Below are 447,369 nucleotides of genomic sequence, written 5' to 3' on the forward strand. Positions count from 1 at the left end.
TGGACAGCAGGTTGATCAGCACCTGCACCAGGCGCGTGCGATCGGCGCGCAGGCGCTTCTCCGGCACTTCGCCGAAACCGAGGCTGATGTCGCGCTTGGCGGCCAGCGGCGTCACCATCATGCGGCATTCCTGCAGGACGGTCGGCAGGTCCACGGCTTCCATCGCCAGCGGCACCTTGCCCGCTTCGATGCGCGCCAGGTCGAGAATTTCGTTGACCAGCTTGAGCAGGTGCTGGCCTGACTGCACGATATTGCGCGCAAAGCGCTGCTTCTCTAGCTGGGTGGCCGGCAGCTTGTCGGCCGCCAGGATTTGCGCGAAGCCGAGGATGCCGTTGAGCGGGGTGCGCAGCTCGTGGCTCATGTTCGACAGGAAGCGCGACTTTTCAGCATTGGCATGCTCGGCGGCAGTGCGCGCCTGCTCCAGGCGGTGATTGGCTTCCGCCAGTTCCATCACGTTCTGGCGTAGCTGGCGTTCCAGCTCGGCGTTGGCCAGCCGCAGGGCGCGCGTGGCCTGGGCCCGCGCCAGCACCGGCAGCAAGGAAGACGCCTTGAAAGGCTTGACGATGTAATCGAGGGCGCCGCCCTGCATCGCGCGCACGGCGGTGGCAATGCTGCCCTCCCCGGTCATGATGATGCAGGCCAGGTCCGGGTCGTGCTGCAGGGCTTCCTTGACCAGGCCGATGCCGTCCATCCCCGGCATGTTCAGGTCCGACAGCATCAGATCGAAAGACTGGTTGCGCAAGAGCTCCAGCGCTGACTCGGCGCTGGAACAGCCTTCGGCGTCAAACTGGTACTGGCGCAATACGTCGCACAACGCCACGGTGTGGACGCTCTGGTCGTCAACGATGAGAATGCGCTGCTTGCGAACTTCCGTCATGCAATCCTCGCGAAGGCGGGCTTGCTTTGATTATGCCGGTTGACAAGGAGGTAAAGTCTCACCAAATCTAACTAGCATATAAATCCTTGCGGCTTTGGCGCCACAGTTGGGCCAGCACCCACTGTGGCGCGCAAGAGGCACTTCTCCGCCAGCTTACTTCGACAGCAGCATTTCGTTCATGCGCTTGACGAAGGAGGCCGGGTCGGCCAGCGACCCGCCTTCGGCCAGCAAGGCCTGGTCGAACAGGATGTGGGCCCAGTCCTTGAACTTCTCGCCGCTTGCGTCTTCATACTTCAGGCGCGTCACCAGCGGGTGCTGCGGGTTGATTTCCAGGATAGGCTTGGATTCCGGCGCGGACTGGCCGGCTGCCTTCAGCATGCGCAGCAGGTTGCCCGACAGTTCGTGCTCGTCGGCCACCAGGCAGGCTGGCGAATCGGTCAGGCGGAAAGTGACGCGCACTTCCTTGGCCTTGTCGGCCAGCGCTTCCTTCATCTTGCCGACCAGTTCCTGGTACTGGGTTTCGGTCTCGGCGTGTTCCTTCTTCTCCGCCTCGTCTTCCAGCTTGCCCAGGTCCAGGCCGCCCTTGGCCACGGAATGCAGTTCCTTGCCTTCGAAGTCGTTCAGGAAGGACAGCATCCATTCGTCGACGCGGTCGGTCAGCAGCAGCACTTCAACACCCTTCTTGCGGAAGATTTCCAGGTGCGGCGAGTTCTTGGCGGCGGCGTAGCTGTCGGCGGTGACGTAGAAGATCTTGTCCTGGCCTTCCTTCATGCGGCCGACGTAGGCTTCCAGCGATACGTCCTGCACATCGCTGTCGTTGTGGGTCGAGGCAAAGCGCAGCAGCTTGGCCAGGCGTTCCTTGTTGGCGAAGTCTTCGCCGATACCCTCTTTCAGCACCTGGCCGAATTCGGTCCAGAAGGTGGTGTACTTGTCCTTCTTTTCCTGCTCGTCGGCGTTGGCCAGTTCTTCCAGCATGCCCAGCACGCGCTTGGTCGAGCCTTCGCGGATCGCTTTCACGTCGCGCGATTCCTGCAGGATTTCACGCGATACGTTCAGCGGCAGGTCGGCCGAGTCGATCACGCCTTTCACGAAGCGCAGGTAGGTCGGCATCAGCTGCTCGGCGTCGTCCATGATGAACACGCGCTTGACGTACAGCTTGATGCCGCCGCGCTTGTTGCGGTCCCACAGGTCGAAGGGAGCCTTGGCCGGGATGTACAGTAGCTGGGTGTATTCGCTGCGGCCTTCTACGCGGTTGTGGGTGTAGGCCAGCGGCGCGCCGAAGTCGTGCGACACGTGCTTGTAGAACTCTTCGTACTGTTCCTGCGTGATCTCGCTCTTGGAGCGGGCCCACAGGGCGCTGGCCTGGTTGATGGTTTCCAGCTCGTCCTTCAGCACGGTTTCCTTCTTCTCCTCGTCCCACTCTTCCTTCTGCATCTGGATCGGCAGCGAGATGTGGTCGGAGTACTTGCGGATGATGGACTTCAGTTTCCAGCTCGACAACAGTTCATCCTCTCCTTCGCGCAGGTGCAGGATGATGTCGGTGCCGCGGCCGGCCTTTTCGATCTGCTCGATCGAGTAATCGCCCTCGCCCGCCGATTCCCAGCGCACGCCTTCTTCCGCCGCCAGCCCGGCGCGGCGCGATTCGACGGTGATCTTGTCGGCCACGATGAAGCCGGAGTAGAAGCCGACGCCGAACTGGCCGATCAGGGCCGCGTCCTTCTGCTGGTCGCCGGACAGCTTGCCGAAGAATTCCTTGGTGCCCGACTTGGCGATGGTGCCGAGGTGGGAAATCGCCTCGTCGCGGCTCATGCCGATGCCGTTGTCGGAAATGGTGATGGTGCGCGCTGCCTTGTCGAAGCTGACGCGGATCTTCAGTTCGTGGTCGTTGCCGTACAGTGCATCGTTGTTGATCGCTTCAAAACGCAGCTTGTCGGCCGCATCGGAGGCATTCGAGACCAGCTCGCGCAAGAAGATTTCCTTGTTCGAATACAGCGAGTGGATCATCAGCTGCAGAAGCTGTTTGACTTCTGCCTGGAACCCCATGGTTTGCTTGTTTTCTGCCATTTTTACCTCAATAGTCTTATACGGAACTTCGGAATCGCCCACATGGGGCCGTTTGCGCCGATTTCAAGCCCCTGGCAACGTTTCAAAAATACAACCTTGTTGTGGACAACGACAAGTGGTTCTCTTAGCATGGTAACAACGACGCGCCGGAGACACCGTGATCAACGAAGGCCTGCTGCATGCGACCCTGCCGAAGGACACTTCGGACGCTTCCATGGTGCGCTGGATGCGCCTGGTCCTGGCCGTAGCCTGCCTGTTTACCCTCCTGGTCGAGCCGTCCGGCCGTGCCGACCCCTTGTCGCTGGGCGTCTTCCTGGCCTACCTGCTGCAAAGCGTAACCCTGCTCTTGCTGGCCAACCGCTCGATCCTGGTGCGCAGCAAGCTGGTGTACTGGCTTGACGTAGGCTGGTTCACGCTGATGGTCTACGTTACCGGCGGCGATGCCAGTTTTTACTTCCTGCTGTTTTTCTTCGCCATCCTGACCTCGGCCTTCAGCCACGGCTTCGAGGAAGGTGCCCGCATCACCATGGCCGCCTCGCTGGCCTTTGCGCTGACCTCCCTGTACACCCACAGCCAGGCTGAAATGGCGGTGGTGATGCTGCGCGCCACCTTCCTGCTGGCCCTGGGCTACATGATCGCGCACTGGGGCGGCATGGCGATGATCCAGCGCCAGCGCATGGCCTTGCTGCATGCGGTGAGCCAGATGTCCAATCCGCGCTTCGGGGTCGACCGCACCATCAGTTCCGTGCTGGAGCAGACGCGCCAGTTCTACGGCGCCCATAGCTGCATCCTGCTGATGCACGACAACGGCGCGGCAAGCTGGACCTTGCGCGCGGCCAGTTCGGCCAATGCCGGGCGTCCGATCCATGCCAGCAACCTGGCGCCGGACGCCGCTGCGCCATTGCTGGTATGCGGTGAAGACGCCATCCTGCTGATGCGCCAGCCGCGCGGTCCCTGGCTGCGGCGCCGGCTGCAAATCAAGAGCTATGACAGCGCACACCAGCGCTGGGTAGAAGAAGACGCCGAGGCCGGCGAAACCCTGGCCGAATTGCTCGACGCGCTGTCGCTGATCGCGGTGCCGCTGCCGCTGCGGCGCGGTTCCGGGCGCCTGATCGTGGTGTCGCAGCGCCACCACTTCCACAAGTCGGACGCGCTGTTCCTGTTGCAGATCGCGGCCCAGGCCTTCCCCGTGATCGAGAATATCGAACTGCTGGACCGCATGGCATCGGAAGCGGTGTTGCGTGAGCGTGAGCGTATCGCCCGCGACTTGCATGACACCACGATCCAGCCTTATATCGGCCTGCGCCACGGCGTATCGGGCATCCGCCTGAAGGCCGACCCCGGCAATCCGCTGGTGCCCGACCTGGACAACCTGCTCGACGTCACTTCGCAAGTGGTGCGCGACTTGCGCAACTACGCCAAGAGCCTGCGCGGCGGGCTGGAAATGAAGGAACCGGAATTGCTCATTGCCCTGCGCCGCCAGGCCGCGCAGCTGCGCCAGTTCTACGACGTCCACATCAATGTCGACACCAAGGGTGAATTGCACATGAGCGACCGCCTGGCGGCCGAAGTGTTCCAGATCGTCAACGAGGGCATGAGCAATATCTGCAAGCATACGACGGCGCGCAACGGCTATATCGAACTGGCATGCACCGCTGGCCAGCTGACTGTGCGCATCGAGAATGAATGTTCGGGCCAGCCGGTGCTAGACTTTACACCGAGCTCAATCGCTGAACGCGCCGCCGCGCTGGGCGGCGAAGCGCGCGTGCAGCGCGGCCGCCAGAACAACACTGCGGTACAGATTGTGATTCCGGTGTGAGGTGAGTATGGGGCAAGCCGACAAACGAATCCGCATCATGCTGGTCGATGACCACAAGACCCTGCTATGGGGCCTGGGCAAGCTGATCGAAAGCGAAGCGCTGAACATGCTGGTGGTCGGCACCGCGCGCGACTGCGACAGCGCGCTGGCCATGGCGCCCGAAGTGCTGCCCGACGTGATCCTGCTGGACATCGACCTGGGCGGCACCTGTTCGCTGGACATCATGCCGCGCCTGCTGGCCGGCTGCAACGGCGCGCGCGTGCTGGTGCTGTCGGGCACGCGCGACCGCGAGTTGCTCGATCGCGCCGTGATGCTGGGCGCACGCGGCGTGGTCAGCAAGGACGAGCCGGCCGAGGTGGTCCTGAAAGCCATCGAGAAAGTCCACGGCGGCGAGCTGTGGCTCGATGGCATCATGCTCAGCCGCGTGTTCGAAGCCATGCGCAATCCGCAATCGACACGACGGCAAGATCCCGAACTGGACAAGATCGCCCAGCTCACTGCCAAGGAAAGACGCATTTGCAGCTTAATCGCAACAGGTGGTGGTGCGGTTAACAAGGCTTTGGCGCAACAGTTGTTTATTTCCGAGCACACTTTGCGCAACCATTTGACCGCCATCTACCACAAGCTGGGCGTGTCAAACCGCCTGGACCTTTACGTGTTTGCCACCAAGCACAGGCTCGACCAGGCCGACCTGTAGCGCCTCCTCGCCCCCCGCCCACTACCGGCAGGGGTGCCGAAAATATTTCCTCCAATATATCTTCGTTGAACCGGGACAAATGTCCCGATTCCTGCTGGAAAAAAAGGACTTCTGTCACGCATAGAAAAGGACAGATGTTTGATGGAAGTCAAAACGCATGCGCCTAAAGTGAACTCATCAGCACGGCAGACATGTCGGCTGAGACTAGAACCAGGCAAGGCCAACACAACCATGTCCGGAGTACAGAATGCGTAACCGACTCATGCCGCCACGAATCGCAAGCTTCATCGCCGAGGAAGACGGCCGGGCCTTTTACGAATATGTGCTTGTAGCCTCACTGACAGTTGTCGTCGGCATCATTGTGCTTCTAGCGCTTGGAAAAGGCAGGTGAAGCGGGCTTGTTCCGTGAAGCTGCAAACACTTTGGTGCAGTTATTAAACGTCCTGAAAGGAATCATCATGAAAGCCATCCAAAAATTCATCCGCGACGAACAAGGCGTGACCGCAATCGAATACGGCCTGATCGCTGCCCTGATCGCTGTCGTGATCATCGCTGCCGTCAAGCTGATCGGCACCCAACTGGATAAGACCTTCGACAAGATCGGCACGGCGCTGACCACCGCCAACGGCTAAATCTTGCGCCTGCGTCCGGCCAGGCATTCCCCCGCCTCGCCGGACGACTTTCTTACCTGGAGGTCGATCGTGAAAGAACAATTCCTACGCTTCCTCCGCAACGACACAGGCGTCTCGGCAATCGAGTACGCATTGCTGGCCGGCTTGATCGCAGTGGTCATCGTCGTCAGCGTCGGCAAGGCCGGCACCCAGCTCCTCGCATTGTTCACCTTCGTCAAATCACAAGTCCTGTTGGCCACATCATGAGCGCTGTCCTTACCCCACGCATCGCGACCCGCCCCAGCCTGCCACGCGCCCTGCTGCGCGAGCACGGCCTGCTGCTTGCCATCGTCGGCGTGGAGCTGGCGGCCGCCCTCGCGCTGTGCGCCGCCTACCCGGCCAAATACCGCCACAACCTGCAGCTGGAAGGCTATCTCGCGACCCTGGCGATGGGCCTGGTGTTTGCACTGTGCGGCTATACGATCTACGTCATGATCTTCAAGCGCCCCGAGCACCTGGTGCGCTACCTGAAACAACACCTGGCCGCCTACCTGACGCGCGAACGCCTGCTGTTTTCGGCGCCGGTGCTGGCCATGTTCCCCCTGTTTGCCGCCAGCTTCACCGTGCTGAAAGCCGCCGTGCCGCTGGTGCAGCCCTATGCCTGGGATGCCCGCATGGCCGCCGCCGACGCCTGGCTGCATGGCGGCGTGCAGCCCTGGCAGCTGCTGCAGCCCGTCTTCGGCCACCCGCTGATGACCGCCATCCTGAATTTCAATTACCACCTGTGGTTCTTCATCGTACTGTCCACCGTGTACTGGCTGGCCTTCAACCTGGAACGCCGCCAGCTGCGCATGCAATTCATGCTGAGCTTTGTGCTGAGCTGGGCGCTGCTGGGCAATGTGATGGCCATGCTGTTCTCTTCCGTCGGCCCTTGCTACTACCACTTTGCTGTGGCGGACGCCGATCCCTTCGCCGGCCTGATGCATTACCTGCGCGATGCCGACAAGGTGATCCCCGTAATGGCCCTGCAGGTGCAGGACACGCTGTGGCAAGACTACGCGCAGCATAGCGGCACCAACGCCCTCAGCATTTCCGCCATGCCCAGCATGCACGTGGCCAGTTCCGTGCTGCTGGCCCTGCTCGGCTGGCGCCTGAACCGCGCCGCCGGCATCGCCCTTACCGCGTTTGCCGTGCTGATCCAGGTCGGCTCGGTACACCTGGGCTGGCATTACGCGATCGACGGCTACGCCGGTGCGCTGGGCGCCTGGCTGATCTGGACCCTGTGCGGCAAGCTGGTGCAAAGGAGCGCGCCATGAGCTTCGATACTCGCGCCCTGCTGCCGATCGTGCTGCTGGCCTGCCTGCTGGCATGGGCCGTGGCCAGCGATGTGCGCAGCCGCCGCATCCCGAACAAGCTGGTGGTGCTGGGCTTGCTGGCCGGGCTCACGCTGCAAGCGACCGTGACGCCGGGCGCCGGCCTGTTCAGCGAACCGTTCGGTGCGCTGGGCCTGCTGAAAGCCAGTGCCGGCATGGTGCTCGGCCTGGTGCTGCTGTTGCCGATGTATGCGCTGGGCGCGATGGGCGCCGGCGACGTCAAGCTGATGGCGATGCTGGGCGCCTTCCTGGGGCCGCTCGACATCCTGGGCGCCGGCCTGTCCAGCGTGCTGGCCGGCGGCGTGCTGGCCCTGCTGGTGGCCCTGTTCCAGGGCAGCCTGCGCAAGGTCAGCGGCAATGTCAAGGTGATGGTGCTGGGCAGCGTGCTGCGCGGCATGTCCGGCGGCAGCGCCCGCATCGATGCCCCGCTGGCTGCCACCGGCCAGTTGCCCTATGCCGTGGCCATCGCCGCCGGCACCGTGAGTTACCTGTTGCTGACCCGTTACTTCGGCTGGAGCCTGCTATGAACGCCACCCCCATCCTCGCCTCGCGCACCGTCAGCGTGCTGGCCACGGCCGCACTGGCCAGCGTCTGGCTGCTGTTCTCGGTGGCCCACGCGCGCGCCTTCAATGCCACCGGCGACTGGGCCTACCTGCTGTTCGTGGCCTCGGAAACCCTGGTGGCGGCGCTGTTCATGCTGCGCTCGGAGCCGGCTGCCGTGTCGCACTCCCCGCTGGACTGGGCGCTGGCCATCGCCTCCACCGGCGCCCCCTTCTTCTTCGCGCCAAGCGGCGAAGGCCTGCTGCCCGCGGCGCGCGCCCTGATCGTGGCCGGCGTGCTGCTGCAGATCTGCGGCCTGCTGTCGCTGAATCGCAGCTTCGGCCTGGTGGCCGCGCGGCGCCAGATCAAGACTACCGGACTGTACCGCTGGATCCGCCATCCGCTGTATGCCAGCTACCTGCTCAGCTATGTGGGCTATGTCCTGTCGAACAGCAGCCTCGGCAATGCCGTCACCTGCCTGCTTGCCTCCATGCTGCTGCTGGCCCGCCTGGTGCGCGAAGAACGCTTCCTGTCGCGCGACAGCGAGTATCTGTTGTACATGCGCCGCGTCAAGTACCGCATCCTGCCAATGGTGTTTTGAGAGAGGTCCGCCATGCCTGCCGATTTTGAAGAACCAAGCAAGCGCCCCTGGGCTGACGACCCGCTGCGCGTTCCCGCACCGCGCACGGTGGAAGAAACCGGGCTGCCCTTCCTGCTGCTGGTGGAGCTGGCCAGCAAGGTGCTGTACCAGCGCGGCCAGGTCAAGCTCAACGAGCTGGCCGCCCACCTGAAGCTGCCGCCATCGGTGCTGGACCCGGTGCTGGGCTTCATGCGCACGGAAAAGCTGATGGAGATGATGCGCCGCGGCGTCAGCAACACCGATGCCGACATCGTCTACAACCTGACCGATACGGGCCGCGCCCGCGCCGCCGAATTCGTGCGCCGCGACGCCTATGCCGGCGCTGCCCCCGTAACCTTTAGCGATTATGCCGAACGCGTGCGCGCCCATAGCGTGGCGCAGATGCACGTCAAGCGCGAGCACATCCGCAAAACGTTCGATGGCATTGTCGCCAGCCCTGCAGTGCTTGACCAGTTGGGCGCGGCCATGAACAGTGGCCGCGCCATCTTTATCCATGGTCCGGCCGGCAGCGGAAAAACCTACCTGGCAGAGCGCCTGAACGGCCTGCTGCAAGGGCAGATCGCCGTGCCGCATGCGCTGCTGGTCGACGGCGACATCATCCCTGTCTATGACCCGGTGCTGCATACCATTATTGAGGACACGCCGCCGCCGGGCATGCTGTTCGACCGCCGCACCCCGCGCGACCAGCGCTGGGTGCGCAGCCAGCGACCCGCCGTGATCACCGGCGGCGAGCTGACCCTGGAAGCGCTGGACTTGCGCTTCGATCCGGCCACCCGGCTGTACCAGGCGCCGCCGCACCTGAAGGCCAACGGCGGCATCTTCATCATCGACGACCTGGGGCGCCAGCGCTGCTCGCCGGTGGAACTGATGAACCGCTGGATCGTGCCGATGGACCGCCAGGTCGACTACCTGTCGCTGCAGAACGGCTACAAGTTCCCGGTGCCGTTCGACGTGGTGGTGATCTTTTCCTCCAATATGCCGCCCGATGCGCTTGCCGACGGTTCCTTCCTGCGCCGCCTGGGCTACAAGATCCATGTCGGCCCGCAGACGCCGGAACAGTACGAGACCGTGTTCCGCCAGGTGTGCCAACGCTATTCGGTGCCGTTCGAGGCCGAGACTTTCGCCTGGCTGATGCGCCAGCACCACACGCACGAACGGCCGCTGATGGCCTGTTACCCGCGCGACCTGGTTTCGCAATTGCGCGACCTGGCCGCCTATGAAGGACGCCTGCCCACGCTGGACATCGCCTCGCTTGAGTGGGCCTGGAATAACTATTTTGCCGCGGTTTGAAGCCAAGGACGCAAGGGGATAATCATGAGGAACACACGAGCAATGATCATGATGGTGGTAGCCATCGCCCTGGCCTTCGTGGCCGTTGTGGTGGCAGCGCGCTGGATCAACGCGCAGGCCAGCGGCACCACGGCCAAGGTGGCCGTGGCGCAGGTGGACATCAGCCTGGGCGCACGCATCACGCCCGACATGGTGCGCCTGGTCGACTGGCCGGCATCGGTGCAGCCGCCGGGCGCCATCAAGGACGACAAGGCGCTGGAGTCGCGCGTCACCCGCACCAGCATCATGCGCGGCGAGCCGATCCTGGAAGCCAAGCTGGCGCCGCCCGGCACCCAGGGCGGGCTGTCGGCGGTGGTGGCCGAGGGCAAGCGCGCCATGACCGTGCGGGTCAACGACGTGGTGGGCGTGGCCGGCTTCGCCCTGCCCGGCAATTACGTCGACATCCTGGTCAACACCCAGGAAGAAGGCCAGCGCACCCAGACCAAGGACCCGACCATTTCCAAGATCGTGCTGGAGCGCATCCTGGTGCTGGCGGTGGCGCAGGAATCCTCGCGCGACGAGACCAAGCCGAAAGTGGTGAATGCGGTGACGCTGGAGCTGACCCCGGAACAGGTGGAAAAACTCGACCTGGCACGCAGCGTAGGCAGCCTGTCGCTGGTGCTGCGCAACCAGGTCGACCCGAATCCCGCGCTGACCACCGGCGCCACCAAGACCACCCTGCTGGGCGCCGCAACACCCGCGCCGGCACCGAAAGCGGCGCCCGTCGCCGCCCCGGCACCGAAGCCCGTGCCGGTGCGCAAAGTGGCCACCGTGCCGCCACCGGGCGTGCATGTGGAAATGATCAAAGGCCTGGACCGCAGCAGCCAACAATTCTGATACGGAGCTACTCATGAAAAGGATAAGCACCGCTGTACCGAGCATCCTGGGCGCCCTGTTGGCCCTGCCCGCCCTGCCCACGCCTGCCGCCGCCCAGGTGGGCGCCGAAGCAGCCGTCGTGGCGCAGCAGCCCAAAATGAAGGCCAAGGGCGGCGCCATGCCCGGCAAGAAGGCGGAAGCCGCGCTGCCGGCTGCGCTGCCGGAAGGCCGCACCGAACTGGCGCCGGCCATGCAGCTGGCCGAAGGCAAGTCCAGCATCGTGCGCCTGCAGCATCCTGCAGCACGGGTGGCGGTGGGCGACGCCCGCGTGGCCGACGTGATCCTGCTCAATCCGCGCGAAGTATACATGCTGGGCCGCACCGTCGGCACCACCAACCTGATCGTGTGGCAGAAGACCGGCGACACCGTGATTGCCGACCTGACCGTCAGCGCCGACACGGCCACCCTGCAGGCGGGCATCGACAAGCTGACCGGCCAGGCCGGCATGGTCAAGGTGACCGCGGCCGCCGACTCCCTCATGCTGAGCGGCACCGTACCGGACGTGGTGATGGCCGAGCATGTGCTGCAGATGGCCAACGCCTTCGTCACGCGCCAGCGCCCGACCAGCAGCGGCGGCCCGGGCAGCGGCGCCTCGGCGCCGGCCGGCGCCAGCACGCAGGCCATCGCGCCAGTCGAAGGCAGCCTGTCGCTCAAGATCATCAATATGCTGACCGTCGCCGCGCCGCAGCAGGTGATGCTGGAAGTGAAGGTGGCCGAAGTGTCCAAGACCCTGGTCGACCAGCTGGGCGCCAGCATCGGTCTCAATCACACCATCGGCAACTGGACCTATACCCTGCTGTCCAACCTGTTGAGCGGCAACCCTTCGCTGGCCAATGCCTTCAAGAGCACCAACGGCAACTCCTTCACCATCGATGCGCAAAAGCGCGACGGGCTGGTGAAGATGCTGGCCGAGCCGAACCTGATGGCCATCAGCGGCCAGGAAGCCAGCTTCCTGGCCGGCGGCAAGATCTTCATCCCGGTGGCCTCCACCCCGGACGGCGGCGGCTTTACCCGCATCACGCTGGAAGAGAAGGAATTCGGCGTGGCGGTGCGCTTCACCCCGACCGTGCTGGGTGACGGCCGCATCAACCTGAAGGTGGCGCCCGAAGTCTCGGAATTGAACAAGGAAGGCGTGGGCATTTCGGCGGCCGGCGTCAACGGCACCGCCATCCTGCCTTCGTTCACCACGCGGCGCGCCGCCACCACGGTGCAGCTGTTCGACGGCCAGAGCTTCGCCATCGGCGGCTTGATCAAGAACAACTCGACCAACAACATCAAGGCCGTGCCGGGCCTGGGCGAAATCCCGGTGCTGGGCGCCCTGTTCCGTTCCAACGATTTCCAGACCGACCGCACCGAGCTGGTGTTCGTCATCACGCCGCGCCTGGTCAAGCCGCTGCCGCCCGACCTGGCCAATGCCCTGCCCACCTCCAACGTGACCGATCCGAGCCGCGCCCAGCGCATCTTCACCGGCCAGATGGAAGGCACCCCGCCGCAAGACAAAACCCAGAAGCAGCCTGGCAAGCAAGCCGGCGGTTTCGACCTGAACTAGGAGGCCAGCATGAAATCGTCATTCCTGCGCTGCACCGGCACTGCCCTGCTGCCTTTGAGCCTGGCGGCCTGCATGTCGACCACGCCCTACGTCGACCAGCACCTGGGCGAAGCCGCCACCGACCTGCGCCAGGCGCAGATCATGAACCCCGCCGCCGAGCGCAACATGGCGGTGCCCCTGGGGCTGGACGGCCCGGCCGCCAAGGCCGGCTACGACCAGTACGTGAAATCGTTCAAGGCGCCGGAAAAGAACGCCAATTCCTTCCTGATCGGCGTCGGCCGCTAGGAGACAGCCATGGTCCAGCGCATTCCCAAGCACCACCAGCAGCGCGGCGCCGTGGCCGTGATGACTGGCCTGCTGCTGATGCTCGTCCTGATCCCCGTGGCAGGCCTGGTGCTGGACCTTGGCCACTTATACATCGTCAAGACCGAGCTGCAGAACCTGGCCGATGCCTCGGCCCTGGCTGCCGGCAAGGACCTCGACAACTCGGACGCGGGCCTGAACAAGGCCGTCGCTTCCGGCAAGGCGCTGGCGCTGAAGAACCGCTACAACTTCGGCAGCACGCTGACGCTGCAGGACGCCAACTTCCGCTTTGCCGCCAGTCCGGACGGCCCCTGGTACACCCTGGCGCAAAGCCTGGGCAACGCCACCGGTCGCACGTTCGTGGAGGTCGACACCCGGGATGGCGGCAACGGCGGCACTGCGCAGTCGATCAATACCTGGCTGATGCGCATTGCCGGCGACAACAGCACCTCGACCTACGGCTGGGCGGTGGCGGGGCGCTACGTCAACACCGTCACCCCGGTCGGCGTCTGCGCCATCGACCCGACCCGCCGCACGGCCAACTACAGCTACGGCAGCTTCACTGAAATCGTCGAATACGGCTTCCGCCGCGGCATGTCGTACAACGTGTTCGAACTGGGCTCCCTGGGCGGCGCCGCCTCCGACCCGTACCAGATCAACCCGGTCAATTCGCCGCCCAACGCCTGCGTCTCGTCCAACTCGTCGACCAATGTCACCGCCCCCTTCATCTGCGTCGGCAACAGCGCCGTGGTGCCGACCGGGGTGGGCCAGGTCTACACCAATACCGGCGTGTCGGGGACGCTGGAAAAAGCGTTCAACTCGCGCTTCAACGATTATTCCGGCGGCTCGCAGTGCGACCCGGCCACCGCGCCGCCCGACATCAACGTCAAGGAATACCTGCCCGGCTCCGGCGAAGCACCGGCTGGATGGCAAGACGCCGGCAGCACCAACCTGCCCAGCCAGCAATCGGTCACGACCGACGGCACCCCGCAGCTGCCGAAGTACACGCTGCCCTTTGAGGCCACCACCAATATCTGGCCCAGCACGCCCAGCACCCGCGTCCCGACGCAGGCCAGCTATGCGGAACACGGCGTGCTGTGGTCCTACACGCCGGCGGTCCAGTCCGACGGTACGACGGCCGTTACGCCAGCCGAGGCCAATGGCACCAGCGCAACCAGCAAGATGTACGGCACGGGCGCCACCACCAACTATATCGACCCCGCCAATTACCCGACCACGGTCGGCGCCGGCTTCACCTCGCAGTTTGCGGCGCCGTATAACCAGGCCAGCGGCCCGACCTTCCTGGCCCCGGCCGGCCGCACCGGCGTCGAGAACCGCCGCATCCTGAACATCGTGCTGATCGACTGCCGCACCCCGCCGGTGGGCAGCGGCGCCTGCGGCGTCATGAACGTGGTCGGCATCGGCAAGTTCTTCATGCAGAAGAAGGCCGACCTCAGCGGCTCGCCGAAGAAACTGAACGTGGAATTCACCGGCCTGGTAGAACCAGTGCCCTCGTCCGAAGTCAAACTGTACAAGTGATCACCATGCGCCTTCCACCATTACGCAAGCAATCCGGCGCCGCCCTGGTCGAATTCGGGCTGGTGGCCAGCATCCTGTTCCTGCTGCTGGCAGGGGTGTGGGAGTTCGGCCGCGCCTTCGCCTATTACGATGCGCTCAGCAAGGGTACCCGCGACGGCGCCCGCTACATGAGCGTGGCGAAAAAAGCCAACATCAACTCGAGCGCCGTCGGCACTGCCAAGAGCATCGTGGTGGCCGCCGCCAACGCGGCCAAGGTACCCGGCTTCGCCAGCAGCAACGTGGTGGTCACTTGCCTGGATGCCTCCTACAACGACAGCTCCTGCATTGACGGCACCGCGCCCGGCGGCGTACGCGTCGAGATCACCGGCTACGCTGTCAACATCGGCCAGACCATTCCGCTGATCGGCAATGCGGTGCGCACCATCAACCTGACCCCGCGCACCACCATGCGCTACATGCAGTGAGGATGCCATGAAGAACCGGGCCTGCCGTCCCAGCCTGAAGCGCCAGAGCGGCGCCGCGATCGTGGAATTTGCCATCATCGGCGGCCTGCTGCTGGCCTTCATCTATGCCATCTTCGAGTTCGGCCGCATGATGTTCGTCTACAACACCATGCAGGAAATCAGCCGCCGCGGCGCACGCGAGGCAGCCGTGCGCTGGATGAGCGATGCCGACCAGACCGACATCAGGAAGTATGCGGTGTTCGGTGCCACGAGGCTCCCTGGCAGCATGGAAATCACTGATGAAAATGTCAAAATCCGCTACCTGCAGGCAAATGGCGTCGATCCGGTCATCAACCCGCCAGCGGATGCGGGCGACAATATGGCCGCCTGCAACGATGTGCTGCGCACTGCATCTTGTGTCATGTACGTCGAAGTCAAAGTCAAGGATGTCGTATTTACCCCGCTGATTTTCAAGCCCGGATCGGTCACCGTTTCCAAGCCGGCCAACACCATGCCGGAAGCCACCACTGTCGTCTACGCCGAAAGCCTCGGCTTCACCAACTGAGCGATGCCATGAAGATCACCGCCATCTCCAGCAACGATAAGCAACTGTTCGAAATCGCCCGCATCCTGCGCGAGCGCAGCCCGACCGACCAGGTCGACGTGCTGCCAGGCCTGCTCGACAAGCTGCCGCGCTTTGACGGCATGGCACCCGACCTGCTGCTGGTGGCGCAGCCGCTGCTGAACGGCGAGGACATGGACCGCCTCGAAACGCTCAGCGTGCAACACCCCGACATGGCCATCATCGTGGCCTGCACCCAGCAGACGCCCGACTTCCTGATGCAGGCCATGCGCGCCGGCGTGCGAGAAGTGCTGCCCGCGCCGATCGACGGCGCCGCGCTGCAGGCGGCGGTGCGCCGGCTGGACGAAAAGCGCAATTTCAGCGCCCGTTCGCTGGGCAAGGTGCTGGCGTTCATCTCCTGCAAGGGCGGCAGCGGGGCCACCTTCCTGGCCGCCAACCTCGGCTACGCCCTGGCTGCCGCCGAAGGCAAGAAAGTAGCGCTGTTCGACCTCAACCTGCAGTTCGGCGACGCCTCGCTGTTCGTCTCCGACCAGCGCCCGGCCGCCAGCGTGGCCAGCGTGGCGCAGCAGATGCACCGCCTGGATGCCACCCTGCTGTTCTCCAGCATGGTGCAGGTGACGCCGAACTTCCACGTGCTGGCGGCGCCGGAAGACCCGACCCAGGCCAATGACGTGCATCCCGAGCATATCGACGCCCTGCTGCGGCTGGCGCGCCAGCATTACGATTTCGTCCTGCTCGACATCGGGCGCAGCCTGGACGCCGTCTCGGTGCGCGCCCTCGACCAGGCCGACATGATCTTCCCCATCCTGCAGGCCACGCTGCCGTATGTCCGCGACGGCAAGCGGCTGCTGCAGGTATTCCGTTCGCTTGACTATCGGAAGGACAAAATCCACCTGATCGTCAACCGCCATTCGAACAACGGCGACATCCGCCTGCGCGATTGCGAGCAAGCCTACGGCATGGAAATGTTCCGCACCATCCCGAACCACTACGAAGCTGCCGCCGCCTCGGTCAACCAGGGCGTGCCGATCCTGCAGCTGCAGCGCGCCAGCCCGATTTCCAAGGCTTTGCAGGACCTGGCGCGTACCCTGGCCGGCGACAGCAGTACCGAGTCGCGCGGCTGGCTGTCCCGAATCCTCCAGCGCGCATAGCGCCCCCAGACCAGCCCATGGAGCCGATCATGCAGATCCCAGCCCAGAACCTCCGCAATCGCCTTGGCGCCGCGCCAGCCAACGGCAACGTCGCCGCCCTGCGCACTTCCGAGGCAATCGACAACCGCGCCTACCAGCAGCTCAAGCACCGCATCCACCAGACCCTGCTCGACCGGGTCGACCTGGAGAGCATGCAGCGCCTGACCCAGGACCAGATCCGCGACGAGCTGAAGATCCTGGTCGAGCGCCTGCTCGAAGAGAACATGGTGGTGATCAACGACAGCGAGCGGCGCAACCTGACGCGCGACATCCAGTACGAGGTGCTGGGCTTCGGGCCGCTGGAGCCGCTGCTGGCCGACCCCAATGTGTCCGACATCCTGGTCAACGGGGCGCGCCAGGTGTACGTGGAGCGCAAAGGCTGCCTGGAACTGACTTCGGTCACCTTCAACGATGATGCGCACCTGATGAAGATCATCGACAAGATCGTGTCGCGCGTGGGACGCCGCATCGACGAATCGAGCCCGATGGTCGACGCCCGCCTGCCGGACGGTTCGCGCGTCAACGCCATCATCCCGCCGCTGGCCATCGACGGCCCGGTGCTCTCGATCCGCCGCTTCTCGGCCGATCCGCTGGGCATGGCGGAGCTGATCAGCTTCAACTCGATGACCGAGGCCATGGCCACCATCCTGCAGGCGCTGGGCAAGAGCAAGGTGAACATCCTGATCTCGGGCGGCACCGGCTCCGGCAAGACCACCATGCTGAACGCCATTTCCGGCTATATCAGCCACAGCGAGCGCATCGTGACCATCGAAGATGCGGCCGAACTGCAGCTGCAGCAGCCGCATATCGTGCGCCTGGAAACGCGTCCGCCGAACATTGAGAACAAGGGCGAGGTAACGCAGCGCGCCCTGGTGCGCAATGCGCTGCGCATGCGCCCCGACCGCATCATCCTGGGCGAGGTGCGCGGCGCCGAAGCGCTGGACATGCTGCAGGCCATGAATACCGGCCATGAAGGCTCGATGGCCACCATCCACGCCAACACGCCGCGCGATGCGCTGACCCGGCTGGAAAACATGATCAGCATGGGCGCCGCCGGCCTGCCGGTGAAGGCCATGCGCCAACAGATCTCTTCCGCCATCGGCGTGGTGGTGCAGGTGGCGCGCCTGACCGACGGCAAGCGCAAGCTGATGTCGATCCAGGAAATCACCGGCATGGAAGGCGAAATGATCACCATGCAGGAGATCTTCTGCTTCAAGCAGACCAGCGTCGGCACCGACGGCTCGGTGCAAGGCTACTTCAGCGCCACCGGCGTGCGGCCGCGCTTCGGCGAACGGCTGCGCACCTTCGGCGTCACCCTGGCCGACGACATGTTCGACCCCACCGTGCAAAAGAGGATGTAAGCCATGGACTACCTCTATTACGCCACCGGCATCCTGGTCTTCCTGGCCGTGGTGCTGCTGATCGAAGGCATGTACCTGACCTGGAATTCGGCCAAGGGGCCGGAAGCGGAACGGGTGGCGCGCCGCTTGCGCATGATGTCGGCCGGCGCCCATGCCGGCGGCGAAAGCGCTTCCATGATCAAAAAGCGCCTGCTCAGCGAAAGCCCGGTATTCCAGCGCCTGCTGCTGCAGATGCCGCGCGTCAGCCAGCTGGACCGCCTGCTGGAGCAGTCGGGCATGTCGTGGACGGTGTCGGACCTGATCGTGCTGTCGCTGATCTGCCCCGTGCTGGTAGGCGGCGCGGCACTGTTCCTGCGGGTGCCGCTGCTGCTAGTGCTGCCGCTGATGCTGGTCTCGCTCAGCTTCCCCCTGCTGCTGGTGCTGCGCGCCAAGGGCAAGCGGCTGGCCAAGGTGGACCAGCAACTGCCCGACGCGCTGGACCTGATCGGCCGAGCCCTTCGCGCCGGCCATGCCTTCCCGACCGCCATGAAGATGGTGGGCGACGAAATGAACGCGCCGATCGCCGACGAATTCAAGGCAACCTTCGACGAGGTCAATTTCGGCATCTCGATGAACGATGCGCTGATGAACCTGGCCACGCGCGTGCCCAGTACCGACCTGCGCTACTTCGTCATCGCCGTGATGATCCAGCGCGAGACGGGCGGCAACCTGGCCGAACTGCTCGACAACATCAGCAGGATCGTGCGCGAGCGCATCAAGCTGCTGGGCCAGATCCGCGTGCTGTCGGCCGAGGGCAAGATGTCGGCCTGGGTGCTCGGCCTGCTGCCCTTTGCCGCGGCTGGGATGATCCAGCTGACCAATCCCAGCTTCCTGGCCGTGCTGTACACCGACCCGGCCGGGCGCAAGATGGTTGCTGGCGCGATCACCATGATGATCGTTGGTGTCTTCGCGATGCGCAAGATTATCCGGATTCGTGTTTAGCGGGAGATTGACATGAGCGTCCTTCAAATGGCCTTCCTGGCCCTGGTGTTCCTGCTGGTGTTCGGCACCGCCTACGTGGTCATGCTGAGTTTCAGCGCCAACCCCGTGCACGGGCGGCTGCAGCAGGTGAGCGAGCTGCCCGGCAAATCGCGGCGGCGCGAACGCATCAACCCCAACCTGCTGGCGCGCATTGCGGCCTGGCTGGCGCCGGTGGCCAAGCTGTCCGGCGGCGAAACCGAAGAATGGGAGAAGTCGACGCTGCGCCTGCGCTTCATGAATGCGGGGCTGCGCCATGCTTCCATGGGGCCGCTGTACTTCGCCGCCAAGACGGCGCTGGCGATCATGCTGCCGCTGGCGCTCTATGCTTCGCTCGTGCTGTCCGGTTCAAAGCTGTCCGGCAATGGCCTGATGTTCTGGCTGCTGCTGGCGGCGGGCCTCGGCTACTACCTGCCGAACTTCCTGCTGCGCTGGGCCATCAGCCGCCGCCAGCTCGAAATCTTCGAATCCTTCCCCGATGCGCTGGACCTGATGACCGTGTGCGTGGAAGCGGGCCTGGCGATGGATGCCGCGCTACTGCGGGTGGCCGACGAAATCGGCATCAAGAGCCCGATCCTGGCCGATGAACTGCACCTGGTGACGCTGGAGCTGCGCGCCGGCCTGTCCAAGGAGCGCGCCCTGCGCAACCTGGCGCTGCGCACCGGCGTCGAGGATGTCGATGCGCTGGTGGCTATGCTGATCCAGGCCGAACGCTTCGGCACCAGCATCGCCGATTCGCTGCGCGTGCAGTCGGAACAACTGCGCACCCGCCGTCGCCAGCGCGCCGAAGAAGCTGCTGCAAAGATTGCCCTGAAACTGCTGTTCCCGTTGATCTTCTTCATCTTCCCATCGCTGCTGGTGGTGTTGATGGGGCCTGCGTTTATCTCGATTTACCGCGTCCTGCTGCCCACCATGGGCGGCGCCGACGCCGGCTAGAAAGGAATTGCCATGATCAAGCTCAAGCCAATCGCATTGGCCGCAATGGGTTGCGGCCTTCTCACGGCATGCAGTGCTCCTCCGGCATCGCATCAACTGGCCTTGCAGCCCGTCGTGCGCGGCGACATGCCGGGCAACCAGGCGGCAAGCTGGAACCGGCTGGCGCGCTTCCACCACGAGCGCGGCCAACTGGCTTTGGCTCTGGGTGCCTACGCGCAATCGCTTGCCCTCGATGCCAACCAGCTTGAGGCGCGCAACGCGGTGGCCGTGATCGAAGCGCAGCGCGGCGACCTGGAACTGGCGCGCAAGGCCCTGGTGGCGCTGGTCAAGGACTATCCGAGCGAGGCGCAGCCGCATACCAACCTTGGCTATGTGCTGTACCTGATGGGCGATAACGCCGGTGCCGCGCAGAACCTGCGCCGGGCCATGGCACTGGGTGCAGGGAAGAAGGCCTTCGAGAACCTGCAGATGGCCGAAGCCGCGATGGGCAAGCAGTCCGGCGCCGACGCGCCGCAGCTGGCCGCCGCCAGCGCCGCCGATGCCGACGCGCCATCGGTCGCTGCGCAGCCTGTCATCGCGCCTTCAGTGGTGGCACCGTCCGTCGCCGCTCCATCCGTCGTTGCCGAACCGGCTACTGCGCCGTCCATCGTTGTACCCGCCGCAAGCGCACCGCCAATCGCAACGCCGATCGTAGCCGCAGTTGCCGCCGCCCCGGTTGTCCCAGCGCAAGACGCCTCCGCACCAAACATGGCATTGCTCTCCGAGGACCCCGTCGCGCCAGCGCCGGCCCAGGCGCCGCGCAAAGAAGCGCAGCCACTGGGCGTGCTGCCCGCCACCACGGCGAGCGAAATCGCCAGCCATATGGAACTGATCAAAGTCGTCGGCTACGTCTACGAGCTGAAAGCCCGCGTCGCCGCCGAGCCGGCAGCCGCGCCGGTTGCCACCGCGGCACCAACATCCGCCGCCGTGCAGGCCGCAGCCCAGGCCGACCGCGTCCGCGTGGCACGCCTGGAAGTCTCGAACGGAAACGGCGTCGCCGGCATGGCACGCCGCTTCCGCAACCTGCTGGGCCAGATGGGCATTCCGGTCAATCGCCTGAGCAACGACAAGCCGTACAGGCAGGTTGCCACCATCATCCAGTACAGCCCAGGCTTCGAAAAGCAGGCCGCCAGCCTGCAAAAAGCCCTGCAAGGAAAGGTGCAGCTCACCAGCAAGCAGCTGGCCTCCTGCGACGTCCGCCTGTTATTGGGCAGGGACGCACAGGTGAGCATGGCAGCCGTCACGGAGGCGATCGCAGTGTCCCAAGTTGCCATGCACGACGAAAACTAGTTCGCAAGCTCGCGCTGCAGGAAACGCCAGATTTCCGGCGCCTGCAGCGCAGCGATGTTCAGCCGCATGAACTGCGACGGCAGCTGGCTCGGCGAGAACAGGCTGCCCGGCGCCAGCAGCAAGCCCTGCCCCATGGCCTTTTCGGTCAGCACATTGGTGTCGCGTCCGGCATCAACCCATACGAACATGCCCGCCGGCGGCGCACTGGCGATGCGCATTCCCGTTTTCTCGAGCTGGCGCACGATGCGCGCACGCAGGCCGTCCAGGCGCGTGCGGATGCGCTCCGTGTGCTTGCGGTAGCTGCCTTCGGACAGCACTTTGTGCACGACGCGCTCGCCGATATCGCTGGTGGTCAGCGTTTGCAGCATCTTGCGATCGGCCAGGCGCAGCGCCATTTCTTCCGACGTGGCGATGAAGCCGACGCGCAAGTTGGCGGCCATGGTCTTGGAAAAGCCGCCGAGGTAAATCACGCGCTTCAGCTGGTCGAGCGCCGCCATGCGGGTGGCTGGCTGCACGCTGCTGCCCGGGTGCAGGTCGCAGTAGATATCGTCTTCCACGATGGTGATGCCGTGTTCTTCGGCGATGCGCAGGATCTGGAAGGCCTTGGCTGCCGACAGCGAAGTCGAACTGGGGTTGTGCAGCACGGAGTTGATCACATACAGCTTGGGCTTGTGGATTGCAGCCAGCTCGGCCAGTTGTGCAATATCGGGGCCGTCGGCCAGGCGCGGTATTCCCACCACCCGCGCCCCCAGCGCGGCAAAGGAGCCGAACATCAGGAACCAGGCCGGATCGTCGACAAACACGGTATCGCCGGGGCGGGTGAATTCGCGCGCCACCATGTCGATTGCCTGGGTAACGCCGGCGGTGGTGACGATCTGCTCCGGCGCGGCGCCGATTTCGAGCTCCGCCAGCTTGTGCTGCAAATGCTGGCGTAGCGGCAGGTAGCCCTGCGGCACGCCGTAATTCAAGAGGATGCTGCTGTGCTGGCGGCTGATGGCGCGCAGGGCGTTGCCGATCGCCACCCCATCCAGCCAATCTGCTGGCAGCACGCCCGTGCCGGGCATGTACTGGTGCGGCACGGTGCGGAACATATTGCGCACCAGCCAGACCACGTCGAGACCCTGCGTGCCTTCCGGCTGCGCCAGGCCCGGCTCGCGCGCGGGGGGCTGGGGCGCCTGCAGCGGAGCGCGGTCGCGGATATAGAAGCCGGCGCCGCGCCTTGATTCCAGGTAGCCGCGCGCGACCAGCTTGTCGTAGGCGCCGACCACGGTGAAGGGCGACACGCCGTGCGAGGTGGCGAACTGGCGGATCGACGGCATGCGCGCGCCGGCGCGCAGCACGCGGTCGTCGATGCGGGCGGCCACGCTGCGCACGATCTGGTCGCTGAGCGACTCGCCGCCCTCGCGGCTTAGCAGGATTGTATTGGTCATATCACCATCACAGTGCGTCAAATTATTCGAACAAGTGTATTGGTACTGTACTGGTTACTTATCCTACGATACACCCATCCCCCGCCAATATCCAGTGATTAAAGGAGCCTGCGCCATGAACCTGCTGCCAACCCGTGCTGAACTCGACGCCGCCGCCACCATCGTCTACGGCGCCATGCCTGCCACGCCGCAGTTTTCCTGGCCGCTGCTGAACGTGGCGCTGGGCACCGAAGCCTGGGTCAAGCATGAAAACCATACACCGACGGGCGCCTTCAAGGTGCGCGGCGGCCTGGTCTACCTGGATGGACTGCTGAAGCGCGAACCTGGCGTGGCAGGCATCGTGTCGGCCACACGCGGCAACCATGGGCAGTCGATTGCCTTTGCCGCGCGCCGCCATGGCGTGAAATCGACCATCGTGGTCCCGAACGGCAACAGCGCCGAAAAGAATGCTGCCATGCGCGGGCTGGGCGCGGACCTGATCGAGTACGGCGACGATTTCCAGGCCAGCCGGGAATATGCGCTGTCGCTGGCACGCAAGCAGGGCTTGCATATGGTGCCGTCCTGCCATGCCGACCTGGTGGCGGGCGTGGCAAGCTACTGGATGGAGCTTTTCCATGCACAGCCCGGCCTGGACACCGTGTTCGTGCCGATCGGCCAGGGGTCCGGCTTTTGCGCGGCAGTTGCGGCGCGCGAGGCGCTCGGCCTGCGCACCCGCCTGATCGGCGTGGTGTCCAGCCATGCACCGGCTTATATGGAATCGTTCCGTAGCGGCCAGTTCTGCGAGGCGCCAACCACCACGGAACTGGCGGATGGCATGGCCTGCCGCACGCCCGATGCGGGTTCGCTGGAGATCGTGCGGCGCTATGCCGATGACGTGGTTGCCGTCAGCGATGAGGAAGTGGCGCGTGCGATCCGCCTGTATTACCGCGCCACGCACAACCTGGCCGAGGGCGCAGGGGCGGCGGCGCTGGCGGCGGCCTTGCGCCTCAAGCACGATCCGCGCGTGGCGGGGTGCAAGGTGGGTTTGCCGCTGACAGGAGCCAATGTGGATGCGGAGAAGATCATGCGGGTGCTGTCAGAGGTGCTGCCATGACGCCGTATTCACATGATGGGCCCTCGTGGGAAGTTGACTGCCAAACCGGTACCCCGGTGCCTGACCCGCAGGATCAGGCACCGGCAACGCGGCGGCTGCGGGCGGGTGTCAGACCCCGTGGGTCTGACACCGAACTTCCGGTTTCAGGCGCCGAAAGCCGCGGCATGCTGCTGGGCTTCATCGGCGTCGCCATCTTCAGCCTGACCTTGCCCTTCACCCGCCTGGCCGTGGCCGGCCTCGATCCGGTTTTCGTGGCCATGGGCCGCGCCGTGGCGGCCGCTGTACTGGCCCTGTGCTGGCTGCGCTGGAAGCGCGCCCCGCTGCCGGCACGCGCCCAGTTGCCAACCCTGCTGGCAGTGACCATCGGCTGCGTCATCGGCTTCCCGCTGCTGACCTCCATCGCCATGCGCACCCTGCCCGCCTCGCACGGCGCGGTACTGGTCGGCATCCTGCCGCTGGCAACCGCCCTGTTCGCGGCCTTGCGCGGCCACGAACGCCCTTCGGCCGGTTTCTGGTGCATGGCCGCCGCCGGCAGCGCCCTGGTGGTCGGCTTCGCGCTGCGCCAATCGGGCGCAGGCCTGCACGCCGCCGACCTGGCCGTCTTCGCGGCCGTGGCGCTGGCCGCCATGGGCTATGCCGAAGGCGGCCGCCTGTCGCAAACCATGGGCGGCGAACAAGTGATCGGCTGGGCGCTGGTGCTGTCCCTGCCGCTGGCCGCGCCGGCCACCGCGTGGCTGCTGTGGCGCGACTGGAACAGTATTGCTGCCGCACCAGCCAGCGCCTGGCTGGGCTTCAGCTACGTGTCCGTGTTCTCCATGTTCATCGGCTTCTTTTTCTGGTACCGCGGCATGGCGCTGGGCGGCGTGGCGCGGGTCGGCCAGGTGCAATTGGCCCAGCCCGGACTATCGTTGGTGGCCGCCGCCGTGGTCCTGAACGAAACTTTGCATATTGAGCATATTCTGTTCACTTTTGCCGTAATTGCCGTCGTCGGCGCAGGAAAACGCATGAAAGTGGCCCGTTGACCGTGACGAATTCGGCAACGTGCAGAGTACAATAGCGACTTCACGGAACCTTTTTTCTTGGAAATCACATGTCTGTCTACGAAAAACTGAAGTCGCTCGATATCACGCTGGCTGCGCCGGCCACCCCGGCGGCCGCCTATGTCATGTACGTACAAACCGGCAACCTGGTGTTCATCTCCGGCCACATCGCCAAGAAAGACGGCGCGCCATGGGTCGGCCAACTGGGCAAGAATATCGCGACCGAAGAAGGCAAACAGGCAGCGCGTTCCATCGCCATCGACCTGATCGGCACCCTGCAGGCCGCTTGCGGCGGCGACCTGACCCGCGTCAAGCGCATCGTCAAGGTCATGAGCCTGGTGAATTCCACCCCTGACTACACCGAACAGCACCTGGTCACCAACGGCTGCTCCGAGCTGCTGGGCGAAGTGTTCGGCGACGCCGGCAAGCATGCACGCTCCGCCTTTGGCGTGGCGCAGATCCCGCTTGGCGCCTGCGTTGAAATTGAACTGATCGCCGAAATCGCTTAACCCCCGCTAGAGATTGAATATGAAAATCGAGAACCAGAACCCATTGCAATGGAACTTCTCCGAGCGTGCCAAGGGCATGCAGGCGTCCTTCATCCGTGAGATCCTGAAGGTCACCCAGCAGCCTGAAATCACCTCCTTCGCCGGCGGCCTGCCTTCGCCTGCCACCTTCCCGGTGGAGATCATGCAAGCGGCCTTCGACAAGGTGCTGTCGACCAACGGTAAAGTCGCCCTGCAATACGGCCCGACCGACGGCTACATGCCGCTGCGCCAATGGATCGCCGATTCGCTGTCCCAGAACGGCGCCAAGATCGCTCCGGAACAGGTGCTGATGGTGTCCGGTTCGCAGCAGGCGCTGGACCTGATCGGCAAGGTGCTGATCGACGAAGGCAGCAAGGTGCTGGTGGAGACCCCGTCCTACCTGGGCGCGCTGCAAGCGTTCTCGGTGTACCGTCCTGACTTCCATTCTGTCGCCACCGACAAACATGGCCTGGTGCCATCGTCGCTGGACGCGATCGCCGATGGCGCGCGCCTGCTGTACGCGCTGCCGAACTTCCAGAACCCGACCGGCCGCTCGCTGTCCGTTGCGCGCCGCCAGGAACTGGTGGAGACCTGCGCCCGCCTGAACCTGCCGCTGATCGAAGACGATCCATATGGCGCGCTGTCCTATACCGGCCAGCCTAGCCCGAAAATGGTCGCCATGAATCCGGAAGGCGTGATCTACATGGGTTCCTTCTCCAAGGTGCTGACCCCTGGCATTCGCCTGGGCTACGTCGTGGCTCCGCTGCCGATGGTGCGCCGCCTGGAGCTGGCCAAGCAGGCAGCCGACCTGCACACCGCGCAACTGACCCAGATGGTGGTGCACGAAGTGGTGAAGGATGGTTTCCTGGACAAGCACATCCCGACCATCCGCGAACTGTACGGCAACCAGTGCAAGGCCATGCTGGACGCCATGGACCAGCACTTCCCGAAAGAAGCCACCTGGACCAAGCCGGACGGCGGCATGTTCATCTGGGTCGAGCTGCCAAAGCACATCAACGCGATGGAACTGCTGGACGAAGCGATCAAGAACAAGATCGCCTTCGTGCCGGGCGCACCGTTCTACGCCAACGAGCCAGCCACCAACACCCTGCGCCTGTCCTTCGTGACCGTGCCGCCAGAGCGCATCCGCGCCGGCATTGAAGTGCTGGGCAAGTTGATCAAAGCCCGCATGTAAGCCCTGCTGCGCAGGATGAAGTTCATACCGGGGTTCATCCTCGCAGCATGGCTTGCCGTCGGCGGCGCACACGCCGCCGACGGCAAGCCTCCTGTCGTGCTGGTGCACGGCTTCTTCGGCTTCGACCACGCCACGCTTGGCGGATCGTTCCGCTACTGGGGCGGTTTCAACGATATCGCACAGCACATCAGGGCCGGCAGCGGGCGCGATGTATTCACCGCCGGCGTGGGGCCGGTCAGTTCGAACTGGGACCGCGCCGTCGAACTGTATTACCAGCTCAAGGGCGGTTGCGCCGACTACGGCGCCAGCCACACGGCGCAGCACGCAGCCGCCGGGCATATCCAGAAGCCAGCAGGCAAATGCTGGGCGGCCGATCCGTCCAATAATCCTGAAAAATATCCGCTCGCGCTGTATCCGCAGTGGGATGCCGCGCACCCGATCCACCTGGTCGGGCATAGCCAGGGCGGCCAGACCATCCGCACCCTGATCCAGCTGATGGACCAGGGCACTCTGGGCAACGGCGGCGCGCGCGGCTGGGTAATCAGCGCCACCTCCATCGCCACGCCGCACAACGGCACCACGCTGCGCGATATCGTGGTCGACTGGCTGCCGGACGTTTCGACGCTGGCCGGCCTGGCCGTGCAGGCCACCGGCGCTGGCGGCTCCGGCGGCTCCGGCTTCAAGTACCGCCTGGAGCAGTTCAACATGAAGGCCAGCGCGGCCGAATCAATCGACGACTTCTTCGAGCGCACGCGCGGCCACCCGTTCTGGAACCTGAACAACCACGACTCCGCGCAATGGGACCTGGCCCCGGATGGCGCCAGCGAATTGAACAGCTGGGTCAAGACTTCGCCGGATGTCTACTATTTTTCCTTCAGCGCCCAGGCCACTGAATCGCTCAGCCTCTTTGGCAAGGAATTCCAGTACCCGCGCAGCGACATGATCTTCTTCCTGCAGGGCATGGCGGGCGAATGGGTCGTGCCGTCGTTCGGCCATCCCGGCATGGGTTCTTTCAGGCAGGCGGCGCCCGGACGCGTGCCGACCGACCAGCGCTGGTTTGCCAACGACGGCGTGGTCAATACCATCAGCATGGCCGGCCCCGAGGGCAGCAAGATCCAGGCGCTGGACGGAGCACCGGTCAAAGGCGTGTGGAACCATATCGGCACCATGCAAGGCATGGACCACTTCGACGTGATCGGCTGGGATGCCAAGCCTTCGGCTGCGTTGAAGATGTACGACCAGCTGATGGCCATCCTTTCCAAAGTCGAGTAAGCGGGCCGGCTGGCTCGCCGTGCATTGCGATTGGCTCCGCAGGCACGGTTATGCCGCAACCGTGCGCAATCGCCCCGTGGTGAAATGAATCACACAAAAAACCACGGGAGACAAACGCATGAAAGTGCTACCGAGCCTCACCCTGGCCGCCTGCCTGGCCGCCTCCTCCGCCCATGCAGCCAATAGCGACCCGGTCGTGCTGGTGCATGGCTTCCTCGGCTTCGGGCCGGAGACGTTCGCCGCCACGGGCTTCAAGTACTGGGGCGGGTTCAACGACATCGCCGCGCATATCCGGAGCACGCAACGGCCGGTGTTCACTGCCGGCGTGGGGCCGGTCAGCTCGAACTGGGACCGCGCGGTCGAACTGTATTACCAGATCAAGGGCGGCTGCGCCGATTATGGCGCGCGCCATGCCGCAGACCATGCCGCCGCCGGCCACATCCAGAAACCGGCCGGAAAATGCTGGGCCGCCGACCCGGCCAACAATCCAAACAACTACCCTGTCGCGCTGTACCCGCAGTGGGATGCCCAGCACCCGCTGCATTTCGTGTCGCACAGCCAGGGCGGCCAGACCATCCGCACCCTGATCCAGTTGCTGGAAAACGGCGCGCCGAACGGCGCCGGCACGGAAGGCAGCGGCGCCCTGTACACAGGCGGCAAAGTGGGCTGGGTCAAGAGCGCGACGTCGATCTCCTCGCCGCACAACGGCACCACGCTGCGCGACGTGGTGGTTGAGTTCGTGCCGAAGGTTTCCGAACTGGCGGGCAGCATCGTCGAAGTGGCGGGCCTGGGCGGCTCCGGCGGCAGCGGCTACAAGTTCCGGCTAGAACAATACGGTCTGGCGCAGGGGCCGGCAGAATCGATCGGGGACTTCATCGACCGCACGCGCGGCGCCCCGTTCTGGCAGCTGTCCAACCATGATGCCGCGCAATGGGACCTGGCGCCCGACGGCGCAGCCCAATTGAATGGGTGGGTAAAGACTTCGCCCAACGTCTACTACTTCTCGATCGGCTCGCGCGCCACGGAGCAAGGCCACTGGTGCTGCAACAACACCGACCGCGTGATCGCGCCGTTCCAGAGCAGCGATTACCAGTACGCCCGCAACGACATGATCTTCTTCCTGAAGAACACTGCAGGCGAATGGGTGGTGCCTTCGATCCTGCAGCACGGCATGGGCTCCTACCGCTCGCCCGAGTGGTATCCGAACGATGGCGTGGTGAATACCGTCTCGATGCGCGGACCTTCCGGCCAGCCGCAGCGCAACTTCGACGGCGCGCCGGTCAAGGGCAGCTGGAACTATATCGGCTACTACGACCAGTACGACCACTTCGACGTGATCGGGTGGGATTCGCCGACGTGGGCGGTGTACCCGATCTACGACAACCTGCTCAGCATCATTGGTGGGCTGTGAACGTGCGCGCTACGATAGGCATCGCATCGATCGCCCTGGCGGCTGTACTGTGGCGGGCTGGCGCGCCGGCGCCCTCGCCTGCTTCCCTGCCTGCGCCGCCAGCGGCCACCGCCACTGGCAGCGCCGCTTCCGCCCCGCTTGCCCAGCCCGCGCCGGCGGCTCCGCGCAGTGCAGCCCCGACAGCCAGCACCACGACTGCCGTTGCAGGCGTCGAATCGGCCGTGCGTGAGGCGCGTCGAACCGGCAAGGGCGAACAGGAAGTCCATCGCCTGCGCAGCGAGCGGCTGCCAGCCGAACAAGTGGAAGCTCTGGCCCGCATGGAAGCAGCCGAAGCAAACTGGCGCCAGCGTCTGGAAGCCCTGCAGGCGGCATGCGCAGCCAACATCGGCTGCGACGACGCGCGCGCCAGCTTCACGCGCGAGGAACTGGCGCGAACGACCGCCTACGCCGCGCCCACCCTGCGACAGTAAACACAGTGCGCCCGCAAGCGCGGGCGCACTGTCTTATTTACTGGTGATATTGACCATGCCCTTGAAGTCGTATGGAATCACCACAGTCTGCACCTTGCCTGCCGCAATGCCTTCCGCGATCTTCATCTGGGCCTGTGCCTGCATGTAGGAGATGGCGCCGGCATTGGCGTTAAGCGCTGCAATACGCTCGGCTTCCTTCTTCGCGATCTGCACCTCGACCTCCTTGGTCTTCTCCTCGTTCTTGGCGCGCACCAGGTTGTCGGCGCTGGCCTTGACCGCATCGCTGGGAACCATGCCGCCCACGCGTACCTGCGAGATCGTGATGCCGTTCAGTTTTTCATCGTTCAGCGTCGCGATCATGGTGGCCTGGATCTCCTCCTCGATCTGCGAGCGGTTGTCGTTCATGTTCAGTGCTTCATACTTTCGCGCGACCTTGTACACTGCGTTGCGCGCGGTCTGGTAAATGTAGGCGTGCATCAGGTAGATGTCGCCGCTGGCATCCTGCGTGTGGAAGGAGCGGCTCTTGTTAACCCACAGGTCCGACACCGCCGACGGCGTGATGTTGTAGATCACGGCCAGGTCGAAATCCTTCATGGTCGAATTGTCCGCAGCCAGCGGCATCAGGTCGCGCACGTCGACGCTGACATCCTTGATCGGGAAGGTCAGGATGGAGCCGACGATCGTCTGGTTGAAGCTGCCCGCCACGCGCTCTTCGGCTTCCACGGTCTTGTCGAAGTTGACGCGCAAGCCCACCTCGCCGGTGTCGATCACCTTGCAGCCGGACAGGGCGGCTGCGGCAAGCAGGACAGGAACCAGCAGGAGCGTATGTTTTTTCATGGCGATCTCGATGAGTTGAAAGAAGCGCCATTCTATTGCTTTCCGGACAGATAAAAACCATGAAAATATCGCCAGGATTACCGTTGCCAAAGAGCTAGCGGAAGTGTTCGGATATACACCAAATGTCACAACTTTCCTTAGCTCGCCGGAAACTTTCACCAACTATCAACAAGCCAACGTCTTTTTTAGGCAAAACCTTCCTTGAATTTCTACAATTCCAATTGGCAACACGGTATCATCAAGCCCATATCCTACTCACCCCTAGTCAGCATGAATCAAGGCGGTACCAGCTTTTCGCCACGGCGCGACGCCGTGATTTTGATTGTTGATGATGCGCCGGACAACCTCTCGGTCTTGCGCAAGTTGATGGTCGAGCAGGGTTACCAAACGTACGTCGCCAACTCCGGCGAGCGCGGGCTGGAAATCGCACGCCGCGTCCACCCTCACCTGATCCTGCTCGACGTCATCATGCCCGGCATGGACGGCTTCGAGACTTGCCGCCACCTGAAATCGCACCCGGCCACGGAAGACATTCCGGTGCTGTTCATGAGCGCCCGCAACGAACAGGAAGACGTGGTGGCCGGCTTCGAACTGGGCGCAGTGGACTACATCGGCAAGCCGCTGCGCATGGCCGAAGTGTGCGCGCGGGTGCGCACGCAGCTGCAGATCCGCTTCGCCACCGAAACGCAGCAGGAACAATCGGAGCGCCTGCGCACGATCGTCAACAACATGGCGGAAGGCTTGCTGATCATCGAAGCCGATGGTCGCATCCAGTTCACCAACCCGGCCTGCGACCAGTACCTGGGGTATATGTCGCATGAACTGGCCGGCAAATCGATTTCGGATTTGCTGAATCCATTGGTAGCAGACGAATACCTCGAATACTTTGCACGCTACGCCGCCAACCCGGAAGCGGCCCACAGCCACGGCACGCGCGAAGTGATCATCCGCCACCGCACCGGCAAGTCGGTATGCATGGACCTGACGCTGACGCCGATGTTCCTGCGCCAGCCCTTGTTCATCGGCCTGCTGCACGACATCACCCACCACAAGCTGTCGGAAGATGCGCTGCAGCGCGCAGCCATGATCGACCCGCTGACTAAAATCGCGAACCGGCGCCACTTCGATTCCTTCCTCGAAAAGGAATGGCAGCGCGCCATGCGCACCGGTGCCCCGCTGTCGCTGGTGGTGCTGGATGTCGACCACTTCAAGCTGTACAACGACACGCTGGGCCATGCACAGGGCGACGTCTGCCTGCAGCAGGTAGCGCAGGCAATCGGCGCGCACGCACTGCGCGTGACCGACCTGGCAGCGCGCTATGGCGGTGAAGAATTCGTCCTGCTGTTTGCCGAAACCGACGCCGATGCCGCCTTCCAGATGGCCGAATCGATCCGCACCCATGTGGAATCGCTGCACATCCCGCACCCGCGCTCGGTCACCTCGCCACACATCACCGTCAGCATCGGCGTAGCGACCTTGTGCCCCACGCCGACGGACAATATCGAATCGCTGTTCGTCGCCGCCGACCGCGCCATGTACGCGGCCAAGGAAGACGGACGCAACCAGGTGCGCGCCACCCGGCCGCCCACCACCGCCATCGAAGCCGCCCGCGCCGCCCTCGCCAAACGCTAATTTGAAAGTCGGGGTCAGGTCTGGCAATCCGCCATAAAAGGCACGTACGTGCCTTTTATGGCGGATTGCCAGACCTGACCCCGACTTTCTGCTTTAAAGCTTTTCGGGGTAGCCGGTGATTGCGGCGATTTCGGCGTACATCGGCTGCAGGCGTTTGTACATCTTCAGGTAGACCCGGTGGTAGAGCTGGTCGTAGGTCTTGCGGTGCGCGGGATCGGGCTGGAAGACGCGGCCCTTGCGCGTCATGGCGTTGATCGCACTGTGGAAGTCCTGGTGCAGGCCAAGGCCGGCTGCGACGGCGATGGCGGCGCCAAGGCCGCTGGTCTCGTAGACGTGGGCGCGCGCTGCCGGCAGGCCGAAGATGTCGGCCGTGAGCTGCATGGCGGCGTCGCTTTGCGAGCCGCCGCCGGCCACGCGCAGTTCGGTGATCCTGGTGCCGCTGCGCTTCTCGATGCGTTCGCGTCCTTCGCGCAAGGCGTAGGCCAGGCCTTCGAGAATGGCGCGGTACATGTGGGCGCGCGTGTGCACGTCGCCGAAGCCGATCATGGCGCCTTTTGCTTCCGGTCCGGGCACCTTGATGCCTGGGCTCCAGTATGGCTGCAGCATCAGTCCCATCGAGCCTGGCGGTACTTCATTCACCAGCCGGTCGAACAGCGCTTCCGGCGGCATGCCCTGCTCCATCGCTGCCGATTGTTCGAGGTGCCCGAATTGCTCCTTGAACCAGTTGACCATCCAGTAGCCGCGGAAGATCTGCACCTCGGTGCTGTAGGCGCCTGGAATGGCCGCTGGATAGGGCGGTATGAACGGCGTGACTTCGACGTACTTGCTGGTGGTGGTGTTGATGGTGGCTGTGGTGCCGTAACTGAGGCAGCCGATGTGCGGCTCCAGGCCGCCGGCGCCGATCACTTCGCAGGCTTTGTCGGCGGCGGCGGCCACCAGCGGCACTCCTTCGGGGATGCCGGTGGCGGCGGCGGCGCGGGCATGGATGGTGCCGATGATTTCACCGGGCTGCAGCAGTTCGGGCAGCTGATCGGGACGCACGGCCAGCGCCTGCCATTTCCAGTCGCGCGCGCCGGCCCAGGCGTGGCGCTTGTAGTCGAACGGCATGTAGGCAACCTGCGAGCCAACGGAGTCGGCGAAGCGGCCGCTCAGGCAATGATTCAGGTAGCCCGATAGCAGCAGGAACTTATGCGTACGGTCCCACAGGCCGGGCTGGTGGGCCTTGATCCAGTTGACTTCCGCTTCGCGGCGGAAGTAGTCGATGGTGCCGTCCACGCCGGCCAGCTTGAAGGCGGCCGTCCACAAAGGACCTATCGGCGGCACCTGTTCGGTGCGGCGCTGGTCCAGCCAGGTGATGGCGGCGCGCAGTGGCTTGCCTTCGCTGTCGACGGCCACCACGGTGCCGCGCTGGGTGGTGACGGCCACGCCGGCAATCGCACTGCGCGGAATGTCGGTGACGGTCCACAGGCGCTGGCAGGCGGCGCACACGGCATCCCAGTAGCCTTCCGCCTTGTGCTCTGCCCAGCCGGGCTGCTCGGAGTGGTAGGCAGGCTGCAGGTGTACTTGCGTCTTGGCGACCAGATTGCCCTGCAGGTCGAACAGCAGCGCGCGCACGCTTTGCGTGCCATTGTCGATGGAAAGAAGGTATTTGCTCATGCGCGTGCTTTCGGCAGGCTGTAGTTTGACCGGCATAATGCCAGATATGCCGCTTCTTCGGCAGCCCAGCGCTGGTCGTCCCAGCCTAGTTCCGGCTGGCAGATGGCGCGTATGCGGCCCAGCAGCGCGGCGCCGCCGTTGGCGAGCTGGATGCCAAGGCGGCTGCGGCGCAGCATCAGGTCCTCCAGGTGCTGCACGGATTCGTGGCGCGCCGCCCAGCGCAATTGGGCCCAGAGGGTTTCGGTGCCGGGGATTTCTTCGAGTTCCCCTTCCTGCGCGGCGGCTACCAGTGCCTCGGCCTGCGCGCCGTAGCGTCCTTGCAGGCGCCTGGCCTGGCCCGGCGGAAGCTGCCATGGCCTGGCTGCTCCGGCGGCGGGCCATGGGCTGGCTGGCGACGCAAAAATGGCGTGCGGCCCGAGATCGGCCTGCCAGTGCGGCAGTTGCTGCGCGGCGTGGCGCAGCACGTCGAGCGCGATGGCGCGGAAGGTGGTGAGCTTGCCGCCGGTGACGGTCAGCAGGCCGTCCTGCTGCCACAGCACGTGGTCGCGCGCTTCTTTCGAGGGGTCGGCCTTGCCGGTGTCGATCACGGGGCGCACGCCGGCGTAGGTGGCCAGTACGTCGGCCTCCGTAATGGCCAGCGTTGGGAACTGGTCGTGCAGCGCTGCCATCAGGTAATCGGTTTCTTCCTGTGTGATGGCGGCTTCCTGCTGCAGGTCGCTGCGGTGGTCGACGTCGGTGGTCCCGACGATCGTTACCCCCTCCCATGGGAAGGCGAAGACCGGGCGGCCGTCGTGCGGGTGCATCAGGCTGATCGCCTGCGCCAGCGGAAGGCGCCAGGCCGGCAGCACCAGGTGGCTGCCGCGCAAGGGCCGCAGCCGCGCGGCCGGCTTGTCGTGCAGGCGGGCGGCCCAGGCGCCGGTGGCGTTCACCACCAGCTCGGCGCGCACCTCGTGCATCGCGCCGCTCACTGCGCAGCGCACCAGGGCGCCGCGCACACGCCCGGCCTCATTGCCCGCCACGTGGTCGCTCGCTGCGCCGGCCGCCATGTTCATTTTGGACACCTCGGCGCCGAGCGTGGCGATCGCCGCGCCGACGACCAGCGCCGGGCCGGCAGCGGCCTTCGCCTCCGCGGCGCCATCGCGCAGCAAGGACTGCACCGCGCAGTAGTTGACCGCGACACCGCCGTGCGATTGCGCTTCCTGCAGCACGCGCATGACCAGGCGTGCGTCGTCGGTCCTGGCGTCCTGGTAGCAGATGCCGCCTTGCAGGCCTTCAGTGCGGATATGCGGCGCCATCGCCAGGAATTCCTGTGCGCCGAAATAGTGGCGGGCGCGCTGCCCGGCCATGCGGTCATAGATCGCCAGTCCAAGCAGGAAGGCGCGGCGGCCCGGCTTGCGGCCGGCGTAGTCGCCAAAGGCAAAGCCGAGCGGCTCCACCAGCCCTGGCGCATCGCGCAGCAGCGCATCGCGTTCGTGGACCGATTCGCGGGTCAGTGCAAACTGCCCTTCCTTCAGGTAGCGCAGGCCGCCGTGAACCAGCTTCGACGACCGGCTGGACGTGCCCCAGGCAAAGTCGCGCTGCTCGACCAGCAAGGCCCGCAGGCCGCGCCGCGACGCTTCAAGCAGGATGCCGGCGCCGGTAATGCCGCCGCCAATGACCAGCAGATCCCATTGCTGCGCCAGCAACGCGGCCACCTGCCCCCGGCCGGCCGCCTTCCAGTGCGGCGCGCCGCTCGCCCCGGCGTGGCCTGAGGCCGGCTTCATGCTGCCTGCTCCGCCGGCAGCAGCTTGCCGGGATTCATGATGCCCTGCGGGTCGAAGTGCGAGAACAGTGCCTGCATGGCGGCGATGCCTGCCGTCCCCTTTTCCGCCGCGAGATAAGGGGCGTGGTCGCTGCCCACCCCGTGCTGGTGGCTGATGGTGCCGCCGTTGTCGACAATCGCCATGCTGACCGCATGCTTGAGCGCACGCCAGCGCGCCATGTCTGTTTCGAAATCGCCGCCGAGGCGGTAGACAAAGGTCGTATAGACGCTGGCGCCCTGGGCGTACAGGTGCGACAGGTGGGTATAGGTATGCACCTTTTCGCCCATTGCGCCCAGGGCGCCCGTCGCCGCCGCTTCGACCGCCCGCATCATCAGCGAAACGCGCGGCCAGTCGACCGCCGTCTCCACCGTATCGATCACATAGCCTTGCTTCCAGGCCGCGTTGCGCAGGTAGACGTTGCGAAAGCGCCCTTCCTTCCACTTGTCGCCCATGCGGCGGCCGACGTGCACCCCATTGAAGCCGCGGCAGGCCGCGATGGCGCTGCGCAAGGCGGCGCGGGCTTGCGCGCGCGAGCCGCTGGCGCCGATCATCAGCATGCATTTCCCTTCGCCGCAGCCGCGCAGCTTCAGCCAGCCTTCCAGCAGGCCAATCAGGCGCTTGTGGCCGGCCAGCGCCAGCATGGTCACGGTTTCCAGCGGGTTCGACAGGCGCAGCATCGACAGGCCGCCGCGCGCCTGCGCCAGCGCACGAACGGCTGCTTCGGCGCGTTCCCAGTCGGGGAAGAAGATGGCGTGGAAGGCCTCGTACTCCGGCAGCGCGCTCACGCGCACCGTCGCCTCGGTCAGGATGCCCATGCGGCCTTCGGAGCCGAGCACGATCTCGCGCAAGTCGGTCCCGGCCGCGGAGGCCGGGAAAGTCTGGATGTCCAGCCGCCCCTTCGGCGTCTCGACCACGCCACCGGCGAACAGCTGCTCGATGCGGCCATAACGCAAGGACTGCTGGCCGGATGAACGGGTCACGACCCAGCCGCCCAAGGTCGAATATTCGAACGATTGCGGGAAATGGCCGAGCATATAGCCGTGCGCCCGCAGTTGCGCCTCCAGGTCCGGGCCCAGCACCCCGGCGCCAAAGGTGGCGAGCTGGGACTGCTTGTCCAGGTTGTGCAAGCGCCCCATGCGCGTCATGTTCACCGCCAGTACGGGCCTGCCGCCGGCCGGCGCGGTCAGGTGCCCCGCCACGCTGGTGCCGCCACCCTGGGGGATCAGCGACACGCCATGCAGCTGCGCGTAGCCGATCAATTCGCGCACCTGCTGCGAACTTTCCGGATAAGCCACGCCATCGGGCGCGCTGCCGATGCGGCCATAGCGCAGCTTGAGCCAGTCCGGCAGGCTTTGTCCCAGCGCGTTGCGCAGGCGGGTGGCCGGCGTCGTATCGACCATGGGGTGCGCGGGCAGGCGCGATCCGGCAAGCGAGGCGCATGCCGCGTCAAAGCTGGCGTCCTGCACCGGCTTGCCGGGGCCGATGCGGCTGGCCAGGAATGCCAGCGCCTCATCATGCAGTGGGAATTCGACCGTCTCCTCGCCCCAACCGTTCCATCGTTTCATATGCAATCCCTTGTTATACTTTGCTCAATAAACTTTAATCCATTGCCACCCGCCAGTCTTGCTTTTTCATGCCAGAAGAATTGTTCGATCATGCCAAGCCTGCTCGCGTAGCGGGCTCCTACCTGCAACCCATGCTGGAGGCGGCTGCAGCGCGCGGGGTGACGGCGCAAGCGCTGGAGCAGGCTGCCGGCCTGCCCGCCGGCGCCCTGGAGCCGCTGCCGGAAGCCCTGCCGGCCGACATCTATGTGAAATTGCTGGATATCGCCGCCAGGCTGGCCGATGACCCGCATTTCGGCCTGCACGTGGGCGAGCGCGTCAAACTGGGCACGTACACGGTCTATGGACTGATCCTGCTGAGCTGCCGCGATTTCGGCCAGGCCTTCGATCAGACGATGCGCTACGAGCAGCTGGCGCACGACTTGGGGCGTTCCACGCTGCAGGTGCACGGCGCGCTGGCCGACTACACCTGGCATTCGAACTACCCTGCGCAGCAGCGTCACCTGGCCGACAGCGTATTCGCCGGCATCCGCGTGTTTGGCAACTGGCTGGCCGGGTCCACGCTGCCGCCGGCCGAACTGTCGCTGATGCACGACGGCGGCGACCCTGCCGGCCACGCCGAATACATGCGCGTGTTCGGCGCCCTGCCCCGCTTCAATGCAATGTCCAACGTGGCGCAATTCGAAGCCGCGCTGCTGTCATGGCCGGTGCCGAACGCGGACGTGAGCCTGTATCCGGTGCTGCAGCAGCACGCGGAACAACTTCTCAAGCAGCGCGCGGCGTCGGCATCGGCCGGCATCGTGGCGCAGGTGCATGAGGCCATCGTGCGCCGGCTGTCGCAAGGCCAGGTGCGGGTTGCCAGCGTGGCGCAAGAGCTGAAGCTGGCGCCGCGCACCCTGCAGCGCAAGCTGGCCGACGCCGGCTCCAGCTTCCAGCAGGTGCTGGACGACGCGCGCTTTGCGCTGGCACGCGATTATCTGCGCCAGCCCGGCCTGTCGCTGGTCGATATCGCCTTCCTGCTTGGCTACCAGGAGCAAAGCGCCTTTACCCATGCCTTCCGCGAGTGGTCGGGCATGAATCCTGGCGCATGGCGCGCGGCGGTGCGTTAAATCTCCGTGCCGCGCACGCGGATGAAGGGTCCGATGCAGCTTCCCATGTCGCGCCGCTGGCACATCAGGAACATATTATTCGAGGGATGGAAGACGATGAAGGACTGGATCACGTGGCCGACCTCGGTGACCTCGCCGGTGCAATCCTTCTTGCCGTTGTCTTTCACGATCTTGTCGTTGGATTGGTAGAAGCCGTCGCCGTCGGGCTGGTCGTCGATCTGGAATTCCGATTCCGCTATCTCGGCAGCACTGGTGATCAGTGCCGAGCCGTCGGCCCTGATGCGGTACATCTCGTGGCAGGAACCATCGGGCAGCTCGAAACGCCAGGTGCCGACAATGGGATGGTCGTTGCGCAAGGGGCCGGCAAGCGTCCCCTGGGCAGCCAGCAGGGCTGCGGCAAGCAACAGGTATAGTTTCATGGCAGCCCCCGGCGGAGTGATTAGACTCAGTATAGCCCTGTTGGACTATTTGCACTTTCCCGTTGCCTTGGCCGCAAAAGTACCGGCAGCGCGCTTGGCGTCATGGTGAAAGTGAACATCTCCTCGACCGGCGGCGCGCCAGGCAGCGCCTCGATGGTGAAGCTGCGCGCCACCATCGACATCAGCGTCCGGATCTCGCTCATGGCGAGATAGCGGCCCGGACAGAAGCGCGGCCCGCCGCCAAAGGGCAGCATCTTGCGCGCAGGGTCGTCGAATTTCTCCTTCATGGCCGGATCGAGCCAGCGTTCGGGCCGGAATTCGGCGCCGTCGGGCAGTGATACTTCGCGTTCGAAGGCATGGCGCAGCAGCATGAAAATCACCGTGCCCGCCGGTATCTGCACACCGTCCAGCGCCACGTCGCGCACGGCCTCCGCGCCCAGCACCGGCGCCACGGGCTTGAGGCGCATGGCTTCCTGCACGCAGGCGTCGAGGTATGGCGCCTGCCCGGGAGCGCCCAGGGCATCGGCTTCTTCGGCCAGGCGCGCGGCAGCTTGCGGATTGCGCGACAGCAGGTAAAGCATCCAGGCGATGGTGTTGGCCGTGGTGTCCTCGCCGGCAAATACCATGATGATGGCATTGGCGCGCACCGTCTCGTCGCTGATGCCGGAATCCGGCAAGTCCGCCGCCGCCAGCATCGCTTCGAGCAGGTTGTCCGGCTTGTCGTGAAGCGCCGGATTGGCTGCCATGCGGTCTCGCGCATCGGCAACGAAGCCGTCGACCGCGGCGCGGATGCGCAGGCCGGCCGCCTCGGCGGCACGGTCTGCCGGCAGCTTGATGCTGCGCCACCAGGCAACCGGCGCCACCAGCCGCCGCGCCATCTGTGCGAACACGAATTCGATATCCTGCTGCAGCGGATTCTCTTCGTGCCGCACCATGTCCTGGTCCTGCCCCATGGCCATGCCGATCGCCACGTCGAGCGCGAAAGCCTTGAGGTCGCGCAGCAGCCGTTGCGGCTGGCCCGCCTGGGCAGCCGCCTGCCAGCGCAGGCGCAAACGTTCGGTCATGGCAAGCAGCCTGGGATGGAAACGGTTGATGACTTCCGGCGTCAAGGCATGCATGACCAGCTTGCGCTGGCGGCGCCATTCCTCGCCCTCGGCCGCAAATACGCCGACGGCCGCCGCTTCTTCGAGGACGCTGGCCACCCGCCGCGAACGCCGCCACTGGTCGGGGCGGTCGTGCAGGACCTGCGCGATATCGGCATGCCGGCTGGTGACGATAAAGCGCCGGTCCATCAGGCGCATGCGGTAGATCGGGCCGTATTCGCGCGCCCATTCTTCCAGCTTCTGGTGGAAATGGGCCGTATCGATTCCAACATTACCCAGCAGCGGCACGCCGCTGGGGCCTGGCAGGTGATTCATGGTGCACCTCCTTCAGAAGCCGCACTCCCGCAAATAGTCAATGAACAGCCGCAGCCTGGCCGGCGTGAACTGGCGCGATGGCCGCACCGCAAACAGGCCAAAGGGCTCAGGGCTGGCGCCGGGCAGCAATTGCTGCAGGCGGCCGTCGGCCAGGGCCGGAGCCAGCACGAATTCGGGCAGCAGCACGATGCCCATGCCCTGGATCGCGCATTCGGCCAGCGCTTCGGCATTATTGGCCGCCAGCGGCACTTTCAGGTCGAGCTGCTCGCCCGGGTCGCCAATCAGGCGCCCCCACTCTTCGCGCACGCTCAGCAAGCTGTAATTTAACACCGAGTGGCCGCGCAGCTCCGCCAGGGTATTCGGCTGGCCGGCACGACGCAGGTAGGCGGGCGCTGCGGCGAACACGCGGCCGACAGTGCCAATACGGGTGGCCACCAGCGAGGAGTCGCGCAGGAAGCCGATGCGCAGGGCGACGTCGATCGCTTCCGCATGCAGGTCGGTGGTGCGGTCTTCCAGCAGCAACTGCACTCTCAGGCCGGGATGGCGCTGCATGAACGGCGGCAGCACCGGCGCCACTTTCTGGATGCCGAAGCTGAGTGGAGCCGCCACGCGCAAGGTGCCGCTGGCGCTGTCCTGGCCCTGGCGCACGCGGTCGTGGGCTTCATCCAGCAGCTGGAACACGGCCTGCGCATCGGCGTAGAAGGCGCGCCCGGCATCGGTGATGTCGTTGCGGCGCGTGGTGCGGGTGATCAACTGGCTGCCCAGCGCTGCCTCCAGCGTGGCGATGCGGCGGCTGATGGCGGCGGTGCTGACCGAAAGCTGTTCGGCCGCCCGCACAAAACTGCCGCTCTCCACCACGGTGATGAAAGCGCGCAGGTCGGTCAAGTCATATTGTTCCATTTTGCGTAAATATCATTTGCACAACCACTAGTTTATTACGGCATCCGGATTTATTAAAGTTCACTCCATCGCAACCCCACAACAACGGAGCACACCATGAATTTCAAGACCCTGATCAAAGCAGCACTGCCAGTCATCCTCGCCTTCAGCGCCGGCGCCCACGCCGCACCGCCTGCCGAACAGTTGCTGACGCCAAAGAACCACACCCTGGTGCTGATCGACCACCAGCCGCAGATGGCTTTCGCCACGCGGTCCATCGATATCGCCGAACTGCGCAACAACGTGACCGGCCTGGCCAAGGCGGCCAGGACCTTCAAGGTGCCGACCATCCTCACCACCGTCGCCGCCAAGTCCTTCAGCGGCCCGATCTTCCCCGAGCTGCAAGCGGTATTTCCTGAACAAGCCCCGATCGACCGCACCACCATGAATACCTGGGAAGACCAGCGCGTGGTCGACGCCGTGCAAAAGAACGGACACAAGAAAGTCGTGATGGCGGCGCTGTGGACCGAGGTATGCCTGGTGCAGCCGGTACTGTCGGCCATCGACCAGGGCTACGAGGTGTACATCGTGACCGACGCCTCGGGCGGCGTCAGCAAGGAAGCGCATGACATGGCCGTTCAGCGCATGGTGCAGGCCGGCGCCCGCCCCGTGACCTGGCTGCAGTACATGCTGGAACTGCAGCGCGACTGGGCGCGGGGCGAGACCTACGCTCCCGTGATGAAGATCGCTTCTGAACACGGCGGCGGCTATGGCCTGGGCATCGTCTACGCCAAGGAAATGTTCAACGCCAAGGAAGGCAAGAAGTAATCATGCGGCTGGCAACCGCCCTGCTGGCAGCCTGCGGGCTGCTGGCCTGCCTGCCGGCCCTGGCCCAAAGCCAGGGCCGGCTTGGCCGCGAGGTATATGAAACGGTCTGCATCGCCTGCCACGCAAGCGAGAATGTGATGGTCAGTTCGCCCAAGCTTGGCGACCGCAAGGAGTGGCAGGAGCGCATGGCGCGTGCCGGCGGCCTGGATGGCCTGGTGCGCAATGCCATGAGAGGGGTGGGCGCGATGCCGGCCCGCGGCGGCAGGCAAGAACTCGATGCCGACCAGCTCAAGGCCGCGATCCGCTACATGATGCAGGCGGATTGACCCGGCTCCACTCGCACCAGCCGCCGTCGTACACGCTGATGCGCTCCCAGTCCATCAACCAGGCATAGAAGAATGCCAGCGAAGCCCGCCAGCCGGTGCCGCAGTAGAAAGCGGTGCGCTGGCCGGGCTCGATCCCCGCCTGGCGCCACAGCGCGCTGATCTCCGCCGGAGGTTTCATGGTCCCGTCAGCGTGCTGGTATTCGCTCATGCTGTGCACGTCGCCATCGTTGCCGGCACGGCCCCAGCGAGCGCCGGGAATGTCGCCGCGGGCATCGATATAGCTGTAGCCGGAGGTGGCGCCGACGTGCTCCTGCCAGGTGCGGATGCTGACCAGGGCGCCGTCCGGCTGCTGCAGCAGTTCGCGCGCCTGGGCGGTGTCAATCAGGAAGTCCGGGCGCGCCGGAAAGGTGGAACCAAAGCTTGCCGCAGCTTGCGGCAACTGGCCGGCGCCCCGCTCCAGCGCATGGCCGGCCCGCAGCCAGCCATCGAAGCCGCCATCGAGCAGGCGCACGTCGGCCACGCCGGCATACAGCATCAGGTGGGCAGCACGGGCAGCGGCCAGCGAGTTGCGGCCGTACAGGATGACGGTGGTGTCGTGGCGGATGCCGTTTTCCAGCAGCAGCGCCAGCAAGGCATCGTCGGAAACCTTGTTCCAGTGCGGCTGCCGTTCGAGGCGGTTGGTGTCGATATAGCCAGCGCCCGGAATATGGCCGGACAGGTAGGCGGCGAGGCTGTCGCAGCCTACTTCAAACAGGCGCCACGCCCCGCCCGGCGCTGCCGGCACGGGCACGCCATCGAGCAGGCGCGCCAGCCAGGCAGGCGATGGGAGCTGGTGCCAGCGCGCCAGGTCGGGACGGAAACCATGCATTTAAAACAACTCAAAATCACAATCAATCCGGCAGTTTACCAGCTTCGGCGGGCGCCTCCGGCTTTGCATCGGGCTTGGCATCAGCTTTGTTCTCCGCTGGGTGCATCACCACCTGCACGTAATTATTGAAGTCGAAATAGCGCCTGGCGGCGGCCTGCACGTCCGCCACGGTCAGGCTGGCGATCATGTCGTTCTGACGCAGCAGCAGCCTGGAATCGGTCCTGTTGACCAGCGACTGCTGGAGGTTGACGAGCCACCAGCCGTTTTCGCGCAAGGCCTTGCGGTAGTTGCTGGTCCAGTTTTCCTTGACCTTGGCCAGGTCGGCCTCCTCCGGTCCCTTCTCCTGCAGCTTGCGCGCTTCGGCAAAGGTGGCTTCGATGGCCTTGTCCGCGTTTTCCGGCGCGGTCGGCAGGCCGATATTGATGGTGTAACTGGGGTAAGGATGGCGCGCCATGCCGCCATGGATGCTTGCGGTATAGACCAGGCCGCGCTGCTCGCGCAAGGCTTCCGTCAGCTTGATCTGCATGATCTCGATGAGGGCGCGCAGGCGCATCTGCTCGACCTCGTTGAAACCGGCTTCGCCCGCAAAGATGATGCTGACCTGGCTCTTTGCTTCGCGGCCGCGGCGCACTTCCTTCTTCACCACGCCGCGCACCGGGCGTACATGGCGGTCCTTGTATTCGACAGGTATTTTCGCAGCCGGCAGGCCACCGAGGTAGGTCGCCAGCAAGGGCTTGATCTTCGCCACGTCAAAACTGCCGACAAAGAAGAAGGTCATGCCGTAAGCACTGGACATGCGCTCCTTCTGCAGCGCCATCACGCGCTCGAGGCGAATGCCGTCCAGCTCTTCCGGACGCGGCGTCAGGCCCACGCGCGGATGGTTGCCGTACATGGTCGTGCGCATGGTATCGGTCAGCACCGCCTCGGGACGCGCCTGGGCGTTGCGCGCCTGCTCCTGCTGCTTGTCGATGAAGACATCGAACAGCGCCTGGTCGCGGCGCGGCTGGGTCATTTGCAGGTAGGCCAGCTGTAGCATGGTCTCGACGTCGCTGCTGCTGGAACCGCCGGCAAATCCTTCGGTCACGCTGCCCAAGGCAAAGGCCGAGCGCACGCTGTGGCCGGCCAGCATTTTCTGCAGGTCCAGCGGCGCATAGCCATCGACGCCCATGCTGGCGAGGATGGCGGTGGCATAGCGCGCGTTGACGATATCGCCCTCCTCCGCCAGCGACTGCCCGCCGAAACGGGTCGACGACATCAGCACCTGGTCGTTCTTGAAATCGGTCGGCTTCAACACGGCCTTCACGCCGTTCGACAGCAGCAGCTCGGTGGTACCCAGCAGCTTGTCCGTGCTTTCCTTGACGATGCGGCCGGCCTTGGGCGGCTGCGCCATCAGGCTGGCAGCAAGTGCCTTTTCCTCATGCGCCGACACGGTGGCCTTTTCGGCCTCCTCCACGGTGGCCAGCATCTGCGTCGCCTGCGGCACCACGGTGCCCGACTTGTCGTTGCCCATGAAGATGACCAGCTTCTTCTGCCCGACCGGAATGGCGTTGCGCACCTGGGCATTGACTTCTTCCAGCGTGATGCCCGGCAGCAGCTCCTTGTAATAGCTGTATTCGTTTTCGATGCCGGGCATCGATTCGCCATCCAGGAAGTGGCGGGTGAACTCGCTCACGTAGGCCGCCGACTCCGTCTTGTCGCGTTCGTTGTACAGGTTCTCGATGAAGCGCATCATATTCTTCTTGGCGCGCTCCATTTCAGCCGCGCCAAAGCCAAGCTGGCGCGCACGCTCGCCTTCCTCGACCACGGCGCGGATGGCCGGCAATGCGCCGGCCTTGCCCACCACGGCGCTCGAAACGAAGGCCTGCCGGCCATGTACCGCCTTGGCCATGTTGCTATAGCCTTGCAGGAAAGGCGGGTTCGGTTGCTGCGACAGTTCGGCGATGCGCTGGCTCAGCATCGCTGCCGACAGCAACTCCACCATGCGGTTGCGGTACTCGCCGACAGTCTTCGATTCGGTGCGCTCGATGAAGCGATAGCGGATCGTCACCAGATTTGACGGCGCCTCGCGGTCGGTGACCACGATGGCTTCCGACTCCTTGCGTTCCGGGATCGGGGGGTAGGTGCGCGGGCGCGGGTTGGCGGGATTCACCAGCTTTGAAAAATGGCTGGCCACCAGGCGCTCGGCCTCTTGCGGATCGACGTCGCCCACCACGATCACCGCCATCAGGTCCGGGCGGTACCAGTCCTTGTAGAAGCGGCGGATCGCATCGGGCTTGAAGGACTTCAGGATTTCCGCCTTGCCGATCGGCAGCCGGCTCGCATACAGCGAGCCGTTGAAGATCTTCGGCAGCAGCACCTTGTTCATGCGGTCGGTCGCACCTTTGCCCAGCCGCAGTTCTTCCAGCACGATGCCGCGCTCGCTCTCGATATCGGCATCGTTGAAGGTCACGCCCTGGGCCCAGTCTTCCAGCACCAGCAGGCCCTTGTCCAGGTTTTCCTTCTTGTCGACCGGGATCGGCAGCATGTACACCGTTTCATCGAAGCCGGTGTAGGCATTCAGGTCGGCGCCGAATTTCACGCCCACCGATTGCAGCCACGAAATCAGCTCGTGGCGCTTGAAATGGGTCGAGCCGTTGAAGGCCATGTGCTCGGTGAAGTGGGCCAGGCCAAGCTGGTCCTCGTCTTCCAGTACCGAACCGGCCTTCACCACCAGTCGCAGTTCAACGCGCTTTTCCGGGCGGCGGTTCTGCTGGACATAGTAAGTGAGGCCGTTGGCCAGCCTGCCGGTCCTGATCTGGGGATCAAGCGGCAGCAGCGTTGCGGAATCGGGGGCGGCGGAAGCCACGAAGGAGCAGCACACCAAGGCTGCTGCCAGGAGCAGTTTTAGTAGTTTCATAACATAGTACGATACACCATAGCTTGTCGTTAATGCTAGTATGCCGGAATGAACGCTTACCGCCCTGCAATCGCGTGGCTGACCAGCTGGTGGCAGTTGCTGCAGTTCGCCGCACTGCTGCTGACGCGCGCCTTGGCGCCATCCAGCTACCGGCGCGATAACCGGCGCATGCTGTCCGAACAGATCGTCGTTGCCACCACCGCCAACCTGGCCTGGTTTTCCGTGCTTTGCGCGCTGATCAGCCTCGTCATCATTCGTATCGTCGTCGTCACCTCGGCCAGCTACGGCCTGTCGCGCTATGCGCTGGAAATGGTGGTGCGCGTACTGGTGCTGGAACTGGTGCCGCTGACGGCGGCGCTGTTCGTGGCCTTGCGCACCACCCTGCCCGCTGGCGTCGAATTCGCGCAGCAAAGGCTGGCCGGCCATGCGCCCGACGCACGCGCCGCCCTGCGCACCCAGTTCTACCCGCGCGCCGCAGCGGGCGTATTCGCCGTGTGGATGCTGGCTGCCGTCAGCTGCCTGCTTACCCTGGTGCTGGCCTACCTGGTGATGTACGGCTTCACGCCATGGGCGCTGCCGGGCTACACCCGCGTCGTGGGACAGATCTTCAATCCGGCGGTGTGCCTGATCCTGGTCCTGAAGGTAGTGTTTTTCAGCCTCGCGGTAGCGGTGATCCCGCTGGCTTCCTCCTACTTCACCGGCGCCTCCAGTCCGCTGCGGCGCATCGGCGTAGCACACGGGCTGGCCGACATGGTGCGCATGTTTTCCGTGATCCTGGTGGTGGAAGCCGCATCCCTGATGGGTAATTACTATTGACGATATGAGCGAAACGACTCCCCCCGCTACCGGTGCCGAGCCGGCGCCGATCCATAACGCCGAAGCCAAGGCAGTTGCCCTGCTGGTGCTGCTGGTCGCCCTGGTGCTTGGCGCGATCATGTACCTGATGTACGCACGCGGCGCCTTCGAGCCCACGCAACGGCTGGTGCTGACCGCCGACGACTCCGAAGGCGTGGCGGTCGGCATGGACGTAACCTTCGCCGGCTTCCCGATCGGCCGCGTGCAGCGCATCGAGCTGGCGCCGGACGGCAAGGCCCGCATCCTGGTCGACGTACCGAGCAAGGACGCGCACTGGCTGCGCACCACCAGCATCTTCACGCTGGAAAAGAGCCTGGTGGGCGGCGCCAAGCTGCGCGCCTTCACCGGCATCCCGGCCGACCCGCCCTTGCCGCCCGATGCCGAGCGCGCGCTGCTGGTGGGCGACATGGCCGCCGAAATCCCGCGCCTGCTGCAATCGGCCAAGGACTTGCTGAACAACCTGGCGGCGCTGACCGCCGAAGAATCCGCACTCGGCACCAGCCTGCGCAATGTGCAAGGCGTGACCGAGAAATTGAATGGCCCCGGCGGCGCGCTCGGCGTGCTGGCAGGCGAAGACCAGAAAGCGCGAGAACTGCTGCGCAATGCCAATTCGCTGGTAGTGAAGGCCGACAGCCTGGTCGGCAACGCCGACAAGCGCGTGTTCGGTGAAAAAGGCCTGGCCAACGATACGCAGGCGGCGGTGCAGCAGTTGAATGCCCTGCTGGCAGACGCGCGCAACTCGCTGAAAAAGCTCGATGCGGTACTGGTGGAAGCGCAAGCTGTCGGCGCCAACACGCGCGCCGCCACCGAAGACCTCGGCGCCTTGCGCGCCGAAGTCGACGCCAACCTGCGCAAGGTAGAACAGATGATCAATGAGCTGAATCGCAAATGGCCGTTCAAGCGCAGCGAACCGGAGATCAAACTTCCATGAGAATGTCGACACTCGCCGCGGTACTGGCCGCCGCGTTGTTGGCCTCCTGCAGCAGCGGCCCGCGCGTGCCGGACTGGCAGTTGAACGCCGCCGGCGCCACCGAGCGCGCAACTTCGGCCTACATGGAAGGCAAGACAGCCGTCGCCGAGCGCGAGTTCAGCCTGGCCCGCAACCAGGTCGGCAGCACCGCCCAGCCCGCGCTGGCGATCCGGATCGAGCTGCTGCGCTGCGCGGTACAGGTAGCAGCCCTGGCATATGAAGAATGCGCCGGCTTCACGCCGCTGCAAGCCGACGCTTCCGCCGCCGACCAAGCCTACGCCCGCTACCTGGCTGGACGCGCCACCCCGTCCGATGCCGCCCTGCTGCCCGAGCCGCAACGCGCCGTAGCCGGTGCATCCAGCGACACCGCAGCCGCGATGGCCGCCGCCGCCATCAGCGACCCGCTCTCGCGCATGGTCGCCGCGGGCGCCCTGATGCGCGCCAACCGCGCCACGCCCGAACTGGTGACGACGGCCATCAACACCGCCTCAGCCCAAGGCTGGCGCCGCGCCGTCCTGGCCTGGCTGAACGTGCAATTGCAGCGCGCCGAACAAGCCGGCGACACCGCCGAAGCCGAACGCCTGCGCCGCCGCATCAAGCTCGCCACCACTCCATAACAGCCGAGTCCGTGTCACACCTTGGGGTCACACCCCAGGTGTGACACGGGCTCTAGCATGCCGCGCGGTTGAGGTCGTGTCACACTTAGGGTGTGACCCCATGGTGTGACACGGGCTCAGCCGTTGTTGGTGTTGGCGGCGGCTTCGCGCAGTTTGTCTTTTTTGCTCTTGCGCTTGCCTTTGATGCCGCCGGTGCCGTCGCTGGCGCCGGGGGGCAGTGGCTTGGCTGCCGTGGTCGGTTCGAAGCCGGCCAGGCGTTCGCGCTGGACGCGTACGTTCTGGCGCTTTTCGATCAGGCGGAAATGCTGTTCGGCGTCGGGGGGGATGAAGCTGACCGCCAGGCCGGAGGCGCCCGCGCGGCCGGTGCGGCCGATGCGGTGGGTGTAGTCGGCCGGTGAGCGCGGCAAGTCGTAGTTGACCACCACCGGCAGTTGCGCGATGTCGATGCCGCGCGCGGCGACGTCGGTGGCGACCAGCACTTTCAGTTTGCCTTCGCGGAAGTCGTTCAGTACCGAGGTGCGGGCGCCCTGGCTGAAGTCGCCGTGGAAGGCTTCCGCTGCCACGCCGCCGCGACGCAGCTTGTCGGCCACGTGCTCGGAGGCGTATTTGGTGGCCACGAACACCAGCACCTGCTTCCAGCCCTCGTCTTTCAGCAGGATGCGCAGCAGCGAGGTGCGCTGCGCCTGGTCCACTTCAATGGCGCGCTGGGTGATGTCGGGTGCGGACGCTGCTTCGTCCAGCGTGGCGACCCGCACCGGTTCGTGCAGCAGCTTGCCGGCCAGCGCCTGCACCGCCGGCGGGAAGGTGGCGGAAAAGAACAGGTTTTGCCTGCGCGCCGGCAGCAGCGCGAGGATGCGGGAGATTTCGTCGGCGAAGCCCATGTCCAGCAGCTTGTCCGCTTCATCCAGCACCAGCACCGAGGTGCCATCCAGCTTGAGCGCATTGTGCTCGACCAGGTCGAGCAGGCGGCCGGGGGTGGCGACCATGATGTCGGTGCCGCCGCGCAGGGCCATCATCTGCGGGTTGATCGAAACGCCGCCAAAGGCGACCGAGACCTTGACCGGCGACGGAAGGTGCGATGCCAGCCCGCGCAACGCTTCTCCAACCTGCGCCGCCAGCTCGCGCGTGGGCGCCAGCACCAGCGCATGCAGCTTGCGCGGGCCGGCACCTGGACGGCCCGCCTCGAGCAAGGCATTCAGCAGCGGCAGCGCAAAGGCGGCCGTCTTGCCGGAGCCGGTTTGCGCCTGCCCCAGCACGTCCGCGCCGCGCAGGGCGGGAGGGATGGCGGCGGCCTGAATGGCGGTGGGGGTGCTGTAGCCGGTCTCGGTGATGGCGTTGAGCAGTGCGGGCGCGAGGCCCAGGCTGGAAAATGTCATGGCGTGCTTCGTTGGGATAAGCCGGCAGTATACCTTGTGCCGGGTTTCGTGCGACTATACGTTTGCTATCAATATACCAACAATCACAACAAGAAATGATCAACTGGGATGCCCACATCTGCCTGCCGCAGCATCCGCAGGCGGATTTCTCTCCGCTCGACCAGCTCCATTCCGCTGGCGTGAACTACGTGTCGATCGCCGTGGGCGCGGACATGAATCCCGTGTCGCAGGTGATGTCGGTCATCGCCGGCTACCGCGCCACCATCGCCGCCAATCCGGGCCGCTATCGCCTAGTGTCCGGCGTGGATGAAGTGATCCAGGCTGCGGCCGACGGCGTATTGGCCATCGGCTTCGACATGGAAGGCGCCATGCCCTTGATGGAGCAGCCGGAAATGGCAGAAGTGTATGCCCGGCTGGGCGTGCGCCAGATGCTGTTCGCCTACAACCGCAACAACAACGTGGCCGATGGTTGCCACGATATGGCACGCGGCCTGACGCGCCTGGGCCATCGGGTGCTGAAGGCGGTCAACGACGCTGGAATCATCGTCGATTGCTCCCACACTGGCCGCCTGTGCAGCCTTGAAATCATGGAAGCTTCCAGCAAACCGGTGGTGTTCAGCCACGCCAATCCGTTTGCCCTGGTGCCGCACGGGCGCAATGTGACCGATGAACAGATCCAGGCCTGCGCGTCGACAGGCGGCGTGGTATGCGTGTCGGGCCTGTCGTGGTTCCTGGGCTGCGAGCAGCCGACAGCGGCGGACGTGGCGCGGCACGTGGCCTATGTCGCCGACCTGGTGGGCGTGGCCCACGCAGGTGTCGGCCTGGATATCTGCTTCAGCGAAAAAGACCTGGACGATACGCCGCCCGGCGGCTTCAATCCCGGCTGGTGGTGGCCGGAGTCGGCCGGCTATCGCGCCGGCCGTTCTCCTTCCTTCGTGCCGATCTATGCCTGGAGGTCGCTGCCGCTGGAATTGCGCAAGCTGGGCATGGCGCCCAGCGAGATCGAGCAAGTCCTTGGCCGCAATATGCTGCGTGTGGCACGGGCGACCTGGCTAAGCTGAGCGACGCAGCTTACATCCCGACGTCGCCGTAAGGCCCTGCCAGCACCACAACGTAACCTTCCGGATCGCGCAGCCACAGTTCGCGGTGCTGCGCGTTGCTGTTTTCCTTCGGCCCCTCCAGCACGGTGGCGCCGGCTGCAGTAGCGCGATCGACCGCATCGTCAAAGTCGTCAGTCCAGAACCACAGCAGCGCACCGTTGCCGTAGGGGCGCTGTTCGGGATTGCCGATGTGAGGATGATGGTGGGCATCCCAGCGGTGCAGCTGCAGCACCATGCGTCCGTCATGCAGCAATTGCTCGTACTCGTTGCCGCCGTGTCCGCTCTTCAGGCCCAGGGTTTTCTGGTACCAGCGGCTGGCCGCCTCGACGTTGCTGACAGCAATCAAAGGTTGCGCTTGCATATCTCCTCCGTTTCCAGGGTTCGCGGAAAAACCTGCTGGACCTAAGCTTACCCCGGTCCGAACCTCTGCACAGCAAAGTCGAGAAAACTTCGCAATTTTGGCGTCATTCGCCGGTCGGGCGCATACAGCACGTGCAAAGCGCGAGCCACTGGTTCGTAGCCCGGCAACAGCCGCACCAGGCGGCCGGCGGCGATTTCCTCGGCCAGCAATTCGTGGGGGTGCAGGACTATTCCCTGCCCGGCCACGGCTGCGGCGCGCAGGGCTTCGCTGTTGTCGGTCGAGAACCTGCCGCGGATTGAAACCGACTCGCGTCGTTGCGGCCCGTCGAATTCCCATGCCGTGCGCAGCGTGGTGTGCGAGAACACCAGGCACTCGTGTGCTTGCAGGTCCTGGGGCGTTTTCGGCTTGCCGGCCGTTTTGAGGTAAGCCGGCGCCGCGCACAGGACCATGCGGTACGGTGCCAGCCGCCGTGCCTGCAAGCCGCTATCGGGCAGTTCGCCCGTGCGGAACACGGCATCGTATCCCTCCTCGATGAGGTCTACCGTCCGGTTGCTCAGGCTGAGATCCAGCGTGACTTCAGGGTTCTGTTTCAGGTACTCGGGAATGGCCCCGGCGAGCGCCCGGCTGCCGAAGGTGATCGGTGCGCTGATGCGCAGCCGCCCCCTTGGCACGGCGCGGGTTTCCGCCAGCAGCGCTTCGGCCGCCTCCATCTCGGCCAGAATGCCTTTGGCCCTCTCGTAAAAGATGCGGCCGCCGTCCGTCAGGCTTTGCCGGCGCGTGGTGCGGTTCAGCAGCTTGATGCCAAGGCCCTGCTCCAGCGCCCGCACCTGCTTGCCCGCCAACTGCGACGAGATGTTGAGCTCTTCCGCTGCCGCAGAGAGCGAACCAAGCTCCACCGCTTTCACGAATACCTGCATGCATGTCAGCTGCCGCAACCGGCGGCGCCGCTCCGGCCAAGCCTACCGTGGTCCTGGTCCATGGCGCCTTTGTCGACGGCTCGGTATTGAACAAGGTCATTCCACAGTTGGAGGCAAAAGGCTTGAAAGTAGTGGCGGTCCAGAATCCATTGACTTCGCTGGCCGACGACGTCGCCGCGACCAGGCGCGTGCTGGACATGCAGGCCGGCCCGGTCGTCCTGGTGGGGAATTCCTGGGGTGGCGTCGTCATCACCGAAGCTGGCCGGCATGAGCGCGTCAAATCGCTGGTCTACATCGCGGCTTTCGCTCCCGCCGAAGGACAGTCGATCGTGACCGCGTCCAAGGGCTACCCGACACCTTCGTGCTTCAGCCACTTGGTGGCCGACAAGGAAGGCTTCCTGACCCTCACGCTTGAAGGGGTGCAGAAACACCTCGGGCAATATGTCCCGGCCGCGGAAGCAAAGCTGTTGGCGGCTACCCAGGTTCCGATCCGCGGCCTCAATTTCGAAGAGAAGGTCGGCGTCCCGGCCTGGAAGAGCAAGCCGTCGTGGTACTTCGTGAGCGAGCAGGACAACATGCTGGCGCCGGCCCTGCAGAAGGACATGGCGAAGAATATCTCGGCACAGGTGGTCAGACTGCCTGCCGACCACTCACCGCACGTTTCGCGCCCCGGCGATGTCGCCAAGCTGATCCTCGCGGCGGCCGCTGCCACGTCGGATTAAGGGCGGGACGGCATACCACTGCACCACGCCGAAGGCGAATTCGGGGAGGACGAACAGCCAGACCAGCGGCATGCCGCCACCGGCCAGTGTCCAGGCAAACCAGGTGCTGAACATGAGGCGTGCCGTGCCGTCGTAGGTGGCGAACTGCGGCTGCGGGTCGCGCAGCCGCAGCCAGGACCACACCAGCACGATGCTGCCGAGCAGGCAGGCAAACAGGATGTGGATGGCGCCGAAGGCCGGCAACGGCGGCCCGCCCAGCGCTTCGTTTAGCGCGGACAGGTGGCCGTGGGCGATGGCGAAGGTCCATGGGGTGGCGAAAGGTGCCGTCACCAGCAGGTCGTAGGTGGCGCTGGCGCGCACCAGTTTGCGGATATTTGAAGTATTCATGCTGCGCAGCTTAAACCTTGGAGTACACTCCATGGTCAAGCACTTTTTTGGAGACGGCGAAATGCAGATCGGCGAACTGGCTGAAGCAACGGGCATCAGCCGCGATACCCTGCGCTATTACGAAAAGCGCGGCTTGCTGGCGGCGCGCCGCAGCACAAATGGCTACCGCGACTATCCCACGGAAGCGGTGGACTGGCTGCGCTATATCCGCATCGCGCAGGCGCTGGGCTTCACCCTGCAGGAAATCGAGGCGGATCTGCCGCTGCTGGCGGCGCCTGTCGAACAAAGCGCGGCGGTCCTGCGCACAGCCCTGCAAGCCAAGCTGGCCGAGATCGACCGTCGCATCGACGGCCTGCAGTCGTTGCGCGGCGAGCTGCTGCACCGCCTCAGCGAGCGGATGGAAGATTGCCCGCTGCGCCCCGTTGCGGCTGCGGCTTAGGCGCTGATTAGTTAAACTGGCGTATGGTCAACGCCACCTTCCGCTTCTACGAAGAACTAAACGACTTCCTGCCGCGCGAACGGCGCAAGGTTGAGTTCACCGTACCGTGCGCACGCGCGGCCACCACCAAGCACATGATCGAGGCGCTTGGCGTGCCGCATACCGAAGTCGAACTGATCCTGGTCAACGGCGAGTCGTCGGGCTTCGAGCGCCTGCTGTGCGATGGCGACCGGGTGGCGGTCTACCCCAAGTTCGAGGCGTTCGACGTGCGGCCGCTGCTGCGCGTGCGCGCCGAGCCATTGCGCTTGGTGCGCTTCGTGGCCGACGCCCACCTTGGCGGCCTGGCGCGGCTGCTGCGCATGGCGGGCTTCGATACGCTGTACGACAACCGGATCGACGATCCGACCGTGGCAGCGCTGTCGGCGGAGGAAGGCCGGGTCGCCCTCACCCGCGACCGCGAATTGCTGAAGCGGCGCGGGATTACGCACGGCTGCTATGTGCGTGCCCTGAAGCCTGCCGAGCAGTTTGCGGAGCTCTTCCAGCGCCTGGACCTGGCGGCCAGCGCGCGGCCGTTCACGCTGTGCCTGGCCTGCAATGCGCCGCTGCGGCCGGTGCCGAAGGCCGAGGTGGCGGAACAGCTTCCGCCTTCGGTGCGCGCATCGCAAGAGGAATTCCTGACCTGCGACGTCTGCCGGGGTGTGTTCTGGCGCGGCTCGCACTGGCGCCGCATGAAGGCGCTGCTGGAGAGCCAGGGCGTGGCTACCGGCTAGCGCTGCCTGCCTGCGCGCAATCGGGTTCGATCGATTCGACCGGCGCCAGCACGATCCGCTGGCCGCCAGCCTCGAGATCGCGCAAGCGTGGCGCTGCCAGCGAGAATTCGCCGGCCCTCAGGCGTTCCTGCAAGCCGGCGCATCCGGCGAGCGACTTGGGCGGCCGGCCGATGACCTGCCACCGTCCCTCCCGCTCGGCCAGGAGCGCCGCGCCATCGGCACGGTTTTCTCCGACCAGCAAAACGTCCTGCCGGCCGTCGCCGTCGGCATCCAGCAAGACCGCGTCGCACCGGCTGCCGGCGCGGCGCAGGCAGCCCGGCGCCCACGCCGGATAGCGGACAGCGGCCCAGTCCTGCGCGAGGAAGCCAGGCGGCATCCGGACGCCTTGCGGCCACACGCTCAGGTTGGCGGCAATATCGGCCGGCCCGGCAGTGCCGGTCTCCCCGCGATCCTCGTAGCGCTGGCTCAATACGCTTGCCGCGCGGGTGCGAACGGCTGCAGCCTGCGGACCGGCGCCGTGGGCGGCGAGCGTCTGCAAGGCTTCCATGCCATAGCGCGCGCCGCGGAAGCGCAGGAATCCATAGTCAAACTTGTCCGTCGCCGTTGCGCCACTGGCCAGCCGCGCCACCTGGCTGGCAACCGATATGCGTGCCGGATCAGCAAGCGGCGTAAAGAGCGACAGCGCAACCGCCAGCGAGAGCATCGCTGCCGCAAGGTTCACCTGGCGCAAGCCATCCAGCCACGGCCCGCCCCGGCGCACGGCTGCGTACACATAGCCGCCTGCATAGAACACTGCCACCAGCAGGCAGGCGGCGGCGATCACGCGGTCCGGCGTCCAGCCGTAATCGGCCACGCGCAGGCCGAGCGCATACACGCCCAGCATGGCCAGCGGCGGCAACAGGAAGCAGGCCAGCCGCGCCGAGAAACGGACGCTGCCCGCCAGCCCTGCGGCCGCGTCGCCCGCCTGGAAAGCGGCATTGACCAGCACCACCAGTACTGCGCTGCTAGCCAGCAGCACGGCGGTGGCGTGGCGCGTCTGCCACAGCACCTCCAGGCCGGTGAACGGCAATGCAGCCAGGAATCCGCCGACCAGCAGCACTGCGATTGGCAGGATCCAGGCTTTCAGCACCAGCAGCAGGCTGCGGATGCCGCGCACGATCGCCGGCCGCACGTCGGTGGTATGCATGGCGCTGGAAAAAGCCACGCATACCAGCGGCACCGAGAACCAGGACTTCATCAGCAGCTTTTCGAGGAAATTCAGCTTCAGGAGGCCGAACAATGCGGCGCCCATCCACATCACCAGCCAGATACCAACCACGAACAGGGCGGAAAACAACAACTGGATCGCCAGTTTCCAGGCACTTTCGAAGCAGGTGGCGTAATGGGCGACCCAGCGCCTGTCGTGCGCTCCTGCCATCACCAGGCTATGGGCGACAAAAAAGAAACCGATGACGAACGGGAACACGAGGAAGCTTGGCCGCAGCAACGGCGCATGGTCGAAGGCATTGCGCCACGCATCATGCATGCCAACCACCGCCAGCACGGCGGCGGCGGCTCCCAGCCACAAAGCCAGCGGACGACGCTCGAGATGGCCCAGGCTGGAAATCAGCAGGACGGGCAGGACGATGGCGGCCAGCACCAGCGGCAGGTAGAGCATCGGCTGGCTGGCCGGCCAGTTGCCGGACTGCTGCGCATGATACAAAAAATATAACACACCACCCTGCACCAGGCCGGCAATCAGGCGCAACTGCCCCACCCGCCGCGTGACGGCAGCGTCGCGCACCGGTTCCTGCGGCAGCACATCTGGTTCGGAGGTTGCGGCGTCCATGAAACGATCATATCCCCTTGTCAATTTTGCAGCAACGCCACTGTTGCGCAGTACGGCTATAATCAATGGTTCAACCAGCCGTATGCGCCATGAATCCACATCTCGACAAGCTGCAGTCCTACCCGTTTGAAAAACTGCGCCAGCTCTTTGCCGGCAGCACGCCCAATCCCGCTTTCAAGCCTATCAGCCTGGGCATGGGCGAGCCAAAGCACCCTACCCCGGCCTTCATCCGCCAGGCCCTGGTCGATAACCTGGACGGGCTGGCCAACTATCCGCTGACCGCCGGCAGCGAGGCGCTGCGCAACGCCATCGCGTCCTGGCTGGAGCGCCGCTACGACCTGCCGACGCTGGACCGCGCCACCCAGGTGCTGCCGGTAAACGGCTCGCGCGAGGCCCTGTTCTCGTTTGCGCAGACCGTGATCGCGCCCGATACCGGCGCACTGGTGATGTGCCCCAACCCGTTCTACCAGATTTATGAGGGCGCGGCATTCCTGGCAGGCGCCGAGCCGTACTTCGTCAATTCCGATCCGGCCCGCAATTTCGCGCCGGACTACGACAGCGTGCCGGAAGAAGTCTGGCAGCGCGTGCGCCTGCTGTTCATCTGCTCGCCGGGCAATCCGACCGGCGCCGTGCTGACGCTGACCGACTGGGAGCACCTGTTCGCGCTGTCCGATCGTTATAATTTTATTATCGCCGCCGACGAGTGCTACTCGGAGATCTACCATGGCGACGAGCCGCCGCTGGGCGCGATGCAGGCGGCCAATATCCTGGGACTGACCCGGGAAGGCGAGCCGTATGCCCGCCTGGTGGTGTTTTCCAGCTTGTCCAAGCGCTCCAATGTGCCGGGCATGCGCTCCGGCTTCGTGGCCGGCGACGCGCAAGTGCTGAAGAAATTCCTGCTGTACCGCACCTACCACGGCAGCGCCATGGGCCCGCATGTGCAGGCCGCCTCTGTCGCCGCCTGGAACGACGAAACCCATGTCGAGGAAAACCGCGCGCAATACCGCGCCAAGTTCGCCGCCATCACGCCCCTTATCCAGGAAGTGCTGGACGTGCAAATGCCGGACGCCAGCTTCTATTTGTGGGCCGATGTGACCCGCACCGGCCTGTCCGACACCGAATTCGCCCGCCGCCTGCACGCCGAGTACAATGTCACCGTGCTGCCGGGTAGCTACCTGGCGCGCGACGCCCACGGCGTCAACCCGGGCCGCAACCGCATCCGCATGGCGCTGGTTGCCGAAACCGAGGAAGGCCTTGAAGCGGCGCGCCGTATCGTTCAATTCTGTAACCAACTAGCTAAATCATGAGCATCCAGCAAATCATTGAAACCGCGTGGGACAACCGCGCCGAGATCAACCCGTCCAACGCCACCGCGGAAGTGCGCGATGCCGTCAACCACGTGCTGGCTGGCCTGGACAACGGCTCGCTGCGCGTAGCCCATAAAGAAAATGGCGCCTGGGTGGTCAACCAGTGGATCAAGAAGGCCGTGCTGCTGTCCTTCCGCCTGGAGAACAACGTGGTCATGCCTTCCGACGGCACCATGCAGTTCTACGACAAGGTTCCTACCAAGTTCGCCAACTACTCGGCCGAAGATTTCGCCAAGGGCGGCTTCCGCGTGGTGCCGCCAGCCGTGGCGCGCCGCGGCTCCTTCATCGGCAAGAACGTGGTGCTGATGCCTTCCTATGTGAACATCGGCGCCTACGTCGACGAAGGCGCGATGGTCGACACCTGGGCCACCGTTGGTTCCTGCGCACAGATCGGCAAGAACGTGCACCTGTCGGGCGGCGTGGGCATCGGCGGCGTGCTCGAGCCAATGCAGGCCAATCCGACCATTATCGAGGACAACTGCTTCATCGGCGCCCGTTCCGAGATCGTGGAAGGCGTGATCGTGGAAGAAAACTCGGTGATTTCGATGGGCGTGTACATCGGCCAGTCGACCAAGATTTACGACCGCACCACTGGCGAGGTATTCTACGGCCGTGTGCCGGCCGGCTCCGTCGTGGTTTCGGGCTCGCTGCCATCGGCTGATGGCAAGTACAGCCTGTACTGCGCCGTGATCGTCAAGCGCGTCGACGCACAAACCCGCGCCAAAACAGGCATTAACGAATTGCTGCGCGGCGTATAACCGTAACAAGGAGATACCCAAAAAATGGCTATGGACCGCCTGTTCCAGCTAATGAAGGAAAAAAACGCCTCGGACATGTTTTTTGCCGTAGGCTCGCCGGTGCATCTGAAGATCAACGGCCTTCTGATCCCGATCAACCAGCAAAAGCTCGAACCCGAGAACCTGGAAGCCCTGTTGGCTGAGGTCTGCTCGCCCGAGCAGCTGGAAGAACTGGATACGACCAACGAGCTGAACATGGGTATCTCCGTGCCCAACCTGGGCCGCTTCCGCCTGTCCGCTTTCCGCCAGCGTGGCAGCATTTCCGCTGTCTTCCGTTTCGTCCCGGCCAGCATTCCGCCGCTGGGCGAACTGGGCCTGCCGCCGGTGCTGGCCGACCTGATCATGGAAAAACGCGGCCTGGTGCTGCTGGTCGGCGCGACCGGCTCCGGCAAGTCGACCACCATCGCCTCCATGCTGGACCACCGCAATGAACTGCGCTCGGGCCACATCCTGACGCTGGAAGACCCGATCGAATACCTGTTCCGCAACAAGAAGTCGATCGTCAACCAGCGCGAGATCGGCAGCGATGCCAAGGACTTCTACACCGCCCTGCGCAACTCGATGCGCCAGGCGCCGGACTGCATCCTGATCGGCGAGATCCGCGACCGCGAAACCATGGCATCGGCCATGGCTTACGCGCAGTCGGGCCACCTGGTGCTGGCGACCCTGCACGCCAACAACTCGTACAACGCGCTGAACCGGATCATTTCCTTCTACCCGATCGAGAACCGCCCTGCACTGCTGCAGGACTTGTCCTCGACCGTCAAGGCGATCGTGTCGCAGCGCCTGATCCGTTCGGCCGGCGGCGGCACCCGCACGCCAGCGGTCGAGATCATGGTCAACACCCGCTACATCTCGGACCTGATCGAAAAAGGCGAGATCGGCCAGATCAAGGAAGCGCTGGAAAAATCCCTGTCGCCGGGCTCGCAGTCGTTCGAGCAAGCGCTGTACAGGCTGGTCATGGACGGCTCCATCACCAAGGATGAAGCCCTGGCCAACGCCGACTCGGCCACCAACCTGCTGTGGCTGCTGAACCACGGCATGGAAACGCCGCCAGCCGTCGAGGAAGAAGAACTGAAATCCCCGACCGACGCCTCCTTCACCGAGTTCACCCTGAACTCCTGACCTGGCGCGCGGGGCTGTCAGTGCCAGCGCTTGCCGAGGCAAGCGCTGCGCCGCACATCTGCGGTCCGGTTCTTGCCGATCCTGGCTAGGGCTGAACAAGTTTGCCGATGAAATCATCAGGACGCGCGGTAAGCTGCAAACGGCATGCGATGAGGTATGATCAGAATTTCATATCAACAAGAAATTCCGCCCCAATATGAGCACCGCCCTGCCGATCGCCAAAACCGACGCCCTTTCCCTCGACCTGCTATCCAGCCTGGTGAACCGCCACGGTTGCATCACCGGCGCTACCGGCACCGGCAAGACGGTCACGCTGCAGCGCATGGCACAATCGTTGTCCGACATCGGCGTGCCGGTCTTCATGGCCGACATCAAGGGCGACCTCTCTGGCATGGCGAAACCCGGCGTGCTGGGCGAAAAAATGGCCAAGCGCCTGGAAGCGCTGAAGCTGGAAACCCCGCAATGGGCCGCCTGCCCGGTTACCTTCTGGGACGTGTTCGGCGAACAGGGCCACCCGGTACGCGCCACCATTTCCGACCTCGGCCCCACCCTGCTGGCGCGCATGCTGAACCTGAACGATACCCAGGAAGGCGTGCTGCAGCTGGTGTTCAAGATCGCCGACGACAACGGCATGCTGCTGCTCGACACCAAGGACTTGCGCGCCATGCTGCAGCACGTGGGCGACAATGCCGCCGACTACAAGACCAGCTACGGCAACGTCAGCGCGGCCAGCATCGGCGCCATCCAGCGCGGCCTGCTGGCGATTGAAGAGCAAGGCGGCGAGCAGTTCTTCGGCGAGCCGATGTTGAACATCGACGACCTGATCCAGACCGATGCGGCAGGCAAAGGCGTGGTGAACATCCTCGCTGCCGACAAGCTGATGAACGCACCGCGCATCTACGCGGTGTTCCTGCTGTGGATGCTGTCCGAGCTGTTCGAAAACCTGCCGGAAGTGGGCGACCTCGATAAGCCGAAACTGGTGTTCTTCTTCGACGAAGCCCACCTGCTGTTTGCCGAAGCGCCGAAGGCCCTGCTGCAAAAGATCGAGCAGGTGGTGCGCCTGATCCGTTCCAAAGGCGTGGGCGTGTTCTTCATCACGCAAAATCCCCTCGATATTCCGGAGACCGTGCTGGGCCAGCTGGGCAACCGCGTGCAGCACGCACTGCGCGCTTACACGCCACGCGACCAGAAGGCCGTCAAGTCGGCCGCTGAAACCTTCCGCCCGAATCCGGCGCTCGACGTGGCGCAAGTGATTACCGAGCTTGGAGTGGGCGAGGCGCTCGTATCCTTCCTCGACGAAAAAGGCACGCCGCAGATCGTGCAGCGCGCCTTCGTGCTGCCGCCGGCATCGCAACTGGGCCCGATCAGCGCAGCGGAACGCCAGGCCGCGCGCGCCAGCTCGGTTGTGGCCGGCGTGTACGAGAAAGCCGTCGACCGCGAATCTGCCTACGAAAAGCTGACTGGCCGCGTCGCCGGCGCCGGCACCCCTGCACCCGCACCGGGTGGCCGCGGGCCGATGGGCCGGGGCACCGCGCAAGCGCCAGCCGAAGCGCCTGCCGACAGCGGCGGCTCGATCTTTAGCGACGTACTGGGCGGCCTGTTCGGCGGCAGCAGCAAGCGCGACACCGCAGTGCAGGCGATGGTGAAATCCGCCGCCCGCAGCATCGGCTCGCAAGTTGGCCGCGAGATCATTCGCGGCGTGCTGGGCTCCATCCTGAAGAAGCGTTGATCGTGCGGGCCGGTGTTTTGCTGCTCGCACTCCTTCCCGCTGTGCACGCACAGGCTTGCTCGTCCGTGTCGGCGCACCCCATCGCCTCGCTCAGCGACCTGCCTCAGGAGGTGTTGAACCTTCTGGGCCGCTTTGACAAGCCCCGCGCCGGCATCGCCGATATTGGCGAAAGCTTCAATGCGTCGGACGTGATTTACCCTGACAGCCCGCCCCAGCAGCGCCTGGTGTCCGGCGTGGCGGGCAAAGATTGCGTTGAACTGAAGGTGGAGTTCGGAGGCATCGCTTACCACACGGAGCAGATTGAGTTCCGGGACACGTGGCGAGGCTGGGCCAGGACCAGGGGCGGCTACGGCCCGGTCGTTCTCAAGCCGGCCCCGGTGCAGGCGCCACGGCCATGACGGCGCCTCAATGGGACCGGCCGGCGCCCTTCATCCTGCCGGTCACGCCGCGAGCGGCTGACATCGACGGCCTCGATCACACCAATAATGCGGTCTACGTGCGCTGGTGCGAAGAGGCTGGCTGGGCGCACTCCAATGCACTCGGCCTGACGCTGGCGGACTACAAGCGGTTGGACCGCGGCATGGCGATCCGCCGCAGCGAGTTCAATTACATCTTCGCCACCAACGAAGGCGAGGATCTGCTGCTAGGCACCTGGCTGCTGCCCGGCGACAGCCCGCTATCGATGCAGCGCTGCTTTCAGTTGGTTCGCCAGCGCGACAACACCACGGTTCTGCGCGCGCGCTGGGACCTGGTCTGCATAGAGCTGTCCAGTGGCCGCCCGAAGCGGTTGCCGCCGGAATTCAGCGAGGTGTACGTGCCGGCATTCAGTCAGGTGTCCGCGTCAAAATAGGCGCGCGCGTGGCGGCGGGTAGCTCCGCCCTCTTGCCATTCTCAGGAAACATTGGCAAAACGATCACGGCTTATCACGCTCGCTGCACGATATAATGTCGTCCTTCGGCCGCAAGGCCGCCCCCGCACAACATTATTTTCCGAATGATTACCCTCTACGGCATTCCCAACTGCGACACTGTCAAGAAAGCCCGCGTATGGCTGGCTGGTCAACAGCATGACTTCACCTTCCACGACTTCAAGAAACAGGGCCTGGACGAAGCCACCGTGCGCACCTGGCTGAAAACCCTGGACTGGGAAGTGCTGGTCAATAAGAAGGGCACCACCTGGCGCGCCCTGCCCGACGAGCGCAAGGCTGCCGTCACCAGCGCCGATGCCGCAGTCGCCCTGATGCTGGAAAACCCGTCCGTGATCAAGCGCCCGGTGCTGGTGGGTGCCGGCGCGAAGGCCCACGTCGGCTTCAACGACGCCATGTACCAGGAAATCTTCGCAGCATGAGCGCCTCCCGTACCCTCGACCTGACCGAGAAGCTGCTGGGCCGCGAGTCTGTCACGCCTGACGACAAGGGCTGCCAGGACCATTTGAAATCGTGGCTGGAGCCGCTCGGCTTCCACTGCGAGACCATCATTTCCGGCGAAGTCACCAACCTGTGGGCGCGCAAGGGCACGGAAAGCCCGGTGCTGGTGTTCGCCGGCCATACCGACGTGGTGCCGACAGGCCCGGTCGAAAAGTGGTCGTCCGAACCGTTCTACCCGACCCACCGCGACGGCAAGCTGTATGGCCGCGGCGCTGCCGACATGAAGACATCGATCGCCGCGATGGTGGTCGCTTGCGAAGAATTCCTGGCCGCGCACCCGGATCACAAAGGCTCGATCGCCTTCCTGATCACCTCCGACGAAGAAGGCCCGGCTACCGACGGCACCGTCACGGTGGTGGAAAAGCTGAGGGCGAGAAACGAGACCATCGATTACTGCATCGTCGGCGAGCCGACTTCCGACAAGACCCTCGGCGACATGATCAAGAACGGCCGCCGCGGTTCGCTGTCGGGCAGCCTGACCATCAAGGGCGTACAAGGTCACATCGCTTATCCGCAGTTGGCAAAGAACCCGATCCACCTGGCCGCGCCGGCACTGGCCGACCTGGTGGCCGAAGTCTGGGACCACGGCAACGAGTACTACCTGCCGACCTCCTGGCAAATGTCGAACATCAAGGCCGGCACCGGCGCCAACAACGTGATCCCGGGCGACATGCACATCGACTTCAACTTCCGCTTCTCGACCGCTTCCACGCACGAGAGCCTGCGCGAGCGCGTGCATGCCATCCTCGACAAGCACGGCCTGGAATACCAGCTGGACTGGACCTTGTCCGGCCTGCCCTTCCTGACGCCACGCGGCACGCTGTCCGAAGCGCTGTGCCACGCCATCAAGGATGAAACGGGCGTCGACACGGAACTGTCCACCACCGGCGGCACCTCCGACGGGCGCTTCATCGCCCAGATCTGCCCCCAGGTGATAGAATTTGGCCCCCCGAACGCCAGCATCCACAAGATCGACGAGCACATCGAAGTCCGCTTCATCGATCCACTGAAGAACATCTACCGCCGCACCCTGGAAAACCTCCTGCGCTAAGAAGAACACTATGGATACCACCCTGTACACCACCCCGCGCGACCTGATTCGCCACGCAGTCACCCGTTTCAACAAGGCCAAGCTGTTCTTCGGCCACGGCAGCGCCGAGGCTTACGATGAAGCGGCCTACCTGACCCTGCACACGCTGGCGCTGCCGCTGGACCGCCTGGAGCCGTTCATGGATGCGCGCCTGCAGCCGGAGGAAATCGCCGAAGTGCTGGCCGTGATCGAGCGCCGCGCCAACGACCGCGTGCCGGCTGCCTACATCACCAATGAAGCCTGGCTGGGCACCTACAACTTCTACGTCGACGAGCGCACTATCGTGCCACGCTCCTATATCGCGGAACTGATTCCGAATTACTTCGCCCCTTGGGTCAACGATGCGGAGAACGTGTCGAACATCCTGGAATTGTGCACCGGCTCCGGCTGCCTGGCGATCATGATGGCCGACGCCTTCCCTGATGCGGAAGTCGATGCGGTCGATATCTCCGCCGATGCACTGGAAGTGGCGCGCAAGAACGTCGAGACCTACAAGCTGGAAGACCGCGTGAACCTGATCCAGTCGGACCTGTACGCCAACGTCCCGGCCGGCAAGAAGTATGACCTGATCATCACAAATCCGCCTTACGTGAACTCGTCGTCGATGGCCAAGCTGCCGCAGGAATACCTGCACGAGCCGCAGATTGCTCTGGACGGCGGCGCCGATGGCATGGACCTTGTGCGCAAGATCGTTGCCGGCGCGGCCGAGCGCTTGACCGACGACGGCCTGCTGATCGTGGAAATCGGCAATGAGAAAGAGTTTGCCGAGGCGGCGTTTGGGGAGCTGGGGCTGACCTGGCTGACCACTAGCCAGGGCGATGATATGGTGTTCCTGATCACTGCTGACCAATTGAAAATCTAAACCGGCAAGGCGGTGTCCGACCCGCAGGGTCAGACACCGGTACGCCACGGCCGCGGACTGCGGAGTGACTGGCAGTGAGGGACGGGAGCTGGACCTTGGGCCAGTTCCCGCCGCTTTACCGGTTTTAACTAGAACGACCAAGAAAATGATCCGCTTCACCAACGTCAGCCTGATGCGCGGCCTGAAGCCGCTGCTGGAATCCGCCGACCTGACCCTGAACCCAGGCGACAAGATCGGCCTGATCGGCGCCAATGGCGCCGGCAAATCCAGCCTGTTCGCCATGCTGCGCAACGAGCTGCACCCGGACCTGGGCGACATCGACTTCCCGAAAAGCTGGCGCATGGCCTACGTGGCGCAGGAAACCCCTGCCCTGCCGCGTACCGCCATCGACTACGCCATCGACGGCGACGCCCACCTGCGCCAACTGCAGGCCGAACTGGCGCGCCTGGAAGCCCTGCCCGACACGCCGGAGCACGGCATCGAGATCGCCCACGTCCACACCGAACTGGCCGACGCCGACGCCTACACCGTGCAGTCGCGCGCCGAGCAACTGCTGCTTGGCCTGGGCTTTTCGCTGGAGCAGATGCAGCAGCCGGTGGCGAGCTTTTCGGGCGGCTGGCGCATGCGCCTGAACCTGGCGCAGGCGCTGATGTGCCCTTCCGACCTGCTGCTGCTGGACGAACCGACCAACCACCTGGACCTGGACGCGATCATCTGGCTGGAAGACTGGCTGAAGCGCTACCCAGGCACCCTGATCATCATCTCCCACGACCGCGATTTCCTCGACGAGATCGTGAACGTGATCGTCCACATTGACGATCGCAAGCTGAAACGCTACTCGGGCAACTACTCCGGCTTCGAGCGCCAGCGCGCCGCGCAGCTGGTGCTGCAGGCTTCCGCCATCGAGAAGCAGCAGCGCGCCCGCGCCCACCTGCAATCGTTCATCGACCGCTTCAAGGCCAAGGCCACCAAAGCGCGCCAGGCGCAAAGCCGCATGAAGCAGCTGGCGAAGATGGAAGAACTGGCGCCGCTGCGCGCCGCGGCCGAATTCAGCTTCGAATTCCGCGACCCGGTCAGCGCGCCGAACCCGCTGCTGGTCATGGAAGACGTCGACTGCGGCTACCACACCGAGCAAGGCGACAAGACCATCGTGCGCGGCGTGACGTTCTCGCTGGTACAGGGCCAGCGCATTGGCCTGCTGGGAGTGAACGGCGCCGGCAAATCGACCCTGATCAAGACCATTGCCGGCGACATCGACCCGCTGACGGGCACCGCCACCACCGGCAAGGGCCTGGTGATCGGCTACTTCGCCCAGCACCAGGTGGAGATGCTGCGCCACGACGAATCGCCCCTGTGGCACTTGCAGAAGATGGCGCCGACCGTGCGCGAGCAGGAGCTGCGCAACTTCCTGGGCAGCTTCAACTTCCCGGGCGATATGGTGACCAGCAAGATCGCGCCGTTTTCCGGCGGCGAAAAGGCGCGCCTGGCGCTGGCCCTGATCGTATGGCAGCGCCCCAACCTGCTGCTGCTGGACGAACCGACCAACCACCTGGACCTGGAAACCCGCGAAGCGCTGACCGATGCGCTGGCGCAGTTCGAAGGCACGCTGCTGGTCGTTTCCCACGACCGCCACCTGCTGCGCGCCACCACCGAGCAATTCATCATCGTCGAGAACGGCCGCCTGCGCGAATTCGACGGCGACCTCGATGAATACAAGGACTGGCTGCTGCAAACCAAGCTGGCCAAGCCTGCCGCTGCCGCCAGCGCCGCGCCGGCTGCCGGCCAGCCAGCCGCAGCCGAAGCCTCCCCGGTCGACCGCAAGGAGCAGAAACGCCTGGAAGCCGAGCAGCGCCAGCGCCTGTCGGCCCAGCGCAAGCCGCTGGAGAACCGCCTGAAGAAGGTGGAAGCCGCGATGGCCCAGCGCAGCGAACAGAAAGCCGCGATCGACGCCGCCCTGGCCGATCCCGCCATCTACGAAGCTGAAAACAAGCCCAGACTGAAAACCCTGCTGGCCGACCAGGTCGAATGCAGCAAGGAACTCGAACAGCTCGAAGGCGAGTGGCTCGAGCTTCAGGAGCAGCTGGAAGCGCTGGCCGCCTGACGCGGACGCGCCGCCCCGCGCACCGCCATCAGGCGGTCGATATCGAGCATGATCAGCCGGCGTTCGCCGAGCTGTCCCATCCCCAGCAGGTAATCCACCTCCTCGCCCACATGCGGCAGGGGGTGGACCGCGCTGGCCGGCAACGACACCAGGTCGGTCACGCCATCGGTCACCATTCCCATCACACAAGTCGAAAGCTGCAGGATGATCACGTCCGTGCGCGGATCGTGCACCGGCGGCCGGGGGCCGAACGCCACGCGCATGTCCACAATGGGCATGATGACGCCGCGCGACAACGCCACGCCTTCAACGATTTCTCCGCCCGATGCAATACGCTCGAGCGCACTCAATGGACGCAACTCCTGCACGCGGCGGTAGTCCAGCGCGTATTCAAGGCCGCCCAGGCGGAACGTCAGGTACTGTCGCAGGTCGGCTTCCATATTGCTCCTCTGATTCCGGTGATACGCTGTTCCATCGTACCGTTACGCAACAGCAAGCAGTTTGACCATCCTCAAAGATTGCGGCCTGGGCTACAATGCTTTCATAACAATTGCTGGGAAAGCATCCATGTTCCAATGGCTGAAGCGACTGCTCGCCAAACCTGAAAGCCGGCCGCCAGCGGCCGCCCCTGCCGCGCCGGCGCAGCCCGCGCCCACACCGGCGCCGGTCCCCGTGCTCTCGCCGGCCCTTGAAGGCGGCCCCGATTTCGAACAGAAGGACCTGGTCAACTCCACCTTCCAGCGCTGGCTGTTTGGCCTGCGCAAGGACGATTCGCTTGATACCACCGCGCCGGAAGGCCGCGTGCTGCACGAATTGATCCTGGCCGCGCAATCGGGCCACAATGCGGCTGACATGCTGCGCCGCATGCCGGGCGTGATCCCGCAACTGCTGCAAAGCCTGCGCAGCGAGAATTTCGCCGGCGCCGATATCGCGCGCAAGATTTCCAACGACCTGGTGCTGGTGGGATCGGTGCTGCGGCTGGCAAATGCCGCCATCCAGAACAGCGGCGAAGCCACCACCATCAACAGCGTCGAACACGCCGTGATCGTGGTTGGCCAGGAAGGCTTGCGCCAGTTGATCACCAGCGTCGCCTTCCGCCCCATCATCGATTTGAATTCCGGGCACTACACCAAGCTGCTGGCGCCGCGCATCTGGGAGCAGTCCGAGAAAAGCGCCGTGGCCTGCCGCATGCTGGCCCCGGAATTCGGCGTCGACCCGTTCGAGGCTTTCCTGGCGGGGCTGGTGATCAATTCCGGCTTGCTGACTGCCTTGCCGGTGCTGGACAGCGCCGGAGCCGGGCCGGGCGAGCTGGGATCGGCCACGTTCCGCGCCCGACTTGCCCACGAGGCGCTCGCCATTTCGGCCGGGATATCGGAGGCATGGAATTTCCCGCCGTCGATTACCCAGGCGATACGCGAACAGCAGGCCATGCGCAAGGGCGAGCCGCGCACGCCGATGGCGCGCGTGCTGGCGGTGGGCGACTACCTGTCAAAGATCCGCGTGCTGCAGGCCAACCGCGAGATCAACGATACGGAACACAACCTGTTCCACGACCTGCCGCTGGGCGCCATGCCCTGCTACGCGGCGATTTAAGCCGCGCTGCCGCTCCAGTCGAACTGGCCGCCGCTGCCGATGAAGAGCGGCTGCTGCGTGCCCAGCGCGGCCCGCACGCGCAGCTTGACTTCCTTTGGCGGCAGCAGGTAGGCCGGCCCCAGGTCGGGATTGAATACCAGCTTGCGCACCACCATGTCGCCCGCCACTTGCCGCACCGTGCAGCGCGCGCCGCCGACGACCAGCAGCTTCTGCCGGTACACATGCTCGCCCAGCTCCTGCTCCTTCTGCTGGGCGGCCTGGGCTTCCTTCATCGCCACCTGCAAGCGCGCCACCATCTTCAGCGAGGGGCCGACCTTCAGCGCCATCTTCTGGAACAGCACGAGCTGCTCCTGGTTCAGCGTGACTTCCTGCTTGCGCACCTTGCTCGCCAGTTGCAGGTAGTTGCGCACCTCCTGGTCGGCAGTGATGGCGTCCATCTGCTCCTTGCAGCGCTGCGCCTGCTGCTCCTGCCTTTCCGCGCGGGCGGCGCATTCGGCCAGCTTGTCGTCGTACTTGCTGGTGTCCGGCACCATGACGTGCAGCTGCATCTCGGCCTGCTTGCGCGGCCCGGCGCTGTCGATCTCGATGCGGCGCGCGGCAATGGCGCAGCCGGCGGCCAGCTTGATCAACACCTCATCGGCCATGATCTCGCAGTTGTAAGCCTCGGTGATGATCACGCGCGAACCGGTAATCACACAATTCTGCGCCTTGCCCAGCACCACCTCGCCATTTTTGGACTGCAGCAGCGCACCGGAAGCGACGCCGGATACGCGGATATTGCCGTCGGCGTTGGTGGCGCTGCCGCCCATCAGGTTCTTTTGCAGCGCAATCGTGCCGCCGCGCGAGACGATATTGCCGAAGACGTCGGCATGCACGGTGATATTGCCGCCTTCCACCGTGCGCTGTTCCTGCACTTCGCCGAACTCCTCGTAATCGCCATCGAGCTTCAGGTTGCCCGTCGTGCGCGCGGACACGCCTTCGCGGCTGACGATCTTGGGGCCGATGGAGATGCGCTTGCTTTTGCTGTCGACGTTGATGAAGCCTTCGCGCGAGGAGACCAGGTAGTCGACGCCATCGTGGTGCTCGACCACCGTCCCTTCCCCGGCCACCGCGGCCAGTTCCAGGTCGCGCGGCGGTGGCGGGTCCAGCACGATGCCGGACAATTCGAAACCGCGCGTGCCGGCCTGCGGCGGCTCGCGACGCAGCAGCCGCACCTGGGCCTTTACTTGCGGGAAGCGGTTCTGGAAGCTGTGCAAGTCGAAGCGGCCATTGGCCAGCAGGCGCGGAGCATTGGAGCGGTGGATGCTTTCCGATACTTCCACGATGGCGGCATCGCGCCCCGGCACCGGCGGCAGCTTGCGCGCCACGATCAGGCGCGCCACCTTGCCGCTGGCAATGGCTTCGCGCACCACCGGCGCATCGATGCCGAAGCGGATACCCTTGGTCCACATATCGGCCACGAATTCGCCGAAGTCGAGGTGGGCCGGCAGCGGCGCCTCGCCTTCGGCTTCCACGAACACGGGTTCGAAATAATATTCAGCCTCGCCGCCGACGATGCGTACCGACTTGTACAGGTCGCGCCGCCCGCCGGGGAATGGCACGATATCGTCGGCAAAGCGCCACAGGGGCTGGCCGGCCATGCCTTCCGGCAGTTCGTGACCGACGCCGTACAGGGCGCGGACGAAGACGCCGTAATCAAGCCCGCGGAAACAGGCGCCGGACAGGAAAACCTGGTTGGCAGCCGCCTGCAGCAAAGCCGCTGGGGCTTCGGCCTTGAAATACACGCCATCGGCGCGCTGGACCAGCGACGATGGCAGATCGCCAGCCGCCGCGGCGGCCGATGCAGCGTCTGCAGGCACCATGTCTCCCGGGTAGTCTTCTTGCGCCATTGTACGGCTATCGGCCCACTACGCTACGCTCGCCTCGGCCTGGGCAGCGCCATGCCAGTTCACGCTGCCGCTGGAGCCGGCGAAAATGGCCTGGCTATCGAGCCGGGGCCCGCGCAGCATGGCCTTGTAATCCTTGGCGGCGGCCATGAAATTGGCCGCCATCGCCTCGCCCAGCGGCAAGGTACGCACCAGCACTTCGCCGTCGACCATGGTGATGCGCACCGAGGAACGGGCGGCGGCATCGCGCTTCAGCGCTTCCAGTTCGTCGCGCCGGGCGCGCGCGCCGCCGATCGACTCTTCGGCCACCTTGATCGACTGCAGCAGCTGGCCGATTTGCTTGATGTGCGGCGCCACCGCGCCCGCCACTTTTTTAAGGTTCGGCACCTGGGCCGGCGTCAGGTGGATCTCGCCCTTGCGCAGCTTTTCTGCCAGCGTCAGGTAGCTGCGCACCTCGGCCATGGCATTCAGGCGGTCATGCTCGGCGCGCCAGGCGGCGATTTCCGCCTCATGCACGGCGACCTGTTTTTGCAGGGTTTCCAGCTCGGCGTCGTGGCCGGCGACGTCTTTCACCACTACGTAGACCAGCATTTCGCTGTTCTTGCGCGGGCCGGCGCTTTCAACCAGCACGCTGCGCCCGGCAACGGCGCAGCCGATGGCCAGTTCAATGGTCACTTCGTCGGCAAGGATTTCGCAGTTGGACGCTTCCGCGATCACCACCCTGGGCGCGCTGATGACGCAGCTTTCGGCGCGGCCGGTGATAGTAATCGTGCCGCTGGCTGTCTGGATGGTGGAACCGGAGGCCACGCCTTCAATGCGGATATCGCCCCTGGCGTTGATGGCCCGGCCGCCCACCAGGTTGCGGCCCAGGACGATGGTGCCGCCGCTGGAATTGATATTGCCGAACACGTCGCCGTGCACGGTGATGTCGCTGCCGTTCACGTCGCGCAGTTCCTGCACGTCGCCGAATTCTTCGAATGCGCCCATCAGTTCCAGGTTGCCGGTGGTACGGCCGGACACGCCCTCGCGGCTGATAATCTTGTCGCTCAGCGCCACCTGCCCGCTTTTCGGGTCCACATTCAGGAAGCCTTCGCGTGCCGCCACCAGGAATTCGCCATCGGCTTCGCGCGCGATGACCGTGCCCTCGCCGGCATAGCGGCTGAAGTCCACGTCGTTCGGCGCCAGCGCGGCCAGCGGCTGGCCAGCGATATTGCGGCCCGGCTCGCCCGGCACGCCGGGCAGCTTTTGCAGCAGGCGCATGCCTTGCTTGATCTGGGGGAAACGGTTCTGGAAGCTGGTCAGGTCGACCGTGCCGTCGGCGCGCTGGCGCGGCGCGTCGCTGCGGTGCAGTTCGGACGCCACTTCCACCACGCGCGCATCCTGTGCAGGCGTCGGTTCCAGGTCGAGCGCCGCGGCCACCCGTTCGCCTTTCGGCGCCGCCAGCGCGGCGCGCACGGCTGCCACCTGGATGCCGAAGCGCACGTTCTTCAGCCACATGTCGGCCACGAATTCGTCGAAATCGAGGTGGGCCTGGCGTTCCGGCAGCAGGGTGCCGTCCGACAGCTCCTCGGCCGGCAGGTAGATCGGTTCAAAGAAGTATTCCGCTTCGCCGTCGCGAATCCTGACGTTGCGGTACAGCGGCTTGCGCTCGGCCGGGAATGGCGCCAGACGATCGGCCACGCGCACCAGCAGTTCGGGACTGGGCGCCAGCTCCGGTCCCACGCCGTACAGGGCGCGCGCCAGCACCGGATAGTCCAGCCCCTGCAGCACATAACCGCTGCGGTACAGCACATCGACCGCGGCGCTCAGTTCAGGCGCGAGCAGGCGCAGGTCCAGGTAGACCCCATCGGGCCGCTGGACCACGCCGGCCGGCAAGCTGCCGGCGCTCTCCTGTTGTGCAATATGGGACAAAGCTCCTCCTCCAGTGCCCTATTGTTGGGCGCGCCGGGGCGCGTTGTCTTGCGGGCAATCAATATTACACGCAAAACATTAAATGCCGGAGGTTTTCGGAGCCGAAAGTTTTCTTAACGTTACGTAAACGTCACAAAATCACCGCCTGCGCGGCAGGGAGTACACTTGCTGGCCCGCTTCATTGATCTGGCGGCGCAGGTCACGGCGCTCGTCGGGGGTCATGCGCCCCCCCATCCGGCGCGAGTCTGCGTTGTCCCGGTCGTCCACCATGCGCGGCGCATCGTCCATGCGCCCCTCATACTGGCGTGGATAGCGCACTTCGCGGGCGTCGTTCATGCGATTGTCGCGGAAGTCGCGCGGCGCTTCGCGGCGTTCTTGCTGGCGGTTGCGCTGGTCGGACTGCGCTTGCGCGCTGGCCATCACGGTGCAGCACAGGCCGGCGCACAGCGCCAAAGCCGCTTTGCCCAATCCCGTTTTCGCACCAAGTTTCATCGCAGTCCTCGTCGTACTTGCCGTATCCATGCCCGCAGTGTATGCGCTCCAACTTCCCATAGTAAGAGCGACCCGGTAAAGTTTGTAAGAAAATGTAATGAGTTTTCACCGGTATGGCACCGGCCATCAATATGACGTTACCATAGCGACATGCATCTGACAATTCAACAAGATCAACATCCTTATGAATACCACCACTAACCCTCCTGCCGCACCAGGCGGCGCGCAAGGCCACCAGGCCAAGATCATGGTGGTGGACGATGACGTCCGCCTGCGCGACCTGCTGCGCCGCTACCTGACCGAGCAGGGCTTCAACGTCGTCACCGCCGAAAACGCTACTGCCATGAACAAGCTGTGGCTGCGCGAGCGCTACGACCTGCTGGTGCTGGACCTGATGCTGCCCGGCGAAGACGGCCTGTCGATCTGCCGCCGCCTGCGCGGCGCCGGCGACCAGACCCCGATCATCATGCTCACTGCCAAGGGCGAAGACGTGGACCGCATCGTGGGCCTGGAAATGGGCGCCGACGATTACCTGCCCAAGCCATTCAACCCGCGCGAGCTGGTGGCCCGCATCGGCGCCGTGCTGCGCCGCAAGCAGCCCGACGAAATCCCGGGCGCGCCTTCCGAGCATCCGCAAACCTTCGAGTTCGGCCAGTTCGTGCTGGACCTGGGCACGCGCACGCTCAAGAAAAATGGCGAAACCGTGCCGCTGACCACCGGCGAGTTCTCGGTGCTGAAAGTGTTTGCGCGCCATGCGCGGCAGCCGCTGTCGCGCGAGAAGCTGATGGAGCTGGCGCGCGGCCGCGAGTACGAAGTGTTCGACCGCAGCCTGGACGTGCAGATTTCCCGCCTGCGCAAGCTGATCGAGCCGGACCCGTCCAGCCCTCTGTACATCCAGACGGTGTGGGGCCTGGGCTACGTCTTCATCCCCGAGGGCCAGCCGCGCTGATTTTGGGCTGTCGATGAAATTCCGCCTGCCACGCCCGGCGTCGCTGACCAGCGGCCTGTTCTGGCGCACGTTCCTCTTGCTGAGCGTGTTGACCACGCTCTCCATGTCGGCCTGGTTCGGCATGGTCAACTACGTCCAGCGCGAACCGCTGGCACAGCAGACTGCCGCCCAGGTGGTGTCGGTGGTGACCATCACCCGCGCCGCCCTCACCCACTCCGCCACCGACTTGCGGCGCGAACTGTTGTTCGAACTGGTGTCGAACGAAGGCATCCGCGTATTCACCATGGAGGACGACGACGAGGTGGCGCCGCCGCCAAGTTCGGGGCTGATGGCCGACATCCAGACCCTGGTGCGCGCCAAGCTCGGTGCCGATACCCGTTTTTCCTCCGAAGTGAACGGTGTGCCCGGCTACTGGGTCAGCTTCAAGATCGCCGATGACCGCTACTGGCTGATGCTGGAGCGCGAGCGCCTGCAGGGGCCGGTCGAATGGCTGGGCTGGGCCGGCGTGGTGGCGCTGGTGTCGCTGCTTGGCGCAGCGCTGATTTCCAGCCTGATCAACCTGCCGCTGAAACGGCTGACCGCCGCCGCGCGCGAGATTGCCCAGGGCCGCCATCCGGACCCGCTGCCGGAAGTCGGGCCGCAGGAAGTACGCCAGGCCAACCGCAGCTTCAACCAGATGGTGGATGACTTGCAGCAGGTCGAATCCGACCGCGCTGTGATCCTGGCCGGCATTTCACACGACTTGCGCACGCCGCTGGCGCGCATGCAGCTCGAGGTGGAAATGGCCAAGCTGTCGCAGGAGGCGCGCGAGGGCATGCAATCGGATATTGCGCAGATGGATGCCATCATTGCCCAGTTCCTCGATTACGCCAAGCCGACCGAGGCGTCCAGCTTTATCAATGTGGACATGGTGGCGCTGCTGAGCGATTGCGCGCATGAGGCTGGACGTCATCCGGATGTGAAGGTTACGGCTGAGCTGCCGGAGCATGCGCATGTGCTGGGCAATGCAACTGACCTGAAGCGGGTGATTGCCAACCTGGTCGAGAATGCCCGGCGCTATGGCAAGACGCTCGATTCGGATGTGACCGAGATTGATATCAAGTGCTCGGTGCGGGGAGTGCATACGGCCAAGCGCGTTGTTGTCGAGGTGCAGGACCACGGCGTGGGTGTGCCGGAGGGGCAGATTGCGCAGTTGCTCAAGCCATTCACGCGGCTGGATACGGCGCGCGGGCAGGCCAACGGGGCCGGGCTGGGGCTGGCGATTGTGGACCGGGTGCTGTCGCGGCATGAGGCGGAGCTGGAGGTGTCCAATCGTGAGGGGGGCGGGTTGAAGTTCACTATTTCTTTGCGGGCGCTTTAAAACCGGTAAACCTGGGTCTGACCCGCAGGGTCAGACCCAGTCTGCTCATCTGCCGCTGGTTTCGGTTGTGCGCACTTGATCTTCGACGAAAGTCAACAGCCTCGAACCCAACAGCAAGACGCAAGACCGTTGGGGGTCTGACTCTACGGGTCTGACCCCGAATTACCGGTTTTGGACTAAATTGAAGTCATGCTCCGCCAAGGCTTCGCCGACGCCATCGGCCACACTCCCCTGATCCGCCTCGCCCGTCTCTCGGCCGAGACCGGCTGCGAAATCCTGGCCAAAGCCGAGTTCATGAACCCCGGCGGCTCCGTCAAAGACCGCGCCGCCCTCGCCATCATCCTCGACGCCGAGCGCTCCGGCCGCCTGAAACCCGGCGGCACCGTCGTCGAAGGCACCGCCGGCAACACCGGCATCGGCCTGGCCCACCTGTGCTCCGCACGCGGCTACAAATGCGTGATCGTCATCCCCGAAACCCAGTCCGAGGAAAAATTCGCCATCCTGCGCACCCTTGGCGCTGAAGTGCGCCCCGTCAAAGCCGTTCCCTACGCCGACGACAACAATTACCAGAAAGTCGCCGGCCGCCTCGCACAGGAATTGCCCAACGCCATCTGGGCCCAGCAGTTCGACAATCTCGCCAACCGCCAGGCACACTACGCAACAACCGGCCCAGAAATCTGGCACGACGCGCATGGCCGCATCGACGCTTTCACCTGCGCTACCGGCACTGGCGGCACCCTGGCCGGCGTCGCCCGCTACCTGAAGGAGCAGCAGCCGAACATAAAAATCGTGCTGGCCGATCCCTACGGCAGCGCGCTCTACAACTGGATCAAGCACGGCGAACTGAAGAGCGAGGGCAATTCGATTTCGGAAGGCATCGGCAACAGCCGGGTCACCGCAAACCTGCAAGGCACACCGATCGACGACGCCATCCGCATCGACGACAAGGCGTGCGTGCAGATGGTCTACCGCCTGTTGCGCGAGGAAGGCCTGTACGTCGGCGGCTCGAGCGGCATCAACGTGGCCGCCGCGGTTGAGCTGGCAAAACAGATGGGGCCCGGCCACACGATAGTCACCCTGCTGTGCGACCGCGGCGCCACTTACGCGGCCCGCCTGTTCAACCCGGAATGGCTGGCTGAAAAAAATCTTTTGTAATCGTGTCGATCTGGCGCATCGCCGTTCGTCGTGGGAATATGGAGGCCGCAAACGGTGTCCAGTTCCCAAACAACGAATGGAGATTCACCATGACTGTCAAACCAATTCCAGAAGGCATGCGCACTGTTACCCCGCACCTGGTCTGCGAAGGCGCTGCCGATGCCATTGCTTTCTACAAAAAAGCCTTCAACGCGGTAGAAAATTCCCGCATGCCCGGCCCTGGCGGCAAGATCATGCACGCCCAGATCAGCATCGGCGATTCGAACATCATGCTGGTCGACGATTTCCCTGACGCCGGCTGCTTCGGCCCGAAACACTACAAGGGCACGCCGGTAACCCTGCATATTTATGTGGAAGACGTGGACGCCGCCTACAAGCGTGCAATCGACGCCGGCGCCACTGCCAAGATGCCCCCTGCCGACATGTTCTGGGGCGACCGCTACGGCGTGCTGGTGGACCCATTCGGCCACTCCTGGTCGATCGCCACCCACAAACGCGACCTGACTCCCGCGCAGATGGAAGAAGGGATGAAGGAAATGATGAAGAACTCGCCTGAGTGCAAGGGCTGATTTTTAAATTCAATCGAGAGGACACCATGCGATTCATGCTCATCGTCAAAGCAACCCCTGATTCCGAAGCCGGCAAGATGCCGAAAACCGAACTGCTCGCAGCCATGGGCAAGTTCAACGAGGAACTGGTGAACGCCGGCGTACTGCTGGCCGGCGAAGGCCTGCACCCCAGTTCGCGCGGCGCCCGCGTGCATTTCTCGGGCAGCAAGCGCACGGTCATCGACGGCCCCTTCTCGGAAACCAAGGAGCTGATTGCCGGCTTCTGGCTGATTCAGGTAAAGTCGCTGGCTGAAGCCATCGAATGGGTCAAGCGCTGCCCCAATCCGATGGAGACCGACTCAGATATCGAAATCCGCCAAGTGTTCGAGGCCGAGGATTTCGGCGCCGAATTCACGCCCGAACTGCGTGAGCAGGAGGCGCGCATCGCCAGCAAGATCGCAGCGCCCGTTTAAAGGAGACTTCAATGCAGTACATGGTAATTCGGAAGGCCGACGCCACCTCGGAATCGGACAACTTCCCATCCGCTGAACTGGTGCAGGCCGTACCGGGTGCCAAATGGCTGCGTTCCAGCGCCGACGGCGGCCTGCGCATGCGCCGCCGCGACGGCCAGTGGCTGTACGAAGAAGGCCCGTTCGAAGATGTGAGCGTGGCCGGCTTCACCTTCATCGAGGCCGAAGACCGCCGCGCCGCCAGCGAACTGGCTGCGCGCTGGCCATCGGCGGACGCGGAAGGCAGCGCCGTGGTCGAAGTGCGCGAAGCCGGTTGCCCCGGCGGCTGCGTAGGCTTCGACACCGGCGCGGCGCCCAAGCATACCGCCTGGGCCATCCTGTTGCGTTCCGATGCCGTGGCGGAGCAGGATTTCGAACCGCCGGCGGCAGTGATCGACATCATGAACCGCGCCAACAATGCCGGCATCGCCGCCGGTGTTGCACTGTCTGGCGAAGGCTTGAAGTCCACCGCACGCGGTGCGCGCGTCAAGTTCAGCGGCGGCAAACCCTTCATCACCGACGGCCCGTTTGCCGAGGTGAAGGAACTGATCGCCGGTTATTGGGCGGTGGATGCGGCTTCGCGCGATGATGTCATCGCCTGGGTCAAGTCCTACCCCTACCCTAACCCCGGCGATATGGAAGTGGAACTGCGCAAGGTTGCGATCTAATCCCGAGTGGCGGTGGAGGCGCGCAGCACGAGTTGCGCGTTGACCACCGTCAGCGGCTCGACTTCCTGGCCTTCGATGGAGGCCAGGAGTTTCTCCATGGCCGCCGCGCCCATCTGTTCGCTGTTCAGGTCCACGCTGGTGAGGGCCGGCGAAGCGAAACTCCCGAACTGGATATTGTCGAAGCCGACCACGGAAACGTCTCCCGGGACGCGGAAGCCCAGCGCCTGGGCGGCTTTCATGAAACCCAGCGCCAGCAGGTCGTTGAAGCAGACCAGCGCGTCGGGCGGCTGCCTGCCCAACATGATCGATGAGCTCAGTTTCTCGCCCGCTGACGACGCTGGAGCTTCGGCTTCGAATACGCTCAGATCCAGTCCTTGCGCCGCCAGTGCCTCGCGCACGCCGGCCATGCGCTCGCGGTCGCGGCGCGAATTGGCGTAACCCATGTAAGCTACCCGCTTGTGGCCTTGCGCCAGCAGGTGACGCGTGACCATGAAGGCGCCAAGCTGGTCGTCGCTGGCCACGGAAGGCAGCTTGATATAGTCCGGCCGGCCGAAAAATACCGATGGACGGTCCAGCGCCAGCAGCCAGTCCAGTTCCTCCTCCGGCGTGCGGGAATAGACGATCATGCCGTCCACGCGCCGGCTCAGGGCTTCCAGCAGTTGACGCTCGCGCTCCGGGGTTTCTTCGGTATCGACCAGCAGCACGGTGTAGCCGTGGGACTGGGCCACGCGGTTGGCGCCTTTTACCACGCTGGCGTAGTGAGGGTTCGTAATATCCAGGATCGACAGGCCGATGGTCCTGGTGCGCCCGGTAATCATCGACTGCGCCATCGGATTGGAGCGGTAGCCCAGTTCCTCGATGACGCTGGCCAGCCGGGCTTCGACCGCCGGCGAAAAGCGCTGCGCGCCGTTGACGAACTTGGAAACCGTGGCCGTGGATACCCCCGCGGCGGCTGCCACATCACGGATTGTCGCTACGTTCTTCTTCATCGGCCGGTACATTATTGGAAAAGTTGCCGAGTTTATCACGCCATCACTGCCGTGATGGTAAAGTAGCTGGATGAACGACAACAGCATCCACCGCGCCATCGACGCTGTCTGGCGCATCGAAGAAGCGAAGATCATCGCGGTCCTGACACGCATGCTGCGCGACGTCGCACTGGCGGAAGAAATGGCGCAGGATGCGCTGGTCAGCGCGCTTGAGACCTGGCCGGAAAACGGCACGCCCGACCGGCCAGCCGCCTGGCTGATGCAGGCGGCGAAGAACAGGGCGCTCGACTACCTTCGCCACCAGAAGCTGGTGCACGAGAAAGAGCCCGAGCTGACCTACGAAATCGAAGGCTTGCTGCAGGACGCCGCGCCGGACCTGGAGCGCGAGCTCGATGACAATATCGGGGACGACCTGCTGCGCCTGATCTTCATTTCCTGCCACCCGGTGCTGACCATGGAAGCGCGCGTGGCGCTGACCTTGCGCCTGCTGGGCGGCCTGACGACCGACGAAATTGCACGCGCCTTCCTGGCGTCCGAATCGACGGTGGCGCAGCGCATCGTGCGTGCCAAGCGCACCCTGGGCGATGCCAAGGTGCCGTTCGAAGTGCCGCGTGGCGCAGAGCTGGAAGAACGCCTGGCCGCGGTACTGCAGGTGATCTACCTGGTCTACAACGAGGGTTATTCCGCCAGCGCGGGCGCCGACTGGATGCGCCCCGCCCTGTGCAACGAGGCGCTGCGCCTGGGGCGCATCCTGGCCGAGCTGGTGCCAGGCGAACCGGAGGTGCACGGGCTGGTGGCGCTGATGGAGATCCAGTCTTCGCGGTCGCGCGCGCGCACAGACGCGCAGGGCAAGCCGGTGCTGTTGCTGGAGCAGGACCGCACGCGTTGGGACCAGATGCTGATCCGGCGCGGGCTGGCGGCGCTGCAGCGCGCGCAAGCGTTGAACCGGGTGCCGGGGCCATATGTGCTGCAGGCCGCCATCGCCTCGTGCCACGCCCGCGCGCGCCGGGCCGAAGACACCGACTGGCAGCAGATTGCCGACCTGTACCTGGCGCTGGCGACGCGTGCTCCTTCGCCGGTGGTGGAATTGAACCGCGCGGTGGCGCTGGCCATGGCTTATGGGCCCGAGGTGGGGCTGGAATTGGTGGACCAGTTGGTCGACGAACCGGCGCTCAAGCAGTACCACCTGCTGCCAAGCGTGCGGGGCGACTTCCTGTTCAAGCTGAACCGCCTGCCTGAGGCACGTTTCGAATTCGAACGCGCCGCGAAGCTTACGCAAAATGAGCAGGAGCGCCAACTATTGCTGACGCGCGCCGCGGCCTGCGGTTGAACAGGAGAGAACCCGATGATCAAAGTTAGTGTCATGTACCCATATGCCGCAGATGCGCGATTCGATCACGCCTACTACCGCGAGAAGCATATGCCAATGGTGAAACAGCGGCTCGGCGCAGCGTGCCTGTATTACACGGTGGACAAGGGCGTTGCAGGCGGCGCTCCGGGCACAGACCCCGTCTATGTGGCCAAGTGCGATTTCGTCTGCACCTCTGTCGAAGCCTACCAGGCAGCCCGCGCGCCGCACGCGCAGGAGATCTGGAGCGACATCGCGAATTACACTGATATTCGACCCGTGCTTCAGATCAGTGAAGTGGTGGTTGAGCGTTCAGAGGCCTGATTCAAGGAAAAGAGGTTTTTTCATCAGCGTGTCGATTCTGTGCCCCGCCATCCGTCGTCAGGATGCAGCACCGAATTACCGTTCCAGATCAATCAAGGAAACGCCATGAAAAAACAAGTCATCCTCAATTTGCCAGTGAAGGACCTGGAAAAGTCCAAGGCCTTCTTTTCCGCGCTCGGCTTTACGTTCAATGCACGATTCAGCGGCGATAACGCGGCATTCATGAACGTCGTCGGCGACACAATCCAGGCCATGCTGACGACCGAACCTTTCTTCAAGTCCCTGATTGGCAAGCCCGTCGCGCAGGCCAAGGAAGCCAATGAAATGGTCATCTGCCTGAGCTGCGAAAGCCGGGAAGAAGTCGACACCCTCATCGCCAAGGCCATTGCCGCCGGGGGCCGCACGCCGCACCCGCCGGAGGACCATGGCTTCATGTACGACCAGGGCTTCGAGGACATTGACGGCCACCTGTGGAACCTGGTGTGGGTGGCGCCGGAAGCCTGACAGCGACTAGGCGCGTTCAAGAGCGCCATCGCGGCGCGTGCGGCGGTAGCGCGGCAGGTCGTCGCAGATCGGCTCCCAGTGCAGGCGGTTGTCGGCAAAGGTGTGGTCCTGCGGCGGCAGTGCTTCGGGATCGTCCAGGCTGGCGGTGGTGATGTCCAGTTCGCCGGGCGTGCTGTCATCGGCAAAGGTGAGGTGGGTGCCGCAGACGCCGCAGAATTCGCGCGTCACGCCGGGGCTGGAATGGTAGATGGCGGGCTTGCCGCGCACATAGCGAAACTGTGTGCGCGGTACGCTGAACCAGGCCACGCTTGGCGCGCCGGACAGGCGGCGGCACATCGAACAATGGCACCAGGTGCAATTCAACACCGGCGCGTCTGCCTCATACTGCACTGCGCCGCAAAAACAGCCGCCCGTGTACATAGGGATCTCCCTACTCCAGCAATTTGGTCATGAGCAGTTCCGCCGAGCCGTAGCCAAACAGCGAATCGCTCTCCAACCCCTCCGTGTCGTATGGCACGGACACTTCGCGCTCCGGCTTGGCCGGATCGTCGCCGTACGTTGCCTGCCAGGCGCGCTTCAAGACATCGGCGCGGCGGATGAACATCGGCACCGGCCAGTCGATGCGCTGGAAGCCGATGGTATTGCCGATCACCGGCCAGCGCCCGTTGGCCAACGCGATGTCGCCGGTGCGGATCACCTTCAGCGCATCGTTCGCCTTCAGCTGCTGCACGTCCGCCAGGGTCGGCAGCGTCCAGTGGGTCGGCCCGAACAGGTAGGCCAGCATGACCTTTCCTTGCGGTGATAGGCGAGCCACCAGTCCGGTGGCATAGCCGCCATTTCTAAGCGGGATGGCAAACCAGCTGCCCTCCCGGTACGGCTGCAACTTCATCGACTTCCTTTCTCGAAGTCGGGGTCAGGTCTGGCAATCGGACACGGGCTCGACCGTAGGCGTCGCCTACGGTCGAGCCCGTGTCCGATTGCCAGACCTGACCCCGACTTTAATCACCATAGTGGTACTGCGCGGCGATCGGTCCCGCCTTGAACAGCGCTTCCTTCATTTCCTTGTCCATTTTCGGGTCGCGCCGGCGCACCCATTCCAGCAGCATGGCGATCTGCTTGCGCGTGGAATCGCGGTGGCTGGCCATGACCAGCTTCAGCTCGGGGTCGGTGCACGTTTCGATGCGCTGGTTTTGCAAGTCCAGCATCTCGATCTTCTCACTCAACGACGTTAGCGCCCGGTGCATGTCCAGCACCTGGGCATTCAAATAGTCGCGCGGCTCGACCACGTGTTCCTGTGTCATCTCACTCTCCTTAGGCATGCGGGTACACGCATTGTCAGCCTGCGGCGCGGATTTCTCAAGTGTAGCAAGGCGTCCTGCGGGGTGTCGCACGGATGGGCGAGATTTGCGCGATAATGCCCGGCACTATGCAAAACTTTGAATTCCACAATCCAACCCGTGTCATCTTCGGCGTGGGTCAAATTGCCTCCTTGGCAAAACATATTCCTTCCAATGCACGCGTATTGATGCTCTACGGTGGCGGCAGCATCAAGTCGAATGGCACGTACGACGAAGTGCGCACGGCCCTGGCAGGTCACACCGTGCTCGAGTTCTCCGGCATCGAGCCGAACCCGCGCTACGAAACGCTGATGAAGGCGGTGGAACTGATCCATCGCGAAAACATCGATTTCCTGCTGGCTGTAGGCGGCGGTTCTGTTGTCGACGGCACAAAATTTGTTGCCGCGGCGGCGGCATATGACGGCGATGCCTGGGACATCCTGAAAATCGGCGGCAAAGTGATCAAGGCTGCCCTACCCTTTGGCGCCGTACTGACCCTGCCGGCTACCGGCTCGGAAATGAATAGCGCCAGCGTGATCAGCCGCGCCGAGACGCAGGAAAAGCGCGCCTTCATGAGCCCGCATGTTTATCCGCGCTTCTCGGTGCTGGACCCGGCCAAGACCCTGACCCTGCCACTGCGCCAGGTCGGCAACGGCGTCGTCGATGCCTTCGTCCACACCACCGAACAATACCTGACCTACCCGGCCAATGCGCCGGTACAGGACCGCTTTGCCGAAGGCTTGCTGCAAACGCTGCTGGAACTGGGCCCGCAAGTGCTGGCGCGCCCGGACGACGTGGAAGTACGCGCCAACATCATGTGGACCGCCACCATGGCGCTGAATGGCCTGATCGGAGTCGGCGTGCCGCAGGACTGGGCAACCCACGGCATCGGCCACGAACTGACCGCGCTGTTTGGACTGGACCATGCGCAGACGCTGGCGATTGTCCTGCCGGGCATCCTGCAGATTCGCCGCGAAGCCAAGCGCGGCAAGCTGCTGCAGTATGCCGAGCGTGTGTGGGGGCTGCATGCCGGCAAAGGGACCGAAGATGAACGCATCGATGCAGCCATCGGCAACACGCGTGCCTTCTTCGAGCAGATGGGCGTGCCGACCCGCTTGTCCGGCTACGGCCTGGGCGCCGAAGCGATCGACGCCACCGTCGCTGCCATGGAAGCTGCCGGCCTGACGGGCCTGGGCGAACGCCGCGATATCACGCCTGCCGACGTGCGCAAGGCGCTGCAACTGAGCCTGTAGTACAATACCGCCTCGCTAGGGGTCCTCGCGCATGTGCGCGGGGTGAGAAATACCCTCCGAACCTGATCTGGATAATGCCAGCGAAGGAAAGCGTAGATGGTTGAAGGCTCGCAGCCCCGGAGCCTGCTCTCACCCTCGTGCTCTCCCGCTGGCGCATAACGTACAGCTTGAGCACAAACATGAATAGCACTCGCCTCACACTGGCCGCACTGGCCATTGCTTCCGCCTTCGCCCCTTCCGTCCAGGCGCAGGACCAGAAAATGACCGAAGTGGTCATTACCGCCAACCGTGTGGCCGCCGAACGCGCGTCCGTGGCCGGCTTCAGCGACCAGCCCTTGCTGCAGACGCCTGCTTCCGTCACCGTACTGACTCGCGAACAGATTCAAGACCTGAACATCGGCACTACCACTGACGCCGTCAAGTACGACGCGAGCATCGGTGACGCGTACAACGCCGTTGGCTATGCCGAGCAGTTCTCGATTCGCGGCTTCAAGCTGAATAACGCCAACTCCTACCGCAAGGATGGCCATCCGATTTCCGGCGATACCCAGATCCCGCTGGAGAACAAGGAAAGCATCGAAGTGCTGCGCGGGCTGGCCGGCCTTCAGCAAGGCGTCGCGGCGCCAGGCGGCGTAGTGAACTACGTGACCAAGCGTCCAACCGAGAACAACCTGCGTTCCGTGCAGTTCAAAGTGAGCGAGCGTGGCTCCGTGCTGGGCACGGTGGACCTGGGCGGCCGGTTCGAAGATAGCCGCTTCGGCTACCGTTTCAATGCTGCGGGTGAACGCATGCGCTCCATCATCAAGGGCGCGGACGGCCATCGCAGCTTCGTATCCGGCGCTTTCGATTTCCGCATCAGCCCTCAGGCGTTGCTGCAAATCGATGCCGATTACCAGAAGAAGTCGCAGAAGTCGGCGCCAGGCTTCCAACTGATCGGCGGTACCAATCTGCCGGTGGTCGATGCTGACACGTTCCTGAATGACCAGGCTTGGGCCAAGCCGGTGGAGACTGAATCCAGCAATATCGGCGTCAACTTCCAGTACCAGCTGTCGCCTGAGTGGAAAGCCACCCTGAGCGCCAACCAGCACCGCTTCAAGCGCGACGACTACACGGCCTTCCCATACGGCTGTGAGAACGAGTTGTTGTGGCCAGGCTATTGCACCAATGGCGACTACGATGTTTACGATTACCGCAGCCTTGGTGAAAAGAAGAAGCCGCTGTCTGCCAAGGCGCTGTTGAATGGCCGCTCCGCGACCGGTTCGATTCGCCATGAACTGACTGCCGGCCTGTCCTTCTTCAGCAACCACGAGAGCTGGGGCGATTACGTATACGAGAAAGCAGGCGTCAGCAATATCTATCACCCAGTTGCAGTGCCAATGACCGACAAGCAGGTTGGCCCGGTTTCCGAGCGCCGCAATGATCATGAGCGTTCCGCCTTTGTGCAGGATGTCATCGGCCTGACCGATCAGCTGGCGCTGCATGCCGGCGTGCGTTACGCTTCCCTGCGCCGCAATGAGGTTGACGTGGTCCCGGTTCGCGAGAATTTCTGGCTGCCGAATGTGTCGCTGGTATTCAGCCCGACCGCCAAGCTGTCCTACTATGCGAACTACGCCCAAGGCCTGCAGTACGGTGGCGTAGCCCCACTCGGCACTTCCAACTATCCGCACGCCCTGGCGCCGGGCAAGTCCAAGCAGGTGGAACTGGGCGCGAAGGCTGAAATCAACGGCATCTCCCTGTCGACCGCGCTGTATCAGATCGATCAGGGCCTGGAGTTTACCGACCCGGTTTCCAACGCATTCGTGCGCAGCGGCCAGGAACGTCATCGCGGCCTGGAATTTACTGCGCAAGGCAAGGTGACTCGTGACCTGCTGCTGGGTGCTTCGATGGCGGCCATCCGCGCGAAGCAGGAAGGCACCGGCCTGGCCGAACTCGATGGCAAGCGCGTGACCAACGTGCCGAACTTCAAGTCCACTGTGTGGGCTGATTACGCTGTGGCCGAAGTGCCTGGCCTGAAGCTGAATGCAAACTGGAGGTTCTCTGGCCGTAAGGCATTCGACCAGGAGAACAAGACCATGGTGCCTTCCTACCACGTGGTCGACCTGGGCGGCTCTTACGCTACCCGCGTGAGCGGTTCGACGGTGATCCTGCGCGCGCAGGTGAAGAACGCGTTCGACAAGTTCTACTGGCGTGATGTGACGCCGGAACTGGGCGGCTATCTGTTCCCAGGTTCGCCGCGCACCTTCCAGCTGTCGGCGCAGGTGGACTTCTAAATTTGCAATGCGGAGCCGGGCCCAAGGCGGCTCGCGCTCCGCTTAACCTAACGGAAGAACTGCGGAGTCGGACAGATATGCATCGATTTCTTCTTGCGAAGTGTCGACATTGCTGATCATCTCAAGGAGGTGCGCGAGGTTCGGGAACTCAAGGCGCGCAGCGAAGTGTTTGGCCTCGAGAACTTCAGTTTCCTCCCCACCGTACTCCCAGACGTGAAGATTTATCATTTCGAAGAGTGCACGATAAATGGACGAACCGTACGAGGTGACTTCGCTTGGACGCTCCAAATAAAACGAGATGTACTCAGGTTCATTCAGTGCAATATCAACTGCGAAAACCAGCTCCCCGTGCTCCCATAACGGCAAAAGCGTTCTGTGTGCCAAGTCCTCCCAATTTCCTGGGTAATCTGGGGCTCCTTGCGAATAGAAGTAGTAGGGGCAATTAAACAGGTCTCGCATGCCCGCAGGGGCGTCGAGCGCGCCAAGGAAATCCTTTACGGTAAGTGGGAGATTCAAGTGATGAATTGCCTCAATACGGCGGCTTTCTGATACGCTCATGCTAGGGTCCAATTTGTTTTGAAAGGCCGACTACTGCCAACCATTCGGGAAGCGCGAAATGTGGCGGAGACAAAGCCTGGAAGTCCTAAGATTGAATTGCGTGGCCCCATCGGTCTGCCCTTACCTCTTCATTCAAACAGCTTCAGGCCTCGATCAAGACCATCGCATCGATCGCCCTTACCTAATGCAACAAGCCTAACGCCCTGCACCTCAAAGGTCTCGATCATTCTCCGAAGCTCATTGGCGTTCGATGGCTGCTTGCTCACATAACAATGCCCATCGGACGCGTACGAGAATATATCAGGGTCCACGGTAAAAGGCTTTCCACACGCAGTGCAGCAACCCGCCTCCACATAAAAGTCGCCGCTCACGTTGTCGGCGAACGGGGCGCGCCCGCCCCCTTCACTTTCGGCGCAGGAACTCCATAGCGCGTTCCGAAAAGGATGAGTGCCCCCTGGCGGCAATCTGCGATGGGCGCAGTTCAGAACAGGTACTGCGCACGCATCGAGAAGGAATTGGCTGCGCGTCCTGAGTTTTTGCCAAACAGGTAGGCCGCTTCGTATTTGAGGCGGCCCGCTTCGCCGAAGAATGCCGGGCCGGCGCGGTGCGATTGTTTTTTCGACGGCAGCCAGTTGTTCCACTTTCCTACTTCGCCAAAACCTTGCAGGCCGGGAGAGAACCAGCGCTTCCAGCGTTGTTTCACCTGCCACTGGTAGGCCAGTTCGGTTTCGTTCTGCTTCCCGTTGTCCATCTCACGCTGGAAGAACACGTTGAAGTTCAACTGGGTGCGCCAGATCTGCGTTTGCAGGACTGGTCCGAATTCCACGTAGTAGCCGTTATCGCTCCGCCGGGCACGCTCCACCAGCGTGTGCAACGCGACATCGACGTCGTACTGGCCCTGGGTCAGCAGGAAGTCGTTTTGCCATTCGACGCCGGTGTTGCGGGTTTGCCGCCCGTTGCGTTGAAACCATTGCGTGGTGAGTTCGGTGTACCAGCGCGACGTTACGCCATAGCCGATGCCGATCTCCGGGCTGGCGGTGTTGCGCGAATTCTTGTAGTGGGCGTTCCAGTATTTGTAGTCGATTGAAGCCTGGCCTTCTACGTCGTAAACGGTGACCATGTAATAACCGGTCTCGCCAAACGCCGCCAAGGGGAACATGGCGGCCAACGCGAGCAGTTTTTTCATGCTTCAATCCCCCAGGAGTTGAGCTACTTGCTTCAGGCGTTCATCGAGGTCGCCCGAGATGCGCGTGTACGGTACGCCGCGCCGGGCCAATTCATCAAGCAGGATCGCATCAATAATACCGCTGACATCCTGCTCCTCATGATGAAGTCCGTCAGGTATCCAGGCAAATTCGGGTTTGCAGACAAGGGTTATGTCGTATTGGCGCGACGATGCGAGACTTGCGAGCTGCTCGTCGATGCCGCCGAAGTAATGGATGCTGTAGACCGCCGTCATCAGCGGCGTGGTGTCGCAAAAGAGGAAGCGGCCGTCCTGTGCAGCCAAGGCATCTTCCCGCGCCACCTGGGTGGTGGCAATGTGGAACTGGTCGGTCGATACGGGAACGCATTGGCGCGCGTCGCAGAATTCGCGCAGGTATTCGGGCACCCAGACCGCGCCGTAGCGCTCTGCCAGCGCTTGCGCCAGGGTGGTCTTGCCGGAGGATGCAGCGCCGATGATGGCGACGCGGTATGGCTGCTTCATTTCCAGACGACTGCTTCTTCCGGTTGGTCGCTACTGCTGCCCTGCCAAGCCAGCAGGCCGGCAATCGCCATGGCGACGAACATGCCGTACAGGAGGGCCGTCAGCATCAGGCCTTTATGCACGTACAACGCGACGTACAGCACGTCGACAATGATCCAGACGTGCCAGTTTTCGATCTTCTTGCGCGACAGGAGGGCTTGGCCGACCAGGCTGCCGGCGGTCAGGAAGGCATCTGCATTCGGCACGTCGGTGTCGGTAAAGCGGCGCAGGAACCAGGCCAGGATTCCAAAGCCCACCAGCCAGGCCACGCCGCACACTACTCGGCCGCGCGTGTGCAGGGTCGACACCCCCAGCTGATTCCCGTGGTTCCCGTGCAGCCATTGGTACCAGCCCCAGATCGAAACCGTGATGAACACGCCCTGCAGCGCCATGTCGCCATACAGCTTGGCGCCGAAGAACACCGCGCCGTACATGGCGGATGACAGGATGGCAAACAACCAGGCCCAGTGGTTCTGGCGGATGTTCAGCCACACGGTCAGCACGGACAGCACGAACGACACCAGCTCCAGTGGCGTGGTGGTGGCAAGGCCGAACAGGGAAATGGTTTCGTTCATGGGTTTGCGTTTGGGTGACGCGGGATTATGCCATGAGCAGGAGTCCTAGCCAAACCAAGAAGTTGCAATTTTAGAATCACCTTCAGGCAGCAGTAGTATGGGGGTCGCGATTTAGAGGGAAACTCTTATTCGCTCTTATCCACACTTAGAACCTCTTATTTGAACTTTTTTTCTCTTAAATTGGTCAAAGTCTGCATGCTTTTTTGAAAGAAGGAGGATGCCATGACCCAAGTGCTCTTCAGCTTGCCAGCCTCACTTGAGACATACCAAGGCCTCGGAAATTTTATGTACACGCATGGCCTGAAACAGGAAATGTTCGAGATCGTCGACGAGGCGATCAACACCTGGATGGAAGGATTCGTGACGGCGCAGTCCAGGCGCGCCGCATCGACCCTGGATGGTTATCAATGGAAGAACGTATTCCTTCCCGACGGGACAACACTACGAAACGTCTACAAGCGCACAAGCTATCTCGCACATGTCGAAGGACGTGAATTGCTCTTTGAGGGCAAATGCGTTTCGCCAGCTCAGTTTGTCAATCGAGTCGGCGGTGCATTTCGCAACGCGTGGGCAACGATATGGATTCGTTTTCCGAATGAAGGGGAATGGAAACAGGCAATGAGCCTGCGCAAGAAAACGCCTCAATTTAAGAGCAAACAAGGTCGAACAAGAGGAAATAAGAGCGCCTAAGAGCGTTTAAGAGTTTTACTCCAAATCGAAAAGGGGCTCATTACGAGCCCCTTTTTTTGCTTACTTCTGCGGATACTTGATCGTCATTTCATTCAGCAGGTTGTCCGCATGGTCAACCTCCTTCATGACCCACAGCATGTAGCGCACATCCAGGTGGATGGCGCGCGTGATGTCGCGGTCGAAATACCAGTCCTTGGTGATGGACTCGTAAGTGGAGTCGAAGTTCAGGCCAATCAGTTCGCCGCGCTTGTTCATGACGGCAGACCCGGAGTTGCCGCCGGTCGTGTCAGCCGAGGACAGGAAGTCGACCGGTACGGTACCCAGTACCGGGTCCTTGAACTGGCCATAGCGCTTGGCCTTGACCGCATCGATCAGCGCCTGCGGCGCGTCGAACGGCTCCTTGCCGGTGTGCTTCTCAAGGATGCCTTCCACCGTGGTGAACGGCCCCTTGGTAATGCCGTCGCGCCCTGGGTAGGCCGACACGGTGCCATAGGTCACGCGCAAGGTGGAGTTGGCGTCAGGGTAGACTGGCTTGCCCTGCGATTTCTTCCACGCGATCACCGCGCCCATGTACTGCGGGATGATCTTCTCCAGGTTGCCGTCGACTTCCTTGCGGCGCTCTTCCAGCACCATGGCCGCGCCGTGCATGCGCACGGCCAGCTTGATGAAGGGGTCGGCGGACTGCTCGAATTCGGCCGGCGCCTTGTCCATCCAGGCCAGGCGGGTTGCGGTATCGGCCAGGCCTGACTTCTGGTACATGGCAGGCACGTCGGCGATGGCCGGGGTCAGGTTATCTAGCCACTGCGGATGCGCCTTGGGCGGCAGCTTGGCGTAGCGCTGCAGGCCGGCCACGTAGCGGGCCTGGTCGACCGATGCCACCAGCGACTGCTCCAGGCGGCTCAGGCGCGCCTTGATGTTGGCCAGGTCGCGTTCCTGGAAGCCCGATTCGCGGTCGGCGTCCGGCTTCTGCTTTTCCAGCGCCAGGCGATACAGGGTGCGCGCGGATTTCAGCAGGTCGCTGTAGGTCGCCACGCCGTAGGCGAATTCGTCGTCGCTCAGTTCCATGTCTGCGGCGATGGCGGCATCCAGTTCGGCCAGCATGGCCTGCGAAGATTTCGGCTGCTTGCCGTACCAGGCGCGGAATTCGGCGTCCTGCTTGTCCTTGATGGCAGCGATGTCCTTGCGGGCGAAGCCGTCCAGCAGGCCCTGGGTCTTCTTCATGCGATTGTTGATCGACTTGACCACGCTGGCATAGCGCACCACGTCGTTTTCCTTGCCCTTGGTGGCGGCTGCGATGGCGTCCAGGTCGGCCTGGTAGTCGGCCACCATGGCCGGGTAGCTCAGGTCGCGCGCATAGCGGATCTCGACCGGCAGCTTGTAGCGGCTGGTGCGGCCTGGATAGCCGGCCAGCAGGATAGGATCGCCGTTCTTCAGGCCTTCGGCGGACACCACCAGGAAGTCCTTCGATTTGTAAGGCACGTTGTCCGGCGACGGGTCGGCCGGCTTGCCGTCCTTGCCCACGTAAGCGCGCAGGAAGGAGTAATCGCCGGTGTGGCGCGGCCATTCGTAATTGTCGATGTCGCCGCCGTAGTTGCCGATGGATTCAGGCGGCGCGTAGACCAGGCGCACGTCCTTGATCATCATCTGGCGGATGCGGTAGTACTCGGCGCCGCGGTGGAAGGCCGGCACGGAGCAGCGGTAGTTCTTGTCGGTCTCGCACTCGGCGATCAGCGCCTTGATGCGCTTTTTTACTTCGGCGTTGCGATCCTTGCCGGCCAGCTTGTCCAGGCCATCGTTGACGCGCGCGGTCACGTTGTCCACCTTGTCGGTCACGTAGACGCGAGTGGTCGGGCCGCCCGGCAGCTCTTCGGCGCGGGTCTTGGCCAGGAAGCCATTGGCGATATAGTTCTTTTCAGCGGTTGAATTGCGCTGGATGGCGCCGTAAGCGCAGTGGTGGTTGGTGACCACCAGGCCGTCAGGGGATACGAACGACGCGGAGCAGCCGTCCAGCGACACGATGGCGCTCATCGGATGCCTGGACAGGTCGGCCAGGCGTTCGGCCGGGATGGTGATGCCGATGCGTTTCAGTTCCGCCTTCAGTTGTGGCAGTTGGTGCGGCTGCCATTGGCCTTCGTCGGCCATGGCGGGAGCGAATGCTGCTAGCAATGCTGCCGAAAGTGCGAGTTTTTTAGTCAAATCAGTCCCCTGAACGTATAAAAGCACCGGCAGTATATGCGTTCCCGGCGTGCAGGGCTATTGACTTTTTGCTTACAAAGGGAGGCGAACCGTCACGCAGCATCCCGCGCCGGCTTCGTATTCATTCAGGGTAAAGCTGCCATGCAGGGCGTCGGCGCGCTCCTGCATGCCGATCAGGCCAAAGGACCCGGGCCGCTCGCGGCAGGACGGCGCGATGCCGATGCCATTGTCTTCCACTTCCAGCAGCACCACGCCCTCTTCTACCCAGAGGCGCACGGTGGCCACGCTGGCGCGCGAGTGACGCAGCACGTTGACCAGCGATTCCTGTACGATGCGGAACAGCACCAGGCCGGTTTCGCCGCCAATGGCCGCCAGTTGCGCCTCTCCGGGCAGCTCCAGTTCGTAATGCAGGTTGCTGCGATGGCGAAAATCGTTGACCAGCCATTCGAGCGCCGCCGCCAGCCCCAGGTCCAGCACCGAAGGACGCAACTCATTCATGATGCCGCGCACGCTGCGCAGGGTCGCGTCGACATTGTCCAGCGCCGAGGCGACCCGACGCGCAAAGCGCGTCTGGCGCCCGCCCATGCGTTCATTCAGCTGCGCGATGTCCAGCTTCAGCGCCAGCAGGTTCTGTCCCAATTCATCGTGGATTTCGCGCGCGATGCGCTTGCGTTCTTCTTCCTTGACCGCCGCCATATGGGCCGACAACTGGCGCAACTGGCCGTTGGCATGCAGCAGTTCGGCGGTGCGCTGCACCACCCGGGTTTCCAGGTTGCGGTGCAGGTCCTGCAGCGCCGATTCGGCCTGCTTGCGGCGGCTGATATCGGACAGCACCGCCACCACGCCGGCCACGCCGCCATCCGGCCCGGCCAGGGCGCGCAGCGACAGGGTCGCATGGTAGTCGCCGCCGTCCGGGCGACGCCCCGTCAGTTCACCTTGCCACCGGCGGCCGTCAAAAGCTGTCAGCACGGCGTCGGGGCCGCACAGCGTGGCCAGATCGCGGCCGATCGCGACCTCATCGGTGAGCCCGCTAATCGCGGAAAATGCAGGATTTACGGTCACGATTACGCCATCCGCATCGGCAAGCGCCACCCCCTCGCCGAGATTGTCCAGCACCGCAAAGGCGCGGCGCAGGGCCGCATCGTTCTGTTCGCGCGAACGCGCCAGGCCGATCACCATGCGGATCGCCTCGCCCGCGCCATCGAGGTTGGCCTCGATGCGTACCTGCCCACCGCCAATGCCTTCAAACAGTTGCGCCTCCATGGACGCACTGGCGCCGTCGGCGCGCAAGCCGGCCAGCAGCTGGCGCAAGCCGGGCTGGTAGTGCGGCGCCAGGAAGCGTTCCACCGGCTGTCCAGGCAAGTCCTGCAGCGGCATGGCAAACAGCACTTCGGCCGCGCGGTTGGCGCCGGCGATCATGCCGTCGCGCGCCAGCGCCAGGTAACAGACTGGCGCTTGGTCGAACAAGCCAGCGTAGCGCAGCAGGCCCTGCTCCACCTCGCGTTTCTGACGCTCGAGCTCCGCCAGGGCGGCACTCTGGACTTCCAGTTCCAGCTGGCTGACTTGCAGCTCATGCCATTGGCGCAGGGCGTCGGTGCGGCTCATTTGGTGCTACCTCCTTCAGGCGTTAAACGCGCTTCCAGCAGTTTCAGTTCGGTGACGTTGACGAAGGTTAGCACCAATCCGTCGATCACGTTGTTCACTGTACGGTACGGCATGATGCGCACCATGAACCAGCGTCCGTCGCGGGTCGGGATCTGGCGCTCGCAGAACACCAGGGAGCGCAGCACTTCGGCCGCATCGTCTCCCATGTCAGGGTAGACCAGGTCGTTGGCGATGTCGCTCAGCGGGCGATTCAGGTCGGTGGCGATCAGCTTGTACAGCTGGGTGGCCTGGTTGGTGTAGCGCCGGATATTCATCTGGCTGTCCAGGAAGATCACGGCGATATCGGTACTGTGCAACAGGTTCTTCATGTCGCTGTTGACCAGCGACAGGTCGTCCACCTTGGACTGCAATTCGGCGTTGACGGGGTACAGCTCCTCGTTCAGCGACTGCATTTCTTCCTTCGAGGTGGTGAGTTCCTCGTTGGTCGACTGTAGCTCCTCGTTGGTCGACTGCAGTTCCTCGCGCACGGCCTGCAATTCCAGGCGCGCCATGGTCAGTTGCTGCTCCAGCTCCTGCGGGCGCGGATCGGCGCCGCGGCTGCCGCTCCTGCGGGCCGGCATCGGCGCTGCATTGAAAGTCACCAGCAGGTTGTGGCCGGACTGGCCGTCTTCGCGCACCACTTCGGCCGTCATGTCGACCAGCAGCGAGGACACGCCATCCTTGAACAACAGCTCGCGCACCGATTCCGTGCTTTCGCTGCGGTTGGCGCGTTCGATCAGGTCCGCCAGCTCGTAGCGCAGGCCGTCACGCGCCATGGCGTGGATATTCCAGTTGGCGCGGCCGGAAGCAGGCTCCAGGTAAGTGCCGGTACGGCCGTGGATGTAAAGGATGTTGCCATCGCTATTGATCATGACTGCCGCCGGCGTATGCGTTTTGTGCAGCAGGTGTTCTACTTGTGTCTGGATATTGCCATTCATGGTCATGGTCGTAACTTCGATGGAACTTGGTTGCGCGGTCTTTGCTATCTTGGTGGGAAAGTAATTCGCCACGCGCTGCGTGCTGGCATCGAGCCGGCGGTAAATGCGTCCGCAGCCCGGAACCGGGGTAAACAACTCGTTGTAGTTGCCGGGCGTCAAGCTGGTGCAGCTTCATGCGGCGCTCGATGCGGCGCAGCACGGTGCTCATCTTGTACTCGGTGAAGTTGTTGCCCGTATGCCGCTGCAATAGCGACATCAGCTCGCGCAAGGCCTGGCGCCGCGCACGCGCCGCACCGTGGGCGCCGCCGTGCGGCACCGAGCGCACCTGGCACAGCCACATCGGCATGGCGCCGGGCGGCGCGACAAAATCGGCCACGCCGGCGGTAATGGCGCTGCGCGGCATCGAGTCGAACTTGGCGGAATTGGGCTCCTGCGCCAGCGTCACCCCGCCGGCTTCCTGGATCGCGCGCAAGCCGGCCGTGCCGTCGGTACCCATGCCGGAGAACACCACGCCGGCGGCGGCCTGCCCTTTTTCGGCAGCCAGTGCACGGAAGAAGGAATCGATCGGGTAGCGCGCGTGGGCTTCGGCCGTTTCCACCGGCATCAGCTTTTCGCTGGAAAAGGCCAGCTCGTGGTTGGGCGGGGCCACATAGACATGGTCTGGCCGGACTTCGATCGATTCGGCGATCTCGCATACTTCCATGCTGGTGATACGGCGCAGCAGCTCCGGCAACAGGCCGCGGCGCGACGGATCCTGGTGCTGCAGGACGATGAACGCCATGCCGGTACGCGTGGGCATGGAGGCAAGGAACTCGGAAATCGCATCCAGTCCGCCGGCAGAAGCGCCCATGCCGACGATCTGCACCGCCTGTCGGTGCCGTAGCGTTTCGCTGGAGTCCGGATCGGATGAAACCAAGGGGTTAGTCATTCCACCATGATGCCAGTGCGGCAAGGAAATGGCAAACCGCCAGTTACACCCGGCAGCGAGGTTTACCGGGCGTGCCAGCCGCCTCCCAGCGCCTGCACCAGGGCCACTGCGGTTGACTGCCGGTCGGCCTGCGCCTGTAACAGGGCGCGCCGTGCATTGAGTGCCGTGACCTGGGCCGTGACCACTTCCGTGTAGCCGACCTGGCCGGCGCGGTAGCGATTCAGCATCTGCTGCTCGACCTGGCTGGCCGCGGCGGCCGACGTCTCGCGCAAGGACTGTTGTTGCGCCAACACACGGCTGGCCGCCAACTGGTCTTCCACGTCGGCCAGCGCGTTCAGGACGGATTGGCGATAAGCCGCCACCGCCACGTCGCGGGCGGCGTTGGCCTGGTCGACGCGGGCGCCGATGGCGCCGGCATTGAACACCGCCTGCGCCGCCGACAGGCCGAGCGACCACAGGGTGTTGGAGGCGCTGAACAAGCCGCCCAGCTGGCTGCCCGCCACGCCGTAGCTGCCGCCCAGGCTCAGGCTCGGGAAATAGGCGCTGCGGGCGATGCCGATCTGCGCGTTGGCCGCCGCGACCCGGCGTTCGGCGGCGGCGATGTCGGGCCGCCGCTCCAGCAGCGTGGACGGCAGGCCGGCCGGGACCAGCGGTACCTGCAGCGTCCAGGGCGCCGGCGCCAGCGTGAAGTCGGCCGGCGCCTTGCCAAGCAGGATGGCGATCGCGTGTTCGAGCTGGGCGCGCTGGCGCTGTACGGCCAGGCGGTCGGCGCTGGCGTTGGCCAGCTGGGTCTGTGCCTGCAGCAGGTCCGAACTGGGCGCCACGCCGGCGTTGACCCGGTTCTGGGTGATCTGCAGCACGCGCTGGTAGCCCTCCACTGTTTCGCCCAGCAGCGCCAGTTGGGCATCCGCCAGACGCAGGCCGATGTAGTTGACGGCCAGCTCGCCCTGTGCCGCCAGGCGCGCGGCCGCCAGGTCAGCTTCGCTGGCCTGGGCGCTGGCCTGGGCGCCGCTGACGCCGGCGCGCAGCCTGCCCCATACGTCCGGCTCCCAGCTGGCGCCGATGTTGACGCGGTACTGGTTGCCGGTACGCGTGTCCCCGCCGCCGCCATTGCGGTTGGCGCTGGCGTCCAGCGTCACCACCGGGAACAGCGCCGCGCGTTGCTCGGCCACGGCGGCGCGCGCCTGAGCGTAGCGCGCCCCTGCCGCCGCCACGTTCTGGTTGTTCACTTCCACCAGCCCGGCCAGCGCGTTGAGCGCAGCGTCGCCAAACAGCTCCCACCATGGCCCTTTTTCCAGCAAATCCGCCGGCGCGGCCGGCTGCCAGCCCTGTGCTTCCTTGAATTCGGCCGACAGCGGCGCGCTGGGCGTGTGGTAGGCCGGGCCGGTGGCGCAACCGGCCAGTATGAGCGTGCACGCGCCAAGAATTTTTTTCATGATGTGGCCTTCGCGCCACGCAGGCGCATCTTGTCGAGCAAAAGGTAGACCACGGGCGTGGTCAACAAGGTGAGCAACTGGCTGGCGACCAGGCCGCCGATGATGGCAATGCCCAGCGGCTGGCGCAGCTCGGAGCCTTCGCCGAAACCAATTGCCAGCGGCAGCGCGCCCAGCGCCGCTGCCATGGTCGTCATCAGGATCGGGCGGAAGCGCAGCAGGCAGGCTTCCCGCACGGCGCTGCGCGGATCGAGGCCGCGCGTGCGCTCCGCCTCCAGCGCGAAGTCGATGATCAGGATGGCGTTCTTCTTCACGATGCCGATCAGGAGGAAGACGCCGATCAGGGCAATCAGCGAGAACTCCATGCGGAACATCAGCAGCGCCAGCACTGCCCCCACGCCAGCTGACGGCAACGTCGACAGCACCGTGATCGGGTGCACCAGGCTTTCGTACAGCATGCCGAGGACGATATAGATCACCACCAGCGCGGCGGCGATCAATAGCGGCTGCTGCTGGTTGGTTTCCTGCGCCGTGCGCGCCGTGCCCTGGAAGCTGCCGCGCACATTGTTGGGCATGCCGATGGCGTTTTCCGCGTCTTTCACCGCTTGCTGCGCCTCGCCCAGGCTGGCGCCATCGGCCAGGTTGAAGGAGACCGTCGTGGCCAACTCGCCATCCTGGTGGTTGACCGAGGCCGGCGTCGAGCGCTCGGCGAAGGTCGCCAGCGCCGCCAGCGGCACCATTGCTTCCGCCTGCGCGCTCAGGGCCGAGCCGCCGGACGGGTCGCGCATCCCTGCCCCCACCACGCTGCCAGCCGTGCTGGCGCTGGCGCCGGCGGCCGAGCCAGCGCCGCTCGCCGATGCGCCTGCGCCATTCGCCGCACTGCCCAGCTCCTGCGCAGTCGCCGCCGCGCGCCGCGCCACATAGACATCGGCCAGGGCCTCGGGACTGCGCGCGTATTGCGGCGCCACCTCCATCACCACCTTGTACTGGTTCAGCTCATCGTAGATGGTGGCCACCTGGCGCTGGCCGAAGGCGTTATACAGCGCGTTGTCGACATCGCGCATCGTCAGCCCCATGCGCGCCACCATGTCCTTGTCGGCCGCGACGAACGTTTCCACTCCGTTGTCCGCCTGGTCGGTATCGACGTCCACCAGTGCTTTCTGCCGTTTCATCTCGTCCGCCAGCCGCGATGCCCAACGTTTCAAGTCGGCCCGGTTATCGCTCTTCAGCGTGTACTGGTAGGTGGAATTGCTCTGCCGCCCGCCCATGCGCAAGTCCTGCACCGTATTCAGGAACAGCGACACGCCGGTCACGCGCGCCAGCTTGGGCCGCAAGCGCGCAATCACCTGCTGCCCGGTCACGTCGCGCTCGGCCACCGGCTTCAGGCTGACGAACATGAAACCGCCGCCCGCCCGCGAGCCGCCGGTAAAGCCGACCACCGTGGCCACCGCCGGATCGTCGCGGATGATATTCACCAGCTGCCGCAGCTTGCCCTGCATGGCCTGGAACGAGATGCTCTGGTCGGCCCGGATGCCCCCGTTGATCTGTCCCGTATCCTGCTGCGGGAAAAATCCCTTCGGCGCCGACGCATACAGGTACACGTTCAGCCCCACCACGAACACCAGCACCAGCATCACCAGCCAGGCACTGTCCAACGCCCAGTCCAGTGATTTTTCATACGTGCGCAAGATGACGCCGAAACCGCGCTCGAACCAGCGCGACACGCGCCCCGGCGGCTTCTGCCCGGCGCCCGGCCGCAGCAGCCAGGCGCACAGCATCGGCGTAGTGGTCAGCGAGATCACAAGGGAAATCATCACCGCCGCCGACAGGGTGACGGCAAATTCGCGGAACAGCCGCCCCACCTGTCCACCCATGAACAGCAGCGGAATGAATACCGCCACCAGCGACACGCTGATCGACAGCACGGTGAAGCCGACTTCCCTGGCCCCCTGCAGCGCGGCGGCGAAGCGCTCCATGCCCTGCTCCATGTGGCGCGCCGTGTTCTCCAGCACCACGATGGCGTCATCGACCACGAAGCCGGTGGCTACGGTCAGCGCCATCAGGCTAAGGTTATTCAGGCTGAAGCCCAGCAGGTACATCACGCCGAAGGTGCCCAGCAACGACACCACCGTGGCGATCGCCGGGATCACGGTCGCCCGCGCGCTGCGCAGGAAGGCACTGACCACCAGCACCACCAGCACGATCGAGATCAGCAAGGTGAATTCGATCTCGTGCAGCGACGAACGGATCGAGTTGGTGCTGTCCGAAGCGACCTGCAGTTTCACGTCCTGCGGCAATTGCGCCTGCAGCTGCGGCAGCAGCGCGCGCACCGCATCCACCGTCTCGATCACGTTGGCGCCAGGCTGGCGCGTCACCAGCACGATGACTGCGGGATCGCCGTTGAACAGGCCCAGCGTATTGCGGTTCTCGGCGCCGTCGGTGACCTCGGCCACGTCGTCGAGCCGGATCGCGGCGCCGTCGCGCCAGGCTACCACCAGGTCGCGGTAATCGGCCGCGCTGCGCCCGCCGCTGGCTGTTGAAGCTGCCGAATAGATTTGCAGGCGCCGCCCTTCGACCTCGATCGCGCCTTTGGGCCGGTTGGCGTTCGTGGCCTGGATCGCAGCCCGCACGTCCTCGGACGATACGCCATAGCGGTTCAGCGCAAACGGCAGCAACTCGACGCGTACCGCCGGCAGCGAACCGCCGCCGATCTCCACGTCGCCGACGCCCTTCACCTGCGCCAGCTTCTGCTGCACGATGTTCGACACCGACTCATACACTTGCCCCGGGCTGCGCGTCGCCGATGTCAGCGCCAGGATGATGACCGGCGCATCGGATGGATTGGCCTTGCGGTAGGTCGGATTGCTGCGCAGCGTCGCCGGCAGGTCGGCGCGCGAGGCATTGATGGCGGCCTGCACTTCGCGCGCCGCGGCATCGATCTTGCGGTTCAGCTCAAACTGCAGGTTGACGCGGGTCGAACCGCTGCCGGATGAAGAAGTGACCTCGTTGACGCCCGCGATCACGGCCAGGCGCCGCTCCAGCGGCGTCGCCACGCTGCTTGCCATGGTGTCCGGGCTGGCGCCCGGCAAGCTGGCGCTGACCGAGATCGATGGATAGTCCACCTGCGGCAAAGGCGATACCGGCAGCACGAAGAAGGCCGCAATGCCGGCCAGAGCCAGCCCGATCGTCAGCAGCACCGTGGCAATCGGACGGCGGACAAAGGGCTCGGACAGGTTCATGCTTCTCTACCTTTTCGGCGGCGCTGCGCAAGCCGGTCAAAGGCCAGGTAGATCACCGGCGTGGTGTACAGCGTCAGCAACTGGCTGACAATCAGGCCGCCGAAGATCGACAGGCCGAGCGGCCGGCGCAGCTCAGCGCCTTCGCCCCAGCCCAACATCAGCGGGATGGCCGCAAACAGCGCCGCCATGGTGGTCATCAGGATCGGCCGCAAGCGCAGCAGTGCGGCCTGGTGGATCGCGTCGCGCGGCGCCATGCCCTGCTCGCGTTCCGCCTCGATGGCGAAGTCGATCATCATGATGGCGTTCTTTTTCACAATGCCGATCAGCAGGATGATCCCGATGATGCCGATCACGCCCAGCTCCTGCCCCGTCAGCATCAGCGCCAGCAGCGCGCCGACGCCGGCCGAGGGCAGCGTGGACAGGATGGTCAGCGGGTGGATATAGCTTTCGTACAGCACGCCCAGCACGATGTAGACGCACACCACGGCCGCCAGGATCAGCCAGAGCTGGTTGCTCAGCGAAGCCTGGTAGGCGCCGGCCGCGCCGAGGAAAGTCAGGCTGACCGACTGCGGCAGGCCGACTTCTTTCGCCGCATCGCGAATGGCGTCCACCGCCTGCCCCAGCGCGACGCCCGGCGCGGCATCGAAGCCGATGGTGGTGGCCGGGTATTGCGCCACGTGCGTGACCTGCAGCGGCGCCGGGCGCTCCTGCACACTGGCAATGGCCGACAATGGGGTCGGCTTGCCGCTGCCGGTGCGCAGTTGCAGGTTGCCAAGTGCTTCCGGCGTGTCCATGCGGTCCTGGCCGGCCTCCAGGATCACCCGGTACTGGTTGGTCTCGGTGAAGATGGTGGACACGATGCGCTGGCCGAAGGCGCTGTACAAGGCATCATCGACGGCGGCAGCGGTGATCGACAGCCGCGATGCCGTGTCACGGTCGATGCTGACGTACGCACCAGCGCCGGTAGCTCCCACGTCGGACACCACATTGCGCAGGCGCTCCTTGGCTGCCATGCGTTCGGCCAGTCTGGCAGCCCACTCGGACACGGTGGCGTTGTCGGCGCCTTCCAGCGAGACACGATACTGGGTCGGCCCGCTTTCAGCATCGATGGTCAGGTCTTGCGTGGGCTGCAGGTAAAGCTTGACGCCCGCCACCTGCGCCACGCGCTGGCGCAGGCGCTCCATCACGACCTGCAGCTTGTCGCGGTCCGGTTTCAGGTTGACCAGCATGCTGCCGGTATGCAGCATGGTGTTGTTGCCAGCATCGACGCCGACCACCGAACTAAGCGAGGCCACGGCCGGGTCGTCCAGCAGTGCGCGGGCGGCTTGCTGCTGCAGTTGCGCCATGCGTTCATAGGACACGGTCTGCGCGGCCTCGATGCGGGCTTGCAACTGGCCGGTATCCTGGGTCGGGAACAGGCCTTTTGGAATCCACAGGTAGAGCAGCACCGTCAGCAGCAGCGTGCCCAGCGCCACCAGCAGGGTCAGGCCCTGGCGCTCCAGCACCCATTGCAGGCTGCCGTCATAGCGCTTGACCAGGCGGTCGAACAGGGTCTCCTCATGCTCCTTGTGTTCGGCCAGCCAGCGGCCCGACATCATCGGCACCAGCGTCAGCGACACCACGGCGGAGATCAGGATGGTGATGGCCAGCGTGACCGCGAACTCGCGGAACAGGCGGCCCACGACGTCGCCCATGAACAGCAGCGGGATCAGCACCGCGATCAGCGACACCGTCAGGGAGATGATGGTGAAGCCGATCTGCTGCGCGCCTTTAAGGGCGGCATTCATCGGGGTCTCGCCTTCTTCGATGTGGCGCGCGATGTTCTCGATCATGACGATGGCGTCGTCCACCACGAAGCCGGTGGCGATGGTGAGCGCCATCAGGCTGAGGTTATTCAGGCTGTAGCCGAGCAGGTACATGATGCCAAAGGTGCCGACCAGCGAGATCGGCACCGCCAGGCTGGCAATCACCGTGGCGCGCGGGCTGCGCAGGAAGGCGAAGATCACCAGCACCACCAGCACCACGGCCAGCAGCAATTCCAGCTCCACGTGCAGCACCGATGCGCGGATGCCGTGGGTGCGGTCGCTCAGCACCGTCACCTCGATGGCGCCGGGCAGGCTGGCCTGCAGTTCCGGCAGGCGCTCCTTGATGGCGTCCACGGTGGCGATGACGTTGGCGCCCGGCTGGCGCTGCACGTCGAGAATGATGGCGGGCGTCAGGCCGGCCCAGGCGCCGAGCTTGACGTTTTCCGCACTATCCACTACGCGGGCCACGTCCTGCAGCCGGACCGGCGCGCCGTTGCGGTAGGAGACAATCAACTGGCGGTAGTCGTCGGCCGCCAGCAACTGGTCGTTGGCATTGATGGTGAAAGCGCGCGTGGGACCGTCGAAGCTGCCTTTGGCGCTGTTGGCATTGGCCGCCGTGATGGCGGTGCGCAGCGTATCGAGGCCCAGTCCGTAGCTCGCCAGCGCCTGGGTGTCGGCCTGGATGCGCACGGCAGGCCGCTGGCCGCCGCTCAGCGTGACCAGGCCGACGCCGTTGACCTGGCTGATTTTCAGCGCCAGCCGCGTGTTGACGATGTTCTGCACTTCCGTCAGCGGCATGGTTTTCGACGTGATGGCCAGGGTCAGCACTGGCGCGTCGGCCGGGTTGACCTTGGCGTACACGGGCGGCGCCGGCAAGTCGGTCGGCAGCAGCGAGCCGCCGGCATTGATGGCGGCCTGCACTTCCTGCTCGGCCACGTCCAGGGTCTGCCCCAGGCTGAACTGCAGCGTGATGATGGAAACGCCGGCGGCGCTGGTGGAACTCATGCGCTGCAGGCCGGACATCTGGCCGAACTGCCGCTCCAGCGGCGCCGTCACCGTGCGGCCCATCACTTCCGGGCTGGCGCCGGGATACAGGGTGCGTACCTGGATGGTCGGGAAGTCGACCTGCGGCAGCGCCGACAGCGGCAGGAAGCGGTAGCCAAGCAGTCCTGCCAGCACGATGGCCAGCATGAACAGCGCCGTCGCCACCGGCCGCTGGATAAATGGCGCCGAGGGGCTCATCGCGTCACGCCGTCCGCTGCCCGGCCCTCGCCCCGCGCCCCGCCTGACGCACCGTCACGCGTCCGGCGGCCATCGCCTCCCGCTCCCGATGCGTCGCCGCCCGCCCCGGCATCGTCGCGATGACGCCGCCACTTGCCGCCGCCCTCGCCCGCCGGCCTGCCTTCGCCGCGCGAGCGGCCCGCGTGCTCGCCGTCGGCGCCTGGTCGCTGCGTTGGCAGCGTCACGCGCGCCCCATCCTTGATGCGGTCCGCGCCTTCGGTAATCACCTGCTCGCCCGCTGCCAGGCCGCTCTCGATCTGCACCTTGTCCACGGTGGCAATCCCGCGCCTGACCGGCCGCAGCGACGCCGTCTGGCCATCCTGCAGCACGTATACGTAATCGCCCGAAGCACCGTGCCGCAATGCCGTCACCGGCACCACGACGGCGTCCTTGATTGTGCGCAGCTCCAGCCGCACGTTCACGAACTGGCTGGGGAACAGCGAGGAACCGGCGTTGGCAAAGCGCGCCTTGGCCATTACCGTACCGGTCTGGGTGTCGACCTGGTTGTCCAGCGCGTAAAACTCGCCTTTCTCCAGCACTGTGCTGCGCGTGCGGTCGTACGCCAGCGCCACCATGCGATCGCCGGCGCGATCGCCGGCGCGCTGCCCCAGCTCGGAGACCCGGTCCTGCGGCACCGCAAACTCCACGTCGATCGGCGCCAATCGCGTAATCACCGCGATGCCCCCGGCATCGCCAGAACCTACCAGGTTGCCGATATCGACCACCCGCAAGCCGACCCGCCCGCTGATCGGCGCAAGCACCTTCGTATAGCCAAGGTTCAGGCGCGCCGTGCCCTCATTCGCGCGGTCGGTGGTGACCGTGCCCTGGAGCTGCTTGACCAGCGCCGCCTGCGTATCGACGTCCTGCCGCGCAATGGAGTCCTGCGACAGCAAGGTGCGGTAGCGTTCAAGGGTCAGGCGGGCGTTTTCCAGCTGCGCTTCGTCGCGTTCGCGCTGGCCGGTCGCCTGCATCAGTTGCAGCTCGAAGGGACGCGCATCGATCTGGGCCAGCACCTGGCCCGCCTTCACCATCTGGCCTTCCTTGAACAAGACCTTTTGCAGGATGCCGGAGACCTGCGGCCGCACCGTCGTCGTAGCGGCTGCGGTGACCGTGCCCAGCGCATCGAGCGTGACCGGCAGGTCGGCCTTTTCGGCAGTCGCCACGCCCACCGTGGCAGCCGGACCGCGGCCGCTGCGTCCGCCCCGGCCGCCGCCAGCGCCGCCCGCACCAGCGCCGCGCCCCCCCTGTCCGGCGGCAGCGGCTGAGGTACCCGGACCACCCGGCCCGGCATCGGCCGGGCCGCGGTGGGTCAGGTACCAGGCCAGGCCGCCCAGGGCCAGCATCCCGGCCAGGGCGGCGACTCCCCCGATCCAGCGCGCCCGCTTGCCGGCGCGAGGTTTCGACGGGGTACTGGATGTTGTTGGAGTCTCCATGGGGCGACCCTTTCTTCTTTTGGTAAGAACGCGAATTGACTCTAGCACAGCGCCCCGGCGCAAATGCGTTAGGCAAGAAACATCGGAAACAATTCAAGCGCCCTGGCGCCCCAAAAGAAAAGCCGCCAGACTGGCTGGCGGCTTGTTTCTTGTAATAACTGCTTACAAAGCTGCTACAAACTAATCGGGCGAACTGCAGAGGCAATGGGTCAGCGCCATGAAGGGCTTGCGCTGGGCGGTCATTTCGTTCAACCAGCCCAGGTCCTGCACCACCTCGGTAGCCACGCCAGCCGGCATCCCGGCAGGCAGCAGCGAAGCGCGGGCCTGGTCGCCAAAGGCCTTGGCGGCAGCGGCCTTCGCAGTCGAGGCGCCGAAGAACTCCAGCACCTTGTCGAAGCGCGACACTTCACGCTCGATGTAGACGATACGCGGCTCGCCGCTCATCTTGGCACGGCGTGCAGCCGCCTTCAGCGCATCCTGGTAGCCGCCCAGCGTATCGACCAGGCCGCGCTCCTGCGCCTGCACGCCGGTCCATACGCGGCCCTGGCCCACGGCATCGATCTTGTCAGCCGTGGTCTTGCGCGCCTTGGCCGCCTTGGCGGTGAATTCCTCGTAGGTGTGGCCAATCACGCCCTGGATCAATTGACCGAAGCGAGGGTCCATCGGACGCAGCGGATTGCCTGCATCGCCCAGCCAGGTGGTGGTCTGTCCGGCGGTGTGGATGCCCAGCTTGTCGATCACCTTGTCCACGGTCGGGAACAGGGCGAACACGCCGATCGAGCCGGTAATGGTGGCCGGGTCGGCAATTACTTCGTCGGAAGCCATCGAAATCCAGTAACCGCCGGACGCGGCCACATTGCCCATCGAGACCACCACCGGCTTGCCTGCCGCGCGGGTCAGCTCCAGCTCGCGGCGGATCAGCTCCGAGCCGAAAGCGCTGCCGCCGGGCGAATCGACGCGCAGCACCACCGCCTTGATCGAACTGTCTTCGCGCGCCATGCGCACCAGGCGTGCCGTCGACGCGCCGCCGATCTGGCCGGCCGGCGCATCGCCGTCGCTGATTTCGCCGACCGCCATGACCACGCCGATCGCGTCGCCGGTCAGTTTAGGGAAGACGCGCGCCAGGTAATCGTGGAAGTTGACCTGGCGGAAGGACTTGGCCGCAGGATCGTCCACGCCGCGCTTGGTCATCATGACGCGCAGTTCATCCTTGGTTTTCAGGCCGTCGACCAGCTTGGCGTCCAGCGCTACCTGCGCCAGGTTGCCTTTTGCTTCAGCCACCAGTGCCGGCAGGTTGTCGATCGCCTTCATCAGCGCGCCTTCCGGCATCTTGCGCGACTGCTCCACCTGGGCGGTGTAGCGCGCCCACAGGTCGTTGTACAGGAAAGCATCCGCTTCCGCCGCCGCCGGCGAAGGGCCGTTGGCGATGAACGGCTCGGCGAAGCTCTTGTAGGTGCCGACCTTCATCAGGTTCACAGTCACGCCAACCTTGTCCAGCGCATCGCGGTAGTAATTGCGGTATTTGCCGAAACCGTCGAGGAACACTGCGCCCATCGGGTGCAGGTAGACTTCGTCGGCGTGAATCGCGACCTGGTACTGGCGCTGGTTATAACTGGAGCCCCAGGCCACGACCTTCTTGCCGCTGGCCTTGAAACGGTCCACCGCGGCGCCAATCTCGCGCAGCATGGCCTGGCCGCCGCCCTGCATTTCGTCCAGCACCAGCACGGCGCCGCCGATTTGCGGGTCCTTGGCGGCCGCATCGAGCACGTTCAGGACATCGCGCAGTTGCACGGATTTGTGCACTTCGCCGCCGGACAGGCCGGCCATCAGCGCGTCACGGCTGCTGCCGGACGATTGTTCAACCAAAGAGCCCTCCAGGTTCAGGACCAGCATGGTCTTGTCGCCCAAGGGCTTGACGCCGCCGCCGAACATGGCGGCAATCAGCAGCACCACGACCAGCAGGAACAGGAAGTTCATGGTGGCGCGGCGGCTTTTATCCACGGCATTCCAGAACCAGGCAAATCCACCGCGGACATACGAGAAAACAGAGCGGGACATCTTTACTCCTAGTGCAAAAAATGAAACTACTTCACACTATAAGCGACATTCGCCTTGGAGGGTGAAGAAATCAGGTAAAGCCCAGCCATGACCAGCAGGCCGTTGATGACCAGCAGCTCCAGGCCGATGCGGTAGCTGCCGAACAGGCTTTGCTGGTTAAAGTCGATCAGGGCGCACAGCAGCGGCCCGGCCAGCGCCACACACGGCACCAGCCTGTCGTTCACCGCCCGCTTGCTGAGCAGGCCGAAGGCGAACAGGCCAAGCAGCGGGCCGTAGGTGTAGCCGGCCAGCTTCAGGATCATGCCGATCATGCTGGCGCTGTCGATCCACTTGAACACCATCACCAGCAGCAGGAACAGCGCGCAGAAAGCCAGGTGCACCCGGTGGCGGATGCGCAGTTGCGCGCCCTCGCCCAGGTCTCCGCGCCGTTTCAGGCCCAGGATGTCGATGCAGAAGGACGATGTCAGCGCCGTGATCGCGCCATCCGCACTCGGGAACAGGGCGCTGATCAGGGCTATGATGAACACCAGTTGCAGCAGCGCCGGCATATGGCCCATCACCACGGCCGGGAAGATCTTGTCGCCGCTCGCGGCCACGCCCACCTGCGGCGCGTACAGGTACAGCAGGCCGCCGAGGAACAGGAACAGCGCCAGCACGCCGGCCAGGATGGCGTTCAGCGCCAGCATGTTTTTCTGCGAATCGCCCAGGGTCTTGACCGAGATATTCTTCTGCATCATTTCCTGGTCCATGCCGGTCATGGTGATGACGATGAAGATGCCCGCCACCACCTGTTTCCAGGCGTTGCCAGGGCTATTGATATCGGTCGTGAACACGCGCGCCAGCCCGGCAGAGCGCATGCGCTCCAGGCTTTCCAGCAGGCCCAGGTTCATCTCGTTCAGCAGGAAGGCCGTGCAGGCCACCAGGCCAAGCAGCATGCCCGTGGTCTGCAGCGTGTCGGTCCAGACGATGGTCTTGACCCCGCCCTCATAGGTATACAGCAGGATCATCGCCAGGATGACCAGGTTGGTCAGCCAGAACGGCACGCCAAGGCTGTCCAGGATCACCGCCTGCAGGATGTTCACCACCAGGTACAGGCGCGCTGTGGCGCCCAGGGTGCGCGACAGGATGAAGAATGCCGCCCCGCTCTGGTAGGAGCGCCGGCCCAGCCGCACGTCGAGGTAATGGTAGATGGACGTCAGTTTCAGGCGGTAGTAAAGCGGCAGCAGGATGCAGGCCACGGCGATATAACCGAGTACATAGCCGATCATGATCTGCATGTAGCCAAAGCCGTCGCGCCCCACCGCGCCCGGCACGCTGATAAAAGTCACACCGCTCAGCGTGGTGCCGACCATGCCGAAGGCCACCAGCATCCAGTTCGAACTCTTGTTCCCGATGAAGAAGCTGTCGTTGTTGGCGTTGCGGGAAGTGGCCCAGGCCACGCCCAGCAACAGGCCGAAATAGGCCAGAACCACGAGGAACAGCGAAACAGGTGACATTTTATTATCCAGCCGTGAAACAATTTGGGCTGCAATATACACCGGAATGCGGAAGCGACTTAGAATCCCCTGCAAACCAGAGGAAAACAATGTACGACCAACAGACCATCGAATTCGCCCGCGCCCAGGAGGCGCTGGTACTGCCGCTCGAATACCGCGTCCACGCCCAGGCCGACGGCCGCGGCGAGGGCCGCGAGGAGTGCATGCGCGATTATGCGCGCGTGCTGTATTCGTCTTCTTTCCGCCGCCTGCAGGGCAAGATGCAGCTGCTCGGCGTCGACGCCAACCGTTTCAACCGCAACCGCCTGACCCACAGCCTGGAAGTGGCGCAAATCGCCCGTTCCATCGCGGCCGACCTGGGGCTGGAGCGCAGCGTGGTATCGGAAACCTGCTCGCTGGCGCACGACATCGGCAACCCGCCTTTCGGCCATTACGGCGAAAAGATCCTGGACGAGCTGGCGGCCGGTTCCGGCGGCTTCGAGGGCAATGCGCAAGCCTTCCGCACCCTGCGCACGCTGGAAAAGAAGCACCACGCCTATGCTGGCCTGAACCTGACCGTGCGCTCCCTGCTCGGCATCACCAAGTACTTCCAGCGCCGCGCCGACAATCCGAAGAAATTCCTGTACGACGATGACTATGCGTTCCTGATCGGACAGCTCAACGCCGCCGGCATCACGGTCCGCAAGAGCATCGACGCCCAGATCATGGACCTGGCCGACGAAATCGCCTATGCCGCCCACGACGTGGAAGATGCGCTGAGCTTCGGCATCATCACCTGGGGCGAGATCGTCCACGAATTCAGGATCAGCAAGGACTTTTCCGCCGCCTACGAGCAATTCGCCAGCATCGCCAACCACGCCCACGAGGAAGCGCTGAAATGCGATATGCAGGAAAGCTCGGAGGAATATTCGATCGTGCTGCGCAAGGAGCTGACCTCGCAGATCGTGCATGAACTGTGCCGCGACATCGCCGTGGTGGAAGGCAAGCACGGCCCCGAATTGGGCTACCGCACCAAGGGCCTGCTGGCGCGCGGCCTGAAAAGCCTGCTGTGGCGCGCCATCCTGCGCAAGAAAGACGTGCAGCTCTACGAAAAACGCGGCGAGAAAATCATCCGCGGCCTGTTCGAAGTCCTGACCGACAAGACCTACAACAAGGGCGGCATCCTGCTGCCGCCGGCCATCCGCAGCCTGAAGGATTCGCGCGAGCGGCTGGTAGTGGACTACATTTCCGGCATGATGGATTCCTACGCTGCCAGGGAATACGAAAAGTACTTCGGCCCCGGCAGCCTTGACCGCATCTATCCCCTCGCATGAACGATCCGCGCAGCGAATACGAGCGCCGCATGAACCGGGTGCTAGACCATATCGACCGCAACCTGGACGCGCAGCTTGACCTGCCGGCCCTGGCCGACATCGCCAACTTTTCGCGCTACCACTTCCACCGCATCTTCGCCGGCTGGATGGGCGAGACCATCGGCGACTATGTGCGCCGGCGCCGCCTGGAAGTCGCGGCCCACAAGCTGGCTGCCGGCGGTACGGTGCTCGAGGTCGCGCTGTCGACCGGCTTCGGCTCGGGCGAAGCCTTTGCCCGGGCCTTCAAGACCCGCTTCGGCAGCACGCCCACCGAGTGGCGCAACAGCACGCCCGAGCGCACGGCCGCGTTCCTGGCGGCGCAAAATAGCAATCTGGATCAGGCGAACAGCAAGTACGGTCAGGCCGGCGCAGGCGCGAACGGCGAACATGGCGTCTCCAACAACCCATTCGGAGAAATGATCATGGAAGTCAACATCGTCGACCTGCCAGCTGCCCGCATCGCCTACCGCCGCCACATCGGCCCCTACGGCCCGGCCGTCGGCCAGTTCTGGGCCCAGGCCGTCATGCCCTGGATGCTCGGCCACGGCCTGGCCGGCGCCACCTGCTACGGCATCGGCCACGACGACCCGAGCGTCACACCGGCCGACAAGTGCCGCTATGATGCCTGCGTCGAGATCCCGGAAGGTTTCGAGCCCGGCGGGCAATTCAGCGTCGCCCATCTGCCCGGCGGGCGCTATGCTGTCACCCGCTACACCGGTTCGCCGCGCGACATCGGCCCGGTGTGGAACCGCATGATGAAGGAATGGCTGCCTTCCAGCGGGCTGCAATGCGACGAGCGCCCATGCTTTGAACGCTACGAGAACCTTGCGACGCAGACCGACGGCAGCTTTACCTGCGAGATCTGCATACCTGTGAAAGCACTGTAGAAGAATGAACCCGGAATACCTGGCAATGCTGGTGGCGCGCGATATGCCCTACGGGAAGTACAAGGGCCGCAAGCTGGCCGACTTGCCAGGCCATTACCTGGGCTGGATGGCGCGCGAAGGCTTCCCGAAAGGGGAGCTTGGCGCGCTGCTGGCATTGATGTACGAGATCGACCACAACAACCTGCGCGCCCTGCTCGATCCGCTGCGCGCGCCCAGGCGCCCTTAACAGCCGCTGGTGTTCACTGTGACCACTGGAGTGCCGCTGCCGTTGTAGTTGTATCGGACGGAGCACTGCGTCGGGTTCGGCGCCTCCTCGATTCGCCACCCGGCGTCGCCGCCGGGGATCTGGCTATTGCCGTAGCCGTAGAAAGTATAGTCGCCGGTCTTCACCGCGCTGGATGACAGGTAGCAGCCGCCGGCCGGTATCTTGGTGCCTTGCAGCGCAATGCCGATGCCGTCGCACCAGCGGTCAGGGTAGCCGCTCCAGACGCGCATGCTGGTCGTGTCGTCCAGGTCGACAAACGTGATGTTGGCCTGGGCGCCGGGCGTGCCTTCGCCCCTCAGCGCGGTAAGCGACTTGACCAGGCCGATCGACGTCCTGACCGATCCTGCAAGGGCCTGGATCGATGCGGTACGGGCGGAGGAGCCGAAGTTGATCATTTTCGGCAGCGCCACCGCAGCCAGAATGCCGAGGATGACGATGACGACAATCAGTTCGATGAGCGTAAAGCCCCTGGCAGGTGCGCGATGTCGATGCATGAAGAATTCCGGATTCAGGTCTTGCTAAACCGCCAGAGTATACCGGCGTTTGGCGCTGCGGCATACTTGAAAAATAATCGCTATTTCAACGGAGATAATTTGAACCGACTGTACGTCACACTGCTGTGCGGAGTCCTGGGCTGTTCGCCCGCCTTCGCCGCAGACGCCGCCCTGCGCCACGCCCAGGCCCTGCTGGACCGCGTGCCCCTGGTCGATGGCCACAATGACCTGCCCTGGACCATCCGCGAAGACGCCGGCCATCCGATGGACGTGGACCACTACGACCTGCGCCAGCGCACCCCGCACGAAACCGACCTGGCGCGCCTGAAGCAAGGCAAGCTGTCCGCCCAGTTCTGGAGCGTCTACGTGCCGGGCGAGCTGAAAAGCGGCTGGGCCGTCGAGCAGCTGGAGCAGATCGACCTGGCGCGCCGCATGATCGCGAAATATCCTGAAAGCCTGGTGCTGGCCACCCGCAGCAGCGACATCGCCAAGGCCAAACGCGAAGGCAAGATCGCCAGCTTCATCGGCATGGAAGGCGGCCACGTGATCGAAAACAGCCTCGGCGCCCTGCGCGCCTACTACGACCTCGGCGCCCGCTACATGACCCTGACCCACAACAGCACGCTGGACTGGGTCGACGCCGCCATGGGTGAACGCAAGCACGGCGGTCTGACGCGCTTCGGCCAGGAAGTGGTGCGCGAAATGAACCGCCTTGGCATGCTGGTGGACCTGAGCCACGTCAGCACGGAAGTGATGCTGCAGGCGCTCGACACCAGCGAGGCGCCGGTGATCTTCTCGCACTCCAGCGCCCGCGCACTGGACGACCATCCGCGCAACGTGCCGGACGAAGTACTGAAACGGCTGCCGGCCAACGGCGGCGTGGTGATGGTAACGTTTGTGCCGGCCTTCGTCTCGCCACAGGTGGCGGCATGGGGCAAAGGCCTGGGCGACGCCGCGGCAGCCGCCGGCGCCAGGCCGGACAGCCCGGAATTCAAGGCCGTCAGGGAAGCGTATATCGCCAAGGCCGGCCCGCAGCCGAAAGCCACCCTGGCCATGGTGGCCGACCACATCGAGTACGTGGCGCGCGTGGCGGGCAAGGACCACGTCGGCATCGCCGGCGACTATTACGGCTCCATCAACCCGGAAGGGCTGGAAGACGTATCGACCTACCCTGCCCTGTTTGCGGAACTGATACGCCGCGGCTGGAGCGACAAGGACCTTGCCAAGCTGGCCGGCGGCAACCTGGTACGCGCCTTCGCCGGCGCGGAACAAGTCGCTGCCCGCCTGCAGAAGGAACGCAAGCCTAGCCTGGCGCGCGCCGAATCGCCAGCTCCGCAAAGCCCGTAAGCGGGTCGTGCTCGCGTGAGAACCGGTGCGCCGGCAGCAGCACCAGCAGCAACTCGGCCGTGGTGCGCACGATGCAGCCGCGGCCCACGTGCCCGCCGAACACCCTGCCGCGCGCATCGGACAGCATCATGTGCAGGTGGGCGCCGTCCGGCGCCACCGAGCCGGCTACCGTCAGGATTTCCAGGTCGCCCAGCAACTCGGTCGGCTGCGCCAGCCCGGCATAGCGCAGCTGCGCCACAGACAGGCTGCCGATGCCCTGCACCAGGTAGCCGGCCGCAGCTCCCGCATCGCGCAGCGCCTGTTCGACGGCGCCGCGCAGGTCGTCGCCGGGATTCAGGCGCAAAGGCAGCGCGTCCATCATCCCTGCAGTCGCGGTGCGACCAGCGAAGTAAATTCGCCCTTCTCGATCAGGCGCTCCAGGTCGCTGAAGCCGCCAATCAGGACGCCGTCGATGAAGATCATCGGGAAGGTCGGCCAGCCGGTCCACATCTTCAGCGCCGTGCGGCGGCGCCACATGCTGAAGTAGCTGCCGTATTCGAGGTAGGCATACTTGGTGCCTTGCGCGTCCAGCAGGCGGCAGGTCTTTTTCGGGAACGGGTTCTGGCGCATGCCGACGACCACCACGCGGTTGGCCGCAATGGCCGCCTGCACTTCCGCCACGATGTCGGCATGGTTCTTCGCCACGCGTTCGCGGATGGCCGGGTGCAGGTGGGCGTCGTCGAGGATGGTACGGGTCATTGTTTTTCCTTGTGCAGTAAGTCCAGCGTGGCCGGGTCGGGCACGCCGCCAAAATATTTGTCGAGGCAAGCGCGGAACAGCGCTTCGTCCGGCGCGGCTTGCGCGAACAGCGTCATCGACGAATGAAATTTCATATTGTCCGGCGACCCGAAGATACCATGGACCGTGGCTCCCTGGACAGCCAGCACCAGCGCGCTGCACTCGCGCAGCCGCGCGCCCAGCACGGGATGCGCCAGGTAGGCCTGCGCTTCGGCCAGCCCGCTGATCGCGTAATGCTGCGCCATGGCGCTGGCGCCGAGGCCGGCGATCTGCGGAAAGATGAACCACATCCAGTGGCTGCGCTTGCGTCCAGCCGACAGTTCGCTGACCACCTGTTGGTAGAGGCCTTCCTGCGCAGCGGTAAAGCGATCCAGTAGGTACATGGCCTGCCTCGAAAAGTTACTTTTCAATGAGCCATTGTCCTACAAACTCTGGTAGCGTGTTCTGATTAATTGGCGCCCCTGCCACGCCTACCATGACGACTCCTTGAACCGAATTGGGAGATGATCATGGCATCCAGTAATCAAGACAACCGCGGCGGGAACAAACAGTCGGGCGATACCAGCAACCGTGGCTTCGCATCGATGGACCCCGAAAAGCAGCGTGAAATCGCCAGCGAAGGCGGCAAGGCAGCCCACGCCTCCGGCAATGCGCACGAGTTCACCTCGGAAGAAGCGCGCAAGGCCGGCAGCATGAGCCACAAGAATGACGGCAACCGCCAGTCCGGCTCGTCCGAATCGGGCAGCCGCCAGAGCGGCAGCGGCGGCAGCGGTGGCGGCACCCGTGGCGGCACCCCTGAGCAGCACGCCGAAGCCGGCCGCCAAAGCCACAAAAACGATGACAAGCGCTAAGCGCGCCTAGTCAGGAACGGAACCGTCCAGCGCGACGGTTCAACAAGCCCGGTGGTCAGCGCGCAACCCGCGAGGATCACCAGGCAGCTCAATCCCATCTGCAACGAGAACGTCTCCCCCAGGAACAGGCAGCCCCACAGCACGCCAAAGGCCGGGATCAGGAACAGCGCACTCATCGCCTTGCTCGCGCCCAGCCGCGCAATTAATCCAAAGAACAGCACGTATGCGAACGTCGTGCACAGTGCAGCCAGCGCCAGCACCGCGCCCCAGGCCTTGGCCGAAGGCGGCTCGGCAGGCCACAGCGCCAGCGCCGGGCCAATCAAGAGCACGGCAGCCACCATCTGGCTGCCCGTCGCCACCGCCAGCGGCGGCGCTTCGGCCAGGTAGCGCTTGCTGAAATTGCCCGAAATCCCATACAGCAGCGTCGCCGCCAGGCAGGCCAGCGAGGCCAGCACCGTGCGCAGCATGTCGTGTTGCGGCAGGAAGTGCAGCTTGCCCGCCACCAGCAGCACCACGCCGCCAAAGCCCAGCGACAAGCCGGCCATGCGCGTGAGGGTCAAGCGTTCGCCGAGCCAGATGGCGCCGATCAGGGCCGCGAACAAGGGCGTGGTCGCGCTCAGGATGGAGGACAGGCCTGCCGGAATCGTCAGCGCGGCGAAATTGAACAACAGGAAAGGCAGGGCCGCATTGGTCACGCCAACAAAGCCGATGCCGCGCCAATGCTTGCGCAGTGCGCCGAGCTGGCCACGCCACAACAGCAGCGGCAACAACAGTCCTGCCGCTGCGACAGCGCGCACCCCGCCCATTGCCGCCGCGCCAAACTCCGGCGCGCCGACGCGGATGAACAGATAGGAGGCGCCCCAGATCGCCGCCACCGACAACATGCTGCCCGCATCGGTCCGCTTCATGGCAATACTCCCGCCAGCGCTTCGCTTTCGGCCGGCGGCGCCACGCTGTCCGGAGCGCCGTAGGCGCGCTGCGTTGCCGGCCGCTGGCTGACGGCATGGAACCAGCGCGCCAGCTTGGGATAAGCGGCCAGCCGTGCACCGCGCGCGCTCACCCAGGGGAAGCAGGCGATGTCAGCCACGGAGTATTGCTCCCCGCACAGGTAAGCCTGCCCTCCCAGTTCCTTGTCGAGCGCACTGTACAGCCCACCCGTTTCATTGCTGCGGCATTCGAATGACTTCTGCCAGAACAGCCACTGCCTCGTCGCTGCCCGTGCGCGCATTCCGGCCGGCATGCCGAAACCGGCCTTTTCGGCCAGGTAAAGCAGCATGGCGCCCGACTCCTGCAGCGGCAACGGTTCGCCGGCATCCATCGGCCAGTGGTCGACAATCGCCAGCGACCTGGCGTGGGGAATGCGGCGAAACGGCAATCCGGTCTCTTCCAGGAACATCAGCAATTGCTGACCTTGGGGTGTCGCGACGTAATAGAAGTCCAGCATGGCAATCCCTTTCGATGTTGGCAGGGACAGTTTGCACCGCAACATGGCCCCAAGAAAGGTCCAGTAATGGGTGATTTTATGGAGCCAGCGTCGCCTGGCGCCCGGTAACCGCCAAGCGCTTGCCTTCGCGCAGCATGCGTTCGAGGCCTGCCGCGCCGACCGGCTGGCTGAACAGGTAACCCTGGAGCTGGTCGCAGCCCAGGTCGCGCAGGAAGCTCATCTGTTCGATGGTTTCCACGCCCTCGGCCACGATTTCCCGCCGCAATTGCTTGGCCATGGTGACGATGGCGCGGGCAACACGCTTATTGACCAAGCGCAACCTTCGGCAGGTGCGAGCATAAACGTTCGAACAAGCCCGGTTCGGCCATGCGCTGCCGCCACCAGCGCAAGGCTGCGCCGGACTCGCCGCTGCGCCACGCGAGGTAGAAAGTTTCATCGGGCTTGGGCTCTTCCACTTCCTTTTCCACCAGCAGGCCGGCAGCAATCGCTTCGCGCGCGCAGCGTTCGGGCAGGAAGCCGAAGCCCAGCCCAGCGCACTGGTAGTCGAATTTGGCCTGCATGGTCGGCACCGTCAGCGTGTCCTGCCCCAGCACCAGGCCGACCGTGCGCGGCGCCAGCAGCCGTGCGGAATCGGCCGTGGCAATCGCGCGGTGCAGCTGCAACGCGTTGCGCCCCAGGCGGCCGGGCAGCTGCGCCAGCGGATGCTGCGGCGCGACCGCGAACACCCATTTCAACCGGCCGATGGGCTGCGACACATAACCGCCCCCGGCCGGACCGTCGCCCGGCGCGCCGACCACGAGATCGACGCGCCGGTCCAGCAAGGCCTCCCAGCTGCCGCCGAGCGTTTCCTGCACCAGGCGCAGGCGGGTTTGCTGGGTGACCTCATAGAAAGCGCGCACGTCCTGAGCCAGCACGGCGGCGCCGAACATAGAGTCAAGGCCGACTGCCAGCTCCGTTTCCCAGCCGGAGGCAACGCGCCGCACGCGCTGCTCCAGGTCGCCCGCCGCCTTGAGCAGGTAGCGTCCCTCCTTCAGCAGTTCGTGCCCGGCAGCTGTCAGTGCAACGCGCGGGCCGAAGCGCTCGAACACTTGCACCCCAAGCTCCTCTTCCAGCTTGCCGACTGTATAGGAAATGGTCGAAGGGACGCGGTACAACTCCCGCGCGGCGGCGGCAAAGGAACCGCCACGGTCGATGGCGTCCACGATTTGCAGGGCTTCCAGGCTGAGTCTAAGCATTCGATTTTTTCGATCATAGACAGGCAAATTATTCGCTTTTTAACACGATTGCCCGCACTTATACTGTGAAACATCTGATCGAAATTATCGCACAAGGAGCTAATCATGTTGCAAGTACGTAAATCTGAAGACCGCGGCGTTGCCAATTTTGGCTGGCTGGATTCGAAACACAGCTTCTCTTTCGGCCACTACTATGACCCGAACCATGTCGGTTTCGGCCCCCTGCTGGTGATCAACGAGGACAAGGTGTCGCCGGGCCAGGGTTTTGGCACCCATGGCCACCGCGACATGGAGATCATCTCGTATGTGCTGAGCGGTGCGCTGGAACACAAGGACAGCATGGGCAATGGCTCGGTCCTGCACTACGGCGACGTGCAGCGCATGACGGCTGGCACCGGCGTGCGCCACTCCGAGTACAACCACTCGAACAAGGAAGGCGTGCATTTCCTGCAGATCTGGATCCAGCCTTCGCAGGGCGGCATCGAGCCTGGCTACGAGGAAAAGCACTTTACGCCGGAGAGCAAAACCGGCGCCTTGCGGCTGATCGCATCGCCGGATGGGCGTGAGGGGTCGGTGCTGGTGCACCAGGACGCGTTGATCTACGCCTCCATCCTGAATGGCGGCGCAGGGGCCGTGCATGCGCTGGGCGCGGGGCGGCAGGCTTATGTCCACGTGATCCGCGGCACGCTGACCGTCAACGGCACCGAGCTGAAAGGTGGCGATGCTGCCAAGATTACCGGCGAGGAGTCGGTGACGCTGTCAGGTGGCGATAATGTCGAAGTTCTGCTGTTTGACCTGCCTTAAACCGGTAAACCTGGGTCTGACCCGCAGGGTCAGACCCAGTCTGCGGCGCGGCCAACGGTTCTGGTTCGAGACCGTTGGGGGTCAGACGGGACGGCCATCCGGCTTGGGGCTGACCCCTAATATCCGGGTTTTTGTTATGATTGCAGGGTTACACAACACAAAGATTGAAAGAGCATCATGCAGCCCGTAGCAGAACAACCGGTAAAAGAAGACCTGGACTACGTCACCTCGTGCGCCTTGCCGACGCCGTGGGCCCAGTTCACGCTGCATGCCTTCGTCGAACACGCGACCGGCAAGGAGCACCTGGCCATGGTGCTGGGCGATATCGGCAATGGCGAGCCTGTGCTGGCGCGCGTCCATTCCGAATGCCTGACCGGCGACGTGCTGTTCTCCCAGCGCTGCGACTGCGGCGCCCAACTCGAAGGCGCCCTGAAACGCATCGCCGAGGAAGGCCGCGGCGTGCTGCTCTACCTGCGCCAGGAAGGCCGCGGCATTGGCTTGATCAACAAGATGCGCGCCTACCGCCTGCAAGAGCAAGGTGCGGACACCGTGCAAGCCAACGAACAACTAGGCTTCAAGCCAGACCAGCGCAACTACGCCCTGGTTGAACCGATGCTCAAGCAGTTTGGGGTGAAGAGCCTGAAGCTGATGACCAACAACCCGCGCAAGATCGCGGCCATGGGCAGCCTTGGCGTCGAAGTCGCCGAACGGGTGCCGCTGCTGGTCAACCGCAATGCCTTCAACCAGCACTACCTGAATACCAAGGCGCTCAAGCTGGGGCACATGATGACCCCAGTCACCCCGCCAGCCGCCGAAGACGGCGAACTGTAATCCCCGCCTCACTCCCAGGTCTAAGGATTAGATGAAATTCACTAAACTTGCATTACTACTGACTTTGACCTGGGGCTGCGCAGCAGCCAACGCCCAGCAGGCTCCGGCCCAAGCCCCCGATGCAGTCGCCCTGCCGACACCATCGAGCACCGCGCAAAAACTCTATTCCGCCGCCAAGGCCGACCTGCTGCAGGTACGCTCGCTGCTGAAAACCGGCCGCACCCAATCCTCGGTCGGCTCCGGCTTCCTGGTCGGCACCTCCAACCTGGTGCTGACGAACTACCACGTCGTCTCGCAGTTCGCACTTGATCCGGATACCTACACCGGCGAATGGGTCGATACCGCCGGCCAGCGCGGCAATATCGAATTGCTGGCAGTCGATGTGCTGCACGACCTGGCCGTGGTGCGCGTCAACCGCTACGGCACCGGCTACTTCAAGCTGGGCGACAAGCCGGTCACCCTGACGCAAGGCCAGTACCTGTACTCGCTGGGCAATCCGCTCGACCTGGGCTTTGCCATCTCCGAAGGTTCGTTCAACGGCGTGATCGCGCGCAGCTTCTACGAGCAGCTGATGTTCACGGGCCCGATCAACGCCGGCATGAGCGGCGGCCCGAGCGTGACCGTGGATGGCGCGGTGGCCGGCATCAACGTCTCCAAGCGCCTCGATGGCGAACTGGTGTCCTTCCTGGTCCCTGCCCGCTACGCGCAAGAGCTGCTGAAGAAAGTCGATCCGGAGGCCAAGCCGCCGAAGGACTTCACCGCCATCGTCGCGCAGCAGCTTCTGGTGCACCAGAAGGCCATGATCGACCAGTTGCTGGAAAAACCGCTGTCCGCCAAGGCCATGGGACCGTACTCGGTGCCGGTGCGCGAATCGGAACAGATGCGCTGCTGGGGGCGGTCCAACGACCGCGATTCCTTCCAGGTGGAAGTCACCAATTGCCAGATGGAGTCGTCGCTGTTCGTCTCCGGCTCGCTGCAGACCGGCCAGGTGCAGATCCAGCATCAATACATGAAGAGCACGGGACTGGATGAAGTGCGCTTCGCTGTCCTGTCCAGCAACTCTTTCAAGAACGAGAGCTTCGGCAGCCACAAGGACAAGCGCCTGACCGGCCCGATGTGCACCGAACAATTCGTCAAGAACAGCAACCTGCCGATGCGCGCCGTGATGTGCGTGCGCGCCTACCGCAAGTTCGACGGCCTGTACGACTTCGCCCTGCTGACCTCCAGCACCGACGAAGGCAAGATGAACCTGCAAAGCCGCCTTGATGCGCGCGGCGTGTCCTATGAAAACGGCCTGCGTGCCTCGCGTGCCTTCCTCGAATCGCTGGCGCGCGGGGGCAGGAAATGAACGGCCCGTTCTTCATCGAGACCCTGGCGCGCAACGGCGACGTGCTGCATCGCCACCGCGTCGACAAGCTGCCGATCACCATCGGCCGCGGATACAACAACGACTTCATCCTGGACGACGCGCATACCGCGCCTACCCACGCCGTAGTAGAGCTGGCGGAAGACGGTGCGCTCGTGATGCGCGACCTGGGCAGCCAGAACGGCATCGTGGTGCACGGCAAGCGCCAGGCTTCGGTCCCGATCAACGGCACCACCGTGGTGCGCCTCGGCCACACCCGCCTGCGCGTACGCGACGCGGCATTCCCGGTTGAAGCCGAAGTCACCGATACCACCATGCATGCCTGGGAAGGCGGCGTGCCCGCGCTGGCAGGCATGGCGCTGATTGCCCTGTTCGTCGGCGTGACCGAAGCGCTGTCCGATACGGGCGCCTTCCAGGCCATCCGTTACCTGCTGGTGATTGTCACCGGCATCGGCGCCGGCATGGTGTGGAGTGGCGTCTGGGCCCTGGCCAATCGCATTTTCGGCGGTCATGCACGCCTTGGACGCCATCTGTTCATCCTTGGCAGCGGACTGGTAGCAATCGGCGCGTGGAAGGCTTTGAGCAGCGTGCTGGCGTATGCCTGGTCGGCGGAAATGTTCACGCGCTACGGCAACCATGTGGTGATGCTGATCCTGGTGGCGATGATCTACAACCACTTGCGCACCGTGAAGCCGCACAAGCCGCGCGCCTTCATCTCATCCTGCGCCGTGTTCCTCGCCCTGGGCTCTGGCCTGATCCTGATGCGGAATTACGAGGGCGCCGGACGGCTGCGCGATGAGCTCTACATGTCGGTGATCCTGCCGCCCGAAGTCCGCCAGAGCAAAGACCACAGCGTGGATGAATTCATGAGCGATGCGGCCAAGCTGAAAGCTGCCGCCGATGAAGCGCGCAAGTCCTCGAAGCTCAAGAAGGACGACGAGGACGACGACGAGTAATCAGCTCGCGTAAGGCGCACCGCGCAGTTCGACGGTGTTGCCTTCGGGGTCGTTGACATAGATCGACGGCCCTTCGCCTTCCGCACCATAGCGTGATTCGGACGGGCCATTCGCCACGTCGTGCGCGCTCAGGTGGGCGCGGATCGCCGCCTCGTCAAACGGCTCGACGCGGAAGCAGAAATGGTCGACATTGCGCCCTTCCTTGCCCGGCGCAGCACCGCCCATCCTGCCCAGCTTTTTATCAACCGGCACCAGGTCCACCAGCGAGCTGCCAGCGCGCAGCTGGATCAGGCCGATCTCGTCCTGGCGGCGCTCGATGGTGCAGCCCAGCACTTCGGTGTAGAAGCGGATCATGCGGTCGGCGTCGACAACGCGCAGTACGATGTGGTCAATTTCGCGAATCTTGATCAACGTTTGTCTCCTTTGATTTAAGCGTCCGGAACGGGATTGCTGCCGGAGACGGGCACATAGCGCCCGCCGCGGAGTTCGAACTTCATCGCCTGGTCGACGCGCTGCGCAGGAGCATTGCCATCCTTGCCTGCCTTGCTCACCGCGCCAGTGAAACGCAGCGTCAGCGCGCTTGCACCGGCAAGCTCCCAGCGGCCTTCGATGTCATAGCATTGGCCCGGCGGCACCTTCTCGTCGGCGTAGGCTGGATCGGCAGGATGCAAGCCTTGCACGATGCCGCCCAGGCGGTCGACGCAATCGGGGCGTGAGTAGACGTTGCTGCCCTTGATCTTTTGCAGCAGGAGCGGCTGTGCTTTCACGCCGTCGGCGCCGATTGCATACAGCGCGATGACATCCACGCAATGCCCTTGCCAGCAGCTTCCCCAGGTAGCTTGCAACGCCTGCGACTTTGCAGACAATGGAGCCGTCGCCAACTGCACCCGTCCTTCAAAGCCCTGCAGGGCGAACGGCTCCTGGCGCCTGGCGATCTTCCAACCGTCCTTGCCGGGCTTGAAGGTATAGGCTGCAAGGCCGGCCGGCGTGCCGTGTGCAACTTGCGGCTCGCCGCCATCGCCTGCCGGCATCATGGTCGCCAGCAGCACGATGCGACCCGGGGAGACGCGCACCACCTGGCGCGGCAGCACGATGACGTTGCGCTTCCTGCCTTGTTTCGCATTCCAGCCGCGCGTAGCGGCGCTGGTCGGGATCGACTGCAAACGCCCGCCCTCCTCGTCGACCCACTTCGGGAATGCGATTTGCAATAGTTCGTCAGGCTGAGGGTCGGCCGCTTGTGCGATCGCCAATGCCGGCACCGCCAGCAACGCAACAAAAACAAGCTTCATCAATATTCTCCTAGATCCGCAAGCGGCGGCGGTCATTGAGGAAAGTCTCGAGCTGCGCAGGCGTCAGCACCTTGACCGGGTCGCCATGGAAGACGTACAGGTAAGGCTCCCCCCCGAGACGGTCGGTCATCTTCGCCAGCACAAGGAAACAGGTACCCAGCGGATAAACGGCCGTATCGCGCAACTGCCGCGAACACTGAACCCGCATCTCCGGGCTGAACGCCTGCCCATTCACCGGCCGCAGCACCACCTGGCCGTATTCCTCGACCGATTCCACCGCTACATCGCGGTAATCAAAAGTATCCCTAGTCATCCCGCGATCTTACCTGATCCACCTCAACACATGTGCCGTCGAAGCGCTTGAGCATCAACTTACCGCCCGGCTGCTTGACCTCCTTTTTCAAAGGCCTGGACTGACCATGTCAATCTTCTGGGACGAACTAAAGCGAATAGTCGGATTCGTGGAAGGGCGAATTGCCAAGTTGACCTACTGCTATGAAAGCGAGACCCTCAGTGTCATTTCCTTTCGAAAAGCCACCAGGCCAGAAGCCCTTCAATATCACATCATCCTGCGTGAGCGAGACGGATTGGGACGCAATTGACGCGATGAAAGACGATGACATTGTCCCGATTGAGGAATGTTCCGAGATGCAATCGCACGATTTCGAACGAGGCAGGCTGCTTTTCAATGGACGCACGCCAACACAAGAAGAAATTGAAGAAGGACGGCGCATCATCCTTCAGTACCACAACCGCTCACAAGGTGCAAAGAGTGGCAGGTGAGCATCAGGCAAGACATGCCTGGGCCGAACCGGACAAGTCCGGTCCATGGCAGTCCAACGCCGCCTTAAGATTCGACCTTCAACTCCCTAATTGCCGCTACAGCCCTATTCCAGGCCTGGCGGACCTGAATATGTTCGTGTTGAGCGCAACGCTCCGCTAACCGCATCAAGTAAGGGGCCGGTCTCTTTTCAATTTCCCTCGCCACGGCTTCTCCGTAAAAGAAATTCGAATCAGAAGCGAGCCGGCTCAATAACCTTTCGTCTCGTAGATCCATGGAGGGAATAATCGCGAGCACAGCGGCCTCGATCTCGGGATCGCTATTGTCGAGCAGATCGGTAATCAGTTGGCTCAGAGCAACTTGATCCTCAACAATAGTGGATCTTGAGGGATGGAGATCACTGAACCATAGGCCTTCCCGTTTTGCCTTCCCGACGAAATCCATGAACTCCGCAAGCGATGCAAACACGACTCTCGAATCGCCATCATGCGACAAGAAAAGAACACTTCCCTTCAAAGCGGGATGATTCAAATAGATATGATGGTCACTCGTATTCGGATCATCCAGAACAATTCCGTTGAGTACACGGACAACTGGATGCGATGCGATGGCGCACGTGCATTTTTCAGCATGAACACGATCGAGAAGATTGATTCCAATGTCCCAACGCTCCGAGTAGTCGCCATTTAGGACAGGAAAGTATCGATCTAGCTCAGGTGGCAATTTCGTCGGCTGCGCGCCCCATTCTGGCGTGACAAGTGCCCGCAATTTTGTTCACTTTGGAAACGGCCACATACCTGTCTTTCAAGCCAAGGCAAAAGGTTTGCCGCGCGCCCAGCGGTTTGACGACAGCGAGAAAGTCAGTGCGCGCACCTGGTGGTACCAGCCGGCCGGAACGAAGAGCATATCGCCAGGCTGGACGATCACTTCGATCATCGTGGCCTGGCGCGCCAGCGGGTAGCGTTCGAAATCTGGCGCTTCGGGATCGAACGGGCTGCCGAACAAGACCGGATTGGCCTCGCGGGTGTAAAGGAACTCGTCGTGGTGCGGCGGCGCGAGGAAAATCCGCTTGCTGCCCCAGACCTGCGCGAAAATGTTGTCGTCAAAGTCGCTGTGCAGCGGCGTGACAGTTCCGGCGGGGCCGATCCAGAAGCGCGGCGGCCCCATCTTTTCGAAATACGCCGGCCAGTGGCACAGGCTATTCAACTCGCGCAGTTCGAGGTTGCCGAGGTATGGCGGCAAGCCTTCAGCCACATCGGCGAGATCGAGATACTCGCGCATGGTCATGTCCTGCATCGCGCGGTCGGGTGCGAAGGCCGTGCCGATGTAGTCGCCAACGCGTGCGCGCACGTGTACATCACCAAAGCGCTCTCGCAGCACTTCCGGACCGAGCGCGCAGATCGGCCAGCGTGCAACTGCGCCGGGAATCAGGAATGGCAGCCCTTCACGCGCCCGTGTGCGGAACGCGGTTGCGCTCATCGGGCGTACGCGCGGCACGGCATCGATGGCCGGCAACGCGCGGGCTGCCGCGCGGATGGCTTCACGCATCTCCTGCATCGAAGACACGCCTCGCACCGCTGCATCGCGGCGCTCGCGCGCTTCGGCTTTGGCGGCTTGCGCCGCCTCCCCGTCCGGTACGTTGCGCGAAGCTTCGAGCGGCGGCAGGCGCGACGCAGCAAGCGCTGCGCCGGGCGCCGGTTCGCGCTGCTGCTGGCGTGACGTCATGGATTTACGCCCCCTGGCGCAGCACCAGCAGCGCTACAGCTTCGGCATTGATGCCTTCTTCTCGGCCGAGATAGCCGAGCTTTTCGTTGGTCTTGGCCTTCACGTTCACATGGCCGTCCGGCACGCCGAGGTCAGCGGCAATATTGGCCGCCATGGTTGCAATGTGCGGCGCCATCTTCGGGCGCTGGGCGATGATGGTGCAGTCCACATTGCCGATATCGTAGCCTGTTGCGCGCACGCGCTTGGCGGCCTCGCGCAGCAGCACGCGCGAATCGGCGCCGCGGAATTCTTCGGCCGTATCCGGGAAGTGCTTGCCGATATCGCCCAGTGCCGCCGCACCGAGGATGGCGTCGGTGATCGCATGCAGCAGCGCGTCTGCGTCCGAGTGCCCAAGCAGGCCGCGTTCGTGCGGGATATCGACCCCGCCAAGAATCAGCTTGCGGCCTTCAACCAGGCGGTGCGAGTCATAGCCCTGGCCGATGCGGAATGGGAGTTGCGTCATTTTGAATCCTGTCCTAAATACATTTCTGCGATCGCGATATCGGTCGGCAGCGTGACCTTCAAATTGCGGGGATGGCCTTCCACCAGTTTCGGCGAGAAGCCTAGCATCTCGACGGCACTGGCGTCATCGGTGATGGCGTTCGGGTCCGGCGCCAGCGCCAGGGCGCGCAGCAGCAGCGCGTACGAGAACATCTGCGGCGTCTGCGCCAGCCACAGGCCGTCGCGCGGCGTGGTCTGCAAAGTGCCATTGCGCGTGGACTTTACCGTGTCCACCACCGGCAGGGCAAGCAGCCCCCCGCCCTCGTGGTCGCCGACAGCGGCAATCAGCTTTGCGATCAGGGCCGGCGTCAGGCCGGGACGTGCAGCGTCGTGCACCAGCACCATGTCGTCATCGCCCACGTTGGCGCGAATGGCGCGCAAGCCGTTCAGGATCGAATCCATGCGCGTAGCGCCGCCGCAGCGCAGGACCGTCACGCCAAGTTCGGGCGTGATGGAATCGATATAGCCGTCGCCCGCGCTCACCACCACATAGGTATGCGCAATCAGTTCGCTGCGGCGAAACGCTTCAAGCGTGTGCTGCAGCATCGGCACGCCGTTGATGGGCAAGTACTGTTTGGGGCTGGCGGCCGCCATGCGCGCGCCAACGCCGGCGGCGGGAATCAATGCGAAGTATCGCTTCATTTTCTGCTACGTGACTTCCTTAAAATGGTTTGTATCTCGCCGTTGCACGCCTTGCTCAGGCGGGCGTATTCTGCCGGCGAATCGATCAGCGCCTGCTGCACCTCCACCTTGGCCATTTCGGCCTTGATGTACGGCAGCCAGCCGCTGTCGATCTCGTGGGCCAGGGCCGAGCGCGCGGTGCCGGCCGGGGCATAGAGCGGCTTGGCCTCGAAGCGCCGCGCCAATGCGGACCGCACGATTTCCTCGACCTTGACCAGGTGGTCCATGTAGGCGTTCATGTGGCGCAGTTCGTGCGTCAGGATCTCCGCGTAACCGCAAGTCCCCGGCGGGAATTCATTGCCAACATAAATGCGCACTGGCGCGTACGTCAACTGCACCTTGATCCGCGGCGCCACGCACTCGTAGCCGCTGGCCGGGTCGGTGAGCATCGGACCATCGAGGGCGATCTGCACGCGCGACTCGGTGCGGGTCAGGCCCAGCACATAGCCGGTGGCCGGCATCTTTTCGGTGCGCATGGCCGAGAGCTGCTTGTACGACAGCTGTGTATTGACGGTGTAGCCGTTCTGGCGCGCCGACAGCACTGAGACTGTCTTGCTGATCGTATCTTCGCAGCGGATCTGGAACGGCGTGCGCTGCACCGGCGCTGCCTGCGCCTGGTTTGCCGCGAGGGCTCCAACCAGTAGCAGGCAGCGCATGCCGTTCATGGCCTCAGTCCAGCTTCCAGGCGCCGGCGCGCAGCTTGTCGAGCCAGAAGGCGCCGATCACGGTCTTGACGTCGGTGATCTTGCCGCTGCGGACCCAGTCCAGCATTTCATCCACGCTGGCGGTAATGGTTTCGATGAATTCACCGTCGTCCAGCTTGACTTCGCCAGCGGTCAGGCCGCGCGCCAGGTAGATGTCCAGGTGCTCGTCCGAGTAGGCGATGGCGTTGTGGATGGTGCTCACGAATTGCCAGTCGGCGGCGGTGTAGCCGGTTTCCTCTTCCAGCTCACGCATGGCGCAGGCCAGAGGGTCTTCACCCGGGTCGATCTTGCCGGCGGGGAGCTCGATGAAGACGCGGTCGTTGGGGTAGCGGTATTGGCGCTCCAACAGGACCTTGCCGTTATCGAGCACGGGGATGATGACTACAGCGCCGGGATGGCGGATGTATTCGCGCTTGGTGTGCTTGCCGTCGGGCAGGCTGACCGTGTCGCGGTGGACTTTGAGGAAGCCGCCGTCGTAGGCGATGCTGCCGTCTATCTTGGTTTCTTTTAGGTGTTTGTCCATGGTTGCTTTTTAAACCGGTAAACCTGGGTCAGACCCAAAGGGTCTGACCCTCAACGGTCTCCAGGTCATGGGGTTGGTTCTGGGCCTTTGACTAATTGAGAAGGTCAAAGGCGTACAACCCAATCACAGGCTTTGAGACCCAGGTTTACCGGTTCTATTAGTGGTGTTTACGCAGGTAGCGTACCACGAAGCCAGGAAATGCAAACACCAGGAAGGCGAAAGCCGCGACCCAGTAGAACTCCCAGTTCTGCGGAAACTCGGTGCCGATGCGGGATTCGAGCGCAATGCCGATGCCGCCAACGACAACATACAGCACTGCCAGTTCCGCCAGCCGCACCAGGAATGGCTTGCGTGCGGCTTTCAGCGGAACCAGGGCAAATACCTTCTCGTTCAGGAAAGGCAGGTTGGCGGCCACCACTGCAAGCAGGATGACCAGCCAGGATGAAGCATTGACGTCCATCTATCAGGAAGCCAGGGTCTTCTGCATCGCCGCCATGCAGGCGTTCAGCAGAGGGCCTGGGATCATGCCCAGCACCACGACGGCCAGGCCGTTCAGTGCCAGCACGACACCCTTGTCGGTGGTGACGGACAGAGGAGTGGTGTCAGCCGGCTCGTCGAACCACATCACTTTCACGATGCGGATGTAGTAGAACGCGCCCACCAGCGAGAACATCACTGCAAACACGGTCAGCCACACAGCGCCTGTCGCCAGCACCGATTGCAGCACCGCAAACTTGGCGGCAAAGCCCATCATCGGCGGCACGCCGGCCAGCGAGAACATCAGCACGGACATCAGCACTGCGTAGCCCGGGCTGCGCTTGGACAGGCCTTTGAAGTCGTTGATTTCTTCGGCTTCAAAGCCCTGGCGCGCCAGCACCATGATCAGGCCAAACGAGCCGACGGTGGTCAGCACGTAGGTGATCGCGTAGTACATGGCGGACGAGTAGGCGGCGGCGCCATTGGCCGTCTCGTGGCCCACAACGCCGGCCATCAGGCCCAGCAGCACGAAGCCCATTTGCGCGATGGTGGAGTAAGCCAGCATGCGTTTCAGGTTGGTCTGTGCGATGGCGGTCAGGTTGCCGATGGCCAGCGACAGCACGGCCAGGATCATCAGCATCTGCTGCCAGTCGCCAGCCGCAGGGCGCATGCCTTCCACCAGCAGGCGCACGCAGATGGCGAAGGTCGCCAGCTTCGGAGCGCCGCCCAGCAGCAGGGTCACGCCGGTTGGAGCGCCTTGGTAGACGTCCGGTACCCACATATGGAACGGAACGGCGCCCAGTTTGAACGCCAGGCCGGCCACCACGAACACCAGGCCGAAGGTCAGGATGGTCGGGTTGACGGTACCGGAGCCGATCTTGTCAGCCACGCGGGAGATATCCAGCGAACCGGTCGCGCCATACAACATCGACATGCCATACAGCAGGAAGCCGGAAGCCAGCGCGCCCAGGATGAAGTACTTCATCGCAGCTTCGGTTGCGCGGGCGTCGTCGCGGCGCAGGGCCACCAGGGCGTACAGCGACAGGGACATCAGTTCCAGGCCCAGGTAAATGGTCAGGAAGTTGTTGGCCGAGATCATCACCATCTGGCCCAGCAGGGAGAACAGCGCCAGGACGTAGAACTCGCCGCCCAGGTTACCGCCCAACATGCCGCGGTCGGTGGAATACTGGCGTGCATACACCAGCGTCATCGCCATGGTCAGGTAGGAGAACAGTTTCAGCAGGTTGCCCATCGGGTCGCTGATGAACATGTTCGAGAACGCGTACACCGTGCTGCCGGATGTGTAGTCGGCAAAGCTGAAGAAGGCCGCGCCCACCAGGGTCGCCAGCGTCAGCATATAAGTGATCGCACGTTTGCCCTCTGCCAGGAACATGTCGATCAGCAGGATCGCCGAAGCGGCGATCAGCAGAAAGACTTCTGCGTAGAGCGGGATCAGGTTAGTGGTATTCATGAAAACTTGGTCCTATTTGCAATCAAGGGGCCACGGCTGGCAGCTTGCTTTGAGCCGCATGCGCCAGCAGGTCGGCCACGGAAACCTGCATCACGTCGGTGAATGGCGCTGGGTACAGGCCCATCACCAACACAGCGATCGCCAGGATGCCCAGCATCAGGAACTCGCGGTTGTTAACGTCGGTCAGCTCTTCCACGTGCTTGTTGGTGATGGCGCCGAAGATCACGCGCTTGGCCATCCACAGGGAGTAAGCCGCGCCGAAGATCAGGGCGGTAGCCGCCAGGATGCCGGTCACGAAGTTGAACTGCACGGCGCCCAGGATCACCATGAACTCGCCCACGAAGCCGGAGGTGGCTGGCAGGCCGCAGTTAGCCATGGAGAACAGGATGAACAGTGCGGCGAACTTGGGCATCTTGTTCACGACGCCACCGTAGTCGGCGATCTGGCGCGAATGCATGCGGTCATACAGCACGCCGATGCACAGGAACATCGCGCCGGAGATGAAGCCGTGCGACACCATCTGCACGATACCGCCCTGCACCGCCATCTCGTTGAACATGAAGAAGCCCAGGGTCACGAAGCCCATGTGCGCGATGGACGAATACGCCACCAGTTTCTTCATGTCCTTCTGCACCAGGGCCACCAGGCCGATGTAGATCACGGCGATCAGGGACAGCACGATCACCATCGGCGCCAGCTTGTGCGAAGCGTCAGGCACGATCGGCAGCGAGAAACGCAGGAAGCCGTAAGCACCCAGCTTCAGCATGATCGCGGCCAGCACGGCGGAACCGCCGGTCGGCGCTTCCACGTGCACGTCCGGCAGCCAGGTGTGGACCGGGAACATCGGCACCTTCACGGCGAAGGCCATGAAGAAGGCGAAGAAGATCGCAACCTGCTCGCCCATGGTCAGCGGCAGCTTGTGCCAGGCCAGGATATCGAAGCTACCGGACTTGTTGTACAGGTAGATGATGGCAACCAGCGTCAGCAGCGAACCGAAGAAGGTGTACAGGAAGAACTTGAACGCTGCGTAGATGCGGTTGGCACCACCCCACACGCCGATGATGATGTACATCGGGATCAGGGTCGCTTCGAAGAAGAAGTAGAACAGCAGGCCGTCCATGGCGGCGAACACGCCGATCATCAGGCCCGACAGGATCAGGAACGCGCCCATGTACTGCGCCACGCGTTCGGTGATCACTTCCCATGCCGAGATCACCACGATCACGGTGATGAAGGCGGTCAGCGGAATGAACCACATCGACAGGCCGTCAATGCCCAGCGAGTAGAAGATGTTGAAGCGCTCGATCCAGGCGGCCTTCTCGACGAACTGCATGCCGTGGGCCGCCTTGTCGAACTGCGTCATCAGCGGGATGGTCGGCACCAGGGATACCAGGGCGCCCACCAGCGACAGCACGCGCACCATGCCGGCCCGCGTATCGCGGCCGATGGCCAGTACGATCAGGCCGAAGACGATCGGTACCCAGATCGACAGGCTGAGGTAAGGAGGTAGAGTATTAATCGTTGACTGCATTTGTTATCTCTTTTGCGTCAGCTGTTAAGCGTGCCAAAACGGCAGGAAGTACACCAGGAAGCCCAGGATACCGATGATCATCACGAAGGCGTAGTGATAGATGTAGCCGGTCTGGAACACTTTGGTGACACTGGAGAACCAGCCCACCACTTTCGCCGAACCGTTCACCATCAGACCATCGATGATGGCGCGGTCGCCAGCAGCCCACAGGCCTTCGCCCAGCAGGCGCGCGCCGCGGGCAAAGACAGCCTCGTTGAACTTGTCCATGTAGTACTTGTTGTCCAGCAGGGTGTGCAGGAACTTGAACTTCTCATAGAACCAGGCAGGAACCTTCGGATTGACCATGTAGCAGTAGTAAGCCGAAGCCACGCCCGCAATCGCCAGCCACAGGGGCAGCGTGGTCAGGGAGTGGATTGCCATGGCAACCGGGCCATGGAATTCTTCCGCCAGTTCGTGCATCGCGTGGTGGTTTTCACCGACGAAGATCACGTCCTTGAAGAAGCTGCCAAACAGCATAGGTTCGATCGCGATCGCGCCGATGATGACCGACGGGATAGCCAGCAGGATCAGCGGCAGGGTCACTACCAGGCCCGGCGAATGCGGCTTCTCGCCCGGAGCCAGGCCGTGGTGGCCGTGGTCGTCTTCTTCGCTTTCGTCAGCGTGGTGCGAATCGTGCGCGTGGTGGTGTTCCTTGCCGAAGTTCTCAGGGCCGTGGAACACGACGAAGTACATGCGGAAGGAGTAGAACGCGGTCACGAACACGCCCGCCAGCACGGCAAAGTTGGCAAAGCCAGCGCCCGGCAGGTGGGTTGCGTGCACGGCTTCGATGATCATGTCCTTCGAGTAGAAGCCGGAGAAGAACGGGGTACCGATCAGCGCCAGGGAGCCCAGCAGCGAGGTAATCCAGATGATCTTCAGGTACTTCTTCAGGCCGCCCATATTGCGGATGTCCTGGTCGTGGTGCATCGCCATGATGACAGCGCCGGCGCCCAGGAACAGCAGCGCCTTGAAGAAGGCGTGGGTCATCAGGTGGAACACGGCCACCGAGTAAGCGGAGGCGCCCAGCGCCACGGTCATGTAGCCCAGCTGCGACAGGGTCGAGTAAGCCACCACGCGCTTGATGTCGTTCTGGATGATGCCCATGAAGCCCATGAACAGCGCGGTAATCGAGCCGATCACCAGGATGAACGACAGCGCTGCGTCCGACATTTCGAACAGCGGCGACATGCGGGTCACCATGAAGATACCGGCGGTAACCATGGTTGCCGCGTGAATCAGTGCGGAGATCGGGGTCGGGCCTTCCATCGAGTCAGGCAGCCAGACGTGCAGCGGGAACTGCGCCGACTTGCCCATGGCGCCGATGAACAGGCAGATGCAGGCCACCGAGATCAGCGCCCAGCCGAAGCCCGGCAGGGTGCCGTTGACCAGCACGTCCTTCTTGGCAAACACTTCCTGGTAGTCCATGGAACCGGTGTAGGCCAGGATGATGCCGATGCCCAGGATGAAGCCGAAGTCGCCCACGCGGTTGACCAGGAAGGCCTTCATGTTGGCGAAGATGGCGGTCGGACGGGTGTACCAGAAACCGATCAGCAGGTAGGACACCAGGCCCACAGCTTCCCAGCCGAAGAACAGCTGCAGGAAGTTGTTCGACATCACCAGCATCAGCATGGAGAAGGTGAACAGCGAGATGTAGGAGAAGAAGCGGTTGTAGCCTTCGTCTTCAGCCATGTAGCCGATGGTGTAGATGTGAACCATCAGCGACACGAAGGTCACCACGTTCATCATCATCGCGGTCAGCGCGTCGATCTGGAAGCCGACGGCCAGCTTGACGCTGCCCACGGTCATCCAGCGGTACACGTCACCGTTGAAGGTGGCGCCATCCATCACCTGCAGCAGGGTCTGGAACGAGATCAGGAAAGCGATCAGCACGCCCAGGATGGTCGCGGTATGCGACACCTTACGGCCGACGACATTGCCGAAGAACTTGGTGCCCAGCAGGCCCGCGATTGCGGAACCTGCCAGCGGCGCCAGCGGAACGGCCAGAAGGAGGGTTGGGTTAAGTTGCCCCGTCATGATTTACCTTATCTATTTTTCGAGGTTTTAACTTAGCCTTTGAGGCTGTCCAGGTCTTCCACGTTGATGGTGTCCAGGTTACGGAACATCACCACCAGGATCGCGAGGCCGATTGCCGATTCGGCAGCCGCCACGGTCAGGATGAAGAAGACGAAGATCTGCCCGGCCGCGTCGCCCAGGTAGTGCGAGAACGCGATGAAGTTCATGTTCACTGCCAGAAGCATCAGTTCGATGGCCATCAGCAGGACGATGACGTTCTTGCGGTTCAGGAAAATACCGACGATCGAGATCGCGAACAGGATCGCGCCAAGGACCAGGTAATGAGCCAGGGATAAAGTCATGGTGCCTCCTTCGTTTCCGCTGCTGCGACCGGAGCGTGGACGGTGGCGTCCATCTTCACGATCTTCAGGCGGTCATTGCGCTTGACGCGGACGGCAACGCCCGGGTCGATAGCCTTGGTGTCTTTGCGCTTGCGCAGGGTCAGGGCCACGGCGGCAACGATAGCCACCAGCAGGACCACGGCTGCGATTTCAAATGCGTAGACGTACTCGGTGTAGATCTTCAGGCCCAGCGCCTTGGTCTGGCCGATGCTGTTGGCCGCCTCAGGCACCGCGGTGCCGGTGGACGGGAACGAGCGCCAGATCACGGCAGCCATTTCCAGCACGATCACACCGCCGATGATGGAAGCAACCGGCAGGTAATTCCAGAAGCCCGCGCGCAGCTTGTCGAGGTCGATGTCGATCATCATCACGACGAACAGGAACAGGACCATGACGGCGCCGACGTACACCAGCACCAGCACGATGGACAGGAATTCGGCTTTCAGCAGCATCCAGATGCCGGCCGCCTGGAAGAAGGCCAGCACCAGGTACAGCGCCGCATGCACCGGATTGCGTGCAGTAATAACGCGCAGCGATGCCAGCACCAGGATGGCAGCGAACACGTAGAACAAAATAGAAGTGAAGTTCATTTTTATTAGCCTCGGCGATCAGCGGTACTTGGCATCGGCCGCGCGGTTAGCCGCGATTTCCGCTTCGTAGCGGTCGCCTACGGCCAGCAGCATCTCTTTGGTGTAGTACAGGTCACCGCGTTTTTCGCCGTGGTATTCCAGTACGTGCGTCTCGACAATCGAGTCCACCGGGCAGGATTCTTCGCAGAAGCCGCAGAAGATGCACTTGGTCAGGTCGATGTCGTAGCGGGTGGTACGGCGGCTGCCGTCGTCACGCTGCTCCGACTCGATGGTGATCGCCATCGCCGGGCAAACTGCTTCGCACAGCTTGCAGGCGATGCAGCGCTCTTCGCCGTTCGGATAACGGCGCAGGGCGTGCAGGCCGCGGAAACGCGGCGAGATCGGGGTTTTCTCTTCAGGGAACTGGACGGTGATCTTCTTGGCAAACATGTATTTGCCGGTCAGCGCCATCCCCTTGAACAGTTCGGTCAGCAAGAAGCTGCCGAAGAAATCTTTCAATCGGTCCATTCTGTATTCGCTCTCTTACTTCCAAATATTCCAGGAGGTCTGCATCCAGGTCGCCACGAACACCAGGTACACCAGGGTCAGTGGGATGAACACTTTCCAGCCCAAACGCATGATCTGGTCATAGCGATAACGTGGGAACGTTCCGCGGGTCCAGATGAACAGCGACACGATGAAGAAGGTCTTGATGAACAGCCAGAAGAAGCCGCCGAACACGCCGCCGATTTCCAGCGCTGCGATCGGTGCGGACCAGCCGCCCAGGAACATGATCGAAGCCAGCAGGCCGATCAGGATCATGTTGGCGTATTCCGCCAGGAAGAACATCGCGTAAGCCATGCCGCCGTATTCGACCATGTGGCCGCCGACGATCTCGGATTCGCCTTCCACCACGTCGAACGGGTGGCGGTTACATTCAGCCAGGCCGGACACCAGGTACACGACGAAGATCGGCAGCAGCGGCAGCCAGTTCCAGGAGAACAGGTTCAGGCCCATGGCAGCCATGGTGCCCTTCTGCTGGCCGGCCACGATCTCGGACAGGTTCAGCGAACCGGAAACCATCAGCACGATCACCAGGGCGAAGCCCATGGCGATTTCGTAGGACACCATCTGTGCCGATGCACGCATCGCGCCCATGAAGGAGTACTTCGAGTTGGCGGACCAGCCGGCGATGATGATGCCGTACACCTCCATCGAGGCGATCGCCATGATCAGCAGCAGGCCGGCGTTCACGTCGGCCAGGGCGGCGCCCGGGGCGAACGGCACCACGGACCAGCAAGCCAGTGCCGGCATGATGGTCATCACAGGACCGATGAAGAACAGGGACTTGTTCGACTTGGTCGGGACGATGATCTCTTTGAAGAGCAGTTTCAGTGCGTCGGCGATCGGCTGCAGCAGGCCGTTCGGGCCCACGCGGTTCGGGCCGATACGGATCTGGATCCAGCCCAGCAGCTTACGCTCCCACAGGGTCAGGTAGGCCACCAGGCCCATCAGAGGCAGGGTCACGCACAGGATCTTGGCCATGGTCCAGACGAACGGCCAGAAGGTGCCGAGGTTGGCCTCGCCCATCACTTTAATCGAATCAATCATTTCTGGCAGAGCCATTACTTGCCCTCCCCTGCTTTAGCAACGGTGATGTCACCGAACATCGCGCCCAGCATCGCGGTCGATGCGTGTGCGGCGGACACGCGCACCACGTTCGCTGGCAGGCCGGCGTCGATGGTCGCTTCCAGGATCGCAAAGCCGGAGCCCTGCTTCACTTCAACCTTGTCGCCGGCCTTCACGCCGATCTGCTGCGCAGCGGCAGTAGACAGGTGCGCTTTCGGAGCGGCAGCATCGGTGGTCGCCAGCAGCGGGCCGGAACGGCGCGCCAGGGCGTCGGCGAAGTAGATCGGCACGTCGGCGAGGCGCTGCAAGCCGGTCGCGGTGAACGGCACGCCGGCAACGGCAGCCTTGCGCGACACGTTCGACAGCTTGGCCGACAGGTCGGACGCGCCTTTTTCGAACAGTTCGTCGCGGATCGATTCCGAGGTCTCGTAGTCGAAGCCGCCCAGGCCGAGGATGTTGCCCAGTACGCGCAGCACTTTCCAGGCCGGACGGGCGTCGCCCATTGGCTTGACGGTGCCGTTGAAGGACTGCAGGCGGCCTTCGGCGTTGACGAAGGAGCCGGAAGTCTCGGCGAACGGCGCCACTGGCAGCAGCACGTCGGCGTACTCCATGCCGTGCTTGAAGGCCGACATCACGACCACCATGTCGGCGGCGTTCAGCGCGGTCTTGGCAGCTTGCGGGTTGGCAGCGTCCAGTTCCGGCTCGGCGTTCAGCAGCACATAGGCTTTCTTCTGCACGGAGAAGGCTGGCGCCGCGTTCTTCGCGGTGGCGCCGACCAGGTAGCCGCCAACGGTGTTGGCTGCTTCGGTCAGGTAGCCCAGCTTGGCGCCGGTTTGTTCAGCGATCCACTGTGCGGCAGCGTGCAGCTTCGACGCTTCCGGATGCGCCACGGCGGCGTTACCCAGGAAGATAGCTTTGCGCTCGCCGCCCACCAGCGATTCAGCGATGGCTTCTGCTTCGGCCGAGGCGACCACGCCTTCGAAACCGGCCGGAGCGGCAACGCCCTTCGCCTTGGCCACAGCGGACACTACGCCGGACAGCGCGGCCAGCCAGTCGGTCGGCGCAGCGATAATCTTGTTGGCGGTGGTGATCAGGTTTTCAGTGTCGGCAGCGTGCAGCACGGACAGCTTGCCGCCGGCTTTCACGGCCGCGCGGATGCGGGTCGCGAACAGCGGGTGGTCCTTGCGCAGGAAGGAACCGATCACGAACACGCGCTGCAGCGAGCTCAGTTCAGCAATCGGCATGCCCAGCCACGGCTTCACTTCGCCATCCAGCGCGAAGTCGGACTGGCGCAGGCGGAAGTCCACGTTCTCGGAACCCACGCCGTGCATCAGCTTCTTCAGCAGGGCCAGTTCTTCCACGGTGGAGTGCGCGGTGCCGTAGGCAGCCAGCGAGTCCGCGCCGTGTTCGTGCTTGATGTTCTTCAGGCCGTGCGCCACGTATTCCAGCGCGACTTGCCATTCAACTTCTTTCCACTCGCCGCCCTGCTTCAGCATCGGCTTGGTCAGGCGCTCGGCGCTTTCCAGCGCTTCGTAGGAGTAGCGGTCCTTGTCGGAAATCCAGCACTCGTTGACTGCTTCGTTCTCGAACGGCAGCACGCGCTTCACGGAGCCCTGCTTCACTTGCACGATCAGGTTCGCGCCGGTGGAGTCGTGCGGGGAGACCGATTTGCGGCGCGACAGTTCCCAGGTACGGGCGCTGTAGCGGAATGGACGCGAGGTCAGCGCGCCGACCGGGCACAGGTCGATCATGTTGCCCGACATTTCGGAGCTCACTGCTTCGCCCACGAAGGTGGTGATCTCGGAATGCTCGCCGCGGCCCAGCATGCCCAGTTCCATCACGCCGGCCACTTCCTGGCCAAAACGCACGCAACGGGTGCAGTGGATGCAACGCGACATTTCTTCCATCGCCACCAGCGAGCTGCCGGCCTTCGGCGGCACAACGCGCTTCTCTTCTTCGTAGCGGGACTCCATCTTGCCGTAGCCTACGGCCAAGTCCTGCAGCTGGCACTCACCGCCCTGGTCGCAGATCGGGCAATCCAGCGGGTGGTTAATCAGCAGGAATTCCATCACCGACTTCTGTGCTTGCACAGCCTTGTCGGAGGCGGATTTCACGACCATGCCAGCCGATACCGGCGTGGCGCATGCTGGCAAAGGCTTAGGCGCCTTCTCAACTTCGACCAGGCACATACGGCAGTTCGCAGCGATCGACAATTTCTTGTGATAGCAGAAGTGCGGGATGTAGGTACCCAGCTTGTTGGCGGCGTCCATCACCATGCTACCCGCAGGGACTTCTACCTTTTTGCCGTCAATTTCGATTTCAACCATGATAATCGCAGCTTAGTAAGCCGAAACAGGCACCAGGCAGTGCTTGTGTTCGACGTGATATTCAAATTCTTCGCGGAACTGCTTGACGAAGGCGCGTACCGGCATGGCGGCAGCATCGCCCAGCGCGCAGATGGTGCGGCCCTGGATGTTGTCGGCGATGGAGTTCAGCATGTCCAGGTCCGAAGGACGGCCCTGGCCGTTCTCGATACGGTGGATCATGCGGTACATCCAGCCGGTGCCTTCACGGCACGGGGTGCACTGGCCGCACGACTCTTCAAAGTAGAAGTAGGACAGGCGTTCCAGGGCCTTCACCATGCAGCGCGTCTCGTCCATCACGATCACGGCGCCCGAACCCAGCATGGAGCCGGCTTTGGCGATCGAATCGTAATCGAGGTCAGTCTGCATCATGATCTCGCCGCGGATCACCGGAGCGGACGAACCGCCAGGGATCACGGCCTTGATCTTCTTGCCGCCGCGCATGCCGCCAGCCAGCTCCATCAGCTTGGCGAACGGAGTGCCCAGCGGGACTTCGTAGTTGCCCGGACGCTCAACGTCGCCCGAGATCGAGAAGATCTTGGTGCCGCCGTTGTTAGGCTTGCCCAGGCCGAGGTAGTTTTCGGCGCCGATGTTCAGGATGAACGGAACGGCCGCGAAAGTCTCGGTGTTGTTGATGGTGGTCGGCTTGCCGTACAGGCCGAACGAGGCCGGGAAAGGCGGCTTGAAGCGCGGCTGGCCTTTCTTGCCTTCCAGCGATTCCAGCAGCGCGGTTTCTTCGCCGCAGATGTAGGCGCCGTAGCCATGGTGGGCGTGCAGCTGGAAGCTGAACTCCGAACCCATGATCTTGTCGCCCAGGAAGCCGGCGGCGCGCGCTTCTTCCAGCGCTTCTTCAAAGCGCAGGTATTCCTGGAAGATCTCGCCGTGGATGTAGTTGTAGCCCACGGTGATACCCATCGCGTACGCACCGATGGCCATGCCTTCGATCAGCGAATGCGGGTTGTAGCGGATGATGTCGCGGTCTTTGAATGTGCCCGGTTCGCCTTCGTCGGTGTTGCAGACGAGGTATTTCTGGCCAGGGAACTGGCGCGGCATGAAGGACCATTTCAGGCCGGTCGGGAAACCCGCACCGCCGCGGCCGCGCAGGCCGGAGGTCTTCAGGTCGGCGATGATCTGCTCTGGAGGAATCTTCTCTTCCAGGATGCGGCGCAGCGCCGAGTAGCCGCCACGCTTGACGTAGTCGGCCAGACGCCAGTTGTCGCCGTTCAGATCCTTCAGGATCAGGGGGTTGATGTGACGGTCGTGCAGGGAAGTCATTTCTTGAGCTCCTCCACGAGGGCGTCCAGTTTGTCGTTGCTCATGTGGGAACACATGCGGTGGTTGTTGACCAGGATGACCGGTGCGTCGCCGCAGGCGCCCATGCACTCCCCTTCCATCAGCGTGAACGCACCGTCTTCGGTGGTGCCGCGGAAGTCGATGCCCAGCTTGGCCTTCAGGTGCTCGGCAGCTTTCACGCCGCCCGACAGAGCGCATGGCAGGTTGGTGCACACGGTGATCTTGTGCTTGCCGACCGGCTTCAGGTTGTACATATTGTAGAAAGTCGCGACTTCCTGCACGGCGATGGCCGGCATGCGGATGTAGTCCGCGATTTCCTTCATGGTTTCTGGCGACAGCCAGCCCAGTTCAACCTGGGCGTGGGCCAGCGCGGCCATCACGGCCGACTGGCGCTGGTCGGCCGGATACTTGGCCAACTCGCGGTCGATTTTTTTATAGCATTCTTGGGATAACAGCATTTCTTGCCCTTAGCGGTCGATTTCACCGAAAACGATGTCCTGGGTACCGATGATGGTCACGGCGTCGGCGATCATGTGGCCGCGCGACATTTCGTCCAGACCCTGCAGGTGGGCGAAGCCCGGTGCGCGGATCTTCATACGGTATGGCTTGTTGGCGCCATCGGAGATCAGGTAGATGCCGAATTCGCCTTTCGGGTGTTCCACCGCGCTGTACGCTTCGCCCGGCGGCACGTGGAAGCCTTCGGTGAACAGCTTGAAGTGGTGGATCAGCGATTCCATATTGGTCTTCATGTCCACGCGGTTAGGCGGAGCGACCTTGCGGTTGCTGGTCATGACAGGACCCGGGTTGGCTTTCAGCCATGCCACGCACTGCTTGATGATCCTGTTCGACTGGCGCATCTCTTCCACGCGCACCAGGTAGCGGTCGTAGCAATCGCCGTTGGTACCGACCGGGATGTCGAAGTCCATCTTGTCGTAGACCTCGTACGGCTGCTTCTTGCGCACGTCCCAGGCGATGCCCGAGCCGCGCAGCATGGCGCCGGTGAAGCCCATGGCCATTGCGTCTTCAGGAGACACCACGCCCACGCCGACGGTACGCTGTTTCCAGATACGGTTGTCGGTCAGCAGGGTTTCGTATTCATCGACATAGGTCGGGAAACGCTTGGTGAAGTCTTCGATGAAGTCGAGCAGCGAACCCTGGCGGTTCTCGTTACGCTCTGCCAGCGCTTTCGCGTTGCGGATCAGCGATGCCTTGTACTGCGGCATGGCGTCCGGCAGGTCGCGGTACACGCCGCCCGGACGGTAGTAAGCCGCGTGCATGCGCGCGCCCGACACTGCTTCGTAGCAGTCCATCAGGTCTTCGCGGTCGCGGAATGCGTACAGGAACGGGCCCATGGCGCCCACGTCCAGCGCGTGCGCGCCCAGCCACAGCAGGTGGTTCAGCAGGCGGGTGATTTCGTCGAACATCACGCGGATGTACTGCGCGCGCACCGGCACATCCAGGCCCAGCAGCTTCTCGATCGCCATCACGTAGGCGTGCTCGTTGGACATCATGGACACATAGTCCAGGCGGTCCATGTACGGCACGGATTGCAGGTAGGTCTTCTGCTCGGCCAGCTTCTCGGTGGCGCGGTGCAGCAGGCCGATATGCGGGTCGGCGCGCTGGATCACTTCACCATCCAGCTCCAGCACCAGGCGCAGCACGCCGTGCGCCGCAGGGTGCTGCGGACCAAAGTTCAGGGTGTAATTCTTAATTTCAGCCATTTCTTACTTCCCGTAGTTTTCTTCGCGGATCACGCGCGGCACGTTTTCGCGCGGCTCGATGGTCACAGGCTGGTAGACAACGCGCTTCTGCTCCTGGTCATAGCGCATTTCAACGTAGCCCGACACTGGGAAGTCCTTGCGGAATGGATGGCCGATGAAACCGTAGTCGGTCAGGATGCGGCGCAGGTCGTTGTGGCCTTCGAAGATGATGCCGAACAGGTCGAACGCTTCGCGCTCGAACCAGTTGGCGGAGCGCCAGATCGAGGTCACGGAGGCCAGGATAGGCATGTCGTCGTCCGAAGCGAACACGCGCACGCGCAGGCGCCAGTTCTTGGTGACGGACAGCAGGTGGGTCACGGCCGCGAAGCGCAGGCCGTCCCAGGTGCCTTCACCGTAGGTCGAGTAGTCAACGCCGCACAAGTCGATCAGCGTATCAAAACGCAAAGCTGCGTCGTCGCGCAGCTCTTGCATTACCTGGTAGTAGTCCCCAGATTTGACTGTAATCGTCACTTCGCCCAGCGCGACGACGATGGAGGCCCGCTCGCCCAGCTTTTGCTCGAGGGCGGAGACCAGTGTTTGCAGATGTGTGTTCATAAGGTCTTACCGCGCGATCGTGTTGGTCTTCTTGATCTTGTTGTGCAGCTGCAGGATGCCGTACAGCAGTGCTTCTGCAGTCGGCGGGCATCCCGGCACGTACACGTCGACCGGCACGATACGGTCGCAACCGCGCACTACGGAGTACGAGTAGTGGTAGTAGCCGCCGCCGTTGGCGCAGGAACCCATGGAGATCACCCAACGCGGGTCGGGCATCTGGTCATAGACCTTGCGCAGCGCAGGGGCCATCTTGTTGCACAGGGTGCCTGCCACGATCATCACGTCGGACTGACGTGGCGACGGACGGAACATGAAACCGAAACGCTCCAGGTCGTAACGGGCAGCACCAGCATGCATCATCTCCACTGCACAGCAAGCCAGACCGAACGTCATCGGGTACATCGAACCCGTACGCGCCCAGTTGATTACCGTGTCAAAGGTAGTGGTGATGAAGCCTTCGTTAAATACGCCTTCAATAGACATGGCTTATTCCCAATCAAGGGCACCTTTCTTCCAGATATACCAAAAACCGACCACGAATTCGGCGATGAACACCATCATCGTCACGTAACCCTGCCAGCCCAGTTCACGCATGGAGACGCCCCATGGGAAGAAGAATGCAGTTTCAAGGTCGAACAGAATGAACAGAATTGCGACGAGGTAGTAACGCACGTCGAATTTCATGCGCGCGTCTTCGAAAGCTTCGAAGCCGCACTCGAATGGGGAGAGCTTGGCCGCATCGGGCTTGTTCGGGCCAAGGATATGGCCGAGCACTTGCGGGACTACGCCGACGCCAAGGCCGACGATCAGGAACAACAGGACGGGGAAGTAATTTTCGAGGTTCACGATGGGTAAGCAGCTTAGTTGAATTACGCTCGACCCCAATCACCTACTACTGAGACCAGGATCAAACGACACATCCTCGTAAAAAAACCAGCTAAGCCACTGAATCTACGATTCAAACGACCTGCTGGCTTTTGATCTTTTTTGGTGCCGACGACGAGACTCGAACTCGTACAGCTTGCGCCACTACCCCCTCAAGATAGCGTGTCTACCAATTTCACCACGTCGGCAATAGGCCGCTATTCTACACTGTGATCATCGCTTTGTTAATGCAAATTGCGCATAATCAAGAAGAAAAACGGCAAAAAGTTCAAAGTTGCCAGTTTTACTTCGCTGGCGAAGCAGCTGGAGCGGCCGCGGCAGGTGCCGAAGCAGCTGGCGCGGAAGCAGCCGGCGCCTCGACAGGAGCCGGAGTCGCAGCCGCTGGAGCTGCAGGAGCGGCAGGAGCAGCCGAAGGAATCGCCGCAGCACCACCCACCGGAGCAGGAGCCGCCGCCGGGGCCTTGACGTTATCCATCACACCGGCGCCGGCCGAAATATTGCCTTTGCTAGCCAGGACCGACAGGCCGAGGGTGGCGCCGAAGAAAATGGCTGCCGCCAGTGCGGTCGACTTAGACAGGAAGTTGGAGGAGCCAGAAGCACCAAACAAGCTGCCCGAAGCACCAGAGCCGAAGGCGGCACCCATATCGGCGCCCTTGCCATGCTGCAGCAGTACCAGGCCAATGATCGCCACGGCGGAGATGACCTGCACTACGATAACCAGATTGAACAAAGTGTTCATGCTATTCCTTAAATAATAAAATTGCCCCGCTTATGCAGCAGCGATGATGGCAAGAAAATCCACCGCCTTCAGTGCTGCACCGCCAATCAGGCCGCCGTCGATATCAGGCTGGGCCAGCAACTCCTTGGCGTTTTCCGGCTTCATGCTGCCGCCATACAGGATCTGCATGCCGGCGGCAGATGCCGCATCCTTCTTTGCCACCCGGGCGCGCAGCAGCGCATGCACTTCCTGCGCCATTTCCGGAGTGGCGGTCTTGCCGGTGCCGATTGCCCAGACAGGCTCGTACGCCAGCACAATCTTTGCCAGCTGTTCAGCGCCCAGCACCTCCAGCACCGCATCCAGTTGCTCGCCCACCACGTCGGCGGTCTTGCCGGCCTCGCGCTCTTCCAGCGTCTCGCCTACGCAAACCACCGGCACCAGGCCGGCATTCACGGCAGCCAACGCCTTCTGGGCCACCAGGGCACTGCTCTCCTGATGGTAGGAGCGGCGCTCGGAGTGGCCGACGATGGCGAATTTGCTGCCGAAATCCAGCAACATGGCTGCCGAGATTTCACCTGTGTAGGCGCCCGAAGCGTGGGCGGACACATCCTGGGAACCCCAGGCAATCGCGCTGCCCGTGAGTTCAGCCTGACATTGTGCCAGATACGGGGCTGGGACGCAGACCGCGGTATCGGCCTTTGCATCACCCAGGCCAGCCTTGATGCCTGCCAACAGGGTAGTGTTGGCGGCACGGCTGCCGTTCATTTTCCAGTTACCGATGACGAGTTTGCGGCGCATAGTAGCTTAATTTTTAATAACCCGTTATTGTAGCGTGCGCCCCAAAGTCGGGTCAAACGCTAGACTTCGCGCCCCATGAAAAATAATATTCTTGACATCTTTTTCGGGTTCGCGTTGGCGTTACCCACCGCTCTCATCATCGGCAGCGTGCCAACGTTATTCAACAATCAACCTCATGGCGGTTTGACGGCGATGACGTTCTGGATCTTTGTCATCGGCTTTCCTTCCTTGTCCTGGCGCTGCGTCGAGATCCGCAGGCTGCGCAAGCGCGAGCTCGACAACATGTTAATCACCCTCATGTCCCTGCTGCCGCTGGCGGCGATTGCCGCGATCCACGGCCTGGCCGCAGATCGCGGCGGGCTTGTCGGCACTTTTGATGCCATGTTCAGGCAGGTGCTTGGGGCCATGACTGTTGCCTGCGGCTGGCTTGGCGCTACGCTTGCCTTCGCGACCAGAAGCAAGGCGGTCGCGCCATGAAAAAGCTCCTGACTATTATCTGGGGCATCGTGCTGGGCTTCATCCAGGTCACGCTCCTGCTCATCCTGTTCAGGCTCGTATCCAGCAACGACGAGATCAGCGCGCTGATCTTCCTGCTCGGGTGGCCAGCCCTGGCCTGGCGCAACTTGCGTAAGCCACCGGCAGAGACGAAATCGCGCCCTTCCCTGCTGAAACGCTCGGTGTGGGCCCTGGTCGCGCTGCCGATCATCGTCGCGGTCCCACTGTTTGCCTTTCTCGGAAGCCTCAAGGGCCAGGGCTCGGAGATTGTGGTCCTCGTGTTCATCGCCCTACTGCTCGTCGTCACTGCGGTGAGCTGGGGCGCTGCAATGATCACCTATATTGTCGGCCACTACCGCAAGAAACCTTAAAGCACCTGCAGCATGATCTTGCCCACATGGCTGCTGCTCTCCATCAGCGCGTGGGCCTTGGCTGCCTGCTCCAGCGGGAAGCTCTCGTAGATCACGGGCTTGATGTCTCCCGCCTCGATCAGCGGCCATACCTTTTCGCGCAGTTGGCGCGCGATGGCCCCCTTGAACGCGACCGAGCGCGGACGCAGGGTCGAACCCGTGATGGTCAGGCGGCGCTTCAGCACCTGCCCCATGTCCAGCGTACCCTTGGCGCCGCCCAGCAGCGCGATGATGGCGATGCGGCCATCGTCGGCCAGGCAACTGATTTCGCGTGGCAGGTAATCGCCGCCCACCATGTCGAGGATCACGTCGACGCCGGTATCGCCGGTCAGTTCCCGCACCACGGCTGCGAAGTCTTCGGTGCGGTAGTTGATGCCGCGCGCCGCGCCCAAGGCCTCGCAGGCCCGCGCTTTCTCGTCGCTGCCCGCCGTGGCAAACACGCGATGGCCGAGTGCGCGGGCGAGCTGGATCGCCGTCACGCCGATGCCCGAGGTGCCGCCCTGCACCAGCAAGGTCTCGCCCTTGCCCAGCCCTGCGCGGTCGAATACATTGCTCCAGACGGTGAAGAAAGTCTCCGGCAACGAGGCCGCCTCCAGCGGAGACAGGCCGTGCGGCACGGGCAGCACCTGCTGCACCGGCGCCGTCACGTACTCGGCATAGCCGCCCCCCTGCACCAGCGCACATACCATGTCGCCGATCTTGAAGCCGCTGGCTGCCAGGTCGCCATCGACGATCTCGCCTGCCACCTCCAGGCCCGGGATATCGGTGGCGCCCGGCGGCGGCGCGTAGCTGCCCATGCGCTGAAACACGTCCGGCCGGTTGATGCCGGCCGCGTGCACGCGGATGCGCAACTCGCCCTCCTTCGCCACCGGCAGCGGACGCTCGCACAGGCGCAGCACATCGGCGCCACCCGGTTTCTGGATTTCAATCGCACGCATCATGGCATCACCTCTCCTGGAAAGAGGCGATTGTAGCGCTTACAGCCCGAAGCGAGCGCCCATGCCGAGCAAGGTGGCCAGGCCCAGTCCCGCGAACATGGCGGCGGCAATGCCGTGCACCAGCTTGAGCGGGATTTTCGCGACCAGCTTGTCGCCCGCAAAGACGGCAGGCACGTCGGCGATCAGCATGCCGAGGGTGGTGCCGGCCACCACCATCAGCGGGGCCGGATAGTGGGCGGCCATCGCCACGGTGGCGACCTGGGTCTTGTCGCCCATCTCGGCCAGGAAGAAGGTCACCAGGGTGGCGCCGAAGACGCCGAAGCGGCTGGCGATCGTGGTTTCGTCGTCCTCGATCCTGTCCGGCACCAGGGTCCAGGCAGCCATGCCGAGGAAGGACAGGCCCAGCACCCAGCGCAACACTTCCGGCGTGAGCAAGGAGGTGATCCAGGCGCCCAGTGCACCGGCCAGGCCGTGGTTGAAGATGGTGGCGACGAGGATGCCGGCGATGATCGGCAGCGGTTTCTTGAAGCGGGCGGCAAGCAGGAAGGCCAGCAGCTGGGTCTTGTCGCCGATTTCGGCCAGGGCGATGACGCCGGTTGAGACGAGGAGCGATTCCATATTGTGTTTCCAGGCCGGGCACGGACGAATGACCACAACTCGCCCCCGGCCTACATCGGCGGCGCTGTGGTCAAAGGTCTTGCCAAGTGTGGGACCGCATATGCCATGGCCTGTGGGCCAAGTGTGTTGGCATATGCCTCCTCCTTGGGTGGAGGAGAGGCTACTCCCCAATGACGGGCGGGATTTTACCTCAAAACCGGTAAACCAGGGTCAGACCCAAGGGTCTGACCCTGTACGGGCTTCGGGCCTGGGGTTGCGGTTGTGCGATGCCCGAACCAACACCGTTGGCCGCGCCGCAGGCGGCTTTTCAGCCGCCGCCAGTCCGCGACGACCTTGGCAACGGCGTATTCCGTTTCCACGCCGACGACAACGCCTGCCCTTCCTCAATCTGCTCCTGCGTCATGCCCCTCGCCACGGCCGCCCGCTGCTCCGCCGCATTGGCCGAACCGCCCGCCGCTGCCAGGTTCCACAGCATATAAGCAATCACATTATCCTGCGGCATCCCGCCAATGTGATACCGGTACATCAGCCCAAGAACCTGCTGCGCATCCGCATGCCCCTGCTCCGCCGCCTTGCGGAACCAGGTCACCGCTTCCTTATGGTCCTGCAACACCGCATTGCCCGTGTAATACATGGCCCCCACCACATACTGCGCATCGGCCTTGCCCTTGAGCGCGGCCTTGCGGTGCCAGGCCAGCGCCAGCTTGTAGTCCTGCGGCACGCCACGGCCCATGTAGTACATCAAGCCAAGCAAATGCTCGGCTTCCGTATTGCCCGCCTTGGCCAACGGCAGGATCTCCTTGTAGGCCAGCGCATAATTCTTGTTGTTATACGCCGTGGCCCCTTCCGCGAACCCGGCATGCGCACTGGCCTGCAGCCCTAGTGCGATGCCGAGCGCGATTAACACGCCTCGTAGTTTTTTCATGGTGCTTTAGATTTATCTCTTTTTATGCACTGCAGAATGTCTCTTACTTCCAGCTCACCTTGCCCAGCCCATCCACGCTGACGTTGCGGGTGGTGGGCTTGCCGTACACGGTCACGGAACCCAGTCCGCTCAGATTCAGGTTGGCGTTGTTGGACGCATTGATGGTTGCATTACCCAGGCCGCTCAAATCCAGGCTCACGTCTTCCGCCTTGAATTGCTGCGCATTCAGGCCGCCCAGGCCGCCCAGCGTCGCCTTCAGGTTCTTGCTGCGGCCACCGATGGTGATGTAGCCCGCGCCCTGCAGGTCGAGGTCGACGTTCTCGTTCTCCGTCACCCACACATGCATGCTGCCCACGCCGCCCAGGTTGGCCTTCAGCTTCTTGTAGTCGCAAACCACCTTCATGCTGCCCGCCCCATCCAGGGTCAGGTCGATATTTTCGCCACTGAAGCCGCTGACTTCCGTGCTGCCCACGCCCTCCGATACCAGTTCACGCAACTGCGGCAGCACCAGCTCCACCTTCACCGCCGAGGACTTCAGCTTGACGCCGCGGCTCTCGGTATCGAGATAAAGCGTGTCGCCGGTCTGCACTGCCGTTACCTTGTTGACGTAACGCTTGTCGGTTGTGATGTTGAGCGCCGGGGTGTCGCCGCGGCGCAGCTTGAGGTCGATTACGCCGTCGAGCTTGACGCGCACCACGCGCGCATCGATGGCCCGCGTCTCCGTCGTCGTATCGTCGGCCCGGGCCAGCCCCAGGAACAGACACAGCGCGGTAAACAGCAAGCCAAACTGGAATGGTTTCTTCATTTTCTATCCTTGGTAAGTCATCAGCGCGCTATCACAGGTTGGCTGCCGCGAGGACAAAAGGCAGTTCGGGGATCGCACTGGTGGCAACGATGGTTGCCATATTAATACCACCAAGGACCAAAAGGGCGGCCAGGAAGATGGCTTCCATGTTTTTAGCGATTTTCATTTTGCGCTCCCCATCATGACTGTTTTTCGATGGTTTCATCATATCGGCGGGCTCGCCCAGCGTCCCGCCATATGCGACGAAATGCAAAAAACAGGGAACAGGCGGATAATCCGCCTGCCATTTCGACATTCCAGAGGGAAATAAAATGATGAAAAAAATCCTGGTCCTGGCCACGCCTGCCCTGGCCGCTGCCCTGCTCTCCTCCCTTGCATCGGCAGCGCCCGACCTGACCGCCGCCTACAAGCTCTACCAGGCAAACTGCGCCCAATGCCACGGCAAGGACCTGGAAGGCGCCGCCGGCCCCAACCTGGCCGACGCTACCTGGCTGCACGGCCAGCCGACCAGGGCCAACCTGCTGCGCGTGATCGGCAAAGGCGTCGTCGACAAAGGCATGCCGGCCTGGGACAAGCAACTGAACAACGTCCAGCTCAATCAGCTGGCCGAATACCTGCTGCCGGCCAACGCTGCGGCCCGCAAGGCCGCCGCCGGAAAAGGCGCTGCTCCCGCCGCAGCCCCGGCTGCCGTGGCAAACCCCAGCCTGGCCGCGCTCAAACTGCCCAAAGGCTTCCAGATCGCGGTCTATGCCGACAATGTGCAGGGCGCACGCGAACTGGCCGTGACCGACAGCGGCCTGGTCTTCGTTGGTTCGAACAAGGCCGGCAAGGTCTACGCCCTGGTTGATGCCAACAAGGATGGCATGGCCGAGAAAGTGGTCACCGTTGCCGAAGGGCTGGACCATCCCAACGGCGTCGCGCTGCTGAACGGTGCGCTGTATGTCGGTGAGATCTCGCGCATCATCAAATTCGACGACATTGAGAAAAACTACGCCAGCAAACCGGCCTACAAGGTCATCAAGAATGACCTGCCGAAGGAGACCTGGCACGGCGCCAAATACATCAAGGCTGGACCGGACGGCAAGCTGTACGTCCCGATCGGCGCACCCTGCAATATCTGCGACAAGGAAGACGAGGCCTATTCGAAGATCTGGCGCATGAACCCGGACGGCAGCAACTGGGAGTTGTACGCGCGCGGCGTGCGCAACACGGTCGGCTTCACCTGGCACCCGGTCACGAAGGAATTGTGGTTTACCGATAACGGCCGCGACGAAATGGGCGAGAACATGCCGTCCTGCGAATTGAATGTGGCCCCGAAAGCCGGCATGCATTTCGGCTTCCCTTACTGCCACGGCGGCGTGCTGCCCGATCCGCAGTTCGGCAAAGGCAAAAGCTGCGACGCCTACGTGCCGCCAGTGGCGGCACTGGGCCCGCACGTGGCGCCGCTTGGCCTGGCCTTCTATATCGGCACCCAGTTCCCCGAGCAGTACCGCAACCAGTTGCTGATTGCGGAGCACGGCTCATGGAACCGCGCCAACAAGATCGGCTACCAGGTGCGCCTGGTCACCCTGCATGGCAATAAGCTGGTCAGCGATACCGCCTTCATCGACGGCTTCCTGCAAGACGAAGCAGTGAGCGGCCGTCCGGTCGATATCGCGGTGATGCCGGATGGTTCGATACTGGTTTCCGACGACCATGCGCACAAGGTGTATCGCGTTACCTACCAACGCTGATGGGGCATATGCGCAAGGTATCGCCACAGATGGTTTCATCAAAATATTGAACTTCCGTCGGCCACTGCCAAGGCTATATTGAAAAGTGCCAGACAACAATTGAGGCCTGGCACCCTTGGTCCACGAATGGAGGCAGTCATGAAGCGATACTTCGCTGCCGCTGGGCTACTTGTCCTCGCTGCAAGCGCAGCAGCACAAAGCAGCACCGGCGCTGACCAATCGGTGGTTGTGCCCGCGCAGAAGCAAATGCATATGGAGCGCAAGCTCATCTCACCGCAAGAGTTCTACCAATACCAGGGCGCCTATGCCCTGTCCAACGGCCAGACCCTGACCCTGTCGCGTACTGCAATGCATATCTACGCGCAAGTTGGCCAACAGCCGCGGCGGCAAATCCTGTGGCAAGGCGACGGCAAGTTCACTGCCGCCGACGGCAGCATGGATATGAACATCGTCTGGATCGACGACGATACCGCCACCGGCGAACTGAACTTTTCGTCTAGCGTAGCCGACCAGAAGCCGGCCCACGCCCCCCTCTCAATAGCCTCGCGTTAACCGCAGGCGAAAGCCTGCGCGCCGCGGCCACGAACCAATGCGACGCAGGGATAGCAATCCGCCTAACCGGGCGCTATATTGAAAGAGCCAGGCAATTTTAGAGTCCTGGCCACACACCAAAAAAATGGAGGCAATCATGAAGCGGTTAGTGGCTACCGGCTGCCTGTTCGCGCTCGCCCTTTCGGCGTACGCACAGAGCACCGAACAAAAAGTTTTGATCCCCGCCTCGAAAGAGGTTAATCGTACCTACATGTCGCCCGACGAATTCGGCAAATACAAGGGCGCATACGATCTTTCCAACGGCAAGACGCTCTACCTGATTCGCAAGGCTAACCGCATGTATGCGCGCGTCGACGAACAGGGCGAACACGAAATCACCCGCTCCGGCAACGGGCAATTCCTGGCGCTCGATGGCAAGATGTGGATGGAGCTGGTGTGGGACAACGGCAATTCCGTCAGCGGCAGCTTGAACTATGTCGACGAATCGCCTTCGGTGGCAGGCATTGAACCCAAGATCATCAGCATCCGGTTTGCATCGCGCTGACGCCATGGGAGGCTATCGTGAAACGCCTATTGCTCGCGTGCGGCCTGGGCTTCTTCGCATTTAGCATTCCAGCCCAGAGCCAGACTTCGGTCGAAACAGTTGTGGTGCCTGCCCAGAAGGACGTGAAGCCGCTTACTTTGTGGCCCGACGAAATCCTTGAATATATTGGCGACTACCAGCTCGCCAACGGCAAGACCTTGTACCTCACCAGGCAAGGCGCCAGGTTGTACGGCCAGATTGGCTCGCTACCGAAGCACGAAATGATCGCCACGGGCTTGCGCAAGTTCAGCGCAGTGGACGGCCAGCTTTCCGTCCACATCAAATACACCTGGGACGGCCAGATCACCGGCAATGTCGCTTATGTCGATAGCAGCCGCGGCGCCGGCCTCTTGCCGGTGCTGGTGGAATTCGCCTCGCGGTAAAAAAGGAGGCGCCATGAAAAGAACGATTGCAATGCTGGGGCTTGCCGTGTGCTGTACACAAGTCCCCGCGCAGCAACAAGCCGATGCCGGCCGAGTCATCATCCCGGCCGCCAAACCCCAGCCATATTTTGTATGGCCGGACGACCTGCATGCATACAAGGGCGAATACTATCTGTCAAACGGCAAGAAGATGTATATCAACCGCATAGGCAAGCACTTGTACGCCCAGGTGGGCAAGCAAGCCGAAAGGGAAATCATAGCGACGGGCGAGAACATGTTCGAATCGGTCGACAATTCCATGACCCTCAACATCGTCATCTCGCGCCAGGGCTATGTCAGTGGCAGCATCGCTTATCAAGATGAGGACCTGCCAGATAAACCGCTGGCCTATGCCTCCCTCATGACGCGCTAGCCGCGGGCACGTCCGGGCCGCCAGCAGGAACTGCGCTGGCGGCCTCTTTTTACTGGCGCAATGCGGTCTCGTCTGCGCCGGGCTGGCGCACCAGCAGGCTGTGGACCGTGCCGTCCGCACCACGCTGGAATTCCAGGCTCGCCAGCGATCCCTCCATGAAGAAGCTGTCCGGCGCGTGTGCGAAGATCGGCGCCGCATCGCGCCCTTCCCTCTGCATGACCAGCTTGTCGCCATCGCGGCGCACCACACGCTTGATCCTGTCGGGGCTGACGTAAGTGCCGACGAAGGCGTCCAGCGCGTGCGGCGCCAGCGTGATTGCCTTGAAATCGGTGAAGGGCCGGCCAATCGCGATACCTGCCGCCTTGTAGGCAATCACTGGCGTGTTCACCGCGCCACCGTTGCCGTTGGTAAGCACTGCCACGAACACCTTGTCGTCAGGCAGCCGCAGCGCCTGCGCGGTAAAGCCCGGGATCGAGCCGCCATGGTGGATCATCCTGTGGCCCGCAAGCGCGCCGATATTCCAGCCGTAGCCATAGTTGCAGGGCGCCTCCTTCGGCAAGCGGCAGGAAGTGAAGGCCTGGCGCCAGGTGGCCGGCTTGAGCAGCTTGCCGCTGCTGACAGCGGCATCCCAGCGCGCCATGTCGTCCACGGTGCTCACCAATGCCCCCGCCGAATAGGCCAGGGTCACGTCGATATCCTTCACCGGCACGATCTGCGTTCCGTTGAGGCGGTGGCCCTTGATGTGGCGCTTGCCGCTGCGCTCGAACCCTTCATGCGCCGTATCTTGCATTCCAAGCGGATCAAAAATGTTTTTCGCAACGAAGTCGTGATACTTCATGCCGGACAGCTTTTCGATAATGAGGCCCAGCAGGAAATAGCCTGAATTGCTGTAGCTGTAGCGATCTCCCGGCGCAAAGTCGAGCGGCTCCCTGGCGAACACATCGAACACCTGCCTGAGAGTCACGCCTTCATCGGGCAAATCGCGGAAGCCTTTCAGCGCGGTGTAGTTCGGAATGCCGGACGTGTGCTGCAGCAGGTGTTCAATCGTGATGGTACTGCCCTTGTCCGGGAAGTCCGGCAGGTACTTGCGCACGTCATCCTTTACTGACAGCTTGCCCTGCTCCTCCAGCATCAGGATGCCGACTGCCGTGAACTGCTTGGTGATGGAGCCGATGCGCAGTTGCATGTCCGGCTGCATCGGCGTGTCTTCAGCCACATTGGCCAGGCCGTAAGCCTTGCGGAAAACCGGCTTGCCGTCGCGCGTGACGATGACCGTGGCGCCCGGCCAGCCAGGCTTGAACATTGGCGCCAGCGCGGCATCAAGACGCTGCTCGAGCGGCGTTGCGGCCATCGCGCAAGTGGCTTGCAGAAGGGAGAGTGATGCAAAGAGAATTGCGGGTAGTTTCGTCACGGCCTGGCCTCCTCAAAAAACTGGATGCTAATGCCGGCCTGTCCCGCACAGTTGGCCGAGCCGACGAATGGTCGATTCCGGGGGATGAACGGTCGCTTCCTGAGCGCGAATCTCAGGCACCCTTGCGTTTCAGCGCCTTATGCTCCCAAGCCTGCTTCACCAGGCGCTTGACTACCGCTGCATCGGCCTTCGCCAGTTCGACCCGCACGCCCAGCACCTTGCTTCCCCACAGCAGCTTCTCGGCGAAAGAGGAATACAGCTCCAGCACCTCATCACGCTTCTCATCGGGAATGAAAATATGGACAAAATCCTCCCCCGGTGGAACGGTGACGAAGATCTTACCTTTCACGCGGAACGAGCCAAAGTTGTGGTGCGGCTCGTCGCTGACATCAGGCAGCGACATGGCGAAAGTACGAACCGTTGAAAATTTCACTTCGCCGCCGGCTTCATGATTTGCGAGTGGACCTGGTTCACCATCATCAGGCCCGCCGAACCGAAGTGCAAGTGATATTCCGCCACCATCTCGCCTTTGATGATTACAGGATCGGTGGCCACCAGCGCCCTGGCCTCGTCGATGCTCTCAACCGCGAAAATAAAGATGCCCCGGGCGCCGTCGACGCCATCCAGCGGGCCGGCATAAGCCAGCTTGCGCTCATTGGCCAGGCGCTGGATATTTGCCATATGGCCGGCGAACATCTCAGTTCGCTCCTGCCCCGCCGGCACCTTGTTTGGGCCCGAGCGCAGCACCACGAACACATACTTGCGCATGCCGTTCTCATTCCCGCCCAATGACTTCGCCAGCTCGGCATCGTATGCAGGCGTCGCCTGCGGATGCGCCTGCGCCGAGCTCGCGAACACGGCCAGCAGGATCGCCGCGAGATTCACCTTAATTGCCCTGCCTATCCTTCCAGCGTATCCCATCATATCCCTCCATGCGATTTCCGCAAATAATACTCCAGCCGCCAAACTCGCAGCCGCATGCCCAGCCAGGTCAGCGATTTACTCTTCGATCGCCTCAATGCCTTGCTCCTTGAGTTTCTCAAGGTGGTCGAGCATTTCACGAAGGCGCTCTGGTGGATGGCCCGTCCACTCCGCCACTTCACCGACGATGCGCAGCGGTTCTCGAGAACGATATGACTTGGTAGGGTTGCCGGGGAAGCGCTTGTTTGTCAGGTTTGGGTCATCTTCTATCGGACCTGTCGGCTCCACGATGTAGATCCTGCCCCGCCCCTCGCCGACGGCCAATTCCGCGCCCCAGGTTGCCGCTTCCAGGGTCGCAGTGAGATAGACGAAATTGGCCTGCCGCCTGGTTCCATAATTGGAAGAAAAGCCGCGCTCAATGAGGTCGCCAACCTTCAGGTCGGCCTTGGTACCATGATAAAAAGGTCCCTCGATCACAATAACACCTTCAGTTTCCGGCCACCGCTGATTGCAAAGCCCTCGCGCTCATAAAATGCGAGCGTCCTGTCGAACTGGGGCAACGGTGGCGTCGTCACCTCCAGCCGCTTCCAACCGCGCGAACGGCCGAAAGCCTTTGCCTTGGAAAGCAATTGCAAGCCCAATGCCTTGGAGCGATAGGCCGGGCGAACATAGAACTCGGGGATCGTGCCGAAGGCCCCCTCAGCATACAGCGCGTAGCTTTCGTAAAGCGCCACGAATCCGGCTGGGCGATCGCCATCAAAGGCGACGAAGACAAAGTACTTCTCTTGTGAGAGGAAGGCCCCCAGCCTCTCGATCGTAACCGCCAGATCGAAATTGAACGCCCGCTCGCCAATGGCCGCCATGATTTCAGCAAGCAGCTCACCGACCATTTCGGCAATCTGAGGAACGTCTTGAACGGTAGCGGTACGGGTAATCATCATATGGCTCCAGTTATCGACATATTAGTCTTCAAGGCGAGATGCGAGCTGCCTGATTGGTATCCCCCAAAGCGCGCTGGATCGAAAGCTGCGGTAACTTTGGAACGGGGGCCCACGCGCCTGACTAACATTAGCGATCCTCCTCTGATCACAGCTCGTATCGTTCCATGAGCGCTTCGTGGTGGTTGACATCCGAGCCAGCGGCTTCGGCAAGGCCTGTCCAGCACATGGGATGTTCGAAGCCGGCGGTCAGTTCGCGCAGCGTTTCGTCGATGACGGCAGCAGCGGTATTAACGGGAGCGGCAACGAGGAAATACACGCCAGGATGCTCGATTTCGGCTTCAGTGTCGAAGACCGTGTAGTCCTTCTCGCTATGCACGACCCATTTCCAGCCCCGCGCCGAAAACGCCTCGGTGAGGACATTCAATGCGGACTCGCCTGGATGCACGCCATCGACCAGGTAGCTGGTACCGAAGCTACTTTGCTTAATGACTTTAACGACCTTGTAGAGTTGCACGAACTGGCTGTCCTCTTCTTCGCCTTCCGGCCGCTCCTCCAATGGCTGCGGATGGAATACGACCAGCTGGCCAAAGGTCTGCCGCCGCCTGGAACCCGATAGCGAGACAATGCGCGCCGTGACGGGCCCGGTCCGGTGAGCGTAACGTTCAATCACTTCGCCGTCGTCTTCGTACTGCACCCGCACGACGCCCCACTTCTCCTCGATCGGGCCCTCGCCGGCCTCGAACTCCATGCCAAGTGCCGCGCCCAACGCACGCACCCGATCCCATCGACCCAATACGCTAGCGGCGACGATCGCTTCCCAATATGTGTTGCCGGTGGCGCCATCTGCCTCGATCGACTGTTCGAACAGCGCAAGCGCCTGCTCGTAGTCCCCCATGTGCATGCACGCATATGACCACAGGGCGCGCGCCTGACCGTTGCCAGGCTCCAGCTCCAGCACCAGCCTGGCATTGCTGCCGACCTCACTCCAGCGCTCGCCCTTGAACGCAAAACGGGCAAGGCACAAATGGGTCCGGATCGGATCGGATTCGCGCAACATGCCGGCCAGGGCCTGCACGCCGGCTTCGTCGCGAACCTCGACCAGCACCGATTCCAGTTCTTCCACAACGGCATCAGAGCGAGGATTCGCTCGCAGGAAGGACCACAGGTACGCGCGGGCAGCCTCCATTCCGCCGCAGGCACGCATGGCGCACGATGTGAGCACGGCCAGGCCGGCGTCCGACGGCAGGCTGGCGGCACCCGCCAGCAGCAGCTCGAGGTCCTGCTCGGCATCCCGGGATTCGCTCTGCCGGATGTAATCAGCCAACTCGCTCGCCGGGACTGGCAATTCGCGTACAGCAGGCATGGCGGCCACCATTGACTCCAGTTCAGCAAATGCCTCTGGAGCGCCCAATGGCTGCTTCAGTTTCCCAAGATGGGGGCGCGCCAGTTCGAGCATTTGCATTGCCGACCAGCGCGCACCGCGGGCGACCGCCAGCCGCACGTGCGGTGCCAGTGCATCCAGCGTGAGGCGATGCGAGCCGGATGCGCTGTAGCGGCGCACGGCGGCCGCAGTACGCCGGCCAACCAGGTAGTCATTGCGCTCCGGGGCTTTCTGCAGCAGGACTTCGAGGCCAACCGACAGGTCCAGGCATTCGCCAAACTCCCGCCCCTTTTCTTCCGGCGGCAGCATCGCCCATGCATCTTCCGATCGCCCGAGCAGCGCAAGCAGCCGGAAACGCATGCAGGAACGGGCGTAGTGCTTGGGCGGGTTATCGCTGTCAAACCCTTGCTCCTCGATGTAGTCCAGGGTCGCCAGCGCCGTTTCGTACTGGCCAGCGGCGAACTGCGCCTGCGCCAGCGGCTCGAACCAGTCGACGCTTTGATCGGCGCCGGTCTCCTGCAGCTGAGGCAACTGCCGTTCTGCAAACGCCAAGGCCTCCTCCGGCTTTGCGGCATCCACCAGCGCATTCATCATCTCGCTGCTGATACAACGGAAACACCCCCAGCTGCTGTCGATGCGGGCCAGGGTATCCTTGCACACAGCGATGCGGTCATTTGCATAGCCGGCGCCGTCCACGTTCGCATAGCAGCAGGCGATGTCCTGCGTGGTGCAGACGCTTTGCGGGCAGTCGACGGTTTCCGGCCGGTGAGCGAATTCGAATAGCGACACCGTGTCTTTCAGGGCCGCCTCGCCTTCCCTTCGCGTGCAGACGCGTGGATTGATCGTCCAGTGGCGAAAGTACACTTCGAGCCATGGCAGGCGCGCTGCCCGTGCGGCCGCCAGCGCTTCCGGCAGCGCTGCTTGCGCGAGTTCGAGCCTTCCCTCGCTCGCGTTGCTCGGGATCTCGTTAATGAGCTCCGCCAGGCGGTAGTTGCCAGCCTCCTCGAGGTCGCGCTGCGTGTCGAAAACCCACTTCCAGATATCCATTTGATTCCTTGCTATTCAGTTGTTGCTTGAGACCGGGTCAATACCTGTACAAGCTGGCTGATGTCATGCAAGGCGCCGGTCAGGCCTTCCGTTGCAGGGAGCTTGCTCGTATCGCCGGCCATCATGACAATCTTCATCGAGCGCAGCAGCTTCAGCGCATGCAGGCAGCCGGCCGTTTCACCCTGTTCGCGATACGCGTTCAGCAGGCTGGTAATGGCCGGGTTTTCGAGGTTGATGTACAGCCGGGCCTTGATCTCGCCGTCAATATTGCTGGTGAACTGGCGTACCAGTTGCAGCGCCGATTGGGCGATGCGCTGGTCTAACTCGTCCGACTCCAGCCTTTCCTTCAATTCGGCATCCCGGTCTGGGACAACAACCAGCGGCAGGTGCGCGGGCATGAAGCGTGCAGGCACCAGCAGTTCGCCGTTGCCCAGGTGCCGTTTCAGCCACTCGGTGTGGTGGTCCGGCAGCTCGGCCTCGGCAAACAGCTGCCGGTTGCCTTTTTCGGTGCCGATTTCAACCAGCTTCCCGCCACACTGCTGCGCCCAGCGGCGCAGGAAGCTGTGTACGGCGTAGCGATCGCCTTTCACCACCGGGATATGCATGGCCCGGCACACCATGTCTTCGAAACCGCCGCTGTCGCCGAGGCTGACGTGGATCGGGCCATGCCCCTGCAGCTCCGACAAGGACAGGTCGCCACGCGACGTTGGAATACGCACTGCGTCCAACAGCAAGGTGAACAGATCATCATTGCACAGTGCCGCCGCCATCAGTGCCTCATTGTGACGGGTCAGTATGCGGCGCCATGCCGCCGGCTGTCCGGCCGCGATTTCGGCCAGCCCCTTCACCAGCGAATCGAGAAGGTCTGCCTGGGCGAATCCGTAATGGGCGTCGCGCTGCAGGTCTTCGCGGCTCGCAGTTGGCGTAAGGTCCTGTGACTCGATGACACCGCCAACAAAGCCCGCCCAGCGCGGCAGCAGGTCGCGGGCATCATCGTCAAGCAGCATGCCGCGCACGAATACCTTCAGGTTGCGGTTGTCGCTGCTGCTGTAAGTCGCGCCGTCCTGGATCCAGAGAATGCCGCGCACATCGCTGGCGGAGGTCTTCACCGGAATCGTGCAAATGGGTTCGAATTGCTGCTCGAACCGGGCCGCAAAGGCCAGGCTGCGCTTGCGCTGCTGCAGCGGGTGCTCCACTACATTGCCCTCCGCCTGGCGCCATGGCGGTGTAATTTCGTTGATGCGGACATCGCCGCAATAGACTGGCTCCGGGAGCAAGGCGCAGTAATGCCCCAGCAAGCGTTCCAGGCTGGACGCGCTGGCCAGGTAACGGTGCGCCGGGCGCAGCTTCAGCTCAATGCAGGTTCCGACAAGGCCGTCGTTCGGTACCGGTTCGACCGTGTAGGATTCTCCATTCTGCGACTGGTAGCGCCAGGCCTGGCCGGGCTCCTGGTAAGAAGTGGTCGTGACCGTGACCTGCTCAGCCACGACGAAAGCAGACAGGAATCCGAGGCCGAACATGCCGATCAGGGCATCGCTTTGCGTGCGCAAGGTGCGCGTGTAGCCCGCGCCGACGGTGGCGAGAAATGCGTGGATTTCATGTTCCGACAAGCCGGAACCGTTGTCGGTGATTCGCAGCACCCCATTGAGCTTGTCGCCGTCGAGCTTCAGCTTCCCGGTCTCCTGCCAATCCGGGCATTCGATGCGTCGGCGCGTGATGGAGTCGTGGGCATTCTGGATCAACTCCCGCACCGCCACCAGGGGCGTGGAATAGAGATGCTTGCCGAGGACCGACAGCAAGCCGCCAAGGTCAACGTTAGTTGCGTGTTGTTCTTTGATCATAGAAGAAAAAAAGGGCCGCCTATGCCAGCCCTTCAATCGTTGAAGCGTTGGCGCCTCGCAGAGGCCAGATCGTGAACATCATAGCTTGCGCAATGCAAGTAAAAACTCTCCAAATATCACGTAAGTATTGCCGTTCAACGCTGCGATTGCGGAATCGGACGTTTCAGCCATTTATTGAAAGCATCCAGGCCGGCCTCGAGTTCGGCCGAATACCGTTCCACCGAAGGCCGCCAGTTGAGTTTTGCTGCGGCGTCCAACATCATTGCGTGACTCTCGTCATGCAGCCATACACTGAGAATGACTCTTTCACGCACTTGGCCTGTGCCAAAGATGCCTTCGTCGTCAAGCTCCTTGATGGCAGCGAAGGCAGCCGCGAAGAAACGCTCACGCGACGCCTCGATCTCGCTTTCGTCACCGTCTGAGTATGGATCGGGCTCCAGAGCGCGAAGTTCATTCGTGAGCGGCATCATGTCGAGGCCCTCATCGAAGAATGGCGAGTCGCCGATGCTCCAACGCAGTGACTCGCGGTGCAGCTCAAAATTCGAGCCATAGTGTTCAGCGTAGTTGTCCGCGGCCGACTCGAGCCCCTGCTCAGAGCAAGCAACCGCGCCACAATAGGAAGCCGTGTCGGTGGTGTACAGCCCGAACGCATAGAAGTCGTCGTCGGGATAGCGGTCGCTTATGTGAGCTGCTCGTGTAATACTTGAACCGCCTTCATACATTCCTTCAATTCCCCTCCTATGCATTTTTTCCAGAGCAAAGCTGCGGCCGAAAGCTTCCGCTCCTGCAGCAAATCCAGGATGTTTTCTTGTTCATCCTCACCGAGTTTCTGGAATTGACGGACCTCAATCGCTCGCGGCTCGCCATGCCGGCCGGAAGGGTCACGACTCATGAGGCAGGAGTGCAGGTCATGGATCGGAAGCGCATTTTCGCCGGATTCCTGAAGACCGACGAACATCGTCAATCCAGACGGCTCTTCAAGCTCGAGTTCGTATGTCGGCCAGTCGATCAGGTTGGCTACACTGTAGATCATGTCTACCTGGGTCTCGCGGACGACATCCATCAAGTCGTCCATGTCGACGCCCTTGTCCAGGAGTCGCCTGACGGCATCGCCGCCAAGCACTGGCAACTTCGAGGGACTTGATTCGTCAATGACCAGGCTCCAGAGCCCGCGTTGCAGCAATTCAGATAGCAAGGTACGGGCGTCGTTCCCGGAGAGATCGTCGGCGATGGATTCAGCCTGCGCTTGTGAGACCCCGATGCGTTGAAGTTCTTCCGAAACTGCTCGATTCATTGTTCAAATGCCTGAATTGTGGGGAGCTTCGCAGCGTGGAGCATTGCGCAGCCCAACTTGAATCGCCGGTCGAGTTGACGATCTTGCAAATTCTATCACGATGCTGCGCACTCCATTTCCGGGCGTGACAGGCAATGGTTTAGCACGTTCGTTCTCGTTTTGATCCAGATCAAGGAAAGATCGCACTTCACTCCCTAAAGTGAAGCGCAATATCCGATCCCGGCCCAAAACGATGGAACCGCCCATGCCAGTTAGCTCCCACGCCCCACGCACAGCCTATGAACAGCTGGACCAGCAGGTGCATGCCAGCCTGGCCAGCGCCAGCTCCTCCTTGTCGATCGCATCCGCCTTGCTGGCGGCAACGGATTGGGCACTGCACCTTGCCGTCTCGCCCGGCAAGTGCGCCGAACTGGGACAGCTTGCCCTGCGCCAGTCCTGCGCCTTGGCGCGCTACACACTGGAAAGCGCGCGCGGTCACGCGCCAGCGCCGTTGGCAAGCGAACGGCGCTTCGCTGCGCCCGAGTGGCAGCAATGGCCGTTCAATACCTGGCACCAGGCCTTCCTGCAAACCGAACAATGGTGGAAGGCTGCCAGCAGCGATGTCTGGGGCGTATCGGAGCATCATCAGTCGCAAGTCGGCTTTGCAGCCCGCAACCTGCTCGATGTGTATTCGCCCGCCAACCAGTTCTGGACCAATCCGGAAGTACTGCGCGCCACCATCGAACAGGGCGGCTGCAACCTGGCGCGTGGCGCCTGCCTGGCGCTGCGCGACTGGCAGCAGGCATTGGCGCAGCGCCAAACTGCGCCCTCCGGCCCGCACCAGCAGGTAGGGCGGGACCTCGCGAGCACGCCGGGCAAGGTGGTACTGCGTAACGACCTGATCGAATTGCTGCAATACGCGCCCGCCGGCGAACAGGTATATGCCGAGCCGGTGCTGCTGGTGCCGGCCTGGATCATGAAGTATTACATCCTTGACCTGACGGCCCAATCCTCGCTGGTGCGCTACCTGGTCGAACGCGGCCACACGGTGTTCTGCATTTCCTGGCGCAACCCGGGTCCCGCACAAAGCGAACTGGATATGGACGACTACCTTGAGCAAGGCTGGTTCGCGGCGCTCGGCAAAGTCGGCGACATCATGCCGGGCCAGCGCGTGCATGCGGGAGGCTACTGCCTGGGCGGCACGCTGCTCGCCATTGCCGCTGCTGCCATGGCGCGTGAGCAAGACCACCGGCTGGCTTCCCTGACCTTGCTGACCGCCCAGACCGACTTCACGGAGCCGGGCGAACTGGGCCTGTTCATCGACGACAGCCAGCTTGGCGTGCTGGAGGCGCAAATGCAGCAGCGCGGCGTGCTGCGTGCGGAACAAATGGCGGGCGCTTTCCAGCTGCTGCGCGCCAACGACTTGCTGTGGTCGCGCATGGTGCGCCGCTACCTGCTCGGCGAGGAAGAATTCCCCAACGACCTGATGGCCTGGAACGCGGACGCCACCCGCATGCCGGCGCGCATGCATTCGCAATACCTGCGCCGCCTGTTCCTCGACAACGACCTGGCCGCCGGCCGCTATTCCGTACAGGGCAAGCCGGTTGCGCTGGGCGACGTCGCGCTGCCGGCATTCATGGTGGCCACCCAGTCCGACCACGTGGCGCCCTGGCGTTCGGTCTACAAATTCCACGCGCTGAGCCGCGGTGAAATCACCTTCGTGCTGTGCAGTGGCGGGCATAACACCGGCATCGTGAGCCCACCCGGTTCGCCGCATCGCCAATACCAGATCCATACCCACGCGGCCAGTGCACACCACCTGTCGCCGGACGAATGGCTGGCCGTGGCGCGCCAGGAGCAAGGCTCGTGGTGGCCCGCCTGGCAAAGCTGGCTGGCCGCGCGTTCGGGGCCGCGCGTGGCGCCGCCGGCGCTGGCTCCGGCTGGAGCCGATGCGCCCGGCAACTACGTGATGGAGAAGTAAGATGCGCCTTTCACTGGACGGAAAAAAAGGACTGGTAGTCGGCATCGCCAACCGCGACAGCATTGCCTGGGGCTGCGCACGCGCATTGCGCGAGGCCGGGGCCACGCTGGCGATCACCTGGCTTAACGACAAGGCACGGCCGCACGTCGAACCGCTGGCGCAGGAACTGGATGCGCCGCTCCGCCTGCCGCTCGACGTGGAACAGCCGCAGCAGATGGAAGCCCTGTTCGATGCCATCGATTCCCAATGGGGCAAGCTCGACTTCGTCCTGCATTCAATCGCCTATGCGCCAGGCGCCGACCTGCAGGGACGCGTGGTGGACAGCTCGGCAGCCGGCTTTGCGCGCGCCATGGACATCTCCTGCCATTCATTCCTGCGCCTGGCGCGCCTGGCCGAACCGCTGATGAAGGACGGCGGCAGCCTGCTGACCATGAGCTACCTGGGGGCGGAGGAAGTGGTCGCCAGCTATGGCGTGATGGGCCCCGTCAAGGCTGCGCTGGAGTCGAGCGTACGCTACCTCGCCTCAGAGCTGGGCCCGCACGGCATCCGCGTCAACGCCGTCTCGCCCGGCCCGTTGGCTACACGTGCCGCTTCCGGCATCCCGGGCTTTGACGCCTTGCTGGCGAACGCGGAGCGCCGCGCGCCGCTACATCACAAGGTCACGGTGGACGACGTCGGTGCGCTATGCGCCTTCCTGGTCAGCGACGCCGCGCGCGCCATCACCGGCGACACGCTGTACGTCGACGCCGGCTACCACATCCTGGACTGAAGCTGCGATGCCACGACTTCCCTTCCGCTCCCTGCCGCTACTGCTGGCAGCCTCGCTCGGCGCCTGCACCAGCCTGGCGCCCGGCTACCAGCAGCCGGCGCTGCCAGTTCCTGCACAGTATCCACCGTTCGCACCAGCCGGCGGCGCGGCGCTGGAAAGCGACTGGCGCAACTTCTTCCGCGACCCGCAACTGCAGGCGCTGATCGCGCAAGCGCTGCAGGACAACCGCGACTTGCGCATCGCCGTCAGCCGCGTGGCGCAGGCGCGTGCCGCCTATGGCATTGAAGCGTCCGCCCAACTGCCGGCAGTGGCGGCCCAAGCCGGCGCCGATCGTTCGCGCGTGCCGGCCGACTTGAACCTCACACGCCGGCCGCTGCATGCCAGCCAATACCAGGCCGGAGTTGGCCTGGCGAGCTGGGAGTTCGATTTCTGGGGCCGCGTGCGCAACCTCAGCGAAGCAGCGCTGCAAGCCTACCTGGCGACCGACGCTGCGCGCAACGCCGCGCGCGCCAGCCTGGTCGGTCAGGTCGCCCTGGCCTACCTGGACCTGTGCGACACCGCGCAGCGCATAGCGCTGGCCGAGCGCACGCTGGCCAGCCGCCAGCAGACCTTCGACATGGTGGCACGCCGCGCGACATTGGGTTCTTCCTCGCAGCTGCAGCTGGCCCAGGTCGAAACCCTGCTGATCCAGGCACGCTCCCTGCTCTTGCAACTGCAACAGGAACGCGACACGCAGCAGCATGCGCTGGACCTGCTGGTCGGCGCCCCGGTCAAGCTGCCTGACGGCGGCGCCGAAATCTCCCTGGCCGCACCGGCCGCCGGCCTGCCATCCGACCTGCTGGCGCAGCGGCCCGACATCATCGCTGCCGAACACAGGCTGCGCGGCGCCAATGCCAGCATCGGCGCCGCCCGCGCCGCCTACTTTCCGCGCATTGCGCTGACCGGATCGCTGGGCAGCGCCAGCGCCGAACTCGACGGCCTGTTCGAGGGCGGCAGCCGCGCCTGGAATTTCGCTCCCGGCATCACCCTGCCCCTGTTCGACGGCAACCGCCGGCGCGACCAACTGAACCTGGCCGAAGCGCGCCGCGACGAAGCACTGGCCGCGTACGACAAGGCCGTGCAAGGCGCCTTCCGCGACGTGGCCGATGCGCTGTCGGCGCTGCACTGGCTGGCCGGCCAGCTGGAAGTGGCCGATGCCGCGGTGCTGGTGCAGCAGCGGCGCGCGCGCCTGTCCCAGCTGCGCTACGACAGCGGCGCCAGCTCCTACCTCGACGTGCTTGACGCGCAGCGCGACCTGCTGACGGTCGAACAGCAGCAGGTGCGCACCCACCATGCGCTGCAGGCGGCCCGCGTCGCCCTTTACCTTGCCCTGGGCGGCGCTGCCGGCGAATCTTCCGCACCGTCATCCGAACATCCAGGTCTTTCATCATGATCAAGTTCAAGAAAAAACAACTGCTGCTGGCTGCGCTGCTGGCCGCCCTGTCCATTGGCGGCGCCTATGCCTGGGTCCAGGCCCGCCAGCGCGGCTACGGCGACCAGGTCCTGAGCGGCAACGGCCGCATCGAAGCCACCGAGATCGACGTCGCCGCCAAGCTGCCGGGCCGCCTGCAGGACATCCTGGTCGACGAGGGCGACTTCGTGCGCACCGGCCAGGTGCTGGCCCATATGCAGGTCAATTCGCTGGAGGCCCAGCGCGACGAGGTGCTGGCGCAGCAACAGCATGCGCGTGCCAACGTCGCCAGCGCCGAGGCTGCCGTCGCCATGCGTCTTGGCGACCAGGCTGCCGCCCAGGCGGTGGTGGCACAGCGCGAAAGCGAGCTGCAGGCCGCGCGCCGCCGCCTGGCCCGCTCCGAGACGCTGGCCGGCGAAGGCGCCGCCTCGGAGCAGGAGCTGGACGACGACCGCGCCCGCGTCGGCACCATCAGCGCCGGCCTGCGCGCAGCCCAGGCGCAGGCGGCAGCAGGTGGCAGTGCGGTGGAAGCGGCCCGCATGCAGCTGCAAGGCGCGCATGCCGCGGTCACGGCGCTGCAGGCGACCCTGGCCCGCATCCAGGTCGATATCGACGACGGCGCCCTGCTGGCAGCGCGCGACGGCCGCGTGCAATACCGCATCGCCCAGCCGGGCGAAGTACTGCCCGGCGGCGGCAAGGTCCTCAGCCTGGTCGACCTGGGCGACGTCTACATGACCTTCTTCGTGCCGGAAGTGGCGGCTGGCCGCCTGGCGCTTGGCAGCGAGGTGCATGTGGTGCTGGACGCCGCGCCGCAATACGTTATCCCGGCACGGGTCTCCTACGTTTCCAGCACCGCCCAGTTCACGCCAAAAACCGTGGAAACCGCCAACGAGCGGCAAAAGCTGATGTTCCGCGTCAAGGCGCGCATTGACCCCGCCCTCCTGCAAAAGCATTTGCCGCTGGTGAAGACCGGCCTGCCCGGCACGGCGTGGATCAAGCTTGACCGCCAGGCGGAGTGGCCGGCGGCGCTGGCCCTGCGGGTGCCACAGTGAACGGTCCGGCGCCGGTCGCCGAACTATCCGGCGTCAGCCTGCGCTATGGCGAGGTCACCGCACTGAGCGACATCACGCTGGCCTTGCCGGCAGCTTGCATGGTGGGCCTGATCGGTCCGGACGGCGTCGGCAAATCGAGCCTGCTCTCGTTGGTGGCCGGCGCGCGCGCAGTGCAGCTGGGTGGCGTGCGGGTGCTTGGCAGCGATATGCGCGACAAGACGCAGCGCGGCCTTTTATGTCCGCGCATCGCCTACATGCCGCAAGGCCTGGGAAAAAACCTGTACCCGACGCTGTCGGTGGAAGAAAACCTGCAGTTCTTTGGCGGCCTGTTCGGCCATGGCGCCGCCGAGCAGCGGCGCCGCATCGCCCACCTGACCGCCAGCACCGGACTGGCGCCCTTCCTCGACCGCCCGGCAGGCAAGCTGTCGGGCGGCATGAAGCAGAAGCTGGGCCTTTGCTGTGCGCTGATCCACGATCCCGACCTGCTGATCCTCGATGAACCGACCACCGGCGTCGATCCGCTGTCGCGCGCCCAGTTCTGGGACCTGATCGCGGGCATCCGTGCGCAACGGCCGCAAATGAGCGTGATCGTGGCCACCGCCTACATGGATGAAGCCAATCGCTTCGACTGGCTGGTGGCGATGGACGGCGGCCAGGTCCTGGCGACTGGCGCGCCGCAGGAACTGCAGCAACGCACCGGCAGCGCTTCGCTGGAGGAAGCGTTTATCGCCCTGCTGCCGGAAGCCCGGCGCAGCCAGCACCGGCCGGTGCGGATTCCGCCGCTGGAACAAGGCGGCAGCCAGGCCGTCGCCATCGAGGCCAGCGGCCTGACCATGCGCTTTGGCGACTTCGTGGCGGTGGACAATGTGGACTTCCGCATTTGCCGCGGCGAGATCTTCGGCTTCCTCGGCTCCAACGGCTGCGGCAAATCGACCACCATGAAGATGCTGACCGGCCTGCTGCCCGCCAGCGCCGGCAGCGCAAAGCTGTTCGGCCAGGTGGTCGACCCGCGCGACCTGGCCACCCGGCGCCGGGTCGGCTATATGTCGCAGGCATTTTCGCTGTATGGCGAACTGACGGTGCTGCAAAACCTGGTGCTGCATGCACGCCTGTTCAGCGTGCCGGAGCCGGAGATTGCCGGCCGAGTGCAGGAATTGGCGCAGCGCTTCGGCTTGGGGGATGTGCTGGACACCCTGCCCGAGCAACTGCCGCTTGGCATCCGCCAGCGCCTGTCGCTGGCCGTGGCCATGGTGCACCGCCCGGAATTGCTGATCCTCGACGAGCCCACTTCAGGCGTCGATCCGGTGGCGCGCGATATGTTCTGGCAGTTGATGATCGACCTGGCGCGCCGCGACCAGGTCACGATCTTCATCTCCACCCACTTCATGAATGAAGCCGAGCGCTGCGACCGCATCTCGCTGATGCATGCCGGGCGCGTTCTGGTCAGCGCGGCGCCTGCCGAACTGGTTCGCCAACGCCGCGCCGCCACGCTGGAACAGGCCTTCATCGCCTACCTGGAAGATGCCGCCGGGGCCAGGAACGCAGCCGACGCCGACGATCCCGGCGCCGGCGTGCCGGGCTCGGTGCCTGCGGCGACGCCGCCCGTTGCAGCCCGTCCCTGGCAACAAAGCCTGCGCCGCGCCCTCAGCTACACGCGCCGCGAGACGCTGGAGCTGCGGCGCGACCCGGTGCGCGCCACGCTCGCCCTGCTGGGCACGCTGATCCTGATGTGCATCATCGGCTACGGCATCAACCTCGATGTCGACCACCTGAACTTCGCCGTGCTGGACCGCGACCAGAGCGCCCTGAGCCAGAGCTACGCGCAAAACCTGGCCGGCTCACGCTACTTCATTGAACGTCCGGCGCTGGCCGACTATGCTGAACTGGACCGCCGCATGCGCAGCGGCGAACTGGCGCTGGCAATCGAACTTCCACCCGGCTTTGGCCGCTCCCTGCAGCGCGGCGCCCCGGTCGCGGTCGGGGCGTGGGTCGACGGCGCCATGCCGCTGCGGGCGGAAACCACGCGCGGCTACGTGCAGGCCGCCCACCTGGGCTGGCTGCAGGACATGGCCACGCGGCGGCTGGGCGCCCGCTTCGCCGCTCCCGGCGCCATCGAAACGCGCTACCGCTACAACCCCGACGTACGCAGCCTGCCCGCCATGATCCCCGCCGTGATCCCGCTGCTGCTGCTGATGATCCCGGCCATGCTGGCGGCGCTGTCCGTGGTGCGCGAGAAAGAGCTGGGGTCCATCCTCAACCTGTACGTCACGCCGGTCAGCCGCGCCGAATTCCTGATCGGGAAACAGCTGCCCTATATCGCGCTCGGCATGCTCAACTTCGTGCTGCTCACGCTGGTGGCCCAGTCCGTGTTCGGCGTGCCGCTTAAAGGCAGTTTCGCCGCCCTGAGCCTGGCCGCGCTGTTCTACGTCGTCTGCGCCACCGGTTTTGGCCTGCTGGTCTCGACCTTCACGCGCAGCCAGATCGCAGCCCTGTTCTTCACCATGATCGGCACCCTGATCCCTTGCGTGCAGTTTGCAGGCCTGATCAACCCCGTGTCGGCGCTGGAAGGCATCGGCGCGCTGATCGGCCGCGTGTATCCGGCCACGCATTTCCTGGCCATCAGCCGCGGCGTGTTCAACAAGGCACTGGGCCTGGGCGACCTGCAGCAAGCCTTTGCCATGCTGGCACTGGCGCTGCCGCTGATCCTGCTGTCGGCGATTGCCCTGCTCAGGAAACAGGAGGCCTGAGCATGCGCGCCCGTCTTTCAAACATCTACCGGCTCGGCATCAAGGAACTCTGGAGCCTGGTGCGCGACCCGATCATGCTGGTGCTGATCGCCTACACCTTCTCGGTATCGATCTACGTCGCCGCCACCGCCATGCCGGAAAGCCTGCACCATGTGGCACTGGCCGTGGTGGACCAGGATGCCTCGCCGCTGTCGGCCCGCATCGTCTCGGCCTTCTACCCGCCGCAGTTCGTCACGCCGGTGCTGCTCACGCCACAGCAGGCCGACGCCGGCATGGACCGCGGCGACTACACCTTCGTGCTCACCATTCCGCCCGGCTACCAGCGCGACCTGCTGGCAGGCCAGTCGCCGCCGCTGCAGCTGAACGTCGACGCCACCCGCATGAGCCAGGCCTTCACCGGCAACGCCAGCATCAGCCGCATGGTATCGGCCGAGGTGAGCGACTTCCTGCGCCGCGGCCGCCCCGACCCCGGCCTGCCTGTCGGGCTGGACCTGCGCCTGCGCTTCAACCCCAACCTGGAACAAGCCTGGTTCGGCGCACTGATGGAGATCATCAACAACGTCACCATGCTGTCGATCATCCTGAGCGGCGCGGCGCTGATCCGCGAACGCGAACACGGCACCGTCGAACATTTGCTGGTGATGCCGGTATCGCCGGCCCAGATCATGCTGGCCAAGGTGTGGTCCATGGGGCTGGTGGTGCTGCTCGCGGCGCTGGGCGCCCTGCTGTTCGTGGTGCAGGGCGCACTGCGCGTGCCGGTGCAGGGTTCGATCGCTCTGTTCACGCTGGTGGCCGCGCTGCACCTGTTCGCCACCACGGCGATGGGCATCTTCATGGCCACGCTGGCGCGCAGCATGCCGCAGTTCGGCATGCTGCTGGTACTGGTGCTGCTGCCCCTGCAGCTGTTGTCGGGCGGCGTGACGCCGCGCGAAAGCATGCCGGCGCTGGTGCAGCACCTGATGCTGGCGGCGCCCACCACCCATTTCGTGGCTGCCGGCCAAGCCATCCTGTACCGCAACGCCGGCATCGACGTGGTCTGGCCGCAACTGCTGGCCATCGCCGCCATCGGCGCCACGCTGTTTGCCATCTCCTTGCGGCGCTTCCGCGCTACCATTGCGCAGATGGCCTGAACCTTTTCGAAGACCTGGGAATCCACCATGCTACAAGACGATTTAAGCACCATCCGCAACCGCGTTTTCGACGACATTGCCGTGGGCGACACCGAAACGCTGGTGCGCACGCTCACGAGCGCCGACATCCAGCTCTTTGCCGTGCTGTCGGGCGACGCCAACCCGCAGCACCTGGACGAGGATTTCGCCGCCAACACGCGCTTTCACAGCGTGATCGCACACGGCATGTTCGGCGGCGCCCTGATCTCGGCCGTGCTGGGCACCCGCCTGCCGGGCCCTGGCACCATCTACCTCGGGCAGACCCTGAAATTTACCGCTCCGGTGCGCGTTGGCGACACGCTAACCACCAGCGTCACCGTCACCGCCCGCGACGAAGCGCGCAAGCGCCTCAAGCTGGCCTGCCAGTGCATCAACCAGGATGGCGTGGCCGTAATCACGGGGGAAGCCGATGTGATCGCGCCCACTGAAGCAATCGCCCGTCCCCGCGCCACGCTGCCGGAGGTGCGCCTCATGCCCGGCGGCGGCGAAATCCAGGCCCTGCTGGCGCATGCACGCGGCTTCGGCCCGCTGGCTACCGCGGTGGTCCATCCCTGCGACGAGTCCAGCCTGGGCGCTGCGCTCGACGCGAAGGCCGCCGGCCTGATCACGCCGATCCTGGTGGCGCCGCAAGCAAAACTGCAGGCCGTGGCCAGGCAGGCCGGCCTGGACCTGGGCGGCTGCCGCATCGAGGATGTGCCGCACAGCCATGCGGCCGCTGCACGCGCAGTCGAACTTGCCGTGCAGGGAGATGCGGCGCTGCTGATGAAAGGCAGCCTGCACACCGATGAACTGATGGGCGCCGTGGTCGGCTGCCCGGCCCTGCGCACCAAGCGCCGTATCAGCCACTGCTTCCTGATGCAGACCCCGGCCTATCCTCGTCCCTTTATCGTGACCGACGCCGCCATCAATATCGCGCCGACGCTGGAAGAAAAAGCCGACATCATCCGCAATGCCATCGACCTGGCGCACGCCATCGGCGTCGCCACGCCGCGCGTGGCCATCCTGGCCGCAGTGGAGACCGTCAACCCCCATATGCCGGCCACCCTCGACGCCGCGATCCTGTGCAAGATGGCCGACCGCGGCCAGATCAGCGGCGCCCTGCTGGACGGGCCCCTGGCCTTCGACAATGCCGTATCGCCGGCAGCGGCGCGCATCAAGGGCATCGTGTCGAAAGTAGCCGGGCAAGCCGACGTGCTGGTCGCTCCCGACCTGGAAAGCGGCAATATGCTGGCCAAGCAGCTGGAATACCTGGGCGGTGCCAACAGCGCCGGCGTGGTGCTCGGCGCGCGCCTGCCGATCGTGCTGACCAGCCGCGCCGACAGCTGCGAAAGCCGGCTCGCTTCCTGTGCCGTGGCCCTGCTGCTGGCCCGCCAGTATGAGGCGACCCCGCCATGACACCACGCATCCTGGTACTGAACTGCGGATCGTCGAGCATCAAGTTCGCCCTCTTTGACGCCGGGGAAACCGGATTGGACGCGAAGGCACTATGGCATGGCAAAGTCGACGGCGTGACCGGTCCCCGGCCAACGCTGGACCTGCCGGGCGCCACGTCCCGTGCGCTGCCGGCCGGCGGCGAACAACCCTACCACGCAGCACTGGACGCCATCCTGGCGCAGCTGGCGCAACGCCTGCAGGGCGCTGGTGAAACGCTGACAGCCATTGCACACCGGGTGGTGCACGGAGGCCTCAAGTACAGTGCGCCGGTGTTGCTGGACGCGCAGGTGCTGGCCGACCTGCGCAGCTACATCCCGCTGGCGCCGCTGCACCAGCCCTTTGCGCTGGAAGCGATCGAGACCCTGCTCGCCAGCCACCCCAGCCTGCCGCAAGTCGCCTGCTTCGATACCGCCTTCCACCATACCCTGCCGGTGGTCGAACAAATGCTGCCCCTGCCCTACGCGGCGTGGGAGCGCGGCTTGCGGCGCTACGGCTTCCATGGCCTGTCCTACGAATACCTGTCGCTCGCGCTGGCAGCGCGGCACGGCGGCGCAGCGCAGGGCCGCACCATCGCCGCCCACCTGGGCAGCGGCGCCAGCCTGTGCGCGATGCAGGGCCTGGCCAGCGTCGCCACCACCATGGGCTTTTCCGCCCTGGACGGCTTGATGATGGGCACGCGCTGCGGCGCACTGGACCCCGGCGCCTTGCTCTACCTGATGGATATCGAAGGCCTGAGCACGCACGAAGTCGGCCATTTGCTGTACCACGAGTCAGGCCTGCTGGGCGTATCGGGCATCGCCGCCGATCCACGCCTGCTGCTGGAGCAAGAGGCGGAGTCTCCGCGTGCACGCGACGCGCTGGCCTTGTACGTGCGCCGCATCGTGCGCGAAATCGGCGCCCTGTGCGCGGTACTGGGTGGCCTGGACATGCTGGTCTTCACAGCGGGCATTGGCGAGCACAATGCCGAGATCCGCCGCCGCATTTGCGCCGCGCTGGGCTTCCTCGGCGTGCAGATCGATGACGCGGCCAACCGCAGCAACGCCCCGCTGATCAGCTGCGGCGCCGGACCACTGGTGGCAGTCGAACCTACCGATGAAGAATGGATCGCCGCGCGCCACGGCCGCGCCATCCTCGGGCTTAATCGCGCTGGTACAGGGCCTCGATAGTGCTCGCTCCGAGCGAGTGCGCCCTGACCATATAACCGGTCAGTGCGCCCGATGCGTCCTCGGGAAGGTCGAGTTTTTGCGACAGCGCATGCACCGTGAACCGATAGTGATGCACGCCGTGCCCCGATGGCGGGCATGCGCCGCCGAACCCCTTCGCGCCGTAGTCGTTGCGCATCTGCTGGCTGCCCGCAGGAGCCAGCGCGCCCGCCGGCAGCGAAGTCACATCCTTCGGAATATTGACAAGCTGCCAGTGCCACCAGCCGCTGCCAGTCGGCGCATCGGCATCATGGACCAGGATGGCGAAAGCCGCCGTGCCTTGCGGCGCTCCGGACCAGGATAGTTGCGGGGACTGGTTTCCACCGCTACAGCCGAAGCCCTGGAATTCCTGGGCCTTGGCCATGAACTTGCCGTCGGCGATGTCGGTGCTGGCCAGGGTCAGCGATCCCGCCAGCGCGGAGTTGGATACCAGCAGTGCTGCAAAAATAAGGTGTCGCATATGTGCTCCCGTGTTGAAGAACGCACATGGTAAGCAGCAACCGAAAAGCGGTTTAGTCCGAAACCAGCCAGAGTTTCGCCTTAATCAGTCATTCGTGGGAAGACGACGCAGTAACGCTCGGTCTTCGTCGCGCATCCTTGTTTTGCGTAGTTCGGACGGCGTGATGCCGAAGAATTGCTTGAACTTGTCGGTAAAGCGCGACTGGGACTGGTAACCGCACCTTTCCGCAACCCGTCCGATTGGCTCAAATGTTGTTTGCACCAGGTGCAGGCCATGGCCCAGCCTTGCCCGATCCTTGATCGCCTGCAAAGTAGTGCCTTCCGCTGCCAGCTTGCGACGCAGGGTGGACTCGCTGAGCGCGAGACGGGATGCAAGAACGTCGGCACCCATCTCAATGCCGAATTCCACGCAAATCATGCTGTGCAGGCGATGGCTAAGGCTGGGCGGTTCCATGACAGCGCTGACCTGGACATGGCCCAGGTGGTAAATCAGCTGAAGAATCTCACGCCGGCGCGCAGCCCATATCGCCTGCGGCGCGAAGGCGGCCCATTCAACGAACTGCTGCAAGGTCTTTTCAAATACCGGGCCTATCTCGCCCTGCACAAACGGCACGGTCCTGGCGGCCTTCGGCGGCAGGCAATCGAAATCATCGTGTTCGAACTCCACGATCAGCGCCAGGTATTCCCCATCCCCGGGGATATTGCGCATATTGATGCTGGGGTGGTTCGACAGCACGATAAAGCTGCCGCGCGGACAAACAATCTCGCCCTTGCTGCCCAAGCGCTTGCTGCCGTCGAGCACGCAGATCAGCATCGGCCTGATGATCGGCACATTGACGATCTTCTGCTCCTTGACCGACGAATACACCGAGAACGGCAGAACCCGCCCTGCCCCTTGCAGCGTCCTCGCTGCATGGATTAGCGCTTGCTGGTTCCATTCATGGCTGAGGCGCTGACGGCCTTTCATTCGCACCGTTGATCCTGTTCTCGCTGCGCCAGAAGATAGCTTCTTTGGACTGGCGTCTTCAGCGCAAGTTGATGCTCGTCCAGGAATGCAGCGAGGCGCTGCTCGTTTGCCACACTCCCAATGAACCTTGAGCGCGCACTGTCAACGGCGACAGGTTCCCGGCATGCCGAACATACAAGGTAGGACTTGGACAGGAATGGAATCGTCTTGATCGTAAAGAACGACACCCACTCCGTCTCTTTCCAATGCTCCCACATACGCGTGCGCTGGCAGCGATAGCAATGACAGGTAAGCGCCTGGCCGACCTCTTTTCGTTCCTTGACCCAGCCAAACATGATGAACACTACTTCTTCCTTTGTAATTCTGCGAAGGCGGAAGAATGCCATTGCCGATGACGGCCAAATCTATTCAATAGTCACCATCCAACAAATTACCCAACGAAACCAAGACCTGGCCTACTTGATCAGGTACCTGGTCTGGCTGGCAATCAGCGTGGCGCCGCAGGCAGTGGTATCGCCGTCGCGGGCAGTTGGCTTGCCGTCGGTGATGTAGGTTTCGCTGCCGCTGTTGATGGTGGTTTCGCTTGGATGCAACGGGCAACTCACCGTATCGCCCAGCCGCGCCACCCCCTTGCCGTCGACGACAAAGTTGGAGCTGCCGGTCTTGACCTCCCCGCCATGCGACGTCTTATCTCCAATGCGAATCACTGGACGACTCATCCTGCTACCCTTCCTGATAATCTATTTTTTTCCAACGAGCTTGACGCAGTATTGCGCAGCCTTGCGCGCCTCCGCTGAAGGCAACGCAGCGATGGCCTCATCGAATTGCTGACGGACGGGCACCTTGGTGCCCACGCTCATGAAAATGGCCAGCTCCCCGCCAAACTCCGGGTCAAAGTAAGTCGAGCAGGACGATTGGTCCATCAAGGCCCCGCAGGCCGAAACTGCCGCAATCTCCTCTATGGCCTTGGGGTCGATGCGCTTGGAGGAAATCGGCTTGCCGATCCATTTATCCTTGCCCCAGACAGTGTCGAAGCGCTGACGCAGGATTTCCCCGACCTTGTTGACATCCTCTTCCGCAGGCACGCCGTTCGGCCCGGCCACGCAACGCAGCCCACCATTGGAATACCCCTCGCCCGCGAATGCCTGTGCAACCCCGCAGCCGAGCAAAATCGCCAGGCCAGCCTGTGTCAATACCGTCTTGTGCACTATTTTTTTCCGACAAGCTTGACGCAGTACTGGGCGGCTTTTCGTGCTTCGACCGATGGCAATGCCGCGATAGCTTCATCAAACTGTTTGCGGATCGGTGCTTTGCTGCCCAAAGCGGTAAACACCGTAAGGTTGCCACCGAATTCGGGATCAAAGAAGTTCGAGCATGCAGAACGGTCCAACATGGCAGCGCAACCTGCGATGCTTGCAATCTCTTCCATCGCCTTCGGGTCAATACGCTTGGTTGGAAGCGTCTGATACACCCAATCCTTGCCCCAGATGGCGCTGAAACGCTGGTCCAGGCTTGCGCTGACCTTTTTCACCTCTTCGCCAGGCTCGCCGCCGCGTGTACAGCTCAAGCCAAACGGCGAATAGTTCTCTCCTGCAAATGCTGGCGCAAACTGGAACGCGGCCAACAGCGTCAAGCCGGCCTTCAGAACTATTTTCATATTTCGCATCTCTTACTCCAAATACCAAATTCCCGTTACCTTGAACCGGACCTTGTAACTGCCGCTCACAGGCGAAACCATCGTGATGTAATCCGTACGATAGCATGGGTCAATTTCATTAAAGTCGCTGACGAAACCTCCCGCATGCTTGATCTCGATATGCCCGGAGATTACTTTGCCAGCGCTGGTAACCTGCTTCTCAATTGGGGCGTATATGACGATCGAGCCGTACGGCGCGGTTTTAAGATTGATTCCCGGCGTCGTTTCCAACAGATTCTTGAAGCCATTCTTTGCTAGAACCGGCCCAAAGTCCTTGGCATGCTCGCAACTTGGGTACTTGAAGTACCCTGCGGCCACCAGAGCTCTTTTTACATACATCAAGCAGTAGTGGATGGATTTAGGATGCTTATGTTTCATTGCATGAGCAATTGCAATCTCAATCCTGCTCGATGCTGCCGGTTTGATGACGGTCGCTTCCGGATGCTTTGATTCAGCGCTACGATCTTCTTTCACGACCGGCTTGGTTGCAGCCGGCGACGCCGCGGCCGGAGGGGTAGCGGGCTTATTGGAAGCCGCTGCTTGCGCACCGCCCGTTGCACCGGCAGAGCCGGCCGGCTTCGTCGGTGCAGATGCCGCCGCTGCTGGCGCTGCCGGTTGTGCTGGCTTGGCATGCTGCTGCGCCGGCTTGCCTTTAGTATCAGGTACTTTCAGCATCTGGTGAGGATGCAGCAGGTATGGCTTGTCGATGTTGTTCATCTTGGCCAGGACCTGGTAGGTCGTGCCGTAAAGGCGCGCGATGGACGAAAGCGTCTGGCCCTTTTTCACCTCGTGCATGCCTGGGGTCTTGGGCGCTGCAGCCTTGTCCTCGTGCAGGTGAGTCTTCACCGGTACGCGCTCTTTCGGCGCGACGATCGTCCAGCTGGAGTTCAGTTTGTCGATCGCAAGCTGGCCGAGTTCCTTGAACTCATCGGTCGTTTTCTGGATGAAGACGGTCAGCGGCCCGAAGTCAGGCGACGCAAGGAAGGTCGGCAGCAAGCCATGCTCGTTGGACTTCATGATCTTCGACTTGCCGTTCTGCTCCACCCGAATGGTCGCATCGGCAATCGGACTGCCGGCTGCGTCGACAATGCTCAGCGCATGGCCGACGTCGAGCGCCTTTTCGTAGAGATCGGCCAGCTTGGCAAATTTTCCGGTAGCCAGGCCCTCTCCGCCATAATTGCCGCTCGGGCCATCATGGTGGTATTTGTAGCACCAGACATCAGGCTTCTTCCGCTTCTTGGCCAGCGCCTCGTTGTCAAGGAAATGCTCCAACAAGGCCTTGACGTTGGCATTCGTGTCAAATCGATTGCTATTGTCCAGGCCATAGAAGTTGCCGGTTTTGTTGACGAACTGGCCCAGGCTGCTGGCCGAGGTGGTGCCGGCAGCGGCATCGGGATTGAAGCCCGATTCGATTTTAGCCGTCGCCAGCAGCAAAGCCGTGCGGCGCACGTTCAGGCCTTTGGCCTTGGCAGCGGCGATCAGCTTGTCAATCACCTGCTTTTGCACGGCAAGCGATGCATCGCCCCAGATGCGGGAATTACCGGCCAGCCTGCCCGGGCTGTGGTCGACCGGCTCCTTGTAATGCGAGTACGACTTCACTTGCTCGTCTTTGTACGCCGCGCCCTTCTTCTGGGTGTAAAAGACGTTGTAATCAATGGCCATTCAACGCACTCTCGATATAAACGTCGAACAGGCTGCCCTGCCCTATCTTCTTCACTTTCTTGTCGAAGGCGGTTTTCACCGCTTCGCCCACCGCGGGGTTCTTTTTCTTGTCGCGATTGGAGCCGATCAGGTTGCCGTCCCAGCTATACACGTCGGCCCATTCGCATTGCGCGCAATTGCCGCCGTTCGACATCGAAACCACGATGACTTTCTCTTTGGCGGGCGTTTCGGCACAGACGACATCACCGACCTTGTCAGCGATGATTGGATAGGAATCGCCAGTCTGCAACGGCTCCGCCTTGAATGACTGGCCGCCGAGCTCACGCCCGCTGGCGCCGTCGCTAATGCTCAGGCGCTGGCTGGTGCAGGACAAGCCAGGATAGCCCACTTCCTTGTAGCAGCTTGCTTTCAGCTCGATCTTGCGGTCAACGCACTGCAGCGCCGCGACGCGCTGGCGCAACGCCGGCTTGGATTCGGCCAGCGCGGCCTGTACCAGGCAGGCGGACAACAACAAACCCAGGATCAAATTGTTTTTCATTATGAGGCCTCACGAACAGGTGGAATTGAATTTGGTGCGTCTTCTTCCGGACGCAAATCGGCTGGCGGCGCGTCCAGCTCAATCAGGTCAAGGTCGGACAGCGACAACGCATCGAGGTCGTCGTCAATGCCGAAGCAGCCGGACGTGGCGCGCTCCATCACTTTGGCCATGTCGCGCACGCGCTTGGCGGCGGCTTCTTCGAAGATCGACGACACGTCGCGCGGCAGTTCGCCATCGCCGCGCCAGTCGCGCGTGACCATGGCCACCAGCCTCGCGGCTGAATGGTTGACCTTGCGTTCGACCAGGTCGACCAAGCCTTCCTGCGCCGCCTGCACCATGCGCTCCGTGCCGAGTCCAATAACCGCATCCTTCATATTGTCGCTGCGCTTCAGGATGTGCACGATGGTCGAAGGCGGCATGCCGATCTTCTGGCCCAGCAGCGCCAGCGCTTCGGCGCGGATATCGATTTCGCCGTCAGGCATGAACAGCTTTTTCGCATGTTCCACCGAAATCTGCGTCTTCGACGCCAGCACGCCAACACCAACCGGCGTCTTTACCTTCTCGGTCAACGCATCATCTACTTCCTCGTCCATCTCAGGGTCGTGCTTGACGTCTTCCAGGAATTCCCACTTACCGTTATTGCGGTCGATCTCGACCTGCAGTTCCTCCATGTCCTCGGTGAACACGCGCGCCGTCTTGCCTTCCTCATCCAGCTTGCCGGACTGCAGCACGGAGCCATCCTTCGCCAGGATCTTGTAGGCGTAGCCGGCCGCCGCCCCCGCCGCCAGGTACAGCGCATCGCGCAGCACCACCTGCTGGCTGAACTTGCCGACGTTCATCTTGCCCCAGAATTCGGTCACCGGCGCCGACTTCACCGAGCCCTGGTTCACCACCTTGGCTGCGCCCAGTTCAAGAGTGCCGGCGATTTCGTGGGTTTCCTTGGCGCCCTTGATCAGGATCTCGCCGCTTTCGGTCAGGACGATGCTGCCGCCCTTGGTCTTCAGCACGATATCGCCGGTCTTGGCCTCGAAGACCATGCCTTTTTGCGACACGGTTTCGACCTTCCCGTCCTGCACGTGCAGGTAATGGTTGCCGTGGCTGATGGCGGTCACCATGCTGCCGCGCTCGACGTGCTGCTGGATGCCCTTGGCCGAGCTGAACGACATCTGTTCGCCGGACGTCATGTCGACATTGCCCGCGGCGTAGCAGCCCAGGTCTTCACCGGCTGCATGCACGATGCTCTTCGGCGTACTGGCGGCCACGCCGTCCGGCGCGGAAATGAAGACCAGCGGCTTGGTCAGCGACCAGGCGTTTTCGTTCAGCGCCTTCTGGTTCTTCAGGCCACGGTGCGAGTTTTTCTGCTCGCCGCGCTGCTCGGTCGCCATCTCGGCCGCCTGGCTGCGCATGGTTGCGCTGTCCAGCACGGCGCGCAAGGTGTCGGCGCCCTCGGTATTGTCCTGCTGGGTAGTACCGCTATCCTGCACCGGCTGGCCCCAGGCCGTGACCAGCACGCCCTTGGCGGCGCGCACTGCGCCCCAGCCATCGGTACGCAGCTCGAAGCCTTCACCGCGGTGGTCCTTGCGGCCGGAGGTGTCGAGCACGCGCGTCAGGTAGCCCAGGTTAAGCTGGCTGCGGTGATGGTCGGAGGACAGCACGGCCTGGATCTGGCCAGCCGTATCGTCCATCAGCAGGTGGTTGTTGCGGCCGCCGGCGCCGCCGGCGCCCTTCAGCTCCCGGCTGCGGATGCCGGACAGCGCATGCTGGTGCGGCAGTTCCCAGGGCGACATGTTCTCGCCGTTATAGACGCGGCCCGTGATGATGGGACGGTCCGGATTCGAGTCCAGCCACTGTACGATGACTTCCTGTCCGATGCGCGGCAAGGAAATGCCGCCAAAATTGCCGCCCGCCCAGCTCGAGGCAACCCGCACCCAGGCCGAACTCTGCTCGTCATGCGTGCCGACGCGGTCCCAATGGAACTGCACGCGCACGCGGCCATGTTCGTCGGTATGGACTTCCTGCCCGGAAGGGCCGACCACGATGGCGGTCTGCGGGCCATGGATCCTGGCCTGTTCGCTGTTAAAACCGCGCCCCGGACGCCAGTGCACCGTCTTGCGTATGCAGGTCAGCTGGTTGCTGTATTCGGAAATCCCTTCGGACTGCTGAAGATAGTTGTTAGTGGCGGAATGGTGCACGCTGATCACCACGAATTCGAGCTTGTCGTCCGAAGCGCCGTGCGCATCCGCGGAAAAATGCTCGGAAAGGCGGAACCAGCGGCCCGGCATCAGGTAGCGGCTGTTGCCCTTGGCCTCGATATGCTTGCCGCGGCTTTCAATTTCCTCCATCCGCAGCAAGGCCAGCGCTTCCGCATCCTTGCGGTTCCGCACGCCGTACGCGCCGGCATACTCATAGCTCTCCATCGACAGCACATCGCCCTGCTGGTTCAGCGTGGGCAGGTCGACATGGCTTGGTACCGGCTGTTTGAAGTCGAACGCCGACAGCGCCACCTTGCTGGAAACGATGCTGCGCACCGGCGACCAGTCGCCGATGCCGTCTTCTTCGGCCGCGCCTCCGTGGCGCTGGAAACGCACGCCAGGATTGCCGCCGTCAATCGGTGCGGCCTGGCTGGAATCGTCCGACAGCACCAGCGTGTGGCCGCGTTCACTATGTTCGTACCAATAATGCCAGCCCGCCGCTTCCCAGCGCCGGTGCAGGTAGTTGTAATCGGTCTCATCGAACTGGCAGGCCATGGTCATGGCCTCGTCAGCGCCCTGCACGCGGCAGCTCCAATCGGGATGCGTGCCGTAGTCGGCAAACACCTCTTCCGACTGCTGGCGCAGGGTCTTGCCGTGGAAAAGGTAATTGTCGCGCCGCAGCTTCAGGTAGGCCAGCCAGGGCCGCAGGACCATCGAATAGAAGGCGATGGCGCCATCGGTCTTCACCAGGCGGAATTCGAATACGTAGCCGTTGAAGTAGCGCATGCTGCCATCGCCGCGCACCAGCGAAATGGTGACGAGCTTGCCTTGCACGTCCTTCAGCGCAATGCTGGCATCTTCGGCCAGCACCTCCACGGTATATTCGAAATCGCGCGACAGGCCCTCGTCCGCTTCCAGCCGGTTTGCCAGCAGCAGGGAATGCGGGCCGTCGTTATTGGGGAACGACAGGCGCAGGATACGATTGTTTTGCCGTCCAAACGGCAGCTCGGATAAGATTTGCGACAGGCTACGCATGCGGAATTTCCTCGGACTGCTCTCGGCAATCCCTCACTAGTTACAAATAATGCAAGTTTCCGCGTGGAATTATAGCAGCGCTCGACCTGCGCACGATTGAATCTTTGTAATATTTTTTGACAACTTCCAAGTTTCCACAGCGGACTAGCCCAGCCGAAAGTCGGCAGGTGATGCTTGATAGAGGCTGTCAACCTTCGCCATCCATCTGCGGGCAAGCTCCGGCGGAGCATAAGCATCATAGGCATCGGCGATCGCATAAAGTTCAGCCGGATCGTCGCCCAGCATACGCACCAATACCAGGATCAGCGCGAGCCTCCATCGAGATACGTAGACGTACCTGTACGCCGGTTGCTTCCGGCGCAAGGCATCGAACACAAAATCAGCGCCTCAAGCTTGGTGAAGTGGACGAAAGAGCCTGCAGTAACTGTCAGCAATCCAGCTCGGGCATCAAAGTCGAGAGGGAATTCAATTATGCCATGCGCGAAAGGCCTTCGGAACCGGTGCCCCGTTTTCGCGTATTTGTAGCCGAGCTCCGTCATACGTGGCACAAGCAGGTCCAGCACGCGCTTTGAAGGTGGTGTCGATGCGATCATAATATTTGCCCTGTCAGACCGCTGGATCATAACTTGCCAGATGCAAGCAAAGTCTCACCAAAGGTAACAAAAAAGCCGCCGGGCTTTCGCACCGGCGGCTTTTCTTGTCAGCTTGGCTGATTACTGTGCAGCGGCAGCAGCTTCTTCAGCGGCAGCTTTCATCGACAGTTTCAGGCGGCCACGCTCGTCGGTCTCGAGGACCTTCACGCGCACTTGCTGGCCTTCTTTCAGGTAGTCGGCCACGGCGTTCACACGCTCGTTGGCGATCTGCGAGATGTGCAGCAGGCCGTCCTTGCCAGGCATGACCTGGACGATGGCGCCGAAGTCCAGCAGCTTCAGCACGGTACCGTCGTAGCACTTGCCCACTTCCACGGAAGCGGTCAGTTCTTCGATACGGCGCTTGGCTTCCTGGCCGGCAGCTGCGTCGACCGAAGCGATGGTGACGATGCCGTCGTCGCTGATGTCGATCTGGGTGCCGGTTTCTTCGGTCAGCGCGCGGATCACGGCGCCGCCCTTGCCGATCACGTCACGGATCTTCTCAGGGTTGATCTTGATGGTGATCAGGCGCGGAGCGAAGTCGGACAGTTCGGTCTTCACAGTCGGCATGGCCTTCTGCATTTCGCCCAGGATGTGCTGGCGGCCTTCTTTGGCCTGTGCCAGTGCAACCTGCATGATTTCCTTGGTGATGCCCTGGATCTTGATGTCCATCTGCAGCGCGGTAATGCCGTTGGCAGTACCAGCTACCTTGAAGTCCATGTCGCCCAGGTGGTCTTCATCGCCCAGGATGTCGGACAGCACGGCAAAGCGGCCGCCTTCCTTGATCAGGCCCATGGCGATACCGGCCACGTGCGCTTTCATCGGCACGCCGGCGTCCATCAGTGCCAGGCAGCCGCCGCAGACGGAAGCCATCGAAGAGGAACCATTGGATTCGGTGATTTCCGACACCAGGCGCACGGAGTACGAGAAGTCTTCCGGTGCCGGCAAAGCAGCAACCAGTGCACGCTTGGCCAAGCGGCCGTGGCCGATTTCGCGGCGCTTAGGCGTACCAACACGGCCGGTTTCGCCGGTGGCGAACGGAGGCATGTTGTAGTGCAGCATGAAGTCGTCCGTGTACTCGCCCATCAGCGCATCGATCTTCTGCGAATCGCGGGCGGTGCCCAGGGTCGCTACGACCAGTGCCTGGGTTTCGCCGCGGGTGAACAGGGCGGAACCGTGAGTGCGCGGCAGGACCGAGGTGCGGATCGAGATCGGACGCACGGTCTTGGTGTCGCGGCCGTCGATACGTGGCTCGCCTTGCAGGATCTGGGAACGAACAACCTTCGCTTCCATTTCGAACAGGATGTTGCCGACTTCGACCGAGTCAGGAGCGTCAGCACCGTGTGCGGCAGCTTCGGCAGCCAGGTCGGCCATCACTTCGGCCGACATGGCGCGCAGCTTGTCGGTACGGGCTTGCTTGTCCTTGGTCTGGTAAGCGGCGTTGATCTTCGCTTCGGCGAAGTGGGCAACGCGGCCGATCAGGGCTTCGTTCTTGGCAGGTGGAGTCCACACTTGCTCAGGCTTGCCGCCGTCGCGCACCAGTTCATGGATTGCGTCGATCACGGCCTTCATCTGCTCGTGGCCGTAGACGACGGCGCCCAGCATGATTTCTTCGGACAGCTGCTGCGCTTCCGATTCCACCATCAGCACGGCGGATTCGGTACCGGCGACCACCAGGTCCATCTGGGAGTCTTTGAGCTGGGAAGCGGTCGGGTTCAGGATGTACTGGCCGTTTTTGTAGCCGACGCGCGCAGCGCCGATCGGGCCGTTGAATGGCACACCGGAGACGCACAGGGCGGCGGACGCGCCAATCATGGAAGCGATGTCCGGATCGATCTCAGGATTCACGGACAGCACGTGTACGATCACCTGGACTTCGTTCATGTAGCCCTCTGGGAACAGAGGACGGATCGGACGGTCGATCAGGCGGGAAGTCAGGGTTTCTTTTTCAGAAGGACGGCCTTCGCGCTTGAAGAAGCCACCAGGGATCTTGCCCGCTGCGTAGGTCTTTTCCAGGTAGTCGACGGTCAGTGGGAAGAAGTCCTGGCCTGGTTTTGCGTCTTTACGCGCCACCACGGTTGCCAGTACGACGGTGTCATCCATCGATACCATTACCGCGCCGGATGCCTGGCGAGCGATTTCGCCGGTTTCCAGCGTCACGGTGTGTTGGCCGTACTGGAAGGTCTTCGTTACTTTGTTAAACATGGGTTTATCCCTCTTTCTCTTTAGCCGACAGATTTTCAGGAGCTGTCGTAGCACCTCACCACGGACGGCCAGGAGGCCGCCATACTGCTTTACTGCAATAAAACTAAGGGTTTAAAAAACCAAAATGCCTGCGGCAGCGAACTGGCGCAGGCATTTCTCGTTTAAACCTGGTAACGCAAGAATTACTTACGCAGGCCGAGTTTAGCGATCAGGTCGCGGTAACGGTTTGCGTCTTTGTTCTTCAGGTAGGACAGCAGGGACTTACGACGGTTAACCATCTTGATCAGGCCACGACGGGAGTGGTGATCCTTGGTGTGCTCTTTGAAGTGGGTGTTCAGTTCGTTGATGCGAGCGGTCAGCAGAGCAACTTGCACTTCTGGGGAGCCGGTGTCGTTTTGGCCACGAGCGTTGTCGGCGATGATGGCCGACTTGTTGATGTTTTCAACGGTCATTTTCTTACCTTTCACATGCGATGCACGGAGTCTTGGGAACCCTGCACATCGTGAATTACGTTTAATATAAAAATCCGGCCGGATGGCCAGACACGGGAGTATAACCGGAATAAGGGTCGAAAGCTACCGCCACACACGATCAGCCATGAAAACACCTCTTCGCGTTGCATTTTTGTCATTATTATTAAGCGCCTGCGCCGTCGCCCCACCCACTTGGCAACGCGGCAACGACAGCTTCAAGCCGATACAGCTCGGCGTGACCACCCAGGCCGACCTGCTGCGCCTGTACGGCCCGCCAGACGAGCGTACCTACCTGCAGCTGCGCGACCTGAATGTATGGAGCTACCGCTACAAGGAATCGGGCGTATGGGATTCGATGATGCACATCATGATGGACCGCCAGGGCGTGGTGCGCGAAACCATGAGCGGCCCCGACCTCGAAAAAGAAGAGCGCGGCTTCTTCCGTTAATCAGAACAAAAGCTGTTCGGGGAAGATGCCAAGTGCAGCCGCGACGCGTTCACGGGTAGCTTTGCGTGGCCGCGCAGAGGATTCCTGCTGTGCGAATGCAGGCTGTGAAATGCCGAGCCGTTCAGCCATCTCCTGCTGCGTCACCCCGAGATGCTCGCGCCAGGCGCGAATTGGACTCCAGCCATTCAGGACAATCATGCCGACGACTTCGTGCGGCATTGCCACCTCTTCTTCGTCCTTGCGCGAACGCAAGTAAGCTTCGTAAGGGATCACTGCGAACGCAGGGCGACCATCCGGGCCGTTTATGATCTGCACGTTAGTAGGCTTGTTCATCGCGCTTCTTCACTTCTTCAATGCTGACCACTCGCAGCCTGCCGTCAAAATCGAACAATATGCGGTAGCGCCCTGCCCGCAATCGAAATCCATACTGATGCGTTTTCAGGACAATCACATTCGCGCCCCACGGCAACGTCGCCAAAGCCCCGACTTCGCGCCAAATAAACACCTGGTCAGTCTTACCCAACTTTGAAAGCTGGCGTTTCGCCCTGGCTTGCCAGACTATCGCAATTGGGGTTGAGATCATTATAGGCTTTCGTTCAAAAAAACCTTATATCGTTGAACAAAAGCTTATATTGCAGACGACATTCCCTATTGCGCCGACTCAAGCCCCCCTCCGTTTGGTCGTGCCAGATACCGTATTTGTCGCCCTGCCACAAAATGAGATGAAACAAGTAGGCATTCGCGAGCATGATCAGGCCGCCAACCAGTCCTGCAGGGCTATAAAGGCCAACCAGACAGCCAAGGTAGCCGCTGAGATGGCTTGCAATGAGGGCGCGGCGCGCCGCCTGCCGTGCTGGCTGCTCCAGCATCAAGTTGAACCAGAAGAAGCACTTCAAATGGATTGGCAGGTCCCGCCAGTGATCCGAGCTTTTGTCGATCATAAATTTCTCCTGTTTTAAGGTGGAAACATCAACTTCGAACACGGCGGCAAGACATTTCAATGATTCCAGGCTGGCGTTTTGCCCGTTTTCGATCCGCTGAGTCGTGCGCACGTTGAGCCCGGACATTTGGGCCAATTGTTCCTGCGACAGGTTTCGGCTGATTCGGATTTGTTTCAGGATCACCCAGCCGACCACGACAAAAACCCGACATTCGCCCGAAAACAAACGGGCCACCCTTGGGCGGCCCGTTCAAGGATGGCGTTTCGCGCGATCTCAGTCCTTGATCTCCAGCGCGCGGTTCAGGCTGAGGGCGGCGAGCGAGCCGGCGGCACCGGACAGCAGGTACAGGCTGACATAGGCCAGGCCGAAGTGCGCCGACAGGCCCAGCGCGACCAGCGGGGCGAAGGCGGCGCCGACCAGCCAGGCCAGGTCCGACGTCAGCGCTGCGCCGCTATAGCGGAAGCGGGACTCGAAATTGGCGGTCACGGCGCCGGCTGCCTGGCCATACGACAGGCCCAGCAGCGCGAAGCCGAGCAGGATGAAGATGGTCTGCCCTGCGTCACCGCCCTGCATCAGCAGCGGAACAAAGCCGCTGAACACGCCGATCAGCACAGCCAGCGAGCCGAGCGTGCGGCGGCGGCCGATACGGTCAGCGATCCATCCCGATGCGACGATACAGGCTGCTGCGAGGAATGCGCCGCCAATCTGGATCACCAGGAACTCGCTGACCGAGCGCTCTGAATACAGCGTAATCCAGGACAGCGGGAATACGGTCACCAGGTGGAACAGCGCGTAGCTGGCCAGCGCTGCCAGGGCGCCAATCACCACGTTGCGGCCTTGCGTTTTGAACAACTCGCCAATATCGGTCGGCTGCAACTCACGCTCTTCCAGCAGGCGCGCGTATTCATTGGTGGATACCAGGCGCAGGCGGGCAAACAGCGCCACCACGTTGATCGCGAAAGCGACGTAGAACGGATAGCGCCACCCCCAGTCGAGGAAGTCTTCCGACGACAGGCTCGACAACAGGAAGGAGAACAGGCCCGCCGCGATGATGAAGCCGGTCGGCGCGCCGAGCTGGCCCAGCATCGCGTACCAGCCGCGCTTCTCTTTCGGTGCATTCAGGGCCAGCAGCGACGGCAGGCCGTCCCAGGAGCCGCCCAGGGCAATGCCCTGCCCGAAACGCAGCATGGCCAGCAAGGCCAGCGCGCCCAGGCCGCTTTGCCCGTAGGTCGGCAGGAAGGCCATGCCCGCTGTCGAGGCGCCCAGCAGGAACAGCGCCGCCGTCAGCTTGGTTTCGCGCCCGAACCGCAGCTGGATCGCCATGAAGGTCGCCGTCCCCAGCGGCCTTGCCAAAAATGCAAATGAGAAGATCACGAAGGAATACAGCATCCCGTCCAGCTTGGAGGCGAACGGGAAAAACACCGCCGGGAAGACCAGGACGGAGGCAATGGCATAAACAAAAAAGTCGAAATATTCGGAAGCCCGGCCAATCACCACGCCCACGGCAATTTCGCCGGGGGCAATGTGCTGGTCGCTCGAATCGGATGGCCGCATCGGAATACCGTGGGCTGGTGCGGACATACTCTGCATGGTTCAGTCTCCTGTTTCTCACCGGTTGAGAGATATCACCGGTGTTTATTACTGTTATCTAACCTGCTGGTAGGACAATATGTCCAATTTCGCGCCTTGTCCAGACCCCTCAAAATAGAAAGATTCTTGACTTAGGACATTGTTTCTTGCGCATGCCTATATTACTTCTCCTCCTCGCAGCCGTCTGCCTTTCAGGCTGCAATACCATCGTTATGAACCCCGCCGGTGACGTTGCCTCGCAACAGGCTCACCTGGTGACCATCTCGACCCTGCTCATGTTGCTGATCATCGTACCGGTGATCGCGCTGACTGTGCTGTTCGCTTGGCGTTACCGAAAAGGCAACACCAACGCCAAGTACACCCCGGACTGGGACCACTCGACCCAGCTCGAACTGGTGATCTGGGGCGCCCCGCTGATGATCATCATCGTCCTCGGCCTGCTGACCTGGATCAGCACCCACCTGCTGGATCCTTACCGTCCACTGAGCCGCATCGACGAAAAGCGTCCGCTGGCAGCCGACCACAAGCCGCTGGTGGTGCAAGTGGTGGCCATGGACTGGAAATGGCTGTTCATCTACCCGGAACAGGGCATCGCCACCGTCAACGAACTGGTGACCCCGATCGACACCCCGATCCGCTTCAAGATCACCGCGTCGACTGTGATGAACTCGTTCTACATCCCGGCGCTGGCCGGCCAGATCTACGCCATGCCGGGCATGGACACCACCCTGAATGCGGTGCTGAACAAGCCGGGCACCTATGAAGGCTTCTCCGCCAACTACAGCGGCGCGGGCTTCTCGCACATGCGCTTCAAGTACCACGGCGTGTCGACCGCCGACTTCGACGCCTGGGTCGCCAAGACCAAGGCTGGTGGCGGCAACCTGAACCGCGCCGACTACCTGGCCCTCGAAAAGCCAAGCGAGCGCGAACCTGTGCGCCGTTATGGCGCGGTTGAAGACGCGCTCTACACCGCGATCATCAACCGCTGCGTCGAACCTGGTTCGACCTGCGCCAGCCAGACCATGGCTGACGATGCCGCCCGTGTACGCGCCGTGGCCGCCAAGAAGGAAATGGAAGCGCGCATCTGCACGCCAAGCGATACCTACGCTGAAGCCAAGCAGGTCGCCCTCGTATCTACTCCTCGCAAGAACTGAATATGGAAAACCAAACCACCCTCCACCCGCTGCTGGGCCGGCTGAGCTTGGACGCGATCCCGTACCATGAGCCGATCCTGGTCGCCACCTTCACCATGGTGGTCCTGGGCGGCCTGGCCGTCATGGGCGCCATGACCAAATACCGCCTGTGGGGCCCGCTGTGGCGCGACTGGGTCACCAGCATCGACCACAAGAAAATCGGCATCATGTACATGATCCTGGGCCTGGTCATGCTGCTGCGCGGCTTCGCCGACGCGCTGATGATGCGCCTGCAGCAGGCCATCGCTTTCGGCGACCAGATGGGCTACCTGCCTCCGCACCACTACGACCAGATCTTCACCGCCCACGGCGTGATCATGATCTTCTTCGTGGCGATGCCTTTCGTGACCGGCTTGATGAACTACGTGGTGCCGCTGCAGATCGGCGCGCGCGACGTGGCCTTCCCGTTCCTGAACAACTTCTCCTTCTGGATGACCGCATTCGGCGGCGGCCTGACCATGGTCTCGCTGTTCGTCGGCGAATACGCGAAAACCGGCTGGCTGGCTTACCCGCCGCTGTCCGGCATCCTGGCCAGCCCTGACGTCGGGGTGGATTACTACATCTGGTCCCTGCAGGTGGCGGGGGTCGGGACATTGCTCTCAGGGGTCAACCTGATCGCGACCATCGTCAAGATGCGCGCGCCAGGCATGAAGCTGATGAAGATGCCTGTCTTCACCTGGACTTCGCTGTGCACCAACGTGCTGATCGTGGTGACCTTCCCTGTACTGACCGCCGTGCTGGCCATGCTGTCGCTGGACCGCACCTTCGGTACCCACTTCTTCACCAGCGATTTCGGCGGCGATTCCATGCTGTACGTGAACCTGATCTGGATCTGGGGCCACCCTGAGGTGTACATCCTGGTGCTGCCGGTGTTCGGCGTGTTCTCGGAAATCGTGTCGACCTTCTCCGGCAAGCGCCTGTTCGGCTACGCCTCGATGGTGTACGCGACCGTGGTGATCACCATCCTGTCCTACCTGGTATGGCTGCACCACTTCTTCACCATGGGCTCCGGCGCCAGCGTGAACTCCTTCTTCGGCATCACGACGATGATCATTTCGATCCCGACCGGCGCCAAGATCTTCAACTGGCTGTTCACCATGTACCGCGGCCGCATCCGCTTCGAACTGCCGATGATGTGGACCATCGCCTTCATGATCACCTTCGTGATCGGTGGCATGACCGGCGTGCTGCTGGCTGTTCCTCCTGCGGACTTCGTGCTGCACAACTCGCTGTTCCTGATCGCCCACTTCCACAACGTGATCATCGGCGGCGTAGTGTTCGGCGTGTTCGCTGCGATTAACTACTGGTTCCCGAAGGCCTTCGGCTACAAGCTGGACGTGTTCTGGGGCAAAGTCTCCTTCTGGTGCTGGGTGGTCGGCTTCTACCTCGCCTTCATGCCGCTGTACGTGCTGGGCCTGATGGGCGTGACCCGCCGCATGAGCCACTTCGAAGATCCTTCGCTGCAGATCTGGTTCCAGGTGGCTGCCGTGGGCGCCGTCCTGATCGCCGGCGGTATCGGCTCCATGCTGATCCAGTTCTACGTGTCGTTCCGCCGCCGCGCTGCCCTGCGCGACGTGACCGGCGATCCGTGGGATGGCCGTACCCTGGAGTGGTCGACCTCGTCCCCTCCACCGGACTACAACTTCGCGTTCACCCCGCGCGTGTATGACAACGACACCTGGACCGACATGAAGCGCAAGAACTACCTGCGCCCGGTGAAAGACTTCGTGGCGATCCACATGCCGAAGAACACCGCTGCCGGCTTCGTCATCGCCGGCCTGAGCGCCGCGACCGGCTTCGCCCTGGTCTGGCAGATGTGGATCTTCGCTGTGCTCGGCCTGGTGGCCACCGTGGGCGCCGCGATCATCCATACCTTTAACTACAAGCGCGATTACTACATCCCGGCCGAAGAAGTCGTTGTGACCGAAGCCGAGCGCACCCGTACCCTGGAGGCCGCCAATGTCTGAAATGGTTCTTGATCCTGCCAAGGCAGGTGCGCACGGCGCGCAGGACGACATGCCGTTCCACGTCCGTGAACACCACCCGGAGAACGGCACCCTGCTGGGCTTCTGGATTTACCTGATGAGCGATTGCCTGATCTTCGCCGTCCTGTTCATCGCTTACGCTGTCCTGGGCCGCAACTTTGCGGGCGGCCCGTCCGGCGCCGAGCTGTTCGACCTGCCGCTGGTGGCCCTGAACACCGGCTTCCTGCTGCTGTCGTCGATCACTTACGGCTTCGCCATGCTGGCGTCCCAGCGCGCCAAGCTGGGCACCACCCTGGCGTGGCTGGCGGTCACCGGCCTGTTCGGCCTGGGCTTCCTCAGCCTGGAAATGTTCGAGTTCGTTCACCTGATCCATGAAGGCGCCGGCCCGCAGCGCAGCGCGTTCCTGACCTCGTTCTTCGCGCTGGTCGGCACCCACGGCCTGCACGTGACCTTCGGCGTGATCTGGCTCGTTACCCTGATGGTCCAGCTGAACCGCCACGGCCTGACCGAAGCCAACACCCGCCGCCTGATGTGCCTGTCGATGTTCTGGCACTTCCTGGACGTGATCTGGATCGGCGTCTTCACCTTTGTCTACCTGATGGGAGTCCTGCCATGAGCGCACACCACGACCACGAACACGGCCATGGCCACGGCGCGCACGGCGACGGCCATGACCACGGCAGCCTGAAAAGCTATGCGATCGGCTTCATCCTGTCGGTGATCCTGACCGCGATTCCGTTCTGGCTCGTCATGGGCCACGTGATCAAGGATTCGAGCACCACCGCCTTCGTCATCCTCGGCTTCGCAGCAGTGCAGATCGTGGTTCACATGATCTACTTCCTGCACATGAACTCGCGTTCGGAAGGCGGCTGGAGCTTGCTGGCACTGATCTTCACCATCGTCCTGGTCGTCATCGTGCTGACCGGCTCGATCTGGGTCATGTACCACCTGAACCACAACATGATGCCGTCCATGGGTCCGGCCGGCAGCTCCTCCGTGCAGCAAATGCACGACATGCCTTGAGCCAAGCGCGCACCGCCTCCCCGCGGGCGCGCCTGTTCTGGGCCGCCGGGATCTCGCTCGCCTGTGCGGTATTCCTGGCGCTCGGGACCTGGCAGCTGTTTCGCATGCAGTGGAAGCACGAGCTGATCGCCCGCGTCAACCAGCGGGCGCACGCGGCTCCTGTTGCAGCTCCCTCCCCTTCCGAATGGCCGTCCCTCACGGCCGACAATGCCGAATACCGGCACGTGCAAGTTTCCGGCACCCTGCTGCTCGATCGCAGCACCCTGGTGCAGGCATCCACCCAGCTCGGCCCCGGTTTCTGGGTCATGACGCCGCTGCAAACCGCCGCTGGCGACATCGTATTCGTCAACCGCGGCTATGTCGCCGACCGCAAGACGGGCGTCGGCTCCGGCACTGCTGCTGCCGAAGTCACCGGCCTGCTGCGCATGAGCCAGGCCGACGGCGACCTGCTGCGCAAGAACGATCCTGCCGGCCAGCGCTGGTATTCGCGCGACGTGCAAGCCATGGCCGCGGCCAGCGGCCTGTCCCAGGTCGCCCCCTACTTCATCGATGCCGACGCCAGCCCCGCCCCACAGGCCGCGCAGCCCGTCGGCGGCCTCACCGTGATCGCTTTCCGTGATAATCATCTGGTATACGCATTAACTTGGTATGCTCTAGCGTTGATGATCATCGGGCGAACATGGCAAATCACTCGGAAAACACGGCGGAACCTGGCGGAATGATGTCCTTGTCCCTCGCGGCGGGCGTCGGCGATACTACTGGCCACAAAAACATGCTGTACCTGATCCGGCTGCGCTGGATTGCGGTACTGGGCCAGATCACGACCATCGCTGGCGTTACCCTTGGCCTTGGCCTCAACCTGCCGATGCCGCAGATGCTGACGGTGCTGGCCTGCCTGATCGCCTTCAACATCGGCAGCCATTTGCGCTGGCACGAAAACCCGATCGTCACCAATAACGAAATGCTCCTGGCGCTACTGGTCGACGTGGCCAGCCTGACGGCGCAGCTGCATTTCAGCGGCGGCACCACCAATCCCTTCGCCTTCCTCTACCTGCTGCAGGTGATCCTGTCGGCCGTGCTGCTCGACGCCTGGGCTGCCTGGACCATTGTCGGCATCACCGGCGCCTGCCTGGGCGGCCTGGCCCTGTTCTCCAAGCCCCTGCCCCTGCTGCTGGAGGATGAAAGCGCGTTTGCCCACCTGTATGTGGTGGGCATGATTATCTGCTTCCTGCTGAACGCCGGCCTGCTGGTTATTCTGATCAAGCGCATCACCGGCAACCTGCGCGAACGCGACGCGCACCTGGCCGACCTGCGCCAGCGCGCTGCGGAGGAAGACCATATCGTGCGCATGGGCCTTCTGGCGTCGGGCGCAGCCCATGAACTGGGCACGCCAATGGCAACCATGTCGGTCCTGCTGGGCGACTGGAAGCGCATGCCCGAATTTACCGGGAATGCAATCCTGCAGGAAGAAATCGAAGAGATGCAAACCCAGCTCCAGCGCTGCAAGACCATCGTCACCGGCATCCTCCTGTCGGCCGGCGAGCTGCGTGGCGAATCGTCTGCCAAGACCACGCTGCGCGCCTTCCTTGGCGAGCTGCTGGACGAATGGCGCAGCAACCGCCCGGTGATGGCATTCGAGTTCGATGACCGCTTGCCGAGCGACCTACCGGTTGTCTTTGAATCGGCACTCAAGCAGACGATTTTCAATTTGCTCGATAACGCGCTGGAAGCCTCGCCGCGATGGGTCAAGCTCGAGGCTTCTGCGGAAGACGAGGTTCTGAAACTGGCCGTAAGCGACCGCGGTCCCGGCTTCGCGCCGGCGATGCTGGCGCAATTCGGCAAGCCCTACCAGTCGAGCAAGGGCCGGCCCGGCAGCGGGCTGGGACTGTTCCTGGTCGTGAATGTCATTCGCACGCTGGGCGGCACCGTCGAAGCACGTAATCTGGAACAAGGCGCGCTGGTCGAGCTGCGCCTGCCGCTGTCGGCAATCGCCCTGGAATAGGAGAAGCAGGATGACTACAGAGCGCTTATTGCTGATCGTGGAAGACGACCCCGCTTTCGCGCGCACCCTTTCACGTTCGTTCGAACGGCGCGGCTACACCGTGCTGAAAGCATCCAACCTGGAAGAAGTCGGCACCCTGCTGCAAAAGCACACGCCGACGCACGCCGTGGTCGACCTCAAGCTGGAAGGCAACACCTCCGGCCTCGCCTGCGTGCAGGCGCTTCACACCCACTCGCCTGAGATGCTGATCGTGGTGCTGACCGGCTTCGCCAGCATCGTTACCGCTGTCGAAGCGGTCAAGCTGGGCGCCTGCCAATACCTGGCCAAGCCTTCCAATACAGACGATATCGAAGCCGCCTTCTCGCATGTTGCCGGCGTGGCCGAGGTCGAGCTGACCAACCGCTCCACCTCCATCAAGACGCTGGAGTGGGAACACATTCACCAGGTGCTGGCGGAAACCGGTTTCAACATCTCGGAAGCCGCCCGCCGGCTCGGCATGCATCGCCGCACGCTGGCGCGCAAACTCGAAAAGCAACGGGTGAAATAGCTCATGGGTCTCCGCGACTCTTGCACTCCTTCTTCATCGGGTCAAACCTGAGTGATGGCCCGGTCGCTCCGCTGACCCGGGTCGAGATGATGCAGCCAGAGGGCCCGCGCCATTACCTGAAAGCCGCACCGCTCCCGCGCCCCGGCGAAAAGCGTCCATTGGTCGTAGTCCTGCATGGCAGCGGTGCTTCTGCCGAACAGGTCATGGGCCAGGCATTTCCTTTTTCGCCACTGTCGGTCTGACTGGAAATCGCCGAACGAGAGCAAGTTGTCGTTGTGGCGCCTGACGGAATCAAGCGCCGCGGCCAACGCGCATGGAACGACGGTTTTGCCGACGTGGCGAGCAATCCCAAGTGCGACGACGTCGCCTTCATCGGCGCTGTCATCGATCACGCCATCGCCGAGGATGGCGCCGATCCGGAACGGGTCTACGTGATCGGCGTTTCCAAGGGCGGCATGATGGCCTACCGGATTGCCGCCGAACTGCCGCAAAAACTGGCCGCGTTCGCGACCGTGCTGGCAGCGATGCCGCAGCGAGCGGCTTACGCCATGCCGGAGACGGCCCTCCCCGCCCTGATCGTCGCCGGCGAAAGAGACCCGTTCATTCCGTACTCGGGCGGCAAGTCATTCGTTACGCTGTGGTACACGGCACCGTCATTGGGCATGGAAGCCACAGCCGCCGTCTGGCGAAAATTGGCCCGGCTCGCGGGCGAGCCTGCCGTCGAGCACCTGGCAGCCACGAAGGGCGATTCGACCCGAGCAATCCGTTACACATGGGGCAATCAAGCCGAAGAGGTTCAGGTCAGCCTCCTGAAGATCGTCGGCGGCGGCCACGCGGAACCAAGCCGGAAGAAGCGCTATCCCGGCTTGTTCAGCCGTTTCCCCGGCCGCCAGAACGCAGGCATCGAGATCGCGGAAGAAGCCTGGACCTTCTTCAAGGACAAGCGGCGCAAGCCGCCTTCAGAGGCTGGTCTCGAGCGCAATACGTTCGCCGAGACGCTGTAGCAGCAGGTGGACGTGGTAGCCGTCCACGAAACCATGATGCGCCTGGACACAGAATGGCACCGTCATCATGTCGCCACCCAGCTCACTGTAGCGCCCCCATGCAATTAACGGAATATCGGCCGATGTGTACTCATAGATCGGGTGTTCGATGGCGCGCATGTCGAGCCATGGCATGCAGGTGGTGTAGACGTTGTTCTTCTGCTCGCGCGGCGTCAGGTCGCGGCCAGTGTTAATGAATTCACGCGTCGCACGCGCCTCAACGCCTGCCGCCAGGCTACGGGTGATGAACTCGGCACGGTCGGTCGACATGTCGAATCGCGCGTAATTCAGGTTGTTGTCAAGATTGATGACCGTGTAACCACCGTAAAAATCATCGATCTTGATCACCTCTCCTTCGAACTCGCGGTACAGGAAGTTGTCGACATCCTTCACGCTCATATACAGGCAATACAGGAGAAAATGGAACGGCGGCAGTTGCCGCTCCTTGCAATAATGGCGAAACTCCGGCAACCGGGCGACGACGCTCAGGTTCAGCAGCGGGTTGGCATATTGGCGAAACGACTCATAGCGATCGCGGCGAAATTCAAATTTATCCATTTTCAGAGCTCACTCAGCGAGTCGGTCATCATATGGAGGACTCAACGGCCTGTCCTTAACATTTGCCAAGCATATTCCTTTGCGATTGATGCGCTTAAGGTTCCGTTCTGGAATAAGCGAGAAAGAAAGCTCATAGGGTCAGATAGCTTGCGGGTTGAGTCGTTCGATTTTGGAATGGAGCTTGTTCAGGCCCGCAAGGTACGCTTTGGCGGAAGCAACCACGATATCCGGGTCGGCGCCGACGCCGTTGACGATGCGGCCCGAATGCGCCAGCCGCATGGTCACCTCCCCCTGCGACTGGGTTCCGGGGCTGATGCCGCTGATCGCGAACAGCACGAGTTCCGCGCCGCTTTGGGCCTTGCTTTCAATGGCGTTGACCATGGCGTCGACCGGGCCGTCGCCCGTGCCTTCGGCGGCATGCTCGATGCCGTCAATCGAAAACACGACGCGCGCAAACGGCAGTTCGCCGGTTTCCGAACGCTGCGACAGGGAAACGAAGCGGTAATGCTCGCCGCCGGACGCAGCCTCTTCATCGCTCACCAGCGCCATGATGTCTTCGTCAAAGATTTCAGCTTTGCGGTCTGCCAGCTCCTTGAAGCGCGTGAAGGCGGCGTTCACTTCGGCTTCGGAATCGAGCTCGATGCCCAGCTCCTGCAAGCGCTGCTTGAAGGCGTTGCGGCCGGAGAGCTTGCCCAGCACGATCTTGTTGGCCGTCCAGCCCACATCCTCGGCGCGCATGATTTCGTAGGTTTCGCGCGCCTTGAGTATACCGTCCTGGTGGATGCCGGAAGCATGGGCAAACGCGTTGGCGCCAACGACCGCCTTGTTCGGCTGCACGGCAAAGCCGGTAATCTGCGACACCATCTTCGATGCCGGCACGATCTGCGTCGTATCGATGCCGCAGTCCAGGTTGAAGTAGCCGGCCCGCGTGCGCAGCGCCATCACCACCTCTTCCAGCGCCGTATTGCCGGCCCGTTCACCCAGGCCGTTGATGGTGCATTCAACCTGCCTGGCACCTCCAATCATCACGCCTGCCAGCGAGTTTGCCACGGCCAGGCCAAGGTCGTTATGGCAATGGACCGACCACACAGCCTTGTCCGAGTTGGGAATGCGCTCGCGCAGCCGGCGGATCGTCTCGCCGTACAGCTCCGGCACGGCATAGCCCACGGTATCAGGGAAATTGATGGTGGTGGCGCCTTCCGCGATCACGTTTTCCAGCACGCGGCACAGGAAATCCTCTTCCGAACGGCTGCCATCCTCCGGGCTGAATTCAATATCGTCGGTGAATGTGCGCGCGAAGCGGATCGCAAGCCTGGCCTGTTCCAGCACCTGCTCCGGCTCCATGCGCAGCTTCATCTGCATATGCAGCGGCGAGGTCGCGATGAAGGTGTGGATGCGTTTGCGCTCCGCCGGCTCAAGCGCTTCCGCAGCGCGGGCCAGGTCGCGGTCATTGGCGCGCGCCAGGGAGCAGACGATCGGCTCGCGAACGGCTGTGGCAATGGCACGGATGGATTCAAAGTCGCCCTGCGAAGCAGCGGCAAAACCCGCCTCGATCACGTCGACCCGCAGCTTTTCAAGCTGGCGGGCGATGCGCACTTTCTCTTCGCGGGTCATGGACGCGCCCGGCGATTGCTCGCCGTCGCGCAAGGTTGTATCGAAGATGATGAGGCGGTTATTCATGGAGTCGCTCCTTCTGAATTGCCGCCCCAGCGGCGTTACGATTTATCTTCTGGCGAGGTTTTCTCGATCAGCTTGACCGGGTTGCCCTTGAACAGGCGGGTCAGGTAAATCACGTAGCCTGACAATCCATATGCCACGAACAGGACGAACAGCACCTTCGGCGGATCGATCGAGATCAGGGCGAAGAACATCGCGATCAGGAACACGGCCAGGAACGGTACCGACTTGCGGAAGTTGATGTCCTTGAAGCTGTAGAACGGCACGTTCGACACCATGCTCAGGCCAGCGAATACCGCTAGCACCCAGCCCTGCCACGGATACAGCACGCCATCGACTTCCAGGTCGGTCAGCAGCATGACGAAGCCGGCGATCAGGGAGGCCGCAGCCGGTGAAGGCAGGCCCTGGAAGTAGCGCTTGTCGACCACTTCGATATTGGTGTTGAAGCGGGCCAGGCGCAGTGCAGCGCCGGCACAGTAGACGAAGGCTGCGATCCAGCCCAGCTTACCGAGGCCGCGCAATGCGAATTCATAGATCACCAGCGCCGGAGCGGCGCCGAAGGACACCATGTCCGACAACGAGTCGTACTGGGCGCCGAATTCACTCTGGGTGTTGGTCAGGCGTGCCACACGGCCATCCAGGCCGTCCAGCAGCATGGCGACGAAAATCGCCCAGGCGGCGTGTTCGAAGCGCTGGTTCATGGCCATGACGATGGCGAAGAAGCCGCAGAACAGCGCACCGGTGGTGAAGGCGTTCGGCAGCAGGTAGATGCCGCGCGAGCGCGGCCTGTCGAGGCCATCGGCTCCCTTGCGGCGGGCGAAGCGGCTGAACAGCGATTGCTTGCCGGCGGCATTCTTAGGCCGGCGGCGGGGGAATTTGGCCATACTCTTCCATTTTTAATACTAGGGTGACCCCTATTATAGAGGACACCCAGTATGGAAGTGGCAACTTTGGCTTACTTGAACTTGACCTTGCCGACCACGCGCATTTCCAGCGTGGTTTCGCCTGGCTCGAAGCTTGGCTCGGCCACGGACTGGTCCATCTCTGCCTTCGCCGCCATGCGGGCCATCATGGGCGCCGGGGCACCTGCAGGGCCGCCGCCGTAATTGCCGGAACCCTCGTAGTCGATGGTGTCGAGCACCGCATCGCTTACCGGACGGCCCATGGCAGAGGCAATGGAAGCAATGCGCTCGTTCAGGTTCTTGTAAGTGGCCGCGATGCGGGCGTCATCGAGCTTGCGGGTAGCGGCAGGGCTCAGGCCGAAGGACAGGCCGTTCAGGGTCAGCACTTTCTGTGCAGCGGCAACGGTCTTCGGCAGCACGCCGATATTGGTGGTGGTCATCTGTACATACTGGCCAACGCGCCATGCGGTCGGCTGGCGCGGCTTGGCAGCGGCGCCCGGCGGCAGCGGACGGTCTTCCGGATAGACCGGATAGGTGTAGTAGCCCTGGGTTTTCAGCTTGGCCTGCGGGTCTTCCTTCTTCAGGATTTCCAGGCCTTGCTTGATCTTCTGGTTCACGCGCGAGGCTGCGGCAGCCTTGTCCTTGTCCTGCTCTTCGATCGCCAGCGTGGCCACAGCCTGGTCGTTCGGCGCAGTGACTTCACCATAGGCAGGCACGATGACGGTGGCGCCTGCGGTCGGGACGGATTGTGCGATGGCAGCCTGGGTACCCATCGCCAGCGCGGCAGCGGCTACAGCTTTCAGGACGGTCATTGTTATTCTCCTTACGTGATGACGATGGACGCACTTTAACCGAAATCAAATCACAAAATTGTCGTAGTTCGTGAGCGTTTGTAACACTCTGATTACTTGAAGCGTACTTTTGCGGTCCACCGACGAAGCGCCAAAGTCGAGCGATTCCAACTTCGCGTCAGCAACAGGGCGGCGCATCGCGCCCGCAATAAAGGCGACCTGCTCTTCCAGGCTGCGATAGGCTGCTTCCACACGGCGCTGCTCCAGCTTTTTCGTGGTCTCCTCGTTCAGCCCGAAATTGACGCTCTTGAGCGCCAGGACTTTCTGGGTAGAGGCAACCGTAGCCGGCAAGGAGGCGAAATCGCCGGTTACAAGCCTCACTTCCTGGCTGACACGCCATCCGATTTGCTGCGCATCGCGCTTCTGGGAACGCGCAAGTGCTTCGTCGTAGACCGAGAAAGTCCGGTAGCTGTCCAGCGATAGCCGCGCATTCGGGTTGGCCTTTTTCAGCGCTGCGATGCCCTGCTTCAGCCGCAAGTTGGCATTGGACGCCAGCGCCGCCTTGTCCTTGCCCTGTTCTTCGTAGCCGAAGACGAGCTGCGCCTCATCGTTAGGCGCGGTGACGCTGCCGATCACAGTCACCGTGACCAACGCGTTTTCCTTATCGAAGCTCGAATGTAACTGAAACTGATACAAAAGTGTCATCTGCCTGACACCGGGCTGTGGCATCATCACGTGTCGTCCACTCCATACATGAACAAGGAAAATGGCAAAGCACCTGATTCCCGCACTGGCCCTGGCGGCCTCGTTCGGCGCTTATGCAGCGCCGGCAAAACAGCCAGCACAACCAAAACTCGTCCTCGTGATGGCCGTCGATGGCCTGCCGCAAGAGCAGGTGACGCGCTACGCCAGCCAGTTCGGCCAGGGCGGCTTCCGCCGCCTGCTCGATCAGGGCGCATGGTTCAGCAATGCGCACCAGGCGCACGGCATCACCGTGACCGCCGTCGGCCATGCAGCCATCTTGAGCGGCGCCTATCCTTACCAGCACGGCATCATCGGCAACAACTGGGTGAACCCGGCCAATGGCGGCAGCATGTACTGCACCGAGGACCAGAACTACAAATACATCGGCAACGAGAAGACCGATCCGCATGACGGCACCGCGCCGACCAACCTGCGCGTCGACACGCTGGGCGACCAGCTGCGATACGCGACTGGCCAGCAGTCCAAGGTGATCACCGTATCCGGCAAGGACCGCGGCGCGATCCTCCTGGGCGGCAAGACCGGCACGGCCTATATGTACATGGAAGAAAGCGGCAATTTCGCTTCTTCTACCTTCTACATGAAAGAGCACCCGCAGTGGGTGCAGAAGTACCAGGCCGGCAAGCCGCAAGAGCGCTATTACGGCGTGAAGTGGAAGCCGCTGCTGGCTGATTCGGCTTACGCGGGCGATTACGGCGATGCGCCGAACCTGCAGCTGTCCAGCGAATCGGGCCAGACCGACGCCGCTTATTACAAGCGTCTGAAGGCATCGCCATTCCTCGACGAACTGACCGTAGAATTCGCGCAGGCTGCCATTGAGGGCGAAAACCTGGGCAAGAACCCGGCTGGCGTGCCGGACTTGCTGGGCGTGAGCTTCTCCGCGCACGACCTAGCGAACCATGAATACGGGCCGGAGAGCAAGGTCTCCCACGACCACCTGATGCGCCTGGACCGCATGCTGTCCAACTTCTTCACGTACATCGACAAGCGCATCGGCATGGACAATGTGCTGGTGGTGCTGACTGCCGACCACGGGTTCCCGAACACGCCGGAGTTTGCCAATGAAACCCAGAAGGCGGGCGTCAACCGCGTCGACGGCAAGAAGCTGGTTGATGACCTGAACGCCCACCTGTCGTCCAGGTTCGGCTTGAACAAGGGCGTATCGGCTTACTCGATCCCGAACATCCACCTGGACTACGCGCAGATTGAGACCAAAGGTTTGAAGCGCGAGGATGTTGAAAATGCCGCTGCACGTTTCCTGATGTCGCAGCCTGGCATGGCGGATGTGTTCACCCGTACCCAGATGGAAAGCGGCGCCGTCGGCGGCACCCGCGTCGCAACCCTGATGCGCCGCGCCTGGAACCGCCAGATTTCCGGCGACCTGATGGTAGTCGCCAAGCCGCACTGGATCTTCGGCTTCTCGACCGGCAAAGGCACCACCCACGGCGCCCCGTATGCCTACGACACCAATGTGCCATTGATCGTGATGGGCAAGCCATGGGTGAAATCCGGCCACTACGGACAGTATGCCGAAGTCGTCGACATCGCCCCCACCCTCGCCTACCTGCTGAACGTGCGCCCGCCTGCCGGCGCCGAAGGCCGCGTCCTCACCGAAGCGTTGAAGTGATTCAAGAAATGTCCGCCTAGGGTCAGGAACCAAGTGGACATTTCTTCTTTTCAGACCTTTATAATGAGGGTCCATTCCCTTTTCGGAGCAGATATGTCGACATGCCGCATCATCCTCGCTTCCGCCATCCTGGCATTGGCCACCGGTTGCTCAATTAACCGCCCAGTTGCCGACGATTACAGTACCTATTTAGGGAACAATGCGCGCACAGGCGCCTTGCCGAGTGCGAAGGTTGCTGACAAATATTATCTGCCGCCCGCCACACAAGCCCATCACTACGAATTCAAAAGTGTGATGGGTGGGTATGCAAATACCTGGGTAGTCGAATTCGGAAAGGTGCTCGACGCAACCATGCGTTCTTCCGACGTTGTCGCCGCCCTTGGAAACCTGAATAAGGCCGGCAATGACAAGCCGGCCGCCGGGAATACCCTCGTATTTGACCTGCTTCGCTATTCGTTCGAAGAGCATGGCGCGCATATTGAGCTGGCGATCAGCATCCGCAATGCCAAGGGCGAGGTCTTCCGCAAAGTCTACAACGCTGACGGACAGACGCAGGGAGGCAAGATGTTCTGGGGTGGCGCATTCGCGATGAAGAACGCAGTCCAGCAATCCACCAAACTGGCCATGGACGATATACTGGCCCGCTTTATTCGCGACGCGGGGAGCAGCAACGTAGCTTCGGCAGGAAAGTGATCCGTGCAGTAACGGCAGAGCCCGTGTCACACCTTGGGGTCTGACCCCACGGTGTGACACGGGCTCTGCACTTGCCATAAAAAAACGGCCCCGAGGGGCCGTTGAAGTTTGCTTCTAGGGACAATCAGTTCTTGGACTGGTCGACCAGTTTGTTTTTGGCGATCCAAGGCATCATTGCGCGCAGCTTGGCGCCGACTTCTTCGATCTGGTGCTCGGAAGTCAGGCGGCGGCGGGAGATCAGGGTCGGTGCGCCGGCCTTGTTCTCGAGGATGAAGCTCTTGGCGTATTCGCCAGTCTGGATGTCTTTCAGGCACTGGCGCATGGCTTCCTTGGTGGCCGAGGTCACCACTTTCGGGCCGGTCACGTACTCGCCGTACTCCGCGTTGTTGGAGATCGAGTAGTTCATGTTGGCGATGCCGCCTTCGTAGATCAGGTCCACGATCAGTTTCAGTTCGTGCAGGCACTCAAAGTAAGCCATCTCCGGCGCATAGCCGGCTTCCACCAGGGTTTCGAAACCGGCTTTGATCAGTTCCACGGTACCGCCGCACAGGACAGCCTGTTCGCCGAACAGGTCGGTCTCGGTCTCTTCACGGAAGTTGGTTTCGATGATGCCGGCCTTGCCGCCGCCGTTGGCCGATGCGTACGACAGGGCGATGTCGCGGGCGGAACCGGATTTGTCCTGGTACACGGCGATCAGGTGCGGCACGCCGCCACCCTGGCGGTAGGTGCCGCGCACGGTGTGGCCTGGGGCCTTCGGTGCGATCATGATCACGTCCAGGTCGGCGCGCGGCACGACTTGGCCGTAGTGCACGTTGAAACCGTGGGCGAAGGCCAGCACGCCGCCTTGCTTGATGTTCGGTTCGACGTTTTCCTTGTACACCTGGGCGATGTTCTCGTCCGGCAGCAGGATCATCACGACGTCGGCGTTCTTCACCGCTTCGTTCACTTCCGCCACTTTCAGGCCAGCCGCTTCGACCTTCTGCCAAGAAGCGCCGCCCTTGCGCAGGCCCACGGTCACGTTCACGCCGGATTCGGTCAGGTTCTGCGCGTGCGCGTGACCTTGCGAGCCGTAGCCGATGATGGCAACGTTCTTGCCTTTGATGAGGGAGAGGTCAGCGTCTTTGTCGTAGAAAACTTTCATGGTCATTCCTTGGGTGTGAATTCGGTTCGTATTGTTTAAACTTTGAGGATGCGTTCGCCGCGGCCAATGCCGGAACCGCCAGTACGGACAGTCTCCAGGATCGAGGCGCGGTCGATCGCGTCGATGAAGGCGTCCAGCTTGCTCTTGGCGCCCGTCAGCTCAATGGTGTAGGTCTTTTCGGTCACGTCGATGATGCGGCCGCGGAAGATGTCGGCGGTGCGCTTCATCTCTTCGCGCTCCTTGCCGACGGCACGTACCTTGATCAGCATCAGCTCGCGCTCAATGTGTTGGCCTTCGGTCAGGTCCACCACCTTCACCACTTCGATCAGGCGGTTCAGGTGCTTGGTGATCTGTTCGATGATGTCATCGGAACCAGTGGTCACGATGGTCATGCGCGACAGGGTCGCATCTTCGGTCGGCGCAACGGTCAGCGTTTCGATGTTGTAGCCGCGGGCGGAGAACAGGCCCACCACGCGGGACAGCGCACCCGCTTCGTTTTCGAGCAGTACAGAAATAATGTGTCGCATGATTACAGGTCCTCCGAGCCAAGCAGCATTTCGGAGAGGCCTTTGCCGGCTTTCACCATCGGCCACACGTTTTCACTCTGGTCGGTAATGAAGTTCATGAAGACCAGGCGGTCCTTCATGCCAAACGCTTCTTTCAGCGCGCCTTCGACGTCACCCGGTTTTTCGATGCGCATGCCGACGTGGCCATAGGCCTCGGCCAGCTTCTCGAAGTCCGGCAGCGAATCCATATAAGACTCGGAGTAGCGCGAACCGTAGTCGATCTGCTGCCACTGGCGAACCATGCCCAGGAAGCGGTTGTTCAACAGGATTATCTTCGGCGTCAGGCGGTACTGTTTGCAGGTCGCCAGTTCCTGGATATTCATCTGAATCGAGCCTTCGCCGGTAATGCAGGCGACAGTCGCATCAGGATTGGCCATCTGCACGCCCATGGCGTACGGCAGGCCGACCCCCATGGTGCCCAGGCCGCCGGAATTGATCCAGCGGCGCGGTTTGTCGAACTTGTAGTACTGCGCAGCCCACATCTGGTGCTGGCCGACGTCGGAGGTGATATAGGCGTCGCCCTTGGTGATGTCGAACAGCGACTCGACCACTTGCTGCGGCTTGATCACCAGGTCGGACGTGGCGTAGGCCAGGCACTTGCGGCCGCGCCATTCGTTGATCTGCTTCCACCAGTCTTTCAGCGCGGCGGCGTTCGGACGCTGCTCGGTCGCTTCCAGCTGCGACAGCAGTTCGACCAGCACGTCCTTCACGTTGCCGACGATAGGAATGTCCACTTTCACGCGCTTCGAGATCGACGAAGGGTCGATGTCGATGTGGATGATCTTGCGCGGGTTCTGGCTGAAGTGCTTTGGATTGCCGATCACGCGGTCGTCGAAGCGGGCGCCGATCGCAATCAGCACGTCGCAATTCTGCATCGCGAGGTTGGCTTCGTAGGTGCCGTGCATGCCGGGCATGCCGACGAAGCACGGGTCGGAAGCGCGCGAACCGCCAAGGCCCATCAGGGTATTGGTGACCGGGAAGCCGAGTTTATCAACCAGTTTGTTCAGCTCATTCGACGCATGCGCCAGGATCACGCCGCCGCCGGTGTAGATCATTGGACGCTCTGCCGACAGCAGCAGCTGCAGCGCCTTGCGGATCTGGCCGGCGTGGCCTTTGTCAACCGGGCGGTAGGAACGCATCTCGATATCCTTCGGATACGAGTACACGTGCTTGTGCATCGAAATGTCTTTTGGAATATCGACCAGCACCGGGCCTGGACGGCCGGTCTTGGCGATATAGAAAGCCTTCTTGATGGTTTCCGCCAGGTCTTTCACGTCCTTCACCAGGAAGTTGTGCTTGACCACCGGGCGGGTGATGCCGACGGTGTCGCATTCCTGGAACGCATCCTGGCCAATGGCGTGGCTCGGCACCTGGCCGGAGATCACCACCATCGGAACGGAATCCATGTATGCGGTGGACAGGCCGGTCACCGCGTTGGTGACGCCAGGTCCGGAAGTGACCAGTGCCACGCCCACTTTGTTCGAGCTGCGCGAATACGCATCGGCGGCATGGATGGCGGCCTGCTCATGGCGAACGAGGATGTGCTGGAATTTGTCCTGCTTGAAGATGGCGTCGTAGATATAGAGAACGGCGCCGCCGGGATATCCGAAAACGTGTTCTACGCCTTCCTCAGCGAGGCAGCGGACAACGATTTCGGCGCCCGTGATGGGAGCTTCGGTATTCATGAAACATTCCTTTCAAGGTCCATAGGAGATTGATCGGATGCTCTTGCCTAGCGAAGTGGGCGACACCGTGCACGACTCTCAGCTTCCCTTCTTTCTGCGGTCACACTGACCCTTCCCCCATGCGTAGCTGGAGTACAAGCCGGTGCTAAACGCAACTCGTTTGGCCGGAGTTTTGCAGCGGTTTCTGGCCTACCTCTCGCGCTTGTGGCACGGGTTAGAGCAAACTGCTGACAATAGAAAGCTGGCTTTCCAGAACGGCTTTGTGTGCCTGTCCCGAAGAACCGGGGAGCCTTGTGGTGTGCAAAGCGTCCTTAACGTTACCGCGCTGCACCATATTGGTCAAGCATAATCTGCATTTTTTGTTAAAATGCCGGATTGTTCAGACTAGCGATATAGCGCAGCCCTCTTCCCGACGCATGGCCACAGACAAAGAATTATCGGATTTCCTCGAAAGTGTCGAGCGCCGCGCCTTCAAACAAGCGGTCTATGCCGTCCGAAAGGACGAATCCGCACTGGACATTGTTCAGGATGCAATGATTAAATTGGCAGAAAAGTACGGCGACAAGCCGGCAGCCGAACTGCCAGCGCTGTTCCAGCGCATCTTGCAAACGACTATACTTGATTATTTCCGCCGCGAAAAAGTCCGTAATACCTGGGTAAGTCTTTTCTCGGGCCTTGGCCCTGGCCAGGAAGAGCATGAGGACTTTGATATACTGGAATCCTACGAGGCTGAAGAGGGTTCCCAGGCGGCCGAGTCGAGTGCAGACCAGGTAGAACGGGCACAGATCTTGCAGATTATTGAAGAAGAAGTGCAAAAACTGCCTGCGCGTCAACGAGAAGCGTTCCTCATGCGTTACTGGCAGGACATGGATGTAGCAGAAACTGCCGAAGCGATGGGATGTTCCGAAGGGAGCGTAAAGACGCATTGCTCACGAGCAACACACACTCTCGCTGAATCGCTCAAAGCCAAGGGAATTAAGTTATGAACACCGAAGACACCAACTTTGCATACGGCGTGCGGCGCGCGCTCAATGAAAAGCTAGACGATCTGCCAGCCTCGACCACAGACCGCCTGGCCGCAGCCCGCATGGCTGCAATGAAGCGCAAGAAGGCCGATGCGCCGGCCCGCGTGCGCGTGACCCGTACCGCCCCGGCAGTGGCCGGCGGCGCTAATGGATTCTTCGCCAACCCGTTTGCCTGGTTCAACCGCGTCAGCGTGGCCCTGCCCTTGCTGCTGCTGATGGGCGGCATGGTCGGCGTGTACCAGTACGAACAACAGCAATCGATCGTGGAACTGGCAGAAATGGACGCCGCCGTGCTGTCCGATGAACTGCCGCTGTCTGCTTACCTTGACCAGGGCTTTGGCGCCTATCTCGAGACCCGCGAGCAATAAAGTATGGCGCGTGTAAGTGGCAGGACAAAATGGGTTGCTGGAGCAATCACGCTGCTGGGTGTGGGGATCGCTGCCGTCGTCTGGCTGGTGAGCCGTCCTGCTTTGCAGCCTGCGTCAGCGCCATCAACTGCCGCTACCGCCGCGGAGCCTGCCAAGCCGGTAGGTGAAAAGCCGCACTGGGCCGATCTCAAGCCAGCCCAGCAACAGGCCTTGGCGCCCCTCGAGTCGACCTGGGAAGAACTGGGCCCGGTGCGCAAGCAAAAATGGATTTCCATCGCCAACCGCCTGGCCAAGATGAAGCCGGACGACAAGGCGCGCGTACAGGAACGCATGCGTGAATGGGTGGCGTTGTCGCCAGCCGAACGCAAGCAGGTGCGCGAGAACTATGCGCGCGCCCAGAAGAAAGCGACGCCACCGGGCCAGCGCGCTGCCGAGTGGGAGCAGTACCAGCAACTGCCGGAAGAAGCCAAGAAGGCCCTGGCAGAAGCCGCCGCGGCAAAGAACAACCAGGTGGTCAAGACGCCTAGCCTGGCGCAGTCCAGCGTGAAGACCCCTGCTCCAGTCAAGGCCCAGGGCCACGGCCTGGTGCCGGCGCCGGGTACCGTCCCGCCGGGTACCGTACCGCCAGCCCCGATCGGTTTGCCGCAAGGCTCTCCTGCCGTCGTGCCGCCAGGCAGCTCGCTGGGTGCAGGCAACGTCGCTCCGGCAACTGCCGCAGCGCCTGCAGCCGCCTCCGGCACCGCTGCGCCGGCCGCGACGACGACCGCCACCCCGGCTGCGCCAGCAGCCGATGCGAACGCACCAGCGTCCCCGTCCCCTGCCGCACCAAGCGCCCCGCCGGCCGTTCCCAATGCAAGCAAATAACGCTGTCCCGACCGTCAAGCGTCGCCTCATTTGCATCGTGTACGAGTCGCTCCTGCTGCTCGCGGTGGAAATGTTTGCGATCGCGGTCTACCTGCTCGTGACGTTTGCGGCGCATTCGCCTGTCCTGGATGCGGGACGCGGCATTTTCGTGATCCTGGTGGCGGCTGCCTATTTCATTTACTCCTGGACGGGGAGCGGCCACACCTTGGCCATGAAAACCTGGCGCATCAAGATTGCATCTGCTGGCGCCGGCCGAATTTCGCTCCGTGCAGCGGCAACCCGCTTCATCCTTGCATGGGGCTTTGTGGCGCCGGCACTTGTCATCATCCATGTATCTCAGCTGCTGACAACACGCGCAGGCATCAGCATGGCTGTCGCAATTCTGGTCGGCAACATCGTGCTGTGGTCGCTGACAGCCCTCCTTGACAAGGATCGCCAGTTCCTGCACGACCGCATGGCCGGCACCCGCCTGCTGCAATTGCCGAAACCGGAGAAAAAAGCCGCGAAAGCCGCCTAAGCAATCGCTATACTGGACTTGGACAAGGGAGGCAACCATGGACAAGGACAGCAGCTTCACTGGCTCAATTCCGGAAACTTACGAGCGTGCCATGGTGCCGCTCCTCTTCACCCCCTACGCGATCGACATGGCGCACCGTATCGCGCAGCGGCGTCCCGCGCGCATACTGGAAGTGGCAGCCGGCACCGGCGCCGTTACCCGCCACCTGCTGCAGGAGATCCCCAACGCGCAAATCGTCGCCAGCGACCTCAATCCCGCCATGCTGGACCAGGCACGCAAAGCCGTCGATTCGCCGCGCGTCGAATGGCGCGAGGCGGACGGGCAGGCGCTCCCCTTCCCCGACGCCAGCTTCGACGCCGTGGCATGCCAGTTCGGCGTCATGTTCTTTCCCGATAAGGCGCGCGGATTCAGCGAAGCACGCCGCGTACTAAAGCCGGGCGGCCTGTATTGCTTCAATGTATGGGATGGCATCAGCCACAACGACTTTTCCGCCACCATCAATCATGCACTGGCCAAGGTATTCCCCGACGACCCACCGCGTTTCCTGGCGCGCGTGCCTTACGGCTGGCATGACATCGACGTGATTCTTGAAGAGCTGAAGCGTGGCGGCTGGACCGGCAACATCACACATGAACTGGTGACGGCCACCAGCCGCGCCGGCTCCGCGGCGTCCACTGCAACGGCGCTATGCCAGGGTTCGCCGCTCAGGGCAGATATTGAAGCGCGCGATCCGGCGCGCCTGCAGGAGGCAACCGACGTGGTAATTGCCGCACTGACCGAGAAGTTCGGCAGCGGCGCCATCGAAGGCAAGATGCAGGCGATCGTCTTTACTTGCGAGGCGTGAACTCGTAGACGCGGGCGCCCTCGCCCACGTCAACATCGTCGCCAAGCGCCAGCTCGCCGCGCTCGAAAGCCGCGACCACTTCCAGCGCCTGCTCCAGTTCGTCCTGCGGCACCATTACACGCGCACCGCCAATGGCAGGCGCCAGCAGGAATGCCGCCTGCACGTGCTGGTCGTCCATCACCGTTGCATTCAGTCCCGCCGCACGCAGGCAGCCGCACAGGATAAAGGCATCCGCCGGAATCAGGCAGCGGCGAACGAGGCAAAAGTCATTGTCCATGCCCCCATCATAGCAAGCCTTGGTCATCCACGCCGAAACGGATGCCTTGCCGACCGTGGACAATATACATGGCGGCGGCCATCCACACTGTGCCGTTCATCGAAGGTGTCTGAAAGGCGAATCAGGGTCGTCCTTGCATTCCAGGTAATGCGATTTCTCGTCCAGCTTTTCGAACCCGTGGGGGCAAATCCGGTCGAGGCCAGGTTGCACATAAGTCTCCAACAGTTTTCCCCTGGCGTCGAAATCGAAGCCCTGCCCCCCGACCAGCGCCGAATCATAGCAATCGGGGTGCGTGCAGTAATACTCGCACTCCTTGCAGGCCGAGCCGATTCCATCGACGTGGAAGGGATGGCAATGGTCATATTCTGCCTGCACGACAATCTTGAACGTGCTGGACTGGAAATAGCCGCATTTGCCGTTCTCACGGAAGCGTCCTACGCCTAGCGGCGCATACGGATAATCGAAATCACCGGTATGGTAGATGCCCGGCACAACGACACGGCCACGCCGGTCAAGCGCCACCACTTCGTTGGGGCCAGGGTCGCCGTCAATGACAATAAGCGCCTTGCCCGACTTTTCGAAGGCGAGCTTGCGCAGGTATTGCGGCTTGAGCTGGCGCACACCCTCCCGCACGGTGAAGCAGAGCGGGGACCATTCCTCTCCTCCATCTCGTGCTGGACAGGCCGGCTTGGCAGCAAGGGCGCAGAGTGGCGCCAGCACGAGCAGCAACAACAGGATCGCCCGCATCATTCATTTTTCTCCGGTCAGCAAAGGGTGTTGGGCGGTGAAGGCCGCCAAATGTTCAAGGAGGGCGCGTACGCGGGCCGGCAGGTAACGCTGCTGCGACCAGACGGCATAAACGCTGCGCTCACGCGATGTCCAGCCCGGCAGGAGCCGCACCAGCGCGCCAGACTCCAGGCTGGCGTGGCACTGCAGCTCTGGGGCCAGTACGATGCCAAGGCCCGCCTCCGCCATCATCACCGCCAGCCGCACCTCGTTGACGCGCACGCGCGGATCGGGATGCAGCACAGAGTGCGCGCCCGTAACCGGGTCCTGTAAATGCCATTCACGCAGCGGCAGCGTGGCGATTGTGGAATGTCTTTCCAGTTCAGCCACATTGGACGGCGTGCCGAACTGAGCGAGGTAAGCCGGCGACGCAGCAAGCACCAGATTGACATTTCCCAGCTTGCGCTGGGTGAGCGTGGAATCGGCCAGTGCGCCGATGCGGATCGCCAGGTCGGCACCAGTGCCAACAATGTCCTGCACTTCGTTGGACAGTTCGAGCTCCAGCTTCACCTTCGGATACTGTTCAAGGAAGCTGGCCCATGCCGGCGCCAGGATCTCGCTCGCGAAATTGACCGGCGCCAGAACGCGGATCGTGCCTTCGATCGCGCCCAGCGTGGCGTCCAGCCGCAGCGTAGCCTGGCGCAGCGACTGAACCAAGGGGCGGCACTGTTCGTAGTACTGCATCCCCTCTGCAGTAGGCTGGGTGCGACGAGCGCTGCGATGCAAGAGGCGATAGCCGAGCGCCGCCTCCAGCTTTTGCAAGCGGCGAGTGACAGTCGCGGTCGGCAGCCCCTCTTTCTCGGCAGCAGCGTTCAGGCTGCCCGCTTCGACGATGGCGATAAACAGGGCGAGGTCATCCAGCATGATTCCATTTTTGGAATTAGAGATTGAATTTTCATCGCTAGTGTACGCCAACGAAATTAACTACGCTTGAGTCATTGATAACTTGCTGGAGAAAGCCATGACTGACCTGCGTACCCGGATGATCTTTGCAGCCCTGATGTCGTTCCTGATGAGTGTGATCATGAGCGGCTGGATCACCTGGCTGAACATCGGCTTCCACCCCGAATATACGGCGCGCTGGGGCCACGCCTTCCTCGCCGCCTGGCCGGCCGCCTTCTTCGCCGTAATGACGATCGCACCGATGGTGCAGCGCCTTACCCAGCGCCTCGCCGCGGCCTTACGCTAGATTCTTCAGAAGCGTTCGTAGCCTTGGAGGTAGCGCCATTCGCCGGGCTGGAGGCCGGACATGGAGATGCGCCCGATGCGCTGGCGCTTTACTGCGGTGGCTTTCAGGCCGACGTCGGCGCAAAGCTTGGCGACCAAGGCTGGCTTCGGCGGCTTGACGGCGAAGCGCAGGCGGCGTTCGTTTTGCCAGCTCACCTTGCCTGCGCCCTGGTTCAGGAGCGTGAGGCCGTTGTCGGCAATCTCGCCTTCGACATCGACGATCAACTCCTGTTCGACCGTGGCGCCTTCATCCACCAGCTTGCGCGCGACGCGGAAGTCTTGCGTGAACACGAACAGGCCGCTGGCTTGCTTGTCCAGCGCGAGGCAGGCGGTCAGGTTGCGCAGGTGGCGCTTGAGGAAGCGAACGCGCTGGGCGTCCTTGCTGCGCGCTTCCGGCAGCAGGCATGCCAGCGCGTCGGCGCCGGCCGGCTTGTTCAACAGGATCGTTACCGGCGCGATGTCGAGCAGGGTTGCGTCGGCGGACAACACGACTTGCTGGCCGGGCGCGACGCGCGCACCGGGTTCTTCGACGATCTCGCCGTCTACCGTGACGTAGGCGCCTTCGATGTAATTCTCTGCTTCGCGGCGCGAGCATGGAACCATGTCCGCCACGCGCTTGGCGAGGCGGATGGTGTTGTCTTCGTTGTTCATTATTGCTTGAAGTAGTGGGCGAATACGGCGGCGACGTGTTCGAGGTCGGCGCGCGTTACGTCCAGGTGGGTCACGAGGCGCAGTGTCGGCGCCATCGAGACGCGGATGCGTTCTGCTGCCAGCGCTGCATTCAACCCTTCGCAGGCTTCGCGTGGCATGGTGACGAACAGGATGTTCGTTTGCGGCACGCTCACTTGCAGCACGCCGATCTTTGCCAGTTCGGCGGCGAGCCAGCTTGCGTTGGCGTGGTCCTCGGCCAGGCGCTGGACGTTGTTCTGCAGGGCGTACAGGCCTGCGGCAACAATCACGCCAGCCTGGCGCATGCCGCCGCCCAGCATCTTGCGCCAGCGCTTGCCCTGCTCGATTAATTCACGGCTGCCGCACAGGACGGAGCCGACCGGGGCGCCAAGGCCTTTGCTCAGGCAGACGGAGACGCTGTCGAAGCCTTTTACCGCGTCCTTCAGCGAGATGCCTTGCTTGACGGCGGCATTGCAGATGCGGGCACCGTCGAGATGCGTGGCCAGGCCGCGTGCGTGCGCGAGGCCGGTGGCTTGCGCGACGTATTGCTGCGGCAGGACCTTGCCGCCGATGGTGTTTTCCAGCGCCAGCAGCTTGGTGCGGGCGAAGTGGAAATCGTTCGGCTTGATGGCGGCTTCGATGTCTTGCAGCGCGATGCTGCCGTCCGCTTGGTTGATGATCGGCTGCGGCTGGATACTGCCGAGGACCGCGGCGCCACCACCTTCGTACTTGTAAGTGTGGGCGTCCTGGCCGACCAGGTATTCGTCTCCCCTGCCGCAATGGGCCAGCAGTGCAATCAGGTTGGTTTGCGTGCCGGATGGCGCGAACAGCGCAGCTTCGTAGCCGAAGAGTTCCGCTGCGTAGGCCTGCAGCGCATTGACCGTGGGGTCGTCGCCGTACACGTCGTCGCCGACCTGGGCGGTGAACATGGCTTCGCGCATTTCGGCGCTGGGATGCGTGACAGTGTCGCTGCGCAGGTCGATCCAGCGTTCGCCGTCTGCGGCGAGCGACATTGCGCCTGCGCCGGCCGGATAGCCGGTGCTCACGGCGCCACCTCGGCGTCAGTTGGCGTTGCGACAGGCGCGCCGGTGTAGAAGCGTTCGCCCATTTCGTCGAGGCCGATGGTGGACAAGACTTCCTTCAGGCGCTCGGCAGGCTTGCGGCGCGGGAGGTTCTTGTATGTGGCAACGATCAATTCGTTCTTCATCGAATGCTCCCAGCCTACGAGTTCGGTGACGGTGACCTGGTAGCCGTGCGACTCAAGCTGCAGGCAGCGCAACACGTTGGTGATCTGGCTGCCGAATTCACGGGTGTGAATCGGGTGGCGCCACAACTCAGTGAGCACATTCTTGCCCAGCGAAGAGCCCTTGTTCTTGCGCAGCACGGAGGCGACTTCGGCCTGGCAGCATGGCACCAGCACGATGTGTTTAGCCCTTTTCTTCAGCGCGAAATCGATGGCGTCGTCGGTGGCGGTATTGCAGGCGTGCAGCGCGGTGACGATGTCGATCTGCTCCGGCAGCTTGTCGGAGGTGGTCGATTCGGCCACCGACAGCGGCAGGAAACTCATGCCGGGGAAATCGAACTTGCGCGCCAGCTCTTCGGAACGCGCCACCAGTTCTTCGCGGGTTTCGATGCCATAAATGTGCGAATCGTCGCCCAGCGCCTTGAAGAACAAGTCGTAGATGATGAAGCCGAGGTAGGACTTCCCTGCCCCGTGGTCGACCAGCGATACCGAGCCCTTCGCCGTGCGTACGTCGTTCAGCAGCGGTTCAATGAACTGGTAGAGGTGGTAGACCTGTTTGAGCTTGCGGCGGCTGTCCTGGTTCAGCTTGCCGTCGCGGGTGAGGATGTGCAGCTCCTGCAGCAGCGCGACCGACTGGCCGGGCTTGACTTCAGGGATGTCTGTGACGGTAGCGGGCAGCGGCGTGCCCGGGGCCTTACTGCGCTTCATCGATCCACGCCTGCTGGATCGCTTCCAGCACTTTTTCGCCGCCGCGCTTGTGGTCGTCGTCGAAGCCATCCAGGTCGACGATCCAGTTGTGCAGGTCGACAAAGCGCACCGTCGTCGGGTCGACGTCCGGGAACTTGTCGTACAGGGCTTCGGCAATCGCCGTGACATCACTCCATTTCAGCATGGTGCACCTCGGCTCAGTGGCCGCCTTCGCTGGCGTGGTTGATCGTGTACTTCGGAATTTCGATGACCAGGTCTTCGTCCGCCACGATGGACTGGCAGGACAGGCGCGAGCAGGCTTCCAGGCCCCAGGCCTTGTCCAGCAGGTCTTCTTCGGTGTCGGTCGCTTCGTTCAGGGAGTTGAAGCCTTCACGCACCAGCACGTGGCAAGTGGTGCAGGCGCAGGACTTCTCGCAGGCGTGTTCGATGTGGATGTCGTTCTCCAGCAGGACGTCGCAAACGGACTTCCCTGCTTCGGTTTCGATCACGGCGCCTTCGGGGCACAGCTTGGCATGCGGCAGGATGACGATTTGTGGCACTTCTATTCCTCAGTCAATTAAACAACCTGGTCCAGCGTCTTGCCGGCCAGTGCGCTGCGCACGCTGCGGTCCATGCGGCGCGATGCGAATTCTTCGGTGCCCTGGGCCAGGGCTTCGTAGGCGGCTTTCACCGCGTAGTGGTCGGCTTCGCCGCTGCCGGATTTCACCAGCATGTCCATGGTGGTGGCCATCAGGGCGTTGATGGCGGCGCGCTCGTCGTCGTTCAGCAGGTTGCCGTCTTCGTCCAGCGCGGACTGGGTCGCCAGCATGATGCGCTCGGCTTCGACCTGCTCTTCGCGCAGGGCGCGGGCTTTCATGTCGGCTTCCGCTTCGGTGTGCGATTCGGACAGCATGCGCGCGACGTCGTCGTCGCCCAGGCCATAGGAAGGCTTGACGGTGATTGATGCTTCCACGTTGGAGCGCAGTTCGCGTGCGGAGACGGACAGCAGGCCGTCGGCGTCCACCTGGTAAGTGATGCGGATACGCGCCGCACCGGCCGCCATCGGCGGAATGCCGCGCAGTTCGAAGCGCGCCAGCGAGCGGCAATCGCTCACCAGTTCGCGCTCGCCTTGCAGCACGTGCACCGCCAGCGCGGTCTGGCCATCCTTGAAGGTGGTGAACTCCTGCGCGCGGGCGCATGGAATGGTGGAGTTGCGCGGGATAATCTTCTCGACCAGGCCGCCCATCGTTTCGATACCCAGCGACAGCGGGATCACGTCCAGCAGCAGCCAGTCGTCGCCTGCGGCGCGGTTACCAGCCAGCAGGTTGGCCTGGATGGCGGCGCCCAGCGCCACGACCTTGTCCGGATCGATATTGGCGTGCGGGATAGTGTGGAAGTATTCGCCTACCGCGCGCTGCACGTGCGGCATGCGGGTCGCGCCGCCGACCATGACCACGCCGTCGATATCGTCGGCGTCGATGTTGGCGTCGCGCAGGGCCTTCTTCACCGCGTTCATGGTCTTGGCGACCAGGTGCTTGGTGATGTCGGCGAAAATTTCAGGGGTGACGCGCTGGTGGACTTCTTCGCCCGAGCGCAGCACGGCGTCGATGGTGACTTCCGGCTTGGTCGACAGCAGCTCTTTCGCCTCGCGCGCCTTGACCATCAGGGTCGCGGTGTCTTCGTCGGACAGCGGCGCCAGTTTTTCCTGCTCGTGAACCCAGCAGAACAGGCGGTGGTCGAAGTCGTCGCCGCCCAGCGCGGAGTCGCCGCCTGTGGCCAGCACTTCAAACACGCCTTTCGACAGCTTGAGGATCGAGATATCGAAGGTGCCGCCGCCCAGGTCGTACACGGCGAAGATGCCTTCGGAGCCGTTATCAAGTCCGTAGGCGATGGCCGCGGCAGTCGGTTCGGACAGCAGGCGCAATACGTTGATGCCGGCCAGTTGCGCGGCATCCTTGGTGGCCTGGCGCTGCGCTTCATCGAAGTAGGCAGGCACGGTGATCACGGCGCCGACCAGGTCGTCGCCCAGCGAATCTTCCGCGCGCTGGCGCAGGGTGGCCAGGATCTGGGCCGACACTTCAACCGGCGATTTCACGCCGGCGACAGTCTTCAGCTGCACCATGCCCGGGGCATCGACGAAATCGTATGGCAGGTTCTCGGCGTAGGCGATGTCCTTCAGGCCGCGCCCCATGAAGCGCTTGACCGACACGATGGTGTTTTTCGGGTCGGTGGTCTGGTGCGCCTGGGCTTTGTATCCGATATTGGCATGGCCGTTTGGAAGGTAACGCACCACGGAAGGCAGCAGCGGGTGGCCGTCTTCGTCGTTCAGCACTTCAGGAATGCTGCTGCGGACGGTCGCTACCAGCGAATTGGTGGTGCCGAGGTCGATGCCCACCGCCAGGCGATGCTGGTGCGGGGCGGTCGACATGCCCGGTTCGGAAATCTGCAAAAGAGCCATGGTGAAACCTGTATTGTTCTGAGTTTTTACTCTTTTACGCCGCCTCGATGGCGTCGTAAGCGAAGCGCACTTCTTCGCCAAATTTTTCGATGAACATCAGCGCGCGCACACCTTGCGCGACTGCGTGATAGTCACCGCTATTGCAATGCTGTTCGATCTCCGCCAACTGCGCCTTGCGCGCGGCACGCAACTGACCATCCAGCTTGTCGAGCAAATCGCCATCCTTGCCGGCGCGGGCTTCGGACAGCTCTTCGCGCCACTCCATCTGCTGCATCAGGAATTCCATCGGCATGGCCGTGTTGGATTCCATCTTCAGATCGACGCCATTCAGCTCGCACAGGTACTGCGCGCGCTTCTGCGGATTCTTCAGGGTCTGGTAGGCCTCATTGGAGCGGGTCGACCATTGCATGGCGACGCGCTTTTCGGCATCGGTGGCGTTGACGAATTTGTCCGGGTGGACGCGGCTCTGGACTTCGCGGTAGGCGGCGTCCAGGGCGCTCGTATCGACGGCGAACTGCTGGGGAAGCTGGAAGAGTTCGAAGTGGTTCTGCACGATATTAAATGCGGAAGCTTTCGCCGCAGCCGCATGCATCCTTCTCGTTCGGGTTGTTGAACTTGAAGCCTTCGTTCAGGCCTTCGCGCGCGAAGTCCAGCTCAGTGCCGTCGATGTACGGCAGGCTTTTCGGATCAACGAAGACCTTCACGCCATGCGACTCGAAGACCGAATCTTCCGGCGTCACTTCGTCCACGTATTCCAGCTTGTAGGCCAGACCGGAGCAGCCGGTCGTGCGTACGCCAAAGCGCAGGCCAATGCCCTTGCCGCGACGCTCGATGTAGCGGTTGATATGCTTGGCTGCTTTTTCGGTCAGGGTGATTGCCATACTTCCTCCGCGCGCTGATTAGGCGCCGTGTTTTGCCTTGTAGTCGTTCACAGCTGCCTTGATGGCGTCTTCCGCCAGGATGGAGCAGTGGATCTTCACTGGCGGCAGTGCCAGTTCTTCCGCGATCTGGGTGTTCTTGATGGCCAGCGCCTCATCCAGCGACTTGCCCTTCACCCATTCAGTCACCAGCGAGCTGGAGGCGATTGCCGAGCCGCAGCCGTAGGTCTTGAATTTCGCGTCTTCGATCTTGCCGTCTGCACCAACCTTGATCTGCAGCTTCATCACGTCGCCGCAAGCTGGTGCGCCGACCATGCCGGTACCGACGGTTTCGTCGCCCTTTTCAAAGGAACCGACGTTGCGCGGGTTTTCGTAGTGGTCGAGAACTTTTTCCGAGTATGCCATTTTGATGCTCCTGTAATCGTTGAATTAGTGCGCTGCCCACTGGATGGTGCTCAGGTCGATACCGTCCTTGTACATTTCCCACAGTGGCGACAGTTCGCGCAGCTTGCCCACTTTGCCTTTCAGCAGTTCGACGGCGAAGTCGACGTCTTTTTCAGTGGTGAAGCGGCCGATGGTGAAACGGATCGAGCTGTGCGCCAGCTCGTCGCTGCGGCCCAGGGCGCGCAGTACGTAGGATGGCTCCAGCGAAGCCGAGGTGCAGGCGGAACCGGACGACACGGCCAGGTCTTTCACGGCCATGATCAGGGACTCGCCTTCCACAAAGTTAAAGCTCACGTTCAGGTTGTGCGGCACGCGGTGGTCCATGTCGCCGTTGACGTAGGTTTCTTCGATTTCCTGCAGGCCCTCGGCCAGGCGGTCGCGCAGTGCGCGGATACGCTCGATCTCGGAGTCCATTTCCACTTTCGCCAGGCGGAAGGCTTCGCCCATCGCCACGATCTGATGGGTCGGCAGGGTGCCGGAGCGCAGGCCGCGCTCATGGCCGCCGCCGTGCATCTGTGCTTCGATACGCACGCGCGGCTTGCGGCAGACGTACAGGGCGCCCACGCCTTTCGGGCCATAGGTCTTGTGCGCGGTGAAGGTCATCAGGTCGACTTTCAGGTCTTGCAGGTCGATCGCCACTTTGCCGGTCGCTTGCGCGGCGTCGCAGTGGAAGATGATGCCTTTCTTGCGGCAGAAGGCGGCGATTTCCTTGATCGGCTGGATCACGCCGATTTCGTTGTTGACCATCATGACCGAGATCAGGATGGTGTCCGGACGCACGGCCGCTTCCAGCTGCTCGATGGTGATCAGGCCGTTGTCCTGGGTGTCCAGGTAGGTGGCGTCGAAGCCCTGGCGCTCCAGTTCACGCACGGTGTCCAGCACGGATTTGTGCTCGGTTTTCACGGTGATGATGTGCTTGCCCTTGGACTTGTAGAAGTTGGCCGCGCCTTTCAGGGCGAGGTTGTTCGATTCGGTGGCGCCGGAGGTCCAGATGATTTCGCGCGGGTCAGCGTTGACCAGGGCGGCCACGTGGCCGCGCGCTTCTTCCACCGCTGCTTCCGCGGTCCAGCCGTACATGTGGCTGCGGGAGGCCGGATTGCCGAATTGTTCGCGCAGGTAAGGGATCATCTTGTCCGCAACGCGTGGATCGATCGGCGTGGTGGCCGAGTAGTCCATGTAGATCGGGAAGTGCGGTGCGGTCTTGAATTCTACCGGTGCTACCTGGGCGACGTTCTTTTCGGGGGCGTTCATCTAAATTACTCCAATTCGGTTAACCGAGGGCTGCTTGGTTGCTGTTGCGGTGCACATGGACTGGCTGCTCTGCCGCGGCTTTGGCTTTTTGCTGGTCCACCAGGTCCTGCAGCGACACGGAATCCAGGTAGTCGACCATCTTTTCGTTCAGGGTGGCCCACAGTTCGTGGGTCATGCAGCGGGCGCCGTTCGCATGGTCGGCGCCGTGGCAATTCTCCTTGCCGCCGCACTGGGTTGCATCGAGCGGTTCGTCAACAGCAATAATGATGTCGGCGACGGTCACCTTGTCTGCCTTGCGGGCCAGGCTGTAGCCGCCGCCAGGGCCGCGGATCGATTCCACGATTTCGTGGCGGCGCAGCTTGCCGAACAATTGTTCGAGATAAGACAGGGAAATCGACTGGCGCTGGCTGATTCCGGAAAGCGTCACCGGACCCTTGCCCTGGCGCATAGCCAGGTCAATCATCGCAGTCACTGCAAAACGGCCTTTGGTAGTCAGACGCATCACAACCTCGGTTCAACTCAGTTAAAATATCGTTCTGTTCTCGCAAATCATAACCTGATTACTTGAACGATTTAGTCAAGTATAACAGACTTGCGCAGACCTTGCCGGACGCGCCTTTCGCTGTCCGAGGGGCAATACGCGCCCTTCTTACCTCTTCAGCAATCCCATCGGGCCGAACAGCGCCTGCATTTTCTTATTAGCAATAAACGACAGGTTGTAAGGGTGTTCCGCCACGATCTGCGGCAAGGCCTGCACGCTGGGCAGCTTGTTGAGCTGTTCGGCGATCTTTCCCCAAAGAATTAATTTTGGCTGCTGGATGGCCAGCGCCTGCATGACGGTCTCGAAGAATGGCAGCCAGGCCTTGGCATCTTTCACTGGAGCAACATGCGGGCGGAACACCAGCGAGGCGTTCAGCAGCAGGAAGCCGTGGCCGTGCAGGCGCTCCTGCATCTCGGCCAGGGTCTGGATCGCGGCGCCGGACTTGGCACGGGTTGAACAAGCGGCGAGGGCTTCGCCGGCGATATTGCTTTCCTCGAGCTGGCCATCGGCGACCAGCAGCATTTTCATGAAGTTGCGCAGCGAAGTGGCTTTATTGACGGGCTTGGACAGGCCGCCGCCCTCTTCTTCCGACCACAGGCCTTTGACAGCGCCGTCCATGAAACAGACGCCGGTAGCGCTTTCTGCACGCGGATAAGGCCCCTCGCCCACCAGTACGTAGCGCACCTGCTCCAGCGGCTGCTGGAAGGCGGCAAACAGGCGCAGTTCGGTCGGCAGGTAGCTGTCATCCGCCAGTTCCGGCAGGTAGGCCGGGTTGGCCGCTGCAATCGCCTGCAGGCCGCGCTCCAGGATCGGACGCCACGAAGGGTGGGCACGGTCGAGCGCTTGCAGGATGGGGCTGGGAATCGTCATGGCGGCTGTCGGTGATGGGCAAAGGCGAGATTGTATCGCCGCCAGCCATTGCGGTCTACGGCTTGGGCTTCTCCGCACCGTAGACTTTGGCGAGGTAATCCACCATGGCGGGGACGTCGTCGTCCGAGAACTGGGCGCCGAACGGTTTCTTCATTTTCTTCACCGTAGCCTCCCAGTAGCTGCGCGGCGACGTTGGCGGCTGCATCTGCGCGTACTGCGCCGAGTGGCATAGCAGGCAGTTGGCCAGCACGAGCTGGTAGCCCGGCAATGTGCTCTGTTTGTAGGCCGCCGTCTCGTCGGGCAGCTTGATCTCGGCAGCGCTGGCGGCGCCGGCGGACAGCAGGAGCATGATGGCAAAGGTCTTCATCGGTTCCTCCTCAAGCCGCGATGACGCGGGTGGTTTCCACCACGTTGCGCATATAGCCGGCCGCGTTCCACAGTGCGGTCGAAGGCTGGCTCTGGCCGATTCGGTTCACGGCGCGCACCATCAGTGTGTGCTCGCCCTTGCCCGGCTTGAACGAAGCGCTCCACTCGCGGAAGGAATACTTGCCCATATCCTTCCCGAGCGTCGCGGCCTGCCAGCTCTTGCCGCCGTCGGCAGAGAAGGCGACTTCGGTGATGCCGTAGCCGCCGTCGAAGGCGATGCCTTTCACAACCACCTGCTTGCCTGCTTTGAGCCGCGCACCGTCCTGGTGGCTGGTAATGAAAGACCGCACATTGAAGCGGTTGATCGGCACCGTTTTGGCCGGCGTCGTGCCCGGCGTTACGCAAGCGCAGGCGTTATCTGCAATGCGGTAGGCGCTGGCGACCCAGAAGCCGTTGAAGGGCTTGTCCAGCACCGTGATGTCCGACAGGTGCTTGATCCAGTAAGTGCCGTAATAGCCCGGCACTACCAGGCGCAGTGGATAGCCGTTCAGCATCGGCAAGTCTTCGCCATTCATTTGCCAGGCCAGCATCACTTCCTCCTCAAGCGCGTGGTCGATATTGAGCGACTTGACGAAATCGGGGCCGTCGCCGGCGGGCGGCGTATCGAGGCCATTGAACGCCACCTGCACTGCGCCGGCCTTGATACCCACGCGCTCCAGCACTTTTTTCAGCGGCACGCCAGTCCAGCGCGCATTGCCCATGGCGCCGTTGGAAAGCTGGCCGCCGTTGGCGCGCGGGGCAAAGTGGCCACGGCTATTGCCCGAGCATTGATTGACCGCGACAAACTCGATTGGGTCGGCGAGCTGGCGCAGTTCCGCCAGCGACAGTTCCAGCGGCATGTTGACGTGGCCGCCGATCTTCAGGCGGTAGCTCTGCGGGTCGATCGAGGTCGGAATGGCGCTCCAGTGATAGCGCACGAAGAAGGCATCGTTCGGCGTCAGCACACCTTCGCCGAACACGCTGAAGGGTGTTTCGAGCTGCGGCGGGCGGCTGGTCAGCACGATCATCGGGCGCTTCTGCGGAAACGCCACCACATCCCTTTCGCCATTTTCAAACGGCAGCGTCACGCTGCGCGAATCGGCCAGCGCCGACAGCGCCGGGCTGCCCAAAGCGGTCGCCACGCCCGCCATGCCTGCCTGTTTCAGGAATTCACGTCTTGGAATGCTGCTTTTCATGCCTGCCTCCCGGTGGGTGATTCACTCGAGATGCAAATTTATCATGCTATTCCGCTGGGGAATCGGAATTCTTCAGCCTGACGTTGGCGGCGCGCAGCTTGCGGTACAGGAAGGCCACCGCGAGCAAGGCCGCCGCGGCCAGTGCTGCGGCCACCGACCAGGCCAGCCGCAGCTTCGACTGGTTGCGCAAATCCTTGGTGTTTTCATCCTTCTGGCGCAAGAGTTCTTCGTCTTCGCGTTCTCTTTTCTGGAGTTGGGTCTGGACCGTGTTGGCGTCCTGCGCCTTGCGCCCCGCGCGCGCGTAGACCTGCAGCGCAAGCTCCTTCAGACCGACATAGTCCAGCGCCCGCGCATATTCCGATAGCGCGTCGGCATCCATCATCTCGATGTTGACCGCCTCGATGGCATCCCTGCCGGCGTCAAGCTGGCCCAGGTAAATCAGGGCGATCCCTTCGTTGAACTGCGAAATCTCCGCCATTTCGCTGTTGCCGGTAGCCAGGGCAGCCTTCTTGGATTCCTGGCTGAGCGACAACGCCTCCTTGTAGTCCTGGCTTTTCAAGCTCATGTCCGCTAGTGTGACTTGCAGCTCGGGCACATCTTCATCCATATGGTGTTTCTGCAGCCAAGCCACCACATCGTTCAGGGCTTCGCGGGCGCGTGCAACCTGGCCAGCGCTTTCAGCGATCTCCCACTCGGCATAGCGGGCCCGGATCATCGGTCCGTCGAGCGGGATCAGCGCAGCCTTGGCTTTCAAGACGTCGATCGACTTCAGTGCTTCCTGGCTGCCGCCGGCCAGTCCGTTCAACGCATAGGCCCTGGCGCGCAGCGCCATGAATTGAGCGATGGGCTGCCCCGACTTGTCAGCCAGCGCCACGGCATTGTCGATGTACTCCAGTCCCTTGCGCCCATTCCCGCGGCGGATTTCATCCTGGCCAACAGTAAGGATTACTTTGGCCTGGAGCGCAAAATCGCTGGTCTGTTCGGCCAGCTGGCGCGCCAGTTCCAGGTTCTTGCTCGCGGCCTCCCGGTCTTCCAGCGCGGAGAAAAGATAGGAACGGTCGAGCAAGCTGTTGGCGATGATCGATTCGTCATCCAGTTGATGGCCGATGCGCTCTTCCTCCGCGACCGCCTTCAGCGAGGTGGCGCGGTCCGAAGTCCGGGTAACTTTGCTGAGCACGGAATAATAAGTCGCCTGGTCACGCTGCGGCCACTGCCCGACTTGCGGTTTCAGTTTCTGCAATTCGGCCAGGGTGCTATTGGTGGCGAGGTAGGAAAACTCCCGCAACTGCCCCAGGCGAGCTGTCACATCCTGTCCCCAGGCCAGCGGCTGGGCCAAAGTAGCGGCGAGGAAGGACATGCGAAGCACGCGCGGAATATTGCAAAACATACAGCTTTCGATTTGATAGGGAGTAAATATATTTTACTGCCCGGCAAACAAATCGTGTGCATTCAGGATTGCAAAAGCGATTTCCGGGTGTCGATCAAGGCATTTGCGTATCGCCGCAGGTACAGTTTGCCGCGTTTTTCGACACAGGCCGGGCTGGTCGCCCAGCTCGATCTGGAAGCCGCGCACAGTGCGCACTTCGTTCGGGCCGGGCGCGATGCGGACCGAGACGCCAAGCTGCTCTTCCAGGCGCTGGCCAATGCGCATCAGTTCCGCATACGTGGAGATCGCCTCGATGCGTTCGAGCAGGCGCTTCTCTTCCTCCTTGGTCAGGCGCAGGACGCGCAAGTCGGCCTGCGGGTCCTCGAGCAGTGACTCGCGCTGGCAGTCGCAGGCGCCCGGCGGGCACTCCTTACGGATGGGAAAAGGCGGCATCGTCATCGCCCCAGTATCCGTTGCTTGCATCGTGCTGTCAAACGCGGCCGGAGCCTTGTCTGTATAGGACACTTGTGTGCGCCGTTCAAGTTCCGTACAGTGCAGAATTGCTAAAAATTACAGCTAGAGAAACGTGTGACTATCAATCCGGAAAGCTTGCAGTTTCTTGCTTCCCCAGGTGCGCTCGGCCAGCAGATCGCAGCCTTCGACTGGTCTTCCACGCCGCTTGGACCGCTCGATGCCTGGCCGCAGAGCTTGCGCACGACCGTCAACCTGATGCTGAATTCGAGCCATCCGATCTGGATCGGCTGGGGTCCGGATGCCACTTTTCTCTACAACGATGCCTACATCGACGTGCTGGGTGCGGCCAAGCACCCATGGGCGCTGGGCCGGCCGGCGCAGCAGGTCTGGGCCGAAATCTGGCACTACTGCGGCCCGCTGGTCGACAAGGTATTCCAGCGCGCCGAATCGAGCTACGTCGACGCGGTGCAGCTTTTCATGAACCGCGGCGACTGGGTGGAGGAAGTCTGGTACTCCTTTTCCTACAGCCCGATCTTCAATGAAGCCGGCGCAGTCGGCGGCCTGTTCTGCCCTTCCACCGACACGACAGGCACGCGCCTCAATGCGCGCCGCCTGGCCGCGCTGTCGACGCTGTCGGCCAGCGCCTTGCGCGAGCAGGACGTGGCCAGCGCCTGCGCCACCGCCATGCACACGATCGCCGAGAATCGGGAAGATATGCCTTTTGCGCTGTTGTTCAAGCGCACCGGCGACAGCATACGCCTGCAGCAAACGGCGCACGTTGCGGAGGAAGCCTGCGACCTGGCGCTGTGGCCAGTGGAGCAAGTCCTGGCCAGCGGCGAAGCGGCAACAATTGCAACGGATGGCATGCCCGGCCTGCCTTCAGGCCTTGCAGGCCAGGCGGTGCGCTTGGCGCTGGCCTTGCCCATCACGGATGGGGTGCTCGTCCTGGGCACCAGCCCCGCCCGCCAGCTCGATGCGGAATACCGCACCTTCTGCGACCTGGTGGCGGGCCAGCTATCGGCTGCCGTGCAGAATGCCAGCGCCGCTGCCGAGCAGCGCCAGCGCGCCGAAGCGCTGGCTGAACTGGACCGCGCCAAGACCGCCTTCTTCAGCAACGTGAGCCACGAATTCCGCACGCCGCTGACGCTGATGCTGGGCCCCATCGAAGAAGCGCTGGGCGACAGCGCCAGCCGCCTGCCGGCTGTGCACCACGAACGCCTGCGGCTTGCGCAGCGCAACGCCCTGCGCCTGCAAAAGCTGGTCAATACCCTGCTTGACTTCTCGCGCGTGCAGGCCGGCCGCATGCACGCCACATATGCCAGGGTTGACCTGGCCGGCCTCACCCGCGACCTGGCCAGCGGCTTCCGCTCGGTGGTCGAAAGCGCGGGCCTGTACCTGGCAGTCGACTGCGAGGAAGTCGATACCGGCGCCTGGGTCGATGTCGCGCTGTTCGAGAAGATCGTGCTGAACCTGCTGTCCAACGCCTTCAAGTTCACCTTCGACGGCGGCATCACGGTCAGGCTGCGGCAACAAGGCCAGTCAGCCGTGCTGTCGGTGACCGATACCGGCGTCGGCATTTCGCCCGACCAGCAGCAGCGCATTTTCGAACGCTTCCGCCGCGTGGAAGGCTCGCGCTCGCGCACGCACGAAGGTTCCGGCATTGGCCTGGCGCTGGTGCGCGACCTGGTGGAGTTGCTGCACGGACGCATCGACCTGGAAAGCAGGCCGGGTGTCGGCAGCACATTCTCCATCACGCTGCCGCTTGGCCACAGCCACTTGCGCGAGGACCAGTTGACCAATGTCGCCGACGCCGACACCAGCGAAGTGCGTGAAGCCTTCCTGCTGGAAGCGCAGCGCTGGCTGCCGCAAGAAGACGACGAGGAACCATTCCTCGACCTGGCCGACGACGAGAGCCTGCTGACGCTTGGCGCACACGTGCTGGTGGTGGACGACAACGCCGACATGCGCGCCTACCTGGCGCGCCTGCTGCGCCAACGCTGGCACGTCAGCACAGCCGCCAACGGGCGCGAAGCGCTCGACGCCATGGCGGCCGGCATGCCGGAGCTGGTGGTGTCGGACGTGATGATGCCCGAGCTGGACGGCTTTGGCCTGATCGCGGCCATGCGCGCCGACCATGCGCTGCACGACGTGCCGGTGCTGCTGCTGTCGGCCCGCGCCGGCGAGGAAGCGCGCATTGAAGGCGTCAATGCCGGCGCCGACGACTACCTGGTCAAGCCCTTCTCCGCCCGCGAACTGCTGACGCGGGTCGACTCGCAGCTGATGCGGGCCCGCATCCGCCAGGCCGAACGCGCCCATATGGTACGCATGGCCAACACCTTCCAGCAGGCGCCGGCCGCCATCGCCATCGTGCGCGGCCCCGACCTGGACTTTGAACTGGCCAACGATCGTTTCGTGGAACTGAGCTGGCAGCGCGAGCTGATCGGCTTGCCGATGCGGCGCGCGTTCCCGGAACTGGAGGGCCAGGGCATGGTGGAGGAAATGGAACTGGCGCTCACCAGCGGCCAGCCGGTGACCGGCAAGGCGCGCCGCGTCATGCTGAAGCGCGACGGCGGCCTGCAGGAATGCTATTTCGACTATGTGCACCAGCCGGTGCGCAATGCGCGCGGCGAAGTGGACCGCGTCGCCATCGTCGCTTTCGAAGTGACCGAACTGGTGCGTGCGCGGCGCGATGCCGAACTGGCCAACCGCACCAAGGATGATTTCCTGGCGATGGTGGGGCACGAGCTGCGCAACCCGCTGTCGCCGATCCTGATCGCGCTGGAACTGATGCGCCTCAAGGGCCTGGGCGGCCTGGCGCGCGAGCATGCAGCCATCGAACGCCAGGCCCACCACCTGGTGCGGCTGGTGGACGACCTGCTTGATGTGGCGCGCATCGCGCAAGGCAAGATTGCGCTGCGGCCCGAGCGCGTCGAACTATCCAGGCTGCTGGCGCAAGCGCTCGAGACGGTCAGCGGCCTGCTGGAAGAACGCCAGCAAAGCCTGGAACTGGACGTGCCGCCGCACGGCCTGGCGGTCGATGCCGACCCGATGCGTTTTGTGCAGGTGCTGGTCAACCTGCTCACCAATGCAGCCAAGTATTCCAACCTGGGCGGCCATATCCGGCTGCAGGCTGGCGCCGTCAAGGGACGCGCCGTAATCAAGGTGCGCGATACGGGCATCGGCATCGGCCCGGAAATGCTGCCGCACCTGTTCGACAAATTCGTGCAGGCGCCGCAATCGCTGGACCGTTCGCGCGGCGGCCTGGGGCTGGGCCTGGCGATTGCCCGCAGCCTGGTGCAACTGCACGGCGGCGAGATCGAGGCGCATAGCGCCGGACTTGGCGCCGGCAGCGAGTTCACCATCCGCATGCCGCTGGCGGGCGACCTGGCCAGCGCGCCCCTTGCCAGCGCAGCGCCAGGCGGCCTGGCCGCCGCCGCGCCGCGCCGCGTGCTGCTGGTGGACGACAACCAGGACGTGCTGCAAGGCTTGCGCGCCCTGCTGGAAGTCGGCGGTCACGAGGTGCAGGCCGTCGCCGATCCTGCCAGCGCACTACGTGCCAGCGCCAGCTTCGTGCCCGACCTGGCCATCCTCGACATCGGCCTGCCCGGCATGGATGGTTATGAGCTGGCCACCGAACTGCGGCGCCGTCCCGGTTATGGCAACACGCGGCTGGTGGCCCTGACCGGCTACGGCCAGCCGGCCGACCAGGCACGCGCCCATGCGGCCGGCTTTGCGGCCCATCTTGTCAAGCCGATTACGCCCGCCCAGCTGTACGCCCTGCTGGTCGATTAAATGCGCCGGGAGCGTTGCAAAACTGCCACGATAGTTGCCTTTAGGGAAATTAAGTTGCACGCGACCGTGCTACACTCATTTCCCCTATGCGCCCCCACTTTTCCCGCCGTGCTGTCCAGTGCCTGGCCGCCGCCTTGTGGCTGGCCTGCGCCTGCAGCCATGCCCTGGCGGACGAACGGCGCGTACTGGTGCTGTACTCTCTGGGCGCCGATTCTTCCTCGGGCTGGCAAAGGCTGGTGCACAAGGGCCTGTACGACGAACTTGAACGCAGCAGCCAGGGCGCGACGCCGGCCATCTTCGAAGAGCGCTTCGACGCCAACCGGGTCGGCGAGGACAAGTCGCAAGAGGGCATGGCGCCCTACCTCGCCACCAAGTACGCCGACGTCAAGTTCGATGCCATCGTGACCGAGAACTTCGTCGCGGCGCGCTTCCTGTCCAGCCATCCGGAACTGTTTGCCGGCGTGCCGCGCCACTATGTCAATCACGGGCGCGAGCAGTGGCAGCCGCGCGATGGCATGGCTTACGAGGTGAGCTCCGATTTCGAGCGCGCGATCGGCGTGATTCCGCTGGTGGCGCCGAACGTGCAGCATATCGCCATCGTCGGCGACAAGACTACGCGCGGCCAGCTGTGGCTGGAGCGCATCCGCAGCGTGATGCCGCGTTTCCCGTCCATCCGCTTCGAGGTGTGGGACGATGGCAGCGTGCAGGAATTGCGGCAGCGCGCCGCGCGGCTCGATCGCAGCAGCGCCATCTTCATGCTGGCATCGCTGCGCGGCGAAGGCAATGCACGGCTCCAGCCGCGCGAGCTGGCGCTGCAGATTGCAGCAGCCACCAGGGCGCCGCTGTTCACCCACTCCGAATCGCTGGTGATGCCGGGCGTGGTGGGCGGCTATGTGGTCAGCGGCGAGGCAGTGGGCCGCATGATGGCGCGCCTGCTGCTGGGCCAGCCGGCCATGACCAGCCAGGTGCAGGGCTATTATTTCGACTATCCAACGGCGCGCCAGGCCGGCTTGCGCAACCTGCCGCAGGATGCGGTGATCCTGAATCGTCCGCACAATGTGTGGGAGCTGTACCGCTGGCAGATCGTCACGGCGGGCGCGCTGATCGTGTTCGAGGGCCTGCTGATCACAGCGCTGGTGTTGTCGCTGCGCTCAAGGCGCCGCGCAATGTCTGAGCTGGCATCGGAACGCAGCAGCCTGGAGGACCGCATTTTGCAGCGCACGCTGGAACTGCTGCAGGCCAACCGCAAGCTGGAACAGCTGGCCACCACCGACCCGCTGACCGGCATCGCCAACCGGCGCAAGATGACGGAGCAGATTGCGCAGGAGCTGGAACGCGCGCGGCGCTTCCACCACCCGCTGTCGCTGCTGATGATCGATATCGACCACTTCAAGCGCATCAACGATACCTACGGCCACGAGGTGGGTGACCAGGCGATCATCCAGACTGCGACGTTGCTGACGGCGAGCCTGCGCGCGGTGGACATGGTGGCGCGCTTCGGCGGAGAGGAGTTTGTGCTGCTGATGCCCGAAACCCATATCGCGGTGGCCGTGCATGCGGCGGAGCGCTTGCGCGAACGCGCGGCGGAGCTGCGCGTGCGGATAGAGCCGGGCGTCGAGGTCGAGCTGACGATCAGCATCGGCGTGGCGGCAGCCGACCCGCATGGCACGCCGGACACGCCCTCCTCCCTGCTGGTGCGCTCCGACAAGGCGCTGTACCGGGCAAAGAAGGAAGGACGCAACCGCGTCGTGCAGTTCTGATTACTCTGCGTCAGGCTGCGAGGAAGGATGCGCCGCCTTAAACGCCGGCAAATCGGCACAATTGGCAGCAATGCGCGCCACGTTCGGATAGGGCGTCAGGTCGATATTGAAGCGCTGCGCGTTGTACACCTGCGGCACCAGGCAGCAATCGGCAATGGTCGGCGTGTCGCCATAGCAGAAGCGGCCGGCGTCGCCGTCGCGCTCCAGGTGTGCTTCGAGCGCCTGCATGCCCTCGCCCATCCAGTGGTAGTACCAATCCATCTTCTGCTCTTCGCTCAGGCCCATCGGACCCTTGATGTGCTTGAGCACGCGCAGGTTCATCAGCGGGTGCGTATCGCAAGCGACCGTCTGTGCCAGGGCGCGCACGCGGGCGCGGCCCACTGCATCCTGCGGCAGCAGCGGCACCATCGGATGCACCTCTTCCAGGTACTCCATGATGGCCAGCGACTGCGTCAGCACGATGCCGTTGTCCTCCAGCGCCGGCACCAGCCCCGCGGGATTGACCTTGCGATAGGCCGGCGCCAGTTGCTCGCCGCCGTCGCGCAGCAGGTGCACCGGCACCGCTTCATACGCCAGCCCTTTCAGGTTCAGCGCAATGCGGACGCGGTAAGCGGCCGAGCTGCGGAAGTAAGTATAGAGCTTCATTGACGTTCCCCGTAATTGCGCACGGTCTGGTCGATGGCGCCGAAGATGGTCTTGCCTTGCGCATCATGCATCTCGATGCGCACGGTGTCGCCGAATTGCAGGAAACCGGTTGCCGGCTTGCCGCCTTCGATGGTTTCGTACATGCGCACTTCGGCCAGGCAGCAGTAGCCCACGCCGCCGTTGGCAATGCTGGAGCCATGCAGGCTGCCCTGCTTGTTCGACACGGTGCCGGATCCGATGATGGTGCCGGCGCACAGCTCGCGCGTCTTGGCGGCATGCGCCACAAGCTGGGCGAAGTTGAAGGTCATGTCTTCACCGGCATTCGGCTTGCCGAATGGCTGGCGGTTGATCTGCACCAGCAGCGGCAGGTGCAGCTTGTTGTCCTGCCAGGCCTTGCCCAGTTCTTCGGGCGTGACGGCCACCGGCGAGAACGCACTGGCTGGCTTGGAGTTGAAGAAGCCGAAGCCCTTTGCCAGTTCGTTCGGGATCAGGTTGCGCAGCGAGACGTCGTTGACCAGCATGACCAGGCGGATGGCCTGGGCCGCTTCTTCATCGCTGGCGCCCATCTTCACGTCGCCGGTGATGACGGCCACTTCCGCTTCCAAGTCGATGCCCCAGGCTTCGTCGAGCGCGTACACCGGGTCGCGCGGGCCGACGAAGCTGTCCGAGCCGCCCTGGTACATCAACGGGTCGGTGTAGAACGATGCCGGCACTTCCGCGTTGCGGGCCTTGCGCACCAGTTCCACGTGGTTGATGTAGGCAGAACCGTCGGCCCACTGGTAGGCGCGCGGCAGCGGCGAGTGGCACATGCTTTCGTCGAAAGGCTTGGCGCCCGATGCGCTGCCCTGGTTCAGCAGGGCGTAGATCTGTTTGAGCTGCGGCGCGGCGACGTCCCAGTTGTCCAGCGCATCCTGCATGGTGGCGGCGATGTTCGGTACCGGCTGGCAGGATTTCAGGTCGCGGCTAACAACGACCAGGCGGCCGTCGCGGCTGCCGTCTTTCAGGGAAGCGAGTTTCATGTATTTCCTTAGTTCCGGATCTTAATTCTGCGGCGCGTGCATCCAGGCTGCATGCTTGGGCGCCTTTTTCGTTTTAGACCATTCTTCCAGCATTTCCCACTTCACATCGTCCAGCTTCCGCATCATTTCCGGAGTGCCGGTGTTGGCGGCCAGTTCCAGGCGGTGGCCGTTCGGATCGAAGAAGTAGATCGACTTGAAGATGGTGTGGTTGACAGGGCCCAGCACCTCGATGCCGGCGGCCACCAGGCGCTCCTTGGCGGCCACCAGCTCGTCCATCGATCCTACTTCCAGCGCCAGGTGTTGCACCCAGGCCGGGGTATTTTCGTCGCGCCCCATTTCCTTCTGGGTCGGCAGCTCGAAGAAGGCCAGGATGTTGCCCTGGCCGGCGTCCAGGAAGACGTGCATGTAGGGGTCCGGGGCCTTGGTCGAAGGCACTTCATCCTCCGCGATGGCCAGCACGAAGTTCATGTTCAGGTGCTTGACGTACCACTCGACGGTTTCCTTGGCGTCTTTGCAGCGGTAGGCAACGTGGTGGATTTGCTTGATTTTCATGGCGGGCTCCTTTGTATCCCGCCATTAAACTCTTGTTTCAGCTATCATACAAACGATATTTTCACGTCAATTTATTAGTTTTCCTGATGAGTCCAACCGTTCGCCAGATGCGCGCCCTGGTCGCCGTCGCCCGCACCGGCAGCTTTACCGCGGCCGCCGAACTGCTGCATGTCACCCAGTCCGCCCTGTCGGGGCAGATCAAGGAGCTGGAGCAGCTGCTGGGCGTGAAAGTGGTCGAACGCAATACACGTCGTGTGCAACTTTCCGAAGTGGGGCGTGAGCTCTATCCCCTGTTCGACAAGATGCTGCAGGACCTGGATGGGGCGATGGCCGATATCGCCAGCCGCAAGGCTTTGAAGAAGGGTATCGTGCGGGTGGCCGCGCCACAGATGATGGCCTGCACCTTGCTGCCGCAGGTGATCGGCGCCTTCCGCGCTTCTTATCCGGACGTGCAGGTGCAACTGGTGGATTGCCCGGTCGACAACGTCGCCGCACGCGTGGTCAGCGGCGAGGTGGATGTCGGCATCGGCCCGGAACGCGACGTGACGGCCGAAGTGGACGCGCAACTGCTGTTCGAGATGCCTTTCGTGGTGGTCTTCCCGTCCGCGCACCCGCTGGCCGCCCGCCGCACGGTCGCCTGGGCGGAGGTCAACCAGCATCCCTTCATCGCCTTGCAGGGCCAGTTCACCGAACGGCTGCTGCGCGACATGACCACGCTGGCGCCCTACAACGAGGTGACTTTCATGACGACGGCCCTGGCCATGGTGGCCGAAGGGCTCGGCATCACCGCCTGCCTGCCCTATGCGGAGCCGATGGTGCGGCTGTACGGACTGGAAATGCGTCCGCTGGTCGAGCCGGAACTCAAGCGCAAATTCTTCATCTACACCAAGACCTCGCGCACCCCCTCCCCGGCTGCGGAACGCTTCATCTGCGTGCTTGGCGAGTATTCCCTATAATTTGCCGCATGTCGCACAATACGATTGAAGCCAACCAGGCAATGGACAAGTTCGACGGCCACCACCAGGTGTGGCTGTTCGGTTATGGCTCGCTGATTTACAAGGCGGACTTTCCCTTCATCGAGCGCCGGCCCGCGCACATCTTCGGCTGGTCGCGCCGCTTCTGGCAAGGTTCGCACGATCATCGTGGAACACCTGAAGCGCCAGGCCGCGTGGCCACACTGATTCCAGCCGAGGGAGACGTCTGCCACGGCATGGCCTACCTCGTTACGCCGGAAGAATTCGCCCATCTCGACCATCGCGAAAAGAACGGCTACCTGCGCGTGGCCATCGACATCCATTTCGAAGCAGGCGGCGTGGAAGAAGGCCTGATCTATATTGCCGCCGCCGACAACGCGGCCTGGCTGGGCGAGGCTCCGGTGGAAGAAATTGCACGCCACATCGCCTCAGCATCCGGCCCGAGCGGCCCGAACGTCGAATACTTGTTGCGCCTTGCTGCCGCCTTGCGGGAAATGGGGCACCACGACGAACATGTGCATGCCATCGAAGCGTTCCTCGATCGCCAGTAATCAGCCTGTCAGGCGACGAACGGCAAGCCGATCAGGAAAACCACAAAACCGATCAGGCCAGCAAATCCGCCGAGATTCACGAGGAACTTACCGGTATGTTCAGTGTCCTGGAAGTGATACTGAAGAAATTCGTTGATCATGGTGGCCTCCTTCTGCAATGGGCGCACTTCATCATAGTCCGAATTGAACTACCAGGCGAACCAAGGCTGCCCAAACGGTCAAAAACAGTGAGAACGCAAACGTTGAGTAATGGCGGAGCGGGGCAACACCTTCAGGCCTATGCAGCGACGTTGGAAATGTTGCGCCACCAGCAGCTACGATACTTGATGCCGCAATGATGAAGACTGCTACTCCCTGTACGTAGCCAACACTCGTGGTTCCCAGAACGCTTCTTCCAACGCCGATTTCATATAACGCTGATGCAGAAAAGGCGATTGCTGTCCAGCACAACTGACCATCCTTGACAGGAAGGAGCAACTTCAACGCAGACCTGTTTTCCTGAGGCATCGGGAACGCCCTCAGGATTGCGAGCACAAGCACAGGTGCCGTAAGCGGTAGCATGACATTGATCAGAAACCAGCCCATCATCGCCTCCGATTTCAGAAAAGATTCATTTGCCCCGCTTTGGCTGCAGCGGCTGCACGGGCGCCGGAGGGTGGAATGTATTCAGGCCGCTTGAACTGGGTGCAGTCGAGCGAACGGAACTTGCTGTGGCGGCCGTGGAAGCCGAAGCGGGTGATGCCTTTCTCGATGCGCTGCAGGATCAGGTCCGCCCACACGCCTTCGCCGCGCATGCGTGCGCCAAACTCGGCTTCGTAATCCTTGCCGCCGCGCATGTCGCGCACGCGGTTCATCACGCGCGCGGCCCGGTCGGGGAAATGCGCTTCCAGCCACTCCTTGAACAAGGGGCTGACTTCCCACGGCAGGCGCAGTACGACATAGGTCGCCATCACCGCGCCGGCATCGCGCGCTGCGGACATGATCTTCTCGATATCGGGCTCAGTGACAAAAGGAATGATCGGCGCAATGCTGACGCCAACCGGAATGCCGGCCTTGGCCAGCGTCTCGATCGTGCGCAGGCGGCGTGCCGGCGCGGCGGCGCGCGGCTCCAGGGTGCGCGAGATCTTGCTGTCCAGCGTGGTGATGGTGACCGATGCGGCAGCCAGGTTGCGCGCAGCCATCGGCGCGAGGATGTCGATGTCACGCTCGATCAGCGAGGATTTGGTGATCAGGCCAACCGGATGGTTGCACTCGGCCAGCACTTCCAGCACCCGCCGCGTGAGCTGGTATTCGCGCTCGCAAGGCTGGTAGGCGTCGGTATTCACGCCCAGTGCGAGCGACTCCACCTGATAACCTGGCTTGGACAATTCGGCGCGCAGCAGGTCCGGCGCATTTACCTTGGCGAATAGCTTGGTCTCAAAATCCAGGCCGGGCGACAAGCCCAGGTAGCTATGCGATGGCCGCGCAAAACAATAGATGCAGCCATGCTCGCAGCCGCGATAAGGGTTCAGCGAAACATTGAACGGAATATCGGGCGACTGGTTGCGCGTGAGGATGGTCTTGGCCGTTTCCGCGGTGACAATGGTGCGCGGTGGAAGCAGTTCAGCCCCGGCATCATCCGGATCGGGTGCCCAGCCGTCGTCGAACGCTTCGCGCGCCTGCAGCTCGTACCTTCCTTGCATGTTTGATACCGCACCGCGCCCTTTTTTGGCCTTGAGCGATTGCGGCGGCAGCATCACCTGCCCTTCGAATTCATGGTCCTGCATGCGGCGCTCCGAAGCATTACTGTATATGCATACAGTATTCTAATCCGACCGCGCCAAGGCTGCAAGCCAAGCTGGTATCATGCGCACTTCTCCGGGATATCCCCCGACATTCAAAGAGCAACAACATGAGCAAAACTACCCATCCGCCCTCCTTTGGGAGCAGGATTTCCCTCGCCTTTGGCGCCTTTTTCAAAACCCTGGGCGATGCTGAATTCGCCGCCCGCGTGCGTGACGACAGCGTGGGCCCCGCAGCGGCTCCGGCTGCCACACCAGCACCAGCACCTGCACCAGTCGCCGCCCCAATGCCAGCCGCCGCGCCCCTGCGCGAAGCCACGCCCGACGCGGCACTCCAACTCCTGTCCCTGTTCCAGCGCGAAGCCCGCCTGATCGACTTCACGCAGGAAAACCTGTCCGGCTATTCGGATGCCGACATCGGCGCCGCTGCCCGCGTGGTGCATGAAGGCTGCTCCAAGGTGCTGCGCGAGCACTTCACGATCGATGCCATCCGCTCCGAAGCGGAAGGCAGCCGCGTGACGCTGCCGGAAGGCTTCGATGCATCCGCCGTGCGCCTGACCGGCAATGTGGTCGGCAAGGCGCCGTTCACCGGCACCCTGAGCCACCGCGGCTGGCGCGCCTCCAGCGTGCGGCTGCCGAAACTGGCGGAAGCGCATAACGCCAGAGTATTGGCCCCGGCTGAGGTGGAACTGTGAGCGATCCGCGTTTTGCCATCGGCATCGACCTTGGCACCACCCACAGCGCGCTGTCCTACGTTGAACTGGCGGGCAGCGATGGCGAGAAAACCAGGCATGGCGTGCTGGGCGTGCCCCAGCTCACCGCGCCAGGCACGGTAGAAGAACTGCCGCTGCTGCCAAGCTTCCTCTACCTGCCGCATCCGGACGAGCTGGCGGCCGGCGAACTGGCCCTGCCCTGGGCTGCTGCCGACGGGACGCCCGCAGTGACGGGCGAAATGGCCCGCAGCCGCGGCGCCACCACGCCGATCCGCCTGGTGTCGAGCGCCAAGAGCTGGCTGTGCCACCCTGGCGTTGACCGCCGCGCAGCCATCCTGCCACATGACGCGCCGGAAGAGGTGTCGCGTGTGTCGCCGCTGGAGGCTTCGACCCGCTACCTGAAACACCTGCGCGCTGCATGGGACAACGCCCATCCGGACGCGCCGTTTACGCAGCAGGCAGTCACGGTCACCATTCCTGCATCGTTCGACCCGGCCGCGCGAGAACTCACTGCCGAAGCGGCTCGCGCCGCCGGCTACGAGAACGTCACCCTGCTGGAAGAGCCGCAGTCGGCGCTGTACAGCTGGATCCAGAGCAGCGATGGCCGCTGGCGCAAGGAAGTCAAGCCGGGCGACGTCATCCTGGTGGTGGACGTGGGCGGCGGTACCAGCGACTTCTCGCTGATCGCCATTCTCGAGCGCGACGGCAAGCTGGAGCCGCACCGGGTGGCCGTGGGCGACCACATCCTGCTGGGCGGCGACAATATGGACCTGGCGCTGGCTCACCTGGTCGCGCGCAAGCTGGCTGCCAACGGCACCCAGCTTGACGCCTGGCAGATGCGCGCGCTGACCTACGGCTGCCGCGCGGCCAAGGAAAACCTGCTGGCCAACGCCCAAGCCGAAACCTGGCCTATCGTGGTGCCAAGCCGCGGCTCGAAGCTGATCGGCGGCTCGATCCGCACCGAACTGACGCGCGCCGAAGTCACGGCCTTCATCACGGACGGCTTCTTCCCGAAAGTGGAAGCTTCCGCACGCCCGGCCGTGCGTTCCCGCGCCGGCCTGACCCAGCTTGGCCTGCCTTACGCGCAAGACGCGGCGATCACCAGGCACCTGGCAGCTTTCCTGGCGCGCCAGGCGGGTGCTACGGCGGAACTTGAAGGCTTTGCCGCCAATCCGGCCCATACCTTCCTGCATCCAAGCGCAGTGCTGTTCAACGGCGGCGTGTTCAAGTCCGAACTGCTGGCCAATCGTGTGATGGAAACCATCAACGACTGGCTGTCCATGGAAGGCGCGGAACCGGCGCGCATGCTGGACGGCGCAGACCTGGACCTGGCCGTCGCGCGCGGCGCGGCCTATTACAGCTACGTGCGACGCGGCGCCGGGGTACGCATTCGCGGCGGCACGGCGCGTTCCTACTACGTTGCGGTGGAATCGTCGATGCCGGCCATTCCAGGCATGGAGCCGCCGATCCAGGCGCTGTGCGTTGCACCGTTCGGCATGGAAGAAGGCAGCGAGCTGGAACTGCCGGGCCAGGAATTTGGCCTGGTGGTCGGCGAGCCGGTGCACTTCCGCTTCTTCGGTTCTTCCGTGCGCCGCCAGGACCAGATCGGTGCCGTGCTCGATTTCTGGGGAACGGAAGAACTGATTGAGCTGAACGAAATCCAGGCCACGCTGTCGCCGGAAGGCCGTTCCGTTGGCGAAGTGGTGCAAGTGCGCCTGCATGCCTGCGCCAGCGAGTCCGGCACCCTGGAACTGCTGGCAGTGGCGCAGGATGGCCAGCGCTGGAAGGTCGAATTCGACGTGCGCGGCGCCGGCGAAGGCCAATGACGCAGTACCTGGTCAGCATCGACCTGGGCACCACGAATTCGGTGCTTGCCTATGCCGCGCCGGGCGGCGACGTGCAGTTGCTCGAAGTCGAACAACTCACTGCGCCCGGCGAGGTTGGCAGCGCCGTGCTGCTGCCCTCCTCCCGTTATCACCCTGCCAGCGGCGAATTAGCCGCGGGCGAGTTGCAGTTGCCGTGGCCGGAGCCGGCCGTGGCGGACGCGCCGCCCGCAGCGGTCATTGGCCGCCTGGCACGCAAGCTGGGCGGACAGGTGCCGGGCCGGCTGGTCGCCAGCGCCAAAAGCTGGCTGTCCCACACCGGCGTCGATCGCATGGCGCCGATCCTGCCCTGGGGCGCCGCGGACGACGTCGAGCGCGTTTCGCCGGTGGCGGCCAGTGCGAGCTATCTCGCGCACCTGCGGGCGGCCTGGAATGCGCGCTTTCCCCACGCGCCGCTGGAGCATCAGCAGCTGGTGCTGACCATTCCCGCATCGTTCGACGAGGGCGCGCGCGCGCTCACGCTGGAAGCGGCGCGCATGGCGGGCTTGCCGGCCCTGCGCCTGCTGGAAGAACCGCAGGCGGCCCTGTATGACTGGCTGTATCGCCACCGTGCAACGCTGGCGCAGGACCTGGCCCAGGCGCGCCTGGTCCTGGTCGCCGACGTCGGCGGCGGCACTACCGACTTCACCCTGGTCAAGGTCGAGATGGCCGGCGGCGAACCGCAATTGACCCGCATCGGCGTCGGCAACCACCTGATCCTCGGCGGCGACAATATGGACCTGGCGCTGGCCCACCTGGCCGAACAACGCCTGGGTGGCGACGGCAGCGGCGCGGCGCCCCCGCAGCGCCTGTCCGCAGCGCGCCTGGCGCAGCTCACGGAACGCTGCCGCGCGGCGAAAGAAATCCTGCTCGCGGCCGACGCACCGGAGCAAGTCGCGGTCACTTTGCTCGGCTCCGGCTCAAAACTGATCGGCGGCAGCCGCTCCGTCGCGCTGCTGCGCGCAGACGTCGAGCGCATTGTGCTGGACGGCTTCTTCCCCCTCAACGAAACCCAGCAGCTCGCGCAGTCCAAGCGCGGCGGCATCGTCGAATTCGGCCTGCCTTACGCCAGCGACCCGGCCATAACGCGCCACCTCGCCAGCTTCCTGCGCCAGCACGCTGGCGCCGCGCGCGAAGCATTGAGAGTGCCGGACGACGGCAAGCTTGCCGTCCCCGACACGCTGCTGCTGAACGGGGGCGTATTCCGCGCCGCCAGGCTGGCCGCGCGCCTGGCCGACACGCTGTCGGCGTGGCGCGGCCAGCCTGTGCGCGTGCTGCACAATGACGATCCCGATGTCGCGGTCGCGCGCGGCGGCGTCGCCTATGCGCTGGGCCGGCAAGGCATGGCGCCCGCCATCGCCGGCGGTTCTCCGCGCAGCTATTGGCTGCTGCTCGATAATGCCCGCGCTCCGGGCGTAACGCGCCGCGCCGTCTGCCTGCTGCCGCGCGGCTCCGCCAGCGGCCATGAAGTGCGCCTCGCCGATCGCAGCTTCGCGCTGCGGCTCGGACGCCCGGTGCGCTTCCACATCGCCACAACGCTGGCCGATGCCGTGCCACCGCAAGCGGGCGAGGTCGCCGACCTGGCGCCTGGCGAGCTGACCGCGCTGCCGGCCATTGCCACCGTGCTACGCGACAGCAAGGACGCCAACGCGCGCAAGGAAATCACCGTGCAGCTGGCGGCCTCGCTGACTGAAGTGGGCACGCTGGAAGTGCATTGCGAAGGCAACGGCCAGCGCTGGCAGCTCGAATTCCAGCTGCGCGAACACGGCGCGGACGCCACGGCGGCAGCCGACGCCAACGATGCCGATGACGATGACGCCGCGGCAGCTCCCCTGCCGGTTCGCCTGCCCGAAGCGCTGGAGAAGATCGACCGCATCTTCGGCAGCCGCGCGCAACAGGTCGACGCCAGGGAAGTGCGCCAGCTGCGCGGCCAGCTCGAACACCTTCTCGGCAGCCGCGAACGCTGGGCAACGCCCGTGCTGCGCCGCCTGTTCGATGCCCTGCTGGAACGCGCCAAGGGTCGCCGCCGGTCGGCGGAGCATGAACGCACGTGGATGAACCTTGCCGGCTACAGCCTGCGGCCGGGCTTCGGCCATCCGCTGGACGAATGGCGCATCGAACAGCTCTGGGCGATGTTCGACACCGGTGTGCAAAACCACAAGGACAACCAGGTCTGCGCCGAGTGGTGGACACTGTGGCGCCGCGCATCGGGCGGTCTGCCGCCAGCGGCCCAACTGCGCCTGCTGGACGATTTCGCCTTCAACCTGCAGGCCGACGCCAGTGAACGCGGCCGCCGTCCCGTCACCCTGGTCAACGGCAGCGAAGAAGACATGCTGCGCCTGGGCGCTTCGCTGGAGCGCATTCCATCGGCCTACAAGGCGGAAATCGGCAACTGGATGGTGGGGGAGCTGGGGAAAGCCAGGAGTCTCGCCGCGCAAACCCGTTATCTCTGGGCGCTGGGCCGTGTCGGCGCACGCCGGCCATTCCACGGCAGCGCACATGACGTGGCGCCGGTCGAAACGGTGGAGCAGTGGCTGCAGGCGGTCATGCTGCTGGACTGGCGCAAGGTGGAGCCGGCGGGCTTCGCAGCAGCCCACCTGGCGCGCATGACCGGCGACCGTTCACGCGATATCAGCGATGCCCTGCGCCTCGAAGTCGTGCGCCGGCTGCAGGCTGCGGGAGCGCCGCCAGGCTGGCCGGCCATGGTGCGCGAGGTTGTCCAGCTCGACCAGGCCAGCGAGCAGCGCATGCTGGGCGAGGCGCTGCCGCCGGGCCTGAAGCTTCTCAGCTAGCCGCGCTGCCGCGCGCAGCCTGCGCTTGCTGCTGCGCGACGAAGCCGTCGAAGGCCGCGATGACGCACTGGTAGCCTTGCTCCGTGCCCTCCAGCTGCGCCAGCGCGTAGCAGCTTGCTTCCAGCGTCGAGAGCTGGTCCGGCGCGTGCGCCTTGCGGATCAGGTAATGCGATGGCGGCGTGTCGCGCAGCGGAAGGCGCGGCAGGGCTTGCAGCGCCGGGTTCAGGTACAGCATCTTGCGGCTCTTGCGCCAGGTGGCGTCCAGCACCACCAGCCGGACTTGCGCCGGCGCCAGCACGGCATTGAACTGCGGCGGCGGCGCGATGCCGTGCGAACGGTCGCCTGGCGTGTCGGGGTACAGCAGCACCGGCTGGCGGCCGCCTGCCTCGAGCAGGTCCTGCAGCGCGGCTTCATCAAACTGTTCGCCAACTTCCATGCGGCTGCCAGGCAGGCAAAGATGCAGCAGGCGTGCACTGCCCTTGGCGTTGCTCACTTCCATGGGATGCTGCAGGATCAGGACCTCGACCGTGCTGGCCACCGGCGCCGCCCAATGGCAGATGCAGGTGGCGGCAGGGCGCAGGCAAGTGCTGCAAAGAAGTCGGCGCGGCAGGCTGTTCATGCCGCGGATCATACACTAGGCCGGCGGCGCGGCGCCCAGCAGTTCGTCCAGCTGCGCGATCTGCGCCGGGTCCTTGACCACGGCGCGCAGCCATTCGTGCAGCGGCAGGCTGCCCCAGTTGGCGGCCTTCTCCGCCAGGTAGGCGACGGGGCTGTGCGGCTCGGTGCGACGGAAGAATTCAGCCACCAGTCGCAATTGCGCCAGTGCGTGCTCGCGGGTCTGCGGCATCGCCGGCAGGCTTTGCACGCCCACGCTGGCGACGACCATGCTCCCGCTGGCCGCGCCGCTGCCTGCCGCGCTGTCGGCCGAGGGCAGCCTGCGCGCTGCATCGTCGACTGCTCTTTGCACCGCATCCCGTGCCGGCCCGAACGCCGGGCCGGCCGCGCCAAGGCGGGCGTCGACCGCTTCCTGCAGCTGCTGCAAGGCAGCCAGGCAATGGCGCGCATCCTGCAGGCCAGCATCCGCATCGCTGACTGGCGGGAAGTCTTTCACCAGCGCCGGCGTGCGCCCCAGCAGCCACGCCAGGTTGCCGCTGCGCAGCTCATGCTCGCCATCCTCCGGCAAGGGATGCACATGCTCCCAGAAGCGTTCGCACAAGCCGGCCAGCAGCAGGAAGCCATCGCCCAGGCCGCGCATGCCGTGGGTGTGTGCGCGCGCCTCCGCCAGCCACGCAGCCAGCCGCAAGTCCTTGCTGCGTGAGCGCAGCAACTCGGCGCAGCGGCTGGCCACCAGCGGCCAGTCCGCGCTATGCAGCGGTGTCGCCCATTCGCCCTGCTCCAGCGTGGGATCGTCCTGCCGCCTTGCCGCAGCTATGGCGTCCATGCAGGCATCAAACGAGACATCCTCGCCGCAAGGCTGGGCGACGCTGAGCGGCACCAGCAAGTCCTCATTCGTGAACATACGGCCTCCTTATTTGGCGCTAATCCTGAACTGGCCCTGGCGCGTTACGCCCGCCTTCACCTTCGTCACCGGCATGCCTTCCGCCATGCGCGCCAGCAGCATATCGGCCACGCCCGGCAGCAAGCTGCCGTGCAGGATGCTGTCGATATTGCGGGCGCCGGAATCGGTCTCGGTGCAGCGTGCCAGCACTGCCTGCACCAGCGCATCGTCCCAGCAGAATTCGGCGTGGTGGTTTTCGCCGATGCGCTGGCCGATCCGGCCCAGCTTCAGCGCAATGACCTGGGCCAGGGCTTCATCCGAAATCGGATAGTAGGGCACCACTTGCAGGCGTCCGAGGAAGGCCGGCTTGAAATGCCGCACCAGCTGCGGCCGCAGCAGCGCGTCGAGTTCCTCAGGCGTCGGCAGCGGCGCCTCGCCCCGGTTCAGGCAGGCCTGCATGATGGCGCCCGACCCGAGGTTGGACGTCAGGACGATGACCGCGTTGCTGAAGTCGACCATCTGCCCTTCCGAGTCCTCCAGCATGCCCCGGTCGAACACTTGATAGAAAAGTTCCAGCACGTCCGGGTGCGCCTTGTCGGCCTCGTCGAGCAGCACCACGCAGTAGGGGTTGCGCCGCACCGCCTCGGTCAGCACCCCGCCCTCGCCATAACCGATATATCCGGGCGGGGAACCTTTCAGGCCTGCCACACTATGCGCCTCCTGGTATTCGCTCATGTTGATGGTCACCAGCTTGCGCTCGCCGCCGTACAGGAGGTCGGCCAATGCCAGTGCGGTTTCCGTCTTGCCTACTCCGGAGGGACCCGTCAGAAGGAAAACGCCCTTGGGCTTGCGCGGATCATCAAGCCCGGCACGCGCAGTGCGCATGCGCTGCACAATGGTCTCGACGGCGTGCGGCTGCCCCAGCACGCGCGACTCCAGCGCAGGCTTGAGCTGCTGCACGGCGCGGATTTCGTCGCGCAGCATGCGGCCTACCGGGATTCCGGTCCATGCAGCGACCACACCGGCCACGACGTGGCGGTCAACCTCCAGCGGAACCAGGGGAGACTCGCGCTGGATTGCGTTCAGCTCCTGTTGCGCGCTCACCGCAGCGGCGGCATCGCCCTCGTGGCGCAGCGCCATCACCCGGGCGCACAGTTCGCGCTCATGCTCATGGCGGGCGGCCAATTCCGCGTGCCAGGCCTGGAGGCTGCCCCGCTCGTCGCGCAATGCCGACAGTGCCGATGGCCCGGCATCGGCGGCAGTTGCCGCATCGCGTTCCAGCGCCGCGATGCGCACCGACAGCCGTTCGATCTGGCAAGCTGCATCTTCCAGCAAGGCGGGCGATGCGCACTGGCCCAGCGCCACGCGGGCGCATGCGGTATCGAGCACGCCGACCGCCTTGTCCGGCAGCTGGCGGCTGTTGATGTAGCGATGCGCCAGGCGCACTGCCGCCGTCACGGCGTCGTCACGCACGCGCACGCCGAAATGCCGTTCCATCAGCGGCACCATGGCCCGCAGCATGCCGGCGGCCGTTTCTTCGTCCGGCTCCTCGACCTTGACCACCTGGAAGCGGCGTGCCAGGGCGGCGTCCTTCTCGACATAGCGTTTGTACTCGCTCCAGGTCGTCGCGGCAATCGTGCGCATCTCGCCGCGTGCCAGGACCGGCTTCAGCAGGTTGGCTGCATCGCCCTGCCCGGCGCTGCCGCCGGCGCCAATCAAGGTGTGCGCCTCGTCGATGAACAGAACGATGGGGTGCGGGCTGCGGCGCACTTCCTCGATCACGTTTTTCAGGCGGGCTTCGAACTCTCCGCGCACGCTGGCGCCGGCCTGCAGCAGCGCCAGGTCCAGTGCGTGCAAGGCAACGTTGCGCAACGGCGGCGGCACCTCGCCGGCTGCGATGCGCAAAGCCAGTCCTTCCACCACGGCCGTCTTGCCGACGCCGGCTTCGCCGGTCAGGATCGGGTTGTTCTGGCGCCGGCGCAGCAGGATGTCCATCAGTTGCCTTACCTCCGCAGCGCGGCCGACGACAGGATCGAGCTTGCCGTCGCGCGCCAGTTGGCACAGGTTGACCGTGTACTGTGCCAGCGCCGGCGACGAGGGAGGCACGGCCTGCTGCGCGCCAACATCATGCGTTGCGGCCGGCACCGCCGCCTCTGCCGAACCGGCAACATACTTTTCCATGCGGTGCTTCAGCCCATCGACCGGAAAGCGGGCGAACAGGCCCGAGATCCGCGCCGCCTGCTGCGACAGTTCCGACTCGGTCAGAAGAGCGAGCAGCAGGTGGCAACTGCGCACCTGGTCCGGCTGCGGCAACGCCAGCGAGGCAATCAGCCAGGCATGTTCCAGCATTATCTGCAGGCGCCGCGCGAATACCGGAACGCGCGTCGCGGCAATGCGGACACCGGCCAGTTCGCACCGCAAATCGGCTTCCAGCGCGGTGGCGCTGACGTCGCTGCGGCGCGCAATGACCAGCAGGTCGCATTCCGGCTGCTCCAGCAGCGCAAGCAAGAGGTGCTCGACATCGACTTCGCCGTGTCCCATGCCGATGGCAATATTGGCGGCGCGCGTTGCGGCAGTACGGCAGGCGTCGTTCAGCTTTCCAATCAGGGTTTTCAGTTGAATGCTCATGCAATGGCTCCGCGCTTGATGGAATAATGCATCGATGACGGTTGCAAGGCCGCGCTGAAGCTCACGGCTTCGTTGGCGCCATTTGCCCGCAACATGCCGGAAATGACGATGTCGATGCGATTGACGGTGCCGCTGCGCTCGGCCAGCGTAACCTGCACAGTGCACAGCCGCGGCTCGTAGCGTTCGACTGCCTGGCGGATGCTGCCGCAGATGCGCTGCCTGTCCTCGCTGCCGCTATGAGACAAGCCGGCGAAATCGGCGAGTCCGAAGTTCAGGATCGAGCGCGCACATTCCGGATAGGACTGCAACAGCTGCTGCGGCAGCGCGCTGCGCGTGTTGAGCAGCGCCTCCAGGTCGCGCGCTACGCTCTCCTTCAACTGCTCCTGCGTCAGGAAACGCCCGCCAGGATGGTTCCCCAGCAAACGGTCCAGCAAGCCTGGCCGGTAACCCTCCATGCCGCACCTCCCAAAAAAAGCGGCTGCAGCACGTGCGCACCGCAGCCGCAACTCCCTCCAAAATCATGCAATACGGTTGGTCGCCAGGTCCCAGCCGCCGGACGTATTGCCGCCCATCCCGCCCGAAACGCGCTGCTGCGTGTATTTCCAGCGCACTTTCGAGAATTTGAATCCCACCTCCTCGGTCATGATGTCGCCCTCGCTGACCGATGGAGATACAGCGCCAATGAGCACGTTATCGAGTTCGATTTCAAAGTACTTGACCCGCTCGCCCTGCGCATCGGCGCGCATGAATTCCAGCTTGGCCTTGGGAATGGTGCGGCCTGCGGAGCAGGTCTGCATCAGGATCGGCGAAGCCAGGTCGGCCAGCTTGGTGATCACCACGTCGCGGTGCTCGCAGCGTTCGGCCGTATGGCCGCCACCTGTGGAAGAAGTGGCCGAACGCGGTTGCTCCACCGACCAACTGACCGATTTGCATTCTATCCAGTCCTTGTGACGGTCATCGGTCGACTCCCCCTTGATGCCATCGATATGCAGGTACACGTCAATTGCCATTGCAATGCTCCTTCTCAGTAGTTGGTGGTTTGCGGCAGTTCCGCCACGAGGCGGAGGGAAACGGTCAGCTCGTCGAGCTGAAAATGGGGGCGCAGGAAGCTGACGGCGCGGAACACGCCTGGCCGCCCGGGCACCTCGCTGACCTGGACCGAAGCTTCACGCAGAGGGAACTGCGCCTTCTGTTCCTGGCTGGCGTTATCGTCCAGCAGCACGTACTTCATCAGCCAGCGGTTCAGGAAGTCTTCTACATTCGAAGCGGCTGCAAAGCTGCCGATCTTGTCGCGCATCATGGCCTTCATGTAGTGCGCGATGCGCGACACGGCGAAGATGTATTGCAGTTGCGAGGACAGCACGGCATTGGCGTTGGCCGCGTCGGAACTGTAGCGCATGGCCTTCTGCGCCGATTGCGCGCCGAAGAAGGCGGCGTAGGCGGTGTTCTTGCAGTGGACCAGGGAGATGAAACCGAGGTCGCTCAGTTCCTTTTCGCGCCGGTCGGTGATGGCCACTTCGGTCGGGCATTTCAGCGCCACCTCGCCTTCGTCGGTCTTGAAGGTGTGGGTCGGCAGGTCGTCAACCAGGCCGCCACCCTCCACGCCGCGGATGGCGGCGCACCAGCCGAATTCCTCGTGGGCCTTGGTCAGCCTGGCGCCAAAGGCGTAGGCGGCATTGCACCACAGGTATTTGTGGTGATCGCGGCCATCCACGTCTTCCACGAAGTTGAAGCCTTCCACCGTGGTGCCGTCGACCGGATTGAAAGGCAAGCGGCCAAGGAAGCGCGGTAGCGTCAGGCCGACGTAGCGCGCATCTTCGGATTCGCGGAAGGCTTTCCACTTCGCGTATTCCACGGTGTCGAATACCTTGGCCAGGTCGCGCGGCTTGCCAAGGTCGCCGTAGCTCTCCAGTCCGAACAGCTCGGGCGAAGCGGCGCTGATGAAGGGGGCGTGCGCCGCTGCAGCCAGGTGCGACATCTGTTCGATGAAGTAGATATCCTCGGGCTGGCGCGAGATCTCGAAGTCCCCCAGCAGCGCCGCATAAGGTGAGCCACCGAAGGTGCCAAATTCCTCCTCGTAGACTTTCTTGAAGATGGTGCTCTGGTCGAAATCGAGCGCACTCTGGAAGTCACGCACCAGTTCGCGCTTGGTGGCGTTCAGCAGACGGATTTTCATCGTAGGCCCGGTCGCAGTGCTGCGCACCAGGTAATGCAGGCCGGTCCAGCTTTGTTCGAGCTTCTGGAATTCAGGCGCATGCATGATGGCGCTTAATTGCTCCGAGATCACGCGGTCCAGCTCAGCCACGCGCGCATCGATGGTAGCCGACAGGTTATGCGACAGCTGCACGCTGCCCTGGACCACCTGCCGCGCCAGTTCGCCGATGATGTCGCGGGCGCGTTCGTGTTCGCTGCTGGATTTGGCTACCCTGCTTTCCTCGACGATGCGGTCGAGCAGGTCGCCATCTTCGATCGCACTCGCCGCTGCAGCCTTCATTTGCGCGCTCATTCAGTCCTCCTTGGGCGCGATGGCCGCCAGGTTTTCAGTGCTTTGCAGCACGTCCGTCAGCAAGTCCTCCAGCCTGTCGTTGCCGGCCAGCTTGTTGCGCAGGTCAGCCAGCTTGCTGCGCGCTTCCAGCAGCTTGCCAAGCGGTTCGACCTGGCGCACGATGGCTTCCGGGCGAAAGTCCTGCATCGATCCGAAGCGCAGCTCTACCGGGAACTCGCCCTGCCCGCCGAGGCGGTTCTGCACCTGGAAGTTCAGCACCGGGCTCACGCCGGCCAGCACCTCGTCGAAGTTGTCGCTGTCGATGTTGACGAAGTTGCGCTCCTTCAGCCGCTTCTGCGGAACCTCCGGGTTGCCGCCAAAGTCGCCCATGACGCCGACCACGAAGGGCAACTCCTTGTTCTCCAAGTCGCCGCCAACTTCAACGTCGTAGGTCATCTGCACGCGTGGCGGGCGGACTTTGGTCAGGCGCTTCTGCACGCTGTCACGATTTGCCATTGCCTGCTCCTTATTTGAGTGCGCCGAATGGATCGGCGGCGGTGGAAGGGTTGGGTGCCGAGCGCGACGCCGGCAGCTTGATCGGGGGCGCCGTCTTTTTCGGCTGGCGCGCACTTCCGGCCACTGGCACCAGGACGTCTTCCCCGAGCGTATTGCGCAGCGTACGCGCCAGTTCCTGCGCTTCGCTGCGCACCGACCCGCCAAGGCTGCTTTGCTGGTTCAGTTCCGCCAGCGAACGGGTTGACAGGCGCAGGCCGGCGACGGCGATGATGCTGAGGGCTTGTTTGTCGGCTGGATCGCGCTGCAGCGCTTCCTGCGCTTGCACGATGGCGTCGCTGTAATTGCCGCGGTCAAATCGCATCTGCGCCATTTGCAGCCAGGGCGCTTTCTCGGCGGGGTAGCTAGCGGCGGCTGCCTTCAGCGCCGCGTGCGATTTCTCATGCTGGCCCGCCGCAGCAGCGCGGTCGGCATCTGCCAGCATTTTTTCCAGTGTCTGGTGGCTGGCCCGGTCGGCGCCCTGCAGCGGCGCATCAACGGCGCATCCGGCCAGCGTGGCCGCGCCAATCAATACTGCGGTCAATGATCTGCGCATCGTTCTCTCCTTCCGCAAAGTGAAGGCCATTATTGAATCGATGCGCATTCCCGCCATTGCGTTGTCTCAAAGGCCGCCGACATCGCCGCGCCGCTGTTTGCGCCCGCGCAAACGCTGGCTGCACGCGGCCAGTTTTAATGGATACCTCAACCAAGGAGGCCGGCATGACACTACCTGCAAAGATCCTCTGGAGCGAAGGCTTGTTCCTGCGTCCGCAACACTTCCAGCAGCAGGACCGCTATCACGAAGCGCGCATGCACGCGACCGTTCTGGCCGCGCAGCCGATGCTGTGGGGCGTGCAAACGGTGGAGTGGGACACGGCGGCACTGGTGAACGGCAAGCTGCGCGTGCTGGCCTTGCGCGCGATCTTCCCCGAAGGCGGGATATTCGACGCTCCCGCCAGCGACCCGCTGCCGCCAGCCATCGACCTCGCCAGCCTGCCGGCCGAGGTGCAGGAAGTCTGCTATCATGCCGCCCTGCCATCGCAGGACGCCGACCGCTTCCAGCAGTCCGAGCGCGAGACGGCGGACCTGTTCAGCGATGCCCTGCCTGCCGGGCTGACCTACCTGCGCAAGCAGGTGCGACTGGTATCGGACCTCGAACCCCGCGGCGCCTATGACAGTTTTCCCTTGCTGCGGCTGCGCCGCGTCGTATCCGGCTGCTTCGAGATCGATCCATCCTTCATGCCGCCCTCGCTGTCCATCAACGCGACGCCGCGCCTCAAGCTCCTGCTCGACCAGCTGATGGACGCGCTGCAGGCCAAGGTCAACGCCTTGCAGGGCCACATGCGGGAGCCGAGCCGCAATGTGATCGAGTTCCGCAGCGGCGACGTATCGTCATTCTGGCTGCTGCACACGGTCTCCACGTCGGCGGCAACCTTGCTGCACCTGCTGCGCCACCCGTCGCTCCATCCGGAACGCCTGTACCAGGCCATGCTCGGCCTTGCCGGCGGGCTGATGACGTACTCGCGCCTGGTCCACCTTGGCACCCTGCCTTCCTACGACCATGCCGCCCCCAGCACGCCTTTCCTGCAGCTCGATGCCCTGATCCGGGAGCTTCTCGACACGGTGATATCGGCGCGCTACTTCGCCGTCGCCTTGCGCGAGGATAAACCCGGCTACCACATCGGCAAACTCGATTCGGGCAAGATCGGCGCCGGCGCCACCCTCTATCTCGCCATTGCCGCGGCCATACCGGTACTTGAGCTGGTCGAGGCAGTGCCGCTGCGCGTCAAGGCCGGTGCGCCGGACGACGTGGAGCAATGCGTGCTTTCCGCCATGCCGGGCGTGAAACTGGTGCACGCACCGCAGGTCCCTTCCGCCATTCCGGTGCGTCCCGACACCTGCTACTTTGCGCTGGAAAACCGCGGCGTGCTGTATGAGCAGATGCTCAAGGCGCAATCGATTTCCATCTATGTCCCTGCGGGGATCAAAGAACTGCGGCTTGAACTGCTGGTGGTGACGGCATGAGCCATTTCATCGAACGGCGCGCCGCGCCCCCGCAACAACGCGTCCCGGCCCTGGTGGACCTGATGCACGAAGGTTTCCACATGCTGTCCTTGCTGCGCCACGGCAGCGCGCCTCCCGGCGAGACCGAGTTCGCCGCCGCCATCCGCAGCTTCCTCGACGAACTTGGCAGCCATGCACGCGAACTGCACATCGCAGCCGAAGACATCGACGCCGCGAAGTACGCCTTCTGCGCCGCGCTGGACGAGACCATCCTGGCGTCCGCATTTCCCTTGCGCGACGCCTGGGAGCGCAGGCCCTTGCAGTTGCTGCTGTTCGGCGACCAGTTGGCGGGCGAGCATTTCTTCGACAAGCTGGAACAGCTTCGCCTCAGCGGCAGCGAAAGGCTGCAGGCGCTGCAGGTATTCCATATGTGCCTGCTGCTTGGCTTCAAGGGCCGTTATGCCCTGGACAATGCCGACCGCCTTTCCTACCTCACTGCCCGCCTGGGGGACGAGATAGCGCACCTGCGCGGCAAGGAAAAGGGCTTTGCCCCGCGCGCCGCGCGGCCGGACAATATCGCGCACAAACTGCAAAGCAATGCGCCGCTCTGGATCGCGGGCGGCGTCTTCGCCCTGGCCGCACTGGCCTCTTTCTGCGCCATGCGCTATTCGCTCGCCAGTTCCACCAGTACCACGCTGGCGGCCTACCAGGACGTTGTCAGGCAGCCGCCGCGACCGGCCACCCTAGCCATGACCCTGCCCTAGTCCGCGACCCGGAACTCGATGCGCCGGTTGCGCGCACGCCCTTCTGGGCTGGCGTTGTCTGCCACCGGCTGGTCCGGGCCTGCACCCGCAACCGCGATGCTGGCTGCCGCAATGCCCTTGGCCGCAAGATAGCTGCGCACCGCGCCGGCGCGGGCCAGGCTTAGCGACAGGTTGCCCTCACGCGTTCCGGTATTGTCCGTGTGGCCGATCACTTCAACCTTGCGGCCGCCGATCTGTCCCAGGACGGCCGCCATTTCGTCGAGGATCAGCATGCCGGAAGGGCGAAGCACCGCTTGCCCGCTTTCGAATTCGATGATGCGCCGAGCCAGAGCAGTATCGAGCATCTTTTGCGCCGGGGCGTTGACGCGCAAGCCGTTGCTGATCGTATAGGTTGGATTGAGGCTGTTGGCAAGGTCGCTGGCCACCTGCTGCCGCAGCGCCTCGTTCGCGACATCGCCGCGGATTCCAACCCGGTTGCCTTCCACCGTCAACTGGCCCTGGGTCACCTGCTTCAGTGGCTCGGCAAGCAGCTTCTGCATATGCGCGCTCCAATTGGGCGGCGCCACCACGCTGCCGACCGCAAGCTGGTCGACTACCCGCGCAGCGCCATACAGGGCCCGCGCCCGCTGCAAGATGGCCGCCCTGGTCGCTTCGTCGGGCACGGTGCCCGATACGATGACCGGCGCAAGTTGCGCGAACGCTGGCGTGCAGGCCAGGAAAAGGACCAGGGCCGACTTGCGCATGGCAGGCTCCCTTATCAGCAGAAGGTTTCATGGAACAGCTGCATGGCAACGGGCAGGCCAAGCTGCCCCTGTTCCAGGCATGCCGAGAGGCGCTGCAAGGGAGCATCGCCATGGGCCGCGGCTTCGGCCCACGCGCAGTCGCCAAGCACCACCATGCCATCCTGCCCCGCCTCCGGATCTATCACGGAATACAGGCTGGCCGGGTTGGCGCCATCGAGCCCGAGGACCAGCGACGGCTGCCCGGCGACAGGCGCGAGGAACATCGCAATTTCGAGGTCCTGGCGCGCCAGCAACGGCGCAGCCAACGACATCCAGAAGGCGGCAACCGGCGCACGCAATACTGCGTCGCGCGGCAAAGGCAGCGCCAGGCTGCGCGCGGTGACCGGAGGGTGTTCGCTGAGCGGCGACAACAGCAAACCCAATGCCAGCAGCAGGTTCCGTACCGGCATGCTTCCCTGCTGCGCCGCCAGCGAATTTTCCAGGCTGTCCAGGCAGGCGTGCGCAAGGTAGTCATCCAGTGAAGCTTGCGCCGGCGCCAGCTCGCGCAAGGCCACAGGCAAGATGCCGTCGACAGGCCGGGTGGCTGCAGCAGTGGCTGCACCGGCTGCGACAGCCAGGCCCTCCCATGCCGGCGCCAGCGCCAGCGGGCTGCAGGGAAGAAAATCGCGCGGCTTTGCGACCTGGTGCACCGCCATGCAAGTGAAAGGAAAACGGCGTTCGGACTGGTCCCGGCTGGCCAGCAGACGTCCGCAGACAACCTGGCGCGAGCGCGTGCCGATAAACGCAAAGTCCAGCGGAGGGCATGCGTCGTAATGCTGGCGCCAACGCGGATTACCGGCGAGGCGCTGCATGACAGCTGCCAGCCACTGGTCCATCAACTCCACCAATACCTGGTCGCCGGGCGAGCGCACAAAATCAGCGCATCCAGGCAGCTTGCCGAAATAGGCGACGCGCTGTGACTGGGCGTTCATGGCGCGCTTCCTTTGCCGACCACTACCTCGGGCAAGCGCATGCCCCGGAATCCGCCGTCGCCCTGTACGCTCCCGGGCGTGCTGGTGATGCGCAAGTCCACCGCGACCATCACGCTGCCGCTGTTCCAGCGCAGTTCATGCACACCCTCTTCCTTGCGCGTGCGAGCGGCGGAATCGATCATCCGCCGCAGCCCGGTGGCACCGCTCTCGCTAAACAGCTCTACCACCTTTCCGTCCGGCGTGACGCCGCTGATGCGCACGCCGCTGCTTCCCTGCGGCCCCGGGTAAACCATGTTCGCCCATTGCGGCACGCCGTTGCGAAAGCGCAGCAACTGGCCGTCTATCTCGATCGAATATTCTGCCAACCCGGTGCCGGCATGCGGCAAGAGCTGGAAGACCGTTTGCGTAGAGGAGGCAACCCCGCCCGCCGCCACTGGCGCCATCCAGGCCGGAAAGCGCTGCAAGGCCTGCGGCGCAAAGTTGATGCCCATGTCGGCCCAGGTCCGCGGAGCCAGCACGTCGCCGCGCCGCACGACCAGCGCCCCCAGCGCGCTGCCGGCAAACTTTGCGATTGCGCCGTCCGGTCCGAACACCTGGCCAATCTCCGCCTGGCTCGCTTCTGCGCTACCGGCGGGGGCGAAAGGGAACTTTCCCGCGAGCGTACGGTTGAACGGCTCGTAGACCTGCGCCTGCCAGGTCTTGTTGATCTCGGCCTCCGCCGGAGCGACCAGCCCCGCAAAGACCTGCATCAAGGGTCGCACCAGCAGCGGCCGCACCGCCTGCCTTTGCGCCTCTCCCAGCCCCGCCATCATCTGTTCATCGACATGGCGCAACGCATCGGCCAGTTCGGAACCCGAGCCCTCCAGCGTTTGCTGCATCAGCTGCCTGGCGCCCGGGCCTGGGTCGCCCTGGTTGCGGATGCCGTTGAGGCGTGCGCGCAGCCGCGAAAGATGGTCGAGGTAGGTCCGCATCTGCGAGCCATCCCTGTCACGCGCTGCCAGCAAGCCGGCCACCGGCGCAAATTCGCGGCCCAGCGCGCCGGCCTGCGGCAACGAGGCCGCAACCACGCCTGCGGTTGGTGTGCGCTCGAACAGCTGCGCCTTGAACCAGTGCGCCAGGCCCTGCTCCGCCTGTTGCGCGCCGGCCGCAGCCAGGCCCGGATTGTCCCACCCCGTCTGCGCCACCACGGTGCTCCAGACCTTCAGCAGCGGCGAGATGGCAGGGTCGCCCAGGCGGTTCATGGCCTCGACCGTATGCGAAAAGTCGGGCATTGCGGCAATCGCGACGCCTTGCAGGAAGGCTTGCCACTCCTTGGCGTATTCCGCCTTGTAGCTGTCGGTCAGCGCCTTTTGCACCTGTTCTGGACTGCCCTCCAGCGTCAGGTCCGTGCGCTCCTCCGTTTTCAGCACCCAGTCACGCGATTGCAGCGCGCTGTTTGCTGCCTCGCGGATCGCAGCGCGGACGTAGCCCTCCCATGCCTCGCGCGTGAACGCGCCCGATACGGCATGGCTGCCCTGCACCAGCTCCCGATCCTGCTCCCCGACAATGCGCGCCACCGTCATCGCTGGATAGCGCGTGCTGGCGCGCGCCTTGATCTCGGCATACACGCGCTCCCGCGCCGTCATGCCGCGCACCACCTGGCGCAATTGCTCGCGCGCCGTATCGACCAGCGCCAGCTTGGGTTCGATGCGCGGCCAGGCCGGATCGTTCAACTGCGAAAGGTAAAACGATAACAAGCCTTCCCCACTGCGCAATAGCTGTTCGCGCGGCATGGCGCCGCGGTTGGCCTCAAGCCAGCTGCGCCAGTGGCGCGTAAGCTGGTCACCCAGATGGCCGGTTTCCGCATGCTCCTTATCGGCCAGCATCAGGTAGGTTTTCAGCGCGTTATAGGAGTCCTCGACATTGCTCGCCTCGCGCTGGCCAAGGGCGAACAATTGCGTTTCCAGGCTGGCTGCGACAGGCTTGAGCAGGATTTCAGCCATCCCCTTGAAGTACTCGCTGCGCAGCTTGCGGCCCAGCACCTCGCCCTGATAAAGGCCCATGCCCAGCAGCCATGGCGATTCGCGGTCCAGCGTATCCAGTTGCCCGATCCGGTCTTGCAAGAGCTGCAGCGCTTCAAGGCGCGATTGCAGGTCCGGGCGTTGCGCCTGCAGCTTGACAGCCTTGTCCAGGTCCGCCGCCGCATTGGCGACTAGCTGCGCGTTGCCCGAATACGACCAGGTCCATGCGCCAAGCGCCACGCCGAGCAGCAGGATCGCCACGGCAAAGCCGCCGTTGCGCAACAGCCGCTGCCTGCGCGTCGCATATTGGGAGACCAGGTCCTTGTCGGCGAAGATCACCTCACGGAAAAGACGGGGCAGGAAATATCCGGCTTGCGTCCCCGTTCCCATGCGAGGCTCCGGCTCGGCGGGTCGAGTCAGTCCGAAGCGCTGCGCAACCCGCAGCGACTGCGCGCACAGCGGCTGTCCTTCCTGCAACGCGCTGGTAAAGTAGTATCCCCGGAACAAGGGGCGGAACTGGAAAGGATTGTCTTCAAACAGCGTGGCCAAGAAGGCTTTCAACGGTGCGCGCAACGCCGCGAACTCCAGCGGGAAGGTATGCACGCCGGCGGGCACCAGCTCGCGGCGGCGCTGGGCCATGGTGGCGATCCCCATTTCGCGCAGTCCTTCGCATAACTCGTCGAAACTCTGCTCGAAGAAGGCCAGCATGTCGCGGCAGCCGGCCTTCTGCCGGAAAGGCATTGTGGCCCCCCAGGGCCGCTCGCGCTCGGCCACCTCCGCGTCCATGAAGAAGTCAGCAAACCCGGCCACCAGGTCGGCCTTGGTGAACATCACATACACTGGCGCGAACACTTCGAGTTTCTCGATCAGGTCCTGCACGCGCTGGCGCAAACTGCGCGCAAGCTGCAATACCGACTCGGTGTCGTCGCCGCGCAACTCGGCGATGCTGACCGCGATGATGATGCCGTTGACGGGCGCCCGTGGCCGGTGCTTCTTCAACAAGCCGAGGAAGCCATGCCACTCTTCCCGGTCCACGGCCTGTACCGCGTAGCGGCCAGCGGTATCAAGCAGGATGCCTTCGGCGGTAAAGAACCAGTCGCACTGGCGCGTCCCGCCGACGCCCTGGACCGCCTTTGGATCGGCGAACGGAAACTGCAAGCCGGACTGGGTGATCGCGCTGCTTTTGCCGGCGGCCGGATTGCCGATCACCATATACCAGGGCAGTTCGTACAAGGCGCGAGCTCCGCTTGCGCGGCCCAGGCGTGAATTCCTGATCGTGGCGACGGCTTCCAGCATGGCGCTGCGAACGGCATTCAGGTCGGCCTCGGCGCGCGTTTCCGCGGCCGGCGGTGGTTCGGCTTCACGCCGGTGAGCGAGGTAGCGGCGGCCGCCCCGCACGGCCAGCGCCAGCAATGCGACCGCCACGGTAGCGGCCAGCGCCCACACCAGCGCCAGTTGCAGGAGTTCTGCGCCAAGCAGGAATAGTCCCGCCAGCAATGCGAAGGCCAGGACATTCAGGGTGCGCCTGTCGGTGAGCAGGTACCAGGTTCGTTGCAGCATGATGGACCCGAAAAGGGAGGCAGGTTGGCCGATGTTGCCACCAAGCCGGGCGCCGCTTCTTGAGCCTCCTCAAGCCCTGGTTTCGAGTACGCGCAATTCGGTGTGGCCAAAGTCCATCATGGCCCAGCGGCCTCCCCACACCAGCCCTATCGCTTCCGCCGCTTCGCCATACAGCTGGTAGCCGCGCATGGCCCACGGATCGCGTTCGCTGATGACCACCTTTCCTTCACGGATAAAGCCGCAATCGGCGGCCAGCCCGAACTGGTGGTAGCTCTGGAAGGCGCGCGCGTTGCTGACATGGCCGCCCGCCGCGGCCAGCCGGTCCTGCCGTTCAGGGCTGCGGTAACCTTCCAGAAGTGCCATCTCGTAGCCGTGCCGATCGCGCATGACATTGAACACCAACAGCAGGCGCTGCGCGAAATCCTTGTCCAACCGGTGCCAGTCGCGATCGGCCTGCGACAGCATCGGCCGCAGCAACTCCACTTCCGCCGTGGCGAAAGCCGGCGGCGGCAACGGGAGTGGCGGCACCAGTTGTTCGCCTTGCAGCAAGGCGGCAATTTGCGGATCGGCAGGCCGGCTGCTGTCGTCGAACGCCGGCAGCATCTGGCGTGGACGCAGCAAGCGCACCAGCAATGCCGGCGCGGCAGCCAGCAGCGCAGTCGCGGCACCGCTCAACAGCATGCGTCGCTGGCGTGGGCTGGGCCGGCGCTTTGGTGGAAATAGCAACAGCCAGCCGGCGGCGCTGGCCGCGACGAAAATGCCCGCGACGATAAATGGCAACATGGTGCGATCCATCAATACGAAAGCGCATATGGCGCGCGACACTGGAATCCTATGCCGCCCCGCAATCGGACGGGTCGAGCGAAATCAAGCTTGGGAGGACTTATGCGGCCGGACTTGTTTACAGGCCCCGCGCAGCGGGACGATCGCCATCGCATCCTGGCGCGGCTGGCCAATGGCGGCAGCGTGCCAGTCCCGGCCCGCCAATGGAGCGGGTGGAGTGCGGCGCAGCGCGCCCGTCTGGCGGCCATCGCGACGCTGCTCGCCGTAGCCGCCGCAAGCTGGGCCTGGCTTCAGGATGGCAGCCCGGTCCATGGGCCTACGCCGGAACTGCCGCCGGTATCGGCGTTGCCGGCCGCACCATCGCAGGCCTCAACGCCGGGGCACGCCGAGCGCGATGCCGCGTCGTCCCAGGCTGCGACGATCGTCAACGCTGTGGCGCCGCAGGGCGAACCTGCCGTCACACCGCAACTGTCCACGCCCGGCTTGACCACCACCGGGCCATCCCTCCCGACCGTAAAGCCGGCGCACCCACGTTCCGCCAAGGCGCCAGGTGCGCCGCGCAGGCAGCAGCAAGCCGCAACCGCGCTACCGGAAAGCGATGAAGACGTCACCCTGCTGGCGGCAATGCTCAAGCATGCCAAGCCGCAGAAGCCTTCTCCTACCCCGCCAAAGGATTGATGAAAGCCGCCATGGCCTGCAAGGCGGCATCCGGCAGTTCGATGTGTGGGCTATGGCCGCAGCCGGGCAAGAGCAGCTGGCGGGCGCCAGGCGTGCCCCTTTCAATGGCATCGAGTTGCGCGCCGGAGCCGTAATGATCTTCGCTGCCCTGCATTGCCAGCAACGGACAGGCTATCGCCGGCAGCAGGTATTCGATATTCCATTGCCTGAACCAGGGCGACAGCCAGGTATCGGCCCAGGAGGAAAACACTTGCTCGGCCTTGTCGCCGTGATAGCGCGCCAGTGCCCGCATCTTGCCGGCGCTGTGGGCCGCCAGCACTGTTTGGATGCCCTCGATCGTCACGTCTTCGACAAACACGTGCGCAGCAGCGGTGAGCACCCCGCGCAAGCCCTGCGGCCGTCCCGCCGCATAGATCAAGGCAATGCTGCCGCCATCCGAGTGTCCTACCACGATATGTTCGCGGCCCGGTGCCAGGCGCTCCATCACTGCCGGCAGTTCGGCCAGCGCAAACTGGTGCAGGTAATGAATGCTGCGCAGCGCCGGTTGCGGCGAAGACTGCCCGTATCCCTGGCGCTCGTAGACCATTCCTGCGCATCCCGTGGCGGCACAGAGCCGCTCCGGGAATTCCTTCCACATCCTGATGCAGCCGAGGCCTTCGTGCAGGAACACCAGCAATGGCTTGCTCAGATCGCCCTCGATCATCTCATAATGCAGTTGCGCGCTACCCAGTTCCAGCGTTGGCATGCGTGGCTCCTAGTGCAAGGCAAAGTCGACGCGGGCAGCGGCACCGGCTTTGGGCGCAACAAGGAAGATGCGTTCCGGCGGCACCTGGCCCTGCTTTACCAGCCAGTCCTTGGCCGCCTGCGCACGGCGGTTGCCGAGGGTGATGAAATCGTCCTGTTCCAGCTTGGTATTGGCCATCATCAGCTTTTCCATTTCATCCGCAGGGAGCGATTTGGCAAAGCCCAGCGCGTTGCGCGGCTTGACGAAGGTCTCGTCCTTGTAGGCACGCTCCAGCAAGCCGGCGTATTCCTCCCTGGCCACCACTACCCCGCCTTCCGGCAGCGCCGCACCGCGCGCCTGCAGGTCGCGCGTCTTGAGCTGGCGCAGCTTGCGTTCCAGCGCCACGTGCTTGAGCGCTTCCAGTTCCGCCGCGTCATCGAAGCGGCCGGTAATATCCAGCTTCAAGCCAGGGCGCTCGGTCAGCGCCTTGGCCAGCGACTTCAGCTTGCCTTCCGATGCGGGCAGCAGCGCAGCGCGCCCCTGGTCGAATTCCAGCATCGACAACTCCTCGCCGCCGCCAAACAGGGAGCCTATCAGGGCGAATGGCGAAGTGACGGTCTTCATGATGGCGTTGCCGATCACCTTGAGGATGATCCCGCCCAGCGAGAACTGAGGATCGTCCAGCGATCCGCCAATCGGCACGTTGATATCGATCACGCCATTGCGGTCGCTAAGCAGTGCCACCGCCAGGTTCACGGGCAGCCTGGTGGCGTCAGGGTTCGTGCTCTCCTTGCCGAAAGTGAGCTGATCGAGCACCAGGCGATTCTCGGCTTTCAACTGGCGGTTCTGCAGCGCGTAGGCCACCTCGAACGTCATCTTGCCTTTCTCGATGCCATAACCAACGTATTTGTCCGCATACGCCGACAGCTGCGACAGTTCCATGCCGCGCACCTCCGCGCGCAGGTCCAGCGAAAGCTCCTGCTTCAGCGGGTGCACACGGCCGGCGATCAGCAGCGGCGCGCCGCTGACGTTGCCGCGCAGGTCTACGTTTGCATCATGCGCCGGATCCGACGACAGGCCGTTTACCGTGCCACCCAGGTCCTTCAGGTTGGCCGTGTAGTTTGGCTTGATGAAATTGTCGGTAAAGCGCACGCGCCCGCCGGAAAGCAGCACCTTGCCAATGCGGATCGGCGGCAGCGGTTCCGCAGACTTGGCCGCAGTCGCCTTGGGCGCAGCAGGCGCGGCGGCTGGCGGCGGCGCTGCCTGCGCCACCTCTTTCGCCCTGGCCTTGGCATCCTTGACTGCCTCGGCGCGCGTGCCCGCCTCGGTCAGGCTCTTGCCCTCTTCGCCTTCCTTGCGCATCACGTCCTGCACGTTCAGGCGGCCGTTCGGGTCGATGATGACGCGGGCGAAGAAATCATCCAGCGCCACGCGGTCGATGTTCAGGGTGAACGGTTTGAAGTTCACCTCCATGCCGCCAAAGGCCAGCGTTTTCCAGCTCAGGAAGTCGTTCGAGCTCGATTTGTCGACAGTGGAAAGCCGGTTCACGCTGACGTCGCCCTTGAAACCGCCGGCCACCGCACCGTCCTTGCCCGTTTCAAGCCGCAGGCGCGCCTTGCTGGAAACGTCAGCCTGCAACAGGCGCAGGTTGACGTAATCGGTGACATAAGGCTGCAAAGGCAGCAGGTCGAAATTCTTCAGCTCCAGCGCCAGATCCGCACTCAGCGGAGATGGCGCAAGCTTGCCCTTGATTTCCAGCTCGCCTTTATTGACGGCGGTTCTCAGCGCCACTTCGGAAGCCGCGCCCGGTGCGTTGGAATAGCCTTCAACGGTCAGAGACAGCGGCGACAGCTTGAACACGGTCGGTTCGTCACGCAGGTCCTCACGCAACTTCGCATCCCAGTCGGCAATCTCCACCTTGCCGATCCTGATCTGCGTCGTGCCTTCGCCTGCCGGCTTGGCTGCCGCCTGGTCGCCGGCTGGCTTGCCGGCCTGCTTACCCTGGTGGACGTCGATTTGCGCACTGCTCGAATTGACAGACGCGATGTCCAGCGTATGTTTGGCGCCGTCGAAAGCGATATCCTGCACAAGCAGCCCGAATTTCGCCAGGTCGGCGCGCAGGTTGCCCTGCGGCGTATCATCGGCATAGCGCAGCGCCGCCCCGTTGACAGCCAGTTCCTTGAGCAGCACGACCGGCCCGGTGGCTACCGGCTTGGCCGCAGGCACAGGCGCATCTGCCGGCGCAGGGGCGACGGCAGGCAGCAACTGATCCAGGTTCAGCACCCCATCCTTGCTGCGTTTGACATCGAGTTCCAGCCCATCGATGCCGACCTTCGCGATCTCGAAACGCTGCGCCAGCAGGTCCAGCTTGCCCAGCTTGACCTTCAGGGCGTCCAGCCTGGCCACTTGCGTGCCGTCGAGCTGCTGCAACTGCGCACCGGACAACGTCGCCTCCCCGCCCAACACCAGCGATGCCGGTTTTTCCTTTGGCTGCACCACGGTCAGGCTAAGCTGCGCCTCCAGGTGTGCCGACGGCAGCATGAAGCCCGGCTTGAACGGCAGGTACCCCAGGTAGCTGGTCAGGTCGGCCTTATCGAGCTTCAGGTCCAGCGCATAGTCTTTCGGCTCGGCGAACGGACGCGCCTTGCCCTTCAGGAGCAGCGGCGCGCCATTGATATTGGCGCTGAACAGCGGCTCCACGAAAATCGTCACATCCGCGGGAAGCGAGGAGACAAACGGTAAACCCAGTTTCAGGTCCTGCACCTTATGCGTCACTCCAGCCGGTTTGTCATCGAAGGACAAGCTGCCCTCCTCCAGCTGGATGTTATTGACCGAGAAGCGCGCCGGCTCAGGCGACGGCGGCTGGCTCGCGATCAGTTTCAGGATGTCGTCGATGTTGTAGCGGTTATCGGCGTTGCGCGCCAGGTGCACATAAGGCCTGGTCAGCCGGATTTCCTGCACGACTGGCGCCATTTTCGTGACGGATTGCCACGACAGGTCCGCTCCCAGCCGGTCAAAGCTGGCAAAAACAGTGCTGCCATCCTGCTCCATCATCTTCAGGCCGCGCACCGAGGCGGCCAGCGTAAACGGATTGAACGAGACTTCCTCGATGCTGAGCTGGCGATGCAGTTTTTCCGAGGCCTGCTTGGCCGCTTGTGACTTGACGATGGCCGGCACGGCGAGGAAGCCGATGCCGGTGTAGGCAAGCAGCAGCCCGGCCAGGGTGCCGGGAACAAGGTATTTCAATGGTGGGATCTTCATAACCCGTTATTGTAATCGCACACGCCTTGCGGGAAGATCCGGGAGAGCCACGCTTTTTGCGCATCGCTGAACCTTATTGCAGGCCCATAAGTCCCGTCAGTATAGGCCTTCGCAAGGGGTTTCAGCCGGCATTTGAAGGTGTCGCCACGGATCGATTCGCCGGCCACCATGCGCGGGCTGGCATGGATCGGGAAAGCCTGCGTGCAGGCGCCAGGCTTGCCGCCATCCAGGATGCCGGCCCAGGCCTGCGGACCGGAAGCCAGCACGGTGCCGGCGCTGTCCACGCAGCGGTCGGCAAATTCGGCCGGCGCGCCGCCGCTGGAAAGATACTTGTCCAGCACCGATACCGCCTGCATCACCTGCCCCGAAAGATCCGTGTCCGGCCTTGCAAACCAGACAACCTGCCGCTTTGCTTCGCCCGGGTTAGCCGCCAGCAGGCGGGCGCGAATCGAAAACGCCTGCCGTGCATTGTGCATGTCCAGTTCCGCCTCGCGGTACGGACGCAGGTCGATCATCGGTATGCCAAGCCGCTTGCCGGTGAACACATGGCCGGAATCGAATGCCGCGCGTATCGCCCCCTGGTTGCCCTCCCGGCGCTGCGCCGGTGTCCCGGCCGGATCGCGGCAAGCCGCGCTACGGTGCATATTGGCCGAATCGAAAGGATCGCTGTCAGGCTTATACGGCACGAAATCGCGCTGTTCCTTCCAGCTTCCGGCGCAGGCGTTCAGCCGCAGGAATTCATCGGCACCAAGTTTGCCCGCTACCAGCGCGGCAAGGCCATACTGCACTCCCACATTGTCCAGCGGGATCGGCGCGAAACCTTCTGCATCCGAACCATAGAACTCCTCCAGGTCGTTCCAGTGCGTCCACTTCACGCCGGCGAAAGCTGCCGGCGCATAACCATAAAAGGCAATGGCCTTGTCGAATTTACTGTCGCGGAAATGCGGGTTCAGCACCGTCGGCATCGCAAAGCGCCAGCCATTGATGCACTCGGTGGTGCCGGGCTTGCCGGTAAAAGGATTCTTCACGGTGTCGCTGGCATTCATGCCCTGCACCAGCGACTGGCGGCTCCAGGTCGCCCACGGCGAATTAGGATCGCGCGCCACCTCGTCGCGGAAGTATTGCCCCAGCAATGGGCAGTCGGAAACCGGTATCGATTGCGTCACCATGTCCGGATAGGACTGCACCGGAATACCCGCATCGAGCAGGCCGGGGCGATTTTGCGCAAACATGTACTGCTGGACCGCCCCGCCCGAGCCACCGATGCCGATCGTATACAGCGGCTTGCCGTACTTCTCGACGAAGTAAGCCTTGGTCTGCGCCGCCGTCTCCTCGGCCAGCCGCATATTGTAGTGAACGCCGCTCTCGTTGCCGGAGGAATTGGCGATCGCATAGCCCTGCGCCAGCAGCTTCGGCATCAACTGCTTCTCCGAGCCGTTCAAGGCATCGCTGAACCACATTGCCGTGCCTTGCTGGTGGCCGATGCCGACACCGCCGCGCATCCAGTAAACCAGCTTGTGGTTCCAGGGCGCACGCTCAAGCATCGCAATCGTGTAGATGAAACGGTTGATGGTGCCGGCCTCCACGCGCACCACAAACGGCACCACCGTGCCATTCACGACTACCGTCTTGAGATCGGCAGGTGGCGATTGGTAGCCGTTCCCGATATCAAACGGCTTGAAGCCCGTGCCGGTGTAGTAAAAATGCTGGATGCGCGGCTTGATGGCGCACTGGCTGCTGTAACCGGCCAGCTTGCCGGCGTCATCGCGCACGGGATGGCCGATGCCCTGCTGGTTATCGACCAGGGGCTGGCCGAGGCCCGACTCCACCGTCCGGCAAATGAAGGGTTGCTGCTGGCGTGGTTGCTCGTGCGGTTGCGGGGTGCTGCATCCTGCCAGGGTGATAGCCGTCACGACGGCCAATATCCAAGCTTTCATGGCGCCTCCTCCTTGCCAGCCAGTGTAACCCGGCCATTGCGATCGTGCCTATCGCTTGCCTGCCGGCTCCTGCGGCCGATACCACAACTCGCTGCGTGCCAGCGGTGTTTGCGGCGGCAGGTCTGGATTGGGAATGCGGAACAGGCGGCGCCGCGCCAGGCCGGAACGCTTGATCAGCGGACCCTTGTAGGTCATGAACAGCGCCTGCAGCGAACCATCCTGCACCATCGCCTCCAGCCCCGCCTCCAGCCGGTTCGCCAGCGCCTCCCCTTCCGCATCGCGGCGCGTGAAGAAGTAGCGCGCCAGCGGATAGTAAAGCGCGAGGTCAGGCTCCACCTCGAAGCCGAAGCGCTTGTGCCATCCATCGTATTCGCTCAAGGCTTCGTCGACGGAACGTGACAGGGCATCGAAGCGCCTGACTTCCAACATGGAGAACAAACCGTCGTAGTTATTTCCTTCCACCACCTTGAAGCCACCGGCCTGCAGGATGCCGATATCGACCCAGCCCTTGCCTTGGCCAATGCTAAAGCGGCGCAGCTGGTCGAGCGACTTGACCTCGGCGAACCGGGGCAAGTCCTCGTGGCGCACCAGCAGCAAGCGGTAGCCGATCAGGCCTCGATCAACCGGAATGCGCACCGGGCGAAATTGCTGCTCCAGTTGCGCCGACGTGGCCCGCACAAAAAGATTGATCGAGCCTGATCCTGCGGCTTCGGTCGTCACTCGTGCCGGCGACATGAATTGGCTGGCCTGGCGCAACTCGTAGGGCCCGAACCTGGCGCGGGTCTTCTCGAGCGCCGTGCGCAACACCTCCCAGTCGTACAGGTAACGGCTGTCATGCTCGGACTCCGGTCGCGGATAAACAACCTGCTGCGGCGCCTTGGCGGGGTTTGCAGCCGCCGGCTGCGTGGTCGACAAGGCCAGGAATAGCAGGCTCAAAAACATGGCGCGTCCCGTACGCCGGGCCCTGGTCTTTTTCATGCGGGTGAGCTTAACCCGAAACGAAGAAACTTGACTAGAATGTCATTCTAGAACAATATTCTAGACATGACCCAAGCCGACCGAAAATCAGCCATCCTGTCCGCCGCCCTTGCCGTGTTTTCCGAAAAAGGCATCGAGGCCACGTCGATCGACGACATCCGCCAGCGCAGCCAGTCGTCGGTGGGCAGCATCTACCACCACTTCGGCAACAAGGAAGGCATTGCCGCCGCGCTGTTTGCACAAGGGCTGGATAGCTACTGGCAGCAGATCAAGGCCAATGTGGCTCGGGCCGGAAACGCCGAATTCGCCATCCATGCCATCGTCAGCACCCACCTGAACTGGATCGTGGAGCAGCCGGACATGGCGCGCTTCCTGTTCGCCCGCCGCCAGGCCGTGAGTGCCGAACATGACGATGCCATCCGCCAGCGCACGGCGAGTCATTTCAGGGAGGTGTTCGAGAAGTTGAAGCCATGGTTCAAGCAGGGCGTGCTGCGCCGGATGCCCATCGAACTGTACGGCCCCCTGCTGCTCGGCCCATCACAGGAACTGGCGCGCAACTGGCTGGGAGGGCGCGTCGGCTTCAATCCGCTTAATGCAATTGATGAATTGAGCAGCGCCGCCTGGCGCACGCTCGCCACCAATCCATCCCACACCGGTGTCGCCTACGAAGGATCAAAACGATGAGCGCCACCCGCTTCACGCTGCAAGCCCAGGACGGCCAGCAACTGGCCGCCTACCGCCACGATCCATCGCGCCCCGCCCGCGCCCAGGTGGTGATCGCCCCCGGCATGGCGATTCCCCAAGGCTTCTACGCCGCCTTCGCCGCCTTCCTGGCGGGACTGGGCTATCGTGTATGGACCTTCGATTACCGCGGCATGGGCGAGTCCCGCGAAGGACCGCTGCGCCGCTGCAAGGCCGACATCACGACCTGGATTGCGCTCGATCTCGAATCCGTCGTGCAGCACGCCGCGCGGCATGACGCCGCGCTTCCCCTGTTCTTGCTCGGCCACAGCCTGGGAGGACAGACCGCGCCACTGCTGCCGTCCATCGGCAAGGTAGCGGGCTTGATCAACATCGCCGTCGGCAGCGGCGCCACGCGCCACAACCAGCCGCGCATCCAGCGTACCGCGCCGTTGCTGTGGCACGTCCTGACGCCGCTGTTCTGCAGGGTGCTTGGCTACTTCCCAGGCAAGCGGCTGGGCATCCTCGGCGACATTCCGCGCGGCGCCATGATGCAGTGGCGCCGCTGGTGCCTCACGCCGGATTACCTGCTCACCGGCGAACCCGGCGCGCGCGAAGCCTATGCCAGCGCCAGCTTCCCGGTACTCGGCCTCACGTTCGGCGATGACGAACTATTGCGCGAATCAGGCTCGCGCATGCTGCACGAGGCGTACACCAGCGCAAAGGTTGATTACCGCGTGCTCAGTCCCGCCAGTTTCAACCAGGAGCGCATCGGCCACTTCGGCTTCTTCCGCTCGCACCAGGAAAAAGTCCTGTGGCCACTCGTCGGCGAATGGCTCGACCAGCACTGCTGATCAGAGTCTTCGGACTTGGGTGAGTTGGCAATTTGGTAAAATTCGGTGCATGAATCCGACCATCACCTACTCCGTTGAAGCGGACGTCGGCATCGACGAATTCCGCCATCTTTTGCACGCATCTGGCCTGGGCCGCCGCCGCCCTCTGGACGACACCGCGCGGCTGGGCGCGATGCTGGCGAATTCCAACCTGATCCTGACCGCACGCATGGATGATGGAAAACTGGTCGGCATCGCGCGCGCCATGACGGACTTCTCGTTTGCCTGCTACCTGTCCGACCTGGCGGTCAGCGACGAGGTGCAAGGAAAGGGCATCGGCGCGCGCCTGATCGAAGAAATGCGCGCGCATCTCGGTCCAACGGTCAACCTCATACTCAGTTCAGTCCCGGAAGCAGTACCCTTCTACCAGCGCATCGGCATGGCCGCATTGCCCGACTGTTTTTGGTATCGGCGGGAGTACTAGCAAGCGCCTGGTGATCATAGATTCCAAATCGGATCGCATCATTGGCACCATCTGGCATTTCCGCTCAGTACCCTACTTTAACGCGCGCGAAATCGGTTACACCATGTTCTCGACCTAACTCCGGGGCCAAAGCATCGCCACCCAGGCTGTGCGGTTATTGGTGCGCCATTTGTTCGAAAGCCTGCTGATAAACCGGCTGGAGATTCGCATGGATTCCCGCAACCTGGCTTCCGAACGTGTCGCCATCAAAACAGGCTTTACCAAGGAAGGGGTGGCGCGGGGAGCCAACTTCGTGCGCGGCAAGCACATCGACATGAATGTTTACGCATTGCTACGTTGCGAATTACTCGACTGAATGGGCCATACGATTGTCGACAGCTTATCTTCCCGCCTCCTCCCACCTTGATGAACCTGGGGCCGATGCGATCTCGTAAATCACTTTCGCCTGTTCAGCCAATAGCGCGTTGAGTTCTATGCGCCATCATCCCCTTAGCTCTCCAACGGGCTCTGGGGCCGCGCCAAGGTTTTCGGCCCCGGCAATCGACTGTCGACTTGCCGATTCCTGCAGCTCCAGCGTCCATCCGAGGCTGCGCCCTTCCGCGCTTTAAAAAAACGCGTGAAGGCTGGGCACTTGTCGAGGAAAGCCATGCAACTTGCAGTTGAATTCGATAAACGTCGGTATGCCACGCTATCGTGGATCGAGGCGCGCGAATTCTGCAAATACCGCGCCTTTGGGAATGCTGCCGATTGCCCCGCCATCCTTCTTTGCAGCGTACCAGGTGCAGCTCTCCATGGCCCTAGTGACTCCAACATAAGCGAGCCGCCTAGCCTCCGCACGTTGCGCCTCATCGTAGCTTCCAAGCCCTGCCTGCGCATAAAGGAAGTTCTTTACCGGGTTGGTACCATCGTAGTTGCAATCTCCGAGCAGTACCACCGATTGTGCCTCGAGCCCTTTCGAGCCGTGGATCGTCATGAGTTTCGCCTTCTTCCCCCAAGACCTATTCGGAGAGCCGCTAAGCTGCGTAAGGACGGCCCTGCTCCGCGCAAGCACCAGCATAGGGTGGCTTTCACTGGCTTTCGTTCGCTCGATTTCCGACGATATGTGCTGGCGGATCTCGGCGTACGGCAAGTCCTTCTTCGCTTCGAAAATTCGTACGGGCGTGGCAGAGTCTGCCCATTCCCCCTTCGCTCGACAGGTCTTGCTTTCCATTCCCGGAACGCCGGCCAATACGGACTCTGCACATCGCAGTATGCGATCACTGCTCCGGAAGTTCTCTTCCAAAAGGATCTTTCCGTGAGAGATTGCGGGGAAACTATCCTTGAACCGCACGAAAAATTCAGGCGAACTGCCCCTCCAGCCATAAATGGACTGGTAATCGTCGCCAACGCAAGTAAGCGACCCTGCCATCCCCCGCTTGACCAGCTCTTTTTGGCATCCACGCACCCATTTGACAATCTGCGGTGAAACATCCTGAAACTCGTCAATCATCAGGTGCCGCATGGCCCCGAGCACCTGGGAGGAGACCTTCGAAAAGTTCTCCGGCTTGTCTTCAGAGAACCGGGCAAAAAGCTGGTTGAACGTGCAGATTCCGCGCTCTTCCAATACAGCCTCGAAATACGGCCAGAACAGGGCCGTGGCACGCATGAAGTCGATATCTCGCCCCAGGTTGTTATCCTTGGTCGCTTTAGCTGATGAGAGCGTGTCTGCCACGGGCAAGCCGAGGTTTTCGACGAACTGGGCAAGGCCATGGAAGCCCCTGACGATGGATTTCGACTTGAATTCGCCCGGGGCGATCATGTTGAACATGAGGACCTCGCTCCGCTTTTCCTCGTCGTCGGCCAGCCATTTCAGAGTGGCACGCAAGGCGGTCAACTGATCCAAGTCATCGATCCAGACAATCGGCTTTTCGCTAATCCCTGCCAGGAGTTTACGCTTTGTGTTGATGTTGCCAGCCGAAGGCACGTCATCAAATGAGGTGCCCTTGTAGAACTGCGCGCCGCCAAGGACAATGTGAGCCCCGATTTGGGGTACGTAGCCGTTGACCCAGAATTCCTGCGAAAACTGCGAGGACACAGAAATCGCTGTCGTCTCGGCCACGATTCCGGGCAGCGGCCACACGCCGGGGGCGGCTTCCGCACTCCACTTGATGTCGAGCGCCTCGGTCATCTTTTTGTCCACTTTTGCAATTTTGGCGATGTTACCCTGCGTGCTCTTGTCCGTCGCGCGTCGGGTCAGCGTCAATCGCTGCTTGAAAAGCTTGACGACAAGGCCGTGGAACTCCTCGTTCCTGCTGAATGCCCGTTCGTAGGCTATGCGAAGAAGGTCGTCGAGATTATGCGTATCCGGGCTGTCATCGACGATGTCTTCGCGCGTGGAAGCAACCGAAGTTGCCTCCTGTTCGCTTTCATCCTCCAGCTCGTCTTCTTCGCTCAACTCGAGGAAGTTTTCGACATCGACGTCCCGCACTGGTCCTTTGCGTTCGCGATCCAATAGCTCCAGTACCTTAGGCGGGGGCGACATGCTCTGCCGCGCCATCTTCAGCACCATGGAATGGAATGTGCGCACAATGCTTCTCGCATCGGTTTCTGAGAGGTCTACTCCCCATTTTTTCATGGATTCGCGAAGTTTCTTCACGAAGTCCGCGCGGCTATCCTTGGTAAAGGTGAAAACCGAAATGCGGCTACGGTCAATTTCACGATACAGGTTGAGGGCGATGACTCGCAAAACGAGGGACGAGGACTTTCCTGAGCCAGCTCCCGCAATGACGTAGGTAGCGGGATCGTCGGCGAGTATCATTTTCCATTGCTGGGGCTGTGGCGGATATTCAACCCGCGCTTCCACGTCGCGCATGAACTCGTCGCGAATTTGGCTCGTGAATCCGATGGGAGTTGGACTAACAACCCATTTTGCCCGCTCGCGCGCAGCCTCCCGTTCCTTACGTTCGGACTCTTCGGCAGCGGCACGAATTCGCTCGGCATGTTCGAGCCTTTCGAACTCCCGGCCTTCGGCAAATCCCCGCCTGTAGGATGCTTCGGCATTGGCTTTCAACACCTCCGCATCGCGATGCAGCGCGTTCTCGACCTCTTCCCGTTGCGTCCGACTACTTTCTCGCAATTCCTCTAACGCCATCCTCGAATTGCGTCGGACCGCGGCCAATTCGTGCTTATGCCTCTGCACGGATACGAGTGAAAGTACATCCAAAAAAGCATCGAATAGAGACATGAGAACCTAGTTTGCTAACTGATGGCAATATAGTATCGCAGGGCGGCGCTCGAGCCCAATCCTTCAAGGTCTGTAGGAAATGCCTACCGTGGTGGGAATATTGGAGGAATAATCAAGTGAAAACGACCCCGCGACTTCTCTCGGGGCCATTCAAGAGCAGCTGGTGCCAGAACGTCATGGCGCTCTGCCGTCGGAATTTATTTGGCTGGAGCCAGCGTTGGAAACAAGGCGCCCAGCATCCCATTGATGACCACATCGGCGCCCATGTCTTCGAACGCATTGGCCACGGCGAGCACGCCGCTGTCCTGTTCGGGGAATAAAACGACTACCGCAAGCCAGTTGCCATCGGAACCCTGGTGCACCAGTGCCGGTCCCTTGCGTCCGGCGATTGACGCTTGCACTCCCCAGTCGAGCCCTGCCCCACTACCCGGCTGGGCCGTCTGCATCAGCGTATAGCTGGCTGGCAGCAACAGCTTGCCCCGTCCTTTAGCGCCAGCCAACTGGTCGAGACTGAAACGCGCCCAGTCAGCGAGGCTCATGTGCAGGAATCCAGCCGGCGCATACATGTCCGGCACGCCATCGGCTTCCTGCTTGACCTCCAGTTTCGGCCTGCCTTTGCTGTGGCCGCGGATCTGGCCGTCGTGGGTCGCACCGCTACCTGCTGTGGCCATGCCTAGCGGCCCGAAGACTTCAGCCTGCATCAACTCGTCGTAAGGTTTTCCAGTGGCGCGTTCGGCAATGGCAGCCGCGATCAGGAATCCAGTGTTACTGTAACTAAAAGCCGAACGTGGCTTCCGCGCTGGTTTTTCCTTGAGTGCGGAAGTGATGTAAGCCAAGCGCTGCTGCGTTAACGCGCGGGTGTCTCCAAAGTAGGTGTTGAGAGCCTTGGTATTGCGCAGATCACGCGGTAGACCGGCTTTGTGTGATAACAGATCGATCAATGTAACCTGACGATATTCCGGCCGCATTGTCTTGGCGAGATCGGGCAGCATTTGTTCCAGGGACGCATCCCAAGACAGGGTTCCCCCTTCGACCAAACGCGCAACCATGGCCACCGTCATCACTTTGCCGGTCGAACCGATCACCCACGCGTCTTCCTGCGTGACGGCGTCCTCGCCGTCATTGCGGCGAACGCCAGCGACTGCCTGGTCTTCGACCTGCCCGTTCCGCATCACCAGCACGCCAGCAGCGGGGACCTTGGTGCCGGCCATGGCCCTGGCCAAGACGGCATCGAGCTTGTCCGCAGCACTAGCGGGCATTGCAGTGGTCAGGATCAGGGCCGCAGCGGCGGCGAGGAAGCGAAAGCGCATGTTCTCTCCTTCATGTTGGGCTATTGCCAATGAAACAAAGTCTACCGGCGATCCGATTACGCCCACCCATTACGTGCGACGAACTGCAATATCAGTCGCCTGAGCCGTCACTTTTCGATCGCAAACACGGCTTACGGAATAGAACGTCGCCAGGAGCGATCCCCAATCCTGTCTTCCGGAAGTCGCTGTATCTCAGGCCGCGCTTCCCTCACCTTGACCAAGCAATGCGTAGGTCTTTGCCCCGCGTGCTCCCACAACAAATTGCCAGTGGTGATTCGCTGGGTTTGCTCCAAAGGCTTGGAAGCGGAAAATATCCAAAGAGTGGGAATGTACTTCGTGCCAACGACTAAACAAAATGCTATCCTGTCTGTAATCCAAATCTTCCATCGAAAAATATGATCGAAATTGCAGGTCTCATTCTTGGCATTGTTGGCATTATCTTCGCCTTTGAAACACCACGACGTTGTGTCGTTGGTATTTTTGTTCGGGGATCGAAAATGCACTCTGACCGCGACCTTACAATTCCTGTAATTGATATATGCCGCAGGGGCATTTCAGTCAAAGAAATTGAGCCAAATAAATTACTTTTTGACATCCCTTATTGTGCTGGAAAGAACGCTAATGCTCATAATGTAAAGTTGCGAACTGCAGTTCTGCTCTGCGAGGGACCTGAAATCAAACTTCTTGCACCTTTTGGGGATGATTTCCCAGATGGGATTTCGCTGACCTACGAGTTGGGAAAATGTATTACCTACACCTTATCTCCCTTAAAATGCGAGCAGCTTCCGAATCTCTACATTGTAATTCGTGGGACGTACACCTCAGAGAAAAACGATAGAATCTTTCAAGTCTTCGATGTTTTCAAATTCAGTACTACCACAAATAGCTGGATTCGTACGTTAGGTGGAGAAGACAAACGAATTCGCGCATTCGTTAACGAAGACGGTTCGACTGAAGCCGCTAACGCATAAGCTCGTCATCACCTGCAAACCCCTTGCCATGCTAGCACTAGAATTGCTTTTTGATCAACTTTGAAGAGAAATTCAATGCACAAACATAGGATTGCAGTCGGAAGCAACCTCAAAGGCAAAATCGCAGAAATCGGCTTCTTTCTCGGCCATATTCTTCGGGTTTCGGACGCGATTGTCAAAAAGCGTCTATCTCAGGATTTTCCAATTAGCTCTGATCTAGATGAGCTTAACTTCTTTTTTAGCGCGTATCTTAACTCGATTCAAGCACTTAAAGATGCAAGCGAGCTAGCAATGGATATGAAAAATACTTGGGAAGAGCTTTCGCCAACGTACGGAAAATTCATCTATTACAGCCGAACCGCTACCACGCATGACGGATCACTCCCAATAAACGCGGGACAAGGGCTCCAGACCTACATCGTAGGCCCACTTCGACGTGTTGACAGCAAAGGAAAAGTCAAAGAATTTGAGCCGCCACTGGAAGACGCAGCAATGCTGAGCCGAAATATAGCCTGTGAAGTTCTTCAAAGCATTAAGGCCATGCTTATTGAGAAAGGGGCTGATATCCCATCCCCGAGTCATGCAGATCTTATTGACCATTTGGAGGCGTCGATTAACAGCGACAACTTCATACCGCACTTCGTGAAGCAAATGATGCTGGAAAACCGTGATGAAATCTCAAGCTCACTAAGTGCTGCTAACTTCAACTACGCACGTGACGCTCTAAGCGCAATTGAGACCGTAAGAAAACGATTTGAGCTGCCAATTAAGTGAGCCGCCACCTGCCCCGCTGCGCCCACAAAGGCCAGCCCCATGGCCTCCCCTATCCCCACTGCCCAAGCGCTTCACCACGGACCACTATGCGCAAATAAACGCCCCATGAAAAGCAAAAACCCAACCGGGTTAGGGCTGGGTTCTTGGCATGCTGCTGTATTCTGGCTCCCCGACCTGGACTCGAACCAGGGACCTGCGGATTAACAGTCCGTCGCTCTACCGACTGAGCTATCAGGGAAAAGAGGCCGCATTATATCGGCCCATTTCCGATTTGCCTAGTCTTGGCCATTCATTTTTTTTGAACCGGCCCCGAATCGGTGTTTTTCGCCATGCGGCGGTCGCAGACATCGACCTTCCAGGATTCCGGCCACTGCTCGTCCTCGATAGCGTCTCCCAGTTCCTGTCGCTGCTTAAGGTAAGTATCCCGATCATTGGCGCGGCAAGCGTAAGAGGCATACTTGTTGCGGTTGTGGACCTGGTCCGGATAGCGCCGCAGCATGTCTTCAAAGCCAGCCTTCATCCGCTTCCAGTTCGGATCGCCCGGCCGGCCAAACTCAAACTCATCGTCATAGTCCCGAATCCAGAACAAGCGCGCATACATGGCGCCGCCTTCACTCCGCTGCGACAGGCCGGCTGCCCGGCGCGCAAAGCGTTCGTATTCGCCTGGCGCCCCACCCCACTTGCGCTGCTTGGCGCGAGACATCGAAAAATGGATCTGCTGCGACTCCGGGAATGCCTTGACTGCGTCATCGTAAGCCGCGTCAAGGCGGTCCCGCGCGACGTTTGAATCAATCAGGACGTCGATGTAAGTGCTATGCCACAAAGGGCAGTTGCCCACCACCGCCTTGGCGTCCTCCAGCCTTGCGCGAGCCTTCGCCATCCTTTCGCGGAACAATTCCCAGGCTTCTGGCGGCACGCTGCCGGCATCCGCCGCCTCGGCCGTGCCAAGCGTATGCTTGCCAATACAATGCTTCGAGCAAAGCCTGCGCCGGCGAATCAGGCGACTTGCTGCGCCACGCGCGCAACGTCGTCCCCACGCCGCTCCAGTCCTTCCACGTGTAGAGCTGCCTCACGAATGTACGCGAAAACACCAGGATTTCCGGCTGCCCGTCGGGCAGGCGGGTGTCCTCCGCGCACGATGCCAGCAGCAGCCGGTCAAGTTGTTGGTAGTCTTGCTGGTGCCACATTGCCGTCAATGGCATGCCTCGCAACCAGATAATGGTCTCCATCAGACACAGCTTGCTGACCACATCGTCCTGGCATGGCGCATCCTTTGGGACGCCCGGCAAGACTGGCTTGGGCAATATCGCCTTCAGCAGAGGGGGCGCGGCGTTACAAGTAAAGCTGGCTGCACACAGTACGGCAATCGACAAAAGGCGGGCAAACGCATTCATTTGGCGGCTCCTTGCGGTGGCGTTCAGTCAGATTACCCTATCTCTTCCGAGCCGGAAAACAAAAAAAGCGGCCCGCAGGCCGCTTGTATTGATAAAGCCACGCGCTCGCGCGGCGGCTTTACCGGAGGATCAGAACGAACCCTTGAACTGCACGCCAAACTGACGTGGCTCGTTGACGAAGCCGGTCAGGTTGTTGAAGTCGATGGCGCCGGTGACGCGGCGCTGGTCGGTGATGTTGCGTGCAAAGGCTGCGACTTCATACTTGCCGCCGGCCCAGTTGTAGCCCACGCGCAGGCCGCCTTCGGTCAGCGGAGCGCCGGTGAATTCAACTGCTTCGTACAGGAAGAAGTTCACCTTCGAACGGTAGGACCAGTCGGTCACCACGAACAGGTTGCCTTCTGCCAGCGGGTAGTTGTAGCGGGCGTTCAGGTTGATGATCCACTTTGGAGCCTGCGGCAGCGCGTTGCCGTCGATGACCACGCGGCCGGACGAGTTGATCGGGTCCAGGATGGTGCACTGCGCGCACTTGTTCACGGACAGCGAAGGATCGCGGATCTCGGTGAAGTTGTACGAGGCGCTGGCGGACATCTTGAAGTCGTTGGTGATGAAGCCTTCGATTTCGCCTTCGATACCACGGCCCTTGGTCTTGGCAGCGTTAATCAGCTTGGTGACGTTGGAGTTGCCGCCAACAACGGTCAGCTGCTGGTTCTTCACGTCGTAGTCGTACACGCTCAAGGTTGCGCGTGCGCGGCGGTTCCACAGGTCGGCCTTCACGCCGGCTTCGATCGAAGTGATGGTTTCGGCGTCAGCCACGGTGATCGGCACCGCGGTGGAAGCGGCGGCGATCGATGGCGCGCGGAAGCCGGTTGCGTAGCGGGCGTACAGGCTGACATCGTTGTTCAGCTTATAGGTGCCGCTCAGGTCCCAGTTGAACTTGTCCTTGGATTCGGAAACCGACTTAGGACCAACCAGCGTGGTGCCGGTGGTTTCCAGGGTGTCGAAGTCCTTCTTGTCTTCGGTGTAGCGCAGGCCGCCGCGCACGGTGAACGCGTCGTTCACGGCGTAGTTCACGGAACCGAACAGCGCCCAGGCTTCGTTCTTCTGCTGCGATTTCACGCGCGAGGTACGGTCGCCGGCAACGTTGAAGTTATCCTGGCCTGCCACTGCCTTCTCGTCGAAGTAGTACACGCCTGCCTGCCAGTTCATCGGGCCGGTGTACTTGGACTCTACGCGGAACTCTTGCGAGTACTGCTTGATGTCCGGGACGAAGGCTGCGGTGGCAACCTGGAACGGCACTGCTGGCGCGTCGCCTGGATTGCCGCCGTCGATGTCGCCGCGCGAGTTGTAGCGAGCCACGGTCTCGTAGCCGGTGATCGAGTACAGCTTGTGCGCGCCCAGGTCCCAGCTCATGCGCACATTGGCGCCCTGGGTCTTCAGTTCCTGGTCTTCACGGCCGTTGATAGCGATCTTTTCCGGATCGAAGCCGTCGGCGAAGGTATTGGAACCCTTCTTGATGATATTGGCGCGGAACAGGCGCGAGCTGCCGGTGGTCTGGCGCTGGTGCACGTTGAACAGGGCGTTGAACACGCCGTTCGGCTGGTACAGCACCTGCACGCGTTCAGCGTGTTCGTTGTAGCCTTCCAGCGCATCTTTCTCGCCGGTGTAGGTGTTGTCGACGAAGTCGTCGCGGTGCTGGCGCAGGGTCGAGACGCGCAGGGCCCACTCTTTCGACAGCGGCACGTTGGCGGCGGCTTCCAGGTTGACGGTAGCGTCGGTAGCGTAGGAAACGTTGTAGAAGCCTTCCACGCCACGCAGGCTTGGCTTGGCCGATTCGAACTTGACCACGCCGGCCGGGGTGTTACGGCCGAACAGGGTGCCTTGCGGGCCGCGCAGCACTTCCACGTTGGCCAGGTCGAACATCGGGTAACCCTTCAGGATCGGGTTTTCCTGCACGACGTCGTCGTAAATCAGCGAAACCGGCTGCGAGGCGAACACGGCGAAGTCGGCATTGCCGTAGCCGCGAATGTAGAAGCGCGGGAACACACGGCCGGTCGACGATTCGACGTTCAGCGATGGCGTCTTGCCCGCCAGGACGCGGATGTCCTGGCCGCCGGACAGCAAAATGTCCAGTTTTTCGGCCTTGATCGAGGACACGGACACCGGCACGTCGCGGATATTCTCGGCGCGGCGCTGTGCGGTAACGGTCACTACTTCCATTTGGCCGGCTGGGGCCTGGGTTGCTTCCTGGGCCATGGCGGCCATCTGCACAGTAGCCAGGCTCACCAGCACGTGCATCTTGGACAACTTCATCATGTTCTTTCCTTGTGGGCGGTTTGATGGATGTCCCCTATTCTCCCCACAGGTTGCGGTCTGTCGCCGCAAAATAGCGGGCATTATATACCCACTATAATTTTTAGACACTATTCCGTGACCGTCAGCGTGCTATTGGAGGCTCCAGCATAGAACACCACCAGCTTGAGCGGAACCTTGCCAACATTGCGGCCGTTATGCAGCGTATTGACCACTTCCGCCAGCGCCTGGCCCGCCTTCAGGTGCTTCACCGAGCCATCCTTCAGGCTCACTTCCAGTTCGCCTTCCAGGATATAGGCAAACGAGGCAACGGGATGCAGGTGCCAGCCCGTCTCCGCTCCGGGAGCGATCTCGATCAGCATGGCCGTCACCTCAGCCTGCCCGTTCGGGTATGCCAGCGCTGCACCATTCCAGCTCGTAGGCGTCTGCAGCAATCTGGTGACTTTGACGGAAGCGCTCTGTTCCAGCGCAAAAGCAGGCTGGGCAGCGAGGAGGGAGATCGCTGTAACGGTTGTGGCGAAAATTTTCATGGATGGCTCCGGTTGGTAGATGCCGTATGATAGGCACAAGCCAAATAAAAAAGGCTTTGCGAGCGATCGCAAAGCCTTTTTTAATGCGGTGCCAAGAGGTTCAAGCCAGCGCTTCCTTCGCCGCTTCTTCCGGCGTCAAGCCGTCATAGAACAGGTCTGTGAACCACTCAATCTGTTCTTCGATATGGTCCTGGGCCTGCTCCACCGTGGCGCCGCCCTTGACCAGGAAACCTTCCACCTCGATGCACCACTGGATCAGTTCCAGGGTTTCCGGATCGAGTTCTTCTTTCTTTTTTGCCATGTCATCCTCCCGCGCAATGCAAAAAGCCCAACCGAATGGCCGGGCTTTCAGTACCAAGCCATTTTACCACCTACGCCCGCATTAAACGCCTGTCGGCGGCGGTCTGCGGGCACATGCCATGCAGCGGGACTGGGGGACGCCGCTGCGGTTCGACGATGCCTTCGTCGTTATCGAGCAGATTGATCAGCGATGCCAATACCAGTTTTTCGTCCGGCGATTCAGCCTGCAATGCAAGGTCGCGCGCAAGGTCGCGCAAGCGCCATTGCAGTTCCCGGCTCGCCACGTCCTTTTCGAATAGAAGAAGGCTGTCGGATGCAGCACCGAATGGCATGGGCTGCAAATAACCATCCAGGCCGGTACTGACGAAGGCGCGCTGGATCTTGCGCACGCGCTCCTGCGTCGCTCGCAAAAGTTTGCAGGTTCGCTCGGATTTCGCCGCCGGGCCATCAATCAGGCGCTCGCCCAGGTTAAGAATGGCCGCAATGCGTGCATACAAACCCGGCACGCTTTCGCCTGCCCGCCAGGCCGCTAACTCCGGCGCCACGACACCGTGCGGGCACTGACGCAAGGCGCCTGAAACGGCAGCCAACAGTTCCGGCGCTTGCTCACCCGGCACGATTTTCAGCGCCAGCTCCGCGCGTTCCAGCGCATGGTCTTTTAGCAACAGCCCGGCGATCATTTCGGCCACGGCGACTGCCTGCCCCGGGCCGCTAATCTGTTGGCCGCAGACCTGCCTTGGATAGCCCGTGCCGTCGTAACGTTCATGATGTTCAGCCACCGCACGCCCGACAGATGGCGGGAAGGATTCCAGCTGGTCGATCAGCATCTGGCCGGTGCGAGGGTGTACCACGACGTGCGCCCATTCATGCGGCTGCAAGCGCTTGCCGCGCGTAAGGAAACGGGGGTCGACATACAGTTCGCCGATATCGTGCAGCAGGCCGGCCAAGCCCGCCGCCAGCTGGTCCTGTTCATTGAGGTGCAAAGTCTTGGCCATGCAAATGGAAAGCATGCTGACCAAAACCGCATGTTCGAGCGATGGCCCGCCGGCCTTGTCCGACGCGGTCAACATCAGCGCCATCGCATTGCCAAACTCCATATGCTGCAACACCTGCAGGGGCGAATTGCCGCCAGCCGGCACGCAGCGCAGAAGGCTGGACACGGGAGCACTGACATCGGCCAGCCTCTCGGCCACTTGGGCAACGACCCGTGAATCCACGCCATCGGCGATACGGATTGAAGCTTCGAAGGGCCGCATCAACTTATGTGCGATCAGTTTTTCGCGCAAGACTCGCGTGACGCGCGTGCCCTTCGACACCAGCTTCATGCCGCGCACATCGAGGATGTCGACAATCACCTCAACCGACATCTGTTCGGCAACGTCCATCACCTTGTCCAGGTAATGGGTGTTCACCGAGGCGTTGATGTGAGTGGGTTTCATGTCAAATATCCAATCGTCAAACTTCACAAACTATCATATCACAAGTTTCCGCACGGCACTATTTATTTCTTTTTGATAATTTTGAAATGTTTGCAGGTTGGAACGATGTGCAAGAGAATGTCGAGCGAAAAATAAAAAACTAGCCGCACCAGTGGAAGCCGGTGTAATTCCGACTTCATTCAAACTGACTTCTGGACTGGTTTCCGAATACAGAGCAGAAAGACCATCTCATGTTATCGACCGCTATTAAGGGCCGGTGCACAGCCGTTTTGCTTGCGCTACTCTGCGCCAGTGCGGGCGCGCAGGAAAGCAACCACCCTCCCCAGTTCCTGCGAGATCCCGTCCTGGGCCTGCGGTTTCGAGCCGACGCCAAGCTTGATCTTTTGCCTGAGGATATACGCGCACTGTGCATGCCAATGGCCGACAATGAAACCTGGGCCACGCGCGAATGGATATTCGGTGTAGCAACGCATTCCACAGCGACGTATTACCTCGTTAACGGGTATTCCAAACGCCGCAACCCCAAGCCAGGCCAGCGCCTGTATTTTCAGCACATTGACGGCGGCGTTTATAAGGTCGCCGGCAAGGAATGCAATGGCGATCCGGCGCGAGAAACGTTTGTGGCGCGCGACCCAAAGCAGATTCCAAGAGAAGTACTACAAGAACTCGCCCAAGATCTGGTAACCCGCCTGGCACGCGCCGCCGGAAGCACACAACGACTGCGTGCAGAAATCAAGAAGCAGCGCATCGACTTTCATCGATTGTCGCCCGAGATGCAAGAAGCGTTCAAACCCTACTTTGGGCCCGCACATTAAGCCTGTCGGCGGCAGCCCACCCTGGGGCAGTCGTGTGAGTGGCCGGTCTATGTTGAAAAATATCGCCGGGCTTTTACCGAGAAACCGAAGGCGTAAATCCAGTAAATAAAGACAAGGAAAACGACCACCGCAAGCGAGATCCAAAGCGGCGCGCCGTCGCCCGAGCCTGCGACGCTGAATGCGATGCATAGCAAGCTCGAAGAGACGCCAAGCGCAGCAATGAGTATGACTGCGACAAACTCGCACAAGCGATTACGGCGGTATCCGCAACAACCGCCCCCCATCGCTAACAGCAGTACCACGCGGGGAGCGATGCCTTCCGCGATACTTTTACCACTTTCCAACCGTACCGGATCAAATAGCTGGAAGAAGCCGAGGAGCGCTACCAGCACTGCTATCCAGGCAAAAAACCTGTACATTGAAACTGCCACCGGTTTGGAAGGAAGCAGATCGTGCTCCGCCTGCACAGCGGCGCTTGGCTGGGAATATGGATTATCGGTCACGGTACGGTCTTCCAGTAGTCGAGAAAAGAAACGACACCATGAAAAAAGCCCAACCGGTGAAGGCTGGGCTTTTCAGTGTTCTGGCTCCCCGACCTGGACTCGAACCAGGGACCTGCGGATTAACAGTCCGTCGCTCTACCGACTGAGCTATCAGGGAAAAGAGGCAATATTATAACCGTCGTTCCTGCTTTTGCAAAGCCTATTTTAGATCACATGCCGAGGGACTTCAAAAGCTCGTCGGCGTCATCCGACGAGATGGCCTCGGCCGGTGCTGCAGCAGCCTGGGCAGCCTGCTCGCGCTCCAGCAGGGTATCCGGATCTTCGGCCTCGGTCTTCTCGAAATCATGCAATTTAATAAACTCGGTGCGGTCGATCGCCAGTTCGAGGTAGAAGATATTGTTACGCTCGGTGAAGAAGGACACGCGGCGCATTTCCGGACGGTCGAGCGGGGTATCCACGCTCAGCGTCACCTGCTTGTTCAGCACCAGCATTTTCGGCTGGTTCTGGGTAATGTTGGTGTGCAGTTCGCTGCGTACCTTGCCAGTGAAGTCGCCAACGATCTGGTTCATCAGCTCGCCCATGATGTTCGCCACTTCGTCGGAAGTGAAAGAACTGGCCAGTTCGGATTTCGGCATGCCCATGCTGAGCATGTAGCGTTCGTAAATCTCCATCGCCGCTTCGGCCGAGAAGTTCAGTACAACCAGGCCGGTAAAGCCGCCGTCGAACAGCACGAAGCAGCCAATATCAGGTTTCAGGCCGACCTTGGTAATACGCTGCACCATGGCCGAGTAGGTAATCCGGCTTTGCGACGCCACGTTCAGCACGCGGGTGACCGACGAGCACAGGGTGGTCAGCAAGTCCTCGGTTCCGTACACCACCCGTTCTTCTTTTGTAATCATTCTTCAAATGCTCCGGATTAAATCTGATAGATAACTTGAAGAATAACTGATTCCACCCCAAAAGCAAAAAAGCTTATGTCCAGTTTGCCAACATTCAGTCTCATCCTTGCAATATCCAGGCCGCCCGCCCCTTGCCATCCAGCTTCAAGGAACGCTTCTCGCCGCGGTAGCGCACGCTGACGCTCTCGCCTGGCTTGCCGCGCAGCGCCAGGCGCCGCAGGCGCCCGCCGGACCACTCGACGTCGGCTTCGACTCCGCCGCGGGCACGGATGCCACGCATATTCCCCTCCGGCCACGCCTTGGGCAGCGCCGCCAGCACGTGGATTTCATCGCCCCAGGATTGCAGCACCATTTCGATGATCCCCGCCGCGCCGCCGAAATTGCCGTCGATCTGGAACGGAGGATGGGCGTCAAACATGTTCGGATAGGTGCGCTCCGGCCCCAGCAAGCCAAGCAGAATGGCGTGCGCGCGATCACCCTCCCCCATCCGTGCCCACAGGGCCAGCCGCCATGCGGTGGCCCATCCAGTCGATTTGTCGCCCCGCGTGTTCAGCGTGATCATCGCCGCCTGCACCAACTGCGGGGTGTCGCGCACGTTCGCCTGGCTGGACGGATAGATGGCATACAGGTGGGATACATGGCGGTGTTTCTGCTCCGGCGCCCCGGCATCCCAGTCTTCCAGCCATTCCTGGAACTGGCCTTGCGCACCAATGCGGTCCACGGGCAGGCGCGCCATCGTTGTCTCCAGTACGCGCCGCAGTTCGGCGTCGTCCTCCCTCAGCAGCACCTGAGCGGCCAGCGTGTTGCGGAACAGGTCGCGCAGTATCTGCCGGTCCATGGCAGGGCCCGCGCAAATCGCAACGCCCTTGTGATGCTGGTTTTCCGGCGAGATCGAAGGCGATGTCACCAGGCCCCTGCCCTTCGGATCTTCCACCAGGGTATCGATGAAGAACAGGCATGCGCCCCTCATCAATGGGTAGAGACGGCGCAACCAGGCCTCGTCACGCGAATAATCATAATGATCCCAAAGCGTATTGCACAGCCATGCGCCGCCGGTTGGCCAGATTCCCCACAACGGTCCATCGATTGGCGCACTGCCGCGCCACAGGTCGGTGTTGTGGTGGGTGACCCAGCCGCGTGCACCATAAGCCTTGCGCGCCGTGATGGCGCCGGTCACAGCAAGACCCTCGACCATGCGCAGCACCGGCTCCACGCATTCGCCCAGGTTGGCCGGCCCCGCCGGCCAGTAATTCATCTGGGTGTTGATGTTGATTGTGTACTTGCCGCCCCATGGCGGATTGGTACCCTCGTTCCACAGGCCCTGCAGGTTGGCCGGTTCGCTGCCGGGGCGCGAACAGGAAAGCAGCAGGTAGCGCGCATATTGCACGTACAGCGCAGCCAACGTCGGGTCGGGCTGCGATTCCGCGGTGGCGATACGTTCGCTGGTCGGGCGCACATCCTGTCCTTTGCCCAGCCGGATCGAGAACCGGCGGAACAGTGACTGGTGCGAATTCACATGCTCCTGCCGCAAGAGCGCATAAGGCTTTTGCGCCGCCCCTGCGCAATCGCGGCGCACCCGCGCTACAGGATCGCCGCTCGTATCGGCAAAATTGACGTAGCTGGTAGCGGCAGCCACCAGCAGCGTCACAGTGCGCGCACCACGCACCTGTAAACGGTCGCCGGCCACGATTACCTGGCCGTCTGCGATCGCCTGCACCCGCACCGCGTAGCGCAGCGCGCCCGGAATGCCGGAAGAATCATTATTGCGTCCCTCTACCAGCAGCGCGCCATCGCCATCGGCGCCGATTGCCAACTGGGCCGGGCGCGCCGCCTCGTTCAGGTCTTCGCGCAACTCCACCGGCGCTTGCGTAGCACCATACTTGACCTGCGCCGGATGGCGATAGCCAAGATCGAAATCCAGCACGCCTTGCGTAGCGGTCAGCCGGGCCACGATTACCTGCGCGGGAGCGCTGGCAAATACTTCGCGCGTGTAGCGCACCTTGCCTGCCGCATAGCTGGTGTGGACCACGGCTGAATCGAGGCCAAGGGAACGGCGGTATACCGATGGCGCCGCAGGCGCGCCGATAAAGTCGATCAGCAGGTCGCCGGCAGAGCTGTAGGGCATCTGCTGGTGGGAGATCATGGTGCTGCCGCACAGGTCGTGGGCTTCCTTGAACCTGCCCTGATCGATCAGGGTGCGCACTTGCGGCAGCGCAGCCTGGGCGGTGGGCATGTTCGGGTCATGCGGGCCGCCTGCAAACAGGGTATCTTCATTGAGCTGCAGGCGTTCCTGCCCCACGCGCCCGTACACCATGGCGCCCAGCCTGCCGTTACCGACCGGCAGCGCCTCTACCCATGGCCCTGCCGGACGCGCATACCAAAGCTCCAGATCTTCGCGCTTGCCGCGCGCCGTGGCACTCACTGCGGCACCCGCGAGCCCTGGAAATGCCGCCGCCATGCCGAGCGAGACCATCAGGTGCCGCCGCCTGGAATTCACGCCCATCCTGCCTCCGTTCTTGTTAGTATGGGCAAATTATCCTCGTGCCTGACAGCGGCAAAGCTATGACTTATTTAACGCGAACTATGCCTATTGGGCCAGGTTGGTGCGCGCACCGGCGGTGGCAATCGCCTTGGCCTTCACGTCGGCGCCGGCAATCGGGGTATAGGAATAGCCGGTCGGGCCATAGGACTGGGTGCTGCCCCAGTTAGTGGCATTGACCGCGCCGCTCGGGGTGTCCCAGGTAATGCCGCTGCCAACATAGTTGTTGCGCAGCTCCCAGTAACCGATACGGCTGCTGTCGCGCGACGTGACCGGGTTCTTCACGTTCTCGAAGTAATTCGCTTCGATCAGCGAAATGCCGTCCATGCGAACGTTGATGCCGGACGTTTGCACGTCATTGAAGTAGTTGTTGAAAATGTGGCTCATGCCGAAACGCTGCAACGGCAAGCGCGACTTGACGTGCTCGAAGCGGTTGTTGTGGTAGGTGGTGCGGGCGTTGGCGTTGGCCGTATCGCTGTCGCTGTAGCCGTTCAGGGCCACCTTCTGGTAGTTGTACACGTGGTTGTACGACACCGTGATGTGGTGCGCGCCCTTCTTCATGTCGATGCCGCCATCGAACGACGCATCGCCTGCGCCTGGGCAGGAAGTCAGCGAAGCGAAGATGGTGTTGTGGTCGATCCAGATATTGCTTGGCTGGCCGGAGGACATGCCCTCGATCGATATCGAATCGGCCGCCTCGCCGCCCTGCAGCAGGCCGATCATCATGTTCTGCACAATCACGTTGTGCGCATTGCCGGCGATGTGGATGCCAAAGTTGGCGCTCGAATCGCTGGCGCCGATGATGGTGATGTTGCTCTTGTTCTTGATCTCCAGCGTCTGCGCCGGCTTCTGCCACTGCGCGCACACGTCGGTGATGGTGTTGTAGTCGAATTTGCCGGTATACCTCAGTACCAGGCCGGAGTTATCGGTGTAGGCGTTGATCTTAGCCTGGGCATCGGTCAGCGTGGCCACATTGACCGGGGTCTTGCTTCCACCGCCAGTGGTGGCGGCGCCATAGCCGACGGGTCCAGCAACTGCAGAGGTGGCTGCCGCGATAGCGGCCGCCAGGAAGACTACCTTGAGTTGATTAACTTTCATGCGCTTGTCTCCTGTGCTTTCTGGTTTGAGGAGCGCACAGGATGCATTTATTCCAACAGCGCGTCAATTGGCCTGACCAAAATACAACAATCGGACTTACCGCATTAATTTTGGTCCGACCAATATCCAAAGGCAAATAAACTTGGCGGTATGCTATCGTTGAAAAATGAGAAAAATCCTGATCGCCCTGCTTCTGCTGTCCGCCCTGCCCGCAAAAGCCGAGCGCGCCGCCGACATCGACCGCCTGGCCGAGCGTTACCACTCCCTCGGCCAACTGGATGGAGCTGTACTGGTCGCCGACCATGGAAAAGTGGTTTATCACCGCGCCTTTGGGCTGGCCAACCGCGAATGGAAAATTCCCCACACCACTGACACCGTTTTTCGCGTCGCCTCGCTGACCAAGCAATTCACCGCGACCCTGGTCATGCAACTAGCGGAGCAAGGCAAGCTGCAGCTGGACGACCCGATTGGTAAATACGTGCCCGAACTTGATTCGGGGATTGGCAAGCGCGTCACGCTGCACCAGTTGCTGAACCACACTTCCGGCATCGTCGACTACGCAAATTTCCCGGGCTTCTGGGCTAACCGCCTTGGCGAAAAAGTGCCGAAGGCCGATCTCCTCGCGATCATGAACCGCCCGCTGGAATTCGAACCCGGCAGCCAGGGCCACTACAGCAGTTCCAACTACACCCTGCTCGGCTGGGTCATCGAAAAGCAGACCGGAAAGACGTACAGCGAAGCCCTGGATAGCATGATCCTGCGCCCAGCCGGCATGCAGCGCACAGCATATGACGCGCCGGACCGCATCATCCCGCGCAAGGCATCCGGCTATGTGCGTGCCCTCGGCGAATACCGTCCCGCTGATCCGCTCTGGATTCCGAACGTCGGCGCCGGCGGCGGCGTCGCCAGCACCACCGGCGACTTCTTCAAGCTCGATCGCGCCCTGGCCGGCAACGCGCTGCTCAAGCCCGAATCAAAACGGCAGATGTTCACCGCCTATGTCAAGGACGATGTGTGGGGCGATCTCGGTTATGGCTACGGCTGGCTGGTTGGAACGCGCACCATTGCCGGCAAGCCGCGCCTGGTACACGAGCACGGCGGCAACGCCAACGGTTTCCGCACGTTGGTCACGCGCTATCCGGAAGACGGCAAGCTGGTTGTCATCTTCCTCAACGAAGGCAATGGCAACAAGGGGCCGGAGATTTATCGGATGCGCCGCGATTTCACCGACGTACTGTATGGCCAGGCCGTTGCGCAACCCAAGCCCTCTTTGAATGATGTGCTGGCTGCAGAAATTCGCCAGGCCGGCGCCGACGCGGCATTGGCGCGCTTCAAGTTCTTGCTGGCGCAAAGCGACACGCCGGAGGACGGCAATGCGTTGAACCGCCTGGCCTACCAATACGCCGAAGCCGGACAAGCGGCGACCGGCATCGCTATCCTCCAGCGCGCAAGCGAGCTTTTCCCGCGCGACGGCAACCTGCATGACTCCATGGGAGAGCTGTACCTGGCGCTGGGCGAGAATGCCAAGGCCATTGCGGCCTATCAGCGTGCGCTGCAACTGGATCCCGGCAATACGAACGCTGCGGCCATCCTGAAAAGGCTCCAGCCCGAATAGGACGGATCAGTACCGGCCCTGGCAAGTCGGGTATTTATTGTCCATCTATTGTCCATCACGTAGGAATTGGTGAGTGTCTTCCTGGACTGGTTGACCGCCGGAAGTGTTGAAATAAGGATGGCCACATGAAGTTACCTTAGCGACCACACTAATTAACTTTCATCAAATGTAGCACTTACTAATGCAACTAAATTGGGCACAGATGTTGCGACAGGGCGCAATGCGGCCCTGAAATGCAAAAAGCCCAACCGGTTAAGGCTGGGCTTTTCTATATTCTGGCTCCCCGACCTGGACTCGAACCAGGGACCTGCGGATTAACAGTCCGTCGCTCTACCGACTGAGCTATCAGGGATCATTCTCTGACCGCGTTGCGATCAGAGAGCAGCATATTAAAGGACCTTGGCGATGGCGTCAACTACCACATCAATATTCTTCGAGTTCAGCGCTGCAACGCAGATACGGCCGGTGTCCACAGCATAGATCGACTGCTCGCGCAGCTTGCCCACCTGCTCCTTGGTCAGGCCGGAATACGAGAACATGCCGACCTGCTCACGCACGAAGTCGAAATCGTGGCCAGGCGCCTTGACCTTCAGCTTCTGCACGAAGGCCTCGCGCATTTCCTTGATGCGCACGCGCATGCCGGCCAGTTCGTCTTCCCACATCTGGCGCAGCTCTGGGGTTGCCAAGGCGGTTGCCACTACCTTGCCGCCGTGGACCGGTGGGTTGGAGTAGTTGGTACGCACCACGCGCTTCAGTTGCGACAGCAGGCGCGAAGCTTCTTCGGCGGATGCAGCCACCACGCTCAGGGCGCCCACGCGTTCGCCATACAGCGAGAAGGATTTGGAGAAAGAGTTCGACACCAGCAGCGCCACGCCAGTCGCGGCGAAGCGGCGCACTACGGCGCCATCTTCCGCAATGCCGGCGCCGAAGCCCTGGTACGCCATATCCAGGAACGGCACCAGGCCGCCGGCGACTACAGCGGCGATCACCTCATCCCACTGGGACTGGGTCAGGTCGGCGCCGGTCGGGTTGTGGCAGCAAGCGTGCAGCACGACGATGGAGCCGCGCGGCATGGCCTTCAGGGCAGCCAGCATGGCGGCGAAGTTCACGCCATGGGTGGTCTCGTCGTAGTAAGCGTAGTTGTTGACTTTGAAGCCGGCGCTTTCGAACAGCGCGCGGTGGTTTTCCCAGCTTGGATTGCTGATGTAAACCTCGGAATCCGGCGAGAAGCGCTTCAGGAAGTCGGCGCCGAGTTTCAGCGCGCCGGTACCGCCCAGTGCCTGCACGGTCACCGCACGTTTCTCTTGAATTACGGCGCTGTCGGCACCAAATACCAGCTCTTGCACGGCCTTGTCGTATGCGGCCAGGCCTTCGATCGGCAGGTAGGTGCGTGGGGCGTGCTGTTCGATCAGGATTGCTTCCGCCTTTTCCACGCACTTCAGCAGCGGCACTTTGCCATTGTCGTCATAATAGACACCTACGCCCAGGTTAATCTTCGCTGGGTTAGTGTCTGCATTAAAGGCTTCGGTGATGCCGAGGATCGGGTCGCGCGGGGCCATCTCGATGGCGCTGAATACGGAAGGGTTCGTCATGATAAGTTTAGTAACGTTTGAAGGCGGGTCGATGCAAAAGCAGGCCGGCACCCGAACAAAATCCGGTCAGGGCCGCTGACAATCGCATATTCTATCAAAGGTCTGCAGTAATGTCTGATTCCCAAAATACCAGTGCCCCGGCTTCGGAAGTTATCACTTTCCCGGATTCGCCTTACCGGCTGCACCAGCCCTTCCCTCCCGCCGGTGACCAGCCGACCGCCATTGATGGCTTGTGCGAAGGAATTGAAGACGGCTTGTCGTTCCAGACCCTGCTCGGGGTGACGGGTTCCGGCAAGACCTACACCATGGCCAATGTGATCGCCCGTATGGGCCGTCCGGCCATCGTGTTCGCGCCGAACAAGACGCTGGCCGCGCAGCTGTATTCCGAATTCCGTGAATTCTTCCCGGAGAACGCGGTCGAGTACTTCGTGTCGTACTACGATTACTACCAGCCGGAAGCCTACGTGCCGCAGCGCGACCTGTTCATTGAAAAGGACTCGTCGATCAACGAGCACATCGAACAGATGCGCCTGTCCTGCACCAAGTCGCTGATGGAGCGGCGCGACGTAGTGATCGTGGCGACCGTGTCGGCCATCTACGGTATCGGTAATCCGAACGAATACCACCAGATGATCCTGACGCTGCGCGCCAAGGACCGCGTGTCGCAGCGCGACATCATCGCGCGCCTGATCCAGATGCAGTACACGCGCAATGAGATGGACTTCGGCCGCGGCACCTTCCGCGTGCGCGGCGACACCATCGACATTTTCCCGGCCGAACACGCCGACCTGGCGGTGCGCCTGGAAATGTTCGACGACGAGCTGGAATCGATCCAGCTGTTCGATCCGCTGACGGGCAAGGTCAAACAGAAGATTCCGCGCTTCACCGTCTACCCAGGCTCGCACTATGTGACGCCGCGCGCCACCGTGCTGCGTGCGATCGAGACCATCAAGGAAGAACTGCGCGAGCGCCTGGAATTCTTCCGCCGCGAGAACAAGCTGATTGAGGAACAACGCCTGGAACAGCGTACCCGCTTCGACCTGGAGATGATGTCTGAAGTCGGCTTCACCAAGGGCATCGAGAACTACTCGCGCCACCTGTCCGGCGCCAAGCCGGGCGAACCGCCGCCAACCCTGGTCGACTACCTGCCGCGCGATGCGCTCATGTTCCTGGACGAGTCGCACGTGCTGATCGGCCAGTTGTCAGCCATGTACAACGGCGACCGTTCGCGCAAGACCAACCTGGTGGATTACGGCTTCCGCCTGCCATCGGCACTGGACAATCGACCGCTGAAGTTCGAGGAGTTCGAGTCGAAGATGCGGCAGACGGTTTTCGTCTCCGCCACCCCGGCCGAGTACGAGAAGAAGAACGCCGGCGCCGTGGTCGAACAGGTGGTGCGTCCAACCGGCCTGGTCGACCCGCAAGTGATCGTGCGCCCTGCCCGTACCCAGGTCGACGACCTGCTGGGCGAGATCAACGACCGCATCGAGAAGAATGAACGCGTGCTGGTCACCACGCTGACCAAGCGCATGGCGGAGCAACTGACCGAATACCTGGGCGACCACGGCATCAAGGTGCGCTACCTGCACAGCGATGTGGATACCGTGGAGCGCGTGGAAATCCTGCGCGACCTGCGCATTGGTACCTTCGACGTGCTGGTGGGGATCAACCTGCTGCGCGAAGGCCTGGACTTGCCCGAAGTATCGCTGGTGGCGATCCTGGATGCCGACAAGGAGGGCTTCCTGCGTTCCGAGCGCTCACTGATCCAGACCATTGGCCGGGCGGCGCGTAACCTGAACGGTGTGGCGATCCTGTACGCGGACAACATCACCGACTCGATGAAGCGCGCGATCGATGAAACCGAACGGCGCCGGGCCAAGCAGATTGCCTATAACGAGAAGATGGGCATCACGCCGCGCGGCGTGAAGAAGATCATCAAGGATCTGATCGATGGCGTCTACAGCGCTGCGGCCCGCGAGCAGTTGGAGGTATCCGAGGAAGCCGCGAAATACGAGGCCATGAGCGAGAAGCAGATCAGCAAGGAGATCAAGCGGCTCGAGAAGCTCATGCTGGACCACGCGAGGAACCTGGAGTTCGAAAAGGCGGCACAGGTGCGGGATCAGTTGCACCACCTCAAAGAGCAGCTGTTCGGCGCGCCTGGCGCCGATGCGCTTTAAAACCGGTAAACCTGGGTCTGACCCAGAGGGTCAGACCCGGGACTTTCGACGAAGATCAAAGGCGCACAACCAAACCCGTACGGTTTCAGGAAGGCTGCTTGACGATCCGCAGGTAAGGCTTAGGCGCCTTCCACCCGCCTGGGAACAATCCCTTGGCATCATCATCGCTGACCGAGCCAGCGATAATCACATCTTCCCCATCCTTCCAGTTCACCGGCGTGGCCACCTTGTGCTTGGCGGTCAGCTGCATCGAATCGAGCACGCGCAGGATCTCATCGAAATTACGGCCGGTGGTCATCGGATAGGTCAGCATCAATTTGATCTTCTTGTCCGGGCCAACGATGAATACCGAACGCACGGTCGCATTGGTGGCAGCGGTGCGGCCATCCGCAGTACCCGGCTCCTCAGCCGGCAGCATGTTGTACAGCTTTGCCACATTCAGGTCCGTATCGCCAATCATCGGATAGTTCACCTTGGCGCCCTGGGTTTCTTCGATGTCGGAAGCCCACTTGCTGTGGTTCTCGACCGGGTCGATCGACAAGCCGATGATCTTGGTATTGCGCTTGGTGAACTCCGGCTCGATCTTGGCCATGTAGCCCAGCTCCGTGGTGCAAACCGGCGTGAAATCCTTCGGATGCGAGAACAGGACGGCCCACTGGTCGCCAATCCATTCATGGAAATCGATCGGGCCCTTGGTAGTCTGGGCCTTGAAATTTGGTGCGGTATCGTTGATGCGCAGGGACATGACAGCTCCTTTAATGATTGGCATGGCGGGATCAATATCGTGCCACGCCGTCATTATCAAAGCAACATGTTTAGTCCAGAAGTTTGCCAAACAGCGAGACGCCATCGCCGATCAGGTCGATGACATCCAACCCCGTCGCCACGCCATCGATGACGTCCGACGCTGCGCTGCCCTGGGCCTGCGGGCGCGGTGCGGGATGCTGTGCAAGGCGCTTGCGTGCCTCTTCCATGCGCGCATGTTCAGCGTCGCGTTGTGCGATCATTTCCGGTGCAAGCCTGGCCTCGGCAGGCAGGTCGGCGCCGCAATACAGGCAGCGGGCCACGCAGCGATTCAAAATGCCCCGGTTGCAGCCCGTGCAGCGGAACATGGGTTCAAGTTGTTTCATGCCGGCATCTTATCATGCACCAGCACTGCGCCGACCAGGTCTCCCTGCGCAACCAGTACCGAGCGCCCTTGCGCATCCAGCGCAAACAGGCCGCGGCCGTTGCTGTAGACAATGGTGCCGCCCGGCGTCATATCAAACGAACTCACATTGTTCGCCACCACCGCCTCGCCACCGCTGCGCGTGCGGCGCATCAGCTGCCACGACGACGGCACCAGCGAAGGAATGCCGCCGATGCTGGCTTCCTGGCGCAGCGCACGCTCGGCGTCGATACGCTTGCCCTGCAAGACGATGTTTTTCATGTCCGCCTGCATCGGCATGCCGCTCGCACCGGTCAGCGGCTTGCGCGAGTACATCAGCGAGAAGAAATTCAGGTAATGGAACACGGCGCGCAGCAGCCGGAATGGGAAGAACAGCGTATCCAGCACTACATTGCCGGCGTTGTACTGCGGCGGTTCATAAGGACGGCGAATGAAGAACAGCACCCCATCCGGCGCCACGCGTGGGGACAGGAAGTCGTAGCGCGGATCTTCCAGCACCGGCGTAACGCGGCCGGTCGCGGTATTCAATTCCTGCAGCGTCACATGGCCCGTTGCGGCCCAGCCGCCGTGCTGGTCGCGTCCAATCGCTGCGGACTGGTAGATGACTTTGGTCTCGTCACCCGGCACGGGCGCAGGCGCGGAATCGATCGTATCTCCGCCGGTGAGTTCGCGCAGTCCATCGCCATTGCTGCGCATGGTCGCAATATGGCTGGCGCCACCACGCGCCCGCAGCGTGCAGACAATCGTCTCGCCGGACGGCGACAGGCACAAATCATCGAGCTGCAATTGCTGGCGATGCAGCAGGCGTTCTTCCTGCCCGCTGGCGGTGTCGTAAGCGAACAGCCCGCCCATGCCATGGTCTGCCTGGAAGTACAGCAGTTTGCCGTCGCCGGTGAACAGTGCCGACGAAATCAGGAAAGGATCGGTCTGATGATCGAAGTCGCGGTAATTGCCTTGCGCGGCGACACCGAAGGCAGTGTCCTTCTTCCACGCGTTCTTTTCGCGGCTGCGTTCCGCGCGGTCCATCGCCTGCTGCGCATAAGGGCTGGAAATCTCCTGCACTGCGCCATAACCGCCCTGCACGAACAGCTTGCCGTTGGAGACCCAGCCAAGCTGCACCGGCGGCGCGTTGCCGCCCATGGCTTGCGTCGGCGCCGGGGCTGGCGAGCCGGCTGGCTGCACATACTGGTTGGTCGACTTATAGAACAACACAACCAACAACACGACGATTCCCAATATGATCAGGACATGCATGGATCACCCTACCTGTGGCGCCGCGGCGCGGCAAATTCGGATGATTATATTGCCATTGCCCGACAGAAAAAGTCACGGAAAATCACGAGGCGTTACTGCCGCTTTAAAGCGTCTTGACGAACTCGCGCACGCCGCCCAGCAGCATCTCGATCGACATCGCCGCGAGGATCAGCCCCATCAGGCGTTCGAAGGCCGTCATCACCTGCGAACCGAGGGCCTTTTGCAAGCGCTCGGCGCCGAGGAACACCACCAGCCACACCACCACCACGGCCGCCAGCGCCGCCACGTGCATCAGTACTTCGCCGGTGCTCTCGCGCGAGAACAGCAACACGGTCGCCAGCGCGGATGGGCCTGCCAGCGCGGGAATCGCCAGCGGCACGATGAACGGTTCCCCGCCCTCCTGCTTGCCCAGCACCCCGTCCGGATGCGGGAACACCATGCGGATTGCAATCAGCAGCAGGATCACGCTGCCCGCGATGCGCAGCGAGGCTTCAGACAGGCTCAGGGCCTTGAGGAAGTGGCTGCCGAAGAACATGAACACCAGCAGCACGACGAAGGCGATCAGGCATTCGCGCACCACGATTTTCGGGCGGCGCTTGGGCGGCACCGTGGCCAGCGCCGACGCAAAAATGGGAACGTTGCCGAACGGGTCGGTCACCAGCATCAGCAGGATAAAGGTCTGGAAGAAGTCTTGAGTCATGAGTGCGAGTTTACACCACCGGCTTGCGTCGGCGAAGTGGCGGCGGAGGCGCCCTTGCCCAGTTTGCGGTCGCAGGCCTCGGCACTGGCCACGTCCGGCCACAGCTCGGGCATGATGCGCTCGCCAAGTTCCTGGCGCAGCCGGAGGTAAGTCTCGCGGTCATTGGCACGGCAGGCGAATGAGGCGAACTTGTTGCGGCCGCGCAGGTCTTGAGGATGCCGCTGCAGCAGGTCTTCAAAACCGCTCTTCACCATGCGCCATTCCGGCAGGCCGCGTTGCTCGCGGAACTGGATCGCATCGCTGCCATTGCCATCTTCGCGCCAGTACAGGCGCGCGTACATGGCCCCGCCCTCCACTGCCTTGGTGAAGAACACGGCACGCCGTGCAAACTGGTCGAACTGGACCGCACTGCCGCCCGAACGCGGGCTGTAGGCGCGCGACATGGCGAAGTGGATCTGCAAGTCATTCGGGAAAGCCTGCACCGCGTCGAGGTATGCGCTGGCGGCACTGCGGCGCGAACCGGCGCCCTCCAACTGCAGGCTGATGTTCAGGCTATGCCACAGCGGGCAGGCATTGGCCTGCGCCTTGACGTGCTGCAGGCGCGCCATGCCGCGCCCCAACTGCTCCTGGTAAAACGCCATGGCCTCTTTCTGCAGGTGGCCAACGGCGCCCAGGCGCAGTTGCGAGGCATAGGCGCGCCAATAGATCGCTTCGACCAGCGCCTGCGCCAGCGCATCGGGCGCTTGCTGGCGCCATTGCTCCAGCGCGTTGCGGTCAGCTTCCCAGGTTTGCGTGCTGCGGAAATAGCTGTCGAATTGCGCTTCGAAGCCGGCCGGGTCGGATGTGCACGACTCGCGCAGGCTGCGCTCGATGGCGTCGAATTTGCGCTCGGCCCAGTGCTTGTGCAATGCGGCAGGTTTGGCGGCCTGGGCGCCGCCCGGCTCAGGGGGCGACACCGCCAGCATCACAGACAACAGCATCGAAGGAAACATCGACTATCCTGGCAACAGCAAAATAATGCCAAGAATTGTATAGTCATTTCCCCATGGAAATATCTTAAAATACCGATAGCTGCTGATTTTTCGCAATTTGTGGCGAATTCAGTACACTTGCTTCTTTGCCGTTTATTTTGAAAGAAGAACATGAAGCGACTGTTTTCCGCCTGCCTTATCGGCGCAAGCCTTACCCTGGCATTGGCCGGCTGCGAGCGCAGCAATCCACCGGCGCAATCCGAAGCCGCCGCCATCCCGTTCCAGAAGATTGATACCGTTGTCGGCACCGGCAAGGAAGCGCTTGCCGGCGCTAGCGTCGTCGTCAATTACACCGGATGGATTTACGAACCGAACTCGCCGCAGCAGCATGGCGCGCAGTTCGATTCGTCCATCGGCCGCAAGCCTTTCAGCTTCCCGCTCGGCGCCGGACAAGTGATTCCAGGCTGGGACCAAGGCGTGCAGGGAATGAAGGCGGGCGGCAAACGCACCCTGGTCGTGCCTGCTTCCCTGGGCTATGGCAGCAACGGCATCGGTCCGATTCCGCCGAACTCGAACCTGATCTTCGACGTCGAACTGCTGGAAGTACGCTGAAAAAAAAGCGGAAGGGCTTCCACCCTTCCGCTTTCTTTCGAAGCCGACGCAATTATGCGCCGGTCTCGCCTTTCTTGATCCATGCCGCCAGCTGGTGCGGACGCAGGCCGTCGTAGTCTTCGAACGGCTGGTGGATCCACGGATTGTGCGGCAGCTCTTCCATCTGGTAATCAGGCTTGAACGCGGAGCAGCCCTTGGTCCAGATCACGGCCGAACGCACTTCAGTCACGCCTTCAAAGTTGTCCTTCAGGTGCTTCATCACCTTGGTCAGGGTCACGCCGGAATCAGCCAGGTCGTCCACCAGCAGGATCTTGCCGGACAGCGGGCCCTTGGTCATGGTCATGTACTTGGCGATATCCAGGTCGCCGCGCACGGTGCCCGCTTCTTCGCGGTAGGAGCTGGTCGACAGGATCGCCAGCGGCACGTCGAAGATGCGCGAGAACACGTCGCCAGGACGCACGCCGCCGCGCGCCAGGCACAGCACCATGTCGAACTTCCAGCCCGATTCATGGACCTTCAGCGCCAGGCGCTCGATCAGGCGGTGATACTCGTCCCAGGAGACCCACAGGTGCTTTTGGTCGGATTGCGGAGTGCTCATTATTGCTTTTCCTTCTCTCTGAAATTGGAAAGGCGGGTCATTGACCCGCCCTACTGTCCGGCGCTGGCCGGTACGGGCGGGCTTGTGGCCCGCCTTGCAATGCGTTACTCGAACGGGTGGCGCAGGACGATGGTCTCTTCGCGGTCAGGGCCGGTGGAAACCATATCGATCGGCACGCCGACCACTTCTTCAATGCGCTTGATGTAAGCACGGGCAGCGGCAGGCAGCGCGTCCATCGACTTGACGCCGACGGTGCTTTCCTTCCAGCCTGGCATTTCTTCGTAGATCGGCTGGCACAGCGCAGCGTCTTCGGCGCCGACCGGGAAGATGTCGACCTGCTTGCCGTTGATGGTGTAGCCGGTGCAGATCTTCAGGGTTTCCAGGCCGTCCAGCACGTCCAGCTTGGTCAGGCACATGCCCGACACGCCGTTGATCTGCACCGAACGGCGCAGCAGCGCTGCGTCGAACCAGCCGCAACGACGGGCACGGCCGGTCACGGTGCCGAACTCGTGGCCCACGGAGGACAGGTGGTGGCCGACGCCTGCATCGGTCGGCAGTTCGGATGGGAACGGGCCGGAACCAACGCGGGTGGTGTAGGCCTTGGTGATGCCCAGGATGTAGTGCAGCATGCCAGGACCGACGCCGGCGCCGGCAGCAGCGTTACCCGCCACGCAGTTCGACGAGGTGACGAACGGATAGGTGCCGTGGTCGACGTCCAGCAGCGAGCCTTGCGCGCCTTCGAACAGCAGCGAGCCGCCGGCCTTGTGGGTTGCGTACAGGGCGGACGACACGTCAGTCACCATCGGGCGCAGGCGCGGCACGTAGGCCAGCGCATCGTCCAGGGTCTTCTGGTAATCGATCTTCGGCGCCTTGAGGTAGTTTTCCAGGACGTAGTTGTGGTAGTCCAGGTTCTCTTTCAGCTTCTCTGCAAAGCGCTCGGCGTTCAGCAGGTCGGCCACGCGGATGGCGCGGCGGGCGACCTTGTCTTCGTATGCAGGGCCGATGCCCTTGCCGGTGGTGCCGATCTTGGCGGCGCCGCGGGCGGCTTCACGCGCCGCGTCCAGCGCCGTGTGGTAAGGCAGGATGACCGGGCAAGCCTCGGAGATCTTCAGGCGGGAAGCCACTTCCACGCCGGCTGCTTCCAGCTTGTCGATTTCGCGCAGCACGTCAGGCACGGACAGCACCACACCGTTGCCGATGTAGCAGGCCACGCCTGGGCGCATGATGCCCGAAGGGATGAGCTGCAGGGCGGTCTTGACGCCGCCGATCACGAGGGTGTGGCCCGCGTTGTGGCCGCCCTGGAAGCGCACCACGCCCTGGGCGTGTTCAGTCAGCCAGTCGACGATCTTGCCTTTGCCTTCATCGCCCCACTGGGTGCCGATAACAACAACGTTCTTTGCAGTTTTGTTTGACATCACAATTAACCTAAGTTTTTGAGAATCCAGTTACTACCACTTTCGTCGAGCACCAGCGCGCGATCGCACTCGAACTCGTCCTGTTCATCGTTATGACCCGGCAGCGACTGGATCACAACTTCGCCGGACTTGCGCAGCTCGGCGATTTTTTCTTTCAATTCCGGTGCATTGCCCCATGGCGCGCGGATCGAATGCTTGCGCTCCGCGGTCGGCAGCAGGCGCGCCAGTTCGCGCAGGTCCAGCGAGAAGCCGGTGGCCGGACGCGCGCGGCCGAATGCTTCGCCCACGTGGTCGTAGCGGCCGCCGCGTGCTACCGCATTCGGCAGGCCCGGCACGTACAGGGCGAACATGGCGCCGCTCTCATACTGGTAGCCGCGCAGGTCGGCCAGGTCGATCGCCACTTCGGCGCGGCCGATGGCCGATGCCGCCAGCGCAGCCAGTTCCGCCAGCGCATGGGTGATGCCCGGCAGTGGCGGCAGCACTTCGCGCGCGCGCTTCAGCACTTCGACGTCGCCGTACAGGTTCGGCAATGCCAGCAGTGCTGCGCGGGTCACCTCGTTGTACCTGGCGGTCTGCTGCTGCAGCCCCGGCGCATCCTTGCCGCGCAGCAGGGCCACGATGGCGTCGTAATCCCTGGTCGCGGCAGGATCCTGCGCCAGGATCGCGCGCAGCACGCCGACGTGGGTCAGGTCCAGGCGCATGTCGGTGAAACCGGCCAGCGACAGCGAGCCGAGTGCCAGTTCCTGGATTTCCGCGTCCGCTTCCAGGCCGGCATGGCCGTAGATTTCGGCGCCGATCTGGTAAGGCTCTCGCGTCGAATGCAGGCCGGACGGGCGGGTATGCAGCACGGAGCCGGCATAGCACAGGCGGGTCACGGTGGCGCGATTCAGCAGGTGGGCGTCGATGCGCGCCACCTGGGTCGTCATGTCGGCGCGCAGGCCCAGCATGCGGCCGGAAATCTGGTCCACCAGCTTGAACGTGCGCAGGTCCGTGTCGGCACCGGCGCCGGTCAGCAGGGACTCGACGTACTCCAGCATCGGCGGCATCACAAGCTCGTAGCCGTACAGCCGGAAGTTATCCAGCATCAGGCGGCGCAACTCCTCGATCTTGCGTGCTTCGGATGGCAAGACGTCGGCAATATATTCAGGCAAAAGCCAATTCGGCATGGTTGGTGCTATTGAATTAAAAACAATGCAGGCGCAACTACGCCATCCGGAAAATCGGATGACCAAACCGCGTATTTTACGCGAAATTGTTGCGGTGCAGGTAAAAAAATGGCGCCGCAGGAGCGGCGCCATAGCTGCTGAAACTGTTACTTGCCGGAGCCTGCGCTCTTGAAGTATTTGAAGAAGTCGGACTGCGGATCGACCAGCATCACGTCAGCCTTGGTCTTGAAGGAAGCACGGTAAGCTTCCAGCGAACGGTAGAACTTGTAGAACTCCGGATTGCGGCCGAATGCTTCGGCATAGATCTGGGACGCCTTGGCATCGCCCTCGCCTTTGATCTTTTCCGCTTCGCGGTAAGCCTCTGCCAGGATCACGGTACGCTGCTTGTCGGCGTCGGCGCGCACCTGCTCCGACTCGGCGGCGCCGGTGGAACGGGCTTCGTTGGCCACGCGGGAGCGCTCGGCCTTCATGCGCTCGTATACCGAGTTGTTGATCTGCTCAACGTAGTCCACGCGCTTCAGGCGCACATCGACGATTTCCACGCCGATCTGCTTGGCCTCGTCCACCACCTTGCTGCGGATCGATTCCATCACCTTGCCGCGCTGGCCGGAGATCACTTCGCGCACGGTGCGCTTGGTAATTTCGTCGTTCAGCGCCGCCTTCACGATCTGCTGCATGCGGTCGCCGGCCCTGCTTTCGTCGCCACCGAAGGAGACGAAGTACAGGCGCGGGTCAGTCACCTTCCATTTGACGAAGGCATCCACCAGGATGTTCATCTTTTCAGCGGTAATGAAGCGGTCAGCCTCTTTCGGGTCCAGGGTCTGGATGCGCTTGTCCAGGTACACCACGTTCTGGAACGGCGGCGGCAGCTTGAAGTGCAGGCCAGGCTCGGAGATCACCTGCTTCACTTCGCCCAGCGCGAACACGATGGCGTACTTGCGCTGGTCCACCACGAACACGGTGGACGACAGCAGCATCAGGGCGATGAAGCCGGTAATCAGGATAGTTGCAAAGCGATTCATTAACGGCCCTCCCGGTCACGGGACGATTCACGCGAACGGCCATCGCGGCGGTTCGGGTCGGATGTCGGTTCCGGCGGCAGCAGCACGGCCGCTGGCGGCGGCGGCGTCACGCTGGCGGCGCGCCCCTCGGTAGCTGCCACCTGGGCGATCAGCTTGTCCAGCGGCAGGTACAGCAGGTTGCTGCCAGCCTTGGAATCGACCATCACCTTGCTGGTGTTGGAGAAGATCTGCTGCATGGTGTCCAGGTACATGCGGTCGCGCGTCACGGCCGGCGCCTTCTGGTACTCGGCCAGCACGGACTTGAAGCGGTCCGCGTTACCGGTCGCATTCTGCACCGTCATGGCGCGGTAGGCTTCGGCTTCCTGGATCAGGCGGAATGCCGCACCGCGCGCTTTCGGCACGATGTCGTTGGCATAGGCCTGGCCTTCGTTCTTCTGGCGCTCGCGGTCCTGCCCTGCTTTCACGGCGTCATCGAACGCGGCCTGCACCTGCTCCGGCGGCTGCACGCCCTGCATCGTCACGTTGGTCACTTGCGCGCCCGAGTTGTAGCGGTCCAGGATGGTCTGCATCAGTTGCTGGGTGTCGGTGGCGACCTTTTCGCGGCCTTCATACAGCACGAAGTCCATCTTGCTGCGGCCGACGATTTCGCGGATCGCCGTTTCGGCCACCTGGCCTACCGTGCCTTCCGCATCGCGATTGGCATACAGCCACTTCACCGGATCGCTTACCTTGTACTGCACGGCGAACTGGATGTCGATGATGTTCTCGTCTTCGGTCAGCATCAGCGCTTCGGAAGCCATCTTGGTCTTCGCGCTGCCGCGGTAGCCTACTTCGACCGTGCGCACCTGGGACACGTTGACGATTTCATTGCCCTGGAACGGATACGGCCAGCGCCAGTTGAAACCGGCCGGCGTGGTGTGGCTGAATTTGCCGAACGTGGTGACCACGCCGGTCTGGCCTTCCTGCACGATGAACGCGCCGGAGGCGAGCCACACCAGGGCTGCCACCGAAGCGACCGCGCCAACGGTGAAGCCGGCGCCCTTCATGTCGCCGCCGCCATTGCCGCCACCGCCCGGATTGCTGCCGCGGTTCTTGCCGCCGCCGAACAGGCCATTCAGGCGCTGGTTGAAATCACGCCAGAGTTGATCGAGGTCCGGCGGCCCTTCGCCGGGCTTTTTGCCTTCCTGGGCAATATAGTTGCCGAGTCTTTTCTTGAGAGAGGAAAAAGGCATATTTTTCTTTTAGTGAGATCCTACTTGGGTAAAGTTGAGAATACTGTCAGGCGCCAGCTCCTCCTTGGGGTTGGCCAGCGCCTCCTGCTCATCCCGTGCTGCCTCACAGATTGCATCGCGCAGCAGGTTCAGGCCTTCGCCCGTGCGTGCGCTGATGAATACGCGGGAAATCTTATCATACTCATTACGTTCGACCGCCGGCTCCAGGCCTGCCGCATCGATCTTGTTCCACACCAGGATCTGCGGGATATGGTCGGCGCCGATCTCGCGCAGCACCAGGTTGACCTGCTCGATCTGCTCCATGCGCACCGGCGACGAACCGTCGACCACGTGCAGCAGCAAATCGGCATGGATGGTCTCTTCCAGCGTGGCGCGGAAGGCGGCCACCAGCTGGTGTGGCAATTCGCGCACGAAGCCGACCGTGTCGGAGACCACCACGTTGCCGATTTCCTCGCCCATGTAGACCCGGCGAGAGGTCGTATCGAGCGTGGCGAACAGCTGGTCCGCGACGTAGACGCCGGCCTTGGTCATGGTATTGAACAGGGTCGACTTGCCGGCATTGGTATAGCCGACCAGGGACACCGAGAACGTGTGGCTGCGGCCGCGGGCGCGGCGCTGGGTCTCGTGCTGCTTGCGCAGCTTGGCCAGGCGGGCACGCAGCATCTTCACGCGTTCGCCGATCAGGCGGCGGTCGGTTTCGAGCTGGGTTTCACCGGGACCGCGCAGGCCGATACCGCCCTTCTGGCGCTCAAGGTGGGTCCAGCCGCGCACCAGGCGCGTGGCCAGGTGCTGCAACTGGGCCAGCTCGACCTGCAGCTTGCCCTCGTGGCTTTGCGCGCGCTGCGCAAAGATGTCGAGGATCAGGCTGGTGCGGTCAAGCACCCTGACGTTCAGGCGTTTTTCCAGGTTGCGCTGCTGGGCTGGGGACAGCGCATGATTGAAGATGACGATTTCGAGCTTGTGGTCTTGCACTGCATGACCGATTTCATCGGCCTTGCCGCTACCGACGAAATACGCGGCATCCGGCGAAGACCGTTTGCCGGTAATGGTGGTGACCGGCTCTGCGCCCGCGGAGCGGGCCAGCAGCATCAACTCCTCGATACTGGCAGCAAAGTCGCCCTGACCGAAATCTACCCCGACTAAAGCTGCACGCATACGAAGTGGCTTACTCCGCTGCCTCGGAGGAGTTATCCATGTTCAGGTTGACGGCGCGGGCAGGCACCACGGTGGAAATGGCGTGCTTGTAAACCATCTGGGTCACGGTGTTACGCAGCAGGACCACGTATTGGTCGAAAGACTCGATATGACCCTGCAGCTTGATGCCGTTGACCAGGTAGATCGAGACTGGAACGTGCTCTTTACGCAGCGCGTTCAGGAATGGGTCTTGTAACAATTGCCCTTTATTGCTCATAACAGCTCCGTTTTATGTTGTTGTGTACGAATTGGAGACGCTGCGCCTGTTTTTCAAGTGCTGGGGATGCTGCTCCAAAGACACTGTACCTTGTTTTTTTAAATCTTGCAGCCGGATAAACCTTAAGGTCAGCTTATTCCGGGGTCAGGGCCGGCATTTGCTCCGCAAATGCCGGCCCTGAACTCGCTGATCAAGCCTTCTCGCGCTTGTCGAAAGGATTCTTGCCGTTGCGCAACTCAATCCGCAGCGGGGTGCCGACCAGCTTGAAACTATCGCGGAAATGCTTCTCCAGATAGCGCTTGTACGGCTCGGACACCGCATCCAGCGAATTGCCGTGGATGACGATGATCGGCGGATTCTGGCCGCCCTGGTGCGCATAGCGCATTTTCGGACGCACGCCAGCCTTGCGCTTCGGTTCCTGCTTCTCGATCGCTTCCTGCAAGGCGCGGGTCAGCTTGGGCGTCGGCAGGTCGGCCGTGGCGGCGGCATAAGCGCCGTTCACGGATTTCATCAGCGGGCCGATGCCGGTGCCGCGCAGGGCCGAGATGAAGTGGGTATTGGCGAAGGACAGGAAGTCCAGCTTGCGGTCCATGTCCATCTTCACCTGGTCGCGGTCGTCCGACTGCAAGCCGTCCCACTTGTTGACCGCCACCACCAGGGCACGGCCCGACTCCAGGATGAAGCCCGCAATGTGGGCATCCTGCTCGGAGATATCCTGCTGCGCATCGAGCATCAGGATCACCACATTGGCTTCCGAGATCGACTGCAGCGTCTTCACTACCGAGAACTTCTCGATGGCCTCGAACACCTTGCCGCGGCGGCGGATACCGGCCGTGTCGATCAGGGTGTACTGCTTGCCGTCGCGCTCGAACGGGATCTCGATCGAATCGCGGGTCGTGCCCGGCATGTCGAAGGCGATCACGCGCTCTTCGCCCACCAGGGTGTTGATCAGGGTCGACTTGCCCACGTTCGGGCGGCCTACCAGGGCGATCTTCACGCCGCGTTCCTGCGGCAGCAGTTCTTCCTCGTCGGCCGGGCGCGAGGCGAAAGCCTTGTCCAGCGCTTCGGCCACCAGGTCGTGCACGCCGTCGCCGTGGGCGCCGGAAATCGCATACGGATCGCCCAGTCCCAGCTCGTAGAAGTCCGATACGGCAGCGGTATAGCGCATGCCTTCGGCCTTGTTCACCACGAGCAGCACCGGACGGCCGGATTTGCGCAGGAAATCGGTAATCGTCTTGTCGTGCGGGGTCATGCCCTGGCGGCCATCGACCAGGAACACCACCACGTCGGCTTCGGCCACGGCCTGCTTGGTCTGCAGGGCCATCTGGAACATGATGCCTTCCTTGGCGACCGGTTCGAAACCGCCGGTATCGATGACCAGGAACGGGCGATTGCCCACGCGGCCCTCGCCATAGTGACGATCGCGCGTCAGGCCAGGGAGGTCCGCCACCAGCGCATCGCGCGAGCGGGTCAGTCGATTGAATAAGGTCGATTTCCCGACGTTCGGGCGACCAACAAGTGCAATTACCGGCTTCATATTATTTTTATTCGACCGCGATAGCGGCCACAGTCCCATTCTGGGTTTGGAAAATCACATTCGGACCCGACAACAGCGGCGCCGACTTGATGGCGCTGCCGTCGGTGCTGATCCGACCTAAAATCGTGCCGTCTTCCCGCGACAGGAAGTGCACATAACCTTCGAGGTCGCCCACGGCCACGAAACGGCCATAGGAAACCGGAGCCGACAAGCGGCGGTATGCCAGCTTCTCGTTCTTCCATGCCGATGCGCCGCCTTCGCGGGCAAAGGCCTGCACGGCGCCCTTCTCGTCCGACACGAACACGAAGCGCTGGTCCACGCCCACGCCCACGTCCGACGATGCCGGCTTGGTCCAGCGGGCCACGCCGGTATTGATGTCCAGGCAGCCCACCTTGCCCTGGTAGCTCACCGCGCACAGGTCTTGCTCGAACACGGTCGGGGTGCCGCTGATGTCGGACACGCGTTCCAGTTCAGTCGCGCCGCGCGGTTCGGACAGCGGCACTTCAAAGCGCGGCACGCCGTTTGACAGCGCCATCGCCAGGATGCGGCCAGCAGGCTGCGCCGCGTACACATTGTTGTTGGCGATCACCAGGCCTGGCATATTACGCAGCGTCAGCGGCGGCGTGACACGCTGAATGAACCAGCGCTTCTTGCCATCGGCCGCGTCATAGGCGGTGACCTTGTTATCCACGGTGCGCACGATCACCACGTCGTTGCCGACTGCCGGCGAGGACAGGATTTCGCTCGACGCCTGGACTTTCCACAGCGCCTTGCCGCTGCCATCGAAGGCCATCAGCTGGCCTTTGACAGCGCCCACTGCCACCAGCTTGCCATCCGGGCTGACGCCGACGCCGGCGGTCAGGTCGGCGCCGGTCTTGCTGCGCCACTGCACCTTGCCGCTGGCGGCGTCCAGGCGCTCGATCACGCCGTCGGCATCGGCCACGAACACGCTGTTGTCTGCCAGCGCAGGCGTGAACACGTTGACGCCCGCCTTGCCGGTGCTGTGCTTCCAGACGATGCGGGCCGGCACGCCGGACTTCAGTTCTTCCAGCTTGGCCGGCGCGAACTTGTCTTCCTTCTTGAACGGATTCAGGCTGCCGCAGCCGGCAGCCAGCGCTACGACGCCCAGCGCAATAACAGTACGGGTGGCAAGCATCGGATCAGGCCTTCACTTCCGGCACCGTGCCGCCAATGGATTCGAGCTTGAGCTGGATCAGCTGGCGGCCGGGATTGTTCTTCTCGGCCGCTTCCAGTGCTGCCTTGTAGGCAGTGCGGGCCTCTTCCATCTTGTTCTGGGCAGCCAGGATGTCGCCCTTGCGGTCCTCCACGGAAGCCTTGAACTGCGGCAGCGCTGCCACGGCCAGCGCCTTCAGCGCGGCGTCGTAGGCCTTCTCGTCCAGCAGCACGCCGGCCAGGCGGATCGACGCGATGTTCTTGTGTTCATCGTTGCCGTGCGCAACCACCCACTCCAGCTGGGCCTTGGCAGACTTCAGGTCATTGGCATCGAAGAAGGACTTGGCAGCGCTCAGTGCGCCCAGCGAAGCATAGGCGGTGCGGCCGAACTTGGTCTCGATGTCGCCCGCCACGCGCGCCACCTTGGCATTGTCCTTGGCGTTGACAGCGCTCTGCAGTTCGTCAAACAGCACGGAGGCTTGCGCCGCCTGGTTGCGCTGGTAGTAGTTCCAGCCGTTCCAGCCCGAATAGGCGGCCAGGCCTGCGATCACCACCCAGGTGGTCAGGTTACCGTACTTTGCCCACCATGCCTTGAGGTTAGCAAGCTGTTCTTGTTCGTCGAGATCGTATGCCATGTTTCAGTCTGCCTGTTTCTTTAATTAATGGTGGTGGTGATGGTCGTGGTCACAATCGTCTCCGCATGTGATCTGGTCCACGACGTAATCGACAACGCCTTCAAACGCGACGGTTTGCTGCTGGCCCTCGCCTTCTTCAGCGCGCATTGCCTTGACGACGGCAGTGTTATTGGCCACTTCGTCTTCGCCGATGATGACTGCGAAGCTTGCGCCGGAGCCGTCGGCTTTTTTCATCTGCGACTTGAAGCTGCCGGCGCCATTCAGGCCGCCGCAGTGCAGGATCACGTCCAGGCCGGCGTCGCGCAGGCGCTCGCCGATGATGAAGGCTTGCATGCGCGCCGCTTCGCCCTGGTGCACCAGGTACACGTCGCACTGGCGCGGCGCTGCGGTGTCGCCGGCGCCTTTCATCAGTTCGATCAGGCGCTCGATGCCCATCGCAAAGCCGACCGCAGGGGTTGGCTTGCCGCCGAACATTTCGATCAGCGGGTCGTAACGGCCGCCGGCGCACACGGTGCCCTGCGCGCCCAGTTCGTCGGTGACCCATTCGAACACGGTGCGGTTGTAGTAGTCGATGCCGCGCACCAGGCGGGTGTTGACGGTGTACTGGATCGCGTTGGCGTCGAGGATCTTCTTCACGCCTTCGAAGTGCGCACGCGATTCATCGCCCAGGTAGTCCAGCAGCTTCGGCGCGCTGTTGACGATGCCTTGCAGGTCCGGGTTCTTGGTATCGAGGATGCGCAGCGGATTGGTATGCAGGCGGCGCTTGGCGTCGGCGTCGAGGTGCTCTTCGTGCTGCTGCAGGTAGGCGATCAGGTCGACGCGGTGGCGTGCACGCTCCTCGGCATCGCCGATGGAGTTGATTTCCAGGCGGATGTTTTCCAGGCCCAGGTCATCCCACAGGCGGCGGCACATCACGATCATTTCGGCGTCCACGTCCGGGCCGGTGAAGCCCACGGCTTCCGCGCCGAACTGGTGGAACTGGCGGTAGCGGCCGCGCTGCGGACGCTCGTGGCGGAACATCGGGCCCTTGTACCACAGGCGCTTGGGGCCTTCGTACACCAGGTTATGTTCCAGCACGGCGCGCACCACGCCGGCGGTGCCTTCCGGGCGCAGGGTCAACTGGTCGCCGTTCATGGAGTCTTCGAAGGAATACATCTCCTTCTCGACGATGTCGGTCACGGCGCCGATGGCGCGCGAGAACAGGCGGGTTTCTTCCACGATCGGGGTGCGGATCTGCTGGAAGCCGTAGCTCTGCACCACGGACTGCGCGGTGTTCTCGAAGATTTCCCACAAGTGGGCGTCGGCCGGCAGGAGATCGTTCATCCCCTTGATTGCCGAGATTTTGTCTGCTTTATTGGACATGTTCTTTAAGCTGCTTTGCTATAGTTTTTCTGTACGTAGTCGAGCACGATCGCCTGGAATTCGCTGACGATATTATCGCCGCGCAGCGTCGCCACCTTTTGGCCGTCGACGAAAACCGGAGCGGCCGGCGATTCGCCGGTGCCCGGCAGGCTGATGCCGATGTTCGCATGCTTCGATTCGCCCGGGCCGTTGACGATGCAGCCCATCACGGCCACGTTCATCGCCTCCACGCCCGGGTAGGTCTTTTTCCATTCCGGCATCTGCTCGCGCAGGTAGCTCTGGATATCGTCCGCCAGTTCCTGGAACACGGTGGACGTGGTACGTCCGCAGCCCGGGCAGGCGATCACCATCGGGGTGAACTTGCGCAGGCCCATGGTCTGCAGGATTTCCTGGCCCACCACCACTTCCCTTGTGCGGTCGCCGCCCGGTTCCGGGGTCAGGGAAATGCGGATGGTGTCGCCGATGCCTTCCTGCAGCAGCACCGACAGCGCGGCGGTCGACGCCACGATGCCCTTGCTGCCCATGCCCGCCTCGGTCAGGCCCAGGTGCAGCGGATAGTCGCAGCGCTTGCCCAGTTCACGGTACACCGCGATCAGGTCCTGCACGCCGGACACCTTGCACGACAGGATGATCTTGTCGCGCGCCAGGCCCAGTTCTTCCGCGCGCACCGCGTTTTCAATCGCGGAAGTGATCAGCGCTTCGTACATCACGGCCTGCGCGGTCCATGGATTTTCGCGTGCCGCGTTTTCGTCCATGATGCGTGCCAGCAGCGCCTGGTCCAGCGAGCCCCAGTTGACGCCGATGCGCACCGGCTTGCCGTACTTGGCCGCCACGTCGATCATCTGCGCGAATTGCGTGTCGCGCCTGGCGCCCTTGCCCACGTTGCCCGGGTTGATGCGGTACTTCGACAGCGCCGCGGCACAGTCCGGGTACTCGGTCAGCAGGGTGTGGCCGTTGTAGTGGAAGTCGCCCACCAGCGGCACGTCGATGCCCATCTTGTCCAGCTGGTCGCGGATGTAAGGCACGGCGGCAGCCGACTCCGGGCGGTCCACCGTCAGTCGCACCAGCTCGGAACCGGCGCGTGCCAGTTCCTTGATCTGGATCGCCGTCGCCACCGCGTCGGCGGTGTCGGTATTGGTCATCGACTGCACCACCACAGGCGCGTCGCCACCGACCCAGATCTTGCGCTCGCCATGCTGCACCAGCACGCGGCGGCTGGCACGGCGCGCCAGTGGTCCGGATGGGATCGGGTTGTTCGAAGAAGACATGCTTGGCTACTCTTATTACTTGATGTTCACGAGGGCATACGACTTGCCCGGACCTTGCGTCAATTCCAGCTTGCCGCCCGCCAGGCTGGCGCTCACGGCGCTCGGCTTGCCGACGATCAGCACGTCATCGGCGCGCACGTTGAAGGTCTGGGTGCTGCCGGCCTTCACAGTGCCACGGGTCAGGTTGGGCTGGCCGGCGCGGCGAATCTCGACCCACGAATCTTCCTTCACCGTCAGCACCAGCTTGCCGCCGGCAGTACCTACCGCGGGAGCTGCCCCAGCTACCGTTGCCGGCACGGCCGGCGCGGTTGCAACCGGTGCGGTGCCCTGCGCAGCGGCTGGAGCAACCGCCGTTGGCTTGGCCGGGATCAGGCCCGGCGAAGCTGGCGTCGTGGTTGCCGGCGCCGTGCCAACGGCTGGCGCACCGCCAACGGTCGGTGCAGCGCGGTTGACCGGGGCGACGCCCGCTACAGGCGCGCCTGCGGCATTGCCTGGCGCCGTCACGGGCGCAGTTGCCGGCGCAGCAACGCCGCCCGATGTCGTGGTCATGCCAGGAGCCATGGCCGGGACGGTGCCCGGCGCGGCTGCCGGTACAGCCGCTTGCGCAGGCACGCCGACGCCCGCCACCGCATCCGGCGCAGTATTGCTGCCTGGTTGCGGCGGCACCGAAATCAACGGCACGTTCTGCGTCTGCATTGGCGCTTCGGCAGGCTGCACACCCGCTTGCGTTACCACAGGCACCGCAGGCTCGGCCGGAGCAGCAGGCGCAGTGAGCCCGCCGCGGGTCGCCAGCGTCAGCGGCGACAGGATGCCCATCTGCCAGGCCGCGGCCAGGCCAAGCAATGCCAGCACGCCCACGCCGGCCACGATCGCGCCCAGCGGCTTGCCGTTATTGCGTTCGTTCAGCGAAGGGAAGCGCGACTCCTGGAACGACGCCTTCACCATGGTCGGGCGCACGGTCGCATCGGCATGCCCTGCCGCCCCTTCCACTTCCACCATCGCCACCAGCGGCGCCGGGTCGAGACGTACTGCCTTCGCGTAAGCGCGGATGAAACCACGCGTTACCGCGCGGTTTGGCAAGGCATCGAAATCGCCCTGTTCGATCGCCACCACCTGGCGCGGCGCCAGTTTCAGCTGGTCGGCAACCTGCTCGACCGACAGCCCCATCGCCTCGCGTGCCGCTGCCAGTGCTGCCCCGGGCGCGGAAGCTTGCTGCCGGCTGGTCGGCTTGTCCTGCTCAGAATCCATTGGTTCCCCGTTCTCACTCATCAAACGCCCCACGTTGATACGCTGCGTACTCCGGCGACTGGGCGTGGTGACGCCGCAATTGGGTCGCGAAGCCCTGCTCCAGACCCTCATCGCCCATCTTGTGCTGCACCTTGATCGCCAGCCACAGTATGTCGGCCGGCAGGCTGTCCAGCTTCGCTACCTTGTGCAATTGCGTGATAAAGAAGCTGGCGCGCGGATAATCGCGCCGCGCATAGTACACCTTGGCCAGGCCGATATTCGTTTCCGGCACATCCGGCGTCAGCTTCAAGGCGCCCAGCAGGTAGCGCTCGGCCAGGTCGATGTCCCTGACCTTCAGCGCGCAGTTGCCCGCATTGTTCATGGCACCGGCCGGCGAGCGGTAATTGCGGTTCGCCAGCGCTGCATCGAAATGCTTGAACGATTCCTTGACGCGGTCGTTCTGGCACAGGAAGGAACCGTAATTATTGTTCAGGTCAGGATCGTTTGGCGCCAGCTTCAGCGCCTGCAGGAAGTTGTCATTCGCCAGGTCCTTCTCGCCCATGCGCATGTAGATGATGGCGCGCAGGCTGTAGCCATTGGCGCCCTGCGGATCGGCAGCGATCGCCTTTTTCACCTCGTCGAGCGCAATCGGGTAGTTACCCTGCTCGAAGTAGCCGATCGCGAGCTGCATGCGGATCTCGGCGCGCTTCTGCGCGGAAGTCTGGTCGGAAAGGGTCTTCAGATCTTCTCTGCCGCTGGGGCCATGCCCCGAAGTCGCGCAGCCCGCCAATACGCCGGCCAGCACGACCGCGGCCAGGCACTTGAAGCGGCGCTGGGCGAAATCGGTCATCAGGAACGAATCTCCACAATCTTGCCGAAATCGGCGCCGTACTTCTTCTGGTATTCGGTCATCTTTTCCATCCGTTCAGCCACGCGGGTGCGATCTTTCACTTCGCCCGCCAGCTGCCCGCAAGCCGCGTCGATATCATCGCCGCGCGTCTTGCGGATGGTGGTTACGATGCCCGCATTCATCAGAATTTCGGCGAAGGCCTTGATGCGCGGGTTCTTGGAGCGCAGCAGGCCCGATTCCGGGAAGGGGTTGAAAGGAATCAGGTTGAACTTGCAATTGACACCGAACTCCGGATGGTTCACCAGCGCGATCAGTTCGCGCGCATGTTCATCCGTGTCGTTGTAGTTATCGAGCATGCAGTACTCGAATGTGATGAAGTCGCGCGGCGCGAACTCCAGGTAGCGCTTGCACGCCGCCAGCAGTTCCTTCAGCGGGTACTTCTTGTTCAGCGGGACCAGCTCGTCGCGCAGCTTGTCGTTGGAGGCGTGCAGCGATACGGCCAGCGCCACCGGCACGTCCTGCGACAGCTTGTCGATCATCGGCACCACGCCCGAGGTGGACAGGGTCACGCGGCGGCGCGACAGGCCGTAGGCGTTATCGTCCAGCATCAGCTTGAGTGCGGTGGCGGTCGGTCCGTAATTCAGCAGCGGCTCGCCCATGCCCATCATCACCACATTGGTGATCTGGCGCTCGCCTTTCGGGCCGGGTTCGATGCCTTTGGTCTGGCGCAGCGCGAATTCGGCCATCCACAGCTGGCCGACGATTTCGCCCACGGTCAGATTGCGGTTGAAGCCCTGCTTGCCGGTCGAGCAGAAACGGCAATTCACGGCGCAACCGGCCTGGGTCGAGATGCACAGCGTGCCGCGGTTTTCTTCCGGGATGAACACGGTTTCCACGGCATTGCCATTGCCCACGTCCACCAGCCATTTGCGGGTGCCGTCGGCGGAAGTATGGTCGCTGATGACGGCGGGCGCCACGATGTGGGCGCGGGTCTTCAGCTTCTCGCGCAAGGACTTGGCGAGGTCGGTCATGCTGTCAAAGTCGGATGCACCGAACTGGTGGATCCAGCGCTGCAGCTGTTTGGCACGGAAAGGCTTCTCCCCCAGCTCCGCGCAGTAGGCGACTAGTTGCTCCGGATCAAAATCCAGCAGGTTGGTGAGGGATGTTTCCATGCTTTTTACTCAATTTCAAAAACGGCTTTGCCCCGGACCGAAGACCCGGGGCAAGGCGCAATACTACTGTACTACATTACAACCGCTAAAAATTAACGGGAGTAGACGTTCAGTGCTGGGAAGAAGTAGGCGATTTCAACGGCAGCGGTTTCAGCGGCGTCGGAGCCGTGAACAGCGTTAGCGTCGATGGAATCAGCGAAATCAGCACGGATGGTGCCTTTTTCTGCCTTCTTCGGATCGGTAGCGCCCATCAGGTCGCGGTTTTTCAGGATCGCGCCTTCGCCTTCCAGAACCTGGATCATCACAGGACCGGAAACCATGAAGTCAACCAGGTCCTTGAAGAAAGGACGCTCGCGGTGCACAGCGTAGAAGCCTTCGGCTTCAGCGCGGGACAGCTGGGTCATGCGGGCAGCGATCACTTTCAGGCCTGCGCCTTCGAAACGGCTGTAGATCTGGCCGATCACGTTCTTGGCTACTGCGTCAGGTTTGATGATCGACAGGGTGCGTTCGATTGCCATTATGAAAAACTCCAATAAAAAGAAAGGTTTAAAAGAAGAAATTAGATTCTCGATCAACCCTAGATTTTAACATAGTTCACTCTCTATGCCCAAGGAAACACTCCTCGGGCGCATATAAGGGCTTCCCCTAAGCGTTTTTAAGTATTTCCTAAGCCAGAAAGTCCCCATCCGGTCAGCGGCATGCTATGCTTTTTGGTAAAGGAGGCATTTAAATATGCAAAACGTACATCATTTTGGCAGCGCCGTCGCCACCGACAACGCGCTGATCCGCAACCGCGTGCTGCGCAATACCTACTGGCTGCTGGCCCTGTCGATGATCCCGACCGTGCTGGGCGCATTCGTTGGCGTGACTTTCGGCATGCCCTTCCCGCGCGGCTTCATCGGCGCAATCTTGTTCCTGGGTATCGCTTTCGGCTTCTTCTGGGCCATTGAAAAGAACAAGGACTCCGGCATCGGCGTCGCCCTGCTGCTGGGCTTCACCTTCTTCATGGGCCTGATGCTGACGCCGCTGCTCAGCCGCACCCTGGGTTACTCCAACGGCGCCACCTTGATCATGACCGCATTCGGCGGCACGGCATCGATTTTCGCCGCACTGGCCAGCTATGCCACCGTGACCAAGCGCGATTTCTCGATGATGGGCAAATGGCTGTTCGCCGGCGTGATCGTGCTGATGCTGGCTTCGATCGCCAACATCTTCCTGGGCATGAGCGCGCTGTCGATCGTGATCTCGGTGCTGGTGATTGCCGTGTTCTCGGCGTATATCCTGTTCGACGTGCAGCGCATCGTCAACGGCGGCGAGACCAACTACATCTCCGCCACCCTGGCCCTGTACCTGGACGTGTACAACATCTTCACCAGCCTGCTGAACCTGCTGGGCCTGGCCGGCGACCGCGAATAAGCGACAAGCTGTCCAATGAAAAAGCCGGCATCCGCCGGCTTTTTTTCGTTTGACCCACACCTTTGCGCCAACTCAATCCGTACCCCACACGATTGGCAAACACTTATCGCATCGCCACCCGTGGGAGCCTATCATGGAAGCGGATTCCCCTGACCACGAAGAAGGTATTCGCAAACTGGAGGAGAGAGTGCCTGACCTCGCCTGCGAAATCAAGCTTCTGAGTGAACGCCTGGACAAGTTCGCGATAGAGCTGCGGGCTGAGATCGCCAGTGCTGTCGCCGAGTCGGAAACGCGCATGCATGCCTATGTGGATGGGCGCCTGGCGGAACTGGAGCAGCGGCTGACCGCGCGCATTGTCGCGCTGGAGCAAGGGCAGCGCTGGATCATCGGACTCCTGGTCGCCATACTGCTCGGGATGGTCGGCCTGGCAAGCGGCATGGCGACCATCCTTTCCCGGCTGGCTTAGGCCTTACACGAGGTCGAACACCGCCATCGACTCCACGTGCGAGGTGTGCGGGAACATGTTCATCACGCCCGCTTGCGACATGCGATAGCCGGCGCGGTGCACCAGCACGCCGGCATCGCGCGCCAGGGTCGATGGCGAGCACGACACGTAGACGATACGCTTCGGCAGCATGTCCGGATTCGACTCCCTCAGCTCGGCCAGCGCCAGCGACAAGGCCATGGCGCCGTCGCGCGGCGGGTCGATCAGCATGCGGTCGAACTTGCCGAGGGCGATCAGGTCATCCTTGGTGATCTCGAACAGGTTACGGCACTGGAAAGTGGTGTGGCCGTCGACGCCGTTCACCTTGGCGTTCGACAGCGCGCGCTCGGTGAGCGCGGTGGAGCCTTCGATACCCACCACTTCGCGCGCCTGGGTCGCCAGCGGCAGCGTGAAGTTACCCAGGCCGCAGAACAGGTCGGCCACGCGCTCTTCCTTTTGCACGTCCAGCAGGCGCAGCGCCTTGTGCACCAGCACGCGGTTGATGTGGTGGTTCACCTGGGTGAAATCGGTCGGCTTGAACGGCATCTTGACGCCGAATTCCGGCAGCGTGTAATACAGCTCCTTGCCGGCCGGGTAGAACGGGTATGCCGTGTCCGGGCCTTTAGGTTGCAGCCACCACTGGATCTTGTATTCGTCGGCGAAGGCCTTCAGCTTGTCCTCGTCGCCTTCGCCCAGCGGTACCATATTGCGCATCACCAGCACGGTATTGTCTTCGCCGACGGCCAGTTCGATCTGCGGCACCTTGTCGAAGATGGTCAGCGAGTGGATCAGGGCGCGCAGCGGCATCATCATGTCCGACACGTGCTTCGGCAGGATCTGGCAGCTCTGGATATCGGCTACAAAGACCGATTTCTTTTCGTGGAAGCCGACCAGTACCGTGCCCTTCTTGGCCACGTAGCGCGAGGACAGGCGCGCACGATAGCGGTAGCCCCAGGTCGGTCCATACATCGGGCGCATCATGGTGTCGGACTTGACCTTGGACAGGTGCCACAGGTTATCTTCCAGCACGCGCTGCTTGATCGCCACCTGGGCCGACGCTTCCAGGTGCTGCATGGAGCAGCCGCCGCAAATGTCGAAGTGCTCGCACTTCGGCTTGACGCGCATCGACGATTCCTTGTGCAGCGCGGTCATGCGCCCCTGCTCCCAGTTCTTCTTCTTGCGCAGCAGCTCGAAGCTGACTTTTTCGCCCGGCAGCGCGCCTTCGATGAAGACCACCTTGCCCGGCGAGCCGTCTTCGTTCTCGATGTGGCCAACGCCACGGGCATCCATGTCCAGGGATTTGATTTCGACGATGTTGTCTTGCATAGCGATTAAGGTTGCAGCCGGCGCGTTGCGCGCCCAAAGCCCGCTATGATACCAAAAACCGGTACCCCGGTGTCAGACCCGCGGGGTCTGACACCAATCCACAGCAACTGCAGGCCAGGTGTCTGACCCTGCGGGTCAGACACCGCACTTCCGGTTTCAGAGAAGCGAATCGCGTACCACGCCGCGCGCCGCCATCGCCCGCTTCAGCTTGACCAGCGCTTCCTGCTGGATCTGGCGCACCCGCTCGCGCGTCACGCCCATTTCCTCGGCCAGGGTTTCCAGCGTCGCCGGATCGTCGTTATCGAGCCCGAAGCGGCGCATGATGACAATGCGCTGCTTGTCCGGCAGCTTGGTCAGCCAGTCGCGCACCAGCACCGTCATCTCATGGTGTTCGGCGCGCGCGTCGGGCGAATCCTCGGAATCGCCCGGCAGCATGTCCATCAGCGACGACTGGGGGTCGTTATCCAGCGGCGCATCGAGCGAGGTGGCATGCTCGGACAAGGCCAGGATATCCTGCACCTCTTCCACCGGCCGCCCCACCAGGTCGGCGATATCCTCCGCCGTGGCATCCTTGCCATTATGGTGCTGCGCCTCCAGGTGGTACTTGCCGCGCAGGATCTGGTTCAGTTCACGCACCATGTGCACCGGCAGGCGCACCGTGCGCGCCTGGTTCATGATGGCGCGCTCGATGCTCTGGCGAATCCACCAGGTGGCATAGGTAGAGAAGCGGAAGCCGCGCTCCGGCTCGAACTTGTCGATGGCGCGCATCAGGCCGATGTTGCCCTCTTCGATCATGTCGAGCAGCACCACGCCGCGATTGATGTAATGCTTGGCGATCGACACCACCAGCCGCAGGTTATGCTCGATCATGGTCTGGCGGGCGGCGAAATCGCCCTGCTTGGCCAGCGTGGCGAAATGCACCTCCTGCGGCGCCGTCAGCAGGGGACGGGTGCCGATCTGGTTCAGGTAGTGCTGGGTAGTGTCGGTGGAGAGCTCCGCCGCCAGCACCTTTTTCAGTTCGTCGACCGTTTCAAGGACGGCGCTGGCGCCTTCAACCGCAACCTCGCCGTCCGGTTCCATGGAATCGATGGCTACTTCATCGATCGGCTCGTCCGGGAATTCCTCAGGAATCGAGTCGTCTTCCAGTTGGTCATTCGGCGAGCGTGTCATGGGTGCTTATCTAGCGGTTAGGCAGGAATTTCGATGGATCCACCGGCTTGCCCTGCTGCCTTATCTCAAAGTGCAGCTTGACCGTGTCGGTATCGGAGTCCCCCATTTCAGCAATTGCCTGGCCCCTGCGCACTTCCTGCCCCTCCTTGACCAGGATGGAGCGGTTGTGGGCATAGGCCGACAACAGGCTGTTACTGTGCTTCACAATGACGAGATTACCATATCCGCGGATGCCGCTACCGGCATACATCACTTTTCCTCGTTCAGCAGCCAACACTTGTTGTCCGGCGCGCCCTGCGATGTCGATGCCCTTGTTCCTGCCCTCGTCGAACTGTGCCACCACGCGGCCATCGGAAGGCCAGGTCCACGACAGGTCGCGGTCTTCCGCGCTGACCGCAGCTGCCGGCGGCACGGCCGGCGCCGGGGTTGGGGCCAGGCTGGCCACCATGGCCGGCTTGTCGGCGCGTTCGTCGGATTTCTGCAAATCCGCCACCGCGGCATCGGAATACGGACGTTTCTCCCCCTTTGGCGTCGACTTGCGCGGCGGCGGCGGGGTCTTCTCGATCTGCGGCGGGGTCGGCACGGCCGCTACCTGCACGCCTTCGGGTTGGGTCAGGCGCAACACCTGGTCGACCTTGATGTCGTCCGGGTTCGACAAGTTGTTCCAGGCCGCCAGGTCGCGATAATTCAGGCCGCGGTCGAAGGCGATGCGGATCAGGGTGTCGCCCTTGTGGACGGTATAGTAGCCTTCCTTGTCTTTCGGCTCCTCCACCGGGGCCACTTTCGGCGCTGTGGTGGGGTGCGGTGTCGAACGATCTTCGACCGGGGCCTGGGTCGGCACGGTCGAACATGCGGTCAGCACGGCCAGCGAGGCCGCCATCAGGAAAAGGGAATAGTTCTTCGTCATTCTATTGATCTGTGTGTTAAACGGTGCCAGGGCGCAGCGGCACAAAATGGCAGTCTTCCAGCGTCTGGCGCACCCATTCGTTCTTGCTGACACGGGTCACCAGTTCGAGATGCTGGGTGCGAGCCCCGACCGGGGCGACCAGGCGGCCGCCGATATTCAGTTGATCCAGCAAGGCCTGCGGCACTTCCAGGCCAGCGGCGGCAAGGATGATGCCATCGAAAGGCGCCGCCTGCGGCAAGCCTAGCATACCATCTCCGTAGTGCAAACGCAGGTTCGGCACCCGCAGGGGCCGCAAGTTGGCCTTGGCCAGTTCATGCAGGGGCTTGATGCGTTCGATCGAAAACACCTCTTTCGCCACGCAGGCCAGCACCGCCGCCTGGTAGCCGCAGCCGGTGCCGATTTCCAGCACGCGGTGCAGATCCTGCCCGGCGCGCATCACCTCGATCATGCGCGCCACGATATAAGGCTGGGAAATGGTCTGGTGGTGGCCGATCGGCAGCGAAGCGTCGATATAGGCTTGCGGCGCCAGGCCCTCGTCCATGAACATATGGCGCGGCACGGTGTCGAGCGCGCCCAGCACTACCGGGTCGCTCACGCCCTGCTTCGCCACCCGCTGCACCATGGCGCGACGCACGCCGTCCGATACCAGGGCATTCTGGCGCGGCGCCGCCACGGGGCCAAGCTGCACCTGGGCGCGTTCCTGGGCATAGGAATGGGCGCGCGAGGGCGATGCCACCGGTTGCGGCGGGCGCCAGCCGCCCGGGCTGGCTGCGGCAGTGCGGGCGGCATTCTGGGTGGCGGTTTGGGGCGTGGCCACGGAGCTGTAGACCGGCTTTTTCGCCGGGCTCTTGTCGGTAACAGAAGACAGGGGCAGCGGGAAAGTGCGGGTCTTTTCGCTCATTCGATGGCCTTTGCCAGGGTAGCGAGTTGTTGGCGATGGGTCAGGTCGATCTGCAATGGCGTCAGCGAAACGCGGCCATTGGCGACGGCATGGAAGTCGGTGCCCTCGCCGGCATCCTTGCAGGCGCCGGGCGGGCCAATCCAGTAGATCTCCCGGCCGCGCGGGTCAAGCGCCTTGACCACGGGTTCGGCCTGGTGGCGGCGGCCGAGGCGGGTCGGGGTCAGTGGACCCAGCTGCTCATACGGCAGGTTCGGGATGTTCACGTTCAGCAGGTAGGGCCGCTCCAGCAGTCCCAGGTAGCGCTGCACCAGGTCGCGCGCCACGCGCGCCGCGGCATCGACATTCGCCCAACCGTAGGAACCCTGCGAAAAAGCCATCGCCGGCACGCCGAACAGGTAGCCCTCGGTGGCGGCGGCCACCGTGCCCGAGTACAGCGTGTCATCGCCCATGTTCGGGCCGTTGTTAATGCCCGACACCACCAGGTCCGGCACGTGGTCCAGCAGGCCGGTCAGCGCCACGTGCACGCAATCGGTCGGCGTTCCATTGACAAAATAGAAACCATTGGCCGCCTGCTGAACCGACAAAGGACGGTCCAGCGTGAGGGAATTGGAAGCGCCGGAACGGTTGCTGTCGGGCGCCACAACCACGATATCGGCAATTGGCTGCAGGGCTTCCGCCAGCGCATTGATGCCAGGCGCCAGGTAGCCGTCGTCGTTACTGATAAGGATTCTCATACAGGGAATTTTACCTGAAGCAACGACTGGCGCAGCGCGCCGGCGGCGACAAATTTACATTGCCGCCGGCATCGGCCAGTACCCTGCGCGCTCTTGCTCGAGCGGCAAGGCATGGTGGTTGTTCAGGGTGGCCGGCCCGGCAGCGGGCAGGCGCTGCCAGGGGCAGAGCCCATCGCCAAACCATTGCATAAATGCATAATAGCCTTGCTGCAGCGCCAGCGCCGGCAGCGGTTCGCCACTGGCCAGGCTGGCGCAGTGCGGCAATTGCACCGCATCGAAGTACTCTTCCAGCGACAGCCAGGGCAAACCGTAGGCCTGGCCCAGCATGCCTTCGAACAGGGGCTGGTAGCCGCCCTCCCCATCCTCGCCGCGGCGCCAGAACCTGCATTGCGCCTCGTCCGAGGTATCGATGCGCGATGGCAGCGGGTAGACCAGCAACTGGCGCTGTTCGTCCTCATGGCAACTGCGATAGCCGGTGGCGCGCGCCACCAGGTCCCGCAGGCCGTCCAGGTTTTGCCGGTTCGGCGCGAACACCAGCACCAGCCGTGTCGGCAGCAAGGTTGTGCAGATGGCGGCGCAGTCGGCGCGACCGCTGCGCGCATCGACCAGCACATGGCCGAAATGGCGCGCCAACCGCGCGGCAAAGGTGCGGAACAGCGCGGGGCAAGCGTCGAACAAGCTTTGCCAGTCCAGCATCGCCGCGCGTTCCGCATGGCTGCCATCGCACCGCCCAGCGCGCAGCAGCCAGAGTGGCCGGTCATCGCATGCCCTGATCAGGTACTGCTCCCAGCGTACCGCGTCGAACACCGCCTCGGCCAGCGCCTGCTCGCTGGCGTAGCGGCCGGCGCGCTCCTGGAGCTGCTCGCGGCATTCTTCGAACAGGTCCAGCACTCCCGGCGCCTCCGCCGCGCCGGGAAAGTAGTAATGCAGCCCCGGAGCCTCCAGGTCCCAGTCGACCAGCAACACCGGCGCCGTGCGGCGGCTTGCCAGGATGTGCCCAAGATTGGCCAGCGCCATGGTACGGCCTACGCCGCCCTTGTAGGAATAGAAAGTGGTGACTTCGCCGGCTGCGGGCAGCTCTGGCAGGTGCAGGCGTAGGTGTTCCATGGCGCTCTTTCAGAGGTTTTTCTAGCGAGGAAAGTGAGGCGGGGCCGGCGGGCGCCATTCCGGCGGCACCGGCGGCAGCACGAACTGCCTGCAGTCGTGGTCGGGCGGAATGCTCGCCTTCAGGCAGTGGTAGTGCATCGTGATGCGCTCGACGATGCGCCGGATATCGGGCAGGAAATCGGGATTGGTCTTCAGATCCCCGGTTGCCAGCGTATAGCGCGAAAAATCGACATACATGCCAGGCTCGCTGATCTGGCGCGGCAGGTTCAGCGGATGGCGGGTCATGATGACGGGGATGATCAGGTGGCTTGGCAGCTCGTACCAGCCGCTGCGCTCGGCCTCGATCATCTGCATGGCGGCGAATTCGCGCCGGGTATATGGGTGGGCTTCGTACTTGGGCGTGTAGATCACGATCATGGTGGCGCTCTGGCACATGGCCAGCGCAAGCCGGCGGTCGATATCGTCCCCGCCACCCAGTTGCTCGCTATCGACAAACAGCTCGGTCTCGTTGTCGAAGTGGGGCTCAAGATAGCACTTCAGGGCATCGACCAGGTCGTCCTTGAAGTGGCTCATATATGCGTGCTGGCCATGCGCGTAACTGAAAAAGCAGCCGTACCGGATACTCATGGCAATCGCCTCCCCTGCCTGCCAAATGTATTCCCCTCCCGCGCGATAAACTTTGTGCCGGCGCAAAGTGTTCTCGGGCATAATCGCACGATCGTTCCAAAAATGATGGAGACCATATGAAGGCTATCGTTTGCAAGGAGTGGGGCCTGCCCGACACGCTGGTGCTGGAAGATGTGCCCGACCCGCAGCCTGGCCCCGGCCAGGTGGTGTTGCAGGTAAAGGCGGCAGCAGTCAACTTTCCGGATGTACTGATCATCCAGGGCAAGTACCAATACAAGCCTGCCCTGCCCTTCACGCCGGGGAATGAAGTCTCGGGCGTGGTGCTGTCGGTGGGCGAAGGGGTGCAGGGCTTCAAGCCGGGCGACAAGGCGATTGCCTTCTCCGCGCATGGCGGCTTTGCCGAACAACTGCTGGTGCCCGCCGCTTCGCTGATGCCGATGCCGCCGGGGATGGATTTCGACACCGCCGCCGCGATCACCCTCACCTACGGGACCTCGCACCACGCCGTGGTGGACCGCGCCCGGTTGAAGGCCGGCGAAACCATGCTGGTGCTGGGCGCCGCCGGCGGCGTCGGTCTGGCGGCCATCGAGATCGGCAAGGCGCTCGGCGCGCGGGTGATTGCCGCCGCTTCCAGCGAGGAAAAGCTGGCCGTCTGCAAGGAGCATGGCGCCGACGTCCTGGTCAACTACAGCAGCAACGACCTGCGCGAAGCCATCAAGGCCGCTACCGACGGCAAGGGCCCGGACGTGATATACGACCCGGTCGGCGGTGAATACGCCGAGCCGGCCTTCCGCTCGATCGGCTGGCGCGGCCGCTACCTGGTGGTGGGCTTTGCCAACGGCGAGATACCGAAGCTGCCCCTGAACCTGACGCTGCTCAAGGGCGCTTCGCTAATGGGCGTGTTCTGGGGCGAGTTCGTCAAGCGCGAGCCGAAAGCCAACCTGGCCGGCATGATGCAGCTCCTGGGCTGGCTGGCCGAAGGCAAGATCCGCCCGCACATCTCGGCACGCTACGCCCTGGCCGACACGCCGCGCGCGCTCGAAGCGATGGCAGCACGCAAGGTCACCGGCAAGGTGATTGTCAAGCCTTAAGCCACTGCACGAAGCGAACGGCGAGATAAAGCATCGCGCCGTTCGCGGCAAGCATCGCCGCCAGGTGCAGCGCCATCGCCGCCAGCGTTTGCAGCAACGGCCCTGCGGCGCCACTGCCGCTGCCGCAGATCGTCATCAGCGCCGGCATGAGGATGAAGCCTGCGCCGTGCGCCGTGGATGTGATGAAAGTCCACAGCGCCATTCCCGCCTGGCCCGCCAAGGCGTGGCCTTTGCCGATGCGGCAGGCCAAAGCAACCAGCAGCAGCACGCCTGCGCCCCACTGCAGGGCCGGGCGGTCCAGCGGCAGCCGGAATGCCACCGCCGCCGCCACCGCCATCGACGCCGCATGGCCGCAGGCGATCGCCGTCACGGCCCGCCAGGGCCGGAAGATCGACATGGCATCCCCGCATCACGCCTGGGAGCCGCAGCATGACGCCGCCGGTTGCGCGTAGCGGTCATGATGCCTGACCCACGCCATCGTGTACGGCAAATCATCCTCGTGCCGCCCGAACGGCGTGAGATCGAGGAAGCGATAGGTATGCATCATCACTTCCACCCCGCGGCCGTAGGTCGAATAAGTGTGGTAGACCGTGCCCGCGTCGTCCTTGTAGAAAACGCTGACGCCGGGCGCATCTTCGTGCGGGAAAGCCTGGCCGGTGTAGTTGTAATAGACTTCGCCTGCAGCCATTTCTTCCGGCGCGAAACTGACGTGGAAGTCGTAATTGAAATCGCTGTCACCCGACGACACCCATTTGAACCGCCAGCCCATTTCCTTGCGCATGCGCTCCAGGCTGGCCAGCGGTGCGCGCGATACCGCCACCACGCTCACGTCGCGCTGCGCCAGGTGCGCCAGCGCGCCATCCGTATGGTCGGCCATGTAGGAGCAGTGCGCGCAGCCGCGCTCCTGCCCGGGCGCAAACATGAAATGCTGCACCACTAGCTGGCTGCGCCCTTCGAACAGGTCGGACAAGGAACGCTTGCCCTGCGGCGTGTCGAACACGTACTGCTTGTCAACGCGCACCCACGGCAGCGCGCGGCGGGCGCTGGCCAATTGGTCCTGCTGGCGCATCAACTCCTTTTCGCGCACCAGCAACGCCTTGCGCTGCGCTACCCATTGCTCCTGATTGACGATGGCGTTCATGATTACTCCCCTCGTGGGCGGCGCACTGCACGCACCTTGCCGCTATTCTCGCCGCCGGCATAGAACAAGCCGGCGCCATCGGATTCCAGGCCGCTGACGAAGACGCCCGGCGGCATTTCCAGCCGTTCCAGCACGGCCCCGCTGTGCGGATCGACATGGCGGATGTCGCTCTGGTCGCCCTCCCAGGTGCCATGCCAAAGCTCGCCGTCCACCCATGTCACGCCGGTGACGAAGCGGTTCGATTCGATGGTGCGCAGCACGGCGCCGGTCTCCGGATTGACCTGATGGATCTTGCGTTCGCGGTACTGCCCCACCCACAGGCTGCCTTCCGCCCACGCCAGGCCGGAATCCGCGCCTTTGCCGGGCGCAGGAATAGACGACACCACCGCTCCGCTGGATGGGTCGATCTTGTTGATCCGTTCTGCCGCGATCTGGTACAGGAACTTGCCGTCGAATGCCGTGCCGGCATCGGCGGCCACCTCCAGCGAGCGCGCCTGCTTGCCGCTCTCGGGATCAATGCCGATCAGGCGGGCGCCTGTTGCCGCCCATACCAGATGGCCGTCGTAAGTAACCCCGCCGACTTTGGTAACGCCGTCGAACGGGCCGTATTCGCGCAGGATTTCAGCCGTGCGCACCTTGCTTGAATTGTGTGTCATTGCCTGGCTCCTTATGAGGCGCGCCTCGATTGGCGCCGCAAATGAACTTTATTCCAACGGCAGTGCAGCAGGGAGTAACAAGATTGTCGTGAATCCGGCCAGCGGCGGCGACAGCCAGCGCCGCGTGCGGGCACTGCCGATCGAGCGCACCCGTCCCTCCGCCTCCAGTTCAGCCAGGGCGCGCTGGACGGTGCGCTGGCTGGCATCAAGCGCCAGGGCCAAGGCCGAAGTCGACCAGGCAGCGCCCTCGGACAAGAGCGCCAGCAACGCAGCCTGCTCGCCATCGATCGGCGGCTCCAGCATGGCCAGGCTGCGCCCATCACCAGGCCGGATCGCAAAGCCGAGCGGCGTTGCCTCGATGCCGGCCAGTCCCTTGAGGAGCGCGCGAAGGCGGCCGATCTCCACCCGCAACCGCGCGCGGTGGGTTTCGTCGGGGCGACGCGTGTTGAAGGCCCGTTCGATCAGCAGGTCTCGCCCGGCATCGCCCGGCCAGGCCTCAGCCAGGATGCGGGCCAGCGCAAACAATACCGGCCTGCGGGCCAGGGAACGCCAGGCCGCGCCGCAGCCCAGGCCTCGCCGGCAGGCATCCAGTACCAGTGTGCCCGATGCCAGCAGAGCTGCCACTTCGTCGAGCGACAGCGCGCCGCCACCGTGCAGGCGCGCGGCGGGACGATGCAGCGCAGCGCTGGCCTCCACGACCTCTGCCAGAAGCTCCGGCACGCCCGAGCGGGTGGCCGCCGCATGCGCGTGCGCAAGCGCGGCCCTTGCCTGCGCCGGGCGTAGCGTTCGCATTGCCAGTTCGGCCGCGGCCAGTTGCGCAACTGCCGCCAGAGACGGCGTCAGGGCACGGATATCGAGGCGCGACAGTTCAGTTGCAGCGGCTTCGAGGCGTCCAAGCAGGAGGAATTTACGGGCGGCGATCAAGCGCGCCTGCAAGGCATTGCCATAGTCGCCGTGCGCTTCCAGCACCGCCAGCGCGGCCGCCAGCGCGCGCGGCGGGGCTGCAAAATCACGCATGGCCATCGCCACTTCCGCTTCCGCGACAAGGCAGCGCGCGCGGGCCAGTTCTTCATGCGAGCCAAAGCCACGCGCGGCACGCCGCAGCAACTCGCGCGCCCTGGGAAAGTCGCCCAGCCGCGCCATGGCGATGCCGCGCAGGGCCAGCGCCGGTGGGTCGTCGCGCAGTGCCACATGTTTCAGGGCGCCCAGCACGTCACCGCTGGCAAGGGAACGGGCCGACGCGGTAATCAGGGAATCCATCGCGCTTCAGCCGGCCCTGCGCACGCGCGAGGCAGCGGCGCGCAACAGGATGCGTGAATAGAGCTGATGGAAGCCAAGCAGCGCGCGGAACAGGCCTCCCTGCCGCGAGTGCACGACTGCGGAGCCAAAATACAGCCGCGTGCCCTGCCCGGCCGGCGCCGCCATCAACCATGAACGCGTGCTGCCTGCGACATCGCACATCAGCAACTGATCCGGCGCCCGCCCTTCCACCGACCACGCGGAGAAATGCTGGCGCTGGCCGCGCGCCAGCTCACGCGCTTCCACATCGCGCGAAGGCCGCGCAACGAACAGCGCCAGCAGCAACCGTTCCAGCTTGAAGACGGCGGTGGTGTAGAAAGCCTCGACATAGGCTGCATGCGCGACCTGTTCCGGCACGTCGATGGCGAAACAATCGGTGTAAGCCCCCTGCTCGCGGTAACGCTGCAACAAGGCGTCCTCGGGCAGGTCGGCGATCACAAGTAGGTCCAGGTGTCGGCGCCGTCGAACTTGCGGACTTCCATTTCCGCCACGGCTTCCGGCGCGAAATTGGCCATGTTCACGCCCATGCGGCCATCGTCATTGGGCTTTAGCGACTTCCAGTGCGTGACACAGCCGCAGGTCCGGCAGCGCACCGTGCGCAGTGACTTGTCGCCCCAGACGTAATCCTCGGCATGCGCCGGATCGCCCTCGATGCGGACCCCGTCTTCGGGATAGAACGCCCACAGCGCCCGCGTGCGGCGGCAAATCGAGCAGTTGCAGTCGATCAGGTAGGCCGGCGCGGCCGGCACCTCGATCGTGATTGCGCCGCAGTGGCAGGAACCGGCAAGGATGGTCATTTAACAAGCATAACACCTCGCTCGTCGATCTGCAGGCGCTCGGGGTCAGCCCCCAACACCAGCTTCAAATTTTCTCGCGCGCTGTTGCGCAGGTTGGCAGCCGCGTGCTCCGACTGCGCCTTTTGCTGCTGTGACTTGTAAGCCAGCGCCATGAAAGCGCCGACCATGGCGCTTTTCTCGTACAGGTTGCGGATTGTTTCCGCGCTTTGCTTCTCGGCCAGGCGGCGCGTGCCGCCCCCCTGGCGAAGCTGCTCGGCCACCGCCGCGAATTCCTCGTCCAGGACCTCGCGGTTGGCGAAGACCATGTAATTGCCAACGATGAAGGCCGCCATTGCGCCGTCCAGGTCATCGCGCTGCCATCCCATTTTGGCAGCCACCTGCTGGTAGACGTCCATGCTCTGCTGGAAGGCTTGTGCCATCGCTGCCTGGCTCGACGCCGGAAACACCTTTGCCAGCTCCCGCGCGTTGCGCTGCACCGCCGGCGGCGCCTCCATGCGCGCCGCCTTGCCGCGTGAGTGGAGCCCGGTGTTCATTGAATTGTTGTTCATCACCGCCATGTTGGCGAAGTTGATCAGCGGCGCCGTCGTCATGGAGTAATCCAGCCCCAGGCCGACATAGCCCTGCGCGCGGGCCGCAGGCGCAGCGAGCAGCGCGGCGTACAGCATCAGGTGCGGCAGCAGGCGGTTCATGCGCTCATCACCTGGCTAGGCAGCAGGTCGCTCATATTGTCCGCCACATTGCGTGCATTGAAGCAGCGGAAGCGGAACTCGCCGCCATCCTCCAGCTCGACTACCACGATGCCGGTCAGGATGCCGAACTCGCGCCGCACGGAACGCACTTCACGCAGCGGGATGTGCACCGGCTGCAAATCATCGTGCACGGCCTTGTTCATGATGTTCGGCACCCAGTCCAGCGCGTCGGCCGATACAGTGACGATGCCGCCCACCCACAATCCGCCAATGACGGCGCCGATCGCTTCCACGTTGCGCGCGGCCGCCCCGCCGAAACGGCGATTGACTACTGCATCGGTAATGAAGGCATTGCACAATTTCTTGATAAAGATCGTCATTGGAACCTCATGCCGTGTTTGTCGAGGAATAGGTTGGCGGGATCGCCCTTCAGCACCAGCTGCAGGTTTTCGCGGGCGGCGTTGCGCATGTTCTCGTACACGTCAGGCGGGGCACTCAGGATCAACTTGCACTTCATCGCGTCACCTCGACATTGCACAAAACGTTGTCTGAGAATATACAATTTTGCACAACGCGCCAACCGAATCGAGGTGCGTGAAAGTCACTCAGGGCGGGAGGTATCGGAAATGAAGATTCGCACGCTGGCCTGGCTGGCCATCGCACTGCACGGCTCCGTGCAGGCAGGCGAAGTACTGCTTGATATTCCCACGCGGCCAGGCGCCACCGTGCGCGTGCTCGAGATGACAGGCGAGCGCACCCCCAGCCATGTGGTGCTTTACCTCGCAGGCGGTTCAGGCCAGCGCGGTTTGCAAGGCGTATGGCCAGGCAGCCTGCCGGCCGATCCGGACACCTTGTTCGGCGCACAGCGCCAGATGGCGGACCAGGTGGGCGCCATGGTGGCGCTGGACACCGCCAGCGATCACGAAGTACTGGATATCGCCAGCCGTCAGGGATCCGCGCACGGCCAGGACGTCGCCGCTGTCGTCGATTTCATGCGCAAGCGCCACCCGCAGGCGCGCCTTGTCCTGATGGGGAGCAGCGACGGCGCCTTTTCCGCCGCCTTTCTTGCCAACCGCTTGCCGGCCGTGGATGCAGTGGTGCTGGTCAATGGCAGCGCCGACGCCTGGGCCGAAGCACCGCACCTGAAGCGCCCCGTGCTCGGCGTACACCACCGGCGCGACGCCTGCCTGCCCTTCCGCGACAGCTATCCGAAGGCGCGCTTCTTCCCGCTGATCGCAGTCGACAGCGAAGCCTTCCCGCAGGTCTTCGCCGGCACACGCCGTGACTGCAGCCGCGAAAGCGCGCACGGTCTGCAAGGCCAGCGCTCGCAAGTCTACCGGGCGATCGGCAACTGGCTGCAGAGCGGCGAGGCGCCGCCGGAACTGCGCTAGCGATTCATGCCGCCCGGCGTTCGACCAGCAGGCGCACAGGGCCGGGCAGCCATTGGCGCAGGCTGGCGCCGATCGCGGCTTCCCGCCGCTGCCAGAACACGCCGGCGGCGATAATGGCGATGCCGATAGCCGTCAGGGCTACCGGGAACAGCAAGCTGTCGCGGAAAACGGTGTACGACAGGTGGCCCAGGTAGCCAGCCAGGCCAAAACCGCCAAACACCGCGAACACGCGGCGCGACAAGGCGGCGCCGATGCCGATCATCAGGACGTTGATCAAGCAGTAGACCAGTTTGCCCAATTCGCTGCCCGAATCCATCGACGACAGGGCGCCCCAGAACGTCAGCACGCCCCAGATGTACAGCCAGAACGCATAGTCCTTGTCGCTGCGGTTGCGCAGGTCGATCCACAGCGCGAGCAGCGTCATGGCAATGCCGAATAGCGCCGAAATCACTTTGCCTTCGTGGGAAAACAGGCTGTAATGGCCAAGCAGCATTTCCGTCACGTCCATGCTCATGTACCACAGGGTCACCGCCAGCGGCATCACGGTGAACGGCATGCGGTAGCGCCACAGCACCACGGCGCCGGCAGCCAGCGTGGCCAGCTCCATGAGAATCCAGCGCCAGTCGATGTAGTAGTGGTAGTTGCGATATGAGCTGCCGGCGCCGCCGTCCGCCCACAGGCCGAGCATATGCTGCAAGCCGTAGACCGCCAGCGGCACCAGCACCACCGCGAAAGCGGCCAACACACCGGCCGGCAGCATGATGCCGCGGGCGCGCAGCCACTCGACCGCTCCCAGTGCGGCGACCATGTAGCAAATCGAAATGAACAGCAGGCCGGTGCCGCCAAACGACTCCCAGCCCAGCGTCATGAACAGCGACATGGCGCCAATGGCGATCAGGCCGCCCAGGTAGTACAGGATGTGCGCCGGCTTGAAGCCGGGCGTATGCTGTTCACGCTCCACCAGGAACTGCCACAACCGCCCTGCCTGGCCTTCGTCCAGCAGGCCCTGGCCTGCTGCTTCGTCCAACATCGCGCGTGTCAGTTTCATGACGTCTCCCTGGGGTTAATGGCCTTTGAAGAATTCGATGACGTCCGCCGCTTCGCGCGTGCGCTTGAAAGGCGGCAGGCTTTGCCAGATGCGGCGGCCATATGGCTTGGAAATCACGCGCGGGTCGCACAGCATCAGCACGCCACGGTCGCCTTCGTCGCGAATCAGGCGGCCGGCGCCCTGCTTCAGGTTGATGATTGCTTCCGGCAGGGTGTGGCCCATGAAGCCGTTCAATCCTTGGCGCTCCATCACTTCGATGCGGGCGGCCAGCACAGGATCGTCCGGCGGCGCGAATGGCAGCTTGTCGATGATCACCAGCGACAGCGCTTCGCCGCGCACGTCCACGCCTTCCCAGAAGCTCTGGGAGCCGATCAGTACGCCGTTGCCGGCCTTGCGGAACTGGTCGAGCAGTTCGGTGCGGCCACGGTCGCCCTGCACGAACAGCGGGAACTTCAGGCCGCGCTTGTCGAATTCGTCGCGCAGGCGGTCGGCGGCGCGCTTGACGGCGCGCAGCGTGGTGCACAGCAGGAAGGTGCGGCCGCCGGCCGCCTCGATCACCGGCAGCGCCGCATCCAGCACGGCGTCGGTATAGCCCATCGAATTCGGGTCCGGCAAGCCTTGAGGCACGTACAGGATGCCCTGCTCCTCGTAGTTGAACGGGCTTGGCCAGTTGCGCGCGACTTCATTCTCCAGGCCCAGTTGCTGGGCGAAGTGGGTGAAGTCGTTTTTCACCGCCAGCGTGGCGGAAGTGAAAATCCAGCTGCGCGGCACGCCTTCGCGCTGGCCGTTGAAGATCGGCGCGATCGACAGCGGCGTTTTATGCAGTTGCAGTGAGCTTTGGAAGGCCTCCACCCAGAACACCGCTTCTTCGCCGGCAGCCACCTTGGCCTTCGGATCGAACTTCCAGGCTTCCAGGCGGGCCGACAGCTCGTTGCCGCGCACGCGGCATTGTTCTATGGTCTCGGCGCGCTCGGCATTCTTTTCCAGCACGGCCACCATGTCGATCAGTTCATCCTTCAGCGTCTGCAGCGCCGGGAAGAAATCGCTGGAGGGGGCGATCTGCGGCAGCGACATGCGCACGATGTCTTGCGAGAAGGTCAGGCGCAGGTCGCGCGCTGCTTTTTCGACCGGCGTGACCACCTTGGCCCACTCGGCGCCGTCGCGCGCATGGGCCAGGCCCTCGGCCAGCACATCGCGGCACAGCTCAAGGATCTGCGAGGTGGATACGCTATCGCCGAAGAACAGCGTGGCAGTATCGGGCAACTGGTGCGCTTCGTCGAAAATCACGGTGTTCGCGGAAGGCAGCAGTTCGGCCACACCGGTATCCTTCAGCGCCACGTCGGCGAAGAACAGGTGGTGGTTGACTACCACCACGTCGGCCTGCTGCGCCTCGCGGCGCGCCTTCATCACGAAGCAGTCCTGGTAGTACTGGCACTCCTGCCCCATGCAATTCTCGCGGGTCGACGTCACCAGGTTCCACACCAGGGCGTTTTCCGGCACGCGCGCCAGTTCGGCCTTGTCGCCGGTGCTGGTCATTTTCAGGAAGCGCGAAATCTCGCGCAGGTAGCCAACGTCCTCGCGCGAAGTCATGCGGCCGTTTTGCAGCGTGCGTTCCAAGTGGTAGTGGCACAGGTAGTTGGAGCGCCCTTTCAGCAGCGCGACCGAGACCGGTGCCTGCAGCGCGGCGCGAATGGTCGGGATATCGCGCAGGAACAACTGGTCCTGCAGGTTCTTGGTACCGGTGGAGACGATGGTCTTGCCGCCCCACAGCAGCGCCGGTACCAGGTAGGCAAAGGTCTTGCCGGTGCCGGTACCGGCTTCGGCGATCAGGGTCTGCTGCTTGGCGATGGCATCGGCGATCGCCTTGGCCATCTCGGTCTGCGATTTGCGTGGACGAAAGCCACCCACCGCCGGGCCGAGGGGGCCGCCGGGTCCAAACAGGCGCTCAATATCGGCGTCGTGCGCCCCCGGAGGAAAAACCGGATCGCTCGGCGCGCCGGAAGCGGCGGTCGGCTGTTGTGTATCAGTCAAGTTATTCGAAGAATGAGTGGCCCTGCTCAGGCCGGTACGTCGGGCACCAATTGCATTTTCAGCAGGGTGATATAGTCTTTCAATTGCAGCTTACGCTTCTTGAGGCGGCGCAACTGAAGTTGATCGTGGTGACCATCCAGGGTCAACATTTCAATGACTGCATCCAGGTCGCGGTGCTCGACGTCGAGCTCAACGATGCGACGCTGGATTTCTTCTTTGTTGATCATAAATGGGAAGTCTGCACGATTTCGATTAACGTTTGCTTACAGTTTCGTAGGGACAACAGGCTATACTTGCAACAAAACTGCATACTGTGCATAGTTTAACTCAGGTAGTCATTGGAAAGAAGCTGTCAAGTCCCTATGAGCACGTACAAGATCGAGGCTGGAACCGCCCAACATATCGGTAGCCGGCCCCTACAAAATGACCGTGTCGCGTTGTTTACAGCGCAGAAAGCACCCGGCTATGTGCTGGCCGTGCTGGCCGATGGCATCAGTGGTGGCGCTACTGGCGCTGAACAGGTGCTGCATACGGCCAAACAATTGTTTGACGATTACCGGGCGTCGGAGACCGTCCACCTGGGGCGTCTGGAGGAATTGCTGCGAGAAATAGCGCACGATGTCCACCAGATCCTCGTCATGGACCCGCGAACGGGCGCCAGCGAGCCCCAATCGAGCATGGTGCTGATGGTGCTGACGCCGGAGCGCCAGGCCGTCTGGGCCGTGGTTGGCGACTCGCGTCTGTATCGTTTTGACAACAAGGAGTGCCTGGCCCGCACCAGCGACGCCGAGTATGTCGCCCACCTGATGGAGAAGGAAAACTTGCCGGAAGAAGCGGCGCGCAAGCATCGCCAGGCCAAGCTGCTCAGCAACGCCCTGGGCAACAAGCATAGGGAACCGTTTGTCACGTTCGGGGTACAGCACGACCTGAAGGCAGGCAACTCATTCCTGCTCTGCTCGGACGGGCTGTGGTCGTATTTTGCGGATGTGGAACTGGCGAGCGCGATCGCCAAGAAGTCGCCGCGCGAAGCGGCGGAACTGCTGATCAACAAGGCCCGCGAACGTGCCCAGGGCAAGGGCGACAACTGCTCGATGGCGATCATCAAGCTGGTGGCCCCGCCAAAGGAAAAGGTCAATTACACGGTGCAGAAGCTGCGTAAAGCTGTTTAAGGCTTTTTCGAGGCTGCACCCTTGGCTGCGGCCTCGGCTTTTGCTGCTTCGGCCTTCTGCGCTTCCGCAGCACGGCGCTTCTTCTCTTCCTTCTCGGCCATCTTGGCCTTGACTTCCGCCTGCCGCTTCTCCGACTCGGCTTTCTTGCGTTCGAATTGCGCCGCCTTGGCAGCGCGTTTCGGCGCGTCGGCAGCTTCCTGGGCGACGCGGGCCTGTTCGCGGGCATCATGCTGCGCCTGGCGCTGCTGCACCGAGACCGCAGCCGGCTTCGGTGCCGGCTTCGAAGCAGGGTCGACTTTTGGCTGCTTGGGATGGGCGGCGTTGTAGGCCGCTTCCGCGGCATCCTTCTGGGCGCGGTCTTCCAGTTCTCGGTCGCGCGTTTCCACCGCATTACGGCGCTTGAAGTAATTGGCTTCCACTTCCACCGCGCGCAGTTCGGCCAGGCGCAGGCGGCGCTGTTCCTTGGCTTTGTCGATACAGGCATTGACGAAGAACTTGTCGTAGCAAAGCGCTTCGCTGGCGCTGAACTCCGCCTCCACCGCTTCGCGGTCCTTCTTCACTTGCGCCAGGCGCGCGTCAGCCTGCTCGACCGAATGGGTTTCCGGGATGCCAGGAGCACCAGTCGTTGCCGGACGGCCGATGTCCTGCGCCAGCACGGCGCTTGGCAGCATCACGGCCAGCCAGATCCAGTTCTTCAAATTATTCTCCTTGTCAGGACAGCTTTTCGGCAGCGCCGCGCTGTTCCTTTTCCATATATTCGCGCGATTGCATCTCGACGATACGCGACACGGTGCGGTGGAATTCATTGGACAGCACACCGGACGTGTACAGCTCCTCCGGCTCCACTTCGGCCGACATGATCAGCTTGACCTTCTGGTCGTAGAACACGTCGATCAGCCAGGTGAAGCGGCGCGCTTCGGACGATTGCCCGGCCGACATCATCGGAATACCGGACAATATCACGGTATGGAAGCGGCTGGCGATTTCCAGATAGTCATTCTGCGAGCGCGGGCCGCCGCACAGCGTGGCGAAATCGAACCAGATGATGGTGCCGGCGCGGCGCAAGGCTTTCAGCTCACGGCCTTCCACATGGATGCGAGGGTCTTCGTCGGAAGTTTCGGCCACGCGCGCGAAGGCTTCGCGCAACTGGTGGTCGGTATTGGCGTTGAGCGGCGTGTAGTAGGCATCCACCTGCTCCAGCGCCCGCCCGCGGTAGTCGACGCCCGCATCCACGTTCAGCACGTCCATCTTTTCCTTCAGCAGGGCGATGGTGGGCAGGATGCGGTCGCGGTGCAGGCCGTCGGGATACAGGGTGGACGGCTCGTAGTTCGAGGTCATGATGAAGGACACGCCGTTGTCGTACAACGCCTTCATCAGGTTATACAGGATCATGGCATCCGCCACGTCCGATACGTGGAATTCATCGAAGCAGATCAGGCGGTATTTTTTCGCGATCCGTTTTGCCACTTCGTCCAGCGGGTCTTCCACGCCGCGCAGTTCGTCCAGCTGCATGTGGACGTCGCGCATGAATTCGTGGAAGTGCAGGCGCGTCTTGCGCACCAGCGGGATCACCGAATAGAACGAATCCATCAGGAAGGACTTGCCGCGCCCTACCCCGCCCCACATGTACACGCCGCGCGGAGGCGTTGGACGGTTGATCAGGCGTTTGAAGGAATTGGAGCGCTGGGCCTTGTAGGCGACCCATTCGTCGTAGCACTGCTGCAGGCGGTCGACGGCGCGCTGCTGGGCGGCGTCGGCTTTGAAGTCGCGCTGCGTGAGCGCGTGCTGGTAAAACTCTTGGACGTTCATTTTCTTAAACCGGTAGACCGGTGTCTGACCCACAGGGTCAGACACCTGCAGGCCTGGTGTCTGACCCTGCGGGTCAGACACCGCTTTGCCGGTTTTCCGGTTTAGAAGTTCAGCGTACGCTTATCAACAGCCAGCGCCGCTTCCTTGGTCGCTTCGGACAGCGATGGGTGTGCGTGGCAGATGCGCGCGATGTCTTCGGCCGAAGCCTTGAACTCCATCGCCACCACGGCTTCGGAGATCAGCTCGGAAGCCATTGGACCCACGATGTGCACGCCCAGGATCTCGTCGGTGGTTGCATCGGCCAGGAACTTCACCATGCCGTTGGTATCGCCCAGCGCGCGTGCGCGGCCGTTAGCCAGGAACGGGAAGGTGCCGGCCTTGTATGCCACGCCTTCGGCCTTCAGCTGCTGCTCGGTCTTGCCCACGGAAGCGATTTCCGGATGGGTGTAGATGACGGATGGCAGGGTGTTGAAGTTGGTGTGGCCATGCTGGCCGGCGATGCGCTCAGCCACGGCTACCGCTTCTTCTTCCGCCTTGTGCGCCAGCATCGGGCCGCGCACCACGTCGCCGATCGCCCATACGTTCGGCAGGTTGGTCTTGCAATCTTCGTCCACGGTGATCATGCCGCGCTCGTCGACAGCCAGGCCCACTTTGTCGGCGCCCAGGCCGATGGTGTTGGCGGTACGGCCGATCGACACGATCAGCTTGTCGAAGGTCGCCTTCTGCGCTTCGCCCTTGGCGTCGGTGTATTCAACGGTGACGTTGTTCTTGCCGGCTTCGACCTTGGTGATCTTGCAGGACAGGTTGATCGACAGGCCCTGCTTGGTCAGCAGCTTCTGTGCTTCCTTGGCGATCTGCTCGTCGACTGCGCCCAGGAAGGTCGGCAGGCCTTCCAGCACGGTCACTTCCGAACCCAGGCGGCGCCACACGGAGCCCAGTTCCAGGCCGATCACGCCGGCACCGATCACGCCCAGCTTGGCCGGCACGGTTTCGATGTTCAGGGCGCCGGTGTTCGACAGGATCAGTTTCTCGTCGAATGGTGCGCCTGGCAGTGCACGCGGGTTGGAGCCGGTAGCAACGATGATCTGCTTGCCGGTGATGGTTTCGGTGGTAGGACCGGAGATGGCGATCGGGTAGCCTTCGGCACCAGCGGCGCCGGCGAATGCGCCGCGGCCGTGGAAGAAGGTCACCTTGTTCTTCTTGAACAGGAACAGGATGCCGTCGTTGTTTTGCTTGACCACGGTGTTCTTGCGCTTCAGCATCTGGGCCACGTCGAAGGACAGGCCTTCCACATTGATGCCGTGCTCTTTGAAGCCGTGCGATGCGTGTTCGAAGTGCTCGGACGATTGCAGCAGCGCTTTGGATGGAATGCAGCCTACGTTGGTGCAGGTGCCGCCTGGGGCTGGCTTGCCGGCGTCGTTGCTCCACTCGTCGATACAGGCTACGGAGAAGCCCAGCTGCGCTGCGCGGATGGCCGCGATGTAACCGCCAGGACCGGCGCCGATAACTACTACGTCAAATTGTTTGTTGCTCATGTCTTTTCCCAAATCATTGGTCGTCCGTGGGGACGAAAATCCACATAAGGATGTAAATCAGCCCGCCGAAGCCGAGGCATGTTGCGACCAGGACGAAGATCAGGCGCCAGATCCAGGACTCGATGCCGGATTGTTTGGCGATGCCGCCGCACACGCCGCCTAGCCAGCGGTCGGTGGTGGAGCGGCGCAGCTTGCCCACTTCGGTGGCGAAATCGCCGCCGGGCTGCTGGCTGGTACCGCCGCTTTGCAGCAGCTTTTCCTTGGCACGGGCGAATTCTTCATCGCTCAGGGCACCGGCCTGGTGCAGTTCGTGCAGGCGCTTCAGTTCTTCGGAGACGCTCATGTGACTCCCTTCGTGTTTTCTAAACCGGTAAACCGGTGTCAGACCCGCAGGGTCAGACACCAGCCGGTAACAGTCGCTGACTTGCAGTGAGGGATGGGGGCTGGACCTAGGGCCAGTCCCCGCCGCTTTACCGGTTTTACAGGTCCAGCAGCAGGCGCGCAGGATCTTCCAGCGCTTCCTTCATTGCCACCAGGCCCAGGACAGCTTCGCGGCCGTCGATGATACGGTGGTCGTAGGACATCGCCAGGTAGTTCATCGGGCGAATCACGATCTGGCCGTCAACGACAACAGCGCGGTCCTTGGTGGCGTGCACGCCCAGGATTGCGGATTGTGGCGGGTTGATGATCGGGGTCGACAGCATGGAGCCGAAGGTACCGCCGTTCGAGATGGAGAAGGTGCCGCCGGTCAGGTCTTCCAGGGTCAGCTTGCCTTCCTTGGCTTTCGCGCCGAACTCGCCGATCTTTTTCTCGATCTCGGCGATGCTCATCTGGTCTGCGTTGCGCAGGATAGGCACCACCAGGCCGCGCGGGGAACCCACGGCGATACCGATGTCGAAGTAGCCGTGGTAGACGATGTCGTTGCCGTCAACCGAAGCGTTCAGGATCGGGTACTTCTTCAGTGCGTGCACAGCGGCCTTCACGAAGAAGGACATGAAGCCCAGCTTCACGCCGTGTTCTTTCTCGAACTTGTCCTTGTACTTGTTGCGCAGGTCCATGACCGGCTTCATGTCCACTTCATTGAAGGTGGTCAGGATCGCGTTGGTGGACTGGGACTCAACCAGGCGCTCGGCGATACGTGCACGCAGGCGGCTCATTGGCACGCGCTCTTCCGGACGGTCGCCCAGGTTGGCAACGGCTGGAGCAGCAACCTTCTGCAGTTGCGCTTTAGGAGCGGCTGGCGCCAGCGGTGCTGGAGCGGCTGGCTTCGGTGCAGCGGCAGCGGCCAGGGCGTCGCCCTTGGTCACGCGGCCGTCCTTGCCGGAACCGGCAACGTCGGAAGCGGCGATGCCGGCTTCGGAAAGGATCTTGGCAGCGGCTGGCATGGCAACGCCGGACTTGTCGGCGGCAGCGGCAGCGGCTGGGGCGGCAGGAGCGGCGGCGGCAGGAGCCGATGGGGTCGCGCCGGCAGCGGCTTCGGTATCGATGATGGCGATCACTTCGCCGGCAACCACGGTGGCGCCGTCGGCCTTGATCACTTGCACAACCACGCCTGCGGCTGGTGCTGGCAGTTCCAGGACAACCTTGTCGGTCTCGATGTCGATCATGTTTTCGTCGCGGGCCACTGCCTCGCCGACTTTCTTGTGCCAGGACAGCAGGGTCGCTTCAGCGACGGATTCCGACAGTTGAGGAACTTTGACTTCGATTTGTGCCATTTGTTTTTTACTCCGAATTTTGTGTGTTTTTCGCGCCGCCCGCTTGACGCGGGCGGCTCACCCGCTAATGCGTGAATTACTTGGTCAGGATGAAGCCCTTCAGCTTCGAGAACGCGGTTTCCAGCAGGTCTTTCTGCTGCGCGTAGTGCTTGTCGTAGTAACCCACGGCAGGCGAAGCGGAAGCAGGACGGCCGGCGTATGCCAGCTTCTGGCCCGATTCCATGGCCTCGAAGATGTTGTGCTGGATCTGGAACCAAGGACCCTGGTTCTGCGGCTCGTCCTGCGCCCACACCACTTCGGTCAGGTTCGGGAACTTCTTCAGTTCAGCAGCGAATGCCTTGTGCGGGAATGGGTACAGCTGCTCGATACGCACGATGGCGGTATCGGTCACGCCGCGGGTCTTGCGGGTGTTCACGATGTCGTAGTACACCTTGCCGGAGCAGGCGATCACGCGCTTGACCTTCTTGGCGTCGATGGACTCGTCCACTTCGCCGATCACGGTCTGGAACGCGCCCTTGGCCAGTTGCTCCAGCGGGGAACCTGCATCCTTGTTACGCAGCAGCGACTTAGGAGTCAGGATCACCAGCGGCTTGCGGAACTGGCGCACCATCTGGCGGCGCAGCACGTGGAAGATCTGCGATGCGGTGGTCGGCTGCACAACTTGCATATTGTTGTCAGCGCACAGCTGCAGGAAACGCTCTGGGCGGCACGAGGAGTGCTCTGGGCCCTGGCCTTCGTAGCCGTGCGGCAGCATCATAACCAGGCCGGAAGCGCGGCCCCACTTCACTTCGCCGGAGCTGATGAACTGGTCGATCACAACCTGGGCGCCGTTGACGAAGTCACCGAACTGGGCTTCCCAGATGGTCAGGGTGTTAGGCTCGGCGGTCGAATAGCCGTATTCGAAGCCCAGCACCGCCTCTTCGGACAGCACGGAGTCGATCACGGTGAACGGTGCCTGGCCTTCTGCGATGTTCTGCAGCGGAATGTAGGTGCCGGCATCCCAACGCTCGCGGTTCTGGTCGTGCAGCACGGCGTGACGGTGGGTGAAGGTGCCGCGGCCGGCGTCCTGGCCGGTCAGGCGCACTGCGTAGCCGGAGGAAACCAGGGACGCGAAGGCCAGATGTTCGCCCATGCCCCAGTCCAGGTTCATCTCGCCCTTGCCCATGGCAGCGCGGTCAGCCAGCACTTTCTCAACCAGCGAGTGCACCTTGAACGATTCAGGCACGGTGGTGATGGCGGTCGCCAGGCGTTTCAGTTCGGTCATCGGCACGGCGGTATCGGCCGCGTCGGTCCACTTGCGGTTCAGGAACGGCAGCCAGTCAACGGCGTACTTGTTCTTGAAGTTGGAGATCACCGGATCGATGGTGTGCTTGCCCTGGTCCATCGCAGCGCGGTAAGCGGCCACCATGGCGTCGCCGCCGTCGGCCGGGATCACGCCCTGGGTAATCAGCTTGTCCGCGTACAGCTTGCGGGTGCCCGGGTGCTTGGCGATCTTCTTGTACATCAGCGGCTGGGTCAGCGCCGGGGTGTCCTGCTCGTTGTGGCCCAGTTTGCGGTAGCAGATGATGTCGACAACGATGTCTTTCTTGAACTGCAGGCGGTAGTCCAGTGCGATCTGGGAAGCCAGTACCACGGCTTCAGGATCGTCGGCGTTCACGTGCAGCACAGGCGCTTCGATCATCTTCACGACGTCGGAGCAGTAGATGGTGGAACGTGCATCGCGCGGATCGGAAGTGGTGAAGCCGATCTGGTTGTTGATCACGATGTGCACGGTGCCGCCGGTGCCGTAGCCGCGGGTCTGCGCCAGGTTCAGGGTTTCCATCACGACGCCCTGGCCGGCGAATGCCGCGTCGCCGTGCACCAGGATCGGCAGCACTTGCGCGCCGTGCGCGTCGCCGCGGCGGTCCATGCGGGCCTTCACGGAACCTTCAACCACCGGGTTGACGATTTCCAGGTGGGAAGGGTTAAACGCCAGCGACAGGTGGACCGGGCCGCCTGCGGTGGAGATGTCGGACGAGAAGCCCTGGTGGTATTTCACGTCGCCGGCCGGCAGGTCGTCGGCGTGCTTGCCTTCGAATTCTTCGAACAGGTCCTTAGGCGCCTTGCCCAGGGTGTTCACCAGCACGTTCAGGCGGCCGCGGTGGGCCATGCCGATCACGATTTCCTGCACGCCTTTTTCGCCGGCGCGCTGGATGATTTCATCGATCGAAGCGATGAAGGTCTCGCCGCCTTCCAGCGAGAAACGCTTCTGGCCGACGTACTTGGTGTGGAGGTAGCGTTCCAGGCCTTCAGCGGCGGTCAGGCGCTCCAGGATGTGCTTTTTCTTTTCGGCGGTGAAGTTCGGGGTCGAACGGATCGACTCCAGGCGCTCCTGCAGCCAGCGCTTTTCGGCCGGGTCGGAGATGTACATGTATTCCGCGCCGACGGAGCGGGTGTAGGTGTCCTTCAGCAGGTTGGTCAGGTCGCGCAGGGTCGCGGTCTCTGGGCCGAAGTAGGTGTTGCTGATGTTGAAGACGGTGTCCTGGTCGGCATCGGTGAAACCGTAGAACGATGGCTCCAGTTCAGGGATGCTCGGACGTTCCTGGCGCTGCAGCGGGTCCAGGTTTGCCCAGCGAGAGCCCAGGTAGCGGTAGGCTGCGATCAGCTGGGTGGCGGCCACGCGCTTGCGGCCCATTTCGGCGTCGGACGAAGCGACGATGGTGCGGATCGGACCTGCTTTCGCGCGTTCGGCGAAGGAGGCGATGACGGACGAGTGAACGACGTCTGGCTTGGCGCTGCCGTCGACTGCCGGCACGTTCTGCATGGCGTCGAAGTACTGGCGCCAGTTGTCTGGCACGGAGCCAGGATTTTCGAGGTACGCCTCGTACAGTTCTTCTACGTACGGCGCGTTCCCACCAAACAGGTAGGAATTGGACGTCTGTTGTTGCATCATTTCTTTGCTCACCTTTCTTCGCGCTTCGCGAGGAATTAGCGGGTTGTTCAAACCTTCCGCGACACGGCCTGACCGGTTAGCGGATTGCACATCAAGTTGTGGGGGAAGGGCTCTGTTGTTTCCAGATTTTCCAAAAACGGTCGCCTAGCATAGCACTGTCATTGAACTGAAACAACTAAAACTCCGATCCGTGCCGGGCGAACCAGTCGGCCAGGTAGTCCAGCAAGGCCCGCAGCGCAGGCGGCATGTGCTGGCGCGATGTATAAATGGCATGCATTCCCAGCGCCTGCGGTTGCCAATCCGGCAAGACCTCCACCAGCCGGCCCGCCGCCACTTCCGGCATGACCACAAAGCGCGGCTGCATGGCGATGCCGGCACCCTGCCCGGCCGCCGCCAGCAGCGCCATCGATTCATTCGACGACAGGTTGCCGCCGACCGGCACCTCCACCACTGCCGCGCCGGCGCCGGCCAGGGTCCACACGCTCTTGCCAAAGTAGCTATAGGCCAGGCAGTTATGCCGCGCCAGGTCCTGCGGGTCGGCGGGCGTGCCATGCTGCGCCAGGTAGGTCGGCGCCGCAGCCAGCATCGAACGGCATTCACCAAGCTTGCGCGCGATCTGGTTCGGCTCCAGCGCATTGGTGATCCGGATGGCAAGGTCGATGCGCTGCTCGACCAGGTTGACGGCACGGTTATCGACCTGCAGGTCCACCGTCACCTGAGTGTAGCGGCGCAGGAAGCCCGCCAGCGCATCGGCCAGCGCCGTCTGCGCCAGGAACTGCGCGCAGGCCACGCGCAGCAAGCCGCGCGGCGCGCCAGCTCCGGCATCGCCCGCAGCCGGAATCGCCCCGGCCAGCGCCAGCAATTCGCGGCAACGCGCCAGCGTCACCTCCCCCGCCGCAGTCAGCCCCAGGCGGCGCGTAGTCCGGTGCAGCAGGCGTGCCCCCGCCCACTCCTCCATTTCCGCCAGGTAGCGCGTCACCATGGCGCGCGACATATCCAGTGCTTCAGCCGCAGCGGCCAGGCTGCCGCGTTCGGCAATGGTGACAAAGACGTTGGCAGAGGCAATACGGTCCATATGAGCGATTTAAGCAATAAACAGTTTCAATATAACCTATTTTTCGAACATCTCCAGCGTCCTACACTGGCGTCATCTACTCACCGAAAGGAATTCAGATGATCAAGCACACCCTCGCCGCAGCCGCCCTCGCAGCAAGCACTGCCGGCGCCATCGCTGCCCCGCTGACACTGGAAGTCTTCAATCCAGGCGAAGCCGCCATCTTCCCGGTTGCCTCCGTGCTGGTGAAAGGCGAAAAAGACGCCGTGCTGGTCGACGCCCAGTTCTCGCGCGCCGAGGCCGAAAAGCTCGCCGCCCAGATCAAGGCCAGCGGCAAGCGCCTGACGACTATTTATGTGAGCCACGGCGACCCGGACTTCTACTTCGGCCTGGACGTACTGAAAGCAGCCTTCCCGACAGCCCGCATCGTGGCACGCGGCACCACCATCGCTGCCATGGAAAAGAAAGGGCAAGCCAAAGTGGCCTACTGGGGCCCGATCCTCGGCGCCAACGCCCCAAGTGGCGTAGTGATGCCGGAACTGCTGCAAGGCGATATCGAGCTCGAAGGCAAGAAGCTGGAAATCAAAGGCCAGGGCGACCGTAGTTATGTGTGGATTCCATCGATCAAAGCCGTGGTCGGCGGCGTGGTGCTGTTCAAAGGCCTGCACGTCTGGGTTGCCGACACCCAGACACCCGAATCGCGCGCCCAATGGCTGTCGGTACTCGACGACATGGCCAAGCTGAAGCCGGTCACCGTGGTGCCCGGCCACTTCGCCCCCGGCGCCGCCCTCACCCCGGACGCCATCAGCTACACCGCCGACTACCTGCGCCGCTTCGAGGCCGCCACCCCAGCCGCCGCAGACAGCGCAGCCCTGATCGCAGCAATGAAGTCCGCCTACCCGCAAGCCGGCCTCGAAAGCGCCCTGCAACTGAGCGCCAAAGTCGCCAAAGGCGAGATGAAGTGGTAGTACAGCCCAGCCCGTGTCACACCTTGGGGTCACACCCGAAGTGTGACACGGGCTCGACCGCGCGACGCTTGAGCCCGTGTCAAGTTTGGGGTGTGACCCCAAGGTGTGACACGAGGCCAGCAGTTCGCTGGTGTAGACTTTTCCGTCTAGATCATTTATTCTAGATCCATCAACGCTCTTCCTGGATCTATCATGGCCTTGCCGAAACCTACTCCTAGCGAACTGGAAATGCTGCGCCTTTTGTTTGCACTAGGTCCGGCGACCGCGCGGCAAGTGCATGAGGCGGCCATGCAGACGCGGCCAGATATGCAGTACGCGACCGTGCTTCGCCTGCTGCAAGTGATGCACACCAAGGGTTTGCTGAACCGCGACGAAAGCCAGCGCGCCCACATTTATTCGCCTGTAGAGCAGCAAGACTCGATCCAGACTTCCTTGCTGAAGGACTTGATCCACAAGGCTTTCGCCGGTTCCGGCAAGGCCCTGGTGATGGCGGCCCTGCGCGGCGGCCACGTCTCGCCCAAGGAGCGCGCCGAGATCCAGAAAATGCTGGACGAGGAAAGCTAGCCGCAAGCTATACTGCGCCCGCCAAAACTCTTCATGTAAATCGATGCAAACGCTTCAACAACTGCGCTCCGGCGAGCTGGCCGGCGCAGTGCGGCTGCAGTTGCGCTGCGGCCTGACTGAATTCCCACGCGAGATCTTCGGCCTGGCCGACACGCTGGAGATCCTGGACCTTACCGGCAACGCCCTGTCCTCCCTGCCGGACGATCTTCCACGCCTGCATCGCCTGCGCATCATCTTCTGTTCCGAAAACCAGTTCACGGAACTGCCGCCAGTGCTGGGCCGCTGCGCTTCGCTGACCATGATCGGTTTCAAGGCGAACCGCATTGCGAGCGTGCCCGCTGACGCCCTGCCCGCCCGGCTGCGCTGGCTGATCCTGACCGACAACAGCTTCGAACAGCTTCCTGCCGAACTTGGCCGCTGCACCGACATGCAAAAGCTGATGTTATCGGGGAACCGCTTGCGCGCATTGCCTCCGGCGCTGGCAAATTGCAGCAAGTTGGAACTGCTGCGCATTTCGGCCAACCGTCTTCCGCAACTGCCAGCCTGGCTGACCTCGATGCCGCGGCTTGCCTGGCTGGCTTTCGCCGGCAACCCTTTCAGCGAGGCGCCATTGCCGCCTGCGGCCAGCATTTCCTGGAACGCGCTGCAAATCCAGGACAAGCTGGGCGAAGGCGCGTCCGGCGTGATCCACCAGGCCACGCTCGATGGCAAGCCGGTGGCGGTCAAGGTGTACAAAGGGGCCATGACCAGCGATGGCTTGCCAACGCAGGAAATGGCCGCCTGCATTGGCGCCGGCACGCACCCCAACCTGATCCCCGTACTCGGCACGATCCCCGATCATCCCTCACAGCTGCCCGCCCTGGTCATGCCCCTGGTCGACCCCGGCTTGCGCAACCTGGCCGGCCCGCCAAGCTTTGCAAGCTGCACCCGGGACGTTTATGCCGAGGGCCAGTTTTTCAGCACAGAAGCCCTGCTGGGCATCGCACGCGGCATTGCCTCTGCCGCCGCGCACCTGCATGCGCGGGGCATCATGCATGGCGACCTTTATGCGCACAATGTACTGAACTGCGGCAAAGGGAATGCAGTGCTGGGCGATTTCGGCGGGGCCTCGCGCTTCGAACCAGGCACCGCGCTCGCATCTGCGCTGGAGCGCCTGGAAGTGCGGGCCTTCGGCTATCTGCTGGAAGAACTGCTCGAGCGCTGCGAAGAAGAACTGCCTCACGTGCGGTCACTGGCAATTGATTGCCTGCGCCCGGCACCTGGAACCCGCCCTGCATTTGCCGAAGCGGTGGCAAGGCTGGCTGCAGCTTGAGCTAGCGGCTCTTGTCCGGATAGGCCGGACGCGCCGGTCGGCTTGGCGGCGACTTCGCCAGTTCGGCCTTGATCACCTCAATCGCCTTCTCCAGCTGCGGATCGCGGCCCGCAATCACATCCGCCGGATTCTGGTCTACTTCAATATCCGGCGGCACGCCCTCGTTCTCGACACCCCAACCACCTTCGCGGGTCCAGAAAGCCAGGTTCGGCGCGGTGATCGTGCCGCCATCCAGCAGCACCGGGAAACCAAGAATGCCAACCAGTCCGCCCCAGGTCCGCTTGCCAATCAGCGGACCAAGCTTATTCTTGCGGAACATCCACGGCAGCAAGTCGCCTCCCGAGCCTGCGGTTTCATCGATCAGCATCGCCCGCGGCCCCTGGATCGAGGCGGAAGGCGTCTTCATATCCGCGCCATAGCGCATGGCCCACCAGGCGATCTCCTGCTTTTGCAGCAGCTCGATATAGTAGTCGGCCAGGCTGCCGCCGCCATTGAAGCGTTCATCGATGATGATCGCGTCCTTGTAGGCTTGCGGGTAGAAATAGCGCTTGAAATAGGTATGCCCCAGCCCCGCTGTATTCGGCACGTAGACATAGGCGACGCGCCCGCCGGTTGCAGCGTCGACTTTGCGGATATTCCCTTCCACCCAATCGCGGTTGCGCAGCGCATCTTCACTCGCCACCGGCACCACCGTGATATGGCGCGCGCCCTTGCCATCTGCGTTCGGCCCGACCGTGATTTCAATCGAGCGGTTGGCGGTATTTTCGAACGCGCTGTACAGGTTGGTCGGCGGCGTCAGCGGACGTCCGTCGACGGCCAGCAGGTATTCGCCCGCTTTCACATTCAGCCCTGGTTCGGTCAATGGCGCACGCAGCGTCGGGTTCCAGTTCAGGCCGCCGTAGATTTTCTTGAAGCGATAGTGGCCGTTGGCGACCTCGTAGTCAGCGCCCAGCAAGCCGCCCGGCACCGGCTTGACATCGATGAAGTTGTCACCACCACCACCGCGATGGTGGCCAACCGCCAGCTCGCTGCACAGCCACTGGATCACGCGATTCAGGTCACTGCGCGTAGCGACGTCGGGCAGGAACTGGGCATATTTATCGCGCATCGCTTTCCAGTTCACGCCATGCATGTGCGGGTCGTAGAAATAGTCGCGATTGATGCGCCAGACTTCGTCGTAGATCTGCTTCCACTCCACGCGCGGATCGGCCCTGGTTTCGATGGCTTCCACACGCAGCTTGCCTTCCGAGGGCGACAGCAGCTTGCCGGTGGCGGAGCCGGTATTCCACTGCTCCTTCAGGCGCCAGGCGATCTTCTTGCCGTCAGCGCTGATTTCAAAGTCATCCGCGTCGGCGACGATGGTTTCGGTCTTGCGGTCTTTCAGGTCGAAGCGCTGGACCTGGCGTTTGCCGTCCACCTCGCGCAGGAAGAAGATCTGGCCTTCCGCACCTGCCTCCAGGTCGAAGTATGGCGAAACCGGCGGCGGCATGTCGATCACGCGGGTCGATATGCCATCCCAGTCGATGCGCATCGGCACAGGCGGCTTGGCCGTGGCAGCGGCGGCTTTCGCTTTGGCGTCCGCACCGCGGCTGGTCGAGGTATCGGCCACTACGCGTTCCTCGCTCTTGTCGCCGGCGGCGCCTTCCTTGGGCGGCTCCTTTGGCGCAGGGGGTGCAGTTGGCGCCCCTTTCTCCTCATCGCTTTCGCGCACCAGTGGCGACGGGACATCATTACGCAGCACCATCAGCCAGAGCGAGCGAGTTGGGCGGTTGTCCTGGTTCTGCAGCGAGAACCAGTTGTTGCTCGGCCCCGCGTCGGTGGATGCGAAGAAGTAAAGGTATTTGCCGTTGCGATCAAAGACCGGATTGGCGACGTCGGACAGGCCATCTGTCACCGCATGCGATTTATCCTCGTCCAGGGCGTAGATATACGCCGTGCGCGTATAGCTCAGCGAATTGAGCGTATAAGCGATAAAGCGCGAGTCCGGCGACCAGACGCCACGCAGCGACTTGTCGATACCGTACATTGGCTCGGTGGCCACTTTCTTTTGCACACCAGTCGCCAGGTCGATGTAGTACAGCGTCCAGGAGTTGTCGATGAAAGCGATTTTCTTGCTGTCCGGCGACCACGCTGCACGTTCAAAGAATCCGGAACCGTTCAGCTTGAACTTGCGCAATTCGCCCTTGCCGTCCTGTTGCCTGACATGCAAGGCGTATTCACCGCTTTCATCGGAGAAGTAGGCGACTTGCCGGCCGTCCGGCGACCAGGCTGGGCCGCGTTCATGGGCGCCAGGCGTTTGCGTCAGGTGACGAATATCCCCCTTCTCTGCCGGGAGTGTAACGATATCGCCGCGGAACTCGAACGCCACGCGCGCCCCCGATGGCGATAGTGACGAATTGCGAATATATTTTGCCCCGCGCACCCAGCGCTCACGCGACAGTCCCAGGTCGGCACTGACGCCAATCGCCAGCCTCCTGCCAACAGTCGCGCCGGTATCAAGGTTGAGCATATGAAGGTAACCGGCTTGTTCGTACAGAATCTGTCCGCCGGATAAAGCCGCATTCAGCACAGGAAAATCCGAATGACGGGTCAACTGCTTAATGGCCTTGCTGCGGGTGTCGTACACATACAGATTAAACTCGCCATCGCGATCAGAGCGGAAATAAACCTGATCGCCAACCCACATTGGATCGACATCATTCACCCGGCTTGGCGGTTGTGGAATACGTTCGACAGCTTGCGTGTCGCGATTGAACAGCCAGATAATCGAATTCAAACCGCCGCGATAACGCTTCCATTGCAGGAAAGCCGGCGAAGTCGGGTTATAGGCGATTTTCCGGCCATCCGGCGAGAAAGTCGCACGCGCGGCATTCGGGATTTCCAGCCGGGTTTCAACACCACCACCCACCGGCACCGTGAACAGGTTGCGATAGCGGTTATTCGACGCCACGCGTGGAGAGGTGAATAAAACCTGCGCGCCGTCGGGCGTAAAGCCTTGCACGAGATCCTGGCCCGGATGCCAGGTCAGGCGGCGCGGAATGCCGCCTGAAATCGGCAGGATAAATACATCGATATTGCCATCGATATTCGCGCTGTAGGCAATCGACTTGCCATCGGGCGAAAAGAACGGATTCGATTTCTCTCCCAAATCCGAAGTCAAGCGCCGGGCATCCTGGCCATCCTGGCCGGCCAGCCAAACATCGCCGGCATAAATAAACGCAATGTGGTCTTTGGAAATTGCCGGCTCGCTGAGCAGGCGGGTGTCGGCAGTATTTGGTATGGCATGTGCTGCAATGGGGAGCAGCAATGCAGTGGCGAGAATAAGGTTAGGGCTGGTGAACAAGCAGGACTCCTTGAAAGGAAAGCACTCGTGTCTTCACTGACTCATAAACACGATATCAGAACTTCATCTCCGGCGGGGCATCTGAATGTCCGTCAAGCCAATTTATAGCGCGTTCATGCCGATATTTAGCTCAACGCCGGGCTTGTCTTCGTCGTCCAGCAAGCCCATACTTGCTCCCGATGGGCGATAACACTAAAGGTGACTCAAATAGCACTCCAGGATTATTCGGACGACGACGATTTTTACGGCCAGGGCTTTCAGCGACAAAACAAAGTTTCGGTCTGGGTTGGCCTTGATGGCAGCCGGGGCGAACCGGAACTCGATGTCCTCCAAGATTTATGTGGCGTCGGCTATTACAGGCTGAGCGACCAGGAACATTACAACTTCGATTTCGCAGCCGTCGATTTGCGTGACTTAATCGCCCCCCTCTCGTATTCGGCCACTTTTATTGGCGCCGCTATTGCTACGGCACGCAAGCGGGGCCTGGAGAAAGCGCGCTGGGTTACCGTGCAATACGATTTCGAATACGATCCGTTAAAGGTGACACGGCAGATTTCCAGCGATCCAATATTCGTTGGCAGCTTTTTCTATACAGCCGACAGCGTGGAATCCTTGACCCACATTCGCCAGGACGGCAACAGGATTGAAGAAGGCATGGGTGTGGGAGCGCTCCTTGAAAAGGGATGGGAGCCTCAGCCCGTCGTGCGGATTGAATGGAAATCAAATGGCCATTTTTATGGCCTCGATTTTCCCGATGGGGTTCTGGCAATAGTACTTCCCGGCCGCAGCCGAATTGCATCTTTCGAGCCGGCAGTGCAAGGCGGGCCACTGCGCAATCGCCTGGTTGTTAGAAGCGCGCAAGGCGAACAGCTTTATGTTATCGATGGCCGGCTGCCATTTGAAGGCATTCCGCCGAATGGAAAATTCGTCTGGTTCGAGCCATCGCCACAGCAACCCGAACAGTGGTTCGGTGCCGTCCTGGAGGCGAATGGCCGGGATGGCATGGAGCAGTTCCTGCTCAGCTTCGAGATCGAAACTGGCGAGTTGAGAAGCGTGCAGCCCTTGCAACGCTAACCAAACATTAATAATGACAGCACAAATAGCCGACCGACTGATCAATGCCTGCCCGGACCTGAAGCTACCCGGATACCAGCTTTTTGGTATATTCACCGGCGCATTCGCAGGGGCGCCATCAGTGTCGGCCAGGGACTTGATGAGAGAACGCGCCGCACAACGTGAGTTCGCTCGCAGCGCGACTGTCCGAGTGCTGTGCGCGGAAGATGCGCTATTTGGCCTCTCGAAATTCAGCATCTATATCGATGGCAACGGCCACCGAACACCGCCGCGGCTCAAGCACCTGGCTTCGCCAAGCCTTGAAATCATCCCCGTCGAGCCGGGCAAACATCGCATCGTCGTCCGCGAAGCTGACGTACGCAAGCCCGACCGGGCCGAATCGAACACAGAACACTTCGAGCTCGCTTCAGGCGAAGAGGCGATATTTGCCTTGCAACTGGACGGCGAGGCCCTCCTTCTCAAGCCATTGCAACCATTTGTTGCGGCACCTTAGTCGCCCCAACATCAATCTGAGTGAAGTGTTCGAGCACGGCCAGAAACACGAAGAGATTCTTGATCTGGAAGGAGTGAGGCCTTCCCCAAGGAATCCGGCGCCCCTTTCTCTTGATAATGACTTGCCCCGACCTGAGTTCGGCATCACCGACTTCCGACCAGGGAAGCTTGGCGAAACGCCTGTTAAGCCCGGCCCGGCTGACCTCGATTGCACCAAAATCCACAGTTTCACCACGCTCCAGTTTGGCAATCACGAGCGGAACCATCTCCGCCGCAGTCAGCGTCAATAAATTGATGCCGAGGGAGAAAACCTCCTTATAGTTGTCGGTGAATTTCAACGTCGTTTTCGGCGCCAGTTTTATCTTCACCCATGTACTTCGAATCAGGAAGTTATGCATTCTTGTAGCGCGAACAGTCACATCCTGCACCTCGCGCCAGCGGAAGAAAGTGGTTCTCCCCCTCATCCGATGGGCAATTCCCTTCTCGAAGACCGTCAGGCTTGAGCCTTTGAGCCTATACCAGCGAATGACAACGACTATTCCGAGCAAACAGGATATTCCAGCAGCTATGGCCAAGAATACAAACAGGTTCGTACCCATCACCGCCACCTGAACGTCAGCGACGATGAAGGCCAGTGTAGTAGCTGCGGCAATCAGCGCGATCGCAAGCACAGGATAGAGCAAGCCCAGCCCTCTGATCGGATGGGTACTGACAATTTTCCCGCACTGGCTCACTGAACGAACTTTCGCAGACAAAATGATTCCTTAAACACAGAGCAAAACCAAACAAGCAATATTTTCGATAGTATTATTGAAATCTTTCGACTTGGCAACTTTCTGTCTTCATCGGGAATAAAAAAACGAGCCCGCGAAGCTCGCTTTTTGTATGAGGCGCGCCGTCTGAAATGGTTGGACACTTTGAGAACCACCACCGAAGCGCCACCGCCCACCAATTGAACAAGCTACAAAAGCATGAATTCTTTCGAACAGTAGCTCGAATAGCTAAGAATCTGCCGCTCAGCGCAGTAAGGACTACCCATCACTCGGAGCGCCTTACCTTGCTCATCAAGCAGAATCCGCGTTTGCAAATCCAGTCCTGCCAGTATGGTCTTTGCCCTCAGTCGTCTTCGCTTCGTTTTCATTGTTCCAGTTACCGCATGTCTCAACGTCAACGTGCTTCCATCAAGCGGCCGATATGGGATTTCGGAACTCGACAAGAAGGTCTTGAACATATTTACATCGTCAAAGACGGAGGTATCCAAGTCCCCAACATCAAACCACCAGCCATGCTCTTCTAACTCACTGACCGCACAAGTTACAGCGTCCAAAGCCCCCCCCACGAACCATAGAGTCCAGATTCCATATCCCCATAAGTCGGCGTCCATGTAATTTTGAACTTCATCGGGCGTGGCAGTGCTGGCCCAACCGGCTGGCTCAGCAAGTGCCCTGAGTATGGTCACTTTATTGCTCCCCAAACTGGCCAGACCAAGTTTTCCCGTCTTGATCCAAGATGCAACATCCACTTTCGACCTTACGCCCATTCCTAATACTCTCTTTTAAAGCGACATGCGGTCGTACTGTTCGAAAAAAAAGCGAGCCGAAGCTCGCTTTTTCGTGCATCAGCAAGGATTACTTGCGGTCTTTCAGCGGAGGAACGTCGCGCACTGCCGAGCCAACGAACAGCTGGCGTGGGCGGCCAATCTTCTGCTCTGGGTCGGCGATCATTTCGTTCCACTGGGCGATCCAGCCGATGGTACGGGCCATGGCGAAGATACCAGTGAACAGGGACACCGGGATGCCCAGGGCCGACTGCACGATGCCGGAGTAGAAGTCCACGTTCGGGTACAGCTTGCGGGACACGAAGTACTCGTCGTTCAGCGCAATCTTTTCCAGTTCCATGGCCAGCTTGAACAGCGGGTCGTCTTGCAGGCCCAGTTCGTTCAGCACTTCGTGGCAGGTTTCGCGCATCAGCTTCGCACGCGGGTCGAAGTTTTTGTACACGCGGTGACCGAAGCCCATCAGCTTCACGCCGGAGTTCTTGTCTTTCACCTGGGCGATGAACGCAGGGATGTTGTCGACGGTGCCGATTTCCTTCAGCATGTTCAGCGCAGCTTCGTTAGCGCCGCCGTGGGCAGGGCCCCACAGGCAGGCGATACCGGCAGCGATACAGGCGAACGGATTGGCGCCGGACGAACCGGCCAGGCGGACGGTCGAGGTCGAAGCGTTCTGCTCGTGGTCTGCGTGCAGGATCAGGATGCGGTCCAGGGCGCGCACCAGCACTTCGTTGACCTTGTACTCTTCGCATGGATTGCCGAACATCATGCGCATGAAGTTGGCGGAGTACGACAGGTCGTTGCGCGGGTACACGAACGGCTGGCCGATCGAGTACTTGTATGCCATGGCGACCAGGGTCGGCAGCTTGGCGATCAGGCGGATTGCCGAGATTTCACGCTGCTTGGCGTCGTTGATGTCCAGCGAGTCGTGGTAGAACGATGCCAGCGCGCCGACGGTACCAACCAGTACCGACATCGGGTGCGCATCGCGGCGGAAGCCGCGGAAGAAGAATTGCATCTGCTCGTGCACCATGGTGTGCTTGGTCACGGTGTCGACGAACTTCTGCTTGTCCACGGCGTTCGGCAGTTCGCCGTTCAGCAGCAGGTAGCAGGTTTCCATGAAGTCGGCGTTCACGGCCAGTTGCTCGATCGGGTAGCCGCGGTATTGCAGCTCGCCCTTGTCACCGTCGATGTAGGTGATCGAGGAGTTGCACGACGCAGTGGACATGAAGCCTGGGTCGTAGGTGAATTTGCCGGTGGCGCCGTACAGCTTGCGGATGTCGATGACGTCCGGGCCCACGGTGCCCTTGTAGATCGGCATTTCTACCGATGGGCTGCCGTCGGAGAACGATAGCGTTGCTTTGGTATCAGAGATGTTCATGGACTCTTCCTTTGGGAGAGATGCAGCAAATAAAAAAACTTAAACTCAGGCTTGGCGCAGGCGTGCCAGTAACGCATGTACATGCGGCAGGTCTATTTCGCCTTCCGGCTCCTTACGGGCCAAGACCAGATCCATCAGTGCATTGTCCGACAAATCGAGGAGCCGCGTGAACGCGTCCACTTCTTCGTCGGTCAATTCAGCCTCGTGCGCATCAAGGAAACGAGTCAGGATAATGTCGTTTTCCAACAGGCCCCGGCGTGCGCGCCAGCGTAGGCGCGCACGGTTGGTGGGATCAGCCTGGTGCGCTCGTTTTTCGAGTTCCGCCATTTTTGTATTAAATCGCGCGGCGAACCATCAGTTCCTTGATCTTGCCGATTGCCTTGTTTGGATTCAGGCCTTTCGGGCACACATCGACGCAGTTCATGATCGAGTGGCAGCGGAACAGACGATATGGGTCTTCCAGGTTATCCAGGCGCTGGCCGGTGGCTTCGTCGCGCGAGTCGGCGATGAAGCGGTAGGCTTGCAGCAGACCGGCTGGGCCGACGAACTTGTCCGGGTTCCACCAGAACGATGGGCAGGAAGTCGAGCAGCAGGCGCACAGGATGCACTCGTACAGGCCGTCCAGTTCTTCGCGTTCCGCAGGCGACTGCAGGCGCTCTTTCTCCGGAGGGATCGAGTCGTTGATCAGGAACGGCTTGATCGAGTGGTATTGCTTGAAGAACTGGGTCATGTCGACGATCAGGTCGCGCACCACCGGCAGGCCTGGCAGCGGACGCAGCGTGATTGGCTCGGTCAGCTCGTTCAGGTTGGTGGTGCAGGCCAGGCCGTTCTTGCCGTTGATGTTCATCGCGTCGGAACCGCACACGCCTTCGCGGCAGGAGCGGCGCAGCGACAGCGAATCATCCACGTCGGACTTGATGCGCTGCAGTGCGTCCAGCAGCATCTTGTCGGTGTCTTTCAGCTCGACCGTCAGGTCTTGCATGTACGGCTTGGCGTCCTTGTCCGGATCGTAACGGTAAATCTTGAATTTGAGAGTGCGTGCCATGTTGTGAGGCCCTTGCTTAGAAAGTACGTGCTTTTGGCTTGAAGGTTTCGACCGTCAGCGGCTTGGTGACGACTGCCTTGTATTCCAGGCGGTTGCCTTCGGAGAACCACAGGGTGTGCTTCATCCAGTTTTCGTCGTCGCGCTTCGGATGGTCGTCCTGTGCGTGTGCACCGCGCGATTCCTTGCGCGCGTTGGCCGACACGATGGTCGCTTTTGCGGTTTCGATCAGGTTGTCCAGTTCCAGCGCTTCCACGCGGGCGGTGTTGAACACCTTGGACTTGTCCTTGAAGGAGACGTGCTTGCGGCGCTCATCCAGCTGCATGATCGCTTCCACGCCCTTGGCCAGCATCTCGTCGGTACGGAACACGCCGCAGTATTTCTGCATGCTGGCGCGGATGTCGTTGGCGACGTCCTGCACGCGCTCGGAACCGGTGGAGGTTTCCAGCTTGTTCAGGCGGTTCATTGCGAAGTCGGCGGCGTCCTTCGGCAGCGGCTTGTTTTCCTTCTGCTTCAGGTTCTGCGCCACCACGTGGTTGCCGGCTGCGCGGCCGAACACCACCAGGTCCAGCAGGGAGTTGGTGCCCAGGCGGTTGGCGCCGTGCACGGAGACGCAGGCACATTCGCCGATGGCGTACAGGCCGTTCACCACCTTCTGGCTGCCGTCGCCGGCAGGCACGACCACCTGGCCGTGGATATTGGTCGGGATACCGCCCATCTGGTAGTGGATGGTCGGCACGACAGGGATCGGTTCCTTGGTCGCATCGACGTTGGCGAACTTGTGGCCGATTTCCAGGATGGACGGCAGGCGCTTCTGGATGGTCTCGGAGCCGATGTGGCGCAGGTCCAGCAGCACGTGGTCTTTATTAGGACCGCAGCCGCGGCCTTCCTTGATTTCCTGGTCCATGGAACGGGACACGAAGTCGCGCGGCGCCAGGTCTTTCAGGGTCGGAGCGTAGCGCTCCATGAAGCGTTCGCCGTTCGAGTTGATCAGGATGCCGCCTTCGCCGCGCACGCCTTCGGTGATCAGCACGCCCGCGCCGGACACGCCGGTCGGGTGGAACTGCCAGAATTCCATGTCCTGCAGCGGCAGGCCGGCGCGTGCCGCCATGCCCATGCCGTCGCCGGTGTTGATGAAGGCGTTGGTCGATGCTGCGAAGATACGGCCTGCGCCGCCGGTTGCGAAGATGGTGGTCTTCGCTTCCAGGATCATGACTTCGCCGGTTTCCATTTCCAGTGCAACCACGCCAACGACGTCGCCGTCGGCATCGCGCACCAGGTCCAGGGCCATCCACTCAACGAAGAAGTGGGTACGGGCGCGCACGTTGCGCTGGTACAGGGTGTGCAGCAGTGCATGGCCGGTACGGTCAGCCGCGGCGCAGGCGCGCTGCACAGGCTTCTCGCCCAGGTTGGCGGTGTGGCCGCCGAACGGACGCTGGTAGATGGTGCCGTCAGGGTTACGGTCGAAAGGCATGCCGAAGTGTTCCAGCTCGTACACGACCTTAGGTGCTTCGCGGCACATGAATTCGATTGCATCCTGGTCGCCCAGGTAGTCGCCACCCTTGACGGTGTCGAACATATGCCAGTACCAGTTGTCTTCCGACATATTGCCCAGCGAGGCGCCGATGCCGCCCTGCGCTGCCACGGTGTGGGAGCGGGTCGGGAACACCTTGGACAGCACGGCCACGTTCAGGCCGGCTTCCGCCAGTTGCAGGGAGGCGCGCATGCCGGAACCGCCGGCGCCAACGATCACCGCGTCAAAGCGGCGGGTAGGGATTGCAGATTTGATAGCTGCCACGATTTACACACTCCACAGAATTTGCAGCGACCAGGCGGCGCAGGCGATCAGCCAGCCAATGGTTGCGATTTGCAGGAACAGGCGCAGGCCGACCGGCTTGATGTAGTCCATCCAGATGTCACGCACGCCAACCCAGGCGTGGTAGAACAGGGCCAGCAGGGTCACGGCGCTGAACAGCTTGAACCACTGCTTGGCGAACAGGGCCGCCCAGCCTTCGTACGACGGAGTCGACGAGGTGAAAATCATGAAGAACAGGACGGCGGTGTACACCACCATCAGGACAGCAGTCACACGCTGAACCAGCCAATCCTTGACGCCGTAGTGGGCGCCGACAACCAGGCGTTTTGGGCCGATGTTATTGTTAGCCATTTAGAACACTCCAAACAATTTCAGTGCAACCAGCGCGGTCACGATGACGGTGATCACAACCACCACGGTGGCGGACTTGCGCGCGGAATCCTTGTCCAGGCCAACGTGGGTGTCCATGACCAGGTGGCGTACGCCGGCGCAGAAGTGCTGGGTATAGCCCCAGACCAGGGCCAGCATGACCAGCTTCGCGATCGGGTGGGAGGCAATGATCATGAAGTTGGCGAAGGTGTACTCGGAGCGCAGCGATTCCTGCAGCAGGTACAGCACGAACGGCAACAGCAGGAACATCAGTGCGCCGCTGATGCGGTGCAGGATGGAGACGATGCCGGCCATCGGCAGTCGGTACTTCATGATGTCCGTAACGTGGATGTTACGGAATTCTGGCCGCTCTTTTTTCGGTGCTTCCCGCACGGCTTCAGTCATATACAACCTCCCTATGCTTTATTACAAAGTGTTTTGCCAAACTTGGCGAAGCTACGATTTTCGCCGATTTTTGCTCTTACAACCAATATGTATTGTTACATATCACCAAAATATTATTGCAGCGCACCCTAACTGAGATCATTTTGATAATGATGGCGCTCCGTTAAGTACAGACCGCGGCGCAACTCGACCGGTTTGTCGCCATAAGTGAAGGAGACGCGCTCGGCGCACAGCAGCGGCGTGCCTGCCGCAATTTTCAGCAGCTCGGCGTCCCCCTCCTCCGCGCAGACGGCACGGATCTTTTCTTCGGCGCGGATCATGCGGGTACCAAACTCGGATTCGAACAGGCCGTACATCGGGCCCTTGTACTCATTCAGGCGTTCCGCCGTCAGGCCTTTGAAGATCAGGCCGGGCAACCACAGTTCTTCCACAATGGTGGGCACGTTGTCGAAGCTTTGCACGCGCTTGATGTAGACCACGGCGTCGCCCGACTTCAGGTCGAGCAGGCGCGCCACTTCGGCCGGGGCGCGCAGGCGCTTGACTTCAATAAACCGGGATTCCGGATAATGCGGCACACCTTCGTCCGGCACCAGGCGCAGGAAGCGGAAATGCGCGCGCGCCTCGTGGTGGGTCGATACAAAGGTACCCTTGCCCTGGCGGCGCACCACCAGGTTTTCCGCCGCCAGCTCGTCGATCGCCTTGCGCACAGTGCCCTGGCTGACCTTGAAGCGGTTGGCCAGTTCAACTTCGCTGGGGATCATTTCGCCCGGCTTCCATTCGCCGGACTGCAGGCTCTGCGTGATCAGGCCTTTGATCTGCTGGTACAGGGGAGAGAAAGTCGGGGACGGAGCGCCGGCCGCGCCTGGGGCGTCAGAAGTGGTCTGGTTGGGCGTGACGGGATTCATAGCCCGCTATTCCACCACATCCAACCCCTCGCGTCCAGAAAAATCCTATAACTTATATGTCTTATATAAGACATAAGATAGGATTGACAGGCAGTCGACAGGAGCCTACACTCGCCCGAATTGTCGTATCATTACGAGCTTACACCGTTTTCACGTCCACTTTGGAGATTCACCATGGCTAAAACCCCAATGCGTGTTGCCGTTACCGGCGCCGCCGGCCAGATCGGCTATTCCCTGCTGTTCCGTATCGCCAACGGCGACATGCTGGGCAAAGACCAGCCAGTCATCCTGCAACTGCTGGAAATCCCTGACGAGAAGGCCCAGAAAGCGCTGAAAGGCGTGATGATGGAAATCGACGACTGCGCGTTCCCTCTGCTGGCCGGCATGACCGCCCACTCCGACCCGATGACCGCCTTCAAGGACGCCGACGTGGCCCTGCTGGTTGGCGCCCGTCCTCGCGGCCCAGGCATGGAGCGTAAAGACCTGCTGGAAGCCAACGCACAGATCTTCACCGTGCAAGGCAAGGCGCTGGACGCCGTCGCTTCGCGCAACGTTAAAGTCCTGGTGGTCGGCAACCCAGCCAACACCAACGCCTACATCGCCATGAAGTCCGCTCCTTCCCTGCCAGCGAAGAACTTCACCGCCATGCTGCGCCTGGACCACAACCGCGCCCTGTCGCAAGTCGCTGCCAAGACCGGCAAGGCTGTCAAGGACATCGAAAAGCTGTGCGTATGGGGCAACCACTCCCCAACCATGTACGCCGACTACCGCTTCGCCACCATCGACGGCGCATCGGTAAAAGACATGATCAACGACCAGGAATGGAACGCCAACACCTTCCTGCCAACCGTGGGCAAGCGCGGCGCAGCGATCATCGAAGCGCGCGGCCTGTCTTCCGCAGCTTCCGCAGCCAACGCTGCGATCGACCACGTGCACGACTGGGTGCTGGGCACCAACGGCAAGTGGACCACCATGGGCATCCCATCCGACGGTTCCTATGGCATCCCTGAAGGCACCATGTTCGGCTTCCCAGTGACCTGCGAAAACGGCGAATACAAGATTGTCCAGGGCCTGGACATCGACGCCTTCTCGCAAGAGCGCATCAACATCACGCTGAAGGAACTGACCGAAGAGCGTGAAGGCGTGAAGCACCTGCTGCCATAATCGTCTTTGACAGTGGAACCGGTTAAACCACCGATCCGCCGTACCCGCCGCGCTGCCGATGGCAGCGCGGCTGCTGTTTCATCTAACGTACCAATGCATCCATCCGAGGTTTTATTCCAGGGCACACGCCAGCCGCTGCTGCTCCCTGCCTGCGACCACTACGCCGGCAGTGAAAAGCTGATGCGCAAATCCATGGCCCTGCAACAAGAGCTTGGTCCCCTGTTCGACATCACCTTCGATTGCGAGGACGGCGCCGCCGCCGGCAACGAAGAATCCCACGCCAAGCTGGTCGCCCTGCTACTGCTGGACGAAGCCAACGCCTTCAACCGCATCGGCGCCCGCGTGCACGACGTGAACAGCCCGTTCTTCGAGCGCGACGTCGAAATCATCTGCACCGAAGCGGGCCACAAGCTGGCCTACATCGTGATCCCCAAGCCGGAAAGCGTGGGAGAAGTCTCGCGCGCCATCGACCTGGTGAACAAGCATGCCGCCAAGTCCGGCCGCGCCACGCCGGTGCCGGTGCACGTGCTGATCGAAACCCACGGCGCACTGCGCGACGTGCACGATATCGCCGCCCTGCCCCAGGTTGAATGCCTGTCCTTCGGCATCATGGATTTCGTCTCGGCCCACTATGGCGCCGTGCCGGGCAGCGCCATGCGCACGCCGGGCCAGTTCACGCACCCGCTGGTAGTGCGCGCCAAGCTGGAAATCGCCGCCGCCTGCCACGCGCACGGCAAGGTGCCGTCGCATAACGTGACCACCGAAATCAAGGACTCCGCCGTGGTGGCGACCGATGCCCAGCGCGCAGCCGCGGAATTCGGCTTCACCCGCATGTGGAGCATCCATCCAAGCCAGATAAAACCTGTCATAAAAGCATTCACCCCGCGTGCATCCGAAGTCAATGAGGCTGCAACCATCCTGCATGAGGCAGAGAAGGTACAGTGGGGCCCGATTAACCAGCATGGTCGCTTGCATGACCGCGCGAGCTATCGCTATTATTGGACGGTTCTGCAGCGAGCCAAGCTCGCAGGCCTGCCGCTGCCGGACTCCGTTGCCGCCCTAGTCGGGGCGGCCGAATCAAAAGGAGCCCAATAATGTCGTTTATGAAACTGATCACCGCCTGCGCCATGGCCCTCGCCATCGCCGCCCCTTCCGCACACGCAGCCCCCAAGAAAGCCGCCAAACCAGCCGCCACCCAAGGCGAGCCGGAATCGAGCGTGAGCGGGCGCACGGCCACCAACTACGCCTGCGAACTGGGCAACAAGATCACCATTTACAGCAGCGCCGACGATGGCAACAGCATCGTCATGCGCTGGAAGAACCGCCTGCACCGCCTGACTCGCGAAGCCACCTCCACCGGTGCGCAACGCTTCGAGAACAAGATTGCAGGCTTGATCTGGATCGGCATCCCTGCCAAGGGCATGCTGCTGGATTCCAAGGTGAACCGCCAACTGGCGAACGAATGCAAGACATCTGATCAAGCGCTCGGACTTTAATCAATAAGGAGAGGACATGTCCCGCAACACACTGAATACGCTTAAGGATTTCCCGATCGGGGCAAAGAAGGGTAAGTTCTACTCCCTGCCAGCCCTGGAAAAGGAACTGGGCGCCAAGATTTCCCGCCTGCCGGTATCGATTCGCGTCGTACTGGAATCCGTTCTGCGTAACTGCGACGGTAAGAAAGTGACCGAAGAGCACGTCAAGCAGTTGGCTAACTGGGGCGCTACCGCTGCCCGCACCGACGAAATCCCATTCGTCGTAGCCCGCGTTGTGCTGCAGGACTTCACCGGCGTTCCGCTGCTGGCCGACCTGGCTGCCATGCGTAACGTCGCCTCCAAAATGGGCGTCAACCCTAAGAAGATCGAACCGCTGGTTCCAGTTGACCTGGTGGTCGACCACTCGGTCACCATCGACCACTTCCGCGAGCCTAAGGCCCTGGACCTGAACATGAAGCTGGAATTCTCGCGCAACAACGAGCGCTACCAGTTCATGAAGTGGGGCATGCAAGCCTTCGACACCTTCGGCGTGGTTCCTCCAGGCTTCGGTATCGTTCACCAGGTCAACCTGGAATACCTGGCACGCGGCGTGCACAATGCATCCGGCGTGTACTACCCTGACTCGCTGGTCGGCACCGACTCCCACACCACCATGATCAACGGTATCGGCGTTGTGGGCTGGGGCGTGGGCGGCATTGAGGCGGAAGCCGGCATGCTGGGCCAGCCAGTGTACTTCCTGACCCCGGACGTGATCGGCGTGAACCTGACCGGCGCGCTGCGCGAAGGCTGCACCGCAACCGACCTGGTGCTGACCATCACCGAAATGCTGCGTAAAGAGAAAGTCGTGGGCAAGTTCGTCGAATTTTTCGGCGAAGGCACCGAGTCCCTGTCCGTGACCGACCGTGCAACCATCGCCAACATGGCGCCTGAATACGGCGCGACCATGGGCTTCTTCCCGGTTGACGACGCCACCATCGAATACTTCGAAGGCACCGGCCGCACCAAGGACGAAATCGCCGCATTCCAGTCCTACTTCAAAGCGCAAGGCATGTACGGCGTGCCGAAGAAAGGCGACATCGACTACACCCGCGAACTGCACCTGGACCTGTCCACCGTTGCACCGTCGCTGGCCGGTCCTAAGCGTCCGCAAGACCGTATCGAAATCGGCAACGTGAAGTCGACCTTCACCGAACTGTTCTCCAAGCCAACCACCGAGAACGGTTTCAACAAGAAGGCCGACGACCTGACCAACACCTACACCACCAGCAACGGTGTGCACGTGAAGAACGGCGACGTCCTGATCGCCGCCATCACCTCCTGCACCAACACCTCGAACCCGAGCGTGCTGCTGGCAGCCGGCCTGCTGGCCAAGAAAGCTGTGGAAGCCGGCCTGACCGTCGCTCCGCACATCAAGACCTCGCTGGCTCCTGGCTCGCGCGTGGTGACGGAGTACCTGACCGCTGCCGGCCTGCTGCCATACCTGGAAAAACTGGGCTTCGGCGTGACCGCTTACGGCTGCACTACCTGCATCGGCAACGCCGGCGACCTGACCCCGGAACTGAACGCCACCATCACCGGCAACGACATCGTTGCTGCTGCCGTGCTGTCCGGTAACCGTAACTTTGAAGCGCGCATCCACCCGAACATCCGCTCCAACTTCCTGGCATCGCCACCGCTGGTCGTCGCTTACGCGATCGCCGGCAACGTGACCCGCGACCTGATGACAGAACCGGTCGGCCAGGGCAAGGATGGCAAGGACGTGTACCTGGGCGACATCTGGCCGACCTCGAAAGAGATCGCCGCCCTGATGAAGTTCGCGATGAACTCCAAGGTCTTCAAGTCCAACTACGCCGACGTCAAGGGCAACCCAGGCAAGCTGTGGGAAGCCGTATCGTCGACCGAAGGCCAAGTGTACAACTGGCCTGATTCGACCTACATCGCCGAGCCGCCATTCTTCGACGGCTTCGAGATGAAGCCTAAGGCAGCGGAAGCCGGCATCAAGGGCGCGCGCGCACTGGGCGTGTTCGGTGACTCCATCACCACCGACCACATCTCGCCAGCAGGCTCGATCAAGGAAGACGGCCCGGCAGGCAAATGGCTGAAGGAAAACGGCGTGATGAAGGCCGACTTCAACTCCTACGGCTCGCGCCGCGGCAACCACGAGATCATGATGCGCGGCACCTTCGCCAACGTGCGTATCAAGAACAAGATGATCCCTCCGAAAGCCGACGGTTCCGCGGTTGAAGGCGGCATCACCCTGCACCAGCCATCGGGCGAACAACTGTCGATCTACGACGCGGCAATGCGCTACGTTGAAGAAGGCACCCCGACCATGATCTTCGGCGGCGAAGAATACGGTACCGGCTCCTCCCGTGACTGGGCAGCCAAGGGCACCCAGCTGCTGGGCGTGAAGGCCGTGATCTGCCGTTCCTTCGAGCGTATCCACCGCTCCAACCTGGTGGGCATGGGCGTGCTGCCGCTGCAATTCATCGGCAACGACTCCGTTGAATCGCTGGGCATCACCGGCAAGGGCGAAACCTACGACCTGAAGGGCCTGGAAGGCGAGATCAAGCCTCAACAGCAAGCCACCCTGGTGATCCACCGCGCCGACGGGTCGAGCAAGGAAGTGCAAGTGCTGCTGCGTATCGACACCCCGATCGAAGTGGACTACTACAAGCACGGCGGCATCCTGCCATTCGTGCTGCGCCAACTGCTGGCTGCTTAAAACCGGTAAACCAGTGTCTGACCCTCGGGGTCAGACACTGCTGCTCTGCCGTCAACGAACGCCTGGCCTGTGCCCGGCGTTTTTGCTTTTAAGGTGTCAGACCCAATGGGTCTGACACCGGTTTACCGGTTTAAAACGCCGAGTCTTGCCGAATCCACTACAATAAGGGTACCAAGGTCTCCTTTTTCACTAAGAAAAGCGCTATGCGTCGCCCATCCAAAGATTCACCCCATAAATTATCTGCCGACAGCCAGCGCCTTATCTCCCTCGCCCAAGCCCTGGGCCAGGCCGCCAGCCGCATTGAAGAGCGTAACTGGGAACGGGTGCTGGATGCCCAACTGCACAAACTGCTGCGCACAGGACATCAGGATACTGTCGACTCGGCACTGAACTCGCTGTTCAGCGTGGACTTGCCTGCCTACGACATCCTGATGGACAGCGTGGAAGCAGTCAGCGAATCCGACTCCATCGTGGTGGAAGTCGACGGCGAATCGCGCGAATACGACATCCTGCTGGTGGCCGCTCCGGTGCTGGCCTGGACCCGTTTCTCGATCGCCTCGGGCCAGATCCCGGCCGACATCCTGAACACCCTGTCAGCGCATTTCTCGGCCCACCTGCTGGCTGATGGCACGCATATGGCGATGTCGTCCACCCTGTACTCGATCGACCAGCTGCCGCGCACCCACGCCGAGGCCTATTCCAAGGTGCATAAACTGGCACAGGCCGCGTTGAAGGGACAGGCCCTTAAATCGGAAGCCAAAACGCCTGAAACCGCGCCCTTCCTGGCCGATACCCGCTACCTGATGGTGGCCGTGGTGGCGCCGCACAATGGTCCGATGTTCCGCTGGCAGATGCCTGCGCACCATGCAGCACAAGCCGAAGCCCGCCGCGATGCGCTGGCAGCATGGACCACGCAGGCTACGCCGACCGTGGCACGCTTGCTGCCAGGCTGCGGCATCGAGTTGCTGCTGCCGGAAGCCTATTACACCGGCTGCCGCGAGGCCGACAAGCTGATCCGCCCGGTCTCGATCCGCGCTGCCGTGCATTACCTGACGCACTCGCTGGCTTGCGAGCCCTCCGACCTGCGCGCCGTGATCGCCGGTTTCGGCGATGAGTCGGCGCCAGATGGCCAGGTCGACGAATACCGTGTCGCTTTCACCCGCCGTTCCGACAGCGATGTGATGTACGGCGTGGTGTGGCCGCTGTATGGCCAGGAAGACGAGGAAGGCACGCCGGCCGAAGGCCTGTCCGGCAGCATGGCCGAACTGCTCAAGCCGCGCACGCCTGTCGAGGAAATCGTCGAGCACCTGAATGCCGCCGGCGTGTCCCAAGTGAAGAAGCTGGGCGAGAAGTATGTCGCGGAATACTGCGATGACTGCGGCGCTCCCCTCTTCGCCGATCCGTCAGGCGAGCTGGTCCACGCAGAAATGCCGGAAGACGCCGCCACCGGTACCGAGCACTTCCACTAATGCAAAAAGCCCGCGGTCAACGCGGGCTTTTTTCTTGAGGCGCCGCCGGTTGCGGTACCGGACACGGCTGACATGCCGCAGTTCGCGCAGGCGGTGGTGCCGGTGCGGCAGTTGGCGTGCGCGTTAGCGCGACGATCAAACCAGAGAAGCTCAGGAACAAGCCAACCATCGTTCCCAGCATCCAACGAGTAAACTCTGCGCGCATCGCTTCGAGGTCGGCTTTGGTTGCCAAAGTCGGCAAGATCGCCTCGACCCGCGCCTTGAATTCGATAAATTCGTTTTCGATGCCCATGCATCCAGCATACGCCGGACCCCGATCACTTCCAAGTGGAATACGGCTGCCTAATCAGGTTGGAATTGAGGTAGCGCAAATCGTGTGTGACGTCTTCGCCTGCCCAGTCCGGCTTATCGAACTTGGCGTCCTCTGCCGGCAATTCGATCTCGGCGACGACGAGGCCGGCATTCTCGCCGAGGAACTCGTCCACTTCCCACACGAAGCCGCCGTAAGGAATTCGGCGGCGGTACTTCTCGATCAGCGGCCGTTCGCACAGCCGGTCCAGCAGCTCGGCGGCGTCGGCGACAGGAACGGGATACTCCCATTCGCCGCGTGCCGCGCCCACGTTCTTGCTCTTGATCGTCAAGACCGCCCGCTCACCCTCGATCCGCACGCGCACGGTGCGCTCTGCGTGCGAGGACAAATAGCCCTGGCGCAGCAGCACCGGCTCGCCTTGCGTACGCCAGCCATCGCCCTTTACCAGGAACTTGCGTTCGATCTCGACGCCCATCTGCTTACTCGTCCAGCGACAGCAGGATCGGCTGCAGGATCGCAGCGCCCAGTGCCGCACTGCGGGCACCATTCCAGCCCACGGTCGGAACCGGCAGGTCGGCGTTGTCCTTGAACGGCATCTCCAGCGTCAGCGACAATACCTTGAAGTGGTGGCCGATGTACTTGGAGGCCAGGGTCAGCATGTCTTCCTTGTACTTGGAAGGCGCGTAGCCCACGGCGTCCTGGAAGTCCGGCGAAGCATTCTTGTAGCGGTTGATGAAGTTCTTCTGGCGCGCCATCTGTTCCGGCGTGAAGTTCTCCAGCATTTCGTTACCGGCCACGAAGTTGTAAGGCAGCGCTTCGTCGCCGTGGATGTCGAAGAACATGTCGACGCCGGTTTCGTGGATCTTCTCTTTCACGCACAGCACTTCCGGCGAGCGCTCCGCCGAAGGCGTCATCCATTCGCGGTTCAGGTTGGCGCCGGCTGCGTTGGTACGCAGGTTGCCGCGGATCGAGCCGTCAGGATTCATGTTCGGCACGATGTAGAAGCAGCAGCGCTGCAGCAGCTTGCGCGAAATCGGGTTGGCGTCGTCCAGCAGGGAGTCGATCAGGCCTTCGGTGAACCATTCGGCCATCGATTCGCCCGGGTGCTGGCGAGCGATGAACCAGATTTTCTTTTCAGCTTCCGGCTCGCCGATCACGACCAGGTTCATGTCGCGGCCATCGACGGTGGAGCCGATATCCAGCACGCGGGCGATCGGGTTTTCGGCCACTTCGCCCAGCAGGCGCAGGTGGCGTTCCCACGAATATGGCTCGAAGTATGCGTAGTAGACGCTGTCGTTGTGCGGCGTGTGCTTGATGGTCATGACCTGGCCATCAAAGGAAGTCGGGACACGGAACCAGTTCTCGCCATCGTAGCTGGCTGCAGCGTTGTAGTCTTCGAAGCCTTTGGCGTAGGTGGCGTCGCCGGCGTTCAGGAACTTCATCGTCACCGCTTCGCCACGCGCGCCTTGCAGGCGGAAGTGGAACCACTGGTGGATGTCGGCGGCGTTGTCCTTGCGGAGTTTCAGTTCGATGTTCGCGGCGCTGTCGGCGCGGACTACTTCGATGGCGCCAGAGTCGAAATTCTGGCTGATTTTGATGGTCATTACGGTCCCGTTCAGAGGCTTGGGTTGATCGGAACCGATATTGTACACACCAAAACCGGTAACCCGATGTCTGACCCACAGGGTCAGACACCGGTACGCGACGGCCACCGGCCAAGTGTCTGACCCTGTGGGTCAGACACTGGTGTTCCGGTTTTTTTAATCGACGTTGCGCCCACGCACCTTCAACGCCGCCCGCACCCCGGCGCCATACGCCGCATCAGCCTTGTCGAAATGGCCGAGCTGCCGCTGGATGATCTCGTCGCTGACCTGGCTCAACGGTCCGGCAATATTGTCAAACAGGTTCTGCTTCTCCTGTTCAGGCAACAAACGGAACAGGTTGCCCGCCTGGGTGTAATCGTCCTCCTTGCCCCGTCCATCGTAGCGCCCTGCCCCGCCGTCCAGCGCCAGCACTGGTTCGCCGTGGCCCATGCCCTGCGGATTGGTTCCCGCCGCTTCCACTGGCGCATAGTTCTGCTCCGCGCCGCCAAAGCCGGCCGCCATCGCGCCATCACGCTGCTGGTGATGGAATGGGCAGCGCGGCGCATTCACCGGCAGGTGCTGGTGATTGGTGCCAACGCGGTACAACTGCGCGTCGTGGTAGGCAAACAGGCGCGCCTGCAGCATCTTGTCCGGCGAATAGCCCATGCCCGGCACCACATTGGCCGGCGACAGGGCCGCCTGCTCCACCTCGGCGTGGTAGTTGACCGGATTGCGGTTCAGTTCCAGCACGCCGACGGGAATCAGCGGGAAGTCAGCATGCGGCCAGACCTTGGTCAGGTCGAACGGGTTCCAGCCGGTGCGTTGTTCCCACGCCGCCAGTTGCTGGTCGGTCGCCACCTGCACCTTCACCTCCCACCGCGGGAAGTCCCCCGAAGCGATGGCGTTGTACAGGTCGCGCTGCGCATGGTCGGGATCGGCGCCCGCCAGGCGCGTCGCTTCGGCCGCGCTCAAGTTCTTGATGCCCTGCCTGGTCTTGAGGTGCCACTTTACATAAACGCGCTCGCCGGCTGCGTTGACCAGGCTGAAAGTATGGCTGCCGAAACCGTCCATGTGGCGGTAGCCGTCCGGCGTGCCGCGATCGCTGAACAGCATGGTGACCTGGTGCAGCGATTCCGGCGTCTTGCTCCAGAAGTCGAACATCATGGTCGGCGATTTCAGGTTGGTTTGCGGGTCGCGCTTCTGGGTATGGATGAAGTCGGGGAATTTGATGCCGTCCTTGATGAAGAACATCGGGGTATTGTTGCCGACCAGGTCCCAGTTGCCTTCCTCGGTGTAGAAACGCACCGCGAAGCCGCGCGGATCGCGCTCGGTATCGGCGCTGCCGCGCTCACCGCCAACGGTGGAGAAGCGCACGAAGGTCTCAGTCTGCTTGCCAATGGCCGCGAACAGCTTGGCCTTGGTGTACTTGCTGATGTCGTGGGTGACGGTGAAGGTGCCGTAGGCGCCGGAGCCTTTGGCGTGGACCACGCGCTCGGGAATGCGCTCGCGGTTGAAATGCTGGAGCTTCTCAATCAGGTGGAAGTCCTGCAGCAGGACGGGGCCACGCGGGCCGGCAGTCAGGGAGTTCTGGTTATCGGCGACTGGAATGCCGGATGCGGTGGTGATAGGGGTCTGGCTCATTTACTGGCTCCTTCATGTGATCGGTGAAATCATTCTAAAGAGACACGAGCAATTAATAAATTTGATTAATTCTATGAAATCGATAGTCAAAATCGTTCATGGATGGCAATCCCCTCAAAGGTGTCCGACTCGCCAGCCCACGGCTTGGCCTTGAAGGCCCGCTGCGCATCCGCGTAGCCAGCCTGCCAGCGCTGGTTGATGCCAGCGCTCGAGAAGTCGATGTCCTTGGTGTGGTCCTCGCAGTTCAGATGCGGCGCCTTGAGCAGCACGACGTGCATCGAGGTACCGCAGCCCCATAGCGCCAGCTCGCGCGCTTCCGGACTCGCGCGCACGTCCTCCGGCAGCTTCATCGCCAGTTCGCGGATCACGCGCCGCAGGCGGTGCAGCTTGCGCTGCTGCTCGATATGGCTGGCGCGGCTGGCATACTGGATCTCCTTGTGCTTCTTCAGCACGTCCAGCACGCTTTGCGGCTCGCTGCCGTCCGGATTCCACACCTGGACCGAGAAGATCACCGAGTCGCGGCGCGGTTCGTCGTCGAGCACCGCCTCGATCGGCGTGTTGGAATAGATGCCGCCATCCCAATACGGCTCGCTACCGATGCGCACCGCCGGAAAGGCTGGCGGAATGGCGCCGGATGCAATCACGTGCGACAACTCGAGCGCCTCCTTGCGCGAATCGAAGTAGCGCATGACGCCATTGCGGGCGTTCACAGCTCCCACGGTCAGCCGCGTATGGCGCTCGTTCAGGTAGGCCATGTCGACCAGGCCTGCCAGTGTATTGCGCAGCGCATTGGTGCGGTAAAATGATGCATTCTCCACGCCTAGCGGCGCGGCCGGATTCCACCACGCGAGCGGATTGGGATCAAAGAAGGCGGGAATGCCTTGCACCAGCGTGAGCGCGTTGGCGAACGCCGGCGGCAGGCTGCCGAAAGGATCGTGGCGCTCCATCGCCTCCCAGAATGCGCGCAGGCGCGGCACGCGCTGTTCGGGTGGATTTCCCGCGATGATGGCGCCGTTCAGGGCTCCGATCGAAGTGCCGATCACCCAGTCCGGCTCCACGCCCGCTTCGTGCATGGCCTGGTAGACGCCAAGCTGGTATGCGCCAAGCGCCCCGCCGCCCTGCAGCACCAGCACCACCTGCCCCGGCATGCCCTTCTTCACAAGCGCACCGACAGGCCGACGGTGAATGCCAGGTCCGGCGTGCGCCGGTTCAGGCCGAGCATGACGCCGGCATCGACGTGCAGGTCGCGCGTGAACGAATAGCCGCCGCCGAAGTCGAAGCTGGCGGTGGTCCCGCCGTCGCGCGCGCGGGCAATGCGCGGCGTGGCCACTTCAACGAAGGTGTAGGCGCGTTCGCCCAGGTTTTTTGCCAGCGTGATGCCGAATTGTCCGGTGGAGACATGGCGTCCGGATTCATCGCGATCGAGGTAGTAGCCGGGCATGACGCCCAGCTCCAGGTCGTGCGGCAGCTCCCATTCGATTGGCACGCGGAAGGACGGCCTCGTGCCATTGCCTTTGAATTCGCGCGACCCGGTCGCGAAGTCCGCTTGCATGATCAGGCCAACCGACGGCGCGCCGCCCTCCCCCTCGCGTACCTGCCACTTGAAGCTTGCGGCTGCGTCGCCCCAGCCGCGCGTGCGGGCCGGATCGCTGCGGTCGGTCAGACGGCCGTCCGACTCCAGGCGCAGCTCCAGGTCGTCCGTCACGCCCACGCGCAGCAGCAACGGGGTGCTGCGCGCCTCCTTCGACTGCAGCAGGCCGGTCTCAAGCTGCATGCGCCCCTTGCCCACCACCTCCGGCGCATCCACGAAATCGGGACGGTCAGTGGTTATCCAGCTATCGGTTTCCGCCGCCGCGCAGCACAAAGGCAACGCAAGGGCAGCGCACAGGACGCGTTTCGGCATTTTGCTCTCCAGGGCATTTACGGCTTAGGATAGAAATATGCCACTAATACCGGAGATCAACAATGAAGCTTAACCATATTGATTTGCCCGTAACGGACCTGGAAGCGGCAGCCGGCTATTTCCAGCGCGGTTTTGGCTTTGAACGTTTGCCAGCGCCGGCCGAAGGCATGGCGATCCTGCGCAGCGAAGGCGGCTTCGCCCTCATCCTGCAACAGGCCGGGAGTGCCGTCTATCCGGCCGGGTTTCATATCGGCTTCCTGCAGTCATCCGACGAGGCAGTCTACGCCGCCTATCGGCGCCTGGCCGACGCTGGACTGCCCTTGCCGGCTGCCCCGGCGGAGAGTTACGGTTGCCTCTCTTTCTGGTGCCAGGCTCCCGGCGGCATCCTGGTTGAAGTCAGCCACCGCCCAGGCTAAGCAGGCATGCGCCCCGTGCGCAGGGCAAACGCCCAATCGGGCCGCCCGTGGCGCGCGGCAACGTCCGCCGCGGCATGCCAGTCGTAAGCAACGGCGTACTGTTCGACCGACCACGCGCCGCCAGTACGTTCGACAATGGCATAACGCGCATGCGGCGTGCCGTTTTCGGCCTTGTGCGGATAAGGCAGGTCATCGTCGTAAGCCTGCAAGCCGACGCTGCCCGGATTGACCACCAGGCGCCCGTCGTCGAGCAGGATGGAGCGCGGCACGTGGGTATGGCCGCACAGGATCAGGGACGCTTGCGCATCGCCAGCGCGGCCCAGCACTTCGCTGTAGCTTGCCGCGCGCTGCCCGGCTGGATCGACCGTCTCCATCCAGTACACCAGGTCCGAAGCGGGCGTGCCATGCACCATCAGGACATCGTCCTGCAAGCGCATGGAGGCCGGCAGCGATGCGATCCATGCACGATGCGAGGGCCCGATGTGATCGTGGGCCCAGCGGTCGGATGCCCCCATGCGTGCCGGGTCGTGTTCCAGCACCTGGCGTTCGTGGTTGCCGCGAATGGTGGGCAAGCCCAGCGCCATCAGGCGCTCTGCAGTTTCAGCCGGCAGCAAGGGGCCGGACAGGATATCGCCCAGGTTGACCGTCAGCTCGACATTGCGCCGCGCGATGTCGGCCAACACGGCATCGAGAGCCCGCAAGTTCCCATGGATATCCGACATCACTGCGACTCGCATTACATATGCTCCTAACTGGCAAGCGCTGCGACCTCCGCTGCGCTGAGAGCGCCATTATAGATCCGGAAATCGTCAATCTTCCCGTTGAAATAAGGATCGGCGGAATACTGCGAGCGGCCCAGCCAGTTCTGCGTTCCCGACCGCATGCGGAACGGCGCATGGGTCATCTGATTATTCGTCGCGACCGCGCTGCCATTCACGTACAAGGTGCCGGTAGTACCCGATAAAGTCACCGCAACGTGCACCCATTGTCCGGACGGCAGAGACGCCGCCGATAGCGACTGGTCGCCCCATCCGTTGGTCAGGTTGATGCAGAATCGCAGGCCGCCGCCGCCGGCCTGCGGCGTCAGGAACATGTATTGGGTCGTGCCGGAGCCGAAATCGAAAATGCGCGTCCAGTTACGCCCGCCGTCCCAGAAGACCCAGGCAGCAATTGAGAAGTCGGCCAGGCCATCCATGAGGCCTGCCGGCAGGGTGAGGTAGTCGTCGACGCCATCGAGCGCCACGGCATTGGCCTTCTTCCCCGCCACCCATTGCGCACCGTTCAGCAAGGTGGCATGGCGGCCATTGCCGCTGCTGTCCTGCGCGGTCGTGCCTTGCGCCTCGTTGAAGGCCAACAGGACATGCGGCACCACGGCGGTGATCACCTTCGCTTCGTTCGACACCGCGCTGGTGCCGGCTGGCGACTGCGCCGTGACCGCGTAGTAATAGGTATTTGGCGCCATGCCGCTGTCGGTATAAGTAAGCAGGCCGGTAATGCCGCTGGCGACAGTGGCATACGGCCCGCCCGGAGCGGTCGCGCGCAACACGTTATAACTGGTGGCGCCAGCCGCGCCCCACCAGGACAGCTCGACCTTGCCGCCGACCAGGCGCGCCGTCAGGCCGCTTGGCACTCCGCCCGCTGCCTTGGCATCGCGGCTGAACGTAAGGGTGCCGACGCCAAGCTGGTCGCCGTTGTTGCCATCGCCCTCGGCGCGCACCCTGGCCGCCATCTGCGCGGTGAACGGCGCTGCCAAGCCGCGGCGGTTCACGTAGTGGTTGTAGATCATTTCCCAGACCGGACGGATGCTTGGCAGCCCGGCCGGCGAAATGCCCGTGCCGGTGCCCTGCCGGTTGATGTAGGTATCGAACGGCATCGAGGTGTAATAGGGAGTGCCGCTCGCATCGGACAGGTTGGTCTTGGCCACGTATTCGGCCCCCGCCAGGAAGCGGTTGTTGTCGTAGCCGTAGAAATCGTCGCCCTGGTTCCACGCCATTTCGCAGAAGACCCCGGCCAGCCCGATGCCCAGCGTGCAGTGGCCCTGGTCGCGCGAGCTTTCCTGCCATTGGCCAAGGTAGCCCGGGTGGATAAAGGGTACGGCCTGGCTCGATGCGCCATTGCCGCGGCCAGTCCGGTAATACGTAACCGCTTCGTTGTACAGGTCTTCGCGGTCGCACATTACGCCGATGGCCAGGATGGCCGCCAGGTTGCACTGGTCCCAGTTGGCCCAGTAGTTGGTGATTTCCGAGCCATTGTGCCCCGTCAGGAACTGGTGGCTGAGCGGATAGAACACGTTCAGCATCATGTCCTGGAAGCGCTTCAGGTCGGCCGCAGCCCAGCCAGGGTAAGTCCGCATGATTTCAGCGGCATTGGCGAACTGGAAGCCGTAAATGCCGGCAGCCAGGAAGCGGTCGGCATTGCCGGTAATGGTGGTCAGCGTGGACGACCAGGCGTTCAGAAATTCGACAGCCTTGTTGGCGTATGCAACGTCGCCCGACACTTTCCAGCGCACCGCCAGCTGGTAGGTGCGGGCGATGTCGATATACATTTGGGAGAAATTGCTGTCGGTGCCGCCGCGGATGACGGTTTGCAGCGGACGCGGACTGTTGTTCAAGTGGGAGCGACCGGTATTCAACAACGCATTCCAGCCATCCAGCCAGGGTTGGGCTCCCGCCGCCACTTTGGCGCGCATGCGGGCAAAGTCCTCCTCAGTATGCAGCAAGCCGGGGTGAACGAAAGCCCGGCCTGGCGCAGGCTGCGCCGGTGGGGCCGTGTCGGCCGGTTGCGTTGGCTGGGTCGATTGCGCTGGCGGAGCGGGCTGGACAGCCGGTGACGACTGCGCAGGCAGCGCGCCTTCCGCGCCTTGCGAATTGTGCGGCGAAGACCCGCCGGCGTTGCAAGCGCTGAGCGCGAGTGGACCGAGCGCCGCCAGGCTAAGCGAACCGGTGCAAAAAGTCCTGCGAGGAAGGGAAATACCTTTGGTTTGCCTGGTCATAGTTACTTTCGAACGTTTGCGGGCAGGATGCCGCGAGCGGTCGTATGATAACTTACCCTAAGGCAACATTTTTGTTAGCACTTGATGAAATTTTAGTTATGCCTGAACTGAAACTTTGTAGTTTTTGGAATCAGTTGCCGGCCAGGGCATCTGCTACCTTGTCCATCTGGGATGCCTTGGCGATGGCGTTGGCCGGCTTCTTCTCATCCGTTTGAGATTCCTTGGCCTGGGCCGGGGGCGGCACCGGCAACGTGGAGGCCACGCGCACCGTATCCATGGCATACATTGATATCCCTAGCCCCACCGTTCCGATCAATAACCAGCGTACCCATGAGGACAACACGATAGCCTCCGGCAAATTTTTCTACTAATGAGTTTAGTGTCGAAATTTGCCGGGATTCTATTCTATTGTCACAAGGGCTGAAGATTTTACTGCTGAGGTTGCTGGGCCATGTAGACCAGCTCCCAGATATGGCCGTCCAGGTCTTCAAAGCCATGGGCGTACATGAAGCCATAGTCTTTCGGTTCACGCGGTGTCTTGCCGCCCGCCGCAACGGCCTTGCGCACCAGGTCGTCGACCTCTTCACGGCTCTCGCAGGACAGGCAGACCAGCACCTCGGTGGCCTCTTTCGCATTGGCGATCGGCTTCGACGTGAAGGTACGGAAAAAGTCCTCGACCAAGAGCATCACGTAGATGCTGCCGTCGTGGATCACCATGCTGGCGGCGTTTTCGTCGGTGAACTGCGGGTTGAAGGTGTAACCCAGCGCAGCGAAGAAGGCCTTCGACTTTTCCAGGTTCTTGACGGGCAGGTTAACGAAGATTTGCTTGTTCATTTGGGCCTCTCGAAAAAGGGATTTACAGGGTGGTTTGTAAACCTACGACGAGGCAGCGCTCCGGAAATCGACATCCGAGGAAAAAAATTTTACGCATCCCAACAAAGTATGCTCCTCGCGAATATAGCACCCAGTTTGCGCCGAGAAATTCGCAAATTGTCACAAAAACAAATATTATCAAATAATACAAATATGTGACAATTCGCGTGCTAGATTCACGGTCTTACCTGGAGCGGAGCGCTCTGGGTTTAATATCAAAGACAGGAATAAGCATGAATAAAGTAATTTTTGCTGCGGTGTGCGCAATTCTCATGTCCGGTTGCGCTGACATGCCCACGAAGGAAACCGCCGGGACAGGTTTCAAGGAAGAGACTTATACCACGACGGGTTCCCGCATCCCGCGCAAGGTGAGCAGCACTGCACGCGCCGATGCAGTCGTTCTGGACAAGGACGAAGTGGACCGCCAGGTACAGAGCCAGGGTAACACCAACACCATGGGCCGCTAAGCAGCGCAAACAACCCGCAAGCCCGGGACCAGGCTTGCGGTTTGATTTTTGGAACGTCAGTTCTTCGCTGCTACGTAGGCAACCCGCAATTTGGCCGGCCCGCTGCCGCCTGCCGTTTCACCGACGGGTCCCCGCACCGGAACTCCCAGCAAGCTCACTTCCACCATTGCCTTGTGCGCGTCGATACCGCTAAACAGCGCCACGCCTTGCTGGCCGATAGGTACGCCCATGGTCGCCGCACCAGGTCGCCATTTCAACGCGCGGAAGGAGTCGGCCAGCTTTGCACCTGCCACAGCCAACCGGCTGCGCTCCGCCGCATCCGGCGACGGGCCCGAGCTCCACAGCAGGTTGACCTGGGCCAGCCTGCCGCCTGGGCCATTGAAGATGTAGCTTACGCCCGCCGGTCCCGGGCCGGGCGCCAGTTGCGCCAGCGGCAGCACCAGAACCCGCGCACCGCCCGGCAACTTCGCTTGCTGCAGCAGCTTGGCTTGCTCCTTGAAGTCCAGAGCAACCGCCGCCCTCACCTGCTGTTCATCCATGCCAAACCGCGCGCCGCGGAAGCCTTTGATTTCATGCAGCGCATCTTGCGCCGCGTTGGCGACGAAAGTCTGGCGCAGCACCGCCGGGCCGGCAGGCGCGGCACGATGCTCCTGGCGTCGCTGAGCGCCAGGTAGCTCGACATCGAACGCGGCGCCCCCGAGGCGGATCTCGACGCCGGCACCGGCACCGGCATCATCGCGCCCGGCAAAGACCACCAGCTCGCCCGGCGCAACCACCCGGCCGCGTGCGGTCGCGAACACCGGCCACTGGTAGCCAACCTGCTCGCTCGCCAGCGCCGCCGCGGCCGACAGCAGCGGCGCACGCTCCGCTTCAGCAGGATTGCCGGCGATAGCCCAGGTACTGTGCACGCCGACCAGGCGCCGCTCATCGGCGCTGAAAACATAGCTGATGCGCGCCGGCCCCGGCCCGGGCGCCAGCGTTGGCAGCGTCACCTCCAGCGCCAGCGTGCCGGCGGCATCGTCCGCGCCCATATGAGCCGTCGCCAGGGCAATCGGCCAGGCAGCAGCAATTGCCGCCTTGACCTGCGCGATATCCATGCCCCAGCGCGCGCCATAGGCACCGGAAATCTTCGCCGGCTCGCCGCGCACCGTCCAGGAATGCGGCTGGCCGCTCAGGGAGACTTCTTCGCGCGGCTGCTGCGCCTGCACGGCCGTTCCGGCGGCGAGGCCCGCCGCGACCAGCGCGGCACAAAATGTCTTCTTCATAGTTACTTGTTCCAGGTTGCGTACTTCAATTCGCCGTCCACCACCTTGAGCGTCACGCCCATTTTCGCGGCTTCGTATTTCACATCGAATTGCTGCTGCCAGAAATCGGGCTTGTTGCGCGAGAATTCCACAGCCTTCGCGGGATCGGTCTTCAGCAGGTCGACCATCTTGCTTTGCCATTCCTGCTGGTTCTTGACCATTTGCCCGGTTGATTTCAGCAGTTCTCCATAGCGATACATGAACATATTGTTGTCGCTGCTGCCACGATTGCCGTAGTTCCACTCAGGGTTTTGCGACAGGTAAGCGTAGCGCGCTGCGGGATCGTCCTTCAGCGACAGGCCATGCTGGTCGAGGCCTGGCTGCCGCTCAGTATTGCTCACCGTCCGCGCGAAGCCGCTGGCGACAGCGCCAACGTCGATCCCCAGGTTGAACTTGAATTCGATACCGCCGATGCCGATCGCGGCGCCAATGTCCATGCTCAGGTTGATCACGCCGTCCGAATAGCCGGCGCCGATGGAGATATTGCCGCCCACAATGCCAGGCGTATAGAGCGTTGCGCCGCCGCCCACGCTGCCAAGGCCGTATTGCAAGCCGCCGTTGGCGCCGAGGGAGGAACCCACGCCCGCCATGCCGCCCTGCGTCATGGTCAGCACGCCGCCGACCAGGCCGTAGCGGTAATTGGTCTGGGCATAGGCGAAGGTTCCGGTGGTGACGTCCACGTTGCCCGATACGCCGCCGCCCAGGTTGCCGCTGACGCCGGCATTGGCGTACACGCCCACCGTGGCATCCGCCCCAATGGTGACGCCGGCGCGTCCCAGCCGCAGGTTCGCTTCCGCAGCTCCCTGCGCGCCGGCGGTCAGGTCCACTGGGCCGCTGCTGATGGTGATATCGACGTGGCCTTCGGCAGACGTCGAGAGCTTGACGCCAGTGACGCCGAATGAAGCGAGCGCTGTGACGACGCCACTTGCCTCGGCATCGGCCGACACGCCGTTGGATGTGCCAAGGTCGGCGCTGGTCCCTGCGCCAACCGTGGCGCCGGCGCGATTCGGACCGAGTTCCGTATCGGTGACGGTGCCGTCGCCGTCCACCAGGCGGCCAGGATTTGGAGCCGGTGCGTTCTGCTCTCCCCAGGTCTTTTCCAGGTCGGTCTGGTCGCGATCGATGATGGTGGCCGATGGCGGCCGCACCGGCAGGTTCCTGGACTCGACCAGGTTCAAGCCGAAGCTGGCATTGGAATAGACGTCGTAGGTGCCGATCGTGTTCACGCCGCTTGGAACGCCGAACCTGCCATGGGCGACTGGCATCAGGCGGTAATTGCCCGCATTCGCGCCGACCAGCCCTGCTGCTTCGTAGTAATAGCGGCCTTGCGGCAGCACGGTGTCCAGCGGCACCATGCCGTTCAATTGCGGCACATAGATCGCGGTAATGGCGTCCACGGACTCGCCATTGGGCATCGGCACGCCGCCGATGGTTTCCAGCTTGATCGTGCCATGCTCGCCGATTTCGCCGTAGCTATCCAGCACGTTGACGCTGCTGCCGGTCGAGTAACGCAGCCACAGGGGCTTGATGGTCAGGGTACCGGGCAGGTTGCCGCTGGTGGCCAGCGTATAGTTTTTCGCGCTGGCGCCAGTCAGTTCGGTGACCACCTGGAAGTAGGTGCCGACCGGGGTCCTGGCATCCACCGTCATCGGCTTGCCCTGCAAGTCCAGCACGATGACCTTGCCATCGAGCTGGTCGCCTGCCAGTGCGCCCGGATAGACTGGCTTGCCAAGGTCGACGCCTTGCACCAGCTGCGAGCAGCTCATGCCATCGCAATCCTTGTAGAAGCCGTACTGGCCGGTGCCGGCAGACACCGTCCAGTTCAGCGCCTTCGGCGCCACACTGAGCTTGCCGCTGCTGCGGCCCGTGAGCACATAGTTGCCGGCTTTGGCGCCAGTCAATTGGATCTGGTAGTTGTAGTCGCCGACATTGACGCGCTGGTCCAGGTACAGGTTACGGTCGGACGCGCTGCCCGGCGTCAGTGCCTGGGTCGTGAGCCCGGCCCCGGACAGCATGAAGGACACGTCGTCGCTTCTGAACAGCACGTCGTTCGCGTTGCCAAATAGGGCCGAAGTGCCATACACAGCGTTCGCGTGCTCCGGCGCATTCAGTGCGATGGCGTGCGGCGTAATCACCAGCTTGCCCGCCACGGAACTGACGTTGTCGATCACGTAATTATTGGCATTGGTGCGGCCCAAGCCTTGCAGCGAAGTGACGCGCGCTTGGTAGGTGCCGGCATCGGTCTGTCGGCCATAGGCGACTTCCTTGCCGCTGGCATCGTAGTAGGACTGCTTGCCAGCCAGCGCTTCGCCGGACAAGACGCCGCTGAAGGTTGGGGCCAGACGGTCCAGCCAGAAGGTGCCGTTGATATCGCCGTACTCTACGCTGGTGCCGGCGCCAATGGCCGACGCCTGCCTTTGCGCGATGCGGATGGTGCCGATATCCGTTTTCGACAGCGTGTAGTTGCGTGCCAGGTCTGCCGGCAGTCCCACGGTGGAACGGTAAATGCCCGCGTCAATACGGTCGCCAGGGCCGGCTGTGCCGCCGCTGTTCCACACGTCAAAGGTCCGGCCGACTGCGCCAGGCGTCGGCGATGCCAGCGTAGTGAACATGTTCCACCAGTTCGGCACGTCGCCGGCAATCCAGCCGGTGACGGTGGCGCGCCCCGGATTGCTGCCGTAGACCATGTCGTATGGTCCGCCAAAACTCACGTCCAGGCTGCGCTTGTCAACCTGGAACCGCGCCTCGCTGCTGCTCGGGCCAACCGAGATCACCTTGCCGGTCTGCGAATCGAGCCAACTGGCGCCGGACTGGGTAATGTACTGGTGCTGCGTTCCGGTGCCGGACAGCCCGCTCGGCCGGAACGTATAGGTACCGGCAGGAGTGCGGCTGTCCACCACTTGTGGAATGCCTTTGTCGTCGAGCAGGTCGCCGGTTACCTGCACATTCCTTGGATCGCCATGGAAGCCGTTCAGTGTTGCCTTGGTATCCGGCGCAATGCCGTAGGTCGACTTGCTCAATGATGGGTAGACGACGCTGACCGGTCGCGGTACGACGTCGATCATGCCAAACAGCCCGGTCGGACTTGCGTCCGGAATGTAGTAGTTACGGGCATCCACGCCGCCCAGGGCGCCGCCGACATAGTAAGTGCCCGGGATTGCATCCGCCGGCAGCGATTTCGCCGCGCCGCCCGGCAATTGGAAGTTGGCGTCCAGGTTCATTTTATCGCCCGCCAAGGCCTGGTCCCTCAGGAAGGACAGGTAGGCGCCGCCGGTGCTGCCATAGACCAGGCTCTTGCCCATGTCCAGCCCGCCCCACTGGGTGCGCACGGTAAAGCTGGCATCCACTTTGCGTGGAATGACGGTCAATTCGGCGATAGTGTTGCCGCTGGTGGCGAGGACGTAGTTGCCGGAATCCAGGCCGCGCAAGCCGCCGGGTTTGGTGGCGTAGGTGCCCACGTTCAGGTAGCCGCCGGATGAACGGCTTTCGCCGACCAGCGAACCGACGTTGATGGCCACATTGTCTTCCGGGAAGGCCGGGGTGAAGTCGACGAACACCCACACCGGGCTAGTATCACCGTAGGTACGGGTGGTCCGGTCGTCCGAGAAATAGGTGCGGTAATGCAGCGCCTTGGGCGTAATCGTGATCAGGCCATTCCGCGAGCCGGTATCGGTCACCGCGTAATTTGCCTTGTCACGGCCATTCAAGCCGATGTACGAGAGGATGGGCAACACATAATCACCCACCGGCAGCCTGGCATTGGGGTTGGTCCAGCTGCCAGAGAGCAGCACTGGAAGCGACACGTCGTCGCCATCCAGCACACCGTACAGGGTGTTCTTGAAATCGGCGCCGGTAAACAGGCGCGCGCCATATTCGTAACTTGCGACCGGGCCGCTATAGGTCAGTGTCTTGGGCTGCACGGTCAGCGTAGCGCTGCCATTGGTGGCGCCCACCGTGTAGTTGGCATTCGCCGCTACCTGTGCGCTCACCTGCATGGCGTAGCTGCCTGCCGGAGTGCGTGCTCCCAGCACCACCGGGCTGCCGTTCTGCGAGATGGCCACCTGGGTTTGCACTGCGTAGGAATCGCTGCCCACCAGGCCTTCCACCGTCACCGACGGCACGGCCAGCGTGCCGTACACCGACAAGGCATTGTTGATGATGACGTTCAGTTGCTTGGGCGTGATGACCATCTGGCCGGTCGCGTTGCCGGTGGCCGCAAACACATAGTTGCTTGCTGCCGAACCGCCCAGGCCAGTGACCGCTGCCACGTAGCTGCCGACGCCGGGCAAGGCAATGGGCGCGCCGTTGCCGTCCAGCGCCTGCACCAACGGCGTGAGCGAATCGCCCGCCGCCACGTTGTTCAGCGTGACCTGGTTCGCAGGCGCGGCACCATACACCGAGCTGCCGTTGCCGACGTTCCAGGTCAGCGAGCGCTTCGCGATGTTCAGCACGCCCGGCGTGTGGCCGCTATCCGCCAGCTTGTAATTGTCCTGCGGAGAGGTTCGGAACAGCACGTTGACCGCGTAGCTGCCGGCCGGGGCGTGGGCATCGATCGTTTGCGAAGCGCCCAGGCCCGCAATCATCGGCACCGTGTTGATGGCGTCGCCCGCCAGCAGGCCGTTGAAGGCAAAGGCCGGCAGAGTGCCGCCGTCGCCATAGGTCAGGTTCAGCGTACCGCCGGTATAGGTCAGCTCGCGCGGCACGACGGTGACGAGATTGTTCTGGCTGCCATTCGGGTCCAGTTCGTAGTTCGCCGCACCGCCGCCACTCAGGCCGCCCACGCGCACCGAGTAGGAACCAACGGACGGTTTGCCGGTCGGGCTGGCACTGCCGGTGACGGTGCTGGACGCGATCGATTGAACGGGGCTGACCTGGTCGCCATTGATCACGCCCACCAGCGACGGCGTCGGCAGGTCGCTGCCGTATTGCTGGGTGCTGGCGTTGCCGCTCCAGGTCAATTGCTTGCGCGCGATGCTGAACACGCCGCCGACCGGTGAGCCGGCCAGCGTGTAGCTGCCGGCATCGGCGCCACCCAGGCTGGTGATGGTCTGCGCGTACGCGCCCGCATTCGTGGTCGCGCTGGAGTTCGACAGGCGCACGCCGCCGACATCGAAGCCAACCGGTCCCGCAGTGAGATCGTCGCCTGCCAGCACGTTATTGAAGGTCAAGGCGCCTGCGGACGCTGGCGTGCCGTACACCGTCTGGACATTGCCGACCGAGTAGTTCAGCACACGGGGCGAGATCGTGAATGCCCAGGGGTCGTTGCCTTCCGCGGCGATGGTGTAGTTGCCTGCGTCGCTGCCGGCCAGGCCAACTGCGGCGTAAGAGTACGAGCCGGCCTTGAGCCGCCCGGCTGGAGCGACGCCCCCGCCCTGCAGGATCGAACCCGCCACCGGGCTCACTTTATCGTTGCCGACAATACCGCCCAGCACCACGTACGAACTGGCGCTGTCCGCATCGCCGTACACCTGGTTCGGATGGAAGGCGACGAAGGTCAGCGCTTTGGGCGCCACGGCCAGGGAACCGGCCCAGCTACCCGGCGCCAGCTCGTAATTGCTCGCCGCCGCGCCGGTCAGCCCGATCACCTGGTAGGCATGCGCCCCTGCCCGCGTGGTCGCACTGAAGGCGTAGCCGTTGCCCACGGTGGACATTGCCTGCTGCCCGCCGCCGTCGATGGTGGCGAGCGGCGCCAGCACGTCGTTGTTGACGACGTTGTCCAGCGTGACCACCGGGGCCGCCGTGCCGTACGTGCCCTGGTGGTTGCCAACCACCGGCGTGACGGACCGGCGCGTGATCGTCAACGGCATGCTGACTGGACTCATGTCGATGAAATAGCTGCCAGCCAGGCCATTGTTGAAGGCCAGGCCCGCACCGCCGGAAAGGCTGATGGTACGGGTACCGGCGTTGGCTGTCACGCCGGGACCGCTGGTCGCCAGCGAGCCGCTCGCAAGAATGTCGCCCAGCGCATCGCTTGCAGTGCCGGAAGTGACGTGCAGGAGCTGGATGCCCAGGCCATCGGCGCCCGGATCGGCGTCGCCATACACTTTGCTGACAGCTGCATTGATGCCGTCGCCCAGCGCCAGCCGCGTGGCAGACCCGCCATTCAGCGAACCGATACGCGAGGTGATGCCGTCGGCGACGAACTTGAACTTGCCTTCACCGCGCAGGGCAGCCGTGGTTTCGTTGGTCCAGTCCACATGGCGCCCGCTCAGGGTCACGCTGGATGCGGAGACGCTCAGGTTGCCGGTCAGGCTGATGTCCTCGGCCACGTTGACGTTGTTCGTCAGCGTGATGTACGGCGCGATGCCGCCGCCCCAGCTCGCGCCAGGGGCAATCGTGGCCGACAAGCCATTGCCGGAGTACCCGCCCAGCGTGATGCCGCTGGCTTCGCTGTTGGTGTTGCCGGCGCCGTCGGACAGGTGCAGGGTCAGCTTGCCGTTGCTGTTGATGAAGTCGGCTCCGCCCAGTTCGATCGACGCCGCACCGGCGCCACGCTCGCTGTCGACCACGCCATTCGCTGCGCGGTCATTGGCGGTGATGCTCCAGTCGGCATCGGCGGTACCGAAAATGCCGTTCAGCGAAACCGAGCGCCCCGCCGCCAGCGCCAGCGAACCGGCCGGCGCCGCGCCTGCGCGGGCGACGATGCTGGTAAAAGTATTCCAGGTGATGTCCTGGCTGGCCTTCAGGCTGATGCTGGTACCGCCGCCGAGCAGCGCAGTAAGGTCGCCCGAATACAGGTGGGTGACGCCACTGGGGTTGTCGCCATAGCCGACGCTGCCGGCCGGGTCGCCCCCGGCATTGTCGTCGATCTGGATGTCCTGCGGATCGAGCAGCAGCCTGCCGCCCTTGCCCAGCGCAATGCGGCCGAGCTCCACGGATTGCACCGTGGACGCAGACGACACTTCCACCGCGCCGGCCGCTGCGGCGCCCCTCGCATCGATACCGCCGCGCATGACGGTCGCCTTGTCGCTCCACACGACTGCGGTGCCGCCCTCGCCTGCCGCGCCGCGAGCCGACACGTCGATGCTGCTCGCCGCATCGATGCTGGTGCGAGCAGCATTGGCCGGCGCCGAGCCGGCGGCAGCCGCGCCAAAGCGCTCCGTGTAGCGCCGCGCATCGTCCGAGCCCGCCTCCTGCTCCCTGCCGCCCTGGAAGGCGCCGCCGATGCGTACCAGGCCGCCGCGCGCATTACCGCTTGCATCCAGCCTGGCGCCGGACAGCGAAACCTCCTGCCCGCCAACGTCGATCCGACCGCCATTGGCCGCGCCAGGCGCTGCCGACGCGTCCAGCGTGCCCGACACCTTGACCGCACCGGCCGCACCACCTTCCAGCACGATCGCACCATCATGGCCCGACACGCTTTGCGCGCGGATGGTGCCCGGCATGTTCACCGCCTCGCGCAAGGCTGCGCGGACCGTTTCAGCCTTCAGCATGACGGTGCCGCCAGCAGCGTCGATCACGCCGCTATTGGTGACCAGCGCCTGCCCATCGGCCGTCACCGCATCGGACGGCAGCATCACCTGCAGGTAGCCATCGCCGGACAGGTCCAGCGTGGCCGCCTCGCCAGCGCCCAGCGCGACTTTGCCCAGCGGCGCGCTGATCACACCCTCGTTGCTGACGCTCGATCCCAGCAAGGCCACGTTGCCGCCCGGCCCGGTAATGATCTGTCCCTGGTTGACGACCGCTCCGCCCTTGCCCTTGAAGACATTGCGCCCGGCCATGAAATCGTCTTCGGACATGCCCAGCGTGGAAGCCACAAAGCCGGCGCGCGTATCGACCATGCCGGTCGGCGTAATCGCGATGCCATTCTGGTTGACCAGGAACACCGAGCCATTCGCCTTCAGGCTGCCCGCGATTTCGGAGGACTGATTGCCCTTGACCACATTCAGCGTCGCCGCGCCGGCGCCCGGCTGTGCGAACGTCACCGTATTGCCCTTGCCGATGCTGAAGGAATTCCAGTTCACCACGGCGCGCTGGCTATCCTGCCGCAGCACCATGCCGTTGGCGTTTGGCGTGGAGATGCTGACTTTGCCGGCGCCCACGACGCCGCCCGATGGCATGGCCTGGCCATAGGCCGGCATTGGCGCCACGACAGGCAAGGTTGCGGCCACCAGCATCGGCCAGGCCATGTCGCGCCGCATGCGCGAACTACGCAGGATCGTCTTACTTCTCAAAATTGCACCTGTGCTTTGAAGAAGGCCTGGGTCTCGTACCGGCCATTAGGGCTCACGCGCCCGCGTCCAAATTCCCCCGACAGGCTGGCGTTGCGCCAGCCGGCCCGCAGGCCAATGCCGTAAGCCTCCGCATGGTCCGCCCGCGCTTGCGCCAGGCGTGTGTGAGGATGGGCATACGCGCCATAGGCATACGGCGCCAGCGACACAGCGCCCGGCAACTGCACCGGCCGCGACACTTCCTGCCGCACGACCCAGCCTCCGTCGTCGGAGAGCTGGCCGGCAGTGAGCGCCGACACGCCGTCCTCGCCATCCATGCCGAAGGTTTCGGCGCTCGGCAACACACCGCGCAAGGGCGCTTGCCCGCGCAGCACGCTGCGGCTTTGCATGCCCCAGGGCAGGCCAAGGTCGTAGCTGGCGTTTGCCTCCAGCTTGGTGTAGCTTGGACCCGCGCCCGCGCGCGACATCGGCACCTCGCTGGCTGCGATTTCCGCGCGGCTGCGGCCGCCGAACTTGCTGGTGCCTTGCGACAGGGTCGCGCCGGCCCGCATCTGGCCTTCGCCCATCGCCCCGCTCCAGTCGGCGCTGAAGCGCAGTACGCGCAAGCGGTCCAGGTCCTGGATGAAATTGAAGTAGGTCAGCGTATCAACCTGGCGGCTGGCCTCCGCCACAGCGGTCAGGGTCAGCTCCTGCTGGCGGCTGACGATGGCCGGATACACCAGCCGCAGTGAAGCGCGCCGCAACTGGCTGCGCGATGCCAGCGCAAAGAAGATGGGGCGCGGCTTGCTGTCCGAGACCGTGAATTCAGGATTCAGGCTCAAGCCGTTGTCAGCCAGCGGCAGGATCAAGCCGCCGCCGGCAACGCGGCGCCGCGCGTCGGTTTCGAACGCATGCCACAAGGGATAACCGCCCGACACATACAGGTAGGCCTGTTCGCCCATTCCCAGCAACTGGTTGGCGCGCAACTGCGCCGTCATCTGCCAGGGACCGATGCTGTCGGATTGGCGATTGTCGGACGACAGGCTGCCCACCACGCTATCCAGCAAACCTTGCAGCACCAGTACCGTGCCGCCGGGCTCAGAGCCCGCGCCCAGCGCACTGCGCAAGGTCAGGCCATGTACCCGCCCCGCCAGCGTCAAGGCCCTTTCCAGCGCCTCGTCCTTCAGGTGGCGCCGGCCGAGCAGCGGGTGCAGGATACGTTCCACCGCCTTACGTGCAGCGGCCGGCACGGCGTCGAGGTTGAGGCGCTCAATGAAGCCGTCAAGGACCACCAATTGCAGCGCAGCGCCATCCACCAGCGACTGCGGAGGAATCACGACGCGCACCAGCGGATAACCTGCGGCGCGGTACAGGGCCTCGATGTCGTCGGCCAGGGCGTAAAAGTCGGCCCCCGAGATGCGCTGGCCGCGCAGCGGCGCAACCAGGCGTTCCGTTGCATCGGCAAATTCGGGGAAGCCGCCCTGCACCACCGCATTCCCCAGCGTGACGAACAGCTTGTCGGCATTGGGGGGCGGCGCCGAACGGGAAGGCTGCTGCGGCAAAACAACGGCAGGCTTGGGCGGCGCTTCCGGGCGCAAGTCGCGCGGGGTCACCTGGGGCGCTTGCTGTGCCAGCGTCGAGGCCGCCGGCAACAGGCAAAACAAGGTCGCACCCAGCAAGCGGGCGTGCAATGATTCAACAGACATGGATTATGGGAAAATGTGAAGTGTTACGCGCAGGAATTTGACATTATAATACCTGCAATGGTTTTAACAGTCTGTAGCACAAATGCACTACACGCCGGGTAACGCCGCAGCGCCGTAAAATGCCCGAATGACCGAGATTGAACTCATGGAAACGCCCATCGCCGTCGCCATCGTCGAAGACGACCCTGATTTCAGCAGTGCGCTGCGCCAGGTGGTGCAGGACGCCCCCGACATGCGCCTGGCCGGCCATGCCGCCACCCTCGCAGACGGCCTGGCCATGCTGGCCGGACCTGCCGCCGACGTGCTGCTGGTCGACCTTGGCCTGCCGGATGGTTCAGGGATTGCCGTGATCCGCGCCGCAGCCCAGCGCTGGCCCGGCTGCAACATCATGGTGAGTACCAATTTCGGCGATGAGACCCATGTCATGCGCTCGATCGAAGCCGGGGCCGCGGGCTACCTGCTGAAAGACAGCTCGCCGTCGCGCATGGGCGACGAAATCCGCAGCCTGGCCAGTGGCGGCAGCCCAATCAGCCCCATCATCGCCCGCCAGGTGCTGGCGCGCTTCCGCAGCCCGGCCCCCGCTACCGCAGCCACAGCGGATGACGGCGCATCGCAGCTCTCGCAGCGCGAAAAGGAAGTCCTGGACTACATCACCAAAGGCTTCACCGTACCGGAAATTGCAGGCCTGATGCAGCTCTCGCACTTCACCGTGCGCACCTTCGTGCGTCGCATCTACAGCAAACTCAAGGTAACCTCCAAGGCCGAAGCAATCTACGAGGCCCGCAACCAGGGCCTGGTCTGATGAACACCCGAACCGCACGCCTTGCCGGCGGCCTGCTGGCAATCCTGTCCTGCGCCGTGCTGGTTGCTGCCGCCCTGCTCTACCTGGGCGGCGGCCATGCTGGCGATACACGCATCCACCTCACCCGCGCCAGCTGGCTGCAGCAAGAGGCAGAAGCCTTCACCACTCCACCGCAGTCCGTATCGAGCGCATTCCTGGCTGGAGAATGGCAAAGCGTAGAACTGCCTTTCCGCCCCCGCATTGCACTGCTGCGCCAAGCCGCATCCGGCCGCGCAGACGAACAGGCGCAGCATGTGAGGGTCAGTTGGATCAGGGTCGACGTGACAGGGCCGCAGCAAGGAGCGGAGGCCCTCGCTATCTACGGCGCCCGTATCAAGACCGACGGCACGGTGGCTGTCTACATCAATGGCCGCCTCGCGCATCGCTCGCAGCAGAACGGTCCGCTGTACAACAGCACTCGCACCCCGCTCTGGATTACGCTGGAACCCGGCCAGGCGCCGGTAAAGGAAATCCTGCTGCGGCTCGAACACACGCCGCGTTCGCAAGTTGCCCTCTCTTCGCTCTGGCTCGGGCCAGCAGATGTGCTGCGACAGGCCTTCCTGGTTCGCGAATGGGTACAAAAAGAGCTGCCTGCATTATTGAGTTCCGCCTTCATGGCGGTTGGCCTGTTCGCGCTGTTCGTCTGGTTCCGCCGGCCGCAGGACATCGCCTACCTGCTGTTCTTCAACCTCTCCGCCACCTGCTTCCTGCGCGGCCTGCATTTCTATGTGTCCCTGCCCATCGCCAACAACTGGTTCGCCTGGCTGACCGTCAATTCCCTGTTCTGGCTCGTGCTGGCGGTGCATTTCTTCCTGCGCCAATTACACCACCGGCCGCTGAAATGGCTGACCCGCAGCCTGGTTGGCATCACCGCGTTGATCGGCGTGCTCACCACGCCGGTGCTGGCAGTGCTGCCGAATATGCCGACCGTCACGCCGATGATCTATCCGGTAGCAGCCCTGATGTGCCTTATCGCCAGCTTTGTCGCCGGCTTCCTCTCGTGGAAGCACTCCAGCGAAGGCCGGCTGGTCGTGGTTGGCCTGCTGCTGTGCATCGGCATGGGGATGACCGACTGGCTGCTGCAAAATAACTTCATCAGCGTGGAAGGCTTCTACATGGGCGCCTACATGCCGGCGGTCTGTTTCGCTACGTTCGGCGTGCTGCTGTACCGGCGCTACGTATCGGCCATCGCCGAAGTGGAACAAGCAAACGTGCGTCTGGCCGAGCGCCTGAAAGCACGCGAAGCGGAACTGGAAGCGAGCCATCGCCGGCTGCGCGAAAGTGAACTGCGCCAGACCATCAGCGACGAACGCCAGCGCCTGATGCAGGACATGCACGACGGCCTCGGTTCATCGCTGATCGGCGCCATCCGTTCCGTCGAACATGGCAAGATCAGCGGCGACCGCGTCGCACAGATCCTGAAGGATTGCCTGGACGATCTCAAACTCACCATCGACTCGATGGAACCGGTCGATGCAGACTTGCTGTTGTTGCTGGCCACCCTGCGCTTCCGCCTTGAACCGCGCCTTGAAGGCTCGGGCGTGCGCCTGATTTGGGAAGTACGGGAGGTGCCGACTTTGGAGTGGCTGACGCCATCAAGCGCCCTGCACATCCTGCGCATTGTGCAGGAAAGCATAGCCAACATCCTGCGCCACACACGGGCGACCGAAATCCGCGTAGCGACCAGTGCGCATGAGGAAGGCATCCAAATTTCAATTGCCGACAATGGCGCAGGCTTCGACCTTGCCGCCGCACTTGCCAGCGGCTCGGGGCGCGGCCTGCAAAACCAGCAACGCCGCGCAGCAGCATTGAATGGCAGCGTAGTGTGGGACTCGAGAGCCGCGGGCACGACCTTCACCCTCTTGTTGCCGCTACAGGCGAATTAAACGTCAGTTCGTGTTCGGATACCCATGCCATTTCCCTCAGCTTAGCAAAGCCTAGTAATGGTAACGGCACGCGACAATGTACACACTGGTGCCTTCGACTGCATATACCAGACGGTGTTCACGGTCAATTCGGCGCGACCATAATCCCGTCAGGTTCCCCTTCAGCGGTTCGGGCTTGCCAATTCCCTCGAATGGGTCAGAAATGCAGGCATCAATAAGAGCGTTGATCTTTACCGCCAGCTTAGGGTTCTCCTGTTGCCAGTGGAGGTAGTCATCCCAGGCGTGTTCGGTAAATGCGACTGCGGATTTCTTGGCTTGATCTTTGTTACTTGCCTTTTTGTCCTTCATTCCGGATAAGCTCCCGTTTTCGCACCTTACCGGACTTCAACTGTTCGAATGATTCCAATAACCGGCTGGCGTTCTTCGGAGACCGAAGGAGGTACAGCGTCTCCTCGATGCTATTAAAGTCCGCCAAAGACAGCATCACGACCGGCTCACCGTTTTGACGGGTGATAACCGTTGGGCTGTGGTCATTGCATACATCATCCATCACAGCTTTCAGCCCGGCTCGCGCTTCGCTAAAAGTTAAGATGTTCATGCCATTTCACCCTTCTCGCTCGACGGCTCTTAAGCGTCAAGCCTCTCCTGGTAAATAAAAATCTCGATTTCCGGCAACCTGCCGGCCCGAAAACATTGTACTTAAATCGGTACAACAAGTATACGTTGTACCGATGTCCGTACCATATTTGAGCCTCATCCCAACTGTGCGGCACTCGCAATATTTTTTTGATAATGTTGCCGGCTTTTCACAGCTTACGTTGGATATGGCACAAGCCGCTCGTTTGTACGATCCCATTGGGCACAGTCCCACAATGAGCTGGCTGCTGACAGGCTTGCTGGCAGGTGCTGCAATTGCCGTGGCAGCAGTCGCCATCGTCGGCACCGGCGGTTTAGCTGCTGCCGCCGTTGTGGGCGGAATGGCCGCCGCAGGCGCTGGCGTGGGCGAGATGATGAGCACAATGAGCTGGGCGCCCAAAGAAGTGGTCGGCAAAATCATGCGCGCAGGCTCCGCCAATGTTTTCACCAACCGGCGACCAGCCGCCCGCGCCCACCTTGACTACGCCAAGTGCGAAAAACACACCGATAACGAAGTCATTGCCACCGGCAGCGGAACGGTTTTCATCAACGGCATGCCCGCCGCGCGGGAGTCCGACAAAACCAGCTGCAGTGCCGAAATCACCGAGGGTTCGAAGAACGTCAATATCGGCGGCGAGACGGTGCAGACCGACGAAATGCATGCAGAAGACCTGGTACCGACCTGGGTGCACGTCGGGCTGTTCGTCGTTGGCGCGGGGGCTGCGGTGGTATTGGGCGGGCCATTGCTGGCAGCTGGCGGCCTGGTTGGCGGACTTGCCGGCGGTTTTGGCGGCGGTTGGCTGGGCGGGAAAATCTTCGGCGAAGGCTCGGACGGTCAAAAGTGGTCGATGCTGGCCGGCAGCGTGTTGGGTGGAATCTTCGGTGCCAAAGGCGCTACCTGGGCTGGTGGCAAATTTACTTCGCCAAAAGCGCCGCCGAGTTCCGAACTTCTTAACCAGGCGGGCGGCAAGGCCAGCGGCGGCAAGTTCCCCAAGAGCGAAGGTCTCGGCACCCACACCACCATGGCAGAATTGAAGGCGACCGGCCACCTGCCTGGCGAACACGGAGTAATCGTCACGGACAAAACCATTCGTTTCGGCGATGTATACGAACTTGGCACGCTGGGCGGCCGCAAAGTTGAATTTGCGCTGGTGAGCGAGCGCATAAACGGCAAACTTGTGAAAACGCTTTATAGCGGCGATGCGTGGAGCAGCCCGGTACCAAAGAATGGACGGTTGATCGGCCACGTGCACCCTAACGAGATCAGCACGCAAAAGTGGCCGTCGCCGGCGGACATGGACATGATCAACGGCCGCTATTTTAAAGAGCTCCAGGTCAATCCCGATGCCCGCCCCGTGCCGACCAGGATATTCTGGGGGCCTGGCGATGCGGACAATACGGTGTACTATCCGGGCTTCTATAAAGACCCGGTTCCCACGGTTGGAAACAAACGATGAACGAAATGGAATTGAAAGAGCGCGTAACGGAATTTCTCTTCGGCCGCGGCCAGACGCTCGATAGCTACTACATCGAGGTGACGCCCTATTCCGAGATGCTGTGCTACGTGAACGAAGAAGGCCGCGAGTTCGACTTGCCGATCAATGACGAGGAGCTGGCGCAAGCGGTCTTGCTGCGGCTACGAGAAATGGGCGTACGCATCGCCAAATACGGACCGTGACGCGAACCGTCCGGCCACGCCGCAGCTGCCAGGCAGGGATTTCGGCAACAGAGACGCGACCGATTGAATTGCGTTGCTTACTCGTCGGCGCCATCTGGCAGAACGGCACGGAAAGTTATCTCAATTAGTTGCGGTGGAAACGCAAGGCGGCTGACGCCAATGAGATTGCTCGCGCATTGCGGAAGATCGATGCCATACATCTCTTTCCGCACCTTTCCCGCCACTGCGAACGCAGCATCTACATCCAGAACATAGAGCGTCTCTTCAACAACATTGTCCAGCGTAGCGCCGAATTCAGCCAACAGGGCGATTGCGTTCAAGTAGGTCTGCCGCATCTGTTGCTCCATACCTGAGAAATCGGTCGGCCTTCCGCTGGAATCAAGCGTTGCGGGTGCAACCAGAACGCCCTGGCTGTCATGACCGAGTTGGCCGGACACATATATCACGTCCTTTACTTTGACGGCCTGGCTGTAGCCGTAGATGCCTTCCCAGGCAACGCCGTGATTGGCGAATGTTTTCTTGAGGGTTTTACTCATCATGCTCCCATGGTTTCGTTTCGGTTTCGAATGCCCGGAGGTTATTTGCACGAGCAAACGGGCCAATTTTCACAAAACGAACCTGTTTCCGCATCCCTAAAAAGAGTTACGGGATGTCGCGCTCCGCTAGCGCGTGAGAGTCAGCTACGATGCCAAAAAGGGGGCGAGGCCAAAGTTGAAGGGCCGTAAGGACATCGCGGATACGAAAAAGGCCAACCGCGATGGTTGGCCTAAGTCATTGATTCTGTTGGTCGGGGCGAGAAGATTCGAACTTCCGACCCCCTGCACCCCATGCAGGTACGCTACCAGGCTGCGCTACGCCCCGACTCGAGCCACGGATTATATCAGAGCAATTTGTGGTTTTGTCAAAGTTACCTCAAACTATACGAATGACGATCGAAAGACAGCTGGCTGCGCGAGCGGCCGAACTCATTGCGCAAGCCGATGGACTGGTCATTGCTGCCGGCGCCGGTATTGGCGTGGACTCGGGTTTGCCGGATTTTCGTGGCAATGAGGGATTCTGGAAGGCCTACCCTGCCCTGGGTCTGGCGCGAATGGAATTTACCAGCGTGGCGTCGCCGCGCACTTTCCGTGACGACCCGGCCTTGGCCTGGGGCTTTTACGGCCATCGCCTGAAGCTTTATCGTGAGACGGCGCCGCATGAAGGGTTCGCGCTGCTGAAGGCTTGGGGTGAGGCGATCGAACATGGCAGCTTTGTCTTCACCAGCAATGTGGATGGCCAGTTCCAGAAGGCCGGGTTTGATCCGCGCGCCATTTATGAGTGCCATGGGTCGATCCATCATTTGCAATGCCTGGAGCCTTGCTGCAGCGAGATCTGGCCGGCGGACGATTTCGTGCCGGATGTGGATGCCGATGCCTGCCGGCTGCGCAATGAGGCGCCTCGCTGCCCGGATTGCGGCGGGTTGGCGCGGCCGAATATCCTGATGTTTGGCGATTGGGGCTGGGTCGAGCGGCGTAGCGGGATGCAGGCGGCGCGGCTGGAGGCTTGGTTGGAGAAGGTGCGGCGGCCCTTGGTCATTGAGTTGGGGGCGGGAACGGCGATCCCTTCGGTGCGGCATTTTGGCCATGGCGTGGTGCAGCGTGGCGGGCGGATGGTGCGGATCAATCCGCGCGAGTTTGCGGTGAGTGGCGCGGCGGATGTGGGGATCGCGGCGGGGGCGTTGGAGGGGTTGCGGGCGATTGGCCGCGAAATTCAAAACCGGTAAACCGCGGTCAGACGGGACGGCCATCCGGCGAGGGTCTGACCCCGACTGCTCAGGTTTCTCGGCTTAGATGAACTTTACTGACAGGCTGGAGAGGCCTTCGATGCTGCCTGTCAGCGATTGGCCGCGTGTGACGGCGCCGACGCCTTCCGGGGTGCCGGTGAAAATCAGGTCGCCGGGTTCGAGGCGGAATAGCGTGGAGAGGTTGGCGATGGTTTCAGGTACCGACCAGATCATGTGGTCGGTGCTGCTGGACTGCTTGACCGTGCCGTCAAGCGCCAGCGCGATGGCGGCGCTTTCGACGCCCGCCACATCGGTTGCGCGGCGCAATTCGCCCACTGGCGCGGAATAGTCGAAGGCTTTGCCTATCTCCCACGGACGGCCGGCATCTTTCATTTTTCCTTGCAGGTCGCGGCGCGTCATGTCCAGGCCGACGGCGTAGCCGAAAATGTGCTTTGGCGCGTCGGCTACGGAGATATCGCTGCCGCCGGCGCCGATGGCCACCACCAGTTCGCACTCGTAGTGGTAATTGCTGGTTTGCGGAGGGTATGACAATTCGACTACCGTGCCCGGCGCCACAGGCACCACGGCCGCAGCATCACCGGGTTTGCAGAAGAAGAACGGCGGTTCGCGGTCCGGGTCTGAGCCCATTTCGCGCGCGTGGCCGGCGTAATTGCGGCCCACGCAGTAGACGCGGCGTACCGGGAAGCGCTCGTCGGAACCGGCGATATGAAGCGCCGCAACCTGGTGCGGCGGGAATACGTAATTGGCCATTGCTTGAATCCTCAGGTGAAAAGGAGCGCGCGCAAGGCGACGCGGAACGATACTACCAGCTCGGGGACCGGCAACTCGGGATAATTCAGCACGCGTAGCTGCAAGCCTTGGTACAGGCAGATCACGGCCTGCATGCGGCCTTCGACGGTGGCGTCATCGGCAGCCAGGCCATGCTTTGCGCGGCCGGCTTTGAGCATGGCCAGGAAGCGCTCGCACATGCGGCGGTCCGCCCCCTGGCTCAACGCGGCGATGGCGGGGTTGCGCGCACTTTCGGCGGCGATTTCCAGCGGCAGCGCCCAGTAGTCGGGGTCGAGGTTGTCGCGAATGCTCTGGTCGACGTCGTCGATGATCGCTTGCAGCGGGTCGGGCTGGCTGCCGATGTCGCTGATGATGCCCATCACGCGCGTTTCGTTTTCTTCAACGAAGGCGGCAATGATGGCGTCCTTGCTGGCGAAATAGTTATAGATATGGCCGGCGCTCATGCCGGCCGCTTTGGAAATCTCGGACATGCTCGCGCCGTGGAATCCGCTGCGGCGGAAACAGGTGGCGGCGGCGTCCAGTACCTGGCGGCGGCGGTTGGCGGCGCGCTCTGGGTCAATGTGGCGTTTTTCAGTCATAAGGCGTAACAATGGCCAAGGGAATGAACTTTGTCAAATTACAACGTGCTATGATGGAAAGGCAGTTACTTCATTCTTAAAGGAAAGAGTGATATGCCTTCCCGTACCTCTCGCTCGATTGAGATGCGGCCCGCCGAAGCGGGCGACCTGGCCTTCATGCAGCAGCTTTATTCCAGCACGCGCAGCGCTGAAGTTCGGATGGGGGCCTGTGACCTTGCCACCGAAACCCTGCTGCAAGGCTTGCAGTTCAAGGCGCAGCAAACCTGGTATGAAACCCAATACCCCAATGCCGACCTGGCCTTGATCATGGATCGCGAACGCCCGATCGGGCGCCTGTACGTCGATTACGGCCCGGACGAATTGCGCATCCTCGATATTTGCCTGCTGCCCGAATACCGCAACCGCGGCATCGGGCTTGGATTGCTGCGCAGCTTGCAGGCCCAGGGCGAGCGCCTGCGCCTGCCGGTGCGGCTCAACCTGGTGCTTGGCAGCCCGGCGCAGCGCCTGCTGCTGCGCTGCGGTTTCGACATACTGGCGGCGGACGGCAACTACAACATCATGGAGTGGATGCCGCCGGCCGGTATCGACTAGGCGCTGATCAGGCCCAGCCTCCAAGCACCTTGTACAGAGTGACCTGGTTGGTCGCCTTGGCCAGACGCACGCTGATCAGGCTTTGCTGCGCGGCGTACAAGGTACGCTGCGACACCAGGGCATTCAGGTAAGACTCCGCCCCTTTCTGGTAACGCGCTTCGTGGATACGGTAGCTGCGGCTTGCCGCTTCGGTCAGCGCTGCCTGCGATTCCACCCGCTCGTCCAGCGTGCCGCGCTGAGCCAGCGCGTCGGCTACTTCGCGGAAGGCCGACTGGATCGCCTTTTCGTAGCGTGCCACGGCGATGCCGTTGTCCGCCTTGGCGATATCCACCCTTGCCTTGTTGGCGCCGCTGTCAAAGAGTGGCAGCGTCAGTTGCGGCAGGAAGGTCCAGGCTCCGGTGCCCGCCTTGAACAAATTACCCAGGCTGCTGCTTGCGCTGCCTGCCGTCCCGGTCAGCGTAATGCTCGGGAAGAAGGCTGCACGCGCCACGCCGATATTGGCGTTGGCTGCCTTCAGCGAGGCTTCCGCTTCCAGCACGTCCGGACGTTGCAGCAGCACGGAGGACGGCACGCCTTCAGGTAGTTCGGCCAGCGTGGTCACCGACGTCGGCAAAGCTTGCGGAAGCAGGCTTGCCGGCACTTGGGTACCGACCAGCAGGGCCAGCGCGTTCTCGCCGGCCGCTACCTGGGCGGTATACAGGGCCATGTCGTTGCGCGCGGCTTCGACACTGGTTTGTGCTTCGTACATGTCGAGACCCGAAGTGGCGCCGGATTCGAAACGGCGTTTGCTCAGCTCATAAGTAATCTGCTGGCTTTTCAGCGTGTCCTGCGCCAGCAGCAGGCGCTCCTTGTCGGCAGCCAGGCCAAGCCAGGTGGTGGCCACTTCGGCCACCAGGCTAAGGCGCTGGGCGCGCTGTGCTTCCTGCGTGCCGAGGTAGGCCTGCAGGCCAGCTTCCGACGTGTTGCGCAGCTTGCCGAACAGGTCCAGCTCGTAGGCTGGAATTGCCAGGCCGCCGGTGTATTGGCGGTTGATGTCGCCGCCCGGCGCACGGGAGGCGCTCTGGCCTACCTGCGCATTCACCTTGGGCAGTTGAGCGGAACGGTCGATGCCGTACTGCGCCCTCGCCTTCTCGATGTTCAGCGCCGACACGCGCAGGTCGCGGTTGTTCTTCAGCGCCAGCTCAACGACTTCGCGCAGTTGCTGGTCGCCGATGAAGTCCTGCCAGGCGATTTCGCTGGCTGGCTTGGCATCGGCCGCTGTCTTTGCAGGCTTGTAGGCCTCGCCCTGCGGCCAGGCCGCAGCTACCGGCGAGTCCGGGCGTTGGTAAGTCGGCGCCAGGCTGCAGCCGGCCAGCAGGGCTGCCGCTGCAAGGGTCAGAATGGTCTTGTTCATCAGATTTGCTCCGGGAAACCCCGTCCTTCAGGGCGGGGAGTGAAAGGAGCCGGCCGCAACGCGGCCGTTCTCCTTGAGATTTGTGAAATACTGTATAAAATTACAGTATGATTCTCGTCTACCGTTTCCGTGTGAAATCGAAAAACGGGCTGCTTGATCTGCAGGCCCGTAAGGTGAATTTCGTCTGGAACTACTGCAATGACCGGCAGAAAGATGCCTTGCGGTTTGAGCGCCCTTGGCTGACCGGCTTTGACTTGAACAAGCTGACTACCGGCAGCAGCAAGGAATTGGAACTGCACTCCGGTGTGATCAATGCCGTATGCGAACAGTTCGCCAAATCGCGTGCCCAACACCGTCGTCCTTATCTGCGTTACCGCGGTCGGAAGTCTTTGGGATGGATTCCTTTCAAAGGACGCGACCTGCATCGGGAAGGCAACGCCTTTCGTTTTGCTGGCAATACGTTCCGCGCGTTTTACTCGCGCCCGCTTCCTGAAGGGAAGATCAAGGACGGCAGTTGCTTTGCGCAAGACGAATTGCGCAGCAATTCGGGCCCCGTGAAAAGCTTTGCCAGTCGTGGTAACTGGTTCCTCAACATTGTGATCGAGGTTGCCGAGCCGCCGGTCCGGCCACTCGACCACGGTGTCGGTATCGATCTTGGCTTGAAGGATCTCGCTACACCGTCCGAGGGAGAAAAGATTCCGGCGCCGGGCTTTTATCGTGAGGCCGAAGCGGCGTTGGCGGTAGCGCAGCGAGCCCACAAGCGGCGCCGCATCAAAGCCATCCAGGCGCGCACGGCGCGGCGACGGCTGGACTTCTTGCATAAAAGTTCGGTGGAGCTTGCCCGCGTCTTCGACCATATTGCTGTTGGCAATGTCAATGCCAGTGGACTCGCCCAAACCAGCCTGGCGAAGTCCGTGCTTGATGCAGGCTGGTCGTCCTTCCGTAAGATGCTGGCGTACAAGGCCATAAGGCATGGCGCGCGGTACGTGGAAGTGGACGAACGCTTTACCACCCAGACCTGCTCGAATTGTGGCGCATTGCCCGATTCGAGGCCGAGAGGTATCGCAGGCCTTGGAATAAGAGAGTGGGAATGCAGCGAATGCGGTGTGGTACATGATCGTGATCGTAATGCTGCGTTAAACATTCTCCGTCGCGGACGTGCGACGCTGGAAGCAGGAATCCCCGTCCTTTAGGACGGGGGGGACGTCAAATCAATGCGCCTCCGAAGCGAGGGTGGCCGGTGCGGCGGAAGCCTTGCGGCTTACCCATGCGCGCACCACCACGAAGAACACCGGCACGAAGAAGATGCCGAGGAAAGTAGCCGTCAGCATGCCGCCCAGCACGCCCACGCCGATGGCGTTCTGGCTGCCGGAGCCCGCGCCGCTCGAAATGGCCAGCGGCAGCACGCCAAGGCCGAAGGCGATGGACGTCATCAGGATCGGACGCAGGCGCAGCTTGACTGCCTGCAGCGTGGCTTCACGCAGTTCGATGCCCTTTTCCTGCAGTTCCTTGGCAAATTCCACGATCAGGATCGCGTTCTTCGCCGACAGGCCGACCACGGTCAGCAAGCCGACCTGGAAATACACGTCGTTCGACAGGTGGAAGCCCCAGGTCGCCAGCACGGTACCGATCACGCCCAGCGGCACCACCAGCAGCACCGAGAACGGCACCGACCAGCTTTCATACAGCGCGGCCAGGCACAGGAACACGATCAGCACGGAGATGGTGTACAGCACCGTGGTCTGCGAGCCGGAATCGCGTTCTTCGACCGACAGGCCGGTCCACTCGAAGCCGATACCGGCCGGCAGCTGCGCCACCAGCTTTTCCATTTCAGCCATCGCCACGCCGGAGCTGACGCCTGGCGCCGGCATGCCCTGCACGTTCATCGACGAGACGCCGTTATAACGTTCCAGTCGCGGCGAAGCGTAAATCCAGCGGCCGGTGGCGAAGGCGGAGAACGGCACCATCTCGCCTTGCGCATTGCGCACAAACCACTTGTTCAGGTCTTCCGGCGCCATGCGCGATTCCGGCGAGCCTTGCAGGTAGACGCGCTTGACGCGGCCACGGTCGACGAAGTCGTTCACGTACGACGAACCCCAGCCTACACTCAGCACCTTGTTCACGTCGGCCACGGTCAGGCCCAGCGCGGTAGCTTTCTGCTGGTCGATATCGAGCTTGAATTGCGGCGTATCTTCCTGGCCGTTCGGACGCACCGCCATCAGCAGCGGGTTCTTGGCGGCCATGCCGAGCAGCTGGTTACGCGCAGCCATCAATGCTTCGTGTCCAAGGCCCCCTTGGTCCTGCAGTTGCAGGTCGAAGCCGCTGGCATTACCCAGTTCCATCACGGCTGGCGGAGCAAAGGCAAACACCATGGCTTCGCGGATTTGCGAGAAGGCGACCATGGCACGGCCAGCCACAGCTTTCACGCTCAGGTCCGGGCTCTTGCGCTCGGACCAGTCTTTCAGCCGCACGAAGGCCAGGCCGGCGTTCTGGCCGTTACCGGCAAACGAGAAGCCTGCCACGGTGAACACCGATGCCACGGAGGCCTTTTCATCCTCCATGAAATGGTGCTCCAGCTTTTCCAGCACTTTCAGGGTGCGTTGCTGGGTGGCGCCGGTTGGCAGCTGCACCATCGAGAACAGGATGCCCTGGTCTTCTTCCGGCAGGAAGGAAGTCGGCAAGCGCATGAACGATACCGCCAGCACGGCCAGCAACGCACCATACACCACCAGCGAACGACCGCTGCGGTTGATCATCTTGCCGACCCAGCCCTGGTACTTGGTGCTGCTGCGGTCGAAACTGCGGTTGAACCAGCCGAAGAAGCCCTTTTCCGACACGTGTGCGCCAGGTTTCAAGAAGGTCGCGCACAGCGCAGGCGTGAACACCATGGCCACCAGCACCGACAGCACCATGGCGGAAACGATGGTCACCGAGAACTGGCGGTAAATTACGCCGGTCGAACCGCCGAAGAAGGCCATCGGCACGAACACGGCGGACAGCACCATGGCAATACCTACCAGCGCGCCGGAGATCTGGCCCATCGATTTCCTGGTCGCCTCTTTAGGCGACAGGCCCTCCTCCGTCATTACGCGCTCGACGTTCTCCACCACCACGATGGCATCGTCCACCAGCAGGCCAATAGCCAGCACCATCGCGAACATGGTCAGCGTGTTGATCGAATAGCCCAGAGAGAACAGCACGGCGAAGGTACCCAGCAGCACGACCGGAACGGCCAGCGTAGGAATCAGGGTGGCGCGGAAATTCTGCAGGAACAGGTACATCACGATGAACACCAGGATCACCGCTTCCACCAGGGTCTTGACCACTTCTTCGATGGACAGCTTGACGAAAGGCGTGGTGTCGAATGCCACCACGGCCTTCATCCCTTGCGGGAACTGCTTGCCCATTACTTCGATCTTCTTCTTCACCAGATCGGCGGTGTCCAGCGCGTTGGCGCCGGTCGCCAGCTTGATCGCCACGCCCACCGCAGGTGCGCCGTTGTAGCGCGCCACGGTGTTGTAGTTTTCGTTGCCCAGCTCAATGCGAGCCACGTCGCGCAGGTGCACGGTGGCGCCGCTGGCCGTGGTCTTTAACAGGATGGCGCCGAATTGCTCCGGCGTTTGCAAACGGCTCTGGGCCGTCACCGTGGCGTTCAACTGCTGGTCCGGCACGGCTGGCGCGCCGCCCAGTTCACCGGCGGACACTTCCGCGTTTTGCGCCTGAATGGCCGCGCTCACGTCAGCAGGCGTGAGCTGGAAGCCCTGCAGCTTTTGCGGGTCCAGCCAGATGCGCATCGCGTACTGGGAGCCGAACAGTGTCACATCGCCCACGCCCTGCACCCGGCTCAGGGGATCGATCACGTTGGCAGCCACGTAGTCGCCCAGATCGGAATTCTTCATTTTGCCGTCTTCGGAAATGAAGCCGAGCACCATCATGAAGTTGCGGGTTGCTTTCGACACCACCAGGCCTTGCTGGGTAACAGCGCTAGGCAGCAGCGGCGTAGCCAGCTGCAGCTTGTTCTGTACCTGCACCTGGGCGATGTCCGGGTTGGTGCCGCTGTTGAAGGTCAGCGTGATATTGATGCCGCCGGTCGAATCGCTGTTCGACGACATGTAGCGCAAGCCGTCGATACCCTTCATCTTCTGTTCGATGATCTGGGTCACGGCGTCTTCCACCGTCTTGGCCGATGCGCCCGGATAGGAACCGGTGATCGAGATCGATGGCGGCGCAATGCTTGGATACTGCGCAATGGGCAGGCCCTTGATCGCCATCACACCCGCCAGCATCACAACGATGGCGAGCACCCAGGCGAAAATGGGCCGGTCGATAAAGAAACGAGACATGATGAAAACCTCCGCTTAGCGCACCGCGACAGCAGGCTTGTCGGCAGCCGCAGTCGTGGCGGTACCGGAGGTGTTCTTTGCCACCACGGCGCTCGTCGCATGCGCCTCGCCACCAGGCTTCACTTTCTGCAGGCCTTCGACGATGACGCGATCGCCGGCAACCAGGCCGGATTTCACCAGCCATTTATCGCCGATGGTGCCGCCGGTTTGCAGCACGCGCTGTTCAACCTTGCCTTCCTTGTTCAGTACCAAGGCCGTAGCTTCGCCTTTCGGGTTGCGGGTCACGCCCATTTGCGGCACGGCGATGGCTTGCTCGCTGACGCCCGTTTCCAGCACGGCACGCACGAACATGCCAGGCAGCAGGTCATGCTTCGGATTAGGGAACAATGCGCGCAGGGTCACGTTGCCGGTGCCCGGATCAACACTGACGTCGGAAAACTGCAGCTTGCCCGGCAGCGCGTACTTGCTGCCATCTGCAAGCAGCAGCGTCACCGCCGCCTGGCCGTCGCCTTTCTTGAGCGAGCCGCTATCCATTTCGCGCTTCAGGCGCAGCAGTTCCTCACTGGACTGAGTCACGTCAACATAGATCGGGTCCAATTGCTGCACGGTGGTCAGCGCAGTAGCCTGGCCGGCAGTTACCAGCGCCCCCGGCGTCACATTGGAGCGGCTGATGCGGCCGGAGATCGGCGATGCCACCTTGGTGTAATCCACGTTGATGCGGGCCGAATCGACGGCGGCTTGTGCCGCCTCCACTTCGGCCTTGGCCTGTTCGTGGGTGGCGACGGCATCGTCGTAATCCTGGCGGCTCACGCCTTCGATTGCCACCAGCTCCTTATAACGGGCGACTTTCGGCGTGGCGGCAGCCAGGTTGGCTTTGGCCTTGGCCAGGTTGGCCTTGGCGGAATTGAAGGCAGCTTCATAGGTTGCGGCATCGATCTGGTAAAGCTGGACGCCGGCCTTGACGTCGGCGCCTTCAGTGAACAGGCGCTTCTGGATCAGGCCACCCACCTGTGGCCGCACCTCAGCGACTTGGTAGGCAGCGGTGCGGCCCGGCAGCTCGGTGCTCATGGCCAGCGCTTGCGGGGCCACGGTGAAGACCGCGACTTCCGGCGCCTGCTGGGCGCCCCCTTGGGCTGGACCGGCCTGTTTGCCGCCGCAGCCGGCGACCATTGCGGCTACTGCGGCAGCAGCACCCAGCAGCATGAAATTCTTTTGCATGTTTTTCATCTTTTTTCCCAAAAGACTTAGAATGAACGATCATTCTAACACAAATCAAAAAATTGACCAGCGGGTCAGTAATTAGCACTTTGCCGAAGATCAATGTCGACATCTTTTACGCGTGCAAACATGAGCTACCGCATTGACCAAGCCATGGGAGCAAAAAAGTGGACAACGCCCTGCTCAGCTTCTTCCGGCAAGACAAAGACCTGCTTTCAGACGATCGCCCCCTTCGCCTACGCCTGGCCCACAGCACGCAGATGCTGGAAGATGTCCTGCTGCCGCAATGCATAGACGGCAGCGAGTCTATTTGCGGGGGCCTTGAATTCCGCATCTTCTGCGTCTCCCTCGATGCCTATATCCCGTTGAAAGAACTGATCGCTCTACCCGTGGCGGTAGACATCGTCACCGATCGTGGAGACTTGCGCAGCATTTGCGGCATCGTCACGGAAGCGCGCGCCGGAGACAGCGACGGCGGACTGGCCAGCTATCAGATTGTGCTGCGCGATGCGTTATCCATCATGGAAAAACGCACCAACACCCGCGTGTTCCGCAACAAGAACGAAGTGGAAATCGTGCAGCACATTCTCGACGAATGGATCCATACCAATCCAATCATAGGCACCTGCTTCAGGTATGAACTGGACGAAATTCTCGCGAATGCCAATTACCCGCAGCGTGAATTCACCATGCAATACAACGAGTCGGATGCCGCGTTCATACGGCGCATGCTCAAGCGGCGCGGTGTGGCATGGTTCTTCCGTCCGGACCAAGGAAACCATCCGTCCCATACGATGGTGTTATTCAATGACTCTAACGGCCTCCAGCCGAATAGCGCCGGCGTCGTTCGCTATCACCGCGATGCCGCAACCGAAGATCGCGACACGATCACGTCTTGGTGCGCAAGCCGCACCCTGCAACCATCCAAAGTCACGCGCTACAGTTGGGACTATAAGCAGCCTGGTAATGCGGATTATCAGACGGCCACAGCCGACAGCAACATGAAGCATGGGGAGACAGCGTACGAATTGTCCGCTACGCTGGACGACTATCAGGTGCTGTCACCGCATGCGGGTAGCGATTACGACGACCTCTGCCAGCTAGGCCAGTTGGCAATCGACCGCCACGATTATGAATCCAAATGCTTCCGCGGTGCAGGCAGCGTCCGCGACCTTTGCGCGGGCGAATACTTTGCCTTGGAAGGGCATCCTGAGATAGATGCGCACTCCGGTCCTGATTGCGAATTTGTGATTACGTCCTTACATCTCGCAATTTCGAACAACCTGTCGCAAGGGTTGACAGAGCGGATGCAACGCCTGCTTTCTCGCAACCAGTGGATGCAACGCGTAAATTGCCAAGACCCTGGCGACGAACAGTCCAACACTCACATCAGGGTCAGTTTCGACGCAGTCCGGCGCGGCATCCCTATCGTTCCGTCGTACGACGCGCGTACTGAACTCCCCAACATACCAATTCAGAGCGCCGTTGTCGTCGGGCGAGACGGCGAAGAGGTCCATTGCGATGAACTGGGCCGGGTAAAGGTACGGTTCCGCACAACGAGAACTGCTGATCATCAGCATGCACAAGGTGCAGGTGCTGCGGAGACCGATATGGACTCCGCCTGGGTACGCGTCGCCAGCAGTTGGGCTGGCAACGGGCCAGGTTCTCAACTCCAATGCGGCTATCTAGGGCTTCCCAGGGTTGGCACCGAAGTACTGGTCGCTTTCATTGGCGCTGATCCGGATAAGCCGGTCATAGTTGGGCAGCTGTTCAATCAACGGGGGCTGCCGCCCGCCATGAGTCGCGCAGACGGCCTGCCGACAAATCGATACATGTCTGGCATCCGCAGCCGCGAGATTTTCGGAAGCAGGGGGAGCCAGCTTCGTTTCGATGACACCGCAAATGAAATCAGCGCGCAACTGGCAAGCGACCATGGCGGCAGCCAATTGAATCTGGGCTTCCTTACGTCCGACAGGGCTGGCGGGTCTGGTGACCCGCGTGGCGAAGGCGCTGAACTAAGGAGCGAACAGGCTATTTCCATCCGGGGCGAAGCGGGGGTTTTGATTGCCGCCAATTGCTTCACTGGTCCCAAAAAAGAACTCCTGGACAGAGAGCGTCTTCAAGGAATAGCCATCCTTGCCAAGAACGTTTCGTCTCACCTTACATTGGTTGCTGACGCACATTCTGAAGATCACGGCGATAACGCCTCGCTCAATGCCTTAACCGACAAGCTGGAGAGTTGGAAAGCGAACGGAGGCGCGCCGCTGGTGGCGATATCCGGTGCAGAGGGAATCATCGCCGGCAGCTCGGAAGCAATAGCACTCGCTGCTCAAACCGACCTGTTTGCCAACAGCGTCGGAAACACCAACATTGGTGCTGGTGGAAGCCTCTTTGCCAGGGCCGCCAAGGGGATCAATGTGCTGGCATGCAAACTCGGAATGAAGCTGATCGCAGCAAGCGGCGACATAAAAATCGAATCGCACGATGGCAGCATCGTGATCGCATCTTCCAAGGCCATCAAGCTGGTCGCAAATGATGGAATTGAATTGCACTCTCCGAAGATCAAGATGGTCGCTCAGGGAACCCAGATCGATTGCGATGGCGGGAAGATTATCCAGCAAAGTACCGGCGCGCATACGATCAAGTCCTCGAAATTCGAACACCTCAACGGCGGCGATGGAAGTCCCGAGAGCAAGCAGGTCCCCTCTGCCGAGTCCGAGCACGACCAGCAAGTTGTGATTACCGACCTCCGATCTGCCCGCCCACTCGCGGAAAGGCGGTACCGAATCGAGCTCGAAGACGGCAAGGTAATTGAAGGAAGGACTGACGCGAGTGGGTTAACGGAACGGTTCTCCACGAAGACCGCGTTCGCGAAATACTCGATCGAACTTCTCGACTAGGTGAAGTATGTCAATCCAACTGCCCATTCGCCCCGAAACCGGCGGCACCAAGTCCGAAGGCTTTTGCACTCCCAAGGAGGACAAACGCCCACAGCGTTTCGTTGTTCCGCCCAAGAAGGTCATACCCATCGTCTTTCTACCTGGGATCATGGGATCAAACCTGCGCATGTCGCAGCCGAGGCAGTGGACGCTCAAGAAAAAGAACAACATTGCATGGCGGCCGGACAGGAAAGGCGAGGCACTTGATCTTATGTCGGTAACGCCGGCGTATCGCCAACTAGCGCTGGATCCAGATGCGACAGAGGTTGATACATATGACAATGGCCGAAGCCCAACGGGCACGCGAAAGGAAACGTCCGATGACAGGCATGCCATTGGCCGACTTGATGTTGACCTTCCCTTTACGCCGAACTCCCCTCTTCTTACTGATGATCCAGCTACAGTCATACCAAGGAGATCAAAGAGGGACAAAGCAAAGCGTCGCGGATGGCAGGAAATTCTATATTCAAGCTATCGCATTCTTCTGGAACAGTGTGAATCGAAGTTGAACGCTCCAGACATCGACGATGCCTGGAAAGACATCGCTACCCAATCTCCTCGGAATTGGCAAGCCACCGATACACCTGTTATCCCTCCGCTAAGCATGAGCGATATCAAAGACGCTCTCTCGTCGGCCTGGTTCCCTGTTCATGCAATGGGGTACAACTGGCTAGAATCTAACGCGATCTCTGCCACGAAAATCGCTGCACGCATAAATGCACTGATTGCCGAATATTCCTCTAATGGCTTCCACTGCGAGAAAGTCATTGTCGTCACACACTCCATGGGAGGACTGGTCGCGCGTGCTTTGGTGCATCCCGAAATTGGAGGTGCCATGGAAAAAATCCAGGGCATCGTGCATGGGGTGATGCCTTCCCGTGGCGCACCTGCCGCTTACCGGCGAATGCGTTGTGGCTTTGAAGAGGGCCTGGTCGGATGGGCCCCTGCCCCAAAAGTCCTTGGTAACTTTGGACCAGAGGTCACTGCAGTCCTTGGCAACTCACAGGGAGGATTGCAGCTCTTGCCGAGTGCAGCATATGGAAATAGCTGGTTAGAAATACGTCAGGGGAATAACTTGATAAGGCGCCTACCTACCTATGGAAACCCTTACAACGAAATATATAAATTGCGCACCGAGTGGTACCGACTCATTCGGGAGGAATGGCTCAATCCAGCAAAAATACAAGGTGTCAGCATAAGCAGGACATTTCGGTATCTAGGGCTTGCACAAAGATTCCACGAAATGATCGCGGATTTTTTCCACCCCAATACCTACGCACACTATGGATCTGACGTCGACCGCAACTCATGGGAAACCATCGGATGGAATGTGGGGGAAGGCCAGCTTTATCTTGGCTGGGAAAATCTCGCCATTACTGAAGACAATCAGCAAGGCAAATTCAAGGTCCAGACCGCGCAAGACAAACGTTCGATAAAAATCTCTCTAGGCCCGTCCGTAGGAGCCGGTGATCAAACAGTGCCACTGCGGTCTTCAGATCATCAACGCCAGAGCGGCAAGGTGAAAGGGATATTTCGACAATCCGGGTATGAACATCAAGATAGCTATAAGGATGAAGCTGCGCTTCGATCTACTTTGTACTCGCTTGTGAAGATCATTCAAACGATGAGGTGGAACGATGTCTCATAAATTTTCTGACGTGATTCTGAGCGCACTGATCGGGATTCTGGCTGCAGCCCCTATTCAGGCAACCGGTGCCGATAAAACCTCCGGAGTTAAAATGAAAACCAAACATGATCAAATCTCAAGATGGTTCGAAAAGACAAAGACCTATTGCATCGGGCGCTTTCTCATTGATGTTCCAGCCCAAGCGGAGGTGGTATATGGCCCGGCCTACCTCGGCGCTGACATCGCCGTTATTCCTTCTGGCGTTGCAAAGCTCGACTCAATTTTAAAAGCAGATCAAGCGGAAACATCCGAGAAGAAGAAACTCACGAGTACAGTGTTGGGTGATGCCGGGCCAATGCTCGGTAAGATCATCGATGGGGCAGTTCCAGGCCAAAAGATTGTCTTCGCGATGAGAGGATCAAATGAAGATGAGTACGAGCTTCGTTCCTATACCCCAATCGGTCACGACTTGTTCCTTGCGTGGGGTTTCGCTTATAAAAAGACTGATGATTACCAAGAACTATTGGCTCATCTAAACGCAATAAGCAGAAGGGTCCACCAACGAGCTGACGACGAAATTCCTACCTCTCCAGGAATGTGCATCGACGGTGCCCTCATCGCTCCTCTCGATGAATTTAACACCGAGCGCGTAACACTTGGCGTCAGGCTGAATGACGTCCATTTTTCGATCGATATGACCGCCAAATCCGATCTGGTGGAGTCTGATGGACTGGAGTGGCGCATTGTAGGCGCCGAGCAAGAAGCCAAGAAGCGAGGCGGCGCAGATTGGTATTCCAGGATCAAATTCTTCAGGCGCGGCAATCGAACTATTGGAGGCTGGACAGGCTTCGAGGTCGCGGCGTGGAAACCCGCCCAGAAAGACGAACATCAGTCACATGAATTTGCATTCGTCAGCCACGGCGAACCAATGAATCCGATGTTGCCAGTGCTGGACCTGGCGCTACATTCTGGCGTTGATGGAGACACTCAAGGAGCCAAAACGCCGAGCATCAGCGATGCGGAGGCTATTGCGTTGTGGGACCGCCTGATCGGTTCAATTCGAGAACGCCCCACAGTGCCTAAAACCAAAAGTACAAACACCGCGAAATGAAAAACGTCATCCGCGTTGGCGACCCAACCTCTCATGGCGGGAAGGTGGTCGCCACAAGTGCCCCGCAATTTCGTGTCAGCGGAAAGCCAGTCGCCCTGGTAGGTGATCGATGTACATGCCCGATCACTGGCCACCAGAACTGCGTCATCGTTAGCGGCAACAGCGGCCATCTAGTCAACGGCAAAGCTGTCGCCTACGAGGGCGACAAGACGAGCTGTGGCGCGACACTGATTTCGACAGTTACAACCTTCGCCTCAAATTAATTAGAGGGCAAGCTCTAATCTAATCGCAGTGCAGCATCTTTGATTTTTATCAAGGTGTGCCAGAATGATTTCACGCACTCATTGAAGAGCAATAACAAAAAATCGTGTTCGACCTCGTGTCACCACCGCTCAACGCGCAACCGCAGTTCCTCCCGCTGGCTTATGCCAACCACCCTGCCCCTTTGTCCATCACGGCCCCGCCGCGACGCTGACTTTACGCGCGCCTACATGCGTCGCCGTGACGCATTCGTGTTCCCTGCTTTATCCACAACCGAAAGATATGTATGTCAAGCCAGCTGTTTGGCCTCATCGTTGTAACAGCGATTCTGTTTGCTGCATTGCTGTTGTTGTTGATTTCCGGCGTCATCAAGTACATCCCGAACGACCGTATCGGGGTTGTTGAAAAACTCTGGAGCCCGTCCGGCTCCGTGCAAAGCGGGCTGCTCGCACTGAATGGCGAAGCAGGCCTGCAGCCAGAACTCCGCCGCGGCGGTTTCCACTTCTTCGCGCCGTTCCAGTACCGTGTCCACATTCACCCAATGGTGTCCGTCACCCAAGGCACCATCGGCTACGTCTTCGCACGTGATGGTATCGACCTGCCCGCCGGCCAGACCCTGGCAGACAACTCGGGCATCGACGACTTCCGCGACGTGCGCGCTTTCCTCAATAACGGCGGGCAGAAAGGCCCGCAGCGCAAAATCCTGCGCGAAGGTACGCACATCATCAACCCAGCCCTGTTCGTAGTGATGACCGGTGAAGCGACGTACTCGATGTCGCTCGACGCCAAGGAAAAAATCTACTACGAACAAATGCGCGGCCTGCTCGACGACCGCAACGGGTTTACGCCTGTCGTCATCAAGGAAACCACCGGCTCGCACGATTCCGACCAGCTGGCCGTGGTGACCGTGCAGGATGGTCCTGGCCTGCTCAAGGACGAACTGCTGGCGCCGGATGTGGGCGATACCCACAACTCCTACCAGGAACCTGAGAAGTTCATCGCCGCCGGTGGTCGCCGTGGCCGCCAGGAACGCGTGCTGGTGGAAGGTACCTACTTCATCAACCGCCTGTTCGCGACGGTGGAGTTCATCAAGAAGACCGTGATTCCGGTCGGCTTCGTCGGCGTGGTGGTATCTTACACAGGACGCAAAGGTGCTGATTTGTCCGGCACCGAGTACTCGCACGGCGAGTTGGCGGAAAGCGGCTGCCGCGGTGTGTGGCGCGACCCGCTCATGCCGGGCAAATATGCCTTCAACACTTACGCCGGCAAGATCGAGCTGGTACCGACCACAAACTTTGTGCTGATGTGGAAGTCGGGCGAAAGCGGTTCCAGCTTCGACAAGAACCTGCGAGAAGTTACCCTGATCACCAAGGATGCCTTCGAGCCGCAGCTTCCACTGTCGGTGGTGGTGCACATCGACTACCGCAAGGCGCCGATGGTGGTGCAGCGCTTCGGCAACGTGGCGCAACTGGTGGAGCAGACGCTGGATCCAATGGTATCCTCTTACTTCAAGAACGTGTCGCAGACTAAGACCTTCATCGAACTGATCCAGTCGCGCAGCGAATTGCAGCACAACGCTTCGGAAGATATGAAGCAGCGCTTCCAGGCCTACTCGCTGGAGTTCCAGGAGGTCTTGATCGGCACGCCGAAGCCCCAGCAAGGCGACAACAAGATCGAGAACATCATGGCCCAGCTGCGCGACCGCCAGATTGCCCGAGAACAGGTAGAAACGTTCGCGCAGAAACAGATCGCCGCCGACAAGGAACGCGAGCTGAATGAAGCAGAACAGCGCGCCGCCAAGCAGAAAGAGCTGACCGGCTCGCTTGTCGACATCTCGATCAAGGAGAACCAGGGCGCCGCGAACGTGAAGGCCGCCGAGAAGCGCCGCCAGGAGATCGAAGCGCTGGCGCAGGCTGAACGCTTCAAGCAGGAGATGGAGGGTTCGGGCCGCGCATCCGCGATCCGCTCGGTGGGTGAAGCGGAAGCCGCCGCAATCCAGGCCAAATCCGAGGCAATGCAAGGCGAAGGCGCCGACAAGCAGCTGATGCAGACCGTGATGCTGCGCCTGGCCGAAGCGTTCGAGGCGTCCAGGGTTCCGCTGGTGCCGCAGATCCAGATGGGTGGCGGCGACAACAACGCCTTCAGCACCCTGCTTGGCCTGATGAGCGCCATCAAGGCAGGCGAGCTGACTGCAACCACTGAGAAGGAATAATCTTCGACGCGGGCTGGTACGAGAGTGCCGGCCCGCTTTCTCATGCCCACTTACATGAAACAGCTACCTCAAACTACACTTGTACCAGAACTGAAGGCCTGCAGTTCATTGCAGGACGTCTGCGGTTTCCTCGATAAGTCACGCGGCGCCCGCTCCCACGTATGGGTTTGTGCGGCACAATACGCAATGGCCCTTGCGGCGCGCAGTGCAGTTGGCGCGACGAGGGATTTCGACGCCGCACTATCGGTCGCGAACAGCCTTTCACGCGCCAAATCAGAAATCGACATCGTATGCTGGCATTCGCAGCGGGTGATAGCGGAGACCGAATTTATCCTGCGTGCCGCCCAGGACTTCCTCGATGAAAATACGATTCCATGCAATGAGTGGCCATTCCCGCAGGAGATTTGCGATGAAGTGGAACGCGTCGTGGCGCAGCGCGCGCCGGGAAATCACGCGCTCCGGTAGGAGCGATCAAGATCTCGGCCAGCTTTGGATCTTATGATGTCACGGAGACTGCGTTAACGAGCCACTTGGCCAAGCGCGTAGAATTGCGCCTTTTAATTGGAGAGCAATGTGAAGAAAACAGACTTGGCAAAGAACGACGCGAAAAAGCTGATGGGCAAGATGGGAGCACCGGGCGCGACTTCGTTCGGCACCACGGCCAGCCCCGCCGTCGACAAGCGCGAACAGCGCAAACGCGATCAGGCTCGTGGCCTGGTACCGTTTGCGGTCAAGCTGAATAGCGACCTGGTGAAGCGTTTGCACGACCTGGCCAACGACCGTGGGCTCGACTTGAATACTGTCGTTGCCGATGTCCTTAACAAAGGGCTCGACGCAAAGTGAACCGAGCAAGCGCAGCTCCAGCCGGACCTTGACCGTGATCAGGACTTACGCAGGTCGGCCTTGCCTTCTGCGCGCCAATTCTCGATCCAGCGAGTTGGCAAAGTTCTGACGGTCGCCTTGACTGAAGGCCGAAGGTCCGCCAGTGTCGACGCCCGCGCCGCGCAGTTCTTCCATGAATGCCCGCATCGTCAATTGCTGCGCGATGGTGTCTTTGGTGTACCACTCGCCACGTGGATTGAGCGGCAGGCCGCCCTTCTCCAGCACCTGGGCGGCCAGGGGTATATCGGCAGTGACGACGATATCGCCAGCGCCGACGCGTTCGACGATCTCCGCATCGGCGGCATCCGCACCTGCCGGCACTTGCAATGCGCGGATAAAACGGGACCCCGGCACGCGGATTAGCTGGTTGGCCACCAGCGTGACGTCGATCTGCGTGCGGTCCGCTACGCGGAACAGAATGTCCTTGATGACAGCGGGACAGGCGTCCGCATCTACCCAAATATGCATGAATTACATCGAATCCGATAAAAAGAATCAGACATTGTAATCAAGTTGGCCAAACTATATTCTCAAATAGGCGCTGAAGCTTGGCTGCACGATCAGAATTTGCCATCGCCACATGAGAAATCCTGCCTGCCAGGTAGGACTGAAAGTTGGGATGGTTCTGCCGGTTCTGCGATGCGGGACCATGACGCATGCAATTCGTCAGCACCGCCTTGAGCCTGTCGTACTCGTCGCGCGCAATGTTCGGATGTGCGTTGATGACGATGCCCGTCACCTGCTGCCGCGTCCCTTCGCGCATCAACCGCGTTTTGCGGGTGTTCACGCGAAAGCCCTCTTCCAATGCAATTGCAGCAGCCTGGATATGGAAACGCTCGCCGGACCGCGCGAACTCCTCGCCACCGGAAAAAGCAAGGTCGTCGGCGTAGCGGCTATACGACGCTCCCATCGACCGCGCCAGCGATTCAAGCCGAATGTCGAGACGGTATGCGCAAAGGTTTGCCAGTGCAGGCGAGCACGGCGAACCCTGCGGCAAATGCGGCGATTTCAATGCCTGGCGCTCGGACCAGGCCAGCAAACCTCCTGCCTGCTTGTCGCGGAACAGGCCATGGGGCGCACGGTTGACGCAGATGCGCGCGAGCGTGCCGGCGACGCTCTCCGGGTAGCCCAGCTTTTCAAACAGCGCCTGGACGCGCGAGTGCTGGATGCTCGGGAAGAAGTCCTTCAGGTCCATGCGGATGACCGCATGCTGGCCTGCATGACGGGCGGCGTGCGTGACGCAGGAGTGTCCGCGCCGGAAGCCATGTGCCGATGGATGCGGCGGCACCAGGTCTAGTATCCGGCGCAGGATTGTCTGCTGGATGCGGCGTAGCCGCTCTTTGGGAATTTCGATCAACCGCTGGCCGCCACTACGCTTTGGCACCCAACGGTAGTGATAATGCTGCAGGCGCGATTGCTCGTCGCGCGCGATGCGCCACTGGTCGGCAAACCAGCGCAGTGCGCCGACGGGCTCATTCAGCAAGGCGGCCAGGTCGCCAACCGTTTGCAGTTCCGGTAGCGCGAGTGCGGCGAGCCACGCCGGCTTTGGGGGACGTCTCGGCTGGTCAATGCAATAGCGCCGCACGGCCGGCAGCTCGATGAATGGCGGTGCGCTGTCTCCGGCCTCGTCATCTTCATCAAGGTCCACGCATCCGCGCCCAAGAAGCTCCAGCAGGATTTCTGCCAGCTCGTGCCGGCTGAAGTAATGGAAGTTCTCTCCGGTTCGGAGAGCGAGCGCCATGCAGATGCCGGGCGCCCACGGCTGCGACGCAGCGAACACACGGGTGCATGCAGCGACCAGGTTCTCCGGGCTGCCGTCCGTGGCCAGCATCGTGTCGGCCAGAGCCAGCGCAGTGAGTTTTTCGATATCCATGAAATTGAAGGAGCGGAGAGCCGTCAACGAGTCTCGTGATGCGTGAGCGCTCTTGCGCGCAAGCGCAATGCGGCTCATGCGGCGAAATGCAGAACATTAAACATCCCGCGGGGTAACCCCGCAGAGGCTGTCCCTGCACGAAGCATGGACATGCCGGCTTGACGGTTCCGCCCCGCCGACACAGTAGGTTACTTTTGCTGGCAGGTCAACACTGCTGCGCTTACAGCGTCGCTGGAATGGCGTCGAGCTGGATACTCTGCAGGAACACCTGCGAATACGCCTCAAAGCCCGAATCGATGCCCAGGAGGATCCATACCGCGCCATTCGCATCGGTCGTCACCTTCTGCGCCTTGTCGTTCTTCAGCGTTTTGCTGGCATAGGACACCGCGGTGCCGCAAGCCTGGCCGTTGGCGATATTGCCGATCACTTGCGCCTCCTTGCCGCCTTCGGCCTGGTTGCCGCGATCGATATTCATGCGGATCGCGTTGTTGACCGTGACTGCCTTTGGCTCGATGGCCGTGGCGCCCGCATAGACCCACACCGCTTCGCCCGGCGCCCCGCCCACGCCCATGCATCCTGTCTGCGCATTGCTGGCAAATTTGAGCGAGAAGTTGATGTTGTAGGTGGTGTTCTTGGCCAGGCCGGAGAACTGCTTCTTCACAAACAGGAACAGGTCGTCGCTGCGATTGGTGCCGCCAACCAGGTAACCCTTGCCGGTCAGCGGAGCTGGCAGCGTGCGCTGCTCGAAGACGACATTGGTCGGCGCAGTCTCCGGCGTATAGTCCGAGGAACTCCCGGTCCAGCCAGTAACGCCATCCTTGTCGAAGTCCACCGATGCCGAGACCTGTTTAGGACGATTGTCAGTCTCGTTGCCGCCACCGCAAGCAGCCAGCAGGGACAGCATGGCGACGGAGATGCCGGTTCTCAGGATTGTTTTCATTGACTGCCCTTCTCACAAAAGTTTTGGAAAACCAATTGTAAAAAGGACCAAACGCGCCGGGATGGCGCCTTTGTATGTAGAGGTATGTAGCCCGCTTAGACCATTAACGACATTTTTCTACTTCCAGTCGCCCCTCAGTTCTGCTACCTGGCGATACAGCAGTTCCGGACTCACTTCGGTCGGTTCGACCGGCTGGCCGACTGCCAGCGAGAGCTGCGAACGGAAGCCCTTGCGGAAGGCACGTTCCAGCAAGCCATCCTTGCTGCGGCTAAGCAGGTGGCCCCACAGGCCGCGCAGCGCCATCGGAATCACCGGCACCTTGGTGCGCTCGATGATCTTGCTGATGCCGCCTTTGAACTCATTCATCTCGCCAGTACTGGTCAGCTTGCCTTCCGGGAAAATGCAAACCAGTTCGCCTTCATGCAGCGCTTGCGCGATGTCGACAAAGGCTTTTTCCATCAGCCATGGGTCTTCCTTGGCAGGTGCAATCGGGATCGCCTTGGCAGTGCGGAAGATCCAGCCGAAGAAAGGGGTCTTGAAGATGCGGTGGTCCATCACGAAGCGGATCGGGCGCGGGCTGGCAGCCACGATCACGATCGCATCCACGTAGCTGACGTGGTTGCAGACCAGGACGGCGCCGCCTTCTTCCGGGATGCGGTCGGCATCGATGGTCTTCACATTGTGCACGGTATGGATCAGGAGCCACGCCAGGAAGCGCATCAGGAACTCAGGCACCAGGGAGAAGATGTACGCCGCCACAATGGCGTTCATGATCGCGGTGGCGAGGAACACTTGCGGAATCGTGAAGCCCTGGCCCAGCAGCACGATTGCCACACCGGTCGCCACCACCATGAACAGCGCGTTCATGATGTTCATGCCGGCGATAGTGCGCGACAGGTGTTGCGGGTCCGCGCGCAGCTGGATCAGTGCGAACAATGGGACGATAAAGAAGCCGCCGAACACGCCGATCATCACCACGTCGAAGATGATGCGCCATGCGCCGGGCAGCATGACCATGGCGTAGGCATTGACCTCACCTGGTGCGCTGTAGCCCTGGCTGGCCATGTACAGGTCGATGCCGAACACCGACAGGCCGATGGAACCGAACGGCACCAGGCCGATTTCCACTTTGCGGCCGGAGAGCTTTTCGCACAGCAGCGAGCCGGCGCCGATCCCCAGCGAGAACATCGTCAACAACAGCACGAAGACGCTGTTGTCGCCTTTCAGGTAGTCCTTGGCATAGACCGGGAACTGGGCCAGCACGATCGCGCCATAGAACCAGAACCAGGAGTTGCCCAGCATGGACAGGAAGACGGAACGGTTGCCGGCCGAGAAGCGCAGATTGCGGATCGATTCGGTGAAGGGATTCCAGTTCACTTTCAGGTCAGGCTGCGGCGCTGGCGTTTTCGGGATGCCGTGCGCAGTGACCAGGCCTGCGACCGCGAAAAATACCGTGGCGGCAGCGAGCCAGGTGATGCCGCCGGGCTTGTGATTGACGATGATGGCGCCGAATACCTGGCCAAGCAGGATGCCGACGAAGGTGCCCATTTCAACGATGCCGTTGCCGCCGGTGAGTTCTTCCGGCTTCAGGTGCTGCGGCATGTAGGCGTATTTGACGGGGCCGAACAGTGTCGAGTGCATGCCCATGCCGAAGACGGCGACCAACAGCAACGCCAGCGTGTGGGTGAACCAGCCGACGGCCGCAACGGCCATGATGCCAATTTCCAGCCACTTGATGAAGCGCGCCAGCTTGCCCTTCTCTACTTTCTCGGCAATCTGGCCGGAAGTGGCGGAGAACAGCACGTATGGCAGGATGAACAGGCCGGGCACCAGGTTGGTGATCAGCGACGGGTCAAGGGTGGTCCAGCTTGACGCTTCGAACGCCAGCGCCACCACGAGCGCGGTTTTGAACAGGTTGTCGTTAAACGCGCCGAGGAATTGGGTCCAGAAAAACGGCGCGAAGCGGCGTTGTTTCAGGAGATCGAACTGGCTGGGATGGCTCATGTTGCGTCACGGGAATAGTGAAAATATCGACAACATACAGCACATTGCCCAAGCTCTCAACCCGACTTGTCAAAGTATCGAAATTTAATACTTTTCGACAGCAGCGTCACATGCGTAGCAGTCGGCGAAATGCCGGGCCGACGGCCAATACTAGCACCACCATCCGGCATACGTGGAAGGCCGTTACCACCGGCACTTCAACGTGCAATGCGCGTGCGGTGAGCGCCATTTCCGCGATCCCGCCGGGTGATGTCGCCAACAAGGCTGTTGCTGGATGCAGGCCGCCGAATTTCGCCAGCACCAGGCCGAAAAGCGCTGCCAGTCCCAGCGCCGTTGCCGTGCAGGCGGCCACGGCCGCCATGAAGCGCGGCGCAGTGTGCAGGAAGCCTGGCGTGAAGCGGGTGCCAAGCGACAGGCCGATGCAAAGCTGGCCGGTGCGCACCATCCATTCAGGCACGGCGCCGACTGGCACTTGCGCCGCCGCCAGCAGCCCGGCGCCGAACAGGGGGCCGAGTACCCAGGCGTTCGGCACGCCGCGCTTCCACAGCAGCCATCCCATGGCACATGTGACCCCGGCCAGCAGGCCGAATGCCAGCAATGCTTCCGCCGCGCCGGGCGGCAGCGCCGCAACTGCCCTCGCTGGCGCAAGTGACGCGCCGGCCGGCAGCGGCGGCATGCCATGCCCGCTCCAGTAACGCAGCACGAATGGCAGGAAGCTGACCACGAACATCAGCCGCACGCCCTGCGCCGCCGCCACATGCTGCGCCACAGCGCCATGCCGCTCGCCCTGCACGGCCATCTCGGAGGCGCCGCCAAGCGCCATGGAGAAGAACGCCGTGGCAGCGCTGACGTCCGCCAGCCGTTTGAGCAGCCAGGCGCACAGGCATCCCAACGCCAGCGCAAACGCGACAGCCAACGCAATATAGCCGGCACGCGCGGCCACCACCGCCAACACTGCGGGCGTAAAGTACAGGCCAAGCACCGTGCCGATTGCCCACTGCCCCGCCGCGCGTGCGGGAACCGGGCAGCACAGGTCGGCGCCGGCGATGCGCAGCGCCGCACTGGCGAACAATGGCCCGATCAGCCAGGGCAGCGGAGTATCGAGCCACCTGCAAAAAAAAGCGGCCAGCAAGCCGGCCGCCAAAGCTTGGAGGAAGCAACGGTGGCGGGTCAGAAGACCCACAGCTTGTCGGCCGGCAGTTGCAGCCAGTACTGGCCGTCCTGCAGGCGGTATTTCGAATGAGCGCGCACGCTGATGTCGCCGCGCTTGAACAGGCACTCCCAGCGATCACCAAGGTACATGCAGGTGACCAGCGCGAGCTGCAGCGAGTTCTCCACCTCGCTGCTGTTCACGCGCACTTCTTCAACCCGAATCAGCGGAGCGATCGTTTCGCCGCCCTTGCCGCGCGCAGTCGCCTGCAGCCTGGTGCCGGCTACCTCGATCACCACGCAGTCGCCATCGCGCGAAACCAGGTTGCCAGGCAAGCGGTTGTTACTGCCCATGAATTCAGCCGTGAACAAGGTCTCCGGCGTTTCGTACATTGTCTGCGGCGTGCCCTGTTGTTCGATCTTGCCGTTATTGAGCAGCAGGATGCGGTCGGAAATCGCCATCGCCTCATCCTGGTCGTGGGTCACCATCAGCGCCGACAGGCCAAGACGCACGATCAGTTCGCGCAGGAAGGCGCGCGCCTCCTCGCGCAGTTTCGCGTCCAGGTTGGACAGCGGCTCGTCCAGCAGGATCACCGGCGGGTTGTATACCAGCGCACGGGCAATCGCCACGCGCTGCTGCTGGCCGCCCGACAACTGGTGCGGGAAGCGCTCGCCCAGGTGGCCCAGGCCCAGCTGTTTCAGCACCTCGCCCACGCGGCGGCCGATTTCTTCCTTGTTCATCTTGCGCAGCTTCAGGCCGTAGGCCACGTTCTCCGCCACGGTCTTGTGCGGCCACAGCGCATAGGACTGGAACACCAGGCCCAGGTTGCGCTGTTCGGCCGGCATTTCATAACCCTTGCTGCCGTCGAACACGCGGCGCTCGCCGATGTCGATGGAACCCAGGCGCGGGCTTTCCAGGCCGGCCACGGCGCGCAGCAGTGTGGTCTTGCCGCTGCCCGATGGGCCCAGCAGCGCCACCACTTCGCCTTTTTGCAGGTGCATCGACACGCCTTTCAGGATCGGGTTGGCGTGGGCGCCGGTACCGTAGTCCAGGTGCAGGTCTTCGACGGACAGTTCGTTCATTTTCAGGTCTCGTTTCATGATCTATGTCTCAGTTATGCAGCTTGACGCCGAAGCGCAGCGCGATACCCAGGCCGATGCCGACCAGGGTGATGTTGATGAAGGAAAGTGCAGCCACCAGGTCGGTCGAACCACCCGCCCACAGCGACACGATCAGCGCGCCAATCACTTCGGTACCCGGCGACAGCAGGTACACGCCTGTCGAATACTCACGTTCGAAGATCAGGAAAATCATCAGCCACGCACCCAGCAAGCCGTACTTGATCAGCGGCAGGGTCACGTCGCGGGTTACCTGGCCGCGGCGGGCGCCGACAGCGCGCGCAGCTTCTTCCAGTTCAGGGCCGACCTGCAGCAGCGCAGTGGAAATCAGGCGCATGCCGTAAGCCATCCACACTACCGAGTACGCCAGCCACACCGCGAAGATGGTGGTACGCAGGCTGCGCAGCGCAGGGATCGCGTTTTCCACCAGCCAGACCGCCAGGCCGTTTTCAGAGCCTTTGAGCATGCCGTCCAGCCAGCTCGGCACGAACAGGAACACCCACAGGAAAGCCAGGCCAGCCAGCAGGCCGGGGACGGCACGCGGCACCAGCACGCTGTAGTCGAGGATACGGGTCAGCAGGTCCGGCTTGCGGTGCATGGCCAGCGCGATGAAGCTGTAGCAGAAGATCGCGAGGCCGCCGCCGATCACGCCGATCAGCACCGTGTTGATGATGCCGCGGATCAGCGCATGCTGTTCGAAGATGTCGCGGAAGTGCTGCAGCGTCAACACGTCGGCCAGCTTCACGCCCTCGCCCCAGTACTGCACGAAGGAGCGCAGCGCAATGCCGGACAGCGGCATCACAATGGTGAACAGCAGCCATGCGCCCAGCAGTGCAAACGCCAGCCACTTCCAGCGGCCCAGCGGCAGCGCCTTGCTGCGCGCGCCCTTGCCCTTGATCGACACGTATTTGTTGGCCGATTTCAGCAGCCAGCGCTGGATCATCACCAGCGGCATGGTCACCGCCACCAGGCACACGGCCACGGCAGCCATCAAATGGTAGGACGGAGTGCCCAGCTTGTTGGTCAGCTTGTACAGGTAGGTCGGCAGCACCAGGTGGCCTTCCGGGTCGCCCAGCACCAGCACCAGACCGAACACTTCGAAGCCGAGAAAGAACACCAGCACGCCCGCGTAGGCCAGGGCCGGCATGATCATCGGCAGCGACACGTTGAACATCACCTGCAGCGGCGAGGCGCCGGCCACGCGGGCTGCTTCTTCCACGTCCGAACCGAGGCTTTTCAGCGCCGAGGACGCATACAGGTAGACATGCGGCACGTGGGTCAAGCCGGCGATGATCACAATGCTGGTGAAGGAATACACATTCCAGGGAATGAAGCCGATCAGGTCCTTCACCCAGGTGGAGTAGAAGCCAACAGGTCCCATCGACACCACATAGCCGAAGCCCATCACCATCGGCGAGACGAAGATCGGCACCAGCAGCAGCGGGGAAATCCAGCCGCGACCCGGCAGGTCGGTGCGCACCATCAGGAAAGCCAGCATGCCGCCCAAAGGCACGGCGATGGCGGCCAGGCCTGCCGCCAGCAGCAAGCCATTCTTGAATGCCACGGCAAAGTCCGGGTCATCGAAGATGAAGCGGAAGGCATCCAGTCCGACTTCCTTGCCGGGCATGAAGAACGGCGCCGACAGGAAGCTCTGGTAAAAGATCAGGATCAGCGGCAGGAAGATGGCGGTGCAGGTCAGCACTGCCACAATCCCGCGCGGCCAGTTGATGCCGGCGCGGCCACTTCCCTGCAAAGTCGCGGTGGTCATTTACAACTCCTTATTTCTTGCCAGCGGTTTCTTTCCACTGCTTCAGGAAGGCCATGCGTTTCTGCGGGCCGAGGAACTGCAGCAGGATCGGGTGCACCGGCACCGGTTTGATCTTGTCCTGGCCGATTTGCTTGACCAGGTCGGACGAAGTGGTTTCACCGGTCACGTCGGCACGGATCGCGAACAGCTTTGATTCGTTGGCGATGATGGTCTGGCCGCGGTGCGACAGGGTGTAGTCCAGCCACAGCTTGGCGGCGTTGACGTTCTTCGCGCCCTTGTTGATGAACATTACGCGCGACATCACCAGGGTATAGTCCTTGGGCAGTTGCACGCCGATCGAAGGGTCGGTCTTGGCGCGCACCAGTGCGTAAGAGCCCAGCACGTTGTAGCCAATCAGGTTTTCGCCGGAGGAGATGCGCTCCATCATGGTGCCGGTGGAAGACTGCACGCGCACCTTGGCTTCGCCGAAGGCGTTTTCCAGTTCCAGGAATTTCGGGTATTCCTTGGCGTCCTGGCTCATGAACATGAAGCCGACACCGGATTTCTCGATGTCGTAGGTGGTGACCTTGTCCTTGAACTTCGGCTGCTGGATCAGTTTCACGAAGTCGGCGTGGGTCTGCGGTACCTCTTTTGCATCGACCAGGCGCTTGTTGTAGACGATGGCGGCCGGCTCGAAGGTCGTGCCGTAAGCCTGGTCATCCCACACAGCCCAGCCGGGAATCTTGGACGCTTCCACCGATTTGTATTTCAGCGCGTAGCCGTCGGAGGCCAGGCGCATCTGCAGGTCCATGGCGGACGACCACATCACGTCGGCGGTGTTGCCGCCCGCTGCCATTTCGGAGATGAAGCGGTTGTACACCTCGGTCGAGTTCATGTCGTTGTATTCGACGGTGATGCCAGGGTACAGGGCATTGAAGTCGCGGATCAGAGGCTGTGCAGCCTTGCTGTCAGTGGCGCCGTACACCACCAGCTTGCCCTCTTTTTTCGCCGCATCGATGACTTTCTGGTAATCGGCAGGATAGCCTGCCGGCGATTGTGCGAATGCGGTGCACGCGAACAGGCCCGCGGCGGCCACCAGGGTCGTCTTGATCATTTGTGTCTCCTAGAATTTTTGAGGGATGTTTAGCGCACCAGGCCTAGATGGCTGGCGCGTTTGCCGTAATCGTCCACGGCCTTATGCACATACTCGTTGAGTGCCTGTCCTGTCAGGCTGAAGGGATATAGTCCCGCTTCCGTTCGCAGCTTCGCGAATTCCGGCGTCGCCATGAGGTGCTCGAAGGTTTTCACCCATTGCTGGTAGTCGGCGTCGGCAACCTGCGGCCCCATCCACACGCCGCGAATGACCGGCCAGACGATGTTGTAGCCTTGCTCGCGAGCGGTCGGCACCGCAGCGAGCTTGCCTGGCAAACGCTCTTCCGACATCACGGCCAGCACGCGGATCGTGTTGCCGGCCAGGTTGGCTTCGGAAGCATCGCCCGACACCACCTGCACGTAGTTGGCCTGCATGGCAGTGAAGGACTCGCCGCCGCCTTCCAGTGCCACGAAACGCAGCACTTTCGGGTCCAGGCCTGCCTGGCGCACCAGCAAGGCCACCTTCAGCCAGTCCTGGCTGCCGATGGTGCCGCTGACGCCGATCAGCACTTTGGAAGGGTCGCGCTTCAATGCCGCCACCAGGTCGGCCAGCGACTTGTACGGCGAATCGGAGCGCACCGCGATCATGCCGTAGTCCGCCCCCAAGGCCGCCACCCAGCGCACGTCGTCCGCAGTGGCTTTGCCGAACTTGCCCTGCGCGAGATTCAGCAGTGAACCGCCGGAAAACGCCACCAGGGTGTTCGGTTCGGCGCGGCGCTGCGATACCAGCGAGTGCCATGCCACGGCACCGATCCCGCCCGGGCGATACACGAGCTTCATGGGCTGGCCGCCCGGCACCGTCGCCAGGCCCTTCTGGGCCAGCTTGCACGTCAGGTCCATCGCACCGCCCGGCTTGGACGGCACGATGCATTCCGCAGCGTGCACCCGCCCTGCCAGCAGCAGGACAGCAGCGAAGATGGAAAACAGGATCTTCATGGCTTCATTATGATCAGAAGCGGTGCTGGATGCCAACCATTACGCCGTGCTGGCTGTCGCCAAAGCCGGCATCGTCGCGCGACAGGCCGACCAGCTGGTCATGCTTGCCTTTGGTGTAACCGACAGTCGCATACAGGTCGGTGCGCTTGGACGCCGCGTAGCGATAGCGCAGCACATACATGGTCGGGTCGGCGTCCTTGCCGGCGGCCAGGTTGCGCTGGTCGACGTGGTAGACAGCACCGGTGATGGTGACGTTTGGCTGCGGCTTGTATGCCACACCAGCCCACAGCGTGTTGCCTTTTACATCAGCCGTGGCGGCCTTGCCGGACACCAGCTTGTAGGTCCGGCCGCCGAGCCAGAACTTGAAATCGCCCGTGGCGTAGTAGCCGCCCAGGTGGTAGGCGGTGGTCTCGTCACGGTTGCCGGTAGCGACTACGTTGTTGCCGTTGATGCGCTCCGCGGTGAACATCGCGCCCAACGACTCGGACTGGTAGCTGACCGCGCCTGCATACTTGGCGCTGTCGGCCGAACTGGCGTCGGCGCCCTGCTGCTCGCCCATGCCGTAGCTGAAGCCATAGTTCCAGTCGCCGGTCTTGCCGGAGTATTTGATCAGGTTATCGAAGCCGGTGGTCATGCCGTACTTGCTTGGCAGGGTGGCGCTGCCGCCGGTCGCCCAGGAATAGTAAGGCGCAAAGCCCATCGGATCGAAGCGGATGACGGTGTCGTACACGCTGGTGAAGGAGCGGCCCAGCACCACGCGGCCCCAGTTGCCCTCAAGGCCGACGTTGGCCTGGCGCTTGAACAGGTTGCCGTCCTGCGCGCCGGTATCCATCAGGATGCCGCTTTCGAGCTGGTACACGGCTTTCAGGCCGCCGCCCAGGTCTTCGCTGCCTTTGATGCCCCAACGCGAAGTATTCATGCCGCCGGAGCTGACGTGGGTGACGCTGCCGCCGCCGGCCTGGGCATTGTTGGTAATGTCGACTCCCATGTCGAGCAAGCCGTAGACCTGCACATTGGATTGGGCGTGGGCGGAAGTATAGGCGGCAAACATCATTGCGACGGCCGCCGCCATCGAAGTTCTTTTCACAGTCAGTCTCCTGGGTTTATAGTTATTTCAGTCATGCCTCGCTCTGGCACGGTTCAACTATAAAATCGCCAACCTTTCAAACGCCTTTCAGGCAAATGCCATGCGAATATTGTTAGTGGAAGACCACACCGAATTACAACACTGGCTTTCCAAAGCCCTGCGTGATGCCAACCTTTCAGTCGAATGCGCCGATAACGGCGCCGACGCCGACTCCCTGCTCCTGACCCAGGAATATGCCCTGGTGATCCTCGATTTGACCCTGCCCCGCATGGACGGGCTGGAAGTATTGAAACGCCTGCGCGCGCGCGGCGGCAAGACGCCTGTATTGATCCTGACCGCGCGCGGCGGCCTGGAAGACCGCGTGCAGGGCCTGAACCTTGGCGCCGACGATTACCTTGCCAAACCTTTCGAACTCGCGGAACTGGAAGCGCGCGTCAAGGCTTTGCTGCGCCGCAGCGTGGGCAATGAATCGCTGGTGTATGAATGCGGCGCGCTGCGCTTCGATACGGTCAGCCGCATGTTTTCCTATTTCGGCGAAAACCTGCAGCTCACGCCGCGCGAACATGCCGTGCTGGAAGCGCTGATCACCAAAGGCGGCAAGCCGGTAGCAAAAGAAAGACTGTTCGACCAGGTGTTCTCGCTGGCCGATGACGCCAATCTCGATGCCATCGAACTGTATATCCACCGCGTACGCAAGAAGCTTGACCGCAAGGAGCCCGGCGCCGCGGCCATCACTACCCTGCGCGGCATCGGCTACCTGCTGCAGCCGGCCGAAGCGAAGCCCTGATGAAGGCCATGCTCGCCATGGGCAGCCTGCGCGGCCAGCTGCTGCGCTGGCTTCTGCTGCCATTGGTCCTGCTGGAGATCATCAACACCATTTCCGTCTACTACAACGCGGTGGACGCGGCCGACATGGCGTACGACCGCTCGCTGCTGGCCTCCACCCGCGCGCTGGCGGAACGCGTGTCGGTCGAAGGCGGCAAGGTGGTGGCCGACGTGCCCTACGTCGCGCTGGACAGTTTTGAGACCGACACGCTGGGCCGCATCTACTACAAAGTCACCGGCATCAATGGCGAAACGGTGTCCGGCTACGACGACCTGCCGAAGGTTCCGCCGAATGTGCCGCGCTCCGAGAACTATCCTGCCCTGGTGCGCTTCTATCACGCCAACTATAACGGTCAGCCAATCCGCATAGCGGCCCTGCTGCAGCCGGTGTACGACGACAATATGCGCGGCATCGCACTGATCCAGGTCGGGGAAACGCTCGACGCGCGCAATGGCCTGACGCTGAAAATCCTGTATGACACCATCGCCTGGCAGGCGAGCGTGGTGCTGCTGGCGGGCCTGCTTGTGTGGTTTGCAGTCAAGCTGGTGCTGCGGCCGTTGATGCAGTTAAAGCATGAAGTCGAATCGCGCGACGTATCCGACCTGTCCGACCTTGATCCGGCATTGGTGCACAAGGAAGTGCGGCCCCTGGTGCAGGCCATGAACGCATCCACCACCCGCATCGCCGGCCTGATCGCCAGCCAACGCCGCTTCATCGCCGACGCTTCGCACCAGTTGCGCACCCCGCTGACGGTACTGAAAACCCAGGCAGAACTGGCGCAGCGCGAGCTGGAACGGGCTGCGTCAGCCTCGCCGGAGCTGCGCAATGTGGTTGCCAGTATGGCCGCCACCACCGACTCCACGGTGCACCTGGCTAATCGCCTGTTGATGCTGGCACGCATCGAGCATAGCGAGAATCGGGAACCGGTACCGGTGCCATTACGCGAGACGGTACAGCAAGTCGCGCTGGAATTGGCTCTATCCGCCGTGAACCGCGGCATCGACCTTTCGCTGGAGGGCGACGGTGAAGCCAGCGTCAACGGCCAGGCTTTGCTGCTGCACGAGCTGGTGTCAAACCTGGTCGACAACGCCCTGCACTACACGCCACGCGGCGGCAGCGTGGTGCTGCGCGTAATGCCTGGTGAAACGCTGGTCGTTCTGGAAGTTGAGGACAGCGGGCCCGGTATTCCGCCTGAAGATCGCGACCGCGTGTTCTCGCCCTTCTATCGCGCCGCTTCAACCATGCAGGCCAATCCGGGAGGCTCTGGCCTGGGCCTGGCCATTGTGCGCGACATCGCCGTCCTGCACCACGCCGAGCTTGAACTCGACCAAGGCTCGGGCGGGCGTGGGCTGCTGGTGCGCGTCAAGTTCCCGCGCGCCATGCCTCCACCGGCAGCATGATATTGATGCGGGTGCCGGACAAGCAATCCATAGCAAAGGTGCCGCCCAGCGCCTGCACCCGCTCCCGCATGCCCGCCAGCCCGACGCCTGCAGCAGTGCGCGCCGGATCGAAGCCTACGCCATCGTCCGCCACCGCGATCTGCAAGGCCTCGCCGTGCCGCGCGACTTCCACATTGGCCGTGCCGGCGCGAGCGTGCTTCACGATGTTGGACAGCGCCTCCTGCACGATACGGTAGGCCGAAATCGCGGCATCGCCATCCAGACCGGCGAAATCGCCTTCGGTGCGCAGCGAGAAGCGGCAGGCCGGGTGGCTGCTGCCGACTTGCCGCACCATTTCTTCCAGCGCTCCTTGCAGGCCAAGCATGTCCAGCATTTCCGGACGCAAGCGGCGCACCAGCGTTCTGCCACTGTTGTACAAGCCCAGCGCCAGCTTCGTGATCGCCTGCGCCTTGTCGCGAATCTGCATCGCCGCGTCGGCCGGCGGCAGCGCGCCCGCCAGGCCGGCGATCTGCTGCGCCTCCAGCCGCACCGCGATGAGCGTCGCGTTCAATTCGTCGTGGATCTCCAGTGCAATGGCCTTGCGTTCGTCTTCGACTGCCGTGGTCACGCGTTGCAACAGGCGACGCTTCTCCGCATCAGCCGCGCGCACGGCTTGCATGGACGCCTGCAGCGATGCGGCAAAGCCGCTGGTCATCTGCCACGCCAACCCTGCGCAGACAAGCAAACCCGCCAGCGCCACCGCCAGTTCAAGCTGGAAACGCGAGCGAGCCTTGCGCAGCATGACAGTTGGCGACATGCGCACCTGTACATAGCCCATGTTGCCGACATTGCGGTTGCCGCCGCCAGTCACGTAAAGCAAACGCTTGTGCACCGCGGCTTCGTAATAGCGCGCCTCGGGCACCCCATCGCCGCGCGCGGTGACGTCCAACAGGGGCTTGCGGTCCGCATCGAGCAAGGTCACGCGATGGATCGCGCTGTCGGTCTGCAGCATGCCGTCGATCGTCGCGCGCAGCTCATCGAACTGCCCATGTACCAGGCTGATTTCACTGCTCGTCACCAGTGCTGTGGCCAGCAACTGCCCGCGCTCCGCAAGCTCGGCATGCACCTCGGATTGACGCGATTGATAGCTGTACCAGGTAAGTGTAACGAACAGCGCCAGCACCGGCAGCAAGGTAATCGCCAGCAGCCGCCCGCGGGTGCCGACGCGCCATGTGGCCCGCATCAGGCTTGCAGTACGCCGTGGCGCACGGCCAGGCGGGTGATATCGGCCGCGCGCTCAACACCCAGCTTGTCCTTGATGGCCTGGCTGGAGTTGCTGATCGTCTTGCTGGAGACGCCGAGCTTTTCGGCGATTTCGGCGTTGGTCAGGCCTTCCGCCATCAGCTTGAAGATTTCAAGCGAACGTTCATCCAGCAGCGCCTGCGGCGATTGCTCGCCCAGCACCGACAGGCTGGCCAGGCGTTCCGCGATGGCCGGCATGAAATACAGCTCCCCTTGCGCAGCACGCTGCACGGCGGTGAAAAGTTCGGCCGGATCGCAATCCTTGGTGACCAAGGCCCGCGCACCAATGCGGTAGGCCTCCTTGACCAGCGCATCCTGGTCGAACTGGGTCAGGAAGATGATGTGCGCCTTGGGCGCCGCTGCCAGGATCTGGCGCGCCGCGTCCAGGCCCGTCATTTGCTCGCCGAAGCGCATATCGAGGATAGCAACGTCGGGTACCAGTGTCTGGTAAGCCTCAACGGCTTCAGCTGGCGTCCGGGCCCGACCGACAACTTCCACGCCGAAACCCGCAAGCGCCATCGCAAATCCGCCCATCACGACCGGGTGATCATCTGCCAGCAGTACTTTGATCTTATTCATAGCATTCCTCATTTCCAGATGATGGAAGGATATCACGCCAAAGGGTAGCAATAAAAATTGCTTGCTTATTTCCACGTGATAGAAGAATATCTTGCCATGGACTGGCAATTCTGCCTACCAACAAGAAGAAAGGAGCATTTCCATGAACTTCGATACCTCTCGCAAGAACTACTCTGGCCTGGCTTTCGTCGCCGTACTGCACCTTGTTGCCGCCGGCATCGCCCTGAAGCACTCAACGATCCTGATCACCCGCAGCGAGCCGACCGTGATCGTCGATGTGCCGCCGCTGGAGCGCCAGGATCCTGAGCCGCAACGCTCCAAGGAATTCGAGGTCCAGGAAAAGGCAGCGCCGGTGATCGCCCCGCCACCGCCGGACGGCATCAAGATCGAGGTTCTCGAACACACCATCACGACATCCCCGCCGGAGACTGCACATGGCCACAGCGAACCAGGGGGCGGCGGTGGCGGCACCGGCGGTGGCAGCGTCGAAGCTGTGCGCCACGAGCCAGTGAACGTTGCGGCGGTGATCGATGCGGCCAATTGCGCGAAACCCACCTACCCCGCCGGTGCCTTGCGCAACGGCGACGAAGGCACGGTCACCCTGGCCTTCCTGATCGGCAAGGACGGTCAGGTGGCCAGCGCCAAGATCGAACGCACCAGCGGCCACCGCGACCTGGATCGCGCCGCGCTGCAAGGCCTCTCGCTGTGCGCCTTCAAGCCCGGCACCGTAGACGGCGTGGCACAGGAATCGTGGGCTCGCATGCAATATGCCTGGCGTCTCGACGAGTGAGCAATAGAACGCGGCCGTAAAGCGAATTCCCCTATCATGCGCCGGTTAACCATGTGGTTCCCGGCGCATGCTCTATGTTCATCAAGCTTTCTTTCCGCCAATTACTTCTGGGCGTCTTCTTGCTGATCGCCCTGCTGCTCAGCGCGACCTCGATCCAGGCTTTGCTCACGCTGGACCGGCTGGCCACTGAAAGCCGCGAAGTCGGCCAGCACGCCGTCGTGCTGACCGCGAACGTGCAGCGCCTGGCCGAACGCAGCGTGGCCATGGAACGCAGCGCGCGCCAGTTCCTGGTGCTGGACGATCCAGCCTTCCGAGACCGCTACGCGGCAGCCTGGCGCGACGGCCAGGATGCGCTGTCGGCGCTGGCGGCCGGACTGCCCTCCGCGCCCAAAGCCAGTTTCGCCGCCTGGCGCGACCAGGGCGAGCAAGCCTGGCGCGCACTGGAGGCTCCCAACGCCAAGCGCGCCCAGCGCCAAAAGATGCTGAACACCGCGTTGGCGGGCCTGGCACCGGTCAACGAAGAACTGGCGGACGAAGTCAAACGCGAAGTCGACCAGCGCAACCAGCGCATCCTGCTTGGCCTGGAACATCGGCGCAGCGTGCTGGGCGGACAACTGCTGGCCTCCATCAGCCTGGCCGCCGCCCTGGCCCTTGGCTGCGGCATGTGGCTGTCACGCCCCCTGGCGCAAATCGAAAGCGCCATCGACCGCCTGGGCGGCAACCGCTACGACCAGCCAATCGAAGTCGAAGGACCCAACGACTTGCGCCGCCTTGGCCAGCAACTGAATTGGCTGCGCCAGCGCCTGGCCAGCCTGGAAGCTGATAAATCGCGCTTCCTGCGTCACATCTCTCACGAACTGAAAACCCCGCTGGCCGCGCTGGTGGAAGGCGTCGCCCTGCTGGAGGATGAAGTGGCCGGCACGCTGACGCCGAACCAGCGCGAAGTGGCCGGAATCCTGCGCCAGAACACAGCCTCGCTGCAAAACCAGATCGAAGACCTGCTGCGCTATAACACCGCCACCTTCGCCGCCCAGCATCTGCAGCGCCAGCCCACCGATATCGTGGCCCTGCTGCGCGACACCGTCGACGCCCAGCGCCTGCAGTGGCAGGCGCGCCGCCTCGATGTGACGGTGGACGGCAGCGCCCCGGCCATTTCGGTCGATCCCGGCAAGCTCGCCATTGCCAGCAGCAACCTGCTGACCAACGCGGTCCGCTATAGCCCCGAAGGCGGCACCGTGCGCTTCATCATCGGCGAGCAGGCCGGCACATTGGCCATCGACTGCATCGACCAGGGGCCTGGCGTGGCCCCGGAAGATGCTGCCCATATTTTCGAACCCTTTTACCAGGGGATGCGCCAGCCGCCAGGCGCACGGCGGGGCAATGGCGTCGGCCTCTCCATCGTGCTCGAATACATCAGCGCCCACGGCGGATCACTGCAATTGCTGCCGACCAGTAGCGGCGCACACTTCCGGATCGACCTGCCTTATGAACATTAAAACCCTGCCTTTGCTGCCGATCCTGCTGCTCGCCTCCTGCGCGCAGCGACAGCCAGTAGCGCCAACGCTGCCGCCCTTGCCGCCGCCTCCGGCGCCCGCGCCACTGACGCTGCTTGTCGCGCCGCAGGACGAAGTGGCGCCGCTGCTGGCCTACTACCAGTCGCTGCGCCGCATGACGCAAGGCGAGTTGCTGAAGGAACTGAGCGGCTTGTCGCTGCAGCAGAAAACACCAAAGGTGCTGCTGCAATCGGCCATGGTGCTGTCGCTCACGCGCGGCAGCGGCGACCTGGCAAAGGCGCAGGCGCAATTCGACGTCGTCGCCACCGCGCCGGAGCCGGAAGCGCAAGGCTTGCGGCAGCTGGCGCAACTCCTCTCTGCACAATGCGCCGACACGCGCCGGCTGGTCGACGAGAGCGACCGCCTGCGCATGCAGTTGAAGGACAACCAGCGCAAGAACGAACAATTGAACGAAACCCTGGAAGCGCTGAAAGAAATCGAGCGCGGCCTGCCTGCGAGAGCCAGTAAATGAATGCACTTGTTTCCCCACGCCTGCTGCTGGTCGACGATGACGCCGACCTGCTGCGCCTGCTGTCGATGCGGCTGAGCGCCAACGGCTACCAGGTCACCGCCGTCGGCAGTGCCGAAGCCGCGCTGGCCAACCTGTCGATTGCGCTGCCCTCGCTGGTGATCAGCGATGTGCGCCTGCCCGAGCGCGACGGCATGTCCCTGTTCCAGCAAATCCGCAACCAGCACCCGGCGCTGCCGGTGATCCTGCTCACCGCCCACGGCACCATTCCCGACGCGGTGGAAGCGACCTCGCTCGGGGCCTTCGCCTACCTGACCAAGCCCTTCGATGCGAAGGTGCTGCTTGACCGCATCGGCCAGGCCCTGAGCGTGGCCGCACCGGACGCCACACCGGAGGCCGGCAGCGGCGCCTGGCGCGCCGAGATCATCAGCCGCAGCCGCGCCATGGAAGAAGTGCTGCATGAAGCGCAGCTGGTTGCCGCCTCCGACGCCAGCGTACTGATACGCGGCGAAAGCGGCACCGGCAAGGAATTGCTGGCACGTGCCATTCACCGCGCCAGCCGCCGCGCCGCCGCGCCGTTCATCGCCGTGAATTGCGGCGCGATTCCCGAGCAATTGCTGGAGTCCGAGCTGTTCGGCCATGTAAAAGGCGCCTTTACCGGCGCCGTCGCCAGCCGCGAAGGCTTGCTGCAGGCAGCCGACGGCGGCACCCTGTTCCTCGACGAGATCGGCGATATGCCGCTGCTGCTGCAGGTAAAGCTGCTGCGCGTGCTGCAGGAGCGCGTGGTGCGCCAGGTCGGCTCCGACAACGGCCGCCCGGTCAACGTGCGTGTGCTCTCCGCCACCCACCGCGACCTGGAAGCGGCCATGCTGGAAGGACAGTTCCGCGAGGACCTCTACTATCGCCTGAACGTCATTACGCTCACCCTGCCCCCGCTGGCGGAACGTCGCGAAGATATCGGGCTGCTGGCCACGCGCTTCCTGCAAATGCTGGCCGCCAAATACGGCAAGACCGTCAACGGCTTTGCTCCGGAAGCGTTGGAAGCGCTGTCGCGCGCCTCCTGGCCCGGCAATGTGCGCCAGCTCTACAACGTGGTGGAACATGCCTGCGCCCTGGCTACGGCGCCGCTGGTGCCGCTATCGCTGGTGCAGCGCGCGTTGCGCGTGCCGTCGCTGGAAGTCCTCAGCTATACGGAAGCCAAGCTGCGCTTCGAGCGCAATTACCTGGTGCAGCTCCTCAAGCTCACCGACGGCAACGTGGCCGATGCCGCGCGCCTGGCAGAGCGCAACCGCACCGAGTTCTATCGCCTGCTGCAAAAGCATGAATTGAACGCCGCGCAGTTCCGCATTGAACCTGTCGCCGAGGGGCGACAGCCATAAAGCCCGCCAAATCAAGGCCTTGCGCATTGCAGCCCAGACCGTGTCGCCGTGTGGCGACAAATTCAATGTTGCCGCACAGCTAAGTCATTGATTTCTCTACATGGCACGCGCCTTGCAATACCAGGGACAACGCACAAGCGTTGACTGCCAACTTGAAAATGGAGAGATAGACCATGAAGGATTCCAAACTGATCGCAGGCCTGTTCGCCGCCGCAGCATTCGCCCTCGCCTCGCTGTCCGCACACGCACAGCAAGAAGGCGCCATGGCCGGTGCCGCCGTGGCCACCGCCGATTCCACGCTGCAGGCCAAAGTCAAGGCAGCCCTCTCGGACCAGAAAGAGATCATCGTGTCCGCCAACCAGGGCGTAGTGGTCCTGAGCGGCACGGTGTCAAGCTCCGATGCCGGCGCCAAAGCGATCCAGGCGGCATCTGCCGTGGCGGGAGTGAAGGAAGTGAAGAGTGAGCTGACTGTCGCCGGCAAATAATGCCTTCGCTGCAGTAGTACCTCCCTTATCGGGCGACCCTGGGTCGCCCGCTTTTTTTCTCACCGGGTGTCGGCAACGCAGGACTTGTACCTGGCCGTGCATTCGGCAAAGGCAGCCTTTCCGATCGCCGCCTGGCCAAGGAATCGCACGCGCGCTCCGGCCGGCTTGGCGTCTGTTGTTTCCGCCCCCAACGCGCACAGCAGCGCCGCAGAGGCGAGCCATCCCATCCTGTTCATCTTTGCAAATGCTTTGTATTGAAGTTCTTGGCTTGCGCCATCCGCAACAGCAGGCGATGCCCGATCCTGTCCGTCCAGTTGAAGTTATTTTGCAGCACGACCACGGCGGTACGCGTCTGTTCGTCAATGCCGATGTAAGCGGTGTAGCCCGCCACCAGGCCAATCTGGTGCGCGATCCTATGGCCATCGATTTCGTCGACAAACCAGGCGCTGGCCGCCGCCTCCCGATCACGCTCGAACTGCACCTTCAGGGTATCCCGCAGTCCCGCATCGAGCACGCCGCTGCCGGTCGAGGCCAAGTGGGCATTTGCGTAGGCCAGCAGATCGCTCGCGTTTGAGTAGAGTGCCGCCGAACCACTCATGATGTCGGTGAACTGCCAATCGGGGACAAGCTCGCCGCGCCGGATGAATTTGGGCTGGTCACCCGCGTGGCCCAAGGCCCGTTCGCCGTAGCCAGGCAATTTCTCAGGCACATAGCCAGTCCTGTGCAGGCGCAGCGGATCAAGTACTTTCTCGTGCACCAGCGCATCGACCTTCTTCCCGGTTTTCAGTTCCAGCACATAACCAAGCACGCCGTAGCCGATGTTTGAGTACTGAGGCACACCGCCATGATGCTTCTTGAATGTCGACAGGTACTCCAACAAATAAGCCCGGTCGAAGTGGCGATAGAAGCTCTTGCCGGTGAACAGATACTCCACAAAATAGAGCAATGTCCTCTCGGTCATCGGCTGACGTGGCAGGCCCGCGGTATGCGTGACAAGCTGGCGCAAGGTGATGCGTTTGGCATCCTCGCTAAGCGGCACACTCGCAGGCAACAGCGTCGCGAGGGTTTCGTCCCAACCCAGCACGCCCTCTTGCACCAGTACCGAAGTCGTCGCCGCCAGAAAGCCTTTGCTCAGCGACCCGACGGCAAACAGCGTTTGGCCATCGGGTTGGTGCCCGCCTTCCTGGTGCGTGGTCCCAAAGCCGAAGAACTGCCGCTTGCCATCGGACGTCAGTACGCCAACCACCAGCCCCGTCGTTTCATTGGAATCGATCATCGGCTGCGCCAAGGCAGCAACCTCGGCCCCGATGTCGCCAGTTGCTGCCAGATGCTGTGCCGCGCGGAAGTCCGGATCCAGCTGCTTATCGGACAAGGTGCCGCATCCCGCCAGGACGGTCGAGATACAGGCCAGGCAAAAAATGCGAACCCAATTCTGCATAAAACTAAGATAACGACTGCTTTCGCCAGGCTTTATTCAAACTCGAAACGTACGTCTTTGACGATCTGGTGTTTGCCCCAATAGAAGTTGCAAACCCGGGCGGATTCGGCGCCATCCTTGCTCTCCGGGACACAACCACCCTTGATCGTGACTGTCTTCCCGCCTTGCAGCGACAAGGGGAACTCAAGCGCAGGGCCTTCAGGAACCTCGTGCTCCAGCCGGACGTTATCCGCGTAGTCATCCACCAGCGCGAAAATAAGAACTTTGTCGGCTTTCAGCGTGTAAATATCGTGCTGGAACGCCGCGCCCCTCACCAGGCACATTTCGATCAGGTATTTTTCGACGGTCTGTCGCTTGCACTCCGGCCCCTCTGCCGCCTGCACGCCAAAGGCCGCGCCCAAGGTGCAAACAAGTGTCGCGAAAGATTTCACGTTAAACAATTTTATATTCCAAAAGGAAACAATTATATCAAAACTTCATGCCATCGCAGCTTGGAACAAAATAAGAAAATGGCCCCAGCGGGGCCATTGGGACGCCGGATGACGGGACGGTCAGGCGAGATTTTCCAGGCGGATCTTGGTGACGTTGCCGACAATGCTGGACAGCTTTTCGATCTTCTCGATGGCTGCCACCACGTTTTTCTCCTGCGTCTGGTGCGTCAGCAGGATGATGTCGGTGTGGGTCTCGCCTTCCGCCGGTTCCTTCTGCATCATCGCATCGATGGAGATGGTGGCGTCGGCCAGGATGCGGGTCAGCTCCGCCAGCACGCCCGGGCGGTCAGCCACCGTCATGCGCAGGTAGTAGCTGGTGGTGATCTCGGACATCGGCATGATCTTGATGTCGGTCATCGCATTCGGCTGGAAGGCCAGGTGCGGCACGCGGTGTTCAGGATCGGCCGTCGCCAGGCGGGTGATGTCGACCAGGTCCGCAATCACGGCGGAGGCAGTCGGCTCAGGACCGGCGCCTTTGCCGTAGTACATGGTGGCGCCAATCGCGTCGCCCTGCACCAGCACTGCATTCATCGCGCCTTCCACATTGGCGATCAGGCGCTTGGCAGGGATCAGGGTCGGGTGCACGCGCAACTCGATGCCCTCGCCGCCGTTCACTTGCGCGCGGCGTGCGATGCCCAGCAGCTTGATGCGGTAGCCCAGTTGTTCGGCATATTTGATGTCGATCGCCTGCAGCTTGGTGATGCCCTCGATATGGGCCTTGTCGAACTGCACCGGGATGCCGAAGGCAATAGCGGACAGGATGGTCGCCTTGTGCGCCGCGTCGACGCCTTCGATGTCGAAGGTTGGATCGGCTTCCGCATAGCCCAGGCGCTGCGCCTCCTTCAGCACGGTGGCGAAGTCCAGGCCCTTGTCGCGCATCTCGGACAGGATGAAGTTGGTGGTGCCATTGATGATGCCGGCGATCCATTCGATGCGGTTGGCGGTCAGGCCTTCACGCAGGGCCTTGATGATCGGGATGCCGCCTGCAACGGCAGCCTCGAACGCCACCATCACGCCCTTGGCCTGGGCCGCGGCGAAGATTTCGGTGCCATGCATGGCCAGCAGCGCCTTGTTGGCGGTGACCACGTGCTTGCCGTTCGCGATGGCCTGCATCACCAGTTCCTTGGCGGTGTCATAGCCGCCAATCAGCTCCACGACGATATCGATTTCCGGATCGTTGACGATCGCGAACGGGTCTGCCACGACTTTGCACTGGCCTTCGGTGCGCTCTTTTGCGCGCTCCAGGTTGCGGGCCGATACGGCCACAATCTCAATGCCGCGGCCGGCGCGGCGGCGGATCTCTTCCTGGTTGCGTCGCAATACGCTGAACGTGCCGGCGCCCACATTACCTACGCCCAGCAAACCTACTTTAATCGATTTCATCTTCAAATTCCCTGGTGTTGTTAGCTGTGCCCGTGCCGCTTTCGGTAGCCTTCCATGAAGCGCGCGATGCGGCCGAATGCATCTTCCATATCGTCCGAATTCGACAGGAACACCACACGGAAGTGGTCCGGGCTATGCCAGTTGAAGCCCGTGCCCTGCACGATAAGGACCTTGGTTTCTTCCAGCAGTTCATACGCGAATTGCTGGTCATCCGCGATCGGGTAGATCTTCGGATCGAGGCGGGGGAACATATAGAGTGCAGCTTTTGGCTTGACCACGCTGACACCCGGAATGTCGGACAACAGCTTGTATGCCAGGTCGCGCTGCTTGAGCAGGCGCCCGCCAGGCGCCACCAGGTCGTTGATGCTCTGGTAGCCGCCGAGCGCAGTCTGGATCGCAAACTGCCCCGGCGCGTTGGCGCAAAGGCGCATCGAGGCCAGCATGTTCAGGCCCCAGATGTAATCCTTCGCATATTTCTTGTTTTCGCCCGAGAGCACCATCCAGCCGGCGCGGTAGCCGCAGGAACGGTAGCTCTTGGACAGGCCGTTAAAGGTCACGCAGAACACGTCGTCGCACAGCGCGGCGATCGAGGTGTGGGTGACGCCGTCATACAGCACCTTGTCGTAGATTTCGTCGGCGTAGATGATCAACTGGTGCTGGCGCGCCAGTTCAATAATCTGCAGCAGCACTTCGTCCGGGTACAGCGCGCCGGTCGGGTTGTTCGGGTTGATGACGACGATCGCCTTGGTGTTCGGCGTGATCTTCTTGCGCATGTCGTCGATGTCGGGGAACCAGTCCTGCTGCTCGTCGCAGACATAGTGCACCGGCTTGCCGCCGGACAGGCTGACCGCCGCGGTCCACAGCGGATAATCCGGCGCCGGCACCAGCACCTCGTCGCCGTTGTTCAGCAGCGCGTTCATCGACATCACGATCAGTTCGGACGCGCCGTTGCCCAGGTAGATGTCGTCCATGGTGACGTTGGCGACTTTCTTCTGCTGGGTATAGTGCATCACCGCCTTGCGCGGCGCGAACAGGCCCTTGGAATCGGTGTAACCGGCCGCATTGGGCAGGTTCATGATCATGTCGTGCACGATCTCGTCCGGCGGATCGAAGCCGAACGGCTGCATATTGCCGATGTTCAGCTTGATGATCTTGTGGCCCTCTTCTTCCATCAGGCGGGCCTTCTCCGGCACAGGGCCGCGGATCTCGTAACAAATCTCGTTAAGCTTGTTGGATTTCTGAACCGGACGCAAAATCAATCCCTTACGTATAAATGCTGCATTGCGAAAATACCCATTCTGCCGAATTAAATTGGTTTAATCAACCATCGATATGCGCAAAACGTTACAATAAGATCTCTATTGTATTTAAATATAGCGAAAAGTTATGAAGCTCCACTCCAGCACCACCGGCCAATACCAGACCGTTTCCGGCTATTTCGAAGGTGGAGTCGAGATCAACGGCAAGCCGTTCGACTACAGCCTGCTGGTGCTGCCGGAAAGCGCACCGCGCCCCTGGCCCGTGGCAAAGTTCGAGGAACTGACAGTCGAACATTTCGAACAACTGCTGGCCGAACAGCCCGACGTGGTCATCCTCGGCACCGGCGAGCGCCAGCGCTTCGTCCATCCGCGCCTGGCCGCGCCGCTGATCTCCAGGCAGATCGGCGTCGAATGCATGGACACCAATGCCGCCTGCCGCACCTACAACATCCTGATGGGCGAAGGCCGCAAAGCCCTGCTGGCATTGATCATTGAAAAATAACACTTTGCCCCCAACTAAACGCGCATGAGCCAAACCATCCCCGACTTCAGCGCCGCCATGACCGGCGGCCAAACCTTCCAGCTCTCCGGACGCCCCGCCAAAGCCACCGTACTGTTCTTCTACCCCAAGGACAACACCCCGGGCTGCACTACCGAGAACATGGCGTTCCGCGACCTGCACGACCAGTTCACCGCTGCCGGTGCTGAAATTTACGGCATCAGCCGCGACTCGCTGCGCTCGCACGAAAACTTCAAGACAAAACTGGGCTTGCCGTTCGAACTGATCTCCGATCCGGACGAAGCGGTGTGCCTGGCCTTCAATGTCATGAAGATGAAAAAAATGTACGGTAAAGATGTACGCGGCGTTGAGCGCAGCACGTTTGTGATTGACGCAAAAGGCCGATTGGTGAAAGAATGGAGAGGCGTGAAAGTACCAGGTCACGTCGATGAAGTGCTGGAATTCGTGGCAAACCTGGGCTGATGGCAAGGCCCTCGCCGCGAATGTGTTAGCTCAACGGGAGCTTTACATTTGAACGTGTCAGCCAGATTTTGAGTCGAGCAAGTCCTTCCACCCACTGTCCCCGGTGGCATGCCCACCGGCTTTCGGGCGACGCAGACGCCCGCCAGGCATCCTTTAGTTTTTCCGAACCACCCCATAGTTCATCCATGCCGGGCATTCGCCCTCGCGTGGATGCATCTTTTTTAGATTGAGATCCTGATGCCACTGCCAAAACTGCCTAGCAAGCCAGCCACCCTGCTGCTGGCTAAAGACTACCCGAAGGCGAGCGGAGCAAATCCGGTTCCCTTCCCTACTGAAGAAAAGGCAGCACCAGCGCCGAAGAAAGCGGCGCCCAAGACTGCTGCCAAAGCAGTAAAAGAACCGGTTGCGAAGAAAACCGAAGCGAAGAAGACGCCTGCACTGAAGGCCGTCAAGCTGCCGGACGACGTACCGGCGCCACCGCGCACCAAGGCTGCGCCGCAAGCGCGCTCCAAGGTCACGCCGATCAAGGCCGATGCGCCGCACCCGGCCAAACACAAGGAACACGAAGTGGTGCTCAAGTCCGCCTCCAGCCGCAAGGCCGACGTGGTGGGCAGCACCAAGCTGTTCGTGCTCGACACCAATGTGCTGATGCACGACCCGTCTTCGCTGTTCCGCTTTGAAGAACACGATGTCTTCCTGCCGATGATGACGCTGGAAGAATTGGACAACCACAAGAAAGGCATGTCCGAAGTCGCGCGTAATGCGCGCCAGGTATCGCGTACGCTGGATGCCCTGGTCAGCAACACCGACGACGACGACATGGAAACCGGCATCCCGCTGAACAAGCTGGGCAACAAGGATGCCAAGGGCCACCTGTACTTCCAGACCAGGGTGCAGGTAGCCGACTTGCCGGAAGGCCTGCCGCAAGGGAAGGCCGACAACCAGATCCTGGCCGTGGTGCGCTCGCTGGAAGCGGAGCAGCCCGGCCGCGCCGTGGTGCTGGTGTCGAAAGACATCAATATGCGCATCAAGGCGCGCGCCTTGGGCCTGCCGGCGGAAGACTACTTCAACGACCACGTGCTGGAAGACACCGACCTGCTGTATTCGGGCATTGTCCAGCTGCCGGACGACTTCTGGAACAAGCATGGCAAGGACATGGAGTCCTGGCAGGAGAACAAGCACGGCCAGTCGAGCACCTTTTACCGCGTGACCGGCCCGTTCATCCCATCCCTGCTGGTGAACCAGTTCGTGTACCTGGAACCAAACAACGGCGAGTCGCCGTTCTACGCGCAAGTGAAGCAGATCAACGGCAAGACCGCCGTCCTGCAAACCCTGCGCGACTACTCGCACAACAAGAACAGCGTATGGGGCGTCACTGCGCGCAACCGCGAGCAAAACTTCGCGCTGAACCTGTTGATGAATCCGGAGTGCGACTTCATCACCCTGCTGGGCCAGGCCGGTACCGGCAAGACCCTGCTCGCGCTGGCCGCCGGCCTGGCGCAGGTGCTGGAGACCAAGCTGTATAACGAGATCATCGTCACCCGCGTCACGGTGCCGGTGGGCGAGGATATCGGTTTCCTGCCGGGCACCGAGGAAGAGAAGATGGGGCCGTGGATGGGCGCCTTCGACGACAACCTGGAAGTGCTGAACAAGTCCGACGGCGAAGGCGGCGAATGGGGCCGTGCGGCGACGCAGGACCTGATCCGCTCGCGCATCAAGATCAAGTCGCTGAACTTCATGCGCGGCCGCACCTTCGTCAACAAGTTCCTGATCATCGACGAGGCGCAGAACCTGACGCCGAAGCAGATGAAGACCCTGGTGACGCGCGCCGGTCCTGGCACCAAGATCCTGTGCCTGGGTAATATCGCGCAGATCGACACGCCTTACCTGACCGAAGGCTCGTCCGGCCTGACCTACGTGGTCGACCGCTTCAAGGGCTGGGCACACAGCGGCCACGTCACGCTGGCCCGCGGCGAACGTTCCCGCCTGGCAGACCACGCGAGCGACGTGCTTTAAGCAACGCCGCCCGCAGTCCACAAGCCCCGCCAAGTGCGGGGCTTTTTTTCGCGCAGTCGGGGCACGGTGCCTGACCCTGCGGGTCAGGCACCGGTTTACCGGTTTACGCGCCGAGCAATATGATGGTCTGGATTCAATTGCAACAAGTCCCACAGGTTGCCGTACAAGTCCGCAAAGACCGCAACCATCCCGTAGTCCTGTTGCTTCGGCTCGCGCACAATGCGCACGCCCTTTGCCTTCAGCCGCTCAAAATCGCGCCAGAAATCGTCCGTGTTGAGGAACAGGAATACCCGGCCGCCGGCCTGGTTGCCGACAAATGCTTCCTGCTCCGGCTTCGACGCACGCGCCAGCAAGATGGTGGCGCCACTGCCGCCAGGCGGCGCCACGACGACCCAGCGCTTGTCCTGTTCCGGCTGGTGGGTATCATCGAGCAGCTCGAAGCCGAGCGTGTTGACGTAGAAATCGATCGCCTCGTCATAGTCGCGTACGACGAGGGCGATATGGACAATGGACTGCTTCATTAAGCCTTCTCCAGTACGAAATCGTGCACGGCATGGAAGATCTTCGCGACGTCTGCTGCATACATGCGCGACGCATTCCAGCAGTTGTATTCAACGATACGGATTCCTTCCGGTGTTTCGGCCAGGTCCATCGTGAATACCGAATGCGGCTGGTACACTTGTGCGAATTCGATCGCACTTCGCATCACGTTGGCAGGAATGTTTGCATTGAAATTCGCCTTGCCCACGAATCGGTAAAGTGATCCGGTGATGACCTGCCGGTCGACCACGAAGAAGCGGTATTCGGCGGTAATGGCCTTGCATGGCGCGATAACGGCCATTTCATCTTTCCAATTTCGCGCCTGCGGCTGGCCCGCGATAAACCCTTCGATCGTCTGCCCTGGCGCAAGAATTCCCGCATCGAATGCTTTCTCGTCCTTGCTCGGCTTGACAAACATCTCGCGATCAAAAGACTGCGCCAGGTTCGACGCAATCGGATACAGCGTGGCATCGCCGTTCAGCAACGGCAAGCCAAGGCCGGCGTAATAGGCCTGGTCGAACCTTTGCTCGTCGTAGAAAATCCCTTGCCTGAGCTGCTGCAGGTAGAGCGAACCATGTTCCACCTGCTCGGGAGTCAGCCGCTCACCCAGTTCGTCCAGGCTTTGGGCTGCATTCAATATGGCATGCAGGCGCGTCCCGCCGCGGACGATGTACTTCGACTCAGGATCCGACAGGATTTGCGCGAGATTCAAGACCTTCGTCCACGGCGGCGCAAGGCCAAAACTGTCGTGGTCGAATCCAAAACGCTCCAGTACTTCCATGGCTTCCATACGGTTTGCCATGGCGAAGCCTTCCTTTTGCACCAGCCATTTGACCTTGCCACTCATTTCCGCCGCATCCTCCGCCAGATCTTGCGCAGTACAAAGCCCGCAACAAACAGAATCAGCGACCAGGGCAGCAGGTAGGCCAGGCCAGTGATTGCGCTGGCGATGCCTTCTGACAGGTTGCTGCCAAAATCGCTGGAGGCGCGTCTGACTGGCGACCAGAAACCTCGCTGGGTGCGGGACTGGATGGAGACGTTCAGCAAGTCCATATTAACCCGCTCCATCAGGCGCGCTTCAACGCCGGTCGCCGATTCCAGTTCGCTTTGCACCGTCGCCAGTTCCTGCGACAGCTTGATCAAGGCTTCGGCGTTGTTGCCTACTTTGCTCTCCAGCGCCAGCAGCTTCTCGCGATATGAGCGCAGCATGTCGAGTCGCTTGGCGTTGTCGCGGATCGGACCTTCAAGGTCCTCCGCCGAGGTGTTACGTGAGGCAAGCTCGCCGCCTGTCGCCGCAAGTGCAATCAATTTCTCGATGCCGGGCCGCTTCACGCGAACACGGAAATGGGCGCTCGACTCCCTTCCGCCCTCCAATCCGGATGCCAACAACGTGCACTGGTTCGTCGCGTCGGCCTGGCAGGCCCCGACCAGTTTGTCGAGCAGTGGCTTGACGCCTCCTTCAGGCGAATCGACCGTGACCGAGTGTTCGTAGGCGAGATACTTGCCGCGTTGGACTCCGGCTGACGAACCATCCGTCGCCGGTCCCGCCATGCGTGCCTCCGCGACAGCGCCTGCCGCTCCTGGCGGCGGAGCATATTTCGCGGAACAGCCCTGCAGCAATAGCAGCGCAAACACGCTTGACTTTACAATGGTGGGAAGGATTAAAGTACGTTTACCCATATGACGAAAGGAACTCCAAATGTATGAACTGACTGTAGAAAACATGACATGCAGCCACTGCGTATCGGCCGTGACCGAAGCCGTGCATACAGTTGATCCGGCAGCCTTTGTCGAGGTCGACCTGAAGGGCAAGCACGTCAAGGTCAACTCGGCTTCGGCACTGGAGCCGATCAAGGCAGCCATTGTGGATGCCGGATATCCTGTTACCCGCGCGGTTTGACGCGGACGCCCTGCTCCAGTTCCGGGTAATGCCGGAATACGTCATCCTCGTTGTTGGCCAGGCGGCGTTTGGATGCCAGGTAGGCGGCGACGCGCGGACGGGCCGCCACGCGCCCGGCCAAGCGCTGCAGGCCGGGCCAACGCCCTTCATAGCCAGCCATCGCTTTCGGGAAGGCATAGCGCAAGCCGTCCAGCAACTGGAACAGCGACAAGTCGACATAACTCAGGCGGGAGCCGACAATCCAGCCGCCGCGCGACTGGTTGGCCCGCAGCACGGTCTCGAAATAGTCCAGGTACTTCGGGATGCGCTCAATCGCAAAATCCCGCGCCCGCGCCTTCGATTCCCGCGCCTGCTCCTCGTAGTACATATTGACCGAGATCGGGTGATGCGTATCGTGAGCCTCGCCAACAATGTCCGCAATGGTCAGCTGCAGCTGGTTGCACCACAGGCGCCCCGCTTCGGAGCGCGGCGCCAGCTTGTGCCGCGCCCCGAGGAACATCAGGATATTCGCCGTCTGACCGATCATGAGTTCACCGGCCTGCAGGATGGGCGGCGCGAAAGCGGCGCGCGGATCGCTGCCGCCGGCGATCAACTCCGTCATCGCCTTCATGCCGCCCTTGCCGCGCGCCACGTCAACGTAAGGAACGTCGGCCTCGACCAGCGCCAGCCGCACGAATTCTCCCCGGCCCTGGATCGTCGGCCAGTAGTAAAGCTTGTAAGGCTCCATCATTGCTCCTCCTGTGCCAGCAGCCATTCTGCGACGGCGCGCACCTCTTCGCGCGGAGCGTCGCCTTCAGGCCGCACAACATAAAAATCGAATCCGCCGAGCACCGGGCCAACCGGCGCTTCCAGCAGTCCCAACCTGATTTCCTCGCGCACCAAGGGCAAGGCAGTCAGCACAACACCTTGCCCTGCAATCGCCGCTTGCACCGCGTGCGACTCTTCCGAAAAACGCGCGCCTGTCGTGACATCCAGCTCTACGCCTGCCGCTTTCGACCATTTATCCCAGGTCAAGGCGCCCTTAAAGCCGCGCTGCCAGTCAAAGTGGATCAGCGGATGGCGTGCCACGTCGCCCGCCTTGCGCAGCTTCAGGCGCGGGCTGGCCACCGGCGCGAAGCCGGCATGCATCAGGCGTTGCGCTTGCAGCCCCGCGAAATGCCCGGCGCCACCGCGTACCGCAAGGTCGGCCGCGCCGCCGGCCAGGTCAACCGGCTTGTTGCTGGCCAGGACGTTGAGGGCAATGCCGGGATGGGCCGCGTTGAACGAAGCAAGCCGCGGCACCAGCCAGCGCGCCGCGAAGGATGGCGTGGTCGACAAGGTGACCGTGCGGCGCTGTTCTCGCCGCAGCCGTTCGACGCCGGCAGCGATGGCGTCGAACCCGCTGCCGGCTGCCTGCATCAGCGTGCGGCCCTCAGGTGTCAGCTCGACGGCCCGGGTCTTGCGCAGGAACAGCCTTACGTTCAGTGCCTCCTCCAGCGCACGCACCTGGTGGCTGATCGAAGTCGCGCTGACCGACAGCTCCTCGGCAGCGAGCTTGAAGCTTTGCAGCCGCGCCGCGGCCTCGAAGCTGCGCAGGGCGGACAGGGATGGAAGGCGGCGTTTCATGTGAAGGACTATACATGAATTCAGTTCATCCATCTGCTGCGAATTGATCGTTTGTCACCGTCTGCCGCGCAGCGCACAGTACACCCATAGCAACCAATTGGAGAGAACAATGACCACGATCCTGCATATCGATTCAAGCGCCCGGCCCGGGCGCTCCGGCGAACAGGCGCACGGTTCGCATACGCGGCGCCTGACTGCACGCTTCATCGCGCGCTACCGGCAGCTCGATAGCAGAACAGAAGTCATCTATCGCGATGTGGGAGCCGTGCCGCCATCCCCTGTGACCGGGGACTGGGTACATGCCGCGTTCACGCCGCCGGCGGCGCGCGAGCCATGGATGGTGGAAGCGCTGGCGCAAAGCGACGCGCTGGTCGACGAAGTGCTGGCCGCCGATATCATCGTGGCAGGAGTGCCGATGTATAACTTCGGGCCGCCGGCACAGTTCAAGGCCTGGTTGGATAACATCGTGCGTGTCGGCCGCACGTTCGGCTTCGACCGCTCACGTGCCGGTGAACCATATTTGCCACTGCTGGCAGATGCAGGCAAGCAGCTCGTCATCCTGTCCTCGCGCGGCGATTACGGCTACGGCCCAGGGCAACGGCTGGAGGGCATCAACCATGTCGAAGGATCGGTGCGCAGCGTGTTCCGCTACCTGGGCGTGACGCATGCATACGATGCAGCCGTCGAATACGACGAATTCGGCGACGAGCGCCTGCTGCGCTCCCTCGCCGACGCGGAAAGCGCTACCGACCGTATCGCACAAGTCATCGCCTCCGCCCGCACGCGACGCCACGCCGCATGATGAAAGTCGGGGTCAGGTCTGGCAATCCGCCATATTTTTCGCATTGCGAAAAATATGGCGGATTGCCAGACCTGACCCCGACTTTCAAATAGCTTGGCTATAATGGCCCGATGCCCGAACTCCACACCATCTTACTGCTCGCCGCAGCAGGACTTTTCGCCGGCACGCAGAATGCGTTGGCTGGCGGCGGCTCTTTCATCACCTTTCCCGCCCTGCTGTTGGCCGGGCTGAACCCGGTTGCGGCGAACATGACCTCCACGGTCGCCATGTTCCCGAGCCAGGCGACATCCGCCGTGGCTGGCCGCAAGTTCGCGGAAGGCGTGAGCGGCCTGACCTTCACGCAGCTTTTCACGATCAGTATTGTCGGCGGCATTTTCGGCGCGATCCTGCTGTGGATTACGCCCCCGACCTTCTTTGCCAGGCTGGTGCCCTGGCTGGTGCTGTTTGCCACCACCATGTTCGCCTGGGGTGCTTTCCGGCGCCAGCCGTTGCAGGCCGCTTCCAGCATGCCGAAGTGGATGCTGGCCGTTGTCCAGGCCTGCATTTCGATCTATGGCGGCTATTTTGGCGGCGGCATCGGTTTCCTGATGCTGGCCGCGCTGACCATCGCTGGCCAGCAGATCCGCGCAGCCACCGCCACCAAGAACATGCTGGCGATGGCGATGAACGCTTCCGCCACCCTGATCTTCGCCTTCTCCGGCATGATCAGCTGGGCTGCCGCCCTGGCCTTATGCGCGGGTGGTATTGCGGGCGGCCTTCTGGGTTCGTGGCTGATCTACCGCCTTCCCCCGCAACTGATGCGCATCTTTGTTGTGATCGTGGGCGCAGTGCTCACCGTGTACATGTTCCTGCGCTGATCCCAGCGTTTGCAGGATCGGGCAATCCGGCCGGTCGTCGCCGTGGCAGGTTTTAGCCAGGCTAGCCAGCGTGTCGCGCATTTCGGTCAATTCCACGATGCGCTGGTTCAGTTCATCGACGTGGCTCATCGCGATCGTCTTCACGTCCGCGCTGGCACGGCCTGTATCCTGCCATAGCGACAGCAGGTCGCCGATCTGCTCCAGCGAAAACCCGAGGTTGCGCGCGCGCTTGATGAAACGCAGAGTATGCAGGTCGTTTTCGCCGTAGATGCGGTATCCGCTGACGGTGCGCGCAGTTTCGCGCACCAGGCCAATGCTCTCGTAGTAGCGGATCATTTTGGCGCTGACGCCGGATGCGGCAGCGGCTTGTCCGATATTCATTTCCCTTACTCCTTCGAAGGCTGCCAGCGGCGCAGCAGCAAGGCATTGCTGATCACGCTGACCGAGCTGAATGCCATCGCGGCGCCGGCCAGCAGGGGATTCAGCATGCCGAGGGCCGCCAGCGGAATCCCTGCCACATTGTAGATGAAGGCCCAGAACAGGTTTTGGCGGATCTTGCTGAAGGTGCGGTGCGAGATGTCGATGGCGTCGGCCACCAGCAGCGGCTCGCCGCGCATCAGCGTGATGCCGGCAGCGTTCATGGCAACGTCGGTGCCGGTGGCCATCGCGATGCCGACGTGCGCCGCAGCCAGCGCCGGCGCGTCGTTGATGCCGTCGCCGACCATGGCAACGCGCCTTCCCTCGGCCTTGAGCCGCGCAATGGCCGTGGTTTTGTCGGCCGGCAGGAGGTTGGCTTCCACGCTGCCAATGCCGATCGCCTGCGCTACCGCTTGCGCGCTGCCCTGGTTGTCGCCGGTCAGCATCACCGTCGCGATGCCGCGTGCGTGCAGGCGCTCCACCGCGGCGCGCGCATGTTGCTTGGGCTGGTCGGCGAAGGCGAGCAGGCCAAGCAGCTTGCCCCTTCCCGCGCCGGCTTCGGCCAGCCAGGAAATCGTGTGCCCCTGCGCTTCCAGTTCGACGGCTTGCAGCTGCAGAGGCGCCAGTTCGACGCCGCGCTCCGCCATCAGGCGTCCGCTGCCAAGCAGAAGGTCGAGGCCATCGACCTGCGCAGCCAGGCCCCGCCCCGCCAAAGTCGTCACTGCGCTTGCCGTCAGCGGCGCCAGCACGTCCCCGCCCGGTGCGGCTTCCGCGTCGAGGACGGCGCGTGCCAGCGCATGTTCGCTGCCGCGCTGGATCGCCGCCGAAAGCTGCAGTGCACGGCCGGCAGGCACGCCATGCGGCAGCAATTGCGCCAGCACCGGTTTGCCTTGCGTGAGCGTGCCGGTCTTGTCGAACACCACGGTATCGACCTGGCGCGCCATTTCCAGTGCCTCCGCGTCCTTGATCAGGATGCCGTGCCGCGCCGCGACGCCGGTACCGGCCATGATGGCTGCCGGCGTGGCCAGGCCAAGCGCACAGGGGCAGGCAATCACCATCACCACCACCGCATTGAGCACGGCCTGCTCGACATCGCCCGTGGCCAGCCACCAGCCCGCAAGCGTCAACAGCGCCAGCACCAGCACCACAGGAACGAACACCGCGGCAACCTTATCGACCAGCTTCTGCACCGGCGCCTTGGCTGACTGCGCATCTTCCACCAGGCGGATGATCCGCGACAGCATGGTCTCGGCCCCTGTCGCGCTTGTGCGCACCAGCAGCAAGCCTTCGCCATTGATTGCGCCACCGGTCACGCGGTCGCCAACGTGCTTGGCAACTGGCAGGCTTTCGCCGGTAATCAGGGATTCGTCAACGTGGCTGGCGCCATCCATCACCTCGCCGTCCACCGCCACCCGCTCGCCGGCGCGGATCACCACGATATCGCCCACCCGCACCTGGTCGATCGGCAGGTCGGCGTCCGATCCGCCCTCGCGCCGCACGCGCGCCGTCACCGGCCGCAAGTCCTGCAGCGCGCGGATGGCGGAAGCGGTTTGCCTCTTGGCCCGCGCTTCCAGCCACTTGCCCAGCAAGACCAGTGTCAACACCACTGCCGACGCTTCGAAATAGAGATGCATGCCCTGCCCTCGCGCCAGCGCCAGGTACACACTCAGGCCATACGCCGCGGAAGTGCCGAGCGCCACCAGCAGGTCCATATTGCCCGCGCGCGCTTTCACAGCCTTCCAGCCGGCGCGATAGAAGCGCGCGCCGAACACGAATTGCACCGGCGTCGCCAGCAGCCATTGCAGCCACGCCGGCATCATCAGGTGCACGCCAAGCCATTCGGCGACCATCGGCACCACCAGCGGCAGCGACAGTGCGGCGGACAGGATCACGGCCACGCCTTCGGGTATGCGCGGCGCGGAATCGGCAGCCGGCGCCGCCAGCTCGCTGGCGGCATAGCCAGCCTTGCCGATGGCCTGCTGCAGGGCGGAAAAGGCCACCGGCGAATCGGAATCGACGCGCGCGGTCTCGGTGGCCAGGTTGACGGCGGCATGCGCCACGCCCGGCACGGTCGCCAGCGCCTTTTCGACGCGGCGCACGCAGGATGCGCAACTCATGCCCTCAATACGGACGGTTTGCTGGAACTGACTCATGGGATACTCCTCGCCTATGTTCTGGCGACCAGTATCAAGTATCCCACGATGGGAAGGTCAAGCGCTATTTTGCACGGACCATCGTCAGCGCACTTCGCAGTCGACGGCGCGTTGCGCCCGGTTATCGACAGCACGCGGGCCTGCCGTCTGGCTGCTAAAGACGGGCGGCGGGTTGAACTGCATGCCCGGATTTTGCGGTACTATCACGGGCGGCAGCGTCATGTTCGGCGTAAAGCCGAACTGGCCGGCATTGAAAACCTGGGTTCCCGCAGGGTTGTTCAGGTGGACCATGCCATCCAGCACCTGCACATACAGTCCCGGCGCCCGCACCGTTTCCGCCCCCGGCAACTTGCCCGCCACCGGCACGATTTCCGCCACGAACAGCGTACCGCGGATGCCGATGGTGGCCGCCGGCGTTTTCAGCTCAAATTTCTCCCTGCTGCGCTTGCCCAGCAGGCCCGATGCCGCCCGCAAGCCCCCTTTGACGAGGTTGAACTGCGCCCGGTCAGCATCCTGCTTGCCGCTGTCGAAGCTGAAATTCTCGATCGTCAGCGTGCTGCCTGGCCGCAGCGTAATTTCACTATTGTCAATAAAACGCAGCAAGGCATAGGTATTTTTCTCGGTCACCAGCGTATCGCCATTCTCGACCTCGGATTTGATGGCAAGCACCTTCACCGTGCCATCGGTCTTGCGGGCCATCAGCGGACCGCTCAACTGGACCACGGTCCCCGCTACCGGCGCCGCCAGCGCCAGCGCGGACAGCAGCCACAGTAACGCCAGCAGCAACCCCTTAGTTGCAGTACATTTTTGTAGCGGGTTCATTCTTTTTCGCTCCGGTGGTTTTGTCCTGGGCCAGCTTGTCGCCTTTATCGCCCTTCTTCGCCTGTTTGTCTTTGCCTTCGTCCGGCGAAACGGCTACCGACACCTCGCCCGGCGCTGCGGCGGTACTATTGATGACCTGGATGGTCTGGCTGATCGCTTGCTGCACGGGGTTGGTGGGTTGCGCTTCGGTGGGCGGCAGCACGAGCTGGCAGCCGGGCAGGCTGGGGTCCAACTGGCATTGATCGACCGAAGTCGGCGGCTGCACGGGCGGCGTCACGATGGTGCCATTGACGCCGATACTGCCGCCCGGCGCCTGCACCGTTCCAGCCACATAGTTGACGTCTGAACCGGCAGCCAGCTTGACATTGCCCGTGTTACTTTTCACCAGAGCGCCGCTGGCAATTGTCAGGTCGTCGGCATCGCTGCCTGTGCCCGCCGCTTCCAGCAGGATGTCACCGGAATTGGACAGCACGCTGCCGAAAATGCTGAGCGGGCTATGTGCCGTCAGCCGGATATTGCCGGTGTCGCTGCTCACGCCCCCGCCGGACGCCAAGGTCAGCGCGCCGTAGTTGTCGAGTACGATCTCGCCGCTGTTGCCGGAAGCGAGTTTCAGCTGCAACAGCGAAAGCGGGGCCGGTTTGCCGGCATTATTGCTGATGTAGATCGGCGCCGCGCCGCTGGTGGCAGTGCTTTCCGCATCCAGCTCCGCGACAAAGGTCTGCAGCGCTGCCGCCGCGGTCCCGATATTGGCGCCCGCTTTCGCCACCAGCTTGCTGGCCCGGATCGCCGCGCCGTCCGTGGCCAGGGCGCCATCGGAACGCAGCGTCGCCGTGCCGGCAACCTGGATGCCATTGATGTCGTAGCCGCTGCCCCCGGCACTATTGCCGCCCTGCAGGCGCACCACCGAGAGCGCCTGGTTGCTGCGGAAGTCAAGGTTGCCGCTGCTGACCACCGCGGCCAGGCGGGCCACCTGGTTGCCACTGTGGTCCAGCTGGACGCCGGCTCCGGCATCGATGCCAAGTTCCTGTACCTTCAGGGCCGCTGCCGCATTGGCGGTATCCTGCGTAATGCCGGCGGTGGTAATCAGGCCCAGGCGCATGGTCAGCGCATTCAGGTTGGCGGCGCCGCCGATTTGGATGGCGCCGGCGCCCCAACCCGGGTGCCCCCCTGTGCCGCTATCCGCGCCGGTGCCGCTGGTCGCGGTGCCAGGCTTGGTCCCGGGGATGGGCGCATCGCTGCCGTCGTCGCGATTGCCAATACCCAAGGTACCGGCGGCGATCCTGTTCAACTGGGTCAGCGACAAACAAGCCGTGCCGCAGGCGGCGCCGATGGTGATGCTGTAGCCGGGCGTGGCCGGCGTCAGCGAGGCCAGGCTGGCCGTCACATCGGCCGTGAAATCCATGGCATCGGCATTCAGGTGCACCACGTCCGCCTGCAACGGCGCTGCCACCTGGAGCGAGCCGGAACGCGCCTCCAGTTCCAGTTCCCTGCCGGGCAAGCTGACCGCCCCGCCAACTTTCATGCCGCTGGCAGCGGTGATGAACAGGCGCGGCGTCTTCAGCGACGCCAGGCCGGCGCCGCTCAGGTGCGTGTTGGGCGTGCCGCTTGGCCGGTCGCCGCCAAGTTCGACGGTGCCGGCACTGTCAATCCCGATCATCTCGGCTGCCATGCCAGTGCCGGCAGCCCCGCTCAGCACCACGGAGCCGCCGCGCAGCTTGATGCTCTGGGCGCTGACCATGGCAGTATTGCTCAAGGTACCGCCCGCCTCTGCCCCCAGGCCTGCGCCCGCCGGCAGCTTGACTGACCCGATCAGGTCGACATTGCCGCCGGTCTGCAGTACAAGCGACTTGAGCAGGCTGGAGCCGGACAGGTCCAATTGATTGGCCGTGATATGGCTGGCATTGGGGACCGGATTGCCGTTCGGATCGAGGAAGCCGCCGCCGACCAGCAGGTTGGGCGCCGACAACCGGCCCAGGTCGGCATTGCCCACCACCAGCCCGCCGCTATCCGATGTGGGCGTGCCTCCCACGGTGATGGTCCCGCCGCCCAGGCTGGAAACGCGGATGCTGTTGCTAGCGCTGGTCTGGCCCGCCAGGCTCATGGCGTTCGCCTCCAGGCCGACGTCGGTGGCATTCACCTGCGCACCAACTTCGCTGGCCAGGCTGCCGTTATTGGCGCGCAACAGCATCGGCCCACCGCTGACCATTGCGGTAGGCGCCAGCCGCAGCGAGCCGCCTTCCAGTTGCACCGGCTTGCCATTGCCATTCACCGCACCGCTGACTACCAGGGTGCCGAGGGCTGCCACGTGCAGGTTGCCAAAACCGCCAGTGCTGGCACTATCTGCCTGGCTCACCGCCTGGACCTCGAGCGAACCGCTGTCGAAGTAATTCAGGTTGCCAACGCCCTGGGCGCGCAGGATGTTGACCTGGTTGTTGCCGCCGGACAGGTTGACCTGCCCGCTCCCGTCCAGGGTCAGGCTGGCGGCACGCAAAGGCATGCCGTACTCTTGGTTCAGGCTGCTAGCCTTGAGGCTCAGGTTGCCGGACGTCTGCACCCCGGTCAGGCCATTCCCATACGTGAGGTTCAGGTTGCCCACGTTATTGAAGCTGATGTCGCCCGTCGCCATCGCGGCAAGCCCCATCACCTGGTTGGGGCCCGTCAGCGCCACCGACCCTGCGTTAACCAGCAGGACCGGCGCTGTGATGGAACCGTTGCCTGCAAGGGCGCCGCTGGTTTGCAGGGAAACGCCGGAGCGCGGCTTCAGCGCACCGTTGACCGCAATGGCGTTGCTGGCCAGGGTCAGCATCGCATTGCCGGCATTGCTGGCTGCCAGGTCCAGCAAGCCATCAATGCTGAGTGTGCCGTAATGCTGGCCGAAGCCGATATTCAGGTTTTGCGTATTGATGGCGGAAAGCTCCGCACCGTCCAGCGCCAGCACGCCAGGCGTACCGTCGCTCGCCTCGCCCACCTTGATGGCCGTGGTCAGGCTGTACGGATTTAACGACACGCTGTTGGCCGCTTGCACCTGGGCACCGCTGGCGATGCGCATGCTGTCGGCTTTCCAGCGCTGCTCCTGCCCCGCCACCAGGACACCCGGGCCGACGTCGATTTCAGCACCGCTCAATTCGATGGCGCCCATGCCGGTCTCAAGGCCCGCCGTCAGCTTGACGGCGCCGCTGCCGCTGGCCGTGCCCGATGCCGGGTCGTTTGCCTGCAAGCGCAGCATGCCGCCATTGGTCGCCAGCCGGCCCTTGACCATGATATGGTTGCCGGCCTGGGCCAGCAGGCCGACGCCCGGGGCGGCAATGGCAACCGGATCAACAAAGGTGATGTCATGTTTGGCCTGCAAGGTGACGTCGGCAGTCGCGCCATTCAGCAAGGCTGTGGCCAGTTCGGTGACGCCGCTGGGATTGCCCGCGTTGAAATTCGCCACGTCGGTCAGGGTGGCAGGCACGCCTGGCACCACCTTCACTTCGATATCATAGGGATCGAGCAGCCACTGG

The 447,369-nt window shown here is 62.6% G+C and carries 434 protein-coding genes, 5 tRNA genes, 1 pseudogene and 2 riboswitches (2 of these 442 only partly in view); of the genes and pseudogenes, 167 read left to right on the forward strand and 273 right to left on the reverse strand.

Features of this window, described 5'->3' with window-relative positions; all coding sequences use genetic code 11:
- Together ACN9MU_RS22095 and htpG are read right to left on the reverse strand one after the other, a co-directional pair.
- A protein-coding gene (locus ACN9MU_RS22095; RefSeq protein ID WP_426162574.1) for an ATP-binding protein crosses the window boundary here: on the reverse strand, positions 1–877 show its 5' portion. 320 nt of this gene lie to the left of the window's left edge; the window shows 877 of its 1,197 coding nt (coding positions 1–877); the start codon lies at positions 875–877; its stop codon lies off the left edge, out of view.
- A 153-nt stretch (positions 878–1,030) separates the two neighbouring features.
- Positions 1,031–2,941 (reverse strand): molecular chaperone HtpG, encoded by a 1,911-nt coding sequence (gene htpG, locus ACN9MU_RS22100; RefSeq protein WP_426336118.1) that lies wholly within the window; start codon positions 2,939–2,941, stop codon positions 1,031–1,033.
- A 157-nt stretch (positions 2,942–3,098) separates the two neighbouring features.
- Between htpG and ACN9MU_RS22105 the strand changes: the two genes are divergently transcribed.
- From ACN9MU_RS22105 to ACN9MU_RS22195, 19 genes are all read left to right on the forward strand, one after another.
- Positions 3,099–4,760: a sensor histidine kinase gene (locus tag ACN9MU_RS22105; protein ID WP_426162578.1), complete on the forward strand. Its 1,662-nt coding sequence runs from the start codon at positions 3,099–3,101 to the stop codon at positions 4,758–4,760.
- Positions 4,761–4,767: 7 nt separating this feature from the next.
- On the forward strand, positions 4,768–5,457 hold the full coding sequence (locus ACN9MU_RS22110; protein ID WP_426162580.1) for a response regulator: 690 nt from the start codon (positions 4,768–4,770) through the stop codon (positions 5,455–5,457).
- 458 nt (positions 5,458–5,915) lie between these two features.
- Positions 5,916–6,089, forward strand: a complete 174-nt coding sequence (locus ACN9MU_RS22115; RefSeq protein WP_426162581.1) for a Flp family type IVb pilin — start codon at positions 5,916–5,918, stop codon at positions 6,087–6,089.
- Between the two features lie 69 nt (positions 6,090–6,158).
- Entirely contained in the window at positions 6,159–6,335 is a 177-nt protein-coding gene (locus ACN9MU_RS22120) for a Flp family type IVb pilin (protein WP_426162582.1), read from the forward strand.
- Positions 6,332–7,384 (forward strand): phosphatase PAP2 family protein, encoded by a 1,053-nt coding sequence (locus ACN9MU_RS22125; protein ID WP_426162584.1) that lies wholly within the window; start codon positions 6,332–6,334, stop codon positions 7,382–7,384. The genes ACN9MU_RS22120 and ACN9MU_RS22125 overlap by 4 nt, the downstream gene beginning before the upstream one ends.
- The gene (locus ACN9MU_RS22130; RefSeq protein WP_426318578.1) at positions 7,381–7,968 is read left to right on the forward strand and encodes an A24 family peptidase; all 588 of its coding nucleotides are present in this window, start codon (positions 7,381–7,383) and stop codon (positions 7,966–7,968) included. The genes ACN9MU_RS22125 and ACN9MU_RS22130 overlap by 4 nt, the downstream gene beginning before the upstream one ends.
- Positions 7,965–8,582 carry a methyltransferase family protein gene (locus ACN9MU_RS22135; protein WP_426318579.1) on the forward strand — a complete coding sequence of 206 codons (618 nt, stop codon included), beginning with the start codon at positions 7,965–7,967 and terminating at the stop codon, positions 8,580–8,582. Before ACN9MU_RS22130 ends, ACN9MU_RS22135 begins: the two co-directional genes overlap by 4 nt.
- Positions 8,583–8,594: 12 nt before the next feature.
- Positions 8,595–9,911 carry an ATP-binding protein gene (locus ACN9MU_RS22140; protein WP_426162587.1) on the forward strand — a complete coding sequence of 439 codons (1,317 nt, stop codon included), beginning with the start codon at positions 8,595–8,597 and terminating at the stop codon, positions 9,909–9,911.
- A gap of 24 nt (positions 9,912–9,935) precedes the next feature.
- Positions 9,936–10,787 carry a Flp pilus assembly protein CpaB gene (cpaB, locus tag ACN9MU_RS22145; protein WP_426162588.1) on the forward strand — a complete coding sequence of 284 codons (852 nt, stop codon included), beginning with the start codon at positions 9,936–9,938 and terminating at the stop codon, positions 10,785–10,787.
- 13 nt (positions 10,788–10,800) lie between these two features.
- On the forward strand, positions 10,801–12,375 hold the full coding sequence (locus ACN9MU_RS22150) for a type II and III secretion system protein family protein (RefSeq protein WP_426318580.1): 1,575 nt from the start codon (positions 10,801–10,803) through the stop codon (positions 12,373–12,375).
- Positions 12,376–12,384: 9 nt separating this feature from the next.
- A complete protein-coding gene (locus ACN9MU_RS22155; protein WP_426162590.1) occupies positions 12,385–12,660 on the forward strand; it encodes a hypothetical protein in 276 nt (91 codons plus the stop codon).
- Positions 12,661–12,669: 9 nt separating this feature from the next.
- Positions 12,670–14,217, forward strand: a complete 1,548-nt coding sequence (locus tag ACN9MU_RS22160; RefSeq protein ID WP_426318581.1) for a pilus assembly protein TadG-related protein — start codon at positions 12,670–12,672, stop codon at positions 14,215–14,217.
- Between the two features lie 5 nt (positions 14,218–14,222).
- Positions 14,223–14,681 carry a TadE/TadG family type IV pilus assembly protein gene (locus tag ACN9MU_RS22165; protein WP_426162592.1) on the forward strand — a complete coding sequence of 153 codons (459 nt, stop codon included), beginning with the start codon at positions 14,223–14,225 and terminating at the stop codon, positions 14,679–14,681.
- A gap of 7 nt (positions 14,682–14,688) precedes the next feature.
- Entirely contained in the window at positions 14,689–15,225 is a 537-nt protein-coding gene (locus tag ACN9MU_RS22170) for a TadE/TadG family type IV pilus assembly protein (RefSeq protein ID WP_426162593.1), read from the forward strand.
- A gap of 8 nt (positions 15,226–15,233) precedes the next feature.
- Positions 15,234–16,394, forward strand: a complete 1,161-nt coding sequence (locus ACN9MU_RS22175; protein WP_426343465.1) for an AAA family ATPase — start codon at positions 15,234–15,236, stop codon at positions 16,392–16,394.
- 29 nt (positions 16,395–16,423) lie between these two features.
- On the forward strand, positions 16,424–17,794 hold the full coding sequence (locus ACN9MU_RS22180; protein ID WP_426162596.1) for a CpaF family protein: 1,371 nt from the start codon (positions 16,424–16,426) through the stop codon (positions 17,792–17,794).
- A gap of 3 nt (positions 17,795–17,797) precedes the next feature.
- A complete protein-coding gene (locus tag ACN9MU_RS22185; protein ID WP_426162597.1) occupies positions 17,798–18,775 on the forward strand; it encodes a type II secretion system F family protein in 978 nt (325 codons plus the stop codon).
- Between the two features lie 12 nt (positions 18,776–18,787).
- Positions 18,788–19,747: a type II secretion system F family protein gene (locus tag ACN9MU_RS22190; RefSeq protein ID WP_426162598.1), complete on the forward strand. Its 960-nt coding sequence runs from the start codon at positions 18,788–18,790 to the stop codon at positions 19,745–19,747.
- A gap of 12 nt (positions 19,748–19,759) precedes the next feature.
- Positions 19,760–21,076, forward strand: coding sequence for a LytR C-terminal domain-containing protein (locus tag ACN9MU_RS22195; protein WP_426343466.1), 1,317 nt, complete (start codon positions 19,760–19,762; stop codon positions 21,074–21,076).
- On the opposite strand, the gene ACN9MU_RS22200 is transcribed toward ACN9MU_RS22195, so the two are convergent.
- Positions 21,073–22,506, reverse strand: coding sequence for a PLP-dependent aminotransferase family protein (locus tag ACN9MU_RS22200; RefSeq protein ID WP_426343467.1), 1,434 nt, complete (start codon positions 22,504–22,506; stop codon positions 21,073–21,075). The genes ACN9MU_RS22195 and ACN9MU_RS22200 overlap by 4 nt on opposite strands.
- A gap of 115 nt (positions 22,507–22,621) precedes the next feature.
- Between ACN9MU_RS22200 and ACN9MU_RS22205 the strand changes: the two genes are divergently transcribed.
- The 7 genes from ACN9MU_RS22205 to ACN9MU_RS22235 all read left to right on the forward strand — a co-directional run bounded on the left by ACN9MU_RS22205 (position 22,622) and on the right by ACN9MU_RS22235 (position 29,514).
- Positions 22,622–23,599: a threonine dehydratase gene (locus ACN9MU_RS22205; RefSeq protein ID WP_426336122.1), complete on the forward strand. Its 978-nt coding sequence runs from the start codon at positions 22,622–22,624 to the stop codon at positions 23,597–23,599.
- Positions 23,600–23,763: 164 nt separating this feature from the next.
- Positions 23,764–24,621 carry a DMT family transporter gene (locus ACN9MU_RS22210; protein ID WP_426318583.1) on the forward strand — a complete coding sequence of 286 codons (858 nt, stop codon included), beginning with the start codon at positions 23,764–23,766 and terminating at the stop codon, positions 24,619–24,621.
- A 68-nt stretch (positions 24,622–24,689) separates the two neighbouring features.
- Complete coding sequence (locus ACN9MU_RS22215) at positions 24,690–25,148, forward strand: RidA family protein (RefSeq protein WP_426162604.1); 459 nt, start codon at positions 24,690–24,692, stop codon at positions 25,146–25,148.
- Positions 25,149–25,167: 19 nt separating this feature from the next.
- Entirely contained in the window at positions 25,168–26,361 is a 1,194-nt protein-coding gene (locus tag ACN9MU_RS22220; protein WP_426343468.1) for a PLP-dependent aminotransferase family protein, read from the forward strand.
- Between the two features lie 15 nt (positions 26,362–26,376).
- On the forward strand, positions 26,377–27,633 hold the full coding sequence (locus ACN9MU_RS22225; RefSeq protein WP_426343469.1) for an esterase/lipase family protein: 1,257 nt from the start codon (positions 26,377–26,379) through the stop codon (positions 27,631–27,633).
- 118 nt (positions 27,634–27,751) lie between these two features.
- The gene (locus tag ACN9MU_RS22230) at positions 27,752–29,044 is read left to right on the forward strand and encodes an esterase/lipase family protein (RefSeq protein ID WP_426343470.1); all 1,293 of its coding nucleotides are present in this window, start codon (positions 27,752–27,754) and stop codon (positions 29,042–29,044) included.
- A gap of 2 nt (positions 29,045–29,046) precedes the next feature.
- A complete protein-coding gene (locus ACN9MU_RS22235; protein ID WP_426343471.1) occupies positions 29,047–29,514 on the forward strand; it encodes a hypothetical protein in 468 nt (155 codons plus the stop codon).
- Between the two features lie 33 nt (positions 29,515–29,547).
- Here ACN9MU_RS22235 and ACN9MU_RS22240 read toward each other — a convergent pair whose 3' ends face one another.
- Positions 29,548–30,351 carry an SPFH domain-containing protein gene (locus ACN9MU_RS22240; protein WP_426162609.1) on the reverse strand — a complete coding sequence of 268 codons (804 nt, stop codon included), beginning with the start codon at positions 30,349–30,351 and terminating at the stop codon, positions 29,548–29,550.
- 270 nt (positions 30,352–30,621) lie between these two features.
- Here ACN9MU_RS22240 and ACN9MU_RS22245 point away from each other — a divergent pair, with 270 nt between their 5' ends.
- A complete protein-coding gene (locus ACN9MU_RS22245) occupies positions 30,622–31,983 on the forward strand; it encodes a diguanylate cyclase domain-containing protein (RefSeq protein WP_426336124.1) in 1,362 nt (453 codons plus the stop codon).
- A 93-nt stretch (positions 31,984–32,076) separates the two neighbouring features.
- On the opposite strand, the gene ACN9MU_RS22250 is transcribed toward ACN9MU_RS22245, so the two are convergent.
- Genes ACN9MU_RS22250 through ACN9MU_RS22260 form a run of 3 tightly spaced genes read right to left on the reverse strand, consistent with a single transcriptional unit; the run spans position 32,077 to position 37,006 of the window.
- Complete coding sequence (locus ACN9MU_RS22250) at positions 32,077–33,639, reverse strand: FGGY-family carbohydrate kinase (protein ID WP_426336125.1); 1,563 nt, start codon at positions 33,637–33,639, stop codon at positions 32,077–32,079.
- Positions 33,636–35,402 carry a glycerol-3-phosphate dehydrogenase/oxidase gene (locus tag ACN9MU_RS22255; RefSeq protein ID WP_426162612.1) on the reverse strand — a complete coding sequence of 589 codons (1,767 nt, stop codon included), beginning with the start codon at positions 35,400–35,402 and terminating at the stop codon, positions 33,636–33,638. The genes ACN9MU_RS22250 and ACN9MU_RS22255 overlap by 4 nt, the downstream gene beginning before the upstream one ends.
- Entirely contained in the window at positions 35,399–37,006 is a 1,608-nt protein-coding gene (locus tag ACN9MU_RS22260; protein ID WP_426162613.1) for an FAD-binding oxidoreductase, read from the reverse strand. Before ACN9MU_RS22260 ends, ACN9MU_RS22255 begins: the two co-directional genes overlap by 4 nt.
- Before the next feature lie 68 nt (positions 37,007–37,074).
- On the opposite strand from ACN9MU_RS22260, the gene ACN9MU_RS22265 reads away from it, so the two are divergent.
- The gene (locus ACN9MU_RS22265) at positions 37,075–38,112 is read left to right on the forward strand and encodes an AraC family transcriptional regulator (RefSeq protein WP_426343472.1); all 1,038 of its coding nucleotides are present in this window, start codon (positions 37,075–37,077) and stop codon (positions 38,110–38,112) included.
- Here ACN9MU_RS22265 and ACN9MU_RS22270 read toward each other — a convergent pair.
- The 3 genes from ACN9MU_RS22270 to ACN9MU_RS22280 are packed head-to-tail and all read right to left on the reverse strand — an operon-like array spanning position 38,109 to position 40,849.
- Entirely contained in the window at positions 38,109–38,531 is a 423-nt protein-coding gene (locus tag ACN9MU_RS22270; protein WP_426162615.1) for a hypothetical protein, read from the reverse strand. The genes ACN9MU_RS22265 and ACN9MU_RS22270 overlap by 4 nt on opposite strands.
- 26 nt (positions 38,532–38,557) lie before the next feature.
- Positions 38,558–39,949 (reverse strand): cytochrome P450, encoded by a 1,392-nt coding sequence (locus tag ACN9MU_RS22275; RefSeq protein WP_426318589.1) that lies wholly within the window; start codon positions 39,947–39,949, stop codon positions 38,558–38,560.
- A gap of 12 nt (positions 39,950–39,961) precedes the next feature.
- Positions 39,962–40,849, reverse strand: a complete 888-nt coding sequence (locus tag ACN9MU_RS22280) for a LysR substrate-binding domain-containing protein (protein WP_426318590.1) — start codon at positions 40,847–40,849, stop codon at positions 39,962–39,964.
- Positions 40,850–40,945: 96 nt separating this feature from the next.
- On the opposite strand from ACN9MU_RS22280, the gene ACN9MU_RS22285 reads away from it, so the two are divergent.
- Positions 40,946–41,656: a hydrolase gene (locus tag ACN9MU_RS22285; protein ID WP_426318591.1), complete on the forward strand. Its 711-nt coding sequence runs from the start codon at positions 40,946–40,948 to the stop codon at positions 41,654–41,656.
- 2 nt (positions 41,657–41,658) lie between these two features.
- Positions 41,659–41,982: a c-type cytochrome gene (locus tag ACN9MU_RS22290; RefSeq protein ID WP_426162621.1), complete on the forward strand. Its 324-nt coding sequence runs from the start codon at positions 41,659–41,661 to the stop codon at positions 41,980–41,982.
- Here the strand turns inward: ACN9MU_RS22290 and ACN9MU_RS22295 are convergent.
- A complete protein-coding gene (locus ACN9MU_RS22295; RefSeq protein WP_426318592.1) occupies positions 41,945–42,850 on the reverse strand; it encodes a sulfurtransferase in 906 nt (301 codons plus the stop codon). The genes ACN9MU_RS22290 and ACN9MU_RS22295 overlap by 38 nt on opposite strands.
- A gap of 22 nt (positions 42,851–42,872) precedes the next feature.
- Complete coding sequence (locus ACN9MU_RS22300) at positions 42,873–45,746, reverse strand: M16 family metallopeptidase (protein WP_426318593.1); 2,874 nt, start codon at positions 45,744–45,746, stop codon at positions 42,873–42,875.
- A gap of 48 nt (positions 45,747–45,794) precedes the next feature.
- On the opposite strand from ACN9MU_RS22300, the gene ACN9MU_RS22305 reads away from it, so the two are divergent.
- Genes ACN9MU_RS22305 through ACN9MU_RS22315 form a run of 3 tightly spaced genes read left to right on the forward strand, consistent with a single transcriptional unit; the run spans position 45,795 to position 48,188 of the window.
- Positions 45,795–46,562 (forward strand): ABC transporter permease, encoded by a 768-nt coding sequence (locus ACN9MU_RS22305; RefSeq protein WP_426343473.1) that lies wholly within the window; start codon positions 45,795–45,797, stop codon positions 46,560–46,562.
- A 4-nt stretch (positions 46,563–46,566) separates the two neighbouring features.
- A complete protein-coding gene (locus ACN9MU_RS22310; RefSeq protein ID WP_426336132.1) occupies positions 46,567–47,532 on the forward strand; it encodes an MlaD family protein in 966 nt (321 codons plus the stop codon).
- 2 nt (positions 47,533–47,534) lie between these two features.
- The gene (locus ACN9MU_RS22315; RefSeq protein WP_426336133.1) at positions 47,535–48,188 is read left to right on the forward strand and encodes a hypothetical protein; all 654 of its coding nucleotides are present in this window, start codon (positions 47,535–47,537) and stop codon (positions 48,186–48,188) included.
- Positions 48,189–48,304: 116 nt separating this feature from the next.
- Here the strand turns inward: ACN9MU_RS22315 and ACN9MU_RS22320 are convergent, their stop codons facing one another.
- A complete protein-coding gene (locus ACN9MU_RS22320) occupies positions 48,305–49,564 on the reverse strand; it encodes a DEAD/DEAH box helicase (protein WP_426343474.1) in 1,260 nt (419 codons plus the stop codon).
- 95 nt (positions 49,565–49,659) lie between these two features.
- On the opposite strand from ACN9MU_RS22320, the gene ACN9MU_RS22325 reads away from it, so the two are divergent.
- On the forward strand, positions 49,660–50,625 hold the full coding sequence (locus ACN9MU_RS22325) for a dipeptidase (RefSeq protein WP_426343475.1): 966 nt from the start codon (positions 49,660–49,662) through the stop codon (positions 50,623–50,625).
- 10 nt (positions 50,626–50,635) lie between these two features.
- Here the strand turns inward: ACN9MU_RS22325 and ACN9MU_RS22330 are convergent, their stop codons facing one another.
- Both ACN9MU_RS22330 and ACN9MU_RS22335 read right to left on the reverse strand, forming a co-directional pair.
- On the reverse strand, positions 50,636–51,025 hold the full coding sequence (locus ACN9MU_RS22330) for a VOC family protein (protein WP_057259270.1): 390 nt from the start codon (positions 51,023–51,025) through the stop codon (positions 50,636–50,638).
- Between the two features lie 47 nt (positions 51,026–51,072).
- On the reverse strand, positions 51,073–51,960 hold the full coding sequence (locus ACN9MU_RS22335; RefSeq protein WP_426343476.1) for a LysR family transcriptional regulator: 888 nt from the start codon (positions 51,958–51,960) through the stop codon (positions 51,073–51,075).
- Between ACN9MU_RS22335 and ACN9MU_RS22340 the strand changes: the two genes are divergently transcribed.
- Positions 51,945–52,664, forward strand: coding sequence for an alpha/beta fold hydrolase (locus tag ACN9MU_RS22340; RefSeq protein ID WP_426343477.1), 720 nt, complete (start codon positions 51,945–51,947; stop codon positions 52,662–52,664). The genes ACN9MU_RS22335 and ACN9MU_RS22340 overlap by 16 nt on opposite strands.
- On the opposite strand, the gene ACN9MU_RS22345 is transcribed toward ACN9MU_RS22340, so the two are convergent.
- Positions 52,593–53,051: a hypothetical protein gene (locus ACN9MU_RS22345; protein ID WP_426336136.1), complete on the reverse strand. Its 459-nt coding sequence runs from the start codon at positions 53,049–53,051 to the stop codon at positions 52,593–52,595. The genes ACN9MU_RS22340 and ACN9MU_RS22345 overlap by 72 nt on opposite strands.
- A 31-nt stretch (positions 53,052–53,082) precedes the next feature.
- On the opposite strand from ACN9MU_RS22345, the gene ACN9MU_RS22350 reads away from it, so the two are divergent.
- Both ACN9MU_RS22350 and ACN9MU_RS22355 read left to right on the forward strand, forming a co-directional pair.
- A complete protein-coding gene (locus ACN9MU_RS22350; protein ID WP_426318600.1) occupies positions 53,083–53,490 on the forward strand; it encodes a MerR family transcriptional regulator in 408 nt (135 codons plus the stop codon).
- A gap of 23 nt (positions 53,491–53,513) precedes the next feature.
- On the forward strand, positions 53,514–54,260 hold the full coding sequence (locus tag ACN9MU_RS22355; protein ID WP_426336137.1) for a Mut7-C RNAse domain-containing protein: 747 nt from the start codon (positions 53,514–53,516) through the stop codon (positions 54,258–54,260).
- On the opposite strand, the gene ACN9MU_RS22360 is transcribed toward ACN9MU_RS22355, so the two are convergent.
- Positions 54,250–56,088, reverse strand: coding sequence for a DUF4153 domain-containing protein (locus ACN9MU_RS22360; protein WP_426336138.1), 1,839 nt, complete (start codon positions 56,086–56,088; stop codon positions 54,250–54,252). The two genes, ACN9MU_RS22355 and ACN9MU_RS22360, sit on opposite strands and share 11 nt — an antisense overlap.
- Before the next feature lie 89 nt (positions 56,089–56,177).
- Here ACN9MU_RS22360 and dapC point away from each other — a divergent pair, with 89 nt between their 5' ends.
- The 10 genes from dapC (at position 56,178) to ACN9MU_RS22410 (ending at position 66,585) form a co-directional block, all read left to right on the forward strand.
- Positions 56,178–57,395 carry a succinyldiaminopimelate transaminase gene (gene dapC / locus ACN9MU_RS22365; protein ID WP_426336139.1) on the forward strand — a complete coding sequence of 406 codons (1,218 nt, stop codon included), beginning with the start codon at positions 56,178–56,180 and terminating at the stop codon, positions 57,393–57,395.
- Complete coding sequence (gene dapD, locus ACN9MU_RS22370) at positions 57,392–58,213, forward strand: 2,3,4,5-tetrahydropyridine-2,6-dicarboxylate N-succinyltransferase (protein ID WP_426162641.1); 822 nt, start codon at positions 57,392–57,394, stop codon at positions 58,211–58,213. Before dapC ends, dapD begins: the two co-directional genes overlap by 4 nt.
- Before the next feature lie 24 nt (positions 58,214–58,237).
- Positions 58,238–59,377 carry a PilT/PilU family type 4a pilus ATPase gene (locus ACN9MU_RS22375; RefSeq protein WP_426162642.1) on the forward strand — a complete coding sequence of 380 codons (1,140 nt, stop codon included), beginning with the start codon at positions 58,238–58,240 and terminating at the stop codon, positions 59,375–59,377.
- A 196-nt stretch (positions 59,378–59,573) separates the two neighbouring features.
- Positions 59,574–61,106, forward strand: a complete 1,533-nt coding sequence (locus ACN9MU_RS22380; RefSeq protein WP_426336141.1) for a helicase HerA-like C-terminal domain-containing protein — start codon at positions 59,574–59,576, stop codon at positions 61,104–61,106.
- Positions 61,107–61,171: 65 nt separating this feature from the next.
- Positions 61,172–61,504, forward strand: coding sequence for a hypothetical protein (locus tag ACN9MU_RS22385; protein ID WP_426343478.1), 333 nt, complete (start codon positions 61,172–61,174; stop codon positions 61,502–61,504).
- Complete coding sequence (locus ACN9MU_RS22390; RefSeq protein ID WP_426343479.1) at positions 61,501–61,956, forward strand: acyl-CoA thioesterase; 456 nt, start codon at positions 61,501–61,503, stop codon at positions 61,954–61,956. The genes ACN9MU_RS22385 and ACN9MU_RS22390 overlap by 4 nt, the downstream gene beginning before the upstream one ends.
- A 143-nt stretch (positions 61,957–62,099) precedes the next feature.
- Positions 62,100–62,453 carry an ArsC family reductase gene (locus ACN9MU_RS22395; protein WP_426162648.1) on the forward strand — a complete coding sequence of 118 codons (354 nt, stop codon included), beginning with the start codon at positions 62,100–62,102 and terminating at the stop codon, positions 62,451–62,453.
- The gene (gene dapE / locus ACN9MU_RS22400) at positions 62,450–63,583 is read left to right on the forward strand and encodes a succinyl-diaminopimelate desuccinylase (RefSeq protein WP_426336144.1); all 1,134 of its coding nucleotides are present in this window, start codon (positions 62,450–62,452) and stop codon (positions 63,581–63,583) included. The genes ACN9MU_RS22395 and dapE overlap by 4 nt, the downstream gene beginning before the upstream one ends.
- 10 nt (positions 63,584–63,593) lie before the next feature.
- Positions 63,594–64,484: a 50S ribosomal protein L3 N(5)-glutamine methyltransferase gene (prmB, locus tag ACN9MU_RS22405; protein ID WP_426318605.1), complete on the forward strand. Its 891-nt coding sequence runs from the start codon at positions 63,594–63,596 to the stop codon at positions 64,482–64,484.
- A gap of 145 nt (positions 64,485–64,629) precedes the next feature.
- Positions 64,630–66,585 carry an ATP-binding cassette domain-containing protein gene (locus ACN9MU_RS22410; protein WP_426343480.1) on the forward strand — a complete coding sequence of 652 codons (1,956 nt, stop codon included), beginning with the start codon at positions 64,630–64,632 and terminating at the stop codon, positions 66,583–66,585.
- Here the strand turns inward: ACN9MU_RS22410 and ACN9MU_RS22415 are convergent.
- Positions 66,555–67,025, reverse strand: coding sequence for a chemotaxis protein CheW (locus ACN9MU_RS22415; protein WP_426162653.1), 471 nt, complete (start codon positions 67,023–67,025; stop codon positions 66,555–66,557). The two genes, ACN9MU_RS22410 and ACN9MU_RS22415, sit on opposite strands and share 31 nt — an antisense overlap.
- Before the next feature lie 127 nt (positions 67,026–67,152).
- Here ACN9MU_RS22415 and ACN9MU_RS22420 point away from each other — a divergent pair, with 127 nt between their 5' ends.
- Complete coding sequence (locus ACN9MU_RS22420) at positions 67,153–68,178, forward strand: HDOD domain-containing protein (protein WP_426162655.1); 1,026 nt, start codon at positions 67,153–67,155, stop codon at positions 68,176–68,178.
- Here ACN9MU_RS22420 and ACN9MU_RS22425 read toward each other — a convergent pair.
- The 3 genes from ACN9MU_RS22425 to ACN9MU_RS22435 form a co-directional block, all read right to left on the reverse strand.
- Positions 68,175–70,067: a flagellar assembly protein A gene (locus tag ACN9MU_RS22425; protein WP_426336146.1), complete on the reverse strand. Its 1,893-nt coding sequence runs from the start codon at positions 70,065–70,067 to the stop codon at positions 68,175–68,177. The genes ACN9MU_RS22420 and ACN9MU_RS22425 overlap by 4 nt on opposite strands.
- Before the next feature lie 18 nt (positions 70,068–70,085).
- Entirely contained in the window at positions 70,086–71,975 is a 1,890-nt protein-coding gene (locus ACN9MU_RS22430; protein WP_426336147.1) for a flagellar assembly protein A, read from the reverse strand.
- Between the two features lie 138 nt (positions 71,976–72,113).
- Positions 72,114–72,467, reverse strand: coding sequence for a hypothetical protein (locus ACN9MU_RS22435; protein ID WP_426162658.1), 354 nt, complete (start codon positions 72,465–72,467; stop codon positions 72,114–72,116).
- A gap of 184 nt (positions 72,468–72,651) precedes the next feature.
- Between ACN9MU_RS22435 and ompR the strand changes: the two genes are divergently transcribed.
- The 6 genes from ompR to ACN9MU_RS22465 all read left to right on the forward strand — a co-directional run bounded on the left by ompR (position 72,652) and on the right by ACN9MU_RS22465 (position 77,656).
- Positions 72,652–73,416, forward strand: coding sequence for a two-component system response regulator OmpR (gene ompR, locus ACN9MU_RS22440; protein WP_426162659.1), 765 nt, complete (start codon positions 72,652–72,654; stop codon positions 73,414–73,416).
- A 13-nt stretch (positions 73,417–73,429) separates the two neighbouring features.
- Positions 73,430–74,776, forward strand: a complete 1,347-nt coding sequence (locus ACN9MU_RS22445) for an ATP-binding protein (protein ID WP_426336148.1) — start codon at positions 73,430–73,432, stop codon at positions 74,774–74,776.
- A gap of 189 nt (positions 74,777–74,965) precedes the next feature.
- Complete coding sequence (locus ACN9MU_RS22450; RefSeq protein WP_426318609.1) at positions 74,966–75,931, forward strand: cysteine synthase A; 966 nt, start codon at positions 74,966–74,968, stop codon at positions 75,929–75,931.
- 89 nt (positions 75,932–76,020) lie between these two features.
- Positions 76,021–76,500, forward strand: coding sequence for a VOC family protein (locus ACN9MU_RS22455; RefSeq protein ID WP_426318610.1), 480 nt, complete (start codon positions 76,021–76,023; stop codon positions 76,498–76,500).
- 26 nt (positions 76,501–76,526) lie between these two features.
- On the forward strand, positions 76,527–76,952 hold the full coding sequence (locus ACN9MU_RS22460; RefSeq protein ID WP_130311298.1) for a YciI family protein: 426 nt from the start codon (positions 76,527–76,529) through the stop codon (positions 76,950–76,952).
- 11 nt (positions 76,953–76,963) lie between these two features.
- A complete protein-coding gene (locus ACN9MU_RS22465) occupies positions 76,964–77,656 on the forward strand; it encodes a YciI family protein (RefSeq protein WP_426162664.1) in 693 nt (230 codons plus the stop codon).
- Here ACN9MU_RS22465 and ACN9MU_RS22470 read toward each other — a convergent pair.
- Positions 77,653–78,645: a LacI family DNA-binding transcriptional regulator gene (locus ACN9MU_RS22470; RefSeq protein ID WP_426318611.1), complete on the reverse strand. Its 993-nt coding sequence runs from the start codon at positions 78,643–78,645 to the stop codon at positions 77,653–77,655. The genes ACN9MU_RS22465 and ACN9MU_RS22470 overlap by 4 nt on opposite strands.
- Positions 78,646–78,715: 70 nt before the next feature.
- On the opposite strand from ACN9MU_RS22470, the gene ACN9MU_RS22475 reads away from it, so the two are divergent.
- The 3 genes from ACN9MU_RS22475 to ACN9MU_RS22485 all read left to right on the forward strand — a co-directional run bounded on the left by ACN9MU_RS22475 (position 78,716) and on the right by ACN9MU_RS22485 (position 80,821).
- Positions 78,716–79,975: an RNA polymerase sigma factor gene (locus ACN9MU_RS22475; protein WP_426162666.1), complete on the forward strand. Its 1,260-nt coding sequence runs from the start codon at positions 78,716–78,718 to the stop codon at positions 79,973–79,975.
- 15 nt (positions 79,976–79,990) lie between these two features.
- The gene (locus ACN9MU_RS22480; RefSeq protein ID WP_426162667.1) at positions 79,991–80,317 is read left to right on the forward strand and encodes an EthD family reductase; all 327 of its coding nucleotides are present in this window, start codon (positions 79,991–79,993) and stop codon (positions 80,315–80,317) included.
- Between the two features lie 105 nt (positions 80,318–80,422).
- Entirely contained in the window at positions 80,423–80,821 is a 399-nt protein-coding gene (locus tag ACN9MU_RS22485) for a VOC family protein (protein ID WP_426162668.1), read from the forward strand.
- 6 nt (positions 80,822–80,827) lie between these two features.
- On the opposite strand, the gene ACN9MU_RS22490 is transcribed toward ACN9MU_RS22485, so the two are convergent.
- The 3 genes from ACN9MU_RS22490 to ACN9MU_RS22500 form a co-directional block, all read right to left on the reverse strand.
- Positions 80,828–81,241 carry a GFA family protein gene (locus ACN9MU_RS22490; RefSeq protein ID WP_426343481.1) on the reverse strand — a complete coding sequence of 138 codons (414 nt, stop codon included), beginning with the start codon at positions 81,239–81,241 and terminating at the stop codon, positions 80,828–80,830.
- A 10-nt stretch (positions 81,242–81,251) separates the two neighbouring features.
- Positions 81,252–81,710 (reverse strand): Imm26 family immunity protein, encoded by a 459-nt coding sequence (locus ACN9MU_RS22495; RefSeq protein WP_426343482.1) that lies wholly within the window; start codon positions 81,708–81,710, stop codon positions 81,252–81,254.
- Positions 81,711–81,819: 109 nt separating this feature from the next.
- Positions 81,820–82,122: a ferritin gene (locus ACN9MU_RS22500; RefSeq protein ID WP_426162672.1), complete on the reverse strand. Its 303-nt coding sequence runs from the start codon at positions 82,120–82,122 to the stop codon at positions 81,820–81,822.
- 125 nt (positions 82,123–82,247) lie between these two features.
- Here ACN9MU_RS22500 and ACN9MU_RS22505 point away from each other — a divergent pair, with 125 nt between their 5' ends.
- Both ACN9MU_RS22505 and ACN9MU_RS22510 read left to right on the forward strand, forming a co-directional pair.
- A complete protein-coding gene (locus tag ACN9MU_RS22505) occupies positions 82,248–83,411 on the forward strand; it encodes an iron-containing alcohol dehydrogenase (protein WP_426343483.1) in 1,164 nt (387 codons plus the stop codon).
- Between the two features lie 7 nt (positions 83,412–83,418).
- Positions 83,419–83,517, forward strand: a riboswitch (TPP riboswitch).
- Positions 83,518–83,590: 73 nt separating this feature from the next.
- The gene (locus ACN9MU_RS22510; protein WP_426343484.1) at positions 83,591–85,681 is read left to right on the forward strand and encodes a TonB-dependent siderophore receptor; all 2,091 of its coding nucleotides are present in this window, start codon (positions 83,591–83,593) and stop codon (positions 85,679–85,681) included.
- 42 nt (positions 85,682–85,723) lie between these two features.
- Here ACN9MU_RS22510 and ACN9MU_RS22515 read toward each other — a convergent pair whose 3' ends face one another.
- The 4 genes from ACN9MU_RS22515 to pnuC all read right to left on the reverse strand — a co-directional run bounded on the left by ACN9MU_RS22515 (position 85,724) and on the right by pnuC (position 88,558).
- On the reverse strand, positions 85,724–86,239 hold the full coding sequence (locus tag ACN9MU_RS22515; RefSeq protein ID WP_426318622.1) for a hypothetical protein: 516 nt from the start codon (positions 86,237–86,239) through the stop codon (positions 85,724–85,726).
- A gap of 481 nt (positions 86,240–86,720) precedes the next feature.
- Positions 86,721–87,425, reverse strand: coding sequence for a hypothetical protein (locus ACN9MU_RS22520; RefSeq protein ID WP_426318623.1), 705 nt, complete (start codon positions 87,423–87,425; stop codon positions 86,721–86,723).
- Between the two features lie 3 nt (positions 87,426–87,428).
- On the reverse strand, positions 87,429–87,944 hold the full coding sequence (locus tag ACN9MU_RS22525; protein WP_426343485.1) for an AAA family ATPase: 516 nt from the start codon (positions 87,942–87,944) through the stop codon (positions 87,429–87,431).
- Entirely contained in the window at positions 87,941–88,558 is a 618-nt protein-coding gene (gene pnuC / locus ACN9MU_RS22530; RefSeq protein WP_426162678.1) for a nicotinamide riboside transporter PnuC, read from the reverse strand. Before pnuC ends, ACN9MU_RS22525 begins: the two co-directional genes overlap by 4 nt.
- Before the next feature lie 222 nt (positions 88,559–88,780).
- Here pnuC and ACN9MU_RS22535 point away from each other — a divergent pair, with 222 nt between their 5' ends.
- On the forward strand, positions 88,781–89,248 hold the full coding sequence (locus ACN9MU_RS22535) for a hypothetical protein (protein WP_426343486.1): 468 nt from the start codon (positions 88,781–88,783) through the stop codon (positions 89,246–89,248).
- 60 nt (positions 89,249–89,308) lie between these two features.
- Here the strand turns inward: ACN9MU_RS22535 and ACN9MU_RS22540 are convergent, their stop codons facing one another.
- The 10 genes from ACN9MU_RS22540 to ACN9MU_RS22585 all read right to left on the reverse strand — a co-directional run bounded on the left by ACN9MU_RS22540 (position 89,309) and on the right by ACN9MU_RS22585 (position 107,699).
- The gene (locus tag ACN9MU_RS22540; protein WP_426344899.1) at positions 89,309–91,390 is read right to left on the reverse strand and encodes a S46 family peptidase; all 2,082 of its coding nucleotides are present in this window, start codon (positions 91,388–91,390) and stop codon (positions 89,309–89,311) included.
- Positions 91,391–91,516: 126 nt separating this feature from the next.
- Positions 91,517–93,049, reverse strand: coding sequence for a PAS domain-containing protein (locus ACN9MU_RS22545; protein WP_426162681.1), 1,533 nt, complete (start codon positions 93,047–93,049; stop codon positions 91,517–91,519).
- Positions 93,046–93,960, reverse strand: coding sequence for a PAS domain-containing protein (locus ACN9MU_RS22550; RefSeq protein ID WP_426343487.1), 915 nt, complete (start codon positions 93,958–93,960; stop codon positions 93,046–93,048). The genes ACN9MU_RS22545 and ACN9MU_RS22550 overlap by 4 nt, the downstream gene beginning before the upstream one ends.
- A complete protein-coding gene (locus ACN9MU_RS22555) occupies positions 93,950–94,954 on the reverse strand; it encodes a chemotaxis protein CheB (protein WP_426318628.1) in 1,005 nt (334 codons plus the stop codon). The genes ACN9MU_RS22550 and ACN9MU_RS22555 overlap by 11 nt, the downstream gene beginning before the upstream one ends.
- A 62-nt stretch (positions 94,955–95,016) precedes the next feature.
- Positions 95,017–96,390, reverse strand: a complete 1,374-nt coding sequence (locus ACN9MU_RS22560; protein WP_426318629.1) for an efflux transporter outer membrane subunit — start codon at positions 96,388–96,390, stop codon at positions 95,017–95,019.
- Positions 96,387–99,626 carry an efflux RND transporter permease subunit gene (locus tag ACN9MU_RS22565; protein WP_426162686.1) on the reverse strand — a complete coding sequence of 1,080 codons (3,240 nt, stop codon included), beginning with the start codon at positions 99,624–99,626 and terminating at the stop codon, positions 96,387–96,389. The genes ACN9MU_RS22560 and ACN9MU_RS22565 overlap by 4 nt, the downstream gene beginning before the upstream one ends.
- Entirely contained in the window at positions 99,623–102,673 is a 3,051-nt protein-coding gene (locus tag ACN9MU_RS22570) for an efflux RND transporter permease subunit (protein ID WP_426343488.1), read from the reverse strand. The genes ACN9MU_RS22565 and ACN9MU_RS22570 overlap by 4 nt, the downstream gene beginning before the upstream one ends.
- On the reverse strand, positions 102,670–104,145 hold the full coding sequence (locus tag ACN9MU_RS22575; RefSeq protein ID WP_426343489.1) for an efflux RND transporter periplasmic adaptor subunit: 1,476 nt from the start codon (positions 104,143–104,145) through the stop codon (positions 102,670–102,672). The genes ACN9MU_RS22570 and ACN9MU_RS22575 overlap by 4 nt, the downstream gene beginning before the upstream one ends.
- A 180-nt stretch (positions 104,146–104,325) precedes the next feature.
- Positions 104,326–106,203 carry a signal peptide peptidase SppA gene (gene sppA, locus ACN9MU_RS22580; RefSeq protein WP_426336161.1) on the reverse strand — a complete coding sequence of 626 codons (1,878 nt, stop codon included), beginning with the start codon at positions 106,201–106,203 and terminating at the stop codon, positions 104,326–104,328.
- 26 nt (positions 106,204–106,229) lie between these two features.
- Positions 106,230–107,699, reverse strand: coding sequence for a sodium:solute symporter (locus tag ACN9MU_RS22585; RefSeq protein ID WP_426343490.1), 1,470 nt, complete (start codon positions 107,697–107,699; stop codon positions 106,230–106,232).
- An 89-nt stretch (positions 107,700–107,788) separates the two neighbouring features.
- On the opposite strand from ACN9MU_RS22585, the gene dgt reads away from it, so the two are divergent.
- The 3 genes from dgt to ACN9MU_RS22600 are packed head-to-tail and all read left to right on the forward strand — an operon-like array spanning position 107,789 to position 110,164.
- Positions 107,789–109,012, forward strand: coding sequence for a dGTP triphosphohydrolase (gene dgt / locus ACN9MU_RS22590; protein ID WP_426318634.1), 1,224 nt, complete (start codon positions 107,789–107,791; stop codon positions 109,010–109,012).
- The gene (locus tag ACN9MU_RS22595; protein WP_426318635.1) at positions 109,009–109,938 is read left to right on the forward strand and encodes an AraC family transcriptional regulator; all 930 of its coding nucleotides are present in this window, start codon (positions 109,009–109,011) and stop codon (positions 109,936–109,938) included. The genes dgt and ACN9MU_RS22595 overlap by 4 nt, the downstream gene beginning before the upstream one ends.
- Before the next feature lie 4 nt (positions 109,939–109,942).
- Positions 109,943–110,164 (forward strand): DUF3820 family protein, encoded by a 222-nt coding sequence (locus ACN9MU_RS22600; protein ID WP_426318636.1) that lies wholly within the window; start codon positions 109,943–109,945, stop codon positions 110,162–110,164.
- On the opposite strand, the gene ACN9MU_RS22605 is transcribed toward ACN9MU_RS22600, so the two are convergent.
- Positions 110,161–110,697: a pilus assembly FimT family protein gene (locus ACN9MU_RS22605; protein ID WP_426318637.1), complete on the reverse strand. Its 537-nt coding sequence runs from the start codon at positions 110,695–110,697 to the stop codon at positions 110,161–110,163. The two genes, ACN9MU_RS22600 and ACN9MU_RS22605, sit on opposite strands and share 4 nt — an antisense overlap.
- A gap of 99 nt (positions 110,698–110,796) precedes the next feature.
- On the opposite strand from ACN9MU_RS22605, the gene ACN9MU_RS22610 reads away from it, so the two are divergent.
- Positions 110,797–112,044: a dipeptidase gene (locus ACN9MU_RS22610; protein WP_426343491.1), complete on the forward strand. Its 1,248-nt coding sequence runs from the start codon at positions 110,797–110,799 to the stop codon at positions 112,042–112,044.
- Here ACN9MU_RS22610 and ACN9MU_RS22615 read toward each other — a convergent pair.
- From ACN9MU_RS22615 to ACN9MU_RS22625, 3 genes are read right to left on the reverse strand one after another with little or no spacing between them, the layout of a single operon-like run.
- Entirely contained in the window at positions 112,001–112,402 is a 402-nt protein-coding gene (locus tag ACN9MU_RS22615; RefSeq protein WP_426323825.1) for a PPC domain-containing DNA-binding protein, read from the reverse strand. The two genes, ACN9MU_RS22610 and ACN9MU_RS22615, sit on opposite strands and share 44 nt — an antisense overlap.
- Positions 112,402–112,782 carry a glutaredoxin domain-containing protein gene (locus ACN9MU_RS22620; protein WP_426162705.1) on the reverse strand — a complete coding sequence of 127 codons (381 nt, stop codon included), beginning with the start codon at positions 112,780–112,782 and terminating at the stop codon, positions 112,402–112,404. The genes ACN9MU_RS22615 and ACN9MU_RS22620 overlap by 1 nt, the downstream gene beginning before the upstream one ends.
- Positions 112,779–113,204, reverse strand: coding sequence for a DUF1810 domain-containing protein (locus tag ACN9MU_RS22625; protein WP_426343492.1), 426 nt, complete (start codon positions 113,202–113,204; stop codon positions 112,779–112,781). The genes ACN9MU_RS22620 and ACN9MU_RS22625 overlap by 4 nt, the downstream gene beginning before the upstream one ends.
- A gap of 126 nt (positions 113,205–113,330) precedes the next feature.
- Here ACN9MU_RS22625 and ACN9MU_RS22630 point away from each other — a divergent pair, with 126 nt between their 5' ends.
- On the forward strand, positions 113,331–113,672 hold the full coding sequence (locus ACN9MU_RS22630) for a KGG domain-containing protein (protein WP_426162709.1): 342 nt from the start codon (positions 113,331–113,333) through the stop codon (positions 113,670–113,672).
- Here the strand turns inward: ACN9MU_RS22630 and ACN9MU_RS22635 are convergent.
- From ACN9MU_RS22635 to ACN9MU_RS22650, 4 genes are all read right to left on the reverse strand, one after another.
- A complete protein-coding gene (locus tag ACN9MU_RS22635; protein ID WP_426162711.1) occupies positions 113,669–114,580 on the reverse strand; it encodes a DMT family transporter in 912 nt (303 codons plus the stop codon). The two genes, ACN9MU_RS22630 and ACN9MU_RS22635, sit on opposite strands and share 4 nt — an antisense overlap.
- A complete protein-coding gene (locus ACN9MU_RS22640) occupies positions 114,577–115,116 on the reverse strand; it encodes a glutathione binding-like protein (protein WP_426162713.1) in 540 nt (179 codons plus the stop codon). The genes ACN9MU_RS22635 and ACN9MU_RS22640 overlap by 4 nt, the downstream gene beginning before the upstream one ends.
- Before the next feature lie 76 nt (positions 115,117–115,192).
- Positions 115,193–115,429, reverse strand: a complete 237-nt coding sequence (locus ACN9MU_RS22645; RefSeq protein WP_426343493.1) for an EAL domain-containing protein — start codon at positions 115,427–115,429, stop codon at positions 115,193–115,195.
- Positions 115,419–116,351 carry a LysR substrate-binding domain-containing protein gene (locus tag ACN9MU_RS22650; RefSeq protein ID WP_426336167.1) on the reverse strand — a complete coding sequence of 311 codons (933 nt, stop codon included), beginning with the start codon at positions 116,349–116,351 and terminating at the stop codon, positions 115,419–115,421. The genes ACN9MU_RS22645 and ACN9MU_RS22650 overlap by 11 nt, the downstream gene beginning before the upstream one ends.
- A 105-nt stretch (positions 116,352–116,456) precedes the next feature.
- Here ACN9MU_RS22650 and ACN9MU_RS22655 point away from each other — a divergent pair, with 105 nt between their 5' ends.
- The 4 genes from ACN9MU_RS22655 to ACN9MU_RS22670 all read left to right on the forward strand — a co-directional run bounded on the left by ACN9MU_RS22655 (position 116,457) and on the right by ACN9MU_RS22670 (position 120,308).
- A complete protein-coding gene (locus tag ACN9MU_RS22655; protein ID WP_426336168.1) occupies positions 116,457–117,155 on the forward strand; it encodes a pirin family protein in 699 nt (232 codons plus the stop codon).
- Between the two features lie 177 nt (positions 117,156–117,332).
- The gene (ribA, locus tag ACN9MU_RS22660) at positions 117,333–117,986 is read left to right on the forward strand and encodes a GTP cyclohydrolase II (protein WP_426162722.1); all 654 of its coding nucleotides are present in this window, start codon (positions 117,333–117,335) and stop codon (positions 117,984–117,986) included.
- Positions 117,987–118,017: 31 nt separating this feature from the next.
- Positions 118,018–119,334: a S1 family peptidase gene (locus ACN9MU_RS22665; protein WP_426162725.1), complete on the forward strand. Its 1,317-nt coding sequence runs from the start codon at positions 118,018–118,020 to the stop codon at positions 119,332–119,334.
- On the forward strand, positions 119,331–120,308 hold the full coding sequence (locus ACN9MU_RS22670; protein ID WP_426162728.1) for an FHA domain-containing protein: 978 nt from the start codon (positions 119,331–119,333) through the stop codon (positions 120,306–120,308). The genes ACN9MU_RS22665 and ACN9MU_RS22670 overlap by 4 nt, the downstream gene beginning before the upstream one ends.
- Here the strand turns inward: ACN9MU_RS22670 and ACN9MU_RS22675 are convergent, their stop codons facing one another.
- From ACN9MU_RS22675 to ACN9MU_RS22685, 3 genes are read right to left on the reverse strand one after another with little or no spacing between them, the layout of a single operon-like run.
- On the reverse strand, positions 120,309–120,719 hold the full coding sequence (locus ACN9MU_RS22675; RefSeq protein ID WP_426162730.1) for a VOC family protein: 411 nt from the start codon (positions 120,717–120,719) through the stop codon (positions 120,309–120,311).
- A 17-nt stretch (positions 120,720–120,736) separates the two neighbouring features.
- Entirely contained in the window at positions 120,737–121,597 is an 861-nt protein-coding gene (locus ACN9MU_RS22680; protein WP_426162732.1) for a hypothetical protein, read from the reverse strand.
- Between the two features lie 10 nt (positions 121,598–121,607).
- Positions 121,608–121,910, reverse strand: coding sequence for a hypothetical protein (locus ACN9MU_RS22685; protein WP_426162734.1), 303 nt, complete (start codon positions 121,908–121,910; stop codon positions 121,608–121,610).
- A 200-nt stretch (positions 121,911–122,110) separates the two neighbouring features.
- Between ACN9MU_RS22685 and ACN9MU_RS22690 the strand changes: the two genes are divergently transcribed.
- Positions 122,111–122,380, forward strand: coding sequence for a hypothetical protein (locus ACN9MU_RS22690; protein WP_426343494.1), 270 nt, complete (start codon positions 122,111–122,113; stop codon positions 122,378–122,380).
- Positions 122,381–122,444: 64 nt separating this feature from the next.
- Here the strand turns inward: ACN9MU_RS22690 and ACN9MU_RS22695 are convergent, their stop codons facing one another.
- From ACN9MU_RS22695 to tpiA, 24 genes are all read right to left on the reverse strand, one after another.
- The gene (locus ACN9MU_RS22695; protein ID WP_426162736.1) at positions 122,445–123,146 is read right to left on the reverse strand and encodes a hypothetical protein; all 702 of its coding nucleotides are present in this window, start codon (positions 123,144–123,146) and stop codon (positions 122,445–122,447) included.
- Between the two features lie 36 nt (positions 123,147–123,182).
- A complete protein-coding gene (locus ACN9MU_RS22700) occupies positions 123,183–124,103 on the reverse strand; it encodes a cupin-like domain-containing protein (protein WP_426343495.1) in 921 nt (306 codons plus the stop codon).
- 4 nt (positions 124,104–124,107) lie between these two features.
- A complete protein-coding gene (ispF, locus tag ACN9MU_RS22705; RefSeq protein ID WP_426162740.1) occupies positions 124,108–124,605 on the reverse strand; it encodes a 2-C-methyl-D-erythritol 2,4-cyclodiphosphate synthase in 498 nt (165 codons plus the stop codon).
- Positions 124,602–125,285 carry a 2-C-methyl-D-erythritol 4-phosphate cytidylyltransferase gene (ispD, locus tag ACN9MU_RS22710; protein WP_426343496.1) on the reverse strand — a complete coding sequence of 228 codons (684 nt, stop codon included), beginning with the start codon at positions 125,283–125,285 and terminating at the stop codon, positions 124,602–124,604. Before ispD ends, ispF begins: the two co-directional genes overlap by 4 nt.
- Positions 125,282–125,989: a hypothetical protein gene (locus ACN9MU_RS22715; RefSeq protein ID WP_426162744.1), complete on the reverse strand. Its 708-nt coding sequence runs from the start codon at positions 125,987–125,989 to the stop codon at positions 125,282–125,284. The genes ispD and ACN9MU_RS22715 overlap by 4 nt, the downstream gene beginning before the upstream one ends.
- A 4-nt stretch (positions 125,990–125,993) precedes the next feature.
- Complete coding sequence (locus ACN9MU_RS22720; protein ID WP_426162746.1) at positions 125,994–126,551, reverse strand: NUDIX domain-containing protein; 558 nt, start codon at positions 126,549–126,551, stop codon at positions 125,994–125,996.
- A 157-nt stretch (positions 126,552–126,708) separates the two neighbouring features.
- Entirely contained in the window at positions 126,709–127,011 is a 303-nt protein-coding gene (locus ACN9MU_RS22725; RefSeq protein ID WP_426336173.1) for a DUF2818 family protein, read from the reverse strand.
- Between the two features lie 3 nt (positions 127,012–127,014).
- The gene (nuoN, locus tag ACN9MU_RS22730; protein ID WP_426318651.1) at positions 127,015–128,499 is read right to left on the reverse strand and encodes an NADH-quinone oxidoreductase subunit NuoN; all 1,485 of its coding nucleotides are present in this window, start codon (positions 128,497–128,499) and stop codon (positions 127,015–127,017) included.
- A 22-nt stretch (positions 128,500–128,521) separates the two neighbouring features.
- A complete protein-coding gene (locus ACN9MU_RS22735; protein ID WP_426162754.1) occupies positions 128,522–130,030 on the reverse strand; it encodes an NADH-quinone oxidoreductase subunit M in 1,509 nt (502 codons plus the stop codon).
- Between the two features lie 24 nt (positions 130,031–130,054).
- Positions 130,055–132,103: an NADH-quinone oxidoreductase subunit L gene (gene nuoL / locus ACN9MU_RS22740; RefSeq protein WP_426162756.1), complete on the reverse strand. Its 2,049-nt coding sequence runs from the start codon at positions 132,101–132,103 to the stop codon at positions 130,055–130,057.
- Positions 132,104–132,135: 32 nt separating this feature from the next.
- Entirely contained in the window at positions 132,136–132,444 is a 309-nt protein-coding gene (gene nuoK, locus ACN9MU_RS22745; RefSeq protein WP_028104269.1) for an NADH-quinone oxidoreductase subunit NuoK, read from the reverse strand.
- Positions 132,441–133,073: an NADH-quinone oxidoreductase subunit J gene (locus ACN9MU_RS22750; protein ID WP_426162758.1), complete on the reverse strand. Its 633-nt coding sequence runs from the start codon at positions 133,071–133,073 to the stop codon at positions 132,441–132,443. The genes nuoK and ACN9MU_RS22750 overlap by 4 nt, the downstream gene beginning before the upstream one ends.
- Positions 133,074–133,091: 18 nt before the next feature.
- Complete coding sequence (gene nuoI, locus ACN9MU_RS22755; RefSeq protein ID WP_028104271.1) at positions 133,092–133,580, reverse strand: NADH-quinone oxidoreductase subunit NuoI; 489 nt, start codon at positions 133,578–133,580, stop codon at positions 133,092–133,094.
- 15 nt (positions 133,581–133,595) lie between these two features.
- Positions 133,596–134,678, reverse strand: a complete 1,083-nt coding sequence (nuoH, locus tag ACN9MU_RS22760) for an NADH-quinone oxidoreductase subunit NuoH (RefSeq protein ID WP_426162760.1) — start codon at positions 134,676–134,678, stop codon at positions 133,596–133,598.
- Positions 134,678–137,008 carry an NADH-quinone oxidoreductase subunit NuoG gene (gene nuoG / locus ACN9MU_RS22765; RefSeq protein WP_426336175.1) on the reverse strand — a complete coding sequence of 777 codons (2,331 nt, stop codon included), beginning with the start codon at positions 137,006–137,008 and terminating at the stop codon, positions 134,678–134,680. The genes nuoH and nuoG overlap by 1 nt, the downstream gene beginning before the upstream one ends.
- A gap of 12 nt (positions 137,009–137,020) precedes the next feature.
- Positions 137,021–138,319: an NADH-quinone oxidoreductase subunit NuoF gene (nuoF, locus tag ACN9MU_RS22770; RefSeq protein WP_426162764.1), complete on the reverse strand. Its 1,299-nt coding sequence runs from the start codon at positions 138,317–138,319 to the stop codon at positions 137,021–137,023.
- Positions 138,316–138,795, reverse strand: a complete 480-nt coding sequence (gene nuoE / locus ACN9MU_RS22775) for an NADH-quinone oxidoreductase subunit NuoE (RefSeq protein WP_057259375.1) — start codon at positions 138,793–138,795, stop codon at positions 138,316–138,318. The genes nuoF and nuoE overlap by 4 nt, the downstream gene beginning before the upstream one ends.
- A 9-nt stretch (positions 138,796–138,804) precedes the next feature.
- A complete protein-coding gene (locus ACN9MU_RS22780) occupies positions 138,805–140,058 on the reverse strand; it encodes an NADH-quinone oxidoreductase subunit D (protein WP_426318653.1) in 1,254 nt (417 codons plus the stop codon).
- Positions 140,059–140,061: 3 nt separating this feature from the next.
- On the reverse strand, positions 140,062–140,652 hold the full coding sequence (locus ACN9MU_RS22785) for an NADH-quinone oxidoreductase subunit C (protein WP_426162770.1): 591 nt from the start codon (positions 140,650–140,652) through the stop codon (positions 140,062–140,064).
- Positions 140,653–140,658: 6 nt separating this feature from the next.
- Positions 140,659–141,135 carry a NuoB/complex I 20 kDa subunit family protein gene (locus ACN9MU_RS22790; protein WP_028104278.1) on the reverse strand — a complete coding sequence of 159 codons (477 nt, stop codon included), beginning with the start codon at positions 141,133–141,135 and terminating at the stop codon, positions 140,659–140,661.
- Positions 141,136–141,138: 3 nt separating this feature from the next.
- The gene (locus tag ACN9MU_RS22795; protein ID WP_426162773.1) at positions 141,139–141,498 is read right to left on the reverse strand and encodes an NADH-quinone oxidoreductase subunit A; all 360 of its coding nucleotides are present in this window, start codon (positions 141,496–141,498) and stop codon (positions 141,139–141,141) included.
- 142 nt (positions 141,499–141,640) lie between these two features.
- A tRNA-Leu gene (locus ACN9MU_RS22800) sits at positions 141,641–141,725 on the reverse strand.
- 95 nt (positions 141,726–141,820) lie between these two features.
- A complete protein-coding gene (gene secG, locus ACN9MU_RS22805; protein ID WP_426343497.1) occupies positions 141,821–142,276 on the reverse strand; it encodes a preprotein translocase subunit SecG in 456 nt (151 codons plus the stop codon).
- 30 nt (positions 142,277–142,306) lie between these two features.
- Complete coding sequence (gene tpiA, locus ACN9MU_RS22810) at positions 142,307–143,053, reverse strand: triose-phosphate isomerase (RefSeq protein WP_426162779.1); 747 nt, start codon at positions 143,051–143,053, stop codon at positions 142,307–142,309.
- A 75-nt stretch (positions 143,054–143,128) separates the two neighbouring features.
- On the opposite strand from tpiA, the gene ACN9MU_RS22815 reads away from it, so the two are divergent.
- The gene (locus ACN9MU_RS22815; RefSeq protein ID WP_426162781.1) at positions 143,129–143,530 is read left to right on the forward strand and encodes a hypothetical protein; all 402 of its coding nucleotides are present in this window, start codon (positions 143,129–143,131) and stop codon (positions 143,528–143,530) included.
- Entirely contained in the window at positions 143,527–143,919 is a 393-nt protein-coding gene (locus ACN9MU_RS22820) for a hypothetical protein (protein ID WP_426336177.1), read from the forward strand. The genes ACN9MU_RS22815 and ACN9MU_RS22820 overlap by 4 nt, the downstream gene beginning before the upstream one ends.
- On the opposite strand, the gene ACN9MU_RS22825 is transcribed toward ACN9MU_RS22820, so the two are convergent.
- The 5 genes from ACN9MU_RS22825 to ACN9MU_RS22845 form a co-directional block, all read right to left on the reverse strand.
- Positions 143,916–144,896: an NAD(P)H-quinone oxidoreductase gene (locus tag ACN9MU_RS22825; protein ID WP_426337654.1), complete on the reverse strand. Its 981-nt coding sequence runs from the start codon at positions 144,894–144,896 to the stop codon at positions 143,916–143,918. The two genes, ACN9MU_RS22820 and ACN9MU_RS22825, sit on opposite strands and share 4 nt — an antisense overlap.
- Positions 144,897–144,935: 39 nt before the next feature.
- Positions 144,936–145,514: a TMEM165/GDT1 family protein gene (locus ACN9MU_RS22830; RefSeq protein WP_426343498.1), complete on the reverse strand. Its 579-nt coding sequence runs from the start codon at positions 145,512–145,514 to the stop codon at positions 144,936–144,938.
- Positions 145,515–145,519: 5 nt separating this feature from the next.
- Positions 145,520–145,695, reverse strand: a riboswitch (yybP-ykoY riboswitch).
- A gap of 126 nt (positions 145,696–145,821) precedes the next feature.
- Positions 145,822–146,439, reverse strand: coding sequence for a tetratricopeptide repeat protein (locus ACN9MU_RS22835; protein WP_426343499.1), 618 nt, complete (start codon positions 146,437–146,439; stop codon positions 145,822–145,824).
- Positions 146,440–146,482: 43 nt separating this feature from the next.
- Entirely contained in the window at positions 146,483–147,244 is a 762-nt protein-coding gene (locus ACN9MU_RS22840; protein WP_057259384.1) for a GIN domain-containing protein, read from the reverse strand.
- 31 nt (positions 147,245–147,275) lie between these two features.
- Positions 147,276–147,539, reverse strand: a complete 264-nt coding sequence (locus tag ACN9MU_RS22845; RefSeq protein ID WP_426162793.1) for a hypothetical protein — start codon at positions 147,537–147,539, stop codon at positions 147,276–147,278.
- A gap of 16 nt (positions 147,540–147,555) precedes the next feature.
- Here ACN9MU_RS22845 and ACN9MU_RS22850 point away from each other — a divergent pair, with 16 nt between their 5' ends.
- From ACN9MU_RS22850 to ACN9MU_RS22870, 5 genes are all read left to right on the forward strand, one after another.
- On the forward strand, positions 147,556–148,977 hold the full coding sequence (locus tag ACN9MU_RS22850; RefSeq protein ID WP_426343500.1) for a c-type cytochrome: 1,422 nt from the start codon (positions 147,556–147,558) through the stop codon (positions 148,975–148,977).
- A gap of 138 nt (positions 148,978–149,115) precedes the next feature.
- The gene (locus ACN9MU_RS22855) at positions 149,116–149,529 is read left to right on the forward strand and encodes a hypothetical protein (RefSeq protein WP_426162797.1); all 414 of its coding nucleotides are present in this window, start codon (positions 149,116–149,118) and stop codon (positions 149,527–149,529) included.
- Between the two features lie 136 nt (positions 149,530–149,665).
- The gene (locus ACN9MU_RS22860) at positions 149,666–150,073 is read left to right on the forward strand and encodes a hypothetical protein (protein ID WP_426162799.1); all 408 of its coding nucleotides are present in this window, start codon (positions 149,666–149,668) and stop codon (positions 150,071–150,073) included.
- Between the two features lie 17 nt (positions 150,074–150,090).
- A complete protein-coding gene (locus ACN9MU_RS22865) occupies positions 150,091–150,495 on the forward strand; it encodes a hypothetical protein (protein WP_426162802.1) in 405 nt (134 codons plus the stop codon).
- Between the two features lie 13 nt (positions 150,496–150,508).
- On the forward strand, positions 150,509–150,907 hold the full coding sequence (locus tag ACN9MU_RS22870) for a hypothetical protein (RefSeq protein ID WP_426343501.1): 399 nt from the start codon (positions 150,509–150,511) through the stop codon (positions 150,905–150,907).
- A gap of 49 nt (positions 150,908–150,956) precedes the next feature.
- Here the strand turns inward: ACN9MU_RS22870 and ACN9MU_RS22875 are convergent, their stop codons facing one another.
- The 9 genes from ACN9MU_RS22875 to ACN9MU_RS22915 all read right to left on the reverse strand — a co-directional run bounded on the left by ACN9MU_RS22875 (position 150,957) and on the right by ACN9MU_RS22915 (position 159,743).
- A complete protein-coding gene (locus tag ACN9MU_RS22875) occupies positions 150,957–152,318 on the reverse strand; it encodes a serine hydrolase (RefSeq protein ID WP_426343502.1) in 1,362 nt (453 codons plus the stop codon).
- A 112-nt stretch (positions 152,319–152,430) separates the two neighbouring features.
- Positions 152,431–152,751, reverse strand: a complete 321-nt coding sequence (locus tag ACN9MU_RS22880; protein WP_426162808.1) for an MmcQ/YjbR family DNA-binding protein — start codon at positions 152,749–152,751, stop codon at positions 152,431–152,433.
- Entirely contained in the window at positions 152,748–153,203 is a 456-nt protein-coding gene (locus ACN9MU_RS22885) for a YciI family protein (RefSeq protein WP_426343503.1), read from the reverse strand. Before ACN9MU_RS22885 ends, ACN9MU_RS22880 begins: the two co-directional genes overlap by 4 nt.
- A gap of 114 nt (positions 153,204–153,317) precedes the next feature.
- Positions 153,318–153,716: an NAD(+)--rifampin ADP-ribosyltransferase gene (gene arr, locus ACN9MU_RS22890; RefSeq protein WP_426162812.1), complete on the reverse strand. Its 399-nt coding sequence runs from the start codon at positions 153,714–153,716 to the stop codon at positions 153,318–153,320.
- Positions 153,713–154,180 (reverse strand): GNAT family N-acetyltransferase, encoded by a 468-nt coding sequence (locus ACN9MU_RS22895; protein ID WP_426343504.1) that lies wholly within the window; start codon positions 154,178–154,180, stop codon positions 153,713–153,715. Before ACN9MU_RS22895 ends, arr begins: the two co-directional genes overlap by 4 nt.
- A gap of 145 nt (positions 154,181–154,325) precedes the next feature.
- Positions 154,326–156,608 carry a hypothetical protein gene (locus ACN9MU_RS22900; RefSeq protein ID WP_426343505.1) on the reverse strand — a complete coding sequence of 761 codons (2,283 nt, stop codon included), beginning with the start codon at positions 156,606–156,608 and terminating at the stop codon, positions 154,326–154,328.
- Positions 156,609–156,619: 11 nt separating this feature from the next.
- Positions 156,620–158,449 carry an ATP-binding protein gene (locus ACN9MU_RS22905; RefSeq protein ID WP_426318664.1) on the reverse strand — a complete coding sequence of 610 codons (1,830 nt, stop codon included), beginning with the start codon at positions 158,447–158,449 and terminating at the stop codon, positions 156,620–156,622.
- A 134-nt stretch (positions 158,450–158,583) separates the two neighbouring features.
- Complete coding sequence (locus ACN9MU_RS22910; RefSeq protein WP_426318665.1) at positions 158,584–159,171, reverse strand: DUF4303 domain-containing protein; 588 nt, start codon at positions 159,169–159,171, stop codon at positions 158,584–158,586.
- Positions 159,129–159,743 (reverse strand): hypothetical protein, encoded by a 615-nt coding sequence (locus ACN9MU_RS22915; protein WP_426318666.1) that lies wholly within the window; start codon positions 159,741–159,743, stop codon positions 159,129–159,131. Before ACN9MU_RS22915 ends, ACN9MU_RS22910 begins: the two co-directional genes overlap by 43 nt.
- 244 nt (positions 159,744–159,987) lie before the next feature.
- On the opposite strand from ACN9MU_RS22915, the gene ACN9MU_RS22920 reads away from it, so the two are divergent.
- Genes ACN9MU_RS22920 through ACN9MU_RS22955 form a run of 8 tightly spaced genes read left to right on the forward strand, consistent with a single transcriptional unit; the run spans position 159,988 to position 171,490 of the window.
- A complete protein-coding gene (locus tag ACN9MU_RS22920) occupies positions 159,988–161,703 on the forward strand; it encodes a PHA/PHB synthase family protein (protein WP_426343506.1) in 1,716 nt (571 codons plus the stop codon).
- A 1-nt stretch (position 161,704) separates the two neighbouring features.
- Positions 161,705–162,472 carry an enoyl-ACP reductase FabI gene (fabI, locus tag ACN9MU_RS22925; RefSeq protein ID WP_426318668.1) on the forward strand — a complete coding sequence of 256 codons (768 nt, stop codon included), beginning with the start codon at positions 161,705–161,707 and terminating at the stop codon, positions 162,470–162,472.
- 7 nt (positions 162,473–162,479) lie between these two features.
- Complete coding sequence (locus ACN9MU_RS22930) at positions 162,480–163,904, forward strand: efflux transporter outer membrane subunit (RefSeq protein WP_426318669.1); 1,425 nt, start codon at positions 162,480–162,482, stop codon at positions 163,902–163,904.
- Entirely contained in the window at positions 163,901–164,974 is a 1,074-nt protein-coding gene (locus ACN9MU_RS22935; protein ID WP_426318670.1) for an HlyD family secretion protein, read from the forward strand. Before ACN9MU_RS22930 ends, ACN9MU_RS22935 begins: the two co-directional genes overlap by 4 nt.
- Positions 164,971–167,721, forward strand: a complete 2,751-nt coding sequence (rbbA, locus tag ACN9MU_RS22940; RefSeq protein ID WP_426318671.1) for a ribosome-associated ATPase/putative transporter RbbA — start codon at positions 164,971–164,973, stop codon at positions 167,719–167,721. Before ACN9MU_RS22935 ends, rbbA begins: the two co-directional genes overlap by 4 nt.
- 2 nt (positions 167,722–167,723) lie before the next feature.
- Positions 167,724–168,851 carry an ABC transporter permease gene (locus ACN9MU_RS22945; RefSeq protein WP_426318672.1) on the forward strand — a complete coding sequence of 376 codons (1,128 nt, stop codon included), beginning with the start codon at positions 167,724–167,726 and terminating at the stop codon, positions 168,849–168,851.
- A 27-nt stretch (positions 168,852–168,878) separates the two neighbouring features.
- Entirely contained in the window at positions 168,879–170,285 is a 1,407-nt protein-coding gene (locus tag ACN9MU_RS22950; protein WP_426318673.1) for a bifunctional enoyl-CoA hydratase/phosphate acetyltransferase, read from the forward strand.
- Positions 170,282–171,490 (forward strand): acetate/propionate family kinase, encoded by a 1,209-nt coding sequence (locus tag ACN9MU_RS22955; protein WP_426318674.1) that lies wholly within the window; start codon positions 170,282–170,284, stop codon positions 171,488–171,490. The genes ACN9MU_RS22950 and ACN9MU_RS22955 overlap by 4 nt, the downstream gene beginning before the upstream one ends.
- Here the strand turns inward: ACN9MU_RS22955 and ACN9MU_RS22960 are convergent.
- From ACN9MU_RS22960 to rpsO, 12 genes are all read right to left on the reverse strand, one after another.
- Positions 171,462–171,986, reverse strand: a complete 525-nt coding sequence (locus ACN9MU_RS22960) for a YbhB/YbcL family Raf kinase inhibitor-like protein (protein ID WP_426318675.1) — start codon at positions 171,984–171,986, stop codon at positions 171,462–171,464. The two genes, ACN9MU_RS22955 and ACN9MU_RS22960, sit on opposite strands and share 29 nt — an antisense overlap.
- An 84-nt stretch (positions 171,987–172,070) precedes the next feature.
- Positions 172,071–172,952, reverse strand: coding sequence for a helix-turn-helix transcriptional regulator (locus ACN9MU_RS22965; protein ID WP_426162844.1), 882 nt, complete (start codon positions 172,950–172,952; stop codon positions 172,071–172,073).
- Positions 172,949–173,296 (reverse strand): hypothetical protein, encoded by a 348-nt coding sequence (locus tag ACN9MU_RS22970; RefSeq protein ID WP_426336180.1) that lies wholly within the window; start codon positions 173,294–173,296, stop codon positions 172,949–172,951. The genes ACN9MU_RS22965 and ACN9MU_RS22970 overlap by 4 nt, the downstream gene beginning before the upstream one ends.
- Positions 173,297–173,407: 111 nt before the next feature.
- On the reverse strand, positions 173,408–173,671 hold the full coding sequence (locus ACN9MU_RS22975) for a PAAR domain-containing protein (RefSeq protein ID WP_426162848.1): 264 nt from the start codon (positions 173,669–173,671) through the stop codon (positions 173,408–173,410).
- 21 nt (positions 173,672–173,692) lie between these two features.
- Positions 173,693–174,160: a hypothetical protein gene (locus ACN9MU_RS22980; protein WP_426318677.1), complete on the reverse strand. Its 468-nt coding sequence runs from the start codon at positions 174,158–174,160 to the stop codon at positions 173,693–173,695.
- Positions 174,160–174,618 carry a hypothetical protein gene (locus ACN9MU_RS22985; protein WP_426162852.1) on the reverse strand — a complete coding sequence of 153 codons (459 nt, stop codon included), beginning with the start codon at positions 174,616–174,618 and terminating at the stop codon, positions 174,160–174,162. The genes ACN9MU_RS22980 and ACN9MU_RS22985 overlap by 1 nt, the downstream gene beginning before the upstream one ends.
- 3 nt (positions 174,619–174,621) lie before the next feature.
- Positions 174,622–176,310 (reverse strand): LysM peptidoglycan-binding domain-containing protein, encoded by a 1,689-nt coding sequence (locus tag ACN9MU_RS22990; protein ID WP_426318678.1) that lies wholly within the window; start codon positions 176,308–176,310, stop codon positions 174,622–174,624.
- Complete coding sequence (locus ACN9MU_RS22995) at positions 176,300–176,848, reverse strand: hypothetical protein (RefSeq protein ID WP_426162856.1); 549 nt, start codon at positions 176,846–176,848, stop codon at positions 176,300–176,302. The genes ACN9MU_RS22990 and ACN9MU_RS22995 overlap by 11 nt, the downstream gene beginning before the upstream one ends.
- Positions 176,848–180,075, reverse strand: a complete 3,228-nt coding sequence (locus ACN9MU_RS23000; RefSeq protein ID WP_426318679.1) for a type VI secretion system Vgr family protein — start codon at positions 180,073–180,075, stop codon at positions 176,848–176,850. The genes ACN9MU_RS22995 and ACN9MU_RS23000 overlap by 1 nt, the downstream gene beginning before the upstream one ends.
- A 144-nt stretch (positions 180,076–180,219) precedes the next feature.
- A complete protein-coding gene (locus tag ACN9MU_RS23005) occupies positions 180,220–180,450 on the reverse strand; it encodes a hypothetical protein (protein WP_426318680.1) in 231 nt (76 codons plus the stop codon).
- A 338-nt stretch (positions 180,451–180,788) separates the two neighbouring features.
- Positions 180,789–182,909 carry a polyribonucleotide nucleotidyltransferase gene (gene pnp, locus ACN9MU_RS23010; RefSeq protein WP_426162862.1) on the reverse strand — a complete coding sequence of 707 codons (2,121 nt, stop codon included), beginning with the start codon at positions 182,907–182,909 and terminating at the stop codon, positions 180,789–180,791.
- A 182-nt stretch (positions 182,910–183,091) separates the two neighbouring features.
- Positions 183,092–183,361 (reverse strand): 30S ribosomal protein S15, encoded by a 270-nt coding sequence (gene rpsO, locus ACN9MU_RS23015; RefSeq protein WP_130311226.1) that lies wholly within the window; start codon positions 183,359–183,361, stop codon positions 183,092–183,094.
- A 172-nt stretch (positions 183,362–183,533) separates the two neighbouring features.
- On the opposite strand from rpsO, the gene ACN9MU_RS23020 reads away from it, so the two are divergent.
- Positions 183,534–183,830 carry a hypothetical protein gene (locus ACN9MU_RS23020; RefSeq protein WP_426318681.1) on the forward strand — a complete coding sequence of 99 codons (297 nt, stop codon included), beginning with the start codon at positions 183,534–183,536 and terminating at the stop codon, positions 183,828–183,830.
- On the opposite strand, the gene ACN9MU_RS23025 is transcribed toward ACN9MU_RS23020, so the two are convergent.
- The 4 genes from ACN9MU_RS23025 to ACN9MU_RS23040 are packed head-to-tail and all read right to left on the reverse strand — an operon-like array spanning position 183,831 to position 186,352.
- Complete coding sequence (locus ACN9MU_RS23025) at positions 183,831–184,163, reverse strand: helix-turn-helix domain-containing protein (RefSeq protein ID WP_426318682.1); 333 nt, start codon at positions 184,161–184,163, stop codon at positions 183,831–183,833. It lies immediately after the preceding gene.
- Positions 184,147–184,413: a type II toxin-antitoxin system RelE family toxin gene (locus ACN9MU_RS23030; RefSeq protein WP_426318683.1), complete on the reverse strand. Its 267-nt coding sequence runs from the start codon at positions 184,411–184,413 to the stop codon at positions 184,147–184,149. Before ACN9MU_RS23030 ends, ACN9MU_RS23025 begins: the two co-directional genes overlap by 17 nt.
- A 13-nt stretch (positions 184,414–184,426) precedes the next feature.
- A complete protein-coding gene (locus tag ACN9MU_RS23035) occupies positions 184,427–185,005 on the reverse strand; it encodes a helix-turn-helix domain-containing protein (RefSeq protein ID WP_426318684.1) in 579 nt (192 codons plus the stop codon).
- Positions 185,006–185,044: 39 nt separating this feature from the next.
- Positions 185,045–186,352, reverse strand: coding sequence for an MFS transporter (locus tag ACN9MU_RS23040; protein ID WP_426323828.1), 1,308 nt, complete (start codon positions 186,350–186,352; stop codon positions 185,045–185,047).
- A 221-nt stretch (positions 186,353–186,573) separates the two neighbouring features.
- On the opposite strand from ACN9MU_RS23040, the gene cyoA reads away from it, so the two are divergent.
- From cyoA to ACN9MU_RS23085, 9 genes are all read left to right on the forward strand, one after another.
- A complete protein-coding gene (cyoA, locus tag ACN9MU_RS23045; RefSeq protein ID WP_426162872.1) occupies positions 186,574–187,515 on the forward strand; it encodes a ubiquinol oxidase subunit II in 942 nt (313 codons plus the stop codon).
- Between the two features lie 2 nt (positions 187,516–187,517).
- A complete protein-coding gene (gene cyoB, locus ACN9MU_RS23050; RefSeq protein WP_426318685.1) occupies positions 187,518–189,521 on the forward strand; it encodes a cytochrome o ubiquinol oxidase subunit I in 2,004 nt (667 codons plus the stop codon).
- 49 nt (positions 189,522–189,570) lie between these two features.
- Entirely contained in the window at positions 189,571–190,155 is a 585-nt protein-coding gene (gene cyoC, locus ACN9MU_RS23055) for a cytochrome o ubiquinol oxidase subunit III (RefSeq protein WP_426172271.1), read from the forward strand.
- A complete protein-coding gene (gene cyoD, locus ACN9MU_RS23060; RefSeq protein WP_130311219.1) occupies positions 190,152–190,562 on the forward strand; it encodes a cytochrome o ubiquinol oxidase subunit IV in 411 nt (136 codons plus the stop codon). The genes cyoC and cyoD overlap by 4 nt, the downstream gene beginning before the upstream one ends.
- Positions 190,559–191,284, forward strand: a complete 726-nt coding sequence (locus tag ACN9MU_RS23065; RefSeq protein WP_426343507.1) for an SURF1 family protein — start codon at positions 190,559–190,561, stop codon at positions 191,282–191,284. The genes cyoD and ACN9MU_RS23065 overlap by 4 nt, the downstream gene beginning before the upstream one ends.
- On the forward strand, positions 191,281–192,564 hold the full coding sequence (locus tag ACN9MU_RS23070; RefSeq protein ID WP_426318687.1) for an ATP-binding protein: 1,284 nt from the start codon (positions 191,281–191,283) through the stop codon (positions 192,562–192,564). Before ACN9MU_RS23065 ends, ACN9MU_RS23070 begins: the two co-directional genes overlap by 4 nt.
- 10 nt (positions 192,565–192,574) lie before the next feature.
- On the forward strand, positions 192,575–193,111 hold the full coding sequence (locus tag ACN9MU_RS23075) for a response regulator transcription factor (protein WP_426318688.1): 537 nt from the start codon (positions 192,575–192,577) through the stop codon (positions 193,109–193,111).
- 86 nt (positions 193,112–193,197) lie between these two features.
- Positions 193,198–193,353, forward strand: coding sequence for a hypothetical protein (locus tag ACN9MU_RS23080; RefSeq protein WP_426318689.1), 156 nt, complete (start codon positions 193,198–193,200; stop codon positions 193,351–193,353).
- Positions 193,354–193,386: 33 nt separating this feature from the next.
- A complete protein-coding gene (locus ACN9MU_RS23085; protein WP_426318690.1) occupies positions 193,387–194,115 on the forward strand; it encodes an alpha/beta hydrolase family esterase in 729 nt (242 codons plus the stop codon).
- Here ACN9MU_RS23085 and ACN9MU_RS23090 read toward each other — a convergent pair.
- The 5 genes from ACN9MU_RS23090 to ACN9MU_RS23110 all read right to left on the reverse strand — a co-directional run bounded on the left by ACN9MU_RS23090 (position 194,071) and on the right by ACN9MU_RS23110 (position 198,814).
- Complete coding sequence (locus tag ACN9MU_RS23090; protein WP_426318691.1) at positions 194,071–194,712, reverse strand: CatA-like O-acetyltransferase; 642 nt, start codon at positions 194,710–194,712, stop codon at positions 194,071–194,073. The two genes, ACN9MU_RS23085 and ACN9MU_RS23090, sit on opposite strands and share 45 nt — an antisense overlap.
- A gap of 138 nt (positions 194,713–194,850) precedes the next feature.
- A complete protein-coding gene (locus ACN9MU_RS23095) occupies positions 194,851–196,392 on the reverse strand; it encodes a 2-isopropylmalate synthase (RefSeq protein ID WP_426343508.1) in 1,542 nt (513 codons plus the stop codon).
- A 35-nt stretch (positions 196,393–196,427) separates the two neighbouring features.
- Entirely contained in the window at positions 196,428–197,273 is an 846-nt protein-coding gene (pssA, locus tag ACN9MU_RS23100; RefSeq protein WP_426162895.1) for a CDP-diacylglycerol--serine O-phosphatidyltransferase, read from the reverse strand.
- A gap of 71 nt (positions 197,274–197,344) precedes the next feature.
- Positions 197,345–198,103, reverse strand: a complete 759-nt coding sequence (locus ACN9MU_RS23105; RefSeq protein WP_426318693.1) for an SIMPL domain-containing protein — start codon at positions 198,101–198,103, stop codon at positions 197,345–197,347.
- A gap of 45 nt (positions 198,104–198,148) precedes the next feature.
- Positions 198,149–198,814 carry an SIMPL domain-containing protein gene (locus ACN9MU_RS23110; protein WP_426318694.1) on the reverse strand — a complete coding sequence of 222 codons (666 nt, stop codon included), beginning with the start codon at positions 198,812–198,814 and terminating at the stop codon, positions 198,149–198,151.
- Between the two features lie 34 nt (positions 198,815–198,848).
- Here ACN9MU_RS23110 and ACN9MU_RS23115 point away from each other — a divergent pair, with 34 nt between their 5' ends.
- Both ACN9MU_RS23115 and ACN9MU_RS23120 read left to right on the forward strand, forming a co-directional pair.
- Positions 198,849–200,471 (forward strand): alkaline phosphatase family protein, encoded by a 1,623-nt coding sequence (locus ACN9MU_RS23115; protein ID WP_426343509.1) that lies wholly within the window; start codon positions 198,849–198,851, stop codon positions 200,469–200,471.
- Between the two features lie 93 nt (positions 200,472–200,564).
- Entirely contained in the window at positions 200,565–201,164 is a 600-nt protein-coding gene (locus ACN9MU_RS23120; RefSeq protein WP_426318696.1) for a hypothetical protein, read from the forward strand.
- A gap of 124 nt (positions 201,165–201,288) precedes the next feature.
- On the opposite strand, the gene ilvC is transcribed toward ACN9MU_RS23120, so the two are convergent.
- Genes ilvC through ACN9MU_RS23135 form a run of 3 tightly spaced genes read right to left on the reverse strand, consistent with a single transcriptional unit; the run spans position 201,289 to position 204,556 of the window.
- Positions 201,289–202,305, reverse strand: coding sequence for a ketol-acid reductoisomerase (gene ilvC / locus ACN9MU_RS23125; protein WP_426336189.1), 1,017 nt, complete (start codon positions 202,303–202,305; stop codon positions 201,289–201,291).
- A gap of 35 nt (positions 202,306–202,340) precedes the next feature.
- Entirely contained in the window at positions 202,341–202,832 is a 492-nt protein-coding gene (gene ilvN / locus ACN9MU_RS23130; RefSeq protein WP_028104341.1) for an acetolactate synthase small subunit, read from the reverse strand.
- A 2-nt stretch (positions 202,833–202,834) separates the two neighbouring features.
- Entirely contained in the window at positions 202,835–204,556 is a 1,722-nt protein-coding gene (locus ACN9MU_RS23135; RefSeq protein WP_426343510.1) for an acetolactate synthase 3 catalytic subunit, read from the reverse strand.
- A 392-nt stretch (positions 204,557–204,948) separates the two neighbouring features.
- Here ACN9MU_RS23135 and ACN9MU_RS23140 point away from each other — a divergent pair, with 392 nt between their 5' ends.
- From ACN9MU_RS23140 to ACN9MU_RS23160, 5 genes are read left to right on the forward strand one after another with little or no spacing between them, the layout of a single operon-like run.
- On the forward strand, positions 204,949–205,542 hold the full coding sequence (locus ACN9MU_RS23140; protein ID WP_426323830.1) for an RNA polymerase sigma factor: 594 nt from the start codon (positions 204,949–204,951) through the stop codon (positions 205,540–205,542).
- Entirely contained in the window at positions 205,539–205,949 is a 411-nt protein-coding gene (locus ACN9MU_RS23145) for a DUF3619 family protein (protein WP_426162909.1), read from the forward strand. Before ACN9MU_RS23140 ends, ACN9MU_RS23145 begins: the two co-directional genes overlap by 4 nt.
- A 3-nt stretch (positions 205,950–205,952) precedes the next feature.
- Positions 205,953–206,813 (forward strand): DUF3106 domain-containing protein, encoded by an 861-nt coding sequence (locus tag ACN9MU_RS23150; RefSeq protein WP_426162911.1) that lies wholly within the window; start codon positions 205,953–205,955, stop codon positions 206,811–206,813.
- Positions 206,800–207,330, forward strand: coding sequence for an RDD family protein (locus ACN9MU_RS23155; protein ID WP_426162914.1), 531 nt, complete (start codon positions 206,800–206,802; stop codon positions 207,328–207,330). Before ACN9MU_RS23150 ends, ACN9MU_RS23155 begins: the two co-directional genes overlap by 14 nt.
- 37 nt (positions 207,331–207,367) lie before the next feature.
- Positions 207,368–208,174: a class I SAM-dependent methyltransferase gene (locus ACN9MU_RS23160; protein WP_426162916.1), complete on the forward strand. Its 807-nt coding sequence runs from the start codon at positions 207,368–207,370 to the stop codon at positions 208,172–208,174.
- On the opposite strand, the gene ACN9MU_RS23165 is transcribed toward ACN9MU_RS23160, so the two are convergent.
- The 3 genes from ACN9MU_RS23165 to ACN9MU_RS23175 form a co-directional block, all read right to left on the reverse strand.
- Positions 208,158–208,451, reverse strand: a complete 294-nt coding sequence (locus tag ACN9MU_RS23165; RefSeq protein ID WP_426162919.1) for a hypothetical protein — start codon at positions 208,449–208,451, stop codon at positions 208,158–208,160. The genes ACN9MU_RS23160 and ACN9MU_RS23165 overlap by 17 nt on opposite strands.
- Before the next feature lie 96 nt (positions 208,452–208,547).
- On the reverse strand, positions 208,548–209,201 hold the full coding sequence (locus ACN9MU_RS23170; RefSeq protein WP_426343511.1) for a hypothetical protein: 654 nt from the start codon (positions 209,199–209,201) through the stop codon (positions 208,548–208,550).
- Complete coding sequence (locus ACN9MU_RS23175; RefSeq protein WP_426343512.1) at positions 209,202–210,101, reverse strand: LysR family transcriptional regulator; 900 nt, start codon at positions 210,099–210,101, stop codon at positions 209,202–209,204.
- Positions 210,102–210,198: 97 nt separating this feature from the next.
- Between ACN9MU_RS23175 and ACN9MU_RS23180 the strand changes: the two genes are divergently transcribed.
- On the forward strand, positions 210,199–210,426 hold the full coding sequence (locus ACN9MU_RS23180) for a DUF2798 domain-containing protein (RefSeq protein ID WP_426162925.1): 228 nt from the start codon (positions 210,199–210,201) through the stop codon (positions 210,424–210,426).
- A gap of 5 nt (positions 210,427–210,431) precedes the next feature.
- Here the strand turns inward: ACN9MU_RS23180 and ACN9MU_RS23185 are convergent, their stop codons facing one another.
- The 16 genes from ACN9MU_RS23185 to ACN9MU_RS23260 form a co-directional block, all read right to left on the reverse strand.
- A complete protein-coding gene (locus ACN9MU_RS23185; protein WP_426162927.1) occupies positions 210,432–211,115 on the reverse strand; it encodes an RNA pseudouridine synthase in 684 nt (227 codons plus the stop codon).
- Positions 211,115–212,146 carry a low-specificity L-threonine aldolase gene (gene ltaE / locus ACN9MU_RS23190; RefSeq protein ID WP_426344900.1) on the reverse strand — a complete coding sequence of 344 codons (1,032 nt, stop codon included), beginning with the start codon at positions 212,144–212,146 and terminating at the stop codon, positions 211,115–211,117. Before ltaE ends, ACN9MU_RS23185 begins: the two co-directional genes overlap by 1 nt.
- 29 nt (positions 212,147–212,175) lie before the next feature.
- Entirely contained in the window at positions 212,176–213,084 is a 909-nt protein-coding gene (locus ACN9MU_RS23195) for a class I SAM-dependent methyltransferase (protein ID WP_426318700.1), read from the reverse strand.
- Entirely contained in the window at positions 213,071–213,265 is a 195-nt protein-coding gene (gene iscX, locus ACN9MU_RS23200; RefSeq protein ID WP_090444923.1) for a Fe-S cluster assembly protein IscX, read from the reverse strand. Before iscX ends, ACN9MU_RS23195 begins: the two co-directional genes overlap by 14 nt.
- 16 nt (positions 213,266–213,281) lie before the next feature.
- Entirely contained in the window at positions 213,282–213,623 is a 342-nt protein-coding gene (fdx, locus tag ACN9MU_RS23205) for an ISC system 2Fe-2S type ferredoxin (RefSeq protein ID WP_090444791.1), read from the reverse strand.
- Positions 213,624–213,640: 17 nt separating this feature from the next.
- The gene (hscA, locus tag ACN9MU_RS23210; RefSeq protein WP_426318701.1) at positions 213,641–215,521 is read right to left on the reverse strand and encodes a Fe-S protein assembly chaperone HscA; all 1,881 of its coding nucleotides are present in this window, start codon (positions 215,519–215,521) and stop codon (positions 213,641–213,643) included.
- A gap of 34 nt (positions 215,522–215,555) precedes the next feature.
- On the reverse strand, positions 215,556–216,074 hold the full coding sequence (hscB, locus tag ACN9MU_RS23215) for a Fe-S protein assembly co-chaperone HscB (RefSeq protein WP_426172276.1): 519 nt from the start codon (positions 216,072–216,074) through the stop codon (positions 215,556–215,558).
- Between the two features lie 4 nt (positions 216,075–216,078).
- Positions 216,079–216,402, reverse strand: a complete 324-nt coding sequence (gene iscA / locus ACN9MU_RS23220; RefSeq protein WP_028104360.1) for an iron-sulfur cluster assembly protein IscA — start codon at positions 216,400–216,402, stop codon at positions 216,079–216,081.
- Between the two features lie 18 nt (positions 216,403–216,420).
- On the reverse strand, positions 216,421–216,804 hold the full coding sequence (iscU, locus tag ACN9MU_RS23225) for a Fe-S cluster assembly scaffold IscU (RefSeq protein WP_028104361.1): 384 nt from the start codon (positions 216,802–216,804) through the stop codon (positions 216,421–216,423).
- 24 nt (positions 216,805–216,828) lie between these two features.
- Positions 216,829–218,094, reverse strand: coding sequence for an IscS subfamily cysteine desulfurase (locus ACN9MU_RS23230; protein ID WP_426162935.1), 1,266 nt, complete (start codon positions 218,092–218,094; stop codon positions 216,829–216,831).
- Positions 218,095–218,113: 19 nt separating this feature from the next.
- Positions 218,114–218,596 carry a Fe-S cluster assembly transcriptional regulator IscR gene (gene iscR, locus ACN9MU_RS23235; RefSeq protein WP_057259448.1) on the reverse strand — a complete coding sequence of 161 codons (483 nt, stop codon included), beginning with the start codon at positions 218,594–218,596 and terminating at the stop codon, positions 218,114–218,116.
- A gap of 147 nt (positions 218,597–218,743) precedes the next feature.
- Positions 218,744–219,505 (reverse strand): uracil-DNA glycosylase, encoded by a 762-nt coding sequence (locus ACN9MU_RS23240; protein WP_426343513.1) that lies wholly within the window; start codon positions 219,503–219,505, stop codon positions 218,744–218,746.
- 55 nt (positions 219,506–219,560) lie between these two features.
- A complete protein-coding gene (locus ACN9MU_RS23245) occupies positions 219,561–219,872 on the reverse strand; it encodes a c-type cytochrome (protein ID WP_426162939.1) in 312 nt (103 codons plus the stop codon).
- 10 nt (positions 219,873–219,882) lie between these two features.
- On the reverse strand, positions 219,883–221,106 hold the full coding sequence (locus ACN9MU_RS23250; RefSeq protein WP_426343514.1) for a molybdopterin-dependent oxidoreductase: 1,224 nt from the start codon (positions 221,104–221,106) through the stop codon (positions 219,883–219,885).
- A 46-nt stretch (positions 221,107–221,152) separates the two neighbouring features.
- On the reverse strand, positions 221,153–222,493 hold the full coding sequence (locus tag ACN9MU_RS23255) for a hypothetical protein (protein ID WP_426162944.1): 1,341 nt from the start codon (positions 222,491–222,493) through the stop codon (positions 221,153–221,155).
- A 33-nt stretch (positions 222,494–222,526) separates the two neighbouring features.
- Positions 222,527–222,931, reverse strand: coding sequence for a hypothetical protein (locus ACN9MU_RS23260; RefSeq protein ID WP_426318704.1), 405 nt, complete (start codon positions 222,929–222,931; stop codon positions 222,527–222,529).
- Positions 222,932–223,060: 129 nt separating this feature from the next.
- Between ACN9MU_RS23260 and ACN9MU_RS23265 the strand changes: the two genes are divergently transcribed.
- Entirely contained in the window at positions 223,061–226,738 is a 3,678-nt protein-coding gene (locus ACN9MU_RS23265) for an ATP-binding protein (RefSeq protein ID WP_426343515.1), read from the forward strand.
- Positions 226,739–226,824: 86 nt separating this feature from the next.
- Positions 226,825–228,498, forward strand: coding sequence for a diguanylate cyclase (locus tag ACN9MU_RS23270; RefSeq protein ID WP_426162950.1), 1,674 nt, complete (start codon positions 226,825–226,827; stop codon positions 228,496–228,498).
- Here the strand turns inward: ACN9MU_RS23270 and maiA are convergent, their stop codons facing one another.
- The 3 genes from maiA to ACN9MU_RS23285 are packed head-to-tail and all read right to left on the reverse strand — an operon-like array spanning position 228,499 to position 230,714.
- Positions 228,499–229,143: a maleylacetoacetate isomerase gene (maiA, locus tag ACN9MU_RS23275; protein ID WP_426162952.1), complete on the reverse strand. Its 645-nt coding sequence runs from the start codon at positions 229,141–229,143 to the stop codon at positions 228,499–228,501.
- Positions 229,140–230,162 (reverse strand): fumarylacetoacetate hydrolase family protein, encoded by a 1,023-nt coding sequence (locus tag ACN9MU_RS23280; protein WP_426162954.1) that lies wholly within the window; start codon positions 230,160–230,162, stop codon positions 229,140–229,142. Before ACN9MU_RS23280 ends, maiA begins: the two co-directional genes overlap by 4 nt.
- A 21-nt stretch (positions 230,163–230,183) precedes the next feature.
- Positions 230,184–230,714, reverse strand: coding sequence for a VOC family protein (locus ACN9MU_RS23285; protein ID WP_426343516.1), 531 nt, complete (start codon positions 230,712–230,714; stop codon positions 230,184–230,186).
- Between the two features lie 86 nt (positions 230,715–230,800).
- Here ACN9MU_RS23285 and ACN9MU_RS23290 point away from each other — a divergent pair, with 86 nt between their 5' ends.
- Both ACN9MU_RS23290 and ACN9MU_RS23295 read left to right on the forward strand, forming a co-directional pair.
- On the forward strand, positions 230,801–231,670 hold the full coding sequence (locus ACN9MU_RS23290; RefSeq protein ID WP_426343517.1) for a LysR family transcriptional regulator: 870 nt from the start codon (positions 230,801–230,803) through the stop codon (positions 231,668–231,670).
- A gap of 8 nt (positions 231,671–231,678) precedes the next feature.
- Positions 231,679–232,239, forward strand: coding sequence for a gamma-glutamylcyclotransferase (locus ACN9MU_RS23295; RefSeq protein WP_426343518.1), 561 nt, complete (start codon positions 231,679–231,681; stop codon positions 232,237–232,239).
- Positions 232,240–232,247: 8 nt separating this feature from the next.
- Here the strand turns inward: ACN9MU_RS23295 and ACN9MU_RS23300 are convergent, their stop codons facing one another.
- Both ACN9MU_RS23300 and ACN9MU_RS23305 read right to left on the reverse strand, forming a co-directional pair.
- A complete protein-coding gene (locus ACN9MU_RS23300; protein ID WP_426162962.1) occupies positions 232,248–232,379 on the reverse strand; it encodes a hypothetical protein in 132 nt (43 codons plus the stop codon).
- Between the two features lie 459 nt (positions 232,380–232,838).
- On the reverse strand, positions 232,839–234,005 hold the full coding sequence (locus tag ACN9MU_RS23305; RefSeq protein WP_426343519.1) for a PA0069 family radical SAM protein: 1,167 nt from the start codon (positions 234,003–234,005) through the stop codon (positions 232,839–232,841).
- A gap of 125 nt (positions 234,006–234,130) precedes the next feature.
- Between ACN9MU_RS23305 and ACN9MU_RS23310 the strand changes: the two genes are divergently transcribed.
- Genes ACN9MU_RS23310 through ACN9MU_RS23320 form a run of 3 tightly spaced genes read left to right on the forward strand, consistent with a single transcriptional unit; the run spans position 234,131 to position 239,387 of the window.
- Positions 234,131–234,715, forward strand: a complete 585-nt coding sequence (locus tag ACN9MU_RS23310; RefSeq protein WP_426343520.1) for a DUF2760 domain-containing protein — start codon at positions 234,131–234,133, stop codon at positions 234,713–234,715.
- Complete coding sequence (locus ACN9MU_RS23315; protein ID WP_426343521.1) at positions 234,712–236,559, forward strand: Hsp70 family protein; 1,848 nt, start codon at positions 234,712–234,714, stop codon at positions 236,557–236,559. Before ACN9MU_RS23310 ends, ACN9MU_RS23315 begins: the two co-directional genes overlap by 4 nt.
- Complete coding sequence (locus ACN9MU_RS23320) at positions 236,556–239,387, forward strand: Hsp70 family protein (RefSeq protein WP_426343522.1); 2,832 nt, start codon at positions 236,556–236,558, stop codon at positions 239,385–239,387. The genes ACN9MU_RS23315 and ACN9MU_RS23320 overlap by 4 nt, the downstream gene beginning before the upstream one ends.
- Here ACN9MU_RS23320 and ACN9MU_RS23325 read toward each other — a convergent pair.
- The 8 genes from ACN9MU_RS23325 to ACN9MU_RS23360 all read right to left on the reverse strand — a co-directional run bounded on the left by ACN9MU_RS23325 (position 239,380) and on the right by ACN9MU_RS23360 (position 247,106).
- Positions 239,380–240,006, reverse strand: coding sequence for a tRNA-uridine aminocarboxypropyltransferase (locus ACN9MU_RS23325; protein WP_426162972.1), 627 nt, complete (start codon positions 240,004–240,006; stop codon positions 239,380–239,382). The genes ACN9MU_RS23320 and ACN9MU_RS23325 overlap by 8 nt on opposite strands.
- Before the next feature lie 15 nt (positions 240,007–240,021).
- Positions 240,022–240,906 (reverse strand): type VI secretion system protein TssA, encoded by an 885-nt coding sequence (gene tssA, locus ACN9MU_RS23330; protein WP_426162974.1) that lies wholly within the window; start codon positions 240,904–240,906, stop codon positions 240,022–240,024.
- A 9-nt stretch (positions 240,907–240,915) separates the two neighbouring features.
- The gene (tssH, locus tag ACN9MU_RS23335) at positions 240,916–243,513 is read right to left on the reverse strand and encodes a type VI secretion system ATPase TssH (RefSeq protein WP_426318714.1); all 2,598 of its coding nucleotides are present in this window, start codon (positions 243,511–243,513) and stop codon (positions 240,916–240,918) included.
- A complete protein-coding gene (gene tssE, locus ACN9MU_RS23340; RefSeq protein WP_426343523.1) occupies positions 243,510–243,968 on the reverse strand; it encodes a type VI secretion system baseplate subunit TssE in 459 nt (152 codons plus the stop codon). Before tssE ends, tssH begins: the two co-directional genes overlap by 4 nt.
- A gap of 63 nt (positions 243,969–244,031) precedes the next feature.
- The gene (locus ACN9MU_RS23345) at positions 244,032–244,523 is read right to left on the reverse strand and encodes an Hcp family type VI secretion system effector (protein ID WP_426318716.1); all 492 of its coding nucleotides are present in this window, start codon (positions 244,521–244,523) and stop codon (positions 244,032–244,034) included.
- 14 nt (positions 244,524–244,537) lie between these two features.
- Positions 244,538–246,019 (reverse strand): type VI secretion system contractile sheath large subunit, encoded by a 1,482-nt coding sequence (gene tssC / locus ACN9MU_RS23350; protein ID WP_426318717.1) that lies wholly within the window; start codon positions 246,017–246,019, stop codon positions 244,538–244,540.
- Positions 246,020–246,514: a type VI secretion system contractile sheath small subunit gene (gene tssB, locus ACN9MU_RS23355; protein ID WP_426318718.1), complete on the reverse strand. Its 495-nt coding sequence runs from the start codon at positions 246,512–246,514 to the stop codon at positions 246,020–246,022. It lies immediately after the preceding gene.
- A 10-nt stretch (positions 246,515–246,524) separates the two neighbouring features.
- Positions 246,525–247,106, reverse strand: a complete 582-nt coding sequence (locus ACN9MU_RS23360; protein WP_426318719.1) for a hypothetical protein — start codon at positions 247,104–247,106, stop codon at positions 246,525–246,527.
- Positions 247,107–247,270: 164 nt separating this feature from the next.
- Between ACN9MU_RS23360 and tssK the strand changes: the two genes are divergently transcribed.
- Both tssK and icmH read left to right on the forward strand, forming a co-directional pair.
- Positions 247,271–248,575 carry a type VI secretion system baseplate subunit TssK gene (tssK, locus tag ACN9MU_RS23365; protein ID WP_426318720.1) on the forward strand — a complete coding sequence of 435 codons (1,305 nt, stop codon included), beginning with the start codon at positions 247,271–247,273 and terminating at the stop codon, positions 248,573–248,575.
- Positions 248,572–249,318, forward strand: coding sequence for a type IVB secretion system protein IcmH/DotU (gene icmH / locus ACN9MU_RS23370; protein ID WP_426162992.1), 747 nt, complete (start codon positions 248,572–248,574; stop codon positions 249,316–249,318). Before tssK ends, icmH begins: the two co-directional genes overlap by 4 nt.
- Here the strand turns inward: icmH and ACN9MU_RS23375 are convergent.
- The 4 genes from ACN9MU_RS23375 to ACN9MU_RS23390 form a co-directional block, all read right to left on the reverse strand.
- Positions 249,315–250,061, reverse strand: coding sequence for an OmpA family protein (locus ACN9MU_RS23375; RefSeq protein WP_426162994.1), 747 nt, complete (start codon positions 250,059–250,061; stop codon positions 249,315–249,317). The two genes, icmH and ACN9MU_RS23375, sit on opposite strands and share 4 nt — an antisense overlap.
- Positions 250,062–250,075: 14 nt before the next feature.
- Positions 250,076–251,032 (reverse strand): type VI secretion system-associated protein TagF, encoded by a 957-nt coding sequence (gene tagF / locus ACN9MU_RS23380; RefSeq protein WP_426162997.1) that lies wholly within the window; start codon positions 251,030–251,032, stop codon positions 250,076–250,078.
- A complete protein-coding gene (tssM, locus tag ACN9MU_RS23385; RefSeq protein WP_426343524.1) occupies positions 251,029–254,592 on the reverse strand; it encodes a type VI secretion system membrane subunit TssM in 3,564 nt (1,187 codons plus the stop codon). Before tssM ends, tagF begins: the two co-directional genes overlap by 4 nt.
- Positions 254,593–254,661: 69 nt before the next feature.
- A complete protein-coding gene (locus ACN9MU_RS23390) occupies positions 254,662–255,375 on the reverse strand; it encodes a M15 family metallopeptidase (protein WP_426343525.1) in 714 nt (237 codons plus the stop codon).
- Positions 255,376–255,477: 102 nt separating this feature from the next.
- On the opposite strand from ACN9MU_RS23390, the gene ACN9MU_RS23395 reads away from it, so the two are divergent.
- Positions 255,478–256,053 carry a hypothetical protein gene (locus ACN9MU_RS23395; protein ID WP_426163004.1) on the forward strand — a complete coding sequence of 192 codons (576 nt, stop codon included), beginning with the start codon at positions 255,478–255,480 and terminating at the stop codon, positions 256,051–256,053.
- Here ACN9MU_RS23395 and ACN9MU_RS23400 read toward each other — a convergent pair.
- Genes ACN9MU_RS23400 through ACN9MU_RS23415 form a run of 4 tightly spaced genes read right to left on the reverse strand, consistent with a single transcriptional unit; the run spans position 256,034 to position 262,917 of the window.
- Positions 256,034–256,798 (reverse strand): alpha/beta fold hydrolase, encoded by a 765-nt coding sequence (locus tag ACN9MU_RS23400; RefSeq protein WP_426318724.1) that lies wholly within the window; start codon positions 256,796–256,798, stop codon positions 256,034–256,036. The two genes, ACN9MU_RS23395 and ACN9MU_RS23400, sit on opposite strands and share 20 nt — an antisense overlap.
- A 9-nt stretch (positions 256,799–256,807) precedes the next feature.
- Complete coding sequence (locus ACN9MU_RS23405) at positions 256,808–260,023, reverse strand: DUF748 domain-containing protein (RefSeq protein WP_426343526.1); 3,216 nt, start codon at positions 260,021–260,023, stop codon at positions 256,808–256,810.
- A gap of 11 nt (positions 260,024–260,034) precedes the next feature.
- Positions 260,035–261,975, reverse strand: coding sequence for a DUF6351 family protein (locus ACN9MU_RS23410; RefSeq protein WP_426343527.1), 1,941 nt, complete (start codon positions 261,973–261,975; stop codon positions 260,035–260,037).
- Positions 261,976–262,023: 48 nt separating this feature from the next.
- Positions 262,024–262,917: a hypothetical protein gene (locus ACN9MU_RS23415; protein WP_426163014.1), complete on the reverse strand. Its 894-nt coding sequence runs from the start codon at positions 262,915–262,917 to the stop codon at positions 262,024–262,026.
- Positions 262,918–263,019: 102 nt separating this feature from the next.
- Between ACN9MU_RS23415 and ACN9MU_RS23420 the strand changes: the two genes are divergently transcribed.
- The 4 genes from ACN9MU_RS23420 (at position 263,020) to ACN9MU_RS23435 (ending at position 265,306) form a co-directional block, all read left to right on the forward strand.
- The gene (locus tag ACN9MU_RS23420; protein ID WP_426343528.1) at positions 263,020–263,637 is read left to right on the forward strand and encodes a TetR/AcrR family transcriptional regulator; all 618 of its coding nucleotides are present in this window, start codon (positions 263,020–263,022) and stop codon (positions 263,635–263,637) included.
- Positions 263,634–264,488 carry an alpha/beta fold hydrolase gene (locus tag ACN9MU_RS23425; protein ID WP_426343529.1) on the forward strand — a complete coding sequence of 285 codons (855 nt, stop codon included), beginning with the start codon at positions 263,634–263,636 and terminating at the stop codon, positions 264,486–264,488. Before ACN9MU_RS23420 ends, ACN9MU_RS23425 begins: the two co-directional genes overlap by 4 nt.
- A gap of 49 nt (positions 264,489–264,537) precedes the next feature.
- Positions 264,538–264,951 (forward strand): GNAT family N-acetyltransferase, encoded by a 414-nt coding sequence (locus ACN9MU_RS23430; protein WP_426163021.1) that lies wholly within the window; start codon positions 264,538–264,540, stop codon positions 264,949–264,951.
- A 133-nt stretch (positions 264,952–265,084) separates the two neighbouring features.
- Positions 265,085–265,306 carry a GNAT family N-acetyltransferase gene (locus ACN9MU_RS23435; RefSeq protein WP_426323837.1) on the forward strand — a complete coding sequence of 74 codons (222 nt, stop codon included), beginning with the start codon at positions 265,085–265,087 and terminating at the stop codon, positions 265,304–265,306.
- Positions 265,307–265,639: 333 nt separating this feature from the next.
- On the opposite strand, the gene ACN9MU_RS23440 is transcribed toward ACN9MU_RS23435, so the two are convergent.
- The gene (locus ACN9MU_RS23440; protein ID WP_426343530.1) at positions 265,640–268,081 is read right to left on the reverse strand and encodes a UvrD-helicase domain-containing protein; all 2,442 of its coding nucleotides are present in this window, start codon (positions 268,079–268,081) and stop codon (positions 265,640–265,642) included.
- Positions 268,082–268,371: 290 nt separating this feature from the next.
- Positions 268,372–269,484: a serine hydrolase domain-containing protein gene (locus ACN9MU_RS23445; RefSeq protein WP_426343531.1), complete on the reverse strand. Its 1,113-nt coding sequence runs from the start codon at positions 269,482–269,484 to the stop codon at positions 268,372–268,374.
- 395 nt (positions 269,485–269,879) lie between these two features.
- Here ACN9MU_RS23445 and ACN9MU_RS23450 point away from each other — a divergent pair, with 395 nt between their 5' ends.
- Together ACN9MU_RS23450 and ACN9MU_RS23455 are read left to right on the forward strand one after the other, a co-directional pair.
- Positions 269,880–270,455: a hypothetical protein gene (locus tag ACN9MU_RS23450; protein WP_426343532.1), complete on the forward strand. Its 576-nt coding sequence runs from the start codon at positions 269,880–269,882 to the stop codon at positions 270,453–270,455.
- Between the two features lie 75 nt (positions 270,456–270,530).
- Entirely contained in the window at positions 270,531–271,229 is a 699-nt protein-coding gene (locus ACN9MU_RS23455) for a hypothetical protein (RefSeq protein ID WP_426343533.1), read from the forward strand.
- A gap of 162 nt (positions 271,230–271,391) precedes the next feature.
- Here the strand turns inward: ACN9MU_RS23455 and ACN9MU_RS23460 are convergent.
- From ACN9MU_RS23460 to ACN9MU_RS23490, 7 genes are all read right to left on the reverse strand, one after another.
- Positions 271,392–271,467: transfer RNA gene (locus ACN9MU_RS23460), tRNA-Asn, on the reverse strand.
- A 51-nt stretch (positions 271,468–271,518) separates the two neighbouring features.
- Positions 271,519–272,109, reverse strand: coding sequence for a hypothetical protein (locus ACN9MU_RS23465; protein ID WP_426343534.1), 591 nt, complete (start codon positions 272,107–272,109; stop codon positions 271,519–271,521).
- A complete protein-coding gene (locus ACN9MU_RS23470) occupies positions 272,042–272,623 on the reverse strand; it encodes a hypothetical protein (RefSeq protein ID WP_426343535.1) in 582 nt (193 codons plus the stop codon). Before ACN9MU_RS23470 ends, ACN9MU_RS23465 begins: the two co-directional genes overlap by 68 nt.
- 129 nt (positions 272,624–272,752) lie before the next feature.
- Entirely contained in the window at positions 272,753–274,936 is a 2,184-nt protein-coding gene (locus ACN9MU_RS23475; RefSeq protein WP_426163031.1) for a TonB-dependent receptor, read from the reverse strand.
- Between the two features lie 107 nt (positions 274,937–275,043).
- A complete protein-coding gene (locus ACN9MU_RS23480; RefSeq protein ID WP_426163033.1) occupies positions 275,044–275,463 on the reverse strand; it encodes a cupin domain-containing protein in 420 nt (139 codons plus the stop codon).
- Between the two features lie 100 nt (positions 275,464–275,563).
- Positions 275,564–275,764, reverse strand: coding sequence for a hypothetical protein (locus ACN9MU_RS23485; protein WP_057259495.1), 201 nt, complete (start codon positions 275,762–275,764; stop codon positions 275,564–275,566).
- A gap of 70 nt (positions 275,765–275,834) precedes the next feature.
- Positions 275,835–277,202 (reverse strand): HD-GYP domain-containing protein, encoded by a 1,368-nt coding sequence (locus ACN9MU_RS23490; protein ID WP_426343536.1) that lies wholly within the window; start codon positions 277,200–277,202, stop codon positions 275,835–275,837.
- 410 nt (positions 277,203–277,612) lie between these two features.
- Between ACN9MU_RS23490 and ACN9MU_RS23495 the strand changes: the two genes are divergently transcribed.
- Entirely contained in the window at positions 277,613–278,017 is a 405-nt protein-coding gene (locus tag ACN9MU_RS23495; RefSeq protein ID WP_426343537.1) for a hypothetical protein, read from the forward strand.
- A gap of 47 nt (positions 278,018–278,064) precedes the next feature.
- Here the strand turns inward: ACN9MU_RS23495 and ACN9MU_RS23500 are convergent, their stop codons facing one another.
- From ACN9MU_RS23500 to ACN9MU_RS23520, 5 genes are all read right to left on the reverse strand, one after another.
- Complete coding sequence (locus ACN9MU_RS23500; RefSeq protein ID WP_426343538.1) at positions 278,065–278,520, reverse strand: hypothetical protein; 456 nt, start codon at positions 278,518–278,520, stop codon at positions 278,065–278,067.
- 81 nt (positions 278,521–278,601) lie between these two features.
- A tRNA-Asn gene (locus ACN9MU_RS23505) sits at positions 278,602–278,677 on the reverse strand.
- 52 nt (positions 278,678–278,729) lie between these two features.
- The gene (locus ACN9MU_RS23510) at positions 278,730–279,419 is read right to left on the reverse strand and encodes a DUF3334 family protein (RefSeq protein WP_426163044.1); all 690 of its coding nucleotides are present in this window, start codon (positions 279,417–279,419) and stop codon (positions 278,730–278,732) included.
- Positions 279,420–279,519: 100 nt separating this feature from the next.
- The gene (locus ACN9MU_RS23515; RefSeq protein ID WP_426163046.1) at positions 279,520–281,922 is read right to left on the reverse strand and encodes a glycoside hydrolase family 95 protein; all 2,403 of its coding nucleotides are present in this window, start codon (positions 281,920–281,922) and stop codon (positions 279,520–279,522) included.
- Between the two features lie 84 nt (positions 281,923–282,006).
- On the reverse strand, positions 282,007–283,056 hold the full coding sequence (locus ACN9MU_RS23520; protein ID WP_426343539.1) for a pectate lyase family protein: 1,050 nt from the start codon (positions 283,054–283,056) through the stop codon (positions 282,007–282,009).
- 166 nt (positions 283,057–283,222) lie between these two features.
- Here ACN9MU_RS23520 and ACN9MU_RS23525 point away from each other — a divergent pair, with 166 nt between their 5' ends.
- Complete coding sequence (locus ACN9MU_RS23525; RefSeq protein WP_426318738.1) at positions 283,223–284,671, forward strand: serine hydrolase; 1,449 nt, start codon at positions 283,223–283,225, stop codon at positions 284,669–284,671.
- Between the two features lie 276 nt (positions 284,672–284,947).
- On the opposite strand, the gene ACN9MU_RS23530 is transcribed toward ACN9MU_RS23525, so the two are convergent.
- Positions 284,948–285,023 (reverse strand) — tRNA-Asn (locus ACN9MU_RS23530).
- 37 nt (positions 285,024–285,060) lie between these two features.
- Positions 285,061–286,263 carry an amino acid aminotransferase gene (locus ACN9MU_RS23535; RefSeq protein WP_426318739.1) on the reverse strand — a complete coding sequence of 401 codons (1,203 nt, stop codon included), beginning with the start codon at positions 286,261–286,263 and terminating at the stop codon, positions 285,061–285,063.
- 110 nt (positions 286,264–286,373) lie between these two features.
- Here ACN9MU_RS23535 and uvrB point away from each other — a divergent pair, with 110 nt between their 5' ends.
- Positions 286,374–288,440 carry an excinuclease ABC subunit UvrB gene (gene uvrB, locus ACN9MU_RS23540; RefSeq protein ID WP_426163056.1) on the forward strand — a complete coding sequence of 689 codons (2,067 nt, stop codon included), beginning with the start codon at positions 286,374–286,376 and terminating at the stop codon, positions 288,438–288,440.
- 85 nt (positions 288,441–288,525) lie between these two features.
- Here the strand turns inward: uvrB and ACN9MU_RS23545 are convergent, their stop codons facing one another.
- The 5 genes from ACN9MU_RS23545 to ACN9MU_RS23565 all read right to left on the reverse strand — a co-directional run bounded on the left by ACN9MU_RS23545 (position 288,526) and on the right by ACN9MU_RS23565 (position 292,554).
- Positions 288,526–289,185: a peroxiredoxin gene (locus ACN9MU_RS23545; protein ID WP_426163059.1), complete on the reverse strand. Its 660-nt coding sequence runs from the start codon at positions 289,183–289,185 to the stop codon at positions 288,526–288,528.
- A gap of 70 nt (positions 289,186–289,255) precedes the next feature.
- Positions 289,256–289,570 (reverse strand): hypothetical protein, encoded by a 315-nt coding sequence (locus tag ACN9MU_RS23550; protein ID WP_426163062.1) that lies wholly within the window; start codon positions 289,568–289,570, stop codon positions 289,256–289,258.
- On the reverse strand, positions 289,567–290,862 hold the full coding sequence (locus ACN9MU_RS23555; RefSeq protein WP_426318740.1) for a TolB family protein: 1,296 nt from the start codon (positions 290,860–290,862) through the stop codon (positions 289,567–289,569). Before ACN9MU_RS23555 ends, ACN9MU_RS23550 begins: the two co-directional genes overlap by 4 nt.
- 103 nt (positions 290,863–290,965) lie before the next feature.
- Positions 290,966–291,562, reverse strand: a complete 597-nt coding sequence (locus ACN9MU_RS23560) for a MarC family protein (RefSeq protein ID WP_057259514.1) — start codon at positions 291,560–291,562, stop codon at positions 290,966–290,968.
- Positions 291,559–292,554 carry a hypothetical protein gene (locus ACN9MU_RS23565; RefSeq protein WP_426318741.1) on the reverse strand — a complete coding sequence of 332 codons (996 nt, stop codon included), beginning with the start codon at positions 292,552–292,554 and terminating at the stop codon, positions 291,559–291,561. Before ACN9MU_RS23565 ends, ACN9MU_RS23560 begins: the two co-directional genes overlap by 4 nt.
- A 150-nt stretch (positions 292,555–292,704) precedes the next feature.
- On the opposite strand from ACN9MU_RS23565, the gene ACN9MU_RS23570 reads away from it, so the two are divergent.
- Positions 292,705–293,145: an FKBP-type peptidyl-prolyl cis-trans isomerase gene (locus ACN9MU_RS23570; RefSeq protein ID WP_426343540.1), complete on the forward strand. Its 441-nt coding sequence runs from the start codon at positions 292,705–292,707 to the stop codon at positions 293,143–293,145.
- Between the two features lie 52 nt (positions 293,146–293,197).
- Here the strand turns inward: ACN9MU_RS23570 and ACN9MU_RS23575 are convergent, their stop codons facing one another.
- The 16 genes from ACN9MU_RS23575 to ndk all read right to left on the reverse strand — a co-directional run bounded on the left by ACN9MU_RS23575 (position 293,198) and on the right by ndk (position 309,731).
- Positions 293,198–293,743: a phosphoribosyltransferase gene (locus ACN9MU_RS23575; RefSeq protein ID WP_426163072.1), complete on the reverse strand. Its 546-nt coding sequence runs from the start codon at positions 293,741–293,743 to the stop codon at positions 293,198–293,200.
- Between the two features lie 104 nt (positions 293,744–293,847).
- A complete protein-coding gene (locus ACN9MU_RS23580) occupies positions 293,848–295,158 on the reverse strand; it encodes an adenylosuccinate synthase (RefSeq protein ID WP_426343541.1) in 1,311 nt (436 codons plus the stop codon).
- A 5-nt stretch (positions 295,159–295,163) separates the two neighbouring features.
- Positions 295,164–296,324: an ATP phosphoribosyltransferase regulatory subunit gene (locus tag ACN9MU_RS23585; RefSeq protein WP_426318743.1), complete on the reverse strand. Its 1,161-nt coding sequence runs from the start codon at positions 296,322–296,324 to the stop codon at positions 295,164–295,166.
- Between the two features lie 146 nt (positions 296,325–296,470).
- A complete protein-coding gene (gene hflC, locus ACN9MU_RS23590) occupies positions 296,471–297,346 on the reverse strand; it encodes a protease modulator HflC (RefSeq protein WP_426163078.1) in 876 nt (291 codons plus the stop codon).
- On the reverse strand, positions 297,346–298,578 hold the full coding sequence (hflK, locus tag ACN9MU_RS23595; RefSeq protein ID WP_426163080.1) for an FtsH protease activity modulator HflK: 1,233 nt from the start codon (positions 298,576–298,578) through the stop codon (positions 297,346–297,348). The genes hflC and hflK overlap by 1 nt, the downstream gene beginning before the upstream one ends.
- Positions 298,579–298,587: 9 nt before the next feature.
- Positions 298,588–299,733: a GTPase HflX gene (gene hflX / locus ACN9MU_RS23600; RefSeq protein ID WP_426318745.1), complete on the reverse strand. Its 1,146-nt coding sequence runs from the start codon at positions 299,731–299,733 to the stop codon at positions 298,588–298,590.
- 10 nt (positions 299,734–299,743) lie between these two features.
- Positions 299,744–299,989: an RNA chaperone Hfq gene (gene hfq, locus ACN9MU_RS23605; RefSeq protein WP_055931606.1), complete on the reverse strand. Its 246-nt coding sequence runs from the start codon at positions 299,987–299,989 to the stop codon at positions 299,744–299,746.
- Positions 299,990–300,179: 190 nt separating this feature from the next.
- Positions 300,180–301,526 (reverse strand): ribosome biogenesis GTPase Der, encoded by a 1,347-nt coding sequence (gene der, locus ACN9MU_RS23610; protein WP_426318746.1) that lies wholly within the window; start codon positions 301,524–301,526, stop codon positions 300,180–300,182.
- Between the two features lie 7 nt (positions 301,527–301,533).
- Entirely contained in the window at positions 301,534–302,682 is a 1,149-nt protein-coding gene (gene bamB, locus ACN9MU_RS23615) for an outer membrane protein assembly factor BamB (RefSeq protein WP_426163090.1), read from the reverse strand.
- A 4-nt stretch (positions 302,683–302,686) separates the two neighbouring features.
- Positions 302,687–303,334: a YfgM family protein gene (locus tag ACN9MU_RS23620; RefSeq protein WP_426163092.1), complete on the reverse strand. Its 648-nt coding sequence runs from the start codon at positions 303,332–303,334 to the stop codon at positions 302,687–302,689.
- Between the two features lie 24 nt (positions 303,335–303,358).
- Complete coding sequence (hisS, locus tag ACN9MU_RS23625; protein ID WP_426163095.1) at positions 303,359–304,696, reverse strand: histidine--tRNA ligase; 1,338 nt, start codon at positions 304,694–304,696, stop codon at positions 303,359–303,361.
- A gap of 5 nt (positions 304,697–304,701) precedes the next feature.
- The gene (gene ispG, locus ACN9MU_RS23630; RefSeq protein ID WP_426318748.1) at positions 304,702–305,964 is read right to left on the reverse strand and encodes a flavodoxin-dependent (E)-4-hydroxy-3-methylbut-2-enyl-diphosphate synthase; all 1,263 of its coding nucleotides are present in this window, start codon (positions 305,962–305,964) and stop codon (positions 304,702–304,704) included.
- Between the two features lie 15 nt (positions 305,965–305,979).
- Positions 305,980–307,212, reverse strand: a complete 1,233-nt coding sequence (locus ACN9MU_RS23635) for a RodZ domain-containing protein (RefSeq protein WP_426163100.1) — start codon at positions 307,210–307,212, stop codon at positions 305,980–305,982.
- A gap of 13 nt (positions 307,213–307,225) precedes the next feature.
- Complete coding sequence (gene pilW / locus ACN9MU_RS23640) at positions 307,226–308,041, reverse strand: type IV pilus biogenesis/stability protein PilW (protein WP_426318749.1); 816 nt, start codon at positions 308,039–308,041, stop codon at positions 307,226–307,228.
- Positions 308,041–309,213 carry a 23S rRNA (adenine(2503)-C(2))-methyltransferase RlmN gene (gene rlmN / locus ACN9MU_RS23645; protein ID WP_426318750.1) on the reverse strand — a complete coding sequence of 391 codons (1,173 nt, stop codon included), beginning with the start codon at positions 309,211–309,213 and terminating at the stop codon, positions 308,041–308,043. Before rlmN ends, pilW begins: the two co-directional genes overlap by 1 nt.
- A gap of 92 nt (positions 309,214–309,305) precedes the next feature.
- Positions 309,306–309,731, reverse strand: a complete 426-nt coding sequence (ndk, locus tag ACN9MU_RS23650) for a nucleoside-diphosphate kinase (RefSeq protein WP_155441729.1) — start codon at positions 309,729–309,731, stop codon at positions 309,306–309,308.
- 214 nt (positions 309,732–309,945) lie between these two features.
- Here ndk and ACN9MU_RS23655 point away from each other — a divergent pair, with 214 nt between their 5' ends.
- Positions 309,946–310,629 carry a Bax inhibitor-1/YccA family protein gene (locus tag ACN9MU_RS23655; RefSeq protein ID WP_426163108.1) on the forward strand — a complete coding sequence of 228 codons (684 nt, stop codon included), beginning with the start codon at positions 309,946–309,948 and terminating at the stop codon, positions 310,627–310,629.
- 133 nt (positions 310,630–310,762) lie between these two features.
- Entirely contained in the window at positions 310,763–311,095 is a 333-nt protein-coding gene (locus ACN9MU_RS23660; protein ID WP_426318751.1) for a hypothetical protein, read from the forward strand.
- A 3-nt stretch (positions 311,096–311,098) separates the two neighbouring features.
- On the opposite strand, the gene rlmD is transcribed toward ACN9MU_RS23660, so the two are convergent.
- From rlmD to ACN9MU_RS23695, 7 genes are all read right to left on the reverse strand, one after another.
- Positions 311,099–312,439, reverse strand: a complete 1,341-nt coding sequence (rlmD, locus tag ACN9MU_RS23665) for a 23S rRNA (uracil(1939)-C(5))-methyltransferase RlmD (protein ID WP_426163112.1) — start codon at positions 312,437–312,439, stop codon at positions 311,099–311,101.
- A 156-nt stretch (positions 312,440–312,595) separates the two neighbouring features.
- Positions 312,596–313,609 (reverse strand): RNA polymerase sigma factor RpoS, encoded by a 1,014-nt coding sequence (rpoS, locus tag ACN9MU_RS23670; protein WP_426163114.1) that lies wholly within the window; start codon positions 313,607–313,609, stop codon positions 312,596–312,598.
- Positions 313,610–313,619: 10 nt separating this feature from the next.
- Positions 313,620–314,516, reverse strand: coding sequence for a peptidoglycan DD-metalloendopeptidase family protein (locus ACN9MU_RS23675; RefSeq protein WP_426318753.1), 897 nt, complete (start codon positions 314,514–314,516; stop codon positions 313,620–313,622).
- Positions 314,517–314,532: 16 nt separating this feature from the next.
- Positions 314,533–315,417: a protein-L-isoaspartate(D-aspartate) O-methyltransferase gene (locus tag ACN9MU_RS23680; RefSeq protein WP_426318754.1), complete on the reverse strand. Its 885-nt coding sequence runs from the start codon at positions 315,415–315,417 to the stop codon at positions 314,533–314,535.
- Positions 315,414–316,151: a 5'/3'-nucleotidase SurE gene (gene surE / locus ACN9MU_RS23685; RefSeq protein ID WP_426318755.1), complete on the reverse strand. Its 738-nt coding sequence runs from the start codon at positions 316,149–316,151 to the stop codon at positions 315,414–315,416. The genes ACN9MU_RS23680 and surE overlap by 4 nt, the downstream gene beginning before the upstream one ends.
- Before the next feature lie 54 nt (positions 316,152–316,205).
- Positions 316,206–317,258, reverse strand: coding sequence for a KGGVGR-motif variant AAA ATPase (locus ACN9MU_RS23690; RefSeq protein ID WP_426163122.1), 1,053 nt, complete (start codon positions 317,256–317,258; stop codon positions 316,206–316,208).
- 21 nt (positions 317,259–317,279) lie between these two features.
- Positions 317,280–317,885 (reverse strand): toll/interleukin-1 receptor domain-containing protein, encoded by a 606-nt coding sequence (locus ACN9MU_RS23695; protein WP_426163124.1) that lies wholly within the window; start codon positions 317,883–317,885, stop codon positions 317,280–317,282.
- Positions 317,886–318,001: 116 nt separating this feature from the next.
- On the opposite strand from ACN9MU_RS23695, the gene ACN9MU_RS23700 reads away from it, so the two are divergent.
- Positions 318,002–318,976 carry an NADPH:quinone oxidoreductase family protein gene (locus ACN9MU_RS23700; RefSeq protein ID WP_426163126.1) on the forward strand — a complete coding sequence of 325 codons (975 nt, stop codon included), beginning with the start codon at positions 318,002–318,004 and terminating at the stop codon, positions 318,974–318,976.
- On the opposite strand, the gene ACN9MU_RS23705 is transcribed toward ACN9MU_RS23700, so the two are convergent.
- The 9 genes from ACN9MU_RS23705 to ACN9MU_RS23745 are packed head-to-tail and all read right to left on the reverse strand — an operon-like array spanning position 318,966 to position 324,075.
- Positions 318,966–319,373, reverse strand: a complete 408-nt coding sequence (locus tag ACN9MU_RS23705; protein WP_426163128.1) for a hypothetical protein — start codon at positions 319,371–319,373, stop codon at positions 318,966–318,968. The genes ACN9MU_RS23700 and ACN9MU_RS23705 overlap by 11 nt on opposite strands.
- Before the next feature lie 12 nt (positions 319,374–319,385).
- Positions 319,386–320,117 carry a DUF899 domain-containing protein gene (locus tag ACN9MU_RS23710; RefSeq protein WP_426318757.1) on the reverse strand — a complete coding sequence of 244 codons (732 nt, stop codon included), beginning with the start codon at positions 320,115–320,117 and terminating at the stop codon, positions 319,386–319,388.
- A 2-nt stretch (positions 320,118–320,119) separates the two neighbouring features.
- On the reverse strand, positions 320,120–320,773 hold the full coding sequence (locus ACN9MU_RS23715; RefSeq protein WP_426163132.1) for a glutaminyl-peptide cyclotransferase: 654 nt from the start codon (positions 320,771–320,773) through the stop codon (positions 320,120–320,122).
- Between the two features lie 48 nt (positions 320,774–320,821).
- The gene (locus tag ACN9MU_RS23720) at positions 320,822–322,033 is read right to left on the reverse strand and encodes a helix-turn-helix domain-containing protein (protein WP_426163134.1); all 1,212 of its coding nucleotides are present in this window, start codon (positions 322,031–322,033) and stop codon (positions 320,822–320,824) included.
- Between the two features lie 6 nt (positions 322,034–322,039).
- The gene (locus ACN9MU_RS23725; RefSeq protein WP_426318758.1) at positions 322,040–322,510 is read right to left on the reverse strand and encodes a hypothetical protein; all 471 of its coding nucleotides are present in this window, start codon (positions 322,508–322,510) and stop codon (positions 322,040–322,042) included.
- Entirely contained in the window at positions 322,507–322,869 is a 363-nt protein-coding gene (locus ACN9MU_RS23730; protein ID WP_426163138.1) for a GFA family protein, read from the reverse strand. The genes ACN9MU_RS23725 and ACN9MU_RS23730 overlap by 4 nt, the downstream gene beginning before the upstream one ends.
- Complete coding sequence (locus ACN9MU_RS23735) at positions 322,866–323,558, reverse strand: DUF6683 family protein (protein WP_426343542.1); 693 nt, start codon at positions 323,556–323,558, stop codon at positions 322,866–322,868. Before ACN9MU_RS23735 ends, ACN9MU_RS23730 begins: the two co-directional genes overlap by 4 nt.
- Positions 323,555–323,938, reverse strand: a complete 384-nt coding sequence (locus tag ACN9MU_RS23740; RefSeq protein ID WP_426163142.1) for a hypothetical protein — start codon at positions 323,936–323,938, stop codon at positions 323,555–323,557. The genes ACN9MU_RS23735 and ACN9MU_RS23740 overlap by 4 nt, the downstream gene beginning before the upstream one ends.
- Positions 323,935–324,075, reverse strand: a complete 141-nt coding sequence (locus ACN9MU_RS23745) for a hypothetical protein (protein ID WP_426163144.1) — start codon at positions 324,073–324,075, stop codon at positions 323,935–323,937. Before ACN9MU_RS23745 ends, ACN9MU_RS23740 begins: the two co-directional genes overlap by 4 nt.
- 109 nt (positions 324,076–324,184) lie before the next feature.
- On the opposite strand from ACN9MU_RS23745, the gene ACN9MU_RS23750 reads away from it, so the two are divergent.
- Positions 324,185–324,949: a hypothetical protein gene (locus ACN9MU_RS23750; RefSeq protein ID WP_426163146.1), complete on the forward strand. Its 765-nt coding sequence runs from the start codon at positions 324,185–324,187 to the stop codon at positions 324,947–324,949.
- Between the two features lie 4 nt (positions 324,950–324,953).
- Here ACN9MU_RS23750 and ACN9MU_RS23755 read toward each other — a convergent pair whose 3' ends face one another.
- The 3 genes from ACN9MU_RS23755 to ACN9MU_RS23765 are packed head-to-tail and all read right to left on the reverse strand — an operon-like array spanning position 324,954 to position 328,255.
- Positions 324,954–325,997: a DUF2157 domain-containing protein gene (locus ACN9MU_RS23755; protein WP_426163148.1), complete on the reverse strand. Its 1,044-nt coding sequence runs from the start codon at positions 325,995–325,997 to the stop codon at positions 324,954–324,956.
- Positions 325,998–326,012: 15 nt separating this feature from the next.
- Positions 326,013–328,028, reverse strand: coding sequence for an ATP-dependent DNA helicase (locus ACN9MU_RS23760; protein ID WP_426163150.1), 2,016 nt, complete (start codon positions 328,026–328,028; stop codon positions 326,013–326,015).
- 26 nt (positions 328,029–328,054) lie between these two features.
- Entirely contained in the window at positions 328,055–328,255 is a 201-nt protein-coding gene (locus tag ACN9MU_RS23765) for a YdcH family protein (RefSeq protein WP_055931517.1), read from the reverse strand.
- A 135-nt stretch (positions 328,256–328,390) separates the two neighbouring features.
- Between ACN9MU_RS23765 and ACN9MU_RS23770 the strand changes: the two genes are divergently transcribed.
- Positions 328,391–329,197 carry a PP2C family protein-serine/threonine phosphatase gene (locus ACN9MU_RS23770; protein WP_426163152.1) on the forward strand — a complete coding sequence of 269 codons (807 nt, stop codon included), beginning with the start codon at positions 328,391–328,393 and terminating at the stop codon, positions 329,195–329,197.
- Here the strand turns inward: ACN9MU_RS23770 and ACN9MU_RS23775 are convergent.
- The 7 genes from ACN9MU_RS23775 to ACN9MU_RS23805 all read right to left on the reverse strand — a co-directional run bounded on the left by ACN9MU_RS23775 (position 329,194) and on the right by ACN9MU_RS23805 (position 338,263).
- On the reverse strand, positions 329,194–329,895 hold the full coding sequence (locus ACN9MU_RS23775) for a hypothetical protein (RefSeq protein ID WP_426343543.1): 702 nt from the start codon (positions 329,893–329,895) through the stop codon (positions 329,194–329,196). The genes ACN9MU_RS23770 and ACN9MU_RS23775 overlap by 4 nt on opposite strands.
- Positions 329,896–329,908: 13 nt before the next feature.
- Positions 329,909–331,006, reverse strand: a complete 1,098-nt coding sequence (zapE, locus tag ACN9MU_RS23780; RefSeq protein ID WP_426163157.1) for a cell division protein ZapE — start codon at positions 331,004–331,006, stop codon at positions 329,909–329,911.
- Between the two features lie 101 nt (positions 331,007–331,107).
- The gene (gene lpdA, locus ACN9MU_RS23785) at positions 331,108–332,541 is read right to left on the reverse strand and encodes a dihydrolipoyl dehydrogenase (RefSeq protein WP_426163159.1); all 1,434 of its coding nucleotides are present in this window, start codon (positions 332,539–332,541) and stop codon (positions 331,108–331,110) included.
- A gap of 13 nt (positions 332,542–332,554) precedes the next feature.
- On the reverse strand, positions 332,555–332,884 hold the full coding sequence (locus ACN9MU_RS23790; RefSeq protein ID WP_426163161.1) for a PspC domain-containing protein: 330 nt from the start codon (positions 332,882–332,884) through the stop codon (positions 332,555–332,557).
- A 136-nt stretch (positions 332,885–333,020) separates the two neighbouring features.
- Positions 333,021–334,256 carry a 2-oxoglutarate dehydrogenase complex dihydrolipoyllysine-residue succinyltransferase gene (gene odhB, locus ACN9MU_RS23795; protein WP_426343544.1) on the reverse strand — a complete coding sequence of 412 codons (1,236 nt, stop codon included), beginning with the start codon at positions 334,254–334,256 and terminating at the stop codon, positions 333,021–333,023.
- Between the two features lie 76 nt (positions 334,257–334,332).
- Positions 334,333–337,188 (reverse strand): 2-oxoglutarate dehydrogenase E1 component, encoded by a 2,856-nt coding sequence (locus ACN9MU_RS23800; protein WP_426163165.1) that lies wholly within the window; start codon positions 337,186–337,188, stop codon positions 334,333–334,335.
- A 175-nt stretch (positions 337,189–337,363) separates the two neighbouring features.
- Complete coding sequence (locus ACN9MU_RS23805; RefSeq protein ID WP_426343545.1) at positions 337,364–338,263, reverse strand: LysR family transcriptional regulator; 900 nt, start codon at positions 338,261–338,263, stop codon at positions 337,364–337,366.
- Positions 338,264–338,361: 98 nt separating this feature from the next.
- Between ACN9MU_RS23805 and ACN9MU_RS23810 the strand changes: the two genes are divergently transcribed.
- The 3 genes from ACN9MU_RS23810 (at position 338,362) to ACN9MU_RS23820 (ending at position 341,086) form a co-directional block, all read left to right on the forward strand.
- Entirely contained in the window at positions 338,362–339,210 is an 849-nt protein-coding gene (locus ACN9MU_RS23810) for an MBL fold metallo-hydrolase (protein WP_426343546.1), read from the forward strand.
- A 192-nt stretch (positions 339,211–339,402) separates the two neighbouring features.
- On the forward strand, positions 339,403–339,774 hold the full coding sequence (locus ACN9MU_RS23815) for a BlaI/MecI/CopY family transcriptional regulator (protein ID WP_426163171.1): 372 nt from the start codon (positions 339,403–339,405) through the stop codon (positions 339,772–339,774).
- 43 nt (positions 339,775–339,817) lie between these two features.
- Positions 339,818–341,086, forward strand: coding sequence for a leucine-rich repeat-containing protein kinase family protein (locus tag ACN9MU_RS23820; RefSeq protein WP_426318765.1), 1,269 nt, complete (start codon positions 339,818–339,820; stop codon positions 341,084–341,086).
- 1 nt (position 341,087) lies between these two features.
- On the opposite strand, the gene ACN9MU_RS23825 is transcribed toward ACN9MU_RS23820, so the two are convergent.
- Complete coding sequence (locus ACN9MU_RS23825; RefSeq protein WP_426318766.1) at positions 341,088–344,429, reverse strand: S41 family peptidase; 3,342 nt, start codon at positions 344,427–344,429, stop codon at positions 341,088–341,090.
- A 198-nt stretch (positions 344,430–344,627) separates the two neighbouring features.
- On the opposite strand from ACN9MU_RS23825, the gene ACN9MU_RS23830 reads away from it, so the two are divergent.
- Both ACN9MU_RS23830 and ACN9MU_RS23835 read left to right on the forward strand, forming a co-directional pair.
- Positions 344,628–345,503: a hypothetical protein gene (locus ACN9MU_RS23830; RefSeq protein ID WP_426318767.1), complete on the forward strand. Its 876-nt coding sequence runs from the start codon at positions 344,628–344,630 to the stop codon at positions 345,501–345,503.
- Positions 345,504–345,516: 13 nt separating this feature from the next.
- Complete coding sequence (locus ACN9MU_RS23835) at positions 345,517–345,996, forward strand: hypothetical protein (protein ID WP_426318768.1); 480 nt, start codon at positions 345,517–345,519, stop codon at positions 345,994–345,996.
- Here ACN9MU_RS23835 and ACN9MU_RS23840 read toward each other — a convergent pair.
- The 9 genes from ACN9MU_RS23840 to ACN9MU_RS23880 form a co-directional block, all read right to left on the reverse strand.
- A complete protein-coding gene (locus tag ACN9MU_RS23840) occupies positions 345,962–346,750 on the reverse strand; it encodes a DUF6585 family protein (RefSeq protein WP_426163182.1) in 789 nt (262 codons plus the stop codon). The genes ACN9MU_RS23835 and ACN9MU_RS23840 overlap by 35 nt on opposite strands.
- Positions 346,751–346,956: 206 nt before the next feature.
- Positions 346,957–347,517 (reverse strand): hypothetical protein, encoded by a 561-nt coding sequence (locus ACN9MU_RS23845; protein WP_426163184.1) that lies wholly within the window; start codon positions 347,515–347,517, stop codon positions 346,957–346,959.
- Between the two features lie 106 nt (positions 347,518–347,623).
- Positions 347,624–348,928: a citrate synthase gene (gene gltA / locus ACN9MU_RS23850; RefSeq protein WP_426163186.1), complete on the reverse strand. Its 1,305-nt coding sequence runs from the start codon at positions 348,926–348,928 to the stop codon at positions 347,624–347,626.
- 45 nt (positions 348,929–348,973) lie between these two features.
- Positions 348,974–349,255, reverse strand: coding sequence for a succinate dehydrogenase assembly factor 2 (locus tag ACN9MU_RS23855; RefSeq protein WP_057259569.1), 282 nt, complete (start codon positions 349,253–349,255; stop codon positions 348,974–348,976).
- Between the two features lie 7 nt (positions 349,256–349,262).
- Positions 349,263–349,973, reverse strand: a complete 711-nt coding sequence (locus ACN9MU_RS23860; protein ID WP_426163189.1) for a succinate dehydrogenase iron-sulfur subunit — start codon at positions 349,971–349,973, stop codon at positions 349,263–349,265.
- Between the two features lie 16 nt (positions 349,974–349,989).
- Positions 349,990–351,768 (reverse strand): succinate dehydrogenase flavoprotein subunit, encoded by a 1,779-nt coding sequence (gene sdhA, locus ACN9MU_RS23865; protein WP_426163191.1) that lies wholly within the window; start codon positions 351,766–351,768, stop codon positions 349,990–349,992.
- A gap of 3 nt (positions 351,769–351,771) precedes the next feature.
- Positions 351,772–352,137: a succinate dehydrogenase, hydrophobic membrane anchor protein gene (gene sdhD, locus ACN9MU_RS23870; protein ID WP_130311080.1), complete on the reverse strand. Its 366-nt coding sequence runs from the start codon at positions 352,135–352,137 to the stop codon at positions 351,772–351,774.
- Positions 352,138–352,560, reverse strand: a complete 423-nt coding sequence (sdhC, locus tag ACN9MU_RS23875; RefSeq protein WP_426163194.1) for a succinate dehydrogenase, cytochrome b556 subunit — start codon at positions 352,558–352,560, stop codon at positions 352,138–352,140.
- A 128-nt stretch (positions 352,561–352,688) separates the two neighbouring features.
- Positions 352,689–353,465, reverse strand: a complete 777-nt coding sequence (locus ACN9MU_RS23880; RefSeq protein WP_426163196.1) for a GntR family transcriptional regulator — start codon at positions 353,463–353,465, stop codon at positions 352,689–352,691.
- A 174-nt stretch (positions 353,466–353,639) separates the two neighbouring features.
- Between ACN9MU_RS23880 and ACN9MU_RS23885 the strand changes: the two genes are divergently transcribed.
- The 5 genes from ACN9MU_RS23885 (at position 353,640) to ACN9MU_RS23905 (ending at position 360,319) form a co-directional block, all read left to right on the forward strand.
- The gene (locus ACN9MU_RS23885; protein ID WP_426163200.1) at positions 353,640–354,629 is read left to right on the forward strand and encodes a malate dehydrogenase; all 990 of its coding nucleotides are present in this window, start codon (positions 353,640–353,642) and stop codon (positions 354,627–354,629) included.
- 93 nt (positions 354,630–354,722) lie between these two features.
- The gene (locus tag ACN9MU_RS23890) at positions 354,723–355,724 is read left to right on the forward strand and encodes an HpcH/HpaI aldolase/citrate lyase family protein (protein ID WP_426163202.1); all 1,002 of its coding nucleotides are present in this window, start codon (positions 354,723–354,725) and stop codon (positions 355,722–355,724) included.
- The gene (locus tag ACN9MU_RS23895) at positions 355,724–356,125 is read left to right on the forward strand and encodes a hypothetical protein (RefSeq protein ID WP_426163204.1); all 402 of its coding nucleotides are present in this window, start codon (positions 355,724–355,726) and stop codon (positions 356,123–356,125) included. Before ACN9MU_RS23890 ends, ACN9MU_RS23895 begins: the two co-directional genes overlap by 1 nt.
- Before the next feature lie 16 nt (positions 356,126–356,141).
- Positions 356,142–358,850 (forward strand): aconitate hydratase AcnA, encoded by a 2,709-nt coding sequence (gene acnA / locus ACN9MU_RS23900; RefSeq protein ID WP_426163206.1) that lies wholly within the window; start codon positions 356,142–356,144, stop codon positions 358,848–358,850.
- Positions 358,851–359,053: 203 nt separating this feature from the next.
- Positions 359,054–360,319: a DUF2863 family protein gene (locus ACN9MU_RS23905; RefSeq protein ID WP_426343547.1), complete on the forward strand. Its 1,266-nt coding sequence runs from the start codon at positions 359,054–359,056 to the stop codon at positions 360,317–360,319.
- Positions 360,320–360,335: 16 nt separating this feature from the next.
- Here the strand turns inward: ACN9MU_RS23905 and ACN9MU_RS23910 are convergent, their stop codons facing one another.
- The 6 genes from ACN9MU_RS23910 to ACN9MU_RS23935 all read right to left on the reverse strand — a co-directional run bounded on the left by ACN9MU_RS23910 (position 360,336) and on the right by ACN9MU_RS23935 (position 365,756).
- Positions 360,336–360,611 (reverse strand): hypothetical protein, encoded by a 276-nt coding sequence (locus tag ACN9MU_RS23910; protein WP_426318769.1) that lies wholly within the window; start codon positions 360,609–360,611, stop codon positions 360,336–360,338.
- Positions 360,612–360,636: 25 nt separating this feature from the next.
- On the reverse strand, positions 360,637–361,104 hold the full coding sequence (locus ACN9MU_RS23915) for a CYTH domain-containing protein (protein WP_426336201.1): 468 nt from the start codon (positions 361,102–361,104) through the stop codon (positions 360,637–360,639).
- 4 nt (positions 361,105–361,108) lie between these two features.
- Positions 361,109–362,233, reverse strand: coding sequence for a M14 family metallopeptidase (locus ACN9MU_RS23920; protein ID WP_426318771.1), 1,125 nt, complete (start codon positions 362,231–362,233; stop codon positions 361,109–361,111).
- 156 nt (positions 362,234–362,389) lie between these two features.
- Complete coding sequence (locus tag ACN9MU_RS23925; protein WP_426343548.1) at positions 362,390–363,853, reverse strand: catalase; 1,464 nt, start codon at positions 363,851–363,853, stop codon at positions 362,390–362,392.
- Positions 363,854–363,939: 86 nt separating this feature from the next.
- Positions 363,940–365,001, reverse strand: a complete 1,062-nt coding sequence (locus ACN9MU_RS23930; protein ID WP_426344901.1) for a patatin-like phospholipase family protein — start codon at positions 364,999–365,001, stop codon at positions 363,940–363,942.
- Between the two features lie 8 nt (positions 365,002–365,009).
- Positions 365,010–365,756, reverse strand: coding sequence for a transporter (locus tag ACN9MU_RS23935; RefSeq protein WP_426343549.1), 747 nt, complete (start codon positions 365,754–365,756; stop codon positions 365,010–365,012).
- 62 nt (positions 365,757–365,818) lie between these two features.
- On the opposite strand from ACN9MU_RS23935, the gene ACN9MU_RS23940 reads away from it, so the two are divergent.
- Entirely contained in the window at positions 365,819–366,172 is a 354-nt protein-coding gene (locus ACN9MU_RS23940) for a VOC family protein (protein ID WP_426343550.1), read from the forward strand.
- Here ACN9MU_RS23940 and ACN9MU_RS23945 read toward each other — a convergent pair.
- The 4 genes from ACN9MU_RS23945 to ACN9MU_RS23960 all read right to left on the reverse strand — a co-directional run bounded on the left by ACN9MU_RS23945 (position 366,169) and on the right by ACN9MU_RS23960 (position 369,998).
- On the reverse strand, positions 366,169–366,909 hold the full coding sequence (locus ACN9MU_RS23945) for a metallophosphoesterase family protein (protein ID WP_426343551.1): 741 nt from the start codon (positions 366,907–366,909) through the stop codon (positions 366,169–366,171). The two genes, ACN9MU_RS23940 and ACN9MU_RS23945, sit on opposite strands and share 4 nt — an antisense overlap.
- Before the next feature lie 11 nt (positions 366,910–366,920).
- A complete protein-coding gene (locus ACN9MU_RS23950; RefSeq protein WP_426343552.1) occupies positions 366,921–369,164 on the reverse strand; it encodes a LamG-like jellyroll fold domain-containing protein in 2,244 nt (747 codons plus the stop codon).
- Between the two features lie 130 nt (positions 369,165–369,294).
- Positions 369,295–369,450, reverse strand: coding sequence for a hypothetical protein (locus ACN9MU_RS23955; protein ID WP_426343553.1), 156 nt, complete (start codon positions 369,448–369,450; stop codon positions 369,295–369,297).
- 143 nt (positions 369,451–369,593) lie between these two features.
- On the reverse strand, positions 369,594–369,998 hold the full coding sequence (locus ACN9MU_RS23960; RefSeq protein WP_426343554.1) for a VOC family protein: 405 nt from the start codon (positions 369,996–369,998) through the stop codon (positions 369,594–369,596).
- Positions 369,999–370,270: 272 nt separating this feature from the next.
- On the opposite strand from ACN9MU_RS23960, the gene ACN9MU_RS23965 reads away from it, so the two are divergent.
- Positions 370,271–370,504: a hypothetical protein gene (locus ACN9MU_RS23965; RefSeq protein WP_426343555.1), complete on the forward strand. Its 234-nt coding sequence runs from the start codon at positions 370,271–370,273 to the stop codon at positions 370,502–370,504.
- A 56-nt stretch (positions 370,505–370,560) separates the two neighbouring features.
- On the opposite strand, the gene ACN9MU_RS23970 is transcribed toward ACN9MU_RS23965, so the two are convergent.
- From ACN9MU_RS23970 to ACN9MU_RS23980, 3 genes are read right to left on the reverse strand one after another with little or no spacing between them, the layout of a single operon-like run.
- Positions 370,561–371,769: a hypothetical protein gene (locus ACN9MU_RS23970; protein ID WP_426343556.1), complete on the reverse strand. Its 1,209-nt coding sequence runs from the start codon at positions 371,767–371,769 to the stop codon at positions 370,561–370,563.
- Positions 371,770–371,771: 2 nt separating this feature from the next.
- Complete coding sequence (locus tag ACN9MU_RS23975; RefSeq protein WP_426343557.1) at positions 371,772–379,982, reverse strand: filamentous hemagglutinin N-terminal domain-containing protein; 8,211 nt, start codon at positions 379,980–379,982, stop codon at positions 371,772–371,774.
- Positions 379,979–381,664, reverse strand: coding sequence for a ShlB/FhaC/HecB family hemolysin secretion/activation protein (locus ACN9MU_RS23980; RefSeq protein ID WP_426343558.1), 1,686 nt, complete (start codon positions 381,662–381,664; stop codon positions 379,979–379,981). The genes ACN9MU_RS23975 and ACN9MU_RS23980 overlap by 4 nt, the downstream gene beginning before the upstream one ends.
- A gap of 127 nt (positions 381,665–381,791) precedes the next feature.
- Between ACN9MU_RS23980 and ACN9MU_RS23985 the strand changes: the two genes are divergently transcribed.
- On the forward strand, positions 381,792–382,466 hold the full coding sequence (locus ACN9MU_RS23985) for a response regulator transcription factor (protein ID WP_426163239.1): 675 nt from the start codon (positions 381,792–381,794) through the stop codon (positions 382,464–382,466).
- Positions 382,466–384,391: an ATP-binding protein gene (locus ACN9MU_RS23990; RefSeq protein ID WP_426343559.1), complete on the forward strand. Its 1,926-nt coding sequence runs from the start codon at positions 382,466–382,468 to the stop codon at positions 384,389–384,391. The genes ACN9MU_RS23985 and ACN9MU_RS23990 overlap by 1 nt, the downstream gene beginning before the upstream one ends.
- Positions 384,392–384,442: 51 nt before the next feature.
- Here the strand turns inward: ACN9MU_RS23990 and ACN9MU_RS23995 are convergent, their stop codons facing one another.
- Together ACN9MU_RS23995 and ACN9MU_RS24000 are read right to left on the reverse strand one after the other, a co-directional pair.
- On the reverse strand, positions 384,443–384,739 hold the full coding sequence (locus ACN9MU_RS23995) for a Txe/YoeB family addiction module toxin (protein ID WP_426343560.1): 297 nt from the start codon (positions 384,737–384,739) through the stop codon (positions 384,443–384,445).
- Positions 384,717–384,989 carry a type II toxin-antitoxin system Phd/YefM family antitoxin gene (locus ACN9MU_RS24000; RefSeq protein ID WP_426163245.1) on the reverse strand — a complete coding sequence of 91 codons (273 nt, stop codon included), beginning with the start codon at positions 384,987–384,989 and terminating at the stop codon, positions 384,717–384,719. Before ACN9MU_RS24000 ends, ACN9MU_RS23995 begins: the two co-directional genes overlap by 23 nt.
- A gap of 148 nt (positions 384,990–385,137) precedes the next feature.
- Here ACN9MU_RS24000 and ACN9MU_RS24005 point away from each other — a divergent pair, with 148 nt between their 5' ends.
- Positions 385,138–386,484, forward strand: coding sequence for a PAAR domain-containing protein (locus tag ACN9MU_RS24005; protein ID WP_426343561.1), 1,347 nt, complete (start codon positions 385,138–385,140; stop codon positions 386,482–386,484).
- Entirely contained in the window at positions 386,481–386,705 is a 225-nt protein-coding gene (locus ACN9MU_RS24010; RefSeq protein ID WP_426336211.1) for a hypothetical protein, read from the forward strand. The genes ACN9MU_RS24005 and ACN9MU_RS24010 overlap by 4 nt, the downstream gene beginning before the upstream one ends.
- Before the next feature lie 77 nt (positions 386,706–386,782).
- Here ACN9MU_RS24010 and ACN9MU_RS24015 read toward each other — a convergent pair whose 3' ends face one another.
- Positions 386,783–387,244 (reverse strand): RidA family protein, encoded by a 462-nt coding sequence (locus ACN9MU_RS24015; protein WP_426163252.1) that lies wholly within the window; start codon positions 387,242–387,244, stop codon positions 386,783–386,785.
- 245 nt (positions 387,245–387,489) lie between these two features.
- Positions 387,490–387,566 (reverse strand) — tRNA-Pro (locus ACN9MU_RS24020).
- 64 nt (positions 387,567–387,630) lie between these two features.
- On the opposite strand from ACN9MU_RS24020, the gene ACN9MU_RS24025 reads away from it, so the two are divergent.
- Complete coding sequence (locus ACN9MU_RS24025; RefSeq protein ID WP_426343562.1) at positions 387,631–388,467, forward strand: SIR2 family NAD-dependent protein deacylase; 837 nt, start codon at positions 387,631–387,633, stop codon at positions 388,465–388,467.
- 63 nt (positions 388,468–388,530) lie between these two features.
- Here the strand turns inward: ACN9MU_RS24025 and ACN9MU_RS24030 are convergent, their stop codons facing one another.
- A complete protein-coding gene (locus ACN9MU_RS24030; RefSeq protein ID WP_426163256.1) occupies positions 388,531–389,238 on the reverse strand; it encodes a fumarylacetoacetate hydrolase family protein in 708 nt (235 codons plus the stop codon).
- Positions 389,239–389,249: 11 nt separating this feature from the next.
- Positions 389,250–389,855: a TetR/AcrR family transcriptional regulator gene (locus ACN9MU_RS24035; RefSeq protein ID WP_426163258.1), complete on the reverse strand. Its 606-nt coding sequence runs from the start codon at positions 389,853–389,855 to the stop codon at positions 389,250–389,252.
- Between the two features lie 93 nt (positions 389,856–389,948).
- Between ACN9MU_RS24035 and ACN9MU_RS24040 the strand changes: the two genes are divergently transcribed.
- Positions 389,949–390,446: a GNAT family N-acetyltransferase gene (locus ACN9MU_RS24040; RefSeq protein ID WP_426163260.1), complete on the forward strand. Its 498-nt coding sequence runs from the start codon at positions 389,949–389,951 to the stop codon at positions 390,444–390,446.
- A gap of 7 nt (positions 390,447–390,453) precedes the next feature.
- Here ACN9MU_RS24040 and ACN9MU_RS24045 read toward each other — a convergent pair whose 3' ends face one another.
- Entirely contained in the window at positions 390,454–391,839 is a 1,386-nt protein-coding gene (locus tag ACN9MU_RS24045) for an efflux transporter outer membrane subunit (RefSeq protein WP_426343563.1), read from the reverse strand.
- 107 nt (positions 391,840–391,946) lie between these two features.
- On the opposite strand from ACN9MU_RS24045, the gene ACN9MU_RS24050 reads away from it, so the two are divergent.
- Complete coding sequence (locus ACN9MU_RS24050; protein WP_426343564.1) at positions 391,947–393,032, forward strand: RNA-guided endonuclease InsQ/TnpB family protein; 1,086 nt, start codon at positions 391,947–391,949, stop codon at positions 393,030–393,032.
- Positions 393,033–393,050: 18 nt separating this feature from the next.
- Here the strand turns inward: ACN9MU_RS24050 and ACN9MU_RS24055 are convergent, their stop codons facing one another.
- Entirely contained in the window at positions 393,051–396,182 is a 3,132-nt protein-coding gene (locus ACN9MU_RS24055) for an efflux RND transporter permease subunit (RefSeq protein WP_426343565.1), read from the reverse strand.
- Between the two features lie 15 nt (positions 396,183–396,197).
- A complete protein-coding gene (locus ACN9MU_RS24060) occupies positions 396,198–397,400 on the reverse strand; it encodes an efflux RND transporter periplasmic adaptor subunit (protein WP_426344902.1) in 1,203 nt (400 codons plus the stop codon).
- A gap of 167 nt (positions 397,401–397,567) precedes the next feature.
- On the opposite strand from ACN9MU_RS24060, the gene ACN9MU_RS24065 reads away from it, so the two are divergent.
- From ACN9MU_RS24065 to ACN9MU_RS24095, 7 genes are all read left to right on the forward strand, one after another.
- Positions 397,568–400,300 carry a type VI secretion system Vgr family protein gene (locus ACN9MU_RS24065; RefSeq protein ID WP_426343566.1) on the forward strand — a complete coding sequence of 911 codons (2,733 nt, stop codon included), beginning with the start codon at positions 397,568–397,570 and terminating at the stop codon, positions 400,298–400,300.
- 7 nt (positions 400,301–400,307) lie between these two features.
- Positions 400,308–401,987, forward strand: a complete 1,680-nt coding sequence (locus ACN9MU_RS24070; protein ID WP_426343567.1) for an esterase/lipase family protein — start codon at positions 400,308–400,310, stop codon at positions 401,985–401,987.
- Positions 401,977–403,077 (forward strand): T6SS immunity protein Tli4 family protein, encoded by a 1,101-nt coding sequence (locus ACN9MU_RS24075; protein WP_426163270.1) that lies wholly within the window; start codon positions 401,977–401,979, stop codon positions 403,075–403,077. Before ACN9MU_RS24070 ends, ACN9MU_RS24075 begins: the two co-directional genes overlap by 11 nt.
- Complete coding sequence (locus tag ACN9MU_RS24080; protein WP_426163272.1) at positions 403,074–403,340, forward strand: PAAR domain-containing protein; 267 nt, start codon at positions 403,074–403,076, stop codon at positions 403,338–403,340. Before ACN9MU_RS24075 ends, ACN9MU_RS24080 begins: the two co-directional genes overlap by 4 nt.
- Before the next feature lie 284 nt (positions 403,341–403,624).
- Positions 403,625–405,550, forward strand: coding sequence for an SPFH domain-containing protein (locus ACN9MU_RS24085; protein ID WP_426343568.1), 1,926 nt, complete (start codon positions 403,625–403,627; stop codon positions 405,548–405,550).
- A gap of 54 nt (positions 405,551–405,604) precedes the next feature.
- Positions 405,605–406,015: a hypothetical protein gene (locus tag ACN9MU_RS24090; protein ID WP_426343569.1), complete on the forward strand. Its 411-nt coding sequence runs from the start codon at positions 405,605–405,607 to the stop codon at positions 406,013–406,015.
- 108 nt (positions 406,016–406,123) lie between these two features.
- The gene (locus ACN9MU_RS24095) at positions 406,124–406,393 is read left to right on the forward strand and encodes a hypothetical protein (protein ID WP_426343570.1); all 270 of its coding nucleotides are present in this window, start codon (positions 406,124–406,126) and stop codon (positions 406,391–406,393) included.
- Between the two features lie 45 nt (positions 406,394–406,438).
- On the opposite strand, the gene ACN9MU_RS24100 is transcribed toward ACN9MU_RS24095, so the two are convergent.
- The 10 genes from ACN9MU_RS24100 to ACN9MU_RS24145 form a co-directional block, all read right to left on the reverse strand.
- Positions 406,439–406,900, reverse strand: a complete 462-nt coding sequence (locus ACN9MU_RS24100; RefSeq protein ID WP_426343571.1) for a YaiI/YqxD family protein — start codon at positions 406,898–406,900, stop codon at positions 406,439–406,441.
- A 40-nt stretch (positions 406,901–406,940) separates the two neighbouring features.
- Positions 406,941–408,383: a reverse transcriptase family protein gene (locus ACN9MU_RS24105; RefSeq protein WP_426343572.1), complete on the reverse strand. Its 1,443-nt coding sequence runs from the start codon at positions 408,381–408,383 to the stop codon at positions 406,941–406,943.
- Between the two features lie 142 nt (positions 408,384–408,525).
- A complete protein-coding gene (locus ACN9MU_RS24110; RefSeq protein ID WP_426336219.1) occupies positions 408,526–409,245 on the reverse strand; it encodes a hypothetical protein in 720 nt (239 codons plus the stop codon).
- 117 nt (positions 409,246–409,362) lie between these two features.
- Entirely contained in the window at positions 409,363–411,249 is a 1,887-nt protein-coding gene (locus tag ACN9MU_RS24115; protein ID WP_426343573.1) for an MFS transporter, read from the reverse strand.
- A gap of 106 nt (positions 411,250–411,355) precedes the next feature.
- Positions 411,356–412,432 carry an AbrB family transcriptional regulator gene (locus ACN9MU_RS24120; protein ID WP_426336220.1) on the reverse strand — a complete coding sequence of 359 codons (1,077 nt, stop codon included), beginning with the start codon at positions 412,430–412,432 and terminating at the stop codon, positions 411,356–411,358.
- Positions 412,420–413,481 carry an ABC transporter ATP-binding protein gene (locus ACN9MU_RS24125; protein WP_426337658.1) on the reverse strand — a complete coding sequence of 354 codons (1,062 nt, stop codon included), beginning with the start codon at positions 413,479–413,481 and terminating at the stop codon, positions 412,420–412,422. The genes ACN9MU_RS24120 and ACN9MU_RS24125 overlap by 13 nt, the downstream gene beginning before the upstream one ends.
- Positions 413,482–413,509: 28 nt before the next feature.
- Entirely contained in the window at positions 413,510–415,285 is a 1,776-nt protein-coding gene (locus tag ACN9MU_RS24130) for an ABC transporter permease (protein WP_426318793.1), read from the reverse strand.
- Positions 415,286–415,295: 10 nt separating this feature from the next.
- Positions 415,296–416,378: an ABC transporter substrate-binding protein gene (locus ACN9MU_RS24135; protein ID WP_426318794.1), complete on the reverse strand. Its 1,083-nt coding sequence runs from the start codon at positions 416,376–416,378 to the stop codon at positions 415,296–415,298.
- Positions 416,379–416,407: 29 nt separating this feature from the next.
- Positions 416,408–417,352, reverse strand: coding sequence for a Bug family tripartite tricarboxylate transporter substrate binding protein (locus ACN9MU_RS24140; RefSeq protein ID WP_426318795.1), 945 nt, complete (start codon positions 417,350–417,352; stop codon positions 416,408–416,410).
- 13 nt (positions 417,353–417,365) lie between these two features.
- The gene (locus tag ACN9MU_RS24145) at positions 417,366–418,439 is read right to left on the reverse strand and encodes a porin (protein ID WP_426318796.1); all 1,074 of its coding nucleotides are present in this window, start codon (positions 418,437–418,439) and stop codon (positions 417,366–417,368) included.
- Between the two features lie 100 nt (positions 418,440–418,539).
- Between ACN9MU_RS24145 and ACN9MU_RS24150 the strand changes: the two genes are divergently transcribed.
- Both ACN9MU_RS24150 and ACN9MU_RS24155 read left to right on the forward strand, forming a co-directional pair.
- Positions 418,540–419,226 carry a response regulator gene (locus ACN9MU_RS24150; RefSeq protein WP_426318797.1) on the forward strand — a complete coding sequence of 229 codons (687 nt, stop codon included), beginning with the start codon at positions 418,540–418,542 and terminating at the stop codon, positions 419,224–419,226.
- Positions 419,226–420,665, forward strand: coding sequence for a sensor histidine kinase (locus ACN9MU_RS24155; RefSeq protein ID WP_426336221.1), 1,440 nt, complete (start codon positions 419,226–419,228; stop codon positions 420,663–420,665). The genes ACN9MU_RS24150 and ACN9MU_RS24155 overlap by 1 nt, the downstream gene beginning before the upstream one ends.
- On the opposite strand, the gene ACN9MU_RS24160 is transcribed toward ACN9MU_RS24155, so the two are convergent.
- On the reverse strand, positions 420,628–421,887 hold the full coding sequence (locus tag ACN9MU_RS24160) for a sensor histidine kinase (RefSeq protein ID WP_426336222.1): 1,260 nt from the start codon (positions 421,885–421,887) through the stop codon (positions 420,628–420,630). The genes ACN9MU_RS24155 and ACN9MU_RS24160 overlap by 38 nt on opposite strands.
- Positions 421,887–422,525: a response regulator gene (locus tag ACN9MU_RS24165; RefSeq protein ID WP_426336223.1), complete on the reverse strand. Its 639-nt coding sequence runs from the start codon at positions 422,523–422,525 to the stop codon at positions 421,887–421,889. The genes ACN9MU_RS24160 and ACN9MU_RS24165 overlap by 1 nt, the downstream gene beginning before the upstream one ends.
- Positions 422,526–422,667: 142 nt before the next feature.
- On the opposite strand from ACN9MU_RS24165, the gene ACN9MU_RS24170 reads away from it, so the two are divergent.
- The 5 genes from ACN9MU_RS24170 (at position 422,668) to ACN9MU_RS24190 (ending at position 427,201) form a co-directional block, all read left to right on the forward strand.
- The gene (locus tag ACN9MU_RS24170; RefSeq protein ID WP_426318800.1) at positions 422,668–423,315 is read left to right on the forward strand and encodes an energy transducer TonB; all 648 of its coding nucleotides are present in this window, start codon (positions 422,668–422,670) and stop codon (positions 423,313–423,315) included.
- Positions 423,316–423,389: 74 nt separating this feature from the next.
- Positions 423,390–424,811, forward strand: coding sequence for a HAMP domain-containing sensor histidine kinase (locus ACN9MU_RS24175; protein ID WP_426163310.1), 1,422 nt, complete (start codon positions 423,390–423,392; stop codon positions 424,809–424,811).
- Positions 424,801–425,340: a hypothetical protein gene (locus ACN9MU_RS24180; RefSeq protein ID WP_426163312.1), complete on the forward strand. Its 540-nt coding sequence runs from the start codon at positions 424,801–424,803 to the stop codon at positions 425,338–425,340. The genes ACN9MU_RS24175 and ACN9MU_RS24180 overlap by 11 nt, the downstream gene beginning before the upstream one ends.
- Positions 425,337–426,716 (forward strand): sigma 54-interacting transcriptional regulator, encoded by a 1,380-nt coding sequence (locus tag ACN9MU_RS24185; RefSeq protein WP_426163314.1) that lies wholly within the window; start codon positions 425,337–425,339, stop codon positions 426,714–426,716. The genes ACN9MU_RS24180 and ACN9MU_RS24185 overlap by 4 nt, the downstream gene beginning before the upstream one ends.
- 173 nt (positions 426,717–426,889) lie before the next feature.
- A complete protein-coding gene (locus ACN9MU_RS24190; protein WP_426163316.1) occupies positions 426,890–427,201 on the forward strand; it encodes a BON domain-containing protein in 312 nt (103 codons plus the stop codon).
- Between the two features lie 59 nt (positions 427,202–427,260).
- Here ACN9MU_RS24190 and ACN9MU_RS24195 read toward each other — a convergent pair whose 3' ends face one another.
- The 5 genes from ACN9MU_RS24195 to ACN9MU_RS24215 all read right to left on the reverse strand — a co-directional run bounded on the left by ACN9MU_RS24195 (position 427,261) and on the right by ACN9MU_RS24215 (position 431,766).
- A complete protein-coding gene (locus tag ACN9MU_RS24195) occupies positions 427,261–427,428 on the reverse strand; it encodes a hypothetical protein (protein ID WP_426318801.1) in 168 nt (55 codons plus the stop codon).
- 5 nt (positions 427,429–427,433) lie between these two features.
- Positions 427,434–428,639 carry a serine hydrolase domain-containing protein gene (locus ACN9MU_RS24200; protein ID WP_426343574.1) on the reverse strand — a complete coding sequence of 402 codons (1,206 nt, stop codon included), beginning with the start codon at positions 428,637–428,639 and terminating at the stop codon, positions 427,434–427,436.
- A 32-nt stretch (positions 428,640–428,671) separates the two neighbouring features.
- Positions 428,672–429,070, reverse strand: coding sequence for a hypothetical protein (locus tag ACN9MU_RS24205; RefSeq protein WP_426344903.1), 399 nt, complete (start codon positions 429,068–429,070; stop codon positions 428,672–428,674).
- Between the two features lie 120 nt (positions 429,071–429,190).
- The gene (locus ACN9MU_RS24210) at positions 429,191–430,513 is read right to left on the reverse strand and encodes a homoserine dehydrogenase (RefSeq protein ID WP_426163322.1); all 1,323 of its coding nucleotides are present in this window, start codon (positions 430,511–430,513) and stop codon (positions 429,191–429,193) included.
- 20 nt (positions 430,514–430,533) lie between these two features.
- Positions 430,534–431,766 carry a pyridoxal phosphate-dependent aminotransferase gene (locus ACN9MU_RS24215; protein ID WP_426163325.1) on the reverse strand — a complete coding sequence of 411 codons (1,233 nt, stop codon included), beginning with the start codon at positions 431,764–431,766 and terminating at the stop codon, positions 430,534–430,536.
- A 133-nt stretch (positions 431,767–431,899) separates the two neighbouring features.
- Here ACN9MU_RS24215 and ACN9MU_RS24220 point away from each other — a divergent pair, with 133 nt between their 5' ends.
- The 3 genes from ACN9MU_RS24220 (at position 431,900) to ACN9MU_RS24230 (ending at position 434,770) form a co-directional block, all read left to right on the forward strand.
- Positions 431,900–432,274, forward strand: coding sequence for an Mth938-like domain-containing protein (locus ACN9MU_RS24220; RefSeq protein ID WP_426163327.1), 375 nt, complete (start codon positions 431,900–431,902; stop codon positions 432,272–432,274).
- 24 nt (positions 432,275–432,298) lie between these two features.
- Positions 432,299–432,754, forward strand: coding sequence for a peroxiredoxin (locus tag ACN9MU_RS24225; protein WP_426163329.1), 456 nt, complete (start codon positions 432,299–432,301; stop codon positions 432,752–432,754).
- A 237-nt stretch (positions 432,755–432,991) separates the two neighbouring features.
- Positions 432,992–434,770: a PhoH family protein gene (locus ACN9MU_RS24230; protein WP_426318804.1), complete on the forward strand. Its 1,779-nt coding sequence runs from the start codon at positions 432,992–432,994 to the stop codon at positions 434,768–434,770.
- Positions 434,771–434,865: 95 nt separating this feature from the next.
- Here the strand turns inward: ACN9MU_RS24230 and ACN9MU_RS24235 are convergent, their stop codons facing one another.
- The 3 genes from ACN9MU_RS24235 to ACN9MU_RS24245 are packed head-to-tail and all read right to left on the reverse strand — an operon-like array spanning position 434,866 to position 436,990.
- The gene (locus ACN9MU_RS24235; protein ID WP_426318805.1) at positions 434,866–435,291 is read right to left on the reverse strand and encodes a VOC family protein; all 426 of its coding nucleotides are present in this window, start codon (positions 435,289–435,291) and stop codon (positions 434,866–434,868) included.
- Positions 435,291–436,157 (reverse strand): ATP-grasp domain-containing protein, encoded by an 867-nt coding sequence (locus ACN9MU_RS24240; RefSeq protein WP_426318806.1) that lies wholly within the window; start codon positions 436,155–436,157, stop codon positions 435,291–435,293. The genes ACN9MU_RS24235 and ACN9MU_RS24240 overlap by 1 nt, the downstream gene beginning before the upstream one ends.
- Entirely contained in the window at positions 436,154–436,990 is an 837-nt protein-coding gene (locus tag ACN9MU_RS24245) for a DUF4349 domain-containing protein (RefSeq protein WP_426318807.1), read from the reverse strand. The genes ACN9MU_RS24240 and ACN9MU_RS24245 overlap by 4 nt, the downstream gene beginning before the upstream one ends.
- A gap of 19 nt (positions 436,991–437,009) precedes the next feature.
- On the opposite strand from ACN9MU_RS24245, the gene ACN9MU_RS24250 reads away from it, so the two are divergent.
- Complete coding sequence (locus tag ACN9MU_RS24250) at positions 437,010–437,210, forward strand: heavy-metal-associated domain-containing protein (protein WP_426318808.1); 201 nt, start codon at positions 437,010–437,012, stop codon at positions 437,208–437,210.
- On the opposite strand, the gene ACN9MU_RS24255 is transcribed toward ACN9MU_RS24250, so the two are convergent.
- Together ACN9MU_RS24255 and ACN9MU_RS24260 are read right to left on the reverse strand one after the other, a co-directional pair.
- Positions 437,194–437,940, reverse strand: a complete 747-nt coding sequence (locus ACN9MU_RS24255; RefSeq protein WP_426163339.1) for a glutathione S-transferase — start codon at positions 437,938–437,940, stop codon at positions 437,194–437,196. The genes ACN9MU_RS24250 and ACN9MU_RS24255 overlap by 17 nt on opposite strands.
- A complete protein-coding gene (locus ACN9MU_RS24260) occupies positions 437,937–438,815 on the reverse strand; it encodes a LysR substrate-binding domain-containing protein (protein WP_426163341.1) in 879 nt (292 codons plus the stop codon). The genes ACN9MU_RS24255 and ACN9MU_RS24260 overlap by 4 nt, the downstream gene beginning before the upstream one ends.
- Before the next feature lie 109 nt (positions 438,816–438,924).
- Between ACN9MU_RS24260 and ACN9MU_RS24265 the strand changes: the two genes are divergently transcribed.
- On the forward strand, positions 438,925–439,617 hold the full coding sequence (locus tag ACN9MU_RS24265; protein WP_426318809.1) for an FMN-dependent NADH-azoreductase: 693 nt from the start codon (positions 438,925–438,927) through the stop codon (positions 439,615–439,617).
- A gap of 110 nt (positions 439,618–439,727) precedes the next feature.
- On the forward strand, positions 439,728–440,474 hold the full coding sequence (locus tag ACN9MU_RS24270) for a sulfite exporter TauE/SafE family protein (protein WP_426163346.1): 747 nt from the start codon (positions 439,728–439,730) through the stop codon (positions 440,472–440,474).
- A gap of 15 nt (positions 440,475–440,489) precedes the next feature.
- On the opposite strand, the pseudogene cueR reads toward ACN9MU_RS24270, so the two are convergent.
- The 4 genes and pseudogenes from cueR to ACN9MU_RS24290 form a co-directional block, all read right to left on the reverse strand.
- Positions 440,490–440,855 (reverse strand): annotated as a pseudogene (cueR, locus tag ACN9MU_RS24275) (Cu(I)-responsive transcriptional regulator); the annotation flags it as partial.
- Between the two features lie 5 nt (positions 440,856–440,860).
- Positions 440,861–443,044, reverse strand: coding sequence for a heavy metal translocating P-type ATPase (locus tag ACN9MU_RS24280; protein ID WP_426163348.1), 2,184 nt, complete (start codon positions 443,042–443,044; stop codon positions 440,861–440,863).
- A gap of 84 nt (positions 443,045–443,128) precedes the next feature.
- The gene (locus ACN9MU_RS24285) at positions 443,129–443,830 is read right to left on the reverse strand and encodes a FecR family protein (protein WP_426336226.1); all 702 of its coding nucleotides are present in this window, start codon (positions 443,828–443,830) and stop codon (positions 443,129–443,131) included.
- A gap of 4 nt (positions 443,831–443,834) precedes the next feature.
- Positions 443,835–447,369 carry the 3' portion of a filamentous hemagglutinin N-terminal domain-containing protein gene (locus tag ACN9MU_RS24290; RefSeq protein ID WP_426336227.1) on the reverse strand. The gene runs 1,187 nt beyond the window's last position, so the window shows 3,535 of its 4,722 coding nt (coding positions 1,188–4,722); the start codon falls outside the window, past its right edge — the gene reads right to left on this strand; the stop codon is at positions 443,835–443,837.

The organism is Pseudoduganella sp. R-32, assembly GCF_049913245.1.
Taxonomy (GTDB): Bacteria; Pseudomonadota; Gammaproteobacteria; order Burkholderiales; family Burkholderiaceae_D; genus Rugamonas.

Bases quoted from the DNA above. Each gene is read 5' to 3' on its own strand.
- htpG (WP_426336118.1), bottom strand. From the start codon at position 2,941: ATGGCAGAAAACAAGCAAACCATGGGGTTCCAGGCAGAAGTCAAACAG.
- ACN9MU_RS22110 (WP_426162580.1), top strand. From the start codon at position 4,768: ATGGGGCAAGCCGACAAACGAATCCGCATCATGCTGGTCGATGACCAC.
- ACN9MU_RS22115 (WP_426162581.1), top strand. From the start codon at position 5,916: ATGAAAGCCATCCAAAAATTCATCCGCGACGAACAAGGCGTGACCGCA.
- ACN9MU_RS22125 (WP_426162584.1), top strand. From the start codon at position 6,332: ATGAGCGCTGTCCTTACCCCACGCATCGCGACCCGCCCCAGCCTGCCA.
- ACN9MU_RS22130 (WP_426318578.1), top strand. From the start codon at position 7,381: ATGAGCTTCGATACTCGCGCCCTGCTGCCGATCGTGCTGCTGGCCTGC.
- ACN9MU_RS22135 (WP_426318579.1), top strand. From the start codon at position 7,965: ATGAACGCCACCCCCATCCTCGCCTCGCGCACCGTCAGCGTGCTGGCC.
- ACN9MU_RS22140 (WP_426162587.1), top strand. From the start codon at position 8,595: ATGCCTGCCGATTTTGAAGAACCAAGCAAGCGCCCCTGGGCTGACGAC.
- cpaB (WP_426162588.1), top strand. From the start codon at position 9,936: ATGAGGAACACACGAGCAATGATCATGATGGTGGTAGCCATCGCCCTG.
- ACN9MU_RS22150 (WP_426318580.1), top strand. From the start codon at position 10,801: ATGAAAAGGATAAGCACCGCTGTACCGAGCATCCTGGGCGCCCTGTTG.
- ACN9MU_RS22155 (WP_426162590.1), top strand. From the start codon at position 12,385: ATGAAATCGTCATTCCTGCGCTGCACCGGCACTGCCCTGCTGCCTTTG.
- ACN9MU_RS22160 (WP_426318581.1), top strand. From the start codon at position 12,670: ATGGTCCAGCGCATTCCCAAGCACCACCAGCAGCGCGGCGCCGTGGCC.
- ACN9MU_RS22165 (WP_426162592.1), top strand. From the start codon at position 14,223: ATGCGCCTTCCACCATTACGCAAGCAATCCGGCGCCGCCCTGGTCGAA.
- ACN9MU_RS22170 (WP_426162593.1), top strand. From the start codon at position 14,689: ATGAAGAACCGGGCCTGCCGTCCCAGCCTGAAGCGCCAGAGCGGCGCC.
- ACN9MU_RS22175 (WP_426343465.1), top strand. From the start codon at position 15,234: ATGAAGATCACCGCCATCTCCAGCAACGATAAGCAACTGTTCGAAATC.
- ACN9MU_RS22180 (WP_426162596.1), top strand. From the start codon at position 16,424: ATGCAGATCCCAGCCCAGAACCTCCGCAATCGCCTTGGCGCCGCGCCA.
- ACN9MU_RS22185 (WP_426162597.1), top strand. From the start codon at position 17,798: ATGGACTACCTCTATTACGCCACCGGCATCCTGGTCTTCCTGGCCGTG.
- ACN9MU_RS22190 (WP_426162598.1), top strand. From the start codon at position 18,788: ATGAGCGTCCTTCAAATGGCCTTCCTGGCCCTGGTGTTCCTGCTGGTG.
- ACN9MU_RS22195 (WP_426343466.1), top strand. From the start codon at position 19,760: ATGATCAAGCTCAAGCCAATCGCATTGGCCGCAATGGGTTGCGGCCTT.
- ACN9MU_RS22200 (WP_426343467.1), bottom strand. From the start codon at position 22,506: ATGACCAATACAATCCTGCTAAGCCGCGAGGGCGGCGAGTCGCTCAGC.
- ACN9MU_RS22205 (WP_426336122.1), top strand. From the start codon at position 22,622: ATGAACCTGCTGCCAACCCGTGCTGAACTCGACGCCGCCGCCACCATC.
- ACN9MU_RS22210 (WP_426318583.1), top strand. From the start codon at position 23,764: ATGCTGCTGGGCTTCATCGGCGTCGCCATCTTCAGCCTGACCTTGCCC.
- ACN9MU_RS22215 (WP_426162604.1), top strand. From the start codon at position 24,690: ATGTCTGTCTACGAAAAACTGAAGTCGCTCGATATCACGCTGGCTGCG.
- ACN9MU_RS22220 (WP_426343468.1), top strand. From the start codon at position 25,168: ATGAAAATCGAGAACCAGAACCCATTGCAATGGAACTTCTCCGAGCGT.
- ACN9MU_RS22225 (WP_426343469.1), top strand. From the start codon at position 26,377: ATGAAGTTCATACCGGGGTTCATCCTCGCAGCATGGCTTGCCGTCGGC.
- ACN9MU_RS22230 (WP_426343470.1), top strand. From the start codon at position 27,752: ATGAAAGTGCTACCGAGCCTCACCCTGGCCGCCTGCCTGGCCGCCTCC.
- ACN9MU_RS22240 (WP_426162609.1), bottom strand. From the start codon at position 30,351: ATGAAAAAACATACGCTCCTGCTGGTTCCTGTCCTGCTTGCCGCAGCC.
- ACN9MU_RS22245 (WP_426336124.1), top strand. From the start codon at position 30,622: ATGAATCAAGGCGGTACCAGCTTTTCGCCACGGCGCGACGCCGTGATT.
- ACN9MU_RS22250 (WP_426336125.1), bottom strand. From the start codon at position 33,639: ATGAGCAAATACCTTCTTTCCATCGACAATGGCACGCAAAGCGTGCGC.
- ACN9MU_RS22255 (WP_426162612.1), bottom strand. From the start codon at position 35,402: ATGAAGCCGGCCTCAGGCCACGCCGGGGCGAGCGGCGCGCCGCACTGG.
- ACN9MU_RS22260 (WP_426162613.1), bottom strand. From the start codon at position 37,006: ATGAAACGATGGAACGGTTGGGGCGAGGAGACGGTCGAATTCCCACTG.
- ACN9MU_RS22265 (WP_426343472.1), top strand. From the start codon at position 37,075: ATGCCAGAAGAATTGTTCGATCATGCCAAGCCTGCTCGCGTAGCGGGC.
- ACN9MU_RS22270 (WP_426162615.1), bottom strand. From the start codon at position 38,531: ATGAAACTATACCTGTTGCTTGCCGCAGCCCTGCTGGCTGCCCAGGGG.
- ACN9MU_RS22275 (WP_426318589.1), bottom strand. From the start codon at position 39,949: ATGAATCACCTGCCAGGCCCCAGCGGCGTGCCGCTGCTGGGTAATGTT.
- ACN9MU_RS22280 (WP_426318590.1), bottom strand. From the start codon at position 40,849: ATGGAACAATATGACTTGACCGACCTGCGCGCTTTCATCACCGTGGTG.
- ACN9MU_RS22285 (WP_426318591.1), top strand. From the start codon at position 40,946: ATGAATTTCAAGACCCTGATCAAAGCAGCACTGCCAGTCATCCTCGCC.
- ACN9MU_RS22290 (WP_426162621.1), top strand. From the start codon at position 41,659: ATGCGGCTGGCAACCGCCCTGCTGGCAGCCTGCGGGCTGCTGGCCTGC.
- ACN9MU_RS22295 (WP_426318592.1), bottom strand. From the start codon at position 42,850: ATGCATGGTTTCCGTCCCGACCTGGCGCGCTGGCACCAGCTCCCATCG.
- ACN9MU_RS22300 (WP_426318593.1), bottom strand. From the start codon at position 45,746: ATGAAACTACTAAAACTGCTCCTGGCAGCAGCCTTGGTGTGCTGCTCC.
- ACN9MU_RS22305 (WP_426343473.1), top strand. From the start codon at position 45,795: ATGAACGCTTACCGCCCTGCAATCGCGTGGCTGACCAGCTGGTGGCAG.
- ACN9MU_RS22310 (WP_426336132.1), top strand. From the start codon at position 46,567: ATGAGCGAAACGACTCCCCCCGCTACCGGTGCCGAGCCGGCGCCGATC.
- ACN9MU_RS22315 (WP_426336133.1), top strand. From the start codon at position 47,535: ATGTCGACACTCGCCGCGGTACTGGCCGCCGCGTTGTTGGCCTCCTGC.
- ACN9MU_RS22320 (WP_426343474.1), bottom strand. From the start codon at position 49,564: ATGACATTTTCCAGCCTGGGCCTCGCGCCCGCACTGCTCAACGCCATC.
- ACN9MU_RS22325 (WP_426343475.1), top strand. From the start codon at position 49,660: ATGATCAACTGGGATGCCCACATCTGCCTGCCGCAGCATCCGCAGGCG.
- ACN9MU_RS22330 (WP_057259270.1), bottom strand. From the start codon at position 51,025: ATGCAAGCGCAACCTTTGATTGCTGTCAGCAACGTCGAGGCGGCCAGC.
- ACN9MU_RS22340 (WP_426343477.1), top strand. From the start codon at position 51,945: ATGTCAGCTGCCGCAACCGGCGGCGCCGCTCCGGCCAAGCCTACCGTG.
- ACN9MU_RS22345 (WP_426336136.1), bottom strand. From the start codon at position 53,051: ATGAATACTTCAAATATCCGCAAACTGGTGCGCGCCAGCGCCACCTAC.
- ACN9MU_RS22350 (WP_426318600.1), top strand. From the start codon at position 53,083: ATGGTCAAGCACTTTTTTGGAGACGGCGAAATGCAGATCGGCGAACTG.
- ACN9MU_RS22355 (WP_426336137.1), top strand. From the start codon at position 53,514: ATGGTCAACGCCACCTTCCGCTTCTACGAAGAACTAAACGACTTCCTG.
- ACN9MU_RS22360 (WP_426336138.1), bottom strand. From the start codon at position 56,088: ATGGACGCCGCAACCTCCGAACCAGATGTGCTGCCGCAGGAACCGGTG.
- dapC (WP_426336139.1), top strand. From the start codon at position 56,178: ATGAATCCACATCTCGACAAGCTGCAGTCCTACCCGTTTGAAAAACTG.
- dapD (WP_426162641.1), top strand. From the start codon at position 57,392: ATGAGCATCCAGCAAATCATTGAAACCGCGTGGGACAACCGCGCCGAG.
- ACN9MU_RS22375 (WP_426162642.1), top strand. From the start codon at position 58,238: ATGGCTATGGACCGCCTGTTCCAGCTAATGAAGGAAAAAAACGCCTCG.
- ACN9MU_RS22380 (WP_426336141.1), top strand. From the start codon at position 59,574: ATGAGCACCGCCCTGCCGATCGCCAAAACCGACGCCCTTTCCCTCGAC.
- ACN9MU_RS22390 (WP_426343479.1), top strand. From the start codon at position 61,501: ATGACGGCGCCTCAATGGGACCGGCCGGCGCCCTTCATCCTGCCGGTC.
- ACN9MU_RS22395 (WP_426162648.1), top strand. From the start codon at position 62,100: ATGATTACCCTCTACGGCATTCCCAACTGCGACACTGTCAAGAAAGCC.
- dapE (WP_426336144.1), top strand. From the start codon at position 62,450: ATGAGCGCCTCCCGTACCCTCGACCTGACCGAGAAGCTGCTGGGCCGC.
- prmB (WP_426318605.1), top strand. From the start codon at position 63,594: ATGGATACCACCCTGTACACCACCCCGCGCGACCTGATTCGCCACGCA.
- ACN9MU_RS22410 (WP_426343480.1), top strand. From the start codon at position 64,630: ATGATCCGCTTCACCAACGTCAGCCTGATGCGCGGCCTGAAGCCGCTG.
- ACN9MU_RS22415 (WP_426162653.1), bottom strand. From the start codon at position 67,025: ATGGAAGCCGACCTGCGACAGTACCTGACGTTCCGCCTGGGCGGCCTT.
- ACN9MU_RS22420 (WP_426162655.1), top strand. From the start codon at position 67,153: ATGTTCCAATGGCTGAAGCGACTGCTCGCCAAACCTGAAAGCCGGCCG.
- ACN9MU_RS22425 (WP_426336146.1), bottom strand. From the start codon at position 70,067: ATGGCGCAAGAAGACTACCCGGGAGACATGGTGCCTGCAGACGCTGCA.
- ACN9MU_RS22435 (WP_426162658.1), bottom strand. From the start codon at position 72,467: ATGAAACTTGGTGCGAAAACGGGATTGGGCAAAGCGGCTTTGGCGCTG.
- ompR (WP_426162659.1), top strand. From the start codon at position 72,652: ATGAATACCACCACTAACCCTCCTGCCGCACCAGGCGGCGCGCAAGGC.
- ACN9MU_RS22445 (WP_426336148.1), top strand. From the start codon at position 73,430: ATGAAATTCCGCCTGCCACGCCCGGCGTCGCTGACCAGCGGCCTGTTC.
- ACN9MU_RS22450 (WP_426318609.1), top strand. From the start codon at position 74,966: ATGCTCCGCCAAGGCTTCGCCGACGCCATCGGCCACACTCCCCTGATC.
- ACN9MU_RS22455 (WP_426318610.1), top strand. From the start codon at position 76,021: ATGACTGTCAAACCAATTCCAGAAGGCATGCGCACTGTTACCCCGCAC.
- ACN9MU_RS22460 (WP_130311298.1), top strand. From the start codon at position 76,527: ATGCGATTCATGCTCATCGTCAAAGCAACCCCTGATTCCGAAGCCGGC.
- ACN9MU_RS22465 (WP_426162664.1), top strand. From the start codon at position 76,964: ATGCAGTACATGGTAATTCGGAAGGCCGACGCCACCTCGGAATCGGAC.
- ACN9MU_RS22470 (WP_426318611.1), bottom strand. From the start codon at position 78,645: ATGAAGAAGAACGTAGCGACAATCCGTGATGTGGCAGCCGCCGCGGGG.
- ACN9MU_RS22475 (WP_426162666.1), top strand. From the start codon at position 78,716: ATGAACGACAACAGCATCCACCGCGCCATCGACGCTGTCTGGCGCATC.
- ACN9MU_RS22480 (WP_426162667.1), top strand. From the start codon at position 79,991: ATGATCAAAGTTAGTGTCATGTACCCATATGCCGCAGATGCGCGATTC.
- ACN9MU_RS22485 (WP_426162668.1), top strand. From the start codon at position 80,423: ATGAAAAAACAAGTCATCCTCAATTTGCCAGTGAAGGACCTGGAAAAG.
- ACN9MU_RS22490 (WP_426343481.1), bottom strand. From the start codon at position 81,241: ATGTACACGGGCGGCTGTTTTTGCGGCGCAGTGCAGTATGAGGCAGAC.
- ACN9MU_RS22495 (WP_426343482.1), bottom strand. From the start codon at position 81,710: ATGAAGTTGCAGCCGTACCGGGAGGGCAGCTGGTTTGCCATCCCGCTT.
- ACN9MU_RS22500 (WP_426162672.1), bottom strand. From the start codon at position 82,122: ATGACACAGGAACACGTGGTCGAGCCGCGCGACTATTTGAATGCCCAG.
- ACN9MU_RS22505 (WP_426343483.1), top strand. From the start codon at position 82,248: ATGCAAAACTTTGAATTCCACAATCCAACCCGTGTCATCTTCGGCGTG.
- ACN9MU_RS22510 (WP_426343484.1), top strand. From the start codon at position 83,591: ATGAATAGCACTCGCCTCACACTGGCCGCACTGGCCATTGCTTCCGCC.
- ACN9MU_RS22515 (WP_426318622.1), bottom strand. From the start codon at position 86,239: ATGAGCGTATCAGAAAGCCGCCGTATTGAGGCAATTCATCACTTGAAT.
- ACN9MU_RS22520 (WP_426318623.1), bottom strand. From the start codon at position 87,425: ATGAAAAAACTGCTCGCGTTGGCCGCCATGTTCCCCTTGGCGGCGTTT.
- ACN9MU_RS22525 (WP_426343485.1), bottom strand. From the start codon at position 87,944: ATGAAGCAGCCATACCGCGTCGCCATCATCGGCGCTGCATCCTCCGGC.
- pnuC (WP_426162678.1), bottom strand. From the start codon at position 88,558: ATGAACGAAACCATTTCCCTGTTCGGCCTTGCCACCACCACGCCACTG.
- ACN9MU_RS22535 (WP_426343486.1), top strand. From the start codon at position 88,781: ATGACCCAAGTGCTCTTCAGCTTGCCAGCCTCACTTGAGACATACCAA.
- ACN9MU_RS22540 (WP_426344899.1), bottom strand. From the start codon at position 91,390: ATGGCCGACGAAGGCCAATGGCAGCCGCACCAACTGCCACAACTGAAG.
- ACN9MU_RS22545 (WP_426162681.1), bottom strand. From the start codon at position 93,049: ATGAGCCGCACCGACGCCCTGCGCCAATGGCATGAGCTGCAAGTCAGC.
- ACN9MU_RS22550 (WP_426343487.1), bottom strand. From the start codon at position 93,960: ATGATCAATAGCGATGGCAACATCCTTTACATCCACGGCCGTACCGGC.
- ACN9MU_RS22555 (WP_426318628.1), bottom strand. From the start codon at position 94,954: ATGACTAACCCCTTGGTTTCATCCGATCCGGACTCCAGCGAAACGCTA.
- ACN9MU_RS22560 (WP_426318629.1), bottom strand. From the start codon at position 96,390: ATGAAAAAAATTCTTGGCGCGTGCACGCTCATACTGGCCGGTTGCGCC.
- ACN9MU_RS22565 (WP_426162686.1), bottom strand. From the start codon at position 99,626: ATGAACCTGTCCGAGCCCTTTGTCCGCCGTCCGATTGCCACGGTGCTG.
- ACN9MU_RS22570 (WP_426343488.1), bottom strand. From the start codon at position 102,673: ATGAGCCCCTCGGCGCCATTTATCCAGCGGCCGGTGGCGACGGCGCTG.
- ACN9MU_RS22575 (WP_426343489.1), bottom strand. From the start codon at position 104,145: ATGGAGACTCCAACAACATCCAGTACCCCGTCGAAACCTCGCGCCGGC.
- sppA (WP_426336161.1), bottom strand. From the start codon at position 106,203: ATGTCCCGCTCTGTTTTCTCGTATGTCCGCGGTGGATTTGCCTGGTTC.
- ACN9MU_RS22585 (WP_426343490.1), bottom strand. From the start codon at position 107,699: ATGTCACCTGTTTCGCTGTTCCTCGTGGTTCTGGCCTATTTCGGCCTG.
- dgt (WP_426318634.1), top strand. From the start codon at position 107,789: ATGTACGACCAACAGACCATCGAATTCGCCCGCGCCCAGGAGGCGCTG.
- ACN9MU_RS22595 (WP_426318635.1), top strand. From the start codon at position 109,009: ATGAACGATCCGCGCAGCGAATACGAGCGCCGCATGAACCGGGTGCTA.
- ACN9MU_RS22600 (WP_426318636.1), top strand. From the start codon at position 109,943: ATGAACCCGGAATACCTGGCAATGCTGGTGGCGCGCGATATGCCCTAC.
- ACN9MU_RS22605 (WP_426318637.1), bottom strand. From the start codon at position 110,697: ATGCATCGACATCGCGCACCTGCCAGGGGCTTTACGCTCATCGAACTG.
- ACN9MU_RS22615 (WP_426323825.1), bottom strand. From the start codon at position 112,402: ATGGACGCGCTGCCTTTGCGCCTGAATCCCGGCGACGACCTGCGCGGC.
- ACN9MU_RS22620 (WP_426162705.1), bottom strand. From the start codon at position 112,782: ATGACCCGTACCATCCTCGACGACGCCCACCTGCACCCGGCCATCCGC.
- ACN9MU_RS22625 (WP_426343492.1), bottom strand. From the start codon at position 113,204: ATGTACCTACTGGATCGCTTTACCGCTGCGCAGGAAGGCCTCTACCAA.
- ACN9MU_RS22630 (WP_426162709.1), top strand. From the start codon at position 113,331: ATGGCATCCAGTAATCAAGACAACCGCGGCGGGAACAAACAGTCGGGC.
- ACN9MU_RS22635 (WP_426162711.1), bottom strand. From the start codon at position 114,580: ATGAAGCGGACCGATGCGGGCAGCATGTTGTCGGTGGCGGCGATCTGG.
- ACN9MU_RS22640 (WP_426162713.1), bottom strand. From the start codon at position 115,116: ATGCTGGACTTCTATTACGTCGCGACACCCCAAGGTCAGCAATTGCTG.
- ACN9MU_RS22650 (WP_426336167.1), bottom strand. From the start codon at position 116,351: ATGCTTAGACTCAGCCTGGAAGCCCTGCAAATCGTGGACGCCATCGAC.
- ACN9MU_RS22655 (WP_426336168.1), top strand. From the start codon at position 116,457: ATGTTGCAAGTACGTAAATCTGAAGACCGCGGCGTTGCCAATTTTGGC.
- ribA (WP_426162722.1), top strand. From the start codon at position 117,333: ATGCAGCCCGTAGCAGAACAACCGGTAAAAGAAGACCTGGACTACGTC.
- ACN9MU_RS22665 (WP_426162725.1), top strand. From the start codon at position 118,018: ATGAAATTCACTAAACTTGCATTACTACTGACTTTGACCTGGGGCTGC.
- ACN9MU_RS22670 (WP_426162728.1), top strand. From the start codon at position 119,331: ATGAACGGCCCGTTCTTCATCGAGACCCTGGCGCGCAACGGCGACGTG.
- ACN9MU_RS22680 (WP_426162732.1), bottom strand. From the start codon at position 121,597: ATGAAGCTTGTTTTTGTTGCGTTGCTGGCGGTGCCGGCATTGGCGATC.
- ACN9MU_RS22685 (WP_426162734.1), bottom strand. From the start codon at position 121,910: ATGACTAGGGATACTTTTGATTACCGCGATGTAGCGGTGGAATCGGTC.
- ACN9MU_RS22700 (WP_426343495.1), bottom strand. From the start codon at position 124,103: ATGACGTCACGCCAGCAGCAGCGCGAACCGGCGCCCGGCGCAGCGCTT.
- ispF (WP_426162740.1), bottom strand. From the start codon at position 124,605: ATGACGCAACTCCCATTCCGCATCGGCCAGGGCTATGACTCGCACCGC.
- ispD (WP_426343496.1), bottom strand. From the start codon at position 125,285: ATGAAGCGATACTTCGCATTGATTCCCGCCGCCGGCGTTGGCGCGCGC.
- ACN9MU_RS22715 (WP_426162744.1), bottom strand. From the start codon at position 125,989: ATGAACGGCATGCGCTGCCTGCTACTGGTTGGAGCCCTCGCGGCAAAC.
- ACN9MU_RS22720 (WP_426162746.1), bottom strand. From the start codon at position 126,551: ATGGACAAACACCTAAAAGAAACCAAGATAGACGGCAGCATCGCCTAC.
- ACN9MU_RS22725 (WP_426336173.1), bottom strand. From the start codon at position 127,011: ATGGACGTCAATGCTTCATCCTGGCTGGTCATCCTGCTTGCAGTGGTG.
- nuoN (WP_426318651.1), bottom strand. From the start codon at position 128,499: ATGAATACCACTAACCTGATCCCGCTCTACGCAGAAGTCTTTCTGCTG.
- ACN9MU_RS22735 (WP_426162754.1), bottom strand. From the start codon at position 130,030: ATGCAGTCAACGATTAATACTCTACCTCCTTACCTCAGCCTGTCGATC.
- nuoL (WP_426162756.1), bottom strand. From the start codon at position 132,103: ATGACGGGGCAACTTAACCCAACCCTCCTTCTGGCCGTTCCGCTGGCG.
- nuoK (WP_028104269.1), bottom strand. From the start codon at position 132,444: ATGACTTTATCCCTGGCTCATTACCTGGTCCTTGGCGCGATCCTGTTC.
- ACN9MU_RS22750 (WP_426162758.1), bottom strand. From the start codon at position 133,073: ATGAACTTCACTTCTATTTTGTTCTACGTGTTCGCTGCCATCCTGGTG.
- nuoI (WP_028104271.1), bottom strand. From the start codon at position 133,580: ATGGACCGATTGAAAGATTTCTTCGGCAGCTTCTTGCTGACCGAACTG.
- nuoH (WP_426162760.1), bottom strand. From the start codon at position 134,678: ATGGCTCTGCCAGAAATGATTGATTCGATTAAAGTGATGGGCGAGGCC.
- nuoG (WP_426336175.1), bottom strand. From the start codon at position 137,008: ATGGTTGAAATCGAAATTGACGGCAAAAAGGTAGAAGTCCCTGCGGGT.
- nuoF (WP_426162764.1), bottom strand. From the start codon at position 138,319: ATGACTTCCCTGCACGACCGTCACATCAACCCCCTGATCCTGAAGGAT.
- nuoE (WP_057259375.1), bottom strand. From the start codon at position 138,795: ATGCTGTTATCCCAAGAATGCTATAAAAAAATCGACCGCGAGTTGGCC.
- ACN9MU_RS22780 (WP_426318653.1), bottom strand. From the start codon at position 140,058: ATGGCTGAAATTAAGAATTACACCCTGAACTTTGGTCCGCAGCACCCT.
- ACN9MU_RS22785 (WP_426162770.1), bottom strand. From the start codon at position 140,652: ATGAACACACATCTGCAAACACTGGTCTCCGCCCTCGAGCAAAAGCTG.
- ACN9MU_RS22790 (WP_028104278.1), bottom strand. From the start codon at position 141,135: ATGTCTATTGAAGGCGTATTTAACGAAGGCTTCATCACCACTACCTTT.
- secG (WP_426343497.1), bottom strand. From the start codon at position 142,276: ATGAACACTTTGTTCAATCTGGTTATCGTAGTGCAGGTCATCTCCGCC.
- tpiA (WP_426162779.1), bottom strand. From the start codon at position 143,053: ATGCGCCGCAAACTCGTCATCGGTAACTGGAAAATGAACGGCAGCCGT.
- ACN9MU_RS22815 (WP_426162781.1), top strand. From the start codon at position 143,129: ATGAAAAATAATATTCTTGACATCTTTTTCGGGTTCGCGTTGGCGTTA.
- ACN9MU_RS22820 (WP_426336177.1), top strand. From the start codon at position 143,527: ATGAAAAAGCTCCTGACTATTATCTGGGGCATCGTGCTGGGCTTCATC.
- ACN9MU_RS22825 (WP_426337654.1), bottom strand. From the start codon at position 144,896: ATGCGTGCGATTGAAATCCAGAAACCGGGTGGCGCCGATGTGCTGCGC.
- ACN9MU_RS22830 (WP_426343498.1), bottom strand. From the start codon at position 145,514: ATGGAATCGCTCCTCGTCTCAACCGGCGTCATCGCCCTGGCCGAAATC.
- ACN9MU_RS22835 (WP_426343499.1), bottom strand. From the start codon at position 146,439: ATGAAAAAACTACGAGGCGTGTTAATCGCGCTCGGCATCGCACTAGGG.
- ACN9MU_RS22840 (WP_057259384.1), bottom strand. From the start codon at position 147,244: ATGAAGAAACCATTCCAGTTTGGCTTGCTGTTTACCGCGCTGTGTCTG.
- ACN9MU_RS22845 (WP_426162793.1), bottom strand. From the start codon at position 147,539: ATGTCGAAATGGCAGGCGGATTATCCGCCTGTTCCCTGTTTTTTGCAT.
- ACN9MU_RS22850 (WP_426343500.1), top strand. From the start codon at position 147,556: ATGATGAAAAAAATCCTGGTCCTGGCCACGCCTGCCCTGGCCGCTGCC.
- ACN9MU_RS22855 (WP_426162797.1), top strand. From the start codon at position 149,116: ATGAAGCGATACTTCGCTGCCGCTGGGCTACTTGTCCTCGCTGCAAGC.
- ACN9MU_RS22860 (WP_426162799.1), top strand. From the start codon at position 149,666: ATGAAGCGGTTAGTGGCTACCGGCTGCCTGTTCGCGCTCGCCCTTTCG.
- ACN9MU_RS22870 (WP_426343501.1), top strand. From the start codon at position 150,509: ATGAAAAGAACGATTGCAATGCTGGGGCTTGCCGTGTGCTGTACACAA.
- ACN9MU_RS22895 (WP_426343504.1), bottom strand. From the start codon at position 154,180: ATGATGATTACCCGTACCGCTACCGTTCAAGACGTTCCTCAGATTGCC.
- ACN9MU_RS22900 (WP_426343505.1), bottom strand. From the start codon at position 156,608: ATGGATATCTGGAAGTGGGTTTTCGACACGCAGCGCGACCTCGAGGAG.
- ACN9MU_RS22905 (WP_426318664.1), bottom strand. From the start codon at position 158,449: ATGATCAAAGAACAACACGCAACTAACGTTGACCTTGGCGGCTTGCTG.
- ACN9MU_RS22910 (WP_426318665.1), bottom strand. From the start codon at position 159,171: ATGTATGAAGGCGGTTCAAGTATTACACGAGCAGCTCACATAAGCGAC.
- ACN9MU_RS22915 (WP_426318666.1), bottom strand. From the start codon at position 159,743: ATGAATCGAGCAGTTTCGGAAGAACTTCAACGCATCGGGGTCTCACAA.
- ACN9MU_RS22920 (WP_426343506.1), top strand. From the start codon at position 159,988: ATGCCAGTTAGCTCCCACGCCCCACGCACAGCCTATGAACAGCTGGAC.
- fabI (WP_426318668.1), top strand. From the start codon at position 161,705: ATGCGCCTTTCACTGGACGGAAAAAAAGGACTGGTAGTCGGCATCGCC.
- ACN9MU_RS22930 (WP_426318669.1), top strand. From the start codon at position 162,480: ATGCCACGACTTCCCTTCCGCTCCCTGCCGCTACTGCTGGCAGCCTCG.
- ACN9MU_RS22935 (WP_426318670.1), top strand. From the start codon at position 163,901: ATGATCAAGTTCAAGAAAAAACAACTGCTGCTGGCTGCGCTGCTGGCC.
- ACN9MU_RS22945 (WP_426318672.1), top strand. From the start codon at position 167,724: ATGCGCGCCCGTCTTTCAAACATCTACCGGCTCGGCATCAAGGAACTC.
- ACN9MU_RS22950 (WP_426318673.1), top strand. From the start codon at position 168,879: ATGCTACAAGACGATTTAAGCACCATCCGCAACCGCGTTTTCGACGAC.
- ACN9MU_RS22955 (WP_426318674.1), top strand. From the start codon at position 170,282: ATGACACCACGCATCCTGGTACTGAACTGCGGATCGTCGAGCATCAAG.
- ACN9MU_RS22960 (WP_426318675.1), bottom strand. From the start codon at position 171,986: ATGCGACACCTTATTTTTGCAGCACTGCTGGTATCCAACTCCGCGCTG.
- ACN9MU_RS22965 (WP_426162844.1), bottom strand. From the start codon at position 172,952: ATGAAAGGCCGTCAGCGCCTCAGCCATGAATGGAACCAGCAAGCGCTA.
- ACN9MU_RS22975 (WP_426162848.1), bottom strand. From the start codon at position 173,671: ATGAGTCGTCCAGTGATTCGCATTGGAGATAAGACGTCGCATGGCGGG.
- ACN9MU_RS22985 (WP_426162852.1), bottom strand. From the start codon at position 174,618: ATGCGAAATATGAAAATAGTTCTGAAGGCCGGCTTGACGCTGTTGGCC.
- ACN9MU_RS22990 (WP_426318678.1), bottom strand. From the start codon at position 176,310: ATGGCCATTGATTACAACGTCTTTTACACCCAGAAGAAGGGCGCGGCG.
- ACN9MU_RS22995 (WP_426162856.1), bottom strand. From the start codon at position 176,848: ATGAAAAACAATTTGATCCTGGGTTTGTTGTTGTCCGCCTGCCTGGTA.
- ACN9MU_RS23000 (WP_426318679.1), bottom strand. From the start codon at position 180,075: ATGCGTAGCCTGTCGCAAATCTTATCCGAGCTGCCGTTTGGACGGCAA.
- pnp (WP_426162862.1), bottom strand. From the start codon at position 182,909: ATGTTTAACAAAGTAACGAAGACCTTCCAGTACGGCCAACACACCGTG.
- rpsO (WP_130311226.1), bottom strand. From the start codon at position 183,361: ATGACCGTTGAAAACATCAACAAGTCGGCCATCATCGCCGACAACGCT.
- ACN9MU_RS23025 (WP_426318682.1), bottom strand. From the start codon at position 184,163: ATGAACAAGCCTACTAACGTGCAGATCATAAACGGCCCGGATGGTCGC.
- ACN9MU_RS23030 (WP_426318683.1), bottom strand. From the start codon at position 184,413: ATGATCTCAACCCCAATTGCGATAGTCTGGCAAGCCAGGGCGAAACGC.
- ACN9MU_RS23040 (WP_426323828.1), bottom strand. From the start codon at position 186,352: ATGTCCGCACCAGCCCACGGTATTCCGATGCGGCCATCCGATTCGAGC.
- cyoA (WP_426162872.1), top strand. From the start codon at position 186,574: ATGAACCCCGCCGGTGACGTTGCCTCGCAACAGGCTCACCTGGTGACC.
- cyoB (WP_426318685.1), top strand. From the start codon at position 187,518: ATGGAAAACCAAACCACCCTCCACCCGCTGCTGGGCCGGCTGAGCTTG.
- cyoC (WP_426172271.1), top strand. From the start codon at position 189,571: ATGCCGTTCCACGTCCGTGAACACCACCCGGAGAACGGCACCCTGCTG.
- cyoD (WP_130311219.1), top strand. From the start codon at position 190,152: ATGAGCGCACACCACGACCACGAACACGGCCATGGCCACGGCGCGCAC.
- ACN9MU_RS23070 (WP_426318687.1), top strand. From the start codon at position 191,281: ATGATGTCCTTGTCCCTCGCGGCGGGCGTCGGCGATACTACTGGCCAC.
- ACN9MU_RS23075 (WP_426318688.1), top strand. From the start codon at position 192,575: ATGACTACAGAGCGCTTATTGCTGATCGTGGAAGACGACCCCGCTTTC.
- ACN9MU_RS23080 (WP_426318689.1), top strand. From the start codon at position 193,198: ATGATGCAGCCAGAGGGCCCGCGCCATTACCTGAAAGCCGCACCGCTC.
- ACN9MU_RS23090 (WP_426318691.1), bottom strand. From the start codon at position 194,712: ATGGATAAATTTGAATTTCGCCGCGATCGCTATGAGTCGTTTCGCCAA.
- ACN9MU_RS23095 (WP_426343508.1), bottom strand. From the start codon at position 196,392: ATGAATAACCGCCTCATCATCTTCGATACAACCTTGCGCGACGGCGAG.
- pssA (WP_426162895.1), bottom strand. From the start codon at position 197,273: ATGGCCAAATTCCCCCGCCGCCGGCCTAAGAATGCCGCCGGCAAGCAA.
- ACN9MU_RS23105 (WP_426318693.1), bottom strand. From the start codon at position 198,103: ATGACCGTCCTGAAAGCTGTAGCCGCTGCCGCGCTGGCGATGGGTACC.
- ACN9MU_RS23110 (WP_426318694.1), bottom strand. From the start codon at position 198,814: ATGATGCCACAGCCCGGTGTCAGGCAGATGACACTTTTGTATCAGTTT.
- ACN9MU_RS23115 (WP_426343509.1), top strand. From the start codon at position 198,849: ATGGCAAAGCACCTGATTCCCGCACTGGCCCTGGCGGCCTCGTTCGGC.
- ACN9MU_RS23120 (WP_426318696.1), top strand. From the start codon at position 200,565: ATGTCGACATGCCGCATCATCCTCGCTTCCGCCATCCTGGCATTGGCC.
- ilvC (WP_426336189.1), bottom strand. From the start codon at position 202,305: ATGAAAGTTTTCTACGACAAAGACGCTGACCTCTCCCTCATCAAAGGC.
- ilvN (WP_028104341.1), bottom strand. From the start codon at position 202,832: ATGCGACACATTATTTCTGTACTGCTCGAAAACGAAGCGGGTGCGCTG.
- ACN9MU_RS23135 (WP_426343510.1), bottom strand. From the start codon at position 204,556: ATGAATACCGAAGCTCCCATCACGGGCGCCGAAATCGTTGTCCGCTGC.
- ACN9MU_RS23145 (WP_426162909.1), top strand. From the start codon at position 205,539: ATGAACACCGAAGACACCAACTTTGCATACGGCGTGCGGCGCGCGCTC.
- ACN9MU_RS23150 (WP_426162911.1), top strand. From the start codon at position 205,953: ATGGCGCGTGTAAGTGGCAGGACAAAATGGGTTGCTGGAGCAATCACG.
- ACN9MU_RS23155 (WP_426162914.1), top strand. From the start codon at position 206,800: ATGCAAGCAAATAACGCTGTCCCGACCGTCAAGCGTCGCCTCATTTGC.
- ACN9MU_RS23160 (WP_426162916.1), top strand. From the start codon at position 207,368: ATGGACAAGGACAGCAGCTTCACTGGCTCAATTCCGGAAACTTACGAG.
- ACN9MU_RS23165 (WP_426162919.1), bottom strand. From the start codon at position 208,451: ATGGACAATGACTTTTGCCTCGTTCGCCGCTGCCTGATTCCGGCGGAT.
- ACN9MU_RS23170 (WP_426343511.1), bottom strand. From the start codon at position 209,201: ATGATGCGGGCGATCCTGTTGTTGCTGCTCGTGCTGGCGCCACTCTGC.
- ACN9MU_RS23175 (WP_426343512.1), bottom strand. From the start codon at position 210,101: ATGCTGGATGACCTCGCCCTGTTTATCGCCATCGTCGAAGCGGGCAGC.
- ACN9MU_RS23180 (WP_426162925.1), top strand. From the start codon at position 210,199: ATGACTGACCTGCGTACCCGGATGATCTTTGCAGCCCTGATGTCGTTC.
- ACN9MU_RS23185 (WP_426162927.1), bottom strand. From the start codon at position 211,115: ATGAACAACGAAGACAACACCATCCGCCTCGCCAAGCGCGTGGCGGAC.
- ltaE (WP_426344900.1), bottom strand. From the start codon at position 212,146: ATGTCGCTCGCCGCAGACGGCGAACGCTGGATCGACCTGCGCAGCGAC.
- ACN9MU_RS23195 (WP_426318700.1), bottom strand. From the start codon at position 213,084: ATGAAGCGCAGTAAGGCCCCGGGCACGCCGCTGCCCGCTACCGTCACA.
- hscA (WP_426318701.1), bottom strand. From the start codon at position 215,521: ATGGCTCTTTTGCAGATTTCCGAACCGGGCATGTCGACCGCCCCGCAC.
- iscA (WP_028104360.1), bottom strand. From the start codon at position 216,402: ATGGCAATCACCCTGACCGAAAAAGCAGCCAAGCATATCAACCGCTAC.
- iscU (WP_028104361.1), bottom strand. From the start codon at position 216,804: ATGGCATACTCGGAAAAAGTTCTCGACCACTACGAAAACCCGCGCAAC.
- ACN9MU_RS23230 (WP_426162935.1), bottom strand. From the start codon at position 218,094: ATGAACGCCCCCGAAAAGAACGTCGCCCAGGTAGCACCGGTAGAATTC.
- iscR (WP_057259448.1), bottom strand. From the start codon at position 218,596: ATGCGTCTGACTACCAAAGGCCGTTTTGCAGTGACTGCGATGATTGAC.
- ACN9MU_RS23240 (WP_426343513.1), bottom strand. From the start codon at position 219,505: ATGACGATTCCCAGCCCCATCCTGCAAGCGCTCGACCGTGCCCACCCT.
- ACN9MU_RS23245 (WP_426162939.1), bottom strand. From the start codon at position 219,872: ATGAAGACCTTTGCCATCATGCTCCTGCTGTCCGCCGGCGCCGCCAGC.
- ACN9MU_RS23250 (WP_426343514.1), bottom strand. From the start codon at position 221,106: ATGAAAAGCAGCATTCCAAGACGTGAATTCCTGAAACAGGCAGGCATG.
- ACN9MU_RS23255 (WP_426162944.1), bottom strand. From the start codon at position 222,493: ATGTTTTGCAATATTCCGCGCGTGCTTCGCATGTCCTTCCTCGCCGCT.
- ACN9MU_RS23260 (WP_426318704.1), bottom strand. From the start codon at position 222,931: ATGACGATGCCGCCTTTTCCCATCCGTAAGGAGTGCCCGCCGGGCGCC.
- ACN9MU_RS23270 (WP_426162950.1), top strand. From the start codon at position 226,825: ATGCGCCCCCACTTTTCCCGCCGTGCTGTCCAGTGCCTGGCCGCCGCC.
- maiA (WP_426162952.1), bottom strand. From the start codon at position 229,143: ATGAAGCTCTATACTTACTTCCGCAGCTCGGCCGCTTACCGCGTCCGC.
- ACN9MU_RS23280 (WP_426162954.1), bottom strand. From the start codon at position 230,162: ATGAAACTCGCTTCCCTGAAAGACGGCAGCCGCGACGGCCGCCTGGTC.
- ACN9MU_RS23285 (WP_426343516.1), bottom strand. From the start codon at position 230,714: ATGAAAATCAAGCAAATCCACCACGTTGCCTACCGCTGCAAAGACGCC.
- ACN9MU_RS23290 (WP_426343517.1), top strand. From the start codon at position 230,801: ATGAGTCCAACCGTTCGCCAGATGCGCGCCCTGGTCGCCGTCGCCCGC.
- ACN9MU_RS23295 (WP_426343518.1), top strand. From the start codon at position 231,679: ATGTCGCACAATACGATTGAAGCCAACCAGGCAATGGACAAGTTCGAC.
- ACN9MU_RS23300 (WP_426162962.1), bottom strand. From the start codon at position 232,379: ATGATCAACGAATTTCTTCAGTATCACTTCCAGGACACTGAACATACC.
- ACN9MU_RS23305 (WP_426343519.1), bottom strand. From the start codon at position 234,005: ATGCAGGACCATGAATTCGAAGGGCAGGTGATGCTGCCGCCGCAATCG.
- ACN9MU_RS23310 (WP_426343520.1), top strand. From the start codon at position 234,131: ATGAGCAAAACTACCCATCCGCCCTCCTTTGGGAGCAGGATTTCCCTC.
- ACN9MU_RS23320 (WP_426343522.1), top strand. From the start codon at position 236,556: ATGACGCAGTACCTGGTCAGCATCGACCTGGGCACCACGAATTCGGTG.
- ACN9MU_RS23325 (WP_426162972.1), bottom strand. From the start codon at position 240,006: ATGAACAGCCTGCCGCGCCGACTTCTTTGCAGCACTTGCCTGCGCCCT.
- tssA (WP_426162974.1), bottom strand. From the start codon at position 240,906: ATGTTCACGAATGAGGACTTGCTGGTGCCGCTCAGCGTCGCCCAGCCT.
- tssH (WP_426318714.1), bottom strand. From the start codon at position 243,513: ATGAGCATTCAACTGAAAACCCTGATTGGAAAGCTGAACGACGCCTGC.
- tssE (WP_426343523.1), bottom strand. From the start codon at position 243,968: ATGGAGGGTTACCGGCCAGGCTTGCTGGACCGTTTGCTGGGGAACCAT.
- ACN9MU_RS23345 (WP_426318716.1), bottom strand. From the start codon at position 244,523: ATGGCAATTGACGTGTACCTGCATATCGATGGCATCAAGGGGGAGTCG.
- tssC (WP_426318717.1), bottom strand. From the start codon at position 246,019: ATGAGCGCGCAAATGAAGGCTGCAGCGGCGAGTGCGATCGAAGATGGC.
- tssB (WP_426318718.1), bottom strand. From the start codon at position 246,514: ATGGCAAATCGTGACAGCGTGCAGAAGCGCCTGACCAAAGTCCGCCCG.
- ACN9MU_RS23360 (WP_426318719.1), bottom strand. From the start codon at position 247,106: ATGCGCAGATCATTGACCGCAGTATTGATTGGCGCGGCCACGCTGGCC.
- tssK (WP_426318720.1), top strand. From the start codon at position 247,271: ATGACACTACCTGCAAAGATCCTCTGGAGCGAAGGCTTGTTCCTGCGT.
- icmH (WP_426162992.1), top strand. From the start codon at position 248,572: ATGAGCCATTTCATCGAACGGCGCGCCGCGCCCCCGCAACAACGCGTC.
- ACN9MU_RS23375 (WP_426162994.1), bottom strand. From the start codon at position 250,061: ATGCGCAAGTCGGCCCTGGTCCTTTTCCTGGCCTGCACGCCAGCGTTC.
- tagF (WP_426162997.1), bottom strand. From the start codon at position 251,032: ATGAACGCCCAGTCACAGCGCGTCGCCTATTTCGGCAAGCTGCCTGGA.
- tssM (WP_426343524.1), bottom strand. From the start codon at position 254,592: ATGCTGCAACGAACCTGGTACCTGCTCACCGACAGGCGCACCCTGAAT.
- ACN9MU_RS23390 (WP_426343525.1), bottom strand. From the start codon at position 255,375: ATGTTGCCATTTATCGTCGCGGGCATTTTCGTCGCGGCCAGCGCCGCC.
- ACN9MU_RS23395 (WP_426163004.1), top strand. From the start codon at position 255,478: ATGCGGCCGGACTTGTTTACAGGCCCCGCGCAGCGGGACGATCGCCAT.
- ACN9MU_RS23400 (WP_426318724.1), bottom strand. From the start codon at position 256,798: ATGCCAACGCTGGAACTGGGTAGCGCGCAACTGCATTATGAGATGATC.
- ACN9MU_RS23410 (WP_426343527.1), bottom strand. From the start codon at position 261,975: ATGAAAGCTTGGATATTGGCCGTCGTGACGGCTATCACCCTGGCAGGA.
- ACN9MU_RS23415 (WP_426163014.1), bottom strand. From the start codon at position 262,917: ATGTTTTTGAGCCTGCTATTCCTGGCCTTGTCGACCACGCAGCCGGCG.
- ACN9MU_RS23420 (WP_426343528.1), top strand. From the start codon at position 263,020: ATGACCCAAGCCGACCGAAAATCAGCCATCCTGTCCGCCGCCCTTGCC.
- ACN9MU_RS23425 (WP_426343529.1), top strand. From the start codon at position 263,634: ATGAGCGCCACCCGCTTCACGCTGCAAGCCCAGGACGGCCAGCAACTG.
- ACN9MU_RS23430 (WP_426163021.1), top strand. From the start codon at position 264,538: ATGAATCCGACCATCACCTACTCCGTTGAAGCGGACGTCGGCATCGAC.
- ACN9MU_RS23440 (WP_426343530.1), bottom strand. From the start codon at position 268,081: ATGGCGTTAGAGGAATTGCGAGAAAGTAGTCGGACGCAACGGGAAGAG.
- ACN9MU_RS23445 (WP_426343531.1), bottom strand. From the start codon at position 269,484: ATGCGCTTTCGCTTCCTCGCCGCCGCTGCGGCCCTGATCCTGACCACT.
- ACN9MU_RS23450 (WP_426343532.1), top strand. From the start codon at position 269,880: ATGATCGAAATTGCAGGTCTCATTCTTGGCATTGTTGGCATTATCTTC.
- ACN9MU_RS23455 (WP_426343533.1), top strand. From the start codon at position 270,531: ATGCACAAACATAGGATTGCAGTCGGAAGCAACCTCAAAGGCAAAATC.
- ACN9MU_RS23465 (WP_426343534.1), bottom strand. From the start codon at position 272,109: ATGGCGAAGGCTCGCGCAAGGCTGGAGGACGCCAAGGCGGTGGTGGGC.
- ACN9MU_RS23470 (WP_426343535.1), bottom strand. From the start codon at position 272,623: ATGAATGCGTTTGCCCGCCTTTTGTCGATTGCCGTACTGTGTGCAGCC.
- ACN9MU_RS23475 (WP_426163031.1), bottom strand. From the start codon at position 274,936: ATGATGAAGTTGTCCAAGATGCACGTGCTGGTGAGCCTGGCTACTGTG.
- ACN9MU_RS23480 (WP_426163033.1), bottom strand. From the start codon at position 275,463: ATGAAAATTTTCGCCACAACCGTTACAGCGATCTCCCTCCTCGCTGCC.
- ACN9MU_RS23485 (WP_057259495.1), bottom strand. From the start codon at position 275,764: ATGGCAAAAAAGAAAGAAGAACTCGATCCGGAAACCCTGGAACTGATC.
- ACN9MU_RS23490 (WP_426343536.1), bottom strand. From the start codon at position 277,202: ATGAAACCCACTCACATCAACGCCTCGGTGAACACCCATTACCTGGAC.
- ACN9MU_RS23495 (WP_426343537.1), top strand. From the start codon at position 277,613: ATGCCAATGGCCGACAATGAAACCTGGGCCACGCGCGAATGGATATTC.
- ACN9MU_RS23510 (WP_426163044.1), bottom strand. From the start codon at position 279,419: ATGATTACAAAAGAAGAACGGGTGGTGTACGGAACCGAGGACTTGCTG.
- ACN9MU_RS23515 (WP_426163046.1), bottom strand. From the start codon at position 281,922: ATGGGCGTGAATTCCAGGCGGCGGCACCTGATGGTCTCGCTCGGCATG.
- ACN9MU_RS23520 (WP_426343539.1), bottom strand. From the start codon at position 283,056: ATGAAAGTTAATCAACTCAAGGTAGTCTTCCTGGCGGCCGCTATCGCG.
- ACN9MU_RS23525 (WP_426318738.1), top strand. From the start codon at position 283,223: ATGAGAAAAATCCTGATCGCCCTGCTTCTGCTGTCCGCCCTGCCCGCA.
- ACN9MU_RS23535 (WP_426318739.1), bottom strand. From the start codon at position 286,263: ATGACGAACCCTTCCGTATTCAGCGCCATCGAGATGGCCCCGCGCGAC.
- uvrB (WP_426163056.1), top strand. From the start codon at position 286,374: ATGTCTGATTCCCAAAATACCAGTGCCCCGGCTTCGGAAGTTATCACT.
- ACN9MU_RS23545 (WP_426163059.1), bottom strand. From the start codon at position 289,185: ATGTCCCTGCGCATCAACGATACCGCACCAAATTTCAAGGCCCAGACT.
- ACN9MU_RS23550 (WP_426163062.1), bottom strand. From the start codon at position 289,570: ATGAAACAACTTGAACCCATGTTCCGCTGCACGGGCTGCAACCGGGGC.
- ACN9MU_RS23555 (WP_426318740.1), bottom strand. From the start codon at position 290,862: ATGCATGTCCTGATCATATTGGGAATCGTCGTGTTGTTGGTTGTGTTG.
- ACN9MU_RS23560 (WP_057259514.1), bottom strand. From the start codon at position 291,562: ATGACTCAAGACTTCTTCCAGACCTTTATCCTGCTGATGCTGGTGACC.
- ACN9MU_RS23565 (WP_426318741.1), bottom strand. From the start codon at position 292,554: ATGTTTCCTTCGATGCTGTTGTCTGTGATGCTGGCGGTGTCGCCCCCT.
- ACN9MU_RS23570 (WP_426343540.1), top strand. From the start codon at position 292,705: ATGAAGCGACTGTTTTCCGCCTGCCTTATCGGCGCAAGCCTTACCCTG.
- ACN9MU_RS23575 (WP_426163072.1), bottom strand. From the start codon at position 293,743: ATGAGCACTCCGCAATCCGACCAAAAGCACCTGTGGGTCTCCTGGGAC.
- ACN9MU_RS23580 (WP_426343541.1), bottom strand. From the start codon at position 295,158: ATGTCAAACAAAACTGCAAAGAACGTTGTTGTTATCGGCACCCAGTGG.
- ACN9MU_RS23585 (WP_426318743.1), bottom strand. From the start codon at position 296,324: ATGCCGAATTGGCTTTTGCCTGAATATATTGCCGACGTCTTGCCATCC.
- hflC (WP_426163078.1), bottom strand. From the start codon at position 297,346: ATGAATCGCTTTGCAACTATCCTGATTACCGGCTTCATCGCCCTGATG.
- hflK (WP_426163080.1), bottom strand. From the start codon at position 298,578: ATGCCTTTTTCCTCTCTCAAGAAAAGACTCGGCAACTATATTGCCCAG.
- hflX (WP_426318745.1), bottom strand. From the start codon at position 299,733: ATGCGTGCAGCTTTAGTCGGGGTAGATTTCGGTCAGGGCGACTTTGCT.
- hfq (WP_055931606.1), bottom strand. From the start codon at position 299,989: ATGAGCAATAAAGGGCAATTGTTACAAGACCCATTCCTGAACGCGCTG.
- der (WP_426318746.1), bottom strand. From the start codon at position 301,526: ATGAAGCCGGTAATTGCACTTGTTGGTCGCCCGAACGTCGGGAAATCG.
- bamB (WP_426163090.1), bottom strand. From the start codon at position 302,682: ATGCTTGCCACCCGTACTGTTATTGCGCTGGGCGTCGTAGCGCTGGCT.
- ACN9MU_RS23620 (WP_426163092.1), bottom strand. From the start codon at position 303,334: ATGGCATACGATCTCGACGAACAAGAACAGCTTGCTAACCTCAAGGCA.
- hisS (WP_426163095.1), bottom strand. From the start codon at position 304,696: ATGTCCAATAAAGCAGACAAAATCTCGGCAATCAAGGGGATGAACGAT.
- ispG (WP_426318748.1), bottom strand. From the start codon at position 305,964: ATGTCTTCTTCGAACAACCCGATCCCATCCGGACCACTGGCGCGCCGT.
- ACN9MU_RS23635 (WP_426163100.1), bottom strand. From the start codon at position 307,212: ATGGATTCTGAGCAGGACAAGCCGACCAGCCGGCAGCAAGCTTCCGCG.
- pilW (WP_426318749.1), bottom strand. From the start codon at position 308,041: ATGACCGATTTCGCCCAGCGCCGCTTCAAGTGCCTGGCCGCGGTCGTG.
- rlmN (WP_426318750.1), bottom strand. From the start codon at position 309,213: ATGGAAACATCCCTCACCAACCTGCTGGATTTTGATCCGGAGCAACTA.
- ndk (WP_155441729.1), bottom strand. From the start codon at position 309,731: ATGGCAATCGAACGCACCCTGTCGATCATCAAACCTGACGCAGTAGCC.
- ACN9MU_RS23655 (WP_426163108.1), top strand. From the start codon at position 309,946: ATGCAAAACGTACATCATTTTGGCAGCGCCGTCGCCACCGACAACGCG.
- ACN9MU_RS23660 (WP_426318751.1), top strand. From the start codon at position 310,763: ATGGAAGCGGATTCCCCTGACCACGAAGAAGGTATTCGCAAACTGGAG.
- rlmD (WP_426163112.1), bottom strand. From the start codon at position 312,439: ATGCAAGACAACATCGTCGAAATCAAATCCCTGGACATGGATGCCCGT.
- rpoS (WP_426163114.1), bottom strand. From the start codon at position 313,609: ATGACACGCTCGCCGAATGACCAACTGGAAGACGACTCGATTCCTGAG.
- ACN9MU_RS23675 (WP_426318753.1), bottom strand. From the start codon at position 314,516: ATGACGAAGAACTATTCCCTTTTCCTGATGGCGGCCTCGCTGGCCGTG.
- ACN9MU_RS23680 (WP_426318754.1), bottom strand. From the start codon at position 315,417: ATGAGCGAAAAGACCCGCACTTTCCCGCTGCCCCTGTCTTCTGTTACC.
- surE (WP_426318755.1), bottom strand. From the start codon at position 316,151: ATGAGAATCCTTATCAGTAACGACGACGGCTACCTGGCGCCTGGCATC.
- ACN9MU_RS23690 (WP_426163122.1), bottom strand. From the start codon at position 317,258: ATGGAACACCTACGCCTGCACCTGCCAGAGCTGCCCGCAGCCGGCGAA.
- ACN9MU_RS23695 (WP_426163124.1), bottom strand. From the start codon at position 317,885: ATGAGTATCCGGTACGGCTGCTTTTTCAGTTACGCGCATGGCCAGCAC.
- ACN9MU_RS23700 (WP_426163126.1), top strand. From the start codon at position 318,002: ATGAAGGCTATCGTTTGCAAGGAGTGGGGCCTGCCCGACACGCTGGTG.
- ACN9MU_RS23705 (WP_426163128.1), bottom strand. From the start codon at position 319,373: ATGTCGATCTTCCGGCCCTGGCGGGCCGTGACGGCGATCGCCTGCGGC.
- ACN9MU_RS23710 (WP_426318757.1), bottom strand. From the start codon at position 320,117: ATGAACGCCATCGTCAATCAGGAGCAATGGGTAGCGCAGCGCAAGGCG.
- ACN9MU_RS23715 (WP_426163132.1), bottom strand. From the start codon at position 320,773: ATGACACACAATTCAAGCAAGGTGCGCACGGCTGAAATCCTGCGCGAA.
- ACN9MU_RS23720 (WP_426163134.1), bottom strand. From the start codon at position 322,033: ATGGATTCCCTGATTACCGCGTCGGCCCGTTCCCTTGCCAGCGGTGAC.
- ACN9MU_RS23730 (WP_426163138.1), bottom strand. From the start codon at position 322,869: ATGACCATCCTTGCCGGTTCCTGCCACTGCGGCGCAATCACGATCGAG.
- ACN9MU_RS23735 (WP_426343542.1), bottom strand. From the start codon at position 323,558: ATGAACCGCCTGCTGCCGCACCTGATGCTGTACGCCGCGCTGCTCGCT.
- ACN9MU_RS23740 (WP_426163142.1), bottom strand. From the start codon at position 323,938: ATGACGATCTTTATCAAGAAATTGTGCAATGCCTTCATTACCGATGCA.
- ACN9MU_RS23745 (WP_426163144.1), bottom strand. From the start codon at position 324,075: ATGAAGTGCAAGTTGATCCTGAGTGCCCCGCCTGACGTGTACGAGAAC.
- ACN9MU_RS23750 (WP_426163146.1), top strand. From the start codon at position 324,185: ATGAAGATTCGCACGCTGGCCTGGCTGGCCATCGCACTGCACGGCTCC.
- ACN9MU_RS23755 (WP_426163148.1), bottom strand. From the start codon at position 325,997: ATGAAACTGACACGCGCGATGTTGGACGAAGCAGCAGGCCAGGGCCTG.
- ACN9MU_RS23765 (WP_055931517.1), bottom strand. From the start codon at position 328,255: ATGATCAACAAAGAAGAAATCCAGCGTCGCATCGTTGAGCTCGACGTC.
- ACN9MU_RS23770 (WP_426163152.1), top strand. From the start codon at position 328,391: ATGAGCACGTACAAGATCGAGGCTGGAACCGCCCAACATATCGGTAGC.
- zapE (WP_426163157.1), bottom strand. From the start codon at position 331,006: ATGAACGTCCAAGAGTTTTACCAGCACGCGCTCACGCAGCGCGACTTC.
- lpdA (WP_426163159.1), bottom strand. From the start codon at position 332,541: ATGAGCAACAAACAATTTGACGTAGTAGTTATCGGCGCCGGTCCTGGC.
- ACN9MU_RS23790 (WP_426163161.1), bottom strand. From the start codon at position 332,884: ATGAGCGTCTCCGAAGAACTGAAGCGCCTGCACGAACTGCACCAGGCC.
- odhB (WP_426343544.1), bottom strand. From the start codon at position 334,256: ATGGCACAAATCGAAGTCAAAGTTCCTCAACTGTCGGAATCCGTCGCT.
- ACN9MU_RS23800 (WP_426163165.1), bottom strand. From the start codon at position 337,188: ATGATGCAACAACAGACGTCCAATTCCTACCTGTTTGGTGGGAACGCG.
- ACN9MU_RS23805 (WP_426343545.1), bottom strand. From the start codon at position 338,263: ATGGACCGTATTGCCTCTGCCAACGTCTTTGTCACCATTGCCGAACGC.
- ACN9MU_RS23810 (WP_426343546.1), top strand. From the start codon at position 338,362: ATGATCAAGCACACCCTCGCCGCAGCCGCCCTCGCAGCAAGCACTGCC.
- ACN9MU_RS23815 (WP_426163171.1), top strand. From the start codon at position 339,403: ATGGCCTTGCCGAAACCTACTCCTAGCGAACTGGAAATGCTGCGCCTT.
- ACN9MU_RS23820 (WP_426318765.1), top strand. From the start codon at position 339,818: ATGCAAACGCTTCAACAACTGCGCTCCGGCGAGCTGGCCGGCGCAGTG.
- ACN9MU_RS23835 (WP_426318768.1), top strand. From the start codon at position 345,517: ATGACAGCACAAATAGCCGACCGACTGATCAATGCCTGCCCGGACCTG.
- gltA (WP_426163186.1), bottom strand. From the start codon at position 348,928: ATGAACATCTCTGATACCAAAGCAACGCTATCGTTCTCCGACGGCAGC.
- ACN9MU_RS23855 (WP_057259569.1), bottom strand. From the start codon at position 349,255: ATGGCGGAACTCGAAAAACGAGCGCACCAGGCTGATCCCACCAACCGT.
- ACN9MU_RS23860 (WP_426163189.1), bottom strand. From the start codon at position 349,973: ATGGCACGCACTCTCAAATTCAAGATTTACCGTTACGATCCGGACAAG.
- sdhD (WP_130311080.1), bottom strand. From the start codon at position 352,137: ATGGCTAACAATAACATCGGCCCAAAACGCCTGGTTGTCGGCGCCCAC.
- sdhC (WP_426163194.1), bottom strand. From the start codon at position 352,560: ATGACTGAAGCCGTGCGGGAAGCACCGAAAAAAGAGCGGCCAGAATTC.
- ACN9MU_RS23880 (WP_426163196.1), bottom strand. From the start codon at position 353,465: ATGAATCCCGTCACGCCCAACCAGACCACTTCTGACGCCCCAGGCGCG.
- ACN9MU_RS23885 (WP_426163200.1), top strand. From the start codon at position 353,640: ATGGCTAAAACCCCAATGCGTGTTGCCGTTACCGGCGCCGCCGGCCAG.
- ACN9MU_RS23890 (WP_426163202.1), top strand. From the start codon at position 354,723: ATGCATCCATCCGAGGTTTTATTCCAGGGCACACGCCAGCCGCTGCTG.
- ACN9MU_RS23895 (WP_426163204.1), top strand. From the start codon at position 355,724: ATGTCGTTTATGAAACTGATCACCGCCTGCGCCATGGCCCTCGCCATC.
- acnA (WP_426163206.1), top strand. From the start codon at position 356,142: ATGTCCCGCAACACACTGAATACGCTTAAGGATTTCCCGATCGGGGCA.
- ACN9MU_RS23905 (WP_426343547.1), top strand. From the start codon at position 359,054: ATGCGTCGCCCATCCAAAGATTCACCCCATAAATTATCTGCCGACAGC.
- ACN9MU_RS23910 (WP_426318769.1), bottom strand. From the start codon at position 360,611: ATGGGCATCGAAAACGAATTTATCGAATTCAAGGCGCGGGTCGAGGCG.
- ACN9MU_RS23915 (WP_426336201.1), bottom strand. From the start codon at position 361,104: ATGGGCGTCGAGATCGAACGCAAGTTCCTGGTAAAGGGCGATGGCTGG.
- ACN9MU_RS23920 (WP_426318771.1), bottom strand. From the start codon at position 362,233: ATGACCATCAAAATCAGCCAGAATTTCGACTCTGGCGCCATCGAAGTA.
- ACN9MU_RS23925 (WP_426343548.1), bottom strand. From the start codon at position 363,853: ATGAGCCAGACCCCTATCACCACCGCATCCGGCATTCCAGTCGCCGAT.
- ACN9MU_RS23930 (WP_426344901.1), bottom strand. From the start codon at position 365,001: ATGCCGGGGCAGGTGGTGCTGGTGCTGCAGGGCGGCGGGGCGCTTGGC.
- ACN9MU_RS23935 (WP_426343549.1), bottom strand. From the start codon at position 365,756: ATGCCGAAACGCGTCCTGTGCGCTGCCCTTGCGTTGCCTTTGTGCTGC.
- ACN9MU_RS23940 (WP_426343550.1), top strand. From the start codon at position 365,819: ATGAAGCTTAACCATATTGATTTGCCCGTAACGGACCTGGAAGCGGCA.
- ACN9MU_RS23945 (WP_426343551.1), bottom strand. From the start codon at position 366,909: ATGCGAGTCGCAGTGATGTCGGATATCCATGGGAACTTGCGGGCTCTC.
- ACN9MU_RS23950 (WP_426343552.1), bottom strand. From the start codon at position 369,164: ATGACCAGGCAAACCAAAGGTATTTCCCTTCCTCGCAGGACTTTTTGC.
- ACN9MU_RS23955 (WP_426343553.1), bottom strand. From the start codon at position 369,450: ATGTATGCCATGGATACGGTGCGCGTGGCCTCCACGTTGCCGGTGCCG.
- ACN9MU_RS23960 (WP_426343554.1), bottom strand. From the start codon at position 369,998: ATGAACAAGCAAATCTTCGTTAACCTGCCCGTCAAGAACCTGGAAAAG.
- ACN9MU_RS23965 (WP_426343555.1), top strand. From the start codon at position 370,271: ATGAATAAAGTAATTTTTGCTGCGGTGTGCGCAATTCTCATGTCCGGT.
- ACN9MU_RS23970 (WP_426343556.1), bottom strand. From the start codon at position 371,769: ATGAAGAAGACATTTTGTGCCGCGCTGGTCGCGGCGGGCCTCGCCGCC.
- ACN9MU_RS23980 (WP_426343558.1), bottom strand. From the start codon at position 381,664: ATGTCTGTTGAATCATTGCACGCCCGCTTGCTGGGTGCGACCTTGTTT.
- ACN9MU_RS23985 (WP_426163239.1), top strand. From the start codon at position 381,792: ATGACCGAGATTGAACTCATGGAAACGCCCATCGCCGTCGCCATCGTC.
- ACN9MU_RS23990 (WP_426343559.1), top strand. From the start codon at position 382,466: ATGAACACCCGAACCGCACGCCTTGCCGGCGGCCTGCTGGCAATCCTG.
- ACN9MU_RS23995 (WP_426343560.1), bottom strand. From the start codon at position 384,739: ATGAAGGACAAAAAGGCAAGTAACAAAGATCAAGCCAAGAAATCCGCA.
- ACN9MU_RS24000 (WP_426163245.1), bottom strand. From the start codon at position 384,989: ATGAACATCTTAACTTTTAGCGAAGCGCGAGCCGGGCTGAAAGCTGTG.
- ACN9MU_RS24010 (WP_426336211.1), top strand. From the start codon at position 386,481: ATGAACGAAATGGAATTGAAAGAGCGCGTAACGGAATTTCTCTTCGGC.
- ACN9MU_RS24015 (WP_426163252.1), bottom strand. From the start codon at position 387,244: ATGATGAGTAAAACCCTCAAGAAAACATTCGCCAATCACGGCGTTGCC.
- ACN9MU_RS24025 (WP_426343562.1), top strand. From the start codon at position 387,631: ATGACGATCGAAAGACAGCTGGCTGCGCGAGCGGCCGAACTCATTGCG.
- ACN9MU_RS24030 (WP_426163256.1), bottom strand. From the start codon at position 389,238: ATGGCCAATTACGTATTCCCGCCGCACCAGGTTGCGGCGCTTCATATC.
- ACN9MU_RS24035 (WP_426163258.1), bottom strand. From the start codon at position 389,855: ATGACTGAAAAACGCCACATTGACCCAGAGCGCGCCGCCAACCGCCGC.
- ACN9MU_RS24040 (WP_426163260.1), top strand. From the start codon at position 389,949: ATGCCTTCCCGTACCTCTCGCTCGATTGAGATGCGGCCCGCCGAAGCG.
- ACN9MU_RS24045 (WP_426343563.1), bottom strand. From the start codon at position 391,839: ATGAACAAGACCATTCTGACCCTTGCAGCGGCAGCCCTGCTGGCCGGC.
- ACN9MU_RS24050 (WP_426343564.1), top strand. From the start codon at position 391,947: ATGATTCTCGTCTACCGTTTCCGTGTGAAATCGAAAAACGGGCTGCTT.
- ACN9MU_RS24055 (WP_426343565.1), bottom strand. From the start codon at position 396,182: ATGTCTCGTTTCTTTATCGACCGGCCCATTTTCGCCTGGGTGCTCGCC.
- ACN9MU_RS24060 (WP_426344902.1), bottom strand. From the start codon at position 397,400: ATGCAAAAGAATTTCATGCTGCTGGGTGCTGCTGCCGCAGTAGCCGCA.
- ACN9MU_RS24070 (WP_426343567.1), top strand. From the start codon at position 400,308: ATGTCAATCCAACTGCCCATTCGCCCCGAAACCGGCGGCACCAAGTCC.
- ACN9MU_RS24075 (WP_426163270.1), top strand. From the start codon at position 401,977: ATGTCTCATAAATTTTCTGACGTGATTCTGAGCGCACTGATCGGGATT.
- ACN9MU_RS24080 (WP_426163272.1), top strand. From the start codon at position 403,074: ATGAAAAACGTCATCCGCGTTGGCGACCCAACCTCTCATGGCGGGAAG.
- ACN9MU_RS24085 (WP_426343568.1), top strand. From the start codon at position 403,625: ATGTCAAGCCAGCTGTTTGGCCTCATCGTTGTAACAGCGATTCTGTTT.
- ACN9MU_RS24090 (WP_426343569.1), top strand. From the start codon at position 405,605: ATGAAACAGCTACCTCAAACTACACTTGTACCAGAACTGAAGGCCTGC.
- ACN9MU_RS24100 (WP_426343571.1), bottom strand. From the start codon at position 406,900: ATGCATATTTGGGTAGATGCGGACGCCTGTCCCGCTGTCATCAAGGAC.
- ACN9MU_RS24105 (WP_426343572.1), bottom strand. From the start codon at position 408,383: ATGAGCCGCATTGCGCTTGCGCGCAAGAGCGCTCACGCATCACGAGAC.
- ACN9MU_RS24110 (WP_426336219.1), bottom strand. From the start codon at position 409,245: ATGAAAACAATCCTGAGAACCGGCATCTCCGTCGCCATGCTGTCCCTG.
- ACN9MU_RS24115 (WP_426343573.1), bottom strand. From the start codon at position 411,249: ATGAGCCATCCCAGCCAGTTCGATCTCCTGAAACAACGCCGCTTCGCG.
- ACN9MU_RS24125 (WP_426337658.1), bottom strand. From the start codon at position 413,481: ATGAACGAACTGTCCGTCGAAGACCTGCACCTGGACTACGGTACCGGC.
- ACN9MU_RS24130 (WP_426318793.1), bottom strand. From the start codon at position 415,285: ATGACCACCGCGACTTTGCAGGGAAGTGGCCGCGCCGGCATCAACTGG.
- ACN9MU_RS24135 (WP_426318794.1), bottom strand. From the start codon at position 416,378: ATGATCAAGACGACCCTGGTGGCCGCCGCGGGCCTGTTCGCGTGCACC.
- ACN9MU_RS24140 (WP_426318795.1), bottom strand. From the start codon at position 417,352: ATGAAGATCCTGTTTTCCATCTTCGCTGCTGTCCTGCTGCTGGCAGGG.
- ACN9MU_RS24150 (WP_426318797.1), top strand. From the start codon at position 418,540: ATGCGAATATTGTTAGTGGAAGACCACACCGAATTACAACACTGGCTT.
- ACN9MU_RS24155 (WP_426336221.1), top strand. From the start codon at position 419,226: ATGAAGGCCATGCTCGCCATGGGCAGCCTGCGCGGCCAGCTGCTGCGC.
- ACN9MU_RS24160 (WP_426336222.1), bottom strand. From the start codon at position 421,887: ATGCGGGCCACATGGCGCGTCGGCACCCGCGGGCGGCTGCTGGCGATT.
- ACN9MU_RS24165 (WP_426336223.1), bottom strand. From the start codon at position 422,525: ATGAATAAGATCAAAGTACTGCTGGCAGATGATCACCCGGTCGTGATG.
- ACN9MU_RS24170 (WP_426318800.1), top strand. From the start codon at position 422,668: ATGAACTTCGATACCTCTCGCAAGAACTACTCTGGCCTGGCTTTCGTC.
- ACN9MU_RS24175 (WP_426163310.1), top strand. From the start codon at position 423,390: ATGTTCATCAAGCTTTCTTTCCGCCAATTACTTCTGGGCGTCTTCTTG.
- ACN9MU_RS24180 (WP_426163312.1), top strand. From the start codon at position 424,801: ATGAACATTAAAACCCTGCCTTTGCTGCCGATCCTGCTGCTCGCCTCC.
- ACN9MU_RS24185 (WP_426163314.1), top strand. From the start codon at position 425,337: ATGAATGCACTTGTTTCCCCACGCCTGCTGCTGGTCGACGATGACGCC.
- ACN9MU_RS24190 (WP_426163316.1), top strand. From the start codon at position 426,890: ATGAAGGATTCCAAACTGATCGCAGGCCTGTTCGCCGCCGCAGCATTC.
- ACN9MU_RS24195 (WP_426318801.1), bottom strand. From the start codon at position 427,428: ATGGGATGGCTCGCCTCTGCGGCGCTGCTGTGCGCGTTGGGGGCGGAA.
- ACN9MU_RS24200 (WP_426343574.1), bottom strand. From the start codon at position 428,639: ATGCAGAATTGGGTTCGCATTTTTTGCCTGGCCTGTATCTCGACCGTC.
- ACN9MU_RS24210 (WP_426163322.1), bottom strand. From the start codon at position 430,513: ATGAAATCGATTAAAGTAGGTTTGCTGGGCGTAGGTAATGTGGGCGCC.
- ACN9MU_RS24220 (WP_426163327.1), top strand. From the start codon at position 431,900: ATGAAGCTCCACTCCAGCACCACCGGCCAATACCAGACCGTTTCCGGC.
- ACN9MU_RS24225 (WP_426163329.1), top strand. From the start codon at position 432,299: ATGAGCCAAACCATCCCCGACTTCAGCGCCGCCATGACCGGCGGCCAA.
- ACN9MU_RS24230 (WP_426318804.1), top strand. From the start codon at position 432,992: ATGCCACTGCCAAAACTGCCTAGCAAGCCAGCCACCCTGCTGCTGGCT.
- ACN9MU_RS24235 (WP_426318805.1), bottom strand. From the start codon at position 435,291: ATGAAGCAGTCCATTGTCCATATCGCCCTCGTCGTACGCGACTATGAC.
- ACN9MU_RS24240 (WP_426318806.1), bottom strand. From the start codon at position 436,157: ATGAGTGGCAAGGTCAAATGGCTGGTGCAAAAGGAAGGCTTCGCCATG.
- ACN9MU_RS24245 (WP_426318807.1), bottom strand. From the start codon at position 436,990: ATGGGTAAACGTACTTTAATCCTTCCCACCATTGTAAAGTCAAGCGTG.
- ACN9MU_RS24250 (WP_426318808.1), top strand. From the start codon at position 437,010: ATGTATGAACTGACTGTAGAAAACATGACATGCAGCCACTGCGTATCG.
- ACN9MU_RS24255 (WP_426163339.1), bottom strand. From the start codon at position 437,940: ATGATGGAGCCTTACAAGCTTTACTACTGGCCGACGATCCAGGGCCGG.
- ACN9MU_RS24260 (WP_426163341.1), bottom strand. From the start codon at position 438,815: ATGAAACGCCGCCTTCCATCCCTGTCCGCCCTGCGCAGCTTCGAGGCC.
- ACN9MU_RS24265 (WP_426318809.1), top strand. From the start codon at position 438,925: ATGACCACGATCCTGCATATCGATTCAAGCGCCCGGCCCGGGCGCTCC.
- ACN9MU_RS24270 (WP_426163346.1), top strand. From the start codon at position 439,728: ATGCCCGAACTCCACACCATCTTACTGCTCGCCGCAGCAGGACTTTTC.
- ACN9MU_RS24280 (WP_426163348.1), bottom strand. From the start codon at position 443,044: ATGAGTCAGTTCCAGCAAACCGTCCGTATTGAGGGCATGAGTTGCGCA.